Annotated in this window: 434 protein-coding genes and 12 pseudogenes (2 of these 446 running past the window's edge); 221 read left to right on the forward strand and 225 right to left on the reverse strand. The window is 73.3% G+C overall.

The features are described 5' to 3' along the window. The 3 genes in view from OHA72_RS29095 to OHA72_RS29105 are tightly spaced (at most 29 nt apart) and all read right to left on the reverse strand, a layout consistent with a single transcriptional unit that may run on beyond the window. Positions 1-23, reverse strand: partial view of an ATP-binding protein gene (locus OHA72_RS29095; protein ID WP_327010971.1) — the beginning only. The gene continues 163 nt to the left of window position 1, outside the view; only the first 23 of its 186 coding nucleotides appear in the window; the start codon lies at positions 21-23; the stop codon falls past the left edge of the window. Between the two features lie 29 nt (positions 24-52). Beyond that, positions 53-652 (reverse strand): sensor histidine kinase, encoded by a 600-nt coding sequence (locus OHA72_RS29100; protein ID WP_327010972.1) that lies wholly within the window; start codon positions 650-652, stop codon positions 53-55. Continuing rightward, positions 649-843, reverse strand: coding sequence for a PAS domain-containing protein (locus OHA72_RS29105; RefSeq protein WP_327010973.1), 195 nt, complete (start codon positions 841-843; stop codon positions 649-651). Before OHA72_RS29105 ends, OHA72_RS29100 begins: the two co-directional genes overlap by 4 nt. A gap of 115 nt (positions 844-958) precedes the next feature. Between OHA72_RS29105 and OHA72_RS29110 the strand changes: the two genes are divergently transcribed. After that, on the forward strand, positions 959-2209 hold the full coding sequence (locus OHA72_RS29110; RefSeq protein ID WP_327010974.1) for an ROK family transcriptional regulator: 1251 nt from the start codon (positions 959-961) through the stop codon (positions 2207-2209). A gap of 37 nt (positions 2210-2246) precedes the next feature. Here the strand turns inward: OHA72_RS29110 and OHA72_RS29115 are convergent, their stop codons facing one another. Further along, positions 2247-3551, reverse strand: coding sequence for a CoA transferase (locus OHA72_RS29115; RefSeq protein WP_327010975.1), 1305 nt, complete (start codon positions 3549-3551; stop codon positions 2247-2249). Between the two features lie 50 nt (positions 3552-3601). On the opposite strand from OHA72_RS29115, the gene OHA72_RS29120 reads away from it, so the two are divergent. Both OHA72_RS29120 and OHA72_RS29125 read left to right on the forward strand, forming a co-directional pair. Next, complete coding sequence (locus OHA72_RS29120; RefSeq protein WP_327010976.1) at positions 3602-3943, forward strand: hypothetical protein; 342 nt, start codon at positions 3602-3604, stop codon at positions 3941-3943. Positions 3944-3989: 46 nt separating this feature from the next. After that, positions 3990-4904, forward strand: a complete 915-nt coding sequence (locus OHA72_RS29125; protein WP_327010977.1) for an SDR family oxidoreductase — start codon at positions 3990-3992, stop codon at positions 4902-4904. On the opposite strand, the gene OHA72_RS29130 is transcribed toward OHA72_RS29125, so the two are convergent. Both OHA72_RS29130 and OHA72_RS29135 read right to left on the reverse strand, forming a co-directional pair. Continuing rightward, positions 4895-5854 (reverse strand): helix-turn-helix transcriptional regulator, encoded by a 960-nt coding sequence (locus OHA72_RS29130; protein WP_327010978.1) that lies wholly within the window; start codon positions 5852-5854, stop codon positions 4895-4897. The genes OHA72_RS29125 and OHA72_RS29130 overlap by 10 nt on opposite strands. 2 nt (positions 5855-5856) lie before the next feature. Continuing rightward, complete coding sequence (locus OHA72_RS29135) at positions 5857-6321, reverse strand: effector-associated constant component EACC1 (RefSeq protein WP_327010979.1); 465 nt, start codon at positions 6319-6321, stop codon at positions 5857-5859. 188 nt (positions 6322-6509) lie between these two features. Between OHA72_RS29135 and OHA72_RS29140 the strand changes: the two genes are divergently transcribed. Beyond that, entirely contained in the window at positions 6510-6857 is a 348-nt protein-coding gene (locus OHA72_RS29140) for a Fur family transcriptional regulator (RefSeq protein WP_327011689.1), read from the forward strand. A 247-nt stretch (positions 6858-7104) separates the two neighbouring features. After that, complete coding sequence (locus tag OHA72_RS29145; protein ID WP_327010980.1) at positions 7105-7695, forward strand: TMEM165/GDT1 family protein; 591 nt, start codon at positions 7105-7107, stop codon at positions 7693-7695. 1157 nt (positions 7696-8852) lie between these two features. Here OHA72_RS29145 and serS read toward each other — a convergent pair. Further along, positions 8853-10145 (reverse strand): serine--tRNA ligase, encoded by a 1293-nt coding sequence (serS, locus tag OHA72_RS29150; protein ID WP_327010981.1) that lies wholly within the window; start codon positions 10143-10145, stop codon positions 8853-8855. A 191-nt stretch (positions 10146-10336) separates the two neighbouring features. Here serS and OHA72_RS29155 point away from each other — a divergent pair, with 191 nt between their 5' ends. Then, on the forward strand, positions 10337-11050 hold the full coding sequence (locus OHA72_RS29155) for a TetR/AcrR family transcriptional regulator (protein WP_327010982.1): 714 nt from the start codon (positions 10337-10339) through the stop codon (positions 11048-11050). Here the strand turns inward: OHA72_RS29155 and OHA72_RS29160 are convergent. Further along, positions 11045-12493: a DHA2 family efflux MFS transporter permease subunit gene (locus tag OHA72_RS29160; RefSeq protein WP_327010983.1), complete on the reverse strand. Its 1449-nt coding sequence runs from the start codon at positions 12491-12493 to the stop codon at positions 11045-11047. The two genes, OHA72_RS29155 and OHA72_RS29160, sit on opposite strands and share 6 nt — an antisense overlap. Positions 12494-12503: 10 nt before the next feature. After that, on the reverse strand, positions 12504-13871 hold the full coding sequence (locus OHA72_RS29165) for a cytochrome P450 (RefSeq protein ID WP_327010984.1): 1368 nt from the start codon (positions 13869-13871) through the stop codon (positions 12504-12506). Positions 13872-13996: 125 nt separating this feature from the next. Between OHA72_RS29165 and OHA72_RS29170 the strand changes: the two genes are divergently transcribed. Next, positions 13997-14467 carry a GNAT family N-acetyltransferase gene (locus tag OHA72_RS29170; protein ID WP_327010985.1) on the forward strand — a complete coding sequence of 157 codons (471 nt, stop codon included), beginning with the start codon at positions 13997-13999 and terminating at the stop codon, positions 14465-14467. Here the strand turns inward: OHA72_RS29170 and OHA72_RS29175 are convergent. After that, entirely contained in the window at positions 14454-15089 is a 636-nt protein-coding gene (locus OHA72_RS29175) for a dihydrofolate reductase family protein (RefSeq protein ID WP_327010986.1), read from the reverse strand. The two genes, OHA72_RS29170 and OHA72_RS29175, sit on opposite strands and share 14 nt — an antisense overlap. A 162-nt stretch (positions 15090-15251) precedes the next feature. On the opposite strand from OHA72_RS29175, the gene OHA72_RS29180 reads away from it, so the two are divergent. Both OHA72_RS29180 and OHA72_RS29185 read left to right on the forward strand, forming a co-directional pair. After that, positions 15252-16139 (forward strand): metal ABC transporter substrate-binding protein, encoded by an 888-nt coding sequence (locus OHA72_RS29180; protein WP_327010987.1) that lies wholly within the window; start codon positions 15252-15254, stop codon positions 16137-16139. A 17-nt stretch (positions 16140-16156) separates the two neighbouring features. Next, entirely contained in the window at positions 16157-17596 is a 1440-nt protein-coding gene (locus OHA72_RS29185; protein WP_327010988.1) for a M1 family metallopeptidase, read from the forward strand. Between the two features lie 18 nt (positions 17597-17614). On the opposite strand, the gene OHA72_RS29190 is transcribed toward OHA72_RS29185, so the two are convergent. Then, a complete protein-coding gene (locus OHA72_RS29190) occupies positions 17615-19273 on the reverse strand; it encodes a substrate-binding domain-containing protein (protein WP_327010989.1) in 1659 nt (552 codons plus the stop codon). Between the two features lie 262 nt (positions 19274-19535). Between OHA72_RS29190 and OHA72_RS29195 the strand changes: the two genes are divergently transcribed. The 7 genes from OHA72_RS29195 to OHA72_RS29225 all read left to right on the forward strand — a co-directional run bounded on the left by OHA72_RS29195 (position 19536) and on the right by OHA72_RS29225 (position 27354). Next, positions 19536-20525 (forward strand): hypothetical protein, encoded by a 990-nt coding sequence (locus tag OHA72_RS29195; RefSeq protein WP_327010990.1) that lies wholly within the window; start codon positions 19536-19538, stop codon positions 20523-20525. Further along, the gene (locus tag OHA72_RS29200) at positions 20522-22138 is read left to right on the forward strand and encodes a vWA domain-containing protein (protein WP_327010991.1); all 1617 of its coding nucleotides are present in this window, start codon (positions 20522-20524) and stop codon (positions 22136-22138) included. The genes OHA72_RS29195 and OHA72_RS29200 overlap by 4 nt, the downstream gene beginning before the upstream one ends. Positions 22139-22195: 57 nt before the next feature. Continuing rightward, positions 22196-23083 (forward strand): polyphosphate kinase 2, encoded by an 888-nt coding sequence (ppk2, locus tag OHA72_RS29205; protein WP_327010992.1) that lies wholly within the window; start codon positions 22196-22198, stop codon positions 23081-23083. Positions 23084-23115: 32 nt separating this feature from the next. Further along, entirely contained in the window at positions 23116-23940 is an 825-nt protein-coding gene (locus OHA72_RS29210; protein ID WP_327010993.1) for an MEDS domain-containing protein, read from the forward strand. Between the two features lie 7 nt (positions 23941-23947). Next, a complete protein-coding gene (locus OHA72_RS29215; protein WP_327010994.1) occupies positions 23948-25645 on the forward strand; it encodes a 4-alpha-glucanotransferase in 1698 nt (565 codons plus the stop codon). Between the two features lie 82 nt (positions 25646-25727). Continuing rightward, the gene (locus OHA72_RS29220; protein WP_327010995.1) at positions 25728-27092 is read left to right on the forward strand and encodes an SPFH domain-containing protein; all 1365 of its coding nucleotides are present in this window, start codon (positions 25728-25730) and stop codon (positions 27090-27092) included. A gap of 34 nt (positions 27093-27126) precedes the next feature. Then, entirely contained in the window at positions 27127-27354 is a 228-nt protein-coding gene (locus OHA72_RS29225; RefSeq protein WP_327010996.1) for a hypothetical protein, read from the forward strand. A gap of 381 nt (positions 27355-27735) precedes the next feature. Here OHA72_RS29225 and OHA72_RS29230 read toward each other — a convergent pair whose 3' ends face one another. Then, the gene (locus tag OHA72_RS29230; RefSeq protein WP_327010997.1) at positions 27736-28335 is read right to left on the reverse strand and encodes a GNAT family N-acetyltransferase; all 600 of its coding nucleotides are present in this window, start codon (positions 28333-28335) and stop codon (positions 27736-27738) included. Positions 28336-28415: 80 nt separating this feature from the next. Beyond that, complete coding sequence (locus OHA72_RS29235; RefSeq protein WP_327010998.1) at positions 28416-28601, reverse strand: hypothetical protein; 186 nt, start codon at positions 28599-28601, stop codon at positions 28416-28418. A 162-nt stretch (positions 28602-28763) separates the two neighbouring features. On the opposite strand from OHA72_RS29235, the gene OHA72_RS29240 reads away from it, so the two are divergent. The 5 genes and pseudogenes from OHA72_RS29240 (at position 28764) to OHA72_RS29255 (ending at position 31096) form a co-directional block, all read left to right on the forward strand. Continuing rightward, on the forward strand, positions 28764-29114 hold the full coding sequence (locus OHA72_RS29240; protein WP_327010999.1) for an ArsR/SmtB family transcription factor: 351 nt from the start codon (positions 28764-28766) through the stop codon (positions 29112-29114). Between the two features lie 121 nt (positions 29115-29235). Further along, a pseudogene (locus tag OHA72_RS64915) lies at positions 29236-29511 on the forward strand (SRPBCC domain-containing protein); the annotation flags it as partial. A gap of 90 nt (positions 29512-29601) precedes the next feature. Further along, on the forward strand, positions 29602-29988 hold the full coding sequence (locus OHA72_RS64920; protein ID WP_442788750.1) for a VOC family protein: 387 nt from the start codon (positions 29602-29604) through the stop codon (positions 29986-29988). Between the two features lie 23 nt (positions 29989-30011). Beyond that, on the forward strand, positions 30012-30734 hold the full coding sequence (locus tag OHA72_RS29250) for a DUF4184 family protein (RefSeq protein ID WP_327011690.1): 723 nt from the start codon (positions 30012-30014) through the stop codon (positions 30732-30734). A 14-nt stretch (positions 30735-30748) separates the two neighbouring features. After that, positions 30749-31096: a hypothetical protein gene (locus OHA72_RS29255; RefSeq protein ID WP_327011001.1), complete on the forward strand. Its 348-nt coding sequence runs from the start codon at positions 30749-30751 to the stop codon at positions 31094-31096. Between the two features lie 332 nt (positions 31097-31428). On the opposite strand, the gene treZ is transcribed toward OHA72_RS29255, so the two are convergent. The 3 genes from treZ to glgX are packed head-to-tail and all read right to left on the reverse strand — an operon-like array spanning position 31429 to position 37501. Continuing rightward, positions 31429-33144, reverse strand: coding sequence for a malto-oligosyltrehalose trehalohydrolase (treZ, locus tag OHA72_RS29260; protein ID WP_442788690.1), 1716 nt, complete (start codon positions 33142-33144; stop codon positions 31429-31431). Between the two features lie 3 nt (positions 33145-33147). Then, positions 33148-35391 (reverse strand): malto-oligosyltrehalose synthase, encoded by a 2244-nt coding sequence (treY, locus tag OHA72_RS29265; RefSeq protein WP_327011002.1) that lies wholly within the window; start codon positions 35389-35391, stop codon positions 33148-33150. Positions 35392-35395: 4 nt separating this feature from the next. After that, a complete protein-coding gene (glgX, locus tag OHA72_RS29270) occupies positions 35396-37501 on the reverse strand; it encodes a glycogen debranching protein GlgX (RefSeq protein WP_327011003.1) in 2106 nt (701 codons plus the stop codon). 242 nt (positions 37502-37743) lie between these two features. Between glgX and OHA72_RS29275 the strand changes: the two genes are divergently transcribed. Together OHA72_RS29275 and OHA72_RS29280 are read left to right on the forward strand one after the other, a co-directional pair. Continuing rightward, positions 37744-39885: an amylo-alpha-1,6-glucosidase gene (locus OHA72_RS29275; protein ID WP_327011004.1), complete on the forward strand. Its 2142-nt coding sequence runs from the start codon at positions 37744-37746 to the stop codon at positions 39883-39885. A gap of 37 nt (positions 39886-39922) precedes the next feature. Next, on the forward strand, positions 39923-41395 hold the full coding sequence (locus OHA72_RS29280; RefSeq protein ID WP_327011005.1) for a glycosyltransferase family 4 protein: 1473 nt from the start codon (positions 39923-39925) through the stop codon (positions 41393-41395). A gap of 27 nt (positions 41396-41422) precedes the next feature. On the opposite strand, the gene OHA72_RS29285 is transcribed toward OHA72_RS29280, so the two are convergent. The 12 genes from OHA72_RS29285 to OHA72_RS29340 form a co-directional block, all read right to left on the reverse strand. After that, complete coding sequence (locus OHA72_RS29285) at positions 41423-42040, reverse strand: DUF2461 domain-containing protein (protein WP_327011006.1); 618 nt, start codon at positions 42038-42040, stop codon at positions 41423-41425. Between the two features lie 10 nt (positions 42041-42050). Then, complete coding sequence (locus OHA72_RS29290; protein WP_327011007.1) at positions 42051-42689, reverse strand: DJ-1/PfpI family protein; 639 nt, start codon at positions 42687-42689, stop codon at positions 42051-42053. After that, positions 42680-43627, reverse strand: a complete 948-nt coding sequence (locus OHA72_RS29295; RefSeq protein WP_327011008.1) for a GlxA family transcriptional regulator — start codon at positions 43625-43627, stop codon at positions 42680-42682. Before OHA72_RS29295 ends, OHA72_RS29290 begins: the two co-directional genes overlap by 10 nt. Before the next feature lie 191 nt (positions 43628-43818). Beyond that, complete coding sequence (locus OHA72_RS29300; RefSeq protein WP_327011009.1) at positions 43819-44409, reverse strand: MerR family transcriptional regulator; 591 nt, start codon at positions 44407-44409, stop codon at positions 43819-43821. Positions 44410-44570: 161 nt separating this feature from the next. Then, positions 44571-45035, reverse strand: a complete 465-nt coding sequence (locus tag OHA72_RS29305) for a bifunctional nuclease family protein (protein ID WP_033358824.1) — start codon at positions 45033-45035, stop codon at positions 44571-44573. A 161-nt stretch (positions 45036-45196) separates the two neighbouring features. Next, the gene (gene ftsR, locus OHA72_RS29310) at positions 45197-45847 is read right to left on the reverse strand and encodes a transcriptional regulator FtsR (protein ID WP_327011010.1); all 651 of its coding nucleotides are present in this window, start codon (positions 45845-45847) and stop codon (positions 45197-45199) included. Between the two features lie 100 nt (positions 45848-45947). Further along, the gene (odhI, locus tag OHA72_RS29315) at positions 45948-46388 is read right to left on the reverse strand and encodes an oxoglutarate dehydrogenase inhibitor Odhl (protein ID WP_033358822.1); all 441 of its coding nucleotides are present in this window, start codon (positions 46386-46388) and stop codon (positions 45948-45950) included. Between the two features lie 253 nt (positions 46389-46641). Further along, a complete protein-coding gene (gene gcvH / locus OHA72_RS29320) occupies positions 46642-47025 on the reverse strand; it encodes a glycine cleavage system protein GcvH (RefSeq protein ID WP_327011011.1) in 384 nt (127 codons plus the stop codon). 15 nt (positions 47026-47040) lie between these two features. After that, a complete protein-coding gene (locus OHA72_RS29325; protein WP_327011012.1) occupies positions 47041-48366 on the reverse strand; it encodes a DUF881 domain-containing protein in 1326 nt (441 codons plus the stop codon). Further along, on the reverse strand, positions 48363-48695 hold the full coding sequence (locus OHA72_RS29330) for a small basic family protein (protein WP_203846448.1): 333 nt from the start codon (positions 48693-48695) through the stop codon (positions 48363-48365). The genes OHA72_RS29325 and OHA72_RS29330 overlap by 4 nt, the downstream gene beginning before the upstream one ends. After that, on the reverse strand, positions 48692-49549 hold the full coding sequence (locus OHA72_RS29335) for a DUF881 domain-containing protein (RefSeq protein WP_327011013.1): 858 nt from the start codon (positions 49547-49549) through the stop codon (positions 48692-48694). Before OHA72_RS29335 ends, OHA72_RS29330 begins: the two co-directional genes overlap by 4 nt. After that, positions 49546-50157 (reverse strand): cardiolipin synthase ClsA, encoded by a 612-nt coding sequence (locus OHA72_RS29340; protein WP_327011014.1) that lies wholly within the window; start codon positions 50155-50157, stop codon positions 49546-49548. The genes OHA72_RS29335 and OHA72_RS29340 overlap by 4 nt, the downstream gene beginning before the upstream one ends. 101 nt (positions 50158-50258) lie before the next feature. Between OHA72_RS29340 and OHA72_RS29345 the strand changes: the two genes are divergently transcribed. After that, positions 50259-51179, forward strand: coding sequence for a phosphotransferase family protein (locus OHA72_RS29345; protein ID WP_327011015.1), 921 nt, complete (start codon positions 50259-50261; stop codon positions 51177-51179). 85 nt (positions 51180-51264) lie between these two features. On the opposite strand, the gene OHA72_RS29350 is transcribed toward OHA72_RS29345, so the two are convergent. Beyond that, a complete protein-coding gene (locus tag OHA72_RS29350) occupies positions 51265-51615 on the reverse strand; it encodes a PLD nuclease N-terminal domain-containing protein (protein WP_442788751.1) in 351 nt (116 codons plus the stop codon). Between the two features lie 104 nt (positions 51616-51719). Between OHA72_RS29350 and OHA72_RS29355 the strand changes: the two genes are divergently transcribed. Then, the gene (locus tag OHA72_RS29355; RefSeq protein WP_442788691.1) at positions 51720-52277 is read left to right on the forward strand and encodes an orotate phosphoribosyltransferase; all 558 of its coding nucleotides are present in this window, start codon (positions 51720-51722) and stop codon (positions 52275-52277) included. A gap of 10 nt (positions 52278-52287) precedes the next feature. Here OHA72_RS29355 and OHA72_RS29360 read toward each other — a convergent pair whose 3' ends face one another. The 3 genes from OHA72_RS29360 to OHA72_RS29370 are packed head-to-tail and all read right to left on the reverse strand — an operon-like array spanning position 52288 to position 54557. Further along, positions 52288-52635 carry a hypothetical protein gene (locus OHA72_RS29360; protein WP_327011017.1) on the reverse strand — a complete coding sequence of 116 codons (348 nt, stop codon included), beginning with the start codon at positions 52633-52635 and terminating at the stop codon, positions 52288-52290. Positions 52636-52642: 7 nt separating this feature from the next. Next, complete coding sequence (locus OHA72_RS29365) at positions 52643-53242, reverse strand: MBL fold metallo-hydrolase (protein ID WP_327011018.1); 600 nt, start codon at positions 53240-53242, stop codon at positions 52643-52645. A gap of 10 nt (positions 53243-53252) precedes the next feature. Beyond that, positions 53253-54557 carry a DUF2252 domain-containing protein gene (locus tag OHA72_RS29370; protein ID WP_327011019.1) on the reverse strand — a complete coding sequence of 435 codons (1305 nt, stop codon included), beginning with the start codon at positions 54555-54557 and terminating at the stop codon, positions 53253-53255. A gap of 174 nt (positions 54558-54731) precedes the next feature. Between OHA72_RS29370 and OHA72_RS29375 the strand changes: the two genes are divergently transcribed. Continuing rightward, complete coding sequence (locus tag OHA72_RS29375) at positions 54732-55358, forward strand: hypothetical protein (RefSeq protein WP_327011020.1); 627 nt, start codon at positions 54732-54734, stop codon at positions 55356-55358. A gap of 10 nt (positions 55359-55368) precedes the next feature. On the opposite strand, the gene OHA72_RS29380 is transcribed toward OHA72_RS29375, so the two are convergent. Then, on the reverse strand, positions 55369-55731 hold the full coding sequence (locus OHA72_RS29380; RefSeq protein ID WP_327011021.1) for a YybH family protein: 363 nt from the start codon (positions 55729-55731) through the stop codon (positions 55369-55371). 56 nt (positions 55732-55787) lie between these two features. Here OHA72_RS29380 and OHA72_RS64925 point away from each other — a divergent pair. Continuing rightward, positions 55788-55850 (forward strand): annotated as a pseudogene (locus tag OHA72_RS64925) (hypothetical protein); the annotation flags it as partial. Between the two features lie 19 nt (positions 55851-55869). Here the strand turns inward: OHA72_RS64925 and OHA72_RS29385 are convergent. Next, complete coding sequence (locus OHA72_RS29385) at positions 55870-56370, reverse strand: GNAT family N-acetyltransferase (protein ID WP_327011022.1); 501 nt, start codon at positions 56368-56370, stop codon at positions 55870-55872. 106 nt (positions 56371-56476) lie between these two features. On the opposite strand from OHA72_RS29385, the gene OHA72_RS29390 reads away from it, so the two are divergent. From OHA72_RS29390 to OHA72_RS29415, 6 genes and pseudogenes are all read left to right on the forward strand, one after another. Next, positions 56477-57094 (forward strand): L-threonylcarbamoyladenylate synthase, encoded by a 618-nt coding sequence (locus OHA72_RS29390; protein ID WP_327011023.1) that lies wholly within the window; start codon positions 56477-56479, stop codon positions 57092-57094. Between the two features lie 261 nt (positions 57095-57355). Continuing rightward, positions 57356-58795, forward strand: a complete 1440-nt coding sequence (locus OHA72_RS29395) for a family 2B encapsulin nanocompartment shell protein (protein WP_327011024.1) — start codon at positions 57356-57358, stop codon at positions 58793-58795. Continuing rightward, positions 58785-60179: a family 2B encapsulin nanocompartment shell protein gene (locus OHA72_RS29400; RefSeq protein WP_327011025.1), complete on the forward strand. Its 1395-nt coding sequence runs from the start codon at positions 58785-58787 to the stop codon at positions 60177-60179. Before OHA72_RS29395 ends, OHA72_RS29400 begins: the two co-directional genes overlap by 11 nt. A 131-nt stretch (positions 60180-60310) precedes the next feature. After that, positions 60311-60763, forward strand: a pseudogene (locus OHA72_RS29405) (polyprenyl synthetase family protein); the annotation flags it as partial. A gap of 64 nt (positions 60764-60827) precedes the next feature. Next, positions 60828-61241 (forward strand): polyprenyl synthetase family protein, encoded by a 414-nt coding sequence (locus OHA72_RS29410; protein WP_327011693.1) that lies wholly within the window; start codon positions 60828-60830, stop codon positions 61239-61241. Positions 61242-61252: 11 nt separating this feature from the next. Next, positions 61253-62251, forward strand: a complete 999-nt coding sequence (locus tag OHA72_RS29415; RefSeq protein ID WP_327011694.1) for a terpene synthase family protein — start codon at positions 61253-61255, stop codon at positions 62249-62251. Positions 62252-62792: 541 nt separating this feature from the next. Here OHA72_RS29415 and OHA72_RS29420 read toward each other — a convergent pair. Continuing rightward, the gene (locus OHA72_RS29420; protein ID WP_327011026.1) at positions 62793-64028 is read right to left on the reverse strand and encodes an MFS transporter; all 1236 of its coding nucleotides are present in this window, start codon (positions 64026-64028) and stop codon (positions 62793-62795) included. Positions 64029-64114: 86 nt separating this feature from the next. Between OHA72_RS29420 and OHA72_RS29425 the strand changes: the two genes are divergently transcribed. Further along, complete coding sequence (locus tag OHA72_RS29425) at positions 64115-65053, forward strand: GlxA family transcriptional regulator (RefSeq protein ID WP_327011027.1); 939 nt, start codon at positions 64115-64117, stop codon at positions 65051-65053. A 10-nt stretch (positions 65054-65063) separates the two neighbouring features. On the opposite strand, the gene OHA72_RS29430 is transcribed toward OHA72_RS29425, so the two are convergent. Together OHA72_RS29430 and OHA72_RS29435 are read right to left on the reverse strand one after the other, a co-directional pair. Beyond that, positions 65064-65747 carry a nucleotidyltransferase domain-containing protein gene (locus OHA72_RS29430; protein ID WP_327011028.1) on the reverse strand — a complete coding sequence of 228 codons (684 nt, stop codon included), beginning with the start codon at positions 65745-65747 and terminating at the stop codon, positions 65064-65066. 31 nt (positions 65748-65778) lie between these two features. Next, a complete protein-coding gene (locus tag OHA72_RS29435; protein ID WP_327011029.1) occupies positions 65779-66318 on the reverse strand; it encodes an adenine phosphoribosyltransferase in 540 nt (179 codons plus the stop codon). 97 nt (positions 66319-66415) lie between these two features. Here OHA72_RS29435 and OHA72_RS29440 point away from each other — a divergent pair, with 97 nt between their 5' ends. Beyond that, on the forward strand, positions 66416-66925 hold the full coding sequence (locus tag OHA72_RS29440; RefSeq protein WP_327011030.1) for a SigE family RNA polymerase sigma factor: 510 nt from the start codon (positions 66416-66418) through the stop codon (positions 66923-66925). After that, the gene (locus OHA72_RS29445; RefSeq protein ID WP_327011031.1) at positions 66922-68358 is read left to right on the forward strand and encodes a hypothetical protein; all 1437 of its coding nucleotides are present in this window, start codon (positions 66922-66924) and stop codon (positions 68356-68358) included. The genes OHA72_RS29440 and OHA72_RS29445 overlap by 4 nt, the downstream gene beginning before the upstream one ends. Before the next feature lie 67 nt (positions 68359-68425). On the opposite strand, the gene OHA72_RS29450 is transcribed toward OHA72_RS29445, so the two are convergent. Next, a complete protein-coding gene (locus OHA72_RS29450) occupies positions 68426-69229 on the reverse strand; it encodes an ATP-grasp domain-containing protein (protein ID WP_327011032.1) in 804 nt (267 codons plus the stop codon). Positions 69230-69414: 185 nt separating this feature from the next. Between OHA72_RS29450 and OHA72_RS29455 the strand changes: the two genes are divergently transcribed. After that, positions 69415-71187 (forward strand): VanW family protein, encoded by a 1773-nt coding sequence (locus OHA72_RS29455; RefSeq protein ID WP_327011033.1) that lies wholly within the window; start codon positions 69415-69417, stop codon positions 71185-71187. Between the two features lie 7 nt (positions 71188-71194). Here OHA72_RS29455 and OHA72_RS29460 read toward each other — a convergent pair whose 3' ends face one another. Then, complete coding sequence (locus OHA72_RS29460) at positions 71195-73639, reverse strand: GcvT family protein (RefSeq protein WP_327011034.1); 2445 nt, start codon at positions 73637-73639, stop codon at positions 71195-71197. 17 nt (positions 73640-73656) lie between these two features. Between OHA72_RS29460 and OHA72_RS29465 the strand changes: the two genes are divergently transcribed. Both OHA72_RS29465 and OHA72_RS29470 read left to right on the forward strand, forming a co-directional pair. Continuing rightward, positions 73657-74583 carry an NAD(P)/FAD-dependent oxidoreductase gene (locus OHA72_RS29465; protein WP_327011035.1) on the forward strand — a complete coding sequence of 309 codons (927 nt, stop codon included), beginning with the start codon at positions 73657-73659 and terminating at the stop codon, positions 74581-74583. A 147-nt stretch (positions 74584-74730) separates the two neighbouring features. Beyond that, positions 74731-75024, forward strand: a complete 294-nt coding sequence (locus OHA72_RS29470) for a DUF4193 domain-containing protein (RefSeq protein ID WP_327011695.1) — start codon at positions 74731-74733, stop codon at positions 75022-75024. Between the two features lie 21 nt (positions 75025-75045). Here OHA72_RS29470 and OHA72_RS29475 read toward each other — a convergent pair whose 3' ends face one another. Next, positions 75046-75957 carry a ribonuclease Z gene (locus OHA72_RS29475; protein ID WP_327011036.1) on the reverse strand — a complete coding sequence of 304 codons (912 nt, stop codon included), beginning with the start codon at positions 75955-75957 and terminating at the stop codon, positions 75046-75048. Positions 75958-76065: 108 nt separating this feature from the next. On the opposite strand from OHA72_RS29475, the gene OHA72_RS29480 reads away from it, so the two are divergent. Then, positions 76066-76911 (forward strand): patatin-like phospholipase family protein, encoded by an 846-nt coding sequence (locus tag OHA72_RS29480; RefSeq protein WP_327011037.1) that lies wholly within the window; start codon positions 76066-76068, stop codon positions 76909-76911. 235 nt (positions 76912-77146) lie between these two features. On the opposite strand, the gene OHA72_RS29485 is transcribed toward OHA72_RS29480, so the two are convergent. The 3 genes and pseudogenes from OHA72_RS29485 to OHA72_RS29495 form a co-directional block, all read right to left on the reverse strand. After that, the gene (locus tag OHA72_RS29485; protein ID WP_327011038.1) at positions 77147-77647 is read right to left on the reverse strand and encodes an HAD domain-containing protein; all 501 of its coding nucleotides are present in this window, start codon (positions 77645-77647) and stop codon (positions 77147-77149) included. Between the two features lie 115 nt (positions 77648-77762). Next, a complete protein-coding gene (locus OHA72_RS29490; RefSeq protein ID WP_327011039.1) occupies positions 77763-78218 on the reverse strand; it encodes an SMI1/KNR4 family protein in 456 nt (151 codons plus the stop codon). Positions 78219-78477: 259 nt separating this feature from the next. Then, positions 78478-79356, reverse strand: a pseudogene (locus OHA72_RS29495) (phosphatase PAP2 family protein); the annotation flags it as partial. Positions 79357-79456: 100 nt separating this feature from the next. On the opposite strand from OHA72_RS29495, the gene OHA72_RS29500 reads away from it, so the two are divergent. Then, positions 79457-79708: a hypothetical protein gene (locus tag OHA72_RS29500; RefSeq protein WP_327011040.1), complete on the forward strand. Its 252-nt coding sequence runs from the start codon at positions 79457-79459 to the stop codon at positions 79706-79708. Here OHA72_RS29500 and OHA72_RS29505 read toward each other — a convergent pair. From OHA72_RS29505 to OHA72_RS29540, 8 genes are all read right to left on the reverse strand, one after another. After that, a complete protein-coding gene (locus tag OHA72_RS29505; protein WP_327011041.1) occupies positions 79672-81117 on the reverse strand; it encodes a GGDEF domain-containing protein in 1446 nt (481 codons plus the stop codon). The genes OHA72_RS29500 and OHA72_RS29505 overlap by 37 nt on opposite strands. 22 nt (positions 81118-81139) lie before the next feature. After that, positions 81140-82303, reverse strand: coding sequence for an ArsB/NhaD family transporter (locus tag OHA72_RS29510; protein WP_327011042.1), 1164 nt, complete (start codon positions 82301-82303; stop codon positions 81140-81142). 731 nt (positions 82304-83034) lie between these two features. Further along, positions 83035-84255 carry an EAL and HDOD domain-containing protein gene (locus tag OHA72_RS29515; protein WP_327011043.1) on the reverse strand — a complete coding sequence of 407 codons (1221 nt, stop codon included), beginning with the start codon at positions 84253-84255 and terminating at the stop codon, positions 83035-83037. A 6-nt stretch (positions 84256-84261) separates the two neighbouring features. Further along, positions 84262-84423 carry a hypothetical protein gene (locus OHA72_RS29520; RefSeq protein ID WP_327011044.1) on the reverse strand — a complete coding sequence of 54 codons (162 nt, stop codon included), beginning with the start codon at positions 84421-84423 and terminating at the stop codon, positions 84262-84264. Positions 84424-84445: 22 nt separating this feature from the next. After that, complete coding sequence (locus OHA72_RS29525) at positions 84446-85675, reverse strand: EAL and HDOD domain-containing protein (RefSeq protein WP_327011045.1); 1230 nt, start codon at positions 85673-85675, stop codon at positions 84446-84448. A gap of 76 nt (positions 85676-85751) precedes the next feature. After that, entirely contained in the window at positions 85752-86426 is a 675-nt protein-coding gene (locus OHA72_RS29530; protein ID WP_327011046.1) for a GNAT family N-acetyltransferase, read from the reverse strand. A 76-nt stretch (positions 86427-86502) separates the two neighbouring features. Then, on the reverse strand, positions 86503-87042 hold the full coding sequence (locus OHA72_RS29535) for a snapalysin family zinc-dependent metalloprotease (protein WP_327011047.1): 540 nt from the start codon (positions 87040-87042) through the stop codon (positions 86503-86505). A gap of 49 nt (positions 87043-87091) precedes the next feature. Further along, positions 87092-87688 carry a hypothetical protein gene (locus OHA72_RS29540; RefSeq protein ID WP_327011696.1) on the reverse strand — a complete coding sequence of 199 codons (597 nt, stop codon included), beginning with the start codon at positions 87686-87688 and terminating at the stop codon, positions 87092-87094. Positions 87689-87744: 56 nt separating this feature from the next. On the opposite strand from OHA72_RS29540, the gene OHA72_RS29545 reads away from it, so the two are divergent. Next, complete coding sequence (locus tag OHA72_RS29545) at positions 87745-87939, forward strand: hypothetical protein (RefSeq protein ID WP_327011048.1); 195 nt, start codon at positions 87745-87747, stop codon at positions 87937-87939. A gap of 20 nt (positions 87940-87959) precedes the next feature. Beyond that, positions 87960-89186 (forward strand): phosphoglycerate dehydrogenase, encoded by a 1227-nt coding sequence (serA, locus tag OHA72_RS29550; protein WP_327011049.1) that lies wholly within the window; start codon positions 87960-87962, stop codon positions 89184-89186. A 3-nt stretch (positions 89187-89189) separates the two neighbouring features. Here the strand turns inward: serA and OHA72_RS29555 are convergent, their stop codons facing one another. After that, a complete protein-coding gene (locus OHA72_RS29555; RefSeq protein ID WP_327011050.1) occupies positions 89190-90047 on the reverse strand; it encodes a Vgb family protein in 858 nt (285 codons plus the stop codon). 284 nt (positions 90048-90331) lie between these two features. Here OHA72_RS29555 and OHA72_RS29560 point away from each other — a divergent pair, with 284 nt between their 5' ends. The 3 genes from OHA72_RS29560 (at position 90332) to OHA72_RS29570 (ending at position 91612) form a co-directional block, all read left to right on the forward strand. After that, positions 90332-90979 (forward strand): GOLPH3/VPS74 family protein, encoded by a 648-nt coding sequence (locus OHA72_RS29560; protein WP_327011051.1) that lies wholly within the window; start codon positions 90332-90334, stop codon positions 90977-90979. 64 nt (positions 90980-91043) lie between these two features. Next, on the forward strand, positions 91044-91391 hold the full coding sequence (locus OHA72_RS29565) for a hypothetical protein (RefSeq protein ID WP_327011052.1): 348 nt from the start codon (positions 91044-91046) through the stop codon (positions 91389-91391). Beyond that, positions 91340-91612: a hypothetical protein gene (locus OHA72_RS29570; protein WP_327011053.1), complete on the forward strand. Its 273-nt coding sequence runs from the start codon at positions 91340-91342 to the stop codon at positions 91610-91612. The genes OHA72_RS29565 and OHA72_RS29570 overlap by 52 nt, the downstream gene beginning before the upstream one ends. Before the next feature lie 148 nt (positions 91613-91760). Here the strand turns inward: OHA72_RS29570 and OHA72_RS29575 are convergent, their stop codons facing one another. From OHA72_RS29575 to OHA72_RS29585, 3 genes are read right to left on the reverse strand one after another with little or no spacing between them, the layout of a single operon-like run. Continuing rightward, positions 91761-93011: an ABC transporter substrate-binding protein gene (locus OHA72_RS29575; protein WP_327011054.1), complete on the reverse strand. Its 1251-nt coding sequence runs from the start codon at positions 93009-93011 to the stop codon at positions 91761-91763. Between the two features lie 39 nt (positions 93012-93050). Further along, positions 93051-93413: a DUF1304 domain-containing protein gene (locus OHA72_RS29580; RefSeq protein ID WP_327011055.1), complete on the reverse strand. Its 363-nt coding sequence runs from the start codon at positions 93411-93413 to the stop codon at positions 93051-93053. Between the two features lie 16 nt (positions 93414-93429). Then, entirely contained in the window at positions 93430-93753 is a 324-nt protein-coding gene (locus OHA72_RS29585; protein ID WP_327011056.1) for a hypothetical protein, read from the reverse strand. A gap of 96 nt (positions 93754-93849) precedes the next feature. On the opposite strand from OHA72_RS29585, the gene OHA72_RS29590 reads away from it, so the two are divergent. Continuing rightward, on the forward strand, positions 93850-94479 hold the full coding sequence (locus tag OHA72_RS29590) for a maleylpyruvate isomerase family mycothiol-dependent enzyme (protein ID WP_327011057.1): 630 nt from the start codon (positions 93850-93852) through the stop codon (positions 94477-94479). Positions 94480-94563: 84 nt separating this feature from the next. After that, a complete protein-coding gene (locus tag OHA72_RS29595) occupies positions 94564-95925 on the forward strand; it encodes a cytochrome P450 (RefSeq protein ID WP_327011058.1) in 1362 nt (453 codons plus the stop codon). Here the strand turns inward: OHA72_RS29595 and OHA72_RS29600 are convergent. Continuing rightward, positions 95900-96373 (reverse strand): GNAT family N-acetyltransferase, encoded by a 474-nt coding sequence (locus OHA72_RS29600; protein ID WP_327011059.1) that lies wholly within the window; start codon positions 96371-96373, stop codon positions 95900-95902. The two genes, OHA72_RS29595 and OHA72_RS29600, sit on opposite strands and share 26 nt — an antisense overlap. A 59-nt stretch (positions 96374-96432) precedes the next feature. Between OHA72_RS29600 and OHA72_RS29605 the strand changes: the two genes are divergently transcribed. Next, positions 96433-96627: a hypothetical protein gene (locus OHA72_RS29605; RefSeq protein ID WP_327011060.1), complete on the forward strand. Its 195-nt coding sequence runs from the start codon at positions 96433-96435 to the stop codon at positions 96625-96627. Between the two features lie 3 nt (positions 96628-96630). Here OHA72_RS29605 and OHA72_RS29610 read toward each other — a convergent pair whose 3' ends face one another. Further along, a complete protein-coding gene (locus OHA72_RS29610; RefSeq protein WP_327011061.1) occupies positions 96631-97155 on the reverse strand; it encodes a helix-turn-helix domain-containing protein in 525 nt (174 codons plus the stop codon). Positions 97156-97219: 64 nt separating this feature from the next. Here OHA72_RS29610 and OHA72_RS29615 point away from each other — a divergent pair, with 64 nt between their 5' ends. Next, complete coding sequence (locus tag OHA72_RS29615; protein WP_327011062.1) at positions 97220-98500, forward strand: benzoate/H(+) symporter BenE family transporter; 1281 nt, start codon at positions 97220-97222, stop codon at positions 98498-98500. On the opposite strand, the gene sigJ is transcribed toward OHA72_RS29615, so the two are convergent. Beyond that, on the reverse strand, positions 98381-99280 hold the full coding sequence (gene sigJ / locus OHA72_RS29620) for an RNA polymerase sigma factor SigJ (RefSeq protein WP_327011063.1): 900 nt from the start codon (positions 99278-99280) through the stop codon (positions 98381-98383). The two genes, OHA72_RS29615 and sigJ, sit on opposite strands and share 120 nt — an antisense overlap. 132 nt (positions 99281-99412) lie before the next feature. Between sigJ and OHA72_RS29625 the strand changes: the two genes are divergently transcribed. From OHA72_RS29625 to OHA72_RS29645, 5 genes are all read left to right on the forward strand, one after another. Continuing rightward, the gene (locus OHA72_RS29625; protein ID WP_327011064.1) at positions 99413-100480 is read left to right on the forward strand and encodes an LUD domain-containing protein; all 1068 of its coding nucleotides are present in this window, start codon (positions 99413-99415) and stop codon (positions 100478-100480) included. Between the two features lie 62 nt (positions 100481-100542). Next, positions 100543-101097: a M48 family metalloprotease gene (locus tag OHA72_RS29630; RefSeq protein WP_327011065.1), complete on the forward strand. Its 555-nt coding sequence runs from the start codon at positions 100543-100545 to the stop codon at positions 101095-101097. Continuing rightward, the gene (locus tag OHA72_RS29635) at positions 101091-101825 is read left to right on the forward strand and encodes a TrmH family RNA methyltransferase (protein ID WP_327011066.1); all 735 of its coding nucleotides are present in this window, start codon (positions 101091-101093) and stop codon (positions 101823-101825) included. The genes OHA72_RS29630 and OHA72_RS29635 overlap by 7 nt, the downstream gene beginning before the upstream one ends. A gap of 79 nt (positions 101826-101904) precedes the next feature. Beyond that, a complete protein-coding gene (locus tag OHA72_RS29640; protein ID WP_327011067.1) occupies positions 101905-102096 on the forward strand; it encodes a hypothetical protein in 192 nt (63 codons plus the stop codon). Between the two features lie 93 nt (positions 102097-102189). After that, a complete protein-coding gene (locus tag OHA72_RS29645) occupies positions 102190-102630 on the forward strand; it encodes a VOC family protein (protein WP_327011068.1) in 441 nt (146 codons plus the stop codon). Positions 102631-102638: 8 nt separating this feature from the next. Here OHA72_RS29645 and OHA72_RS29650 read toward each other — a convergent pair whose 3' ends face one another. Then, on the reverse strand, positions 102639-103175 hold the full coding sequence (locus OHA72_RS29650) for a GNAT family N-acetyltransferase (protein WP_327011069.1): 537 nt from the start codon (positions 103173-103175) through the stop codon (positions 102639-102641). A 126-nt stretch (positions 103176-103301) separates the two neighbouring features. Here OHA72_RS29650 and OHA72_RS29655 point away from each other — a divergent pair, with 126 nt between their 5' ends. Continuing rightward, positions 103302-104129: an alpha/beta fold hydrolase gene (locus OHA72_RS29655; RefSeq protein ID WP_327011070.1), complete on the forward strand. Its 828-nt coding sequence runs from the start codon at positions 103302-103304 to the stop codon at positions 104127-104129. 69 nt (positions 104130-104198) lie between these two features. Here OHA72_RS29655 and OHA72_RS29660 read toward each other — a convergent pair whose 3' ends face one another. Together OHA72_RS29660 and OHA72_RS29665 are read right to left on the reverse strand one after the other, a co-directional pair. Continuing rightward, positions 104199-105776 carry a DHA2 family efflux MFS transporter permease subunit gene (locus OHA72_RS29660; RefSeq protein WP_442788752.1) on the reverse strand — a complete coding sequence of 526 codons (1578 nt, stop codon included), beginning with the start codon at positions 105774-105776 and terminating at the stop codon, positions 104199-104201. A 97-nt stretch (positions 105777-105873) separates the two neighbouring features. Next, positions 105874-106938 (reverse strand): hypothetical protein, encoded by a 1065-nt coding sequence (locus OHA72_RS29665; RefSeq protein WP_327011072.1) that lies wholly within the window; start codon positions 106936-106938, stop codon positions 105874-105876. A gap of 113 nt (positions 106939-107051) precedes the next feature. Between OHA72_RS29665 and OHA72_RS29670 the strand changes: the two genes are divergently transcribed. Further along, positions 107052-109805: a cellulose binding domain-containing protein gene (locus OHA72_RS29670; protein WP_327011073.1), complete on the forward strand. Its 2754-nt coding sequence runs from the start codon at positions 107052-107054 to the stop codon at positions 109803-109805. Between the two features lie 38 nt (positions 109806-109843). On the opposite strand, the gene OHA72_RS29675 is transcribed toward OHA72_RS29670, so the two are convergent. After that, on the reverse strand, positions 109844-110758 hold the full coding sequence (locus OHA72_RS29675; RefSeq protein ID WP_327011074.1) for a phosphotransferase enzyme family protein: 915 nt from the start codon (positions 110756-110758) through the stop codon (positions 109844-109846). A gap of 43 nt (positions 110759-110801) precedes the next feature. Between OHA72_RS29675 and OHA72_RS29680 the strand changes: the two genes are divergently transcribed. Then, positions 110802-111500 carry a hypothetical protein gene (locus OHA72_RS29680; protein ID WP_327011075.1) on the forward strand — a complete coding sequence of 233 codons (699 nt, stop codon included), beginning with the start codon at positions 110802-110804 and terminating at the stop codon, positions 111498-111500. A 539-nt stretch (positions 111501-112039) separates the two neighbouring features. On the opposite strand, the gene OHA72_RS29685 is transcribed toward OHA72_RS29680, so the two are convergent. The 4 genes from OHA72_RS29685 to OHA72_RS29700 form a co-directional block, all read right to left on the reverse strand. Next, the gene (locus OHA72_RS29685) at positions 112040-114373 is read right to left on the reverse strand and encodes an FtsX-like permease family protein (RefSeq protein WP_327011076.1); all 2334 of its coding nucleotides are present in this window, start codon (positions 114371-114373) and stop codon (positions 112040-112042) included. Then, positions 114370-115050: an ABC transporter ATP-binding protein gene (locus OHA72_RS29690; protein WP_327011077.1), complete on the reverse strand. Its 681-nt coding sequence runs from the start codon at positions 115048-115050 to the stop codon at positions 114370-114372. Before OHA72_RS29690 ends, OHA72_RS29685 begins: the two co-directional genes overlap by 4 nt. Continuing rightward, positions 115047-115571 carry a PadR family transcriptional regulator gene (locus tag OHA72_RS29695; protein WP_327011078.1) on the reverse strand — a complete coding sequence of 175 codons (525 nt, stop codon included), beginning with the start codon at positions 115569-115571 and terminating at the stop codon, positions 115047-115049. Before OHA72_RS29695 ends, OHA72_RS29690 begins: the two co-directional genes overlap by 4 nt. 65 nt (positions 115572-115636) lie before the next feature. After that, positions 115637-116149 carry an SRPBCC family protein gene (locus OHA72_RS29700; protein ID WP_327011079.1) on the reverse strand — a complete coding sequence of 171 codons (513 nt, stop codon included), beginning with the start codon at positions 116147-116149 and terminating at the stop codon, positions 115637-115639. Between the two features lie 253 nt (positions 116150-116402). Between OHA72_RS29700 and OHA72_RS29705 the strand changes: the two genes are divergently transcribed. Next, positions 116403-118247: a glycoside hydrolase family 9 protein gene (locus OHA72_RS29705; protein ID WP_327011080.1), complete on the forward strand. Its 1845-nt coding sequence runs from the start codon at positions 116403-116405 to the stop codon at positions 118245-118247. A gap of 70 nt (positions 118248-118317) precedes the next feature. Here OHA72_RS29705 and OHA72_RS29710 read toward each other — a convergent pair whose 3' ends face one another. Continuing rightward, positions 118318-119250 carry a small ribosomal subunit Rsm22 family protein gene (locus OHA72_RS29710; protein WP_327011081.1) on the reverse strand — a complete coding sequence of 311 codons (933 nt, stop codon included), beginning with the start codon at positions 119248-119250 and terminating at the stop codon, positions 118318-118320. After that, positions 119247-120173 (reverse strand): DUF389 domain-containing protein, encoded by a 927-nt coding sequence (locus OHA72_RS29715; RefSeq protein ID WP_327011082.1) that lies wholly within the window; start codon positions 120171-120173, stop codon positions 119247-119249. Before OHA72_RS29715 ends, OHA72_RS29710 begins: the two co-directional genes overlap by 4 nt. A gap of 75 nt (positions 120174-120248) precedes the next feature. On the opposite strand from OHA72_RS29715, the gene OHA72_RS29720 reads away from it, so the two are divergent. Continuing rightward, positions 120249-121667, forward strand: coding sequence for a WGR domain-containing protein (locus tag OHA72_RS29720; RefSeq protein ID WP_327011083.1), 1419 nt, complete (start codon positions 120249-120251; stop codon positions 121665-121667). A gap of 479 nt (positions 121668-122146) precedes the next feature. On the opposite strand, the gene OHA72_RS29725 is transcribed toward OHA72_RS29720, so the two are convergent. Then, positions 122147-122302, reverse strand: coding sequence for a hypothetical protein (locus OHA72_RS29725; protein ID WP_327011084.1), 156 nt, complete (start codon positions 122300-122302; stop codon positions 122147-122149). 173 nt (positions 122303-122475) lie between these two features. On the opposite strand from OHA72_RS29725, the gene OHA72_RS29730 reads away from it, so the two are divergent. From OHA72_RS29730 to OHA72_RS29740, 3 genes are read left to right on the forward strand one after another with little or no spacing between them, the layout of a single operon-like run. Further along, complete coding sequence (locus OHA72_RS29730) at positions 122476-122763, forward strand: hypothetical protein (RefSeq protein ID WP_327011085.1); 288 nt, start codon at positions 122476-122478, stop codon at positions 122761-122763. Positions 122764-122817: 54 nt separating this feature from the next. After that, a complete protein-coding gene (locus OHA72_RS29735) occupies positions 122818-123207 on the forward strand; it encodes a hypothetical protein (RefSeq protein ID WP_327011086.1) in 390 nt (129 codons plus the stop codon). A 26-nt stretch (positions 123208-123233) separates the two neighbouring features. Beyond that, positions 123234-123692: a pyridoxamine 5'-phosphate oxidase family protein gene (locus OHA72_RS29740; protein ID WP_327011087.1), complete on the forward strand. Its 459-nt coding sequence runs from the start codon at positions 123234-123236 to the stop codon at positions 123690-123692. A 15-nt stretch (positions 123693-123707) separates the two neighbouring features. Here OHA72_RS29740 and OHA72_RS29745 read toward each other — a convergent pair whose 3' ends face one another. Continuing rightward, positions 123708-124595 carry a winged helix-turn-helix transcriptional regulator gene (locus tag OHA72_RS29745; protein WP_327011088.1) on the reverse strand — a complete coding sequence of 296 codons (888 nt, stop codon included), beginning with the start codon at positions 124593-124595 and terminating at the stop codon, positions 123708-123710. A gap of 26 nt (positions 124596-124621) precedes the next feature. On the opposite strand from OHA72_RS29745, the gene OHA72_RS29750 reads away from it, so the two are divergent. Next, entirely contained in the window at positions 124622-125905 is a 1284-nt protein-coding gene (locus OHA72_RS29750) for an MFS transporter (protein WP_327011089.1), read from the forward strand. Further along, a complete protein-coding gene (locus tag OHA72_RS29755) occupies positions 125895-126335 on the forward strand; it encodes a nitroreductase family deazaflavin-dependent oxidoreductase (RefSeq protein WP_327011090.1) in 441 nt (146 codons plus the stop codon). The genes OHA72_RS29750 and OHA72_RS29755 overlap by 11 nt, the downstream gene beginning before the upstream one ends. Here OHA72_RS29755 and OHA72_RS29760 read toward each other — a convergent pair. Together OHA72_RS29760 and OHA72_RS29765 are read right to left on the reverse strand one after the other, a co-directional pair. Continuing rightward, on the reverse strand, positions 126325-126510 hold the full coding sequence (locus OHA72_RS29760) for a hypothetical protein (protein ID WP_327011091.1): 186 nt from the start codon (positions 126508-126510) through the stop codon (positions 126325-126327). The two genes, OHA72_RS29755 and OHA72_RS29760, sit on opposite strands and share 11 nt — an antisense overlap. A 497-nt stretch (positions 126511-127007) precedes the next feature. Continuing rightward, positions 127008-127256, reverse strand: a complete 249-nt coding sequence (locus tag OHA72_RS29765) for a hypothetical protein (protein WP_327011092.1) — start codon at positions 127254-127256, stop codon at positions 127008-127010. A gap of 255 nt (positions 127257-127511) precedes the next feature. Here OHA72_RS29765 and OHA72_RS29770 point away from each other — a divergent pair, with 255 nt between their 5' ends. After that, positions 127512-131576, forward strand: a complete 4065-nt coding sequence (locus tag OHA72_RS29770) for a bifunctional nitrate reductase/sulfite reductase flavoprotein subunit alpha (RefSeq protein ID WP_327011093.1) — start codon at positions 127512-127514, stop codon at positions 131574-131576. Here the strand turns inward: OHA72_RS29770 and OHA72_RS29775 are convergent. Further along, positions 131570-133543, reverse strand: coding sequence for a tetratricopeptide repeat protein (locus tag OHA72_RS29775; RefSeq protein ID WP_327011094.1), 1974 nt, complete (start codon positions 133541-133543; stop codon positions 131570-131572). The two genes, OHA72_RS29770 and OHA72_RS29775, sit on opposite strands and share 7 nt — an antisense overlap. 60 nt (positions 133544-133603) lie before the next feature. Here OHA72_RS29775 and OHA72_RS29780 point away from each other — a divergent pair, with 60 nt between their 5' ends. After that, positions 133604-134650 carry a hypothetical protein gene (locus OHA72_RS29780; protein ID WP_327011095.1) on the forward strand — a complete coding sequence of 349 codons (1047 nt, stop codon included), beginning with the start codon at positions 133604-133606 and terminating at the stop codon, positions 134648-134650. Here OHA72_RS29780 and OHA72_RS29785 read toward each other — a convergent pair. Further along, positions 134637-136961 (reverse strand): putative bifunctional diguanylate cyclase/phosphodiesterase, encoded by a 2325-nt coding sequence (locus OHA72_RS29785; RefSeq protein WP_327011096.1) that lies wholly within the window; start codon positions 136959-136961, stop codon positions 134637-134639. The genes OHA72_RS29780 and OHA72_RS29785 overlap by 14 nt on opposite strands. A 152-nt stretch (positions 136962-137113) precedes the next feature. Between OHA72_RS29785 and OHA72_RS29790 the strand changes: the two genes are divergently transcribed. Then, positions 137114-137497, forward strand: a complete 384-nt coding sequence (locus tag OHA72_RS29790) for a PadR family transcriptional regulator (protein WP_327011097.1) — start codon at positions 137114-137116, stop codon at positions 137495-137497. Beyond that, a complete protein-coding gene (locus OHA72_RS29795; protein WP_327011098.1) occupies positions 137494-138492 on the forward strand; it encodes a hypothetical protein in 999 nt (332 codons plus the stop codon). Before OHA72_RS29790 ends, OHA72_RS29795 begins: the two co-directional genes overlap by 4 nt. On the opposite strand, the gene OHA72_RS29800 is transcribed toward OHA72_RS29795, so the two are convergent. Further along, a complete protein-coding gene (locus OHA72_RS29800; protein WP_327011099.1) occupies positions 138453-139160 on the reverse strand; it encodes a B3/B4 domain-containing protein in 708 nt (235 codons plus the stop codon). The two genes, OHA72_RS29795 and OHA72_RS29800, sit on opposite strands and share 40 nt — an antisense overlap. Positions 139161-139264: 104 nt before the next feature. On the opposite strand from OHA72_RS29800, the gene OHA72_RS29805 reads away from it, so the two are divergent. The 3 genes from OHA72_RS29805 (at position 139265) to OHA72_RS29815 (ending at position 143618) form a co-directional block, all read left to right on the forward strand. After that, positions 139265-140146, forward strand: coding sequence for an endonuclease/exonuclease/phosphatase family protein (locus tag OHA72_RS29805; RefSeq protein ID WP_327011100.1), 882 nt, complete (start codon positions 139265-139267; stop codon positions 140144-140146). Between the two features lie 1055 nt (positions 140147-141201). Then, complete coding sequence (locus OHA72_RS29810) at positions 141202-142965, forward strand: carbamoyltransferase family protein (RefSeq protein ID WP_327011101.1); 1764 nt, start codon at positions 141202-141204, stop codon at positions 142963-142965. After that, the gene (locus OHA72_RS29815) at positions 142962-143618 is read left to right on the forward strand and encodes a hypothetical protein (protein WP_327011102.1); all 657 of its coding nucleotides are present in this window, start codon (positions 142962-142964) and stop codon (positions 143616-143618) included. The genes OHA72_RS29810 and OHA72_RS29815 overlap by 4 nt, the downstream gene beginning before the upstream one ends. Here OHA72_RS29815 and OHA72_RS29820 read toward each other — a convergent pair. From OHA72_RS29820 to OHA72_RS29830, 3 genes are read right to left on the reverse strand one after another with little or no spacing between them, the layout of a single operon-like run. Beyond that, positions 143527-144039 carry a hypothetical protein gene (locus tag OHA72_RS29820; RefSeq protein ID WP_327011103.1) on the reverse strand — a complete coding sequence of 171 codons (513 nt, stop codon included), beginning with the start codon at positions 144037-144039 and terminating at the stop codon, positions 143527-143529. The genes OHA72_RS29815 and OHA72_RS29820 overlap by 92 nt on opposite strands. A 9-nt stretch (positions 144040-144048) precedes the next feature. Beyond that, positions 144049-144498: a hypothetical protein gene (locus OHA72_RS29825; RefSeq protein ID WP_327011104.1), complete on the reverse strand. Its 450-nt coding sequence runs from the start codon at positions 144496-144498 to the stop codon at positions 144049-144051. Beyond that, positions 144495-144998, reverse strand: coding sequence for a GNAT family N-acetyltransferase (locus OHA72_RS29830; protein ID WP_327011105.1), 504 nt, complete (start codon positions 144996-144998; stop codon positions 144495-144497). The genes OHA72_RS29825 and OHA72_RS29830 overlap by 4 nt, the downstream gene beginning before the upstream one ends. A 39-nt stretch (positions 144999-145037) precedes the next feature. Between OHA72_RS29830 and OHA72_RS29835 the strand changes: the two genes are divergently transcribed. Both OHA72_RS29835 and OHA72_RS29840 read left to right on the forward strand, forming a co-directional pair. After that, the gene (locus OHA72_RS29835) at positions 145038-145400 is read left to right on the forward strand and encodes a hypothetical protein (protein ID WP_327011106.1); all 363 of its coding nucleotides are present in this window, start codon (positions 145038-145040) and stop codon (positions 145398-145400) included. Positions 145401-145404: 4 nt separating this feature from the next. Further along, entirely contained in the window at positions 145405-146217 is an 813-nt protein-coding gene (locus OHA72_RS29840; RefSeq protein ID WP_327011107.1) for an ROK family protein, read from the forward strand. A 113-nt stretch (positions 146218-146330) separates the two neighbouring features. On the opposite strand, the gene OHA72_RS29845 is transcribed toward OHA72_RS29840, so the two are convergent. Next, positions 146331-147302 (reverse strand): laminin G domain-containing protein, encoded by a 972-nt coding sequence (locus tag OHA72_RS29845; RefSeq protein ID WP_327011108.1) that lies wholly within the window; start codon positions 147300-147302, stop codon positions 146331-146333. Positions 147303-147643: 341 nt separating this feature from the next. Next, positions 147644-148456 (reverse strand): SDR family NAD(P)-dependent oxidoreductase, encoded by an 813-nt coding sequence (locus tag OHA72_RS29850; protein ID WP_327011109.1) that lies wholly within the window; start codon positions 148454-148456, stop codon positions 147644-147646. A 78-nt stretch (positions 148457-148534) separates the two neighbouring features. On the opposite strand from OHA72_RS29850, the gene OHA72_RS29855 reads away from it, so the two are divergent. Then, positions 148535-149314 carry a helix-turn-helix domain-containing protein gene (locus OHA72_RS29855; protein WP_327011110.1) on the forward strand — a complete coding sequence of 260 codons (780 nt, stop codon included), beginning with the start codon at positions 148535-148537 and terminating at the stop codon, positions 149312-149314. 25 nt (positions 149315-149339) lie between these two features. Beyond that, complete coding sequence (locus OHA72_RS29860; RefSeq protein WP_327011111.1) at positions 149340-150059, forward strand: hypothetical protein; 720 nt, start codon at positions 149340-149342, stop codon at positions 150057-150059. 26 nt (positions 150060-150085) lie between these two features. On the opposite strand, the gene OHA72_RS29865 is transcribed toward OHA72_RS29860, so the two are convergent. Then, a complete protein-coding gene (locus OHA72_RS29865) occupies positions 150086-151408 on the reverse strand; it encodes a condensation domain-containing protein (protein ID WP_327011112.1) in 1323 nt (440 codons plus the stop codon). 140 nt (positions 151409-151548) lie between these two features. Between OHA72_RS29865 and OHA72_RS29870 the strand changes: the two genes are divergently transcribed. The 3 genes from OHA72_RS29870 to OHA72_RS29880 all read left to right on the forward strand — a co-directional run bounded on the left by OHA72_RS29870 (position 151549) and on the right by OHA72_RS29880 (position 155220). Continuing rightward, on the forward strand, positions 151549-152298 hold the full coding sequence (locus OHA72_RS29870) for an ABC transporter ATP-binding protein (RefSeq protein WP_327011113.1): 750 nt from the start codon (positions 151549-151551) through the stop codon (positions 152296-152298). Continuing rightward, the gene (locus tag OHA72_RS29875) at positions 152292-154724 is read left to right on the forward strand and encodes an FtsX-like permease family protein (RefSeq protein WP_327011114.1); all 2433 of its coding nucleotides are present in this window, start codon (positions 152292-152294) and stop codon (positions 154722-154724) included. The genes OHA72_RS29870 and OHA72_RS29875 overlap by 7 nt, the downstream gene beginning before the upstream one ends. Before the next feature lie 91 nt (positions 154725-154815). Next, on the forward strand, positions 154816-155220 hold the full coding sequence (locus tag OHA72_RS29880) for a VOC family protein (protein WP_327011115.1): 405 nt from the start codon (positions 154816-154818) through the stop codon (positions 155218-155220). A gap of 432 nt (positions 155221-155652) precedes the next feature. On the opposite strand, the gene OHA72_RS29885 is transcribed toward OHA72_RS29880, so the two are convergent. Beyond that, a complete protein-coding gene (locus tag OHA72_RS29885; protein WP_327011116.1) occupies positions 155653-156915 on the reverse strand; it encodes a DUF2867 domain-containing protein in 1263 nt (420 codons plus the stop codon). 86 nt (positions 156916-157001) lie between these two features. Here OHA72_RS29885 and OHA72_RS29890 point away from each other — a divergent pair, with 86 nt between their 5' ends. The 3 genes from OHA72_RS29890 to OHA72_RS29900 are packed head-to-tail and all read left to right on the forward strand — an operon-like array spanning position 157002 to position 158824. Beyond that, on the forward strand, positions 157002-157574 hold the full coding sequence (locus OHA72_RS29890) for a TetR/AcrR family transcriptional regulator (protein ID WP_327011117.1): 573 nt from the start codon (positions 157002-157004) through the stop codon (positions 157572-157574). 42 nt (positions 157575-157616) lie between these two features. Further along, positions 157617-158402, forward strand: coding sequence for a TetR/AcrR family transcriptional regulator (locus OHA72_RS29895; RefSeq protein WP_327011118.1), 786 nt, complete (start codon positions 157617-157619; stop codon positions 158400-158402). 5 nt (positions 158403-158407) lie between these two features. Continuing rightward, on the forward strand, positions 158408-158824 hold the full coding sequence (locus OHA72_RS29900) for a hypothetical protein (protein ID WP_327011119.1): 417 nt from the start codon (positions 158408-158410) through the stop codon (positions 158822-158824). A 21-nt stretch (positions 158825-158845) separates the two neighbouring features. Here OHA72_RS29900 and OHA72_RS29905 read toward each other — a convergent pair whose 3' ends face one another. From OHA72_RS29905 to OHA72_RS29935, 7 genes are all read right to left on the reverse strand, one after another. Continuing rightward, positions 158846-159430, reverse strand: a complete 585-nt coding sequence (locus OHA72_RS29905) for a dihydrofolate reductase family protein (protein WP_327011120.1) — start codon at positions 159428-159430, stop codon at positions 158846-158848. Between the two features lie 90 nt (positions 159431-159520). After that, positions 159521-160525: an LLM class flavin-dependent oxidoreductase gene (locus OHA72_RS29910; protein ID WP_327011121.1), complete on the reverse strand. Its 1005-nt coding sequence runs from the start codon at positions 160523-160525 to the stop codon at positions 159521-159523. A gap of 8 nt (positions 160526-160533) precedes the next feature. Next, entirely contained in the window at positions 160534-161448 is a 915-nt protein-coding gene (locus OHA72_RS29915) for a hypothetical protein (RefSeq protein ID WP_327011122.1), read from the reverse strand. Between the two features lie 166 nt (positions 161449-161614). After that, the gene (locus tag OHA72_RS29920) at positions 161615-162490 is read right to left on the reverse strand and encodes a diacylglycerol/lipid kinase family protein (protein ID WP_327011123.1); all 876 of its coding nucleotides are present in this window, start codon (positions 162488-162490) and stop codon (positions 161615-161617) included. A 30-nt stretch (positions 162491-162520) separates the two neighbouring features. Beyond that, positions 162521-163309: an ABC transporter permease gene (locus OHA72_RS29925; RefSeq protein ID WP_327011124.1), complete on the reverse strand. Its 789-nt coding sequence runs from the start codon at positions 163307-163309 to the stop codon at positions 162521-162523. Next, complete coding sequence (locus OHA72_RS29930; RefSeq protein WP_327011125.1) at positions 163306-164862, reverse strand: ABC transporter permease subunit; 1557 nt, start codon at positions 164860-164862, stop codon at positions 163306-163308. The genes OHA72_RS29925 and OHA72_RS29930 overlap by 4 nt, the downstream gene beginning before the upstream one ends. Beyond that, entirely contained in the window at positions 164859-165788 is a 930-nt protein-coding gene (locus OHA72_RS29935; RefSeq protein WP_327011126.1) for an ATP-binding cassette domain-containing protein, read from the reverse strand. The genes OHA72_RS29930 and OHA72_RS29935 overlap by 4 nt, the downstream gene beginning before the upstream one ends. An 87-nt stretch (positions 165789-165875) precedes the next feature. Here OHA72_RS29935 and OHA72_RS29940 point away from each other — a divergent pair, with 87 nt between their 5' ends. Together OHA72_RS29940 and OHA72_RS29945 are read left to right on the forward strand one after the other, a co-directional pair. Beyond that, positions 165876-166538 carry a response regulator transcription factor gene (locus OHA72_RS29940; protein ID WP_327011127.1) on the forward strand — a complete coding sequence of 221 codons (663 nt, stop codon included), beginning with the start codon at positions 165876-165878 and terminating at the stop codon, positions 166536-166538. Then, on the forward strand, positions 166535-167665 hold the full coding sequence (locus tag OHA72_RS29945) for a sensor histidine kinase (protein WP_327011128.1): 1131 nt from the start codon (positions 166535-166537) through the stop codon (positions 167663-167665). Before OHA72_RS29940 ends, OHA72_RS29945 begins: the two co-directional genes overlap by 4 nt. Here the strand turns inward: OHA72_RS29945 and OHA72_RS29950 are convergent. Continuing rightward, on the reverse strand, positions 167613-168152 hold the full coding sequence (locus tag OHA72_RS29950; RefSeq protein ID WP_327011129.1) for an endo alpha-1,4 polygalactosaminidase: 540 nt from the start codon (positions 168150-168152) through the stop codon (positions 167613-167615). The two genes, OHA72_RS29945 and OHA72_RS29950, sit on opposite strands and share 53 nt — an antisense overlap. Positions 168153-168202: 50 nt before the next feature. Continuing rightward, positions 168203-168403: pseudogene (locus OHA72_RS64930) on the reverse strand (endo alpha-1,4 polygalactosaminidase); the annotation flags it as partial. Between the two features lie 100 nt (positions 168404-168503). Here OHA72_RS64930 and OHA72_RS29955 point away from each other — a divergent pair. The 4 genes from OHA72_RS29955 (at position 168504) to OHA72_RS29970 (ending at position 172716) form a co-directional block, all read left to right on the forward strand. After that, entirely contained in the window at positions 168504-169214 is a 711-nt protein-coding gene (locus OHA72_RS29955) for a serine hydrolase (protein WP_327011130.1), read from the forward strand. Positions 169215-169217: 3 nt separating this feature from the next. After that, complete coding sequence (locus tag OHA72_RS29960; RefSeq protein WP_327011131.1) at positions 169218-169610, forward strand: MerR family transcriptional regulator; 393 nt, start codon at positions 169218-169220, stop codon at positions 169608-169610. Positions 169611-169849: 239 nt separating this feature from the next. Next, on the forward strand, positions 169850-170938 hold the full coding sequence (locus OHA72_RS29965; RefSeq protein ID WP_327006042.1) for an IS630 family transposase: 1089 nt from the start codon (positions 169850-169852) through the stop codon (positions 170936-170938). 773 nt (positions 170939-171711) lie between these two features. Next, entirely contained in the window at positions 171712-172716 is a 1005-nt protein-coding gene (locus OHA72_RS29970) for an aldo/keto reductase (RefSeq protein ID WP_327011132.1), read from the forward strand. A gap of 9 nt (positions 172717-172725) precedes the next feature. On the opposite strand, the gene OHA72_RS29975 is transcribed toward OHA72_RS29970, so the two are convergent. Further along, on the reverse strand, positions 172726-173847 hold the full coding sequence (locus OHA72_RS29975) for a bacteriocin immunity protein (RefSeq protein WP_327011133.1): 1122 nt from the start codon (positions 173845-173847) through the stop codon (positions 172726-172728). 81 nt (positions 173848-173928) lie between these two features. Continuing rightward, a complete protein-coding gene (locus tag OHA72_RS29980; protein WP_327011134.1) occupies positions 173929-175239 on the reverse strand; it encodes a caspase family protein in 1311 nt (436 codons plus the stop codon). A gap of 132 nt (positions 175240-175371) precedes the next feature. Between OHA72_RS29980 and OHA72_RS29985 the strand changes: the two genes are divergently transcribed. Beyond that, entirely contained in the window at positions 175372-175950 is a 579-nt protein-coding gene (locus OHA72_RS29985; RefSeq protein ID WP_327011135.1) for an MBL fold metallo-hydrolase, read from the forward strand. A gap of 11 nt (positions 175951-175961) precedes the next feature. On the opposite strand, the gene OHA72_RS29990 is transcribed toward OHA72_RS29985, so the two are convergent. Further along, positions 175962-180392: a tetratricopeptide repeat protein gene (locus OHA72_RS29990; protein WP_327011136.1), complete on the reverse strand. Its 4431-nt coding sequence runs from the start codon at positions 180390-180392 to the stop codon at positions 175962-175964. A 32-nt stretch (positions 180393-180424) separates the two neighbouring features. Next, positions 180425-181279, reverse strand: coding sequence for an expansin EXLX1 family cellulose-binding protein (locus OHA72_RS29995; protein WP_327011137.1), 855 nt, complete (start codon positions 181277-181279; stop codon positions 180425-180427). A gap of 106 nt (positions 181280-181385) precedes the next feature. Here OHA72_RS29995 and OHA72_RS30000 point away from each other — a divergent pair, with 106 nt between their 5' ends. The 4 genes from OHA72_RS30000 (at position 181386) to OHA72_RS30015 (ending at position 187560) form a co-directional block, all read left to right on the forward strand. Next, positions 181386-183263, forward strand: coding sequence for a fibronectin type III domain-containing protein (locus tag OHA72_RS30000; RefSeq protein ID WP_327011138.1), 1878 nt, complete (start codon positions 181386-181388; stop codon positions 183261-183263). Between the two features lie 67 nt (positions 183264-183330). Next, on the forward strand, positions 183331-184692 hold the full coding sequence (locus OHA72_RS30005) for an alpha/beta hydrolase family protein (RefSeq protein WP_327011139.1): 1362 nt from the start codon (positions 183331-183333) through the stop codon (positions 184690-184692). 322 nt (positions 184693-185014) lie between these two features. Then, complete coding sequence (locus tag OHA72_RS30010) at positions 185015-186022, forward strand: serine hydrolase domain-containing protein (RefSeq protein WP_327011140.1); 1008 nt, start codon at positions 185015-185017, stop codon at positions 186020-186022. A 164-nt stretch (positions 186023-186186) separates the two neighbouring features. Further along, a complete protein-coding gene (locus tag OHA72_RS30015; RefSeq protein ID WP_327011141.1) occupies positions 186187-187560 on the forward strand; it encodes an FAD-binding oxidoreductase in 1374 nt (457 codons plus the stop codon). 112 nt (positions 187561-187672) lie between these two features. On the opposite strand, the gene OHA72_RS30020 is transcribed toward OHA72_RS30015, so the two are convergent. Beyond that, positions 187673-188560, reverse strand: coding sequence for a sigma factor (locus OHA72_RS30020; RefSeq protein WP_327011142.1), 888 nt, complete (start codon positions 188558-188560; stop codon positions 187673-187675). Between the two features lie 227 nt (positions 188561-188787). On the opposite strand from OHA72_RS30020, the gene OHA72_RS30025 reads away from it, so the two are divergent. After that, entirely contained in the window at positions 188788-190908 is a 2121-nt protein-coding gene (locus OHA72_RS30025; protein ID WP_327011143.1) for an MMPL family transporter, read from the forward strand. 4 nt (positions 190909-190912) lie between these two features. On the opposite strand, the gene OHA72_RS30030 is transcribed toward OHA72_RS30025, so the two are convergent. Then, positions 190913-191758: an alpha/beta hydrolase gene (locus OHA72_RS30030; protein WP_327011144.1), complete on the reverse strand. Its 846-nt coding sequence runs from the start codon at positions 191756-191758 to the stop codon at positions 190913-190915. A gap of 75 nt (positions 191759-191833) precedes the next feature. Between OHA72_RS30030 and OHA72_RS30035 the strand changes: the two genes are divergently transcribed. After that, entirely contained in the window at positions 191834-192832 is a 999-nt protein-coding gene (locus tag OHA72_RS30035) for a TIGR04222 domain-containing membrane protein (protein ID WP_327011145.1), read from the forward strand. Between the two features lie 9 nt (positions 192833-192841). Here the strand turns inward: OHA72_RS30035 and OHA72_RS30040 are convergent, their stop codons facing one another. Together OHA72_RS30040 and OHA72_RS30045 are read right to left on the reverse strand one after the other, a co-directional pair. Then, positions 192842-193933, reverse strand: coding sequence for an SDR family NAD(P)-dependent oxidoreductase (locus tag OHA72_RS30040; protein ID WP_327011146.1), 1092 nt, complete (start codon positions 193931-193933; stop codon positions 192842-192844). 89 nt (positions 193934-194022) lie between these two features. Then, entirely contained in the window at positions 194023-194577 is a 555-nt protein-coding gene (locus OHA72_RS30045) for a TetR/AcrR family transcriptional regulator (RefSeq protein ID WP_327011147.1), read from the reverse strand. 89 nt (positions 194578-194666) lie between these two features. Between OHA72_RS30045 and OHA72_RS30050 the strand changes: the two genes are divergently transcribed. Continuing rightward, the gene (locus OHA72_RS30050) at positions 194667-195143 is read left to right on the forward strand and encodes a hypothetical protein (protein ID WP_327011148.1); all 477 of its coding nucleotides are present in this window, start codon (positions 194667-194669) and stop codon (positions 195141-195143) included. Between the two features lie 21 nt (positions 195144-195164). Then, on the forward strand, positions 195165-196421 hold the full coding sequence (locus OHA72_RS30055) for an acyltransferase family protein (protein ID WP_327011149.1): 1257 nt from the start codon (positions 195165-195167) through the stop codon (positions 196419-196421). Between the two features lie 81 nt (positions 196422-196502). Here OHA72_RS30055 and OHA72_RS30060 read toward each other — a convergent pair whose 3' ends face one another. Continuing rightward, positions 196503-196652, reverse strand: coding sequence for a helix-turn-helix domain-containing protein (locus tag OHA72_RS30060; protein WP_327011150.1), 150 nt, complete (start codon positions 196650-196652; stop codon positions 196503-196505). Positions 196653-196723: 71 nt separating this feature from the next. On the opposite strand from OHA72_RS30060, the gene OHA72_RS30065 reads away from it, so the two are divergent. Then, entirely contained in the window at positions 196724-197161 is a 438-nt protein-coding gene (locus OHA72_RS30065; protein WP_327011151.1) for a Rossmann-fold NAD(P)-binding domain-containing protein, read from the forward strand. Here the strand turns inward: OHA72_RS30065 and OHA72_RS30070 are convergent. Further along, a complete protein-coding gene (locus tag OHA72_RS30070) occupies positions 197136-197786 on the reverse strand; it encodes a LysR substrate-binding domain-containing protein (RefSeq protein ID WP_327011152.1) in 651 nt (216 codons plus the stop codon). The two genes, OHA72_RS30065 and OHA72_RS30070, sit on opposite strands and share 26 nt — an antisense overlap. 95 nt (positions 197787-197881) lie before the next feature. After that, positions 197882-198070 (reverse strand): annotated as a pseudogene (locus OHA72_RS30075) (helix-turn-helix domain-containing protein); the annotation flags it as partial. A gap of 12 nt (positions 198071-198082) precedes the next feature. Between OHA72_RS30075 and OHA72_RS30080 the strand changes: the two are divergent. Next, a complete protein-coding gene (locus tag OHA72_RS30080) occupies positions 198083-198976 on the forward strand; it encodes an EamA family transporter (protein ID WP_327011153.1) in 894 nt (297 codons plus the stop codon). Here the strand turns inward: OHA72_RS30080 and OHA72_RS30085 are convergent. From OHA72_RS30085 to OHA72_RS30130, 10 genes are all read right to left on the reverse strand, one after another. Beyond that, positions 198966-199169 (reverse strand): hypothetical protein, encoded by a 204-nt coding sequence (locus tag OHA72_RS30085; protein ID WP_327011154.1) that lies wholly within the window; start codon positions 199167-199169, stop codon positions 198966-198968. The genes OHA72_RS30080 and OHA72_RS30085 overlap by 11 nt on opposite strands. Next, positions 199166-199633 (reverse strand): hypothetical protein, encoded by a 468-nt coding sequence (locus OHA72_RS30090; RefSeq protein ID WP_327011155.1) that lies wholly within the window; start codon positions 199631-199633, stop codon positions 199166-199168. Before OHA72_RS30090 ends, OHA72_RS30085 begins: the two co-directional genes overlap by 4 nt. A gap of 5 nt (positions 199634-199638) precedes the next feature. Then, complete coding sequence (locus tag OHA72_RS30095) at positions 199639-200262, reverse strand: DUF3500 domain-containing protein (protein ID WP_327011697.1); 624 nt, start codon at positions 200260-200262, stop codon at positions 199639-199641. Next, positions 200163-200765, reverse strand: a complete 603-nt coding sequence (locus tag OHA72_RS30100; RefSeq protein WP_327011156.1) for a DUF3500 domain-containing protein — start codon at positions 200763-200765, stop codon at positions 200163-200165. The genes OHA72_RS30095 and OHA72_RS30100 overlap by 100 nt, the downstream gene beginning before the upstream one ends. A 53-nt stretch (positions 200766-200818) precedes the next feature. Further along, positions 200819-202222, reverse strand: coding sequence for an ATP-binding protein (locus OHA72_RS30105; RefSeq protein WP_327011157.1), 1404 nt, complete (start codon positions 202220-202222; stop codon positions 200819-200821). Further along, positions 202219-202920 (reverse strand): response regulator transcription factor, encoded by a 702-nt coding sequence (locus OHA72_RS30110; RefSeq protein WP_327011158.1) that lies wholly within the window; start codon positions 202918-202920, stop codon positions 202219-202221. Before OHA72_RS30110 ends, OHA72_RS30105 begins: the two co-directional genes overlap by 4 nt. A gap of 39 nt (positions 202921-202959) precedes the next feature. Next, positions 202960-203397, reverse strand: coding sequence for an FMN-binding protein (locus OHA72_RS30115; RefSeq protein WP_327011159.1), 438 nt, complete (start codon positions 203395-203397; stop codon positions 202960-202962). 18 nt (positions 203398-203415) lie between these two features. After that, positions 203416-204756, reverse strand: a complete 1341-nt coding sequence (locus tag OHA72_RS30120; protein ID WP_327011160.1) for a ferredoxin reductase family protein — start codon at positions 204754-204756, stop codon at positions 203416-203418. Positions 204757-204820: 64 nt separating this feature from the next. After that, positions 204821-206164 carry an alpha/beta hydrolase domain-containing protein gene (locus OHA72_RS30125; protein WP_327011161.1) on the reverse strand — a complete coding sequence of 448 codons (1344 nt, stop codon included), beginning with the start codon at positions 206162-206164 and terminating at the stop codon, positions 204821-204823. A 73-nt stretch (positions 206165-206237) separates the two neighbouring features. Beyond that, positions 206238-206540 carry an alpha/beta hydrolase gene (locus tag OHA72_RS30130; RefSeq protein WP_327011162.1) on the reverse strand — a complete coding sequence of 101 codons (303 nt, stop codon included), beginning with the start codon at positions 206538-206540 and terminating at the stop codon, positions 206238-206240. Positions 206541-206850: 310 nt separating this feature from the next. Here OHA72_RS30130 and OHA72_RS30135 point away from each other — a divergent pair, with 310 nt between their 5' ends. Further along, on the forward strand, positions 206851-208041 hold the full coding sequence (locus OHA72_RS30135) for a hypothetical protein (protein WP_327011163.1): 1191 nt from the start codon (positions 206851-206853) through the stop codon (positions 208039-208041). Positions 208042-208054: 13 nt separating this feature from the next. On the opposite strand, the gene OHA72_RS30140 is transcribed toward OHA72_RS30135, so the two are convergent. Next, positions 208055-208438, reverse strand: coding sequence for an STAS domain-containing protein (locus tag OHA72_RS30140; protein ID WP_327011164.1), 384 nt, complete (start codon positions 208436-208438; stop codon positions 208055-208057). Positions 208439-208601: 163 nt separating this feature from the next. Here OHA72_RS30140 and OHA72_RS30145 point away from each other — a divergent pair, with 163 nt between their 5' ends. Both OHA72_RS30145 and OHA72_RS30150 read left to right on the forward strand, forming a co-directional pair. After that, positions 208602-209846 (forward strand): PP2C family protein-serine/threonine phosphatase, encoded by a 1245-nt coding sequence (locus OHA72_RS30145; RefSeq protein ID WP_327011165.1) that lies wholly within the window; start codon positions 208602-208604, stop codon positions 209844-209846. A gap of 38 nt (positions 209847-209884) precedes the next feature. After that, positions 209885-210388 carry a DUF5709 domain-containing protein gene (locus OHA72_RS30150; protein WP_327011166.1) on the forward strand — a complete coding sequence of 168 codons (504 nt, stop codon included), beginning with the start codon at positions 209885-209887 and terminating at the stop codon, positions 210386-210388. A 1-nt stretch (position 210389) separates the two neighbouring features. On the opposite strand, the gene OHA72_RS30155 is transcribed toward OHA72_RS30150, so the two are convergent. Next, positions 210390-211430 carry a hemolysin family protein gene (locus OHA72_RS30155; RefSeq protein WP_327011167.1) on the reverse strand — a complete coding sequence of 347 codons (1041 nt, stop codon included), beginning with the start codon at positions 211428-211430 and terminating at the stop codon, positions 210390-210392. Between the two features lie 85 nt (positions 211431-211515). Next, entirely contained in the window at positions 211516-212820 is a 1305-nt protein-coding gene (locus tag OHA72_RS30160; protein ID WP_327011168.1) for a hemolysin family protein, read from the reverse strand. 185 nt (positions 212821-213005) lie between these two features. Between OHA72_RS30160 and OHA72_RS30165 the strand changes: the two genes are divergently transcribed. Genes OHA72_RS30165 through OHA72_RS30180 form a run of 4 tightly spaced genes read left to right on the forward strand, consistent with a single transcriptional unit; the run spans position 213006 to position 217922 of the window. Further along, positions 213006-214412 (forward strand): hypothetical protein, encoded by a 1407-nt coding sequence (locus OHA72_RS30165; protein WP_327011169.1) that lies wholly within the window; start codon positions 213006-213008, stop codon positions 214410-214412. Continuing rightward, positions 214409-215566, forward strand: a complete 1158-nt coding sequence (locus OHA72_RS30170) for a sensor histidine kinase (RefSeq protein WP_327011170.1) — start codon at positions 214409-214411, stop codon at positions 215564-215566. The genes OHA72_RS30165 and OHA72_RS30170 overlap by 4 nt, the downstream gene beginning before the upstream one ends. Then, positions 215563-216003 carry a response regulator gene (locus OHA72_RS30175; protein ID WP_327011171.1) on the forward strand — a complete coding sequence of 147 codons (441 nt, stop codon included), beginning with the start codon at positions 215563-215565 and terminating at the stop codon, positions 216001-216003. Before OHA72_RS30170 ends, OHA72_RS30175 begins: the two co-directional genes overlap by 4 nt. Next, positions 216003-217922: a response regulator gene (locus OHA72_RS30180; RefSeq protein WP_327011172.1), complete on the forward strand. Its 1920-nt coding sequence runs from the start codon at positions 216003-216005 to the stop codon at positions 217920-217922. Before OHA72_RS30175 ends, OHA72_RS30180 begins: the two co-directional genes overlap by 1 nt. Positions 217923-217925: 3 nt before the next feature. On the opposite strand, the gene OHA72_RS30185 is transcribed toward OHA72_RS30180, so the two are convergent. Together OHA72_RS30185 and OHA72_RS30190 are read right to left on the reverse strand one after the other, a co-directional pair. Beyond that, positions 217926-218462 (reverse strand): FtsX-like permease family protein, encoded by a 537-nt coding sequence (locus OHA72_RS30185; protein ID WP_327011698.1) that lies wholly within the window; start codon positions 218460-218462, stop codon positions 217926-217928. 133 nt (positions 218463-218595) lie between these two features. After that, a pseudogene (locus tag OHA72_RS30190) lies at positions 218596-220725 on the reverse strand (FtsX-like permease family protein); the annotation flags it as partial. Between the two features lie 62 nt (positions 220726-220787). On the opposite strand from OHA72_RS30190, the gene OHA72_RS30195 reads away from it, so the two are divergent. Together OHA72_RS30195 and aqpZ are read left to right on the forward strand one after the other, a co-directional pair. Continuing rightward, positions 220788-221126 (forward strand): DUF3618 domain-containing protein, encoded by a 339-nt coding sequence (locus OHA72_RS30195; protein ID WP_327011173.1) that lies wholly within the window; start codon positions 220788-220790, stop codon positions 221124-221126. Between the two features lie 34 nt (positions 221127-221160). Beyond that, a complete protein-coding gene (gene aqpZ, locus OHA72_RS30200; RefSeq protein ID WP_327011174.1) occupies positions 221161-221922 on the forward strand; it encodes an aquaporin Z in 762 nt (253 codons plus the stop codon). On the opposite strand, the gene OHA72_RS30205 is transcribed toward aqpZ, so the two are convergent. Then, positions 221919-223139, reverse strand: a complete 1221-nt coding sequence (locus OHA72_RS30205; RefSeq protein ID WP_327011175.1) for an MFS transporter — start codon at positions 223137-223139, stop codon at positions 221919-221921. The genes aqpZ and OHA72_RS30205 overlap by 4 nt on opposite strands. Before the next feature lie 390 nt (positions 223140-223529). Continuing rightward, the gene (locus OHA72_RS30210; RefSeq protein WP_327011176.1) at positions 223530-224468 is read right to left on the reverse strand and encodes a LysR family transcriptional regulator; all 939 of its coding nucleotides are present in this window, start codon (positions 224466-224468) and stop codon (positions 223530-223532) included. Between the two features lie 116 nt (positions 224469-224584). Between OHA72_RS30210 and OHA72_RS30215 the strand changes: the two genes are divergently transcribed. Both OHA72_RS30215 and OHA72_RS30220 read left to right on the forward strand, forming a co-directional pair. Continuing rightward, positions 224585-225718: an FAD-dependent monooxygenase gene (locus tag OHA72_RS30215; RefSeq protein ID WP_327011177.1), complete on the forward strand. Its 1134-nt coding sequence runs from the start codon at positions 224585-224587 to the stop codon at positions 225716-225718. A gap of 8 nt (positions 225719-225726) precedes the next feature. Then, the gene (locus OHA72_RS30220; protein ID WP_327011178.1) at positions 225727-226665 is read left to right on the forward strand and encodes a VOC family protein; all 939 of its coding nucleotides are present in this window, start codon (positions 225727-225729) and stop codon (positions 226663-226665) included. 13 nt (positions 226666-226678) lie between these two features. Here the strand turns inward: OHA72_RS30220 and OHA72_RS30225 are convergent, their stop codons facing one another. Further along, the gene (locus OHA72_RS30225) at positions 226679-226975 is read right to left on the reverse strand and encodes a hypothetical protein (RefSeq protein WP_327011999.1); all 297 of its coding nucleotides are present in this window, start codon (positions 226973-226975) and stop codon (positions 226679-226681) included. Between OHA72_RS30225 and OHA72_RS30230 the strand changes: the two are divergent. The 7 genes and pseudogenes from OHA72_RS30230 to OHA72_RS30260 all read left to right on the forward strand — a co-directional run. After that, positions 226917-227474 (forward strand): annotated as a pseudogene (locus OHA72_RS30230) (fumarylacetoacetate hydrolase family protein); the annotation flags it as partial. The gene OHA72_RS30225 and the pseudogene OHA72_RS30230 overlap by 59 nt on opposite strands. 139 nt (positions 227475-227613) lie before the next feature. Continuing rightward, positions 227614-228327 (forward strand): SDR family NAD(P)-dependent oxidoreductase, encoded by a 714-nt coding sequence (locus OHA72_RS30235; RefSeq protein WP_327011699.1) that lies wholly within the window; start codon positions 227614-227616, stop codon positions 228325-228327. 2 nt (positions 228328-228329) lie between these two features. Continuing rightward, on the forward strand, positions 228330-229484 hold the full coding sequence (locus OHA72_RS30240) for an alpha/beta hydrolase family protein (protein WP_327011700.1): 1155 nt from the start codon (positions 228330-228332) through the stop codon (positions 229482-229484). After that, positions 229477-230442 (forward strand): cyclase family protein, encoded by a 966-nt coding sequence (locus tag OHA72_RS30245; RefSeq protein ID WP_327011179.1) that lies wholly within the window; start codon positions 229477-229479, stop codon positions 230440-230442. The genes OHA72_RS30240 and OHA72_RS30245 overlap by 8 nt, the downstream gene beginning before the upstream one ends. A gap of 17 nt (positions 230443-230459) precedes the next feature. Then, a complete protein-coding gene (locus tag OHA72_RS30250) occupies positions 230460-231302 on the forward strand; it encodes an alpha/beta fold hydrolase (RefSeq protein ID WP_327011180.1) in 843 nt (280 codons plus the stop codon). Between the two features lie 67 nt (positions 231303-231369). Beyond that, entirely contained in the window at positions 231370-231933 is a 564-nt protein-coding gene (locus tag OHA72_RS30255; protein WP_327011181.1) for a hypothetical protein, read from the forward strand. A 64-nt stretch (positions 231934-231997) separates the two neighbouring features. After that, a complete protein-coding gene (locus OHA72_RS30260; RefSeq protein ID WP_327011182.1) occupies positions 231998-232471 on the forward strand; it encodes a phosphoribosyltransferase in 474 nt (157 codons plus the stop codon). On the opposite strand, the gene OHA72_RS30265 is transcribed toward OHA72_RS30260, so the two are convergent. Further along, entirely contained in the window at positions 232428-232877 is a 450-nt protein-coding gene (locus tag OHA72_RS30265) for a helix-turn-helix domain-containing protein (RefSeq protein ID WP_327011183.1), read from the reverse strand. The two genes, OHA72_RS30260 and OHA72_RS30265, sit on opposite strands and share 44 nt — an antisense overlap. Before the next feature lie 75 nt (positions 232878-232952). On the opposite strand from OHA72_RS30265, the gene OHA72_RS30270 reads away from it, so the two are divergent. Both OHA72_RS30270 and OHA72_RS30275 read left to right on the forward strand, forming a co-directional pair. Then, on the forward strand, positions 232953-233774 hold the full coding sequence (locus tag OHA72_RS30270) for a class I SAM-dependent methyltransferase (protein ID WP_327011184.1): 822 nt from the start codon (positions 232953-232955) through the stop codon (positions 233772-233774). 126 nt (positions 233775-233900) lie between these two features. Beyond that, positions 233901-235502, forward strand: a complete 1602-nt coding sequence (locus OHA72_RS30275) for a pectate lyase family protein (RefSeq protein WP_327011185.1) — start codon at positions 233901-233903, stop codon at positions 235500-235502. A 59-nt stretch (positions 235503-235561) separates the two neighbouring features. On the opposite strand, the gene OHA72_RS30280 is transcribed toward OHA72_RS30275, so the two are convergent. After that, on the reverse strand, positions 235562-236536 hold the full coding sequence (locus OHA72_RS30280; protein ID WP_327011186.1) for a pectate lyase family protein: 975 nt from the start codon (positions 236534-236536) through the stop codon (positions 235562-235564). Positions 236537-236811: 275 nt separating this feature from the next. Between OHA72_RS30280 and OHA72_RS30285 the strand changes: the two genes are divergently transcribed. Both OHA72_RS30285 and OHA72_RS30290 read left to right on the forward strand, forming a co-directional pair. Then, positions 236812-238350, forward strand: a complete 1539-nt coding sequence (locus tag OHA72_RS30285; protein ID WP_327011187.1) for a pectate lyase family protein — start codon at positions 236812-236814, stop codon at positions 238348-238350. 144 nt (positions 238351-238494) lie between these two features. After that, positions 238495-239616, forward strand: coding sequence for a glycoside hydrolase family 53 protein (locus tag OHA72_RS30290; RefSeq protein ID WP_327011188.1), 1122 nt, complete (start codon positions 238495-238497; stop codon positions 239614-239616). Between the two features lie 364 nt (positions 239617-239980). Here the strand turns inward: OHA72_RS30290 and OHA72_RS30295 are convergent, their stop codons facing one another. Next, on the reverse strand, positions 239981-240652 hold the full coding sequence (locus OHA72_RS30295; RefSeq protein ID WP_327011189.1) for a pentapeptide repeat-containing protein: 672 nt from the start codon (positions 240650-240652) through the stop codon (positions 239981-239983). A gap of 20 nt (positions 240653-240672) precedes the next feature. After that, entirely contained in the window at positions 240673-241932 is a 1260-nt protein-coding gene (locus tag OHA72_RS30300) for a PQQ-dependent sugar dehydrogenase (protein ID WP_327011190.1), read from the reverse strand. Between the two features lie 156 nt (positions 241933-242088). Here OHA72_RS30300 and OHA72_RS30305 point away from each other — a divergent pair, with 156 nt between their 5' ends. Then, positions 242089-242442 (forward strand): hypothetical protein, encoded by a 354-nt coding sequence (locus OHA72_RS30305; RefSeq protein WP_327011191.1) that lies wholly within the window; start codon positions 242089-242091, stop codon positions 242440-242442. A gap of 143 nt (positions 242443-242585) precedes the next feature. Continuing rightward, positions 242586-243506 (forward strand): ADP-ribosylglycohydrolase family protein, encoded by a 921-nt coding sequence (locus OHA72_RS30310; RefSeq protein ID WP_327011701.1) that lies wholly within the window; start codon positions 242586-242588, stop codon positions 243504-243506. Between the two features lie 12 nt (positions 243507-243518). Here the strand turns inward: OHA72_RS30310 and OHA72_RS30315 are convergent, their stop codons facing one another. The 3 genes from OHA72_RS30315 to OHA72_RS30325 form a co-directional block, all read right to left on the reverse strand. After that, positions 243519-244457, reverse strand: coding sequence for a discoidin domain-containing protein (locus OHA72_RS30315; protein ID WP_327011192.1), 939 nt, complete (start codon positions 244455-244457; stop codon positions 243519-243521). Positions 244458-244589: 132 nt separating this feature from the next. Continuing rightward, positions 244590-245660, reverse strand: a complete 1071-nt coding sequence (locus OHA72_RS30320) for an acyltransferase family protein (protein WP_327011193.1) — start codon at positions 245658-245660, stop codon at positions 244590-244592. 117 nt (positions 245661-245777) lie between these two features. After that, the gene (locus OHA72_RS30325) at positions 245778-247082 is read right to left on the reverse strand and encodes an alpha-hydroxy-acid oxidizing protein (RefSeq protein WP_327011194.1); all 1305 of its coding nucleotides are present in this window, start codon (positions 247080-247082) and stop codon (positions 245778-245780) included. Positions 247083-247167: 85 nt separating this feature from the next. Here OHA72_RS30325 and OHA72_RS30330 point away from each other — a divergent pair, with 85 nt between their 5' ends. Next, positions 247168-248766 carry an MFS transporter gene (locus tag OHA72_RS30330; protein WP_327011195.1) on the forward strand — a complete coding sequence of 533 codons (1599 nt, stop codon included), beginning with the start codon at positions 247168-247170 and terminating at the stop codon, positions 248764-248766. A gap of 9 nt (positions 248767-248775) precedes the next feature. Continuing rightward, on the forward strand, positions 248776-249267 hold the full coding sequence (locus OHA72_RS30335; RefSeq protein WP_327011196.1) for an NUDIX domain-containing protein: 492 nt from the start codon (positions 248776-248778) through the stop codon (positions 249265-249267). Positions 249268-249337: 70 nt separating this feature from the next. Here the strand turns inward: OHA72_RS30335 and OHA72_RS30340 are convergent, their stop codons facing one another. The 3 genes and pseudogenes from OHA72_RS30340 to OHA72_RS30350 form a co-directional block, all read right to left on the reverse strand. Continuing rightward, positions 249338-250156, reverse strand: coding sequence for an ABC transporter ATP-binding protein (locus OHA72_RS30340; RefSeq protein ID WP_327011702.1), 819 nt, complete (start codon positions 250154-250156; stop codon positions 249338-249340). Positions 250157-250295: 139 nt separating this feature from the next. Next, positions 250296-251264 carry a FecCD family ABC transporter permease gene (locus tag OHA72_RS30345; protein ID WP_327011197.1) on the reverse strand — a complete coding sequence of 323 codons (969 nt, stop codon included), beginning with the start codon at positions 251262-251264 and terminating at the stop codon, positions 250296-250298. Then, positions 251261-252238, reverse strand: a pseudogene (locus tag OHA72_RS30350) (FecCD family ABC transporter permease). Before OHA72_RS30350 ends, OHA72_RS30345 begins: the two are co-directional and overlap by 4 nt. Positions 252239-252331: 93 nt before the next feature. Between OHA72_RS30350 and OHA72_RS30355 the strand changes: the two are divergent. Both OHA72_RS30355 and OHA72_RS30360 read left to right on the forward strand, forming a co-directional pair. After that, positions 252332-253333: an ABC transporter substrate-binding protein gene (locus tag OHA72_RS30355; RefSeq protein ID WP_327011198.1), complete on the forward strand. Its 1002-nt coding sequence runs from the start codon at positions 252332-252334 to the stop codon at positions 253331-253333. Continuing rightward, positions 253330-254115, forward strand: a complete 786-nt coding sequence (locus OHA72_RS30360) for a siderophore-interacting protein (RefSeq protein ID WP_327011199.1) — start codon at positions 253330-253332, stop codon at positions 254113-254115. Before OHA72_RS30355 ends, OHA72_RS30360 begins: the two co-directional genes overlap by 4 nt. 3 nt (positions 254116-254118) lie before the next feature. On the opposite strand, the gene OHA72_RS30365 is transcribed toward OHA72_RS30360, so the two are convergent. Beyond that, positions 254119-254703, reverse strand: coding sequence for a hypothetical protein (locus OHA72_RS30365; RefSeq protein ID WP_327011200.1), 585 nt, complete (start codon positions 254701-254703; stop codon positions 254119-254121). 265 nt (positions 254704-254968) lie between these two features. On the opposite strand from OHA72_RS30365, the gene OHA72_RS30370 reads away from it, so the two are divergent. Next, positions 254969-255172: a cold-shock protein gene (locus OHA72_RS30370; protein WP_203851697.1), complete on the forward strand. Its 204-nt coding sequence runs from the start codon at positions 254969-254971 to the stop codon at positions 255170-255172. 207 nt (positions 255173-255379) lie between these two features. Here OHA72_RS30370 and OHA72_RS30375 read toward each other — a convergent pair whose 3' ends face one another. The 4 genes from OHA72_RS30375 to OHA72_RS30390 are packed head-to-tail and all read right to left on the reverse strand — an operon-like array spanning position 255380 to position 257679. Next, positions 255380-256261 carry an ABC transporter substrate-binding protein gene (locus OHA72_RS30375; RefSeq protein WP_327011201.1) on the reverse strand — a complete coding sequence of 294 codons (882 nt, stop codon included), beginning with the start codon at positions 256259-256261 and terminating at the stop codon, positions 255380-255382. A gap of 9 nt (positions 256262-256270) precedes the next feature. Next, positions 256271-256675 (reverse strand): TIGR03668 family PPOX class F420-dependent oxidoreductase, encoded by a 405-nt coding sequence (locus OHA72_RS30380; RefSeq protein WP_327011202.1) that lies wholly within the window; start codon positions 256673-256675, stop codon positions 256271-256273. Further along, the gene (locus OHA72_RS30385; RefSeq protein WP_327011203.1) at positions 256672-257508 is read right to left on the reverse strand and encodes an LLM class F420-dependent oxidoreductase; all 837 of its coding nucleotides are present in this window, start codon (positions 257506-257508) and stop codon (positions 256672-256674) included. Before OHA72_RS30385 ends, OHA72_RS30380 begins: the two co-directional genes overlap by 4 nt. 18 nt (positions 257509-257526) lie before the next feature. Next, positions 257527-257679, reverse strand: coding sequence for a hypothetical protein (locus OHA72_RS30390; protein ID WP_327011204.1), 153 nt, complete (start codon positions 257677-257679; stop codon positions 257527-257529). A 263-nt stretch (positions 257680-257942) separates the two neighbouring features. Between OHA72_RS30390 and OHA72_RS30395 the strand changes: the two genes are divergently transcribed. Beyond that, complete coding sequence (locus OHA72_RS30395; RefSeq protein ID WP_327011205.1) at positions 257943-259277, forward strand: acyltransferase family protein; 1335 nt, start codon at positions 257943-257945, stop codon at positions 259275-259277. On the opposite strand, the gene OHA72_RS30400 is transcribed toward OHA72_RS30395, so the two are convergent. From OHA72_RS30400 to OHA72_RS30410, 3 genes are all read right to left on the reverse strand, one after another. After that, on the reverse strand, positions 259249-259566 hold the full coding sequence (locus OHA72_RS30400; protein ID WP_327011206.1) for an STAS domain-containing protein: 318 nt from the start codon (positions 259564-259566) through the stop codon (positions 259249-259251). The two genes, OHA72_RS30395 and OHA72_RS30400, sit on opposite strands and share 29 nt — an antisense overlap. A gap of 107 nt (positions 259567-259673) precedes the next feature. Then, positions 259674-260603 carry an alpha/beta hydrolase family protein gene (locus OHA72_RS30405; RefSeq protein WP_327011207.1) on the reverse strand — a complete coding sequence of 310 codons (930 nt, stop codon included), beginning with the start codon at positions 260601-260603 and terminating at the stop codon, positions 259674-259676. A 118-nt stretch (positions 260604-260721) separates the two neighbouring features. Next, positions 260722-261687: an alpha/beta hydrolase gene (locus OHA72_RS30410; RefSeq protein WP_327011208.1), complete on the reverse strand. Its 966-nt coding sequence runs from the start codon at positions 261685-261687 to the stop codon at positions 260722-260724. Between the two features lie 104 nt (positions 261688-261791). Here OHA72_RS30410 and OHA72_RS30415 point away from each other — a divergent pair, with 104 nt between their 5' ends. Then, complete coding sequence (locus tag OHA72_RS30415) at positions 261792-262448, forward strand: acetoacetate decarboxylase family protein (protein ID WP_327011209.1); 657 nt, start codon at positions 261792-261794, stop codon at positions 262446-262448. On the opposite strand, the gene OHA72_RS30420 is transcribed toward OHA72_RS30415, so the two are convergent. Beyond that, positions 262430-263899 carry a flavin-containing monooxygenase gene (locus tag OHA72_RS30420; protein ID WP_327011210.1) on the reverse strand — a complete coding sequence of 490 codons (1470 nt, stop codon included), beginning with the start codon at positions 263897-263899 and terminating at the stop codon, positions 262430-262432. The two genes, OHA72_RS30415 and OHA72_RS30420, sit on opposite strands and share 19 nt — an antisense overlap. Beyond that, positions 263896-264525: a TetR/AcrR family transcriptional regulator gene (locus OHA72_RS30425; protein ID WP_327011211.1), complete on the reverse strand. Its 630-nt coding sequence runs from the start codon at positions 264523-264525 to the stop codon at positions 263896-263898. The genes OHA72_RS30420 and OHA72_RS30425 overlap by 4 nt, the downstream gene beginning before the upstream one ends. Before the next feature lie 53 nt (positions 264526-264578). On the opposite strand from OHA72_RS30425, the gene OHA72_RS30430 reads away from it, so the two are divergent. The 13 genes from OHA72_RS30430 (at position 264579) to OHA72_RS30490 (ending at position 283178) form a co-directional block, all read left to right on the forward strand. Continuing rightward, entirely contained in the window at positions 264579-265697 is a 1119-nt protein-coding gene (locus tag OHA72_RS30430; protein WP_327011212.1) for an alpha/beta hydrolase, read from the forward strand. A gap of 2211 nt (positions 265698-267908) precedes the next feature. Then, positions 267909-269558 carry a hypothetical protein gene (locus OHA72_RS30435; RefSeq protein ID WP_327011213.1) on the forward strand — a complete coding sequence of 550 codons (1650 nt, stop codon included), beginning with the start codon at positions 267909-267911 and terminating at the stop codon, positions 269556-269558. A 59-nt stretch (positions 269559-269617) separates the two neighbouring features. Further along, complete coding sequence (locus tag OHA72_RS30440) at positions 269618-270598, forward strand: WxL protein peptidoglycan domain-containing protein (protein ID WP_327011214.1); 981 nt, start codon at positions 269618-269620, stop codon at positions 270596-270598. Then, positions 270595-271875 carry a hypothetical protein gene (locus tag OHA72_RS30445; protein ID WP_327011215.1) on the forward strand — a complete coding sequence of 427 codons (1281 nt, stop codon included), beginning with the start codon at positions 270595-270597 and terminating at the stop codon, positions 271873-271875. Before OHA72_RS30440 ends, OHA72_RS30445 begins: the two co-directional genes overlap by 4 nt. Further along, positions 271862-273244 carry a type 1 periplasmic-binding domain-containing protein gene (locus OHA72_RS30450; protein ID WP_327011216.1) on the forward strand — a complete coding sequence of 461 codons (1383 nt, stop codon included), beginning with the start codon at positions 271862-271864 and terminating at the stop codon, positions 273242-273244. The genes OHA72_RS30445 and OHA72_RS30450 overlap by 14 nt, the downstream gene beginning before the upstream one ends. Beyond that, positions 273231-273959 carry an ABC transporter ATP-binding protein gene (locus tag OHA72_RS30455; RefSeq protein ID WP_327011217.1) on the forward strand — a complete coding sequence of 243 codons (729 nt, stop codon included), beginning with the start codon at positions 273231-273233 and terminating at the stop codon, positions 273957-273959. The genes OHA72_RS30450 and OHA72_RS30455 overlap by 14 nt, the downstream gene beginning before the upstream one ends. Positions 273960-274044: 85 nt before the next feature. Continuing rightward, positions 274045-276921, forward strand: a complete 2877-nt coding sequence (locus OHA72_RS30460) for an ABC transporter permease subunit (protein WP_327011218.1) — start codon at positions 274045-274047, stop codon at positions 276919-276921. Positions 276922-276974: 53 nt separating this feature from the next. Then, entirely contained in the window at positions 276975-277589 is a 615-nt protein-coding gene (locus OHA72_RS30465) for a neocarzinostatin apoprotein domain-containing protein (RefSeq protein ID WP_327011219.1), read from the forward strand. Positions 277590-277594: 5 nt separating this feature from the next. Further along, the gene (locus OHA72_RS30470) at positions 277595-278875 is read left to right on the forward strand and encodes a hypothetical protein (protein ID WP_327011220.1); all 1281 of its coding nucleotides are present in this window, start codon (positions 277595-277597) and stop codon (positions 278873-278875) included. 93 nt (positions 278876-278968) lie between these two features. Continuing rightward, positions 278969-279247: a DUF4242 domain-containing protein gene (locus OHA72_RS30475; protein WP_327011221.1), complete on the forward strand. Its 279-nt coding sequence runs from the start codon at positions 278969-278971 to the stop codon at positions 279245-279247. A 57-nt stretch (positions 279248-279304) separates the two neighbouring features. Then, positions 279305-281383 carry an AAA family ATPase gene (locus OHA72_RS30480; RefSeq protein ID WP_327011222.1) on the forward strand — a complete coding sequence of 693 codons (2079 nt, stop codon included), beginning with the start codon at positions 279305-279307 and terminating at the stop codon, positions 281381-281383. Continuing rightward, positions 281352-281879, forward strand: a complete 528-nt coding sequence (locus OHA72_RS30485) for a helix-turn-helix transcriptional regulator (RefSeq protein WP_327011223.1) — start codon at positions 281352-281354, stop codon at positions 281877-281879. The genes OHA72_RS30480 and OHA72_RS30485 overlap by 32 nt, the downstream gene beginning before the upstream one ends. A gap of 42 nt (positions 281880-281921) precedes the next feature. Beyond that, positions 281922-283178 carry an MFS transporter gene (locus OHA72_RS30490; RefSeq protein WP_327011224.1) on the forward strand — a complete coding sequence of 419 codons (1257 nt, stop codon included), beginning with the start codon at positions 281922-281924 and terminating at the stop codon, positions 283176-283178. 13 nt (positions 283179-283191) lie between these two features. On the opposite strand, the gene OHA72_RS30495 is transcribed toward OHA72_RS30490, so the two are convergent. After that, complete coding sequence (locus tag OHA72_RS30495; protein WP_327011225.1) at positions 283192-284373, reverse strand: glycosyltransferase; 1182 nt, start codon at positions 284371-284373, stop codon at positions 283192-283194. A gap of 170 nt (positions 284374-284543) precedes the next feature. Between OHA72_RS30495 and OHA72_RS30500 the strand changes: the two genes are divergently transcribed. From OHA72_RS30500 to OHA72_RS30520, 5 genes are all read left to right on the forward strand, one after another. Continuing rightward, the gene (locus tag OHA72_RS30500; protein WP_327011226.1) at positions 284544-285323 is read left to right on the forward strand and encodes a class I SAM-dependent methyltransferase; all 780 of its coding nucleotides are present in this window, start codon (positions 284544-284546) and stop codon (positions 285321-285323) included. Between the two features lie 168 nt (positions 285324-285491). Further along, entirely contained in the window at positions 285492-286502 is a 1011-nt protein-coding gene (locus tag OHA72_RS30505; protein WP_327011227.1) for an AI-2E family transporter, read from the forward strand. 312 nt (positions 286503-286814) lie between these two features. Continuing rightward, positions 286815-287696, forward strand: coding sequence for a helix-turn-helix transcriptional regulator (locus tag OHA72_RS30510; protein WP_327011228.1), 882 nt, complete (start codon positions 286815-286817; stop codon positions 287694-287696). A 176-nt stretch (positions 287697-287872) separates the two neighbouring features. Further along, positions 287873-288355 (forward strand): GNAT family N-acetyltransferase, encoded by a 483-nt coding sequence (locus OHA72_RS30515; protein WP_327011229.1) that lies wholly within the window; start codon positions 287873-287875, stop codon positions 288353-288355. Between the two features lie 397 nt (positions 288356-288752). Beyond that, positions 288753-289208, forward strand: coding sequence for an HIT family protein (locus OHA72_RS30520; protein WP_327011230.1), 456 nt, complete (start codon positions 288753-288755; stop codon positions 289206-289208). A 153-nt stretch (positions 289209-289361) separates the two neighbouring features. Here OHA72_RS30520 and OHA72_RS30525 read toward each other — a convergent pair whose 3' ends face one another. The 9 genes from OHA72_RS30525 to OHA72_RS30565 all read right to left on the reverse strand — a co-directional run bounded on the left by OHA72_RS30525 (position 289362) and on the right by OHA72_RS30565 (position 297802). Next, positions 289362-290105, reverse strand: coding sequence for a maleate cis-trans isomerase family protein (locus OHA72_RS30525; RefSeq protein WP_327011231.1), 744 nt, complete (start codon positions 290103-290105; stop codon positions 289362-289364). Continuing rightward, positions 290102-290728, reverse strand: a complete 627-nt coding sequence (locus tag OHA72_RS30530; protein ID WP_327011232.1) for a hypothetical protein — start codon at positions 290726-290728, stop codon at positions 290102-290104. The genes OHA72_RS30525 and OHA72_RS30530 overlap by 4 nt, the downstream gene beginning before the upstream one ends. Next, positions 290725-291495 carry an SDR family NAD(P)-dependent oxidoreductase gene (locus tag OHA72_RS30535; RefSeq protein ID WP_327011233.1) on the reverse strand — a complete coding sequence of 257 codons (771 nt, stop codon included), beginning with the start codon at positions 291493-291495 and terminating at the stop codon, positions 290725-290727. Before OHA72_RS30535 ends, OHA72_RS30530 begins: the two co-directional genes overlap by 4 nt. Then, positions 291492-292415, reverse strand: a complete 924-nt coding sequence (locus OHA72_RS30540; protein ID WP_327011234.1) for a hypothetical protein — start codon at positions 292413-292415, stop codon at positions 291492-291494. The genes OHA72_RS30535 and OHA72_RS30540 overlap by 4 nt, the downstream gene beginning before the upstream one ends. Then, positions 292412-293149 carry a hypothetical protein gene (locus OHA72_RS30545; RefSeq protein ID WP_327011235.1) on the reverse strand — a complete coding sequence of 246 codons (738 nt, stop codon included), beginning with the start codon at positions 293147-293149 and terminating at the stop codon, positions 292412-292414. The genes OHA72_RS30540 and OHA72_RS30545 overlap by 4 nt, the downstream gene beginning before the upstream one ends. Next, entirely contained in the window at positions 293149-294363 is a 1215-nt protein-coding gene (locus tag OHA72_RS30550; RefSeq protein WP_327011236.1) for an aromatic ring-hydroxylating dioxygenase subunit alpha, read from the reverse strand. Before OHA72_RS30550 ends, OHA72_RS30545 begins: the two co-directional genes overlap by 1 nt. A gap of 8 nt (positions 294364-294371) precedes the next feature. Continuing rightward, positions 294372-295334, reverse strand: a complete 963-nt coding sequence (locus tag OHA72_RS30555; protein ID WP_327011237.1) for an alpha/beta hydrolase family protein — start codon at positions 295332-295334, stop codon at positions 294372-294374. Next, the gene (locus tag OHA72_RS30560; protein WP_327011238.1) at positions 295331-296131 is read right to left on the reverse strand and encodes an oxidoreductase; all 801 of its coding nucleotides are present in this window, start codon (positions 296129-296131) and stop codon (positions 295331-295333) included. Before OHA72_RS30560 ends, OHA72_RS30555 begins: the two co-directional genes overlap by 4 nt. Positions 296132-296194: 63 nt before the next feature. After that, the gene (locus tag OHA72_RS30565; RefSeq protein WP_327011239.1) at positions 296195-297802 is read right to left on the reverse strand and encodes a carbon-nitrogen hydrolase family protein; all 1608 of its coding nucleotides are present in this window, start codon (positions 297800-297802) and stop codon (positions 296195-296197) included. Positions 297803-297905: 103 nt separating this feature from the next. Here OHA72_RS30565 and OHA72_RS30570 point away from each other — a divergent pair, with 103 nt between their 5' ends. Together OHA72_RS30570 and OHA72_RS30575 are read left to right on the forward strand one after the other, a co-directional pair. Then, positions 297906-298187 (forward strand): Dabb family protein, encoded by a 282-nt coding sequence (locus tag OHA72_RS30570; protein WP_327011240.1) that lies wholly within the window; start codon positions 297906-297908, stop codon positions 298185-298187. A 30-nt stretch (positions 298188-298217) separates the two neighbouring features. After that, positions 298218-299570: an MFS transporter gene (locus OHA72_RS30575; protein ID WP_327011241.1), complete on the forward strand. Its 1353-nt coding sequence runs from the start codon at positions 298218-298220 to the stop codon at positions 299568-299570. Position 299571: 1 nt separating this feature from the next. On the opposite strand, the gene OHA72_RS30580 is transcribed toward OHA72_RS30575, so the two are convergent. From OHA72_RS30580 to OHA72_RS30615, 8 genes are all read right to left on the reverse strand, one after another. Next, positions 299572-301020 (reverse strand): aldehyde dehydrogenase family protein, encoded by a 1449-nt coding sequence (locus OHA72_RS30580; RefSeq protein WP_327011242.1) that lies wholly within the window; start codon positions 301018-301020, stop codon positions 299572-299574. After that, entirely contained in the window at positions 301017-302147 is a 1131-nt protein-coding gene (locus OHA72_RS30585) for an FAD-dependent oxidoreductase (protein WP_327011243.1), read from the reverse strand. Before OHA72_RS30585 ends, OHA72_RS30580 begins: the two co-directional genes overlap by 4 nt. 85 nt (positions 302148-302232) lie before the next feature. Then, positions 302233-303060 (reverse strand): isocitrate lyase/PEP mutase family protein, encoded by an 828-nt coding sequence (locus OHA72_RS30590; RefSeq protein ID WP_327011244.1) that lies wholly within the window; start codon positions 303058-303060, stop codon positions 302233-302235. A gap of 23 nt (positions 303061-303083) precedes the next feature. Continuing rightward, positions 303084-303746, reverse strand: coding sequence for an aldehyde dehydrogenase family protein (locus OHA72_RS30595; protein WP_327011245.1), 663 nt, complete (start codon positions 303744-303746; stop codon positions 303084-303086). 37 nt (positions 303747-303783) lie between these two features. Then, entirely contained in the window at positions 303784-304266 is a 483-nt protein-coding gene (locus OHA72_RS30600; RefSeq protein WP_327011246.1) for an aldehyde dehydrogenase family protein, read from the reverse strand. Next, on the reverse strand, positions 304188-304499 hold the full coding sequence (locus OHA72_RS30605; RefSeq protein ID WP_327011247.1) for a hypothetical protein: 312 nt from the start codon (positions 304497-304499) through the stop codon (positions 304188-304190). The genes OHA72_RS30600 and OHA72_RS30605 overlap by 79 nt, the downstream gene beginning before the upstream one ends. A gap of 1 nt (position 304500) precedes the next feature. Continuing rightward, on the reverse strand, positions 304501-305778 hold the full coding sequence (locus tag OHA72_RS30610) for an acyl-CoA dehydrogenase family protein (RefSeq protein WP_327011248.1): 1278 nt from the start codon (positions 305776-305778) through the stop codon (positions 304501-304503). Between the two features lie 14 nt (positions 305779-305792). Then, positions 305793-307037: a flavin reductase gene (locus OHA72_RS30615; RefSeq protein WP_327011249.1), complete on the reverse strand. Its 1245-nt coding sequence runs from the start codon at positions 307035-307037 to the stop codon at positions 305793-305795. A 124-nt stretch (positions 307038-307161) separates the two neighbouring features. On the opposite strand from OHA72_RS30615, the gene OHA72_RS30620 reads away from it, so the two are divergent. Beyond that, positions 307162-307977 (forward strand): IclR family transcriptional regulator, encoded by an 816-nt coding sequence (locus OHA72_RS30620; protein ID WP_327011250.1) that lies wholly within the window; start codon positions 307162-307164, stop codon positions 307975-307977. A gap of 13 nt (positions 307978-307990) precedes the next feature. Here OHA72_RS30620 and OHA72_RS30625 read toward each other — a convergent pair whose 3' ends face one another. Further along, positions 307991-308680, reverse strand: a complete 690-nt coding sequence (locus OHA72_RS30625) for a hypothetical protein (RefSeq protein WP_327011251.1) — start codon at positions 308678-308680, stop codon at positions 307991-307993. A gap of 77 nt (positions 308681-308757) precedes the next feature. Between OHA72_RS30625 and OHA72_RS30630 the strand changes: the two genes are divergently transcribed. From OHA72_RS30630 to OHA72_RS30680, 11 genes are read left to right on the forward strand one after another with little or no spacing between them, the layout of a single operon-like run. Then, the gene (locus tag OHA72_RS30630; RefSeq protein ID WP_327011252.1) at positions 308758-309261 is read left to right on the forward strand and encodes a MaoC family dehydratase; all 504 of its coding nucleotides are present in this window, start codon (positions 308758-308760) and stop codon (positions 309259-309261) included. Positions 309262-309263: 2 nt separating this feature from the next. After that, positions 309264-310265: an LLM class flavin-dependent oxidoreductase gene (locus OHA72_RS30635; protein ID WP_327011253.1), complete on the forward strand. Its 1002-nt coding sequence runs from the start codon at positions 309264-309266 to the stop codon at positions 310263-310265. Next, positions 310262-311473 carry a CaiB/BaiF CoA transferase family protein gene (locus OHA72_RS30640; protein ID WP_327011254.1) on the forward strand — a complete coding sequence of 404 codons (1212 nt, stop codon included), beginning with the start codon at positions 310262-310264 and terminating at the stop codon, positions 311471-311473. Before OHA72_RS30635 ends, OHA72_RS30640 begins: the two co-directional genes overlap by 4 nt. Next, positions 311470-312852, forward strand: a complete 1383-nt coding sequence (locus OHA72_RS30645; protein ID WP_327011255.1) for an MmgE/PrpD family protein — start codon at positions 311470-311472, stop codon at positions 312850-312852. Before OHA72_RS30640 ends, OHA72_RS30645 begins: the two co-directional genes overlap by 4 nt. Beyond that, entirely contained in the window at positions 312849-313823 is a 975-nt protein-coding gene (locus tag OHA72_RS30650) for a RidA family protein (RefSeq protein ID WP_327011256.1), read from the forward strand. The genes OHA72_RS30645 and OHA72_RS30650 overlap by 4 nt, the downstream gene beginning before the upstream one ends. Then, the gene (locus OHA72_RS30655; RefSeq protein WP_327011257.1) at positions 313820-314308 is read left to right on the forward strand and encodes an FAS1-like dehydratase domain-containing protein; all 489 of its coding nucleotides are present in this window, start codon (positions 313820-313822) and stop codon (positions 314306-314308) included. The genes OHA72_RS30650 and OHA72_RS30655 overlap by 4 nt, the downstream gene beginning before the upstream one ends. Beyond that, positions 314305-314688 carry a MaoC family dehydratase gene (locus tag OHA72_RS30660; RefSeq protein WP_327011258.1) on the forward strand — a complete coding sequence of 128 codons (384 nt, stop codon included), beginning with the start codon at positions 314305-314307 and terminating at the stop codon, positions 314686-314688. Before OHA72_RS30655 ends, OHA72_RS30660 begins: the two co-directional genes overlap by 4 nt. Then, positions 314685-315785: a thiolase C-terminal domain-containing protein gene (locus OHA72_RS30665; RefSeq protein ID WP_327011259.1), complete on the forward strand. Its 1101-nt coding sequence runs from the start codon at positions 314685-314687 to the stop codon at positions 315783-315785. Before OHA72_RS30660 ends, OHA72_RS30665 begins: the two co-directional genes overlap by 4 nt. Then, positions 315782-316156 carry a Zn-ribbon domain-containing OB-fold protein gene (locus tag OHA72_RS30670; protein ID WP_327011260.1) on the forward strand — a complete coding sequence of 125 codons (375 nt, stop codon included), beginning with the start codon at positions 315782-315784 and terminating at the stop codon, positions 316154-316156. The genes OHA72_RS30665 and OHA72_RS30670 overlap by 4 nt, the downstream gene beginning before the upstream one ends. Before the next feature lie 10 nt (positions 316157-316166). Next, the gene (locus OHA72_RS30675) at positions 316167-317330 is read left to right on the forward strand and encodes an acyl-CoA dehydrogenase family protein (RefSeq protein WP_327011261.1); all 1164 of its coding nucleotides are present in this window, start codon (positions 316167-316169) and stop codon (positions 317328-317330) included. Then, positions 317327-318175, forward strand: a complete 849-nt coding sequence (locus tag OHA72_RS30680; protein ID WP_327011262.1) for an HpcH/HpaI aldolase/citrate lyase family protein — start codon at positions 317327-317329, stop codon at positions 318173-318175. Before OHA72_RS30675 ends, OHA72_RS30680 begins: the two co-directional genes overlap by 4 nt. A 224-nt stretch (positions 318176-318399) precedes the next feature. Here OHA72_RS30680 and OHA72_RS30685 read toward each other — a convergent pair whose 3' ends face one another. The 5 genes from OHA72_RS30685 to OHA72_RS30705 all read right to left on the reverse strand — a co-directional run bounded on the left by OHA72_RS30685 (position 318400) and on the right by OHA72_RS30705 (position 323872). Continuing rightward, positions 318400-318921 (reverse strand): hypothetical protein, encoded by a 522-nt coding sequence (locus OHA72_RS30685; protein WP_327011263.1) that lies wholly within the window; start codon positions 318919-318921, stop codon positions 318400-318402. 176 nt (positions 318922-319097) lie between these two features. Then, the gene (locus OHA72_RS30690; RefSeq protein ID WP_327011264.1) at positions 319098-320237 is read right to left on the reverse strand and encodes an Hsp70 family protein; all 1140 of its coding nucleotides are present in this window, start codon (positions 320235-320237) and stop codon (positions 319098-319100) included. Positions 320238-320391: 154 nt separating this feature from the next. After that, positions 320392-321705 carry an MmgE/PrpD family protein gene (locus tag OHA72_RS30695; RefSeq protein WP_327011265.1) on the reverse strand — a complete coding sequence of 438 codons (1314 nt, stop codon included), beginning with the start codon at positions 321703-321705 and terminating at the stop codon, positions 320392-320394. A gap of 188 nt (positions 321706-321893) precedes the next feature. Beyond that, entirely contained in the window at positions 321894-322676 is a 783-nt protein-coding gene (locus tag OHA72_RS30700; RefSeq protein ID WP_327011266.1) for a cyclase family protein, read from the reverse strand. After that, on the reverse strand, positions 322676-323872 hold the full coding sequence (locus tag OHA72_RS30705; RefSeq protein WP_442788692.1) for a CaiB/BaiF CoA transferase family protein: 1197 nt from the start codon (positions 323870-323872) through the stop codon (positions 322676-322678). The genes OHA72_RS30700 and OHA72_RS30705 overlap by 1 nt, the downstream gene beginning before the upstream one ends. Before the next feature lie 74 nt (positions 323873-323946). Here OHA72_RS30705 and OHA72_RS30710 point away from each other — a divergent pair, with 74 nt between their 5' ends. From OHA72_RS30710 to OHA72_RS30720, 3 genes are all read left to right on the forward strand, one after another. After that, positions 323947-325365, forward strand: coding sequence for a dihydroorotase (locus OHA72_RS30710; RefSeq protein ID WP_327011267.1), 1419 nt, complete (start codon positions 323947-323949; stop codon positions 325363-325365). 92 nt (positions 325366-325457) lie between these two features. Beyond that, positions 325458-326147, forward strand: coding sequence for a TetR/AcrR family transcriptional regulator (locus tag OHA72_RS30715; RefSeq protein WP_327011268.1), 690 nt, complete (start codon positions 325458-325460; stop codon positions 326145-326147). A 151-nt stretch (positions 326148-326298) separates the two neighbouring features. Then, on the forward strand, positions 326299-327435 hold the full coding sequence (locus tag OHA72_RS30720; protein ID WP_327011269.1) for an FAD-dependent oxidoreductase: 1137 nt from the start codon (positions 326299-326301) through the stop codon (positions 327433-327435). A gap of 61 nt (positions 327436-327496) precedes the next feature. Here the strand turns inward: OHA72_RS30720 and OHA72_RS30725 are convergent, their stop codons facing one another. Genes OHA72_RS30725 through OHA72_RS30735 form a run of 3 tightly spaced genes read right to left on the reverse strand, consistent with a single transcriptional unit; the run spans position 327497 to position 330745 of the window. Further along, the gene (locus OHA72_RS30725; protein WP_327011270.1) at positions 327497-328333 is read right to left on the reverse strand and encodes a DUF4437 domain-containing protein; all 837 of its coding nucleotides are present in this window, start codon (positions 328331-328333) and stop codon (positions 327497-327499) included. Then, entirely contained in the window at positions 328330-329811 is a 1482-nt protein-coding gene (locus OHA72_RS30730) for a class I adenylate-forming enzyme family protein (RefSeq protein ID WP_327011271.1), read from the reverse strand. Before OHA72_RS30730 ends, OHA72_RS30725 begins: the two co-directional genes overlap by 4 nt. A gap of 31 nt (positions 329812-329842) precedes the next feature. Next, positions 329843-330745: a hydroxymethylglutaryl-CoA lyase gene (locus OHA72_RS30735; RefSeq protein WP_327011272.1), complete on the reverse strand. Its 903-nt coding sequence runs from the start codon at positions 330743-330745 to the stop codon at positions 329843-329845. Positions 330746-330814: 69 nt separating this feature from the next. Between OHA72_RS30735 and OHA72_RS30740 the strand changes: the two genes are divergently transcribed. From OHA72_RS30740 to OHA72_RS30750, 3 genes are all read left to right on the forward strand, one after another. Then, entirely contained in the window at positions 330815-331996 is a 1182-nt protein-coding gene (locus OHA72_RS30740; RefSeq protein ID WP_327011273.1) for a CaiB/BaiF CoA transferase family protein, read from the forward strand. Continuing rightward, complete coding sequence (locus OHA72_RS30745; RefSeq protein WP_327011274.1) at positions 331996-332616, forward strand: isochorismatase family protein; 621 nt, start codon at positions 331996-331998, stop codon at positions 332614-332616. The genes OHA72_RS30740 and OHA72_RS30745 overlap by 1 nt, the downstream gene beginning before the upstream one ends. A gap of 123 nt (positions 332617-332739) precedes the next feature. After that, the gene (locus OHA72_RS30750) at positions 332740-335178 is read left to right on the forward strand and encodes an acyltransferase family protein (protein WP_327011275.1); all 2439 of its coding nucleotides are present in this window, start codon (positions 332740-332742) and stop codon (positions 335176-335178) included. A 52-nt stretch (positions 335179-335230) separates the two neighbouring features. On the opposite strand, the gene OHA72_RS30755 is transcribed toward OHA72_RS30750, so the two are convergent. The 3 genes and pseudogenes from OHA72_RS30755 to OHA72_RS30765 form a co-directional block, all read right to left on the reverse strand. Next, positions 335231-336211: an MFS transporter gene (locus tag OHA72_RS30755; RefSeq protein ID WP_327011276.1), complete on the reverse strand. Its 981-nt coding sequence runs from the start codon at positions 336209-336211 to the stop codon at positions 335231-335233. 283 nt (positions 336212-336494) lie between these two features. Continuing rightward, positions 336495-337228, reverse strand: a pseudogene (locus OHA72_RS30760) (sulfite exporter TauE/SafE family protein). A gap of 75 nt (positions 337229-337303) precedes the next feature. Further along, positions 337304-337996 carry a hypothetical protein gene (locus OHA72_RS30765; RefSeq protein WP_327011277.1) on the reverse strand — a complete coding sequence of 231 codons (693 nt, stop codon included), beginning with the start codon at positions 337994-337996 and terminating at the stop codon, positions 337304-337306. Positions 337997-338157: 161 nt separating this feature from the next. Between OHA72_RS30765 and OHA72_RS30770 the strand changes: the two genes are divergently transcribed. Next, positions 338158-338526: a hypothetical protein gene (locus OHA72_RS30770; RefSeq protein WP_327011278.1), complete on the forward strand. Its 369-nt coding sequence runs from the start codon at positions 338158-338160 to the stop codon at positions 338524-338526. Between the two features lie 94 nt (positions 338527-338620). Next, positions 338621-338746, forward strand: coding sequence for a hypothetical protein (locus tag OHA72_RS30775; protein WP_327011279.1), 126 nt, complete (start codon positions 338621-338623; stop codon positions 338744-338746). A gap of 88 nt (positions 338747-338834) precedes the next feature. Here the strand turns inward: OHA72_RS30775 and OHA72_RS30780 are convergent, their stop codons facing one another. Then, positions 338835-339143: a hypothetical protein gene (locus OHA72_RS30780; RefSeq protein WP_327011280.1), complete on the reverse strand. Its 309-nt coding sequence runs from the start codon at positions 339141-339143 to the stop codon at positions 338835-338837. Further along, complete coding sequence (locus OHA72_RS30785; RefSeq protein ID WP_327011281.1) at positions 339143-339547, reverse strand: hypothetical protein; 405 nt, start codon at positions 339545-339547, stop codon at positions 339143-339145. The genes OHA72_RS30780 and OHA72_RS30785 overlap by 1 nt, the downstream gene beginning before the upstream one ends. A gap of 121 nt (positions 339548-339668) precedes the next feature. On the opposite strand from OHA72_RS30785, the gene OHA72_RS30790 reads away from it, so the two are divergent. The 4 genes from OHA72_RS30790 to OHA72_RS30805 all read left to right on the forward strand — a co-directional run bounded on the left by OHA72_RS30790 (position 339669) and on the right by OHA72_RS30805 (position 347612). Next, complete coding sequence (locus tag OHA72_RS30790) at positions 339669-343382, forward strand: S8 family serine peptidase (RefSeq protein ID WP_327011282.1); 3714 nt, start codon at positions 339669-339671, stop codon at positions 343380-343382. Between the two features lie 9 nt (positions 343383-343391). After that, positions 343392-344354, forward strand: coding sequence for a helix-turn-helix domain-containing protein (locus OHA72_RS30795; protein WP_327011283.1), 963 nt, complete (start codon positions 343392-343394; stop codon positions 344352-344354). A gap of 92 nt (positions 344355-344446) precedes the next feature. Beyond that, positions 344447-346153: an NAD-dependent malic enzyme gene (locus tag OHA72_RS30800; RefSeq protein ID WP_327011284.1), complete on the forward strand. Its 1707-nt coding sequence runs from the start codon at positions 344447-344449 to the stop codon at positions 346151-346153. A gap of 4 nt (positions 346154-346157) precedes the next feature. Next, entirely contained in the window at positions 346158-347612 is a 1455-nt protein-coding gene (locus OHA72_RS30805; protein ID WP_327011285.1) for a class II fumarate hydratase, read from the forward strand. A 45-nt stretch (positions 347613-347657) separates the two neighbouring features. On the opposite strand, the gene OHA72_RS30810 is transcribed toward OHA72_RS30805, so the two are convergent. Further along, the gene (locus OHA72_RS30810) at positions 347658-348179 is read right to left on the reverse strand and encodes an RICIN domain-containing protein (protein ID WP_327011286.1); all 522 of its coding nucleotides are present in this window, start codon (positions 348177-348179) and stop codon (positions 347658-347660) included. Between the two features lie 158 nt (positions 348180-348337). Between OHA72_RS30810 and OHA72_RS30815 the strand changes: the two genes are divergently transcribed. From OHA72_RS30815 to OHA72_RS30825, 3 genes are all read left to right on the forward strand, one after another. Further along, a complete protein-coding gene (locus OHA72_RS30815; protein ID WP_327011287.1) occupies positions 348338-349642 on the forward strand; it encodes an AfsR/SARP family transcriptional regulator in 1305 nt (434 codons plus the stop codon). Between the two features lie 333 nt (positions 349643-349975). Continuing rightward, positions 349976-351418, forward strand: a complete 1443-nt coding sequence (locus OHA72_RS30820) for a tetratricopeptide repeat protein (protein WP_327011288.1) — start codon at positions 349976-349978, stop codon at positions 351416-351418. A gap of 170 nt (positions 351419-351588) precedes the next feature. Continuing rightward, positions 351589-352224 carry an HNH endonuclease family protein gene (locus OHA72_RS30825; protein WP_327011289.1) on the forward strand — a complete coding sequence of 212 codons (636 nt, stop codon included), beginning with the start codon at positions 351589-351591 and terminating at the stop codon, positions 352222-352224. Between the two features lie 63 nt (positions 352225-352287). On the opposite strand, the gene OHA72_RS30830 is transcribed toward OHA72_RS30825, so the two are convergent. From OHA72_RS30830 to OHA72_RS30850, 5 genes are all read right to left on the reverse strand, one after another. Beyond that, the gene (locus tag OHA72_RS30830; protein ID WP_327011704.1) at positions 352288-352914 is read right to left on the reverse strand and encodes an MEDS domain-containing protein; all 627 of its coding nucleotides are present in this window, start codon (positions 352912-352914) and stop codon (positions 352288-352290) included. Between the two features lie 50 nt (positions 352915-352964). Further along, a complete protein-coding gene (locus OHA72_RS30835; protein WP_327011290.1) occupies positions 352965-353288 on the reverse strand; it encodes an STAS domain-containing protein in 324 nt (107 codons plus the stop codon). Positions 353289-353418: 130 nt separating this feature from the next. Continuing rightward, positions 353419-355758: an ATP-binding protein gene (locus tag OHA72_RS30840; RefSeq protein WP_327011291.1), complete on the reverse strand. Its 2340-nt coding sequence runs from the start codon at positions 355756-355758 to the stop codon at positions 353419-353421. A 141-nt stretch (positions 355759-355899) separates the two neighbouring features. Next, positions 355900-356139, reverse strand: a complete 240-nt coding sequence (locus OHA72_RS30845; RefSeq protein ID WP_327011292.1) for a hypothetical protein — start codon at positions 356137-356139, stop codon at positions 355900-355902. 54 nt (positions 356140-356193) lie between these two features. Further along, positions 356194-357015 (reverse strand): HEAT repeat domain-containing protein, encoded by an 822-nt coding sequence (locus tag OHA72_RS30850; RefSeq protein WP_327011293.1) that lies wholly within the window; start codon positions 357013-357015, stop codon positions 356194-356196. Positions 357016-357080: 65 nt separating this feature from the next. Between OHA72_RS30850 and OHA72_RS30855 the strand changes: the two genes are divergently transcribed. Further along, positions 357081-358784: a cation:proton antiporter gene (locus OHA72_RS30855; RefSeq protein WP_327011294.1), complete on the forward strand. Its 1704-nt coding sequence runs from the start codon at positions 357081-357083 to the stop codon at positions 358782-358784. Between the two features lie 45 nt (positions 358785-358829). Here the strand turns inward: OHA72_RS30855 and OHA72_RS30860 are convergent, their stop codons facing one another. Further along, positions 358830-359318, reverse strand: a complete 489-nt coding sequence (locus OHA72_RS30860) for a hypothetical protein (RefSeq protein ID WP_327011295.1) — start codon at positions 359316-359318, stop codon at positions 358830-358832. Between the two features lie 112 nt (positions 359319-359430). Next, positions 359431-360846: an amidohydrolase family protein gene (locus tag OHA72_RS30865; protein ID WP_327011296.1), complete on the reverse strand. Its 1416-nt coding sequence runs from the start codon at positions 360844-360846 to the stop codon at positions 359431-359433. Positions 360847-361035: 189 nt separating this feature from the next. Here OHA72_RS30865 and OHA72_RS30870 point away from each other — a divergent pair, with 189 nt between their 5' ends. From OHA72_RS30870 to OHA72_RS30900, 7 genes are all read left to right on the forward strand, one after another. Beyond that, complete coding sequence (locus tag OHA72_RS30870; RefSeq protein ID WP_327011297.1) at positions 361036-362178, forward strand: CaiB/BaiF CoA transferase family protein; 1143 nt, start codon at positions 361036-361038, stop codon at positions 362176-362178. Continuing rightward, positions 362163-362945, forward strand: coding sequence for a citryl-CoA lyase (locus OHA72_RS30875; protein WP_327011298.1), 783 nt, complete (start codon positions 362163-362165; stop codon positions 362943-362945). The genes OHA72_RS30870 and OHA72_RS30875 overlap by 16 nt, the downstream gene beginning before the upstream one ends. 13 nt (positions 362946-362958) lie before the next feature. After that, positions 362959-363822, forward strand: a complete 864-nt coding sequence (locus OHA72_RS30880) for a DODA-type extradiol aromatic ring-opening family dioxygenase (RefSeq protein ID WP_327011299.1) — start codon at positions 362959-362961, stop codon at positions 363820-363822. Then, positions 363819-364181 carry a hypothetical protein gene (locus OHA72_RS30885; protein WP_327011300.1) on the forward strand — a complete coding sequence of 121 codons (363 nt, stop codon included), beginning with the start codon at positions 363819-363821 and terminating at the stop codon, positions 364179-364181. The genes OHA72_RS30880 and OHA72_RS30885 overlap by 4 nt, the downstream gene beginning before the upstream one ends. Then, entirely contained in the window at positions 364181-365155 is a 975-nt protein-coding gene (locus OHA72_RS30890; RefSeq protein WP_327011301.1) for a quinone oxidoreductase family protein, read from the forward strand. The genes OHA72_RS30885 and OHA72_RS30890 overlap by 1 nt, the downstream gene beginning before the upstream one ends. Positions 365156-365179: 24 nt before the next feature. Continuing rightward, entirely contained in the window at positions 365180-366013 is an 834-nt protein-coding gene (locus tag OHA72_RS30895) for an IclR family transcriptional regulator domain-containing protein (protein ID WP_327011302.1), read from the forward strand. Between the two features lie 75 nt (positions 366014-366088). Then, positions 366089-367177 (forward strand): hypothetical protein, encoded by a 1089-nt coding sequence (locus OHA72_RS30900; protein ID WP_327011303.1) that lies wholly within the window; start codon positions 366089-366091, stop codon positions 367175-367177. A gap of 34 nt (positions 367178-367211) precedes the next feature. On the opposite strand, the gene ctaD is transcribed toward OHA72_RS30900, so the two are convergent. Further along, entirely contained in the window at positions 367212-368960 is a 1749-nt protein-coding gene (gene ctaD / locus OHA72_RS30905; protein WP_327011304.1) for an aa3-type cytochrome oxidase subunit I, read from the reverse strand. A gap of 197 nt (positions 368961-369157) precedes the next feature. On the opposite strand from ctaD, the gene OHA72_RS30910 reads away from it, so the two are divergent. Genes OHA72_RS30910 through OHA72_RS30920 form a run of 3 tightly spaced genes read left to right on the forward strand, consistent with a single transcriptional unit; the run spans position 369158 to position 371393 of the window. Next, positions 369158-369547, forward strand: a complete 390-nt coding sequence (locus OHA72_RS30910) for a GntR family transcriptional regulator (protein ID WP_327011305.1) — start codon at positions 369158-369160, stop codon at positions 369545-369547. Between the two features lie 11 nt (positions 369548-369558). Then, on the forward strand, positions 369559-370449 hold the full coding sequence (locus OHA72_RS30915) for an ABC transporter ATP-binding protein (RefSeq protein WP_327011306.1): 891 nt from the start codon (positions 369559-369561) through the stop codon (positions 370447-370449). Further along, complete coding sequence (locus OHA72_RS30920) at positions 370446-371393, forward strand: ABC-2 membrane transporter-related protein (RefSeq protein ID WP_327011307.1); 948 nt, start codon at positions 370446-370448, stop codon at positions 371391-371393. Before OHA72_RS30915 ends, OHA72_RS30920 begins: the two co-directional genes overlap by 4 nt. A gap of 28 nt (positions 371394-371421) precedes the next feature. Here the strand turns inward: OHA72_RS30920 and OHA72_RS30925 are convergent, their stop codons facing one another. From OHA72_RS30925 to OHA72_RS30950, 6 genes are all read right to left on the reverse strand, one after another. Continuing rightward, positions 371422-372096 (reverse strand): hypothetical protein, encoded by a 675-nt coding sequence (locus tag OHA72_RS30925; RefSeq protein WP_327011308.1) that lies wholly within the window; start codon positions 372094-372096, stop codon positions 371422-371424. A gap of 224 nt (positions 372097-372320) precedes the next feature. After that, positions 372321-374084, reverse strand: coding sequence for a hypothetical protein (locus tag OHA72_RS30930; RefSeq protein ID WP_327011309.1), 1764 nt, complete (start codon positions 374082-374084; stop codon positions 372321-372323). Then, entirely contained in the window at positions 374084-376027 is a 1944-nt protein-coding gene (locus tag OHA72_RS30935) for a glycoside hydrolase family 31 protein (protein ID WP_327011310.1), read from the reverse strand. The genes OHA72_RS30930 and OHA72_RS30935 overlap by 1 nt, the downstream gene beginning before the upstream one ends. Positions 376028-376034: 7 nt before the next feature. Continuing rightward, positions 376035-376247 (reverse strand): ABC transporter permease family protein, encoded by a 213-nt coding sequence (locus OHA72_RS30940; protein WP_327011311.1) that lies wholly within the window; start codon positions 376245-376247, stop codon positions 376035-376037. Next, a complete protein-coding gene (locus OHA72_RS30945) occupies positions 376244-377458 on the reverse strand; it encodes an ABC transporter substrate-binding protein (protein WP_327011312.1) in 1215 nt (404 codons plus the stop codon). Before OHA72_RS30945 ends, OHA72_RS30940 begins: the two co-directional genes overlap by 4 nt. Before the next feature lie 81 nt (positions 377459-377539). Further along, positions 377540-378517: a LacI family DNA-binding transcriptional regulator gene (locus OHA72_RS30950; protein ID WP_327011313.1), complete on the reverse strand. Its 978-nt coding sequence runs from the start codon at positions 378515-378517 to the stop codon at positions 377540-377542. 170 nt (positions 378518-378687) lie between these two features. Between OHA72_RS30950 and OHA72_RS30955 the strand changes: the two genes are divergently transcribed. After that, positions 378688-379770 carry a ricin-type beta-trefoil lectin domain protein gene (locus OHA72_RS30955; RefSeq protein WP_327011314.1) on the forward strand — a complete coding sequence of 361 codons (1083 nt, stop codon included), beginning with the start codon at positions 378688-378690 and terminating at the stop codon, positions 379768-379770. A 9-nt stretch (positions 379771-379779) separates the two neighbouring features. On the opposite strand, the gene OHA72_RS30960 is transcribed toward OHA72_RS30955, so the two are convergent. Further along, the gene (locus OHA72_RS30960; protein WP_327011315.1) at positions 379780-380310 is read right to left on the reverse strand and encodes a hypothetical protein; all 531 of its coding nucleotides are present in this window, start codon (positions 380308-380310) and stop codon (positions 379780-379782) included. On the opposite strand from OHA72_RS30960, the gene OHA72_RS30965 reads away from it, so the two are divergent. Together OHA72_RS30965 and OHA72_RS30970 are read left to right on the forward strand one after the other, a co-directional pair. Then, positions 380295-381017 (forward strand): amidohydrolase family protein, encoded by a 723-nt coding sequence (locus tag OHA72_RS30965; protein ID WP_327011316.1) that lies wholly within the window; start codon positions 380295-380297, stop codon positions 381015-381017. The genes OHA72_RS30960 and OHA72_RS30965 overlap by 16 nt on opposite strands. Positions 381018-381041: 24 nt before the next feature. Then, positions 381042-381314, forward strand: coding sequence for a hypothetical protein (locus tag OHA72_RS30970; RefSeq protein WP_327011317.1), 273 nt, complete (start codon positions 381042-381044; stop codon positions 381312-381314). Positions 381315-381329: 15 nt separating this feature from the next. On the opposite strand, the gene OHA72_RS30975 is transcribed toward OHA72_RS30970, so the two are convergent. After that, positions 381330-382004 (reverse strand): response regulator, encoded by a 675-nt coding sequence (locus tag OHA72_RS30975; RefSeq protein WP_327011318.1) that lies wholly within the window; start codon positions 382002-382004, stop codon positions 381330-381332. Between the two features lie 317 nt (positions 382005-382321). On the opposite strand from OHA72_RS30975, the gene OHA72_RS30980 reads away from it, so the two are divergent. Continuing rightward, complete coding sequence (locus tag OHA72_RS30980) at positions 382322-383047, forward strand: PIG-L deacetylase family protein (protein WP_327011319.1); 726 nt, start codon at positions 382322-382324, stop codon at positions 383045-383047. Here OHA72_RS30980 and OHA72_RS30985 read toward each other — a convergent pair. The 5 genes from OHA72_RS30985 to OHA72_RS31005 form a co-directional block, all read right to left on the reverse strand. Continuing rightward, positions 383031-384347 carry a condensation domain-containing protein gene (locus tag OHA72_RS30985; RefSeq protein ID WP_327011320.1) on the reverse strand — a complete coding sequence of 439 codons (1317 nt, stop codon included), beginning with the start codon at positions 384345-384347 and terminating at the stop codon, positions 383031-383033. The two genes, OHA72_RS30980 and OHA72_RS30985, sit on opposite strands and share 17 nt — an antisense overlap. 112 nt (positions 384348-384459) lie before the next feature. Then, entirely contained in the window at positions 384460-384930 is a 471-nt protein-coding gene (locus OHA72_RS30990; protein WP_327011321.1) for a DUF3237 domain-containing protein, read from the reverse strand. Next, entirely contained in the window at positions 384918-386582 is a 1665-nt protein-coding gene (locus tag OHA72_RS30995) for a CocE/NonD family hydrolase (protein ID WP_327011322.1), read from the reverse strand. The genes OHA72_RS30990 and OHA72_RS30995 overlap by 13 nt, the downstream gene beginning before the upstream one ends. A 21-nt stretch (positions 386583-386603) precedes the next feature. Next, positions 386604-387044 (reverse strand): MarR family winged helix-turn-helix transcriptional regulator, encoded by a 441-nt coding sequence (locus OHA72_RS31000; RefSeq protein WP_327011705.1) that lies wholly within the window; start codon positions 387042-387044, stop codon positions 386604-386606. Positions 387045-387086: 42 nt separating this feature from the next. After that, on the reverse strand, positions 387087-388355 hold the full coding sequence (locus OHA72_RS31005) for a flavin-dependent oxidoreductase (protein WP_327011323.1): 1269 nt from the start codon (positions 388353-388355) through the stop codon (positions 387087-387089). Between the two features lie 70 nt (positions 388356-388425). Here OHA72_RS31005 and OHA72_RS31010 point away from each other — a divergent pair, with 70 nt between their 5' ends. After that, the gene (locus tag OHA72_RS31010) at positions 388426-389577 is read left to right on the forward strand and encodes a hypothetical protein (RefSeq protein WP_327011324.1); all 1152 of its coding nucleotides are present in this window, start codon (positions 388426-388428) and stop codon (positions 389575-389577) included. Positions 389578-389723: 146 nt separating this feature from the next. Here the strand turns inward: OHA72_RS31010 and OHA72_RS31015 are convergent, their stop codons facing one another. The 6 genes from OHA72_RS31015 to OHA72_RS31040 all read right to left on the reverse strand — a co-directional run bounded on the left by OHA72_RS31015 (position 389724) and on the right by OHA72_RS31040 (position 396007). Beyond that, positions 389724-391370, reverse strand: coding sequence for an IS1634 family transposase (locus tag OHA72_RS31015; protein WP_327005174.1), 1647 nt, complete (start codon positions 391368-391370; stop codon positions 389724-389726). 292 nt (positions 391371-391662) lie between these two features. Then, positions 391663-392895, reverse strand: coding sequence for an IS4 family transposase (locus OHA72_RS31020; RefSeq protein WP_327007007.1), 1233 nt, complete (start codon positions 392893-392895; stop codon positions 391663-391665). Positions 392896-392939: 44 nt separating this feature from the next. Beyond that, positions 392940-393287 (reverse strand): hypothetical protein, encoded by a 348-nt coding sequence (locus tag OHA72_RS31025; RefSeq protein ID WP_327012000.1) that lies wholly within the window; start codon positions 393285-393287, stop codon positions 392940-392942. After that, the gene (locus OHA72_RS31030; protein ID WP_327011706.1) at positions 393212-393877 is read right to left on the reverse strand and encodes a DUF4304 domain-containing protein; all 666 of its coding nucleotides are present in this window, start codon (positions 393875-393877) and stop codon (positions 393212-393214) included. Before OHA72_RS31030 ends, OHA72_RS31025 begins: the two co-directional genes overlap by 76 nt. Further along, positions 393877-394923 carry a LacI family DNA-binding transcriptional regulator gene (locus OHA72_RS31035; RefSeq protein ID WP_327011325.1) on the reverse strand — a complete coding sequence of 349 codons (1047 nt, stop codon included), beginning with the start codon at positions 394921-394923 and terminating at the stop codon, positions 393877-393879. The genes OHA72_RS31030 and OHA72_RS31035 overlap by 1 nt, the downstream gene beginning before the upstream one ends. Positions 394924-394969: 46 nt before the next feature. Next, complete coding sequence (locus tag OHA72_RS31040) at positions 394970-396007, reverse strand: LacI family DNA-binding transcriptional regulator (protein ID WP_327011326.1); 1038 nt, start codon at positions 396005-396007, stop codon at positions 394970-394972. Between the two features lie 227 nt (positions 396008-396234). On the opposite strand from OHA72_RS31040, the gene OHA72_RS31045 reads away from it, so the two are divergent. Further along, entirely contained in the window at positions 396235-397935 is a 1701-nt protein-coding gene (locus OHA72_RS31045; protein WP_327011327.1) for a glucuronyl esterase domain-containing protein, read from the forward strand. 20 nt (positions 397936-397955) lie between these two features. On the opposite strand, the gene OHA72_RS31050 is transcribed toward OHA72_RS31045, so the two are convergent. Next, on the reverse strand, positions 397956-398627 hold the full coding sequence (locus OHA72_RS31050; RefSeq protein WP_327011328.1) for a TetR/AcrR family transcriptional regulator: 672 nt from the start codon (positions 398625-398627) through the stop codon (positions 397956-397958). Between the two features lie 99 nt (positions 398628-398726). Between OHA72_RS31050 and OHA72_RS31055 the strand changes: the two genes are divergently transcribed. Beyond that, entirely contained in the window at positions 398727-399452 is a 726-nt protein-coding gene (locus tag OHA72_RS31055) for a Crp/Fnr family transcriptional regulator (RefSeq protein WP_327011329.1), read from the forward strand. Between the two features lie 24 nt (positions 399453-399476). Continuing rightward, complete coding sequence (locus tag OHA72_RS31060; RefSeq protein ID WP_327011330.1) at positions 399477-399785, forward strand: DUF1905 domain-containing protein; 309 nt, start codon at positions 399477-399479, stop codon at positions 399783-399785. Here the strand turns inward: OHA72_RS31060 and OHA72_RS31065 are convergent. Next, positions 399765-400541: a M56 family metallopeptidase gene (locus OHA72_RS31065; protein ID WP_327011331.1), complete on the reverse strand. Its 777-nt coding sequence runs from the start codon at positions 400539-400541 to the stop codon at positions 399765-399767. The genes OHA72_RS31060 and OHA72_RS31065 overlap by 21 nt on opposite strands. A 129-nt stretch (positions 400542-400670) precedes the next feature. Then, positions 400671-401039, reverse strand: a complete 369-nt coding sequence (locus OHA72_RS31070) for a BlaI/MecI/CopY family transcriptional regulator (RefSeq protein ID WP_327011332.1) — start codon at positions 401037-401039, stop codon at positions 400671-400673. Positions 401040-401122: 83 nt separating this feature from the next. Here OHA72_RS31070 and OHA72_RS31075 point away from each other — a divergent pair, with 83 nt between their 5' ends. The 6 genes from OHA72_RS31075 (at position 401123) to OHA72_RS31100 (ending at position 408884) form a co-directional block, all read left to right on the forward strand. Next, positions 401123-402496, forward strand: coding sequence for a cytochrome ubiquinol oxidase subunit I (locus OHA72_RS31075; RefSeq protein ID WP_327011333.1), 1374 nt, complete (start codon positions 401123-401125; stop codon positions 402494-402496). A 10-nt stretch (positions 402497-402506) separates the two neighbouring features. After that, positions 402507-403484, forward strand: a complete 978-nt coding sequence (cydB, locus tag OHA72_RS31080; RefSeq protein ID WP_327011334.1) for a cytochrome d ubiquinol oxidase subunit II — start codon at positions 402507-402509, stop codon at positions 403482-403484. Beyond that, entirely contained in the window at positions 403481-406294 is a 2814-nt protein-coding gene (gene cydD, locus OHA72_RS31085; RefSeq protein WP_327011335.1) for a thiol reductant ABC exporter subunit CydD, read from the forward strand. Before cydB ends, cydD begins: the two co-directional genes overlap by 4 nt. Before the next feature lie 91 nt (positions 406295-406385). Next, positions 406386-407012 (forward strand): ATP-binding cassette domain-containing protein, encoded by a 627-nt coding sequence (locus OHA72_RS31090; protein WP_327011336.1) that lies wholly within the window; start codon positions 406386-406388, stop codon positions 407010-407012. 114 nt (positions 407013-407126) lie between these two features. Further along, the gene (locus tag OHA72_RS31095; protein ID WP_327011337.1) at positions 407127-408263 is read left to right on the forward strand and encodes a glycoside hydrolase family 12 protein; all 1137 of its coding nucleotides are present in this window, start codon (positions 407127-407129) and stop codon (positions 408261-408263) included. Between the two features lie 108 nt (positions 408264-408371). After that, positions 408372-408884 (forward strand): hypothetical protein, encoded by a 513-nt coding sequence (locus OHA72_RS31100; RefSeq protein ID WP_327011338.1) that lies wholly within the window; start codon positions 408372-408374, stop codon positions 408882-408884. On the opposite strand, the gene OHA72_RS31105 is transcribed toward OHA72_RS31100, so the two are convergent. Then, complete coding sequence (locus OHA72_RS31105) at positions 408859-409572, reverse strand: DUF4386 domain-containing protein (protein WP_327011339.1); 714 nt, start codon at positions 409570-409572, stop codon at positions 408859-408861. The genes OHA72_RS31100 and OHA72_RS31105 overlap by 26 nt on opposite strands. Positions 409573-409658: 86 nt before the next feature. Between OHA72_RS31105 and OHA72_RS31110 the strand changes: the two genes are divergently transcribed. Further along, the gene (locus OHA72_RS31110) at positions 409659-410339 is read left to right on the forward strand and encodes a TetR/AcrR family transcriptional regulator C-terminal domain-containing protein (RefSeq protein WP_327011340.1); all 681 of its coding nucleotides are present in this window, start codon (positions 409659-409661) and stop codon (positions 410337-410339) included. 6 nt (positions 410340-410345) lie between these two features. On the opposite strand, the gene OHA72_RS31115 is transcribed toward OHA72_RS31110, so the two are convergent. Further along, positions 410346-412910: a DUF4132 domain-containing protein gene (locus tag OHA72_RS31115; protein ID WP_327011341.1), complete on the reverse strand. Its 2565-nt coding sequence runs from the start codon at positions 412908-412910 to the stop codon at positions 410346-410348. Positions 412911-412980: 70 nt separating this feature from the next. Here OHA72_RS31115 and OHA72_RS31120 point away from each other — a divergent pair, with 70 nt between their 5' ends. Next, positions 412981-414045 carry an aldo/keto reductase gene (locus OHA72_RS31120; RefSeq protein WP_327011342.1) on the forward strand — a complete coding sequence of 355 codons (1065 nt, stop codon included), beginning with the start codon at positions 412981-412983 and terminating at the stop codon, positions 414043-414045. Here the strand turns inward: OHA72_RS31120 and OHA72_RS31125 are convergent. The 3 genes from OHA72_RS31125 to OHA72_RS31135 are packed head-to-tail and all read right to left on the reverse strand — an operon-like array spanning position 414035 to position 415297. Beyond that, positions 414035-414373 (reverse strand): nuclear transport factor 2 family protein, encoded by a 339-nt coding sequence (locus OHA72_RS31125; RefSeq protein ID WP_327011343.1) that lies wholly within the window; start codon positions 414371-414373, stop codon positions 414035-414037. The genes OHA72_RS31120 and OHA72_RS31125 overlap by 11 nt on opposite strands. Continuing rightward, the gene (locus tag OHA72_RS31130; protein WP_327011344.1) at positions 414370-414951 is read right to left on the reverse strand and encodes a TIGR03086 family metal-binding protein; all 582 of its coding nucleotides are present in this window, start codon (positions 414949-414951) and stop codon (positions 414370-414372) included. The genes OHA72_RS31125 and OHA72_RS31130 overlap by 4 nt, the downstream gene beginning before the upstream one ends. Further along, positions 414941-415297: a cupin domain-containing protein gene (locus OHA72_RS31135; RefSeq protein WP_327011345.1), complete on the reverse strand. Its 357-nt coding sequence runs from the start codon at positions 415295-415297 to the stop codon at positions 414941-414943. Before OHA72_RS31135 ends, OHA72_RS31130 begins: the two co-directional genes overlap by 11 nt. A gap of 171 nt (positions 415298-415468) precedes the next feature. Here OHA72_RS31135 and OHA72_RS64935 point away from each other — a divergent pair. Beyond that, positions 415469-416137, forward strand: a pseudogene (locus OHA72_RS64935) (AfsR/SARP family transcriptional regulator); the annotation flags it as partial. A gap of 214 nt (positions 416138-416351) precedes the next feature. Beyond that, the gene (locus tag OHA72_RS31145; protein WP_327011347.1) at positions 416352-418679 is read left to right on the forward strand and encodes an ATP-binding protein; all 2328 of its coding nucleotides are present in this window, start codon (positions 416352-416354) and stop codon (positions 418677-418679) included. Here the strand turns inward: OHA72_RS31145 and OHA72_RS31150 are convergent. The 7 genes from OHA72_RS31150 to OHA72_RS31180 form a co-directional block, all read right to left on the reverse strand. Then, entirely contained in the window at positions 418660-419073 is a 414-nt protein-coding gene (locus OHA72_RS31150; protein ID WP_327011348.1) for a RidA family protein, read from the reverse strand. The two genes, OHA72_RS31145 and OHA72_RS31150, sit on opposite strands and share 20 nt — an antisense overlap. After that, positions 419070-419654 carry a helix-turn-helix domain-containing protein gene (locus OHA72_RS31155; protein ID WP_327011349.1) on the reverse strand — a complete coding sequence of 195 codons (585 nt, stop codon included), beginning with the start codon at positions 419652-419654 and terminating at the stop codon, positions 419070-419072. Before OHA72_RS31155 ends, OHA72_RS31150 begins: the two co-directional genes overlap by 4 nt. A gap of 8 nt (positions 419655-419662) precedes the next feature. After that, positions 419663-420889, reverse strand: a complete 1227-nt coding sequence (locus tag OHA72_RS31160) for a hypothetical protein (protein ID WP_327011350.1) — start codon at positions 420887-420889, stop codon at positions 419663-419665. After that, the gene (locus tag OHA72_RS31165) at positions 420886-421392 is read right to left on the reverse strand and encodes a SigE family RNA polymerase sigma factor (RefSeq protein ID WP_327011351.1); all 507 of its coding nucleotides are present in this window, start codon (positions 421390-421392) and stop codon (positions 420886-420888) included. The genes OHA72_RS31160 and OHA72_RS31165 overlap by 4 nt, the downstream gene beginning before the upstream one ends. 150 nt (positions 421393-421542) lie before the next feature. Next, positions 421543-423777 (reverse strand): DUF6351 family protein, encoded by a 2235-nt coding sequence (locus OHA72_RS31170; protein ID WP_327011352.1) that lies wholly within the window; start codon positions 423775-423777, stop codon positions 421543-421545. A 102-nt stretch (positions 423778-423879) separates the two neighbouring features. Beyond that, positions 423880-424299: a hypothetical protein gene (locus OHA72_RS31175; RefSeq protein WP_327011353.1), complete on the reverse strand. Its 420-nt coding sequence runs from the start codon at positions 424297-424299 to the stop codon at positions 423880-423882. 71 nt (positions 424300-424370) lie between these two features. Further along, positions 424371-425978: a CocE/NonD family hydrolase gene (locus tag OHA72_RS31180; RefSeq protein WP_327011354.1), complete on the reverse strand. Its 1608-nt coding sequence runs from the start codon at positions 425976-425978 to the stop codon at positions 424371-424373. 164 nt (positions 425979-426142) lie between these two features. Here OHA72_RS31180 and OHA72_RS31185 point away from each other — a divergent pair, with 164 nt between their 5' ends. Genes OHA72_RS31185 through OHA72_RS31195 form a run of 3 tightly spaced genes read left to right on the forward strand, consistent with a single transcriptional unit; the run spans position 426143 to position 428194 of the window. Further along, positions 426143-426709, forward strand: a complete 567-nt coding sequence (locus tag OHA72_RS31185) for a TetR/AcrR family transcriptional regulator (protein WP_327011355.1) — start codon at positions 426143-426145, stop codon at positions 426707-426709. Positions 426710-426742: 33 nt separating this feature from the next. After that, entirely contained in the window at positions 426743-427297 is a 555-nt protein-coding gene (locus OHA72_RS31190) for a CPBP family intramembrane glutamic endopeptidase (RefSeq protein WP_327011356.1), read from the forward strand. A gap of 24 nt (positions 427298-427321) precedes the next feature. Next, positions 427322-428194, forward strand: coding sequence for a metallophosphoesterase (locus OHA72_RS31195; RefSeq protein ID WP_327011357.1), 873 nt, complete (start codon positions 427322-427324; stop codon positions 428192-428194). Positions 428195-428969: 775 nt separating this feature from the next. Here OHA72_RS31195 and OHA72_RS31200 read toward each other — a convergent pair. Continuing rightward, positions 428970-430706 (reverse strand): condensation domain-containing protein, encoded by a 1737-nt coding sequence (locus OHA72_RS31200; protein ID WP_327011358.1) that lies wholly within the window; start codon positions 430704-430706, stop codon positions 428970-428972. Between the two features lie 237 nt (positions 430707-430943). Between OHA72_RS31200 and OHA72_RS31205 the strand changes: the two genes are divergently transcribed. Beyond that, complete coding sequence (locus tag OHA72_RS31205; RefSeq protein ID WP_327011359.1) at positions 430944-432293, forward strand: glycoside hydrolase family 10 protein; 1350 nt, start codon at positions 430944-430946, stop codon at positions 432291-432293. 12 nt (positions 432294-432305) lie between these two features. Continuing rightward, the gene (locus OHA72_RS31210) at positions 432306-433649 is read left to right on the forward strand and encodes an extracellular catalytic domain type 1 short-chain-length polyhydroxyalkanoate depolymerase (protein WP_327011360.1); all 1344 of its coding nucleotides are present in this window, start codon (positions 432306-432308) and stop codon (positions 433647-433649) included. A 64-nt stretch (positions 433650-433713) separates the two neighbouring features. Here the strand turns inward: OHA72_RS31210 and OHA72_RS31215 are convergent, their stop codons facing one another. Together OHA72_RS31215 and OHA72_RS31220 are read right to left on the reverse strand one after the other, a co-directional pair. Continuing rightward, positions 433714-436056: a beta-xylosidase/alpha-l-arabinosidase gene (locus OHA72_RS31215; RefSeq protein WP_327011361.1), complete on the reverse strand. Its 2343-nt coding sequence runs from the start codon at positions 436054-436056 to the stop codon at positions 433714-433716. Between the two features lie 131 nt (positions 436057-436187). Beyond that, the gene (locus OHA72_RS31220; protein WP_327011362.1) at positions 436188-437192 is read right to left on the reverse strand and encodes a LacI family DNA-binding transcriptional regulator; all 1005 of its coding nucleotides are present in this window, start codon (positions 437190-437192) and stop codon (positions 436188-436190) included. A gap of 185 nt (positions 437193-437377) precedes the next feature. On the opposite strand from OHA72_RS31220, the gene OHA72_RS31225 reads away from it, so the two are divergent. Genes OHA72_RS31225 through OHA72_RS31235 form a run of 3 tightly spaced genes read left to right on the forward strand, consistent with a single transcriptional unit; the run spans position 437378 to position 440443 of the window. Continuing rightward, positions 437378-438628 (forward strand): ABC transporter substrate-binding protein, encoded by a 1251-nt coding sequence (locus tag OHA72_RS31225; RefSeq protein WP_327011363.1) that lies wholly within the window; start codon positions 437378-437380, stop codon positions 438626-438628. A gap of 10 nt (positions 438629-438638) precedes the next feature. Further along, positions 438639-439607, forward strand: a complete 969-nt coding sequence (locus OHA72_RS31230; RefSeq protein WP_327011364.1) for a carbohydrate ABC transporter permease — start codon at positions 438639-438641, stop codon at positions 439605-439607. 5 nt (positions 439608-439612) lie between these two features. Next, positions 439613-440443 carry a carbohydrate ABC transporter permease gene (locus OHA72_RS31235; protein WP_327011365.1) on the forward strand — a complete coding sequence of 277 codons (831 nt, stop codon included), beginning with the start codon at positions 439613-439615 and terminating at the stop codon, positions 440441-440443. Here OHA72_RS31235 and OHA72_RS31240 read toward each other — a convergent pair. From OHA72_RS31240 to OHA72_RS31250, 3 genes are read right to left on the reverse strand one after another with little or no spacing between them, the layout of a single operon-like run. Beyond that, entirely contained in the window at positions 440433-441632 is a 1200-nt protein-coding gene (locus OHA72_RS31240; RefSeq protein WP_327011366.1) for a Clp protease N-terminal domain-containing protein, read from the reverse strand. The two genes, OHA72_RS31235 and OHA72_RS31240, sit on opposite strands and share 11 nt — an antisense overlap. A gap of 45 nt (positions 441633-441677) precedes the next feature. Next, the gene (locus OHA72_RS31245; RefSeq protein ID WP_327011367.1) at positions 441678-442313 is read right to left on the reverse strand and encodes a maleylpyruvate isomerase N-terminal domain-containing protein; all 636 of its coding nucleotides are present in this window, start codon (positions 442311-442313) and stop codon (positions 441678-441680) included. Positions 442314-442354: 41 nt separating this feature from the next. Beyond that, a complete protein-coding gene (locus tag OHA72_RS31250) occupies positions 442355-443047 on the reverse strand; it encodes a TetR/AcrR family transcriptional regulator (RefSeq protein WP_327011368.1) in 693 nt (230 codons plus the stop codon). Between the two features lie 128 nt (positions 443048-443175). Here OHA72_RS31250 and OHA72_RS31255 point away from each other — a divergent pair, with 128 nt between their 5' ends. Further along, positions 443176-444153 (forward strand): NAD(P)-dependent alcohol dehydrogenase, encoded by a 978-nt coding sequence (locus OHA72_RS31255; RefSeq protein ID WP_327011369.1) that lies wholly within the window; start codon positions 443176-443178, stop codon positions 444151-444153. Between the two features lie 5 nt (positions 444154-444158). Here the strand turns inward: OHA72_RS31255 and OHA72_RS31260 are convergent, their stop codons facing one another. The 3 genes and pseudogenes from OHA72_RS31260 to OHA72_RS64940 form a co-directional block, all read right to left on the reverse strand. Beyond that, the gene (locus tag OHA72_RS31260) at positions 444159-444374 is read right to left on the reverse strand and encodes a hypothetical protein (RefSeq protein WP_327011370.1); all 216 of its coding nucleotides are present in this window, start codon (positions 444372-444374) and stop codon (positions 444159-444161) included. A gap of 268 nt (positions 444375-444642) precedes the next feature. Beyond that, positions 444643-445944, reverse strand: a complete 1302-nt coding sequence (locus OHA72_RS31265) for a PAS domain-containing sensor histidine kinase (protein ID WP_327011371.1) — start codon at positions 445942-445944, stop codon at positions 444643-444645. Positions 445945-446050: 106 nt separating this feature from the next. After that, positions 446051-446746, reverse strand: a pseudogene (locus OHA72_RS64940) (GAF domain-containing protein); the annotation flags it as partial. A gap of 95 nt (positions 446747-446841) precedes the next feature. On the opposite strand from OHA72_RS64940, the gene OHA72_RS31275 reads away from it, so the two are divergent. Together OHA72_RS31275 and OHA72_RS31280 are read left to right on the forward strand one after the other, a co-directional pair. Beyond that, positions 446842-447696, forward strand: a complete 855-nt coding sequence (locus tag OHA72_RS31275) for a PIG-L family deacetylase (RefSeq protein WP_327011373.1) — start codon at positions 446842-446844, stop codon at positions 447694-447696. 52 nt (positions 447697-447748) lie between these two features. Beyond that, positions 447749-448630, forward strand: coding sequence for an expansin EXLX1 family cellulose-binding protein (locus OHA72_RS31280; protein ID WP_327011374.1), 882 nt, complete (start codon positions 447749-447751; stop codon positions 448628-448630). Positions 448631-448639: 9 nt separating this feature from the next. On the opposite strand, the gene OHA72_RS31285 is transcribed toward OHA72_RS31280, so the two are convergent. Then, on the reverse strand, positions 448640-449587 hold the full coding sequence (locus OHA72_RS31285; RefSeq protein WP_327011375.1) for a methionyl-tRNA formyltransferase: 948 nt from the start codon (positions 449585-449587) through the stop codon (positions 448640-448642). Positions 449588-449765: 178 nt separating this feature from the next. On the opposite strand from OHA72_RS31285, the gene OHA72_RS31290 reads away from it, so the two are divergent. The 4 genes from OHA72_RS31290 to OHA72_RS31305 form a co-directional block, all read left to right on the forward strand. After that, positions 449766-451100, forward strand: coding sequence for a lysine N(6)-hydroxylase/L-ornithine N(5)-oxygenase family protein (locus tag OHA72_RS31290; RefSeq protein ID WP_327011376.1), 1335 nt, complete (start codon positions 449766-449768; stop codon positions 451098-451100). Further along, positions 451097-452245: a FecCD family ABC transporter permease gene (locus OHA72_RS31295; RefSeq protein WP_327011377.1), complete on the forward strand. Its 1149-nt coding sequence runs from the start codon at positions 451097-451099 to the stop codon at positions 452243-452245. The genes OHA72_RS31290 and OHA72_RS31295 overlap by 4 nt, the downstream gene beginning before the upstream one ends. Beyond that, positions 452242-453324: a FecCD family ABC transporter permease gene (locus OHA72_RS31300; RefSeq protein ID WP_327011378.1), complete on the forward strand. Its 1083-nt coding sequence runs from the start codon at positions 452242-452244 to the stop codon at positions 453322-453324. The genes OHA72_RS31295 and OHA72_RS31300 overlap by 4 nt, the downstream gene beginning before the upstream one ends. A 174-nt stretch (positions 453325-453498) precedes the next feature. Beyond that, on the forward strand, positions 453499-454025 hold the 5' portion of the coding sequence (locus OHA72_RS31305; RefSeq protein WP_327011379.1) for an ABC transporter ATP-binding protein. Its footprint extends 277 nt past the window's final position; 527 of the gene's 804 nt are visible here — the first part of the coding sequence; its start codon is at positions 453499-453501; the stop codon falls past the right edge of the window.

A 454025-nucleotide genomic window follows, 5' to 3' on the forward strand; every position in this document is an offset into this window, starting at 1 on the left:
CCGCCCCGGCCGCCGATCGGCACGGTGACCCGTCAGCCGCTGTCGGTGGCCGTCACGTCGACGGTGAGCAGCGCGCCCCCGGCTCGGCGGCCGCCAGCCCGATGCCGATCATGGCGTCGACGAGCCGCCGCAGCAGCACCCGCTCGCCCTCCACGGTCGCGTCGTGCGCACCACCCGCCGTCAGGTGCACCGCGGCGTCGCGGGCGGCGGCCCAGCCCGGCAACGCCTCGGCGACGAGCTGCTCCAGTGCCACCTTCTCGCCGGTACCGGCGGGCGGTGCGTTCTCGATGCGAGCCAGTTCGGTCACGTTGTCGATCAGGCCGAGCAGCCGGGCGGCGTTGCGGGCGACCGCGGCGAGCGGATCCGGCTCCGTGACCTCCTCGCCGAGCAGCTGCGACATCGCCGCGATCGACGTGACGGGGGTGCGCAGCTCGTGCGACACGGCGGCGGTGAACTCGGCCTTCATGGCGACCAGCTCGGCGAGGGCCCGGTTCTGCCGGCGGAGCCTGGCACGGTCGGCGATGCGGTGCGACACGTCCCGCAGCACCAGGCAGCGGCCCTCGTGCGGGGTGCCGGGCAGCAGCGCGCTCCAGCTCCACTCCACGACCAGCCCCGGCCGCGGCGACCAGCGCCCGTGCTCCTGCGCGGTCATCGCCGCGGCGACGGTGTCGCCGACCTTGCGGCCCGTCGCCCCGTCGCCCCCGTCGTCTCCGTCGCCTCGTCGCCGAGGAGGTCCCGGGTCGCCTGGTTGGCAGCGACGACGGTGCCGTCGGCGCTGGTGACGAGCAGCCCGGTGCCGAGCTGGTCGAGCGCCGCCGCGAGCAGCTCCGGATCGACCGTCATCACCTTGACCACGCTTTTCGTCGGTTTTGTCCTCTTGGTGAGTTTAAGTGACGTCCACCCGACCGCGAGTGGCGATTGACACCCGCCGACGGCCGACCATACGGTTCGAGCCACCATGACGCACCTCGGCGGATCGTCCAAGCTGCTCAGGGCCATGAACGACGCGGCCGCCCTGAGTCATGTCCTCGAACGCGGCACCCTCACGCGCGGCGACCTGCGTGAGCTGACCGGCCTGTCCAAACCGACGATCTCCGAGGCGCTACGGCGGCTCACGGAGGCGAAACTCGTCACCGTCGTCGGTTACGTCAGCGCCGGGCCCGGCCCCAACGCCGAGGTGTACGCCGTGAACCCCGACGCCGCGTACTCCGTCGCCCTGTCCGTGCGCGACCGGACCGCGTCCTCGCCGCCCGGCGCTTCGCCGGGTGCTTCGCCGGGTTCGGACCTGCCGACGGTCACCGCGGCCGTCACAGACCTCGCCGGGACCGTGCGCGGCCGGCTGGAGCTCGCGGTCGACTTCACCCGCACCGACCCCGTCTCCGCCGTCGTCGACGCGGTGCAGGACGTGTGCAAGGAGGCCCGGATCGCGCCCGACCCGGTCGCGCAGGTGCAGATCGCCGTCGCCGGGTCCTACGACGTGCGCACCGACGTCCTGCACCACGTCGAGGTCCCCGGCTGGGGCCGCCCCGGCCTCGTCGACGACCTGCGCCGCCGCCTCGGCGTGCCCGTCGGCGTCGACAACGACGTCAACCTCGCCGCCGTCGCCGAGCGCGCCCACGGCGCCGGCCACGACGCGGAGAGCTTCGCCCTGCTCTGGCTCGGCGAGGCCGGCCTGGGGCTCGCCATCGACCTCGGCGGCACCCTGCTGCGCGGCGCCCGCGGCGGCGCCGGCGAGATCGGGTACATGCCGATGATGCTGCCCGGCGTCACCGGTGGCCGCGGCTTCACCGGCCGCGTCGACTTCCAGGACCTCGTCGGCGGCGGCGCCGTGCTCGACCTCGCCGCCGAGTACGGCCTGCAGGAGAGCACCGCCGCCGGCACCATGGCCGCTGCCGTCGCCCGCGCCTCGGAGCGCGACGACGCCGCCCGCAGCTTCGTCACCACCCTCGCCGGCCGGATCGCCATCGGCCTGTCCGCCGTCGTCGCCGTCCTCGACCCGCCGCTCGTCGTCATCGGCGGCGAAGTCGGCCAGGCCGGCGGCCCGGTGCTGAGCACCGCGGTCGCGACCGCCCTGGCCGAGGCCGCGCCGCTGGAAACGGCGATCGCGACCAGCACCCTGCACGACGACGCCGCGCTGCTCGGCGCCCAGGAGGCCGGCCGCTCCGCGGTCCGCGACACGATCCTGGCAACGCTGCGCCGTCCCGCCTGACCGGTCTGCCTGGCCGGTCTGCCGCGCCGGGTGGGGCTCAGCTCCAGGTCGCGGGGGCGGCGCCGTAGGCCGGTGGCAGGTGCGGCCACGTCAGCGGGGCGCCGTCGATCGTGCCCGGCGGGCTGACACCGGTCCAGCCCGCGCCGAGCGGGACCAGGAACGGCGCCGTCTGCGTGTCCTGCGGGGGTGACGGGTCCAGCGGCGTGTCGAGCAGCCACCGGGCGGTCCGGGCCAGGGACACCTCGACGTGGGCCGCGGCGCCGGTGCGCTCCCGGGCCGCGAGGGCGGTGAGGGCACCGGCGGCGGCGAGGTACCCGGTCGCGTGGTCGAGCAGCTGGCACGGCAGGGCACCGGGGCGGCCCGCGGCGTCCCGGGTGAGCCAGCCGATTCCGGTCGCGACCTGGACCAGGCTGTCGAAGCCGCGCCGGGCGCCCCACGGGCCGGTGGTGCCCCACGCGGACAGGGAGACCACGACCGTGCCGGGGTGCAGCTCGGCGACCTGGTCCGCGTCCAGGCCGAGCCGGCGCATGGCACCCGGCCGGTACCCGGTGACCAGCACGTCGGCGGTGTCGAGCAGCCGGTGCAGCGCCTCCAGCCCCGCGGCGGCCCGGGCGTCCAGCAGGGTGCTGGCCTTGCCGACGACCCCGTCGACCGCGTGCAGCGGCAGCTCGGGCCGGGCAGGGTCGTCGACCCGCAGCACGTCGGCGCCCAGCGCGCCCAGCATCCGGGTGCCGACGGGTCCGGCGATGACCCGGGTCAGGTCGAGGACCCGGATCCCGGCCGCCGGCAGGACCCTGCCGGCGGGGATCCTGTCCCGTGCGGACGCCCGCCGCGCACCGAGCGGCGTGCTGCGCACCAGCGGGCCGGGCACCTCGTCGGCCGACGCCTGCTCGTGCAGCCACTCGGCGGGGCGGCGGGAGGCGACGGCGAGGCCGGCAACGGCGTACACCAGACGCTCGACCTCAACGGCGGACCGGTCGGCGATCGCTGCGGCCACACCGCCGGCGTCGGTGCGCAGGGCGGCCAGGAGCGCGGCACGGTGCCACGGATAGTTGGCGTGGGTGCGGACCCAGCCGTCGGCGGCCGGCCACAGCCGCGACAGCGGGGCGAACCCGTCGATGCCGCGCCCGTCGGGCCCGCGCAGCAGCACCTCACCACGCACGGCCGCGGCGACGTGGGCGGTGTCGAGGGCAACCATGGGCCGGCGGCCGGTCCGCGCCTGGGCGAGGTCGGCGGCGGCGTCCAGGCACATCGCCACCGCCGCCGTCGCGCACCTGGCGACCGCAAGGGGCGCCGCCAGTGCACCGGGGACGGCGGGACCGGAGATATCGACGCTCACCATGCCATTCTCGCTCGACACCGCGCCGGACGGGGGTGCATGCTCGCGACACGATGGGTGCTCTTGACATGGTCGCCGCGCGGGTCGCCGGCGGCGCGACGGTGCGGTTCCGGCCCAGCGGGTCCTCGATGGTGCCGCTGGTGCGCAGCCGCGAGCTGGTGACGGTCAGCCCGGTCGACCCGGCGAAGGTCGAGGTCGGCGACATCGTCCTGGCCAAGGTCGCCGGGACGGTCTACCTGCACCTGGTGTCGGCCGTCGACGCCGCCGGCGGCCGGGTCCAGATCAGCAACAACCGGGGCCGGATCAACGGCTGGACCGGCCACGCGAAGGTCTACGGCATCTGCGTCGCCGTCGAGGGCGCCCGGCGCCCCCGCGTCGACGGCAAGATCCGCTAGAAAAGTCGGACACGGGTTGTCAGGTTTTGCTGGCACCGTCACCGGCATGGACACACCACTGAAAGGCAAGGTCGCGCTGGTCGCGGGGGCCACGAGAGGCGCCGGGCGGCAGATCGCGGTGCAGCTGGGGGCGGCCGGGGCCACGGTGTACGCGACGGGCCGCACCACCCGGCGGCAACAGTCGGAGATGGCGCGGCCGGAGACGATCGAGGAGACCGCGGAGCTGGTCACCGCGGCGGGCGGCGTCGGGATCGGCGTGCAGGTCGACCATCTCGTGCCGGAGCAGGTGCGGGACCTGGTCGCCCGCATCGACGCCGAGCAGGGCCGCCTCGACGTGCTCGTCAACGACATCTGGGGCGCCGAGGGGCTGTTCACCTGGGACAAGCCGCTGTGGGAGGACTCGCTGGACACCGGGCTGCACATCCTGCGCCTGGCGATCGACACCCACATCATCACCAGCCATGCGGCGCTGCCGCTGCTGATCCGCCGGCCCGGCGGGCTCGTCGTCGAGGTGACCGACGGGACCCTGGAGTACAACGCCGGCAACTACCGGGTGTCGTTCTTCTACGACCTGGCGAAGACGTCGGTGCTGCGGCTGGCGTTCGCGCAGGCGCACGAGCTCAAGCCGCACGGCGCGACGGCGGTCGCGATCACACCAGGCTGGCTGCGCTCGGAGATGATGCTGGAGCACTTCGGCGTGACCGAGGCGAACTGGCTGGACGCCACCGCCAAGGAGCCGCACTTCGTGATCTCCGAGACGCCGGCGTACCTGGGGCGGGCCGTGGCCGCGCTCGCCGCCGACCCGGACGTCGCCCGGTGGAACGGGCAGTCGCTGTCCAGCGGGCAGCTGTCGGGGGTGTACGGCTTCACCGACCTCGACGGCAGCCGCCCCGACTGGTGGCGCTACTTCCGCGAGGTGCACGAGGCGGGCAAGCCCGCCGATGCCACCGGCTACCGGTAGAGCTCGGTCATGCGGTTCGCGGCGTCGCTCATGAGCTTGCGCAGCCGGTCCGGGGCGAGCACCTCGACCTCCGGGCCCAGCCGCAGCAACTGGGTATAGGCGACCTCTACCGACTCGACCGGCAGTTCCAGCACCACCCGGCCCTGCTCGTCGGCCGGGTGGTGCACGGCCTCCCGCACCGCCAGCGACTCGACGGCATGGCGCAGCAGTCGCAGGCCGGTGGGCGTGACCCGGATCGTGACCCGCTCGGCGAGGACCCGCCGGACGAACTCGTCGGCGCGGACCGCCCAGAACGCGGCCAGGTCGAACGCCGGGTCGCGGGTGAACGCCGCCGCCTCCACGGTGAGGTCCGCGATCCGGTCGACCCGGTACACGCGCAGGTCGCCGCCCACGCGACCGACCAGATACCAGGCGCCGTTCTTGAGCACCAGGCCGTACGGCTCGACGGTGCGGGTGACGACCTCGCGCCGCTCGTAGCGCAGCCGCACCACCCGGTCGTCCCAGACGGCGCGGGCCAGCTCGGCCAGCCACGGCGGCGGCTGCGCCGGGTCCTCGAACCAGCCGGGCACGTCCAGATGGAAGCGCTGCCGGGCCCGGCCGGCCGCGTCCCGGATCGGCGCGGGCAGCGCCGCGGCGACCTTCAGCTCCGCGACGGCGAGCGCGTCACCGAGCCCCATGTCGCGGGCCGGGCCGGGCAGCCCCGACAGGAACAGCGCCTCCGCCTCGGCGCGGCTGAGGCCGTTGAGCTTCGTGCGGTAGCCGTCCAGCAGCCGGTACCCGCCGGCGCGGCCCTGCTCGGCGTAGACCGGCACGCCGGCGGCGGACAGGGCGAGGATGTCGCGGTAGATGGTGCGCTCGGAGACCTCCAGTGCCTCGGCCAGCTCACCGGCGGTGACGGTGCCGCCGGCCTGCAGCAGCAGCACGAGCGAGATGAGCCGCGAGGCGCGCACGCCTAGACGTCCGGCGTCGGGTCCGGTCGCGGTGCGGGGTTTTGCCGCGGCGCCGGGTCTTGCTGCGGCGCGGGGTTTTGTCGCGGCGCGGGGTCTTGTCGTGGTGCCGGGCTGGTGTCCGCGGGCGGTTCGCCGGCGGGCGCCGGCGGGTCGAGGGCGTCGACGACGCGGCGGATCTCGTCGGGGGAGCCGTCCAGCTCGACGACCGTTGCGCCGTGCCGGATGCGGACCCTCGGCGGTCGGGGCCGCGACCCGCGCCACGACGCCACCGCGACCAGCAGACCGCCGAGCGCGATCCCGTTGCTGACCACGGCGCTGATGATCTCGAACGCCGCGCCCATCTCACCGGGGCGCGGCGGCGTCGGGACCATGGTCACCGGCACGGTCCGGCGGATCTCGTCGTCGCGGAGCCAGCGGTACAGCATCCGCAGGGATTCCTCGTCGTCGACCTCAAGGCTGATGTCCACGACCGCACCGTACCGGCTTGTCTCCGTATCTCGTACGAAGGTGCCGCCGCGGCGCGGCCGACGGGCTCGACCACGCTGGTTTGGTGAGGTCACGCTAAGCTTTTCCGGGTGAACGACTTAGGCTTCGACTCGTGAACGACGTGGAGCAGCACCCAACCCGGCGCAACACCCGCCAGCGCGACGCCGTGATGACGCTGCTGAGCAACGTCGACGGGTTCCACAGCGCGCAGGAGCTGCACGTCATGCTCCGCGAACGCGGCGACAACGTCGGCCTCACCACGGTGTACCGCACGCTGCAGCTGCTCGCCGAGACCAACGAGATCGACGTCATGCAGGTCCCGGGCAGCGACACCCGCTACCGGCGCTGCAGCGACCGCCACCACCATCACCTCGTGTGCCGGGGCTGCGGCCGCACCGTCGAGGTGCTCGGCCCCGCCGTCGAGCGGTGGGCCGACCGCATCGGCGAGGAGCACGGCTTCACCGACGTCAGCCACACACTTGAGATCTTCGGCACGTGCGGCCGCTGCGCGCGTTGAGCGATTTCTTGGGTACGCTGGCAGCGCGCGAAGGGGAGTAGTCCTCCAACTGCGTGGTCGACATACTGGGGCGTTCGCGCCCCCGGCCACGCGGCCTCTTGCTTCCGGCCGGTCTCCGGCAGGGGCGTTCCGGCCGGTTTCCGGTCGGGATCCGGGGCGGACGAGACCTTCGACTCAGGCTGAACAAGCCGGGTCGAGGTCGTCCGTGCCCTCCTCCCGGTCCACCCGGGAAGGTCTTTCACTGCACATGAGCGGTTTCCTCGCTGCCCTCGCGATCAGCTTCGGCGTCATCTTCGTCGCCGAACTCGGCGACAAGTCCCAGCTGATGGCGTTGACGTTCGCCACCAGATTCAAGACCCTGCCGGTCCTCATCGGCATCACCGTCGCCACCGCCGTCGTGCACCTCGTCTCCGTCGCCGTCGGGTACGGCCTCGGCGCCGCCCTCCCCACCGGCTGGATCTCCCTCGTCGCGGCGGTGGCGTTCTTCGCGTTCGGCGCCTGGACCCTGCGCGGCGACTCCCTCACCGACGCCGAACGCGACAAGGCCTCCCAGCCCACCACCCGCTCCGCGATCCTCGCCGTCGGCGTGGCCTTCTTCCTGGCCGAACTCGGCGACAAGACGATGCTCGCCACGATCACCCTCGCCACCCAGCACGGCTGGTTCGGCACCTGGCTCGGCTCGACACTCGGCATGGTCGCCGCCGACGCCCTCGCCATCCTGCTCGGCCGCCTGCTCGGCAAACGCCTCCCGGAACGCACCATCAAGTACGGCGCGGCGGTGCTGTTCGCGGTGTTCGGCGCCTGGCTCCTGATCGAAGCACTCCGCGAGCTGCTGTGACCCCGGGGCACGACCAGTTCATGCACCTCGAGGGTCTGCGCCACCCCGAGAGCGGATCTCGCGGTTGATCGAAGTCGCCGGCCGGCCGCGTGGACGGCCGCCGAGCGACTCCGATCATGGATGGCAAGATCGGACCCGGCTGAACGGTGCTGAACACTGGGACGGCGCATTCCCGTCTCAGTGACCACGGAACTTCGATGGGCCTGGCCCCATGACGCTCCGTGATCACGGAGAAGCGGTCGGGATCGACTGCCAGACCGGGAAGTACCACGCATCGGACCGCGATCTTCGCCGCAGGATCGTTTGCGCCTCGCACTCAGACCCAGGTCGCTGCGACCCGGGCCACGTCATGGACATCGCCGCGAGCGGCGCGCACCCACGGCCGGCCGCTCCACGGCGACTTCGTCGAGACGGCTCGGCGCGCCTGGCTTCTTGTCGTGCGTGATGGGTGTGGAGCGCTCCCCGCAGTGCCTCAGGCTCACCGCGCCGGCCGTCTCCGTGCCGCGACTTGGCCGCCTCTGATTCGCCGCGCCGCGGCCCGGCTCGGTGCGGTGCGGCCCCGTGCAGTTCGGCCCTCGTGCGGTTCAGCTCGGTCCGGTCCGGTCCGGTCCGGTCCGGTCCGGTCCGGCTCGGTCCGGTTCGGCCCTGTGTGGCTCGGCCCGGATTGGCCCGGCTCTGCTCAGTGCAGTCCTGGTTGGGGCGGGTCCGGCTCGGCTTGGCGTGGTCCGTCCCGGTCCGGGTTGGTGCGGTCCGGCTCTGCTCAGTGTGGTCTGGTGTGGCGCGGCTCGGTGCGGCCCGACCAGTGCGGCCCGGGCCGGTCCGGTCCTGCTCTGCGCGGTGTGGCCCTGCTCCGGGCGGTCCGCGTCGGCTTGGCGTGGTCCGTCCCGGCCTGGATTGGTCCGGTCCTGCCTGGCTTGGCGTGGTCGGTCCCGGTCCGGGTTGACGCGGTCCGGGTTGGCGTGGCCTGGCGCTGCTCGCCGTGGTCCGGTCGGCTCGGCTCGCAGTGGTCCGCCCCAGCTCGGCTCCGAGCGGGGTCAGGTGCACCGTGCTGCGACGTCGTTGCCCGGTGGCGAGGACGGTCAGAGCCGACGGCCGCCCGGCCGGATCACTCCGGCCGGGTCGGCTTGGTCACGGCGGCGATTGGCGGCTGGGAGGGGCTACCTGCGCTTGGTGGGCTTCACGATGCGGTCGGTGCCGACCTTGTCGCGCAGCACCTCGGGGACGAGCACCGAACCGTCCGCCTGCTGGAACTGCTCGAGGATCGCCGGGAAGATGCGGCTGGTTGCGAGGGCGGAACCGTTCAGCGTGTGCACGAAGCGGTTGTTCTTCGAGCCCGGCACGCGGTAGCGGATGCCCGCGCGACGGGCCTGGTAGTCGCCGGCCCAGGAGACGGACGACACCTCCTTGTATTTGCCGGTGCTCGGCATCCAGACCTCGATGTCGATGGTCTTGCGCATCGAGGCGCTGGAGTCGCCCGCGGCGAGCAGCGACCGGCGGAAGTGCAGGCCGAGCGAGCTCACCAGGTCCTCGGCGTAGTCGACCATCTCCTCGAGGGTCTTCTCGCCGTCCTCGGGCGTGGTGAACTGGAAGATCTCGACCTTGTTGAACTGGTGGCCGCGCACGGTCCCGCGCTCGTCGGAGTGCGAGCCGGCCTTCTCGCTGCGGTAGCAGGGCGTGTAGGCATACGCCTTGTGCGGCAGGTCGGCGGTCTCGAAGATCTCGTTCTGGTAGGCGCCGAGGATTGCGGTCTCCGACGTCGGCAGGAGGAACCGGCCGCGCTCGTCGCCCTCGGTGGCGATGTGGAACACGTCGTCGTAGAACTTCGGGAACTGTCCTGCGGCATAGCCGGCCGAGTCGAGCAGCAGGTGCGGCGGCAGCATGAACTGGTAGCCGGCGGTGAAGTGCCGATCGATGAACCAGTTGACCAGGGCCCACTCGAGGCGGGCGCCCCAGCCGGTGTAGATCCAGAAGCCGGAGCCGCCGAGCTTGACGCCGCGCTCGAAGTCGACGAGGCCGAGCTCGTTGGCGAGGGTCACGTGGTCGCGGACATTGTCGATCTTCGGGGCCTCGCCGAAGACCTTCACGACGACGTTGGCTTCCTTGCCGCCGCCCACGACGTCGTCGGCGGGCAGGTTGGGCAGCTCGCTCATCACGGTCGTGAGCTGCTCCTGCACGGCGGCGAGGCGCTCCTCGAGCTCCTGCAGCGCAGCCTTCGCGTCGCGGGTGGTCGGCTCGACGGCCTGACCGGCGGCCTTCGCGGCGCCGAAGGCGCGGGCCTCCTCCTTGCGGCGGGCCCGCTCGGCGTCGATCTCGCCGATGAGCTCGCGGCGCTGCTTGTCCAGCTCGGCGATGGCACTCAGCGCGCGGGACACCTCGGACGGCTCGAGCCTCTTGGACAGTGCGGCCTCGACGGAGGCCCGGTCCTTGCGAATCAACTCGATGTCGAGCATGGTTGCCGCGCACCTTTGGCTAGGTTTTTTCACCGACGTCACGGATGTTACCGGGTGGGTCCGACACAATTTCCGACCGCCATTGCAACTACCCCTGCGATGACGAGCCGGGTCGGCACCAGCTGCAGGTGATGGGTGCGGGCGCCCGTGTCCGCTACTGCGAACGTCGTTTGCGATTTATGCTTGGCGGCATGTCCGGAGCAACCCGGGAATCGATCTGGACCCGGCCCGACCGCCGGTCCCGGGGTCCGGTCCCGCAGCACAGCCGAGCCGAGATCGTGGCCGCCGCGACCGTGCTGGCCGACCAGGGTGGTCTGCCCGCCGTGTCGATGCGGGCCGTCGCGGCGGCGCTGGACACAGGTGCCGGCTCGCTGTACCGGTACCTGTCCTCGCGGGACGACCTGCTCGACCTCATGGTCGACGCGGCCCTCGGTGAGTTCCCCTTCGACGGGCCGCTGACCGGCGACTGGCTCGACGACCTGGTCGGCGTCGCCCGCGACCAGCTGGCCCTGTACCGCCGCCACCCGTGGCTCACCGAGGCCACCAGGCGCGCGGGCGCGTTCGGGCCGCAGACCGTCAACTACTTCGAGCGCTGCCTGGCCATCATGGCGCCGCTGCCGAGTGCGGCGAGCACGAAGATGGAGGCGGTCGCCGTGCTGACCGGCGTCGTGTCGCTGTTCTCCACACCGGTCCCCATGAACCCGCCGGCCAACGACCCGTCGGCCGCCGACCCGACGGTCAGAGAGCAGCAGGCCATGCAGCTGTTCGCCCTGGTCGACCCGGCGGCCCACCCGCACCTGACCGCGGCGTTCACCAACCCCGCCGCGCCGCCCGGCGATGCCCCCGACCTGTTCGAACGCACCGTCCGCAGCGTCCTGCAAGGGTTGCTGACCCAGCGGTCATGAAGCAACACCATGCGGTGGCGGCGGCGGGGGAGCGTCGACAGCGCAGTGCAGCCAGGGCTTGCCCGATGGAGCGGGCAGGGCGGCCGGAGGGTTGCGGATCGTGACGGCGGCTACCGCGCCCGCCAGCAGGCAGAGCGCCGCGCAGATCAGGACCGCGGTGTGGAAGCCGGCGGAGAACACGTCCGGGTCGAGGTACGCGGCGCCGGTGATCCCGGCCGCGGCCGGCAGGACGGCGACGGCGATGAGACCCGCCGCGCGGGCGACGTCGTTGTTGACGGCGGAGGCCATCCCGGCGTGGCTGGAGCGGGCCGAGGACAGGGCGGTCGCGGTGAGCGGGGCGACGGTCGTGGCGAGGCCCAGGCCGAGGACCGCGACGGCGGGCAGGACCTCGGTCAGGTACGAGCCGGACGCCGTGACGCGGGTGAACAGGGCCATGCCGGCGCCCACGAGGACGGGGCCGGCGCTCATCTGCAGGCGGGGGCCGATGCGGGTGGCGAGGGCGCCGGAGCGGGCCGACAGCAGCAGCATGATGACGGTGATCGGCAGGAGGGAGACGCCGGCCTGCAGCGGGGTGTAGCCGGCGACCTGCTGGAGCTGGATGGGCAGCAGGAACAGGGCGCCGCCGATGGCGCCGTAGATGACGAACGTGACGACGTTGGTGGCGCTGAACTGGGGTGCGGCGAACAGGTCCAGCGGCAGCATGGGATGGGCGGTGCGGCGCTCCCACCAGACGAACGCGGCCAGGAACAGCGCCCCGGCGATCAGGAAGATCGGCAGGCTCTCGATGAGGCCGTAGGTGACGCCGACCAGGCCGAGGGTGACGAGGGTGCCGCCGAGGACGTCGATGCGGCCGGTGGCGGTGGCGTCGCGGGACTCGGGGACGTGGCGCCAGGCGATGAGGACGACGACGGCGGCGATGGGGACGTTGATCGCGAAGATCAGCCGCCAGGAGGCGGCGCCGACGAGCCAGCCGCCGAGGAACGGGCCGATGGCGGTGGCGACGCCGCCGAGGCCGGACCAGGCGCCGATGGCCCGGCTGCGATCCGACGGGCGGAACGAGGCCTGGAGGATGGCGAGGCTGCCGGGGGTGAGCAGGGCCGCGCCGACCCCCTGCAGCGCACGGGCGGCGATGAGGGTCGGCGCGTCCGGGGCGGCGCCGCACAGGATCGACGCGACGGCGAACCAGATGACGCCGATGAGGAAGACCCGTCTGCGCCCGTACCGGTCGCCGAGGGCGCCCGCGATGAGCAGCAGCCCGGCGAGGGCGAGAGTGTAGGACGTGACCACCCACTGCAACGTCTCGAGGTCGGCGTCGAAGGAGCGGCCGATCGCCGGCAGCGCGATGCCGACGACGGTCGCGTCGATCGCCGCGATGCCGGAGCCGAGGATCGTCGCGGTGAGGACCCAGCGGCCGGTCGCGCTGCCGTACGAGAGCGTTGCCATGCGAAGAAGGCTAGTGGCGGTGGCGCCGAACCTTCACCTTGAACTTCATCGACGGGCCCGGGGTCGGTGCGGTCTTCGTGACGAGGGTGTAGCCAGGCGGGTCGAGCTCAAGGTCGAGGCGGTGGAACAGGCGCGCCATCGACAGGGCCATCTGCACGTCGGCGAAGCTCTTGCCCAGGCAGGTGTGCGGGCCGCGGCCGTACGGGGAGTACGCGCCCGGCTGCAGGTGCTCCGACCGGGGTTTGGAGTAACGGTCGATGTCGAAGGCGTCCGGGTCGGGGAAGTACTCCTGCATGAAGTGCGGCACGGTGGTGCCGATGTACACCATCTCGCCCGCCTTGATCGTGTGCCCGGCGAACTCGAAGTCCCTGGTCGCGGTCCGGTTGAGCGCGACCGCGATCGGATACAGCCGCATCGTCTCCATCAGCGCGTACCGGATCGACGGGATCTTGCGCAGGTCGTCGTCGGTGATGTCGCCGCCGGCGAACAGGGCGTCCGCCTCGGCCTGGACCTTGGCGAGGACCTCGGGGTGCTTGAGGACGGAGTAGATGAACGCCGCGGTGGTGTTCGCCACCGTGTCCAGGCCCGCCACGTACGGGCCGGTCAGGGCCAGGACGAGGTCGTCGGCCGGCAGGACGCCCTCGCGGTTGAGGTGCACGTCCATGAGGTCCTCGACGAGGTTGCGCTCCTGCGGTGGCTTGCTGCCCGCGGTGGCGCGCAGCGAGGCGACCATCGTGTCGCTGAGCTCGAACACACGGGCGCGGGCCTTCTTGTAGCGGGGGTTCCGCAGCAGGATCTTCGGCCGCTGCCTGGTGACCAGGACGTTGAGCACGTAGAGGGTCATGGTGCGGATGTCCGGCACGTATTCCAGCGGCGCGTTGCCGGTGAGGATCGTGCCGAGCTGGTCGGTCACCATGTACTGCAGGGCGTGCACGACGGGGACCGACCCGCCGGGCTTCCAGTCGCGTTCGATGACGCGGTCGGTGATCTCGACGAGCTCGTTGCCGCGGCCCTTGATGGCGTCACGGGAGTAGCCGCGGCGCATGATCTCGCGCAGCTCCTTGTGGCTGTCGCCGTCCTCGCCGAGGATCGTGCGGGTGCCGCCGTACTCGTCCAGGAAGCCCTGCCAGAACTCCTTGGACCGCAGGCACTCCCGGCCTTCCCGCGAGCCCATGAAGTTGGCCGCGTCGGCGCCGGCGATGACCGTGCAGGTCTTGTTGAACAGTTTGATCCTGAAGACGGGGCCGTTGTCGCGGTACGCCCGGGCGAAGAACCGCGCCGGGTCCCTGGCCAGCTCCAGGACGTTGCCGACGATCGGGCGGCCCTTCGCGAGGGGGATCGGCCGGGCCGGCGCCGAGGTTGTTCCGGTGACGGTCATTGAGCGTCGGTCCTCCGGGGATCGGCAACATGATCACGGCAAACGTTGCGGATCATATCGAACGTCGTCGGTCACGGAGGCCCATTGGGTCACCTGACGGTGACGAACCGTGCATCATGATCGGCATGCGGTTGCGGCGGTGGACTGAAGACGACGTCGAGGCGTTCTACGACATCTACTCCCGGTGGGAGGTGATGCGGCACCTGGGCGCGCACCCGCGGCGGGTGATCCCGGACCGCGAGGAGGCACTGGCCAGGCTGGGCCGGATGCGGGGGCGGGAGGACGGCCCGAGAGGCTACTGGGCGATCGAGGTGGACGGTGTACCGGTGGGCACGGTCCTGCTGCTGCCGCTCGAAGGCGACGACGGTGAGGTCGAGATCGGCTGGCACCTGCACCCGGCCCATCACGGCAAGGGTCTCGCCACGCGGGCGGCGCGTGAGCTGCTGTCGCGGACCGGCGGGCGGGTCCTCGCCCTCACGGACGAGGACAACCTCGCGTCCCAGGCGGTCGCGACCCGCCTCGGCATGACCGACGAGGGGCTGACCGACCGCTGGTACGGCATCACCGCCCGTCAGTTCGCCATCACACTCGACTGAGGATCACGTGGGTCGCCGCGTCGGAGGCGACCATCCGGGTGCAGGCGTAGCCGTCGGTGAGCCCGTCGGTGAAGAGCCGCTCGCCCCGGCCGAGCACGACCGGGATGATCGCCACGTGCAGCTGGTCGAGCAGGCCGGCGCGCATGTACTGCCGGACCGTGGAGACCCCGCCGCCGAGCCGCACGTCGAGCCCGCCGGCGGCGTCGACGGCCTGCTCCAGGGCCGCCTCGATGCCGCCGGTGACGAAGTGGAAGACGGTGCCGCCCTGCATGGTCACGCTCGGCCGGGCGTGCCGGGTCAGGACGAAGACCGGGTGGTGGTAGGGCGGGTCCGCGCCCCACCAGCCGGCCCAGGTCTCGTCCGGCGCCCACGGCCCGCGCACGGGCCCGAACATGTTGCGGCCCATGATCGTGGCGCCGAGACCGGTCTGGCCGGCGGCGATCATCTCGTCGTCGACGCCCTCGCTGCCGCCGTCCTCGCCGGTCATGCGCCTGGCGGTGCGGGTCCGGAACATCCAGTCGTGCAGCCGCTCGCCGCCGGTGCCGAGCGGGTCCTCGACGCGCTGGTCGGGGCCGGCGCCGTAGCCGTCGACGGAGACCGAGAAGTTGTGCGCACGCAGCATGGTCGGAAGTCCTCTCTCAATCGGTGTCACCACCAGGTCGGAGACGTGAGTCGCGGATCGACACGGCACGGTAGAACTAGGTTCCTAGGAAGCTTACGGCGATGTGACCGGCGCAACCATGCGTTTTTGACAATCATTGTCAACAGTCGCCAGGATGGGATCATGCTGCGTCGCGCCGTCCTCGCCGGTCTCACCGCCGGGTCCCTGTTGCTGAGCACCGCCGCCTGCGGCGACGAGCCGGCCGCCCAGCAGCAGAACGACGGCCGGCTGCGGGTGGTGGCGGGCTTCTACCCGTTGCAGTACATGAGCGAGCGGATCGGCGCGGAGAACGCCGCGGTCACCAACCTGACCCAGGCCGGCGCGGAGCCGCACGACCTGGAGCTCAAGCCGAGCCAGCTGGCCCAGATCAGTGACGCGAGCCTGGTGGTGTACCTGTCGGGGTTCCAGCCGTCGGTCGACGAGGCGGTCAAGCTGCAGGCGAAGAACAAGGCGTTCGACGTCGCCGGCGTCGAGACCCTGCAGTCCGGGCCGGAGCACGGCGCCGACCCGCATGTCTGGCTCGACCCGATCCGGTTCGCCGCGGTCGTCGGCAAGCTCGCGGAGCGCCTCGCCGCGGTCGACCCGGCCCACGCCGACGCGATGAAGGTGCGCGCCGGACAGTTGCAGGACGAGCTGCGCCGCCTCGACGAGGAGTACACGGCCGGGCTGCAGACGTGCGCGCGGCGCGAGATCGTGACGAGCCACGCGGCGTTCGGGTATCTCGCCGCCCGGTACCACCTGACGCAGGTGCCGATCACCGGGCTGGACCCGGAGGAGGAGCCGAGCCCGCAGCGGGTGTCGGAGGTCGCCGCCCTGGCGAAGGCGAAGGGCGCGACGACCATCTTCTTCGAGGCCCTGGTGAGCCCGAAGCTGTCGGAGACGGTCGCGAAGGAGATCGGCGCGAAGGCGGCCGTGCTCGACCCGATCGAGGGCGTCGAGGAGGGCGGCGACTACATCTCCGTCATGGTGCGCAACCTCGTCGCACTGCGTGACGCGCTCGGGTGCAGCTGAGTCATATGCTTGGGCCGGTGCGCCGCCCATCGAGACTCCTCGCCGCCCTGTCCGCGACCGTCGTCCTGGCGGGCTGCACGCCGGGCCAGGCCCGGTCGCTGACGCCGCAGCCGTCGCCGCAGCAGCTGGATCCCGGCAACCTGGACGGCACGTCCACCCCGGTCGCCGACCCGTTGTATCCGGCGTACGGCAACCCGGCCATCGACGTGCTGCACTACGGCCTGGCGCTGACGTGGGCGCCGCAGAGCAGGACGCTCTCCGGCACGGCGACGCTGAAGCTGCGGGTGCTGCGCGCGGAGCCGTCGCTGCGGCTGGACCTGACCAGCCCGTACACGGTGACGAGCGCGTCGGTCGACGGCGCCGCGGCGACCGGCCGGGTCGACGGCGGCAAGCTGACCGTCGAGCGGGCGCTGACCGCCGGGACCACGGTCACCGTCGTCGTGGGCTACTCGGGGACGCCGGCGCCGGTGCCGATGCCGTCGCACCGGGGCGACGCCGAGCCGCTCGGGCTGACGGTGACCGCCGAGGGCGAGCTGTGGACGATGCAGGAGCCGTTCGGCGCGTCGACCTGGTACCCGGCCAACGACCAGCCGTCGGACAAGGCGCTGTACGACATCTCGGTCACCGTGCCGGAGGGCTGGGAGGCGATCGCCGGCGGCACGCCCGGCGCGGTGCGGGGCAGCACGTTCACCTACTCCTCGGCGCAGCCGGTCGCGACCTACCTGACGACCCTGGCGGTGGGGGAGCGGTATCAGGCGGAGCGGCTGACCGGCCCGCACGACCTGCCGATCACGCTGTGGACCCGGACGGGCACCGACGACCGGCTGCTGCCGGTGCTGCGCAAGGCGCCGGAGCATCTGCGCTGGCTGGAGGCTCGGTTCGGGCGGTACCCGTTCCCGAGCGCCGGCGCGGTGATCGTGCCGTCGCGTTCGGCGATGGAGACGCAGCAGATGGTGACGATCGGCGGTGATGTGCTCGGCGACTCCAAGAGCGTGACGCCGCTGGACGGGATCATGCTGCACGAGTACGCGCACCAGTGGTTCGGCGACACGGTCGGCCCGGCGGTGTGGAAGGACGTGTGGCTCAACGAGGGCTGGGCGACCTACGCCGAGGCGCTGTACACCGCGGAGCGCGACGGCTACGACATTGAGGACTGGGCGCAGCGGGCGCGCAAGAGCGACGCGGACGCACGGCAGCGGCTGGGGCCGCCCGGGAACCCGCGGGCGGACAGTTTCGCGGAGAGCAACGTGTACGTGTGCCCGGCGCTGATGCTGCACGAGCTGCACAAGGCCCTCGGCGATCAGGCGTTCTTCGCCCTGGCCAGGGCGTGGGTGTCGCAGCACGCCGGCACGGCGCAGGACCGGGCGGCGTTCACCGCGTTCGTGAACCGGCAGACCGGCAAGGACTTCACGAAGCTCATCGACGCGTGGCTGGACTCGCCGACGACCCCGGCGTAGCGGGCGGCGGCGCCGCGGTCATTCGTGCAGGCCGCCGGCGACGACGTGGATGAAGGCGGCCTGCACGTCGCTGGTCTGCAGGGCGTTGTCGACGTAGGCGTCGACCGGTTTGAGGGCTTCCTTGAGCCGGTCGGCGGAGTCCTTCTTGCCGAGCACGACGATGCTGACCTTGACGGGTTTGCTCGGGTCCTGCAGGTCGGTGAGCTTCTGCACCAGGTCGTTGACGGCCTGGGTGTTGGCGCTGTCCTTGTTCTGGTCGTCGGTGAGGACCAGGACCTGGTTGAACATGTCGTCGTGGTAGTCGTCGCGGACCGACTGGTAGCCGGCGACGATGGCGTCGAACAGGCCCGGGCCGGACTTGTGGGCGGCGAGTTTGCCGACCTGCTTGCCGAACGCGGCGCGGCTGGTGTCGTCGAGGCGGTCGGTCGGCATGAGCTTGCGGTAGCCGGGGGTGCCGGGGGTGACCTCCCACAGCCCGAGGCGGGAGCCGACGGGCATGAGACCGCTGAGCACGACACAGCCGTCGCGGAGCACCTCGATCGGCGGGATCTTGTTGCCGGGCGGCGGTGAGGGGCTGGCGCCGGTGGTGGGTGCGCCGCTGCCGCCGCCGTTGGTGGCGAGGTCGACGATGATCAGCAGGTTGCTGCGCCGGTCCTCGGGGTCCCAGGTGGCGAAGATGTGCTGGACGTGGTGCGGCTGGAGCACGTCGAAGGGTTTCGCGGTCGGTTCGGGCAGCACGTTGGCGCCGTCGAAGATCGGCCGGAGGTTGTCGGGGCCGCGCAGGCCGGCCTCGGCGATGGCGCGGCTGCCCTCGGCGCTGGTGAACGCGGCGAAGAGGCGGCGCAGCGCGGCGGCCTTCTTCGGGTCGCCGGCGGCGGCCGCGGAGGGCAGCCACGTGTAGCGCAGCAGCGCGGTGTGGTCGCTGCCGACGATGTACCGCCGGTCGGTCTTCGCCAGCCGCAGCGTGGCCAGCAGCGCGTACTCGGGGATGAGCCCGACCTCGCCGGCGGCCTCGGGAGTGGCGGCGAGGTCGCGGTTGACGGTGCGGGTGACGCCCAGGACGTTGGTGAGCACGAGCGAGGACGCGTCCATGCCCTTCTCGAGCCAGACGGCCTCGCCGACGGCGCCGGCGGCGACCATGCCGTCGCCGGACATGGCGGGGTTGCGCACGACCATCTTGACGCCGGAGCCCTTGGTGTTGAGCAGCCCGGACAGGGCGAGCCAGCTGCCGCCGGCGGCGTTGATCCGGTCGCCGGTGGCGGGATCGGTGACCATGTAGATGGGGCTGCTCGCCAGGGTGGCGTAGGCGTTGAGGGTGTCCTTCTTGGCCAGGAACTGCGGCGGCGCGATCATGTCCCAAGCGGCGTCGTCGGGGATCCACAGGTCGGCGCGGGTCTGGCTGAGCTGCCCGGCGGCGGGACGGCCGTCGGTGCTGATCGTGTCGACGAGGATGCAGTCGTCGCCGGCGCGCAGGGTGCGGCCGGCGGCGGACACGACGGTCGCGAACGAGGACGCGGTGACCACGTGCAGGGTGGTCGGGCAGCCCTCGGCGCCCGTGGCCGCGTTGTTGCGCAGGACGTACCAGCCGGCGCCGCCGACGAGACCGACGGCGAGGAGCAGGACGAGCCCGCGCAGCAGCGAGCCGATGAGGCGGGTGCCGGACTGGTGCTTGCCCATGCGTTGGGACCATCCGCGAGGTCAGAGGGGGTGTGGGGAGGTGTGACCGCGGAAAAGTATGCCATCGAGCAAGGATGATTCAGGTCCCGCTCCGCCGTCCGGCCGCCACCCTGAGCCGTTCAGCCAGGGTGGGCGTCCGGACGGTCGAGCGGGCGCGGTGGTGCCGGCGGCGGCCCACCGGGTGTCCACAGTGGACCATATGAACGGGGTCTGAACAGGGAATAGACGGCCGGGAGTTGCATGCGAGGCCCACAATCGGGCCGTGAGAAGGACCGGATTGCTGCTCGTCGTGGTGGTGCTGCTGGTCGTCGCCGGCGCCGCCGTCGGCCACGTCATCGGCCGCCGCGCCGACACCCGCGAACTGGCCGGCCTGATCGGTTCGGAGAAGGCCGGGTTCTTCGCCGACCCCGCCGTCAAGGAGGCCCTGGCGGGCCACGGCATCCGTCTGCGCCTGGACCCGGCCGGCTCCCGCCGCATGGCTGACATGGACCTGGGCGGCTACGACTTCGCGTTCCCCGGCAGCACACCCGCCGCCGCCGAGATCGCCGGCCGCCGTGCCGTCGCCGGGCCGTCGGTGAAGGTGTTCAGCTCCCCGCTCGCCGTTGCGAGCAGCACCCCGATCGTCGACCTGCTGCAGTTCGCCGGGCTGGCCCGCCGCGCCGGGGGCCACTGGACCCTGGACGTGAAGGCGTTCGTCGCGGCGAACCAGCGCGGCCTGCGCTGGGACCAGATCCCCGGCAACGCGACGTTCCCGGTCCAGCGGGCGGTGCTCGTGGCCACGACCCGGCCCGCCGACTCCAACTCCGCGGCGCTGTTCGCCGCGGTGCTCAGCCAGGTCACCGGCGGTGACCTGGCCGCGGTCACGAAGGTCTTCGCCGACCAGGGCGCCGTGGACACCACCACGGAGGAGCCGTTCGAGAGCTGGCTGAGCCGCGGCAAGGACTTCGCGCCGATGGTGCTGGTCTACGAGGCCCAGTTCCTCGACCGCGGCGCCGACGCCGACCACGTCCTGCTCTACCCGTCGCCGACGATCCTCAGCGACCACACCGTCGTGCCGTTCACCACCGCCGGCGCCGACCTGGCGGAACTGCTCGCCACGGACCCGCAGCTGCAGCGCCTCGCCGCCGCGCACGGGTTCCGCACCGCCGGCGCACCCGGCGCGGTGGCCCTCGGCGCCGCCGACACCATCGCGTCCCCGGACGAACCCACCCTGCACGCGCTGCTCATCGCGCTGGAAGAGAGACTGACATGAGAAAGCCCGCCGCGCTGATCGTCGCGGCCCTCGCCCTCACCGCCGCACTGGCGGCCTGCACCGACACTCCGCAGGCCGGGAAGGGGGAGGCGCCGTTCGTCAGGGGCGACGGCACCCTGCGCGTCCTGGCCGGCAGTGAACTGGCCGACCTGCAGCCGATCCTGGACGACGCGGCCCGCGCCACCGGCGTCACCGTCAAGATGACCGCGACCGGCACCCTCGACGGCATCGAGGCCGTCGTGCAGGGCGGCGCCGCGAAGCAGTACGACGCGACCTGGTTCGCCAGCAACCGCTACCTGCAGCTGCACCCCGACGCCGCGACCCGCACCGGCACCGCCACCAAGGTCGCCACCTCACCCGTGGTCCTGGGCGTGCGCAGGTCCGTCGCGCAGCAGCTCGGGTGGCTGGAGACCCGCCCGACGTGGAGCGAGATCGCGGTCGCCGCCGGCGAGCGCCGCTTCACGTACGGGATGACCAACCCGGCCGCCTCCAACTCCGGGTTCTCGGCCCTCGTCGGGGTCGCCGCCGCGATCGCCGGGACCGGCGCCGCGCTGACCGCCGACCAGATCGGGCCGATCACCCCGCGGCTGCGGGCGTTCTTCGCCGGGCAGAGCCTCACCGCCGGATCGTCGGGCTGGCTGATGGACGCCTACCTGCGCGCGGCCGCCGAGGGCCGGCCGGTGGACGGCCTGGTCAACTACGAGTCGGTGATCCTGTCGCTGAACGCGTCGGGCAAGCTCGCCGAGCCGCTCACCGTGATCTACCCGGCCGACGGGGTCGTCACCGCCGACTACCCGCTGACGCTGCTGGCCGGCGCGTCCGAGCAGGCCCGTACCAACTACGCCGCGGTCGCCGACTACCTGCGCCGGCCCTCCGTCCAGCGGCAGATCATGGCGAAGACGTGGCGGCGCCCGGCGGTGACCGACCCGTCGCTCACCCTGGCCCCCGAGTTCGGGCCGAGGTCCGGCAACCTGCCGGAGCTGCCGTTCCCCGGCAAGCTCGACGCCGCCGACGCGCTGATCGGCGCGTTCGGCGACACGCTGCGCCGTCCCGCCCGCACGATCTACGTGCTGGACCTGTCCGGGTCGATGAAGGGGGCGCGGCTGCAGGGGCTCAAGGCCGCGCTGACCGGGCTCACCGGCGCCGACGCGAGCCTGTCCGGGCAGTTCAGCCGGTTCAACGGCCGGGAACAGGTGGTGCTGCTGCCGTTCAGCTCCCGGCCCGGCACGGCGAGCACGTTCGAGCTGCCGGAGGCCGACTTCGCCCCGGTGCTGGCGCAGATCCGCGGCCACGTGGAGTCACTGAAGGCCGAGGGCGACACGGCGATCTACGACGCGCTGCTGGCCGCCTACGCCCTGGCCGGGTCCGGCGGCGACCGGTTCACCTCGATCGTGCTGCTCACCGACGGTGAGCGCACCGCCGGCGCGGACCTCGCCGCGTTCCGGGCGAAACTGCCGCAGCTGCCGCGGGTGCCGGTGTTCACCGTGCTGTTCGGCGAGAGCAACACCGGCGAGATGACCGAGGTCGCGACGCTCACCGGCGGGCGCACCTTCGACGCCCGGGCGGCCGGGGCGCTGCCCGCCGCGTTCAAGGAGATCCGCGGATACCAGTAATGCGATGTTCAAACCCCGGCAGTGGTGAAACGTCGGGCGAGGGGGTACATCAGTGGAATGGCTGACCTCTCGCTCGACGACTACGTGGTCGAGGACGACGACGATGACGACCCCGTGCTGCTGCGCAAGGACGGCCGGCCGGTCGACACCTGGCGGGAGGACTACCCGTACGACGAGCGGATGAGCCGGGACGAGTACGACAAGACCAAGCGCCTGCTGCAGATCGAGCTGCTGAAACTGCAGAACACGCTGAAGTCCCGCGGTGAGCGCCTGGTGATCCTGTTCGAGGGCCGCGACGCCGCGGGCAAGGGCGGCACCATCAAACGGTTCATGGAGCACCTGAACCCGCGCGGCGCCAGGGTCGTGGCGCTGGAGAAGCCCAGTGAGCGTGAGCTGACGCAGTGGTATTTCCAGCGGTACGTCCAGTACCTGCCGGCCGCCGGGGAGTTCGTGCTGTTCGACCGGTCCTGGTACAACCGGGCCGGGGTCGAGCGGGTCATGGGCTTCTGCAACCGGGCCGAGTACCTCGAGTTCATGCGTGAGGCGCCGGAGCTGGAGCGGATGCTCGTGCGATCCGGGATCAACCTGGTGAAGTTCTGGTTCTCGGTGTCCCGCAACGAGCAGCGGACCCGGTTCCTGATCCGGCAGGTCGACCCGGTCCGGCAGTGGAAGCTCTCGCCGATGGACCTGGCCTCCCTGGACAAATGGGACGACTACACCGAGGCGAAGGAGGCGATGTTCTTCTACACCGACACCGCCGACGCGCCCTGGACGGTGGTCAAGTCCAACGACAAGAAGCGCGCCCGGATCGAGGCGATGCGGCACGTGCTCAACCGGTTCAACTACGAGAACAAGGACGTCGGGCTCGTCGGTACCCCCGACCCATTGATCATCGGTGCCGCCGCGCTCGCCGCCGAGTCCGTCGACGACGCACCTCGGCTCTAGTGCTGAATCGGGTTTGTCCATAGGCTGTGCAGGTGTCGGAGGGGCGCGAAGTTCCGTCGTGGCGGCTGGGTGATCACGCCAGCGTCACATACGCGACGGACGACGAGTGCCGCGACGTGCTGACCGGCTACGTGAAGGCCGGCGCCCGCCCGGGTCAGCGGGTGGTGCTCTTCCTGGACGCCGACGACGTCGACCTGGCCCGGCACCTCACCGCCGCCGCACCCGACGCCGTGCCCGGGCAGCTCGCCGTCCTCATGTACGGCGCCGGCTTCGACGTGTCCGGCCCCGGCCGGGTCCAGCAGATGCTCGACGGGCTGACCACCGTGCGGGACGAGTCGTTCGCCGCCGGGCACCAGGGCCTGTTCGTCGCGGGAAAGATGACCTGGACGCTGCGGGCCGGGTTCGGCACCGACGAGCTGGTCGCCTACGAGTCGGCCGTCAACCGGTTCTTCGGCGACGGCCGCATCGCCGCGCTGTGCCTGTATGACCGCCGACGCTTCGACAAGGAGGCCCTCACCGCCATCCGCGCGGTGCATCCGGGGCCGCTGCTGCGCTTCACCCTCGGCGGCTGGGGCGCGCACCTGCGGCTGTCCGGCGAGCTCGACGCCTCCAACGCGGGCTCCCTGCCCTCCATCCTCTCCATGGTCGCCGAGGCCGACAGCACCGTCCTGCTCGACGCCAGCGACCTGCAGTTCCTCGACGCCGCCGGGGCGGGCACCATCGTGCGGTTCGCCGCGTCCCGGCCCACCCGGCACACCGTGGTGCGCTGCACCCGCGGTGTGCGGCAGACGCTGAGCCTGGTCGGCGCAGACACCGTGCCGAGTCTCGTGCTTCGCGACCAGGTCAGCGGGGTATGACGTCGGCGTGCCAGGCTTCCACCGCGGTGTCGCGACCTATTACGAAACGTCCGCCGGCGTCCGCGTCGACATCGACCCCGCCGTCGTGGAGACGGTGCTGTCGCTGCTCGGGCCGCCCGCCGTCCCGCACGCCGCGGCGCCGGTCGTGCCGGCCGGGCCGCTGCCGGAGGTCCCGCGCACCTGGGGGTGGATGCTGCAGCTGTACGGGGTGCGTTCCGCCGCCTCGTGGGGCGTCGGCGACCTCGCCGACCTGGCGGAGTTCACCCGCTGGGCCAGGTCCACCGGCGCGGGCGCGATCCTGGTCAACCCGCTGCACGCGGTCGCGCCCGTCGACCCGCTGCCGTCCTCGCCGTACTCGCCGTCGTCGCGGCGGTTCGTGAACCCGCTGTACCTGCGCATCACCGACCTGCCCGAGTACCGCGACGCGCCGCCCGGCCTGCGCGCCGAGGTCGACGCGCTGCGCCCCGCGGTGTCGCCGCCGGACGGGCTGATCGACTACGACGGCGTGTGGCGGGCGAAACGGCAGGCGCTGACCCTGCTGTGCCCGCCCGCCGGCTCCGCCGCGCCGGAGCGGTCCGACGTGACCGACTTCGCCGTGTACTGCGCGCTCGTCGCCGACCACGGCCCCGACTGGCGGACGTGGCCCTCGGAGCTGCGCCGCCCGGGACCCGCCGCGTACGCCGTGGCCGACCCGGCCGCCGTCGCGTTCCACACGTGGCTGCAGGTGCGCTGCGCCGAGCAGCTCGCCGCCGCCAACGCCGCCGCCGAGGGGATGGCCGTCGGCATCATCCACGACCTGGCCGTCGGCATCGACCCTGGCGGCGCCGACGCGTGGACGCTGCAGGACGTCATCGCCGCCGACGCGAAGGTCGGCGCCCCACCGGACGCGTTCAACCAGCAGGGCCAGGACTGGGGCCTCGCCACGTGGAGCCCCGACCGGCTCGCCGACACCGGGTACGCCGCGTGGCGGACCCTGCTGCGGGAGATCTTCCGCCACGCCGGCGGGCTGCGCGTCGACCACGTCGCCGGGCTGTGGCGGCTGTGGTGGGTCCCGCCGGGCCAGTCCCCGGCGGAGGGCACCTACGTGTACTACGACGACGCCGCGATGCTCGGCATCCTCGTCGAGGAGGCGAAACTCGCCGGTGCCGTGGTCGTCGGCGAGGATCTCGGCACGGTCGAGGACACCGTCACCACGACCCTGCAGGAGCGCAACATCCTCGGCTCCGCCGTGCTGTGGTTCACCCGCGACGACGACGGCCGGTTCCTGCCGCCCGGCGACTGGCCCGACAACGCCGTGGCCAGCATCTCCACCCACGACCTGCCGACCGCCGCCGGGTTCCTGTCCGGTGAGCACGTGCTGTCGCGCGCGGAGGCCGGCGTCCTCACCCGCGACGTGAAGCTCGAATGGGCCGCGGCGACCGCCGACCGCACCGCGCTGCTGGACCTGCTGGACGCCGAGGGGCTCACCGGCGCGGACAGCACCGACGAGGAGATCGTCCTGGCCATGCACCAGCTGCTGCTGCGCACCCCGTGCCGGGTCGTGCTCGCCTCCCCGTACGACGTCCTCGGCGAGGTCCGCCAGCCGAACCTGCCGGGCACGACCTCGCAGTACCCGAACTGGCGCATCCCGCTGTCGCTGAGCCTGGAGGACCTGACCACCGACGCGCGGATGAAGCAGATCGCGGACCTGTTCTCGGGGCGGTGACGCCGCCCGAAATCCCGGTGACGGCCCCTTGACGGGGTTGGCAATATGGGGGCCCGGAATCCCACGATCAGGGAGCGGGCGGATGTCGAGCGGGAACACCTACCTCGAGCAGGTTGTCGCACAGCAGGAACGCCTCGAGGCGGACCTGCGCTCCAAACGCAGCGTCGCCCCGGCGGCGCCGGCGCAGAACGTGGCCCCCGGCGGGCCCACGCGCGGCAGGGACCGGCAGCAGGCGTCCCAGCCGGCGCCGAACGCCGTCGAGGTGCGCGTCACCGGGTTCGGCCGGTGGAAGACCGTCATCGTGCCGCCGAACGCGTTCGTGGTGCACACCCGCCGCGGCCGCAGCGAACCGCTGCACGTGGGGCTCGGGGTGTCGTTCCGGTACAACCCGGCGACCGACTCCTACCTCGTCGTGCCCGGCGCGATGCAGACCATCCTGATCAACGCGTTCTGCATCTGCCGCGAGCTGCAGGGCGTCCTCGTCCAGGCCTACGTGCAGTGGATCATCCAGGACTTCTCCACCGCGTACCGCAAGCTCGACTTCGGCGACGCCGAGGACCCGATGCGGCTGGTGAACCTGCAGCTCAAGGAGCAGGCCGAAGCGGCGATCAAGGACAAGGTCGCGACCCTCGGCGTCAGCGACGTCCTGTCCGACAAGCAGCCGATCATCGAGGAGCTGACCGCCCGCCTGCGTGCCGTCGCCGAAGGCGCCGACCGCGCCGACGAGGGACTCGGCCTGCGCATCGTCACCGTGCAGATCAAGGAGGCCGTGGTCAGCTCGTCGCGGCTGTGGGAGAACCTGCAGAAGCCGTACCGCTCCGAGCAGGGCCGCATCGCCCGCCTCGCCGAGCTCGCCGCCGACGAGGCGATCGGCGCGCGGGAGCTCGCCGCGTCCCGGCTGCGGCAGACCCAGCAGATCGAGAGCGACCGCGAGCTCGCCGACCTGCGCGCCCGCAACGCCGCGCTGCAGTTCGACCAGGAGGCCGGGGAGCAGCTGCGCCGCTCGCAGCGCCAGGAGGAGGACAGCCGCGCCCTCGCCGACCTGCAGGACGCGACGAGCCGGCACGCGATGCTCCTGGAGCGGGAACGCGCCGCGGAGGAGGCCGAGATCGGCCGGCTGCGCATCGAGCGCGAGACCGAGCTGCGCCGCCTCACCGTCGACGGCGAGCTTGCCCTCGGCACGGTCCGCGCCCAGGCCGCGCACGAGCAGGCGCTGCTGGAGCTGGAGCGGACCCGCCTGCGCGCCGACATCGACAACGCCCAGTCCGCCGAGAGCATCCAGGCGAAGCTCGTCGACGCCCTGCCGGAGATCGTGGCGAAGCTGCCGAAACCCGCGGAGCTGCGCGCCGTCACCATCGGCGGCAACGACACGACCACCGTCGGCGGCCTGCTCGCCGAGCTCGCCGGCGTCGTCGGCGCCCTCCAGGCGACGCTGAAGAAGCCATGACCCCGCAGCGCCGTGACCCTGGGGAAGCCATGAGATGAAGGTGAGCTGGCGCGACCGGGCGAACCGGGTCACCGCCGCCGGCCCGCGGTCGGTGGCCGTCGGCGGCGACGTCGCCGGGATCGTCTCCACCGGCGACCACGCCACGTTCCTGCCTGCCGAGGCGTTCCGGCCGGCGGCAGCCGTGGACGCGCCGGCGGCGCTGACGAACCTGCCGGTCCGCCCGGGATCTTCGTCGGCCGGACCGCCGAACTGGACCGCCTGACCACCCCGCCGGTCGGCGCCGGCGGGGCGTCCGGCGGGGCGTCCACGTGGTGCACGGGCTCGGCGGCGTCGGCAAGAGCAGACCGCCGAGGGCCGCGACGAGCGGCGCAGCATCGCCCGGATCTGGCAGGTCACCCTCGACCGGTTCGCCGGCGACCCGCTGCCCGGCTGGCTCCTGCAGGTGCTGGCCTGGTACGGCTCGCAGGACGTGCCCCGCGTCCTGGTCGAGGATCTGGGCCCGGAACCGGACGTGACCCGTGCCGTCGGGCGGCTCGCCGCGCCGCCGAGCTGTACGCCGACGCGCTCGCCGGGCTGGAACGGGTCGTCGGCTCCGAGCATCCGCGCACCGTCGCGGTCCGCGCCGCGCTGGCCGCGGCCCGGCTCACCCGACCGGCATGAACCGCTGCTTGCAGCGCCGCTGGGCGGTCGGGTCCAGGTGCCGCCACCGCAGGACCGCCGCGGTCCTGCCGTCGGGAAGGGTGTGGGTGACGACGCCCTCGACCGGCAGGAAGCCGGCGGCGGCCAGCCAGCGCCGGCTCGCCTCGTTGTCGGTCTCGCACTTCGCGCGCAGCTCCACGATGCCGAAGTGCTGGTGGGCGAACGCGCAGACCAGCTCGAGGGCCTCCCGGCCGAACCCGAACCGCCGGAATGCCGGGTGGACGAGGCCGCCGACCTCCATGAACCCGTCGTCCTCGCTGCGGCCGAACCCGACGCTGGCGACGACGGCCCCGGTCTGCGGGTCGCGGGCGAGGAACTCGGCGCCCTCGTCGGCGATCACCATCGGGTCGGTGCCGGTCTCCTCGACGTAGGGGCCGTCCTCGCCCCAGCCGAGCCGGAACCTGGCCTCGGCGTCGGCGAGCTGCGCCCACGCGTCGAGGAGCTCCCTGACCCGCGGGATGCTGAGCTCCAGCCGCGCCGACGTCACGCCGTGCGCCCCGCCGAACCCGCACTTGAGGGCCGACACCGCCACGTTGCCGAACATCCGTGAGACGGTACCCGACGCCGGCCGCGCCCTGCCCGTCACCGGAAGCGGGGGTCCCCGGCCGGGGACCCCCGCGACCGTCATGTCAGGCGGAACACCTGGGCGGCGGAGGTGTACACGTAGTAGGCGCCGTTGAACAGTTCGATCGTCGGGTCCGGGTGGTCCCCGGGCAGGATCGGATTCCCTGAGGTGGCGGCGAGCGCGGGCGGCGCGGGCGCGAACAGCACCGCCGCGGCGGCCACCAGCAGGGCGAGGACACGCTTCATGGCAACACTCCTGACGCGACACATGGCGGTGTGTCGATGCACGATTATGCGCACATGCGGCGGCTTCTGAAAGATCGTGTTGGAAAATGTTCCGCTTGACGTGGCGTACCCCGGCGGTCTTAAATAACCGAGAGGTTAGATAACCAAATGGTGAGGTAACCGATGGTCACGGATCAGCTCAGCACCACCTTCGCGGCGCTCGCCGACCCGACGCGGCGGGCGATCCTCGCCCGGCTGACGCGGGGCGAGGCCACCGTCAAGGAGCTGTCCGCGCCGTTCGCCATGAGCGGCCCGGCGATCTCCAAGCACCTGCGGGTCCTGGAGCACGCCGGCCTGATCAGCCGCGGCCGCGAGGCGCAGTGGCGCCCCTGCCGGCTGGAGGCCGCACCGATGCGCGAGGTGACGGAGTTCGCCGAGGAATACCGGCGGTTCTGGGACGAGAACTACGCACGACTCGACAGCTATCTCAAGACCCTGCAACAGAAGGACGGCACCGATGACGACAACGAATGAGCCCGGCGTCACCACGTTCGAGCTGCCCAGCGACACCGACATCCAGATCCGGCGCACGGTCGCCGCGCCCCGCGCCCTGGTCTTCGACTGCTACACCAAGCCCGAACACCTGCCCAACTGGATGGCCGGCCCGCCCGGGTGGAGCATGCAGGTCTGCGAGATCGACCTGCGCCCCGGCGGCGCGTTCCGTTACGTGCTGCGCGGTGAGGGCGACGCCGAGCTGATCCTCAGCGGTACGTTCCAGGAGGTCGAGCGCCCGCTGCGGGTCGTCAGCACCGAGACGTGGGGGCCGCAGTGGCCCGAGACCCTCAACACGCTGACCTTCGCCGCCTTCGGCAGCCACACCACGATCACCACCCTGGTCCGCTACCCGTCCCGGGAGGCGCGCGACGCCGCCCTGCAGTCCGGGATGAAGGAGGGCATGGAGGCCGGCTTCGCCAGCCTGGAGTCCTACGTCCAGGGCGTCGAGCTCCCGCCGGTGCCCGACATGCGCCTGGAGCTCGTCCCGGTCCCCGTCGCCGACGTCGACCGCGCCCTCGCCTTCTACGTCGACCTGCTCGGCTTCCACCTCGACCACGACGTCCAGCCCGGCAACGGCGCCCGCGTCACCCAGCTCACCCCGCCCGGGTCGGCGTGCTCGATCGTGCTGTACAAGGACCTGCCCGGCCTCGACCTGCCCGCCGGCACGCTGCGCGGCCTGCATCTGGTCGTCGCCGACATCCACAAGTCCCGCGAGATCCTGCTCGCCCGCGGCGTCGAGGTCGGCGGCGTCGACGACATGGGCGGCATCCTGTACGTCGCCTTCGCCGACCCCGACGGCAACACCTGGCTGCTGCAGGAGATCCCCGCCGGCGCCGGCCGCCCCGACGCCTGAGCGCCTAGGCTCGGCGGGTGCCGATGACCTTCCCGTCCCACGCGGCGGCCGTGCTGCCGTTCAAGTTCGCCCGGCGGCGCTGGTTCGACGGGGTGGCGCTGGTCATCGGGTCCGCGGCGCCGGACTTCCCGTACTCGGTCGCGCCGTACGTGCAGTACAACGCGCACACGTGGCTGGGTCTGCTCGTGTTCTGCGTGCCGGTGACGGTGCTGCTGACCTGGCTGACGCGCCGCGCCGCGCCGGTCGTCGTGGCGCACCTGCCGCGCTGGACGAGCGACTACGCGGCGCTGCGGCAGCACCGCTTCCCGCTGTACGTGACGTGCCTGTCCGCCTGGATCGGCGCCTGGTCGCACCGGATGTGGGATCTCGTCACCCACAAGGGCGTCCCGGCCCGGGGGACCCAGGACTGGTCGTTCCTCAACGCCGAGGCGTTCGCGGGCCAGCCCTGGTGGCGGGTGCTGCACTACGGCTCGACCGTGCTCGGCGCGCTGCTCGTCCTCGCCGCCGCCCGGCACATCCGCCGCACCGGCTGGCTGCTCACCGGCGGCCCGGCCGTCCCCGCCCCGGCGGACCCGCGCCGGTTCTGGGCCGTCGTCGCGGTCGTCTGCGTGCCGGGCGTCGCCGTGCAGCCGTTCCTCGCCTGGTTCACCGAACCCCAGGCGCTCATCGTCCGGCTGCTGGAGCTCGGCTGCCTCGCCCTGCTCGCGGCGGCCTGGATAACCAGTCGCAGCCGGCGGCCGGTCTGACTACCGTTCCAGGCATGTCGCATCGACACCTGTTCGGCTACGAGGGGCTGACGTCGCACCGGGCGTACGCGGTCGAGTTCGACGCCGCGTTCACCCCCGACCGTCTCGCCGAGCTGCGGACCGCCCTCGCCACCTGGGACCGCGGCACGATCGGCGCCCGGACCCGCACCCGGCCTCGCCGCTCGGCGTCGTGCCCGAACACGCCCCGCCGGTCGTCATACACGGCAACCGCCGGCTGGGCCGCCCCCCGGGTCGAGGTCCGGCCGCACCAGAGCTGGCGCTCCGACCGCGTCCGGGCAAGGGCCCGGCGCTGGTCGGCAAACACCCCCGGCTGGCGGACACCCACGATGCACCGCCGATAGCCAAGGCCCGCAACGGACCCTGGCCCCGGCGCCGACGCGGGTGCCGGTGCCGGGCCGGGGGCCGGGGCCGGATGCCTCGGGAGGACGGGCCTGCCTCCGCGTCTCGCGCGAATGGCAGGCGAATCGGACGACAGACCTGTCGCGAGACTCAAAACCTCGACCACCGTCCTTTCGATTGCCGCGCGCACGCGCATGAGCCGGCCGCGCCCTCCAGGGCGCAGGCCGTGCGAGCGAAGCGAGCATGGGGGGTCCGGGGTGGGAACCCCCCGGCCGCCCCCGGCGTCAGCCGGGCGAAGGAGTGACAGCGTAAGCCGGGCGAAGGAATTACAGCATCACAGCACCGCAGCCGACTCCGGGGGCATGGTCAGGGTGTCGGCCTGCAGCACGACCGTGTCGTCGGTGCTGAAGAGCAGGCAGTCCGCGGACAGCGCGACGGTGCGCGGATCCGCCGTCAGGTTCGCCACGACCACGTGCGGGCCGCGGCGGATCAGCAGGACGCCGTCGTCGTGGGTGACCTCGACCAGGTCCAGCCGCGGGTCGGACAGGGCCGGGTGCCGCTTGCGCAGGGCGATCAGCGCCCGGTAGACCGCCGACATCGCCGGGTCCTGGCCCGACCAGTCCAGGTGGGAACGCTGGAACGTCGCCGGGTCCTGCGGGTCGGGGACGTCGCCGGGCGGCCAGCCGTGCTCGGCGAACTCGGCCCGCCGCCCCTCCCGCACGGCCGTGGCGAGCGAGGCCTCGGGGTGGCTGGTGAAGAACTGCCACGGGGTGCGGGCGCCGAACTCCTCACCCATGAAGAGCATCGGCGTGAACGGCGACGTGAGCAGCAGCGTCGCGCCGACCTTGAGCAGCCCGGGCGACAGCGTGGCGGTGAGCCGGTCGCCGGTGGCGCGGTTGCCGATCTGGTCGTGATTCTGCAGGCAGACCACGAACCGGTGGCCGGGGATCCGGTGGGTGTCCACCGGCCGGCCGTGACGCCGCTTGCGGAACGACGACCAGGTGCCGGCGTGGAAGAACGCCTCCGTCCACACCTTCGCGAAGCAGGTGGGGGAGCCGAAGTCGCCGTAGTACCCCTGCCGCTCGCCGGTGAGCAGGGCGTGCAGCGCGTGGTGGACGTCGTCGTCCCACTGGGCGTGCAGGCCGTACCCGCCGGCCTCGCGGGCGGTGACGAGCTTGGCGTCGTTGAGGTCGGACTCCGCGATCAGCGACAGGGGCCGCCCGACGGCCGTGGAGAGCGCGTCCACCGCGACGGCGAGCTCCTCGAGGAGGTGCGTGGCGCCGCGGTCGACGAGGGCGTGCACGGCGTCCAGGCGCAGGCCGTCGGCGTGGTAGTCGCGCAGCCACTGCAGGGCGCTGTCGATGATGAACGCGCGGACCTCGCCGGAGTCCGCCTCGTCGAGGTTCAGCGACCGGCCCCACGTGTTCGCGCCGGCGGACAGGTAGGGGCCGAACGCCGGGGTGTACGCGCCGGACGGGCCGAAGTGGTTGTAGACCGCGTCGATGATGACCCCGAGGCCGGCCTGGTGGGCGGCGTCGACGAACCGTTTCAGGCCGTCCGGGCCGCCGTAGGTCTCCTGCACGGCGTGCCAGCCGACGCCGTCGTAGCCCCAGTTCCACTCGCCGTTGAACGTGTTGACGGGCAGCAGCTCGACCAGGTCCACGCCGAGGTCCCGCAGGTAGGGCAGCTTGCCGATCGCCGCGTCGAACGTGCCCTCCGGCGTGAACGTGCCCACGTGCAGCTCGTAGATCACGCTGCCGGGCAGCTGGCGGCCGGTCCAGTCGCGGTCGTTCCAGGTGTACGCGTCGTGCTCGTACACCTGGCTGAGGCCGTGCACGCCGTCCGGCTGCCGGCGCGAGCGCGGGTCGGGCAGCACCTGGCCGCCGCCCTCCCCGTCGTCGAGCACGAACCCGTAGCGGGTGCCGTGACCGGCGTCCGGCAGGGTCAGCGTCCACCAGCCGCCGTCGCCGGACGTCATCGGCAGGGCGGTGCCGCCGGTGGACAGCGCGACGCCGCGGGCCGCCGGGGCCCAGACGCGGAACTCGTGCACGGGCTACTCCCTCACCAAGAGCGCGACAGGGTACGTCGAGAGGACGTCGCCGACCCGGGTCGAGTCGACGGCGCGGCCGGTCAGCACGTCGGTCCAGGCGCCGCCGGGGAGCTTCAGGTCCTGCGAGTCCCAGCCGCCGGCGGCGGCCAGGCGCAGCGGCAGCCGGGTGGCGACGGTCAGGGCGCCACCCCGGTCGAACGCGACCGCGTGCCCGGCCGTGTCGCCGGTGACCGGCACCGGGTGGTAGCGCTGGAACAGCTCCGGGCGGTCCCGGCGCAGCCGCAGCGCCCGGCTCACCACCAGCAGCTTCGCGACCCCGGAGTCGTCGACCGGCGGCGCGGGCTGACCGGCGAGGGCCGTGGCGTCCAGGGCGGCCAGGAGGTCTCGGCGCTCGGCGAAGTCGACCGGGCGCCGGTTGTCGGGGTCGACGAGGGAGTCCTCCCACAGCTCGGTGCCCTGGTAGACGTCGGGGACACCGGGCATGGTGAGCTGCACCAGCTTCTGGCCGAGGGCGTTGGACCAGCCGAACGGCCGGATCCGGGCCACCACCGCCTCCACGTCGGCCCGCAGCCGGGCGTCGCCGTCGAGCAGGTGCACGGCGGCGGCGAAGGTCGCCTCGAACGCCTCGTCGGGCGCGTCCCAGGACGTGGAGCGGTTCGCCTCCCTGGCCGCCTTCGTCAGGTACGCCTGGAGCCGCTCGGCGCTCAGCGGCCAGGCGCCGAGCACGGTCTGCCAGAACAGCGTCTCGAACGAGGGGTCGGGGATGCCGGCCCGGCCGAGCAGCGGCGCGAGCAGGTCGGGGGCCTCCGACAGGACGGCGAGGCGGGCCCGGACGTCCTCGCCACGCTTCGTGTCGTGGGTCGACAGGGTCGTCATCCCCGCCGGCCACTCCTCCAGCCGGCGGGCCGCCGCGGCGTGGAACTCCTCCGGTGCCACCCCGAAGCGCGACGGGTCGCCGCCGACCTCGTTCAGGGCGATGAACCGGTTCCAGCGGTACATCGCGGTGTCCTCGACGCCCTTGGCCATGACGGCGCCGGTGAGCTGCTGGAACCGGGCGCACAGCTCGTCGGCCGGGTCGCTCAGCCGCGGGATCAGGCCGTCGAGGGTGCCGGCGAGGTCGGGGCGGCGCCGTTTCGTCTCCGCGACGGCCGCGTCGAAGTCGGCCCGCCCGTACGGCAGGTACGTGCGGTACACGTGGAAGTTCGCGGCGAGCTCGGCGAGGGTCTCCCGCGAGCCCGGCGCGAGGGCGTCGAGGCGGCGCAGCTCCGCCGGGAACAGCCGCCGGGTCACGCCGAGCTTCTGCTCGTGCGCCTCCTCGGCCCAGTCCGGGCCGTCGAGGCCGAACGCCGCCTCGCCGGCCGGGTCCACGAACAGGCCGCAGACCTCGCCGAGGGCGTCGTAGCCGGTGGTGCCGTCGACCGGCCAGTGCGGCGGCAGCGGCTCACCGCGCTCCAGGATCTTCTCCACCACCAGCCACGCGTCCGGGGCCCGCTGGCGCAGCGCGTGCAGGTAGCCGTCGGGGTCGCGCAGGCCGTCGGGGTGGTCGACCCTGATGCCGTCGACGTCGCCCGCCGTGACCCACCGCAGCACCTCGGCGTGAGTGGCGTCGAAGACGCCCGCGTCCTCCACCCGTACACCGGCCAGCTCGGTCACCGCGAAGAACCTGCGGTAGTTGAGCAGCTCGTTGCCGAGCCGCCAGTCCACGAGCCGGTAGTGCTGCCGGTCGTGGACCTCCTGCGGGCTGCCTGCACCGGTGCCCGGCGCGATCGGGAAGCGGTGCTCGTAGTACCGCAGCTCGCCGTCCTGGACCGACAGTTCGGAGACGTCGGACGCCGCGCCCAGGACGGGCACGACGATCGGGCCGGCGGCCCAGTCGATGTCGAACCAGTCCGCGTAGGCGGAGCCGCGGCCGTGGGTGAGCACGTCCCACCACGCCGGGTTCGCGGCCGGCTGGAACAGCCCCATGTGGTTGGGCACGATGTCCACGACCAGACCGAGCCCCTGCTGCCGCAGCGCGTCGACCAGGCGCTTGAGTGCCTCCTCGCCGCCGAGCTGCGGGTTGACCCTGGTCGGGTCGACGACGTCGTAGCCGTGCGGGGAGCCGGGCGTCGCGGTGAGCAGCGGCGCCGAGTACAGGTGGCTGACCCCGAGGTCGTGCAGGTAGCCGGCGAGCCCGGCGGTCGCGTCGAGGTCGAAGCCGGGCCGCACCTGCACCCGGTAGGTGCCGGTCGGGAAGTTCGCGACCACGGGCTCACACCGTCCGGTCGAGCACGACGAGGGAACGGTCCGGCACGACGAGGGTGCCGCCGGCCGTGTACGACACCCCGCCGCGGGCCGAGCCGGGCGCGGTCGCGATCACCAGCTCCCACTCCTTGCCGTAGTCCTGCTGCGGGATGACGAAGTCGACCGGCTCGTAGTGCGCGTTGAAGCACAGCAGGAACGAGTCGTCGACGTGCCGCTCGCCGTGCGAGCCGCGCTCGGTGATCGACTCGCCGTTGACGAACAGCATGAGGGCCTTGCCGAACTGGTTGTCCCAGTCCTCCTCGGTCATCTGCCGGCCGTCGGTGGCGAACCACGCCACGTCCGGGATCGGCGTGCCCTCCTGCCGGGCGACGGGCCGGCCGGTGAAGAACCGCCGCCGCCGGAACACCCGGTGTCGCTCCCGGAACGCGGCCAGGCCGCGGGTGAACGCGAGGAGCTGCTCGTCGACGCTGTCCCAGTCGATCCAGCTGATGTCGTTGTCCTGGCAGTACGCGTTGTTGTTGCCGCCCTGGGTGCGGCCCAGCTCGTCGCCGGCGCCCAGCATCGGCACGCCCTGGGACAGCATCAGCGTGGTGAGGAAGTTGCGCCGCTGCTTGGCCCGCAGCGCGTTGATCTCCGGGTCGTCGGTGGGGCCCTCCACGCCGCAGTTCCACGACCGGTTGTGGCTCTCACCGTCGCGGTTGTCCTCGGTGTTGGCCGCGTTGTGCTTCTCGTTGTAGGACACCAGGTCGTTGAGCGTGAACCCGTCGTGGCAGGTGACGAAGTTGATGCTGGCGAAGGGGCGGCGGCCGTCGTCCTGGTACAGGTCGGCCGAGCCGCAGATGCGCGACGCGAACTCGCTCAGCGTCGCCGGCTCCCCGCGCCAGAAGTCGCGGACCGTGTCGCGGAACTTGCCGTTCCACTCCGTCCACAGCGGCGGGAAGTTGCCGACCTGGTAGCCGCCGGGGCCGACGTCCCACGGCTCGGCGATCAGCTTCACCTGGTTGACCACCGGGTCCTGCTGCACGACCTCGAAGAACGTCGACAGGCGGTCGACCTCGTAGAACTCGCGGGCCAGGGTCGAGGCGAGGTCGAAGCGGAAACCGTCGACGCGCATCTCGGTCACCCAGTACCGCAGCGAGTCCATGATCAGCTGCAGGGTGTGCGGGTTGCGCACGTTGAGGCTGTTACCGGTGCCCGTGTAGTCGGTGTAGTAGCGGTTGTCGTCGTCCTCGAGCTTGTAGTAGTGGCCGTTGTCCAGGCCCTTGAAGCCGAGCGTGGGACCCAGGTGGTTGCCTTCGGCGGTGTGGTTGTAGACCACGTCGAGGATGACCTCGATGCCGGCCGCGTGCAGGGCCTTGACCATGCCGCGGAACTCCTGGACCTGCTGGCCGCGGTGCCTGCGGGCGTAGCCGTGGTACGGGGCGAAGAACCCGATCGTGTTGTAGCCCCAGTAGTTGGACAGCCCGAGCTCCACCAGGCGCTGGTCGTGCACGAAGTGGTGCACCGGCAGCAGCTCCAGCGCGGTGACGCCGAGCCGGCGCAGGTGCTCGATGATGGCCGGGTGGGCGATGCCGGCGTACGTGCCGCGCAGCTCCTCGGGCACCTCCGGGTGCCGCATCGTCAGGCCCTTCACGTGCGCCTCGTACACCACCGTGTGGTGGTACGGCACGCGCGGCGCGGCGTCGTTGGCCCAGTCGAAGTACGGGTTGACCACGACGGCCTTCGGCATGAACGGCGCGGAGTCGGCGGTGGACATCTGCTCGGGGTCGTTGAAGTCGTACCCGTAGACGGCCGGGTCCCAGGCGATGTCGCCGTCGATCGCCTTCGCGTACGGGTCCAGCAGCAGCTTGTGCGGGTTGCACCGCAACCCCCGCGCCGGGTCGTACTCGCCGTGCACGCGGAAACCGTAGCGCTGCCCCGGGTCGACGCCGGGCAGGTAGGCGTGCCAGACGAACGCGTCGACCTCCACGAGCTTGATGCGCTCCTCGACGTCGTTGTCGTCGAAGAGGCACAGTTCGACACTCGAGGCCACCTCGGAGAAGATCGCGAAGTTCGTGCCCTGCCCGTCGTACGTAGCACCCAACGGGTACCGGTTGCCCGGCCAAACCTGCATCTCAGCTCCTGCTCTATCGGCTGGCACCGGTGTACAACCGGGGCCGCGTTGCCACAGTGTTACGTGCGTCGAAAGTTCACGCGCGGGTACGCGTGAAGCTGGCTGCCATATGCCCGCTGCCATCAATAATGAATCGTGCGGGTGGGCCGGTCGGCTTTCCGACAGCGGCCCGGGACGAATCACACCGTGTTTTCGCCGTGGCGCGCGTTTCAAACAAGGGGGTTCGGATCATAGTTGGGCACATGCCCCCGGGATCGGTCATGACCTTCGGCCCCCATGTCTGCGGCTCGGCAGCAGGGTTCGAACACGAGTGGCTTGTCACCGACGGGACCGGCGGATTCGCGACCGGGACGGTCGCGGGTCTCCGCACACGCCGCTACCACGGCCTGCTCGTCACGCCGCAGCGACACCTGGCGCTCGCCGCCCTCGACCCCGTGCTCACCCTGCCCGGCGGTGCCGTCGTGCGCCTCGCCGTGCACGAGTGGGCGTCCGGCGCGGTCGACCCGTCCGGCCACCACCACCTCGAGCACTTCGAGCTGGCGGACGGGGTACCCCGATGGCGCTGGCGCATCGGCGAGGTCGTCGTCGAGCGCGAGCTCGCGATGACCCACGGCCGCAACAGCGTCGCCGTCGTGCACCGGCTCGTCGCCGCGCCCGCCGGGGCGTCGGTGGAGCTGGCGCTGACCGCGCTGTGCACGTGGCGGCACGCCGACGCCGAACGCGACCGGACGTCGCCGCAGCCGGTCGTGTCGCTCACCGGCGGCGGGTTCACCGTCGATGACGCCTACCGGGTCGACGGGCCGGACTTCCGGCCGATCGGGGAGTGGTATCTCGACGCGTACGCCCGCGAGGAGGCCGCCCGGGGACTCAACCCGGTCGAGGACCTGTGGGCCGCCGGGACGTTCCAGGCCACGCTCACCGTGGGCCAGACCCTGTCGGTGTCCGCCTGGTCGTTTGCCGCTGACGCGTCGCCTGCTGACGCGTCGCTTGCCGCTGCGTCGTTTGCCGCCGGGCCGTTTGCTGGTGCGTCGCTTGCCGGTGCGTCGTCTGCTGATGACGTCGCGCCGCCGGCGGCCACCGTCGTCGTCGCCGACGCCCGCCGCCGGGCCCGGAAGCTGCTGCGGACCGCGGCCGGCGCGGGCGCCCGCGACGCCGTCGACAAGGCCCTGGTCCTCGCCGCCGACACGTTCATCGTCACCTCGCCGGACGGGACCCCGGGCGTCGTGGCCGGGTATCCGTGGTTCGGCAGCTACCTGCGCGACACCATGACCGCGTACGAGGGGCTGTTCCTGGCCACCGGGCGGGTCGAGGAGGGCGCGCGGCTGCTGCGGGCGCACAGCGACCTGCCCGACCGGATGCGTGCCGCCGCCTCGGACGGCGCCTCCCTCGGTGACGCGGACGGGCCGCTGTGGTTCGTGCACGCCGCCGAGCGGCACGTCGCCCGGACCGGCGACGACGCCCTCGCCGCGGAGCTGCTGCCGGTGCTGGAGGGGGTGATCGCCGCGTACACCAAGGGCACCAGCGACGGCGTGCGCGTCGACCCCGCCGACGGCCTGCTGCTCATCGACGCCGACGAGTCCGGCCTGACCTGGATGAACGCCCGCCTGCCGCGCGGACCCGTCACCCCCCGCGACGGCAAACCCGTCGAGCTCAACGCCCTGTGGGCCAACGCCCTCGGCGCCGTCGGCGCGCTGCGGGAGCGCTGCGGCCGCGACGCCTCCGTCGTGCACGCCCGCCGCGACGCGGTGAAGGCGCAGGTGGTCAAGCGCTTCCGGGCGCCCGACGGCTGGCTCTTCGACGTGGTGGACGCCCGACCGGCCGCCTACCCGAAGGGCGGCGGCAGCATCCACGACGACGCGGTGCTGCGGCCCAACCAGCTCCTCGCGTTCAGCCTGCCGTACGCGCCGGGCGCCGACGAGACGCACCTGTGCTCGCGGGTCCTGCAGGCGGTCGGCTCGGCCCTGCTCACCTCGCTGGGGCTGCGCAGCCTCGCCCCGACCGAGTACGGCTACCACGGCGGCCACCGGGGTGGGGTGATCCCCAGGGACACCGCGTATCACCAGGGGACCGTGTGGGTGTGGTGGCTCGCCCCGTACGTCGAGGCGCGCATCGCCGCCCGCCTGCCGGTCGACGGGGTGCTCACCGCCGTCGAGGCGCACCTGGGCGAGTGCGGTCTCGGCTCCGTCAGCGAAATCGCGGAGGGTGACGCCCCTCACTGCCCGACGGGCGCCCCGTTCTCCGCCCGCTCGGTCGCCGCCGTGCTCCACGCGAGAGCCGTGATCAGGGAGAACCACAAGTTGCAAACCGCATCTTCCGGGAAGACCGGAAAGATGAAATTGGCCCGCGAAGCTGCTCCGCGCAAGCGCCGGAACGCGCTACGGTGACAGTCGGCGACGAGAGGTATCCGCTATGCGCGTATTGATGATCGCCTGGGAATTCCAACGTCCGTCGACTGATGATGCTCCCCGAGGGCGCATCGCCGCCCTGTCCGCAGCCCTGGTCGCCGCGGGCCACGCGGTCACCGTCGTGACCCGCCATGACGCTGCCGCGGCCGCCGTTGCCGTCGTCGACGGTGTCCGGGTCGTGCGGGCGGAGCCGCTGACCGGCGCCGTGTCCGGCGGTGCACTCGGCCAGACCATGGCCGTCAACCACCTCCTGGCCGAGGCCGCCAAGCGCACCATGCCCGCCGAGGGCTACGACGTCATCCACGCCCACGACTGGCTCGTCACCCATGCCGCGGTCACCCTCAAGGAGGCGCTCGGCCTGCCGTTCGTCGCCTCGATGCAGGCCACCGAGGCCGGCCGGCACCAGGGCTACCTCCCCGGCGAGGCCAGCCGCAGCGTGCACTCCGTCGAGTGGTGGCTCGGCTCCGAGGCCTGCCGGGTGATCGTCCCGACCGCCTACCTGGGCTGGGAGGTCCAGCACCTCTTCGACGTCCCCGCCGAGCGCGTCGACGTCGTGCCCAACGGCATCGACCCCGACATGTGGACCGCCACCGCCCGCGAGGTCCTCGCCGCCCGGCTCCGTTTCGCCGGCGAAGGCCCGCTGCTCGTCTACGCGGGCCGGCTCATCGCCGAGAAGGGCGTCCAGGACCTCCTCGAGGCCCTCCCCGCCATCCGTGACCGGCACCCGGGCACCCGCGCCGTCGTCGCCGGTGACGGCGACTACCGGGCCGCCCTCATCGAGGAGGCCCGCAAGCGCAAGCTGCACCGCGCCGTCAGCTTCCCCGGCCACCTCGACCAGCGCACCCTCGCCGCGGTCCTCGCCGCCGCCGATGCGTTCGTCATGCCCAGCCGATACGAGGCGACCGGCACCGTCGCCCTGGAGGCCGCCGCGTCGGGTGCCGCCCTGGTCGTCGCGTCCACCGGCGGCCTCGCCTCCATCGTGGAGCACGGCGTCACCGGCGTCCGCTTCCCGGTCGGCGAGCCCGACGGCCTCGCCGACGCCGTCAACGCGCTGCTGCAGGACCCGATGTTCGCGCAGAACCTCGCGTCGAAGGCCCGGCAGATGGTCCGCGACCGCCACTCGTGGCAGGCGACCGCGCGCCGCACCGCCGCCGTCTACGCCGACGCGGTCGCCACCGCACCCGCGTTCGAGGCCCGGCGCCAGGCCACGCTGCTGGGCAACGGCATGCCCGTCGTCTTCGTCCCGCCCGGCAACCTGCTCGCCGACCCACCGACCGTCCCCGTCGGCGAACGCCCGGCGCTGCTGGTCCGCGCCGCCGCCGAGGAGGCCGCCTGGCAGGCCGGCGCGTCCGCGGCCCGCGAGGCGATCCGCACCGAGGGCGCACTCTGGCTGGACGCCGCCGAGCGTGAGGCCGCCGACCGTGCGGAGGCCGCCCGCGCCGCCGCAGCCCCGTTCGACGTCGTCATGGCCGCCGTGGAACGCCGCTGATCCCAGCACCCGCTCATGGCGTGCCGCTCAGGTGTGGATCGCCAGCCACTCCTGCAGCGGCGCGCATGAGCGCAGGAACGTCACCACGTGCGTCTTCGCCTTCGCGGTGCCCAGCCACGGGCGCAGCTCGAACTGGTGCCAGGCGATCAGCCCCTTGTGCCGCAGCAGGTCCGCGCGGGGATGCTCGCGCGGGAAGCCCCGCGGGACGGACTTCAGCTGCTCGTGCGACGTCACCGACGTGCCCCGCGCCTCGAGGTCGGCGACGATCGACTCCAGTGGCACGCCGCTGGAGTCGTCCGCGACCGCCTGGCGGAACTTCGCCAGGCGCGGGGAGTCCATCATGTACGCGCCGGCGCCGGCCGCGAGACCGGCGGCGGTCAGCTGGATGTAGCCGCCGCGTTCGAAGGACGCCGCGCACGAGGTCTTGTACGGGGACTTGTCCGCGCTGAAGCGGACGTCGCGATACGGGCGGAAGATCTTCGCCGGGCCGAACTCCGGTTCGAGCTCGGCGAGCAGCTCCGCCATCGGCGCGCGGACCATGTCGTCGTAGACAGCCTTGTGCGCCGTCCAGTACGTCTTGGAGTTGTCCGCCTCGAGGCCGTCGTAGAAGTCGAGGGCCTCGGCGGGCCAGCCACGGAACGCCACGCCCCGCAGTCTACGTGGACAGCACGAGATGGGCGTTGGCGCGCAGGTGTGACACCAGGGCCGGCGGCGCCGAGGACGGGGAGCCGGCCGTGAACGGGGGGCGCGGGTCGTACTCGGTGGCGAGCTGGATCGACTGGGCGACGGCGGGGCCGGCGACGGCGGCGGCGAGGGTGAGCGCCAGGTCGATGCCGGCCGAGACGCCGGCGCCGGTGACGTACTTGCCGTCCTGCACGACGCGCTCGGCCACGGGGGTGACGTCGTACGCGGTGAGCCGGTCCAGGGCGAGCCAGTGCGACGTGGCGGTCCGGCCGCGCAGCAGGCCCGCGGCGGCGAGGATGAGCGACCCGGTGCACACCGACGTCGTCCAGGTGGTGCCGGGGTCGATGGCGCGCAGCCAGTCGTGCAGGGCCGTGTCCGAGGTCTGCGCGCGGATGTCGGGGCCGCCGGGGACGAGGACGAGGTCCGGGGCGGCGCAGTCGGCGAGCGCCCGGTCGGCGACGAGGGTCAGCGCGCCGGTGTCGGTGCGGACCGGGCCCGCCGTCACACCGGCGAACGTGACGCGGGCACCGGGGAGGCGGGAGAGGATCTCGTACGGGCCGATCGCGTCCAGCGCGGTCATCCCCTCGTACACCACGAAGATCATCTGCATGAGAAACGCTCCTTGTAGTCGGTCGGGGTGACACCGAGGGTCCGGACGAACGCGCGGCGCATGGCCTCGCTGGTGCCGTAGCCGCAGGCGCGGGCGGCCTCCTCGACGAATGCGCCCTCCTCGAGGTGCCGGCGGGCGGTCTCCAGGCGGACCCGGTCGACGTAGCGGCCCGGCGGGGTGCCGACCTCGGCCGCGAACGCCCGGCTGAACTGCCGCGGCGACAGGTTGGCGAGCCGGGCGAGAGCGTCGACGGTGAGGTCGCCGGACGGGTGCTCGGCGATGTGCCGCTGGATCTCCCGCAGCGGGTCCCGGCTCGCGACCTGCGCCTCCAGCTGCGCGCTGAACTGCCGCTGCCCGCCGGGCCGCCGGACGAACATCACCAGGTGCCGGGCGATCTCCAGGGCGACGTCGCGGCCGTGATCCTCCTCGACGACGGCGAGCGCCAGGTCGATGCCGGCGGTGACACCCGCCGACGTCCACACCTCGCCGTCGCGGACGAAGATCGGCTCGGTGTCGACCGTGACCAGCGGGAAGCGGCGGGCGAGCGTGCGGGTGTGCCGCCAGTGGGTCGTGGCGCGCCGCCCGTCGAGGAGGCCGGCCTCGGCGAGCAGGAACGCGCCGGTGCACACCGACGCGACCCGCCGGGCGCCCGGCGCGCCGGCGCGCAGCCAGTCGACCAGGCGCGGGTCGCTCGCGCGGGTGCCGGCGCCGCCCGGGACGATCAGCAGGTCGGGCGGGCCTTCACCGGTCAGGTCGACGTCGGGGAGCAGGCGCAGCCCGCTGGAGGTGCGGACCGCAAGCCCGCCGATGCTGCCGGTGTGGATGGTGTACGACCCGGGCCTGGCCAGTGCGGCACCGGCGAACACCTCGACGGGTCCCGTGACGTCGAGGCTCTGCACCCCGTCGTAGAGGGCGACGAGGACCCGCTGCGCTGCCATGCGTCCGATCCTCGCCGCGGCCCGCCGGTGTCCGCAACGACGCGTATCCCACCTTTCCTGCCATGGGCGGGGCACGTCTTCCTGCCATGGGGCCGGGAGCGTCTTCGTGCCACGGGCCGGGCACGGAAACGCCGGTCGACCGGGGTGGTCGACCGGCGTGCGGTCTGTGGTGCGCTGGGGTGCTGGTGGGGTCAGCCGGCGCGGCGGCGGGCCCTGCGCATCGCGAGCTCGTCGCCACCGGTCGCGGCGAAGTCGTCGGCGGACGCCGGGACCTCCTCGGCGGGGGTGGCCGCCTCGGCAGGCAGGTGCGACAGCGTGCCCTCGATCTCCTTGAACGCGCCGGAGATGGCGATGCCGAACACGCCCTGGCCGCCCTGGAGCAGGTCGACGACCTCTTCGGGGGAGCGGCACTCGTAGACGGTGGTCCCGTCGGAGATCAGGGTGATGCCGGCCAGATCGGCGACACCGCGGGAGCGCAGCGTCTCGATCGCCTTGCGGATGTTCTGCAGCGACACCCCGGCGTCCAGGAGGCGCTTGACCACCTTCAGCACGACGATGTCGCGGAACGAGTAGAGCCGCTGGCTGCCGGAGCCCGCCGCGTCGCGCACGCTCGGCACGACCAGGCCCGTGCGGGCCCAGTAGTCGAGCTGGCGGTAGCTGATCCCGGCGGCGTGGCAGGCGGTCGGACCGCGGTAACCGACGTCGTCGGAATTGACGAAAGCACTCACCGAAACGGTGTCAGCAGCATGACCGGGTATCCCGGGATCGGGCGGCTGTTGCATTGCACCCACCTCCAGCGTCAACACCCGCAACCCTATAGCGCACCTTGAGGGTCAGCGGGGAGGTAACGCCGCGACACGCCGCGTGTCGGTGCGCCGAATTTTCCGCGCGTCGCCACTGTGACCGTTTGTCCCGATATGGGGCGTGATCGCGGTGGGCGGACCTACCCGGCGAAATCCTCCGGGCGGACCTGCTCGAGGAACTCGCGGAACTTCTCCACCTCGTCCTCCTGCTCGTCCGGGATGACGATCGCGGCCTCGGTGAGCACCTGGTCCGCGCAGCGGATCGGCGCGCCGACGCGCAACGCCAGCGCGATCGAGTCACTCGGCCGGGCGGAGACCCGCACGTTGTCGCCGATGACCAGCTCGGCGTAGAAGATGTTGTCCCGCATCTCGACGATCTCGACCGCCTTGAGCGGGGCCTTGAGCGCCGCCAGCATGTCGCGCATCAGGTCATGGGTGAGCGGGCGAGCCGGCTTGACCCCCTGCTGCTCATAGGCGATCGCGGTCGCCTCCACCGCACCGATCCAGATCGGCAGGTAGCGGTCGCCGTCGACCTCCTTGAGCAACACGATGGGCTGATTGGTAGGCAGCTCCACGCGAACACCGACCACATTCAGCTCTCGCACTGCCCGCCTCCGTGTCGACTTGCCACTCCCTGCACGGTACACGGGCGGAGGGGCGGTCGTGCCACTCGCGCCACCGCTCAAGTGCGCTCAGTGGCGAAGATCGCTCCGGTCGAGGGTGTCTGGGAGGGTTTCCAGCCCGGCCCGGGCGGTCGCGCGGGCGGTCATTTCCCCAGGATCTCCCGCAGACCGGCACGTACCAGCGCGGCGTGCACCCGCTGGGTCAGCGCGGCCAGCTCGTGGACCGTGTCGGCGGCCCGCGCCCGCGACGCCGGGCCGCTCTGCCGGGTCATCGGCGTCACCAGCTGACTGAACAGACCGATCTCGCGGTCCGCTGCGGCCCGGTAGGCGCGCAGGTGGCGTGGCTCGACCCCGAACTCGGCCAGCCGCGCCGCCGCCGTGGCGACCTCCAGGGCGTCGGCGTCGTAGCCACCGCCCGGGCGGGGCCGCAGCAGCCCGTGCTCCTCCAGCGCGCGCAGCGTGGCGTCGCTCAGGCCGGCCTTGTCGAGCAGCTCGTCGCGGTTGAGCCGTACCTCGGCCGGCGCCTCGGCGGGCACGGAGGACTGCGACACGTCGGTCAGCGGATCGCCCATCGCGGCGAGATGCTCGCGGATCACGCGCAGCGGCAGATACTGGTCGCGCTGGGCGGTCAGCACGTAGCGCAGCCGCGAGATGTCGGTCCAGGTGTACTTGCGATACCCGGCCGGCGTCCGCCGTGGCTCCACGAGACCCTCGGTCTCCAGGAACCGCAGCTTGGAGATGGTCACGTCGGGGAAGTCGGCACGCAGCTGTGCGAGCACTTCGCCGATGCTCATCAGGCGCTCGCCCCGGGCAGCGCTCTGAGGACCGCCACGGTTGGCTCCGTCGCGGTCCTGCGGTGTGTCCCAGGCGGCTGCCGACGCCCCCGTCATCGCCTCAGCTCTCGTCGGGGCGCGGTCCTGCCACGAACACGAGGCGGAACTTGCCGATCTGGACCTCGTCGCCGTTGCTGAGGGTCGCGGCCTCGACCCGCTCGCGGTTGACATAGGTGCCGTTGAGACTGCCCACGTCGCGGACCGTGAACGTGCCACCTTCGCGGTGGAACTCGGCGTGGCGACGAGACACCGTGACGTCGTCGAGGAAGATGTCACTGTCGGGGTGACGGCCGCTGGTCGTCACGTCGTGGTCGAGCAGGAAGCGCGCGCCGGCGTTGGGGCCGCGGCGCACGGCCAGCAGCGCCGTGCCCGGCGGGAGCGATCCCGACACGCGGGTGGGAACCACGTCGTCGTCCGGCCCGGCGATGGCATCCTCAATGGCGCCAAGGTTGAGCGTGGACGTGACGTCGAGCGGGGGGAACTCGTCGTCTGGGCGCGTCATGGAACCACCTCACGGTCGACTTCTGCGGTGTCCTCCGATGCGACAGGCCGATGCATACGGTTGACTGAGCGAGCCTAGTCACGCCCGAAATCATGGGTCAACCAGACGCGCGGCAGCGTATTGCCGTAATTCCTGTCGAGGGTCGTCGGACTTTGTCTTCTGGTGCTCGTCGCGTTTCCGCTTGCCGTGCTCAGCCGGCCGATTCGCGGTCAGCCGCTGCCGGTCAGCTGATTTCCGGCCAGCTGATTTCTGTTCAGCTGTTCTCGGTCAGCTCCCGATACGCAGCGGCGTCGAGCAGCGCCTCGACCGCCGCCGGGTCGTCGGCCTTGAGCTCGACGAGCCAGCCCGCGCCATACGGGTCGGAGTTGAGCACCTCGGGCGTGGCGTCCAGCGCCGAGTTGACCGCGACGACCTCACCCGACACCGGCGCGTAGATCTCCGACACGCTCTTGGTGGACTCGACCTCGCCGAACGAGTCGCCCGCCTTCACGGTCGCGCCGACCTCGGGCAGCTGCACGAACACGATGTCGCCCAGTGCCTCCTGGGCGAAATCGGTGATGCCGACCTTGAAGGCGCCGGCGTCGGCCGGTGCGAGCCACTCGTGCTCCGCCGTGTAGCGCAGATCCTCGGGAATCACGTCGGTCCTTCTTTGTCAGGCGGGCTTTGCATACTTCAACTCACCGGCAGTGTGCAACGCGGTCACGCGCACGGGATCCGCTTCGCGCACCAAGACCGTACCGCCGTGCTGTCGCACGCTGTCCACCACCCCTCCAGGGATGTTCAACGCGGTGCGCATGGTGTCCGGTCCGCCGATGACCATGATCGTATACGGTGCGGCCAGACTCAGCCCCGCGACCACCAGCCGATCGTTGTCCCCGTCGGCGAAGTACGTGGCCGCCACGATCCGCACCGTGCCGCCGTCGTGCCCGTTGATCTGCATCGCCTCGGCCCCGGCGCCCCGCAGCTCCTCGACCGCGTCGAGGATCACCTCCGCCTTCACCTTCTCCGTGCCGGGCGTGATCTCGATGGACAGCCCCGGCCCCTCCGCCGGCAACGTCCCGGCCAGAATGCCCAGCTCGTCGGCGCGTTTCCGGGCCTCGGCCAGCGCGGCGTCCCGCCCCTGCGCCCCGGAGTCGAGCTGCCGCCGGGTGTCCTCCAGATCGCTGATCTCCCGCCGCAGCCGGTCCTGCTGCGCGTCGAGGTCCGACAGGATGCGCACCAGATCCTCGGGCCGCGCGGAGGCGAGCTCGGCGTCGGAGTTGCTCGCCTTGAACTGCACCGAGATCGCAAACCCGAGCAACGCCACCAGCAACGCGATGACGACCCCCGTCCCGCCCCGCTTCCCCGCCCGTGCCGGGGGAGCGTCGCCGTCGGGTTCGCCGCCTGTGGTGTCGCCGGCCGTGTCACCACCGACGGGGGCATCGTCCGCGGCCGGCTCACCCGACTTTTCCACCTCGCTGGTGGCCGTTTCACCCGACTCTCCGGCCACGGTGGCGGGTGGCTCACCCGAGCCTCCCGCCTTGCCGGTGGCCGGCTCGCCCGACCCTCCCGCCTCGGTGACGGGTGCTTCACCCGAACCTTTCGCCTTGCTGGTGGCCGGTTCGCCTGACTCTCTCGCCTCGGTGGTGGCCGGTTCGCCCGAGCCTGTCGCCTCGGTGGTGGGCGGTTCGCCCGAGGCTGTCGCCTCGGTGGTGAGCGCCTCGACGGCGGCCGACTCGCGCGGCGCTCCCGCCTCGCCAGCGGCCCCAACCTTGCCGGACATTTCGGAAATGTCGCCTGAAAGAGGGGCGGCGCGGGGAGAGGGACGGCGCCGACGGGGAGCCGTGCCGTCCGCGTCCGGTGTCGGGCCCGCGGCCGCCGTGCCGTCCGCGTCCGGGGCCGGGCCCGCTGCTGCCGTGCCGTCTCCGTCTGGGGCCGGGCCCGCTGCTGCCGTGCCGTCCACGCCGCCGCTGTCGTCCGGGGCAGGGGTGGCGGTCACGCGCGGAAGAGGTGTCGGCGGATGGCGGCGGCATTGCCGAAGATGCGCACGCCCAGGACGACCACGACGCCGGTGGAGAGCTGGCCGCCGACGCCGAGCTGGTCGCCCAGGTACACGATGAGCGCGGCGACCAGCACGTTCGACACGAACGAGATGACGAACTGCTTGTCGTCGAAGATGCCGTCGAGCTTGGCCCGGACGCCGCCGAACACGGCGTCGAGGGCGGCCACGACGGCGATGGGCAGGTACGGCTGCAGGCCCAGCGGCACGGTCGGCTCGAGGAAGATCCCCGCCGCGACCCCGATGGCGAGTGCGATCACCGCGATCACCGGCGACCTCCAGAGGGTGAGGCCGTCGCCGAGGGTGAGGGCGACGGCGGGTGGGCGTAGCGCAGCGGTGGTTCGGGGGCGGCGGCCAGGACGAGGCCTTTGCGGGCCTTCACGCCGAACTGCATGCGGTAGTTCTCCACGTACCGGCGGAAGCGTTTCGCGGTGGCGGAGGAGGAGAAGCTGTCGGCGAGGCCGGGCGGGCCGATGGCGGCGACCTCGTAGGGGCTGGTCACGGGCTTGAAGTCGACGAGGATCACCCCGCCGGCGGCGCGGATCGTGCTGGTGGCGGTGAGGCGCTGGCCGTTGACGGCGATGGCCTCGGCGCCCTCCTGGAACAGGCCGTTGGCGACGTCCTGCAGGTCGCGGTCCAGCACGATGCCGAGGTTCTCCTCCTCGGTCTTGCCGGTGACCGGGTCGACCTGCGGCGGGGCATCCACGACGCGGACCACGACGCCGTCGCCGGTGACCCTGCCGGTGCCGGTACGGGCGGCGAGCCCCCGCAGCGACGCGGCGCCGGACGCGTCGGCGAGGGCGTCGTCGCGGGCCTGGTCGACCTGGGTGCGCAGCGCATCGACCTGGCGTTGCAGGTCCTCGGCGGTGCGTTGCCGGGAGCGGACGTCGGCCACCAGGTCGTCGCGGGCCCGGCTCGCCGAAGGCGCCTCGGCCACCGCCTGGTGGTACGCCACTGCCAGCAGGAAACCGACGGCGGCCAGGGTGACCGCGCGGGCGGCCCGCCCCCACCGTGGCGGCGGCGCACCGGTCCGGGCGCGGCGGGCGGCGGCCTGCGCGTAACCGGGGTCCAGCGGCGTGCGGAACAGGTCGCCGAGCAGGTCGTCGCGGCGAGCGAAGGTCACGAGGCGTCGGAGGCTTGCAGCCGGCCGGCCCGTACGTGGATCGCGGCCTGGATGAAGTAGAAGACGGCGGCGACCCAGTACAGGACGATGCCCCACCACAGCAGGGCCCAGCCGCTCGGCAGCGCCCACCAGCGGGCCGCGTCGCTGAACTTCGCCAGGAGCATCATGGGGAAGCCCATGAGCAGCACCGCGGTGGCGGTCTTGCCGACGTAGTGCACCGGCGGCGGGCCGTGGCCGAGGACGCGCAGGACGACCAGGCACAGGATCATGACCGCTTCGCGGGCCAGCAGCGCGATGGTGAACCACCACGGCACGACGTCCTTGAACGTCAGCGCGAACAGGGTCGCCAGGATGTACAGACGGTCGGCGAGGGGGTCCAGCAGCTCGCCGAGGCGGCTGACCTGCTTGAGGCGGCGGGCGGCGAAGCCGTCGACCCAGTCGCTGAGCCCGCCGACGACGAGCACGACGACCGCCCAGCCGGTGGCGTCGGTGGCGAGGAAGAGATACAGGAAGAGCGGCACGCCCAGCAGGCGGGTGAAACTGATCAGGTTCGGCACGGTGAGCACCGGGCCGAGGCCCTGACGCTGCGTGCCTTCGTCGCGGTCCACCGTCCGCCCGCTTTCCCCGATCAGCTGTACGACGCCCGGAATGCTAGCAGCTCACGATCGTGTCCTCGCGCAGGCACGGCGCACAGTGCGAGGATCGTGCGATGGCGCAGGCTTCCGGGGTACGCATCGGCTGGGACGACCTGCCGGAGTCGGTTCACGCGGCGGTCGCCGCCATCCTCGGCGGGCCGGTGGTGGAGGCGGTGTCGCAGGTCGGCGGGTTCTCGCCCGGCACCGCGGACAGGGTCCGGCTGGCCGACGGCTCGCGGGCGTTCGTGAAGGCGGTCAGCGCCGCGCAGAACGAGCACAGCGTGGAGCTGCACCGCACCGAGGCCCGGGTCACCGCGGCGCTGCCCGCCGACGTGCCCGCCCCGCGGCTGCTCGGGTTCCACGACGACGGCACGTGGGTGGCGCTGGTGTTCGCCGACGTGGAGGGCCGGCAGCCCCACGTACCGTGGCAGGACGACGAGGTGACGGCCGTCCTCGACGCGCTGCAGCGTCTCGCGGTCCCGGTGTCCGGGCTGCCGACGCTGCCGTCGCTGCTGGCCGGGAACTTCGCCGGGTGGCGGCGGCTGGCGGCGGACCCGCCGGTGTCGCTCGATCCGTGGGCGGCGTCCAACCTGGACCTGCTCGTCGAGCTCGCCGACCGCGGCGCGGAGGCCCTCGCGGGGGACCGCCTCGTCCATGTCGACATCCGCGCGGACAACCTGCTCATCCGGCCGGACGGTTCGGTCATGGTCGTCGACTGGCCGGCCGCGGCCGTGGGCGCGCCCTGGTTCGACACGCTCTCGCTGCTGCTCAACATCCGGTTGTACGGCGGTGAGATCTCCGACTCGGTCCTCGACGTGTTCGAGCCCGACCCCGCGGACGTGACGGCGGTGGTCGCGGGGCTGGCGGCGTTCTTCACCGACCGGGCCCGCGAGCCCGACCCGCCGGGCCTGCCGACCCTGCGCCGCTTCCAGCAGGACCAGGCCGACGTGATGCTGCCGTGGCTGCGCGCCCGCCTGGACGCCGGCCTGTCGTAGCCGCCGCGGCGCGGCACTGACCGCGGTGGCCCGCAGGTCGCCGGCGCGCATCACCGGCGTCGGCGACCTGCCGCGCCCCGCCTGACTACTCGGGGCGGTCCTCCTCGCGCCGGCGCAACTCCTCCTCGCGGCGGCGCAGGTCGGCCTCCCACTTGCTGAACATCTCTTCGTCGTCGCGGCGCGTCCGGGCGATCTCGCGCAGGAACGCGGGGTCGTCGTCCGGTGCCATGGCACGCGGCCGCTCCCGCTCGGGGAAGCCGCTGCCGGGCCGCCACGTCCCGCCGGCACGCACCGCCTGCGGGCGCCCGGCGACGTACCAGGCGATCCACCCGATCGGGGAGAACAGCAGGATGATGAACACCCACGCGACCTTCGGCAGGTTGCGCACCCGGTCCTCGTCGGAGGACAGGCAGTCGATCAGCGCGACGACCAACATCACCAGGTCGACGAGGAACAGCAGTCCATAGAGGCGAATCACGCGGAAATGATGACAGCCCCCGCCGTCCTTGTCTGTCCCCGTCGATGGGACGATCCCCGTCCGTGGAACCCGTGACCCCTGCCGCGTCCCCTGCCGCGTCCCTTGCCTCGTCCCTTGCCTCGTCCATTGCCGCCCGCTGCCGTCTGAGCGGCACGTTCGTGCTGCGTTCCGGCCGGACCGCGACCGAGTACTTCGACAAGTACCAGTTCGAGGCCGACCCGGTCCTGCTCGACGCGGTCGGCGCCGGCCTCACCCCGCTGGTCCCGCCCGGCACCGAGGTCCTCGCCGGCCTGGAGATGGGCGGCATCGCCGTCGTCGTCGCGCTCGCCCGGCACGCGGGCCTGCCGTGCGCGTTCGTCCGCAAGGCCGCGAAGCCGTACGGCACCCGCCGCCTCGCCGAGGGCGCCGACCTCACCGGCCGCCGGGTCCTGCTGGTCGAGGACGTCGTCACCTCCGGCGGCCAGATCGCCGTCTCCGCCGCCGAACTGCGGTCGGCCGGCGCCGTCGTCGAGCACGCGGTGTGCGTCATCGACCGCCAGGAGGGCGGCGCGGAGGCCCTCGCCGCGGACGGCATCACCCTGCACGCGCTGCTGACCCGCGCGCAGCTCGACGCCGCCTGACCGGGACCGGTCAGACGATCCCCGGGTGCCGCGACATGATGTCCTCGGCGGCGGCCCACACGGTCGCAAGGTGCTCCCCGGCGGCCGCGGCCCGCTCAAGCAGGTCCGCGGCCGTGTGGATGCCGAGGTCGGCCGGCAGCGCCGCGAACGCCTCCCGCGTTGCGGCGGGTGCGTCGTCGCCGAGGATGACGTGGCAGCGCGCGTGGGCCGCGTCCACGTCCGACCCGGCATCGAGTTCGGCGTCGCCGGGCCGCCCGGCGGTCGAGCCGATGAGATACGCGCCGACATGACCGTCGCGGCCGCGGGCGTGCCGCTGGACCCAGTCGACGGCCACGTGCCAGGCGTCGGCGATCTTCACCGGCCGGCTAGATCGTGGATTCGGCGGCGATGGTGGTGTCGGTGCCGTGGCCGGTGTGCACGACGGTGTCGCGGGGGAGGGTCAGCAGGCGGGTGCGGATCGACTCGAGGATCGTCGGCTTGTCCGAGTACGAGCGGCCGGTGGCGCCTGGGCCGCCCTGGAAGAGGGTGTCGCCGGTGAAGACGACGCCGAGGGCCGGGGCGGACAGGCAGACGGCGCCGGGGCTGTGGCCGGGGGTGTGCAGGACGGTCAGGTCGGTGCCGGCGACGCTGATGACCTGGCCGTCGGCGAGGGACGCGGACGGCTCCAGGTCGGGGTGGCGCATGTGCCACAGCGGCAGGTCCTCGGGGTGCAGCAGGATCGGCGCGCCGGTGCGCAGCGCCACCTCCGGGGCGGCGTCGATGTGGTCGTCGTGGCCGTGGGTGCAGATGATCGCGAGCAGGTGGCGGGAGCCGAGGGCGTGCAGGATCGCGGCGGCGTCGTGGGCGGCGTCGATGACGACGGCTTCGGCGTCGTCGCCGACGATCCAGACGTTGTTGTCGACGTCGAACGTCTCGCCGTCCAGCGAGAACGTCCCCGAGGTCACCAGTCGTTCGATACGCGCCATACGTCCAAGCTTAGAGACCTGGGAACTTCCCGTTGCGGAACAGGTCGACGAAGATCTGGTGGTCGGCGCGGGCGCGGGCGCCGTAGGAGTGGGCGAAGTCGACGAGCGAGGCGGCGAACCCTTCCTCGTCCCGGGAGATCGCGGCGACGATCGCCTCCTCGGTGGAGAAGTCGACGAGGTCGTGGGTGGACTCGTCGTCGGCCACCGAGTGCATCCGGGCGGTCGCGCGGCCGAGGTACTCCACGACGCTGGTGAGGTCGGCGAGCTCGTTGACGTCGCTCCAGTCCAGGTCCGCCGCGTACGGTGACACCTCTGCGACGACCTGACCGACGCCGCGCAGTTGCGTGTAGCCGGCCCACGCGTCGGCGTGCGCCTGGAGGGCCCGCTGCGACTCGCTGGTGCGGTGGCCTTGGTGCTTGAAGTACGCCTTCACCTTCGGGTCGGTGATCCAGCGCGACACGGCAGGGGTCTGGCCCTGCTTCATGTAGATGATGACGTCGTTCTCCAGGGCCTGGGTGTGGCCTTCGAGGAGCACGTTGTAGGACGGCAGGCCGGCCGAGCCGATGCCGACGCCCTTGCGCATCACCACGTCCTTGATGGTGTACCGCTCGGTGCGGGTCCCGTCCCACGACGGCAGCGTCGGCAGGTACGCGTCGAACGCGGCCTCGACCTCGGCGCGGGTCGGCGCGTCGACGAGGTACACGCCGTCGCTCATCGCGAAGCGGCGGTCGTAGTCCTCGATCACGGTCTGCTCGTCGAGCAGGCCGACGCGGGTGTTGAGCCGGGCCCGCTGCAGCACGTCGCGCAGCACGCCGTCGGTGGTGTCCAGGGTCAGCGACCCGATGGCCTCCTCGCCGCCGGCGGCGATCGCGCGCAGCTCCGCCACGTACGTGCGGGCGTAGCCGGCGACCAGGTCACCGATGACGGTGTCGGACAGCGCCTTCGCGTAGCCGATGAGCGCGATGCTCGCCGCGAAGCGCTTCAGGTCCCAGATGAACGGCCCGACGTACGCCTCGTCGAAGTCGTTGACGTTGAACACGAGGATGCCCTCGGAGTTGAGATACGTGCCGAAGTTCTCGGCGTGCAGGTCGCCGTGGATCCACACGCCGGAGGTGCGCTCGTCGAGGAACGGGTCGGCGACGCCGTTGAGGTCGGCGTAGTAGACGCAGGCGCTGCCCCGGTAGAACGCGAACGGCGTGGCGGCCATCTTGCGGAACTTGCGGCGGAACGCGGCGGGGTCCTGGGCCATCAGCTCGCCGAACTCGGTGACGAGCACGTCGACCAGCTGATCGGCCCGCTGCTGGGAGTCAACCATTGATCAACCGTATGCACACGTGGGCGTCCGCGACCGCACATTGGCGCAATCACGACAGGCGGCGTGCGCCGGCCGGCGGGCGCCTGGCTGTCAGGGTCGCCGTTTCGGACCGTTCGGCGGTCAGCCGGCCGGGTCAGCCTGCTCTACGCTGCCGATCTTGTGACCGTCGTGTCGATGCCGTGCGTCCGCTGCGGCCAGCCCGGCTACGCCTCCGGCGCCGATGCGCTGTGCGCCACCCACGGCGGGGTCCCGGACGCCGCCGCGGTCGAGGCGATCGTGGCCGCGGGCGGCCCGTCGCCGCTGTGGCAGGTCCTCACCGCAGGGTTCGCCGCGCTCGGCGTCGCGCACGTCGCCCTGCAGGCCATGAACATCTGGGCGCTGCGGCGCGCCGACGCCGTCATCGACGACGTGGCCACGCTGTCGCGCACCGAGGTCGCCGACGCGCTGCGTCTCACCTCGGCCACCGGTCCGCTCGCCCGTGACGGGCTGTGGGTCTACCTCACGCTGTTCCTGCTCTGGTTGCTGATGATCGGGGCCGTCGCCACCCGGCTCGGCTTCGACCGGCGCACCGTCCTGCGCCACTGGACGATCCTGGTGTGGCGCGTCGCCCTCGTGCCGACGCTGGTGTTCGCGCTCCTGGCCGGGCACTCGGACCCCGCCGACTGGGCCGCCGTGCGGGCCGTCAACCAGAACGCGATCGCCTTCTCCGCCACGCACATCCTGACCACGGCGCTGCTGGTCGGCTACACGACCGTCGTCTGGCGCCGCCTGCGGCCGGTGCCGCTGCCCGAGCTGGTGTGACCCCCGGGGCTCAGGAGGGGGGCGGCTGCTGCATCCACCACTCGGTGAACTGCCTGCACTGCCCCACCGTGTCGAGCCGGATCAGCCACAGGTTGCTGTAGATCCTGGTGGGATACGTGGTCACGCCCTGGATGATGCTGAGCTCCGGCCCGACCGTCACCGGATGCCACGTGAACGTCGTCTCGCCCGGCTTGTCCCGCCGCGCCAGCCACTGCTGCACGATCGTCGCCCGTCCCCGCCAGGGCTCCTCGAACGGTGCCGGGTAATACGCCGCGTCCTCCGCGAAGAGATCCCCGATCTCGGCGGGATCGTTGCTGCTCCACGCCCGCACGTAGCCCGAAACCCAGTCGGTCACAGCCTCCAGATCCGTCATCCCACCTTCCTACTCCTTCCACGTTTCCGCCGCGTCGCGACCGGGCGAACACGACGATGCGCAGCGATCCCACCGCGGTGTGCGGTGCCGTGCTCAGCGGTGCCGTGCTCAGCGGTGCCGTGCTCAGCGGTGCCGTGCTCAGCGGTGCGGTGCGAGGCCGAGCCGGTAGCGCTGTTCGAGGCGGCCGGTGCGCGGGTGCGGTGCGGCGTCGCCGGACGGGATCCAGCCGAGCTCCTCGTACAGGTTGACCGCCCGGGGATTGTCCAGGTAGACGTCCAGCTCGCCGTGGGTGAACCCGGCGGCGGCGAGGACGCCCGGCAGGGCCAGCATCAGCTGCCGGCCGACGCCGCCGCCCCAGCTGCCGGGCCGCACCGCCAGGTAGCGGACCTCGGCCGTCGACCCGTCCGCGGACACGGGCTCGACCGCCGCGAAGCCCACGACCCGATCGCTCGCGTCGAGCGCGACGACCAGCAGCGACCTTGGTGAACGCTCGATCACCCGCTGGATGAGCGGGCGGGCGAGGCTCAGCGGAGCGACCTCTGCCTCGCCGTCGCGGGCCGCGGTGGCCTCGGCCCAGATGGTGGCGGCCTCGTCGAGGTGTTCCCGATCCCCGGCCACCCGGATGTGCACCGTCGTCATCGGCGCAGTCTGCCGCCGCGGGCGCGGGGCAGCGACCGAATTGGTGACGGTGGGCCGGGCCATCGACTGTGGTCCAGCCGGCGTACGGGGCGCGTACGCTCTGCCTGTGGCCAGGTTCCTCGACGTGCACCCCGACAACCCGCAGCCCCGGCTGCTGCAGCAGATCGTCACCGTGCTGCGGGACGACGGGCTGGTCGCCTACCCCACGGACTCCTGCTACGCGCTGGGGTGCCAGCTGGGCAGCCGGCCGGGCCTGGAGCGCATCCGCGACATCCGGAAGCTGGACGACCGGCACCACTTCACGCTGATGTGCCGCGACTTCGCGCAGCTGGGCCAGTTCGTGCAGATCAGCAACTCGGTGTTCCGCCTCGTCAAGGCGGTGACACCGGGCAGCTACACGTTCATCCTGCCGGCGAGCCCCGAGGTGCCGCGGCGGCTGCTGCACCCGAAGAAGCGCACCGTGGGCGTGCGGATCCCGGAGCACACCGTCACCCAGGCCCTCCTCGCCGAGCTCGGCGAGCCGCTGCTGTCCAGCACGCTGCTGCTGCCCGGCCAGGACGAGCCGTTGACGCAGGGCTGGGAGATCAAGGAAGAGCTCGACAACCAGGTCGACGTCGTGATCGACGGCGAGTGCGGCGTCGAGCCCACCACCGTCGTGGACCTGTCCGGCGAGGAGCCCGAGATCCTGCGCGTCGGCGCCGGAGACCCCACCCGCTTCGAGTAGCCCGGGAATCAAGGCCCCGCGATGTGTCGTTTACCCGACAGTTGCCGGCCGGCGGAATGTCCTGCACGCGCCGATCGGCGGCGCTAGCGGTATCGCGCAAAACTGGCCGACCATTTTTGGTTTATCGCCCGATCGGCCAGGTCCGGCGGCATACTTGAACCGTTCGCACGGCAATCCCTTTCTTTTGAACCGCCGATGACCCGTGCGGTGGTTCAACCGTGCCAAAACAACCTGCCGAAATGCGTGATTGGAAGCAATGAAATGACCGTGCTGGAATCCATCGGTTCGAATGCGAAAGCCAATGGCGGGGCGGGCGACGGTGAGGAGCAGCGGCGGCTCAGCCTCAGCACCGGCGCGGCCCGGAACCTGGCCACGACCACCAAGTCGGTCCCGCAGATGCAGGAGATCACCTCGCGGTGGCTGCTGAAGATGCTGCCGTGGGTGCAGGCAGGCGGTGGCGCGTACCGGGTGAACCGCCGCCTGAGCTACGCCGTCGGCGACGGGCGGGTCTCGTTCATCTCCACCGGCTCGCAGGTGCAGGTCATCCCTCAGGAGCTGGCGGAGCTGCCGGCGCTGCGGGGGTTCGAGGACGTCACCGCGCTGCGTGCCCTGGCCGACCGGTTCGTGCAGGAGGAGTTCTCGCCCGGCGACGTCATCGTCACCAAGGGGCAGCCGGCGGACCGGGTGTTCCTCATCGCGCACGGCAAGATCAACAAGATCGGCGCGGGTGAGTACGGCGACGAGACCGTGCTCGGGGTCCTCGCCGACGGCGACCACTTCGGCTCGGAGATCCTCACCGGCGGCGCCGCGAACTGGGAGTTCACCGCCAAGGCACTGACCGGCTGCACCGTCCTCGCGCTGTCGTGGCAGGCGATGCAGCAGCTCAACGGGCAGGCCGACGCGCTGCGCGAGCACATCCGCCGGATGCGGAACCAGCCGCAGAAGCCGCAGAACAAGCACGGCGAGGCCGCGATCGACATGGCGTCCGGCCACGAGGGTGAGCCGGTCCTGCCCGGCACCTACGTCGACGACGAGTCCTCGCCCCGGGAGTACGAGCTCAGCGTCGCGCAGACCGTGCTGCGGGTCCACACCCGCGTCGCGGACCTCTACAACAAGCCCATGGACCAGGTCGAGCAGCAGCTGCGGCTGACCATCGAGGCGCTGCGCGAGCGGCAGGAGCACGAGCTGGTCAACAACCGGGACTTCGGCCTGCTCCACAACGCCGCGTACGACCAGCGGGTCTACACCCGCACTGGCCCGCCGACCCCGGACGACATGGACGAGCTGCTGTCGCTGGTGTGGAAGGAGCCGACGTTCTTCCTCGCCCACCCGCGGGCCATCGCCGCGTTCGGCCGGGAGTGCAGCCGGCGGGGCGTCTACCCCGGCAACATCGACTTCGGCGGGCACCAGGTCCCGGCGTGGCGCGGCGTGCCGATCTTCCCGAGCAATAAGATCGGGGTGAGCGACACCCGGACCACGTCCATCATGTTGATGCGCGTCGGCGAGCAGCAGCAGGGTGTCATCGGGCTGCACCAGACCGGCATTCCCGACGAATACGAGCCGGGCCTTTCCGTGCGTTTCATGGGCATCAGCGAACAGGCCATCATTTCGTATCTGGTGAGCGCCTACTATTCCGCCGCGGTGCTGGTTCCGGACGCGCTGGGCATTCTCGAGAATGTGGAAATCGGCCGTGAGAACTGACACGGAGTCCGAACAGCCGCGCAGTCTCGGCACCCGGGCCGCGAGGACGATCGCGACCACCACGAAATCCGTCCCGCAGATGCAGGGCGTCACGCCCCGCTGGCTGCTGCGGATGCTGCCGTGGGTCGAGGCGGAGGGCGGCACCTACCGGGTCAACCGCCGCCTCACCTACACCATGGGCGACGGCCGGGTCACGTTCACCAGCACCGGCGCCGACGTGAAGGTCATCCCGCAGGAGCTGCGGGAGCTGCCGGCGCTGCGGGAGTTCCCGGACGACTCGGTGCTGCACCAGATGGCCGAGCGGTTCGAGCAGCTGGAGCTCGGCCCGGACGAGACGGTCGTGACCGCGGGGCAGCCCGCCGACCGGGTGTACCTGCTGGTGCGGGGCAAGGTCCGGCAGCTCGGCGCCGGCGAGTACGGCGACGAGACCCTCCTGGGCGTGCTCACCGACGGCGACTTCTTCGGCGACGGCGTCTTCGAGGGGACGCTGAACACCTGGGGCTTCACGGTCCGCACGACGACCCCGACGACGCTGCTCGCGCTGCGCCGCCAGGAGATCGACCGGTTCCGCGAGCAGTCCGCCCTCGGCGCTCACATAGCGAAAAATGCCCAAAAAGCGGAGCACAGGCAGAACAAGCACGGCGAGGCCGCGATCGAGCTGGCATCCGGGCACACCGGTGAGCCGGTCCTGCCCGGCACCTACGTCGACTACGAGACCACGCCCCGGGAGTACGAGCTCAGCGTCGCCCAGACGATCCTGCGCATCCACACCCGCGTCGCGGACCTCTACAACCAGCCGATGAACCAGTTCGAGCAGCAGCTGCGGCTCACCGTCGAGGCGCTGCGCGAGCGGCAGGAGCGCGAGCTCATCAACAACCGCGAGTTCGGGCTGCTGCACAACGCCGACCTGCGGCAGCGCATCTCCACCCGCACCGGCCCGCCGACCCCGGACGACCTCGACGAGCTGCTGTCGCGGCGCCGCAAGTCGCGGCTGCTGCTCGCCCACCCGAAGGCCATCGCCGCGTTCGGCCGGGAATGCAGCCGCCGCGGCCTGTACGCGCCGACGATCGCCGTCCCCGGGGCGCCGGAAGGCCGCCAGGTGCAGTCGTGGCGCGGCGTACCGCTGCTGCCCTGCGACAAGATCCCGATCAGCGAGCACGGGACCAGCTCCATCCTGGTCCTGCGCACCGGCGCCGACGACCAGGGCGTGATCGGGCTGCGGCGCACCGGCATCCCCGACGAGGTCGAGCCGGGGCTCAACGTGCGGTTCATGGGCATCGACGAGCACGCCGTGACCTCATACCTGGTCAGCACGTACTACTCCGCCGCCGTGCTCGTCCCCGACGCGCTCGGCGTCCTCGAACACGTCGAGATCGGAGGCTGACCGGGATGGTCGCCGCACAGGTCGTCACCCCGCCTGTCAGCCAGCCACGGTCGTCCTCGGTGGTCCTCGCCGACAGCCGCGAGCAGGTCACGCCGGCGTTGCGCGCCGCCGTCGACACGCTGCCGACGTCGATGCGGCACATCGCGGGGTACCACTTCGGCTGGTGGGACGAGCACGGCCTCGCCGTGGACGCCGACCCCGGCAAGACGCTGCGGCCCGCCCTGGTGCTGCTGGCGGCCTCGGCGGTCGGGGGTACGGCGGGAGACGCGCTGCCCGGCGCCGTCGCCGTCGAACTGGTGCACAACTTCTCGCTCCTGCACGACGACGTCATGGACGGCGACGCCACCCGGCGGCACCGGCCCACGGCGTGGAGCGTGTTCGGCACCAGCGCCGCGATCCTCGCCGGGGACGCGCTGCTCGCCCTGGCGATGGACACCCTCGTGGGCAGCGGGCACCCGGCGGCGACCCGGGCGACCGGCATGCTCGGCACCGCGGTGCAGCGGCTCCTGGAGGGGCAGAGCGCGGACCTCGACTTCGAGCGCCGCACCGACGTCGGCGTCGAGGAGTGCCTGACGATGGCGCAGGCGAAGACCGGCGCGCTGCTGGGCTCGGCGTGCGCGATCGGCGCCCTGCTCGGCGGGGGGGCAGGTGCTGCGGCTCGCCCAGTTCGGCGAGGACCTGGGGCTGGCGTTCCAGTTCGCCGACGACCTGCTCGGCATCTGGGGCGACCCGGCCATGACCGGCAAACCGGTCCACTCGGACCTGCGCAGCCGCAAGAAGTCCCTGCCGGTGGTCGCGGCCCTGACCTCCGCCACCCCGCCCGGCCTGGAGCTCGCCGCGTTCTACACCGGCGCGGGCGTCGGCGCCGGGGATGCGCTGCCGGAGGCGCAGGTCGCCCGCGCCGCGGTCCTCGTCGAGGCGGCGGGCGCGCGGATGTGGAGCCAGGCCCAGGCCGACGAGCTGCTGACCCGGGCCCTCGACGCCCTCGCCGCCGCCGCCGACCCGCGGGCCGAGGCGGAGCTGGCCGCGCTCGCCCGGTTCGCCACGCGACGGGACCGGTGACGGTGACGGCGGTGGAACGCACCGTGCTGCTCGCGGCGCCGAGGTCGTTCTGCGCGGGGGTCGAGCGGGCGATCGAGGTCGTGGAGCGGATGCTCGCCGACGCGGACCGGCCGGTGTACGTGCGCAAACAGGCCGGCGCCATGGGCTTCTTCGAGCCGGTGCCCCGCCCCGCGACCCCCGCCGTCAAGGCGCCGTCGGTGTGGACCGAGCAGATGCTGGCCGGCTACGACTTCGCGGTCTGCGCCGGCGCCCTGCACCCGGACGGGACCGCCGAGGAACTCGACCTCGGCACCCAGTGGCTGAGCTGGGGCACCTACGCCGACGACTGGTTCCCGCAGGTGTACGGCCCGACCCGCGACCTCACCGGCGCCCGCGTCATGGTCGCCCGGCTCAAGTCGTTCATGCCTCTGGACCTGTCCACTGTGGACCACCCGGCGAACCCCCTGGAGGCGGGCCTCACCGACCTGTGGCAGCGCACCGCCGCACCCATGGAGGCGCAGCACCGCACCGAGTTCCGCGCCGCCGTCGACGTCATGCTCGACAGCTGGGTGTGGGAGCTGCAGAACCAGCACGAGCGGCGCATCGCCGACCCCGTCGACTACATCGAGATGCGTCGCCGCACGTTCGGCTCCGACCTCACCATGAGCCCGTCCCGCTTCAAACAGGCCCGCCAGGTCCCGCCGGAGGTCTACGCGACCCGATCCCTGCAGAACCTCGAGGCCGCCGCGAGCGACTACGCGTGCTTCGTCAACGACCTGTACTCGTACCAGAAGGAGATCGAGTTCGAGGGCGAGCTGCACAACATCGTCCTGGTCGTGGAGAACTTCCTCGACGTCTCCCGCACCCAGGCGGCCGAGATCGTCCGGGACCTGATGACCTCGCCGCGGCGCCGATCCGGCGCAGCTCGCCCCCGGACGCGGTGGCGTCGCGGACGAGCGCGGTCACCCGGGCTCCGGCCGCGTGGGCGAGCTGCACGGCCATCCGCCCGACTCCGCCGGTCGCGCCGGTGATCAGTACCCGCCGGCCGAGCAGCAGCCCGCCCATTTCGAGTGAGCGCAGCGCGGTCAGCCCGGCGGTCGGCAAGGCGGCGGCCTGCGCATCCGTGAGCCCGGCAGGGATCGGCGACAACCGATCCACCGGTACGGCCGCCAGCCGCGCCCACCCGCCGCGGGTCAGTCCGACCACCCGGGTGCCGGCCGCCGGGCCGCCGTCCACCGCCGGCCGCTCAATGACCCCGGCCACGTCCCAGCCGGTGCTGCTGCCCACCGGTTGGCGGGGCAGGTCAGTCACCTCGCCCCGGTTCAGGCTGAACGCCAGGACCCGCACGAGCGCCTGGTCCGGACGGGGCACCGGGTCGGGCACCTCGGCAAGTTCGACGTACGGCGGGTGGCCGGCGACGACGAGCGCAAGCATGACCCCGACCGTAGCTGTCCGACGCTCGACTCCCCGATCGGCCGTCGCTGTGATCGCCTCGTGCGCCGTGCAGAGAACTCCGTCTGTGGACGTCGGGGCGGTCAGCTCCCGCCGGTTGCAGACGTCACGCTCGCCCCCTCATGCCACATCTGCAACCGGCGCCCGGCGCAGGCGGCGGACCGGGCGGATGAGCAGCACCGCCGCGCACACCCCGACGGTGACCGCCGTGGACAGCAGCAGCAGGTCCCGCGGCGCGACCACGGTCGCGACCGGGCCGACGAGGGCCTGACCGACCGCGACGCCGGACACGGAGCCGGCCACCTCGTACGCGGTGACCCGGTTGAGCACCTCCGGCGGCACCAGGGTCTGCACGCTGGTCGACCACATCACCGACCAGAACGCCCACGAGAAGCCGCCGAGGATGTGCCCCGCGACCAGCACGCCGAGCGGCGGTTCGAGGGCCACGGACAAGGGGATGGCGGCGAAGCCGATCAGCACGATCCCGCCCGCGGCGAGGGGACGGGCCGGGCGGAAGCGGATCGCGACCAGCCCGCCGAGGACGGTACCGCAGCCAAGACCCGCCATGGTCCAGCCGTAGGCGGCGTCGCCGAGGCGTTCGCCGATGAGGCGGGAGCCGAGCGGGATGTAGGGGCCGAAGACGAACAGCCCGAAGAACACCCACACGACGATCACCGACCACATCCAGCTGCGGGACCGGAACTCGCTCCAGCCGCGCCGCAGGTCGGCCAGGACGCTGGTCGTCCCGGGCACCACGGGGGTCCGGGCGATCAGGGTCAGGCACAGGCCGCTGAGGAGGAAGGTGGCGGCGTCGAAGGCGTACACCAGGCCGGCGCCGGTCAGCGTCATCAGCAGCCCGGCCAGGACGGGGCCGCCGAGCTGCGTCGCCGCGTCGGCGATCTTGAGGGTGCCGTTGGCGCGCTGCGGGTCCTTCGCCACGAGCGGGACCATGCCGTTGACGCCCGGCTGGAACATCGCGGCCGCCAGGCCGGCGAGCGCGGAGGCGGCCAGCAGCAGCCACAGCGGCGGGGTCCCGGCGAAGAAGGCGACGGCGACCGCGCCCTGCGTGACGGTCCGCACCACGTCGGCGCCGATCATCATGGCCCGGGCGCCGAGCCGGTCGGAGAAGACGCCGCCGAAGACGATGAACAGCACGAACGGTGCCGTCCAGACGGCAAGAACGTACCCCACGCCGGAGACGCCGTAGATCGCCCCGACGGCGAGGGCCGCGGCCACCGGCATCATCGCGTCGCCCAGCAGCGACACCACCCTGGCCGCGAAGTAGAACGAGAAATCCCTGGTCCACAGCCGTGGCGTGACGTCGCCGGCCGGCTGCTGGACGATGACCGCGGTCACCGGTTGCACTCCATGATCAAGGATTCTGGTGGTGTCCCCGCCCACGCACAGGCGCCGCGGGCGACATCCTTGGGTACATTCGTGCCATGCCGAACCGTGTCGTCGCCCTGCTCGGCCCGGTCCAGGAGATGTACCCGGTGACCTGCGCCTCAGCGGTCTTCGGCGACCACGGGCCGGACATCCCGCGGCACTATGATTTCCGGCTCTGCGCCGAGCGGCCTGGGCCGCTGCGCACCACGATGGGCGTCGACATCGTGGTCGAGGCCGGCCTGGAGGCGCTCGCCGACGCCGACACGATCCTCGTCGCCGGCTGGTGCCCCGGCCCGGACCTGTCCGCCGAGCTCAGCGACGCGGTGCTGGCCGCGCACGCCCGCGGCGCCCGGATCGTGGCGGTCTGCTCCGGCATCCACGTGCCGGCCCGGCTCGGCCTGCTGGACGGGCGCACGGCCGCCGCGCACTGGGAGGCGACCGGCGAGCTGAGCCGGCACTACCCGAAGGTCCGCGCCGACGCGACCGTGCTGTATGTCGACCACGGCGACGTCGCGACCGCCGGCGCCACGGCCACCACGATCGACCTGTGCCTGCACCAGGTCCGCCGGGAGCACGGCGCGGCCCTGGCGATGCGCATCGGGCGGCAGCTGGCGGCGGCGCCGCACCGGGAGGGCTGCCAGCGGCAGTATCCGGCGCTGCCGACGGCCGGTCCCGTCCCCGACTCGCTCGCCCCGCTGCTGGACTGGATCGCCGCCAACCTCGGCCGGCCGCTCACCCTCACGGACCTGGCGAACCGGTCGGGGATGTCACCGCGCACCCTCAACCGCCACTTCCAGGAGCAGCTCGGCATCTCTCCCGGTCGCTGGCTGCTCGACCGCCGCATCGCGAGCACCCGGGCGCTGCTGGAGGAGACGGACCTGCCGGTGGAGACGATCGCCGAGCGGGTCGGGCTGTCCTCCGCGGTCAACCTCCGCCGCCGCTTCCGCAACGCCGTCAACACCACCCCGGCCGCCTACCGCCGCTCGTTCCGGTGACGCGGGCGCCTTACAGGAACGCGGCCCGGACCCGCAGCAGCCAGTCCTCGGCGACCCGCTCGGCCGGCTCGGCCGGCAGCACGCCCTCGGTGGCGTCGAACGCCTCCTCGTAGTGGGCGAGCATGCCGCGCGCGGCCTCGATGTCACCGCCGGCGACCTGCTCGCCGAAGTCGAGGAACCGCTGCGGGTCGTCGAGCCGGATGCGGATCGTGCCGGTGGTGTAGGCGGTGTACCCCTGCCAGCACAGCCGCAGCAGGTGCCGGGCGTGCTTCGCGGTGCGGTGCCGGGTCTCGGAGGAGAACGAGCCGTCGCCGCGCGACTCCAGCTTGCGGAACTGCTGCGTGGCATAGCCGAGGTACGCGTCGCGGATGCGCTTCGCCGACAGGAACGCCGAACGGATCCCGATCAGTTCCTCGCCCAGCGGCGTGCGGGTCTCATACAGCTCCTCGGGCAGCCACATCAGCTCCGACACCGTCGGGTTGCCGCCGAGCGCGAGCGCGCAGTACTTGCGCGCCTCATGGAACGTGACGTCCGGGTGCGAGGAGACCACCGACTCGGTCGGCTGCCGCAGCCCGTGGAACGCCACGGTCGGCGCGGCGAACACCCCGAGGCGGTCGATGTCGGAGCCGGGACCGGCCAGCCCGTAGGCGGTCGAACCGACGATCCCGGCGAGCAGCACGTTGTCCGGCGTCATGGTCCCAGTGTCGCCGACCTGTCACCGGGTTTTACAACTCGCCCGCCCGCAGCAGGGCCCGCACACCCAGCAGCTCCCGTAGCGGGTCGCCGTCGTCCATGTCGTCCACGATGCACGCGGTGCCGAGAAACTGCGCGCCGAGCTCGAGGACCATCTCGCGCGCCGCGCCGGCCTGGGTGCCGCTCTCGATCCAGTCGTCGACGCACACCACCCGGTCGCCGGGCCGGACGAGCCCACGACGGAAGCTCATGATGCCGCCGCCGCCATGGTACGAACCGGGCAGCGCCCTGCGCACGAACGCCGGGTCCGACCCGAGCGCGACCCGATCGTTCTTGCGCACCTCGACGAACCCGACCCCCAGATGCGCCGCGACGAGGGCCCCGACGAGACTGCCCCGCGACACCGGCCCCGCGACCAGCGTCGGCGTGCCCGGCACGAGGGCCGCGAGCGCCGCCGGCAGGTCCCGCAGCACCACCGGGTCCCGCCACCACTCGGTGACGTCCGCGTACGCCACATCCGGCCCACCCCGCCAGTGGAACCCGACCTTCAGCCGCCCCGCGAGATCCACCACGCCGCCGACGGTAACAGCGGGCCGCCGCAAGTCGCTTTCAACCTCCGCCAGGGGTGGCGCGTCAGTGCGGTGACAGGTCACGAGGAGAGGCGCTGGTGTGGAGATCGAGGGCTTCGCGCAATTCGTGGCGGTGCGCTACGCCGAGCTGGCGCGCACCGCCTACCTGCTGACGGGTTCGCCGCACGCCGCCGAGGACCTGGTGCAGTCGTGCCTGTTGAAGGTCATGGCACGGTGGGAGGAGGTCGATGATCCGATGGCGTACCTGCGGCGGGCCATGGTCAACCAGCGGATCAGCCTGTGGCGCAGGCTGCAGCGGGAGCTGCTCAGCGCCCGGCCGCCGGACACGGTGGCGTCCGATCCGACCGGTGGGCTGGCCGACCGGACCACCCTCGTGGCCGAGCTGGCCCGGCTGCCGAAGCAGATGCGGGCGGTGCTGGTGCTGCGCTACTTCGACGACCTGTCCGAGGCGGAGACCGTCGGCGTGCTGGGGTGCTCGGTCGGCTCGGTGAAGAGCCAGGCGTCGCGGGGCGTGGCACGGCTGCGGGCGTTGCTGAGCGAGCCGGCGGAGACCCTCGAAACCCCCAAGGTGCGAAGGAGTGGGCAGTGATGGAGGTAGAAGACCGGCTGAGGGCGGAGTTGATCCGCTCGGCGGATGTCATGCGGCCCGAGCCGGATCCGATGCGTCGCCTGCTGGCCCGCCGCCGCCGTCGCCTGCGGCTGCGCTGGACGGGCGCGCTGGCCACCGTCGTGGCGGTGGCGCTGACGGGCGGGGCGCTCACGACCGCCGGGGGGCCCGCGCCGGACGTGTACCCGACCACGCCGCCGGTCGGTCCGGCGAGACCCCTGTTCCAGTCGGAGATCACCTCGCAGTGGACCCGTCAGCTGCTGGCCGGTCCGACCCGCGGCAACCTCGCGGGCGACACCGCACTGGTCGCCGACCTCACCGGGCAGCTGACCGGCAAGCAGCAGCGCTGGAGCGTGGACCCGGCGCTGGACCGGGTGAAGGTGCTGATCCTGGCCGATGTCGGCGGGGCGCGGATGTTCGTGATGTCCTACTACAACGACACCCATGCGGTGTCCGTGAGCTCGGGCGGCCCGGCCGGAAGTTCGGTGGCCGACCTCGCCGGCGGGGAGTTCGGCGGCGGCACCGGGGCGCTGCGACCGTTCTCCGTTTCCGCCGGGGGCGCCCAGCTCACCGGCAAGCCCGCGTACGGGTACGTGATGGCGGTGGCGCCGGCCGGCTGCCAGATCGCCACCTCACGGGAGGCGCGGTTCGAGCCGGCGGGCACGGTCGCGCGCACCTGGGTCGACCAGGGCGACCACGTCGTGCGCGCCGGCAGTGACCTCAACATGTGGTGGCGGTTCACCTGTGCCGGTGTCGTGCGCGACGTCGAAGCGGGATCGTCGGACCTGGCGACACCCGCGACGTTGTCAGGCCCGGCGGTGACCGAACGTGGTCAGGCCGAGCCGGCCCTCGTGACGCAGGCGCTGGCGCAGTGGCGGTCGTTGCCCGGGCTGCCGGTCAGCAGGCACCGGGCGCTCTGGGGCGGGATCCCGCCGGGCGGCACCGAGCCGACGGTCGTCGTCGTCGGCGAGGCGCCGGGCGGCGGGGTGCAGGTCTGCGCGCTCACCGGCACGGACGAGCACCCCGTGCTCAGCTCGGTGGTGGCGCGCGGGCCGCTCGACTACAGCGGCGGTGCGCCGCTGCCGGCGCCCGCGCCCCGGGCCGGCGTCACCACGGCGGTTGCTGCCTCGGCCGACCTGGTGGTGGTGCGGCTGCCGGACCCCGCCGACCCGTTCCTGCTGTCGGACCGTCTGCTGGTGATCGCTCCGGCGGGCGCCACCACGCTGCACGTCACCGGCAGCGGCACGCCGGCGGTACCCCTCGTGGACGGCGTGGCCGTGATCACCGCGAAGGTACCGGCGGTCCTGACGCTGCGGGCGGCCGACGCCGGCGGCAGGACGCTCGCGCAGCTGCAGGTGGCCGAACCCGACGGCGACGGCCTGGTGTTCGGCCAGGCACTCGTGCGGCGCTGGTAGGTCGTGGCAGGGTGGCCCCGGCGCGCGGACGTGCCGGGGCCATCCGGGTGCGGTCGGGCGGGCGCGGTCAGAAGCCCAGGGCGGGGGCGGGTTGCCAGCGCCAGCGGGGGGCGCAGTCGGTGTCGTTGGCGGCGAGGACGGCGCGCAGGACGCCGTCGGGGTCGCAGCTGTACAGGCCGGAGCTCCACACGTTGTTGACCTCCAGCACGGCGAAGTCGCCGGACTCGGTGCGGCCGACGTCGATGACCGCGGTCGGCGGGACGTCCTCGGCCGGCAGGTCGGCGAGCATCAGCGCGACGAACGTGGCCGCCTCGTCGTGCCAGGACGCGCGGTGGTGGCGCAGCGTCGGGCTCCACTCCTCCCCCTCCACGACATACGGCGACCACGCGACCGGCTCGCGGCCGATGGTGAAGACGCGGTACTCCGAGGCGAGGTCCAGCCAGTGATCCATGATGATCAGCGTGCTGTCGGCGGGCAGGCGGGCGGTGCGCAGGCGGTTGCGCAGGTCGTCGGCGTTGCGAACCCAGGCGGCGGAGAACGCCGGGTGCTTCTCGTCGGCGAGCTTCGCCACCGCGGGGCGGGGGCCGACGAGGTCCGGGGCCTCGCCGACGGTGACGAGGCGGATGTCGCGGCCGGTGACGTCGCGGGGGAGCCCGGCGAACCAGCTGGGGCTGGCGCCGTGCAGGCGGATGTCGACGCCGCCGGCGATGAGGGTGGTCAGGTAGCCGCCGGCCGCGCGCCAGGCGACGCCGTCGGCGGAGCGCAGGCCGGTGACCTCGGCCGGGTCGCCCGGGAGCTGGGCGACGGGCAGGTCGATGCGGCGGGCGGCATGCGTCAGGGCGGCGCTCGCCTCGGGCGAGCGCACACGCATGGCCAACATCCGGAACTGCCGCACCCGTACATCCTGCCAGCGAGCACCATCAGTGTCGCTTCCGGTGGCTGGTCAGGGTCCAGAACGGCATAACCGCTGCACTCGCCGCCATCACAGTGACACGTTGGGGGACATCGGGGCCGATCGAGCCAGACAGACGGTACAAATCGGGCATAGTTTGTTGTATGGCAACGGACCTGCTGTCCCGGCTGCGCCGGTTGGCTCCCACCGCGCCGCAGGAGCGTCCCGTCGTGCCGCCCATCGTGCGGCGCGCCCGGGCCCGCCGCCGGCGACGGCTGACCGCGACCCTGACCCTGGTGGTCGTGGTGCCCCTGGTGACGGCGGTCAGCACGTACGCGAAGGACGTCGACCGTGGCGTGCACGTCCTCGGCGTCGACCTCGGCGGGCACTCCCGCGCCGACGCCGTGCGGCTGCTGCGCGACACCTTGCGGGAGCGGATCACCGCTGCGGTCCCGGTGCGCGTGGGCACGGCCGGCGCCGCCGTCGACCCGGCCGCCGCCGGTCTCGTCCTGGACGTCGAGGCGACCGTCGACCGGGCGAGCGCCGCCACGCCGGGGCCGTTCGCGTGGCTGCACGGCGGGATCACCGTCGAACCCGTCGTCCACGCCGACGCGGCACGCCTGTACGAGGCGCTGATGACCCACCTCGGCGCCCAGGGCGACGCGCCCGTCCTGCCCGCCATCCGTTTCGACGGTTCTCGCCCGGTCGCCGTGTACCCGGTCAGCGGCCGCGGCATCGACCGCCGCAAGGTCGGCGCGATCATGGAGTCGGGCTGGCTGCGCCGTGGCACCGTCGACTTCCCCGTCGTGGACCTGGTGCCGCGCAGCACCAAGGCCGACGTCGACCGTCTCCTGACCGAGCTCGCGGCCCCGGCCGTCGCCGCGCCCCTGGTCCTCGTCACGCCCCGCGGCGAGGTCACCGTCCCCGCCACCGCCATCGCGGCGGCGCTGAAACTGGAGTCCGACGCCGACGGTCTCGTCCAGCCGGCGCTGGACGCCGCCGCCCTGCGCAAGGCGGTGCCGTCCCTGGCGAAGGTGGAGGTCGCCGCGACCGACGCGACGTTCACCGTCGAGCAGGACCGCCCGGTCGTCAAGCCCCAGGTCGACGGCCAGCAGGCCGACCTGGTGGCGGCCACCCCGGCGATCCTGGCCGCGCTGCGGACCTCGGCCACCCCGCGCCGCGTCGACGTCGGCCTCACCGCCAAGCCGGCCACCGTGTCCGCGACGCAGCTCGGCGCGCTCGGCATCCGCGAGAAGCTGTCCACCTTCACCACGAAGTTCGTCGCCGGCCAGCCCCGCGTCGTCAACATCCGCACGATGGCGGAGGCCCTGCGCGGCGCCGTCGTCCTGCCGGACCAGACGTTCTCCCTCAACGGCCACGTCGGGCAGCGCACCCACGCCAAGGGCTACGTCGACGCCCCCGGCATCGAGGACGGAAAGATCAAGAACTCGCCCGGCGGCGGTGTGTCCCAGGTCGCCACCACACTGTTCAACGCCGTCTTCTACGCCGGCCTCCAGGACGTCGAGCACCGCCCGCACACCTACTGGTTCGACCGCTACCCCTCGGTCATCGAGGCGACCGTCGTGTTCCCGTCGCTGGACCTTCGCTTCCGCAACGACTCCCCGACGGGGGTCCTCATCGACACCGCCACCACCGACACGTCGATCACGGTCACCCTGTACGGCACGAAACGCTGGGACGTCACCGCCGAGTACGGCCCCCGCACGAAGACCGTCCAGCCCGCGACCACGTACCTGCGCGAACCGGACTGCAACCCGACCGACGGCCTGCCCGGCTTCACCCAGGAGGCGTTCCGCGTCTTCAAGCAGGACGGCAAGGAGATCCGCCGCGAGCGTTTCGCGTGGCGCTACGACCCAGAGCCCCGCTTCATCTGCGGCGCCGCCCCGACCGCCCCAGCAGGCGGCGCCGTCGGGTAGCTGTCTGTCAGACGCGGACCCGGGCGCTCGCCGGGTCGTACAACGGCCGCAGCGACGCCCTGACCGGGTATTCGCGATCCGCGACGATCACCGACAGTGCGCCGGCGTCCAGCCAGCCCTGGTCGAGCACGTCTGTGCCCGCGTCTGTGCCCGTGTCTGTGCCCGTGTCCAGGAACGCCAGGCCGACCGCGCCGCCGAGGGTGTGGCCGTAGGACGCGGCGCGGACGTAGCCGACGTCGCGGCCGTCGCGGCGGACGACCTCACCGTGGAACAGCAGCGCCGACGGGTCCGTGACCAGGATCTGCACCAGGCGCTTGGTCGGGGGCCCCGCGTCGCGCAGGGCCAGGACCGCGTCGCGGCCGATGAACGACGCCTTGTCGAACGCGACCGCGAACCCCAGCCCGGCCGACAGCGGGTCGTCGGTGTTGTCGATGTCGTGGCCGTAGTCGCGGTACCCCTTCTCCAGCCGCAGGCTGGCGAGGGCCTTCAGCCCGGCGTGCCGCAGCCCGACCGCGGCACCGGCGGCGGCCAGGCGGTCGTAGACGTGCACCGCCTGCTCGGCCGGCACGTAGAGCTCGTAGCCCAGCTCGCCGACGTACGTGATGCGTAGGCACAGCACCCGCGCGTAGCCGATCTCGATCTCCCGGGCGCCGCGGAACGGCATCGTCACGTCGGAGTCGCTCACGGCGGCCAGCAGCTCACGCGACAGCGGGCCCTGCACGTTGAGCTGCGCCCAGGCCGAGGTGACGTCGGTGACGAACGCGTGGTGCCCGGCGGTGTGCCGCTGCAGCCGGGCCAGGACGTGCCGGTGCGCGGTGTCGGAGGCCACCACCCAGAAGCGGTCCTCGGCCAGCTCGGTGACGGTCAGGTCCGCCTCGATGGTGCCGCGCTCGTTGAGCCACTGCGTGTAGGTGACCAGGCCGCCGGAGACCCGGTTCGCCGACAGCCGCTCCAGCACCGCACCCGCGTCGCGGCCCTGGACGAGGAACTTGGCCATGAACGACATGTCCATGACCGCGACGCCCTCGCGCACGGCACGGTGCTCGGACTCCCACTGCGGGAACCACTCCGGCCGGGACCACGACGCCTCCGGCTCCCCCGGGAACTCGTAGACGTCGGGCATCTCCCACCCGGACACGTCGCGCAGGTGCGGCTTCAGCGCGGCGAGCCGCTCATGCAGCGGCGAGCGGCGGGCGCCCCGCGCGGACCGCATCGCCCGGTGCGGGTAGTGGGTCTGGTAGACCATGCCGAGCGCCTCGACGGTGCGCTCCGAGCGGTAGCGCAGGTTGCGCTGGTACGGCTGCAGCCGGTCGATGTGCATCCCGGTCACATCGACATCCGGCTCCCCGTCGGCGATCCAGTGCGCCAGGGCCCGGCCGATCCCGCCGCCGGTGAGGATGCCGATCGAGTTGAGCCCGGCGGCGACGAAGTACCCGCGCAGCTCCGGGGACTCCCCGAAGATCGGTGCGAGGTCGGGGGTGAAGCTCTCCGGCCCGCAGAAGAACGTCCGCACGCCGGCGGTCGCGGTGACGGGGATGCGGCCCATCGCCGCCTCCAGGTAGGGCGCCATCCGGTCCCAGTCCGGTGGCAGCGTGCCGAACGAGAAGTCCTCCGGCACCCGCTGCACCGACCACGGCGCCGCCTGCCCCTCGAACAGGCCGATCATGAGGCCGCCGCCCTCCTCGCGGAAGTACCCGTAGGAGCCCGGGTCCTCCAGCACCGGCAGGCCGGCGTGCACCCCGTCGATCGGCTCGGTGATCAGGTAGTAGTGCTCGGCGGCCTGCAGCGGGATGCTGACGCCGGCCTCCTCGCCGAGCTGCCGCGCCCACATCCCGGCGCAGTTGACCACCGTCTCCGCCTCGACGTCGCCGAACGGGGTCCGCACCCCGGTCACCGTGCCGCCCTTGCGGAGCACCCCGGTCACCGCGACGCCCTCCAGGATCCGCACGCCGCGCTGCCGGGCGCCCTTCGCCAGGGACATGGTCACGTCGACCGGGTTGGCCCGGCCGTCCTCGGCGACGTAGAACCCGGCGAGGACGTCGTCGACCCGAGCGAGGGGGAACAGGTCGAGGACCTCCTTCGGGGAGATCTCGTGCACGTCGACGCCGAGGTGCCGGTTGAACGCGGCCACCCGCCGGTACTCCTCCAGGCGGCCGAGGTCGGCGGCGACCTCGATGAACCCGCACTGCCGCAGCCCGGTGGACAGGCCGGTCTCCGCCTCGAGCGACGCGTACAGGTCGCGGGTGTACTGCCGCATCCGCGTGGACGTCTCCGACAGCGACCCGAACGTCACCATCAGCCCGGCCGCGTGCCAGGTGGTCCCGGCGGTGAGCCGGTCCCGCTCCAGCAGCAGCACGTCGGTGACGCCCTGCTTCGCCAGGTGGTAAGCGACGGACGTGCCGATCACCCCACCGCCGATCACCACGACGCGGGCCCGCTGTGGAATTTCCATCCTGAGAGACTATTCGGATGACGGTCGTCGTGATCGGTGCGGGCATGGCCGGGCTGGCCTGCGCCCGGGCGCTGCACGACGCCGGCGTGCCGGTCAGCGTCCTGGAGCGGGCCGCGGCCCCCGGTGGGCGGCTCGGCGGCGACGTCCTGGACGGCCGGCCGGTCGACCTCGGCGCCGCCTACTTCACCGTCTCGGATCCCGGGTTCGCGGCCGTCGTCGACGGGTGGCAGCGTGCCGGCCTGGCACATCCGTGGGCCGGTTCGCCCTTCGAGGTGTACGGCGAGAGCCCGCACCCTCCCGCAGCGGATCCTCCGGTGCGGTGGGCCGCCTCCGGCGGTCTGGCGTCCCTGGCCGTGGATCTCGCGGAGGGCCTTGACGTCACCTGTGGGGTAGCTGTCAAAGACCTGACAGTTCTGGATGGGACGGTCGTCCTGGCGATGCCCGCCCCGCAGGCCGCCGTGCTGCTGCCGGCCGCGGCGGACCTCGCCGCCGCCCAGGACTGGCAGCCGTCCCTGGCCGTCGCGCTGCGCTACCGCCGCCGCTGCTGGAAGCCGCTGACCGGCGCATTCGTCAACGATCACCCCGTTCTCACCACGGTGTGCGACGACGGGTCGCGCCGCGGCGACGGTGCTGCGGTCCTGGTGGCGCACACCACACCCCGGTTTGCCATCGAATCGGCCGCCGCCGACGTTGAGGCCGCCGTGAGGGAACTGCTGGACCTGCCCGAAGCCGCGGTCACCGTGGCCGCGAGGCGCTGGCCTGCAGCCCGCCCCACCCAGCCCTCCGATTCCGCGTTTGCGCAGGTGGAGGGCGTGTATCTGGCCGGCGACGGATTCGGTCGGCCAAGGGTGGAGGCGGCCTGGCTGTCCGGCCGCGCGGTTGCCGCCGCCATAGTCGGAAACCAGAATCCCAAAACTCCACGAACGGCCAGCCGGGCGAGGTAGCCTCGTGGGCGCCAACGCTGTTGATATGTCCACAGTGGACCGATTCGGTCCCGGCGGTATTCATTCATGTCGGTCGGGGAACACATCCGAGGCCGGCGGCGTTCGTTACACAACCACAGTCACCAAGAGAGGGTGAACGCCATGGCCATCAGCACCGACTACGACGCGCCACGCCACCCCGTCGGCACCGATCTCGCCGAGGACAGCCTCGAAGAGCTCACCGCCAGGCGGGCCAACGCCCAGTCGCCGTCCGTTGACGTCGACGACAGCGAGGCCGGTTTCGAGCTGCCTGGGGCGGAGCTTCCCGACGAGGAGCTGACCGTTCCGGTCGTCCCGATGCGGCTGGACGAGTTCCGTTGCTCCAGCTGCTTCCTCGTGCACCACCGCAGCCAGCTCTCCCGCGAGAAGAACGGCGCTCCGGTCTGCCGCGAGTGCGACTGACCCGGTGGGGTCCCTGACCGTTCAGGGGCGGCGGGCCGGCACCCGGACTCGGGTCAGGTCCTCCGCCACCACGACCTCACCGTCGAACGCCTTCGCCGCCTCCTCGGCGAAGCGCGTCGGGTCGTCGTACCGCTGCGAGAAGTGGGTGAGCACGAGAGTGCGCACCCCGCACTCGGCCGCGACCCGGGCCGCCTGACCTGCTGTCAGGTGCCCGTGTGCCGCGGCCAGACCGGCGTCGACGTCCAGGTAGGTGGACTCGATCACGAGCAGGTCGGCGCCGGCGGCCAGGGCGAACACGCCCTCGCACAGCCGGGTGTCCATGACGAACGCGAACCGCTGACCGGGACGCGGCACACTGACCGCCTCGATGGTCACCGCCCGGCCGTCGACCGTCACGACACCGTCGCGCTGCAGGCTTCCGACCGCCGGACCGCTCACGCCATGCTGTCTGAGCAGCTCCGGGACCATCCGCCGGCCGTCCGCCTCGACCAGGCGGTAGCCGTACGTGTCGATCCCATGGTCCAGCCGCCGCGCTTCGAGCGACCATTTCGGACTTGTCGCTATAAATCCGTCGTCGGCGATCGGATCGGGACGAATGTCCGCGGCGTCGTAGAAGACCGACGCGTTCCGGAGCCGGTCGTAGAACTCCCGCCCGCTCGCCGGGAAGTGCGCGGTCACCGGGTGCGGCGCGTTGTCCAGCGAGATGCGCTGGATCACCCCCGGCAGCCCCAGGCAGTGATCGCCGTGGAAGTGGGTGACACAGATCCGGGTGATGTCGCTCGCCGACACTCCGGCCAGGGACATCTGCCGCTGGGTCCCGTCGCCCGGGTCGAACAGGATCCCCTCGCCGTCCCAGCTCAGGAAGTACCCGTTGTGGTTCCGGGTCCTGGTCGGCACCTGACTGCTGGTGCCCAGCACCACGAGCTCACGCACGTCGTCTCCTCGGCGGCTCCGCCGTAAAGGCAGTGGGGGATCCCACCCACACCCCCATGCGGCGCTGCGCGCCGCACTCGAACATTGGCCGGACTCTACAGTTGCCGCATGGTCGATGACTCCTCATTTGCGCTCGTCCTCGGCGGCGGTGGCGTCACCGGCGTCGCCTGGGAGACCGGCATCATCGCCGGCCTCGCCGCCGCGGGTGTCGATCTGACCCGCGCCGATCTGATCGTCGGCACCTCCGCCGGCGCTGTCGTCGCCGCCCAGATCACCAGCGGCATGCCCATCGAGGACCTGTACCAGCGCCAGCTCCAACCCGCCAAGGGCGAGATCGGCGCACACTTCGGGGTCGCGACCATGCTCCGCTACGCGGCCGCCGGCCTGCGCCCGGGCGACGACCGGCACGCGCTGCGACAGCTGGGGCACGCCGCCCGCACCGCGGACACCCTGCCCGAACAGACCCGCCGCGACGTCATCGCCGGCCGCCTGCCCAACCACGACTGGCCGGCCGCGCCGCGCCTGCTGATCACCGCCATCGACACCGAGACGGGCGAGGAGGTCGTCTTCGACCGCGACAGCGGCGTCGACCTCGTCTCCGCCGTCGCCGCCAGCTGCGCCGTGCCGATCGTCTGGCCGACCGTGACCATCGCCGGCCGCCGCTACATGGACGGCGGCGTCCGCTCCGCCGCCAACGCCCACCTCGCCCGCGGCCACGACCGCGTCGTCGTCCTGGCCCCGACGACCACGTCGCTGCGCCGCTCCGGCCGCGTCACCACCGAACTGGCCGCACTGGGCCCCGCCGTCCGCTCCGTCGTCATCACCCCCGACCCCGAAGCGAAGACCGCCATCGGCCGCAACGTCCTCGACCCGGCAAAACGCGCCGCCGCCGCCGAAACCGGCCGCCGCCAGTCCACCACCGCCCTGCCCTCCATCTCCGCCGCCCTGACCTGACCCCGCCCACACCGTCCAGGCCGCCCGCCCTGCCCGCCGCGTTCGCGTGCTGTGCGGTTCTGCACGGCAAGCCCCGCCTCGCCTCGCCACGGCCGGCCCGGCCGCGGCAGCTGCTCCTGGTTGCCCGTCGGCTGGGGGTGTGGCAGGTGTGCGGCGTGTTGCCGGTGGTGGGCGTGTCGCGGGCCGGAGCGGTTGCGGATTGCGGACGTGTCCGTGGCGGGATGCCCGGCTGGGGCTAGGAGCTGGCCGGTGGGACGGCGGCGAGGTTGGCGAAGGCTTCGATCTCGTCGAGGTGATCGGGGGTGAGGCCGCGGCGGGCGTCGGGGCGGATCAGCAGGGCGCGGCCGGCGGCGGTGAGCTCGTCGAGGAGTGGGCCGGCGGTCGGGACCTCGTCGTCGTCGGTCCAGATGAGGTGGTCGCCGGCGGCGAGGACGGCGCGGGCGGCGGCGAGTTTCGCGGCGGGGGCGTCGGCCGTGGTGGTGAACGCGCACGGCAGCGGCGGGAGGCGGAAGAGGCGTTCGAGCTGGTCGGACCAGGCGCACCAGGTGGAGCACCAGCGGACCTCGACGGCGCCGGAGTTGTGCAGGCGGCGGATGCGGGCGGTCAGCGCGGGTGCCCAGCGCATCGGCCAGGCGGTCCCGGCGGCGTAGGCGCGGCCGTGGTGCGGGGCGGCGTGCCAGCCGGGTTTGCGGGCATTGATGACGCCGTCGACGTCGAGGAGCCAGACGCAGGCCACGACGAGTGACCCTACCGGCGCTTGACGAGCACCACGATCAGGATGATGAGGCCGATGACCACGGCGGTGCACAGGCCGCCGCAGACGAGCAGGTGCCATGGCTTCAGCGCGCCCATCAGTGCTCACTCTCGTCGTGGGTGACGTACCAGTCGTCGCCGTCGGCGGTCAGGATGCGCCGCAGGTAGTCCGCGAGGTCGTCGGCGACCTTGCGGCGGGTGTCGGTCTCGTGCTCCCACACGAAGACGCCCTCGCCGTGGGCGTCGGTGAGGAAGGCGAACTGGTCGCCGCCGCCGTTGTCGCCGAAGAACAGCAGGCCGTCGAACGGTGCGTACAGCTCCGCGAAGTCCTCGCTGATCCGGAACGCCTGGTTGTCGGCCAGGATGCGGCCGGCGCTCCAGACGACGTCCAGGCTCAGCTCGCCGAGCGCGCCGTCGGACTCGGCCAGCAGCTCCCGCAGCTGCGCCGGCAGCGGCTGCCCGAGCCCGCGCTCGACCTCGTCGAGGGCGCCGGGCCCGGCGGGCGGTGCGAACTGCGCCTCCGGGGACAGTTCAGTGATCAGCTCGATCCACACGCGTCGAACCTTAGCCGGGCAGTTTGACGGTCGGTTCGTCCGGGGGATGGCCGAGCCGTTGCGTGGTCAGCTCCTCGGCCGTGAGACGGACCGTGACCTGCTCGGCGATCGGGTCGGCGGCGGCCGGTGGCGGGGCGGCGGGCACGACCGCGGCCGGTGCCGGGGAGGTGGCGTGCTGGGCCGTGGCCAGCGGCACGGTCAGCGGCTCGCCGTCCGGGCCGCCGGGAACGTCCTCGTCGTCGACGAACGGCGGGACGACCTGGGGCACGACCCGGTGGGCGGTGGCCAGGACGGAGGCGACCACCAGCCCCGCGGTGCCGGCGATGCCGAGGGCGCCGCCCGCGTAGGCGGCGAAGAGGCGTTTGCGGCTCAGGTCGTCGACGGCGACGTCGAGGGCCTGGTTGGTCAGGTAGAGGGCGATCCCGGCGCCGACGAGCAGACCCAGCGAGATCAGGGTGAGGAAGACGGTGGCGTACGTGCTGGGCGGGCCGTATTCGACACCGCCGTGGCGGCGCTGGACGACGACGATGAACAGGCTGGCGGCGGCCGCCCAGCCGCCGACGACGAGCAGCGCCGCGACGGCGTCGCTGGGGCGGTGCCAGCCGGCCGACAGGGTCGCGACCCCGGCGACGGCGGCGAACGCCGCGGCGATCAGAGCACCGGTGGCGCGGGCCTTCGCCGGCAGTACCAGGACGAATGCCACCGCAACGGAAGCGGCGATCGTGGTGTGGCCGCTCGGCAGGCTGTTGCCGACGCCGGCGCGCTCCGGGTCGACGCCGAGCTCGGGGCGGCTCATGAGGGCCTTGACCACCTGGGTCGTCACGTTGGCGCCGGCGATGAGCAGGACCGCACCGACGGCCAGGGCGACGCGGCGGCGGATGAGGGCGATGAAGCCGACGACGACCGTGGCGACGGTGAGCGACAGGATCGACATGCCGTTGAGCACGCGGTCGACGATCGTCTCGACGCGGGCGCGGCCGATGCTGTTGCCGGTGAGGGCGACGTAGTCGAGCAGTTGTCCGTGCTCGGTCTGCACGAAGAACCGCCAGACCTCCTTGAAGCCGTAGGACTCCGCGGCGCCGAGCACCAGCAGCCACAGCACCAGCCCGAACGGCCATCCACGCATGGCCTGCAACATAGCCGATCGGCGTCTGCAGCAAACCTCTCCGGTGACCGGTATGCGTGGGCACGCACCGATCGGGGTAGATGGTCGTTGCTGTCCACGAGGAGGAGTCGGGATGATCACCAGAGTGCGGCCGGTCGGGGTGCTGGTCGGCTACGCGGTCGAGGCCGTCGACGGTCCGGTGGGCACGGTCCACCGCGGCACGTACGACACCGGCCGTCTCGTCGTGACGTCCGGCGACGGCTGCGCGGCTGCCGGCGACGGATCCGCGGTGCAGATGACGGTGCCGGTCGACGCCGTGCAGCGCATCGACCACCGGCGGCGGACGGTCTACCTGGGTGTGAGCCGGGCGTCGGTGGCGGGCTGAGCGACCTCGACCCGGTCCCGGCCGGCGCGTTTCGCCGTGTACAGCGCGGCGTCGGCGCGGGCCACCAGCTCGTCCGAGGTCTCCACGCCGTTCCACTGGGCGAGGCCGGCGGAGAGCGTCTGCCCGAGCGGGGTCGCCGTCATGAGCCGTCGCAGCACCTGCAGCGCCTCGCCGGTGTCGGCGCCGGGCAGCAGCGCGATGAACTCCTCACCGCCGTAGCGGGCCAGGTGGTCGGTGCCGCGCAGCTGCTCGGACCAGGCCGCGGCGGCGGACTTCAGCAGCCGGTCGCCGGCCGGGTGGCCGTATTCGTCGTTGAAGCGCTTGAAGTGGTCGAGGTCGATCATGGCGACGGCCAGGCCGGCGCCGTCGCGGCGGGCCCGTTCGACGGCGGCGGGCAGCTCGGCGCCCCAGGCTCGGCGGTTGGGCAGGCCGGTGAGCTCGTCGGTGCGTGACAGCTCGCGGACCCGCGCGGTCTGCGCCTCCAGCTGCCGCAGCAGCTGCGCCATGCGGGCCACGACCAGCAGGAACAGCACGATCGAGCAGATCGCGATCGGCAGCGCGTCGGTGACCTCGCCGGCGGCGATCTGGCCGAGCAGCAGCAGCGGCGCCATCAGCGAGGCGAGGGTCAGCAGGACGAGCAGGCCGGGCCCGAGCTTCGGCGGCGCGCCGGCCGACTCGCCGATCTGGGCGGCGGAGCGGTGCAGGCCGGCGTAGCCGAACAGGACGTACGCGAGCAGGAACACCGCTCCGAGGAGCCGGTGCGCGGCGGGGCCGGGCTCCACGGCGACGGTGTTGAGCACGGCCCAGGTGACGTCCCCGGCCAGGAACAGGCACGCGGAGGCGCCGATCAGCCGGTACGCGGTGCTGCGGGCGCCGCCGCCGAGCAGGAGCCGGGCCAGCATCGCCAGCAGCAGCACGTCGCCGACGGGGTAGGCGACGCCGGCGAGGTGCGCGAGGGGCGACAGGCCGGCCTCCGTGATCGCCGGGCGGATCATGAAGACCCAGGCGAGCAGCCCGAGGCCGGTGGTGACGGTGGTGGCGTCGACGAGAGCGCCCCAGTCGTGGCCCTCGGACCGGCGGCGGATGAGCAGGACGAGGCCCGTGGCCAGGGCCGGGTACAGCGACAGGTAGCCGACGTCCGCCCAGCCCGGCGCCTCGTACTCGTCGTTGACGTGCAGGTTGTACGCCTCGATGAGGATCCCGGTCGCGTTGCCGCCGATCCCGGCCGCGAACGCCAGCCAGGCGGCCCGGCCGGTGCCGCGATGCCGCAGCGCGCCGGCCACGACGGCCGCGACGGCCAGGTATCCGGTCAGCACCTGCACCGCGACCTGCCACCAGCTGTCGTCGGGCACCAGGAACGACAGCGCGACGCAGGTCCCTGCGGCCACCAGGTACCCCCGCAGCATCATGTCACTTAGCGTAACCGGTGCATCACAGTAGCAGTGCGGCGGTGGCGAGTGCGGTCCCGGCCACCGCGACCACGGCCCCCGCGAGCAGGAACCGCACCGGCGGCACCCGCACGTCGCCGGCCCGGCACCGCTCCCACCACAGCAGCGTCGCCAGGGACGCCCACGGCGCCGCCAGCGGCCCGACGTTGACCCCGACGAGCAGCGCGAGCAGCTGCGTGCGGTGCCCGGCGCCGATGCCGCCCTCGCCGGCGATGTACGCCGGGAGGTTGTTGACGACGTTGGCCAGCCCCAGGCCGGTCGCCGAGGCCCGGAACGCCCCCGCCGCTCCCGCGCCGGTGCCGATGAGGTCGCCGGCGAACCGGTCGAGGCCGTGCGCGCCGAGCGTCTCGACGACCAGGAACATCCCGGTCACGAACACCAGCAGCCGCCACGGCAGCAGCCCCGGGCGCAGCGCCCCGCGGTCGCGCACCGCGAACACGCCGACGAGGACGGCCGCGGCCACCCCCGACGCCAGCCACAGCGGCACCTCGATCAGCACCCCGGCGACGAACACCAGGCACGCGCCCAGGGCGACCCGGAACAGGGTGAGGTCCCGCGGGCGGTGCGGCGCCGGCGGCGTGAAGTGCCGGGCGGTGCGGCGCCAGTACGCCACCCACAACACGATCGCCGTGACACTGATCGCCGCCAGTTGCGGCAGCCACATCCTCCCCGCGAACGCGACCGGCCCCAACCCGACGTGCCCGGCCGCGAGGAGGTTCGTCAGGTTGGACACCGGCAGCAGCAGGCTCGCCGTGTTGGCCAGCCACACCGTCGTCACGGCGAGGGGCAGCGGCGGCAGTTGCAGCCGCCGGGCCAGCGCCAGCATGACCGGGGTGAGCAGCACGGCGGTCGTGTCCAGGTTGAGGATCATCGTGGTCACGGACGCGAACGCCACGCAGACACCGAACAGCGCCACGGTCCGCCCGCGGGCGAGCACCGCCAGCCGGTCGGCGAGCACGTCGAAGACCTCGGCCCGCGCGGTCAGCTCGGCCAGGACGATCACCGCGCCGAGGAACGCCAGCAGCGGCGCGATCCGCTCGACGGTGGCCTCCGCCTCGGCGACCGGCAGCAGCCCGCCCGCGGCGGCCGCCCCACCGGCGAAGAACAACCCGATCCCGACCCAGTCCAGTACATGCAGCCGCCTCATCGCCGATGATCTTCGCACCGCCGGTCACCGCCCAGCACCTTCGACCTTGAGCCCCGCGCCGTTGTGTCCGGGAACATCGCCGTCTGACGCATGGCACGTCTCGGTCGTCGGGGCGGCCATTGCCGTCCTTTGATCACGGCCGCAAGATCGTCCGTCGAGCGCCGAACCGTGGCCGTCGGCAGGAGGGCTCCTGGGCGGGCCCCCACCTCGCCACCTTGCCGCTGCGCCGTGATCAACGCTGCGTGGTGGTCGTCCGCGCGGCCGCGGGGCGACTTCGATTTGTGCAGGGTGGTGTCGGTCGGTGGTTCCGGCCATGGTGGTGTCTCCGCATCGTGGGGAAGTCGTGGCCATCGATGACTGGACCGGGGAGTACCGCGCTCCGCGCGGTGATCTTCACCCCGCGCCGTTGATCGAAGGACGCCCGCGGTCGTCGGGGCGGCCATTGGTGTCCTTTGATCACGGCCGCAAGATCGTCCGCCGGGCGCCGAACCGCGCGCGGGCCGCCACTCCGCCACCTTGCCGCTGTGCTGTGATCAACGCCGTACGCCGGTCGCCCAGGGCGGCCGCGGGACGACTTCGATCAACCGCAAGATCCGCCCCGAGGGCTGCGGCACGGACTCAAGGGGGCGCATCGGGCATCGGCAGACGGCAGGGATGTGCCACGCATGGTGAGCTTGACCAATTGTCGGTCGAGCGAAGTTCCGTGATCACGGAGGCAGACGGGCTTTCGGTCAGGTTTGGCGGGCTGTGGTGTCCTCGGTGTCCGGTTCGGCCAGGGACGCGTTGGTCCAGCGCAGCGCGGCCAGCATGTCCTCGGCGAGGTCGGGGACGACGGCCACCGGGGCGTCGCGCTGATACGTGCGGACCTCGGTCAGCACGGCGCCGAGCCGGCCCCTGGCGTGCACGATCGCCTCGGCGACGTCCTCGGTGAGCGGCAGCTGGTCGGTGAGCTCGCTGGCGGGTCGGCCGAGCAGGTCGCCGATCGCGGACAGCAGGCCGACGGTGAACGCGGCCGGGCCGGACTCGCCGCGGCGCTCGGCGACCGTCTGGCACATGCGGGCGCGCACGACGGCGTCGGTGAGCTGGGCCTCGTCGCCGTCGGCGAGGTCGGCGACCATCATCAGCGTCGCCCACTGCCGGACCTGGGGGATGCCCAGCATCACGACGGCCTGGAAGATCGACGACACCGGCTGCGGCAGGCCGTTGGAGGCGGCGTTGACGCCGCGCAGGACGCGGACCGCGAGTGCCGGGTCGCGTTCGATGGTGTCCACGGCGCGTTCGAGGTTGACCTCGTCGGCGGCGAGCTCGGCGAGCAGGCGCATGCGGGCCAGCCGGGTCGGGCTCAGCGTGTGCGTGGTGATGAGGTGCGGACGGCTCAGCACGTGGCCCTGGAACAGCTGGAACTGCAGCTTGCGGGCCAGTTCCAGCAGTTCGTGGGTCTCGACGCGCTGGGCGACGAGCCGGATGCGGGGGTACCGGCGGCACTGCCCGGCGATGGCGCTGATCGCCGCACGGTCGCCGGCGAGCATGTTGACCTTGACGTAGTGGGCGTACGGCAGCAGCCTCGCCCGTGACGTGTCGCCGGCGAAGTCGTCCACGGCGACGCGGTGGCCCTGCTCGACGAGCCGGCCGACGCCGTCGAGGACCTCGTCGTCGACGGCGACGTCGGCCATGAGCTCCAGGCCGACCGAGCCCGGGGGGAACGGCAGCGGCAGCTGGCCGACGACGAACTCGCGGGTCAGGTTGATGAAGCAGCGGCGGTCGCCGACGAGCTCGGCGATGCCGAACGCGGTGAACGCCTCCACGATGACCCGGCTGGTCGCGGCGCTGTCCCGGACGGTGGCGTGCATCGCCTCCGGGCCGTCCCGGAACAGCAACTCGTAGGCGGCGACGTGGCCGTGCCGGTCGTAGAGCGCCTGCCGGCCGATGTGTACGGGTCGCGTGCTGTCCACGTTGGCCTATCGGCAGAGGACGCCGCCGGTGAAGGATCGGTTGCCACCGAGTTGCAGCTCGACCCGCACCAGCGGGCCGTCGAAGGTGAACGCCGCGTCGGCGAAGACGGCGCGGATCAGGCGCAGGACGGGACGGTTGCCCGCCAGGACGGAGGCTCCGGCGATCACGGTGTCGCGGAAGCCCCGGCGGTCACGATGTCGCGGGCCGCGAACGGGGGGCGATGATGTGGCCGGTATAGGCCACGGCGTCCAGGTACGCCCGCGCCGTCTCTTCCACTGGCAGCGGCGCCGCCAGCAGCATCGGCAGGTCGGAGGCCTCGTACGCGGTCACGAGCGACAGCAGCTCACCCAGTGGCCCGGCCCCCTCCACGAGGGCCTCGGTCGCCTCGTGGCTCAGCGACAGGCGCATCGCGAGCTCCGCGGCGCGCTGCCCGAGCAGCTCCGCGACGGCGGAGACGAGCCCGACGGTGAACGCCGGCTCCGGTGGCACGCCCATCCGCTCGGCGATGTTCTGGCACATGCGGGCCCGGGTGATCGCGCCGGACAGCTGCTGGGTACCGGGGTCGTCGAGGTCGCTGACCAGCATCAGCGTCGCCCAGTCCCGGAGCCGGTCGACGCCGAGGAGCAGGACCGCCTCGTGGACCGAGGACACCTTCACGGGCAGGCCGAGCGCGTCGGCGTTCGCGGCCGCCATCAGCCGCAGGCTCAGCGCCGGGTCGCTGGTGACGAGGCCGACGACCCGGTTCAGCGGGATGCCGGGGCCGACCAGGAGGCTGAGCAGCTCGACCCGCGCCAGGCGCGACGGTGACAGCGCGGTCGCGGAGACGACCTGCGGGCGGCCCAGCACGTACCCCTGGAACAGGTCGAACCCGAGCGCCCGGGTGTACTCCAGTTGTTCCGGTGTCTCCAGCCGCTCGGCGATCAGGGTGAGGTTGGGGTACTTGCGGCACCGCTCCACGGTCGCGACCAGCTCGTCCGGCGGCGTCTCCAGCACGTCGATCTTCACGTAGGTGGCCAGGTCGAGCAGCGGCTCGTGGCCCAGGCCGAACACGTAGTCGTCCAGCGCGATGCGGTACCCCTGCGCGACCAGCGCCGCGACCGACGCCACCACCACGTCGTCGATCGTGACGGTCTCGAGGATCTCCAGGACGACCTGCTCGTGGTCGAACGGCAGCGGCAGGTCCCCGACGAGGAACTCCCGGGTCAGGTTCACGAAGCAGAGCCCACGCCCGCACAGCGGCTCGATGCCGATCTCGGTGAAGGCGGTGATCAGGACGCGGCTGGTGGCGTACGCGCCGCGCTCGTCGGCCTCCACCGCGCCGGCGTCGCCTCGGAAGAGCAGTTCGTAGCCGTGAACGTCACCGTGCCGGTCGAAGATCGGCTGACGTCCGACGTGCACTGCGCCGGAAGGGGGGAACATACCGCACACATCGACTCCGGCGGCCCGACAATGACCCTTTGCCGCGGAAAAGCCGTGGAAAGCCGTGGAAAAGTTGTCAGGCGCCGGCCATCGCGTGGATCTTCCAGCCCAGGTCGGGGAAGCCGGCCGCGTCGGCGACCCGCGCGCTGGCCGTGTTGGCCGGGTCGTGCAGGTAGACGGCCACCGCACCGCCGGCCACGATCCGCCGGGCCGCCCGCGCGACGAGCCGCCGCGCCAGTCCCTGCCCGCGGGCCCGCTCGTCGGTGCCGACGGAGATCTCGATCCCCGACACGTCGTGCGGCTTCAGCCCGACCCCGGCGAGGTAGCCGCCGTCGGGGTCGCGGGCGATGAGCACGTCGCCGGGGAAGGGCCGTAACCAGTCCGGGATGCCCGGCCCGTCCGACGGCTCCCACGCCCCGGCATCCGGCAGCGCCGCCGGCGACTGCGACCACCGGAACACCCCGGTGAAGCAGACCTGCTCCGGTCGCTGCAGCAGCGCCGGCAGCCGCGCCGCCAGGACCTCGGCGGCGGCGACGGCGTCCAGGCCCGCGATCAGGGCGGCGACCGCGTCGCGTCGCGGCGCGGGGGGCACGGACAGCACCCCGCGGCCGTCCGCGTCGGTGACGCCGAGCGCCAGCTGCTCGGCGCCGTCCCAGCGGGGCTTGTCGCGGGCCGGGTGCCCGACGACGGTGATCCCCGCACCGGGTGGCGGCCACGCACCGAGCCAGACCTGCAGGAATCTCGTCAGCACCAACGCCTCCGCGGAAAGGATCGAGAGCCCGGCCAGTACCACATCCTAGGCTCTCGATCTTTCCGCAGAGGCCCCGTCAGCCGACGGTGAGCACCTCGAGCGAGTCCTGCGGCACCGCGGCGACCCCGGCGGCGAAGTTGCGCTGTACCTGCGCCGCCTCGGCGGAGCTGGGGTTCGCGTTGGTGCACGACACGGGTGCGCTGCTGCCCGACATGAGATCCGAGCACAGGCCGGTCCGGCGGTCCGGCAGGCCCAGGATGTGCCCGAACTCGTGGGTCGCGATCCGCAGCGGGTAGTAGCCGTCCACGACGGCCTCGCGCCCCATGTACCAGCGCCCGTTGCCGAGGCTGGTGGTGTACGTCCTGGGCCAGCCGTTGTCGGCGTAGACCCTGATGTTGGGTGTCCGGCCGGCGGTGACGGGCACCAGCCGGACGTTGCTGACCCGGCCGTTCCACACGGTGGTCGCCTGGTTGACCACCGCCACGAACTCCTGCGCCTGGCTCGCGTCGTAGTAGAGGGTACGGGTGGCCGCATGCGCGGGAGCCGCGCCGACCAACTGCACGCCGACCAGCGCCGCAAGGGCGAGCAGCACGGTGGCGAATCTGCGTCTGACCATGCCCCGAGGCTAGACTTGCATCGGCTAATGTCGATATATACCAGTCAGCTCATACCGGCGGCAGGGTGACCGCGATCTCGTCGCCGAGGGTGGCGCCGTGCTGCAGGTCCAGGTCGTCGCCGCTCCAGAACTTGCCGGGGTCGTACCAGTTGGCCCGGCGGCCGGTGGGCAGCAGGCCCATCTCCTCGTAGGTGACGGCCACCACCTCGGCGCAGTACGCCGTCTCCAGGGACGACTCGTTGCGCTTGCGGATGTTGGGCACGCGACCCTGGAACCAGCGGCCGGCCAGGCGGGCGGTGGACGGGAACGGGGTGCCGTCGAGGCGGGCGATCGTGCGCAGCACCGCCTCCTCCATCGCGGGGGAGACCTCATGGTGCAGCTGGCGCAGCCACGGGCGCTGACCGTACCGGCGACCCCAGACGAGGACGGCGTCGCGCAGGTTGTGCAGCTGTACCCCGCGCTGGTGCCCGCCGGTCCACATGTCGGGCAGGGACCTGCCCAGCTCCGCGTGCCACATCAGCGGCGGCAGGTCGTCGAGGACGACGGCCATCCCCACGTGGTTGACGGGGCTGTTGGTCAGCGTCTGGATCGCCCGGTCGGCCTTGGACCGGCCGCGGAACACCCAGAGGTCGCCCGTCCGGGTCATGTTGACGGCGTCGTCGAGATCGATAGCTCCCTGCACGACCAGTACCCTAAAGGCCCATGAAGGCGAAGTGGTGGAAGGTCCTCGGCCTGGCCGGTGTCGTGGGTGTCGCGGCGACCGGGGTGGTGGTCGCGCGGGCGGAGCGCCGCCGCCGCGCCTACACGCCGGAGGAGATCCGCGCGAAGCTGCAGGAGCGGCACGCCGCGGTCGCACAGGGCGGGACGAGTCGCGGGTCACGTACCAGTGACACCTGAGGTCACTTAGGGTAGGTGGGGTGCAGTCATTGACTTCCCAGAGCGTCCCCGTGCGGGTCCTGTTCCTCGAAAACATCCACCCTGTCGCGGTCGAGCGGATGCGGTCCGAGGGATACGTGGTCGAGACCCTCGGGCGTGCGCTCGACGAGGACGAGCTGATCGCCAGGCTCGACGGGGTCCACCTGCTGGGCATCCGGTCCAAGACGCAGGTGAGCGCCGCGGCCCTGGCCGCCGCGCCGCACCTGCGGGCGATCGGCGCGTTCTGCATCGGCACCGACCAGATCGACCTGCGCGCCGCGGCCGAGTCCGGGATCGCGGTGTTCAACGCGCCGTTCTCCAACACCCGCAGCGTCGTCGAGCTCGCCGTCGCGGAGATCATCGCGCTGACGCGGCGGCTGACGGAGAAGAACACCGGCATGCACGCGGGGGTCTGGGACAAGGATGCCGAGGGCAGCCACGAGGTGCGGGGCCGCTCGATCGGCATCGTCGGCTACGGCAACATCGGCACGCAGCTGTCGGTCCTCGCCGAGAACCTCGGGCTCAAGGTGTACTTCTACGACACCGCCGACAAGCTCGCCCTGGGCAACGCGTCCCGGTGTGACTCGCTCGACGAGCTGCTGGAGAAGTCCGACATCGTCACCCTGCACGTCGACGGGCGGCCGGGCAACAGCGGGTTCTTCGGCGAGGAGCAGTTCGGCCGGATGCGCCCGCGCAGCATCTTCCTCAACCTCAGCCGCGGCTTCGTCATCGACCACGAGGCGCTGCGCAAGTATCTGGAGAACGGCCACCTGGCCGGCGCCGCGGTCGACGTGTTCCCGAAGGAGCCGAAGGCGAAGGGCGACGAGTTCACCTCCGCCCTGCGCGGCCTGCCCAACGTCATCCTCACCCCGCACATCGGCGGGTCGACCGAGGAGGCGCAGTCCGACATCGGCTCGTTCGTGGCGGAGAAGCTGCACAAGTACGTGCAGGAGGGCTCCACCACGCTGAGTGTCAACCTGCCGTCGCTCAACCTGCAGCAGGCCCCCGAGACGCACCGCATCGCCCTGCTGCACCACAACGTGCCGGGCGTGCTCGCCGACGTCAACAGCATCCTCGCCGGCCACAAGGTCAACGTGGAGGGCCAGATCCTGGCGACCCGCGGCGAGCTCGGCTACCTGCTCACCGACATCGCGATCGACTACCCGGCGGAGATCCTCGCGCAGCTGTCCAACATGGCGACGACCGTCCAGCTGCGGGTGCTGTCGTAGCGTTCAGGGCCGGGTGAGGCGGGCGACCGCGCCGATCTCCAGGGCGGTCCACACGCTGCCGTCGGCGGCGACGGCGATGCCGTGCGGCTCGGCGCCCGGGACCGGCAGGTCGTGCAGGGTGATCGCGCCGGCCGGGGTGATGTGGCCGACGCGGTTGCCGGCCCATTCGGTGAACCAGCAGCCGCCCGCCGGGTCCGCCGTGATCGCGTGCGGGCGGCCGGCCCGGTCCGGCAGCGGAAACTCGGTGACGGTGCCGTCGGGGGTGATCCGGCCGACCTGACCCGCGTTGATCTCCACGAACCAGACCGCGCCGTCGGTGCCGGTGGTGACGCCGACCGGGCCGGCGGCCGGCGTCGGCAGCGGAAACGTGGTGACGGCGCCGTCCGGGGTGATCCTCGCGACGGCGCCGGCCTGGTTGAGGGTGCACCACAGCGCGCCGTCGGCGCCGGTGGTCAGCATCGCCGGCGCCGAGCCCTCCGGCAGCGGCACCACGGTCGCGGAGCCGTCCGGTCCCAGCCGTCCGACCTGGTCCGGCCGCATCGAGGTGTACCAGACGTGCTCGCCCGCGGCGATGCCGTACGTGCCCTGCGTGTCCGGCACCGGCGACAGCGACACGGCACCGGCGGTGGTGACGCGGCCGACGGCGCCGGCGCGCAGCAGCGTGAACCACAGCGCGCCGCCGGGGCCGGCGGTGATCAGCGCCGGGCCGTCGCCGGGGACGTCGAAGCGGGTCGCCGTGCCGTCCGGCGCGATGCGGGCCACGGCGCCGGCCTGGTTGAGGGTGCACCACAGCGCGCCGTCCGGGCCGGTCGTCATGCCGTACGGCCCGTCGCCGGAATCGGCGATCGTGAACACGTCCATGGTGATCCAGCCTACGCCGGGCGGGTTGCCCGGCCGCGGGTCATTTGTGCCGGCGGGCCGCGTGACAGCCCGGAACGGAAGGGAAGTGAGAAACCTTCCTAATTGAAGGTCGTCATAGTGGGTCTGACCTCGAAATTGCCGGGTACCCGGCCGTTTCCGGTTGGTTAAAAAGACGTTCGGGATTGAAGTGCATCGCAGGCAACCGCTACGGTGCATTCCGGACTCGGAGCGCCGGATTGTCATCACGGGGGACACTGTGCGGCAGCAAACGGAAAGGCACGCGGTTGCTGTCTGACCGCAGGCGCCGGGAGCCGCTCGCCGACGACTTCTTCCGCCTCTGCCACGACGACCGCAGTGGCACCCTCCGGCTCTCCGACGACGCCACCAGGGTCGGCCTGGCCTCGGCGCTGATCGGCGAGCTGGGCTGGGCGGGCATCCTCACCGTCGAGGACGGCCTGCTGCTGGTGCGCAGCGGGTCGACGCCCGGCGACTCGGTCGCGCACGCGGTCCTGGACGACATCCGTGGTGAGCGCACGCCCCGCGACGTGCGGACCTGGCTGACCTATCTGTCGATGGAGGCCTATGAACGGGTCGCCCGCCGGATGGTCGCCGCCAATCACGTCATCCCCCAGGAAGGCCGCCGGCTGCTGCGCCGCTTCACCTTCTACATGCCGACCGACACCAACGACTACGTTTGGCCGCGGGTGCGGCTCGGGACGGCACTGGCGCAGCGCAGACCGGTCGACCAGACCGACGTGCATCTCCTTGGCATCGCCGATGCCACCGGCCTGCTGACGAGCATTCTGGACGGCGGGGGCCAGGCGGCACACGCGTACTTCGAACACCTCATGCAGCAATCGCACGCGGACGTGCAGACCCTGATCCAGGAGACCAGGGTCGTGATCGGCAACAAGGTGATGAACGGACGGTAAAGCAGCACCCCCTCACTTCCCCGGAGGACGTCATGCCTGCCACCACCGCGCCGCCGGTGTCGCGGTGCTCGCGTACAACTTCATGCAGATCGGCCTGTACGGCGGGTTCGGCCCGGTGCTCAGCGGCCTGCTCAAGACCCAGTGGAACATCGACCTGGACTGGTGGGCCTGCGCCCTCATCGCCTGGGCCGTGATCGGCGTGCTGGGCGTGCTGAGCATCGAGTTCAGCGGCATCGTGCTCGGTGTGCTGCTCGGCGCCGAGGTCATCATCGCGCTGATCTTCTCCGTCGTGGAGCTCGCGCCGGCGAGGTGGCCGAGGCGCCGCAGTGGCGGCGGTTCATCGCCCCCGCGATCGGTGCGGTGCTGCTGGCGGTGCTGCTGGCGGTGCTGCTGGCGGCGGTGCTGGTCGTGACCGTGCTCGAGTTCGACACGCTGCTCGGTGTCAAGCCCACCGACCTGGCGCGGTACCTGTTCCCCGGTCTGTTCCTCCTCGCCGCCATCATCGGCGCGGCGTGGGCGGCGTTCCTGCGCACGGGCAACCCGACCACGTACCGCGGCATCGGCCAGGGCGTCAGCGCCGCGCTGCTGCCGGCCCAGCCCGACGACGCCGCGCACCGCGCCGGTCCCCGATGACGTCGATCTCCACCGCCCCGGCGCTGCGCCGCGCCGGGGCGGGCGACGCCGCGGCGGTGGCGGCCGTGCTCGCCGCCGCGCTCGACGACACCGAGATCGCCCACTGGCTGGTGCCGGAGCACGCCGAGCGGGCCGAGGTGTACCGGCGCTACTTCGACCTCGTCGCGCCGTGGTTCGTCGAGCACGGCACGGTGTACCGGGCGAGCTCCTCCTTGGCCTTGTCCGGCTGCGGCTTGCCGCTCTTCGTCTGGAACGGGTCGAGCGCCGGGTCGTGCCCGGGGATGCCCGGCGGCAGCATTGCGCCGGCGATGTCGCCGCCCGCGTCCGGCCCGCCGCGGGCGGTCTGCACGGCGGTCTTGTCCACCGCGTACTGCACGGCCCGCCGGCAGTGCACGTCGTCGAACGGGGGCACGGCGGTGCTCATGGCCGCGTACTGGACGAACCCGGTCGTCGGCTCGTCGGCGCGGGCCTTGAGCGCCGCGTCGAGCAGGATCTTCGGCTGCGTGGCGGCCTGCACGCCGCCCTGCCCGGCGTCGGCGTCGAGGTCGCCGTCCAGCAGCTGCCGGTCGATCTCGTCGGGGGCGGTGCCGATGATGAGCTCGATACGGTCCGGCAGCGCCCGGCGCACCGCGTCGGTGGCGCGGTCCCATTCCTCGTTGCGGACGAGGACGGCCTCCTTGCCCGGGTCGATCGTCTCGAACCGGTACGGGCCCGAGGAGACCGGTTTGTCGCCGTACTTCGCGCCGGGGTCCTCGGCCGCCGGCACGGGGGCGGCGACCCCCATCGCGAGCAGGTACGGGAAGTCCGCGAACGGCTCGGCCAGCCGGAACGTGATCGTCCTGTCGTCCGGCGTGGAGATGCTCTTCAGGCCGGTGCTGTCGGCGTACGGGCCGGGGTAGTGCTGCCCCTGGTCGAGCCGGTCGATGAGGTACGTCGGCCCGCCGCCCAGTTCCTCCTGCGCGAAGAGCCGCTGGATGCCGTGCCGGATGTCCTTCGACGTGATCGGCGAGCCGTCCTCGAAGCGGACCCCGTCGCGCAGCGTGAACGTGTACGTCAGCCCGTCGGCGGAGATCTCGGGCGCGGCGGCGGCGAGGTCCGGGACCAGCTTCAGCCCGTCGGCGCCCGGTTTCGCGTCCGGGGTGAGCAGCGTGCGCGTGTAGAGCCGCTGGAGGTTGTACGCCGCCGTCAGGTAGGAGCGGGTCGGGTCCCACGAGTCGACGTCGTGCGCGCTGGCGAGCTTCAGCGTCCCGCCGGTCGCCGCCGACGGGTTGACCACCTCGGTGAGCCCGGCGTTGAACCCGCCGCCTGCGGTGCCCTCGCCACCCTCCTCGTCCTTCTTGGCGCACGCGCCGGCGGCGAGGGCGAGGCTCAGGACCAGCAGACAGCGAGTGATCTTCACTTAACGCAGCGTAACCCGCCGCGGTTGCGGCCCAGGCGTTTAGTGCGCGATCAGGACCGCGGCCAGGGCCAGGGCGCCGGGGAGCGCCTGGACGAGCAGGATCCGGCGGCTCGCGGTGGCGGCGCCGTACAGGCCGGCGACGATCACGCACACCAGGAAGAACACGCGCACGGCGAAGCCCACCGGATCCTCGGCGATCATGCCGTAGACCAGTCCGGCGGCCAGGAAGCCGTTGTAGAGGCCCTGGTTGGCGGCGAGGGCCTTGCTGGCCTCGGCGAACTCGGCGGTCGTGCCGAACGCTGCCCGGGTCCGCGGCGCGGTCCACAGGAACATCTCCAGCACCAGGAAGTAGGCGTGCAGCGCGGCGACGAGACCGACCAGAACCAGCGCGACGATGTTCACGCCGACACCCTAGCGGTCAGCTCGTCTGGACCCTCACGACGACCTGCGAGTCGGTGACCTTCTGCACGGTGATGTCGAAGCCCTCGGCCTGCGTGGTGCCGTCCACCGGGACACTCACGGTGGTGCCGCCGATGTCGATCTTCACCACGCCGTTCTCGACGCCGACGAGCTTGACGTCGACGCCCAGCACGCTGGACTCGGCCTCCACTCCGCGGTCGAACGTGACGGTGCACGCGTTGGTGCTGCACTCCACGTTGTCGGAGCTGCACGCGGTCAGCGCGCCCATCCCGATGACCAGGGCGGCGGCGACCGTGGCGAGGCGGCGGGTCAAGGTCGTCATGACATGGGAGTGTATCCGGCCCCCGCTCGTACCGATGAGTTCGGCCTTCGCCACCCGTACACCCTCCGGAAGCGAATCACGATGGAGGTGGACGAGATGTCGCAGGATGATGCCGCGCGGGCCGCGGTCACGGCGGAGCGCACCGAACTGGCGGAGGTCTTCGCTGGGTTGCGCCCGCAGCAATGGGACCAGCCGTCGCTGTGCGCCGGGTGGCGGGTGCGCGAGGTGCTCGCGCACACGACGATGCCGTTCCGGATGGGCGCCGGCGGGTTCGTGTGGGAGATGCTGCGCTCCGGCGGCCGGTTCGGCCGGATGGCGGACCGGGTCGCCCGCCGCGACGCCGCCCGGATGCCGGCCGAGGCCCTGGTGCGCTGCCTGCGGGACAACGTCGCGCACCCGTGGTCACCGCCCGGCGGCGGGCCCGTCGGGGCGCTGTCGCACGAGGTCATCCACGGGCTGGACAGCACGGTCGCGCTCGGCCTGGACCGGCGGGTGCCCACCGACCGGCTGCTGCTCGTCCTGGACGCGATGCGGCCGCGCACCGTCGGGTACTTCGGTGCCGACCTCGCCGGCGTGCAGCTGTGCGCGACCGACCTGGACTGGACCTGGGGGACCGGTGACCCGCTGCGGGGCCTCGCCCAGGACCTGCTGCTCGTGGTCTGCGGCCGGCGGCTGCCCGCCGGTCATCTGGAGGGCGGGCCGTCGGCCAGGTTCACCGCCGGCTGATCCTCACATATTGTCGTCGACCGTTCGCCGGATGGTGACCGCCGCGGGTGATTCATAGACTCCAGTGAAAGGGAGTGTGGGCCCGTGGACCTCTTCGACACCGCACTGCGCATCGACGCGCCGGGCCCTTCCGGGGTGCCGGTCGTCAACAACCTCAAGCTGATCCGCGACTCCGCCCGGTTCCTGCTGGGCAGGGTCGGGCCGTTCGAGCAGCCCGTCGTGCCGGCCACCGCCGGCAACGGATCCGTCGTCGTGGTCCGCGGCCGCGAGGGCGTGAAGCAGGTGTTCACCGACAACGTCGCGTTCCACCGCGCCGACGGGCTGTTCGACCTGCCGCCCGGCCGGCCGTGGTCGGGCATGTTCGACGCGGTCATCACTGCCAACGGCGCCGAGCACACCCGGCGCCGCAAGCTGCTGATGCCGGCCGTGCACCGCACCGCGATGACGCACTACCAGGCGGTGTTCGCCGACACGTTCGAACGGTCCCGGTTCGCGGCCCTGGACGGCGAGCCGTTCGACCTCAAACGGGAGTGCCTGCGCATCTCCAAGGCCAACCTGATGCGCTGCCTGCTCGGCCTCGACGACGCCGACGGGCTCGGCGCGTTCGCCGACCAGATCGTCACCCTCGGCGCCGACGCCGCCGACCCGCGGGTGCTGCTGTTCAAGCGGGACCTGCCGTGGTCGCCGTACGGGCGGTGGCTGCGCCGCGTGGCCGGCGCCTACGACAGGCTCGCCGCCCTGATCGCGCAGCGGCGGGCCGGCGAGCCGCGCCCCGACGCGCTGTCGATCCTGTGCCACGCCGTCGACGAGGACGGCGACCGGCTCAGCACCGAGGAGATCGCCGGCGAGCTGCACGGGTTCTTCGCCGCCGGGTTCGAGACGACCGCGATGACGATGAGCCTCGCCCTCATCACGCTGCTCGGCAGCCCCGACCCGGACGCCGCCCCACCCGATCCGTCCACTGTGGAGGAACTCGAGGCGGCGCTGAAGGAGTCGCAGCGGCTGCTGCCGGCGGTGCCGATCACCCTGCCCCGCCGGGTCACCACGACGGTGGAGATCGCGGGCTCGCCGCCGGTACCGAAGGGAGCGCTGCTGTTCATGGCACCGCTGCTGGAGCACCGCGACCCGCTCGTGTACCCCGAGCCGCAGGTGTTCCGCCCGCGGCGCTGGCGCGCGGGGGCGCCCGGCCCCAGGCAGTACGAGTTCATCCCGTTCGGGCTCGGTCCCCGCCGCTGCCTGGGCGCGGAGTTCGCGGACCTGCAGGTGCGCACCACCCTGTCGCTGATGCTGGAGCGCGGCCTGCCGGGGCTGGCCACGTCCCGCGTCGACTACGGGATGGTCAACGGCGTCACCGCCGGCCCGCGGCGCCCCGTCCCCGTCCGGGCGCACGCTCCGAAGTGGACGGTCCTCACCGGGTCCGTCACGGCTGTGTGGAAGCCGGCATGACGAGCCGGAGGCCGACGAAGTCGCGGCCGAGCGGGCCTTCCCGGGGCTCGCCGAACGGCTGCCAGCCGCGCCGCAGGTAGAACGCCTTGGCCCGCTCGTTGCCGTCCCACACCTCCAGGTGCCCCTCGGTGACGCCGGCGGCGCGCCAGACGTCGACACCCGCGTCGTGCAGGGCGCCACCGATGCCGCGCTGCCAGTACGCCGGGCCGACGTAGAGGCCGACGAGCCGGGCCGGCGGGCCGAGCGACAGGAACCCGGCGGGGTGGCCCTCCTCGCCGTCCACGCACAGCACGGTGCGGCCGGGCGCCGCGACGCTGTCGGCATACGCCTCCCGCAGCTGCTGCGTGTCGTCGCGGATCGGCAGGTCGCCGTAGTACGTGCGGCGGGCCACCTGATGGATCGCCACGAGGATGTCGACGTCGGCTGCCCGTGCCCGGCGGATCTCCATCCGGGCGACGATGCCACATCGTGGGTTTGACCGCTGCCCGGCCCGGAAACCTGTGCTGTATGGCCAACACCGACAGATACGGCGTCCCACGCGTCGACGACACCGTCGACGACGAGACCATCCGCGACGAGGCGGACCGCATCGCGGTCCCCGACTTCGACTACATCGGGCAGCCCGTCGACGCGATCGTCGACGGCCTCACCGGGCACAGCCACGACGAGGACGAGGACAGCGAGGACACCACCGTGGAGTGAGTCCTACCCGCGGGGGGTCCTGATCAGCAGGGTGGCGACGACCTCGTCGGGGCCGACGGTGCCGTAGACGTGCGGCACGTCGGCGCCCCACGCGATGTGCTCGCCCGGCCCGGCGACCAGCGGCGCGGCGGCGGGGCCGGCCCGCAGCACCCCCTCCGACACGGTCACGTGCTCGGTGACGCCGGGCGCGTGCGGCGGCGAGTGCTGCACGACGCCCGCCCGCACCCGCATGCGCAGCAGCTCGAACGTCACTCCCGGCTCGTCGAACACCTCCAGCAGCGTCGCCGTCACCGCCGACCCGCGGACGGGTTCGCCGTGCTGCTCCCGTACCAGCGCTGTCAGCGGTACCCCCAGCGCGCCGGCCACCGCGTACAACGTCTCGAGCGTCGGGTTCCTGGTGCCGTGCTCCAGGCCCGACAGCGTGGCCTTGCCGATCCCGGCCGCCCGCGCCAGCTCCGACAGCGACATGCCGCGCGCGGCCCGCAACTCCCGCAGCCGGTCCCCGAGACTTGTCCCGCGCTCCTCCACGTGGCTATGGTGTCACCTGGTTCCAGCGTTCCGTATACGGAACGCCTTTTCCGGGAGGGGTCCGATGCGTCGCTTCGACACGGCCCAGCCGATCCTGGCCGGGCTCGTCAGCGCGGTCGTCGGCTACGCGAGCTCGTTCACCGTCGTGCTCGCCGGCCTGCGCGCGGTCGGCGCCACCCCGGCGCAGGCCGCGTCCGGGCTGCTCGCGCTGTGCACCGGCATCTGCGTCAGCGCCGTGTTCCTCGCGGTGCGGCACCGGATGCCGATCAGCATCGCCTGGTCGACCCCGGGCGCGGCGCTGCTCGTCGCCACCGGCCACGTGCAGGGCGGCTGGCCCGCCGCCGTCGGCGCGTTCCTCGTCTGTGCCGCGCTCATCGTCGTCGCGGGGCTGTCGCCGTGGCTCGCCCGCGCCATCGCCGCCATCCCGCGCCCCATCGCCGGCGCCATGCTCGCCGGCGTCATCCTCAGCCTGTGCACCGCCCCGGTCCGCGCCGTCGTCGACGTGCCGGAGCTCGCCGTGCCGGTCGTGCTCACCTGGGTGCTGCTCACCCGCTTCGCCCGCCAGTGGGCCGTCCCCGGAGCGCTGCTGGCCGCCATCGCCGCGATCGTCGTGCGCGGCGTCCACCTCACCGGCGTCTCCGTCGCCCCCACGGCCGTGTTCACCGTGCCGGCGTTCAACCTGCCGGCGCTGGTCAGCATCGCCGTGCCCCTCTTCCTCGTCACCATGGCCGCGCAGAACGTCCCCGGCATGGCCGTCATGGCCACCTACGGCTACACCCCGCCGCTGCGCGGCGTCCTGGTCACCACCGGCCTGGCAAGCGCGGTCGCCGCCCCGTTCGGCGGCCACGCCCTGAACCTCGCCGCGATCACCGCCGCACTCACCGCCGGCCCCGACACCCACCCCGACCCGCGCCGGCGCTGGGTGGCCACGGCCGCCCTCGGCGCCGGCCAGCTCACCCTCGGCCTCGGCGCCGGCCTGGCGATGGCCCTGGTCCTGCTATCCCCGCCGGTCCTGGTCGTCGCCGTCGCCGGCCTGGCCCTGCTGTCGGCGCTCGGCGCGTCGCTGGCAAGCGCGGTCACCGAACCCTCCGGCCGGGAGGCCGCCGTGGTGACGTTCGTGGTCACGGCGTCGGGCATGACGATCCTGAACATCGGCTCCGCGTTCTGGGGCCTGGTGGCCGGCGGCCTGACCGCCCTGCTGCTGCACCGCCGTGCCACGCCCGCCTCAGCGGACCCTCCAGGACCGGAGCTTCTCCGGGTTGCGGACCGCCCAGATGCGTCTGATCCGGTCGCCGGCGATCTCGAACGCGAAGACGGTCGCGAGGGCGCCGTCCTGCCACGCTGACAGGCCGGGCAGGCCGTTGACCGTGCACTCCAGGAACGTCGTGCGGTCGCCCGACACCCGCGCGATCTCGGCGTAGGCATGCGCGATCCGCTCACCGCCCACGATCGGGTGCAGGTGGGTGACGGCCAGCCCGCCGCCGTCGGCGGTCGCGGTGGCGTCGGGATCGAGCAGGCCGACCAGGGCGTCGATGTCCCTGGCCGCCCACGCCGTCCTGAACCGCCTGACGACGGCGGCCTGCCCGGCGCTCGGGCCCGCCGGGGCCTGCGCGGTGCGGATGCGGCGGCGGGCCGACGAGGCCAGCTGCCGGCACGCCGCCGGGGTGCGGCCGACGATCTCGGCGACCTCGCCGAACGGGTAGCGGAAGACGTCGTGCAGCACAAACGCGACCCGCTCCGCCGGGGTCATCGCATCCAGGACGACCAGGAAGGCCATCGTCACCGACTCGTCGAGGGTGACCCGGTCGGCCGGGTCGGCCCCGGCGCTCCACTGCCCGGGCTCGGGCAGCGGCTCCGGGATCCAGTCGCCCACGTACGTCTCCCGCCTTGCCCGCGCCGAGCCGAGCAGGTTCAGGCAGATGCGGCTGGCGACCGTCATCAGCCAGGCCCCGGGCGACTCGATGGCCTGCTGCTCCCGCGCGGTCATGGCGTACCAGCGGGCGTAGGTCTCCTGCACGACGTCCTCGGCGTCGGCCAGGGACCCGAGGAGCCGGTAGCCGAGGTTCATCAGCTGCCGCCGCTCGCTCATGATCGTGCTGAGGCCGGGTCCGGCACCGGTGGTCATGATCTGGCCGCCTCCCTCGTTCGCCGCGCTGCCGCCACCCCGTACGACAAGACAGCGCGGCGAAATGTGAGGCCTGACATTTCGCAGGGCTGCGGTGTCGTACCCGGTGCAGACGACAACGAGGAGAATCCCATGAACGACTTCCAGGCCGTGGCGGACCGCGTCGAGATCGAGGCGCTGCGCGGCGAGTTCACCGACGCGGCGATGATGCGCGACCGGCCCCGCCTGGCGGCGCTGTTCACCCCGGACGGTGCCCTGCGCATGCCCAACATCCCGGTCGAGCTGGTCGGCCGCGAGGCGATCCTGGCCGGCGGCGAGCGGCTGCAGCGCCAATGGGACTTCTTCGTGCAGAACACCCACCCGGGCACGATCGTGCTCGACGGCGACACCGCGACCGGCCGCGCCTACATGCAGGAGCTCGCGCGCACCCTCGACGGGCGCCAGGGCCTGAACTACGCGGTCTACCACGACCGGTACCAGCGCACTGGGGAGGGCTGGCGGTTCGCCGAGCGGGTGTACGAGGTCAGGTACCTCGACACGTCCCCGCTGGCGGGCTCGGCGCCGGCTTCCACGACCGCCTCGGCTGCGGCCGCTTCCTTCGCCGACCCGGCGCCGGCGGAACGGCTGGAGCGGGCGGCGGCCGCGCTGCGGGCCAACGGCTTCGCCGCCGAGATCGTCGAGGACGCCGCGGCCGCCCGCGCCCGCGTCAAGGACCTGGTCCCCGCGGGCGCCAGCGTGTTCACCGGCGCCAGCGAGACCCTCCGGCTGTCCGGCATCGACGAGGACATCAACGCCGGCGGCCGGTACGACGCCATCAGGCCGCGCGTCCTGGCCATCGACCGGGCCACCGGCGCCGACGAGATCCGGCGGCTGGCCGCCACCCCGGACTTCGTCGTCAACAGCGTCGCCGCGGTCACCGAGACCGGCTCGCTCGTCCTCGCCTCGGGCACCGGCAGCCAACTGCCCGCCAACGCCGGCGGCGCCGCCCACGCGGTCTGGATCGTCGGCGCGCAGAAGGTGGTGCCCGACCTGAGCACGGCGCTGCGCCGCGTCGAGGAGCACGCGCTGCCGCTGGAGAACGCCCGTGCCCAGGCCGTGTACGGCTCGCCCAGCGCCGTCAACCGCCTGCTCATCCTCAACGCCGACCCCCGCCCGGGACGCGGCACCGTGCTGCTGCTGCGCGAGGCCATCGGCTACTGACAGCGCGGAAACCGGTGGTGTGCCGCGCGGGCGGGCTGCTATCAAGGTCCGGTGAGCGCCACTTGAGTCGTAGCCTGCACACCGACCCGTATCCCGTCCGCGCCACCCGCCGGGCCGCCGCATCCGTGCCGGTGCGGGTCTGCCGGCCGCGACCCGGCTTCGTCCATCCTGCCGGCCCGGCCGATGTCGTCCGGATCCTGACGTTCTTCGGGCCGGCCGCGGCGTACGGCCTGCGCGGTGTCGAGCTGCGGCAACGGGCCTGGGCCGGCACCGGTCCGTCCGTCGCGGCGCTGCGCGTGCCCGGGGTCGTGGTGCTGTTCGAGCAGCCCGCGCCGCCGTGGGTGGTGCCCGGCCGGCTCACCACCGCGGCCACGGCACGCCTGGAGCGTGCCGGCGCCCGGGTCACGGCCGGCCCGACCGGCAGCGTGATCGACTGGCCCGGCGGCACGCTGCGCGACTTCATGCTCTTCGACGGGCTCATGCACGAGGTCGGCCACCACGTGATCCAGCACGCCGCACGCAAGCGGCACACCCGCGCGATGCGCACCGCCGACCACGAGCGCCGCGCCGACGCGTACGCCATGCGGGCCCGGCACGCCTGGGCGGCGCAATGCTGAGCCCGCGCGCCCGCCTGGTCGGCGACGGCGTGGAGAACCCCGCCAACGCGCGGGCGCTCGCCGAGGCCGCGCGGATGTTCGCGGTGCCGTGCACCTTCCGCGACAGCCGCGGCCTGGCCGAGCACCTGCCGGACCTGTCCACCGTGGACACCGCCGCGCTGCTCACCGGCGCCGGCCCGCTCATCGCCGTGGACAACGCGCCGGGGGCGGAGTCGGTGTACCGGGCCGGACCGGTGCGCGCCGGAGCGTCCGTCGTGGTCGGCAACGAGCGCCGCGGCATCCGCCCGGACGTCCTGCGCGCGGCGGCGAAGACGGTGCAGATCCCGATGCCGGGCCGCGGCGTGAACACCCTCAACGTGGCCACCGCCGCGGCCGTGGCCCTGTACTACCTGCTCGACGCGCACGGCCGCCGCCAGGCACGCGCCCCGCGCCCCGAGTCGCACCGCCCGGCCGTGCTGCTCGCCGCGCCCCGCGACCACGTCGAGGCCGGCAGCTCACTGCGTTCGGCCGCCGCGTTCGGCTGGCAGAGCGTCGCGGTCGACGACCGCGAGAAGGTCTGGTTCGGCACACCACGCCCGATCCGCACCGAGGCCCGAGCCGCCGCCCGCAGCCACCGCAACCCGCTGCGTGTCGTGCCGGCCGGCGACGCCTGGTCGCCACCACCCGGCGGCCGCGTCGTCGTCTGCGCCCCGGACGTCGACGGCCCGCCCTGCACCGCACCGAGCTGACCGGCCCGGACACCGTGCTCGTCGTCCCGGACGCGGAGGGCTGGGACCCCCGCCGGGCGCCGAGCTCGCCCGCGTCGCCGTGCCGGGCGTCGCCGGCCGGTACCGCCTGCTTACCGGCCTCGTGCTCGCCGAGGCCGCCCGCCAGCTCGGCATCCGGACCGCCGCCCCGCCCCGCCCGCCGCGGCGCGGCATGTCCTACGGCAGTGCCCTGGACGTGACCGACCCGCCGGACACCGACCTGGTCGAACCGTGGGAACTCCTGCACTACTGAATCCGCCGTCGCACGATGTCGAGAACGGCGCGGCGGTTCCGTCCCCCGTGCGGATGCGGCCACCGCGGCCGCACGGCATCAAGGAGGCCCAGCATGACGATCCGGCGGATGGACAACGTGCTCATCGTCGTCGACGACCTTGACGCGGTGATCGCGTTCTTCGTCGAACTCGGCATGGAGCTGGAGGGCAGGGGCCCGATCGAGGGCCGTTGGGTGGAGCAGGTCATCGGGATCACCGACGTCCGGCAGGACGTCGCGATGCTGCGGACCCCGGACGGCCACGGCCGGGTCGAACTGGCGATGTTCCACACGCCGAAGGCGATCCGGTCCCAGCCGGAGGACGCACCGGCGAACACGCTGGGCATCCGCCGCATCATGTTCGCCGTCGACGACATCGAGGCCGTCGTCGCCCGCCTGCGCACCCACGGCGCCGAACTCGTCGGCGAGCTGGCACAGTACGAGGACAGCTACCGGCTCTGCTACGTCCGAGGCCCGGAGGGCATCGTCGTCGGACTGGCCGAACAGCTCGGCTGAAGACAGCGCTATTCCTGGCTCTGCATGGGGTCGGTGGCCAGCAGGCTCATCAGGTACATGTCGTACCACTCACCGTCGCGACGGAAGCACTGCCGGTGACGGCCGTCCTCGATGAAGCCGACCTTGTCGTAGACCCGGCGGGCGGCGGCGTTCTCGGTCACCACCCACAGGTGGATGGAGTGCAGCCGCATCTCCTCGAAGCCGTAGCGGCACATCAGCCGGGTGGCCTCGGTGGCATACCCGTGCCCCCAGCTGTTCTTCTCGCCGAGGTAGATGTCCAGCTCGGCCCGGCCGATCTCCGGCTCGGCGCCACTGAGCCGGACCAGCCCGACCAGCCGCGGCTCCACCAGGGTCTCGATGCCGAAGAGCACGTCGCCATACGTGTTCGGCCCCCGCTCCTCACCGCGGGCGATGTAGCGGGCGAGGGTCTGGCGATACCCGTCGCTCATCCAGCGCATCACGTCGCGGTCGTTGTTCCACCGCCACAGCGCCTCCCACTCCTCCGGCTCGATCGGCCGCAGTCGCACCAGTTGCCCGGTCGTCACTCGCAGCAGGCTAATCGTCGGCCACCGATCCGCGCAGCCGGTTTCGCCATCCCGGCCCCCGGTTGTGCCGCGGCCGGGGGTGACCGTAAACTGCAAACAGCGTTCGCATTAACGAGGGAGGGTCTGATGCGGATCGACAAGGTCACGTCCGGGGACGGCGCGAGCATCCCGGTGCACTCGACCGGTGCCGGGCCGGGCATCGTGATCCTGCACGGGGGAGGCATCACGCACCGGGACTACCGCCGGCTGGCGGCCGCGCTGTCGGACCGGTTCACGGTGCACCTGTACAACCGGCGCGGGCGGGCGGACACGGCGCCGCTGACCGGCACGGAGACGGTCGAGACGGACCTCGCCGACCTCGGCGCGGTCCTGGAGCGCACCGGCGCGCGCAGCGTGTTCGGGCACAGCGGCGGCGGGTTCACTGCACTCAGGGCGGGTCTGAGCCTGCCGGTCGAGCGCATCGCCGTGTACGACCCGGCGGTGCGCGTCGACGGCCGCCCTTCGGGTGACTTCGTCGACGAATTCGAGCGGCTGGTGCGCGCCGGGGACCACGCCCGCGCGATGACGGTGATGGCCCGCGCGACGTACCCCGACGACATCGGGGCCAAGCTGCCGTTCGGCATGGCGCTGGGCCTCACGAAACTGTTCCTGCGCACCTCGGTCGGGCGCCGGTTCGTGGACCTGATGGACACGATCCCGCCGGAGCTGCGCCGCATCCACGAGCACGCCGGGCCGGCGGGCGACTACGCGGGCATCACCGCCGAGCTCCTGCTGACCGCCGGATCCGGCAGCCCGCGGTACTTCATGCAGAACTGCCAGGCGATCGCGGACGTGACCCCGCGCGGCCGGGCGCTGCTCATCCCGAGGTCGTCACACAACGCGGCCAACATCGCCCGCGAGGGCTTCGTGCGGCCGTTCGCCGACTTCTTCGCCGGCTCGCTCAAGGCCGCCTGAGCCGCGAAACGACCGAAAACGGCCGCCCCCGGTGCCGGGAGCGGCCGTTTTCGTGTGCGGGTGCCGGTGTCAGTGCACGATCACCGGGGTCGCCGCGCCGGCGGCGGCGTCGTCGCCGAGCGGCGTCTTGTCCTTCTTGCGCGGCAGGAACGCGATCGGGATGAACGTCAGCAGGACCAGGGCGAAACCGACCCAGAACGTGTTGGCGAACGAGTCCGCCACGAACGCCAGGCCCTTCTCGAACAGCGGCGGCGGAACCTGCGCCTTGATCTGCTCGGAGTGCTGCGCCGCGATCGCGAGGCCCGCCTCGGTGACCGGCGGGTTGGAGCCCGGCACCAGGTCGGACTCGTTGAGGTTGCTGGTCAGGATCACCGACATGACGGCGGCGCCGACGGAGCCGCCGATCTGCTGGAGGATGTTGACCAGTGTGGAGCCGCGGGCGACCTCGGCGTGGCTGAGCGTCTTCAGCGCCGACGTCATGATCGGCATCATCGTGCCGCCCATGCCGAGGCCCATGACGAACAGCGAGCCGCACAGCAGCCAATAGGACGTGTCGGTGCTGACCTGCGTGAAGGTGAAGAAGCCGGCGGCGATGAGCGCCATCGCGAACGGCACCGTCCGACCGACCGGCACCTTGTCGGCGAGCATGCCGGCGATGGGCATGGTCAGCATCGCGCCGATGCCCTGCGGGGCCATCAGCAGCCCGGCGTGCAGCGTGGACTCACCGCCGACCTGCAGGAAGTAGCTCGGGAACAGCAGACCGGCGCCCATGAACGCGATGATGAACACGAACAGCGTGATCGTCGCGATCGTCAGCTTGCGGTTGCGGAACAGCCGCAGGTCCAGCAGCGGGTGCACCGGCTTGAACGAGTAGAACACGAAGCCGATGACCAGCAGCCCGCCGACGAGCATCGGCAGCCACACCTTGGTCGCGGAGAACGTGCCCTCCCCCGGCAGTGAGGACACGCCGAACAGGAACAGCGCGAGACCCGGCGACAGCATCGCCATGCCGAGGAAGTCGAAGGACTCCGACGGCTTCGGGTCGTCCTTCGGCAGCGCGAGCGCGGCGTAGATCAGCGCGACGACGCCGATCGGCAGGTTGATGAGGAAGATCCAGTGCCAGGAGAAGTCGTCGATGAGCCAGCCACCGAGGATAGGGCCGGTGATCGGGCCGAGCAGCATCGGGATGCCGAGGATCGCCATGAGCCGGCCGATGCGCTCCGGGCCGGCGGCCCGGGTCATCATCGTCATGCCCAGGGGCATGAGCATGCCGCCGCCGAGGCCCTGCAGGACCCGGAAGCCGATGAGCATGCCGATGGAGTCGGCGAGGGCGCACAGGCCGGAGCCGATCGTGAAGAGCGCGAGCGCGACCATGTACAGCCGCTTGGTGCCGAACCGGTCCGCCGCCCACCCGGTCAGGGGGATGACGGTCGCTAGCGCCAGCGTGTAACCGGTCATCGTCCAGGCGACCGTCGCATACGACGCGCCGAACTCGGTCTGGAACGTCGGCAGCGCCACGCTGACGACAGTGATGTCGAGGATCGACATGATCGCACCGAGGACCACGACCCCCGCGATCTTCAGCACCGCGGCGTCAATCTTGGTCGACGCCGTGGCCGTTGGATTCGTCACAAAACCCCTCCTGATCGAGGTCGCCGGCGGTCTTGAAGCCGGGAACCAGCCTACGCAGGCCGGTTACAATTCGAGCACACGTTCGATTACAGCGGCTGACAGGGGTTAGGGCCTACGCCAGCTGCCGCAGGTCCAGCACGTGCCAGTCGGCGGGATCCGGGCTGCCGGTGGACCACCAGACCATGCTTCCCCTCGCCGTGACCACGCCGACCTCGCCCGCGAGGACGATCGTCCGCCCGGTCGGCAGGTCATGGGCGAGCAGCCGCAGCGACTCGCCCTCGACGCCGGTCAGCAGCTCGAAACGGTCCAGCAGGCCGATGTCGACGCCGATCGCGTTGACGTCAGCCGGCAGGCGCCGCCGGTTGCTGCCGTCGGCGTGCATGACGTCGACCAGATTACGCCCACTCGCGGTCTCCGCGATGGCACGGCACCATTCCGGGGAGCACAGCACCGTCTCCGCCGCCGTCGCCGGCACGGGCCGCCGCTGCCCGTCGGAGGAGTTCAGCAGCGCCGCGGCGCCCGGGTCGACGCTGACGAGCCAGGGCCAGGCGCTCCACCGGAACCGGCCGTCGATGACCTTGGTCGACACGGCACCGCCGCCGACCGCGACGGAGCGCAGCTCGGTCTTCGGCGCGTCGTCGGGGGTTGCCGCGACCCAGTGCAGCCGCCCGTCGGCGACGACCATGTCGTACTGGGACTCGAAGAACACGATCGCGCCCGTGTCGGCGGTCAACGCGACCGGCGGACCGGCGGCCGGGGCGACCGGCGCGCGCCACAGCCGCGTCTCGTACGGCCCGGCCGCGGTCGCCGAGGACTCCGCCCAGTACAGGACGCCGTCGGCGGCGGTGACCCCCAGCCACTGCGGGAACCGGTCCTTCGGCACGCTGCGCAGCTCCCGCGGCGCGCCGGCGCCCCGCAGCAGGAGCCGCTCCACGCTGCCGTCGGCCGAGGGTGCCGTGCCGACGGAGGTGCCGGCGTCCAGGTACAGCAGCGGTGTGTACACCGCGCCGTCGGCCAGGCGCGCGGGCATCGTCCCGGGCTGCAGCGTCGCCGTCACCGTCCCGGCACCCGACGGCGCGACGGCCGGCGGGGCGTCGTGGGACGCCGGCGAGAACAGCAGCCAGCCGCCGACGACCAGCGCGGCGGCGAGAGCGATCAGCGGTCGGGCCCGTCTCACGGGGCACAACCTTACGGGAGGCCATGAGAGTTTCACGGCTGCCGGGGCCGTGACCTGGACCGGGACACCCGATTCATTGACCCGGGACAGTGAGCGCTCACACCATGCGGCCCATGCGAACCAAGCTGAGAGGGCTCGTCGCCGGGCTGGCGGGGGCGGTGACGGTCGTCGCCGTCGGCGTCGCCGTGCAGACCGCCACCAGCCCCGCGCAGGCCGCGGCCGCGGACCCGTACACGCTCAAGAACGTGCAGATCGAGGGTGGCGGCTTCGTGCCGGGCATCATCTTCAACCAGAAGCAGCAGGGTCTGGTCTACGCGCGCACCGACATCGGCGGCGCCTACCGCCTGGACACCGCCACGAACCGGTGGATCCCGCTGCTGGACTGGGTCGGCCAGGACAACTGGGGCTACAACGGCGTCGTCAGCCTCGCCACCGACGAGGTAGACCCGAACAAGGTGTACGTGGCCGCCGGCATGTACACCAACAGCTGGGACCCGAACAACGGTGCGATCCTGCGCTCCTCCGACAAGGGTGCCACCTGGCAGAGCACCCAGCTGCCGTTCAAGCTCGGCGGCAACATGCCCGGCCGCGGCATGGGCGAGCGCCTCGCGATCGACCCGAACAAGAACTCGATCCTGTACCTCGGCGCCCCCAGCGGCAACGGCCTGTGGCGCAGCACCGACTCCGGCGTCACCTGGTCGAAGGTCACCGCTTTCCCGAACCCGGGCAACTATGCGCAGGACCCGTCCGACCCCAACGGCTACCTGACCGACAATCAGGGTGTCACCTGGGTGACGTTCGACAAGCGCACCGGCACCGCCGGCAACACCACCCAGACCATCTACGTCGGCGTCGCCGACAAGCAGAACACCGTCTACCGCACCACCAACGGCGGCACCAGCTGGGAGCGCGTCCCCGGCCAGCCGACCGGCTACCTGGCGCACAAGGGTGTCCTGGACACCGCCGGCGGCAACCTGTACATCGCGACCAGCGACACCGGCGGCCCGTACGACGGCGCCAAGGGCGACGTGTGGAAGTTCGCCACCGCCACCGGTGTGTGGACCCAGATCAGCCCGATCCCGTCGAGCAGCGCCGACGACTACTTCGGCTACAGCGGCCTGACCATCGACCGCCAGAACCCGAACACCATCATGGTCGCCACCCAGATCGCGTGGTGGCCGGACGTCATCTTCTTCCGCAGCACCGACGCCGGCGCGACCTGGACCCGGATCTGGGACTTCACCAGCTACCCGAACCGCAGCTTCCGGTACAAGATGGACGTCACCCGCTCGCCGTGGCTGTCGCTGGGCGCGAACCCGTCACCGCCGGAGGTCGCCCCGAAGCTCGGCTGGATGACCGAGTCGATGGAGATCGACCCCTTCAACTCCAACCGGTTCATGTACGGCACCGGCGCCACCGTGTACGGCAGCACCGACCTCACCACCTGGGACACCGGCGGCCAGATCACCATCAAACCGATGGCCGCGGGCCTGGAGGAGACCGCGGTGCTGGACCTCATCAGCCCGCCGTCGGGCGCACCGCTGATCTCCGGCCTCGGTGACATCGGCGGCTTCCGGCACACCAACCTCGACGCCGTGCCCCCGATGATGTTCCAGTCGCCGTACTTCACCAGCACCACCAGCCTCGACTACGCCGAGCTCAACCCGAGCGTCATGGTCCGCGCCGGCAACTTCGCCGACAGCGACCGGCCCAACGACAGCCACGCCGCGTTCTCCACCGACGGCGGCGCGAACTGGTTCCAGGGCAGCGAACCCGGCGGCATCAACGAAGGCGGCACGATCGCCGCCGCGGCCGACGGCTCCCGGTTCGTCTGGGCACCGAAGAACAGCGCGCCGGTCTACTCCGTCGGCTTCGGCAACACCTGGACGCAGGCGAGCGGCCTGCCGCAGAACGCGGTCGTCGAGTCCGACCGGGTCAACTCGAACACGTTCTACGGCTTCTCCGGCGGCACGTTCTACCGCAGCACCAACGGCGGCGCCGCCTTCACCGCAGCCGCCACCGGCCTGCCGGCCACCGGCACCTTCAAGGCCGTCCCGGGCGTCCAGGGCGAGATCTGGCTCGCGGGCGGCACCTCGGGCCTGTTCCGCTCCACCGACGGTGGCACCACGTTCACGAAGGTGGCCACGGTCCAGGCGGCCAACGCCGTCGGCTTCGGCAAGGGTGCGCCCGGCCGGCCGAACCTCGCGGTCTTCGCCGTCGCTCAGGTCGACGGCAAGAAGGGCGTCTACCGCTCCGACGACACCGCCGCCTCGTGGCTGCGGATCAACGACGACCAGCACCAGTACGGCAACATCGGCGACACCATCACCGGTGACCCGCGCATCTACGGCCGGGTCTACCTCGGCACCAACGGCCGCGGCATCATCTACGGCGACCGTACCGGTGCCCCGCCGACGTCCTACTCCGCGTCGCCGTCGGTGTCCACGTCGGTCTCGCCGTCGCGGTCGGTCTCACCGTCGGTCTCGGTGTCGCCGTCCCGCTCGGTGTCCCCGTCCGCGTCCGCGTCGGCGTCTTCGTCCGCGGCGTGCACGGTCACGTACTCCGTCACCGGCCAGTGGGGCGGCGGCTTCCAGGGCGCGGTGAAGATCAGCAACCGTTCCGCCGCCCCGGTGAACGGGTGGAGTCTCAAGTGGACGTACGCCAACGGCCAGGTCATCAACCAGATCTGGGGCGGCGTCAACAGCCAGAGCGGCGCCAACGTCACAGTGACCAACGTCGACTACACCAAGGTCATCGGCGCCGGCGGCGGCAGCGTCGAATTCGGCTTCCTCGCCTCCTGGAACAACACCACCAACGCCAAACCGGCCGCCTTCACCCTCAACGGCACGAGCTGCGCCGTCGGGTAGCGGGGTGACGCTGTAGGCGACGGCGGGGCTGCCGTCGCCTACAGCCTGCCCCGCAGGTCGCGCAGGCTCGCCAGCTCCCGCTCGACCCACCCCTCATGGATCGATTCCGACCCGCGCAGGGCCACCTTCGCGGTCAGGTGCCACGCGATGTTGCGCACCAGCTCCACGACCCGCAAGGCCACGACCGCATCCGTGTCGACGGGGCGCAGCGTCCGGTACCCCTCGAGGAACGCCGGCCAGTGCGCCCCGCCGTACGCGCCGGTCAGGTCGGCGACCCGCCAGCCGACAGCGGCGAGGTCGAAGTCGTGCCACAGCACCCCGCCACCGTGCGTGAGGTGGAGGTTGTCGAGGCTGGCGTCCCCGTGCCGCACCCCGATGTCGGGCCGTGGTGTCGCCCGCAGCCGTTCCCGCGCCACTGCCGCCATCTCGCGCACCACCGGGTCACCGGTGGCGGGCAGGGCCGCGTCCGATGCTTCGCCCAATGCTTTGTCCAATGTGGACATCGGATCGTCGGCCCTGGCCGGATGGGCGCTGACGAATGCGTCCGCGGCGAGGTGCAGGCGGGCGAGCGCGACGCCGTACCGGTGGAAGAGCCCGTCGCTCCACGGCGGCCGCGGCTTGTCGCCCGTCGCCCACACCGTGACCGTGAACGCCCGCACCCCTTCCGGCGCGTCGATGGTGCCCACCAGCGCGCCGTCGCTGAGCGGCACGGGCACCGCGGCGGTGACCCCCTCCGCCGCGAGGTGCGCCGCCAGGTCCTGCTCCCACGCGACATGCCCGGCCCCGGTGGCGTACACCTTGCACGCATAGGCCCGGCCGCCGGCCGTCTCGACCCGGTACACGTCGTTCGTCAGCGAACGGACCAGCGCGCACCCGGTCACCGCCAGCCCGCACCGCTGCGCGAGGAGCGCTCCGACACCGTCCGGCGCCGCCAACGACCTTGTCCACCGCATCGACGCCCCCACGGTTTGAGTCCGCGCCCCTACACTCGGCCACATGCGGCGCACCGTACCGAGCTGGCGGATCTGGGTCGTCGCCGCGGTCGGGGCGGCCGTCATCGATCTGACGCTCGCGTTGCGGCAGCTCTGGCTGGAGCCACGGGCGCACGACCACGAACTCGTGTGGTGGCTGGACCTGCCGCTGAGCCTGTTCTCGGCCGTGCCGCTCCTGCTCGCGATCCACCTCCCCATGCGGGCAGCCGGCCGCTTCCGGCCGTCACCGCAGGCGTTCTTCGTCCTGCCCGGCCAGTTCGTCGCGCCACCCGCGCCCTGGCTACGGGTCGTCGCCACCCAGGTGGCACTGGCGGCCTGGGGAGGGGTGCCGGTGGTCGTGCTGAGCTGGCAGATCGTCGTGCCCGGCGCAAGCCCCTGGCCTCCGGCCTTCTTCGGGGTGCTGGCCGGGCTGCTGGCCACGGTGATCGCCTGGCGCGTGCACCACCGCGAGGTGACCTTGACACCCGAAGGACTCACCGTCCGCGAGGTCTGGGACACCGAGGTCACGCTGCCCTGGGACCGCGCCGCCTCCGAACTCGTCGCCGACCCGCGGTCCCTGCGCTGGGTCGACGCCAGGTTCCTGGCCCGGGTCGTCGACCACTACTGGGCCGAACCCGCACACCGCCCCGCGATCGGCACCCCCGAGGAACACCGACGCCTGACCGCCCTCCTGTGCGACCCGGCCCCCACCTCACCCGCGTGATCGAAGAACGCTTCTGACCGCTGGCCGGCAACTCGGTGGATCGCGCTGTTGCCAGGACAACGGCCCGGCACCGGGTTACCGCGACGCTATGACCAGCCGCGATGACCGGACCGAGGGACACCCACCCCCGGCCGGCGATCTTCACCATCCCGCTTGATCGAAGGACGCCCCTGGCCACCGGGACGACCACCGCCGTCCTTCGATCACGGCTGCAAGATCGTCCAGTGGCTGCCCGCCGGCCACGGCGACACCCGACGACGGCAAACACCACTCATGGACGGGTCGGACCCACGGCAGGTGCTCGCCCGGCGGCCGAACGCGTGACCACCGGCAAGCACGCTCCGGAGCGCGCGCCCCCGCCGCACGCTGCCTTGCTGTGATCAACGGCGCGCGCTGGTCGCTCGCACGGCCACAAGACGACTTCGGGCGGGTCACGGTCGTCGGCGCGCTCGCCGCATGGCGAGCGCGCCGACCCGATCAGGTCCCACCACTCCCGCAACTCCACGCCCGGCACGGTAGCGGCGGGGTGCGACGGAACATCACTCGAAGCGCAGCCCGTCGGGGCGCATCAGGCGCCACAGGGCAGGGAGGCTGGCGGCGGTGACGAGCAGGACGACGCCGCCGGCGATGGCGCAGACGATGCCGATGCCGGCGACGTCGGCGTGGAAGGGGACGTCGACGGTGGCCAGGAGCAGGGCGCCGAGGCCGAGGCCGAGCGCGGTGGCCAGGACCAGGCCGAGGACGACGGGGACGAGGGTCTGCCAGAGGATCGACCAGCCCATCGTGGAGCGGCGGGCGCCGAACGCGACCAGGGCGGCCAGGGTGCGGCGCCGCTCGCGGAGCTGTTCGATGGTGCCGACGAGCAGGCTCAGGCCGACGAGCAGCAGGGTGACGGTCGCGCCGGCGAAGAGGCCGCGGCGGATGCCGGCGAAGGTGCTGTCGGCGGCGCGGGAGCGCATGATCGAGACGTCCATCGTGGGGTTGATGGCCATGCCGGCGTTGCGCAGGCGCTCCTCGGCGTCCGGGTCGCCGGGGGCGAGGTGGACGTAGGAGATGTACGCCGGATCGGCCCGCGCGGCCGGTGCGGCGGACGGGGTGATGAGCAGCCCGCTGACCGGCTGGCCGTAGGGGTCGAGGCGGGGCGTCGCGGTGCGGGCCGTTGCCGGGACCGTCCACTGTGGACCGGGATTGTCGGGGTCGCCGGTGCCGACGGTCTGGCCGCGCAGTTCGGGCTGGTCGAGCAGGAACACGTCGCCGTCGGCGCACCGGTCGAGCACGGCCAGCTCGCGCAGCACGGCGCAGTCGCCGATGGCCACGCTGGCGAAGCCGTCCTCGCCGAAGCGGGCCACATCGCGCCGGTACGTGCTGACCGACGGCATCCCGGCGGCCCGGAGGCTGGCGTCGAGCCCGGCCGCGTCGCGGACCGTGGACAGCGACGACATGGTGACGGTCGTGACCGCCTGCACGCGGGCCGGGTCCTGGCCGGTGTCCTTGGTATATGCAGCGTCGGCGGCGGTGAACAGCATCTGCAGCGCGATCGTGCCGGCCGCGGCGACCGCGATCGCGCCGACGGCGCGCACGGAGCTGCCGCCGGACAGCTGCAGGCGGCGCACGGCCATCTGCCATGACAGCCCGCCGCCGGCGCCGAGCCGGCCGACGAGCCGGTCGAACACCCACGGCAGCAGCAGCGCGACGCCGAGCAGGACCAGCGACACGCCGCCGACGGCCTGCCACGGGTTGAACTCGCCGTGGCGGCCGGTGAGCGGGGCGAGCAGCGCGGCGCCGGCGATCGGCGTGAGGATCCGCCACCACAGGCGCCGGTGGGTGCGGGCGGTCGCGCGCCGCACCACGCCGAGCGGCTCGACCACGACGCGGCGCAGCGCGACGAGGCTCATCGCCAGGGCCGCGACGGGCACGGACACGACCAGCAGGGCGAGCAGCGGCAGCGGCGGGCGCACGTCGGAGCCGTACACGCTGAGCTGCGCGACCTCGAACAGCTCGACGAACTGCCGGGCGACGAGGAAGAACACGGCGCCGGCGAGCAGGCCGAGGACGGCGCTGACGACTGCCTCCCCGGCGGCGATGCGGCGGGTCATGCCGCTGTCGGCGCCGACGAGGCGGACCGCGGCGAGGCGCCGGTCGCGTTGCTCGCCGCCGAAGCGGGTGGCCGCCGCGACGAACATCGCGACCGGCATGAGCAGCACCACGAAGATGACCACGACGAGCATGAGCAGGAACGGGTCGAGCGGCTCGTGGGCGTTGACGCTGCCGTACCGGTCGATCCGCTGGACATTGGGCTGGCCGAAGGCGAGGTCGTCGCGCAGCGCGTAGTAGACCAGTTCGTTCGGCCCCGACAGGCCGGCCTTGCCGATGGTGCCGCCGACCGTGCCGGGCATCCGGTCGCGCAGCAGCGCGCCGTCGCGGGACGCGAGGAGGTCGCGCAGCGCGGGGGAGACCAGCACGGTGCCGGGGGCGGGCACGGACCGCACACCCGGCGGCAGGATCGGGTGGGCGCCGTCGGGGCGCACCAGCCTGCCGCGGACGTTTCTGCCGTGGTACGACGTGTTGATGTTCAAGGTGAGGACGGTGGTGTCCCCGGGAGCGATCTTCTCGGAGCCGTAGCGGTCGTCGTCGCGGGCGGCGTTGCGGGAGGAGCACGCGTCGAGCATCGCCGGCACGGAGACCGACAGCAGCAGCACGGCGACGCCGAGACCGACCCCGATCGCGGTGAGCGCGGTGCGCAGCAGCCCCTCGCGCCCGCCGGTGAGCGCGAGCCGGGCACCCAGGCCGACCTCCGTGCCCCAGCGCCGCAGCCGTCCCGTGGGGACGGGGGAAGGAGGTGCGTGCCGACCCCCTTGAATGAGCGCGGTCATGCGTGCCGGGCCAGGTCGAGGGCCTTGCCGTCGCGGACCACGATCTCGCGGTCGGCGTACGCGGCGACCCGCGGCTCGTGCGTCACCAGGACGACGGCGGCGCCGCTGTCGCGGGCGGCCTCGGTGAACAGGCGCATGACCCGCTCGCCGTTGAGGGAGTCCAGGGCGCCGGTCGGCTCGTCGGCGAAGACGACCCGGGCCCCGGTGACGAGGGCACGGGCGACGGCGACGCGCTGGCCCTGCCCGCCGGAGACCTCGCCGGGCCGCTTGCCGGCCACGTCGGTGATCTCCAGGCGCTCCAGCCACTCGGCGGCCCGCCGCTGGGCGTCCTTGCGCCGGTGCCCGTCCAGGCGCAGCGGCAGCGCCACGTTCTCCAGGCAGGTCAGCTCCGGCACCAGCTGGCCGAACTGGAACACGAACCCGAACTCGCCGCGCCGCAGCGCGCTGCGCCGGGCGTCGGACATCGCCGACAGCTCCTGGTCGCGGTAGAGGACCTGGCCGCCGTCGGGGCGCACGATCCCGGCGAGGCAGTGCAGCAGCGTCGACTTGCCGGAGCCGGAGGGCCCCATCACGGCGACGACCTCGCCGGCCGCGATCGACATGGACGCGCCGGACAGCGCCTGGGTGGACCCGAACGACTTGGTCAGCTCGACGGCCGACAACAGTGCCATGGTCATGCGCGCACCTTCCCGGCGAGCTCGTCGAGGCGGGCGGCGGTGAGCTCCAGCCAGCGCAGGTCCGCCTCGAGGTGGAACAGGGCGTGGTCGCAGATCAGCTGGTCGGCGAGGTCGCCGCCGGTCTTGCGCCGGGTCAGCTCGCGCATCAGGCGCAGGTGCTCGGCGCGCTGGGTGTCCAGCAGCTCCGCCGCGGGCCGGCCGGTCAGCAGCGCCAGGACGACCTTCGTGTACAGCGTGTTCTGCAGATACGGCTCCGGCTTCTCCGGCTGCCGCAGCCACTGCTCGACGTCGGCGACGCCGGCCGGGGTGATCGCGTAGCGCTTGCGGTCCGGGCCTTCGCCCGGCTCGACGCCGTCGACGGTGACCAGGCCGTGCTTCAGCAGCCGGGACAGGGTCGAGTAGACCTGGCCGTAGGCCAGGGGGCGGTCGTTGCCGAACCGCTCGTCGTAGGCCCGCTTCAGGTCGTAACCATGGCGGGGCTGGGACTCGAGCAGCCCCAGGAACGCTTGACCGATGGACATGCCGGCGACTCTACACCATGTGTATACCTAGTGTGTATACACATGATGTAGAGGCATTGAGCTGGTCAGATGCGCGACTCGTAGGCGTCGCAGAGCTCGTCGAAGCCGAACCGCTTGGCGTCGCCGCCGCGGATGACGCCGTGCGGGGTGCCGTCCAGCAGCAGCTCCAGCACGCGCACGCACAGGTGCCAGCCGGCCGTCACCTTGCCGAGCAGGTCGCGGCCGCCGGTGGTGTGCCGCAGCGTCAGCCGGGTGCCGCCGTCGATCGGGGCCAGCTCCCAGCGCAGGAGATCGGGGCCCCACTCGTACACCAGCAGCGCCGGCGGCTCGGCCACCCGCACCGTGGCGTCGAGGGGCGCTCGGGTGTCGCCGTCGATCATGACCAGGGTCGCGCCGCCGGGCGCGCCGAGGTCGCGCGACGCCGTGAACGGCGCCCACTGGTCCAGCAGTGACGGATCGGTCAGGGCCCGCCACACCCGCTCGGGAGGATGGCGCAGGTCGCGTGTGAAGCGCAGCGTCCACCGGCCGTCGAGCTCCTGGTCATAGGTGACCTCCGCGAGGGGTCCCGGGTCGAACATCGTGCCTCCTATGCCGTCGCGATTATATGCCTCAGTAGTTATACACACTTGTGATCGTGCGTTTGTAGGAGTAAATGTGCCAACCGGAAGGGCGCATTGTGACGCAGGTCACACGACCGTCCTTTTGTCCGATTCCGCCCGCGGGCCCCTCGGTAGGTTCGCCCGGACACGCCGCCGATCACCCGATTTCTCCTGCAGTTCTTACGAAAGGGTGACGGCGGCGAGCCCTGCAACCGACCGAGAAGGAGAGCCGGTGCGCCTGCCGAGCCTGTCCACCAAGGCCAAACTTGCTGCCGTCGCGGCGATCGTGGCGGTCCCCGCCGTCGCCCTGCCGATCGCGTTCGCCACGAAGGACGGCGGTCTGCCCGGCGTCGGTTCCGGTGGTGACGCGGCATACGCGTTCCCCGCGACCCCGGACCACATCCCGGACACCCCGGTGCGGGTCAACCAGGTCGGCTACCTGCCGGACGGCCCGAAGCGGGCCACCGTCATCAGCGACTCGAACACCCCGCTGCCGTGGCAGCTCAAGGACAAGGCCGGCGCCGTCGTCGCCTCCGGCGAGAGCACCCCGAACGGCATGGACGCCAGTTCCGGCCAGGGCACGCACACGGTCGACTTCAGCGCGTACCAGGGTAGCGGCCACACGTACACCCTCGAGGTCGACGGCAAGGCGAGCCTGCCCTTCGACCTGGACCCGAAGGCCTACCGGCAGCTCGCGATCGACGCGATGTCGTTCTACTACCCGCAGCGCAGCGGCGTCGCCATCGACGACAAGATCGCACCCGGCTACGGCCGCGCCGCCGGCCACACCGCCGACACCCCGAACGGCGGCGACACCAAGGTCCCGTGCGCGCCCGGCTCCTGCGACTACTCCCTGGACGTCACAGGCGGCTGGTACGACGCCGGCGACCACGGCAAGTACGTCGTCAACGGCGGCATCTCCGTCGCCCAGCTGATGAGCGTCTACGAGCGCTCCCCGAAGGCGTCGCAGGCCCGCACGCTGCGCCAGCCCGAGGCCGGCGGCAAGACCCCCGACGTGCTCGACGAGGCGCGCTGGGAGCTGGACTTCCTCATGAAGATGCAGGTCCCGGCCGGGCAGAAGCTCGCCGGCATGGCGCACCACAAGGTGACCGACGTCGCCTGGACCGGGCTGCCGACCGACCCCGCCGCCGACACGCAGCAGCGGGTGCTCAAGCCGCCGTCGACCGCCGCGACCCTCAACCTGGCCGCCGCGGCCGCGCAGGGCGCACGGGTGTTCAAGGCCTACGACAAGGCCTACTCCGACAAGCTGCTGACCGTGGCCCGCTCCGCGTTCGCGGCGGCGCAGGCGAACCCGAAGGTGTACGCGCCGGACTCCGACTCCACCGGCGGCGGCGCCTACGGCGACACCGACGTCGACGACGAGTTCTACTGGGCCGCGTCGGAGCTGTACATCACGACCGGCGACAAGAAGTTCGGCGACTTCGTCACCGCGTCGCCGGTGCACAAGTCCGACGTCTTCGCCAACGCCTTCGACTGGCGCGCCGTCGGCGCCCTCGGCCGCCTCGACCTGGCCACCATCGACAACAAGCTGGCCGACCGTGAGCGGGTCCGTGCGAGCGTCATCGCCGGCGCCGACAAGCACCTCGCCACGCTCAACGCGCAGGCGTACGGCCAGGCCTACGCGCCCAACGGCGGCTACGACTGGGCCTCCAACAGCCAGATGCTCAACAACCTCGCCGTCGTCGGCACGGCCTTCGACCTGACCGGCGAGGCGAAGTACCGCGACGGCGTCCTGTCCGGCATGGACTACATCTTCGGCCGCAACGCGCTCAACCAGTCCTACGTGACCGGCTACGGCGAGAAGGCCTCGAAGAACCAGCACAGCCGCTGGTACGCCAACCAGCTCGACCCGAAGCTGCCCAACCCGCCGCGCGGTACCCTCGCCGGCGGCCCGAACTCTTCGCTGCAGGACGAGGTCGCCTCGGCGGCGCTGAAGGGCTGCAAGCCGCAGCTGTGCTACATGGACGACATCAAGTCGTGGTCGACGAACGAGCTGACCATCAACTGGAACGCGTCCCTGGCGTGGGTCTCCTCCTTCGCGGCGGACCAGACCTGACCTGACCCGATGTTCTGAGCGGTACCCGCCGGCCCGGTCGCTGATGTTTCAGCGGCCGGGCCGCGCCGCTTCACGGGTCCAGCGGCGGCCATTCGTCGCCCCATTCGGCGTCCCTGGCGGCCTTGTAGGCCGGACCCTCCCGTTTGGACACCAGCGTCGGGCCGACCTTCGTGTCGGGGTTGCAGACCTGCAGCGTGACGAGACCCTTCCGGAACGCGGGATGCCGGACGACCCGGCCCCGTCCGTGGTGCTCCTCCCGTGTCAGCGCCACGTAGGAGAACTTCTCGTCCTCGTAGCCGAGCTCGGCCTCCTTGAGCTTGCGGTGCAGGGCCGAGCGGTTGACGCGGGCGGAGAAGTGGCACCAGTCCTTGCCGGTCATGCCGCACGCCTGCTGGTGCGGGCACGGGGCGGCGACGGTCCAGCCCGCCTCGAGGAGGCGCTGTCTGGCGTCGAGGATTCTGCGGTACCCCGGGGGAGTGCCCGGCTCGACGATGACCACGGCCTGCGCGGCGGCGGCACCTGCCTGGTCGACCAGGTCGTGCTGCGCTTCCGGGGTGAGCTCGCCCAGCACGTAGGACACCAGCACCAGGTCCGCGGTGTCCAGCGGCTCACCGAGCCGCCACTGCCGCCAGGTCGCGCGGGGCAGCATCCGCTCGCCGAGCTTGAGCGCCTCCGGTACCTGGTCCAGGACCGTCACGGTCTCCAGGCCCGGGAACGCGTCCAGGGCCGCCCAGGTCGCCGCCCCCGATCCGCCGCCGACGTCGAGCAGGCTGCGTGGGGCCGCCTTGTCCTGCAGTTGCCTGAGGACCGCCGCGACCGCGGCGTGGGTGGCCGGCATCCGGTACGCGGCGTACGCGGTCGCGTCGACCATGTTGCGCAGCAGCGGCTCGTCGGCGGGGCGGCCGCTGCGGTAGTCGGCGATCAGCCGTTGCACCGACTCGGCGAGCCGCTTCGGCGGGACCGCCTCGAGGAGCCGGTCGAGGGCCTCACGGAGGTCGGTCACGCCTTCGCCTTCCAGTTCCAGAACAGGCGCTGGAGCAGCAGCGTGAGCACGCCCGCCGTCACGATCGCGGCGAGGTTGAGCAGCAGCTGGACGGCGGAGCCGAGCGCCTCGTCCGGCACGCCGTAGGCGAGCGCGACCGCGATGTTGGCCGCCGCCGGGACGGTGGTCACCGAGATCAGCACGCCGATCAGCGGCCCGGCCTTCGACGACGTCAGCGACAGCATCCCGGCGACCCCGGCGAGGAAGCCGACCACCCACGACAGCGCGTCGGGCCGCCAGATGAAGTCGGTCAGCGGCCGCTCCCGCAGCAGCATGCCCTTGTCGACCAGGCCGGCGAGGTCCAGCAGGTACGTCGTGCCGATCGTCGCGATGATCGCTGTCGCAAAGCCGACTCCGAGCGCGATCGAGGCCTTCCTGATGAACGCCGGCCGCTTCCTGATGATCCCCACGCACAGCGCGGCGAGGGGCCCGAACTCGGGACCGACGACCATCGCCCCGACGATGAGGATCGGCTGGTCGAGCAGCACCCCGATGCCGGCGATGACGGTGGCGACGGCGAACATCAGCAGGTACGTGCCGGACAGCTCCGTCTCGTCGCCGGTCTTCTGCTCGATCTCGTCCCACACGACCGCGTCGCTGGCCAGGCCCGGCGCGGCGTCGGCGGCAGCGGCCGCGACGTGCGACAACGCCACGTCGACGTGGTCGATCGCGATCGAGCCGACCTCGTGGATGCGTTGCTTGCGCAGCGCCGACAGGACCTGGCTGCCGGCCTCCCGCACGACGTCGCAGAGCACCAGGTCGCCGTCTGGCTGGCGGGCCGCTCCCGGCAGCACGACCAGGTTCGTCGCGCCGGGGGCGGCCTCGATGATCCGGACGACCTCGTCGGTCCGGTCCGGTGGGGAGATGACCCGCAGATGCAGCACCCCTCAATTTTTGTCGGTGGTCGTCGCTACGCTGTCGGCGCCCCTCGTTGTTCCGTTTTCGAAAGGCCGTGACCGATGCCCCAGACGACCTATCTCGAGCTGTCCGAGGACAGCGGCAGCGCCCACAAGTTCTATGAGGTGACCGTCGACGGCGCCGAGATGTCGATCCGCTACGGCCGCATCGGCGACCCCGGCACGCTGAAGACCACCAGCTATCCCGACCACGCCAAGGCGACCGCCGAGGCGGCGAAGAAGATCGGCGAGAAGGTCCGCAAGGGCTACGCCCCGGCCGTCGTCGGCCAGCGCGCGAAGCGCTCCATCTCCCGCCGCGTCATCGTCAGCGCCCGCTCCACCGCGAAGACCGCCCCGGTGCTGTGGCGCTACAAGTCGGGCTCCTCGGCCTTCGGCATCTTCGTCGACGACCGCGTCTGCATGGTCGGCAACGAGGCCGGCGTCGTCACCACCCTCTCCCACGACGCCGAGGTCCAGCGCCAGTTCAAGCTCCCCGACGGCGTGAAGTGCATCGTCGCCGACGACGACTGGCTCTATGCCGGCTGCGACGACGGCAACGTCTACGACCTGTCCGGCAAGATCCCGCGCCTGGCCTATGCCATCGCCCCCGACATCGACATCTACTGGCTCGACATCCACGACGGCGTCCTCGGCGTCGCCGACGCCAACGGCGGCATCTGCAGCATCGACCACGAGGACGAGTTCCTGTGGCGCCGCCAGGGCAACGGCTCCAGCGGCTGGATGGTCCGCTGCGACGACAACGCCGTGCACCACGGCCACAGCAAGGGCGTCACCAGCTACGACTGGCGCACCGGCAAGGAGCTGTGGCACCAGCCGACCCGCGGCGCGGTCCTCTTCGGCTGGCAGGAGCGCGACACCCTCTACGCCGGCATGTCCTCCAACTCCGTCCTGGAGTTCCACAAGGACGGCCGCGCCGGCGTCACCTTCCGCTGCGACAACACCATCTACTCCTGCGCCGCCGCCCCCGACGGCCGCTATGTCTTCGCCGGCGACTCCAGCTCCTCCGTCTACTGCTTCGCCGCCGACGGCCGCCGCCTGTGGAAGCTCGGCACCGGCTGCGGCAGCGCCTATTCGATGCAGTATCACAACGAGCGGCTCTACATCGTCACCACCGACGGCTCGCTGGCCTGCATCGACGCCAGCGAGGAGGCCGTGCGCAACGCCGAGCAGGGCGTCGTGCCCGAGTATGTCGACGTGAAGGCCCCCCGCATGGAGGCCGTCGTCCCCTCCACCAACATCGAGGTCGCCACCGACGCCGCCGGCGGCGTGATCGTCGAGTGCTTCGAGGAGGGCGGCCGGCTGCGCATCCGGGTCGTCTCGCCCGGCTACCACTCCGACTGGCAGGTCCAGTTCCCGAAGGGCATCCGCGAGCCGCACGCCCGGTATGTGGTTCCGGAGATCCGCGAGGCGAGCCGCGGCGGCTTCTACCGCGCCCACGGCGAGATCCGCCGCCTCGTCTGACCGCTGCCCCGGTTGACCTCGGGAGGCCTCGGGCACGGCCCGGGTCCTGCCGAGGTCGACCGGGGGCAGAGACCGTGCCGCTGGGCGCGGCTGCGGCGGCACCGACATCAGCGTCGTGCCCCATGACGTCGGGGCGCCCGCGGCCAGCAGCGGCGCGGCATCGCGGAGCCCTGCTCAGACCGGGCCGCGGCAGCCTGGTGCCGCGGCGTCCTGCTCAGACCGGGCTGTGGCAGCCTGGTGTCGCGGCGTCCTGCCAGACCGGGCCGCGGCACACAGTGCTCCTTCTGCGATGACGGCGGCCGGCACGCGCCTCATCTTCCTGCCGGCCTGGGGCGCTTCCCGCCAACCTGGGGCGGATGGCACGGCACGGGCGATCCACGGCTTCGGCGCGTGGCGTCCTCGGACCACCCTCACCGCGAGCCGCGAAACCCGGCGGGCCGATGACCACGTGGAACGGGCTTCCCGCACCGGGCCACTGATCAGCGATACGTGACGATCAACCGTGGCTCGGCGCCGCCCTCGCGGGTCCCGAACGCGACCATGCCCGGCTGGTCCTCCTCGGTGATGGTCCGGGTGGCGGTGGGGAGGTGCGCCACGGGTGGACGGGCGGGTTGTTCGGCTGCCCCGTCGTCCACGCCTCGGCACCGGCGCAGTCCTTGGCCTGGTCGGCGATCTGACCGTCCACCGCGCAGTTCCAGGTGGCGGCGGGACCGCTGCCCCGGTCACCTTCCGTGCCGTTGCCCTCGGACCAGCCGGCGAGGAGCCGGTGCACGTCGACCGTCTGCCCGGCGGGCCCCGGTTGCCGACGATGCCGCAGGGGTTCGTCTCGACCGGGGCGACGGCGGCCACAGTGTTCGTCGCGGTGTCGATGACGGCCCCGGTGCCGCCCTGGCCCGCGCCGCCGTTGATCGACACATACGCCTTGGTGCCGGCCGGGGTCATGGCGATGCTCGTCGCGCTCGACCCCGGCAACGTGATCGTGGCCGTGACGGTGGTGGCCCGCCGTGTCGAGCACGGACACGAACCCGTTCGCCCCGGAGCGGCAGTGTTCGTTGACGACGTCCGTTGTCCGGTCGTCGTTGCTCAGCGCCATTGAGCTGTTCCGGTTCCGCGGGCGGCGGGTTGGCGGGGGATGGTGCATGATCGTGCGGTGGTGGAGGCGGAGCTGCTGCTCGAGGTCGGGGTTGAGGCGGAGCACGGGCAGATCAGGATGTCCGTCACCGACGGCGCCCTCGACGCGCCGGATTGGGGCGACGGGCCGCACGACGCGGTGTCCGGCACGGGCATGATCCTGGTGGCGACGTGGGGCGATGAGTGCGCGCCGGTCGTGGTCAGGGTGTACGACGGGCGGCCCGGCCTGGACGGGTGGACGCTGGTGCACACGGCCCGGCTGCTCGTCGGGGCCGCCGGCATCGACGTCGGCATGACCGTGGGCGCCGTCGACCATTGGGTGCCGGTGGCGCAGGGGCCGGTCACCGTCGAGGTGTGGATCCACGATCTCGACGAGCGGGGTGAGGTCACGTTCGTGCTGTCGCGGTGACGCCGGGACCGTCATACGCTGCGAGGATGGTCGCATTCGAGGACGTCGCGCGGACGGTGCTGGACGAGAATCGGTATGTGGTGCTGGGCACGGCCGACGCGGGTGGCAAGCCGTGGGTGTCGCCGGTGTTCTACACGCTGAGCGGGTATCGCGAGCTGATCTGGATGTCGTCTCCGGAGGCGCTGCACTCGCGCAATCTCGCGGAGCGGGCCGACGTGAGCCTGGTCGTGTTCGACTCGCGGGTGACGCCCGGCGACGGCATGGCGGTCTACATGTGCGGGGTTGCCGCCGAGGTCACAGGCGAGGCCGTCGCCGCGGTCGCCGCGGCCTACGGTGACGCGGCGCTGCCGAGGGGTGGGCGGCGGGTGAGGATCGAGGAGGTCACGGGCGACGGGATCTACCGGATGTACCGGGCCACGGTCCGCGAGCACTGGATCCTCGACCCCGACAGCCGTCCCGACGGGCGGGCCGTCGTCACGCTGTGAGCGCAGCCGGCGCCGTCAGGCCGGGACCGGGGTCAGGCGGGTCAGGGTGGCCAGGGTGTCGTCGACCGAGGCGGCGGGGTCGGTGATCGGAAACTGGACGTCGCGGATCGTGCCCGTGGGGTCGACGAGCAGGGTCAGGCGCTTGAGGCGGTCGACGCCGGCGGCGCGGAACGTCGGCAGGAGCAGGCCGGCGGCCAGGGCGCTGTCCTGGTCCGACAGCAGCGGGAACGGCAGTCTCGCGTGGGCCACGAAGTCGGCGAGCTGGTCGGGGCGTTGGGTGCTCACGCCGTACACCTCGGCGCCCCTGGCGAGGAACGCGGGGTGGCGGGCGGCATACGTGAGCGACTCGAGGGTGCAGCCGGCGGCGCCGGGGATGTCGCTCCAGCCCGGCGGGTAGCCGTGGGCGCCAGGGGCGAAGGCGCCGGGGAAGCAGTACAGCACCGTCCATGACACGCGGGTGCCGAGGTCGACGGGGGTGCCGTCGTGGCCGGTGAGCGTGACGGCGGGCAGGCGGCGGCCGGTCAGCGCCCGCACCCGGCGGGCCTCGGCGGAGGCGCTGTTGGCGGTCGCGGTCAGCGTGCCCGTGCCCATGACGTGGCGGGTGCCCCAGTCCTGAAGGGCCACCAGGACGGGGAGCAGGCCCTCGCCCTTCGCGGTGAGCAGGTAGTCGAAGCGTGGCGGGTGCGCCGAATACTGCCGGCGTAGCAGCACCCCGTGCTCGACGAGCCGGGCGAGGCGCTCGGTGAGGGCGCGGCGGCTCACGCCGAGGGCGCGCTGCAGGGCGTCGAAGCGGGTGGTGCCGCCCGCGATGTCGCGCACGATCAGGAACGTCCAGCCGTCGCCCATGACGCTGAGCGCCTGACTGATGCCGCAGTCGGTGTCGGCGAGGGCAGCGCGATCCACGAACACCAACTATAGTGCGTTCCATTATGGAACTCACTACGCTGGCGAGGCCGGTTCGGGCGAATCGGGGTGTGTTCTGGACCTGGTGGGCCGCGGGGACCACCAGCAGCGCCGGGTCCGCGGTCGGTGCGGTCGCGCTGCCGCTGACGGCGCTGACGGTGCTGGACGCCGGGCCGTTCGAGATGGGCCTGATCGCCGCCGCGGGGTATGTCGCCTGGCTGGTGATCGGGCTGCCGGCGGGGGTGCTGGTGCAGCGGCTGCCGTTGCGCGGCGCGCAGATCGGCGCGGACCTGGCCCGGGCCGCCGCGGTCGGGTCGGTGCCGGTCGCGTGGTGGTTCGGGTGGCTCGGCGTCACCCAGCTGATCGTGGTGGCGCTGGTGGTCAGCTTCGCCAACGTGGTCTTCGACGTGGCCAACGCGACGTTCCTGCCGGAGATCGTCGAGCGGGAGCAGCTGCAGGCCCGCAACAGCCTCACGTCGGCCACGCACGCCGCCACGCAGCTGGGCGGGCCGTCCGCCGGCGGGTTCTGCGTGCAGCTGCTCGGGCCGGTCGTCACGGTGCTGGTCGACGCCGCGAGCTATCTCGTCTCCGCCGCGCTGCTGCGGACCCTGCCGGCTCGGGGCAGCAGGGTCCGCAGCAAGGACGGCGACGGCCCGACGTGGGGGCTCATCCGGGAGGGCTGGTGGTTCGTGGTCCGGCACCCGGTGATGGGGCCCGGCATGTGGACAGCGACCGCCGTCAACTTCGTCTGCGGGGCGCAGCTGGCGGTGTTTCCGCTGTACCTGGTCCGCGAGCTGCACGCGCCGGCCGCACTGGTCGGGCTGCTGCTCGCCGTCGAGGGGGTCGGATCGCTCGTCGGTGCCGCGTTGACCACGCGGATCACCAGCCGGTTCGGCTCCGCGCAAGCGCTGATCTGGGCCGGCGTCGCCGCGGTCGCCGGCGCGGCGCTCATCCCGGTCGGCACCGGCTGGGTCGCGTTCGCGGCGTTCGCCGCCGGCAACGTCGTGTTCGCCGGCGGCGTGGTGGTGCTGAGCGTGACGACCAGGACGTATCGGCAGATCGCCAGCCCGCCGCAGCTGCTGCCGCGGGTGATGGCCACGGTCCGGTTCGTGTCGTGGGGCGCAATCCCCGTCGGCGGCCTCGTCGCGGGCGCGCTCGCCGGGCCGCTCGGCGGGCGGGTGACGCTGTGGCTGTTCGCCGCGGCCGTGCTCGCCGCGCCGCTGGTGCTGGTGCTGTCACCGGTCCGGCACCTGCACGATCTGACGGACTTCCGGCCGCAGCGCCGTACCATCGACGCCGATGACGACTGACGAACCGATCGTGGACAGTGCCACCGGCTGGGTGGCCAAGCACATCCGCACCTACGTCGAGAGCGGCGGCACCAAGGGCCACCTGTACCAGGGACTGCCGACCCTGCTGCTCACCGTCCGGGGACGCAGGTCCGGCGTGCTGCGGCGCACCGCGCTGATCTACGGGCGCGCCGGTGACGACCTGGTGGTGGTCGCGTCCAACGGCGGCTCGGACGGGCATCCCGCGTGGTATCTCAACCTCTGCGACACACCCGACGTCGACCTGCAGGTCGGCACGGAGCGCTTCGCGGCCCGCGCCAGGACCGCGACGCCGCAGGAGAAACCGGCGCTGTGGCAGGCGATGGTGACGATCTTCCCGCGGTACGAGCAATACCAGGCCACCGCCGGACGCGAGATCCCGGTCGTCGTGCTGGAGCGCATCATTCGCTGAACGTGACGGCCTCGTCCAGCTCGACCTTCGTCGGGGTGCGCCGGATCAGGCGGAGCCCGTTGACGTGGTATTCGATGCGGACGCCGCCGCGGACCGGGCCGTCGTAGGCGACGAAGTCGGCGCCGTCGCGCTGCGCCGGGCAGGGTGATCGAGGCGTCGTCGGACCGGCACGCACCGTGATACCAGAGCCCGCCGGTCTCGTCGGCGCAGATCAGCGCGACCGCGCTCGCCGTCTCGAACCGGCGCACCTGGGTCATGCCCGCGGCGTGCGCCCGGCTCCGGGCGATGTCCGGGCACCGCCTCCCGGCCGGAGTCGGCGCCGCCGAGGTCCGACAGGCCGTCCCCGGCGAGGATCTCCAGCCGCGGGGAGGCCCGCACGACGGTGACGTCGAAGGTGCCGGCGCCCAGGTCGTACACGACGGCCGGGGACGGCACGGGCGCGAAGTAGCGGGCCGCGGCGACCGGCTCGGGCACCGGCGAGGGTGCCCAGCCCGGCCGCGCGGGCCGCCGCGACCAGGTGCGAGCGGCGGTGCTCGCCCCAGGTGACCGGGCAGGTCAGGGTGACCTCGTCGAGGGGGCGGCCGGCGACCCGGACCGCCTCCTCGGCGACGCGGCGCAGGACGGCGGCGACGAGGTCGGCGAAACGGGTGCGCGGTGTCGCCCAGCAGGACCTCACCGTCGTCGACGCGGCGCTTCGGGTCGGGTTCGTAGCGGGTCGAGGCGGGCGGCGCGGGCCGCGTCCCGTCCGACGAGGAGGCGGCCTTCGGGGGAGGCGTACACCGCTGACGGCAGCGGCGGCGTGCCGTCGAACAGCAGCGTCCTGACGCGGCCGTCGGCGGTGGCGAGCACGGCGACGGTGTTGGAGCTGCCGTAGTCGGCGCCGAGCCGGACGGTCGGCGGCGCCGGTGTGAGCGACGTCATGGTAGGTCGATCATCGTCCGCGGGGACCGGCGCAGGCCATCGTCCGGCCGTCGTTTCGCAACGGTCCGTGTGCGCCGCGCGTACACCGGGTGGCCGAACCCGTTCGCGGGGGTTCACACCCGGACCGCTGTCGATGTTGGGCACGCGTAACGACGCGGCGATGATCGGCGTGACGCGGGCGTAACGCGCCGTTCCTAGACTCCCCGCAGCGTCACGGTCGACGCGACGGTGTCGGCCGGGCGAGGGGATGTGGTGGTGACAGCGCTGGACACGCAGGTGAGGACGGTGTGTTCGTACTGCGGCGTCGGCTGCGGGATCGTGCTGGACATCGGGCGCGGCCCCGACGGCAGGCCGAAGGTGCTCAAGTCGGTCGGTGACAAGGAGCACCCGGCCAACCGCGGACGGTTGTGCACCAAGGGCGCGACGAGCGCCGACATGCTGGCCGCGCCGGGCCGGCTCGGCACCGCGAAGGTCCGCCGGGAGCGGGGCGCCGCGCCGCAGGACGCCGACCTCGACGCCACGATCACGCAGACCGCGCGGCGGCTGCGGGCGATCATCGACGAGCACGGGCCGGATGCGGTCGCGCTGTACGTGTCGGGGCAGATGACCCTGGAGGCGCAGTACCTGGCGAACAAGCTGGCGAAGGGGTTCATCGGCACCAACCAGATCGAGTCGAACTCGCGGCTGTGCATGGCGAGCGCCGGCAGCGGCTACAAGCTGTCGCTCGGCTCCGACGGGCCGCCCGGCTCCTACGACGACCTCGACCACGCCGACGTGTTCCTGGTCATCGGCGCCAACATGGCCGACTGCCACCCGATCCTGTTCCTGCGGATGCTCGACCGGATCAAGGCCGGCGCGAAGCTCATCGTGGTCGACCCGCGCCGCAACGCGACCGCCGACAAGGCCGACCTGTTCCTGCAGATCAACCCGGGCACCGACCTCGCGCTGCTCAACGGGCTGCTGCACCTGCTCGTCGAGGCCGGCCACGTCGACGAGGCGTTCATCGCCGAGCACACCGAGGGCTGGGCGGCGATGCCCGCGTTCCTCGCCGACTACCAGCCGGCGCGGGTGTCGGAGATCACCGGCATCGCGGAGGAGGACATCAGGGCGGCCGCGGCGCTGATCGGCGCCGCCGGCAACTGGGTGAGCTGCTGGACGATGGGCCTCAACCAGTCCACCCACGGCACCTGGAACACCAACGCCCTGGTCAACCTGCACCTCGCCACCGGCGCGATCTGCCGCACCGGCAGCGGCCCGCTGTCGCTGACCGGCCAGCCCAACGCGATGGGCGGCCGCGAGATGGGCTACATGGGCCCCGGCCTGCCCGGCCAGCGCTCCGTGCTCGTCGAGCAGGACCGGGTGTTCGTCGAGGACCGGTGGGGGCTGCCCCGCGGCACGCTGCGCACCGAGGTCGGCACCGGCACCGTCGACATGTTCCGGAAGATGGCCGACGGCGAGATCAAGGCCTGCTGGATCATCTGCACCAACCCGGTCGCGTCGGTGGGCAACCGCCGCACCGTCATCGAGGGCCTCGAGGCCGCCGAGCTCGTCATCACCCAGGACGTGTACGGCGACACCGAGACCAACGCCTACGCCGACGTGATCCTCCCCGCGACGATCTGGGGCGAGACCGACGGCATCATGATCAATTCCGAGCGCTCGCTGACGCTGGTGCACCGCGCGGTGCCGCCGCCGGGGGACGCGCTGCCCGACTGGGAGCTGATCGCCCGCATCGCGACGGAGCTGGGGTACGGCGCCGCCTTCGACTACTCCTGCGCCGAGGAGATCTTCGCCGAGCTGCAGGCGTTCTGGAACCCCGCCACCGGCTACGACCTGCGCGGGGTGAGCTACGACCGGCTGCGCGAGGGCCCGGTGCAGTGGCCGGCCGCGCCCGGCGGCCCGGCCCGCAACCCCGTGCGGTACCTCAACGACGGCGTCAGCCAGCGGCTCCTGGAAGGCCCCGGCGGGTCCCGGCCGCGGCTGGCGTTCGCGACGCCCAGCGGCCGGGCGGTCTTCCACCCGCGCCCGCACCTGCCGGCGGCGGAGCTGCCCGACGACGACTACCCGTTCCTGCTCAACACCGGCCGGCTGCAGCACCAGTGGCACACGCTGACCAAGACCGGCCGGGTCGGCAAGCTCAACAAGCTCAACCCCGGGCCGTTCGTGGAGGTCAACCCCGCCGACGCGGCCCGGCTCGGCATCGGAGACGGCGACCGGGTCGAGGTCGCGTCCCGCCGCGGCAGGGCGGTGCTGCCCGCCGTCGTGACCGACCGGGTCATGCCCGGCGGGTGCTTCGCGCCGTTCCACTGGAACGACCTGTTCGGCGAATACCTCAGCGTCAACGCGGTCACCAACGACGCCGTCGACCCGATCTCCTTCCAGCCCGAGCTCAAGGTCTGCGCGGTGTCCCTCACCCGCGTGGCGCAAGCACCGGAAATGCCGGAAAAATCGGAAAAGTCGGATGGAGGCGACCTGCGTACCCTCCTGGGGCTGCCGGTCGCGCCGCCGCAGCTCACGGACGACGAGAAGCGCTACCTCGCCGGGTTCCTCGACGCGCTCACCGCCGCCCCGCCGGACCACACCACCGTCCCGGTCCTGCCCGGGTCCGCGCCGATCGCCCCGGAGCGGGTCCTGTGGGTCAACGGCCTGCTCGCCGGCCGGTACTCCAGGGTGCCCGCCGCCGCACCGGCCGTCGTCGTCGCCGCGCAGGACGCCGCCGGACCGGCCATCAACGTGCTGTGGGCGTCGCAGACCGGCAACGCCGAGGACTTCGCCGGCGTCGTCGGCCGGCGGCTCACCGAGGCCGGCTGGCAGGCGAGCGTGCGCAGCATGGCCGACGTCGGCGTCGACGCCCTCACCGGCCTCAACGAGGGGTCCGCGGACCTGCTGATCATCACCAGCACGTTCGGCGACGGCGACGCACCCGACAACGGCGCCGCGTTCTGGCAGTCGCTCGACGGACCGGACACGCCGCGCCTGGACGACAAGCGCTACGCCGTGCTCGCCTTCGGCGACTCCAACTACGACGACTTCTGCGGCCACGGCCGGCGCCTCGACGCCCGCCTCAGCGAACTCGGCGCGACCAGGCTCACCGCCCGCGTCGACTGCGAGCCGGACTACCAGCCCGCCGCCACCGACTGGCTGGACCAGGTCATCGCCGCGCTGCGGGCCGCGCCCAGCCGGCGAGCCTCGCTGCCGGTGCCGACCCGCAACCAGCCGGTGACGGCCCGGCTCACCGGCAACCGGCTGCTGAGCGGGGCCGGGTCGGCGAAGGAGGTCCGGCAGTTCACGTTCGACGCCGGCGACGGCGCCCTGCCCTACGAGGCCGGCGACTCCCTCGGCGTCTGGCCCGTCAACTGCCCCGACCTCGTCGCCGAGTGGCTGAAGGTGACCGGCCTGCGCGCCGACGACCCCGTCGAGATCGCCCAGCACGGCACGCTGCCGCTGACCGAGGCCCTGCACCGCCGGCTGGAGATCGCGAAGATCAGCCCGGACCTGCTGCGGTTCGTCGCCGACCGCAACGGCGACCCGCAGCTCAAGACCCTGCTGCGCCCCGACAACCAGGGCGAGCTGGCGAAGTGGACGTGGGGGCGGCAGGCCATCGACGTCGTCGCCGAGTGGCCCGTCGACGCCACCGCCCAGGAATGGGCCGGGGTGCTCAAGCGGCTCCAGCCGCGGCAGTACTCGATCTCCTCGACGCCGCTGCTCGACCCGTCCCGGGTCAGCCTCACCGTGTCCGTGCTGCGCTTCCCCAACATCCGCGGCCAGATCCGCAAGGGCGTCGCGTCCACGTTCCTGGCCGACCTGCCGCCCGAGGGCGAGGTCCCCGTCTTCGTCCAGCGCGCGCCGCACTTCCGCCCGCCGGCGGACCCCGCCACCGCCATGATCATGGTCGGGCCCGGCACCGGCGTCGCGCCGTTCCTGGGTTTCCTGCACGAGCGCCAGGCCCGCGGCGCCCGCGGCGCGAACTGGCTCTTCTTCGGCGAGCAGCGCCGCGACACCGACTTCTACTACGAGGACGAACTGCTCGCTCTGCACGACACCGGCACCCTCAACCGCCTCGACCTCGCGTTCTCCCGCGATCAGCGCAACAAGGTGTACGTCCAGGACCGCATGCGTGAGCACGGCGCGCAGCTGTGGTCGTGGCTGCAGGACGGCGCCCACTTCTACGTCTGCGGCGACGCGAGCCGCATGGCCAAGGACGTCGACCGGACGCTGCGCGAGATCGCGGTCGCCCACGGCCACCTGACCCCCGACGCTGCCGAGGCCTACGTCAAGCAGCTCAGCGCCGACAAACGCTACGTCCGCGACGTCTACTGACCGCTCTGCCGCATCCGCTGGGCGCGCCGCGTCTGCGGGTGATCCGGGCCGAGCACGCGAGTGCTGTCGGCGATGAGCGCGTCGAGCTCGGCGGGCCGCCAGTGGGCGAGGTTCTCCCGCACGTGCATCGTGTCCGGATGGTCAGGCCCGAGGACACGGACGTAGTCGGCGAGGACCGCGTCGAGGCCTTCCACGGCGGCGGCCGGGTCGCCGGCGAGGCCCCGCCAGTGCGCGAGGTTCCGGCGGGTATCGAGGGTGTCGGGGTGGTCGGGCCCGAGGATCCGCACCGCGTCGGCGAGCAGCTCGGCGCTGCCGTCCGCGGCCGCCTGCGGGTCACCGGCCAGGCCGCGCCAGTGCGCGAGGTTGTGCCGGTTGCTCAGGACCGCCGGGTCGTCCGGGTCCAGGACCCGCAGCTGCACCGCGAGGACCTGCGCGGTCTCCTCCGCAGCCCGCGCGGGGTCGCCGGCATGCCCCCGCCAGTAGGCCAGGTTCGCGCGGGTGCCGAGGGTGTCGGTGTGCTCCTCGCCGAGCACCCGGATCCGGTCGGCCAGCAGCCGCTCCTGGGCCTCGGCGGCGCCCGCGAAGTCGCCCTGCTCGCCGAGCCAGTAGCCGACCTCGTACCGCGCCGCCAGCGTGTCGGGGTGCAGGCGACCCAGCATGATCGTGGCCGCGGCGGCCAGGTCGGTGAAGAGGCCGTGAGCGCGCTTGGGAAGGCCGATCTCGCCGCCCGTCGTGCCGAGCTTCGTCATCAACGGATGCAGCATCAGCGCGTCGTGGCCCCCGCCGTTGTACTCCAGCCAGGCGACGCCGTTGGCAAGGAACCGGGTGGTGACCCGCGGCGACTTCCCGGCTTCCCGCCATGCCGCCAGCAGCGCGTCAGCGGCGGACCGCAGCACCTCCGGCAGGGCGGCTGCTGCGACGGCCTCCAGCGCTGAGCGCTGGGCGAGGGCGTGCATCCGGACCGACGCCAGCGGGTCGTCCGGGTCGTGCGAGACCAGGCTGAGGCGGTGCAGGTTGCGCAGGGCCTTGCGGGCGTCGCCCGGGGTGCCGCCGACGTAGGCACAGGCCGCCGGCCCCATCAGGACCGCCTCGGGGATGCCGTCCGGGTCGAGGACGGCGGTCAGCAGCAACATCGGGCGGGCCAGGCCGGCCGGGGCGAGCGAGTCGGCCCGCTCGGCGGCGAGGGACCAGGTCGCGGCGAGCTCGCGGTCGTAGTCGTCGCCGCTGGCGTTCGGGAACAGGTCCGCGAGCCGCCGGGTCCGATCGGCCAGGAGCGTGCGGTATTCCGCGCAGCTGACGGCGTCGTCGACGATGAACGCCGCGGCCTGCGCCAAGGCGAGGGGCAGGTGGCCGAGGTCGGCGGCGAGCAGGGCCGCGTCGGGGTCGTCGCGGTCGAGTTTCGCCGTCAGGTACGCCGCCGACTCCGCCGCGCTGAACACGCCGACGTCGAGCACCTGGCCGCGCGAACGCAGCGCGGCGTCCCGGCGGCGGGTCGTCACCACGATCCGGCCGCCGGGGCCGGCGGGCCACAGGCCGCGCAGGTCGGCCGGGTCGGCGACGTCGTCGAGGACCACGATCCAGGTCCGGTCGGTGGCGGCCAGGGTGGTGAGGAACGCGGCCGCGTCGCGTTCGACGTCGCCGGTGCCGCCGCCCAGCGCCGCGCGGGCCTCCGCGTAGGCGGTGAGCACCGCGGTGCGGGAGGAGGCCGTGGCCCAGACCGCGAGGTCGACGCCGCCGACGCGGGCCTGCTCGAAGATGGCGGCGGCGAGCTGGGTCTTGCCCGTCCCGCCGTCTCCCACCAGTACCGTGGCCGCCGTTGTCGCTGCAAGCGACCGTGACTGGAAGGCGTCGGCGCGCAGCGGTGGGCGGCCGACCAGCAGCGGCCACGAGACGGCGGGCGGGGCAGCGGCCGCATAGCGGTTGATCTGCGTGTTGTGTGAGCCGATCTGCGCGCCCTTGACGTCCACAGGGCCATCGTCGCATTCACCGCTAAGGTGGTGCGTCGGCGAGACGGGGAGGAACGACCGGTGCGTGGCGGGTTCTGGGCGGTCGTGGCGGTGTGCGGGCTGCTGGCGGGGTGCGGTGGCGCGCCGGTGAAGGTGCCGGCGTCGGCGGTGCCCTCGCCGGTCTCGGTGGCCGAGGACCTCGCCGTCGTGGCCGGCGGCGGGATCGCGGTGCCCGCGGCGAAGCAACTGCCGGCGAAGGCCGCCATCGGTGGACCGGACTACGCGGTGCGGCTGGCCGAGGTCGGCACCGCCGATCATCTCGAGCCGGCCGTCGTCACGCAGTTCGGCAGGATGCAGTCGGCGACCGGGGTGCCCCGGGACGCGTCGGGACCCGTCGCGGCCGGGACCGGCAAGGAGTTCCTGTTCGTGCGGCTGGCCGCGGTGCCGGGCGTGAAGAGCGAACCGTCGCCGAAGGTCAAGGCGCGGCTGCGGGTCGGCGAGCGGGCCCGCCCCGTCGAGGGCATCGTTTCGCCCGGCTCGGTCCTCGTCGCGCTCGTGCCGGTCGGCGCCCCGGTGACCCTGGTCGTCGCCGACGAGGGCAAGGACCAGAGCGTCGACCTGCGCACCGGCGCCGTAGGCCCGGACGCCGTCGCGGCGTACCTCAAGCCCCGCCCGTACGGCGAGGTGACCTACAAGCTCATCGGCCAGATCACCGGCGAGCCGGCCCGCACCAACGTCGAGATCACCGTGTCGGCGGCGCTCGAACCGTACGACCACCGGCTCAACGGCACGTGGGCGCCGGCCGGGCACACCTGGCTGCGGGTCTGGGTCGAGCTGAAGGTCAGCGCCTTCGGCACGCTCGCCGGCACGATCGACATGCGGCAGAGCCTGCAACTGTCCGCCGGCGGGAAGACGGTCACCGTCGAGGCGTCGACCCCGAAGGTCGAGCGGCCATCGGTGCCCATGAGCGACTACACCGTCACCGACGAGGTGCGCATGGACGTCGTGGAGGGATCGGTGCAGACGCTCACGTTCCGCTTCGAGCCGAAGGGCGCCCTGACCCGCGACGGCAAGCCTGCCACCCTGAAACTCGAGACCAGCCCGCAGCAGCGCCTCACGCTGAAGTAGCCCGCTGATCGGTGCGCTCATCGGACGGGCCCGACGGTTGGGCGGCCACCGGGGAGCCCGTCATCCATTCCGTGAGCTGGGCGGCCGTCACCGGGCGGGCGAAGTGGTAGCCCTGCGCCGTGCGGTATCCCAGTGACCGCAGCTGCGCCGCCTGCTCCGGGGTCTCCACGCCCTCGGCGACCGCGTGCAGCCGCAGGGACTGGGCGAGCTGGATGACGGCGGCGGCGACCGGGGCGCGGCCCGAGGCCGGTGCCTGCGTGAAGGAGCGGTCCAGCTTGACCTCGTCGACGGGGCAGTCGTGCAGCAGGCGCAGGGTGGAGCTGCCGGTGCCGAAGTCGTCGAGGGAGATCCGCAGGCCCAGCGCGCGGAGCCGGTCGAGGGTGGCGACGGCCGGGCCGAGGTCCAGGGCGAGGGACTCGGTGATCTCCAGGACGATCCGGGACGCCGGGACGCCGTGGGTGGCGAGGGTCGCGGCGACGAAGTCGGCGTAGCCGGCCTCGCGCAGCTCGCGCGGGGACACGTTGACGTTGAGCACGGCGGGCGCCGCGTCGCCGTACCGGGCGCACCACTGCGCGAACTGCCGGCACGCCTCGCCGAACACGAACCGGCCCAGCGGCACGATGAGGCCGGTGCGTTCGGCGAGCGGGATGAACGTGTCGGGCGGCAGGATGCCGTGCTCCGGGTGGTCCCAGCGCACGAGGGCCTCGGCGCCGACGAGGCGGCCGTCGTCGAGGGAGACGATCGGCTGGTACACCAGGAAGCACCGGCCGCCGGCGATGGCCTCGCGCAGCTGCGAGTGGTCGCCGCCGGGCTCGGACATGGTGCTGTCGTAGTGCAGGAACGCGGTGCCGGTGAGCTTCTTCGCCGCGTACATGGCGATGTCGGCGTGGCGCAGCAGCAGGCTCGCGTCGTCGCCGGTGCGCCCGTCGGCGATGCCGATGCTGGCCGAGATCGGCAGCTCGTGGCCGTTGACGACGGCGGGTGTGCGCAGCGCGGCGGCCATGCGGTCCGCGGCGAGGCTGGCGGCGGCCGGGTCGGCGCCGGGCAGGACCACGACGAACTCGTCGCCGCCGAGGCGGGCGACCGTGTCGTGCGCGCCGGCGCAGCCGGCGAGGCGCCGCGCCACCTCGACCAGCAGCAGGTCGCCGACCTCGTGGCCGAGGGTGTCGTTGACCTCCTTGAAGTCGTTGAGGTCGATGAGCGCGACGCTGACCGGCCGCCGCCCGGGTGCGCCCGGCGCCGGCTGCAGCGCCTGCTGGAGCCGCTGGCCGAACAGGGACCGGTTGGGCAGGTGGGTGAGCGCGTCGTGGGTGGCGCCGTGATCCAGGCGGGCCACGAGCCGGCCGTTGTCGACGAACGCGGCGACCTGCCGCACCATGACCAGCGCAGTGAGGGTGACGGCGCCGAGGACCATCATCTTCTGGTCGGTGTGCCCGCCGATGAAGGTCTCCAGGATCAGCAGGACGTAGACGGCGGCGACCGCCGCGTAGGGCACCAGGCTGAACGGGCGCCGGCGGCGCACGGCGACGGCCCGGCCGGTCGCGAGGCGCTGCCGCTCCGCCGCCCATGACGCCAGGCAGCACACCACGGGGATGCTGACCTGGGTGACCACGAGGTGCGGGTGGCCCGGCGACAGCAGCGGCTGCAGCAGCGAGGTGGTGGCGCCGACGAAGATCGCGAACGCGAGCCACTGCAGGGCCGACTTGTCGATGAACTCGTAGCCCGACAGCATCACCTTCGCCACGGCGAGCACGACGACCAGGGCGAGCACGCCGAGGATCAGGGAGCCGAGGACCTGGCTGCGGTCGTCGGTGCCGAGCGCGACCCGGGTCTGGAAGTGCCAGATGAACACGGCGGCGCCCGCGACGACGGTGCCGCCGTCGAGGGTGACCCGCAGCCGCTCCCCGGCGCTGCGGGAGGACAGCGGCAGCCGGTACAGCGCGTAGACGATGAGCAGGATCGCGCCGCTGTCGAAGATCAGCAGGCCGGGCCCGTTGTAGACGCCGCCGAGGCCCGGGTGGGTCAGCACGTCGACCGCCTGGGTGGTGTGCGCGACCCCGACGAGCAGCGCCGACAGGCTCAGGTGCCCCCAGAACCGGCGGGTCGGCGCGGGCAGCGCCGCCGCCCGCGACGTGCGGCGGAACGCGGCGGTCAGCAGCAGCGCGCCGGCGGGCGTCGGCAGCCACAGCAGCACCGGCGGCCCCACCGGCGTCACCAGGTTGACCGCGAACCACGCCGCGCAGACCGCCAGGACCAGGCAGGAGGCGCGCATCAGCCCGGACATCGCCCGCAGCCGTCGCAGTGCGCCCATGCGGTCTCCTCATCCGGTGCCGTCGCCAGTGCGCCGCCAACATCGACCACCCGAATGCTGCCATGAGCCCTTTGGCCCGGACGAGCCGTCCCACCCGCACATTACGGTTGACGTAATATCACGGTGACTGTAATTTCCTGAACATGCCACCGATGCAGGAGCCGACGTTTCTGGTCCTGACCGCGCTCACCGGCGAGCCGCTGCACGGCTACGGGATCCTCCAGCAGGTCACCGCCCTGTCCGGCGGCACCGTGGTGCTCGGCGCCGGCACCCTCTACGGCGCCCTGGACCGCCTGACCGAGCAGGGCCTCATCGCCGTCGAGCGCGAGGAGGCCGTCGACGGGCGGCTGCGCCGCTACTACCGGCTCACCGACGAGGGCGCCGGCCGGCTCGCCGCCGAGGTGGAGCGGCTGCGCCGCAACGCCAACGCGGCCGCCGCCGGCCTTCGGCGCCGCACCGCGCTCCCAGGCACCCTGGGCACCCCGGCCGCCCCGGGTGTCGCGGGCGTCGCGGGCCTGCAGGCGGGTCTCGCGTGACGCCGCTGGAGCGGCGCTACCGCCGCCTGCTGCTGGCCTACCCGGCGGCGTACCGGCGCCGGCACGGCGACGAGCTCGTCACGACCCTGCTGGACGCCGCCGCCCCCGGCCGGGTGCGGCCCGGCCGCCGCGACACCGCCGACCTGGTGCGCGGCGGGCTGCGGCAGCGGTTCCGGCTGCCGGTCGGGAAGGCCCCGGTCGCCGTCGCGGTCTTCGCCGCGATGCTGTTCGGCGCGCTCGGCGCGGGCGCCGGCTCGTTCCTCGGCTGGTGCACCGTCGCGCCGCTGCGCGTCGAGCACACCGCCGCGCAGGTCGCCTCGCTCGCCCTCGGCGAGCCGTATCTCGGCGGGTTCAGCCGCGACGACCGGTGGCAGCACCGGGCCGACAAGATCCAGGCCACCGACCCGCGCTACGTCCCCGGCTGGACCCGTGACGCGGCCGGGGACCGGTTCACCGCGGCCGGCTGGAGCATCGAATCCGTCGGCGACGCCTCGTTCGTCGCCGGCCGCGGCGATCTGCGGGTCCGGGTGTCGGGGCCGCTGCCCGACCCCACGCCGTCCGATGGCATCCGGCCGGTCTCGACGCTGGCCCCCGTCGACGTCGTCATCTGGCCGGAGCCGCCGGCGGCCGTGCCCGTCGGGGTGGCGGCCGGCTGGCTCGCCGGCGCCGTGGGTGGCTGGCTGCTCGCCGCCTGGACCGCCTACGCGCTGCTCGGGACGCGGTCGTGGCCGCGCCGGGGTGCGGTCGTCGTGCTTCTGCTGGCGTCCCTGCTCGTGCTGCTCCGCCCGGCGCTGGTGACCTGCCTGCTCATGGTCGCCAATGCCGTGCTGGGCCCGGACCACTGGGGTCCGCAGCCGCCGGTGCACACGGGCTTCATCGACACCGACGCCGTCTACGTGCCGCTGCTCGGCCTGGCGGCGATCGCTGTCGCGTGCCTCGTGGCGGGCGGGCGCCGTCAACGGCCGGAGGCCGCCGCCGCTCCCAGCGAGCCCTGAGCGGGGGCGGGGACCTCGACCCGCACGACCGCGGCCGGCCAGGTCGCGCGCAGGGCCGCGGCGAGGTCGGCGAGCAGCCCGGGCACGTCGGCCGCGGCGCCCTCGTGCAGGGCCTCGGTGACGATGAACGCGCGGGTGGTCGCGGCGCTGATCGCGGAGTGGCCGCTCTGCCGGTTGGTCCAGCGCCGCGCGTGCGCCCGGCCGGCGTCGTCGGCGAACACGACCTCACCCGGCTCGGGATGCTCCACGTCGCCGGCGAAGGTGTCGTACCGTTCGGTGCCCGCCGCGCGCCGCACCTCCAGGTCGCCGCTGATCCGGTCGGCGTCCAGCGCGGCGACGGGGACGGCGTAGGCGGCCGACACGGCGTTGCACAGGTCGACGAGGGGATGCAGGGAGGGCAGGTCACCCTCCCGGCGCAACCGGCGCAGCAGCGACTCCGAGGCGCAGCGGTACTGGGTGGGCTTGAGCCCCATCGCGGCGAACGCCCGGCGCCAGGCCTGGATCGGCGGCAGCTGGCTCTCGGCGGCGCCGGCGAGGCGCTCGCGGGCCGTGGCGAGCCACGGCGCCACGTCCACGACGGGGTCCGGGCTCACCCCGTCGACGCGGATGGTGCCGGCGACGAGCGTGGGGAAGTCCGCGCGGAGCTGCGGATGATGACGGAACTGCACGCGCTCCAGCCTCACCCGGCCCGGGCACCGGCGGGAAGGACCACTTCGCGGGTTTCCGGCCGTACCAAGGCAATGCCCGCACACGCGCGCGCATCTGAAGGTGCATGCGGTTCCTTGCCCTGCTCGTGCTCGCCGGTGCCCTGCACGGCGCGGGCACCGGCGCACCGTTCCGGATGCTGCAGCTGAACCTGTGCAACAGCGGCCACGCCGGCGTCGCCTGCTACCGCGACGGCTGGGCGCTCGCCGCCGCCGTGCAGCTCATCGAGACGGTCCGGCCCGACGTGGTCACCGTCAACGAGGTCTGCGACAGCGACGTCGCGCCGCTGCGGCAGGCCCTCGGCAACACCGGCGGCGGCGTCTTCCAGGCCGTCTGGGACCGGGCCGCGGCCGACTGGATGCGCTGCTCCGGGGATCGCGGCCGGTACGGCGTCGCCGTGGTGGCCCGGGAACGGCTGCGCGCCGGCGGCCGGGGCGGGCTGTTCCCGCCGCTGCTGCAGGCGCACGCCGCAAACGAGCTGCGGGCGTGGGTCTGCGGCGCGTTCGTCTCGTTCGTCGCGTGCACAGCCCACCCGCAGAGCCCGCGGTCCGGCACCGGACGCGCCGACGCCGCCGTGGCGCTGGCGCAGTGCCGGTACGTGGCCGGCGGCATCCTGCCCGGGTATCCGGGCCCGGCCGTGTTCGGCGCCGACCTCAACCTGGTCTGGAACGGCCGGGCCGGCGCCCAGCGGTGCGTCCCCGCCGGCTGGCACCGCAAGGGCGACGGGGCGTTCCAGCACGTGCTGTACTCGCCGGCGTTCGAGCACGCCGGCACGGTCACCTACCCGGTGCGCGGCACCGACCACGACGCGCTGCTCGTGCACGCCGTCAGAGTCGCCGCAGCACGCTCCACTGCGGCTCGGCGACGAACCCGAGGGCCTCTTTCGGGCCGGTCGCGCCCTTCCCGCCGACGATCAGCGGGCGCTGCTGCTCGATGCCCCAGCGGATGAGGCGGGCCAGGTGGTCGAACCACAGGCCGCTGCGCCGGTCGGTGCCCAGCGGCACGGCGCCCCACGGGCCGAGGATCGGCGCGACCGGATGGTCGAAGGTGACCGTCGCGGCGATCAGCCTGCCCTCGGGGCCGGTGTAGCTCAGCGCCAGCACGTCCGGCAGGGCGAGCACGGTGGAGAACAGGTCCCGCGGCCAGAACCGCATCGGCGGCCACCGGGCCGTGGCGTTGCGCCGCCCGGACTCGATGCACAACCGGTGGAACACGTCCACGTCCAGGCCGGCGTCCACGGCCGGGCCGAACTGGACGGTCACCGCCGGGTCGGCGTCGATCCTGCGGACCAGGCGCTGCTGGTCGACCCGCCGCGACTTGCGCAGCGTGCGCAGGTAGGCGTCGTAGTCGCTGAACGTGTTGCGCAGCAGCAGCGCGGGCACGCCGGCCCGCACGAGCGTGACGCCGCGCAGCAGGTACGGCAGCTCACGGCGGTAGATCTGGCGGTACATGACCGCTTGGACGCGCCGGCCGTACACCTGCCGCAGCGACTGCTCCAGTGCCCTGACGGCGGCGCCGAACAGCTCCGGCGCGGGGCCGCCGCCGGGGTGCAGGGTGCCGGGCAGCCCGCCGGTCAGGGCGATGCCGGGGAACGCGCCGATGACCATGCTGTCCACGTCGGCGACGCCCACGCCGAGGCTTCTGATCCTGCGCAGGCGCACCGATCCGAGCCCGACGACCTTGCCGCCGTCGCGGAACGCGCCCACCAGGACCGGGCCGCGCCGGGTCGCGGCCAGGGTCTGCATGACCGTCCAGTCCAGCACGCGGTGCAGCTGCGCGTCGCGGACCGCAGACGCCCACCACGACGGGGCGGCGGAGCCGGCGGCGTCGCACAGCTCGAACGTCAGCTCGTCGATGTCCCGATCTTCCGCCATGAAATGCCGCCGGTCAACAATCCGACCGCAAGGCTTCCCTTCGCAACGGTGACCGTCAATACTTCTGCTGGTTGTCGTGCGACGGGATGATCTTCGGTCGACGGGATGGATGTCAATGTACTTTCTCGGGTTGAGCCAGCACCATGATTCGGCGGCCGCACTCCTGCGCGACGGGCAGATCGTCGCGTTCTGCGAGGAGGAGCGGTTCAGCAGGATCAAGCACGACGGCGGGTTCCCCGCCCTGGCGGTGCAGTGGTGCCTGCGCAGTGCCGGCATCACCCTCGCCGACGTCGATCACGTCGCGTACTTCTTCCAGGGCCGGCGCCTGATGTGGCACGCCATGAAGCATTTCGTGCGGTATTTCCCGGCGACCCTGGCCGTGCTGCGCAACGACGCCGGCGACTACGGCAAGGCCCGCGGCTTCCGCACCACCGCCAGCGGCCGCAGGGCCGAGACCAACGCCGACGACCACCACCTCGGCGGCACCCTGTTCGTCCTGTGGCGCCGAGCGTTCTACCTGGAGCAGTTGCTGCGCGCCGCCACCGGGTACGACGGGCCGGCCACGTTCAAGATCCACATGGTGGACCACCACCACGCGCACGCCGCCAGTGCCCTGCACGTCTCGCCGTGGGACAGCGCCGCGATCATCGCCTGGGACGGCATCGGCAGCGACGGCACCAGCACCCTGCTCGCCGCCGGCGAGGGCGACCGCATCCACGACCTGCGGCGGGTCAAGTTCCCGCACTCCCTCGGCGCCCTGTACGCCGACGTCACCGGCTGGCTCGGCTTCCACCCGACCCGCGACGAGGGCAAGGTCATGGGCCTGGCCGCGTACGGGAGACCGACGTTCGTGGAGCAGTTCCGCGACCTCGTGCACCTCGACAGCGACGGCCGGTACGCGCTGAACCTCAGCTGGTTCCGCCACCACGCCACCGGCAAGCACCAGGTCTCCGACAAGTTCCGGGCCGTGTTCGGCCCGCCCAGGCCCAAGACCCGCGACGCCGTGCCGCAGCACTACGCCGACGTCGCCTACGCCCTGCAGAACACCCTGGAGGAGGCCGGGCTGCACGTCGCGAACTGGGTCCACGCCAAGACCGGCAACCCGCGCCTGGTCACCGCCGGCGGCGTCGCCCTCAACAGCGTCATGAACGGCAAGATCCTGCTGCGGACCGGCTTCGAGGAGTTCTTCGCCCAGCCGGCCGCCGCCGACGACGGCTCCGCGCTCGGCGCCGCCACCGTCATCTCCACCGGCCTCGGCCTGCCCCGCCCCGACGGCGGCTACATCTTCCTCGGCCCGTCCTACACCGAGTCCGACATGGAGAAGGCCCTCACCGACGCCGGCCTGCACTACGAACGCCGCGACCCGATCACGACGACCGCCGCCGCCGCGATCGCCGCCGGGAAGATCATCGGCTGGTTCCAGGGCCGCGGCGAGGCCGGCCCCCGCGCGCTGGGCAACCGCTCGATCCTCGCCGACCCGCGCGGCGCCGACACCAAGGACCGGCTCAACGCGAAGGTCAAGCACCGCGAGCCGTTCCGCCCGTTCGCGCCGTCCTGCCTGGTCGAGCACGCCGGGGAGTACTTCGCCAGCGGCCACCCGAGCCCCGTCATGCTGCTCGTCTTCGACGTGCTGGAGCATCAGCGGGCGGTCGTGCCGGCGATCACCCACGAGGACGGCACCGCCCGCGTGCAGACCGTCTCGCGCGCCGACAACCCCCTGTACTACGAGCTGATCAGCGAGTTCCACGCCCTGACCGGCGTGCCCATGGTCGTGAACACCTCGTTCAACGACAACGAGGAACCCATCGTGTGCACCCCGCAGGACGCCGTGCGCTGCTACCTCAAGACCGACATGGACGCTCTGGCGCTCGGCCCGTTCTGGACCCAGAAGTGATCCGTCGCTGGTGGTGGCTGGCCGCCGGGGTCGCCGGCGCCGCGATGACGGTGCTCATCATGGGGGTCCTGCCGCCGGACCGCACCATCGACGACCCCCTGGAGTTCCTGCTGCGGCTGAGCCCCGTGCTGCTCGCGATCCTCGCGATCGGCGGCTTCCCGCAGCGGGCCGCCCCCGGCATGGTCCTGCTCGCCGCCGTCGTCGTCGGGTACATGGGCGTCCTGGACACCCTGTACGTGCTGCGGGTCGTCGCGCTCGCCGACGGCGGCGACTTCGCGCCGTTCTACCAGATGGCGATCTTCGTCAACGCGTTCACCATCCTGGCGATCCTGTTCGGCTACCGCCTCGGCGGCGCGTCCACCGGCCGGGTGCTGCGCCTCGGGTTCGCCGCCGCGCTGGTGCTGGTCTCCGGCCTCAACGACCTGTCGTTCTACTACCTCAACGACTGGCCCGACGGCAGGCCGGCCCGGCTGGACTGGGCGTCGCACATCACCGTCTTCGTCGGCGGCACCGCCACCCCGACCGTCGCGGTCGTCTTCTGCGCCGTGCACCTGCTGCTGGCTACCGCGGTGCTGCTGCTGCCCGCGTCCATACCTCTGCGTCGGCGACAAACCCCGCAGCCGTCCCCGCTACCTGCCGACCATCGACCGTGAGCGTGCCGGCCGCGCACTTCGCGTAGACCGTGGAGAGGTTGAGGTCCCGGTCCTGGAATCTGTCCACGGTGATGAGGCGGTGCCCTGACGGGCCGCTCAGCTCGACGGCGATCCCGCCGCCGGTGGCGGTGCAGCCGGCCGCGAGGTCCAGGCCGAACGCGACCGGCGCGTCGGTGACCTCCGGCTCCGGCCACGGCAGCCCCTCGACCTCCGGGAAGTGCCGGGTGAACGTGTCCGCCAGCCACCGCCCCAGCACCGGCGTCGCGGTGACGACGCTCGTGCGGCCCTCGTGCCACAGCACGATCGCGCGGCCCGCCCCGTGCGCGGACCAGTCGACCCGCCACGCGGACACGAACGCGACCGTCGCGCCGTCACGCGTCACCGTCAGCCCCGGATTGGCCCCGACCAGCAGCACCGACATCGGTCGATCCTAACCGCGGGCGGCCCGGATCGACCGTGCCAGCGCCGGCAGGTCCGCGGCGGTGCCGTGGTGCCAGTCCCACAGGGTGCGGCACCGCACCGTCGTCGTCACGTGGTGCCCGACGGTGAACACCGCCTCGGCCCGCAGGTGCCCGTCGCGGCGCATCCGCACCGCGAGGGAGGCGCCGACGTCACCGAGCCGGGCCACCAGCCCCGGCCGGAGGTCCTCGAGGTCGCCGGCGAACGCGGCGAGGCCGGCCCACGGCACGAACAGCGTCCCCGACGACGGCCGCTCCCGCTCGTCCGGTGCGGGCAGCAGGGTGTCTGCTGGGATGTCCAGCGTGCAGTGCGCGTGCACGGGGTCGCCGCCGGGCTGGTCCTGCCAGCTGCGTCCGCTGCCGGCCGCGATCCGCAGCCCGATGCCGTGCGCCGGGTCGAAGAACACGACGCGGGTGCTCACGGCAGGTGCTTGACGAACTTGACCGAGTCGCGGCCCGGGCCGTCATAGTTGCGGTGGACCGGCAGCCCGTCGACCTCCGCGTCACCCGGCTCCAGGGTGAATCCGAGCCGGGTGTGGAACGCCACCGATCGGCGGTTGCCGACCCCGGTGATCGAGTGGACCTTCCGGACCCCGCGGGCCGCCACGTCGGTGAAGAACCGCCGGTACAGCGCCCCGCCGACCCCGGTGCGGCGCAACGCCGGCGCGACCCCGACGAAGTGGATGTAGCCGGTCCCGGGCTCGGACTGCGACACGAACCCGACCAGGAACGCGCCGAGGTCCTTGCCGGGCAGGTCCAGCACGTAGCTGGTGTCGGTGAAGTGCTGGAAGTACAGCCGGGGCAGCAGCGTCGCCCGGTACAGGCTCCCGGCCTCGCCGCCCAGCCCGCCCCACCACTCGTCCATGACCGCCATGACGCGGCCGTGGTCGTCCTCGACGGGGTGCCGCAACGCTCCGATCATGGTTCCATTGTCGCCCCCGCGTCCGTTACGGTCTGGCGCATGGGGGACCTGTTGTACGTCGTGCCGAAGGTCGTGTTCGGGCTGCCGGTGATCGTCACGCTCGTCATCGGCGTGGTGCTGCTGCGGTTGCGCCGGGACCGGCTCGCGCCCCGGGCCCGGAACCTCGGCGTCGCCGGGCTCGCGGTCCTGCTCGCCGGCGGCGTCGCCGACGTGGTCTACGTCGCACTGCTGCCAAATCTGCTCCGTAACGGCACCTGGGAGCGGGTGCAGGTCCTGCTCGCCGGGTCCAGCGTGCTGTTCATCGTGCTGCACTGCCTCGGCCTGGCGCTGCTCATCGCGGCGCTGCTGGCGACGGCGCCGCCGAAGGACCCGTGGGGCGGGCCGCCCGCCCACGCCGGCTGACGGGATGGGCGTCGCGGTCGCCATCGACGTCGGCGGGACCCTCACCCGGGTCGCCGCCGGCGACGGCACCGTCGTGCGCTTCCCCACCGACCCCGACTACCACCGGCAGCTCACCCTGCTGCGCGACGCCGTCCCGGGCACCCCGTCGGCCGTCGGGGTGTCCTTCGGAGGGCGGGTCACCGCCGACGGTGACGTCCGGGTCGCGCTGCACCTGCGCGGGTACGAGGGCCGCCCCCTGCGCCGCGACCTGGAGTCCACATTGGACGCACCGGTGCGCGTCGCCCACGACGCGACCTGCGGCCTGCTCGGCGAGCACGCGTTGGGCAGCCTGCGCGGCGCCGACCGGTGCGGCTACGTCACCCTGTCCACGGGCGTCGGCGCCGCACTGCGCCTCGGCACCGGCGGGCACTTCGTGGCGCTGACCACGGAGGCCGGTCACCAGCTCGTCGCCGGCAACGACCGGCGGTGCGGCTGCGGGCAGACCGGCTGCCTGGAGACCCTGCTCGGCGGCGCCGCGCTGCGCCGGCACCTCGGCCGCGCCCTGGAGACCGTCGACGACCCGGGGTTCTGGCGGCAGTACGCGCGGCACCTCGCCGACGGCCTCGCCAACTTCGCGCTCGCCGCCGGGCTGGACACCGTCGCCGTCGGCGGGTCGATCGCGTCGCGTCGCGCGGAGCTGTGGCCGCCCCTGCGGGAGGCGCTGGCGGAACGCCTGACGTATCAGGCGCTGCGCGTCCACCCGGCGGCGCTGGAGGACGCGCCACTGGCCGGTGCGCGGGTGCTGCTCGACCTGCCCCCGGCCGGCGTCCTGCACTGACTTTCACCGGCCTTTACCGGCCTTTTAGCAGGCCGCCGTCACCGGGCCGGCCGGGTGCATCGGTACGGAGACGGCCGGGTGCGTGTTTGCTGGACACACCCGGCCGCCCTTGCTCAGCGGGCCTCGATCTCGACCCAGTCGAGGTCGCCGGCGTAGTAGTCGCAGCCGACGTCGCGCTGGTCGCAGTCGGTCTTGCCGCCGATGGACAGCGGCCAGCCGTTGGAGATCGGGCCGGTCCAGCCGCTGCGACGGGCCACGGTGCGCCCGTCGACCGCGAGGCTCACCCCGGAGCCGGTCCGCTCGCAACGCACGACGTGCCACCAGCCGTCGTTGATCCGCCGGGAGGCCTGCACGATGATGGTGCCGTTGGAGCCGCGGAAGAGGCACTGCACGATGCCGTCGGGGATCTGGAACTTGAAGTTCCCGCCCGAGGCGGTCGCCTGCCCCTTCTGGATGATGTTGCCGAACTGGTAGGTGGTGCGGAGCCTGACGGTGACGGCGTAGTCGCGGTTGCCGGGGTCCAGGGCGGAGCTGTCCGCGACGGTCACCAGGTGCCGCGGGTGGGCCGGCGGCCTGTCCGGCTGCAGGCGGGTGAACCGGTATCCCGTCGCCCCGCGCACGCCGACGTCGGTGACGACCTCGTTGCCGATCACGCCGTGCAGCCCGTTGCCGCTGCTGTCGATCATCGTGCGGGCGCCCGCGCCCTCGTTCATCGACCACGTTGCCACCGGGTAGCGGCCGGTGCTGGCGCCGGCGGCGGTCGCCGACCCGGCCGCCGCGACGGCTGCCGCCGTGGCGACCACCAGGACCCGCCGCCCCAGGACGGCCGCGGTGGCGGCCGCTGCCCGCGCCCGCCGACCCGGGGCTGCCGTCGCCCGGGCGCGCCGGCTCGGGACCGCTGTTGCAGCCATTGCCTGGGCCCGCCAGCTCGGGGCGGCCACTGCCTGCGGGCCCAGGGCGGCCGCGCCCTGCAGGCTTGATGCGGCCACGGTGCGCCGGCCCGGGACGGCCACGGCGCGCAGGCTTGATGCGGCCACGGCGCGCAGGCTTGATGCGGCCACGGCGTGCAGGCTTGGGGCGGCCACGGCGTGCAGGCTTGGGGCGGCCACGGCCGTTGCCCGCGTCCGCTGGCCCAGGGCCGCCGTTGCGGCCGTTGCCCGGGCGCGCCGGACCAGGGCGACCGCTGCCGTTGCCTGGGTCCGCAAGCTCAGGGCGGCGCCCGCTGCCGCTGCCGGGAGCCGCCGGACCGGGACCGCTGCTGTTGCAGTCGCCGGGACCCGCCGACCTGGCGTCAAAGAGACCATGCATACCCCCGAACACGTCAAAATCCGCAATCCGGGAGCTGATCTCATACCGGACAAAGCAGATCGTAGACCCCGAAAGGGTTCAGCATGGGCGGGAACGGCGCAGGCCACGCGGGGGACCGTCAGGCGGCGGACTCGGCGACCGCGCGCCAGCGCTGCCAGGTGGCGAGGCGGTCCGCGTAGACCCGCTCGATCACCGGGAACGGGAACGCGCCGAGGAAGAGCCGCAGCGGGGGTTCCGGCGCGTCGACGACCGCCAGGATCGCTGCGGCGGTGGTCGACGGGTCGGCCGGGGCGCGGTCCGCGGCACCGGAACGCCGGGCGGCGCGGACCGCGTCGTACGCCGGCAGCGGGGTCGTGTGCGCCGCCGAGGAGCCGCCCCAGTCCGTGCCGAACGGGCCCGGCTCGACGATCGTCACGTGGACGCCGAACCCGGCGACCTCCTGTGCCAGCGCCTCGCTCAACCCTTCGAGCGCCCACTTCGAGGCGTGGTACAGCCCGAGCGTCGGGAACGCGGCCACCCCGCCGATGCTGGACACCTGCAGGATCCGCCCGCCGCCGCCCGCGCGCATCACCGGGAGGACCGCCTGTGTCACCCACAGCGCGCCGAACAGGTTGGTCTCCAGCTGGGCCCGGGCCTGCGCCTCGGTCGCCTCCTCGACCGCGCCGAACAGCCCGTACCCGGCGTTGTTGACCGCGACGTCCAGCCCGCCGAAGCGTGTCGCCGCGGTGGCGACGGCGGCCTGTGCCGCGGGACGGTCGGTGACGTCGAGCTCGATGGGCAGGACCGCGGCGCCGAACTCCTCGGTCAGCGGCCGCAGGGCACGGGCGTCGCGGGCCGTTGCCGCGACCCGGTCGCCGCGGCGCAGCGCCGCCTCCGTCCACACCCTGCCCAGACCGCGGGACGCGCCGGTGATGAACCATGTCTTCGCCATGCGTCCCACGGTGCCCGCCCGCGCCGGCGCCAGCCAGTACCGTGTCAGGGTCACCCTGAACGGAATAAACTGGGCGCGGTGAACGATCTCGGCGAGTTCCTCAAGGCCCGCAGGTCACTGCTGCGCCCCGAGGACGTCGGGCTCCCGGCGATCGGGCGGCGGCGCGTGGCCGGGCTGCGCCGTGACGAGCTGGCGCGGCTCGCCGGGGTGAGCGAGCACTACCTGGTGCGCCTGGAGCAGGGCCGGGACCGCAACCCGTCGCCGCAGGTCCTCACGGCGCTCGCGGCGGCGCTCCGGCTCGACGAGGGCACCACCGCGCACCTGCACACCCTCGCCGCCGGACCCAGACCGTCCACTGTGGACGAGCCGTTGGCGCCCGGGGTGCGGCAGCTGCTGGATGCCTGGACCGGGGTCCCCGCGTACGTGCGCAACCGCCGCCTCGACGTGCTTGCCGGCAACGCGCTCGCGGTCGCGTTGTCGCCGATGTACGAGCAGGGCCGCAACCTTGCCCGTGAGATCTTCCTGTCGCCGCCGGTACGGGCGCTGCTCCCCGACTGGGACGACCTCGCCGCCGGTACCGTCGCCGCCTTGCGGGCCGGCGCCGACCCGAGGGACCCGGGCGTCGTGGCGCTCGTCGCGGAGGTCGCGGCGGCCAGCGGAACCTTCCGCCGGCTGTGGGACCGCCACGATGCCAGGCCGACCGGGCAGGATGTCAAACGGTTCGCGCATCCCGTCGTCGGGCCGCTCACCCTGCACCGGCACGCACTGGAGGTCGCCGGCACGGGGCAGCTCGTCGTGGCGTATCAGGCCGAACCCGGCAGCGGGTCCGCGGCGCGCCTGGCGCTGCTGGTGCCGTGACGGTGCGCTGTGGCATGGTTGGTCGATGCCTCGCCGTGCCGCCCGGTTCGCCGTCGCCTACGCGGCCTGGCTCATCGCGGTGGCCGCGAGCGGGTTGCTGAACCTCACCGGGCACACCCTGCTCGCGTTCCTGCCGGCGCTGGCCGTCCTGCTCGCGACCGGTCTCGGCGCGAGCAGCGCCACGCAGCGCAGGCAGGACCGGTTCACGCCCGAGTTCCCGCCGTTCCTGCGCCGGCCCGCGGTGCTCGTGGCGGTGCTCGGCGGCTTCGCGTTCGCCGTGGCGGGCGGCGCCGGCGACGTCTATCTCGGGGTCGTGGGCCGCGACGCCGCCGGGGTGGTGACCCGCACCGGCTGCGCTCAGGTCGGTGAGCACGGCGGTGGCTGCGCACCGATCTGCGAGGTCGCGCCGGCGGACGGCGGGCGACCGCTGGGCTGGATGTCGTGCGAGGGCAGCGGCGGGCAGGTCGGTGACCGGACCACGGTCCGGGTCGATCCGGGCGGGTTCGCCGTCGCGATGCAGGCCGCGGACGCGTATTCGCGGCCGGCGGCGAAGGCCCTCGGCTGGGCGGCGCTGGCGGCCGCGGTGCTCGCCGGCGGGCTGCTGTTCAACGCCGTCTACCTCGGGCCGGCCAGGGACATCCGCGTCCGCGCCGCCCGGACCCGCGCCACCCTGGAACGGCAGGCCGAGGAGCGCCAGGCCGAGGAACGCCTAGTCGAGGAGCGGCAGGCCGAGGAGCGCGGCTGAGCCCGGCCGCCCGGTTCGGACGCTGGTCAGACGCCGGTCGGTGCGCTCGGGTCCAGGGCCGCCTCGACCGCGGCGGCCTCCATGCCGCGCAGCAGCGCCTCACCGTCGGCCGGGGACACCACGTGCGTGTCCATGAAGATGATCGCCTGCACCGCGTCCGGCACGTCGTCGAGGTGCACGATCAGCGGCTCGAACGGCACGTCCTGCCGGGTCGTCCACCGGAACGTGCTGCGCGCCGCCGCGCCGCGCAACGCCACCGGTTCCGGGTCCCCGCCGCTCTTGCCGGTGTCGGCCCGCCGGTCGTTGAAGTAGCAGGGCAGCTCAAGGTCCGCACCGCGTTCCCGCACGACGCGGCGGACCAGGTCGTCGAGCTCCACCGGGTGGTAGTACGCGTGCTTGTACGTCGTCATCGCGCCGCGCCGGGCCCGGTCCAGCACCTCCGCGAACGACACGCCGGCCACATCGAGCTGGCACAGGCCGTACTGGGCGAGCATGCACACGACCCGGTCCAGCCCAGGGCGGAAACGGTTGTTGACCATCGGCCGCAGCACGACGGGGTTGATCCTGGTGACCCGGGCGAGGGCGACGGCGAACACGGCCAGCAGCGCCGGCGCCGACGCGACCCCGGTCTGCTCGGTGACCGCCCGCAGCGCCGGGCCGAGCGCGTAGGACTTGAACTCGCCCCGCCAGTGCCGCGGCTCGGGCTTCTCGGCGGTGTCGGGGAAGCGCCGCGGCGGCATGGCCCGCAAAATGCCGTCCCAGTGCCGCAGGGCCAGGGTGTTCTGCCGCTGCCCGGACGGCGACGCCTGCCAGCGGGCCTGTTCCAGCGGCTGCAGCTCCGGGATGGGCGTGGTCACGCGGGTGCCCAACTCGTCGAGGAGCACCTGGGTGCCGAACCCGTCGGCGACGAGGTGGCACATGACGACGACCAGGTGGGTCAGCGCACCGCCGGACCGCACGGCCGCCATCCTGATCGGCCAGTCCGCGGCGAAGTCGTATTCGGTGTCCTGCAGCCGCAGGCGTACCGCCTCCGCGACGGCCGCCGGGTCTTCCGCGCCCGCCTCGACGATCTCCAGGGTGATCTCGCCCGAGCCGGACACGACCTGGGTCGGGCGTCCCTCGGCGTCGAACCGCAGCCGGGTCCTCGCCGACGGGAACCGGCTCATCATGTACCGCAGCTGCTCCGCGACGTCATCGACGGTGGTGCCCGCGGCGAGGGGCCCCCAGGCGCCGTTGGGCAGCCACGACTTCTGGCGCACCATGGCCTGCCAGATGTCCTGCTGCCCCCACGACAGCTCACCGGCCCCGGCGCCGTCGCCGGCGAACCGCACTACCACCTGATCGACCATCGTGTCCTCCTCTGGCGGCGCTGATCGTAGCGGATCATGCGGTCGTGCCTGCCATACGGCGGATGGTGGGGGCTGCCATACCGGCGTTGGCTGGTGTGCGGGCGTGTGCCGAGGGGGTCGCGGCCGGTGCAATGGACGGCATGGAATCGGATGTCGTCTCCCTCGACCGGGTGCACCGGCGCTTCGGCGCCGGCGACGGGGCCGTCACCGCGTTGCACGAGGTCACGCTCGGGTTCGCGGCCGGGACGTTCACGGCCGTGATGGGACCGTCGGGGTCGGGGAAGAGCACGCTGCTGCAGTGCGCGGCCGGGCTCGACCGGCCCACCGGCGGCACCGTCACCGTCGCGGGCACGGACCTGGCCACGCTGTCGGAGACCGGCCTGACGCTGCTGCGGCGGGACCGCATCGGGTTCGTGTTCCAGGCGTTCAACCTGCTGTCGTCGCTGACCGCGGAGCAGAACGTGGCGCTGCCGCTGCGCCTCGCGGGGCGGCGCCCGGCGCGCAAGGAGATCCGCGCGGTCCTCGACGCCGTCGGGCTCGGCGACCGGGGCCGGCACCGGCCCGCGGAGCTGTCCGGCGGGCAGCAGCAGCGGGTCGCGATCGCGCGGGCGCTCGTCACCCGCCCGGCGGTGCTGTTCGCCGACGAACCGACCGGCGCGCTGGACTCCACGACCGGCCGGGAGGTGCTGCGGCTGCTGCGATCCATGACGTCCACAGTGGACGGCGCGAGCGGGCAGACGGTCATCATGGTCACCCACGACCCCCTGGCGGCCTCGTACGCCGACCGGGTCGTGTTCCTCGCCGACGGCCGCGTCGCGGGCGAGCTGCGCCGGCCGACCCCGCAGGCCGTCGCCGCGTACATGACCGACCTGGAGACGGCGCCGTGCTGAGCATCGCCAGGCAGACGCTGCGGGCCCGGTGGGCGTCCTTCGCCGGGGTGTTCGTGGCGCTCGCGCTCGGCGCGTGCCTGCTGGCCACGACGGGCCTGACGATCGCCTCGACCGTCTCCGAGGGACGCCCGCCGCGCTGGTACACCGGAGCCGCCGTCGTGGTCACCGGCAACCAGACGGTCAGCATCACGGTCGACGAGGGCGACGGGGAGCGGTACACGTCGTCTGCCCGGACCCGCCGCCCGCAGCAGCTGCCCGCGTCGTCGGCGGACCGGCTCGCGGCCCTGCCGGGCGCGGCCGTCGTCGTCGACCGGTCCGTCCCCGTCGACGTCGACGGTGTCGCACGGGACGCGCATCCGTGGTCGAGTGCGGGGCTGCACCCGTACACCTTCCTCGCCGGCGTCGCACCGGCGGGTGACGACCAGGTCGTGCTCGCCGCCCCGACGGCCCGCCACCCGGGCGACGTGGTCGAGGCGTGGACCCCGCTGGGGCGCCGCACCTGGACCGTCACCGGCGTCGTCACCGGGCCGCCCGCCGTGTACCTCACCGACCCGGCCGCGGCGGTGCTCGCCGGTGGGCGGGTCGACGCGATCGCCGTCAACGGTGTCACCGCCGCGCAGGTCCGCGACGCCGTCGGGCCGGGGCCGGCGGTCCTCACCGGCGACCGCCGCGCCCAGGCCGAACCCGACCCCGACGGGGACCTGCTCGCCGTCGCCGCGTCGCTGCTCGGCACCACCGCCGGCGTCGCCGTGTTCGTGTCTGTGTTCGTCGTCGCCGGCACGTTTGCGTTCGCCGTCGCGCAACGCCGCCGGGAGCTCGCGCTGCTGCGGGCCGCCGGCGCCACCCCACGCCAGGTGCGCCGCCTGGTCCTCGGCGAGTCCCTCATCGTCGGCGTCGTCGCCGGCGCCGCCGGCTGCGCCGCGGGCACCCTGGTCGCGCCGCCGTTCGCGGCGTGGCTGGCCGGCGCCGGGTTCGCGCCCGCCGGGTTCACCGCCAGGTTCATCCTGTGGCCGCTGCTGGCCGCGTTCGGGGTGAGCCTGCTCGTCGCGCTCACCGGCGCCGCCGTCGCCGCGCGCCGGGCCGGCCGGGTCCGCCCGATCGAGGCGCTGCGCGAGGCGTCCGTCGACCGCCGGGTCATGACCGCCGGCCGCTGGGTCTTCGGCGTCCTGTTCCTCGGCGGCGCCGCCGTCCTCCTCGCCCTCGTGCCCGGGCTCGGCGGCGAGGCGATCGCCCTCGTCCTGCTCGACGCGCAGCTCGCCATCACCGGGATCGCGCTGCTGGCACCGGTCGTCGCGCCGCGGCTCGCCTGGCTCGTCGGCCGGATCCTGGTGCCCGGCGTGGCCGGCGCCCTCGCCCGCGACAACGCCCGCTCCGGGGTGCGGCGGACCGCGTCGACGGTCGCCCCGATCCTCGTCACCGTCGGGATCGCGGCGGCGACGTTCGCCGCGACCGCGACGCTGTGGGACGCGGAGGAACGCGCGTCCGCCGCCCGGGTCACCGCGCCCGCGCTTGCCCTGCCGGCCGGTTCCGCGGGCATCGCCGACCCCGGTACGGGCGTGCCCACCGCGCAGTCCGTGGTGTACGTACGCACCGACGACTACCCGGAGGAGTTCGACGCGATGTACACCGGCCCCGGCGTCGACCGGGTGCTGCGGCTGCCGACGCGCTCGGGCACGGTCACCGACCTCACGGGCACCGACACCGTCGTCGCCGGCGCGGGCGTGGCCCGCTCCGCGGGCTGGCGGACGGGCGGCACGGCGCAGCTGTGGCTGGACGACGCGACCCCGGTCCGGTTGCGGGTGGTGGCTGTGCTCGCCCCGTCGATCGATCTGGACCAGACGGTCCTGCTGCCGTGGGCGCTGCGGGCGGCGCACGCTCCCCGTACCGGCGCCGATGCCGTGTACCTCACCGAGCCTGCCGCGTCGTCTGCGTCCCCTGTGTCCGCTGTGTCCACTGTGGTGGGTTCGCGGACGGTGACCGCCGCCGACTATTTCCGCGAGCGCAACGCAGAGCAGCGCCGGCTCAACCACCTGGCGCTCATTGCCGTCCTCGGCATGGCCCTGGTGTACACGTCGATCGCGATCGCAAACACCCTCATCATGTCGATCGGCGCCCGCAGCCGTGACCTCGCCGTGCTGCGCCTCGGCGGCGGCACACCCCGCCAGGTCCTCACGATGATCGGCGCGGAAGCAGTGCTCGTCGGCGTGACGGGCGTGCTGCTGGCCGGCGCCGTCACCGCGGGGATGCTCGCCGGCCTGCGCGCCGGCCTCGTCAACCTCGTCCCCGACCCACGCACCGTCGTGCCGTGGACACCGATCCTGCTGATCGCAGCCGCGTGCGTGGCGATCACGTTCGTCGCGAGCGTGCTGCCGGCGGCGCTCGCCCTGCGCACCCCGCCCGGGCAGCTGTCCTCGGTCCGCGAGTGACGCGCCAGGGCGGCGACCCACCGCCGAGGGGCCGGCTGGCATATCGTCAGGGCAGGCAGGACGTACGGCTTGCGACCGGTGGGAGGCCACGATGGCCGATGAGTCCACAGTGGATGACGGGTTCCGGCTCGGCGGGATCGGGCAGATCGCCCGGCACGTGAGCGACATCGGCCGCGCCGTCGACTTCTACGGTGGCGCGCTCGGTCTGCCCCACCTGTACACATATGGTGACCTGGCGTTCTTCGACTGCGCCGGCACGCGCCTGTTCCTGAGCAAGGGCGAGGGCAGCGGCACGCCCGCCGCCCAGTCGATCATCTACTTCCGGGTGCCGGACATCCACGCCGCCTACGAGCGGCTGACCGGGCGGGGCGTCGCCTTCGAGGGCGCGCCGCACATGATCCACCGCCACGAGAACGGCGTCGAGGAGTGGATGGCGTTCTTCACCGACCCCGACGGCGGCCTGCTCGCGATCATGGCACAGACCCCCGCCGCCTGAGCGGACGCCCGACGCTTGAGTCGCGGGACGGTTCGCGTTGAGGCGAGGGACGGTTCACGACGGCGATGAGAACGTCCGTGGCGGTTGAGGTCGAGTGGTCCGGTGGGGTGCCCGGCCGCTTACAAAGCACCTTACTCCAGTGATCCTAATTGATCTCCAGTCGCGTCACGACCATATCACCGTTCGTAGTTCATGCTGTACCGGGCGGAGGTGGGCCGGGGTCGCGCTGACAGTCGACGCTACCTGAGGCCTCGCCGGCGCCGCTGCCAGGTGCCTCCGCGACGGCGACCGGACCCGCGGCAACCCGGTGGATCACTGGTCCCAGGGTGACGGCGATCCTCCGGGTCACCGCATTCCACCGGGTCGTGGAGAACCGACGCCACCGATCTCGACTCGGCCGCAGTAGTGGATCCTGCGGCGAGACCCGGGTGGTCAGGTGGCGGGGGCGAACGGGGCGGCGCGCAGGGCCCGGGCCAGCATCGTCCTCACGACCAGGGGGTGGACCCGGCTGACCACGGCCAGGTAGGCGCGGCCGCGGCGGGTGCGGGGGCGGGTCAGGGTCGAGCAGACCACCGACTCGGCGTCGACGAACAGGGAGATCCGCAGGTTGAAGTGGCGGGTGTCGGCGCCGAACAGGACCTCGTCGTCGCGGGCGTCCAGCGGGGCGAACACGTCGCGGGTGTCCAGCGGTTCGAGGCCGGGGATGCGGTTGCGCAGGCGCATCAGGGTGCCGACCCAGCGTGGCGGGCGGCCGAACATGGCGGCGCGCCACGCGGCCGGGTCGGTGCTCGCGCCCGGTGGGCGGGTGCCCTGCCAGGCGTCCATCAGGTCGACGTGGTCCAGGGTGCCGGCGGCGAGCCGGGCGCCGCCGGGCAGCGGGACCCGCCGCGGCCTCTTGATCCGACCGGCGTCTGAGCGGCCGGCACCCGCGTTGCCGGTCTCCGTGTGGGCGGCACCTGCGGGGGAGGCGCCCGCGGGGGAGGCGCCTGTGGGGGAGGCGCCTGTGGGGGAGGCGCCTGCGGGGGAGGCGCCTGTGGGGGAGGCGCCTGCGGGGGAGGCGCCTGTGGGGGAGGCGCCTGTGGGGGAGGCGCCTGTGGGGGAGGCGCCTGTGGGGGAGGCGCCTGTGGAGGAGACCCCCGCGGACGCGGCGCCCGTCTGGCCAGCACCCGCGTTGCGGGTCCTCGCATGGGCGGCACCGGCCCGGCCTGCACCAGCTCGACCGGCGGCGCGGCGCATCAGGCGCACCCACAATGACCAGCGGGCCGGTTCGCGCACTGTGCCCGTCCCGGCGCGTTCGGCGTTGTCGAGGAGGTCCTGCAGCAGCGCCTCGTGCAGCCACCGGATCGCGACGGGCCACAGGATGCGCATCGCGCCGGTGAGGTCGCCGCGGATGACGTGGGTGACGGTGGTGCCGGTGCCGGTGGCGGCGGGGTCGATGCGGAGTTCGTGCTCGCCCAGTACGCCGATCGTGGGGTCGAAGCGGCAGCGCAGCAGGCGGCCCGGGACGTGCTCGAGCACGGTGTAGCGGATCATGCCGTGGCCGCCGGTTGCTCCTGGGGTGAGAGGGCGGTCGAACCGCATCGGTGGCCATGCGGGTGTGGGCCACAGCGGGTCGTCGGGGGTGGCGAGCCGGTCCAGCAGGGCGCCCATGCGGTCCGCGGGCGCGTCGATGGTGCGGCTCTGCACGTTCTGCATGACTGCCTCCTGCGGTCTTGCCGGCCGCGGCATGGCACAGCACCATACGCTGCCGTATGGTCAGAACCGTACGCTACCGTATGGGCATGGCACAACGGCGCCTCAGTGCGGAGGACTGGACCATGGCGGCGCTTGCGGCGATCGCCGACGGGGGGCTCGGCATGGTGGCGGTGGAGCCGCTCGCGGCGCGGCTCGGGGCCACGAAGGGCAGCTTCTACTGGCACTTCACCAACCGGGACGCGCTGGTCGAGGCCACCATGCAGCTGTGGGAGCGGGCCTGCACCGACGCGATCATCGACCTCGTCGAGGCCGCCGGTGACCCGCCGCGGAAGCTGTCGCTGCTGTTCACCACGGTGCTGGGGCACGCGCGGTCGAGCCGCCTGGAGACCAACGTCTTCGCCGTCGCCGAGCATCCCCTCGTCGGGCCGGTCGTGCGGCGGGTCACCCGCCGCCGGCTCGACTACGTCGAGCAGTTGTTCACCGAGGCCGGGTTCGAGGCGGGGGAGGCGCGGCGGCGGGCGTTGCTGGCGTACACCGCATACGTCGGGCAGGCCCAGCTCGCCGCCCGCATGCCGGAGCTGCTGCCCGACGACGCCGGGACGCAGGGCACCTACCTGGACACCGTCCTGTCGATGCTGTTGTCACGCGGCACTCAGTAACGTACCGTTTCTGGAAACGTATCGTTTCTGAGGTGGGAGCGGTTGGCCAGACTGACCCGCGCGCAGCAGCAGGACCGCACCCACGAGGAGCTCCTGACGGCCGGCCTGGCCGTGTTCCTGCGGCGGGGGTACCTCGCTGCGACGGTCGAAGAGATCGCCGCTGACGCCGGGTACACCCGCGGCGCCGTCTACAAGCACTTCGGCGGCAAGGAAGGGCTGTGGCAGGCGATCGTCGACGCCCACGCCGACACGCTCCTGCAAGGCATGGGTGCAGCACTCGACCGGGCCGGGAGCCGCGACGAGCTGCTGCGGGTGCTGAACCCGGAGGGCTACGTCCACGAGACCGCCACCCGGTGGACCGCGGTGTCCGCCGGGTACTTCGCCGCGGTCGCCGGCCGCCCGGAGCACGCGGCCGCGCTCGCCGCCACCCAGCACCGCCTCGACGAGGCCGTCGCCGCCGACCTCGACCGGCACTGCCGGCGGCTCGGCATCCGGCCCGCGATGCCGCTGCCGCAGCTCGTCGTCGCCTGGGGTGCGCTCGGCGGCGGGCTCGCCCTCCTGCACGCCGTCGACCCGGCCACCGACGTGGCGGCGGTCGCCGGAGGCGTCCTGGCCGCACTGTTCCCACCACCCGCCGACCAGCCGGCCGGCCAGCCGAATGTCGACCAGCCGCCCGGCCAGGCAAGCGCCGGCCAGGCAAGCGCTGGCCAGGCAAGCGCTGGCCAGGCAAACGCCGACCAGCCGCCGCCCGGCCAGGCAAGCGCCGACCAGCCGCCGCCCGACCAGGCAAGCGCCGACCAGCCGCCGCCCGACCAGCCAAGGACGTGAGCCGCATGGAGCAGGCCGAGCACACGACCGAGCGCCGCTCCGAGTTCATGGCGTGGCTGCGCCGCCGATTCCGGATCTTCGGCGGGGTCGCGGGTGCCGTCTCCCACGCCGACACCGGCCCGTACGCGGGCGCACCGCGCGACCCGGACCTGCGCGTCGGTGACGAGAAGGCGTACTCGACCGTGCGGTACACCACGCAGGAGGTCGCCTACACGGCGATCGGCACCGACCCGGACGAGTGCCGGCGGTGCCGCCGTCCGCTCGTCGAGCTGCACCGCCTCGAATACGTGCGGGGCGCCACCCGCGTCCCGGTCGGTGCCGTGCGCACCTGCCGCGGCTGTCAGGCCGACTCGTGGTTGCTGCGCTCCCGGATGCCGGCGGTGTCGCGCGCCCGCGACACCGCCCGCAAACACGTCATCTGAGGTCGCGCACCCGCAAACACGTCATCTGAGCAGGTCGTAGGACAGCATGACGACCCCCGTGCTCGTCGGGGTGCAGTCGACGAGCCGCAGCCGCCGTGGCGTGGCCATGCCGCGGAACAGCCGCTTGCCGGTGCCGAGGAGCAGCGGGTGCAGGAACAGCCGGTACCCGTCGACGAGGTCCTCGGCGATCAGGTCCTGCACGAGCACGCCGCTGCCGAGCACGGCGATCGTGCCGTCGCCGCCGGCCTTCAGCGCGCGCACGGCCGGGCCGGTCGCACCGTCGAGGACCCGGGCGTTGTTCCAGGTCAGGTCGGTGAGCGTGCCGGTCGCGACGTACTTGGGGGTCGCGTTGAGGTGCGCGGCCATCGGGTTGTCGTCCGGCTGCGACGGCCAGAAGCCGATCATCTTCTCGTATGTGCGGCGCCCGAACAGGTACGCTGTCGTCGACGCCAGGCCCTCCACGGCGGCGGCCGCCTGCCGTTCGTCGAAGTAGGGGCCGCCCCACCCGCCGTGCTCGAACCCGCCGTCGCGGTCCTCGTCCGGTGAGCCCAGCCCTTGCATGACCCCGTCCAGGGTCAGGAACTCGATGACGGTCAGCGTGCGCATCCTCGTCCACCTCCAGGTGCGAAGGGCCGGCCCGGTGCCGGCCCCGCACCCTCTACACGAAGTGCCGGCTCCCGGATCGACATGGCGCCGTCACGAAACGGTGGGCTGCCAGCCGAGCGCCGGGCCGAGCCGGGTGGCGATGTCGGTGAGGATCTGCACGTAGTCGTCGTGCTCGAAGCTGAACGGCAGCGCGAACGCGACCTCGGAGACCTCCTGATACCCGGCGTGCGCGTGCAGCCGCTCCGCGATCTGTTCCGATGAGCCGACGAGATCCGGGGCGAACATCATCCGCGCCGGGCCCTGCGGGACGGCCGTGCGGGGCGTCCGCTGCGCCGCGTACTCCTCGTACCGGCGCCGCTGCGAGGGTGTCGCCGAGTCGGTCGGGACGACCACGAGGCCCTGCGAGACCCGGGCCGCGTCGCCGTCGGGGTGATGCGCGCGGAAGGCGCGGATGTGGGAGCGCTGGATCTCGGCGAAGTCCTCGCGCTCCTCGGCCTTGACGACGCTGCTGGTCAGGAAGTTCATCCCGTGCTCGCCCGCCCAGCGGGCCGAGGCGAGGCTGCCCCCGCCGTACCACATCCGCCGGCCGAGACCGGGCGAGTGCGGCTGCACCCGGTCGGAGAACACCTCGAACCCCTCCACGCCGGCGTCGGTGACCGGGACGCCCCGCACCAGGTCCAGCAGCCGCCGGACCCGCTCGTAGCCGAAGTCCTCGGCGTCGGCGGTGTCCGGGTACAGCGCCTGCTTCACCCGGTCGAAGTGCATCGGCGGGCCGACGCTGACCCCGGGGTTGAGCCGCCCGCCGGACAACACGTCGACGGTCGCCAGGTCCTCGGCGAGGCGCAGCGGGTTCTCCCAGCCGAGCGGGATGACGGCGGTGCCGAGCTCGATGCGGCTGGTGCGCTGGCTCGCCGCTGCCAGGACCGCCACGGGTGAGGAGATCCCGAACTGCAGATGCCGGTGGCGCACCCAGGCGCTGTCGAACCCGAGGCGCTCACCGAGCTGGATCACCTCCAGCGTCGACTCGTGCCCGCGGCGCGGGTCCGCCTCGTCGAACAGCCCGATCGTCAGGAACCCCAGCTTCTGCAACACCATGTGGTTGATTATTCAACGGTCACCGGGACCGGCGTGCCCTGCTGGACCTCCAGGACCGCCCGCTCCCCGAGCGGCGCCGCGAGCTGCACGGTCGCGGTGCGCTGCCCGCCGATCGCGGTGCACGCGCGCTCACCCGGGAACGGGTGGCTGACGACGATGACCACGACCGCGTTCGCCGACTCCACGACCTCCGCCGTGTAGTCGACCCCGCACGGCCCGGTCGCGGGCCGCGGCGAGCCGACGAACTGCGCCGTCAGCGTCGTGCCCGTCACCCGCGCGGCGTCGATGCGCAGCCCGCGCGGCGGGTTGTCCGCGTCCCACGGCGGCGGCTCGACGGTCACCCCGCTCGACGCCGCGAACGCCACCCTCGTCACCAGCACCGCCGAGCCCCGCAGCGTGAACTCCCACGCCGGTGCCGTCGCCGCACCCCGCGTCGTGTTGATCCGGGCGGTGCCGAGCCGGGCCCCCGTCACCTCGATCGTCTCGCACTCCGGGCAGTCCCCGGCACCGTCCCCGACGAGTTCGGCAAGGGCCGCGTCCGCAGCGATGATCGCCACGGTACGCCGCCCGCCCCCGTCCCACGTCACCTCGCCCTCGGCCCGCGGCGCCCCGGGCAGGGCCGCCGTGGCGGCGAGCTTCCCGGCCAGCAGCGACGCCTTGTACGTGGGCCGGTCCTCCTCCCAGGTGCCGACCTGCCCGGTCCGCTCCCCGACGACGACGATGCCCTGCCGGCCACCGGCCGCCGCGACCGCCCGGTCGTAGCGGTCCAGCGCCTCGCGTGCCTGCCGCCGCAGCCGGTCCGCGCTCTCCCCGCCCTCCGCGACGGGCGGCGGGTCCGTCGCGCCCCGGGTCCCGCAGCCGCTGATCAGCACCGTGGCGCCGAGCAGCGCCACGGCCAGCGCGGCCAACGTCCGTCGAGCCATCACGTCAACCTCCGGTACCCGGCCGCATCGTCGCACCCTTCGACGCCCCGTCACCCGCCCGCCGGGCGGTCGCTGTGGCAGGCGTCAATGACGCGGGCGAAGCCAGCGCAGCGATATGGGTGATTTGTGGTGGACCTTGCCGTTCCCTGGCCGGGCACCCTGCCGGTCAGGGAACGGCAATGGTCACCGCGGCCCGCACCGCCTTGGCCTTGAGTTTGCGGACCGGCGTGCGGGCGCCGCCGTCGAGTTCGAGCAGGACCGGCGAAGCGAAGCGCACCTTGACCTTCCGGGCGCTGCCGACCTGGACGAACGGGGAGTCGTCGGTGCGGCCGAACGCCATGCGGCCGAGGGTGCGGGCCCACTGCAGGGCGCCCTGGGCGGTGGAGACGCCCACCTCGAGGCGGCCGTCGAACGGGCTGGCGTCGTCGAAGGCCTCGATGCCGCCGGCGATGGTGCCGATGTTGCCGAGCAGGACGCAGGTGGCGGGGCCGGAGAACCACTGCGTGCCGTCGAGGGTGACGGTGGCCTGGACCGGGTCGTCGCCGACGTGGCGGACGGCGGTGCCGAAGTAGGCGAGCTTGCCGGCGCGGCTCTTCATGCCCCGGTCGGCGTCGTCGATCATCGCGGCGTCGAAGCCGGCGCCGGCCATGACGGCGAAGTGTTCGCCGGCGACCTTGCCGAGGTCGAAGCGGCGGCGAGTGCCGGACAGGCCGATGCGCACGGCGGCGGCGATGTCCTGCGGGATGGACAGCGACGAGGCGAACAGGTTCGCGGTGCCGGCGGGGATGACCGCCAGGGTCACCCGCGCACCGGTGTCGGCGAGGGTGTCGACGCAGCGCTGCACCATGCCGTCGCCGCCCCAGACGAAGACCAGGTCGGCGCCGGCCTCGACGGCCTTGCGCAGCTGCTTGGGTGCCTTGCGGCTCTTCGGTACCTCGCGCCAGTCGGGGGTCTCGACGCCTTCGCGGGCCAGGACCCGCCGCAGTTCGTCGAGACCCCCGCCGAGGGACTTGCCGGCATGGGCGATGACAGCGACATTCACATCCGCCTCGGTACCCATCGGCGGCGCCCGCTAAGCGTCCCGGACGGCCAGGGCGGCACCCCCCGCCAGCAGCGCGCCGAACGCCCAGACGGCCAGGACGCCCAGGCCGTGCCACGGCCCGATCGGCAGCTTGTCCAGACCCGTGGTGGCCTGCACGGCGAGCCCGGCGGTCATCGGGCCGATCTGCAGCAGGTGCCGCTCCCAGTCGGGGTCGGGTGCGGCGGCGGCGAGGATCGGGAACAGGAACAGCAGTGCGAGCACCACCCCGATCGCGGCGGCCGCGTTGCGCACGAGCGCCGCGACGCCGAGCGCGAGCAGCCCGATGAGCAGCAGGTACAGCACCGAGCCGCCGGTGGCCCGCAGCACCGTCGCCGTCGACGCCCCGGCCGGCAGGACGCTCCGGCCCACCAGCGCGGACACGGCGACCGCGGTCACGGCGGCCGGGACGGTCACGGCGGTGACGACCACGGCCTTCGCCGCGAGGACCCCGGTGCGTCGCGGCATCGCCGCCAGGGTGGCGTGGATCATGCCGGTGCCGTACTCGCCGCCGACGGCGAGCACCGCGAGGATCGCCACGACCGCCTGCCCGAGCTGCACGCCGGTGAGGACGGCCTTCGTCGGGTCACCGCCGCAGACCGCGGTGGTGCAGGGCATGTTGACCGCGACGATGACGCTGACGGCGACGGTCGCCACGACGATCCCGAGGACCAGCCACCACGTCTCCGGGGCGGTGCGCAGCTTCGTCCACTCGGCGCGCAGGTACCTTGCCCCGGACCCGCGGGTGCAGGTCCGGTCCTGTAGCACCAGCGTCGTGCTCACACGTCCCTCCTGCGGAAGCGGTACGCGGCGAGCGCCAGCCCGATACCGGCCCAGGCGAGCAGGACCGCGAACCCGGCCCACGGCGCCAGCGGGAAGAAGCCGTTGGCGGGCGTGTACACGCCGTCGACCTGCGCGTACCGGGGGGTGCTCTGCTGGATCGCGAACGCGGCCGCCGGGGTGACCCGCAGCAGCCACTCGCCGGCGGCGATCGGCAGGACGGTCATCGACAGCAGGTACGGCAGGACCGTCGCCACGACCGCCACGGTGACGGCGGTGGTGCCGCGCCGCAGCAGGACGCCGAACGCGAGGGCGAGGACCGCGGCGAGGGCGAGCAGCGCCCCGGTGCCGACGATGACCCGCAGTTCGGTCGCGGTGGACGCGGGGTGGACGTAGATGCCGTTGCCACGCATGATGTCCGGCCCGAACCCGACGACGACGGCGGCCGCGGCGAGCCCCGCCACGAACGCGACACCGCCGGTCACGGTCGCCTTCGCCGCGAGGGCCGTCACCCGGTGCGGCGCGGCGGTGAGCGACGTGCGGACCAGGCCGCGGCGGTACTCGCCGGTCATCGTCATCGCGCCGATCACGACGACGAACACGAGGCCCGCGAACGTGCCGATGAGCGTCTGGCTGATCGTGGTGCCCAGGCCCGCCGCACCGGCCACGGCCGGGCCGATGTCGCCGGAGCCGGTGACGGTGAACCCGGCGTCGGTCTCCTCGGCGCCGTTCGGCGGGCCGCTGCCCGCCGGGCCCCGGTTGCCGGCATCCCCGCCGGTGTCCGGAGCGCCGGGGGAGCCCGGACCTTCAGCAGGTCCGCCGGTGAGCACGGTCCAGGTGCCCGGCTGCCAGCCGCCGCTCGTGCTGATCCGGTCGAACCCGGCGGTGGCCTTCGACGGGCCGCCGGACGCCGAGGCCGCGCCGACCGACTCCGTGAACTGCGGCGACGTGACGAACAGCCCGACCTCCGCGGTCGCCGGCAGGCCGTCGAGCCGCACGGTGCCGATCCCGGTCCAGCTGACACCGTCGGCCGACTCCAGGGCGGTGACGCGCTCACCCGCCCGGGTCAGCCGCAGCCATCGTGGCGTCGACGCCGCGGCGGTACTGCCGGCGCGGTCGTGCACGTAGTTGTGCTGCAGGCGCACGCCGTGCCCGCCGGTGAGCATGACCGCCGCGTACGCGGAGCCGCTCCGGGTGCCGTCCTTGACGATCAGGCCGGCCTTCGCCCACGGCACCACGCCCTCGACGTCGCCGTGGGCGCCGGGGGCGAGGTCCGGCCGGGAGCCGGTCATCGACGCGACCCTGGCGGTGATGGTGCCGTCGCCGGTGAGCGGCCGGTGCACGAACGTGAACACGTCGGTGACCTCCTGCCCGTCCGGGCCGACCGGCAGCACGCACTCGGAGCCGGTGCCGCGCGTGCCGCAGGTGCCTTCCATGCCGGGGAACAGGCCGAACCCCACGATGGCGGCGGTGGCGACCAGCATCCCGATCACCCAGCCGCGCACGGTCCTGAATTTCGTCCATTCCGCGTGGACGAGCCGCGCGTAGCGGTTCATCGGGTCGCCTCCGGTCCGGCGGCGGCGCGGAACTCGACCGCGTCGCGGGTCAGCTCCAGGTACGCCTCCTCGAGCGTGGCCCGGTGCGAGGAGATCTCCGCGAACGGCACCCCGCCCGCGGTCAGCACCGCCACGACCCGCTCGGCGGCCAGGCCGGTGACCGTCAGCGTGCCCTCGCCGGCGCGGCTCACCACGGCGCCGGCGGACTCCAGTACACCTGCCGCCGCGTCGACGAACGGCGCGCCGGTGCGCAACGTGACCCTGCCGGCGGCGGCCGTGTGCAGCAGCGCGGCGATGTTCGTGTCGGCGATGACCCGGCCGCGGCCGACGACCACGACATGGTCGGCGGTGTCCTGCAGCTCGCTCATCAGGTGACTGGACACGAGCACCGCCCGGCCCTCGGCGGCCAGCGCCCGCAGGTGATGGCGCATCCAGATGATGCCCTCGGGGTCCATGCCGTTGAACGGCTCGTCGAGCATGAGCGCCGGCGGGTCGCCGAGCATCGCGGCGGCGATGCCGAGGCGCTGGCGCATGCCGAGGGAGAACCCGCCGGCGGCCCTGCGCGCCACCCCCTGCAGCCCGGCGCCCTCCAGGACCTCGTCGACGCGGCGGCCGGGCAGGCCCTGGGAGTGCGCCAGCCACAGCAGGTGGTTGCGGGCGGTCCGCCCCGGCTGCAACGCGCCCGCGTCCAGCAGCGAACCGAGGTGGCACAGCGGGCGGTCGAGGCTGCGGTACGGGCGGCCGGCGACCAGCGCGGTGCCGGAGTCCGGTGCGTCCAGGCCCAGGATCACCCGCATCGTGGTGGACTTGCCGGCGCCGTTGGGGCCGACGAAGCCGGTGACCTGGCCGGGTTCGACGCTGAACGTCATCCCGTCGAGGGCCGTTTGCGGCCCGAACCGTTTGCGGAGTCCGTTGACGACAATCATGGGTCCCGTTGTACGGGCGGCGCGGTGACACCACGGTGACAACCGCGGACACCACACTGACACCTGGAACCTGGCATCGTGGTCGGCATGCGGGTGCTGGTGGTCGAAGACTTCGAGGTCCTGGCCAGGACCGTCGGGACGGGACTGCGCCGGGAGGGCATGGCGGTCGACGTCGTCCTGGACGGCGCCGAGGCCCTCGAACGGCTCGCCGTGAACCGGTACGACGTGGTCGTCCTGGACCGCGACCTGCCCGGCGTGCACGGCGACGAGGTGTGCCGCCGCATCGTCGCGGCCCGCTCCAGCAGCCGGGTGCTGATGCTGACCGCGGCCAGCACCGTCAAGCAGCGCGTCGACGGCCTCGGCCTCGGCGCCGACGACTACCTGCCGAAACCCTTCGACTTCGAGGAACTGGTCGCCCGGATCCGGGCCCTGGCCCGGCGGCCCGACGCGGCGCTGCCGACCGTGTACGAGCACGGCGACCTCACCCTCGACCCCGCCCGCCGGGTCGCGTCGCGGGCGGGCCGCCGCCTGGAGCTCAGCCCGAAGGAGTTCGGCGTCCTGGAGTGCCTGCTCGCCGCCGACGGCCGGCCCGTGTCCGCGGAGGACCTGCTGGAGCGGGTGTGGGACGAGGCGGCCGACCCGTTCACCACCGTGGTGAAGACGACGATCCGCCGGCTGCGCGGCAAGCTCGGCACCCCCGACCTCATCCACACCGTCCGCGAGGCCGGCTACCGCATCGGCGCGCCGTGACCGCCCGCCGCAACCGCCGCCTGCAGTGGCGGCTGACCGGGCTGTACGCGGTGCCGTTCCTGCTCGCGGTCGTCGCGGGGATCGGGCTGTTCTCCTACGGTTCGGCGTCCAGCGCCCCCGTGGGCCCGGGGTTCGCGCCGGAGCCCCACGAGCCGCCAGCCGACGACCGGATGCTGCGCGTCATCGTCGTGACGCTGCTGCTGGCCAGTCTCCTCGCGGTGATCGGCGGGTGGGTCATCGCCGGGCGGGTCCTGCGCCCGCTGCGCACCATCATCGCCAACGCCCGCGACATCTCCGCGACCAGCCTGCACCGCCGCCTCGGCCGCACCGGCTCCGGCGACGAGTTCACCGAGCTCGCCTCGACGCTCGACAGCGTCTTCGAACGCCTCGAGGCCGCGTTCGCCTCGCAGCGGCGCTTCGTCGCCAACGCCTCCCACGAGTTACGGACGCCCCTCGCGGCGGAGCGGGCGCTGCTGCAGGTCGCCCTCGCCGACCCCGACGTCACCGTCGACACGCTGCGTGAGGCGTGCCGCGAGGTGCTCGCCCTCGGCGCCGCCCAGGAACGCCTCGTCGACGCGCTGCTCACCCTCGCCAGCGGCGAGCAGGGCGTCGAGCAGGACGAGCCGGTCGACCTGGCCGCCATCGCGGCCGCGGCGCTGCGCCGCCGCTCCACCGAGGCGAAGGTCCGCGGCGTGCGGGTCGGGTCGTCGCTGGGCCCGGCCGTCGGGGCCGGCGATCCGCGGCTGGCGGAGAGCCTGGTGGCGAACCTCGTCGACAACGCGGTGCGGTACAACGTCGACGGCGGCTGGATCGAGGTCACCACCATGTCGGTGCAGGGCGCGGCCCGGCTCACCGTCCGCAACAGCGGGCCGGTCGTCCCGGCGCAGGAGATCGGCCGGCTGCTGCAGCCGTTCCAGCGGCTGGAGGGGCAGCGGATCGGCCGGACCGACGGCCACGGCCTCGGCCTGGCCATCGTCCAGGCGATCGCCACCGCCCACGCCGCGGACCTGCGCGTGCTGCCCCGCCCCGGCGGCGGCCTCGACGTCACCGTCGACTTCCGCCCCGCCGCCGCGCTCAGCAGGGGGCGCGGAACGCGTCCAGGCGAAGGTTCTTCCGGATCGAGCTGAGCCGCAGGCCCGTCGCGGCCGGGCACAGCGCCGCCCTGTACTCGACGTGGAAGACCGGCTTGCCGGCGGTCACGAACGGGCGGAGCATCGCGCACTCCTTCCACTGCACGCACGACTCGTTGACGGCGAAGTCGAAGGACGGTTGCAGCTCGGTGATCTGCTCCAGGTCGTTCTTCAACCCGACGGCCAGGCCCAGCGAGTGCGCCAGGTCCGCGACCCGGCGGTTGAACAGCAGCTGATCCGCGGCGGTCAGCGGGAACCCGGACGCGTTGGCGTAGCCGTCCATGTTGTCGGGGTCGACGGCGTCGAAACCCTTGGCCTTGCAGGTCGCGAACCGCTCGGCGAGGATCGGGCGCAGCGTGTCCCACTGCCGGATGTCGAGCCACTGCTCGCCGGCCCAGCCGTCGAGGGCCTTGCCACGCACGGCGGCGGGGAAACGGGCGGCGTCGGCGCGCCAGTTCTCCCACGAGCCGGCACGACGTAGCACAGCACCTTCCGGCCGGCCGCGTGCGGCTTCGCGACCTGCGCCGCCGTCGCGTCGGCGCCGTCGATGTCGTACACGTCGGCGGCGACGGACGTGTCCAGCGCCCCGGTGAACTGCATCTGCCACGTCGCGCCGGCGGCCGGCTTCCACCAGGTGGCCGGGGAGGTGGCAGCGGCGGCGGCCGGTACCGTGGAGATCATGACGGCGGCAAGCGCCGCCAGGGCCACGACCATGGTGCGGGGGGTGTGTCGCATGCCTCGCCATCGGCCAGGCGTGGACTGGCCTGATCTGACGGTCCGGCGGAATGCGCCGCCCGGTCAGGGGACAGACACGGCCGTCACGTGGTCCGTATGCGTGCGCGACACCGACGGCACCGTGCTCCACGCGCACCAGCCGGACCTGGTGCTGTCCACCGCGAGCGTCGGCAAGCTGCTGCTCCTGCTCGAGGTCGCCCGAAGCCTGCCGCCCGACCTGCCCTGCGACCGGCGGGACGTGGCGCCGGTCGCGGACTCGGGGTTGTGGCAGCACCTGGGTACCGACGTGCTGCCCGTCAAGGACGTGGCGGTGCTGGTCGCGTCGGTCAGCGACAACCTGGCGACCAACGTCCTGATCCGCCACGCGGGGCTCGACCGGGTCGCGGCGCTCGGCGCCTCGCTGGGCCTGACCGCGACGGCGCTGCACGACGTGGTCCGCGACGCCCGCACCTCCTCGCACCCGCCGCGGCTGTCCTCCGGCAGCGCCGCGGAGCTGTCGCTGCTGCTGCACCGGCTGCCGTCGCTCGACGGCGGTGACCGGGTACTGGACTGGATGCGCACGTCGGCGGACCTGTCGATGGTGGCGTCGGCGTTCGACCTCGACCCGCTGTCACACGCCGGCGCCGTGCTGCGCAACAAGACCGGCACCGACGAGGGGGTCCGCGCCGACGTCGGCGTCGTCACCGGCCTGGACGCTGCGGTCAGCTACGCCGTCCTGGCCAACTGGTCCCCAGCGGCGGCAACGGTCGGTGAGGTGCTGGCGACCATGCGTGCGCTGGGCGATGCGATCCGCGTGCTCGTGGGAAAATGAGGCATGCCGTACTCGCCGCGGGAGACCGTCCAGAAGACCGGGTTCAGCCTCGACACGCTGCGCTACTACGAGCGCATCGGCCTGCTCGACGGCATCGACCGCACCGCCGGCGGCCAGCGCCTGTTCACCGACGACGACCTGGCCTGGCTCGACGTCCTGCGCTGCCTGCGCGACACCGGCATGCCCATCGCCAGAATGCGCCGCTACGCGGAACTCGCCCGCGACGGCGAGGGCACCTTCGCCGAACGCGCCGAACTCCTCGAAGAACACGACCGCGACATCGAACACAAGATCGCCGCCCTGCGCGAGGAGCAGGTAAGGATCAAGGAGAAGATCGGCTGGTACCGACGAGAACTCGCCCACACAACCCCCGCCGACGCCCAAACCCCAGCCTGACCCCCGCACCACCCTGACCACGCCCCGTCGGCCCGATTCACGCCGTGCCGAACCGTGCCGCGTCGGGCCGGCCGCGTCGGGTCGGGCCGTTCGCGCGGGGCCGCGCCGCGCCGTTTGGACCCGCCGCGCCCTGGGTCGCCCTGGGTCGCGCGGGGTCGCGCGGGGTTGGATCGCGTCAGGCCGGCCTGGGTCGGCACTGGGCTAGTGTCCTGAGTCGCTAATTCGCCTACACTTTGCGTATGCCAGGGAAGGCGCAGGGGTCGTTGGTGTTGTCCGACGATGAGCGTGAGACGTTGTTGCGATGGACGCGGCGGGCGAAGTCATCGCAGGCGTTGGCGATGCGGTCGCGGATCGTGTTGGCGTGTGCGGACGGCATGCCGAACACCGCTGTTGCTGCGCGGCTTGGGGTGTCTCGGGACATGGTCGGGAAGTGGCGGTCCCGGTTCATCGCCAGGCGTTTGGAGGGTTTGTCGGACGAGCCGCGGCCGGGAGCGCCGCGCAAGCTGACTGATGATGCGGTCGAGGCGGTGGTGGTGGCGACGTTGGAGCAGGCGCCGCCGCGGGGTGACAGTCACTGGTCGACCCGATCGATGGCCAGGGCGGTCGGCTTGAATCAGACCGCGGTGTCGCGGATCTGGCGTGCGTTCGGGCTCAAGCCGCACCTGGTCGACGATTGGAAGCTGTCGACGGACCCGCAGTTCATCGAGAAGGTCCGCGACATTGTCGGGTTGTACCTCGACCCGCCGGTCGGGGCGATGGTCCTGGCGGTGGACGAGAAAAGCCAGATGCAGGCGTTGGACCGCACGGCGCCGGTGCTGCCGATGATGCCGGCCGCGCCCGCCCGGCAGACCCACGACTACGTCCGGCACGGCACCACGAGCCTGTTCGCAGCTCTGGACCTGGCGACCGGCAAGGTGATCGGGCAGACCCAGCGACGACATCGGCATCAGGAGTTCCTGCGGTTCCTCAGGACGATCGACAACGCCACACCGTCCGATGTGGACCTTCACCTGATCCTGGACAACTACAGCACGCACAAGACACCCCAGATCCAGCAGTGGCTGGTCAAGCACCCCCGCTTCCACCTGCACTTCACACCGACCTACTCGTCCTGGCTCAACCTCGTCGAACGCTGGTTCGCCGAGCTCACCAACCGCAAGCTCCGTCGCTCCACGCACCGCAGCGTCGCCGCACTCGAAGCCGACGTGACCGCCTGGATCGAAGCGTGGAACACCGACCCGAAGCCGTTCGTCTGGACCCGCACCGCCGACGAGATCCTCGAAACACTCGCCGCGTACTGCGGCCGAATTAACGACTCAGGACACTAGGTCGGCTGGGCTGGTCCGCGCGGGTTGGATCGCGCCGCGCCGAGGGTCGGAGCGGCTGGGTAGGTCGCGCCGGGTGGTGTCGGATTACGCCGGGTCGGGCCGCGCACCATCCGGTCGGCCGCAACGCCCCTCGCCGCGCCGGGCCGCGCCGGGCCGGGTCGGCTGGGCGGATCACGCCGGGTCGGTTGAGTCGTGCCGGACTGCGCCGGGTGGGCCGCGCCGCACCGGTTGGGCCGGGCCGCGCCGGGCGGTTGAGTGGCGCCGGGTCGGCTGGGCGGGTCGGGCCGTGCCGGACAGCGTCGGGTTGGCCCGGTCGCGCCGGGCCGGATCGGGTCCGCGCCGGTTGGGTCGGCAGGGCTGGGTGGGTCGCGCCGGGTCAAGTCGTGTCGGACTGCGCCGGGTCGGGCCGCGCACCGCCCGGTCGGGCAGAGCTGCAACCGGGTCAGGTCGTGCTGCGCCGGGTCGTGCTGCGCCGGGTCGCGCCGGGTCGGACTGCGCACCGCCCGGTCGGGCAGAGCTGCAACCGGGTCAGGCCGTGCCGTGCCGCGCCGGGTCGTGCCGCGCCGGGTCGTGCCATGCACCGCCGGTTGGGCAGAGCCGCAAGCGGGACAGATCGGACCGCGTCGGGCCGCGTCGGGTCGGGGGCCGTCGGGTCGGGGGCCGCGTTCGTCGGGCTACGTCGGGGTGGTGGGGTGGGGCTGTGGTGGGTGCGGGCGGGGGTGGGATTGTGGTGGCTTGACCTGGTGCGCGCTCCAGGTCCTAGCGTCAGCGGTATGCGAACAGTTCCACTCGGCCGCAGCGGTGAGCAGGTCAGCGCGCTCGCCCTCGGCTGCATGTTGATGGGTACCAGCACCGACGAGGCTGCGTCCACGCTGATCCTGGAGCGGTATCTCGAGGCCGGGGGTACGTTCCTCGACACCGCCGACTGCTACGCGTGGTGGCCCGACGCGCCGGCGGGGGCGGCGGCGTTCACCGGCGGGGAGAGTGAATCGCTGCTCGGGCGGTGGTTTGCCAAGAGCGGGCGGCGGGACGACGTGTTCCTCGCGACCAAGGGTAGTGCCTGGGTCGGGGACCCAGCCGGGATCCGGGAGGGGCGTGTCAGCGCCGCGTCGCAGTACGCCGGGGCGGGCGGTGACACGCTCCGTCATGCCCTGGACGCCAGCCTGCGCAGGCTCGGGGTCGATCACGTCGACCTGTACTACGTCCACGTCGACGATCTGGAGACGCCGCTGGAGGAGACGTTGCAGGCGCTCGCGGGGCTGGTTGCGGCCGGCAAGACCCGGCACATCGGCTGGTCCAACGTGACGACGGCGCGGCTGGGCGCCATCGCCGCGCTGTGCGGGGAGCACGGCTGGCCCGCGCCGGTGGCCGTCCAGCAGGAGCACTCGTACCTGCGGCCGGCGGCGCCGAGCGTGTCCATTGTGGACGGTGAGCAGCTGGCGTATCTGCGGCAGCACCCGGAGGTGACGCTGGTTGCGTACTCGCCGATCCTCAAGGGGGTGTACGACGACGTGGCGAAACGGCAGAGCCACCACGTGATGCAGGCGTATCAGGGGGCCGACACCGAGGCGCGGTTCGCGGCCGTGGCGCGGGTGGCGGCGGAGCTGGGGGTCACCGGCAACCAGCTCGTCCTGGCGTGGCTGCTGCACCAGCAGGACCCGGCGCGGGTCACGCTGATCGGCCCGCGGACCCCGTCGCACTACGACGCCGCGGTCGCCGCCCTCGACATCAGCCTGGACGCCGCGACCCTCGACACCCTTGCCGCCGCCGGGGCGTGACGGCACGCGTCACAGCGCGATCGGCCGGTACGCCAGCGCCGCGTCCACGATCTCCTCCGCGCCGGCGTCGGCGAGGTGGGCCGGCGGATGGAAGATGAGGCCGGACGGGCCGGGCATGACCACGTTGGCGTCGAACAGTGCGACGTAGAAGTCGGTGTGGGGGTCGCCGGCCATGATCCGGCGGACGATCTCGACGAGTTCGTCGCGGGTGATGCCGGGGACCCGCCGGACCGGGGGAGCGGCGGCCAGCTCGTCGAGCTCGAGGCCGGCGCACCCGTCCCGCAGGTCCTCGGCGGTGTGGTCGTGGCCGGTGGCGTCGTTGAGCGCCGCGATCGCCGCCGCGGCCCGCGGGTCGCCGCGGTCGAGCAGGTCCCGGATCGTCGTCATGCGCGCCTGTACGGCCGCGAGCCGGTCGGCGGCGACGGCCGGTGGCAGCAGCTGCGGCCTCAGCTCCATGCGCCGATCCTGCCACGGCCCCGCCGCCGGTGGATGCCGGTGGATACTGGCGGGGTGGACGAGTCGGCTGCCGTCCAGCGCGGGTGCGTACCTGCGCGGCGATGACGGGCGGGCGCAGGTGCAGTTCGCGGCCCGGCGGATCGGTGCGGACAGGTCGCGGACCGGCTCGCGCACGAGGGCGGGCTGCCGTGGACGGCGGGGTGGCTGCTCCCGGCCGAGGAGACCCCGCATCGCACCCTGGTCGCGCTGCGCGGCCCGGTCACGGCGCTGTGGACCGACGACGCGACGGTCGGCGCGATCGCCGCGTCGGGGGAGTACGCCGTCTGCGCCGCCGGCGGCCAGGTGATCGTCGAGGGGTGTGGGCGGGCGACGGCCGGGCTCGCCGTGGACGGCCGGCACCTGCTCGCGGCCGCCGACGGCACGGGACTGCGGCTGTGGGAGGCGACGGCCGGGGCGCCCACCGAGCTCGACCACGTCGGCGTGCGCCTCGACGGCCTCCGGGTCGCCGCCGGGCGGCTGCTCACCGGGGCCGAACCGACCGTGTACCACGACAACGACGAGCAGTCCGGCGGCGCGACCCGGGCGTGGGCCGTGCGCGGCGACCCGCCCCGCCTGCACGAGATCGACCCCGGCCTGCACGAGGTCGACCCCGGAGGGCATGGGATCGGCCCGCACCGCCGGCACGGGCAAGACGCGGGCCGGTTCGCGGGGCGGGCCGGGGCCGGTGCCGCCCGCCCCGCGGACGACGACCTCGCCCTAGTGGTGGGAACGCGGCCCGGGGTCGAGCCGGAAACGGATGCGGTGTGCGTCCCGCCGCACCTCGCCGCCGCCGGGCATCGCCAGGTCCCGGTAGACCTCCGCGGGAGCCTCCGGGCCCGAGGCGACCAGCACGACGAACGCCGCCGGCCGTGGCGCGTCACCCGCCTCCGGCGGCCAGCCCAGCGCGATGCCGTCGAGGCGCCCGTGCAGCTCGTCGCGGCCGATCACGTGCTCCTCGCCGGGCCGGACCGCGACGCCGGACGGGTCGAGCGAGGTGACGACGCGGCTGCGGCCCAGGACGTCGAACGCGAGCAGCGACACGTGCACGGTCGCCGCGTCGTCGTTGCGGACGTGCACGTACACGTGGTCGCCGGCGTGCACGACGGCGTCCTGCCCGGGCAGCGGCCGGGCCCGGCCGTCCACCACCCTGCCCCATCCGACGGTCACGCGGGCGTCGAGGGCCGCGCGTTCCGGCGCCTGCTGCGGGCCGGGGCCCGGCTCGACCGGGTCGGGCCGGAACGGTGCCCGCAGCGAGGGCCCCTCCGCCTCCGGCCGCTGGAACGGCACCTCGGCCCGCACCCGATCGCGGACCTTCGGCAGCAGGCCGGCCCAGGTCACCGGTGCGTCACCGGCCTCGGCCAGGGCCAGGGCGAGGGACTCGGTGAACAGCCCGACCCGTCGTCCGGCGTCGTTGGTGTACTCGTACGCGGACTGCTCGCGACCGCAGGCGACCACGCGCACCGCGTCCTGGTTGCCCAGCGCGTGCAGCGCGGCGGTGTCGAGGCCCTGGCGGCGCAGCCGGCTCAGGTGCTCGGCGACGTCGAGGTACACCGGCGCGGGCAGCGCCTTCACCCGCAGCTCGTCGTCGCGCGACACGTGCGCCGCGTGGCAGGCGTCGACGACGACGGTGACGTTGCGGGTCGTGTTCGTCAGCCGGACCAGCAGCACCGACAGCTCCGGCCCGGTGATGCCCCGGAAGTCCTCGCCCGCCGCCCCGGTGTGGTCGACGGGGACGATGAACTGCAGCCGCGGCGGCGGCGCGAGCCGGCCGCGCGGCGCCAGCTCCGGCGGCGGCGTGGCCAGGCCGCCGTGCCCGCTGTAGTAGACGACGACGGCGTCGCCGGGGCGGGCGTCGCGGATCAGCCGCTCGTACGCGTCGAGGATCCCCGCACGGGTGGCCCGCGCCCCGTCACACCGCGTGACGGCGAAACCCCGCCCGGCGAGCAGCCGCGCCATCACGTCGACGTCGTTGCCCACGCCGGTGAGGCCGTGGGTCTGTGCACCGATGAGCAGGGCCGTGCGCCGCATGCCGTCCTTCCCGGTTCCACCGTTGCGCGTACTGCACCATTGCTGACGGACCGGCGCGCCGTGGCGTGAATCTTGCGATGCGATACCGCTTTGCGTCTCGCCCGGCGGCGCCGCAGCGGCGATCCTGGTCCCATGAGTGATCACCCGAGGGCGGCGACCGCCACGTACGACCTGCTGCACACCGGCTACGCGGGCGCCGGCGTCGCCTCGACCGTCGGTTTCGTCCGCGACGGCGACGTCCTGCTCGTCACCGACCCCGGCATGGTCCGCGACCGCTCGCTGATCCTGGACCCCCTCGCCGCGCTCGGCGTCGACCCCGCGTCGGTCACCGACGTCGTCTTCAGCCACCACCATCCGGACCACACCCTCAACGCCGCGCTGTTCCCCAACGCGCGCTTCCATGACCATTGGGCGGTGTACCACGGCGACCAGTGGGACGACCGCGACGCGGAAGGGTTCGAGCTGACGCCGTCGATCCGGCTGATCCGCACCCCGGGCCACACCGCGGAGGACATCACCACCCTCGTCGGCACGGCGGGCGGCGTGGTCGCCTTCACCCACCTGTGGAACACCGCCACCTCGGTCGGCGACGACTACGCCACCGACCTCCCGGCCCTGCACGCGGGCCGCGCCAGGGTGCTCGCGGTCGCCGACGTCGTGGTCCCGGGCCACGGCCCCGCCTTCACCCCGACCCCGGACACCCCCCGCTGACCCGCGGGCCGTCAGCTCCGGGGCGGGGCGTGCCGCTCGGTGATTCGCCGCGCTTCGTCGGCGGCTGCCGCCGCACGGTCCGGGTCCGTCTTGCGTAGGCATTCCGCGAGGTTGTTCAGCGACTGGGCGAGGTCGGACTCGAACGCGGCCGGGTTCGCCGCCGCCAGCCGCCGCCGCATGTCGACGGCTTCCACGGTGGCGGCCAGCGCCTCCTCCCACCGCCCCAGACCCGACAGGTTGACACCGAGGTTGTTCACGGACGTGGCGAGTACCCCTTCGAACGCGGCCGGGTTCGTCGCCGCCAACCGCCGGTACACCTCGACGGCTTCCATGGTGGCGGCCAGCGCCTCCTCCGGCCGCCCCAAGGTCGACAGCCGGTTGCCGAGGTTGTTCAACGAGCGGGCGAGATCGGGTGCGAACGCGCCCGGGTTCGCCGCCACCAACCGTCGATACATGTCGACGGATTCGACGGTGGCGGCAAACGCCTCCTCGGGCTTCCCCAGACCCGACAGCAGCACGCCGAGGTTGTTCAACGACTGGGCGAGATCGGATTCGAACACCACCGGGTTCTCCGCCACCAACCGCCGGTACACGTCGACGGCTTCCACCGCGACGGCCAACGCCTCCTCCGGCCGCCCGACACTGGTCAGATCGATACCGAGGTTGTTCAGCGACCTCGCAAGGTCGAGTTCGAACATCGCCGGGTTCTCCGCCGCCAGCCGCCGGTACACGTCGACGGATTCGGCGGTGGCGGTCAGCGCCTCCTCCCGCCGCCCCAGGTCCGACAGCCGGAAGCCGAGGTTGTTCAACGACCGGGCGAGTGCACCTTCGAACGCGGCCGGGTCCTCCGCCGCCAACCGTCGCCGCACGGCAACGGCTTCCATGGTGGCGGTCAGCGCCTCCTCCCACCGCCCCACACCCGACAGGTCGACACCGAGGTTGTTCAACGACTGGGCGAGGTCGGACTCGAACGCGGCCGGGTCCGCCGCGGCCAACCGGCGCCGCATGTCGACGGACTCCATGGTGGCGGCCAGCGCCTCCTCCCGCCGTCCCAGATCCGATAGTTGGAAGCCGTAGTCGCTGAGCGCGCCGGCGAGGTCGCTGGCGTGTCGCAGGTTGGGGTCGGCGGCGTGGAACTGCCGGCGGAACCGGAGGTTGGCTTCGGAGTAGGTGGCGGCTTCGTAGCGCTGGCCCAGCCGCGCGAGGACGGACTGGAGCTGGTCGCAGACGTCGGCGAGGTCGCGGGGGTCGGTGGTGGGGTCGAGGGTGTGGACGGTGGTGAGGTGGTGGTGTGCTTCGCGGAGGTCGTCGGCGTCTGCGGACAGGGGTTGGGGCCAGGTGGCGACTCTCCATCGCCAGTAGGCGGCGGCGCGCTGGTGGGCGTCGATGAGGTGGTTGGCGCGGGTTGCGAGTGCGGTGGCGGTCCACCGGTGCACGAAGTAGGTCGGTGCTGCGTCCGGCCCGTGGTCGGGGGTGAGCAGGCCGGTGTCGACGCCGTCGATGATGGCCTGGTCGAGGTAAGGGTCGGCGGTGACCTGGGGCAGCGGCAGCTGCTGCCCCAGCAGGACTTCGACCTGCCGGCGCAGCGCCGGCGTCAGCTGGTCCAGGGTGACGTCGCCGGGTGGGATGCCGGCGGCGGTGAGCAGGTCGGTGATCTGCTGGTCGATCGCGTCGATGTGGCCGGCGGGGTCGATGGTGGGGTCGAGGTGGCCGAGTTGGTAGGCGAGTGCGGTGCGGTCGACGGGGACCCGGTAGACGCCGGCGCCGATCAGTAGGCGGACGGCTTGCGGGGTGTGGTCGAGGTTGGTGAGGAGCTGGTCGAGGAGGATGTCGTCGGCGGCGAGGGTGGCGACTTCGGCGATGGCGTTGTCGAGGGTGGTGTGCGTGCCCAGGTAGGTGTCGACGTCGTGGTCGCGGACCTCGGTGGCGGCTGTCGTTGTGCGGAGGTGGTGTTCGACGGCGCGGCCGAGGCGCAGCGTGACGTCGGTGTACCGGGCGGTGCCCGAGGCAAGGAGCGCGTCGACGTATTCGAGGCAGCGCGGGTGGCCGCCGACTGCCCGCCACACCCGTTCCAGGTCGGTGCTGGTCATCCGGTCCAGGTGCGGCAGCGCCCAGGCGAGTTTCATCGTCTCGGCGAACGACAACGGGCCCAGGTGGTGGAACGTCAGGCCTCGGTGGGCGCCGCCGGGGAGGGTGAACCGGTACCGGCAGGTGATCAGCAGCCGGCACCGTCCCGGCCGGGCCACCAGGTCGGCGAGCAGTCCTGCCAGGGCGGGGACGACGGGCTGGGTGCCGGTGCCGGCCAGGTTGTCCTCGAAGTTGTCCAGCACGATCAGCACCGGCACCTCGGCAAGGAGATCGTGCAGCGTGCCGGTGCGGTCCGCGGGGCTGCGGCTGGGGTCTGCGATCCGGGCCAGCAGCCGCAACACCCGCTCCGGCGGCGCGACACGACGGTCGTGCAGCTGGTCGTTGATCTGCAGGGCGAGCGCGGTGAACAGCTGCTCACCGGTGACCGGGCCGGTAACCGCGACCACGGCTCGTTCCGGTTCGCGTTCCTGGATGCGGGTCACGAGCTCGTCGGCGAGGGTGGTTTTGCCGACGCCGCCGAGGCCGTGGATGACGATCCCGGCGGTCCGGCCGCTGAGCAGCGCTGCCGGCCATTCGCGTTGTTCGCGGCGCCGGCCGACGACCTCGCCGACCTCCCGCCGCAGGATTCCGGTCCCGATCCGCCGACCGGACACTGGTGCCGGCGGCGCGTCGGGGTCGATGACCGGGACCGAACCCGACGGGGCGTACACCGACACCGTCGACCACTCCTGGAACCCGGCCAGCCGCCGGTCCCGGTCATCCGCGGACCGCTCCAACTCCACCTGCACCGCGGCGCGGGCGTCAGCGACGGCAGCGACGACGTCGGCCGCCGGATCAGCGGCGAGGCGGCCGTAGACGCGGGCGAAGACCCGGGTCGCGTACACGTCGCTGATCGACGTCTCCGTCGCGATCACCACCCCCGCGCCCCGCGCCAGCAACCCCTCCGCGAACGACCCGCCACCATTCGTCGTGTGCGAAGCGGTGTGGCAGGCGGCGAGCGCGAACACCGGCGGCGTCGCACCGGGTGGGACCGCCTCGTTCAGGAACTCGTCGGCGGTCACCGGCCGGGCCGCGCCGTCCTCGTCCTCCAGCACCAGCAAACCCGGCAGGCCATGGCCGGACAGGTGCAGCACGTGCGCCGGCGCGTCGGACAACGCCGCCCGGATCGCCGCTGTGGTTGCGAAATGCACCACCCGCACGTCCGCGTCGTACGCCCGGGCCGCCCGGACCGCGGCCAGCACGTTGCGCAGTTCCTGCTCGTAGTCCAGGACCTGCCCGCCGCCGGACAGCGGGGAGGAGATGGCCACCACGATCCGCAACGGACCCGGCAACCGCACCGCCGCCGACCGCGCCTGGCGGAACGCCCGCACCTGCGGGTCGATCCCCAACGGCAGACCCGACCCCGGCGACAGCATCGTCTCCCACGGCAACCCCGCCAGCTCAGGCACCACCCGCAGCCCCACCCGCGTCGGCCGATGCGCCGAACGCGCCGCCGCGACCAGATCACTGAACAACGCACCGGCCGCGTCGGCGAGGAAGTTCTCCGTCAACGCCCGCCCCACGGCCACCACCGGCGCCTCCACCCCACCGCCGGCCTGCTCCGATGCCAGATCACGCTGCACCGTCAACCCGGACCGGGACCGGCGGAACACGTCCAGGGACACCCGCAGGCCCGGCACCACGCCCTGGTGCGGGACGGTCACCGCCTGACGGCCCTGACCCGACACCGTCACCGACCCCGCGTCCACCACCACCGACACGTCCACCGCCGCACCAACCGCCGACCGGCGCACCCACGGCTCGGCGACACCGTCCAGCACCACCAGCAGATCCTCGACCCGGACCACCCACACCGAGTCCCGCACACTGCCGTGCCGGCCCGACACCACACCCACCACCAGGCCGTCCGAGCGACGCAGCACCGGCGCGCCGCACATCCCCGCCGTCACCGCCTTCGACTCGACCCGCCCGACCACCACACCGTCGCGGGTACCGCTGCCCTCCAACAGCCCCGACGCCTCCACGAACCCCGCGCCGTCCGACACGCCCGTGACCGTCACCGGCGTCGACAGCGGCTGCTCGCCCGTCGGCGCGAACCCCGCCGCCACCCCCGGCAACACGCCCTCGGCCAGCGCCACCACCGCGAGGTCATGCACCGGGTCGACCCGCAGCACCCGCCCCGACGCCGCACCACCGGACGAGGCCAGCGCGTCCACCAGCACGCAGTCACCGGACCCCGCCTCAGCAAGGACCTGCCAGGCTGTCACCACCACGCCCGGGGCAACCTGGAAACACGTCCCCACCGGCACCCGGTCAGCGGACAGCACCCGACCCAGAAACCCGTCGACCGCCACAACGACGTCTGACGGACAGACGCGCCGTTCCGTCAGCAGATGGGCGGGCCGGTGGTGGCGGCTGCGGCGACCGGGCTCGCCGCCGCGGACGGGGAGGGCGACGCCGACGGCGACGGTGAGGGGGAAGGCGACGGGGACGCGGCGGCCGGGGAGTACATCAGCGTGCCGGTCTGCTGGAACGCCGAGGAACCCAGCGCCACCCCGGGCACCGTGACCTGGTGGCCGGCGGTGTCCGTGATGCGCAGGGTGATCGGGCCGGTGAGGCCTGACGGGCCGGTCCAGGTGTTGTCGGTGTTGTGCTTCAGCGGTGTCCAGCCGTCGCCGGCCTGGAGCTCCACAGTGGACAGGCGGTTGCCGTGGTTGTCCAGGACGACCGACAGGGAGGAGTAGCCCTTGCCGCCCTGGGCGCGGACCTTCAGCGGGCCGGGCAGGGCGGGGTCGCGCACGGTGCCGTAGGTGATCTGGATGATGCCGGCGCTCACGGCGCCGATGCGGGCGAAGGCGGCCTTGCTCAGGTCGATCTTTCCGGCGGGGCAGGAGGGGCACTGGTCGACGACCTGGACGTTGGTGGTCTGGCCGTTGGGGCCGGTCACGGCGAGATACGAGCCGCACGCGGCGCCGCCCGCCCACTCCGCCGGGCCGATGGCGGCGTAGCCGTCGCTGGATGGGGCGCCGAGGTTGCACATGCCGTTGCGGTTGGTGCTGTAGTACGAGGCGCTGCCGCCGCGCACGTTCTCGACCACCGGCTCGCGGGCGAGCGACAGCGGCGCGGGCGGCGCGGCGCAGGCGGCGTTGCCGCTGTCCTGCATGACGAGCACGATCGAGACGACGACGGCGAGGACGGCACCCGCGGCGGGGATCATCCAACGCAGGTGGCGGCGGTCCATGGGTCCGGGAGTCTAGAAGCCCTTTCGGGCTTCAGGGAAATCGGACGGGCGGATTGCTACATTTGCGGTGATCGCCGCATTTGCGGTCTGACCCTGGAGGACCGCGATGCGCAGGCTGCTGTACGCCCTCGGCGCGCTGGTGACGGCCGTCGTCGGCGGGACGGTCGCGCTGGCCGACCCGCCCGCGGACTGGCCCGTGTCGGCGTGGCCGGCGTGCGCGGACGGCACGGCGCAGTACTGCATCGAGTCGGCGACCGTGACACCCGCCGGCGGCGTGGAGACGCCGGCGGCGACGCTCGGGCTGTCGGCGACCGTCACCACGCTCGGCGGCTACGTGACGTCGTTCAACTGGTCGGTGGCCGGCTTCGACGGTGACGGCATCAGCAAGGACGTGAAGGCCGGCTCCATCGAGCTGACGGTCCGGACCGGCGCGTTCGTGCCCCGCTACACCATGGCCCTCGCCAAGGACCTGCACCTCAGGCGTACCACGGATCCGGACACAGGCAACAGCACGCTGGTCATCGCCGGCCGGGTGACGCAGATCGACTGGATCACGCAGGACATGGATCTGTTCTCCGCGTGCGTGGCGGGCACGGACTGCGGCGACGAGAACACGATGGCGGACGCGACCGGCACCGGGTCCCGGTTCATCGGCAACACGCAGGACATGGAGGTCTGGGATCCGGCGGCCCGGGACGCGTTCGACGGGTTCTCCCTGGCCTCCGACGCGCAGGCGCGGCCGACGGTGGTGCAGTTCGTGCCGTCCCCGGAGCCGTACTGGTACCTGTCGGTGCTCGGCAACCCGCACCTGGACCAGCACGGTGAGCCGGTCCGCGGGTCGTTCAACGCGTTCATCCCCGGCAACTACTTCACGCAGGTCGGCACCACGGCGAAGCTGGCGGCCACGGTCGGGTTCGAGGTGCAGGGCGTCGACGCGGACACCGGCGCGACGGTCTCGATCCCCGCGACGGTGACGCACGTCGACGACGGCGTCATGCTCGACGTGCCCGACCTCGGGTATTCGATCCAGCGCATCAACGTCTACAACCGCCCGCCGGCCGCGTCCGCGGACACCCTGCCCGGCACACCGACCGGCGTGCAGGCGGCGGTCGGCGCGAACGGTGTCGGTGTCACCTGGACCGCACCGGGCAGCAACGGCGGCGCGACGATCACCACGTACCGGGCGCGGGCGTTCGGGCCGGGCGGTGGGGTCGCCGGGGACTGCGAGGCGACGGCCCCGGCGACGTCGTGCACCATCGGCGGGCTGCCCGCCGGCGCGACGTACGGCGTGGCCGTCACCGCCACCAACGCCGTCGGCGAGGGCGACCCCAGCACCCCGCGGGTGAGTGCGGCGATCCCCGGACCGACGCCGACGCCGACGCCCACGCCTGCACCGACACCGACGCCCACACTCACGCCCACACCGAGCCCGACGCCGACGACGGCACCGACCGTCACGCCGGTGACACCGTCCACGCCGGCGACCGCGCCCACGACCGCGCCCACGACCGCGCCCACGACTCTGCCCACGGTCGCGCCGACGCTGCCGGCGACCGTGCCGACCGGTGACGGCACACCGGACACGTCGGGCGGGGTGGTGTTCACCCCGGCGAAGCGCACCACGACGCTGACCGGGTCCGGGTTCGCGCCGAACTCCCTCGTGACCGTCGGGATCTACTCGGCGCCCGCCGCGCTGGTGACGACTACGTCGGACGCGGCCGGGAACGTCTCCGTGGAGGTGACGATCCCGGAGGGGTACAGCGGGAGCCACACCCTGGCGATGAGCGGCATCGCGCCCGGCGGCGCGCCGCGGGTGCTGACGCTGCCGGTGACGGTCGCGGCGACGGCGGGCCCGCTCCCGGTCACCGGCCCGCCACCGATCGGGCTCCTCGCCGCCGCGGGGCTCGGACTGGTCGGCGCGGGCGCCGCACTCCTGCGCCTGAACACGGGCACGCACACCCGCGCGGCACAAGAAGCACAATGAGTGCACCAATGCGTTGACATTGAGGTATCGACAGGCGTTCCATGTGTGGATGCGCAGCGTTGCGTCGTTGGCACTCGTCGTGGGGATCCTTGCCGTCCCCTCGCCCGCTTCGGCGGACCCGCCGGTGTGCGGGCCGCCCGTCGTCAGCACCACCCAGCCGGGCTACACCGTCGCCGACCCCGACTGCGACGTCAACGGCACCCCGTTCGTGCCCGTCGGCGGGTCCAGCGTGTGGACCGGGATCACCGACGGCGCCGCCTACCGCATCGAGCGGCCCGCGGCGTGGAACGGCGAGCTGGTGCTCTACGCGCACGGCTTCCGGGGCAGCGGCACCACCGTGTTCGTCGACAACCCGTCGCTGCGCGCACACTACCTGTCGCGTGGGTTCGCGTGGGCGGCGTCGAGCTACCAGACCAACGGCTACGACGTCGGGCAGGGCGTGCGGGACTCGTACACCTTGATCCGGCGCTTCAAGGAGCGTACCGGGCAGTCCGCCAGGGCCGTCTACATGACCGGCGCCTCGATGGGCGGGCACGTCACGGCCGTCGCCATCGAGCAGCACCCGTCGGCGTTCGTCGGCGCGATGCCCACCTGCGGCGTCCTCGGCGACGCGGAGCTGTTCGACTACTTCCTGGACGCCAACGTCACCGCCGCGGCCCTGACCGGCACCGCCATCACGTTCCCGAAGGCGCCCGTCGATCCTTCGTTCCTCGAGGTGTACCGCCAGCAGGTCGCGCAACAGGTGCCGCTGCTGGGCACCGGCGCCGGGCTGACCGACCTCGGCCGCCGGTGGGGTGACTACGTCGAGCAGCGCAGCGGCGGCACCCGGCCCGGCTTCGACGCCGCGTTCGCCTACTGGAGCGCGCTGCCCGCGATCCCGCCGCTGACGTCGGTGCCGTTCCTGTTCGGCGTCTACCCGGGCCTGTCCGGCGGCACCGCGAACATCGCCGACGGCAACGTCACGTCCAACCGGTTCACCCTGTACCAGGGCGACGACAACCCGTGGCTGTCCCGCGACGAGCTGCGGCTCAACCGCGACGTCCTGCGGGTCGACCGGACCGACCGGCCGTCCCGGGACCTGTCGGGGGTGCCCCGCGTCGACGGGCGCCCGCGGATGCCGGTGCTGTCGATGCACACGATCGGCGACCTGTTCGTGCCGCTGTCGATGGAGCAGGAGTACGCCCGGCGCGCCGGGCTGCAGGGCCGCGGGAAGCTGTTCGTGTCGCGTGCGGTGCGGGCCCTCGGGCACTGCGAGTTCACCGGCCCGGAGCTCGCGCAGGGCTTCGACGACCTGGTCTCCTGGGTCCGCACCGGGCACCGCCCGGCCGGTGACGCGATCCTGGACCGCCACGCGGTCGCGGCCGCCGACTTCGGCTGCCGGTTCACCCTGACCGACCGGGCGTCGTTCGGTGCCGCCTGCCCCCGCTGAAAACTCGGCGGCGGGCGGGCGCGGGTCGCTGCTACCGTGGCAGCGGCAACTCCCGGTGCGCCGGTGACGGCTCCTTCTTTCTGTAAAAAAGATGGCCCTCGGGCCGACCGCCGTCACCACTTCGATCTCGGGAGCTGCCCACACGACCGCGCGGCGGGTGCCCGGTGCGCAGACCACGGATACTTCTGGCTTCATCGGTCGCTGGTTCGAGCCCAGCCCTCCCGGTTCCGGGAGGTAGCTCAGTTGGCAGAGCAATGAACTGTGCCGCGGTCGACATCGATCTCGGGCGCCCCGCGGTCGTGGCCCGAACTGGGAGGACGGCATGAGCCAGCTCGCCGAGGCCGTCGACGAGGTCGCGGGGCGGACCGGGTTCTCCGGGGTCGTCAGCGTCGACCGGGGCGGCGACGTCGAGCTCGTCGCGGCCTATGGGCTCGCCGACCGGGCCGCCCGCGTGCCGAACACGCCCGGCACCAGGTTCGGGATCGCGTCCGGCGTCAAGGGGATGACGGCCGCGGTGGTGATGAGCCTCGTCGAGGACGGGCTGCTCGGGCTCGGCACCGCGGCGCGGGACGTGCTCGGCGCGGACCTGCCGCTCATCGGCGACGCCGTCACCGTCGAGCAGCTCCTCGCACACCGCTCCGGGATCGGCGACTACTTCGACGAGGACGCCGGGCACGACATCACCGAGCACGTGCTGCCGGTGCCGGTCCACGAGCTGCTGGACACCGAGGACTACCTGAAGGTCCTCGGCGGGCACCCGGCGAAGTTCGCGCCCGGCACCCGGTTCTCGTACTGCAACGGCGGCTACGTCGTCCTCGCGCTCATCGCCGAACGGGCCGCCGGGGTGCCGTTCCACGAGCTCGTCACGCGGCGGGTGTGCACGCCGGCGGGCATGGCCGGCACCGGGTTCCACCGCTCCGACGAGCCGCCGCCCGGCCTGGCCACCGGCTACCTGCCGATCGCCGGTGCCGACCGCACCAACGTGTTCCACCTGCCGGTCCGCGGCAGCGGCGACGGCGGGATCAGCTCGACCGTCGCGGACGTGAGCGCGTTCTGGCGGGCGCTGACCGCCGGGCGGATCCTGCCCGCGGCGCGCGTCGCCGAGATGCTCGAGCCGCGCAGCGACGTGCCCGGCGAGCAGCGCCGCTACGGCCTCGGCTTCTGGCTGCCCGGGACCGGCCCCGCCGTCATCCTCGAAGGCTACGACGCGGGCGTGTCGTTCCGCAGCGTGCACGACCCGGGCACGGCGCTGACGTACACCGTCGTGTCGAACACGTCCGACGGCGCGTGGCCCGTCGCCCGCCGGCTGGGCGAGCTGCTGACCTCCTGAACCACGCCGAGTCCAAGATTCGACGCCAGCGTGGCGCAGGTCACGGCTCTGGCCGCACTGAAGCGGCGGCCAAGCGGGTCTTAACCGGCCGCCAAGTGGCACCGCGCACGGTGGTCCCACGGCGCCCCGGCCTCAGCGGGCGCCCCCACCCGAGGGGACCACCCATGACCGTGTCCACCAACCCGTCCGTCGCCGACCTGGTCGCCGCCGTGCACGGACCGGTGCTGCTGCCCACCGACGCCGGCTTCGCCGAGGAGGTCGCCGTCTGGAACGTGGCGAACCCGCACAGACCCCTGGTCGCCGTCGGCGCCACCAGCACCGCCGACGTCGCCGCCGCGATCCGCTGGGCCGGGCGACACGGGCTCCCGGTCGCCGTCCAGGCCACCGGCCACGGCGCGGTCCGCCCCGCCGTCGACTGCGTCCTGATCACCACCCGGCGCATGCAGGACCTCACCGTCGACCCCGCCGCCCGCACCGCCCGCGCCGCCGCCGGGGTGCGCTGGTCGTCGGTCATCGAGGCGGCCGCGCCGCACGGGCTGGCGCCGCTGAACGGGTCCTCGTCGCAGGTCGGCGTCGTCGGGTACACCCTCGGCGGCGGCCTCGGCCCGCTCGGGCGCACGTTCGGCTTCGCCGCCGACCACGTGCGTTCCGTGCAGATCGTCACCGCGGACGGGGTCACCCGCACCGTCGACGCCGGCCACGAGAGCGACCTGTTCTGGGCGGTCCGCGGCGGCAAGGGCAACTTCGGTGTCGTCACCGCCATCGAGTTCGACCTGTTCGACGTGCCGGCGCTCACCGGCGGCGGGATCTACTTCCCGGCCACCCACGCCGCGGAGGTCCTGCACGCCTACCGGCAGTGGGCGCCGGGCCTGCCGGAGCGGATGAACACGTCCCTCGCCATGCTGCGCCTGCCCCCGCTGCCGCAGCTGCCGGAGCCGCTGCGGGGCGCGTTCGTGGTGCACCTGCGGGTGGCGTACCTCGGCGACGCGACCGACGCCGAGCGCCTCCTCGCGCCGATGCTGGCCGCCGCGCCCGCCCTGCTTGGCGGCGTCGGCGAGATGCCCTACCAGGCCGTCGACGCGATCCACCAGGACCCGGTGGACCCGACCCCGACCCGCGAGCGCGGGGTCCTGCTGGGCGAGCTGACCGCGTCGACCGTCGAGGGGCTCCTCGCCGCCGCCGGGCCGCAGGTCGACGTGCCGCTCATCATGGTCGAGCTGCGGCACCTGGGCGGTGCGCTGGGCCGCCCGCCGGCGGTGCCGAACGCGGTCACCGGCCGCGACGCCGCGTACTCGCTGTTCGTCATCGGGCTCGGCGTGCCCGAGCTGGTGCCCGTCGTCGACGCGGTCACCGGCGCGGTCCTCGCCGCCGCCGGCGACGCCACGGTCCCCGGCGGGCTGATGAACTTCTCCGGCGGCGCCGGCCCGCAGGAGCTGCAGGCCAACTGGTCCCCGGCCGACCGTGACCGGCTCCTGCGGGTCAAGCGCTCCTACGACCCGACGAACGTCTTCTCCACCAACCAGGCGATCCTCGCCTGACGGCGCCGTTCCCTGCCGGTGCACGCCCGGCGCCGCCGCGGTTCCATGCGCGGCGGCGTCGCGGCTTCATGCACTGCGGCGTCGCGGCTTCATGCGCGGCGGCGCCTTCGGATCAGCACGACGGTGAGCCAGACCAGCATGGACACGGCCCAGCCGACGACGAACACGGTCGTGGCGAACCACCTGGCGAGCGGGAACACCGCCGGCGCCGGTGACGGGCCGCCGAACGCACCCGCCGCGACCAGGTCCGCGGCCACGTCCAGGTCCCAGATGACGCCGGTCGGCTTGCGTAGCAGCACCTTCGTCCCGCCGCGCGGTCCAGGGCGAGCAGGTCCACATCGGACACCGCGCGGTAGCCGTCCGGCGCGTCGTACGACGGCCCCTCGTACGGCGACGTCTCGTCGACGTAGCGGACCACGACCGCGGTGCCGTCGCGCTGCCACCCGGCCAGCTTGGCGCTCGCACCGCCGAAGGTCGCGAAGGTGGCGCCCGGCGCACCGGTGGCGCTGGACACCACCGTCAGCCGCCAGGACCTGGCGTTGCGCTGCGTGTGACCGCAGTCGGTGGTGCACCCGGCGACGACGGTGAACACGCCGATCCCTGCCCCGTCGGCCGTGTACGCCCCGGCACCGCCGAGCCGCGCGCCCGCCCGCTGCTTCGGCGCCAGCGTGGCCAGCGCCGCCCGTACCGCGACGCTGTCGGTGACGGCACCCGCCTCGTCAGGCCCGGCCCGCTCCGGCGGTCGCTGCGTCTCCAGGTGCACGGTGCGTCCCCGGTGCCGCCGCCACGCGGACACGTGCTGGTGGTAGAGGGCGCGGCGGACGTACGCGTCAGGGTCCCCGCCGGCCGCGATCCGCGCCCACCGCCCGACCACCCGCAGCAGCGTCTCCTGCACCAGATCCTCGGCCAGATGCCGGTCCCCGGTCAGCAGGAACGCGATCCGCGACAGCGCGGCGACCCGCTCCCGCACGTACGCCAGGAACGACTCCTCTGCGTCCACGTCCACCTCCACACTGCTGACACGTAACCATGCCCGTGTTTGGAGGGGCACCGGCAGAACCTGTCCTCGCCCGATGCCGGACGTGCCGGGCACGGCCGCGCCGGGTGGGTTCGTCACCAGGCGGGCACGCAGTGTTGCGTCGATTTTTGCGTCGGTTGGGTAGGGCGAGTATCAAGGGGGCAAGAGAAGTTCGATCGTGGAACTATTTGGCGTCGAGGGGTATGGGCGTGGGCACACGAGTGGCAGCTGTCGTCACCAGTCGGATCGGCGCGGTGCTGATCCTGCTCGTCACCGTGGGGCTGACGGCGCTGGTGTTGCTCACCTCGCCTGCGCAGCCGGAGGCGGTGCCCGGTGACGGGTTGCCGGCCGGGAAGCAGTCGACCAGGGTGACGGAGCTGGCCGACCGGTTCGCCAGCGGGCGCACCGATGTCGCCGTCGTGGTGTACGAGCGACGCGACGCACTCCTCACCGACGCCGACCGGGCCGCGGTCGAGCAGGCCCGCACGGCGCTGAGCGGCACCGCGGGCGGTGGGCAGGTGCCGGCGGCCGTGGTCGCCGAGGACGGGCGAGCGGCGTTGCTGGCCGTGACGCTCGGCGGGGACGGCGACGCGCTGTCGGCGGCGGTGGACCGGCTGCGGGAGGTCGTGCACGCCGGGGGAGCGTTGCCGGAAGGGCTGAGCGCGCAGGTGACCGGCGGGCCCGCGTTCGGGCGGGACATCTCCGCCGCGTTCGACGGGGCCGACGTCACGCTGCTGGTGGCCACCGCCAGTGTCGTGGCGGTGCTGCTGCTCATCACGTACCGCAGCCCCCTGCTCTGGATCGTCCCGCTGGTGGTCATCGGGGCCGGGGACCAGGTGGTGGCGAAGCTGCTGCCGTGGGTCGCGAAGCTGGTCGGTGAGCGCACGGACGCCTCGGTCGGCGGCATCGTGTCCGTGCTGGTCTTCGGTGCCGGGACGGACTATGCGTTGCTGCTGATCTCGCGGTACCGCGAAGAGCTCCGTCACACGCCGCAGCGCCGGGAGGCGATGGCGGTGGCGCTGCGCAGCGCGGCGCCGGCGATCGTGGCCAGCGCGGGGACCGTGATTCTGGCGCTGCTCACGCTGCTCGCGGCGGTGCTCACGGCCAACCGGACGCTCGGTGTGGCCGCGGCGATCGGGGTCGGGGTGGCGCTGGTGTTCGGGCTGGTGGTGCTGCCGGCCGCGCTGGTCAGCCTCCCGCGCGGGATCTTCTGGCCGTTCGTGCCGCGGCTCGGCGGGCAGGACCCGACGACCAAGGGGCTGTGGTCCCGGGTCGCCCACGCCGTCGGTCGGCACCCTGCGAGGGTCCTCGCCGGCGCGGCGCTCGTCCTCGCGCTGCTCACCACCGGGCTGTTCAGCACGTCGATCGGGCTGGCGCAGACCGAACTGTTCCGCACGAAGGTCGAGTCGGTCACCGCGCAGGAGGCCCTCGCGCGGCACTTCCCGGCCGGGTCGTCGCAGCCGGTGACCGTCATCGTCGCCGCCGGGGCCACCGACCGGGCCGTGGCGGCGGTCAGGGAACTCGACGGCGTGGCCGCGGTCGCCCGGCCCGAGCGCTCCGACGACGGCACGCTCACCAAGCTGCGCGTCGACCTGCGGGCCGCGTCCGGCACGGAGGCCGCCGACAGCACGGTGCGCCGGCTCCGATCGACCCTCGCCGGCATCGCCGGCAGCGACGCGCTCGTCGGCGGGGCGCCCGCCGCGGACCTGGACAAGCGTGACGCGTACGCCCGCGACAACAGGGTCGTCGTCCCGCTGGTGCTGCTCGTCGTGCTGCTCGTGCTCGTGCTGCTGCTGCGCTCCATCGTGGCGCCGCTGCTGCTCCTGCTCACCGTCATCGTCAGCTTCGCCGCCAGCGTCGGGGCGGCGAGCCTGGTGCTGCGGCTCGGGCTCGGCATCCCGGCGCTGGACGCTGGAGTGCCGCTGCTGAGCTTCCTGTTCCTCGTGGCGCTCGGCGTGGACTACAACATCTTCCTCGTGACCCGGGCGCGGGAGGAGGCGGCGGCGCGCGGCGAGACCCGCGCCGGGGTGATCCGCGCGCTCGGGGCCACGGGCGGGGTCATCACGTCCGCGGGCATCCTGCTCGCCGCGGTCTTCACGGTCCTCGGGGTCCTGCCGGTCATCGTGCTCACCCAGATCGGGGTCATCGTCGGCATCGGCGTCGTCCTGGACACCCTCGTGGTGCGGACCGTGGTGGTGCCGGCGATCGCGTTGCTGCTGGGCGAGCGGTTCTGGTGGCCCGCCCGGCCCGCCGACGTCGCGTCGCAGCACGTCGCGGCCGACAGCGGGCGGCACGTCGCCGCGGTGTCCCCTGGGCGGCATGCAGGATGAGGCGTCAGCCTTGGTACAGCCTGAGGTAGCGCTCGTTCAACGCGCTCGCATGCTCGCCGATGACGTTGTGGGCGTGGCCCTCGCCGGCGGGAAGGACGTCGTGGACGAAGGTCGCGCCGGCCGCCGCGGCGAGCCACGCGGGCACCGCCTCGGCCCGGGTCGCGTCGACGACCGTGTCGCCCGGTGACGTCACGACGGCCACGTGCCGCAGCGCGCCGGTGACCGGTGCCGCCGGGAGGTTCGCGGCGACCCGCAGGTACTGGGCGACGGCCGTGAAGGAGTAGCCGCGCTCGTTGACCCGGTCAGGGGGCAGGCGTAGGCCGTACAGCGTCGTGAGCGGCCGCAGCAGCGCCGCCGGCACCCGGCCCGCGTGCGGCGCGAACAGCGGCGTGATCAGCAGCAGGCGCGCCACCTGGTCGCCGCGGTGGGCGCCGAGCCACGTCGCCAGGGCGGCACCGGCGGAGACCCCGACGACCCCGACCTCCTCGCCGAGGGCGGCTGCCACGTCGAGGGCCTCACCGGCGTACCGCAGCAGCTGCGCCGCCGTGAAACCCCGATGTGCGCCCGGTTCGGCGGTGCCGTGCCTCGGGGCCGTCGGGGCGTACACGGTGCAGCCACCCTCGTAGAACAGCTCGGCGAGGGCGGCGACCTGCCGGGGGCTGTGCGTGTAGCCGTGCAGCAGCAGCACCGCCCGGTCCGTGCGCCGGCCGTGGGTGCGCAGCAGCGTGCCGGGCCCGTCGCCGTTGCCGGCCGCTGCGATCGCCTGGTCGAAGGTGAGGGCCCGCCGCGGCGCCCGCTGCAGCAGCCGCCGGCGCAATGGCCAGCCGCCGGTCGGGGTGTACCGCCGCATGTGTCCTCCGCAAGAAATGGGCAAAGAGCCCGACGGCTGGTGTGCTGCCGGCCGTCGATGGTCGCATCATTGGTCATGGAAGCGATGACGGGGGCGTCGAACTCGCTGACCGCGGCTGGTGGGCCCTACGTGTGGATCTACGCGGGCCTCGCCTGCTGCGCGGTCGGCGCGCTGGTGTGGTGGCGCCGGCACAACTACACCCGCGGGCCGGTCGTCCACGACCTGAACCCGCTGCACCTGGCCCTGCTCAACGGCGGCGCCGGGCAGGCGGTCGCCGCGTCGCTCGGCGCGCTGCGGGCCGCCGGTGCGGTGCGGGTCGTCGACGGGGCGCTGCGCACCGACGCGGTGCCGCACGACCTGGCCTCGGAGCTGGACCTCGCGGTGTACCGGGCGGTCGCGGGCGGGCACTCGCCGCAGAGCATGTCCGCCACCGACCCCGGGGTGCGGCGGCTGATCGGCGCCGCCGGGCGGTTCCTCATCGGCGAGGGCCTGATGCTCGGAGCGCGGGAACGCCGCCTGGTCCGCGAGGCGACGGTCCCGGTGTTCGCGGTCGCGCTGCTCGGGCTGACGACCAGCCTGGTCGCGTTCGAGGCCGGCAACACCGGCACCGGGGTGTCGCTGATCGAGTGCGCCGGGGTGACCGTCGTCGCGGGCCTGGTGCTCCTGCGGGTCGACCGGCTGCCGGCGCGGACCCGGGCGTTCCTGGCCCGGGCCCGCGCCGAGGCCGCGTTCCTGGCACCGTCGGCCGAGCCGGTCTGGGCGGCGCACGGGCCCGAGGTCGCCGGGCTCGGGGTGGCCCTGTTCGGCGTCGAGAGCCTGCACGGCATCGACCCTGACGTGCTGGCCCTGTGCGCCCCCTCGGCCGGCGGGCCGGACACGTCCGAAGGTTCCCGCGCCACCGGCGGCTCCGACGAGGTCGACCGGTCGATGTACAGCGGCGGCCCGACCGGCCCCGTCCACTGGTACGACGCCTACGGCGACCGCGACGTCAGCTGGGGCGCCGGCGACGGCGGTGGAGGTGGCAGCGGGGGAGACGGTGGTGGCGGCGGGGGAGACGGCGGCGGTGGCGGGTGAGCGCGGTGGCTACTGCGCGGACCAGCCGCCGTCGGAGGTGAGGACGGCGCCGTTGATGTTGACGGCGTCGTCGCTGAGCAGGAACGTGATCGAGGCCGCGATCATGTCGGCGTCGGCGAGGCTGGGCATGGACTCGAGCTGGCCGCCGATGCGTTCCTGGCCGAGTGCGGAGTCGAAGCTGGACTCGATGCTGGTGATGACGCCGCCCGGGGCGACGGCGTTGACGCGCAGGCCGCTGGGGCCGTACATGAACGCGGAGCTCTTGGTCAGGCCGACCACGGCGTGCTTCGACGCGGTGTAGGCCAGGCCCGCCGCCGACCCGCGCAGCGCCGCCTGGGAGGCGGTGTTCACGATCGAGCCCCGCCCGGCGGCGAGCATGTGCGGGATGACGGCGCGGCTGAGCTTGAACGTGCCGTCGACGTTGATCCGCATGACCCGCTCCCAGACCTGGTCGGTCACCTCGTGCAGCGGGGTCATGTTGTCGGCGACCCCGGCGATGTTGGCGAGGCCGTCGATGGCGCCGCCGGCCGCGGCGACGATCGCGGCGATGTCGCCCTCGGCCGTGATGTCGCCGGTCACGGGCACGACGTCGAACCCGTCGAGCCGGATGGTGAGCTCGGTCAGCCGGTCAGGTGCGATGTCGACGGCGATGACCCTGCCCCCCTCGCGGGCGATCCGCGACGCCGTGGCCTGGCCGATGCCGGCGCCCGCCCCGGTCACGATGACCGTCTTGCCGTCGAACCGCCCCGGCGTCACGCGCTCGACCCATGCCGCCGGCTCGACACCCCGCCCGCCGCCGCCCTGCGCCTGCGTGCCCGTGCCGCGCTGCGCGGGTTGCTGTTCGGTGCTCGACGCGGCCTGCGCGGTGTCCGGTATGCCCTGCTCGGCGGCGCGGACGCGGGCCACCAGGTCGTCGACGGTGTCCTGGGTGAGCCGGCCGCGGCTCATGGCGACCAGGCGCTGCAGCGCGAAGCGCCGGACCGGCTTGAGCACGGCGGTCGTCATCCCGCCCTCCTCGACCATGGCAGCCAGGATCGGGCCGCCGACGGGGTGGGCCAGCCAGTCGGCGATCGACGACTTCGCGGTGAGCGGTGCTGCCATGGTCCCTCTTCCCCAGCTATGCGGACACGCGTGTCCGGTTGTGGGGCAGTATCCACGAAGGGCCGCCTGCCGGCCAGCCCCAGATCGCCTCAGGCCGGGTTGATGCCCATGAGTCGCCACGCCTGCTCGACGAGGTCCGGGCGGCCGGCCGGCAGGGTGCCCATCAGCGCACCCGTCAGCAGCGTCACCGCCAGCATCACGTCGTCGACCGTGTAGTGCGCCGGCACGGTGCCCGCGACCCTGGCCGCGTCGATCGTCGCCTCGACCGCCGCCCGCAACCGCCGCTCCAGGGCCACGCTGCGCGGGTCGGCGGCATGGCGGGTGATGAGCTCGATGAACGCCGCCGACACGGTCGCCTGCTCCACCACCATGGCGAGGACCGCCGCGAGGGTCGCGCCGTCGGCGACGGCCGCCTCGATCTCGGCCAGGTTGCCCTCGAACGCCACGAAGGCGAGCGACTCGCGGGTGGGGAAGTGCCGATACAGGCTGCCCTGCCCGACCCCGGCCCGCTTCGCGATCGCGTTGAGCGGCGCGCCCAGGCCCTGCTCGGCGAAGACCTCGCCGGCCGCCCTGATGATCGCGGCCCGGTTGTCCGCGGCGGCCGCGGGTCCCCGGTTCGCCCGCCCGCCGCCCGTGCCCGCCATCGCCGCAGTGTATGGCAGCGGCGGCGGGGTCCTGTCGGAACGGTGACGGAAGCGGGCCGGGACCGTGATCAACATCTATCTTCGGGCACATGGTCCGGGTACGCGTCGCGTCCGCAATCGTCGGCCTCATGTCGGTCCTGCTCGGTGCCGCACCGGCGGCGGCCGGGCCGCCGACCAGGGTGCGGTTCGCCGCGGCCGGCGGCAACGCCTGCGCCGAGGGCGGCACCGTCGGCACGGTCAGCTGGGACGGCACCGCGCCCATCTACCAGGTGCACATCGGCGGCGTCGTGACGGCCCGGATCACCGGCGACCCGGACTGCTCGCCGCTCAACGACGCGCACACCGAGGCCACCTACACCGCGTACACCGGCGGCTGGATCGTCGCCCGGGAGTACGCCGACGTCTGGGACGGCACCCTGCAGCTCGACCTGGATCTCGTCGCGCTCGCGGTGATCGACCTCGTCGTGGTGGAGGTCTGCTGGCCGCCGGACATCCAGACGCCGGAGCACACCATTCCGGACCGGTGCTTCAGCGACGAGATCGCGGTGACCCGCGCGCGGACGTGAGGACTGTTAGCATCGCCCGCTATGGTGACTGACCGGCAGCGCCGAACCCTCGACTCGGCGTATTCGGGTCGGGACAACGCGTTCAACTTCCTGCGGTTGACGTTCGCGTTCGCCGTGCTGGTCGGGCACTCCGACGTGCTCGGGTTCGGCGAGGCCGGCAACCCGTTCCGGCTGCCGCTGGACCTGGGCGGCTTCGCCGTCACGGGGTTCTTCGCGCTGTCGGGCTTCCTGATCACCCGCAGCGGTCGCCGGACGCCGTTCTTCCGGTACTGGTGGCACCGCGGCCTGCGCATCTTCCCCGGCCTGTGGGTGTGCCTGCTGGTGTCCGTCGCGGTCGTCGGGCCGTTGCTGTGGGTGCACGGGCACGGCGGCATCGGCGGTTACTGGTCCGCGCAGAAGGGCCCGCTCGACTACTTCCTGCACAACTTCTACGCCGACCCCCGCCAGGACTCGATCGGCGACATCCTCGCGGGCCGCCCGAACGGCGCGCTCAACGGTTCGCTGTGGACCCTCAAGTACGAGCTGGCCTGCTACGTCCTCGTCGGCGGCCTGGCGGTGGTGGGGGTGCTGCGCCGGGCCCGGGTCCTGGTCGCGCTGATGGCCGCGGCGGGCATGGCCGTCATCGTCTACGACTGCTTCCGCGACCCGCAGGCCGTCGGGCCGCTCGCGTCGCTCGCCAGCCGGTTCACGGTCCCGCTCGGCGGCACGTTCCTGACGTTCCAGTTCGTCGTGCTGACCACCGCGTTCCTGCTCGGCGCGACGGCTGAGCTGTACCGCGGCATCGTCCCCCTCAACGATGCCCTCGGCGCGGCCAGTCTCGCCGCCGTCGTCGCCGCCGTGCACTGGGGGCTGCCGCTGCTCGGGCCCGCCCTCATCGCCTACGTGTACCTGCTGCTGTGGCTCGGCATCCGGCTGCCCGCGGTGTTCCGCCGGGTGGGGCGCACCAACGACTACTCCTACGGCGTCTACATCTACGCGTTCGTGGTCCAGCAGACCCTCGGCGTGTACGGCCTGCCCGGCCAGGGTCACTGGGTGTACCTCGGCGGCTGCGCCCTGGTGGTCCTCCTGGTCGCGGCGGCCTCGTGGCACCTGGTGGAGAAGCCGGCCCTGAAGCTGAAGGACTGGACGCCGTCGTGGGCGCGGCGCGGGGTCGCGGCGGACGGCGACACGCGCGCGGCGGAGATCGCCGCCGACCTGCCGCCCGCCGCGCACCCAGCGCCGGTCATCCCCGCACCCCGCGCGGCAACCGCCGACACCGCCGAACGCACCGGGGCGTAGCGCCTGCGCGGTGGATCGCAACTACCCGGTGGATCGCTGTACCCAGGGGTGCAGGGATCCACCGGGTAGTTGCAGCAGCCGCTAGCCGGTGCGGTAGGCGCCCGGCGGGGTGCCGACCTCGCGGCGGAAGGCGGCGCCGAACGCGAACTCGTCGCTGTAGCCGACCGCCGCGGCGACCTCGGCGAGGGTGCGGCCGGGCTCGTCGCGCAGCATCGTGGCGGCGAGGTCCATCCGCCGGCCCTCTTGCCTGGCTCGCCGCCGCCGAGGCCCGCGTCCTGGACGCGGCCGGGGTGCGGGGTGCCGTGATCCGGCCGCCGATGGTCTACGGCGACGGCGCGGGGCCGGTCGCGGGCCTCGTCGGGCAGGCCCGCGCCGACGGCGTCGCCCGGTACGCCGGCGACGGCGCCAACCGCTGGTCGACGGTGCACGTGGCGGATCTGGCGGTGGCGTACGCGACGGTGCTGGAATCGCGTGCAGGCGGTGTGTTCCACGCGGCGGAGACGTCGCCGGAACCGATGGCGGCCCTCGTCGAAGCGGTCGGGGCGGCGGCCGGGGTGCCGGTGCGGTCCTGGTCGCTGCAGGAGGCGGTGCAGACCCACGGGCCCCTTGCCGCGTACCTGGCGATGGACGCGGCGCTGGACGCCGGCCGGTTGCGCGGGCTCGGCTGGAGCCCGCGGTTCGGCGAGACCGTCGGCGGGATCCGCGGCGCGCTGCTCAACCCGGCGCAGGGATACGCCTGACGACGTCGTGGGCCAGGCGCAGCAGGTCCGGGACCGCGGGGTGGGTGACCGGCTCGCGCCAGGCCAGGACCACGTCGACGGGCGGGGCGTCGGTGAGCGGGACGTAACGCACCGCCGGGTTCGGGTGCATGGCGGCGGTCCCGGCGGTGGTCACGCCGACCGCGTCGCCGGCGATGATGACCGACAGCCAGTCGTCGGTGTTCTTCACGGGCACGACGTGGGACGGTGCCGCGCCCTGCGGCCACAGCGCGAGGGTGGTGCTGCCGGTCACCGTGTTCAGGGCGACGGGCCGCGTCGCGAGGTCGGCGAGCGTGAGCGAGGTCCGCGAGGCGAGGGGGCTGTCGTCGGCGACGGCCGCCAGGCGCGGCTCCTGCATGAGGTGCGCGACGGTGACACCGGGCACGTCGGGCACGCCGACCGGGCCGCGCAGGACGGCGACGTCGACCGCGCCGGAGGCCAGCCCCGCGCTGCGCTCGTCGAGGCGGAGCACCTCCAGCACCGTCCCGGGGTGCGCCCGTTTCCAGCGCCGCTGCAAAGAGGTGGTGTACGCCCCCAACGCCGACCACGCGTGCCCCAGCCGGACCGGGAGCCCCCGTGAACGGTCGGGGTCCAGGGCGTGCTCCACGGCAGCGACCGCGGCGGCGGCGTTGCGCCGGAACTCCGCCCCGCCGGGGTCAGCGCGAGGTGGTGGGTGGAGCGGTCGACGAGGCGGACCCCGAGGTGCGCCTCGAGCTGCTGCAGGGTGCGGGTCAGCGCCGGCTGCGTCAGGTGCAGCCGGGCCGCCGCGCGGGTGAGGTTGCCCTCCTCCGCGATCGCGAGGAATCCTCTGAGGTGCCGCAGCTCAATGGTCATGCGTGAGCAGCATAACCACCGGCGAAGCGGCATTTCACAAGATCCGTCGCGGTGCATAGCGTTCGTGGCGTGACCGACGTCCTGGCCGTGCCCGCACCGATCGCCGCCGAGACCACCCGCCGCGCGGGCGGGGTGTGGCGGGTCCTCGCGTCCCAGACGTCCGTCCACAGTGGAGCCGCGGTCGCCACCACGCTCTTCCCGCTCGCCGGGGCGGCCGGGGTCGTCTCGCTGCGGCTCGTCATCGGCGCCGCACTGCTGGTGGCGGTCGGGCGGCCGAGGCTGCGGGGGTACACCCGCCGCCAATGGATCCTCGTCGGTGTCTTCGGTGCGGTCCTGGCCGGGATGAACCTGGCGTTCTACGTGGCCATCGCGCGTATGCCGATCGGCCCGGTCGTCACCCTGGAGGTGCTGGGGCCGCTGACCCTGTCGGTGGTCACCGCCCGCAGCCGGGTCGCGTGGCTGTGGGCGCTGCTCGCCCTCGCGGGGGTCGCGCTGCTCGGTGGCGGCGGCTTCGACCAGCTCGACCCGCTCGGCGTCGGCTGCGCGTTCCTGGCCGGCACCGCGTGGGCCGGCTACATCATGCTGTCGGCGCGGACCGGCGCGAACTTCCCGAAGCGCGACGGCCTCACCCTCGCCATGCTGGTCGCCGCGCTGCTCGCCCTGCCGGCCGGCGTGCTCGACGCGGGCGCCGCGCTGCTCGAAACGAAGGTGCTCGCCCTCGGCGCGGCGGTCGCGGTGCTGTCCTCGGTGCTGCCGTACACGTTCGAGCTGACCGCGCTGCGGCGCCTGCCGACGTCGACGTTCGCGGTGCTGATGAGCCTCGGCCCGGCGATCGCCGCCCTGGCCGGCTTCGTGATCCTGGGTCAGGCCCTGCACCCGGCGCAGATCGCGGCGATCGGGCTGGTCGTGGCCGCCAGCGCCGGTGTCGTGCTGTGGAAGGACCGGCCCGCGCTCACGGCGTGAGGTGCGCCAGGCCGCTCACCGCCGTGCTCACGCCGAGCGCGGTCACCACGGCGGCGGATGCGACCGGCGCCCAGCGGGCGGGCCGGCCGGTCGCCGCGACCCGGGACCGTTCCAGGGTCGTTCGGGCGCTGACGAGGATCAGGCCGGACCCGACGAGGACGGCGGCCAGGCCGAGGCCGAACGCCGCGATCATCCCGAGGCCGAGGGCCGTGCGGTTGAGGCCGGCGGCGAGGAGCGGCCCGGGTCGAACGCGTCGTGGAACTCGACGCTGCGGGCGCCGGCCGGCAGCGGCGCGGTGAGGGTGACGGTCACGGTGCCGCCGGCCGCGGTGAGCAGCTGGTACGGCGCCGCGGTGTGCCCGGTGACGGTGAGCGGCACCGTCGCGCCGTCGACGCGCAGCGTGAGCGCGGAGGCGACGCCGGCCGCGTACCACGCCTCCTCCGCCGCACTGATCGCCCGGTCACGGCCGGTGTCGACGGCCTTGGCGAACGCCGGCGCGACGAGGGCCCCCGGGGTCAGGACCAACTCGACGGTGAGGTCCGACGTCGTCGGGGTCAGGTACGCCTGCTGGATCACCTCGTCGGTGGGGTGCGCCGCGGCCGGCCCGGCGAGCAGCAGCGGCGCGAGCCCGCCCAGGACGGCCGCTGCCCAGCGCACGCGCGTCACGAGCCGAGGCCGGCGCCGTAGTTGTTGCCGGGTTCGCGGTAGATCGAGCGGATGCGGGTGGTCCCGCCGGCGTCGGCGGCCTGCTCCCGCTGGTGCGCGAACTCGATGACGAACGCCGGGCCCTGCACCCGGTAGTAGATCGGCCGGCCGATGGTGGTCGCGCCGTACCAGGCGAACGTGACGGAGTCGAGGTCCTGCTCGACGGCGGCGAGCTTGGCGGCGGCCTCCCCCGGGTGCAGCGGGGCGATCCACTCGCCGATCAGGGCGAGCAGCAGCTGCCGCTGCGCGCCGGTGAACGTCGACGCCTTCACGCCCTCCGTGGCAGGCGTCCTGCCGTCCTGGCCGGCGCCGAGCACGATCTCCCTCACCGGCGAGGCGAGGAACGCCGCCTCCCGCTGGGTCGCGTCGAGCGCGCCGATGAGCGCGAACACCTTGCGGGTCTCGCCGCACAGCGGCTCCGCGCCGGTGCCGCCCGAGGCGAACGACGCCGGTTGGGCGCCCCACAGCGTCGGCGCGAGCGTCATCGCGGTGCCCGCGACGGTGACGTTGAGGGCCAGGTAATGCCCGCCGCACTGGATCGTCCACCTCCCGGTGGCGGCCGGCGCGCCGACGAGCCGGATCCAGGAGTGGCCGGCGCCCTGCGCGGCGGCCGAGATCCGGGTGACCTGCCCCGGTAGCCCTCGTCGCTCAGCGCCACCCTCAGCACGTTCTGTGCGGCGGCCCGCTGCGCCGTGCTCAGCTTGTCCACGCGCAGCCCGGCCCGCTGGAACAGCCGGTCGGGCAGATCCGACCACAGCGCCAGGTTCGCCGGGGTCCGCTCGGCCTGGACCGCGGACCGCTGGGCCGCGTCGAGCGTGCCGAGGAACGCCCGCGTCGCGGCGAGGGCCGCCGCCGCCGCGTCCGGGTCGGTGGAGGCGTCCGGGGCCGTGGAGGCGTCCGGGGCCGTGGAGGCGGCGGGGGCGTAGAGGCGGCGGAGGACGTGGAGGCGGCGGAGGACGTGGGCGCGGCGGACGGCGGTGTCGGCGGTGCTCCCGCCGGACGAGCAGCCGGCGACGAGCGCGAGGAGCAGCCCGGCGGTCGTCCCGGGCGCGCCGCGGCCGGGACGGCGGTGACGCAGCAGCACGGTCGGAGCTCCTGATAGCGACAATACGGACGTTTCCGCACACACTAGCAGTGTCAGGCGGTCGGCAGCCGGATGGTGACGACGGTGCCGTGCGGGTCGTTCGGGCCGGCGGTCACGGTGCCGCCGTGCTGGGCGGCGGTCTGCGCGACGATCGCCAGGCCGAGGCCGGAGCCCGGCATGCCACGGGCGGCGGCGGCCCGGTAGAAGCGGTCGAAGACGTGCGGCAGGTCGTCGGCGTCGATGCCCGGCCCCGTGTCGGTGACCGTCAGCCGGACCCGGCCGCCGCCGTCGGTGGACAGCTCGGTGTGCACGACGCCGCCCGGCGGGCTCCACTTCGCGGCGTTGTCCAGGACGTTGACCAGCATCCGCTCCAGCTCGTTCGGCCGGCCGTGCACGGTCACCGGCCGCACGGCGAGGGTGAACGTGACCGCCGGGACGCGGATGCGGACCCGGTCGACGGCGGCGTCCACGACGTCGGTCAGCTCGACGTCCTCGGCCGGCTCCCGGGTGGTCTCCTCCCGGGCCAGCTCGACCAGCTCGGTGGTGAGCGCCGCCAGCTCGCCGACCTGTGCGTCGAGGTCCCGCAGCAGCTTCGCCCGCTCCTCCGGCGGCAGGCGGTGCGCCAGCTCGGGCTGCCGCTCCACCGCGAGCAGCAGCTCGATGTTGGTCCGGATGCTGGTCAGCGGCGTGCGCAGCTCGTGGCTGGCGTCCTCGACGAGGGTCCGCTGCGCCTGGCGGGCGGCGCCGATCGCGGCGAGCATCGTGTTGACGGACTGGCCGAGGCGGGCGATCTCGTCCACGCCGTGGATCGGGACCGGCCGGTTGAGGTCCATGGTGACCGCGACGTCCTCGACGGCCTTCGTCAGCTGCTGCACCGGCACCAGGCCGGCGCGGGCGACGGTGCGGCCGAGCGCGGCGGCGCCGCCGATGCCGAGGATGCAGCTCGCGGCCATGAGCAGCCCGAAGACGGTCAGGGTCCGGTTCGCCGGGGCCTGGTCGACCGCGACCTGCACGGCGCCCCCGCCGCGGGCCGCCGGGACGGTGAGCATCAGGTAGCTGTGCCCGTCGAGGTACACCCGCTCCTGCTGCCGGGGCGACTGCCCGGACGCGACCCGCCGGGCGCCCTCGGTGACGGGCAGCGCGTTCGTGGAGCCGCCGGCGACGGTGGCGTCCCGGCCGAGGACCTGCCAGCGGGGGCCGATGTCGCGCCAGTGCCGCAGGTCCCGGCGGCCGCCGGGACCCGGCGGGCCGTCGCGCCACTGCTCCGGCTGGGCGGCGATGGACCGCGCGTCGGTCTCCAGCTGCGACTGCAGCTGCTGGCGCTGGATCTGCGAGACCGCCGCGAACGCGATCCCGGCGACGGTCAGCACCGCGGCCGCGACCGCCGCGGTCACCAGGAGCGACAGCCGGTCGTGGAGGGTACGCCGGCGCCACCACCGCGCGAACAGCCGCTTCACAGTGGCTCCTCGCGCAGGACGAAGCCGACCCCGCGCACCGTGTGCAGCAGCCGGGGGCGGCCGTCGGCCTCCAGCTTGCGGCGCAGGTAGCCGAGGTACACGTGGATGCTGTTGGACGTCTCGCCGAAGTCGTAGCCCCACACCAGCTCGAACAGCACCCCGCGGGTCAGCACCTGCCGCGGGCGGCGCAGGAACACCTCGAGGATGGCGAACTCGGTGCGGGTCAGCCGCAGCGGGTGCTCGCCCCGCCACACCTCCCGGGTCGCCGGGTCCAGCCGCAGGTCGGCGAACGCCAGGATCTCCGGCGTGCCGGGCGCCGGCGAGGGCGGCGCGGCGAGCAGCGAACGGCGCAGCAGCGCCCGGATCCTCGCCAGGAGCTCCTGCAGCGCGAACGGCTTGACGAGGTAGTCGTCGGCGCCCGCGTCGAGCCCGGCGACCCGGTCGCCGACGCTGTCGCGGGCGGTGAGCATCAGCACCGGCACGAGCAGGCCCTCACCCCGCAGCCGCCGGCACGCCTGCAGCCCGTCCATCCGCGGCATGCTCACGTCCAGGACCATGGCGTCGGGCTCGTCGGCACGGGCGGCGTCCAGGGCCTCCTGCCCGTCCCGGGCGGTGTCGACCTGGTACCCCTCGAACCGCAGCGTCCGCGCGAGGGAGTCCCGCACGGCGGCGTCGTCGTCCACGACCAGGATCCGCATCTGCCAGCTATACCTCATGGCGGGCGCGACCGGGACCGGTCACGACAGGTGGGCGGCGTCGAGGGCGGCCTGGAGGGACTCCTTGTAGCCCTCGCTGGTGACCGTGGCGCCGGAGACGGTGTCGATGTCGGCGCTCTGCGCGGCCAGGGTCTCCCGGGTCAGGATCGGCAGGGCACGGGCGTTGATCTGGCGGTCCCGGCCGTTGGCGTCCGGGTACACCGGCACCTCCACCGCCGTGATCCTCCGGTCCGCGACGGTGATGGTGACCTGGACGTCACCCCACCGGGTCGGCGCGACCGAACCCTGGTAGGTCGTGCCACCGCCACCGCCACCGCCACCATCACCGGTGCCGCCGGTGGCGGTGGCGGCGCCGGTGGTGGTGGACGGGCTCCCGGCGCCCATCGTGCTGGTGCGGTAGCTGAACAGCAGCACCACCGCGGTCAGGGTCGACAGCAGCCACAAGGTGATCCGTCGCAACGGGGCGGTCCTCTCCGGTTACCAGGCGAACTGTTCGGTGTGCACCCGCCGCGCCGGGACGCCGGCACCGCGGGCGGCGGCGCGGGCCGCCTCCGTCCACGCGTCCGGGCCGCAGACGTAGACCTGGGCGCCGGCGATCCGCGGCGCGAGCCGGCGCAGCGCGGTGACGTCGCCGGCGCCGGCCAGGTCGTGCGGCAGCCACGACGGCCGGTCGGCGCGCGGGCCGTGCAGGTGGACGACGCGCACGCCACGCTGCCGGGCGAGCCAGTCCAGCTCGCCGCGGAACGCCACCTCCGCGGCGCTGCGCGACCGGTAGATCAGGGTGGCCTCGCCGAAGCCGTAGGGCAGCTCGCCGAGCAGCGCCAGCAGCGGCGTCACGCCGATGCCGCAGGCCAGCATGACGACGGGGCCGCCGGTGTACGTCGCCCCGGTGAGGCGCCCGTACGGGCCCTCGACGAGCGCCCGGGTGCCGGGAGCGAGGCCGGCCACGCGGGCGCTGCCGTCGCCGAGATCCTTCACGGTGATGCGCAGGATCCCGGTGTGCGGGGTCGCGGACAGCGAGTACGGGTGCGACCGGCTCCAGCCCGGGCCGTCCAGGAACCGCCACTGCAGGAACTGCCCCGCCCGCACCGGCAGCTCGTCGAGGCGCCGGCCGGTCAGGTAGACCGACGTCAGGCCCGGCCCCTCCGCCACCACGTGGCTCACGGTCAGCCGGTGCCGGGCGTTGCGCCACACCGGCAGCCCGATCCGGTAGACCAGCACCGCGCCGGCGGCCGCCGCGTAGAGCGTCCACCAGTACACCGTGGACAGCGGCGAGGCGAGGAAGTCCGCGCCCGTCCAGAGCTGGTGCGGCAGCGCGAGCCCCACGCCGAGGTAGGCGTACAGGTGCAGCAGGTGCCACGACTCGTACCGCAGGCGGCGCCGCGCGGCCCGCATCGAGGTGACCGCGACCACGACCAGCAGGACCGTGCCCGCGGTCGCGAGGAGCATTCCCGGGTAGTCCACGACCATGTCCCACAGCTCGGCGAACGCGTTCGCGTCCGCCGCGGCGGCGTAGCCGAGCGTGATGAGCAGGACGTGCGCGAGCATCAGGTGCAGCGAGCCGAACCCGGTCCACCGGTGCCAGCGGGCCAGCCGGTCCTGGCCGAACGCCCGCTCGACCAGGGGAATCCGCGCCATCAGCAGCACCTGGAGCAGCAGCAGGTCCGAGCCGAGCAGGCCGGTGAGCCGGCCCGCCGCCGACAGCGCGCCGGCGCCGCCGCCCACGACCTGCTGCACGCCGCCGTTGCCGGCCCACAGGGCGGCGACGACGAGCAGGCTCAGCACTGCGGTCTGCTTCGCCGCCGCCGCTGTCGTCATGCTTCCGACGATCGTGCAGGGACGTGAGAGGAACGTCGGGTCAGGCTAAAGGTTTCATAAGAAGTCAGCCCGTCAGGTTCTGCCAGGCGTCGGCGGGCAGCAGGTACCCGGCGCGCACGTTCGCCAGGTCGGCCAGGACCACCTTGGCGAGGTAACCGGTGCGGTGCGGGTACAGCCGGTCCAGGGTCGCGGCGTCGAACGGCTGGTGCGTGCCGAACAGCCGGCAGAACGTCTCGCCGGTGTTGTCGCCGGTGTTCAGCGCCGTCGGCACCGACACCTGCGACAGCCGGATCCCGCCGGCGGCGAGGCCGAGCGCGTCGCGGGTCTTCGTGCCGTCGGCGTTGAACAGCAGCGGCGGCGCGACCGGCGGCGGCGTGCCGCGCCGCACCCAGCGCACCAGGTGCTCGTACGCGGCGGCGACCACGTGGTCGAGCGGCACCCGGCTGAACGGCGGCGAACCGCACGTGTACTGCGGCGCGGCACCCAGGTCCCGCACGGAGATCGGCGCCCGGTACTGCTGCCCCCGCCACCCGGAGTGCGCGGCGCCGGCCACCTCCCACCGGCGGAACCCGTCGGTGTCGGCGGGCCGCTGCGGCGTGCGCACGTCGGTCTCCGACAGCACCTGGAACACCGGCTCGGCGCCGGCACGGGTCGGTGCGGTGCCGACGATGAAGGCGTACCCGTCGAAGACCGGCGCCACCTTCGGCAGGATGCTCTGGTAGTACACCGTCATCCTGCCCGCCGACTGGGACGCGCCGACCGCGAGGGTGGTGCGCACCCGCAGGCCGCCCATCGCCGGACCCTCCGTGACCGCCGCGGCAGCCTGGGCGTAGATGTCGTAGGACAGCTCGTCGGCGGTGAACCGGCCGCCGCCGGTCACGTCGAGATCGCCGTAGCGGGCCGGGCTCCAGCCGCGCAGCTGGTCGACGCCGACGCGCTGCGCGGACACCCCGATCCACGCGTGCCCGGCGCGGGTGATCGCGTCGGCGTCCCACAGCGCGTCCAGGTCGTATCCTGCGGTGACGTTCTGCCACTCGACCAGGGCCGTGCCGCTGAACCGGACCTGGTGCACCGGGCGGCGGACGACGACCCGGGTCCGGAACGGCACGCCCGTCGCGACCTGGTTGCCGGCGGTGTCGTAGGCGTCGGCGGCGCCGGAGACGACGAACTCCTGCTCGACGTAGCCGACGGCGGCGAGGTCGTCGGTGGTGGAGAAGAACGGGTAGGTGTCGCGCACGTCCGGTGAGCGCGGGTCGCCCGGGACCGTGCCGGGCAGCGGGCCGCTCACCGTCGCCCGGCCCAGCGGTGTCCTGCCAGGCTCGGCGGCGCCGGCCGGTCCTGCCGCGGCGACCAGGCCGAGGACCATCGTGACGGCGACCGCGAGGCGCGCCGATGCATAGGGTGCCATGGATGCCACCTTGGCCCGGTGCCGGTCGCCGGGCATCGGTGGAATCGCCGGTGCTCCATCGTGACGCGGTCGCTCAGCCGGGTATCAGCGCCTCGATGGCCTGGTTCGTAGCCTCGGGCGCGTGCACGTGCGGCCAGTGCCCCACACCGGTGATCTCGACCCCGCGCACCCCCGCCGGCAGCCGGTCCAGCCGCGCGGGGATGTTGGCCCGCACGCACACCGCCGGCACGGTGACCGCGTGACCGCCAGGCGCCTCCTCGCCGAGCCCGACCCACGCCGCGCCATCACCCTGTACGCCGTCCTCGTCACCCACATCGCCACCCGCACCGCACCACTGCTCGCCGTGCTCCTCGGCGCCCAGTCCACCGACCCGCACCTGGACGAGTTCGTCACCACCATCGAACGCGAACGCCGCGAGGGCAACGAACGCTTCGCGCCCACCTCGCCTCGACCGGCGCCCTCACCGTCCCCAGCGACCGCGCCGTCGACCTGCTCTGGCTCTACACCGCCCCCGAAATCCACCACCGCCTCGTCACCCAACGCCGCTGGCACCCCGACACCTTCACCACCTGGCTCACCGAAACCCTGCACCACCACCTCCTCGGCACCACATCCTGACCACTGCCGAACCATGACCCCAGCGTCGACAATGAATCCACGGATGTCGACGGCAAGGGAGACCACGGATGGATCATCTCCAGGTGTACGCGCCCGCCCAGGGGCGGGGCGAGGTCCAGACCGGCCCCGGCGACGTGCTGAAGATCAGCCGGTCGCACAACGTCGTCGTCGGCCGGGACAACCACGTCGACCTGCGGTACAAGTACACAATCGAGCGGGTCACCGTGAGCGCCGCAGCATGCCAGGCGATCCAGGAGGCGTACGAGATCTTCGGAGCCACCCGGGACAGGACGAAGGCGGTGACGAGCCGGGAGTACAGACACTTCCGCGACCTCCTGGACCGCCGTCTGGAAGCCTGCCGTCCGGCGCGCGAGCCGCGTCGCGAGGTCGTCGATGAGGCAGTGCCGGAATTCGACCGTATTCAGATCGAGGACTCGGCCGGCGTCACCGTTGGTGACGGCAACAACGTCACCAGCGTCACCCATGCGACCGCAGTGCAGGCCGACGTCGACTTGTTCGCGCTGGTGTTCGAGGATGCCCAACTGGCGCGTGATCTCTTCGACGCGCTTGCGCCGGATGCGGATGCGGACCCGCAGCCGCAGGTCATCGACAGCGTCCATGCGGCGCTCGATCGGCTCGGCGCGGAGGAGATGGTGGCCTTCACCGGTGTGGGTGGCACGCTCGGGCCGGGCGGCGTGTGTCAGACGGTGATCGGCGCGGGTGCCGTGACGCTGGGGACGAACAACTGTGTCGCGCGGTCGTACGGATCCGCCACGGTGGGTGGCGTCGAAGCAGCGGAGGCTTTCACGACGGTGGCGTCGGTCCGGGAGGTCGGGCCGGGTGATGTCCGTCGTCTCATGGCGGCCGTCGACGGCACCGCGAAACAACTGTCCGATCGGGGGGTCCTGGACGTCTTCACTTTCGAAGCGTTCCGCGAAGAGGTCGACGAGGCACTGGCTGTCGTGGCCGGCGAGATCGACCTGCCGGCGGACGCGTTCGCAGCCGGGCACCGTGGGCCGATCAAGGGCTGGGACCAGGAGCAACTGGCGATCCTCCGCAAGGAACTGGAGCATGTCAGTCGCGAGGCATTGCAACGACTGCAGGAGGATGCCATTTCCATACCGCCCCCGCCCGGTCCGATCGTGCTGACCGACGTGCCCGACCCGGCCGGGGAGCGGCGCAGACTCTTCGGGAATCTGTACGTGAGGCCCGACGGCCCTGAGTCGCCGGCGTCCGGGCTGTCCGTCTTCGACCGGTGAGGCAGGACGTTGGTCAGGTGGCGGAGAGGGCGTCCTCGACGGTGGGGTAGCGGGGGAGGATGCGGTCGAGGTTGGTGATGTGCAGGACGTTGTCGACCATGGGGCTGGTGCCGGCCAGGCGGAGCCAGCCGCCGGTGGCGCTGAGGTCGGATCTGGTGCGCACGAACAGGTTGAGGCCGCTGGAGTCGCACATCGGCACCGCGGACAGGTCGAGGACGACGCGGTGGGGTGGGCGGCCGGTCAGTTGGGTGAGGGCTTCGGCGAGCGGGGCGAGGGTGTCGTAGAAGACCTTGCCGCGCACCGTGACGACGGCGGCGCCGTCGCGTTCGCCGACGTCGGCGGTGACGCGCTCGTCGGTGAGGCGGTGGGAATCGTCGCGCTCCAGGGAGAACTCCACGAACCGAGCCTAGCGGGAGCGCCGGGCGGGCGCAGGAGGGTCGTTTCCGGGGCGGCGCGGATGGGAATCCGTTACACCGGTTGCGGGTGAGTGCACGCGCGGCCGGTGTGACGGGTGGGTCGCGGACGCGACCGTGTTTGGTTTGCCGAGGGGTGAGCGGGACATGGCGGCGACGGTGGAAGCGCGCTGGTTGGAGGCGTTCAGCGCGATCCTGGACGGATCGCATCTGTTCCAGCCCGACGGGTTGGCCACGGCGGTGGACGCGGCGCTGGCGCCGCTGGGGATCGGGGCGACGATCTACCTGGTCGACGAGGAGCAGCGCACGCTGCGGCCGGTGCCGAGGCCGGGGCGTCCGCTGCCGGCGCCGCAGCCGTTGGCCACGACGCCGGCGGGGCGGGCGTTCGCGATGGTCGCGTCGGCGCCGACCGGGGACGACGGGTGGTGCGTGCCGATCGTCAACGGCACGGACCGGCTCGGGGTGGTCGAGTTCGTGGTCGCCGAAGGTGAGACGCAGTTGCGGGACGGGTCGCTGCGGACGCGGTACGAGACCCTCGCGGGGCTGATCGGGCACCTGGTGACCGTCACCTCGCACAAGGGTGACTTCCTGGCCCAGGTGCGGCGGTCCCGGCCGATGGCGCCGGCGGCGGAGCTGCTGCGGCAGCTGCTGCCGCCGCTGACGTCGGCGTGCGACCGGATGGTGATCAGCGCGATCCTGGAGCCGTGTTACGACGTCGGCGGCGACGGGTTCGACTACGCGATCGACGGCGCGCGGGCCAGGATCGTGATCCTCGACGCGGTCGGGCACGGGCTGGCGGCGAGCCTGGCGTGCGGGGTGGCGATGTCGGCGATGCGGGCGGTCCGGCGGGCCGGTGGGGACCTGCGGGAGCAGGCCCGGGCGGCCGACACGGCGCTGACGGAGCAGTTCCCCGACAGCCGGTTCGTGACCGCCGTGCTCGCCGAGCTGGATCTGGACGAAGGGCGGCTGCGGTACCTCAACGCCGGGCACCCTCGGCCGCTGCTGCTGCGCACGGGGCGGGTCGTGCGGGACCTCGCCGCGGGACGGCGGATGCCGCTCGGCGTCCACGACGACGTGGAGGTCGCCGAGGAGGACCTGGAGGGCGGCGACCGGCTGCTGCTGTACACCGACGGGGTGACCGAGGCCCGCGACGCCCGCGGCGACCAGTTCGGCGTCCAGCGGCTCATCGACCTCGTCGAACGGCACGCCGGTGCCGGGCTGCCCGCGCCGGAGACACTGCGCCGGCTGGCGCACGCGGTCGCCGAGCACCAGGGCGGGGCGCCGGCCGACGACGCGACGCTGGTGCTGGCCGAGTGGTCGCCGGTGGCCGCTCGGCGCAGCACGCCGTACGCCCGCCGCAACGACGACAACGGCAACACCCGCGCTGGGTGAGCAGGTGTCACGGGGGCGTGGCGGGGTAGGTGTCCGGTATGCGAGCAGATGAGTTCCCCGCCCCGGTATCGGACCCGGAGGCCGAAGGGCTGCCCGGCGTCGCCGACGACGACTCGACCGCGTGGGACGAGGTGGAGTCCGGCCGGATCGCGGACGGGCCGGACCCGGGGCTGCTCCCGATCGACCGGGACGAGCGGCCGCTGGGCCTGGACCACTACGGGACCACCGCCCGTGAGGCGCTCGCCGGTGAGCCGCTGGACGTGAAGCTCGACCGGGAGGTGCCCGACACGTCGTCGGACGGGCCCGGCGCCCCTGTCGCGGACCTTGACGCGATCGATGAGGACGCGGTCGAGGACATGCCGCCGGTACAGGTCAACCGGGACTCGGCGGTCTCGGTGTACGACATGGGCACCGGCCGTGGCACGGTCGGGCGGCTGGTGGCGGCCGAGGACGCACCCGGGCAGGACGGGATCGCCGTGGACGCGGGCCCCGCGGGCGGCGGCGCCAGCGCCGAGGAGGCCGCGCTGCACGAGGTGCCGTAGATCAGCGCGTGATCGGGTCGGTCTCGTCGTCGAACTCGCCGATCACCTCTTCGAGGAGGTCCTCGAGCGCGACGAGGCCGACCGTCGTGTCCTGGTCGGTGGCGACGGCGAGCTGCGCGCGGGACTCCCGCATCGCCCGGACCGCGGCGAGCACGCTGGTGCGGGCCGGGAGGGTGAACGCGGCGATCATCAGGTCGCCGGCGCTCGCCGGTGCGCCGGCCGTGGTCGCCCGCAGCGCGTCGCGGACGTGCACGACGCCGACGACGGCACCGGCGGGGTCGACGACGGGGAAGCGGGACCGGCCGGTGGCCTGGTTGGCGCGCTCGACGTCGACGGCGCTCGCACCGGCCGGCACGGTGACCATCGCCGCGGCCGGCGTCATCACCTGGGCGATCGTGGTGTTCTGCAGCTGGAGCATGCTGCTGAGCAGCTGATGCTGGTCCTGGGCGAGGGTGCCGTGCTGCCGGGACGACTCGAGCAGCATCATCAGCTCCTCCGGGCCGTGCGCCGCGGACAGCTCGTCCTGCGCCTGCACCTTGACCAGCCGCAGGCAGGCGTTGGCGAGGCCGTTGAGGACGGAGATCAGCGGCCGTACGAGCCGGGTGAAGGCCCGGAACGGCAGCGCGAGGCCCCGCGCGGAGCGCTCCGGGTCGCTGATCGCCCACGACTTCGGGGCCATCTCCCCGACCACCATGTGCAGGAACACCACGACGGCGAGAGCGATGACGAACGCGATCGGGTAGCTGAACCGCTCGGGGATGCCGGCCGCGGTGAACAGCGGGTCGAGCAGGTGCGCGACGGCGGGTTCGGCGAGGGCGCCGAGGCCCAGGGAGCACAGGGTGATGCCGAGCTGCGCCCCGGCCAGCATCAGCGACAGCTCGCGGCTGCCGGCCAGGGCAGCGGCGGCGGCGCGGCTCCCGCCGGCGGCGGCCTGCTCCAGGCGGTGCCGCTTGCTGGCCACGAGGGCGAACTCGGCGGCGACGAAGAACCCGTTCGCCGCCAGCAGCAGCGCCGACACCAGCAACGCCCAACCGGTGCTCACGCCGTCACCTCCGCTGCGCTCCGGCGTCGGCCTGAGCCAAGACTGCGCCGCTGGTTCGCGGCTCCTGCGCTGCGCTCCGGATCGCTCACGATTTCACCCGCTTGCGGATGCGGACGGTGTCCGGGACGTGCCGGTGCACCGAGACGACCTCGAGGCGGACCGCCGGGGTGGTGATGTCGACGGTGTCGCCGGGGCGGGGGACCCGGCCGAGGCGCTGCAGCACCAGCCCGGACACGGTGTCGTAGTTGTCGCCCTCGGGCAGGGCCACGCCGGTGGTGCGGGCGATCTCGTCGACCCGCCAGCGGGCCGGCACCAGCCATGAGCCGTCCGGCTGGCGGACGGCCGCCGGTTCGGGCGCGTCGTCCTCGTCGCGGATCGAGCCGACCAGCTCCTCGGCGATGTCCTCCAGGGTGATGATGCCGGCGAAGCCGCCGTACTCGTCGATGACGCAGGCCAGCTGCCGGTGCTCGGTGCGCATCCGCTCCAGCACCGCCGGCAGCGCCGCGGTCGTGGGCACCAGCACGGGCGGCGCCGCGATCTCGGCCATCGTGACGCGCAGCCGGTCCCGCGCGGACAGCGCCACGACGTCGGCGCCGCTGACCACGCCGATGAGGTCGTCGACGCTGTCGCCGACGACGGGGAAGCGGGTGTGCCCGGTGTCGAACAGCTCCACGAGCCGGATCGCCGGGTCGGTCGCGGCGACGGTGACCACGTCGACCCGGGCGATCATCGCCTCCTCGGCGTTGCGCGCCCGGAACGCCAGGCCGCGCTGCAGCAGCTGCGAGGTGTCGGCGTCCAGCAGGCCGCCGCTGCGGGACTCGGCGATGATGCGCTCCAGGTCCTCAGGGGTGGCGCCCTCGGGCAGCTCCTCGATGGGTTCGATGCCGACCCGGCGCAGCAGCCGGTTGGCCGCCGCGTCGAACAGCCGGATCAGCGGACCGGCCGCCGCGAGGTACATCAGCGTGAACCGCGACAGCGCCCGGGCGAGGGTCTCCGGCCGGGCGATCGCCCAGTTCTTCGGGCCGAGCTCGCCGAGGACCATCTGCACCACGGTGGCCGTCAGCAACGCCAGCACCACGGAGATCGACGTGCTGGCGGCGCGGGGGACGCCGGCGACGCCGAGGAGGTCGGCCAGGCCACGCCCGAGATAGGGCTCGGCCACGAAACCGGCCAGCAGGGCGGTGACGGTGATGCCGAGCTGCGCGCCGGACAGCATGAACGACAGCCGTCCGGTGACCCGCAGCGCCCGCCGCGACGGCTGGTCACCGGCCTCGGCGGCGCGTTTGAGCTTGTCGCGGTCGACGGCCACGTAGGCGAACTCGGCCGCCACGAAGTAGCCGGTGGCGGCGGTCAGCACCACGATGAGCAGGAGACCGACCAGGATCAGCATGACGGTGTGAGCCGGGCAGGACCCGGCCCGGTATTCCAGCCGTCAGCGGCTGCCGAACCAACCATGACCTGACGCTATCAGGCCTGGCTGGAAGGTGACTGGGAGCGGCCGGAGCCGCCCGTCCTCATGGTAGTTTCGGGCATGTGCATACCGAACGTAGTCGTGCGACTTCGTTCCGTGCGCAGTTGAGCGTGCCGGCGGTGGCGGCGTGGGTCTCCGGGCCGATGGCCGAGCTCAACCGCGACATCATCGCCAGGCGGCGCCCGGCGGGGGAGTTCCCCGCCGCGGTCGCCGCGGCACTCGCCGCGCTGCCGGCGGACCCGCAGCGGTGCGCGCCGCAGGAGGCGCGGCGCCTCGTCGTCCTCCTCGGCCTGGTCGGCGCGAGCCTGGGCCGCCACTTCCAGGAGCGGGACCCGGCGCACCGGCGGCAACCGGAGCGGGCGTTCGAGCTGACCGCGGGCGCGGGGTTCGTGCCGTTCCTCGACTACTTCGCCGGTCTCGCCCGGCAGACCGGCACCGGTCACCCCGCCCGCGACGCGTACGCCTCCCTGACCCGCTGGAGCCTGCCGGCGACCGAGGTGTCGTGGGGCGGCACCCGGCTCGCGGGGCTGCCGGGCGTCTTCGACGACGGGGCGGTCCGCACGTACACCGGCGAACGGGACGAGGTCAGGTTCTTCGAGCTGGTCAAGCTGTCCGAGACCTACGAGCGGGCGGTGAACCTCGCGCTCACGCCGCTGGCCGAGGAGACCGTCGACGTGTGCGGCGCCGAGGCGGTGCACCGGCTCGGGGTTGCCGCGGAGCTGCTGGACGCGCTGCGCCGGCTCAACACCGCCTTCGCCGCGCTGCCACCGGCCGACGGCCTGCGGTCCGGGCACTTCATGGACGTGTTCCGCCAGTTCGCCGTGCACTGGCGGACCGGCGACGTGCCGCCCAGCGGCGCCCTGGACCCCGAGGCGCTGGAGCGCGACTTCCTGCTCGGCACCGACCTGCCGGGGTACCGCGGGCACGTCACCCGGCTGCGCCCCGGCCTGCTCGCCGCGGAGTGGGACCGGCTCGGCGTGGTCATGGACCGGCCCGGCCTGCCGGAGCTGCTGCTGGCGCGGCGGGCGCTGCTGGGGACCTGCCCCGCGCTGGCCGGGCTGTACCTGGTGCTGCGGGCGCACGCCCGGGTGTCCAGCACGCACCTCATGCTCGCCAAGAAGTACCTGTTCACGCCGCAACGCGACCGGGACCGCTCCGGTGCGGGCGATGGCGGGGTGGTGTCCAACCGGCGCGGCACCACCGGCATGGACGAGGCCGCGCTGGAGCGCCTGACCAGGATCCGCGGCCGGCATCCGCTGACGGCGCTGCGCCGGCTGCCGACGGCCGACCTGGAGTCCCTGGCCGGCGTCGACGCCCTGCGCGCCGGCCACACCGCGGAGGTGCGGTTCGTGACGTCGGGGCCGGCGCTGGTGCGGCCACGCGCCTCCGACGTCGATGACGATGACGGCGACGGCGACGGCGACGGCGACGGCAACGGCAACGGCAACGGCAACGGCAACGGCGACGATGACGATGACGGCACCCCGAGCCATCCGCTGGGGGAGCGATGAACGCCGCCGCACCCGCCGGGCACGACCCCCGCGTCGGGCACGACCAGCTGCTGGCGCTGATCGACAACACCTCCGCCGTCATCTACATGCGTGACCTGGACGGCCGGTACATGCTGGTCAACCGCGAATACGAGCGGTTGTTCCAGGTCAGCCGGGACGCGATCGTCGGCCTCACCGACCACGACCTGTTCCCCGCCGACGTGGCCGACGCGTTCCGCGCCAACGACCTGCAGGCGGCGCGGCGGGGACGGCCGGTCCAGATGGAGGAGGAGGCGCCCGGCGACGACGGCCCGCACACCTACGTGACGGTCAAGTTCCCGCTGATCGGCGCCGACGGCGCGGCCTACGCGGTCTGCGGCATCTCCACCGACATCACCGAACGCAAGCGCGCCGAGGAGCAGGTGCGGCGGCTCAACGCCGAACTGGAGGACCGGGTCCTGCACCGCACCGCCGAGCTGCACGCGTCCAATCGGGAGCTCGACGCGTTCGCGTACTCGGTGTCGCACGACCTGCGCGCCCCGCTGCGGTCCCTCGACGGCTACAGCCAGCTGCTGCTGGAGGACTACGGCGACCGCCTCGACGCCGACGGCCGCGAATACCTGGAGCGGCTGCAGGCGAACGTGGCGCGGATGGCGGCGATGATCGACGACCTGCTCAACCTGTCCCGCGCCACCCGCACCGAGCTGCACCGCGGCACCGTCGACGTCACCGCCATCGCCCGCGACGTCGTCGCGGAGCTGCGCGCCGCCGAGCCGGACCGGCAGGCGCGGATGTCGGTCACCGAAGGGCTCACCGCCGCCGGCGACGCCGACCTGATCCGGCTGGTGCTGCAGAACCTGCTCGGCAACGCGTGGAAGTTCACGTCGAAGCGCGACGACGGCGCCGTCGAGGTCGGCGCCGAGCCGGGCGGCGTGCTCTTCGTGCGCGACAACGGCGCCGGGTTCGACATGCGCTTCGCCGGCAAGCTGTTCGAGCCGTTCCAGCGGCTGCACGCCGCCAGCGACTTCGAAGGCACCGGCATCGGCCTGGCGATCGTGCACCGCGTCGTCACCCGCCACGGCGGCCGCATCTGGGCCGACGGCACCGTCGGCGGCGGCGCCGTCTTCCGGTTCACGCTCGCCCCGCAGCGGCCCTCCGTACCGGAGACGTCATGAACGAGGGGGTCATTCTGCTCGTCGAGGACAACCCCGACGACGTGACCTTCACCCTGCGCGCCTTCACGAAGAACAACATCCGCAACAGGGTCGTCGTCGCCTCCGACGGCGCCCAGGCGGTCGACCTGCTGCAGCCCGGCGACGGCACCGCGCCGCTGCGGCCCGCGCTGATCCTGCTCGACATGAAGCTGCCGAAGTACGACGGCCTCGAGGTGCTGCGGCGCATCCGCGCCGACCCGGCGACCCAGCCGCTGCCGGTCGTGGTGCTCACCACCTCCAGCGAGGAGCGCGACATCGTCGAGAGCTACCGCCTCGGCGCCAACAGCTATGTCCGCAAGCCCGTCGTCTTCGCCGACTTCGTCAGCGCCACGAACGTGCTCGGCATGTACTGGCTGCTGGTCAACGAACCCGTCCCGGCCCGCCCCGGAAGTCTGTGATGGCACCGACCCGCGTCCTGATCGTCGAGGACGACCCCGACGACGCCCGCCTGATCGTGGCCCGGCTGCACCGCGGCGGCCTCGACCTCACCGTCGACGTCGTCACCACCGCCGAGCAGTTCCGCGCCGCGCTGCGCGAACACCCGCCGGACTTGGTCATCTCCGACTACAACCTGCCGTCCTTCACCGCCGAGGAGGCGCTGCGGACGCTGCGGGAGCACAGCGGCGACGCGCCGTTCATCCTCGTGTCCGGCCAGGTCGGCGAGGAGACGGCCGCGGCGATGATGAAGGCCGGCGCCAGCGACTTCGTCCTCAAGGACCGCACCAGCCGCCTGGTGCCGGCGGTCCAGCGGGAGCTGCGCGACGCCGGCGAGCGGCGGCAACGGCGGGCGGCCGAGGCGGCGCTGCGCGAGAGCGAGCAACGCTTCCGCCTCCTCGCCGAGCACGCCATCGACATCATCTTCCGCTTCCGCCTGCGGCCCGACCGCGGCCTGGAGTACATCAGCCCCGCCATCACCACGATCACCGGCCACGAGCCCGCCGAGGTGTACGCCAACCCGTCGCTGCTGGTCGCGATCGTCGACGAGGAGGACCGGGAGGCGTTCAAGACCTCGTGGCTGCAGCCCCGCCCGGCGCCGCTGATCGTGCGGGCGCACCACCCCGACGGGCGGCAGCTGTGGATCGAGCAGCGCGCCATCCTCATCACCGACGACGCCGGCACCCCGATCGCGGTCGAGGGCACGCTGCGCGACGTCACCGAGCAGCAGCGCCTCGACCAGCAGCTGCGCCAGGCCGAGCGGCTGGACTCCCTCGGCCACCTCGCCGGCGGCATCGCCCACGACTTCAACAACCTCCTGGCGATCATCACCGCGTACGCCACCGACATCACCGACGCGCTCGGTGAGACGCACCCCAGCCACCCCGACATCGTGCGGATCAGCCACGCCGCCGAGCGTGCCGCCGCGCTCACCCGGCAGCTGCTCATCTTCAGCCGCCTCGAGCCGTCCCAGCCGGAGGTCCTGGACCTCAACCAGGTCGTCGCCGACACCGAGCAACTGCTGCAGCGCACCATCGGCGAGGACATCACCTTCAGCACCGACCTCGACCCGGACCTGCCGCCGGTGACGATCGACCGCAGCAAGCTCGAACAGGTCATCGTCAACCTCGTCGTCAACGCCCGCGCGGCGATGACCGACGGCGGGCGGCTCACCGTCACCACCACCCACCTCATGCCGCCCGGGCCGGACGCGGAGCCCGGCGCCGGCACGGTCAGCCTGACCGTCACCGACACCGGCTGCGGCATGCCCGCCGACGTCGTCGCCCGCGCGTTCGAGCCGTTCTTCACCACCAAGGGCCCCGGCAACGGCACCGGCCTCGGCCTCGCCACCGCCTACGGCGTCATCACCGAGGCCGGCGGCGACATCCACATCGACAGCCTGCCCGGCCGGGGCACCACCGTCACGGTCCTGCTGCCGTCGGCGGACCGGCCCGATCCCGAGACCGGCGCCGCGGGCGTCGTCCCCGCCGCCACCGGCGAGCCCGGCGGGCACGTCCTCGTCGTCGAGGACGACGAGGACGTCCGCGACATCGTCGTGCGGATCCTCACCAGGGCCGGCTACCGCGTCACCGCACCCACCTCGGCGACCGCCGCGATCGACCTGTGCGCCGACCCCGGCTTCACCGTCGACGCGCTGCTCACCGACGTGATCATGCCCGACATCGCGGGGCCGCAGCTGGCCAACGCCGCCCGCGTGCTGCGCCCGCAGCTGCCGGTGCTCTACATGTCCGGGTACACGGCGGGCAGCCTCCCCGGCGGCCGGACCCTCACCGACGACCCGCTGCTGCGCAAGCCCTTCACCACCGAGGAACTGCTCCACCAGCTGCGGCAGGCCCTGCGCCGCACCCGGACCCTGTCGTGATGCTCAGGCCTCCTCGGCGAGGAGCTGGGCGGTGGGGAGGCGGTGCAGGAGCGCGGCCGGGACGAGGGCGGCGCAGGTGGCCAGGACCGCACCGGCCGCCACGGCCGAGCCGGCGGTAGCGAGCAGGCCGGCGGTCAGGTCGCCGACGAGCCAGGCGGCGCCGGCCACGCCGAGCCCGGCGCCGAGCGCACCGCCGAGCACGCCGATGCCGAGCCCCTCGGCGGCGACGAGCCGGGCCAGGGACGCCGAGGTCCAGCCGGTCGCCCGGAGCGTGGCGAGCTCGGCGGCGCGGTCGCGGACGTTGAGGTAGAGCACGTCGGCGACGGCGAGGACGCCGAGCAGGATCGTCGCCGCGACCGCGATCGTGTCGACGGCCCTGACCCGCAGGGACACCGCGTCGCCGAGGAGCGTGCCGACGATCGCGCCGTGGAAGGTGTACGTGATCGCGCCGAGGACCGTGGCGGCGGCGATGCCGATCGCGAGCGCGCCGGCGCCCAGTGCCGTCCGACCGGGGACCCGGACCAGGTTGAGCAGGCCCATGGTGAGCGGGCCGCGGGGCGGGCGGCGCGGCGCGGGCGGGTGACCGCGGGCCGCAGGCCGGGCGCGGGCGCCCCCGTGCCGCGCCCAGCGCCGGCAGCAGACCCGCGACCAGCGACAGCAGGACCGCGGTCGGCACGGCCAGCAGCGCCTGCGTCCACGTGGTGCGCACGTCCAGGAGGGCGCCGAGCGGCCCGGCGAGCGCGAGGGCGCCGAGACCGGCGACCGTGCCGATGGCGGCGACCTCGCCGAGGACCACGCCGAAGATCCGGTGCGCGGGCCAGCCGAGCGCGGCGAGGGTCGCCAGCTCGGTGCGCCGGTCGCGGACCCCGGCGGCGACGGCGTTGGCGAGGAACAGCGCGCACACCACCAGGACCAGCACGAACAGCACGGCGCTCTTGCGGTCGATCGCGGTGATGATGCTCGCCGCGACGCCCTTCTTCACCCAGTGCTCGGTGACCCGCAGCTCGGGCCGCTGATACCTGCCGGCGACCAGGGTCACCGTCTGCGGGGAGGGTGAGGAGCCGTAGGTGATGTCGACGTCCAGCCCGGTGCGGGCGGCGATCTCCTCCGCGACGAGCCGGACCCGCTCGCGGGACGTGCCGGAGAAGCCGTGCACGCCGGCGACCCGGACCCGGATGGCGCTCAGCGGCGCGGCCTTGTCGGTGCCCTGCGTGTCGCTGAGCAGGTCCGGCAGCGCGGCGATGCTGGTCAGCAGCATCGGCGGCGAGGACAGGTAGCCGGCGGGGTTGCCGTTCGGCGCGAGCGGGCGGTCGCCGAGCAGGTCGCGGGTGCGCTGGTCGGCGCCGACGACCAGGGGCGGCTCGTAGGTCTCCATCGGCACGCGGCTGAGCGGGTTGAACGTGGTGAGCCGGGAAGGGTCGAACGTGCCCACGATGCCGAACTCGGTCTGTGTCGGCTCGCCGTACTTGCGCACCGACACGTTCTGCACGGTGCGGAAGGACGTGTCGTCGATCTGCCACGGCGCGGGGAAGCCGAACGAGTGCGGCAGGACGTAGGCGGCCTGGTCGGAGGGGACGGGCACCGCGGCGAGGCTGCCGTCGGGCGCCTGCAGGTAGGTGACGCCGCCGACCTGCAGGAGCCACTCGTGGCCGTACACGAAGCCGTAGCCCTCACCCGCGCGGGCGATCTCCGCCCTGGTGGTGTGCTCGTACGCCGCCTCGGTGTCCAGGAGGTCGTCGCGCAGGTGGGTCGCCGGCGCGGCCGCCATCGCGGCGAGCACGGCGCCCGGGGCGCCCGCCGGCAGCGGGCCGCCCAGCGGGGCCCGGGACAGGGTGATCGACGCCGTGGTGTCGGCATACCTGCGGGAGGTGGCCAGGAGCGGCACGATCTTCTTCGGTGTCGCGGCGCCGGCCGTGCCGGTCGTGCGGGCGGGCGCGTCGCTCAGGAAGGTGCCCTGGGTCGCGCCGCGCAGCCCGACGAGCCGGTCCTCGGCCTCCGGGTCGACCGCGGCGACGAGCATCGGCTCCCGCCACGCGACGGAGATGACGAGGCGGTCCTGCGCCTGCGGCGCGCCCCACATCCCCGTGTCGAACCGCCCGTCGGGGCGCAGCCGGGCCAGGAACACGGACTGGGTCGTGGCGTCGGTGACCTGGCCCTGCTCGGGGAACGGGCACACCTGCACGCCGTCCTCCAGCACGCCGAGGTTGCCGCCGCAGAACTGCTGGAAGGCGATCTTCTGCCCGCCGGTGAACGCGATGTCCGAGGCGCCGGTGAGGGTCGGCCACGAGATGTCGTGCTTCGTCACGTACACCCAGATCGGGGTGCCCGGCGCCCGGCTGAGCCCCCGGTCGGCGAGCAGGGTCCGGTCGACCCGGATGACCTGCCGGTCCAGCGCGGGGTCGACGAGGTCGGTGACGTCGACCGGCGCGGCGACCGCGGCGTTGACCGAGCCGGCCATCGCGATCGGCGCGGCGACGTCGATGCCGGGCACGGCGCGCACCTGCTCCAGGTCGTGCGTCGTCAGCCCGCCGTAGATGCCGGAGACCGCGTTGGGCCGCAGCAGCGCCCGGTCGTCCTCCAGGGGCAGCCGGCTGCCCCGGGGACGCACGAGGATGTCATACGCGGCCCGCACGTTGGCGTCCACCGTCCCGGTGACCTCCAGCCGTGCGGTGGCGGTGGCGCCGGTCAGCACGGTGAAGCCGGTGGTGGCGGTGAGCACCCCGACGAGGAGTGCCACCGCCCGTCCCGCCCGCCCCCGAAGATGTGCCCAGACGAATCGGATCACGCCAACACCTTCGCGCATACATTGTCGCAATGCAAGACCGTTTCCGTGATGGCGGCTGGTTGCGTGGGTACAGCGCAGGGGTGACCACACGGATCGAGCAGGACGACGAGACGGCCCGGCTGCGTGCCGACATCGCACGGACCAGGGCGCAGCTCGCGGCGAGCGTCGACGCGCTCACCGCCCGCCTCGATGTGCCCGGGCGGGCCAGGGACGCGGCGGCCCGCCGGGTGGAGCCGGTCCGGCGGCTCGCCGGCGACGCCGTCACGGCCGCCACGACGGTGACCGGCGTCGCGGTCGCGACCGCCACGAGGGCCACGGGCGTGGCGTGGGGGCTCGCGCGGGACGGTGCCGGCATCGGTGTCGCCCTCGCCCGCTGGGGCGTCGGCAGCGTCGCCAGGGTGTTCACGCGCGGCGGGTGACGCTCCGGTGCCCACCCGTCGGCAAGGTCGACGGGTGGGAGAACCGTCCGACATGACGCCGGGGCTCGGCAGGCGGCTCGCCGTCGAGCTGATCGGCACGTTCTGGTTGGTGTTCGCCGGCTGCGGCACCGCCGTGCTCAGTGCCCGCTTCGACGACGTCGGGGCCGGCCTGCTCGGCGTCGCGCTGGCGTTCGGGCTGGCGCTGCTGACCGCGGCGTACGCGTTCGGTCACATCTCCGGCGGCCACTTCAACCCGGCGGTCACGGTCGCCCTGTGGCTCGGCAAGCGCACCCGCGCCGTGGACGTCGTGCCCTATGTGGTCGTCCAGGTGGTGGCCGCCCTCGGCGCGGCGGCGGTGCTGCTGGCCGTCGCCGAAGGCCGGGAAGGGTTCAGCCTCGACCGGGACGGCCTGGCCACCAACGGCTACGGCACGCACTCCCCGGGCGGCTACGGCCTCGGCGCCGCCCTGCTCGCCGAGGTCGTCCTGACGGCGGTGTTCGCGCTGGTGATCCTCGGGGCCACCGACCGCCGGGCGCCGCGCGGCACTGGCCCCCTCGCGATCGGCCTGACCCTCACCGTCATCCACCTGGTGAGCATCCCCGTGACCAACACGTCGGTGAACCCGGCCCGCTCGACCGGCCCGGCCATCGTCGCCGGCGGCGCCGCGCTGTCGCAGCTGTGGCTGTTCTGGGTCGCGCCACTGCTCGGCGCCGGCATCGCCGGGTTCGGGTACCGGTACGTCACGGGCGGCACGGGCACGGTCGAGGAGCAGGCGGAGGCCCAGGACGTCGACTAGCTGGTGACGTCGAGCGCCGCCGCGTCGCGGGGCACGGCCAGGAAGGCCGTGGCCGCGAGCACCGCGGCGAGGGCGCCCAGGATCGCCAGGGCCGGGCGCAGGCCGCCGGTTCCGGCGCCGAGGCCGGCGATGAGCAGCGGGGCGAGGAACTCGCCGAGGAACAGCGCGCCGGTCCACAGGCCGGTGCCGCGGCCCCGCTGCTCGAAGTGCAGCCGGTTGATCGCCCAGGTGAGCAGCGTCGGCAGCAGCAGGCCCGTCCCGGCGCCGGTGAGGACCGCGCCGACGGCGATCACCGGCACGGATCCGGTGGCGGCGACGACCGCGAACCCGGCCGCGGACACGCCGAACGCGACCGGCAGCAGCCGGCGTGGGCTGAACCCGGACAGCTTCGCGAAGGCGCCCGACCCGGCGGCGGTGGCCAGCGACATGACGGCGCTGATGGCGCCGATGGTGGCGGTCGCGGTGACGCCCGCGTCGTCCAGGACGAAGGACAGCTCGACGATCAGCGCGTAGAAGACGATCCCGCCGGCGACGGTGACCAGGCACGGGATGAGCAGCTGCCGCCACGGCACCGGCGGGAGCCGGCGCGGGCCGGTGGCCGCCGCCGTCGTGGCGGGCGCGGCGGGCTGCCACAGCAGCAGCAGCATCGGCACGGCGATGATCGCGGCGCTCGCGTACAGCCAGAACGGGGTACGCCAGCCGGCCGAGCCGAGCGCGCCGCCGACGCCGAGGAACGCCGTCGCCGACAGCGCCGCGACCAGGACCTGGATGCCGAGGTACCGGCTGCGCCGCGACCCGGACCAGTAGTCGGCGATCAGCGTCGTGCAGCAGGTCATGATCGCCGCCTCGCAGATGCCGACGAGGACCCGGCTGCCGATGATCGCGCCGAGGGACTGCAGGTACAGCGGCGCGGTGCCGAAGATCGAGTACGCGATCATCGCGGCGATGAGCAGGCGCTTGCGGTCGACCGCGTCGACGACGAGCCCGGCGAACGGCGCGGCCAGCCCGACGAGCAGCGCCGGCACCGCCAGCACGATCGGCACGAGCACGTCGGCGCCGGAGACCCCGGCGAAGTGGTCCTCCATCTGCGGCAGGACGGGGGCGATGAGGACCGCGCCGAGCACCGGCATGCAACTGCCGGCCAGCAGCAACGCCAGCTGGGCGAGGCCCGCGGTGCGAGGGGCGGCCGGAGCCAGGGTGGTCGAGGTCGAGGACATGGGGTGCCTTCCGAGCGGCGGACGTGCGGCGGACGGACCGCGGCGCGGGGGGTGTCGCGCGTCACATGCGGTGCGGCCGACTATGGGCCGCGCGGCGCCGCCGAGGGAAGAGCGAACCGGTGATGGCGGGTATCAGGCAGACGGATGAGCCCCTTCCAGCTCGCACCACTGCTCGGCGCGTGGAGGCCTGGGCGCGGGGTCCTTCGGACGGGCCTGCCTTCGCGTCTCGCGCGAAGGGCAGGCGAGTCGGACGAAAGACCTGTTGAGCCGCGAACCTGAACCACCGGCCTTTTGGATGCAGCGCGCATGCGTGTGTTTCGGCCGCGCGGAGCGCAGGGCGTGCGAGCGAAGCGAGCATTGGGGGTGTGGGGTGAGAATCCCCCACTGCACCTAGACGGCCGGAGGCCGCAGCGGAAGAAGACAGCCGGCCTCGGTGAGCACGCCGCGGAGCCAGGCGTGGGCGGGGTCGGCGCGGTACATCGGGTGCCACCAGAACGCCTCGGCCAGGGGCACGACCTCGAACGGGCACGGCAGGACGCGGATGTCGGCGACCCGGGCGATGCGGCGGGCGAGGTGCTCCTGCATGAGCGCGATGCGGTCGGTGCCGGCGACCAGGAACGGCATCGGCAGGAACCCGTCGGTGACCACCTGCACGCGCGGCTCGACCCCGAACATGCGCAGCTGCTGCGCGGCGGGGGCGAACGCGGTCGGCAGGTTGTAGAGCACCACCCAGGGCAGCTCGCCGAGCTGGGCGAGGGTGAGCTGCGCGCCGACGGCGGCGTTGTCGCCGGCGACGATGCAGACCCAGCGGTCCTCGTACAGGTCGGTGTGCGGGATCCCGGTGAGGAAGCCGTGCGGCAGGATGATGCCGTCGACGGTGCGCAGCGTGTCGACGGCGTGGTCGACCGCGTAGGGCGTGGTCTGCTGCAGCCGCAGGCGGATGCCCGGGGCCCGCTCGGCCAGGAGCCGGGCCACGATCGGTCCGAGCACGGCGGCGGCGTAGTCGGACGTGACGATCGTGAACTCCCGCTCGACCGCGGACGGGTCGAACTCGACGCCGGCGTCGAAGACCCGGCGCACACCGGCGAGGGCGGGCGCGGTGCGCTCGGCGAGCTGCGCGGCCAGGGGCGTCAGCTCGTACCGGTTGCCGACCCGGTCGAGCAGGTCGTCGCCGAAGTGCCGGCGCAGCCTGGCGAGGGCGGCGCTGACCGCCGGCTGGCTGGAGCCGAGCTGCTCGGCGGCCCGGGTGACGTTGCGCTCGCGCAGCAGGACATCGAGGGTGACGAGCAGGTTGAGGTCGAGGTTGACCAGGACGCGGTCCGCGGGCACCCGCCAACCATAAACGCCGTGGATGGCTGGCATCAAGGAATCGTTCTTCCTGATGGGCACCGCAACGGCGACAGTGGGCTGAGTCACCAGCTTTCGAAACGAGGGGGTAACCGCCGATGCCCGCAGTCCGAAATGTCCTCGTCGTAGGTGCCGGGGCGGCCGGTGCCGCGACCGCGATCCTGCTCGCCGAGGGCGGCGTCTCGGTCGACCTCATCGACATCAAGCCCGACGCCCGCGCGGCCGGATCGGGGATCACCTTGCAGGGCAACGCCTTGCGGGTGCTGCAACAGCTCGGGGTCTGGGATCCCGTCCGGGAGCACGGCTACGCGTTCGACACGCTGGGGCTGCGCGCGCCGGATCCGCACGGCTCACTGATTGTCGAGCTGACCGACGTGCGCACCGGCGGGCCCGACCTGCCCGCCACGGTCGGCATGTCCCGGCCCGACCTGACCCGGATCCTGCTCGACCGGGCAGCGGCGGCGGGGGCGAAGGTGCGGTTCGGCACGACGTACACCGGCATCCATCAGGACACGACGGGCGTTGATGTCACGTTTGCCGATGCGTCCACCGGGCGCTATGACCTGGTGGTCGGCGCGGACGGGATCCGGTCCTGGACGCGCCGCGCACTCGGGATCCACCTCGAGACCCGCAGCACCGGCATGGGGATCTGGCGCGCGTTCACGGCCCGCCCGGCCACCGTCACCCGCACCGACCTCTACTACGGCGGGCCCTGCCACATCGCCGGCTACTGCCCGACCGGCGAGGACTCCCTGTACGCCTACCTCGTCGAGGACGCGCAGGACCGCAGCACCCTGGCACCGCAGGAGTCCCTGACGGTGATGCGGCGGCTGTCGGAGGCATACCACGGGCCGTGGGACGACATCCGGGCCGTCCTCACCGACCCGGCGACCGTGAACTACACGTGGTTCGAGAGCCACGTGCTGCCGGCGCCGTGGCACCGGGGCCGGGTCGTGCTCATCGGCGACGCCGCGCACACCTGCCCGCCGACCCTCGCGCAGGGCGCCGCGCAGGCCCTCGAGGACGCCGCGGTGCTTGCCGAGCTGCTCCTCGACGGGGACGGCGCGCTCACCGACGGGCTGCTGCAGGCGTTCAGCGAGCGGCGGTACGAGCGGGCCAGCGCCGTGGTCGACGGCTCGTTGCAGCTCGCGCAATGGCTGCTGGACCACGAACGCGGCGACGTCCCCGGCCTGATGGCCCGCATCTCCCACCTCGTCAGCGAACCCGCGTAAGGAATCCCATGGACGGCAGACTGATCACCCACCTGCGCCACGTCGACCTCGCCGTGCCCGACTACGACCGGCAGCTCGCCTTCTACACCACCACCTGGGGGCTCACCGCCGGCACCAGCGACGACGGCATCGCGTTCCTCGCCGCGGAGGGCTCACCCGAGCAGTACTCGGTGCGGCTGCGCCGGGCGGCGGACAAACGCCTGGACCTCATCGCGTTCGGCGCCGCCGACCCTGCCTCGGTCGACACCCTCGCCACCCGGCTCGCCGGCCGCGGCGTCCACCTCGTCACCGAGCCCGGCCCGATGCAGACCCCCGGCGGCGGCTACGGGTTCCGGTTCTTCGACGTCGACGGCCGCACCGTCGAGGTGTCCTGCGACGTCGCGGTCCGCGCGCACCGCAAGGTCGAGGCGGGCGAGTCGGTGCCGGTGAAGCTGTCCCACGTCGTCATCAACTCTGCGGACCCGGAGGCGACGGTCGCGTTCTACGAGCGGCACCTGGGCTTCGCGCTGTCCGACACGCTGACCCACCCGCACCTGGGCTCCGTGATGTGGTTCCTGCGCACCAACCGCTACCACCACAGCCTCGCCGTCGCCCGCGGCCCGCACGTGTCGCTGCACCACGCGTCGTTCGAGCTGCGCGGCATCGACGAGTACATGCGCGGCACCGGGCGGCTGCTGCGCGCGGGCGTGGAGAAGGTGTGGGGGCCCGGGCGGCACATGGCCGGCAACAACACCTTCAGCTACTTCCTCGACCCGCACGGCAACACGGTGGAGTACACCACCGAGCTGGAGCAGCTCGACGAGGACACCTGGCACCCGCACCTGTACGACTTCTCCGACCCGATGGTCACCGACCAGTGGGGGACCGCCAACCCGATGAGCGAGTTCGTGGCGAAGCAGTCGTTCAACGACCCCGACCGCGGCGTGTTCGTCGCACCGCCCGTCTGATGCGCATCGCCACCTACCACCACGACGGGACCCTGCGCACCGGAGTCGTCCACAGTGGACAGATCTTCGGGTTCGAGGCCGGGCTCGACGTGCGGGCGCTCACCGAACTGGACCTGGCCTCGGTGCTGGAGCTCGGCGGCCGGGCCGTGGCCGCCGGCGCCGGGACACCGCTGGCCGGTGCGCGTCTCGCCGCGCCGCTGGTACCGGCGAGCATCCGGGACTTCGTCGCGTTCGAGGAGCACGTCGACGGCGTGCGGCGCAGCATCGACGGCGCCGGCGGGGTCCCCGACGCCTGGTATGACGCGCCCACGTTCTACTTCACCAATCCCCACACCGTCATCGGACCCGGCGACGAGGTCGCGTTCCCGGCGGCGTGCGCGGCGCGCGACTTCGAGCTCGAGGTCGCCGCGGTACTGGGTGCCGGCGGCGCCGTCTTCGGGTACACGATCCTCAACGACTGGTCGGCGCGGGACCTGCAGGGCCGGGAGATGCAGGTCCGGCTCGGACCCGCGAAGGGCAAGGACTTCGCCACCAGCCTCGGCCCGTGGATCGTCACCGCCGACGAGCTGGAGCCGCACCGCGACGCGGACGGCTTCCTGGACCTGTGGTGCAGCGCGACGGTCAACGGCGTCGAGGTCGGCCGGGACCTGCTGTCCAACATGGGCTGGACGCATCAGACGATGATCGCGTACGCCGCCCGCGACAGCCGCGTCGTGCCGGGCGACGTGTTCGGCTCGGGCACCGTCGGCAACGGCGGCTGCCTCGCGGAGCTGTGGGGCCGCCACGGCGCCGCGGCGCCGCCGCCGCTGCAGCCCGGCGACGTCGTCACGCTCACCGTGCAGGGCATCGGCAGCCTCACCAACCGGGTCACCGTCGCGCCGCCGTCGCCCGCGCCCCCGGCCGTCCGCCGCCGCGACGTCGCCGCGGCGCGCGAGCGCGGGTGCTGTCGTGAGCGCGGGGCCCGTCGTGGTCACCGGCGCCGCGTCCGGGATCGGGGCCGCCGTCGCCGTCGTGCTCCGCGACGCCGGCACCGAGGTCGTCGCGCTCGACCTGGCCGAGGCCGGCGGGGTGCGCGCCTTCGACGTCCGCGAACCCGCCGCGTGGGCGGCGCTCGCGGCGGAGCTGGGCGCGCCGGTGCGCGGGCTCGTCAACTGCGCCGGCACCACCTGGCGGGCACGGCTCGGCGACGTGACCGCCGAGGCGTTCCAGCAGGTGCACGCGGTCAACGCGCTCGGGCCGCTGCTCGGCATCCAGGCCCTGGCCCCGCTGATGACCGCCGGGGCGTCGATCGTCAACGTCGGCTCCCTCGCCGCGACGCAGGGGCACTACCCGGTCGCGTACACCACCAGCAAGTGGTCGCTGCGGGGGCTGACCCACGCCGCGTGCCTGGAGCTCGGGCCGCGCGGCATCCGCGTGAACGCCGTGCATCCCGGGTTCATCGACACGCCGATGACCGCGTCGGCCACGCCCGCGTTCCGCGCCGCCGCCGTCGCCGAGACCCCGCTGGGCCGCTCCGGCCTGCCCGGCGAGGTCGCCGCCGTCGTGGCGTTCCTGCTCGGCGACGCCGCGTCGTTCGTGTCCGGCGCGGAGATCCCCGTCGACGGCGGCGCCGCCTCCCACGGCGGCGCCAAGTCCATCTCCGACGCCCTACGAAAGGCCTGACCGTGTTCGAGTACTTCCCCGGCAACTACGTGTGGAACCTGGGTGTCGTCGCGACCCTCAACAGCGGCGGGCTGATCGACGAGGTCGACCGGGCCTGCCGGCCGATCCGCGACCTCGCCGCGCAGGGCTCCGACGTCGGCACCGCCGAGTTCATGGCGTCGTGGGCCGCCGTCGCCGAGGACCTGGCGGCGCAGGCCGCGGCGGAGGAGAAGGCCGGGCACCGGCGTTCGGCCGGGCAGAAGTACCGGCGCGCCACCAACTACCTCGCCCAGGCCGAGCGGATGCAGCGGGCTCATGCGCCGGACCGCAACGTGGTCTACCGGCGCTGCCTGGAGCTGCAGCAGAAGGTGTTCGACCTGATCGACCCGGCCACCACGCGGGTCGCGGTCCCGTTCGAGGGTGCGCACCTGCCGGCGTACTTCACCAACGCCTCGACCGGCGGCACCCCGGCGCCGTGCATCATCCTGTGGAACGGCCTGGACTCCACCAAGGAGCACATGTACGCGTCCGGGTTCGCCGGGGAGCTCGCCGCCCGCGGCATCTCCACGCTCATGGTCGACTGCCCCGGCAGCGGCGAGGCGCTGCGGCTGCACGGGCTGACCGCCCGGGTGTCCACCGAGGACTGGGCCGCCGCCTGCGTCGACCACCTCGAGGCCCGCGGGGACGTCTCGCGGATCGGCCTCGTCGGCTGGTCCCTGGGCGGCTACTACGCGCCGCGCGCCGCCGCGTTCGAGCGGCGCCTCGCGCTGTGCGTCGCGTGGGGCGCCAACCACGACTGGGGCGCGGTGCAGAAACGGCGCCTGGAACGCGAGGGTGAGAACCCGGTCCCGCACTACTGGGACCACGTGCTGTGGGTGTGGGGCGAGTCCGATGTGGACACGTTCATCGACAAGGCCGCCGCGGTCAACCTCGACGGCGTGGTCGAGCGGATCACCGTGCCGTTCCTCGTCGTGCACGGCGAGAACGACCGGCAGATCCCGCTGCGCTACGCGCACCGCTCCTACGAGCAGGCGGTCAACAGTCCCCGCCGCGAACTGCGGGTCTTCACCGCCGCGGAGGGCGGCGCCGAGCACATCGGCCTGGACCACCTGTCCCACGTCAGCGTCTTCATCGCCGACTGGGTCGCCGACGTGTTCAAGGCGGGCCGGGATGCTTGACCGCACCGACCCCGAGGGTGCCATCGCCGAGGCGGCGAAGCGCTGCTCGAACTGGGGCCGTTGGGGCCCGGACGACGTGCTCGGCACGATGAACTTCCTCACCGACGACAAGCGGCGCCAGGGCGCGGCCCTCGTGCGGCGGGGCGCGTCGTTCTCGCTGTCGCAGCGCTTCGACATGGACGGCCCGCAGAAGGGCTGGCGGCGCCGGACCAACCCGGTGCACACGATGCTGGACACCGGCACCGACGCCGCGGCCGGCGTCCAGGGCTTCCCGCACGGGATCGGCGGCGCCGACGACGTCATCAGCATGCCGCTGCAGTGCTCCACCCAGTGGGACGGCCTCGGGCACATCTTCGACCACGGCATCGCCTGGAACGGCCGCCCCGCCGGCCAGGTCGTCACCAGCCTCGGCGACGCCGTCACGGGCATCGAGACCGTCGCCGACGTCATCGCCGGCCGGGCCGTGCTCCTGGACGTCGGCCGCGCGTTCGGCACCGGCGGCGAACTGCCCGACGGGTTCGCCGTGACCGAGGAGCACCTGCGCGCCACCATCGAACGGCAGGGCCCCTCCTCGGCCGTCGGCCGCGGCGACATCGTCCTCGTGCGCACCGGCCAGCTCACCCGCGCCCGCCGCGACGGCTGGGGCGACTACGCCGGCGGCCCCGCACCCGGCCTGTCCTTCACCACGGCCGGCTGGCTGCACCGGACCGAGATCGCCGCCGTCGCCACCGACACCTGGGGCTTCGAGGTCCGCCCGAACGAGTTCGACGACGCGTTCCAGCCGCTGCACCAGGTCGCCATCCCGCACATCGGCCTGTTCATCGGCGAGATGTGGGACCTCGACGCCCTCGCCGCCGACTGCGCCGCCGACGGCGTCCACGAGTGCTGGCTCACCGCAGCCCCGCTCCCGGTCACCGGCGCCGTCGGCGCACCCGTCAACCCGATCGCGGTGAAGTGACCACATAGCATCGACGGATGGACACCTTCGACGCCGCCGACGGCACCCGGCTCGCGTACCACCGCATCGGTGCGGGAAGCCCGCTGATCTGCGTGCCGGGCGGGCCGATGCGAGCCTCGGCGTACCTCGGTGACCTCGGCGGGCTGTCCGCCCACCATTCGCTCGTGCTGCTGGACCTGCGTGGCACCGGCGGGTCCGCGGCACCGCGCGACCCGGCCACCTACCGGTGCGACCGCCTGGTGGAGGACGTCGAGGCGTTGCGCGCGCACCTGGGCCTGGACCGGATCGACCTGCTCGGGCACTCCGCCGGCGCGGCCGTCGCCGTGCTGTACGCCGTGCGCCACCCCGACCGGATCAGCCGGCTCGTGCTCGTCAACCCCTCCCCGCGCGTGGTCGGCCTGGACGTCACCGACGCCGACCGGCGCGAGGCCGCCGAGCTGCGCCGCGGCGAGCCCTGGTTCCCCGGCGCGTACGCCGCGTTCGAGCGGATCTGGGCGGGCGCCCCGGCCGCCGCCGACTGGGCGGCGATCACCCCGTTCATGTACGGCCGGTGGGACGACGCCGCCCCGCCGAGGCCGCCCGGGAAGCGGACCAGCGCAACGACACCGCGGCGGCCGCCTACTACGCCGGCACCGACGTGGGCGAGGTCGGCGCCGGCGTGCGGGCCCGCGTGCTGCTCATCGCGGGCGAGCACGACGTCGCGCTGCCGCCGAAGCGCGCCGCCGACTACGCGGGCCTGTTCCCGCACGCCGAGGTCGCCGTCCAGCCTGGCGGCGGGCACTCCCCGTGGCTCGACGACCCCTCGTGGCTGGCGACGACGGTCGCGGCCTTCCTGCGCTGAACCCCGGGTGCTGGGTTGACCCCGGTGAGTACGGTGATCCCCGCTTGCGGCGGACAATCGCCGGGATCATCTGAGAAGGAGCACCCATGAGGCGCCTGGCGCTTTCGATATTGTCGGCAACCCTGCTGAGCGTGTCCCTGGCCGGCTGCGAGAAGGAGGCCGCGCAGACCCCGGCCGCGCAGTCGTCCGCCGGGCAGAGCGCGGCCGGCGACGCGTACCCGAAGTCCGATGAGGGCGCGAACGCGCTGCTGAAGGCGCTGCCGAAGGACCCCGCGCTGGCGCGGCGGCTCAAGCCGACGACCGAGGACTACAAGGCGCTGTTCGTGGGTGACGCCGCGGCGAAGGCCGAGCAGTTCTACGCGGCGAACGTCTGGAACGGCGACGTCAAGGTCGAGGTCGAGGCCGCGCAGACCGAGATGCAGCTCTTCCACGCCACCAGCGAGGAGATCCGGTCCTGGCCGATCGCCGTCCAGGCGAACTTCCCGGGCGGCTACCAGCAGGTCGGACCGCACCTGCAGCCGGGCTTCACCTGGTACCGCTGGCGGTACACCAGACCGGGCGAGAACTCCGGCATGGCGTATGACGGCCTGGTCCACGTCAACGGCCACTGGGTGTGGACCCCGAAGCCGTGGAAGGCCCTGGAGAGCTAGGCCGTCCGTCGGGGCCGGTAAGCTTGGGGGAGCACCGGCCCCCGCGACGTGAGGCAGAGCGACCATGGATGAGCGGGAAGAGCTGGACTGGCAGACGTTCGGCGACGCGTCGCGCGCCCTGGCGCAGGCGGTCGCCGACGACGGGTTCCGCCCCGACGTGGTGCTGTGCGTCGCCCGCGGCGGCCTGCTCCTGGCCGGCGCGCTGGGCTACGCGCTGGACGTGAAGCACCTGGTGATGATGAACGTGCTGTATTACACCGGCATCGACGAGCGGCTCGACGCCCCGGTGGTGCTGCGGCCCACCCCCGACGGCGAGGACCTGGCCGGCAAGCGGGTGCTCATCGCCGACGACGTCTCCGACACCGGCGCCACGCTGCGGGTCGTGCGCGACTTCTGCGTCGCCCACGCCGAGGACGTGCGCTGCGCCGTGCTGTATGAGAAGCCGCAGACCGTCGTGCGCTGCGAATACGTCTGGCGGCGCACCGAGCGCTGGATCAACTTCCCGTGGTCGAACGAGCCCCCGGTGACCGCGGCCTGACCGCCGCGGGGACGACGCCGGACTCGGCGGCGCGGATCAGCCGCCGGAAGGTCGGGCACTGCATGTGGCTCGGCGCCGCGCACGCCGCCGCGTGCCGCAGCGAGTCGCGCAGCACGGTGAGCTTGCGGATCGTGCCGTCCAGCTCGTCGGCCTTCGCCGAGAGCATGCCCCGGTCGATGCGGGGCTGCCCGTCGGGGCCGAACATCAGCACGATCTCGTCCAGGGAGAAGCCCGCGGTGCGGCCCAGGGCGATCAGGGCCAGCCGCTGCAGCACGCCGGGATCGAACTGGCGGCGCAGCCCGGCCCGGCCGGCCGACGCGATCAGGCCCTTCTCCTCGTAGTAGCGCAGCGTCGAGGCGGGCAGGCCGGCGCGCCGTGCCACCTCGGCGATGTCCAGGTTCGTCATGTGGTTGACCTCAAGTCGGCTTGAAGTGCAACGGTCGCATCCGAACCGGTCACATCGCAACCACAGGAGACGGATATGAACCAGACGGCACGCTGGAGCGGCATCGCCGGACAGGCCTGGATCGACGCGCAGGCGATGCTCGACGAGCTGTTCCGGCCCTTCGAGGACCTCCTGGTCGCCGAGGTTGCGGCGGCCGGCGCCGGACGCGTGCTCGACGTCGGCTGCGGCACCGGCAGCACCACGGTCGCCGTCGCCCGCCGGCTCGGCACGGGCGGCTGCGCGGGCGTCGACATCGCCGAGCCGATGCTCGCCGCGGCGCGGGCCCGCGCCGACCGCGACGGCGTGCCGGTGGCGTTCATCCACGCCGACGCCCAGGAGCACGACTTCACCCCAGGCGGCTTCGACGCGGTCATCTCCCGCTTCGGCGTCATGTTCTTCACCGACCCGGTCCGCGCCTTCGCCAACCTGCGCCGCGCCGCGACGACCGGCGCGATTCTGCGGGCCGTCGTGTGGCGCGACATCGCCCAGAACCCGTTCATGACCACCGCCGAGCGGGCCGCCGCGCCGCTCGTGCCGGACCTGCCCGTCCGGCGGCCCGGCGAGCCGGGGCAGTTCGCGTTCGCCGACCCGGACCTGGTCCGCGGCATCCTCGACCGGGGCGGCTGGACCGGCGTCGGCATCCGGCCGGTCGACGTGCGGTGCGTGCTGCCGGAGCGCGACCTCGTGCACTACTTCACCCGGCTCGGCCCGCTGGGCATCGTGCTGGGGCAGGCCGACGAGCAGACCCGCGCCCGGGTCGTCGACACGGTCCGCGCCGCGTTCGACCCGTACGTGCACGGCGAGGAGGTCCGCTTCACCGCCGCCTGCTGGCAGGTCGACGCCTCCGCGGCGCGGTGAGCAGCGGTGCGCTGCAACTTTCCTGCGAACGATTTCCGTTGACGCTCTTCGATCGATGGGCCTAGCGTCAACTCAGGAAAGGCCTTTCCCAAGGAGCTCCGCCACACTCCGAACCGGGAGGCACCCGTGCACCGTTCCCTGCCCATCTCCAGACGCGTCGCCGGCGTCGCGGCGGCCGCGACCACCGTCGCGGTCGTCGTCGGCGCCGCCGGCATCGCGTTCGGCGCGCCGCTGTTCGCCGACGACTTCGAGGACGGCAACTCCAACGGCTGGTCGAAGTCCGGCGGCAGCTGGTCCGTCGTCACCGACGGCTCCCGCGCCTTGCGCCAGGCCGGCACCAGCAGCGACGCCCGGGCGTTCGCCGGCGCGACCACCTGGACCGACTACGCCGTGCAGGCCAGGGTCAAGCCGATCTCCTACAACGGCCAGTCGATCGGTGTGATCGCCCGCGCCCAGAACAGCAGCAACTACTACGCGCTCACGCTCACCGGCGGCCAGGCCCGCCTCGTCAAGCGGGTCGGCGGCGCGGTGAGCACCATCGCGACCGGCGTCGCGTCGGTGCCGGCCGGCACCTGGGCCACGGTGCGCCTGGAGGTGGCCGGTGGCACGCTGCGCGGCCTCGTCGACGGCGGCCAGGTCGTGTCGGCGACCGACGCCACCTTCGCCAGCGGCCGGCTGGGCCTGCTGACCAGCTACGCCAGCGCCACCTTCGACGACGTCACCGCCGACACCACGACGGGTACGCCGTCCTCGCCGCCGCCGTCCTCACCCACGCCGTCGCAGTCGCCGGAGCCGCCGGGCGAGTGCACCGATCCGCCGGCCGTCGTCGGGTTCGCCGCGGTCAACGCGTGGGGGCAGAACGGCACGACCGGCGGCTGCGGGGGACCGACCGTGACCGTCAGCGACGCCGCCGCGTTCCTCGCCGCGATCGCCCGCCCAGGGCCGCTGGTCATCCGGGTCAGCGGCGTCATCACGCTGCCGGGCCCGATGCACGACGTGACGTCGGACAAGACGATCGTCGGCGTCGGCGCCGCCTCGGGGCTCACCGGCGGCGGCCTCAACGTCGGGTTGCCGGTCGACGACGCGATGACGGCGCCCCCGGCCAACGCCGTGCACAACGTCATCATCAGGAACCTGGTCTTCACCGGTACCCCCGACGACGCCGTCAACGTGCAGATGTTCAGTCACCACGTGTGGATCGACCACAACGACCTGTCGCACGGCTACGACGGTCTCGTGGACATCAAGCGCGGCTCCAGCTACGTGACGGTGTCGTGGAACCACACGCACGACCACACCAAGAACATGCTGCTCGGGCACGACGACAGCAACGGCGCGCAGGACACCGGGCAGCTCAAGGTGACCTACCATCACAACTTCTTCGACCGGACCCCGCAGCGCAACCCCCGGGTGCGCTTCGGCGAGCCGGTGCACGTGTTCAACAACTACTTCCTCCACAACACCGACATCGGGGTCGCCTGTCAGGCGTCGGCCGGCTGCGTGATCGAGAACAACGTCTTCGAGGACACCGAGGAGGCGTACGCCATCGACTACGCCGGGCCCAAGGGCCGGATCGTGGCGCGCGGCAACATCTTCATCGGCGAGAGCACACCCGGCACGATCGGCGGGACGGTCCAGGAGCCGGGCACCTACTACAGCTACACCGCGCAGAGCGCGGACGCGGTCAAGGCCGCGGTCCTCGCCGGGGCGGGCACCGGCCACATCTGAGCACGCACGGCACCGGCCGGGGAGTCTCCCTCCCCGGCCGGTGCGCTCCCACGGGCGGGTCAGAGGTGACCGGCGCCGGCGCCCGCCCGGACCAGGGCCGGCACGCTCGCCGGGTCGTCCAGGGTGTACGCGTAGAACGTCCGCGGCTCGATCACGGTGCCGCCCAGCTGCGGGGTGCCGGAGCGCACGAACACGTTGCCGCGGGCCACCGCCCGGCCCGGGCCGCTGTCGGCGTAGCCACCGGTGGAGTGGACGGTGAAGGGCACGTCCTCGAAGTGGTTGCCCTCCACGAGGACGCCCGCGTTCTCGGTCGAGGCGATCGCGTAGAGCTCGTTGCCGACGAAGGCGTTGTTGTAGATGTGCACGGGGTCGGCGAAGCGGACCCGCGGGTGCCGCTGCCGGCTGTGGTCGAAGAAGTTGTGGTGGATGCTCACCCGCAGGTGACCGACGTCGGTGCCGGCGGCGCCGTCGGAGTGGCCGATGAGCATCGTCTTGTCGGTGTGGTCGAAGTGGTTCCACGACACCGTCACGAAGTCCGCGCCGCGCACGATGTCGACCGAGCCGTCCACGGCGCCGGCGAACGTGTTGTGGTCGATCCAGATGTGGTGCGACTGCTGGCCGATGTTGATCGAGTCGTCCTCGGCGCCGGTGAAGCGCAGGTTGCGCACGATGACGTTGGAGGAGCGGTAGAAGTCGAAGCCGCCGCCGGTGATCTCGGCGGTCGTGCCGACGCCGACGATGGTCTTGTTGGGCCGCACGCCCTGCTTGCTGGTGATGGCGATGCGGCCCTGGACGCGGATGATGAGCGTGGCGGTGCTGTCGATCGCGTCCAGGAGCTGGTCGGTGGTGGTGACGGTGACGGTCTGGCCGCCGGCGCCGCCGGTGGTGCCGTTGCGGCCGAGCGCGTCGACGGCGGCGAAGCCGGTCGGTGCGGCGTCCGCGGCGAGCGCCGCGGCGGGTGCGGCGGCGGCGAGGGCGGGGGAGCCGGGCAGGACCGCGGCGGCGGTCAGCAGCACGGCGAGCGTTCGTCTCATGACGGTTCCTTGTCCGTGACCTTGGCGGAATGGCGGAAAGCCTTAGGAAAGGCCTTTCCCGGGACGCTAGGAGTCGTGCGATGGGAAGTCAACGAACGTCGATGTGCAGGATTGTTGCAGATCTTCCCGGGTGGGCCCGCACGCATTGACAGTCGGCAATCCGCGTCCTACGTTCGGGGAAACCGTTTTCCTCAGCCGTTGCGCCGGTTGAGGGGGCATCGGCCCCGCGGTGCCCGACCCGCCCCCGGCCTCCACTCCCCGCCAGGAGGCCTCACATGCACGTTCCGCCCATCCGGCGGTGGTCGTCGGTGGCCGCCGTCGCCGTCGTCGCGCTGCTGCTCGGCGCGGCCAGGATCGCCGCCGCCGACACCACCCTGTTCACCGACGACTTCGAGGACGGCAACACCAACGGCTGGTCCAAGTCCGGCGGCAGCTGGTCGGTGCTCACCGACGGCTCCCGCGTCCTGCGCCAGACCAGCGCCACCACCGGCGACGCCCGTGCCTACGCCGGCTCGGCGTGGACCGACGTCGCCGCCGAGGCCCGCCTGCGGCCCGTCGAACGGGGCGCGGACGGCCTCGTGGCGCTCGCCGTGCGCCAGCAGAGCTCCACCAACGCCTACCGGTTCGCGCTGTACGCCGACGGCCGCGCCCAGCTCGAGGCCGTGCGCAACGGCGCGGTGAGCGTGCTCGGCGCCGGCACCCACACCGTCACGACCGGCGCCTGGGCGACGGTGCGGGTCGAGGCCGTCGGTACGGCCCTGCGCGGCTACGTCGGCGGGGCGCTGGTGGCGCAGGGCACCTCGACCGCGTTCGGCAGCGGCAAGGTCGGCGTGTGGACCTATCACGCGTCGGCGTCGTTCGACGACGTGCGGGTCACCGGCGTGGCGGGTACACCACCCACCAGCGCGTCCTCCAGCGCGCCGCCGACCGGCAACCCGCCCGCCGGCATGGTCGGCTACGCGACCCTGGCCGGCGGCACCACCGGCGGCGCGGGCGGCCCGACCGTCACCGTGTCGACGTGGGCGGACCTGGTCACCGAGGTCGGCCGGCACACGCCGGAGACGGTGCAGATCAACGGGATCCTGCAGGGCTCCGGGCAGGCGAACGTGCGGGGCGACAAGACGATCGTCGGCCTCGGCGCCAACTCGGGCATCAACGGCGGCGGCCTGAAGATCTCGCACTACAACAACGTCATCATCCGCAACCTGAAGCTGTCCAACCCGGTCGGCACCGACGCCATTACCGTGCAGGACGCGGACCACGTCTGGATCGACCACAACGAGCTGTGGAGCGACCGGGCCCACGACATCGACCACTACGACGGGCTCATCGACATCACCCACGCCAGCGACTGGGTCACCGTGTCGTGGAACAAGCTGCACGACCACTGGAAGACGTCGCTGGTGAGCCACGACGACGACAACGCCGCCGAGGACATCGGGCACCTCACGGTGACCTACCACCACAACGAGTTCTACAACCTCGACGCCCGGCTGCCCAGCATCCGCTTCGGCACCGCGCACGTGTTCAACAACTACTACCACGACGACAACAACGGCGTGCACTCCCGCATGGGCGCCCAGGTCCTGGTCGAGGGCAACGTGTTCGTCAACGTCGCCACCCCCGTCAAGACCACCACGCTCAGCGTCCAGGACGGCTACGCCGTGGAGCGCGGCAACGTCTACACCGGGTGTGGGCCGAACCTCATCACCCAGGTCGGGTCGTTCACCAGCCCGCCGTATCCGTACACCTTGGAACCCGCCTCGACCGTGGCCGCCTCCGTCACCGGAAACGCCGGCACCGGCCACCTCTGACGCCTGGCAGGGCATGTACCGTGAACGCTCCCAGCCGACTGGTCCTGAGATGACGCTTGATTTCTCGCCAGCTTTGGCGCCATCATCAGTCCGGGACTGGGAGCGTTCACGGTCCCCATCCGCCACGTGAGGTGAGGACCCCCCATGCGCAGACGCACCATCCTGGCCGCCGCCGCGGCCGCTCCGGTGGCCGCCGCCGTCGCCGCTCCGACCGAGGCCTCGGCCGCCGCCAGGCCACGGCTCGCGATCCGCGGTGCCGACGTGTCGACCCTGGCCAAGAACGAGGACTTCGGCGCCGTGTACCGCCGGGCGAACGGCCGCCGCGCCGACGCGCTCACCATCCTGCGCGAGCACGACGTCAACGTCGCGCGGCTGAAGGTCTGGGTGAACCCGGCCGACGGCTACAACGACAAGGCGCACGTGCTGCGGATGGCGGCCCGGGCCAAGGCCCGCGGCATGCGGCTGCTCATCGACTTCCACTACTCCGACGCGTGGGCCGACCCCGGCAAGCAGAACAAGCCGGCCGCCTGGGCCGGGTACGCCTTCGAGGAGCTCAAGGCGGCCGTGCGCGACCACACCTACGACGTGTTGCACGCGCTGCACCGGCAGGGCACCACCGCGGACCTGGTCCAGATCGGCAACGAGATCAACGGCGGGCTGCTGTGGCCCGACGGGCGCTGGGACAACTGGCCCAACCTCGCCGCGCTGCTCACCGCCGGCGCGAGCGTCGCGAAGGCCGTGTCGAACCGCACCCGGGTCGTGCTGCACCTCGCCGAGGGCGGCAACAACGGCGGGCACCGCTGGTGGTTCGACAACGCCACCTCGCTCGGCGTGCCGTTCGACGTCATCGCGGTGTCGCACTACCTGTACTGGCACGGCACCGCGGAGAGCCTGCGGGCCAACATCGTCGACCTGTCCGCCCGCTACGGCAAGGACGTCCTGGTCGCCGAGACCGCGTACGGCTTCACCACGGCGGAGGACGACCCGACCGCCCAGATCTTCACCGCCGACCTCGCCGCCGCGGGCGGTCACCCCGCCACGCCGCAGGGCCAGGCGGACGCGGTGCGGGCCGTCGCCGACGTCGTCGCGTCGGTGCCGGGCGGGCGCGGGCTGGGCTTCGTCTACTGGGAGCCGACCTGGACCGCCGTCACCGGCGCCGGCTGGGACCCGGCCGACCCCACCTCCGGCAACGGCTGGGAGAACCAGGCGCTGTTCGACTTCGACGGCCGTGCGCTGCCGGCGTTGGGCGTGTTCCGCGCGTGTTGACCGGGGCACGGGTCATGGGAGCGAAGCGAGCATGGGGGGTGTGGGGTGGGAACCCCCCACGGAACCGCTGGCGAAGCCGACGGAGCTGGAAATGGCCGGTGCGGGTCGTGGGAGCGAAGCGAGCATGGGGGGTGTGGGGTGGGAACCCCCCACGGAACCGCCGGCGAAGCCGACGGAGCTGGAAATGGCCGGTGCGGGTCGTGGGAGCGAAGCGAGCATGGGGGGTGTGGGGTGGGAACCCCCCACGGAACCGCTGGCGAAGCCGACGGAGCTGGAAATGGCCGGTGCGGGTCGTGGGAGCGAAGCGAGCATGGGGGGTGTGGGGTGGGAACCCCCCACGGAACCGCCGGCGAAGCCGACGGAGCTAGAAATGGCCGGTGCAGGACTCGCGGTCGCCGCCGGACTTCGTGCCGTCGGGGCAGACCACGTTGACCCAGGTGGTGCCGTCCAGGTCGGCGCCGTCGAGGCGGGTGCCGCGCAGGTCGGTGTCGATCAGCGACGCGCCGGTGAGGTCCGCGTCGCGGGCGTCCGCCCCGCCCAGGTCGGACCGCCGGATCTCGGTGCGGCGCAGGTCCGCCTGGCGCAGCACGGCGCCGCGCAGCCCCACGTCGGTGAACGTGCTGCCCTGCCACACCGTGCGGCGCAGGTCGGCACGGCCGAGCTCGACCCCGGTGAGGGTGGCGTCGCGGGCGGCGGCGTCGGTGAGGTCGGCCCCGGACAGGTCGACGTTCTCCATCGACACCGACCGCAGGCGCGCCGCGTGCAGGTTGGACCCGCTCAGGTTCGCCTCCCGCACGAAACCCTCCACGGTGGAGCGCTCCAGGTCGGCGCAGCGCAGCCGCCGCTGCGACAGGTCGGAGTCCACGACGACCCGGTTGGCCATCGACACGGCGCCGGGGTCGGCGCACCGCCGCCCGTGGGTTTCGCCGGTCCGGCCGCGGACCAGCAGCAGCACGCCGAGCAGGACCGCGACGGCCAGGCACGCGGCCGCCACGCGCCGGCGCGCGCCACGCGGGAACGTCCGCCGCCGCAGCATCGCCCGGACCGCGTACGGCGTCAACGCGGGCCCGGCGCGGCTTCCGGCCGCAGCGTCAGCCGGAGGATCCGGTCGTCCTCAATGGACGGTCCCTTGTCGTTGCGGCCGTCGCGGTTCGAGGTGGTGAGCCACACGCTGCCGTCCGGCGCCTTGATCGCGGTGCGCAGCCGGCCGTACTTCGTGGCCAGGGCCTCGACGGGCCGCCCCGTCACCCCGGCCCCGGGCCGCCAGCGGACGCCCCACGTGTCCGGCTCGCCGCCCTCCGTCGGCCGGCTGCCGGCCTTCTGCTCGCGGCCGACGCCGCCGACGCCGACGAGGTAGATGCGCTGCCCGCGCAGGCAGGTGACGATGGCCGTGCCGCCGAGCACCGCCACGCCGGCGCTGACCCCGACCTCGGGATGCCAGGTCACCACCGGGTCGACGTACTGCGGCTTGCCGCCGATACCCTCCACCAGCGGCCAGCCGTAGTTCCCGCCGGGCTTGATGATGTTCAGCTCGTCCCACAAGGCCTCGCCGATCTCCGCGACGTACATGTTGCCGTCGGCGTCCCAGTCCATGCCCTCCGGGTTGCGGTGTCCGTAGGACCACACCAGCGAACCGCGGAACGGGTTGCCCGGCGGGGGTTTCCCGTCCAGCGTCATCCGCAGGATCTTCCCGCCGAGGCTGCGCAGATCCTGCGCCGCCTCGGTGTGCGACGCCTCGCCGGTGCTCGCGTACAGGTACCCGTCGGGACCGAACGCGAGCCGCCCGCCGTCGTGGATGCCGCTCTTCGGGATGCCGGTGACGATCGGCTTCGGCCGTTCGTTGAGCTTGAGCTTCGCGATCCGGTTGTCGACGTCGGTCGTGTAGTAGATGTAGACGGTCTGGTCGAGCGCGAAGCGTGGCGACGCGGCGATGCCGAGCAGGCCGCCCTCGTTGTCGGAGGTCGCCTCGCTGATCTTCGTCACGGGCGCCACGCTCAGCGTCCCGTTCGCGGCCCGCCCGGGACCGATCCGCAGGATGCGCAGGGTTCGCCGCTCGGTGACCAGCGCGCTGCCGTCGGGCAGGAACGTCATCCCCCACGGGATGTCCAGGTGCCGGGCCACCGTGCCGACCGACACCGCCGCGTCCCCTCTCGCCGACGGGTCCACGGGCCCGTGGCTGAAGTTGGTGGGGTCGGCGACCGACGGCGGCCCGGACGGCGGCGGCGTGGCGGGGGCGTCGGACGTGCAGCCGCCGAGCGTCCCCAGTACCAGCGCCAGGACGAGCGCGACGGCGCCCGCGCGGACGGGTGTACCCATGGACCGGCCCCTCCGCTCGCGCAGACGTACATCGTCTCCCTGCACGATCACGAATTCCGCCGCGGACAGCGTCACCTTGCCGGAGTGGGGTTTGCGTGCCCCGTGGGGCGGGCACCAGGGCGGGGAGTCGAGCGACGCACTTCGAGGGAGACCAGGATGAGACTGCTGACATTGGCCGCCGGGCTCGCCACCGGTTACGTGCTGGGCACCCGTGCCGGCCGCGGCAAGTACGAGCAGATCGTCGAAGGCGCCCGCCAGCTGCGAGCCAACCCCACCCTCGCGCAGGCGCAGGCGACGGCGAAGCACCTCGCCACGACGCCCGGCACGCCGGCGACGCCCGCGGCGCTCAACCGGCCGGCCGCCGCAACGCCTTGGACGACCGCCCCGTCGACCGCCACGCCGTCGACCGCCACGCCGTCGGGCGCGACCGCCACGCCGTCGACCGCCGCGCCGAAGCGCCGCACCACCGGGCAGGCGACGCCCGCGTCCCTCGCCGACCCGCTCAAGTAGCGGCCGGATCACGGACGGCCCCGGCACCGCCGGGGCCGTTTCGCGCGCCGCGGACGGCTACGATCTTCTGCGTGTCGACTTCGGCCTCAGGGTGTCTGTTCGGGCTTGCGTACGGTGACGCGCTCGGGAAACCGACCGAGTTCATGACGGTCGCCGCGATCGAGGAGCGGTACGGCCACGGCGGCCCCCGCGACCTGGAGGGCGACCCGGCGCTGGTCACCGACGACACGCAGATGACCCTCGCGGTCGGCCACGCGCTGCTGGACGCGCCCGCACCCACCCCTGCCGCGCTGGAGCCGCTGCTGCGGGCCCGGTTCGTGGAGTGGGCGCACAGCCCCGACAACGACCGGGCACCCGGCATGACGTGCCTGCGCGCCTGCGGCGGCCTCGCCCGGGACCTGCCCTGGGTCGAGGCGACCGTCGCCGGCTCCAAGGGCTGCGGTGCCAACATGCGGGTCGCGCCCGTCGGCCTCGTCCCGTCCTACGACCTGGACACCATGGCCGGGGTGGCGCAGCTGCAGGCGGCCATGACCCACGGTCACCCGACGGCCCTCGCTGCCAGCGAACTGACCGCGTACGCCGTCCGGCTGCTGCGCGACGGCGCGGACCTCGCGTCGCTGCCCGCCGCGTTGCGCGACCGGTGCCGCTCGCAGCGCACCACGTACCGCGCCGACTGGCTCGGCACGCTGTGGCAGCAGCCGGCGGTGACCTCACCGGAGGACTTCATCAGCCGCGGCTGGGACGAGTGCGTCGACGTGCTCGACCGGCTGGATCTCGCCCTGTCCCGGCCCGACGACGGCAGCGACCCGTGCGCGGCCACCGGCGCCGGCTGGATCGCCGAGGAGGCCCTCGCGACGGGCCTGCTGTGCGCCGTGCGCCACGCCGACGACCCGGTGACCGCCCTCGCCCGCGCCGCCACCACCTCCGGCGACTCCGACTCCATCGCCTGCCTGGCCGGCGCGTTCATCGGCGCCGAGCGGGGCATGACTGCGTGGCCGGCCGCCTGGCTCGACCGCATCGAGTACGCCGGCCAGCTCGCCCGCCTCGGCCAGGCCTGGGACTGACGGACCGGCCGGCTAGCGGGCCTCGAGCTCGAACAGCGAGTAGCCGTACTGCCCGGCCCGCCGCGTCCCGGTCATCCTGACGAAGCGGGCGGGTGCGGCGGCGAACCGCACGTCGCGGACCCCGCCGGCGCCCTCGGCGGTGCGGAACACGGTGCGCCAGGTGGTGCCGTCGGCGCTGACCGCGACGTCGTACTCGACGCCGTACGCCGCCTCCCACCGCAGCGTGACCTGGGTGAGCAGCCACAGCCGGCCGAGGTCGACGCCGATCCACTGCGGGTCGTTGAACGCGCTGCTCCACCGGGTCCGCGGGTCCCCGTCGACCGCGAAGCGCGGCGCGTAGGCCTCACCCTCCACGGACGAGGCCGTGGCGGGCCGGCCCAGCGCCAGGTTGGCACCGTCAGGGTTCGCGGCGGCAGGTGTACCGGATGCCGCCGCCGACGCCGTTGCCGACCGCCGTGGCGTGCCCGCCCGCGAGGGTGACCTGGCGGCGCTGGACGCCGCCGGCCCGCTGGACGCGCCCGGGGTGGACGCCGCGGGTGACGGCTCGCCGGCGTCCGGCGGCGCGGACGGCAGCGGCAACGCGGAGGGCGCGGCGGCCGGGTCGCGGCGGTCACGGCCGGCGAGGACGGCCACCGCCACCAGCGCGGCGACCACCGCCACGGCCGCCACGACGATCAGGATCACGCGCCGCCACGCCCGCCCCGCCGGGTCACCGCCCGGTCCGGTCCGGGCGCCGCCCGCCGGGGTGTCACCCGGCGCCACCAGGTTGGCGGCAGGCCCGGCCCGGGTGGCGCCCGGCCGGTGTGGCGCGGCCTGCCGGGCGGGGACGCGGTGCGCGCCGCCCGCCGCGGCCGGCGCGCCCGCCGGGTCGTGAGGGCTGGTGGGATCGTCCGCCGGCGGCGTGATGTAGGGCCGGACCAGCCGGGGCGGCTCGGCGTCCTCGTTCGCCACCGAACGCCCTCCCTCCGGCCCGTTCGTCGCAGGTCCGCCCGTTCGTCGCAGGTCCGCCCGTTCGTCGCAGGCCGACGGTTCGGAGCTTAGGTCCACGGGGCCGCCGCCGCTGAGGAAAGCGGCGCAAGGGCGTCAGCCGGTGGCGGCGGGCCGCCTGGTGCGGCTGGGCAGGTCGACCAGCGCCGCCGGGAGGCTGCGCTCCAGCGCCAGGCAGAACCAGGTGACCATGACGGTGAGCAGGACCGGCTCGGCGACCGCCAGCAGCAGCTGCATCGGCGGGTCCGCGCGGTCCATCGGCCCGATCAGCACCGCGTGGCAGATCGCGAGGACCGGCATGTGCAGCACGTAGATCGGCAGGGTCCGCCGGCCGATGTCGCCCAGCACCCGCGCCACCGTCGCCGACCGCGCCGCGAGCGCCGCCGCCGTCACGCCGAAGGCGACCGCGACCACGCTGACCAGCGGGCCGGTGCCGGGCAGCAGGCGCAGCACGACCAGGCCGAGCGCGTAGCCGCCGCCGAGCAGCGCCAGCCGGCGCCAGCTCGCCGCATGGGCCAGACCCTCCACGGCCGGGCGCAGGCGCACCCCGGCGAGGAAGAACACCAGGTTCTGGTACAGCCCGCCACGGTTGCCCGGGGTGTCGAGGAGGCCGGCGGCGACGACGACGGACAGCGCCAGCGCGACCCCGAGGACCAGGGTCGCCGGCAGCCGGCGCGCCGCCTTCGCCACGGTGAAGTAGACCGCGAGCGCCAGCAGGTACCACAGGTTCGACGGGGTGATCGTCAGCTGCTCCAGCAGCTGCAGCGGCCCGGCGGCCCGCGCGGTGTCGAAGTCCGGCACCAGCGCCAGCACGAGCGTGTGGATCAGCAGCCAGACCGCGTACAGGTAGCCGAACTTCGCCACCTTCGAACGCCCGATGACCCGCCACGACCGGCCGACCGCGCCGACGGCGAACATGCCGGAGATGGCGAAGAACAGCGGCATCCGCAGCGGCAGGAGCTGCTCGCCGAGCAGGCCCCACGCCCCGGGCAACGGCACCGGCAGGTGCCAGTCGACCTGCAGGAAGTTCTTGGTGATGACGTGCCACAGCACGACCAGCATGATGCAGGCGCCCTTGGCCACGTCCGCCCACGGCTCACGGGCTTGCGGCGGCCGCTCCGGTGCGGTGGTCGTGGTGGTCGGGCTCAGCTGCAGTGTGTCGCTCATCTCGGTGTCCCCTCGCGTCAGTCCATCGACCTCCATCGGCCGGCTTCTTACGCGGGAGCACGCACGACCAGGGGCATTGGGTTGAGGACTGTCGAAAGAGCGACGCTTTCCGGGGCGTCAGGGCGCGGGGACGAGCAGCTCCCGGGTGACGGCGGCGACGTCCGGGACGCCGACGAGGGCCATCGTCAGGTCCAGCTCCGCGACGGTGTTCTCGGCGACCTGCCGTACCCCGTCGGCGCCGGCGATCGCGAGCCCGTAGATGTGCGGCCGGCCGAGCAGGCAGGCGTCCGCGCCCAGCGCGAGCGCGACGAACACGTCAGCCCCCGAACGGATGCCGCTGTCGAAGAGGACCGTCGGGTCCGGGCCGACGGCGTCGCGGACGGCGACGAGGGCGTCCAGCGCGGCGACGGCGTGGTCGACCTGCCGCCCGCCGTGGTTGGACACGATGATCCCGTCGACGCCGGCGTCGAGCGCGGTCCTGGCGTCGTCGGGGTGCAGGATGCCCTTGAGCAGGATCGGCAGCGTCGTGCGCCGCCGCAGCGTCTCCAGGTGTGCCCAGCTCAGGCCGGGGTTGGAGTAGATGTCCAGGAACGTCTCGACCGCCGCCCTGGGCTCGGCGGAGCGCAGGTTGGCGCCGGTGCCGCCGGGGTGTTCGCGGGCCATCGACAGCAGGGCCCGCAGCGCGGCGAGCGTGACCCGTGGCCGCTGGGCGGGCCGCCCCGCCGCGGCGGCGACGCGGTCCCGCACGATCTCGCCGAAGCGCGGGTCGGAGGTGTACTGCGCGATGCCCAGACCCCGCGCGAACGGCAGCGACCCCAGGTTGAGGTCCTGCGGCCGCCAGCCGAGCAGGGTGGTGTCGAGCGTGACGACCAGCGCCCGGGCGCCACAGTCCTCGGCGCGCCGGATCATCGAGTCGACCAGCGGCTCGTCGGTCGACCAGTACAGCTGATACCAGAACGGCGTGTCACCCATGGCGGCCGCGGTGCGCTCCATCGGGCTGCTGCCCTGGCTGGAGAAGATGTACGGCACGCCGGCCGCCGCCGCGCCCCGCGCGATGTGCACGTCGCTGCCGCGGGTGACGAGCGCGCCGGCGCCGACCGGCGCGAGGAGCAGCGGCGCGCGCAGCGGGGTGCCGAGCACGGTCGTGGACAGGTCCCGGCTGGTGACGCCGTGCAGCATCCGCGGCACGATCCGCCACCGCTCGAACGCCGCCCGGTTGTGCCGCATGGTCGCGCCGCCGCCGGCCCCGCCGGCCACGTACGCCCAGGCCTTCCGCGACATGGCCTTCCTGGCGCGCCGCTCGAGCTCGGCCGCGTCGGTGGGCACGACGGGCGCTCGGCCGAGCACCCCGGCGCGGTAGATGGCGTTCTGCCTCATCCGCCCGGGTCCGGGGGCGGGACGGGGTGCCTCGGTGCTCGTCATGGTTGCCCATCATGGCCAACGATCGGCCCGCAGAAAAGCGGGCGCCGCGGGGGTCGCGGGCGGCCGGACGGGGTAGCAGGCGGGCGTGGCGGCCATCTCGGCGGGCGCGCGGCCGGTGACGGCGTGGTCCCCGCTGCGGGTACGGGCGTTCCGGATGCTCTGGATCGGCACGGCGGCGGCGAACCTCGGGGCCTGGATGCAGATCGTCGGCGCGCAATGGATGCTCGTCGCCGACATGGGCGGCGAGGCGCTCGTCGCGCTGGTCCACACGGCCACGACCCTGCCGGTGCTGCTGCTGGCGATGCCCGCCGGCGCGCTCGCCGACATCGTCAACCGCACCCGGCTGCTGGTCGGTGCGCAGGTGTTCATCGCCGCGGTCGCGGTCCTCATGACGGTGCTCGGCGCGATCGGTGAGCTGGAGCCGGGGCTGCTGCTGATGTCGACGTTCGCGCTCGGCACCGGTGCGGCCCTGTCCGCCCCGGCGATCGGCGCGCTCATCCCCGACCTGGTCCCGCGCACCGAGCTGGTCGAGGCGTCGGCGCTCGGCGCGATCAGCGTCAACGTCGCCCGCGCCGTCGGCCCGGCGCTCGCCGGGCTGATCATCGCGGCGACCGGCGCCACCACCGTGTTCGCGTTGAACGCCGCCGCCGCGCTGGCGTTCACGGCGCTGCTGGTGTTCGGCCGGATCGGCCCCAAGGGGGTCGCCGAGAACCGGGAGCACTTCGCCGAGGCGCTGTCCGCGGGCGGCCGCTACGTGCGGCACACCGCTGTGGTGGGCCGGATCCTGCTGCGGGCGGTGCTGTTCGTGGTGCCGGCCACCGCGATCTGGGCGCTGCTGCCGCTGTTCGCCGGGCGGGACCTGCGGCTCGGCGCCGACGGGTACGGGCTGCTCCTCGGCGCCCTGGGCGTCGGCGCGATCCTCGGCGCGGTGCTGCTGCCCCGGCTGCCGGCCGGCCCTTCGACGAACGGGACGGTCGCCGTGGCGAGCCTCGCCTACGCCGGCACCCTCGTGGCGATGGCCGCGCTGCGCCGGCCGGTGCCGCTGACCCTGTGCATGGTGCCCGCGGGCGTCGCGTGGGTGGCGATCCTCGCCAACGTCAACGCCCAGATCCAGCTGTTCCTGCCGGCCTGGGTCAGGGCCCGCGGCCTGGCGGTCTACCAGGTCGCCGTGGTCGGCGGGCAGGCCGTCGCCGCCGGCTGCTGGGGCCTGGTCGGGCACCGCTTCGGGCTGCGGGCCGCGTTCCTGGCCGCGGCCTGCCTGCTCGTCGCGGGGGCGCTCACGGCGGCCCGCTGGCCGCTGCCGGACACCAGGGGTGTCAACCAGAACCCGGCGGTGTACTGGCCGGAGCCGCACCTGCTCATGGAGCCGGCACCGGCGGGCGGTCCGGTGCTCGTGACCGTCACGTACACCGTGCGCCCGGACGTGCAGGACGCGTTCGTCGCCGCGATGGCCCCGGTCGGGCAGGCCCGCCGGCGCACGGGCGCCAGACGCTACCGGCTCTTCCGCGAGGGCGAGGCGTCGGACCGCTTCGTGGAGGCGTTCCTGGTGCCGTCCTGGGAGGAGCACCTGCGGCAGCACTACGGCCGGCAGACGCTCGACGAGCAGGCACAGGAACGGGCGGCGGTCGCGCTCGCCGAAGGGCCACCGGTGATCCGGCACATGCTGCCGCTGGCGGTGCAGTAGCGTCGGGCCGTGACGAAGCACCGGCCCGCCGCCCGGGTCATCTGCCTGGACGCCGCCGACCGCCTGCTGTTGCTGCACTGGCGGGATCCGTTCGACGGCCGGGGGCTCTGGGAGCCGCCCGGCGGCGGCATCGAGCCCGGCGAGACGCCCCTGGCGGCGGCGCGGCGGGAGCTGGCCGAGGAGACCGGGCTGGACCCGGCCGCGGTGCAGGACCGTTCGGTGCCGGTCGAGCGGGACGTGTGGTGGAACGGCACCCACTACATCGGGGCCGAGCACTTCTTCGTCGCGCGGTTCGGCGGTGACCGGCCGCCGCTGGTGCGCACCGGGCTGATGCCCGACGAGCAGGTCAACCTGGACAACCACGCCTGGGTCGGCTGGGCCGAGCTGGCGGCGCTGCCGGACCGCCTGGAGCCGCCGCACCTGCTGGACGTGCTGGCCGAGCTGGTCCCGGACGGCCCGTGGCGGGCCGCGGCCGCCGAGGGTGACCTTCCCGGGGTGTGACCGGCCCGCAACCGGCCCGCAACGGCCGGCTCCCATCATGGACGGATGCTGTCTGTCGCCACCGCCGTGGTCACCGCGCCCGTCCTGTGGTTCGTCGGCTCCCTCGCCGGGGTTGCTCTGACGACGTTGCTGCAGGAGGTGCGGGTCGAGCGCCAGGTGCGCCGGATCCGGCGGGAGTCGCCGAGCGGCGCGGGATCACCATGGCGGTCCCCGTCTCAGGGTCCGGCATGACCTGGCACGCCAACCCGAACACGGCCTCGACGATCGGCGCCGTCACCACCTGGTCCGGCGGCCCGGCCGCGACGACGCTCCCGGCGCGCATCGCGATGAGGTGCGTCGCGTAGCGGGCCGCCAGGTTCAGGTCGTGCAGGACCGCGACCAGCGTGCGGCCCCGGTCCCGGTGCAGCCGGGCGCACAGCTCCAGGACCTCGATCTGGTGGCTGATGTCGAGGTACGTGGTGGGCTCGTCGAGCAGCAGCAGCGGCGTGTCCTGTGCGAGGGCGGTCGCGATCCAGACCCGTTGCCGCTGCCCGCCGGAGAGCTCGTCGACGGTCGCGGCGGCGAGGCCGGCGACGCCGGTGGCCAGCATCGCGTCGTGCACCGCGCGGGCGTCGGCGCCCGTCCACCGGCCCAGCGCGCCGTGGTGCGGGTAGCGGCCGTGGGCGACGAGGTCGGCGACCGTGATCCCGGCCGGTGCGACCGCCGACTGTGACAGCAGCCCGAGGGTGCGGGCGACCTCGCGGGTGGGCCGGGTGCTGATGTCGCGCCCGTCGAGCAGTACCCCACCGGCGCGGGGACGCAGGGTCCGTGCGAGGGCCCGCAGCAGCGTGGACTTCCCGCACGCGTTCGGTCCCACGACGACGGTGAACGAGTGGTCGGGAATCAGCACGGTGAGGTCTTCCGCGACGGTCCGCCCGTCGTACCCGAGGGTGAGCCCCTCACCGCTGAGCCGTTCCTGGCTGCGTGGGCTGACGCCCTGCGGTTCCGTGGGACACCCCCCATGCGACGCTGCGCGCCGCACCCGTGCCTTACGCACGCTTCCTCCCGCGGGCGAGGAGCCAGATGAGGTACCCGCCGCCGAGCAGCCCCGTGACGACCCCGACGGGCACCTGGTGGCCGGGGACGGCGCGCTGCCCGGCGAGGTCGGCGGCGGTCAGCAGGGCGGCGCCGAGGCACAGCGACGGCACCAGGTTCGGCCCCGGCGCGCCGGTGAGCCGCCGGGCCAGCTGTGGCGCGGTCAGGGCGACGAACGCGACCGGCCCGGCGGCCGCCGCGGCGGCGGCGCTGAGCAGCACCGCGCCGGCCAGCGCGCCGAGGCGGACCGCGGCGACCCGCACGCCGAGCGCGTGGGCGGGGTCGTCGCCGAGCTCCAGGGTCCGCAGCGGCCGGGCGCAGGCGACGACGGCGGGACCGCACACCGCGACGGCCACGACGGCGGCGTTGCCCCAGCCGCGCCCGTCGAGGCTGCCGGTCAGCCACAGCACGGCCCGGGCGGCGTCGATGATCTGCGCGCGGGTCAGCAGGTAGCTGTTGACGCCGGTGAGGATCCCGGCGACGCCGATGCCCACGAGGATCAGGCTCCGGTATCCGCCGTCGCGCCAGGCGAGCAGGTGGATCGCGGCGCCGGTGGCCAGGCCGCCGGCGACCGCCCCGCCGGCGACGGTGGCGGCGCCCCCGCCGGCGACCACGACGGCGACGAGCGCGCCGGTCGCGGAGCCCTGGGTGAAGCCGAGCACGTCGGGACTGCCGAGCGGGTTGCGCACCAGCGACTGGAACACGGCACCGGACAGCGCGAGCGCGGCACCGGCGAACAGGCCCGTGACCACCCGCGGGAGGCGGATCTCGTTGACGATGAACGCGTCCGCGGGGGAGCCGGCACCGGCGAGGGTGCGCACCACCGCCGCGAAGCTCATCGGGTAGTCGCCGCTGCCGACGGCGTACACCGCGACGACGACCGCCACGAGCGCGAACCCGGCACCTGTCCAGCGCGCCCTCACGCCGTCCTCCGGCGGCGGAGCACGGCGAGGAAGAAGCCGCCGCCGACGACCGCGGTGACGACGCCGACCTGCAGCTCGCCGGGGCGGGCGACGACCCGGCCGAGGACGTCGGCGCCGAGCAGCAGGGCCGGCGCGAGCACCGCGCAGAACGCCAGCAGCCGTTCGGTCGGTCAGGACGTCGGCCCCGCCAGGCGCGGCACCATCAGTCCGAGGAAGACGATCGGGCCGCACGCCGCGGTCGCCGCGCCGCACAGCAGCACGACCGCCACGGCGGCCGCCGCTCTGATCCGCGCCGGGTCGGTGCCGAGGGCCCGGGCCGCGTCGTCGCCGAGCGCCATCACGTTCAGGGTGCGTGCGAGGCCGGCGGTGAGCAGTACACCCGCGGCGACGAACGGCAGGATCAGCATGGCGGTGCCGGGCCGCGCGGCTGCCAGGGAGCCCGCGGTCCAGAACCGCATGCGGTCCAGCGAGGTGGTGTCCAGCAGCTGCACCGCCGTGACGTAGGCGTAGAGCACCGCGGTGACGGCGGTGCCGGACAGCGCCAGCCCGGCCGGGGTCGCCGACGCGCCGCCGCCGACCGCCCAGACGGCCACGGTGACGAGGGCGGCACCGGCGAAGGCGAACCAGATGTAGCCGGCCAGGTCCGTCACGCCGAGGAAGGCGATGGCCGACACGACCGCCGCCGCGGCGCCGGCGTTGACGCCGAGCAGGCCCGGGTCCGCCAGGGGGTTGCGGGTCAGCGCCTGCATCAGCGCGCCGGCGAGGCCGAGGGCGACGCCGGCGAGCAGCCCCAGGGCGCTGCGGGGCAGCCGCAGCTGCCGCACCACCGCGCCGGCGTCGCCGGTGCCGATGAGGCCCTGCCACACGTCCAGCGGCGCCAGGGACCGGGCCCCGATCGCCAGGCTCGCGACGAGGGTCAGGGCGAGCAGGCCCACGGCGGCGACCAGCCAGCGTCCTCTGTGGACACCTTGCACGAGCGGGCTCCCGGATGACTTGACACGACAAAGTTAGGTGAGGCTAACCTTAGCCGCGATCAAGAACAAGTTCAGCGACGGAAGGCGAACCCCATGCCCCTCAACCGACGGCGTCTCCTCGCCGGTGCCGGCACCCTCGGCCTCGGCGCGCTGCTCACCGCCTGCGGCGACGCCGCACCCGCCGCGCCGGGCGGCGGCGGGTGGGAGTTCACGGACGACCGCGGCGCGAAGGCCACCGCCGCTTCCCGGCCGTCGCGTGTCGTGGCCTACGTCGGCTCCGCCGCCGCCCTGCGCGACTTCGGCGTCGACGCCCAGGTGGTCGGCACCTTCGGCCCGTCGAAGAGCGCCGACGGCGGCAAGGACCCCCTCGCCGGCGACCTGGACGTGCAACGGCTCACGTCGCTGGGCAACGCGTGGGGCGAGTTCAACATCGAGAAGTACGCGGCGCTCAGACCCGACCTGCTCGTCACCAACATGTACGAGCCGGGCGCGCTCTGGTACGTCCCCGACGACAGCAAGGACAAGATCCTCGCGCTGGCCCCGAGCGTCGGGCTCACCGTGTCCGGCGGCGTCACCCTGCTGCAGGTCATCGAGCGGTACGCGGCCCTGGCGGCGTCGCTCGGCGCGGACCCTTCGGCCAAGGCGGTCACGGACGCCGAGGCGCGCTTCACCGCCGCCGGTGAGGCCGTCAAGGCCGCGGTCAAGGCCAACGGCGGGCTCAAGGTCCTCGCCGCCTCCGCCAGCCCCGACCTGCTGTACGTGTCGACCCCCGCGGCGTACGCGGACCTCAGCTACTACAAGGAGCTCGGCGTCGAGGTCATCACCCCGGCGAACGTCACCGGCGGCTTCTTCGAGAACCTCAGCTGGGAGAACGCGGACCGCTACAAGGCCGACGTGATCCTGCTCGACAGCCGCACCTCCGCGCTGCAGCCCAAGGACCTCGTCGCCAAGCCCACCTGGGCGGCGCTGCCGGCGGTCAAGGCCGGCCAGCTCGTGCCGTGGCTCAGCGAGCCCCGCTTCAGCCACGCCGGCTGCGCAGCGCCCCTCGAGGCCCTCGCCAAGGCCCTCACCGCGGCCGGGAAGGTCGCCTCGTGACGTTCGAGTTCTTCGACGTGACCGTGCTGCGCCGCGAGCTGCTGTCACCGTCGGCGGTGCGCATCGTGTTCGGCGGGTCTTCGCTGGCGGCGTTCGCCGGCGGCGGCCGGGACCAGCGCTTCAAGCTGTTCCTGCCGCAGCCGCACCAGGGCGCGGCCGTGGTGCCCAGGGGCGAGGACTGGTATCCGCGGTGGCGCGCCGCGGACCCGGCGACACGGGCGGTGATGCGGACCTACACGGTGCGCGAGCAGCGCGACGGCGAGTTCGACGTCGACTTCGCCGTGCACGACACCGTCTCGGCCGGCCCCGCGTCGAGCTGGGCCCGGCACGCCCGCCCCGGCGACCGGGCCGTCGTGCTCGGCCCGACCCTCGCGGACAACGGCGGCGTGGACTTCCGCCCGCTGCCGGACACCGACTGGGTCCTGCTCACCGGCGACGAGACCGCCGTGCCGGCCCTCGCCGGGATCCTCTCCTGGGTCGGCACGTCCATGCCGGTCCGGGCGTGGATCGAGGTCCACGACGCCGCCGATGTACGGGACCTGCCCCGCGCCGCCGGTGTCGAGCTGACGTGGCTGGTCGGCGGCGGGGTCCTCGACGCGGTCCGCGCCGCCGACCTGCCCGGCGGCACGCCCTACGCGTGGGTCGCGGGGGAGTCCGCCGTGGTCCGCTCCGTGCGCCGGCACCTGGTCGCCGAGCGCGGCGTCGAGCGGCACCGGGTGATGTTCACCGGCTACTGGCGGCGCGGCGCCACCGAGGACGACCTGCTGGCGGAGTCCCCGTAGGTTTCAGAAGCTCGGCAGCGCCTTGAACCGCTCGTCCAGGCGGATGCTGGGCAGCAGGCGGCGCAGCTTCGCCCGGATCAGCGTCAGCGGGTGCTGCGGGAACTGGGCGTCGTACTGCTCGTGGTCCGCCCAGTGGTACGGCAGCCCACCGGTGGCGTCCGGCGCGAACGGCGACGGCGTGTAGAACCGGTCCGGACCGAGCTGCGCCATGATGAACGCCTCCCGCATGCCGGTCGGGCCGGTCTCGGGCGCCTGCAGCTTCAGCACGGTGCTGCAGGTCGCCCGCGGCACCGTGCAGGAGCCGATGAATACCTGCCCGTGCCCCTGCGGGTGACGGACCTTGAGCAGCTGCCGCAGCGCCGGCACGCCGTCGACCGGCTCGACGGCCGCGTCGATGAGCCCCGCCCCGGCCCCGGCGGTGTGCCTGGCCGTGCCCGCCAGCAGCGCGGCCGGTTCGGCCAGCGGCGCCGGAAGGTCCGGCCGCAGGTTGAAGAAGTGCACTGACATGACCGTGCCCTGCTCGTCACGCCACGCGAACCGGTCGATCTGCTGGAACCCGGTCAGGTCAAGATGCGTAAAGGCACTCATGTCCGGGCATTCTCGTTTCCGTTCAGCCGATCGGGCGAACAGGTGTGTTGCGAAATGCAAACGATCTAGTGAAACTTTCTGGGTTTGTTTGGTGGATTTTCGCCCGATTTATGGCTCATTCGACCAGGGGAACTGCGTCACCGGCGAGGTTTACCTGCGGCACTCGGCTGTCTCTATGAGGTTACTGGCAGTACGGTGGTCCTCGGTGAGGTCTTCACTGTCGGCAAAGATGGCTGACAGGACTCACTGTGTTCAGGAGGAACGCGTGGCTAGCGGTACCGTGAAGTGGTTCAACTCCGAAAAAGGCTTCGGCTTCATCCAGCAGGACGACGGCGGCGCGGACGTCTTCGTGCACTACTCGGCCATCGCGAGCAGCGGCTACCGCGAGCTCGCCGAGGGCCAGAAGGTCGAGTACGACGTCACCCAGGGCCAGAAGGGCCCGCAGGCCGACAACGTTCGCGGCGTCTGACAAACACCTGCTTCGGAAGCCGTGCACATGCCGGTGACCGCAGCGCGCGTGCCGTCGACTCGTAGCAGCTGAGGACGGCCCCGCTGGTTGGACAGATCGGGCTCGTGCAAGGACCGCGTAAAACGGCCCTTGCACGAGCCCGTCGCCATGTCCGCCACCTCTCACTCCCGCAGCAGCGGGAAGACGACCGGAGGATCGCGGGGGAGCTCAACCGACCCGCCTGACCGCATCCGAGCGGGCAGGCAACGAGCCAGGATGCAGGACTGCGGCGAGCGCCTCGACGCCGTCGACGAGCCGCGGGCCGGGCCGCACCACGATGCCGTCCGCGTCGATCGCCCACACCTCGGCGCCAGGGAAGCGCGGCGCGACCAGACGGGCCTGCTCCACGGCACCGTCGAGGTGGAATCCGCACGGCGACACCACGACCACGTCAGGCCCCACGAGGGTCAGCTCGGGCCACGTCGTGGCGAGGGAGCGGGCGCCAGGATGCGCGGCCACCGGCTCGCCGCCGGCCGCCGTCACCAGGTCCGGCACCCAGTGGCCCGCGGTGAACGGCGGGTCGACCCACTCGACCACCAGCACCTTGCGCCTCGGCCGCCCGGCGACCGCGGTCGCCACCAGGTCCAGCCGCGCCCGCAGGCCGGCGACCAGCCGCCGTGCCCGCTCCGGCACGCCGGCCGACTCGCCGACCTGGAGGATCGTGCCGAGCACGTCGTCGAGCGAGTGCGGGTCGAGGGACAGCACGTCGGCCCGGCAGCCGAGGTGCGCCAGGGCGTCCTCGACGTGGCCGGACGGCAGGGCGCACACGCGGCACAGGTCCTGCGTCAGGATCAGGTGCGGGTCGAGGGCGGCGAGCGCACCGGCGTGCAGCGTGTACAGGTCGGCGCCCGCGGCGAACTGGGACCGCACGTAGGCGTCGATCTCGCCCGGGGTCATGCCGCGGGTGTCCCGGCCGCCGACGACCACGGTCTTGTCCGTCCGCGCCGCCGGGGGCTCGTCGCACTCGAAGGTCACGCCGACCAGGTCGTCGCCGAGGCCGAGCGCGTAGACGATCTCGGTGGCGGACGGCAGCAACGACACCAGACGCATGGCCCAACCCTAAGCGGTCCACCAGGACCATCCGGTGACGTCGATGGCGATGAGGCGGCCCCGCAGGCTGAACCGGGGGTAGCGGGCCTCCAGCAGCCGCACGGCCGCGCGACCCTCGGGGGCGGCCGGATCGACGTCGCGGGCGGTGCCGTCGGCGCGGACCCACCACAGCGTGGACCAGTCATCCTCGTAGTGGTCGACGAGGATGCTGGCGCGGGGGTTGGCGTCGAGATTGGCGAGCCTGCGCAGGGCCGTGTGGCGCTTGGGTTTCGCGTCGACGCCGTGGTAGATCGTGGTGCCTGCGTGCAGGGCGAACACGATCGGGACGAGATGTGGCAGGCCGTCCGGGGTCGCGGTGGCCAGGCGGGCCACCGGCGACGCCGCGAACCGGGCACGGGCCTCGGCCTCGGTCACCCGCCCTCACCGGCGAAGTCGGCGATTGCCGCCTCCCAGCGCTCCAGCGCCCGCTCCACCGGCCCTTGGGCCGCGGAGGGCAGCCAGCGGCTCGCACGCTGTACCCCGGCGTCGTGGAGACGTTGCAGCACGGCGGGGTCGGCGGGGGCGCTGATCACCTGCACGTCGACGGGGCGTTCGGCGCGGGCGCGCAGCTCCGCGATGCGACCGAAGATGCTCTCGTCGTAGTTCGGGAACCACGCGGTGCCGAACGACAGGACCCGGTCCAGGACGCCGGGGCCGGTGCCGCCGACGAGGATCGGGGGGTGCGGGCGCTGGACCGGCTTCGGGTATGACCAGATGCGGTCGAACGACACGTGTTCGCCATGGTACGTGGCCTCGTCGTCCCGCCAGATCGCCTGCATCGCCTCGATGCGCTCCCGCATGACCCGCATGCGGATCCGGGGATCGGTGCCGTGGTTGCGCATCTCCTCGCGGTTCCACCCGGCGCCGACGCCGAACTCGAACCGGCCGCCGGACAGGTGGTCGACGGACGCGACCTCCTTGGCGGTGATGATCGGGTCGCGTTCGATGACGAGGCAGATGCCGCTGCCGACCCGCAGCCGGCTCGTCGCCGCGGCGGCCGCGGTCAGCGCGACGAACAGGTCGTACGTGTGCCAGTACCGGCGCGGCAGTTCGTTGCTGCCGTCGCCGTACGGAGTGTCGCGGCTGGCAGGGATGTGCGTGTGCTCGGCGAAGAACAGCGCGCTCTGCCCGCGCTCCTCGACCAGTCGGGCGAGCGGCCCGGGACCCATCGCGTCGTGGGTGGGGAAGTATCCGACTCCGAAATCCATACCCCCTGCCTACACCGTTCAGGGGTGGCGGCTGCCCTTGACGCGGGAAGTGAGGCGGCGCAACTTCTCCTGGTTGGCCGGCTTCGCGAGCTCGCGGCGGCCCTGCTCGACGACCCGCCGCCCGGCCGGGCTGCTGAGGAACCGCATGACCTTCTGCATGAGCGTTGGCATGCCTTCTCCCGTACCCCGTGCGGGTGGTGCCGAACCCGCTGGAGCTCACCCGGTCACACTTCACCATCGCGCCCCCCGGTATTCATCCTGTGCGGCCGGACCGGTGCGATAGCCTCGTCGTGGATGTGGGCCCGCCCGGCCGTCACCGCATCCGATTCCGGCCCGGAGCCCCGGGCATTTCTCTCCCCCCGGCAAGGTTCGCGGACCTGGCGCTGCGCGCAGACCAGGCTGTGGCTCGCGCACGCGCGAGGGAGAGGGCAGCGGTGACGCAACTCGGGCTGGGCCGGGCTGGACCGGTCGTGCCTTCGCAACGCCCGCAGGCGCCGGCACGCTCGCGCAGGCAGCGGTCCAAGCCGAGGCACAGCAAGCCACCGGCGACGCTCGGGCGGCTGTACGCCGGACGCGACAACGGCATCGGCGCGATCCGGCTCGGGCTGGCGGTCGTCGTGGTGCTGACGCACGGCACGTCGCTCGGCTTCGGCTGGGAGGACCTGGGCGAGTCGCTGTTCCGCGGCCAGACCAACACCGGCACCCTCGCCGTGTTCGCCTTCTTCGTGCTGTCCGGGCTGCTGATCACCCGCAGCGCGGCGCGCACGTCGCTGGTCCGGTTCGCGTGGCACAGGATGCTGCGGATCCTGCCCGGGCTGTGGGTGTGCCTGCTGGTGACCGCGTTCGCCGTCGCGCCGCTCGTCGCGTGGCGCGAGTGGGGGAACCTGCACGGGTTCTGGTCCGGGCCGAAGGGGCCGCTGCAGTACGTGACCGGCAACTGGTTCACCGGGGTCCGCCAGTACGGCATCCACGACCTCCTCGGTGCCTCCACCCCGTGGGGGCGCGAGACCGGCGGCAGCGTGTTCGACGGGGCGCTGTGGTCGCTGGTGTACGAGATGCTCTGCTACTGCCTCGCCGGCGCGCTCGCGGTGACCGCGGTGCTGCGCCGCCGCAAGTGGCTGGTCGTGGGTCTCGCCGCCGCGCTGTACGGCGTCGTCGTCGCCGACCAGATCCAGGGCCGGCCGCTGCTGGGGCCGCCGACCCCGCACTACGGCTCCGTGCACCTGCCGCTGCTGGGCGAGGTCTCGTTCCATTGGCTCATGTACCTGGGGCTGCTGTTCCTCGGCGGTGCGGTGCTGGAGCTGTACCGGGACCGGGTCGTCATCCACGACGGCGCCGGGTTCGCCTGCGTCGCGGCCCTGGTCGGGTCGCTGCTGTTCGGCGGGTTCTTCCTGGTCGGCTTCCCGGCGCTGGTGTACGCGCTGGCGTGGGCGGCCGTGCGGATGCCGCCGCTGCTGCGGCGGATCGGCCGGCGCAACGACTACTCCTACGGCGTCTACATCTACGGGTTCATCGGCCAGCAGGTGTTTGCGAGCCTCGGCTGGAGCCGGTGGGGCTACGTGCCCTTCATCGCCATGTCCCTGGCTGCCGCGTTCGCCGCCGCCGCGCTGTCCTGGCACCTGGTCGAGCGGCGCGCCCTGGCGTTGAAGGACTGGACGCCGCGCCGCTGGCGCCCGGTCCCGGCCTCGCCGAAGGCTCTGGCGAGCGTGCCGGCCCAGGTCCCTCGCCCGGCGGACGAATCTACCCTGGTGGCAGGCCGAAGAAGCTGACCAGCCCGGCGGTGCGCAGGGTCCGCAGCAGCGCCTCCGACGGGCTCTCCAGCACCAGCCGCGACCCGGCCCGCTCGGCCTGCTTGTGCGCGGAGACCAGGGCGCCGATGCCGCTGGAGTCCACGAACGTCACCAGCCGCAGGTCGAGGTAGAGCACGCCCGGAGGGGGCTGCAGCGCCCGCTCCACGCACAGCCGGAACCGGTCCGCGGCACCGTAGTCCAGGTCGCCGCGGGCGACGATGACGGTGCCGCCACCGATGCGTCCTTGCACATGCAGGTTCAGATCCACCGAAACCGTCCTGACGTCCGATCGGTGGAACACTATCGGCCCTGCTCATCGGCGGTTCCTTGTCATCAGGCAAGCGCCCGGCGGGGTGCCGGGCGCTCGTCGCGTGATCAGCGGGCGAACTGCGTCTCGACGCTCGCGTCGACCGCGTCGCCGATGCCGTAGACCCAGGCCAGGCCGACGGGGTCGCCGAGCTGGGCGCGCAGCCACAGCGCGGTCCACCTGGCGATGTTCTCCACGCCGGCGGCCTGGCTCAGGGTCTGCGGGGACAGGTCGGGCCTGGCGCCGGCCGGGTTCTGCGCGTCGGTGATGCCGTAGTGGTTGGCGCCGGTGACGCTGACGTACAGCTTCGGCACGCCCTGCAGGACGGCGTAGGTGCCCAGGCCGTTGGCGGGGCTGCCGACGCCGTCGGCGGCGCCCTGGATGAGCGCGACCGGGATGGTGTTGGCGACCGGCGGGATGACCGGCGAGCCGGGGACGGCGTTGTTCGTGCCGTAGAACGCGGCGGCCTTGAGCTGCGCCGGCGCCGGGATCGGTACGTCGGTGAACGGCGGCGTGGACAGCCCCGTCGACAGGCCCAGCCCGGCCGCGCCGCCGAACGAGTGCCCGGTCAGCAGCAGCGTGCCGGCGTCGATCCTGCCCTTGAGCGGCGAGCCGGTGCGGGCGTTCTCCGCGGCGGCCCAGCCGGCCGTCCACGTCGCCTCGGCGCCGTCGGCGTACAGGCCGGGGACGCCGAAGATGACGCGGGTGTGGTCGGAGACGACGACCACGAAGCCGTAGGAGGCGACCTTGCGGGCGAAGCCGGCGTAGTTGGCCCGGCCGACGTTGGCGCCCTGCAGCAGCAGGACGACCGGCCACGGCTGGTGCGCCGACGGGGTGTTGGGGTGGTACACGTCGGCCGGGTCACCGTTGACCGTGGTGCCGTACGTGCCGACGGAGGAGTAGGCGGCGTCGGCCTTCGCAGGGCTGAGAAGGGCGCCGGCGACGACCGCGCCGCCGGTGGCGACCAGCACGCCGCGGCGGCTGAAACGTTGAGCCATTCGGACCTCTGTTTCCCATAGTGGAACGCAGTTTCCCTTGGCGACAGCGTACGGGAACACCTGGGTCCGCCGTCAATGCCGTGTCTGCATCGATGGCGGACCCGGGTCCCGCGCTCGGCTACGCGCCGCTGAGGGTCTGCGTCACGCCGCCGGACAGCAGCGACGCGTAGTACGCGCCGCCGGGGTAGTACGTCGCGGTGGTGGTGCCGGCGACCGCGTCGTTCGCCCATGCCACCGCGAAGGTCTGCAGGGCCGTGACGTTGCCGGGCTGCGAGGCGCCGTTGAGCACCGTGCACAGCCCGTCGGTGCTGGCACCCTCGGCGTCACAGTGCGAGCCGGTCGTGAGGCGTACCCCGAGGAACGCCCGGTGCACGTCGTTGGTCAGCTCGACCGTCCCGCTGGCGTTGCTGTTCGCCAGGTACGGCGGCGACGAGATCGCGTAGATCGGCGTGCTGGTCAGGTTGAGGCCGTTGAGGCCGGTGGCCATGTTGGCGCCGATGAACGACTTCACCGGGTCGAGCAGCTGGATGAGCCGCACCCGGGCGAACTGGCCCGGATACGTGGTGCGCAGCCGGTTCGCCACGTACGCGGCGACCTCGCCGCCGGCCGAGTGGCCAGCGATGACGTACGAGGTGGGCAGGGCGCTCGCCGGGCGGCCGGCCTTGCTCAGCGCGTTGGCGTAGCTGCGGGCGAGTGCGCCGGTCGAGCTGTTCGCCTGGCCGAGCCAGGTCGCGACGTTGTTCAGGAACGGGGCGTTGTTGCCGAGGTTGCTGACCGTGCAGCCGAAGATGTCGGCGGACGGCAGCGTCGGGGCGAACACCACGAACCCGGCCGCGGCGTAGTGCTCGGCGAGGTCGGCGAGGTTGCCGTTGGAGCGGGAGAAGCCGTGCTGCAGGTAGACCAGGCCCTTGGCGGTGCCGGCCGGCAGGAACCAGTCCGCCGACGGGTGGTAGGTCAGCCCGGCGCACGGGACGTCGACGGTGTTGCTGACCTGGGTCCATCCGGCGGCCTGGGCCGTGCCGGGCAGGCTCAGGGCGGCGGCGATGAGGAGGGCGGACAGAGCGGCGAACCGTTTGGAGAACATCGAGCGCTTACCTCCTGACGTGTATCGCTGGACGAAACGCTGTTTCCTGAGGACACATTTACCTCCGCTTGTTGGCAGACTGTCAAGAGGCGTAGAGTGCCGGCGTGGAGGGAAGCCCGTCGATGTCGTATCCGCCGTCGCCGTGGTCGCTGCGCGGCCGGATGCACGTGTCCGTCTGGGCCGTGCCGCTCGCCGACGTGCCCGCGCTGCCGCCGTCGCTGTCCGGTGCGGTCCGCGTACTGCGGCTGTTCGGCCGCGCGTTCGTCGGCACCGCCTGGGTCGACTACCAGCCCGGCGGCGACATGAGCTACCACGAGCTGCTCTCGGCCGTGCTCACCCGTGCCGGGTGGCGGCCACGGGTCACCATCACGCACATCTGGGTCGACAGCGTCGCGTCCCGTGACGGCGGCCGGGCGCTGTGGGGCATCCCGAAGGATCTCGCCGCCTTCGCCGGGTCCTTCGGTGAGGGCGCGGCGTCCGCCTCGACCGCCGACGGGCCGATCGCGTCGGCGGTCCTGCCGCCCGGCAACGGCATTGCGCCGCGGCTGCCGGTCGGGTTCCGGGTCGTGCAGGATCTCGCCGGCCGGCCCGTGACGACCCCGGTGCGGTCCACCGCCCGCTACGGCCCCGCGAGGGTGGTGTGGACCGTTGCGCCCGACGGGCCGCTGCGGTTCCTCGCCGGGCGGCGGCCGCTGCTGTCGTTCGTCGCGGCCGGGTTCCGGATGCGCTTCGGTGCCGCCGCTCAGCGTGTGGTGGTGTAGTCCGCCTCGTCGAGCCGCGCGGTGCGGGCGGCGTATTCGCCCGCCATGCCGGGCCAGTTGGTGACGACCCGGCCGCCGTCCGTGCGGTACCAGCTCTCGCAGCCCACCCACACGCTGGCGCCGAGCCTGCGCTGCATCTCCGCGTCGAACGCGGCGGCCACGTCCGCGCGCACCTCGAGCGTGTGCGTCTCGGGTGTGTGCTTTTCGGGCGTGTGCTTTTCGGGCGTGCTTCTTGTCGACAGCAGACGCGCGGCCTGCACGATGTAGCGGGCCTGCGCCTCGTGGAAGTACACCACCGACGTGTTGCCGGTGTTGGTGTTCGGCCCGTACATGAGGAACATGTTCGGGAAGCCCGGCACGGCGATGCCCAGATGCGCGTAGGCACCGTCGCGCCACTCGTCGTGCAGCACGCGGCCGTCCCGCCCGGTGATCCGCACCGGCGTCAGGAACTCGGTGGCCGCGAAGCCGGTGCCGTACACGATCATGTCGCACTCGTGGTCTTCGCCGTCGGCGGTGCGGATTCCCGCTGGTGTCAACCGTTCGACGTCCGCGGTGACGAGCGCGACGTCGGGCCGGCGCAGCGTCGCGAACCAGTCGCCGGTGAACAGGACCCGTTTGCAGCCCATCGCGTAGTCCGGTGTGACCGTCCTTCTCATGCTCCGCGCCTGTACGAGCCGCTGCCCGCTGGACAGCGCCCACACCGCGAACCTGGCCGGCCGGTTGCCGGTCACCGCCTTGCCCGTCACCACGGTCAGCAGCCACGTGCCGCCCCGCGCCGCCCGCATCAGCGCCGGGAACCTGCGGTTGAGCGCGCGCCTCCACGGCCCGTACCGCCGGTTCGGCTTCGGCAGCGTCCACGGCGCCGTGCGCTGGAAGACGGTGACGTGCGCGGCCCTGCCCGCGATCGCGGGGACCAGCTGGATCGCGCTTGCCCCGGTGCCGATGACCCCGACCCGTTTTCCGGTCACGTCGAGGCCGGGATCCCAGCGCGCGGTGTGCATCGCGGGACCGGTGAACTCCTGCTGTCCTGGCAGCACCGGGACCACCGGCCGCGACAGCTGCCCCATCGCCGGGATCAGCACGTCGAACAGCTCCGTGGTGCCGTCGCCCAGCGTCACCCGCCACGCCTCGCCGGTCCAGTCCGCGGCGACCACCTCGGTGCCGAGCCTGAGATGTTCGGCGAGGCCGAAGTCGCGCACACACCTCCGCAGGTACCCCAGGATCTCCGGCTGCGGCGGGAACCGTTGCGACCAGTCGGGATTGGGCGCGAAGGAGTACGAGTACAGCGGCGCGGGGATGTCGCACGCGCAGCCCGGGTAGACGTTGTCCCGCCAGACGCCGCCGACGCCGTCGGCCTTGTCGAAGATGACCACGTCGCCGAAACCGGCCTGGCGCAACAGGTGTGCCGCGGCGATGCCGCCGAAACCCGCTCCGACCACGGCGATCCTCATGACGCTGCGCTGCCCTGTGTGGTCACGCCCAACGTCCGGAACACCCGCTCGACCAGGGTGATGAGCATCGTCGACAGCAGGATGTGGACCTGCGCCCGGTTGAGCGTCTTGTGCTCCAGCCACTCGCGTGCGGTCGCCTTGGCCAGGCCGCAGTACGCCCGTACCATGGCCCGCAGCTCGTCACGGTGCTCCCGCTCACCGTCCAGGCCGACCGCGACGAGGATGCTGTCCGCGGCGATGTCGTCGGCCTCCTGCAGGACCCGCTCGATGTCCGCGTCGCGGCCCACACCACCGCCGTCGACGGCCGCCAGCCACGACCTGCTGTGCCGCGACACCACGTCGAGAAACCAGGCGACGCTGGCGTCGACCCGGGTCGCGAGGTCGCCCTCCGGCAGCTGCTCCACCGCGACCGCCGGGATCGTGACGAGCACCCGCACCGCCTCGATGAACAGCCCTCGTTTGGTGCCGAAGTAGTGGTTGATGAGCCCGCGCGCCACCCCGGCGGCATCCGCGATGTCCGTCGTGGACACCTCGGCGTACGGCCGCTCCCCGAACAACCGCACCGCGACGGCAAGGATCTGCTCCCGCCGCACGTCAGGCTCCAGCCGCCGGCCGCGCATCTGCATGGCAGCCACCGTGCCCTGTTGTTGGCCGAGTGTCAACAAAGTACGGTAAGCCGGTGACCGCGCTGTCTCACCACCGCGAGGGCTCCGGCGAGCCGCTCGTCCTGATCCACGGCATCGGCAGCCGCTGGCAACTGTGGCAACCGCTCCTCCCCCTCCTGCGCTCCCAGTTCGACGTCGCCGCCCTGGATCTCCCCGGCTTCGGCGCGTCCCCACTTTCTGGTGCGTCTCCGCCTTCTGACGGCCCTTTGCCTTCCGGTGGTCCGCCGCTTCCTGGCGGCCCTCCGCTTTCCGGTGCGTCTCCGCTTCCTGGTGGCCCTTTGCCTTCCGGTGGTCCTCCGCTTGCCGGTCCGTCTCCGCTTGCTGGTCCGTCTCCGCTTGCTGGCGGTCCTTCGCTTTCTGGCGGTCCTTCGCCTTCCGATGCGTCTGGGCTTCCTGGCGGCCCTTTGCCTTCCGGTGGTCCGCCGCTTTCTGGTGCGTCTCCACCTTCTGGTGGCCCGCCGCTGTCTGGTGGCCCGCCGCTTTCCGGCTCCTCTTCGCTTTCCGGCTCCGCTGGTGATGCCTGCGACGTGCACGCCTTCGCCGACGCCGTCACCCGCTTCGCCGCCGAGGCGTTCCCATCGTCCCCGTCATTCCACGTCGCCGGCAGCTCCCTCGGCGGCGGCGTCGCACTCGAACTCGGCCGCCGCGGCCTCGCCCGCTCAGTGACGGCGTTCGCACCGATCGGCTTCTGGGGCCCCATTTCCCGCCGCTGGTGCCAGTCATCGGTAAGCGCCGCCCGGCTCCTCGGCCGCCTGACCCGCCCAGCACTACCCGCCCTCGCCGCCACAGCGCCCGGCCGGATCGCGCTGTTCGGCATGTTCTTCGGCCACCCCGCCCGGCTCGACCCGGCCGCGTGCATCGCAGACGTCGACGCGCTCGTCGCCGCCCCAGGCTTCCGCGCCACGCGTGCCGCCTTCGCCACCCATCAGTTCCGCGACCCAGGCGCCCTGCACGACATCCCGGTCACCGTAGCCTGGGGAACCCGCGACGCGATCCTGCCCGCCTTCCAGTCCCGCCGCGCCGCCGCCGCCCTCCCATCCGCCCGCCACGTCCGCCTACCAGGCTGCGGCCACCTACCGTTCTCCGACGCCCCCTCAACTTGCGCAACCCTAATCCACACCACCGCCACCTGACGCCTTCCATCGCCCACCGTGCGCCGCCGCTCACACGACGTCACGGCGCTGGACGTGGGGCTGCACACCCTCGAGAATGGAGGGGCAACGCCTACCGGGGGGAGGCGGCACATGCCACGACCATATTTCTCTTTGGACGCACCAGATTCCGGGTCCTCAGCGACTCCTGGACTGATCGACTGGGACGCACGATTCGCAGCAGCACAGGCAGCGTCACTGCGCCGGCGCTCGGAGCGACTGCGGGTCCGGACGGAGTTCGCAGAGACCCGCGCACACGGCCTCGCCGCCCGCCACGCGACGAAGCTGGCCCGGCTCCGCTCGGCCAGAGTGCTGGACGAGACAACCCGCCAATCGCCCGCGCCGTCAGTGCCGCCCGCTGGGACCGCACCGCCCGCGTCGCTCGTGCCGTCCGCTCAGACCGCGCCGTCCGCTCGGACCGTGCCGCCCGTGCCGCCTGTGCCGTCCTCGCGGACCGTGCCGCCCGTGCCGCCTGTGCCGTCCTCGCGGACCGTTCGGACCGTGCCGCCCATGCTGCCCGTGCCGTCCGTTCGGACCGCTTGGACCGTTCGGACCGCTCCGCCCGTGTCGTCCGCTCGGACCGCACCGCCCGCGTCGCTCGTCTCGTCCTCGCGGCCCGCACCGCCCTTGCCGCCCGCGACGGCTGAGCCGGTCTCGCGCCGCCCGCGGCTTCATCGCCCGCCGACCGCCGCTCCATCTCCCGTGCGTCCAGCTCCACCTCCTGCGCGCGTGGTGTCGCCTCCTGCGCGTCCGGGTTCGGCTCCTGCGCGCGTGGTGTCGCCTCCTGCGCGTCCGGGTTCGGCTCCTGCGCGCGTGGTGTCGCCTCCTGCGCGTCCGGGTTCGGCTCCTGCGCGCGTGGTGTCGCCTCCTGCGCGTCCGGGTTCGGCTCCTGCGCGCGCGGTGTCGCCTCCTGCGCGTCCGGGTTCGGCTCCTGCGCGCGTGGTGTCGCCCCCTGCACTGCCGACTCCAGCTCCTGCGTGTCCGGCTTCACCTCCCCGGCAGGTGGTGTCGGCTCCTGCGCGACCGGCTCCAGCTTCTGTGGGACCGGTTTCGCCTCCTGGCGGTGCGGCGTTGGCTTCTGGCCGATCGACTTCTCCACATTCGTTTTCGGCTCCCGCGCCCGTTCGGCCGCCTGCTGGGGCTGCTGATCCACCAGCGGTGCCAGCCCGCCCTGCACCTGCGGTCAGTCGCCCGGCTGCCGCGGGCCGCTCGTCCAGGTCCTGCGTCTACTCGCATGGTGCCGGCGCCCACAACGACCCGACCGGAGGCAGCGGCAGCACACGCACCCAGTTGCCGGCGCGTTGCGCTGGTCGGGCAACACCGTTGCGGCCGCGACCCGCACTCCGGGCGGCCAGTGTCCGGGGCGCGATGTCGGCCAGTTCCGGCCGCGGGTACTCCCCGGATTGTGCGTCCGACCGAGCCCGACCGGGGCGGTGCCATGTGGGCTGCCGGCTGCCTGGTGTCTGCGTCCGGTCGGTGCATGCAGCGTTTCGTCTGCACCGATACTTCGCCCGGCCGGCCCCACGGGCCCGCTTGTGCAATTGATCCTGGCTGCTGCGACCGGCCCGGATACCCCGACCGGCCCGATCAGCTGACCTGATTCGGCCTGGCCTAACCGATTCGCCTCGTCCGGGCGACCCTGTCTCGCCCAACCGAACCCGGTTGGCCCGGACGGTGCGATCTGCCCAGCTGGCCCCAAGGTCCGATCTGGCGTGCGCCGATTCAACCGGCGCCGGTCCGGATGGTCCTGATGTCGTCCGGGGATTGTCTGCTGTGCGGTGGCGGAGCGCGGCAACCTCCACGGAATCGCGCTTCTCCCTGAGTCCGCCCGGGCCGACGCGGCACGGCGGAGTCCGGCCGGGGGTGGCGTTGGGTGCTGGCCAATCAGTCCAGGCGGGCTGCAGGTGGCAGTGCGGCTGTGTGTGGCCTGGTTCGGGTCGGGGGTCGGGGGTCGGGGCATCGGCTGGTGTTGGTGATTGCCGTGGCGGGTGGGGGGTGTGGCGGGCGGTGTCCCGGTATGTGGGCACTGTGGGTTGAAGGGCAACAGCACCTGTCTGGACGGTTGACAACAGGAGTGCCGGCTGCCTTCATAGACGTTACCACCGAAGAAACATCGTTCCACTCTGCGAAACGGCGACTGGATGCGGTGGGGCAGTCCGTCGGACCAAACACCAGAGAGGAAGCAGCAATTCGATGAAGACCCCCTCCAGGTTGGCGGCCGGGGCCTTAGGCCTCGCCGCTGCCATCGCGCTCGGTGGCACCAGTGCCGAGGCGTACGGGCCCGCGGCGAACTCGCTCGGGTGTCGGCTGTACTTCAGCGATGCCGGCACCGGCACGTCGCCGACGACGTGGAACGACACGTTCGGGCTCACCCAGACGCCGGCCACGCCGTCGCCCGGGCAGACCGTCACCGTCACCTTCACGGCGGTGACCGGACCCAACAACGGTCCGGTCCCGTTGAACGCGGGTGACGTGCCGGTCATCATCAAGTTGGCGCTCGGCGGGTCCCAGTCGGGCACCGTCACGCTCAACATGGCCACCTACCCGGCCGCCGCGGCGGCCGCTGGTGCGCCGCTCGGCTCCATCACCGCGACCGGCACGTACGTGGCCGGCACGGCTGGGGCGGCGTCGCTCACCGTCACGCAGGCCGTGTTCAACAACGCGACCGCGAAGACGTACTGCTCGGGTCCGGGCGACCGTGACCACAAGGCCGCCCCGGCGGCGAGCACGATCGTCGAGAACTACAGCGTGTTCGGCGGCGGCACCAGCATCACCTCGGTCACCGGGCAGAGCGTCACCAGCGCTGCGCGGGCGGGGAACACCATCAACTTCTCCGTGACCGGGCTGGCTCCAAGCGCGACGCTCACCGCGTCGCTGAAGAACGCGGGCGGCGGTGGCACCGCTGAGGGCAGCGGCGCCGGCACCACCGACGCCACCGGTGCGGGCACCGGGACGCTCGTCGTCCCTGCCGGCGCCACGACGGGGGCGCGGACGCTGTCCGTGTCCGACGGCACCAACACCGTCACCACGCCGATCACCATCCTCGGCGCACCGGCCATCTCCATCACCCCCGGTGGTGGCGGCGCGGGCACCGCGGTCGCGGTGACCGGTACCAACTGGAACCCGGGGAGCACCGTCTCCATCCGGGGCTACAAGGCCGGGGCGCCCCCGCCGCCGCCCACCGCGGACGCGGCGGTCACGGCGACGGCGAGCGCGACCGGTGCGGTCAGCGGCTCGTTCACGGTGAACGACCCGACCACCGCCTACATCGGCGCGACGTCGGGTGCCGGCGCGGGCACGCTGTTCGCGGTCGCCACCTGGGCGGCCTCGGCCGACTCCTGCGTGGCGAAGACCGGCACGGCCACCACCGGCTCGTGCAACCTCACCTACAACCTGTCCCAGACGGTCACGGCGGGCAATCTCGCGATGTCCCGCACGACCGGCTCGGACAACGTCACGCTGAGCGGCGTCACGCTCAACGGGACCGTCCAGCACGGCACCGGCGCGCTCGCGCCGATCACCGTGACGGACTACCGGGGCAGCACCTTCGGCTGGAGCCTGGTCGGTGCGGTCACCGACTTCACCGGTACGCCGGGCGGCAGCATCGCGAAGGCGAACCTCACCTGGACCCCGACGTGCGTGGCCGCTGCCGGCAGTACCAACGCGGTGACGGCGACGGCGGGCTCCGCGGGTGCGGTGGACGGCTCGACCCTGTGCTCGGCCCCGGCGAACGCGGCCGGCACGGGTGGCGGCTTCGACGCAGGCGCCGCGCTCGACCTGCAGATCCCGGCCAACCAACTGGCCGGCGGCTACACCGCGACGCTCACGATCACGCTGAGCTAGCCGCTGAGGTGGGGGCCCTGCCGGGCCCCCACCTCGACGAAACACCAGCAGGAGGAGACGTGCGCAGAACAGTCGCAGCGGTCATGGTTGCCGTGGCGATCGCGGTGCCCGCCCCGGCGCACGCCGCCGGCAACGGCGAGTGGTCGGTCAACCCGACGCCGCCCGCCGAGCCGGGACCGGCGCCCCGCCTGTACTTCTTCCTCGAGTCGCCGCCCGGCACCTCGGTGCAGGACTCGGTCCGCGTGACCAACCTCGCCGACCAGCCGCGGACCTTCCGGCTCTACGGCGCGGACGCGTACAACACCCCCAACGACGGCGGGTTCGGCCTGCGGACCCAGGACGCCGCCCAGGTCGACATCGGCGCCTGGACCCGGGTCGGCGCCGCGACGGTGACGGTGCCCGCGAAGTCGCAGGCCGACGTCCCGTTCGTCATCACCGTGCCCACCAACGCGACCCCCGGCGACCACGTCGGCGGCGTCGTGGCGATGGAGGAGCAGCCGGGCGCCACCACGAAGCAGAACGGCGTCGACGTCACCGTCCGCCGCGCCGTGGCCGCCCGCGTCTACCTGCGGGTCAGCGGCCCGACCGTGCCCGGCCTGCGCATCGACGGCGTCAACCTGAGCAACGACACGCCGTGGCTGCCGAGCACTGTGGACGGTACGTACACCTACGACGTCGTCAACACCGGCAACCTGCACCTGCCGCCGACGCTGTCGGTGCGGGTCACCGGGCTGTTCGGGCACAAGGTCCGCCAGCACGGCGCCGTCCCGCAGATCGACCTGCTGCCCGGCGCGCGGACCCGCCTCGGCGGCACCGTCAGCGGCGTGTGGCCGTTCGACGTGGTGACGACCTCGGTCACGGTGACCGCCGACGGCGGGGTGAAGGCCAGGGCGCAGGACACCACCGTGGTGGTCTCGTGGCCGGCCCTCGCAGCCGTCGTCATCGCGCTGGCATTGTTCATCTGGTACCGGCGGCGCCGCGCCGCGGCGATCACCGCGAAGCCACGCAGGCGACTGCCCGAACCGGTGACGGTGCGATGAGGCGCACCCTTGCCGTCCTCTGTGGACTGACACTGGTGTGTCTGGCCGCACCGCCGGCCGCCGCCGACGGGCTGACCGCGAGCCTCGGCGCCCCGTCGGCGAAGCCGGGCGCGACGCTGCGCGTCACCGGCGCCGGCTGGCCCGCGGGCCAGCTGCTGCAGCTGGTCACCTGCGGCGAGCTGGCGATGACCGGCTCCGGCGCCTGCGACATGCGCGCGGCCCTCGCGACCCCGGCCAGGGCCGACGGCACGTTCAGCGTCGACCTGCGCGTCGGTGACCCGCCCCGGCCCTGCCCCTGCGTCGTGCACGTGGCGCTCGTCGGTACCGGCGCCAACGGACACGTCGACGTCCCGCTGGAGATCCCCGGTCACGCCACCGGACCCGCGCCGGTCGCGGCCGGCACCGTCGCCCGCCTCGACGTGGTGCGGATCCGCCTGGACGGCAGACCGTCGTGGATGGAGTGGTTCGGGGCCCGCGCCGACCGCACCCTGGTCTACGAGGTCCGCAACCCCGGTGCGCAGAGCCTGCGGGAGCTGCCGCTCAACGTGCGCGTCGGCAAGGGCGGCGGCGACCCGACGGCCGCGCCGCGCTCCGGCGAGATCCGGCCCGGCGAGACCCGCGAGTACCGGGTGCCGGTCACGATCCCGTTCGCCGCGTTCGGGCGGTACCAGGTCCGCGCCGACATTGCCGGGCTCGGTGAGGCGTCCACGAGCCACGACGCCTACCCGTGGGGACTGCTGGCGCTCAACGCGCTCGGGGTCGCGCTCATCGTCTTCGGTGTCCAGCGGCGCATCCGGTCCCGGCGCCGCGACGGCGAACCGCTGCGGCACAGCGACGATCCGTTGCTGCTGCCGCCGCTGGTACGGGTGCCAGCGCTCGGTGCGGTGCTCGTGTTCGACGACGCCCCCGGCGCGAACCGGCTCCGCCGCCAGGCGAGGGCCCAGATCAGCGCCGCGACCCTGCGCCGGCTGATCGGCGAACCCGGCGGCGGGACCGCAGACGGCACCGCGATCGTCGACCTCGCGGCCCTCGACGCGGTCCTGGCCGGCGACGACCCGGCCACCCAGCGCCGCCAGGCGGCCGCCACGCAGGCGGCACCGGAAGGGGCCGCGACGCAGGCAGTGCCCGAACGGGCCGCGGCCGTCGTCGACCTCGGCGAGCTGGACGCCTACCTCGCCGGGCACGCGGACGCCGACGACTGGCGGGCAGCACTGCAGCGACCACCACGGAAAGGCCGGTCCGGCCGGCGGAAGAGGAGACCCGGTGCGGGTGAATGACTGGTCGAGGGCGCATGACTGGTCGCTGGTGCTGCGGGCGGGCGTCGCGGCGGTGGCGGCCGTGGTCGCGTTCGCCGGCTGCTCGTCGGTGATGCCCGGCGCGCTGGACGGCGACGGGGGCGGCGCGACGGGCGAGCAGGCGCGGCGCACCGGCGCCGGCCCCGGCGTCACCGCCGACAGCGTCAAGGTGGTGTTCGTCGGCGTCGACCTCAAGGCCACCGCCAGCGTGACCGGCTTCAAGACCGCCGACGCCGGCGACCCGGCCCGCCAGGTCAAGGCCCTCGAGACGTGGGTCAATGCCAACGGCGGCATCGCCGGGCGCAAGATGGCCGCGGTCTACCGCAACTACGAGGCCGCCGACGACTCACCGGCCGCCGAGGAACGCCTCTGCAACCAGATCACCCAGGACGACAAGGCGTTCGCGGTCGTGCTCACCGGGCAGTTCCAGAGCAACGCCCGGCCGTGCTACGCGTCCCGGCGCACCCTGGTGCTGGACGCGACCCTCGTCGCCAACGACCAGAGCACCTTCACGAAGCTGGCCCCGTACCTGTGGTCGGCCAGCTACCCCGACTACGACGAGTTCGTGCGGGCGTTCCTCGGCAGCCTGGAGGCGCAGCAGTACTTCGCCGGCGCGACCAGAGCCGGTGTCGTGGCCGCCGACACGCCCACGAACCGCACCGTGTACGAGCGGCTCGCCGTACCGGAGCTCAAACGGCTCAAGGTGACCCCGACGGTCGCCTGGATCGACACGACCGACCTCGGCACGCTCAACGCCGGGCTCAACCAGGCCGCCGTCGACTTCCGCGGCAAGGGCGTGGACCGGGTGTTCTTCCTCGGCGGCGCGCGGATGGCGTCGTTTTTCCTGACCGTCGCCACCGCGCAGAGCTTCACCGCCCGGTACGCGCTGTCCAGCTTCGACAACCCGAGCTTCCTGGTGAACAACCCGGCGACGATCCCGCGGGAGGGCCTGCAAGGGGCCGTCGGCATCGGCTTCAACCCCAGCCAGGACGTCCCGGACAGCGCGTACCCGTTCCCCGGCACCGACGCCGAACGCGCGTGCCTGGCCATCTTCGAGGCCGAGGGGCAGAGGTTCGCGACCCGCGAGAACGCCCGCGCCGCGTTCCCGTACTGCGACGCGACGCTGCTGCTGCAGGCCGGCGCCCGCAACCTCGGCGCCGACCTCAACGCGTCCGCCTGGGCGCAGGACGTCCGGGCGCTCGGCACCGGGTTCCGCCCCGCGACCGGGTTCGCCGGGCTGCTCGGCCCGGGCCGGTTCTCCGCCGCGAACGGCTACCGCGCCATGGCGTACGACGGCGGCTGCGGCTGCTTCGCCTACCAGGGCGAGGAGGTGCCCTTTGCGGCCCGCTGACGCCATCGCCTGCACCGGCGTCGACGCCTCCTACGGCCCCGTCCAGGTCCTGTACGGCGTCGGCGTCCACGTCGGCGACGGCGAGATGGTCGGCGTGTGCGGCCCGAACGGCGTCGGCAAGACCACGCTCGTGCGGGTCCTCGCCGGCCTGCAACGACCCGGGACCGGCCGGGTGCTGCTGGCCGGCCGCGACATCACCGCGGTCCCGGCCGCCCGCCGGGTCCGGCTCGGCCTGTCCACAGTGGTCGGTCAGCAGGCGTTCGGGTCCCTGACCGTCACGGAGAACCTGCGCATGTACGGCTACACCGTCAGCCGCCGCGACGGGCGCCTGCGCCGCGCGGTCGACGGCGCCTTCGCGGTCTTCCCGCGCCTCTACGAGCGGCGCGACCAGCCCGCCTCGACACTGTCCGGCGGCGAGCGGCAGATGCTGGTCCTGGCCAAGACGCTCATCCAGCGCCCCCGCGTGCTGCTCATCGACGAGTTCTCCCTCGGCCTCGCGCCGGTCGTCGTCGGTGGCCTCCTCGAAATGGTGCGGCGCCTGAACCGGCTCGGCACGGCACTGCTCGTGGTGGAGCAGTCGGTCAACGTCGCACTGTCCCTTGTGGACCGCGTGTACTTCATGGAGAAGGGGACGATCGTCGCCGAGCACACGTCCGCCCACCTGGCGGATCAGCCGGGCCTGGTCCAGTCGCTCATGCTCGGCGGGCACGCATGAGCGGCCCGGAGCGGAGCGGAGGGGCCGCGAATCAGGAGCGCAGCGTCGGCTCAGGCAGGCGCCGGAGCGAAGCGGAGGTGACGGCATGAGCCTGTGGGGGTACGACTTCGGGCCGGACCGGATCCTGCTGGGCCTGTTCACCGGGCTCACCTACGCGCTGCTCGCCGTGGGCCTGGTGCTCGTCTACCGGTCCAGCCGGTTCATCAACTTCGCGCACGGCTCCATCGGCGTGTTCGGCGCCGCCGTCCTCGGCCGGCTCGTCGCCGGCGAGGGCCTGCCGTACTGGGTGGCGTTCCCCGCCGCGATGGCCGTCGCCGCCGGTGTGGCCGCCGCCGTCGAGGCCGGCGTCGTGCGGCGGCTGCGGCACCGGTCCCGGGTCATCGGCATGATCGCCACGCTCGGGCTGTCCCAGTTCATCCTCGTCGTGTCGCTGCTGGTGAACCGGCAGGGCGTCAGCGGCGCCACGTTCCCCCGCCCGCCGGGGCTGCCGTCGTTCACGGTCGGGCGGACGCCGGTCGGGCCCGCGTTCACCGCGATGCTGATCCTGACGCCGCTGCTGCTCGTGGCGCTCGCGCTGTTCCTGAAGCGGTCCCGGCACGGCCTGGCGATCCGGGCCGCCGCCGACCAGCCGTCCGCCGCGCTGCTCGACGGGGTCGCCGCCCCGCGGATGGCCACCGTCGCGTGGGCGATCGCGGGCGGGATCGCGGCGTTCTCCGCCATCCTCGTCACACCCACCCAGGGCGCGCAGTCCATCGACACCCTCGGCCCGGACCTGCTGCTCAAAGGCCTTGCCGGCGCGGTCATCGCGCGGCTGTCGTCGATCCCGATCGCCTTCGCGGCGTCGTTGGGCATCGGTGTACTGGAGCAGATCCTGCTGTCCGGCTCCGCCGGTACCGGCCTCGTGCAGGTCGTGCTCGGCGCGACCATCCTCGTGGCGCTGCTGCGCCAGCCCCGGCTCGGCCGCCGCGACACCGACGACGGCGGCTGGGCCCGCTCCGGCGCCGCGGCCCTGTCCGGCCCGTGGCAGGTGCGGCACCTCGGCCGGCTCACCGCCGGCGCCGGGTTCCTGCTCGCGGCGGCCCTGGCGTACCTCGTGGACAACCAGACCGCCTCGGCGCTGACGACCGTCGCCGGCTTCACACTCGTGGCGCTGTCGGTGCTCGTCGTCACCGGCGTGGCGGGTGAGCTGTCCCTGGGCCAGTTCGCGTTCGCCGGGATCGGCGGCGCCGTGTCGGTGCGGGTCGCCGCGCACACCGGTAACTTCTTCGTCGGGGTCGTCGCCGGCTGCGCGGCGGCCGCGCTGGCCGCCGCCGCGGTCGGGGTGCCCGCGCTGCGGCTGCGGGGGCTCGCCCTCGCCGTCACCACGCTCGCGTTCGCCCTGGCGACCAGCGCGTTCCTGCTGCGCCGCGACTGGCTGCTCGGCTCGGGGGTGAGCACCCCGAAACCCCAGTGGGCCGGCTACACCCTCGAGGTCGCCAAGGACTACTACCTGTTCGCCCTGCTGATGCTCGGCCTCGGGCTGTGGCTGACCGGAAACCTGCGCCGCGGCGCGTTCGGCCGGCTGCTCACCGCCCTGCGCGACAACGAGGAGGCGGCGAGGGCGCTGACGGTGTCCGCGCCGCTGCGCAAGCTGCAGGCGTACGCGGTCGCCGGGGCCCTCGCCGGCCTCGGCGGCGCCGTCATCGGCCATGGCCAGACGCAGCTGACCGTCAACAGCTTCCCGGCCGCCGCGAGCATCGACGTCGTCGCGGTCACCGTCGTCGGCGGGATCGGCCTGCTCGGCGGTCCGCTGCTCGGCGCGCTGGTCATCGTCGGCATCCCCGCCTTCGTCGACCTCGGCATCCCCGGCCAGGCCGCGCTCACCCTCGCCTGGCTGCTCGTCGTCGTGCTGCTGCCCGGCGGCTTGGGCGGCCTGGTGGTGCGGGCCCGTGACGCCCTGGCGGGCCGCTGGACCCGTCCACCGTCACCCGCCGCCGAGCCGGCCGCCGCGGGGGTGCCCGGCCACACGCCCGTCGACGACCTGCCGGTGCCCGTGGCGGACGGTCCGGCGCGGCACACGCCACCGTCACCGGCCGCCGCGGTGATGCCCGGCCACACGGCCGTCGACGACCTGCCGGTGCGCGCGGCGCCGACGCTGCCGGCCCGCACCGGGGCCGTCCGGGCGCCCGCGCCGGGGGAGCCGCTGCTGGTCGTGCGGGACATCGCCCGTGCGTTCGGCGGGGTCACCGCCGTCGCCGGGGTGCGCTTGGACGTCGCCGCCGGGGAGGTGCTCGGCATCATCGGGCCGAACGGCGCCGGCAAGACCACGCTGTTCGAGATCATCGCCGGGTTCGTGCCGCCGGACGCGGGCACCGTCACGTTCGCCGGCCGGGACGTCACCCGCGCGACCCCCGAACGCCGGGCGCGGCTCGGCCTGGTCCGATCCTTCCAGGACGCCCGGCTCTTCGCCACGATGACCGTCCTGGAGACCGTGATGACCGCGGGGGAGCGGACCGCGCCGAGCGGCCTGCTCGCCTCCGCGCTCGGCGCGCCCCTCGCCGAGCGGCGCAAGGCCGCGCGGGCCACCGGGCTGATCGACCTCATGGGACTGTCCACAGTGGCCGGTGAGCTCGTCGGCAACCTGTCCACCGGTACCCGGCGGATGGTCGAGATCACCTGCTTGCTCGCGCTGGAACCGGCGCTGCTGCTGCTGGACGAGCCGTCCTCGGGCGTCTCGCAGGCCGACGGCGCGGCGCTGGGCGACCTGCTGCTGCGGGTCCACCGCGAGCTCGGCACCACGCTGCTGGTCATCGAGCACGACCTGCCGCTGCTGTCGCGCCTCGCCACCCGCATGGTCGCCATGGAAAGCGGCCGGATCATCGCCGACGGCACCCCGGACGACGTCCGCGCGCACCCTGCCGTCGTGCGCTCCTACCTCGGCACCGACCTCGCGGCCGTCAACCGGTCCGGAGCAACGACATGAGCGCAACGACATGAGCGCAACGACATGAGCTCGACGACATGAGGAGATTCCCGATGCAACGACGGATCCCGACCCTGGCGGTGCTGATCACGGCGGCGCTCGCCGGGATCATCCCGCTCGGCGCGGCGCCCGCGTGGGCGGCGCCGACGCTCACGGTCAGCAAGACCACCGGCCTGACCGACGGCGCGTCGGTGACCGTCGGCGGCAGCGGGTTCACCCCGAACCTCAAGCAGATCGCGGTCGGGCAGTGCATCGAGGAGGTGAAAGGCCCCACCGACTGCAACCTCGCCGGCGGCAGCCAGTTCGTCAACGCCGACGCCTCCGGCAAGCTGCCGACGGTGACGCTGAAACTCGCGCAGAAGTTCGGCACCTTCGACTGCACGAAACGCGCCTGCGTGATCGCCGCGCAGATCCTGCCGTCCGGCGGCAACGCCGGCGAGATCGCCGCGAACAAGGCGTCGGTGAAGCTCACGTTCGGGGCGGCAGGGCAGGCCACGACCCAGGCCGCGACCGCCACGCCCGAGGCGACGGCGCTGCCGAAGACCGGGCCGGGCGACGAGCCGTTCGTGGTGCTGCTCGCCGGTTCGGCGCTGCTGACCGTCGGCGTCGGCCTGCTGGTGATCCTGCCGGCCCGGCGCCGCCGCGCCCGCACCGCGGAAGGGATGTGAGCACTATGCGGCGCATCGCGATCGGCGCCGCCGTTGTGGCGGCCGTGGCACTCGGGGGTCTCGCCGTGCCGGCGCTCGCGGCCGACCCGGTCACCGCGACCCTCGGCTGCCGGCTGTACTTCAGCGACGCCGGGACGGGCACGTCACCGACGACGTGGGCCGACTCGTTCACCCTCAGCCAGAGCCCGGCGAGCCCGGCCGCCGGCCAGACGGTGACGGTCACCCTCGCCGCCGTCGCGGGCGTCACCAACGGCCCCGTGCCGCTCAACGCCGGTGACGTACCGGTGCGGGTGAGCGTCGCCGTCGGCGGCGCGCAGTCCGGCACCGTCACGCTCAACCAGACCGCGTACCCGGCCTCGGCCAAGGAGGCGGCGGTGCCGCTCGGCCCGATCAGCGCCACGGGCACCTACACGGCCACGACCGCCGGGACGGTGTCGCTCACCGTCCGGCAGGTGACGTTCGCCAACACTACCGCGACCACGTACTGCTCGGCGAGCGGCGACCGGGACCACAAGGCGGCACCGGAGGACACGCCGATCACCCTGTCGTCCGTGGTCACGCCGGCCCCGTCCGGATCGGCGTCCGCAAGCCCGTCCGCGAGCGCGTCACCGAGCCCGTCGGCAAGCGCGTCACCGTCGCCGGGCGCGTCGAGCACCCAGGCCGACACCCCCGCGGAGACGTTCGGGCCCAAATCGGTGACGATGAGGTGCAAGACGCTCAGCACGATCCGCGACTGGACCGCCACGCACACGCTGAGCATGTCGCCCGCCAACCCCGGGTACGGCGCGAACGTCACCGTCACGTACACCTTCGACAACGGTGGCAAGAACGGCCCGGCGCCGATCACGGCCGGCGACCTGAAACCGACCGCGACGGTCAAGCTCAGCGGCGCCCAGTCCGGCACCGTGAAGCTCACCGGCGCGGCCTACGGCGCGATCGCGGCCCAGGCGACCGTGCCCGGCGCCACGCTCACCGGCCAGTTCGTCGCCGGCACCCCCGGCCTGGTCACGCTGACCGTCGCCGGCATCCTGTTCGACCACCCACAGGTCGACACCGAGTGCAACAACGGCAGCGACCCGGTGACCGGGCCGGCCGACACGACGATCGTCGCGAAGTTCACGGTGAAGGCGACGGCCGCGACCGCCGCGGAGGCCGCCGGGCAGGCGCTGCCGAAGACCGGCGACGACGGGATCCTGCCGGTGCTGGTGCTGTGGGGCACGGCGCTGCTGCTGACCGGCGCCGGCGCGCTCGCCGCCCTGCCCAGGGTTCGCCGCCGGCACGAATAGGGAACCGCTCCCGATGTCGGCGCGGCCGCCGGCGGCGAGGCTTGCACCATCGCCGCCGGCACCGCGCCGGCGCATCGGACAGGGAGCACGCCAGTGCATCGTTTTCTCATCGAACGCCAGATCGACGGCGCTGCCGACCTCACGCCGGCGCAGCTGGCCGAGATCGCCAAGACCTCCAACGCGGCCGTCGCGTCGCTGGGCGTGCCGTACACCTGGGTGACCAGCTACGTCGCCGGCGACAAGATCTACTGCGTGCACGAGACCGAGGACGCGGAGACCATCCGGGAGCACGCCCGCCGCGGCGGGTTCCCGGCCGACGTGGTGTCGGTGGTCGCCAACGAGTTCGGCCCGCAGACCGCGACGGCCGCCTGACGGATCGGCAGCCGCCGGGACTTCCAGGCCCGGCGGCGCCGCTCCTAGAGTCACCTCATGGACCTGTACGAACGCGACGGCGAGCTCGCCGCGCTGTCGCGCGCCCTGGCCTCGGCCGCCGAAGGCAGCGGCGCCGGGGTCGCGATCGTCGGCGAGGCCGGAGCGGGCAAGTCGGCGCTGGTCGAGGTCGCCTGCGCGCGGGCGGCCGGGCTGCGCGTGCTGCGCGGCGCCTGCGACCCGCTCGTCACGCCGCGACCGCTCGGACCGTTCCGCGACCTGATCCCCGGGCTGCGGCCCGCGGACCTGCACGACGCGCCGGCGGCGGCGTGCGAGTCGGCCTACGAGGCCCTGCGCGCCGAGCCGGCCGTGCTGGTCGTCGAGGACGCGCACTGGATCGACGGCGCGTCGGTGGAGGTGCTGCGCTTCCTGGTACGCCGGCTCGAGGTCATGCCGTGCGCGATCGTCGTCACGTACCGCGACGACGAGATCGGCGCCCAGCACCAGCTGCGGCCGCTGCTGGGCGACTTCGCCAAGCTCGACGGGCTCGGCACGCTGCGCCTGCGCCCGCTCACCGTCGACGGTGTGGCGATGCTGCTGCGCGGCAGCGGCCTGGACCCCACGCAGGTGCACCCGCTGACCGGCGGCAACCCGTTCTTCGCCGCGGAGGTCGCGAAGGAACCGGACCGGCCGCTGCCCGCCACGGTCCGCGACGCCGTGCTCGCCCGCACCGCAGGGATCGCACCTGAAGACCTCGAGGTGCTCCAGCTCGCCGCCACGGCACCGGACCGGCTCGCCGACCGGGTGCTGCCCACGCTGGGCGTGGACCTGCCGACCCTGCGGCGGCTGCACGACACGGGGCTGCTGCGCCGCGACCGGCAGGGCCTGGTGTTCCGCCACGAGCTCGCCCGGCTCGCGCTGGAGAGCACCATCCCCGCCGGCGGCGCGGCGCGCCTGCACGCGCGGCTGCTGGAGGCGCTCGAACGCATCGAACCGCGCGACCCGGCGGTGCTCACCCACCACGCGGTCGCCGCCGCCGACGCGCCCCGCGCGGCCCGCTACGCGCAGGACGCGGCCCTGGAGGCGGCCCGCGCCGGCGACCACACCGACGCCGCGGCGTTCCTGGAGATCGCGGTGGCGAGCCTGCACCGCGCCCCGCCCGGCGAACGCGCCCGGGTGCTGACCCGCCTGGGCTACGAGCAGTACATGACGAGCCGGCTCGACCTGGCGATCGGCAGCGTCAGCGCGACCTTCCCGCTGTGGCACGAGGCCGGCGACCGCGCCGGGCTCGCCGCGGCACACGAGTCGTGCGCGCTGTTCGAGTACTACAACGGCCGCCGCGAGCAGGCCGAGCACCACGCGGACCAGGCCGCGGCCGCCGCCGGAGCGGACCGGCGCGCAGTACGGCGCCGCGCTGGCCACGAAGGGCTACCTGGCGTACCTCAGGAGCGAGGCCGCCGCCGGACGGTACTGCGCGGACGCCGCCCGCATCGCCGAGGCGACCGGCGACGCCGCCCTGGCCCTGCGCAGCGCCGTCGTGCAGGCCGCGGCCGACCTCGCGCTCGGCGAGCCGGGCGCCCGCCGTCGGCTGCTCACGCTGATCGAGGACGCCAAGGCCCACGGCCTGGACGAGCTCGCCTCCAGCGGCTGGTCGAACCTGAGCTACCTCGACGTCGAGCAGCGCCGGCTGCGCGACGCCGAGCACGTCCTGGAGGAGTCCCTCGCGTTCACCGTCGCCCGGGACATCCCGATCTGCAACCACTGGCAGACCGCCGTCCGGGGGCGCCTGCGCTTCCTCGACGGGCGGTGGGGCGCCGCCGCCGAGGACGCCGCCGACGTGCTGGGCCGCGACGGCATGCCCCTGGCGACGCTGTGGCCGCACCTGATCAGCGCCCTGCTGCCGCTGCGCCGCGACGGCGCCGCCAACGGGCACCTCGACGACGCGTGGGCCGTCTCCGAGCGCCTCGACGAGCCGCTGCGCCGGCTGCCGGTGCTCTCCGCGCTCGCCGAACGGGCGTGGCTGACCGGCGAACCCGACCCGCGGGTGACCGCCGACCCGGCCGCGTCGACCGCGTCGGCCGCATCGGCCGTGTCGGCCGCATCGGCCGTGTCGGCCGCGACGGTCTGGGTCGCCGGTGACCTCGCCGTGTGGCTGCGCCGGCTCGGCATCGACGCCGCCACGGGACCCGTCGCCGAGCCGCACCGGCTCAGCCTGTCCGGGCGGCACCGCGAGGCGGCCGCGTGGTGGCGCCGCGCGGGCGCGCCGTACGAGGAGGCCCTCGCCCTCGCCGACTCCCCGGACGTCGAGGACCAGGTGCGGGCGGTCGAACGCCTCGACCTGCTCGGCGCCACCGCCGTGTCCGACCGGCTCCGGCGGGCGCTGCGCCGCCGCGGCGTGGCCCAGCTGCCGCAGCGGCCCCGGGCCGTCACCCGCGCCAACCCCGCCGGGCTCACCAACCGGCAGTTGGACGTGGCCAAACTGGTCGCCCGCGGGCTCACCAACGCCGAGATCGCCGGCAGGCTGTTCATCTCCGTCAAGACCGCGGATCACCATGTCTCGGCGGTACTGACGAAGCTCGGCCTCGCCAACCGTCGCGCCGTCGTCGTCCAGGCCGAGGAGCTCAACCTCTCCTGAGGGTGTGCGAGGCGGCGCCCGTACACGTAAGGTCGTCTCCTCGTGGGCAACATCGTCGAAGGTCTCGTGCCGGCGCGGCTGGGCACCGGGTTCCGGTGGCTGCTGGCGTCGTCGTGGACGAGCAACCTCGGCGACGGCATCGCGGTCGCCGCCGGGCCGCTGCTGGTGGCGTCGCTCACCGGCAACGCGTTCCTGGTGTCGCTGGCCGCGCTGCTGCGGTGGGCGCCGCCGCTGGTGTTCGGCCTGTACGCGGGGGTGCTGTCCGACCGCCACGACCGGCGGCGGATCGTCATGGCCGCCGACGGGTTCCGCGCCGTGGTGCTCGCCGCGCTGGTCGCCCTCATGCTCACCGACCACCTGACGGTGGCCTTCGCCCTCGCGGCACTGGGACTGCTGACGACCGCGGAGGTGTTCGCCGACAACGCCGCCGCGACCCTCACCCCGATGCTGGTGCACCGCGACGACCTCGTGATCGCCAACGCCCGCATCACCGCCGGGTTCCTCACCGTCAACCAGCTCGTCGGCCCCCCGATCGGCGCGGCGCTGTTCGCCGCCGGGCTGGCGTGGCCGTTCGTCGCGGAGGCGGTACTGGTCAGCGCCGGCGTCCTGCTGGTGTCCCGGCTCGTGCTGCCCAAGCAGGAGACCCCGGCGACGGAGACACCCGCCGGGGCGTGGCACGCGGTCGTCGAGGGGCTGCGCTGGACGGTGCGGCACCCCGCCGTGCGGACCCTGTCGCTGACGATCCTCATCTTCAACGTCACGTTCGGCGCCGCCTGGTCGGTCCTCGTGCTGTACGCCTCGCAGCGCCTCGGCCTCGGTGCCGTCGGGTTCGGCCTGCTCAGCACGGTCTCCGCCGTCGGCGGCCTGCTCGGCACCGGCATGTACGGCTGGCTGACCCGCCGGGTGAGCCTCGGCAACGTGATGCGGGCCGGCCTGATCGTGGAGACCCTCACCCACCTGGCGCTCGCGCTCACCAGGTCGCCGTGGGTCGCCTCGGCCATCTTCTTCGTCTTCGGCGCGCACGCGTTCATCTGGGGCACCACGTCGATCACCGTGCGGCAGCGGGCGGTGCCGACGCAGCTGCAGGGCCGCGTCGGCAGCGTCAACACGATCAGCGTCTTCGGTGGCCTGGTCGTCGGCTCGATGATCGGCGGCGCCCTGGCGACCCGCGTCAGCGTGACGGCACCGTTCTGGTTCGCCTTCGCCGGCTCGGCCGTCTTCGTGGCGCTGCTGTGGCGCGAACTCACCCGCATCGCCCACGCCGACGCCGAGACACCGCCCGCGCCTGCGACGGATTGACCGCCACACATCATCAGCCGGCCACGGCCACGAGACGGCGGGCGGCGACGACGGCGCCGTCGGTGGTGACGTCCCACGCCGTGGCACCCGCCCGCGCCTCCACCTCGGGCAGCAGGCCCCCGTGCAGCGCCGCGGCCAGGGTGCCGGTGCTCAGCGCGCCAAACGGCACTGACGTACCGATGCCCAATGCCCGCACCCTCGCCGCCCAGTAGAACTGGTCGCTGAACATGGGGACCACCACCTGCGGCACGCCGGCGCGGGCGGCGGCCACGGTCGTGCCCGCGCCGCCGTGGTGCACGGCGACCGCCACCCTCGGGAACAGCGCCCGCTGGTTGACGTCGCCGACCGCGATGCAGTCGGGGGCGTCGTCGACCGGGCCGAGCCCGGCCCAGCCCTGCGACAGCACGACCCGCCGGCCGGCGGCGCGCGCCGCCTCGACGACGGTGCGGCCGGCGTCCGGGGGCAGCGGCATGCTGCCGAAGCCGACGTACACCGGCGGGTCGCCGCCGTCCAGGAACGCCCGCAGCGGCGGCGGCAGCGGCGCGGGGTCCGGCAGCAGCCACGCGCCGGTCTGCGTGACGTCCATGCCCGGGGTGGCCGGCGCGGGCCCGAGGGTGGCGTCGGCGGCGAGCCACGGCCGGCCGGTCAGGTTGTGCCGCAGCACGTCGTCGATCGCCGGCAGGCCCAGCCGCGCCCGGTTGTGGTTGACCCGTTCCAGGGCCCGGGCGTTCCAGGCGGCGCGGGTGTCCGCCCACCGCCCTTCGTTGCCGCCGGGGTCGCCCGGTGTCCACGCCTGGCCGGGGGCGGGCGGCGGCGCGAGGTCCGGCGACGGCAGCGCCACCGGCGCGTAGACGGCGGCAACGTACGGCAGCCCCTCCCGCTCCGCGATCGACCGGGCGGCGTACTGGTGGGCGTTCGCGCCGAGGACGACGTCGCACCCCTTGACCGCCGCGCCGAGCGTGTCGAACTGGTCGGTGATGAGGTCCGGCACCGGCGCGGGCGCCGCCCCGGGCCGGGCCGGGCGCATCTGCACACCCATCGGCACCGCGTCGAACCCGTGCGCCCCGATCCACTCCAGGAAGTTCGGCGGCACGCACAACCGCACGTCGTGCCCGAGCCCGCGGACCTCCAGCGCGAGGGCCAGCACCGGTTGCACGTCGCCACGGGTCCCCGCTGACGACACCAGCACACGCATGGTCTTCTCCTTCGTCGGCCGTGAGCCGGATCGGCTCGCGGCCACGAATTCTGGACGAGGACCCGGGTCTTGCCGCAAGGCCACCACCCTGCTATATGTTCCATTGGGGGGAATTTGCGTACTGCGATGACACCTCGCTGCGGGCGTGGCTTCTGGGACACAATGCCCGGATGACCATGGACAAGCCCGCCGCCACGGCGCTGCCCGGAGCCGACTACTTCGACCAGTGGTATGCCGACATCGCCGGCTCGACGAGCCGGGACGCCGTCGTCGCCCGCCTCCTCGGGCTGCCGGCACACCTGCGGTCCACGGGGCTGCTCACCTGGCAGGGCATCGCCGAGGTGACCGACCGGCTCCGGCTGCCGCGCGGCGGGCTGCTGCTGGACATCGGCTGCGGCCGGGCCGGCTACGGCATCGAGATCGCCCACCGCACCGGCGCACGGCTGATCGGCGTCGACTTCTCCGCGACCGCCCTGCGGCAGGCGGAGTCCGCCGCCATGGAGCGGCTCCCGGCGGGCCGCGCCGAGTTCCACGTCGGCACCCTGCTGGAGACCGGGCTGCCCGGCGCCGCCGCGGACGCGCTGATGTGCGTGGACGCGGTGCAGTTCGCCGAGCCGCCGCTGGCCGCGCTGCACGAGTTCCGCCGGCTGCTGAAGCCCGGCGGCAGGCTCGCGCTGACGTGCTGGGAGGCCGTCGGCCCGGGCGACCCGCTCGTGCCGCCGCGGATCTCCGCCGTACACCTGCTGCGGGACCTGACCCGGGCCGGTTTCGCCGACGTCGACGTCCGGGAGCGTCCCGACTGGCGGCGCGCCGAGCGGACCCTGTGGGAGGCGGTGGCCGCGCAGTGCGACCCCGACGCGGCGATGCTTGCACTGCAGGAGGAGGGCCGGCGCTCGCTGGAGACGTTCGGCTCGCTGCGCCGGGTGTTCGCCACCGCCACGGCACCCTGACCTTTCTCGGGTCTCAGCACGTGCTGCGGCTTCTGCCGGCCTGGCTCTCCCGCTCCGGCTCTCCCGCCCTGGCTCTCCCGCTTCGGCTCGCCCGCCCCGGGTCACCCGGTCGCGGCGAAACCGGGCGGCCACCGGGTTAACACGGGCTGCGCTGGGCAGTGCGGCGGCATGCGTCCCACGGACCCGCCGGCCTGGCTGTCCCGGCTGGGCCGGTCGGGCTGGCTGGTCACCGGTGTCGTCGTGGGCGTGGCAGCCCTGATCGTCGGGCTGGGCCTGGTGCTGGCGGTCCTGGCACCATTGCTCGTCACCCTGGTCGTCGCCGCGGCGCTGCAACCGGCCGTCGCGTGGCTGCGCGGGCGCGGGGTGTCACCGGTCCTCGCCGCGCTCGCCGGGGCGCTGCTGGTGCCGGCGATCCTGGTACTGCTCGCCGCGCTGCTGGTGCACACCGTGTCGGCGGCCGGCGCGACCTGGACCGACGTCACGACCGACGCGGGGCGGCAGCTGCGCTCGGTGCTGGGCGCCGACCCCCTCGACACGCTGCTGGGTTCGGAGCAGTGGCGGGACGCCCTGGTCGGTGTCGGCTCGGTGCTGCTGAGCAGTGCCGCGCTCGCGGCGCAGGCGGCCTTCGGCGTGCTGATCGGCGCGTTCCTGCTGTACTACCTGTTCAAGGACGGCCCGGCGGGCGTCGCCGAGCTCGACCGGCGGCTGCCGCTGCGGCCGGGGCTGGCCACGCAGATGCTGGACAGCGCCGCGCTCCGGTTGCGCCGGTACGTCCTCGGCACCACCGTCGTGGCGGCCATGGACACCGTGGTCATCGCGCTCGGCGCGGTGGTGCTGCGGCTGCCGCTGATCGGCATGATCGCGCTGATCACGTTCGTCGCGGCGTACGTGCCGTACCTCGGCGCCTGGGTGTCGGCCGTCTTCGCGGTGGTCGTCGCCCTCGGCGCCGGCGGACCCACCGCGGCCGTCTGGATGCTGGTGATCGTGCTGGTGACGCAGAACGTCCTGGAGGGGGTGCTGCGGCCGTACGTGTTCGGCAAGGCCCTGGATCTGCACCCGGTCGCGATCCTCGCGGTCACGGTCGCCGGGGGTGCGCTTGCGGGGCTGGTCGGGGTGCTGCTGGCACCGCCGCTCGCCGCCATCGCCGTGTCATGGCGGGCGATGCTCCGCGACGGGTAGCGGCGCTGTCTCCGCGGCAGCGCGGGTTTCGCGGCGGCCACTGTTTGCGGCGGCGCGGGTTTTGCGGCGCGGGTTTGCGGCGGCGCGGTTTGCGGCGGCCTGGCCGAGGGGCGCCTCGGCGGACCCGGACGCGGGCGCGGACACCACGGCCGTCGCCATCGAGTCCCCCGGGCCGGCGACGGCCGCCCCCGATCCGCACGCCGCACGCCGCGGACGTCGGTGTCGCTACGATCGTCACCGTAGCGGGCGCGACCCGGTCCGTCCTGGTACTCCCAGTGCCACGGAGCCGGCCTGCAGTGGGGGGCGACAGCCGTGGTGAGAGCTGACCGGGACCAGGGACAGGCGGCCCGGCGGGAGGAGCTCGCGGCGTTCCTGCGGGCCCGGCGGGCGCAACTGCTCCCCGCCGACGTGGGCCTGCCCACGCACGGCGAGCCCGGTCTGCGCCGCACCCCGGGCCTACGCCGCGAGGAGGTCGCCGAGCTCGCCAAGGTCAGCGTCACCTGGTACACATGGCTGGAGCAGGGGCGCACGGTCTCCGCCTCCGAACAGGTCATCGACGCGCTCGCCCGCGCGCTGCGCCTGGACTCCGACCACCACCGGCACCTGCGCGGCCTGGCGGGCCTGACCGCCCCGGTGCCGCTGACCGCCGTCGACGACGTGGTCCCGCGGCTGCAGCGGCTGGTCGACGTCGCCCTGCCGTGGGCCGCGTCCATCTACGACCCGCACTTCGACTACGTGGTGTGGAACGCGTGCTACGCCAGGCTGCGGCACGACCCCGCGGCCACGCCCGCCGACCGGCGCAACCTGCTCTGGTACCTGTTCGCCGATCCGTCCTGCCGGGCCGGGATGAGCAACTGGGAGGCTGCCGCGCGGGCGGTGCTGAGCCAGTTCCGGTCCGCGGTCGGGCAGCGCCCGGACGACGACCGGTCCCCGGCGATGGTCGCGCTGCTGCGCGACGCGAGCGCCGAGTTCCGCACCTGGTGGGACGAGCACCCGATCCGCTACTTCCGGCCCGCCACGATCACCGTGGACCACCCTGGGCTCGGCGCCGTGGAGCTGGAGATGTTCCAGGTGCGCCCGGTCGAGCACGCCGACCTGCTGATGGTGATGCAGGTGCCGGTCGGCGAGGCGGACCGCGAGAAGGTCCGATCGCTGACCGGTCCGGCCGGCGACGGTCCGTACCATCGACGATGACGATGCTGACAGCCACCTCTGAAGGTCGCTGTGGTCCGCCTCGAGCTGCGTCGATCATGTGTGGGTCGACGTCGTCGCGTTCCGTACGGGCGTCGCCGACGCCCATGACAACCGTGACCCCGCGCGCGTACGCCGGCGCCGTGTCGCTGCACCGACCCTGCGGGTAGGGTCGCGGCATGACGGTGACCCTGCGCGAGATCGGCGACACCAACCGCGAGGCGGTGCTGGCGCTGCGGGTCGCACCCGGGCAGGGGCGATTCGTATCCTCGGTGCGTGACTCGCTGCGGCACGCGGAGGAGAAACCGGCCGCGAATCCGTGGTTCCGCGCGGTGTACGACGGCGACGAACCCGCCGGATTCGTCATGGTGAGCTGGGACGTCCGATCCGCCGCCGCGGGCCACGATCCGTCCTCTTCGGCTGTGGGCGACGGATCGTGGATGCTCTGGAAGCTGCTCGTCGACGAACGGCACCAGGGTCGCGGTCTCGGCGCCGAGATCATCCGGCAGGTCGCGAGCCTGGTGCGGGACGCCGGTGGCGCGCAGTTGCTGACGAGCTACGTGCCGGGTGACGACGGGCCGGCCGGGTTCTACCGGCGGCTCGGGTTCGTGCCGACCGGCGAGGTCGACGACGGCGAAGTCGTCGCGCGGCTGACCCTGTAGGCCGGCGCACGCCCCGCAGGACCGGATCGGCACGCGCCCGCTCCGCTGCGAGGCCAGTGGGTACCGGTCGAACCACTGCTGCCGGCACCGAACACCGGTGGCCGACCTGAGTCGTTCGTCTTCGCCGACGACGGCTTCGCCGGTGAGCTCGTCGACCGGGCCACCACGATCCTTCGCACCACGCTGCACATCGTGCGCAAGCCCGCCGACCAGCAGGGCTTCGCCGTCATCCCCCGCCGGTGGTGCGTCGAACGGACCCTCGCCTGGCTGACCGCCCACCGGCCTCGCGCGCGACTACGAACGCCACCCCCACCACATCCGAGGCCACCGGAGTGCGGCGCCGCGTGTGGCTGGGCAGGACTGCGCGCGGCAGGTGTCACTCTGCATACTCGTGATCATGAGTTGGCCCGAGGACTGGCAGGCGCGAGTGGACGGAACAGCGTGCAGGTTCTGCGCGGAGGGACGTCCGCAGGAGTCGGCGGTGGGGGTACGTATCCATGCAGGCGATGTCAGCGATGCGTATCTGTCCCGGCGGGCGATGGTGCGAGGTTACGCGGTGGTCATCTGGCGAGGCTCGCATGTGATCGACCCGCACCACTTGTCCGCGCAAGAGGCCGCAAGCTTTCATCTGGAGACGTTGCGGGTAGGTGCGGCGCTGGAGCAGTACTTCGAACCGCTAAAGATCAACTATTCGACGTTGGGTAACCGCGTGCCGCATCTACACACGCACGTAACCGCCCGCTACTGGGACGATCCGGCACCGGGCGGTCCGCTGCCCGACGGGCCGAACTATGAAGTGCCACCGGACCAGCTCGCCGCTGACGCTGCTGCCCTTCGCCTGGTCCTTCGCTGAGCGCACTCGTGCAAGATCCCGTCCGCTGATGCGGCATGGCGCCTCGACGCACGTTGCCCGAAGCCTCACGCCCACTGAAGCGCCGCACGCCTACATCCCGGCGAAAATTGATCTCCGGCTTCTCGTGCTCCGTTGCTTACCCTGCACGGAGTGTCAGTGGTCGCGGAGGAGGGTGCCGGCGCCGTACAGCTTGTCCTGGATGCCGTTGTTGCGCAGGGCCATCCACCAGGTGGCGGCGTTGATGGCGATCACGGGCTTGCGCAGCCAGCGTTCGGCCTCGTCGGCGAGGCGGACCATGGACAGGTTGGTGCCGCACTGGACGATGGCGTCGACGTCGGGGCCGTCGACCTCCAGGATTGCGGCGCGCAGTTCGTCCTCGGTGACGTGGGCGATCGACACGGCAGTGGGGCAGCGCAGGCCCTTGATGCGCACGACCTCGAAGCCGAGCTCGGAGAAGAAGCGCACCACGTTCTCGTCGCCGATCGGCTGGTACGGGGTGACCACGCCGATGCGGCGGGCGCCGAACAGGTGCAGGGCCCGTTCGCACGCCTCGGCGCCGGTGGCGACCTGCAGGCCGGTGATGCCGTTGATCTGGGCGACGAACTCGCGGTTGCCCTCGACGCCGCCCCAGAAGGTCTCCGCGGACATGCCCATGACCATGAAGTCGGGCTCGCAGGTCAGGACGCGCTCGCAGGCGTGGCCGATCTCCTCGCGGATCTGCAGCAGGAGGTTCTCGAAGCCCTCGTCGCTGGACAGGTCCTGGTTGCGGATGTGGATGCGGGAGAAGTGCGCGGTCACGCCGGGCACGCCCATGGCGTAGAAGTCGGGTTCGACGATCGTGTTGGTGGAGGGGGCGATGACGCCGAACTTGTGGCGCCAGCCCAGGGCGTCGGTCATGCGGGCACCTTCGAAGAGTCGGTATGGGCGCGGACGGTCAGCCACGCCGCGGTGAGGAACGCCAGCTGTGCAAAGGTGTTCGTGCCCTGTTCGATCCACTGCATGCGCAGCGTCTCGTGCGAGGGGGAGTTGCGCAGCGGCACGAGCGCGGTCACCAGGACGATGCCGAGCGTGTAGAGCGCAATGGCGGTCCTGGCCCGCCGCCGGCCGGCGTACACGGCGCCGATGACGCTGACCGTGGTCACGCCGGCGGTGGCGAGGATGAAGACGGGTTTCATGGTGCCGGCGACCACAGCGCCGCCGGCCACGGCCGCGTAGACGGCCGCGAACGGCCACCACGGCGCCGTGGGCAGCAGCGCCCAGACGAGGGTGACGGCGCCGACGGACATGAGCGGGAACAGGGCGCCTTCCAGCCATGGCAGGTCGACGCCGGATCCGGCCACCAGCAGCTTCCACACCGATTTCGCGAGGCCGCCGGCGCCGATGAGCACCGCGCCGACCTTCGCGGCGGGCACCCGGGATTCCCGGCAGAGACCCGCCAGGAGCCAGAAACCGCACAACGCGAGCAGCGTCGGTACGAAGTCCTCGACCGCGAGGATCACGGGGTAGTCGGTGGTGGTCATGCGAAGAGGTCCCGCTTGCGGAAGGCGGCGGTGGCGAACCGGCCGAACGCCTTGGGGGTGGTGAGCCAGGCGACGCGGCCGCCGTTGGGTACGCCGGCGAGGACGCGCTGGGCCAGCCACGGCGTGACGGTCTCGACCTTGTCGGCGAGGATGTTGAAGATCTTCTTCGCTTTGGCGAACTCCTCCGGGGTGTAGTCACGCGAGAGCAGGTCCGTGACGACCATGCCGGGGGAGAGGTGCGCGACGGTGACCGGCGAGTCCTTGCCGAGTTCCTTGGCGAGTGCGTCGGTGAGGTACGTGACGGCTCGTTTGGTGGCGCCGTACGCGGTGAGCCCGGCCGCCTTCTGGTTGCCGGAGCCGAAGCCCTCCATGTTCCACAGGGCCCCGTGGCCCTGGGCTCGCATGGCCGACAGGACGACGGCGCTGGCGTGTGCGAGGCCGCGGAGGTTCACGTCGATCACCGCGTCGAGCTGCGCCGGTGGCAGGTCCCACAGCGGTGCTCGGGCCGTGGACACGCCGGCGTTGTTGATCCAGATGTCGACCGGGCCGTACGCGGCGACCGCCTCGTCCCACAGTGCCCGCACCGCGGCGCGGTCGGTGACGTCGGCGACCACGCCGCGCAGCTTCGGGCCGTTGTCCGGGAACGCGCCCGCCACCGAGGACAGGGAGCGTCCACAGTAGACGACGGAGCAGTCCCGGGCGAGGAACTCACGCACCAGGCCCTGACCGATGCCGCGGGTCCCGCCGGTCACCACGACGACGGTCATGCGGCGCTCCACGTGAGCGCACCGTGCAGCACGCCGGCGAGGGTCGCGCCGTCGTACACGCGGTAGGCGACGGCCAGGGACGTGCCCGCGCCCATGCCGGGGGTGGCGTCGAGCATGAACTCGCGGCCGGTCACCTTCACCACGTCGGTGAAGTGGACGGTGGCGTAGTTGGCCCGGCCGAACGCGATCGCGTTGCCCCACGCCTGCGGCCCCTCGTAGAAGGAGCGGAACCCGTCGCGGCGCCAGTCGACGGTGTACGTGCGGTCCAGGGCGCCGGACCAGGTGACCGACAGGCGGGTGCGCAGCAGGTCGACGGGAGTGAGCGCGACGGTGACGGTGACCGGGCCGATCAGCTTCTGGTCGGGGCCCCACAGCTCACACTGTCCACTGTAGATTCCAGCCTGCTTGGTCGGCAGGATGAACGGCACGGGGCCGTTGCGGGTCTCGGCGGCCAGGTGCTCCCGCAGCGCGGGCCCGTCGATGCCGCGTTTGTAGACGCCGTTGAAGCAGCCGACGACCGCCGGGCCCTGGTACAGCATCGAGGAGTACACCTGGGTGTCGTCGCCGAGCACCTGGTTCCACGTGTTCAGGTCGACCTGCCAGCCTGGGCCGTAGTAGTGCGCGTCGACGAAGGTGCCGTAGGGCTGGCCGGTGCCGTAGAAGTCGGGGCCGGTGTAGATCCGGTCGGCGTCGGAGTCCACGACGCCGAACGCGAACGGGGCGCCGAGCCGGAACCGCCCCGCGAGGGGGCCGCCGCCTTCGAGGCCGCCGTCCATGTAGTACGTGGTGACGCCGTCCTCGAAGACCGACGAGCGGCGGATGTCCTCGTACCCGCGCCAGGTGCCGTCGGCGTCGAACAGGCTGGGCCGCCCGTGCCACTCACCGGCGATGCGCTGCTGCCACTCAGAGGGAGACGTCACGTGAGCGGCCCGCCCATCAGCACGTCGCGGATCTCGTCGGAGGCCGGCTCGCCGAGCAGCCGCGACACCTGCGCCCACACCGGGTCGACCTCGGGGCTGAACAGGTTGGCCCGCACGGTGCCGTCGCGGGCGGCCAGGTCGGTGTCCGCCAGGGACTCGATGACCGGCGCCGGCAGCCCGGCGGAGACGAGTTCGAGCCAGTGCGCGACGTACGCCTCGACGATCGGGGTCATGCCCTGGAACGCCGCCTCGTCGGCGCGGTGCACCAGCATCCACGGTGACATCAGTGCGTGCTGGCGCGGGCCGATGTGCGCCCGGCTGAGCCCTTCGCGCTGTGAGGCCTCCTCGTACAGGCCGGTCAGCGGGTGGTAGGCGCTGTCCATGTAGGACAGGTGCGACGACAGCTCGGCCCGGGGGATCAGGTCCAGGTGGTAGGCGTAGTAGGCGCCGCCGTGGACGGAGTCGAGCGTGAAGTGCGGCACCCCGGACCTGGATGCGGTGAACGCGAACACCATGTGGCTGTCGAGATTGATCGGCGGGACCACCAGGCCGACGTACACCATCCGGGAGATCTCGCCGTCGCCCTGCCACACCCGCATCGTGCCGACGGGCGCCGGCGACATGGGCGAGCGCAGCTCCCGGTAGGGCGAGCCGACCTCGGCCAGGCCCAGGGACTGCTGCCGGGCGAGGATCGTGTCGAGCGCCCGGGTGGCGAGCGCGAAGGGCAGGGACATCACGATTCCTCCAATGTGCCGTTGTCCTCGGCGTCGCGGCGGGCCTGCCCGATCCGCTCCGCCTCGGCGACCGTGGGGTGCTCGCCCTTCGCCTTGTGCACCCAGGCGCGGGCGAGCTCGGGGTTCTCCCGCCGGGCGGGTGAGGCGATGACCGTCGCCTCGCGGCGCGGGACGTCGCCCATGATGCGGTCCTCGTCGCTCAGCAGCCAGCCCTGCTCGGCGAGCTCCTGCCGGCGCCGGCGGTAGTGCACGGCGATGAGGTCGCTCTTCACGTGCAGCTCGGCGCCGAGGTCGAACGGCAGCAGCTCGGGGCGGACCTTGTCGACGACCGGCGCGTCCTGCCCGAAGATCTTCGCGACCCGCTGGATCGCGTTCTTGTCGGCCCAGTTGCCGGTGAAGAAGTCCCGCAGCGCGACCCATTTCACCAGCGTGGTGGTCTCGTCGATGGGGATGTTGGTGTCGTAGATGATGAGGTTGCCCATCGGCAGCCGGACGTGCAGCTTGATCATGTTCGGCAGCATCCAGCCGGCGGTCGTGGCCACCGGCGGCCGGTCCGCCAGGTTCTTGCCGCGCCTCCCGACGATCGACCAGATGCCCTTCGGCGCGGGCGGGTGCAGCCGCACCGTGGCGAACGCCGACCATTCGTCGGGGATCTCCAGCTCGTACTCCTCGACGTCGGGCCGCTCCGGGTTGCCGAAGGCGCCTGCGTGCACGAACGGCGTGTGCGCGATGTCGCAGCCGTTCTCGAGGATCCGTTCGTAGTTGGACTTCCACAGGTACTCGCCGGTGACGGCCTTGAACCTGCCGCCGTTGCCGACCAGGTCGTCGAACTCGGGCCAGACCGGGATCGGCGGGCGTTCCTCGGCCGGGAGGTCACCGAGGAACACCCAGACGAAGCCGTAGCGCTCCTCCACCGGGTACGAGTCGACCCGGGCCTTCTTCGGGATGCCCCGCCCCGGCTGGTTCGCCGGGATCTTCACGCAGCCGCCGCCGGGCTCGTACTCCCAGCCGTGGTACGGGCAGACGATCGAGTCGCCCTTGACCCACCCGCCGGACAGCGCCGCGCCGCGGTGGACGCACAGGTCCGACAGCGCGACGGGACGGCCCTTGGGGGTGCGGTACAGCACCAGCTCCTGCCCGAGGCAGGTGGCTCGCAGGGGTTTGGTGGTGACACGGTCGGCGAACTCGACCGCGTACCAGAAGTTCTTCAACATCAAGGCTCCTAGCGGCGCCGGACGGACACCAGGTCCTGTGGGAACGTGTCGAGTGCGGCGGGGTCGCCGCCGCGCAGGTGGATGCGGAGGAACGCAGCGAGGAGGCCGGCGATCGCGCCGCGGGCGGTGGCACCGCCCACAGTGGACGGACGGTCGAGGAACGACCGGGCCGCGGTGGGGTCGGCGGGCTCCACGACGCTGAAGTGGTTGGCCCCGGCCAGGGTGGCCAGGACGTGGGCACCGTCGTGATCGTTCAGCGCCTCGTCGAAGGTGCGGCTGACCGGGTCGTGCCGCCCGTCCGACGCGGCGCCGTACCGGTCGGCGGAGGCGGCGATGACGCCGTCCTCGGTGCCGGCGAGCAGCAGCACCGGCGAGTCGACGAGCGCCTCGGCGATGTGCCCGGCGGGCCAGCCGAGCATGGTGGAGACCATGGTGTGCGCGCCGTAGGTCGCGACCGCCCGCACCTGCGGGAAGAAGCGCCCCGACTGCAGCGCCACGGTGCCGCCGGCGGAGTGGCCGAACAGCGCCACCCGGTCCAGGTCCAGCGCGCCCTGCAACGGGCCCGCCACGCTGTTCAGGGAGGCGAGCTGGTCCAGGACCGGGGAAAGAGCCTGGCAGGTGGGGCCCTCGCCGTACGTGTCGGGGCGGGCCAGGGCCAGGTCCACGCCGGGTGTGATGCCGACCTGGCCGGCGAACAGGGGGCCGACCCAGTCGTAGGTGACGGTGGCGAAGCCCTGCCGGGCGAGCTCGACGGCGAGCCAGCGGTAGGCGTCCTGGCCGACGTTGATCCCGCTGAGCACCAGGACCACCGGGTAGGGAGCGCCCGAGGGGTCGGCCTGGAAGACGCCGCTGAGGCGCTCGGTGTCCGACCCGGTGACCAGCGCCGGGTAGTGCACCTTCAGGTGGGCGGTGGCGTACGGCTCGGGCGCGCCGGGGATCGTCACCGCGGACCACAGGGAGCGGACGGTCATGGGCGGGGCAGTTCGCGGTCGCCGCCCCAGAGGGCGCGCACGAGACGCTGGGTGGTCTCCTCGCCGAAGTACCGCACGCCCATCACGTTCGCCGGGTCGCGGTCGGCGATGTTGCGCCGGGTCGCGAGGTCCCGCTCCCGCAGCGCGTCGCGCTCGTCCAGCGGCACCTCGTCGGCCGCGTCGACCCATCCGAGCCACCGGTCGACCTGGGCGTGCAGCACGTCGCTGACCACCTTGAGGTTCCGTGACGTGCGCTCGAAGGAGTACACGTAGGCGTTCGGGGACAGCGAGGCGCGGATGAACGGGGCCCGGCTGGTGAACCAGGCGAACTCCGGGTCGGCCTTGTGTTCCAGCCACGCGTCATTGGTCGGCGCGTAGTAGCGGTCGAAGTAGTCGCCGTCGACGAGGATGTCCGTCCGCGGGATGTAGTCGGTGTAGAACCAGCCGCCCGGCCAGCACAGCAGCGCGATGCCGAGGTGCGGCACCTTGATCTGCGGCCCGAGCCAGCAGGTCAGGTGCAGGTTGACGAAGCTGCGTGACGGGTCGCCCAGCCACGAGTGCACCATCCAGTCGACCTCCGGCCCGCTGTAGGCGGACACCCGGCCGCCGGGGCCCTCCGGATACGTGCCGTACTGCTCCAGCATCTGCGTCGACGGGTCGCGGGTTGTGGCGAACCTCGCGTCGATCTTGGCCTTGAGATCCGCCAGGAGCTGCTGGAACTGTGCGAAGGTGTCGTGGACGTCGACGACGGGCGAGGCGTCGAGCATCTCCTCGACGTGCTGGACGGTTTCCTCCACGCGTTCACTCTCCAAGATATGCGGCCAGCTTTGGAAACAGTGTTTCCCTACGGGTAACGGATGTCAACGGGTCAGTGCGCCGACGAGTTGCCAGGGCCGCCCGTCGAGCAGGTCGGTGCCGCGCGAGACGAGCTTGTTGCGGCTCTGCGCGGGCGCCAGGACCGCCGTGGCGACCCGCGCGCCAGGTTCGACGGCAGTGACGACCGGGTGGCTGATCCGGCCCGTGAACGGGCCCTCCCAGGCGGTCCACAGCGTGAAGTCGGGGCTCAGTGCATAGAAGGCGGACGGGTGCTCCAGCGGCGCGGCGGCCACGACGTTGAGCCGGTTCTCCGCCGCGCGCTCCGGCAGCCCGAGGTCCAGCTCCCACGCCTCCGAGGGGGTGAACGGCACCGCGACCACGTCGGCGCCGGCGATCGCGGCCAGGCGGAACACCTCCGGGTAGATGGCGTCGTCGCCGACCACCACCGCGAGCCGGCCCCACGGCAGGTCGAACGTGGCGAGGCCGTCGCCGTGGCGGCCGACCCGGTCGCCGAGCCGCGCCACGGGGTGCAGCTGCAGCTGCCGCCCGATCACACCGGTGCCGGACACGACGAGACCGGCGTGCGCACCGTCCTCCAGGACGCTGGTCACCGCGACCGCGTCCGTGTCCTGGAGGAGCTCCCGCAGCGCGGGCGCGACCCAGGGCTCCTGCAGCTCCGGCAGCACCAGCAGGCGGGCACCGGCGGCCAGCGCGTCCCGCACGCCCCGGCCGAGGTCGTCGGTCGCCCGTACCACGGCCGCATGCAGCGACTCGGCGGCCTGTGGCCGGACGGGATCCTGGGGCGGGCGGCCGATCGGCGCGTAGACGGGCCCGCGCCGCGCGGTGAAACGGTCGGTGCCGTCGGGACGGCGCTTGTCCCTGGCCAGGGCCGGGTCGATGTCGGCGACCACGACCGCCTCGCCGGTGCGCGGGCCCTTCGCCACGACGGTCCCGTCCGGCGCCACGATCTGGCTCTCCCCGGCGCCGTGCAGCCACTCCGGCGGCACCTTGAGCCCGGCGCTGATGGCGCCGAGCTTGTCGGCGGGCAGCAGGGGGCCGACCTTGTTGGCCGCCACGACCCAGACCCGGTTCTCCGCCGCCCGCACCGGGATGTGCAGGCTCGCCTCGTCGGTGGCGAACGAGTTGAGACTGTTGAGCAGCACCTCCGCGCCGCGCAGCGCGAGACCGCGGGCCACCTCGGGTGCGACGCCCTCCATGCAGGCATACATCCCGACGGTACCGAAGGCGGTGGCCATGACCGGGCCGTTCTCGGTGCCGCGGTGCAGGTGGTCGTTCTCGCTGCCCATCAGGGTCTGCTTGTCGCTCTGCCCGGCGAGCGTGCCGGCAGGGTCGAACAGCAGGTTCGTCCCGGTGGTCCGGCCGTCGTCGCGGGCGAGCGTAACGTTGATCTTGATGTGGATCTTCAACGACGCGGCCCGTTCGGCGATCGCGGTCAGGAACGCGTCGCCGGGCCGGCAGGCCATGCGCCGGGCATGGTCGCGGTCGTCGTACCACGACAGGTGGTTGCAGAATTCCGGCAGGACCACCAGATCCGCGCGCTCGGCGGCGGCCTGGTCGATCATCCGCAGACAGCTCGCGAGGTTCGCGGACACGTCCTGACCGACGGCGAACTGGACAGCGGCAACCCTCACGAGGGCCTCCTGGTTCCTCTAGCGGAACAGTGTTTCCCGAACATACACTCGCCGCGCGATCCGGCGAAAGACGCGCGATCCGGCGGAAGAGAGGTCGAGTGTGGTGCTGACCCATGTGGTGCTCATGAAGTTCGTGGATCCGGCCGACGCGCCGAAGGCCAAGGAGCTCCTGGAAGGCCTGGTGGGCGTGGTGGCGCAGGTCCGCTCGATGCAGGTGGGGCTGGACACCGTGCACAGCGCCGTGTCCGCCGACCTGTGCATGATCACCACCCACGAGGACCACGACGACCTGGTGGGGTACCAGTCGCACGAGGCGCACCTGGAGGTCGGCGGCTGGCTCCGGCCCCGCCTGGCGTCCCGGGTGGTGGTCGATTTCCCGGCATAGAACCCCCGCCGGTGGGCAGTACCGGCGACGATGATGAGGGGCCGGGCGCTCGCCATCGCGCTGGTGGCGTCGTTCATGACGCTGCTGGACGTGAGCATCGTCAACGTGGCCATCCCATCCATGCAGGCCGACCTGCACATGGGCTCCAGCGGGCTGCAATGGGTGCTGTCCGGCTATGCGCTGACGTTCGGGCTGCTGCTGGTGCCCGCCGGCCGGTTCGGCGACGCGCGCGGGATCCGGCCGGTGTTCGTCGCCGGTCTGCTCGGGTTCACGGCCGCCAGCGCCGCGGCCGGCGCGGCGCAGAGCGAGGCCTGGCTGGTCGTCGCGCGGCTGGTCCAGGGCGCCTTCGCGGGCGTGGTGAACCCGCAGGTGACCGGCCTCATCCAGCGGCTGTACGCGCCGCCGGAACGGGCCCGGCCGTTCGGTCTGCTGGGCGCCACGATCGGGATCGCCACCGCCGCCGGGCCGCTGCTCGGCGGGGTCATCATCCAGTTCGCGGGGACCGGCGACGGCTGGCGCTGGGTGTTCTACATCAACGTGCCGGTCGGGCTCGTCGCCGCCGTGCTCGGGTGGCGCCTGCTGCCGCGGCAGCCCGGCGAAGGCCACCGGCACGAGAGCCTCGACCCGGTCGGCGTCCTCCTGCTGGGCCTCGCCGTCATCCAGATCCTGCTGCCCCTCATCGAGCAGCGGCACTGGTACCTCGTCGGCACCGGGATCCTCACGCTCGGCGGGTTCGTCCGGTGGGAGCTGCGCTATCCCGGGGTGCCCCTCGCGGACCTGCAGCTGTTCCGGCAGCGGTCCTACGCGCTCGGCACGATCGTCGTGCTGCTCTACTTCGCCGGGTTCACCGCGAACTTCTTCATCCTCACCCTGTACCTGCAGCGCGGGCAGCACTTCACGGCGCTGCAGGCGGGCCTGGCGATCACCCCGTTCGCGCTCGGCTCGGCCCTCGCCGCGTTCGCCGGCGGGCGGATCGTCAACCGGTTCGGCCGTCCTCTCGTCGTGGCCGGGCTGCTCACCGTCATCGCCGGGCTGTCGGGCACGCTCGCGGTGCTGTACACCGTGCACTCACCGTGGGCCCTGTCGGCGCCGCTGCTGGTCGCCGGCCTCGGCAGCGGCCTGGTCATCACCCCGAACCAGACGCTCACCCTCGCCGACGTGCCCGTCGACCGGGCCGGCAGCGCCGCCGGCGTCGTGCAGACCGCCCAGCGGGTCGGCGCGGCGTTCGGCATCGCGGCGATCGGCGCGGTGTTCTTCGCCCGTCTCGCCGCGACCTCGGGCGACTGGGCCGCGGCGTTCGAGATGGCGTTGACGGTGGCGATCGGGTTCCTGGTCCTCGCCCTCGCCGCCGCCGCGACCGATGTGGCGCTGTCCCGCCGGTGAGTCAGACGGGGTACGCGGTGGGGGACAGGCCGACGCCGCCGGCGCGGAACGCGGCCGGGGCGTGCACCACGCACGTCTGCACGTACTCGGCGAGGCCCTCCTCGGCGTACTCGCGGCCCCAGCCGGAGCGTTTCACCCCGCCGAACGGCGCCCGCAGCGACATGCCGGTGCGGTTGTGCGTGTTGACGAACGCGAAGCCGGCCTCGAAGCGCCGCGCGAACGCGAACGCCCGCTCCTCGTCGGCGCTCCACACCGACGCGCCCAGCCCGAGGTCGTCGTCGTTGGCCATCGCCAGGACCTGCTCCTCGGTGTCGTACAGGACCAGCGGCACGACCGGGGCGAACTGCTCCTCACGGATCAGCGCCGCGTCGGGCACCGGGTCGACGACGAGCAGCGGGGGCGAGAAGTAGCCCGCCTGCTCGTCGTAGCCGTCGCCCTCGCGGCCCAGGTCGATGACGCCGGCCGCGGTGTGGTCGGCGGCGAGGGCCAGGTCGAACGCGCGGCTCTGGGTGGCCGCGCTGATGACCGGCCCCATCGTGACGCCGTCGGCGAGGGGGTCGCCGACGACCAGGACCCGGGCCGCGGCGGCCACGTAGGCCTCGACGAACTCGCCGGACCGGTCGCGGGGCACGTACAGCCGCTTCGCCGCCATGCACACCTGCCCGGCGGTGGCGAAGCTCGCCATGACGAGGCGCTCCAGGCTCGCGTCGTCGAACGGCGCGTCGGACAGGAACACGGCAGGGTCGTTGCCGCCGAGCTCCATGACCGTCGGGATGAGCCGGTCCGCGGCCGCCGCGGCGATCGCCCGGCCGGCGTCCTCGCCGCCGGTGAAGGCGACCTTGCGCACCAGCCGGTGCGTGACGAGCGCGGTGACCAGGCCGGCGTGGCCGTGCAGGACCTGCACGGCGGCCTCCGGCAGGTGCGCCTGGAACAGCCGGACGACCCGGTCGACGGTGAGCGGGCCCAGCGGTGAGGGTTTGACGATGACGGTGTTGCCGGCCGCGAGGGCCGCGGCGAGCTTGAGCATCGCCAGGATGACCGGCGCGTTCCACGGCGTGACCGCGACGACGACGCCGTAGGGCTTGCGGATGCTCAGCAGCCGCCCCCGCGCGTCGTCGAGCTCCCGGTCGGCGTACGCGGCCGGCGCGTACTCGATCACCCACCGCAGGTGCTGCACCGCGAACCCGACCTCCCCCCGGCAGTCGGCGAGGGGTTTGCCGATCTCGCGGGCGAGCAGGACCGCGAGCGCCTCCCGCTCGTCGTCGATCGCCTCGGCGACGTCGCGCAGCGCGGCGAGCCGCCCGTCGACCGGCGTGCCCGACCAGCCCCGGAAGGCCGCGTGCGCGGCGCGGACGGCGTCGTCGACCCGGTCGGGGATGTTGCGGGTGACGGGCACGACCCGGCCGACGATCTCGCTGTGCCGCGCCGGGTTCTCCCGCTGGATGCTCACGCCGCCCCTTCCCGCAGTGACGCGATCATCGAGGACCGCAGCAGGTGGGCGCGGGCCGCGACCGGGTCGGCGGCCAGGGCGCGCAGCTCGTCGGCGTAAGCCGAGGCACCGCCGGAGCGCAGCTTCTCCCAGTTGCTGTGGGTGGTCTTCTGCACGTAGTTGCGGGCGACGTCACGGCGGGCCGCGGCGGTGGCCGTGACCGCGTCGTCGTCGCCGGCCGCGACGGCCCGCGCGAGGAGGACCGCGTCGTGGATGCCGGAGTTCATGCCCATCCCGCCGAGCGGGTTGTTGATGTGCGCGGCGTCCCCGGCGAGCAGCACCCTGCCGGTCCGGAACGACGCCGCGACGCGCTGGTGCACGCGGTACAGGGTGGTGTGCGCGACCCGCCACGGGTGACCCGGGTCGGCGACGCCGAGGAGCCGGTCCGCCAGCCGGGCCTTCTCCACGTCGTCGGGGGTGTCCGGCGGGGTCGGCAGCAGCACCCGCCAGTGGTCCGGGGTGCGCAGCACCACCAGCCACTCGACCGGGTCGAAGAGGTAGTTCACCTCGGCGATGCCGGGCAGCAGCGCGGTGAGGTCCTCGTCGGTGGAGCCGACCAGGAACCGGTCCGGGTAGGTGATGCCCTCGAACGCGTCGCCGAACAGGGACCGGCGCACGGCGGAGTTGGCGCCGTCGGCCCCGATCAGCCAGTCGCCGCGGAAGGTGTCCCCGGCGTGGACCGTCACGCCTGCGCCGTCCTGGGCGAGGCCCTCGACGCGCTGTCCGAAGTGGACGGTGCCCGGCGGCAGCAGCGGCAGCAGCAGCCGGGTCAGCTTGCTCTGCTCGCACTGGAGCCGGAAGGGGTACGGCGTGTCGCCGGCGAGCAGTGCCATGTCCAGCTCGGCGATGACGCCGCCGCCGCGTTCGCGGTACTGGAAGCGGGGCGAGACCAGGCCCTGCGCGAGCAGTGCGGGCAGGACGCCGAGCTCGGCGAGCATCTCCAGCGACGGCGGGTGGAACGTGGAGGCCCGCGACTCGGTCGCCAGGGCGTCGCCCGCCTCCAGGACGGTGACGTCGACGCCGAGGCGGTGCAGGGTGAGCGCGGCGGTGAGCCCGACGGGCCCGGCACCGGCGACGATCACGCTCATTCCGTCACCTCCGCTGCGCTCCGGCGCCGGCCTGGGCCAACGCTGCGCTCCTGATTCGCGGCCCCTCCGCTGCGCTCCGGACCACTCATGCGGGCACCTCCGGGGCGTAGCGGGCGTCCAGTTCGAGGGCGCCGTCCTGGCCGACGAGGTCCGTGAACGCGTCCCACGGCAGGCGGGGGACCGCGCCGGCGTGCCCGTCGGCGGCGATCGCGGCGTACGCGGTGCGGGCCGCCTCCAGCGCGGCGAGCAGCGGCGCGACCGGGTGCAGGACCAGGCGGACGCCGAGGCCGGCGAGGTGGGCGTCGGTCAGGCCGGCGGTGACGCCGCCGGCCTCGGAGCGGTTGACGACCAGTGGCACGCCGGGCAGCGCGGCATGCACGGCGGCCAGGTCGCCGGCGCCGGAGACGCCCTCGACGAACACCGCGTCGGCGCCGGCGTGCACATATCGCACAGCACGGGCGATCGCGTCGTCGAGGCCGGTCACGGTGTACGCGTCGGTGCGCGCGACGACCACCAGGCCGGTGCCGGCCTCGGCGACCGCCCGGATCTTCGCCGCGGCGGCGCCGGCGTCGAGGAGTTCCTTGCCCGCCAGGTGCCCGCAGCGTTTCGGGCTGACCTGGTCCTCCAGGTGCAACCCGGCGACGCCGGCGGCAGCGTACCGCCGGGCCGTCCACACCGCGTGCAGGGCGTTGCCGTAGCCGGTGTCGGCGTCGGCGAGCAACGGCACGCCGCCCAGCGCGGGCACGACGGTGGCGGCCGCGTCGGCGATGTGGGTGCCGTGCACGTAGCCGAGGTCGGGCAGCCCGAGCCGCAGCGCCGACACGGCCGCGCCGGACAGGTGCACCGCGGCGGACCCGGCCCGCGCAGCGAGGGCGGCGGTCAGCGGGTCGTACACGCCGGGCAGGTGCGTCACGCCTTCGTGGTGCAGCAACGCCCTCACAGGGCGAAGCCGTTCTCGACGCCGGTGACCCGCGGGTTGGTGAAGAAGCGCAGGGTCTCGGCGGTGCCCTCCTCGCCGAGGCCGGAGACGCCCCACGCGGGGCGCGGCGTGAACAGGTGCAGGCTCATCACCGAGGACCCGTTGACCTTCACCTCGCCGGCCCGGATGCGCCGGGCGACGGCGAGCGCGGCCCGCTCGTCGGTGCCGAACACGTAGCCCTCCAGACCGTAGGCGGTGTCGTTGGCCAGGGCGACGGCCTCCTCGACGGTGCCGTAGCCGTGCACGGTGGCGACGGGGCCGAAGATCTCGTGCCGCGCGGGTTCCTCGGCGGCGCCGGTGACGAGGGCGGGCGCGAAGAAGTTGCCGCCGGCGGGCACGTCGGTGAACGTGTGCGCCTTGCCGCCGAGGTCCAGCATCCGCGCCGCGACGAGCGCGCGGTGCCCGCTGTGGATGAGCGGGCCGAGCTCGGTGGCCGGGTCGGCGGGGTCGCCGACGCGCAGCGCGGCGAGGCGCTCCCCGATCGCGGCGAGCAGCGCCGGGAGCAGGTCGTGCGGCGCGACGAGCCGGCCGAGCGCCCGGCACCACTGGCCGTTGAGGGTGGTGAGCAGGTCCACGGCGGCGCGGGCGGCGGCGTCGACGTCGGCGTCGGGCAGCACCACGAGGGGTTGTTGCCGCCCAGCTCCAGCTGCGCGGGCTTCAGCCCGGAGCGCACTGCCCGGCGACGGCCCGGCCGCCGGGCACGCCGCCGGTGAACGACACGGCCCGCACCCGCGGGTCGCCGACGAGCGTCGCGCCGACCTCCGGCCCGCCGTGCAGCAGCTGCAGCACGCCGGGCGGCAGCAGCCCCGCGACGGTCTCGACGAGCAGCTGGGTGCCGGCCGGGGCGTACTCGCTGGGTTTGACGATGGTGGGGCAGCCCGCGGCGAGGGCGTTGGCGGCCTTGTGCGCGGCCATCGGCGCGGGCGCGTTCCACGGCACCAGGCACAGCGCCGGCCCCCACGGCAGCAGCTCCACGGTGACGGGCCGGCCGTCGTCGCGGGTCACGGTGCGGGTGAGCCAGCCCTCGCGCAGCTGCGCGGCGGCGAGCCGGAACGACCCCGTCACGATGAACCCCAGCGGCGTCGCCTGCCGGATCGGTACGCCGGTGCTCGCGCTCTCCACGGCGACGATGCCGCCCACGGCCGCCTCGAGAGCGTCGGCGCAGGCGTCGAGGAGGTCGGCGCGCTCGCCGGCGGGACGGCCGCCCACGGCCCGGCGGCGCGGTCGGCGGCGGCGAGGGCGGCCTCGACCTCGGCGCGGGTGCTGCCGAGCTGCGGGCCGAGGACGGCGCCGGTCGCCGGGTCCTCCAGGGTGCCGTTCAGGGTCCGGGTGGCCGGTGCCCAGGTGCCGTCGACGAGAGAGCGGGCCGGCATGTCAGCTGTCCTTTGCGACGTTGGCGAACAGCGCGTTCTCCGCGCCGGAGGTGACCAGCTGCGCCGCTTCGAGCCGGCCGCGTTCGGCGGGGAACGTCATGACCAGCGACATCGCGGTGTCTCGGACGGCGCGGGCGATGACGCCGGTGTTGGCGGTGCCGGAGGTGCCGGTGCATTTGAGCGCGCCGACGGCGACGTCGAAGCAGGCCTCGGTGATGGAGCCCTTCGCCATCCGCCACTGCCGGAACACGTCGTCCTTGCCGCGCAGCGGCGGCTCGGAGGTCTCCAGCTCCAGCTGCCGGCGGATCCACAGGTACGCGGTCTCCAGGCGTTCGGTCATGTCGCCGAAGAGGACCTGGTGCATGGGGCTGCTGGCGACGGGGCGGCCGGTGTCGGCGAACGCCTTGCCGGTCGTCGCGGCGAGCGCGGCGTCGTACGCGGACTGCGCCGAACCCAGGTAGACCGCGGAGATGGCGCACTGGTTGCCGACGAACGATCCCCGGCTGACCTGCAGCATCCGCACGAACGCGCCGGGCACGGTGAGCGCCTCGTCGTCGGCGATGAACACGTCCTTCAACGTGATGCCCTGGTTGGCGGTGGCCCGCATGCCCAGAGCGTCCCAGGTGGGGCGCTCGCCGACGCCGGCGGCCTCGCGGGGGACGAAGAACGTGGCGAGGCCGGCGGCGGTGTCGGTGCCCTCCAGGCGCGCGGTGGTGAGGTAGTAGTCGGCGACGCCGGTGGCGCACCCGAAGGACTTCTCGCCGTTGAGCAGCCACCCGCCGTCGACCTTGGTCGCGGTGGTGGTGATGGAGATGTTGGCGCCGGCGCTCTTCACCGACTCGCTGGCAAAGTTGGCCAGCCAGACACCCTCGGCCATGCGGGTCAGGACCTTCTCGGCGAACGCCCGCACGGGCGGGATCTCCTCGGGCTCGAACAGCCCCGCCCGGATCGCCTCCAGCGGCAGCAGCCCGCGGGAGGCGCTGGTGTTGTGGAAGAAGTACGCCAGCGCCGTCGAGCCGCAGGCGGTGCCCATGGCGAAGGTGGCGGCGGCGAGGTCGCGCAGGGTGCCGCCGAGCCCGCCGTACTCCTGCGGCACGACCAGGCCGAGCAGCCCCGCCGCGCGCAGCCGGCCGACGTGCTCGATCGGGAAGCGGCCTTCGGCGTCGGCGCCCGCCGCGGCCTCCCGCAGCGCGGGCAGCACGGATTCGACCCGTTCGGCCCGGCCGCGCTCGGCGTCGGACAGGCCGTCCAGCAGGCGGTCGGCGGTGAGCTGTGCCATGACAGCGGGTCCCTTCAGGAGATCGGTACGCGGTACGTGCGGCCGGGCAGCGCCCCGCCCAGGTGTCGTTCGAGTGCGGCGGCGGCGGCGACCAGCGCGGCGCGCGGCGAGTCGCAGGCCACGCCGAGGCGGTCGGCGAGGAACTGCACGTCCTCGCAGGCCAGGACGCCGTCGATGCCGCCGAGGGTGGTGTCGAAGTGCCGCACGCCGCTCTTCATCGCGGTGAGCGCGTTGACCAGGCCGAGGCCGTGCCGGTCGCGCAGGCGCACCCGCAGCGACACCGGCTGTGGCCTGGTCGAAGCCCGGACCGTGGCGTCCTGCAGCAGCGCCCGGACCTGGCGGGGGGAGGCGGCCTCGGCGCCCTCGTCGAGGCCGATCTCGTCGCAGCCGAGCGCGGCCAGCATGTCGACGGCGTCCAGGACGCCGGTGGCGCGGCCCGGCGCGAACGCGTCGGGCAGCCAGCAGGTCGCCGTCATGTCGTAGCGGCGGGCCTCGTCGAGGATGTGTTTCGTGGTCGCGGCGTCACCGGCCGGGACCTCCAGGACGCCGGCGCCGCCGAGGGCCGCGTCGGCGACCTCGTCGGCGGTCGCGACCAGCGCGGTCGCGGTCGCGCGCTCGCCGGCGGAGGTGAGGCAGCCGTGCGGGTCGCGGACCCGGACCCGGACCCCGGCGGCGCGCAGCGCGGTGGCGAGGGTGCCTGCGGCGCCGGCGGAGACGGTGTGGTGGCGCAGCGCGGCGAGCAGGCCGCTGTCGCCGACGGTGACCTCGTCGGGGAGCACGTCGGCGAGCTGCCCCCAGGCCCGGGAGTGGAACAGCAGGGGCGCGACGATCCGCTCGGTCGACGCGCCGAGCACGGCGCCGACGAAGATGGTGTGGTCGCCGCCCGCGTACGCGTGCACGACCCGGCAGTCGAGCCAGCCGACGGCGTCGGTGAGCACCGGCGCGCCGGTCACCCGGGTCTCCCAGGCGCCGCCGGCGAACCGGTCGGCGACGCCTTCCTGACCGGCGAAGCGGCGGCCGACCACCGTCTGGTCCTTGGCCAGGACGCTGACGGCGAAGACGCCGCTGGCCTCGATGAGCGCGTGTGTGGTGATGCGCCGGTTGAGGCAGACCAGGATCAGCGGCGGGTCCATGCTCACACTGGAGAACGAGCTCGCGGTCATGCCGTGCCAGCCGTCGCCCGCCACGGTGGTCACGACGCTGACGCCGCTCGGCCACTGTGCGAGCACCGAGCGGAACGTGTCGGGGTCGATCGTCACCCGCGCCCACCTTCTGTTCCACTTAGCGAAACGCTGTCACGGTCACGGTAACGATGGCGGTGAAGCGATGTCAACGATGCGCGACGCCGTTTCCCCTAGGGAAATCTGCGCTTAGACTTCGGGGGTGTCGACCACCACCACGACGGCGTCCACCGCCGACAATGCCGACGGCTCCGCCAGCCGCTCCATCGCGGCGGTCGAGCGGGCCATGGATGTGCTGCTGCTCTTCGGCCGGGTCGGGCGCCCCGACCTCGGCGTCACCGAGATCGCCGCCGAGCTCGGCCTGACCAAGGCGGCGGTGCACCGCATCCTGACCGCCCTGCGCAACCGCGACCTGGTCACGGTCGATCCGACCACCCGCCGGTATGCGCTGGGCCACGCCGCCGTGGCACTCGGGCGGGCCTATCTGGCCCGCACCGATCTGCGCGCGATCGCCGCGCCGGAGCTGCGCCGGCTGTCGGAGGAGACCGGCGAGACCGCCACCCTGTCCATCCGCCGCGGCGACATGCGGCTCTACGTCGACCAGGTCGTGCCCGAGCAGGAGCTGCGCCTGGAGGTGCAGCTCGGCACGCCGTATCCGCTGCACGCCGGCGGGTCGTCGAAGGCGTTCCTGGCCTTCCTCGGCGCGGACGAGATCGAGGTCTACCTGGCGAAGCACTCCCTGAGTGCGCTGACCGAGAAGACCATCGTCGACGAGGGCGCACTGCGCCTGGAGCTGGCGGCCATCCAGCGCCGGGGCTACGCCACGTCGCTGGGGGAGCGGCAGGTCGGCGCGGCGTCGATCGCCGCGCCGGTGTTCGACCACGACGGGCACGTCATCGCGGTGCTGTCGGCGGCCGGCCCGCTGTCGCGCTTCAAGCCGCGGATGTCGGAGTGCGCCGACAAGCTGCTCACCGCCGCAGCCCGGGTCTCCGGCCACCTCGGCTACCACGCGACCTAGTGCATCCAGGGCTCTAGTGCATCCAGGGCTTCAGCACGCCGAACGCCGCGGCGGCCAGGACGGACAGCCAGATGCCCCACACGTAGGGCAGGCAGCCGTCCACCGCCCGCCGCAGCGCGCGCTCCACCTCCGGCGTCGAGCCGGTCGTCATCAGCGCGCCGTAGGGGGCGGCGAAGCCCCGCAGGGTGAGCCGGATGCCCAGGCCGCACGCGATCGCCGTGGCGTAGAGCGCGACCTTCGCGCCGAGCCACTTGGGGTTGGTCGGCACGCCGAACGGCTCGTCGGCCACGATCGTGTACGCCGCCGTGCCGTACAACGTGACGATCAGCGCGATGCGGATGCCCCAGTCGGCCCGCCGCACCAGCGGATGCCTCCCCGGCGCGTGGTGGTCCTTGACGGTCAGCACCAGCCAGCCGAAGGCGAAGAGCCACACCGGCAGCACCGTCCACCACTGGAAGAGGGTGAAGCCGCCCAGCTGCGCGCCGTGGGAGTCCAGCGCCATCAGGGTGACGCCGCTGGGCAGGAAGAGCACCAGGCAGATCTTCGGGCCCAGGTCCAGCCCGCCCATGATCTTCAGGGCGGTGTTGCGCGCGACGGGCGGCAGGTCGGGCCGCAGGACGAAGCGGCTGGAGTAGAAGACCCCGAGGTCCCCGCCCAGCCAGAACACGAACAGCACGATGTGCAGCAGGATCCACCAGCCCATCGCACAATGGAAACACTGATCCGCTGTGGGAAACAAGTGCTTGACTCCGGCGTGGCGCGCTGCCTAGCGTCACGGGCATGACGCTGGGCAACTACCTCGAGGACTTCGCTGTCGGTGCGGTGTACCAGCATCCGCTGGGGCGCACGATCAGTGAGGCCGACAACACGTGGTTCACGTTGCTCACCATGAACACGAACCAGAACCACTTCAACGCCCACTTCGCCGCCGGCGCCCCCTACGGCCGCCTCATCGTGAACTCCGGGCTGAGCGTCGCGATCGTGCTCGGGCTGTCCGTGTCCGACATGAGCCAGCACGCCATCATGAACCTCGGGTGGGAGGAGATCCGCCTCACCGCGCCGGTGTTCGTCGGTGACACCCTCTACGCCGAGTCCGTCGTGCTGGAGACCCGCCCGTCGGCCTCCCGCCCGTATGCCGGCATCGTCACGTGCCGCACCCGCGGTCTCAACCAGGACGGCGACGAGGTGATGTCCTGGCGTCGCAGTGTCATGGTGTACCGCCGGGACGCGCCCCACGACAAGTCGCACTTCCCCGTGGCGAAGACCGGGCCGCTGACGGTATGACGATGCCGGCGCTGCACTTCCAGCCGTGGGGCGAGACGCTCCAGGAGCAACTCGACGCGGCCGCCCGGGCCGAGGACGCCGGTGCCGCCGTCGTCTGGGCGCCGGAGCTGCACCGCAGCGCCCCGGTGACCGCCGCCGCGCTCGCCTGCCGCACCACCACGATCGGGGTCGGCACGGGTATCGCCCTGGCGTTCGCCCGCAGCCCGTTCCTGACCGCGCTGTCCGCCCTCGACCTCGACGAGCTGTCCGGCGGGCGGCTGCGGCTCGGCCTCGGCACCGGCGTGCAGCGGCTCAACGAGGACTGGCACGGCGTCACCTGGTCCCGCCCCGTCCACCGGCTGCGCGAGACCGTTGCCGCGATCCGGCTGCTCGTCGCCGGCGCGCACACCGGCGAGCCGATCGACGCCGAGGGCGAGGCGGTGCGGCTGCGGGTGCGTGGCTACCGCCGCCCGTACCCTCCCGTCCGCGACCGGATCCCGGTGTACCTCGCGGGTGTCGGGCCCGCGATGACCGCCCTGGCGGGGGAGATCGGCGACGGCTGGATCTCCCACGAGCTGTGCTCGCCGTCCTACCTGTCGTCCCACGTGCTGCCCCGGCTCGCACCCCGGCCCGGGTTCGAGGTCGTCGTGTCGGCCTGCTGCGCGATCGATCGCGACGCGAACGCGGCACGCGCCGCCGCCGCCGGAGTCGTCGGCTTCTACGCCTCGGTGCGCACCTACGCCGACCTGTTCGCCTTCCACGGCCTCGCCGGGGAGCAGCAGCGGGTCGTCGAGGCGTTCCGCGGCGGGCTGCCCGCCGACGGTCTCGCCGGCGCCGTCGCCCCCGCGATGGTCGACCGGCTCACCCTCACCGGCACCCCGGACGAGGTCGCCTCGCGGATCGCCGCCTACGCCGGCCTGGCCGGCGCGATCAAGCTCAGCCCGCCCACGCACGGGCTGCCACCGTCCCGGATTCGCGAACTGCAGGACGCGATCCTGCGACTCATCGAGGAGCTGAGCCGGTGAGACCACTGGCGGACGTGCGGATCGTCTCGCTCGAACAGTACGGCGCCGGGCCGTTCGGGTCCGTTCACCTCGCCGACCTCGGCGCCGAGATCATCAAGATCGAGGACCCGCGGACCGGCGGCGACGTCGGCCGCTACGTGCCGCCATTCGCCGACGGCGAGGACTCGCTGTTCTTCGAGACGTTCAACCGCAACAAGCGCTCCATCTCCCTGGACGTCACCGAACCCGCCGGGCGGCTCGTCCTCGATGACCTGGTGCGGGCCAGCCACGCCGTCTACTCCAACCTGCGCGGCGACGTACCCGCGAAACTCGGCATCCGCTACGCCGACCTCGCCGGCGTCAACCCCGCGATCGTCTGCTGCTCGCTGACCGGCTTCGGCATGACCGGCCCGCGCGCCGCCCAGCCCGGTTACGACTACATCCTGCAGGGCCTGGCCGGCTGGATGGAGCTGACCGGCGAGCCCGACGGCCCGCCGACGAAGAGCGGACTGTCCCTTGTGGACTACAGCGGCGGCCTGGTCGCCGCGATCGCGCTCCTGGCCGGGGTGCACGCGGCCCGCCGCGACGGCGTCGGCATGGACTGCGACCTCAGCCTGTACGACACCGCCGTCGGCATGCTCACCTACCCGGCCGTGTGGCACCTCAACGGCGGCTTCGAACCCGTGCGCACGCATCACTCCGCGCACCCGTCGCTGGTGCCGTTCCAGGTGTTCCGGGCCCTCGACGGGTGGCTGGTCGTCGGCTGCGCGAAGGAGAAGTTCTGGCGGCGGCTCGCCGGGCTGCTCGACGCGCTCGCCGGGACCGGCCTCGCCGCCGACCCCCGGTTCGCCACGTTCGGCGAGCGGCACCGGTACACGACCGAGCTGCTGGACATCCTCGAGTCCGTCTTCGCGACCCGGACGGTCGCGGCGTGGCTCGCCGACCTGGAGCCCGCGGGGATCCCGTGCGGGCCCGTCAACGACGTCGCCGCGGCCCTCGCGGACCCGCACACGGCGGCCCGCGGGATGGTCGTGGAGACGTCGCACCCGGTGTTCGGCACGATCCGCCAGCCGGCGTCGCCGGTGCGGGTCGGCGACGAGCCGGTCGTGCACCGCCGCGCCCCGCGCCGCAACGAGGACGCCGCGTACGTGCTGCACGACGTCCTCGGCTACGACGACGCGCGCATCGGTGGCCTCACCGCGGCCGGCGCGTTCGGACCCGTCGCATGATGGTGTCCCGGCGCGGCGGCGATGGCGGCACGGCATCGGCCGGAGCGACGGTCGCGGCCGCCCTGGCGGACTGGGCGCTGCCGGTCACGCTCGACGACCTGCCGGCCGGCGTGCGGGACGCCACGCTGCGGCACCTGCTCGACGGGTGCGGCACCGCCGTCGCCGCCCTCCACGCCGGTGCGGCCGAGCCGGCGCTCGCCGTCGCCCGCGGCCTCGGCGCGCGGCCGGAGGCCCGCATCCCTGGCACCGCCACCCGGCTCGGCGCGCCCGCCGCCGCGCTCGCGGGCGGGGTCCTCGTGCACGCCCTCGACTTCGACGACACCCACGCCGGCGGCCTCGTCCACGCCACCGCGCCCGTCCTGCCCGTCGTCCTCGCCGTCGGCGAGCAGCTGCGGGTCACCGGCGCCGAGGCGGTCACCGCCGCCGCCGTCGGCCTCGAGACGATCTGCCGGCTCGGCGCCGCCGCGCCGCACGCGTTCCACGCCCGCGGCCTGCACGCCACCGCCGCCTGCGGGGTCATCGCCGCCGCCCTCACCGCGGCCCGGCTGCTCCGCCTCGACCACGCGCAGACCGTCGCCGCGCTCGGCATCGCCGCCAGCCAGGCCGGCGGGCTTTTGGAGTTCTTGCACACCGGGTCGTCGACGAAGCAGCTGCACACCGGGTTCGCCGCGCACCACGGGATCCTCGCCGCGCGGCTCGCCGCCGCGGGGGCGAGCGGCCCGGCGAGCGCGATCGAGGGCGCCGCCGGGTTCTACGCCGCGCTCGCGGGGTACCGGGTCACGCCGGACGCGGTCCTGTCGGGGCTCGGCGACCGCTTCGAGCTGACCCGGATCACGGTGAAGCCGTACCCGGCGTGCCAGCTGCTGCACGCGCCGCTGGACGCCGCCGCCACCCTGCGGTGTTCCCCGGCCGACGTCGTCGCCGTGCTCGTGGACGTGCACCCGGACGCGGAGCCCATCGTGTGCGGGCCAGACCAGGCCGCGCCGCGCACCGGATACCAGGCGAAGTTCGCGCTGGCCTGGTGCGTCGCCGCCATGCTGCTCGACGGCGCGGTCACCGTCGCCACGTTCAGCGGCGCCGACCGGCCCGACGTGCTCGCCCTGGCCTCCCGGGTACGGCACCGCGTCGTGCCGTTCGACGGCGCCGCCGCCGACCAGCCCGGGCGGGTCACGGTCACGCTGCGGGACGCCCGGACGCTGACCGGAGAGGTGGCGCGCAGCGGCGGCGGCCCCGGCTCGCCCCGCCTCGACGCGACCGTGCGGGCCAAGGCCCTCGCCAACCTCGGCCCCGGCGGGCCGGCGGTCCTCGCCGCCGTCGACGCACTCCCCGCCGCCCCCCATCTGGACGACCTCCTCGACGCGCTGGGAGCGACCGCATGACCACCTACCTGCCGGGGATCGCCGGTACCGACGCCGCCGCCGTGTACGCGGAGGCGCTCCGCCGGCTCGCGGACGCCGGACTCGGACCGGGCGACGTCGTGCACGTCACCGAGTACGGCACCGAGTACGGCACCGGTGCCGTCGCCGCCCGGGACCGGTTGCTCGACGGGCACCGCGCGCCGGTGTCGGTCGTGCCCGTCGCCGGGTTCCCCGACCCGGCGGACACGTTCGCGGTCGAGCTCGCGGTGTTTCCCGGTGGCGGTGACCTGATCGACGCGGGCGACGGCGGGGTGCTGCGGGTCGCCGGGGATCTCGTGCACCTGCCCGGCGTGCACACCACCACCGGGGAGTTCCGCGACCAGTACCGCTGGTGCCTCACCCGCCTCGGCTCGCTGCTGCGGGCCGCGGGCCTCGGCCTCGACGCGCTGGTGCGCACGACCGACTTCACCGCGACGGCGACCCGGGCCGAATACCCGCGCTGCGGGCGGCCCCGGCGGGAGCTGCTGGGGCCGGTCTTCCCCAGCGCCGCCGGGATCCTCGTCGACACCCCGGTCGAACCCGGTGCAGCGGTGTCCCTGGACGCCTTGGCGGCGCGCGGCCCGCTGCGGGCCGTGAACCCCGGCTGGGCGCGCTACGACACCCTCACCTACCAGCCCGGGATCGTCGCGGGGAACACCCTGGTCATGTCGGGGTTCGGCGCCCTCGACCCGTCCTCCCAGCTGGCCGTGCACGACGGGGACCTCCTCGCGCAGGCGGCGTTCATCTACGACAACGTCGACCTGGTCGCCGGCGGCGCCACGGTCACCCGCCTGCTGGAGTACGTCACCCCCGCCGGCGTCGCGGACCACGGCAGGCTCGCCGCCATGCGCGCCGAGCGGTACCCGGGCGCCGCGGTCACCTCGGTCGTCTGCTCGGCGCTGCTGCGCCCCGAGTTCCTCCTGGAAGTCGTGCCGACGGCGGTGCTGCCATGATGACCGACGCGATCCGGGCCCTCATCGGCCGTGAGGTCACCTACACGGCGCCGGAGCCCCTCGGCCGGGCCGCGATCCGCTACTTCGCGCTCGCCGTCGGCGACCACAACCCCGTCTACACCGACGACGCGGCCGCCCGCGCCGCCGGCCACGACGGGGTCGTCGCGCCACCGACGCTCATCTGCGAGACCAACCAGTACGCCGGGCTGCCCGCCGACGCCGACGGCTACGCCGGGCACACCTGGGGCATCGAGCTGCCCGGCACCCGCCAGGTCCGCGGCGGCAACGCCTACGAGTTCCACCGGGCGGTGCGCCCCGACGACGTGGTCACCGCCGTGTGGCGGCTCGTGGACATCGCCGAACGCGCCACGGGTGCCGGGCAGCCGATGCTGGTGTTCACGTCCCGCGCCACGTACACCAACCAGGACGGCGACCTCCTGGCCACCAACGACGAGACCATCATCTACCTCGGGGTGGCGCCGTGAGGCCCGGCTTCTCGCTGCCGCCGCTCGAACGGCGGATCGCGCTGCCCGACATGATCGCCTACGCGGGCGCCACCTGGGACTGGCACCGGCTGCACTACGACCCCGCCTACCTCGCGGCGCGCGGCCTGGACCTGCCCGTGGTCGACGGGCAGGTGTTCGGGGCGCTGCTCGCCGAGCAGGTCCAGGACTGGATCGGCGCCGCCGGGATCCTGCGCGCGCTGAGGTTCCGGTTCAAGAACCTCGTGTACGCCGGCGAGACGGTCCGCTGCGTCGGCACGGTGACCACAGTGGACGGCGGGCTCGTCACCATCGAGCACCAGGTCCTCGCCGAGGGCCGGGTCGCGGTCGCACCCGCGTCGTCCACAGTGGAACTGCGATGAGCACCGGGGTCTGCATCGTCGGCGCGGCCGAGTCCGACCTGGGGGTCACCGGCAAGACGGCGCTGCACCTGCAGACCCAGGCGATCACCCGCGCCCTCGCCGACGCGGGGCTGCGCCTCGCCGACGTCGACGGCCTCGCCACCAACGGCGTCTCCCGCTTCTCCACCACCCAGGTCGCCGAGCACCTCGGGCTGCGTCCACGATGGACGGACTCGACGTTCGCCGGCGGGTCCGCGCCGCTGCTGTACGCCGGCCACGCCGTCCAGGCGATCCAGGCCGGGCAGGCGTCGGTGGTCGTCATCTCGTACGGGTCCAACCAGCGATCCGCCCGCAGCCGCACCCTCGACCCGTACGAGGCGCACACCCCGGAGGCGCAGTTCGAGCAGCCGTACGGGCCGCTGTACCCCGTCTCCGCGTACGCCATGGCCGCCCAGCTGTACCTGCACACGTACGGTGCCGCGCGGGGCAGGGCCGGGATGACCGAGGTCGCCGTCATCGCCCGCGAGTGGGCCCTCGCGAACCCGCGCGCCTACCGCTACGGCGCCGGTCCGGTCGACATGGATGCCAGCCCGCTGCTCAGTGACCCGCTGCGGGTCGCCGACTGCTGCCTCGTCACCGACGGCGGCGGCGCCGTCGTGCTGACCACCGCCTCGCGCGCCCGCGACCTGCCAGGCGTGCCCGTCGAGGTCCTCGGCTACGGGGAGGCGACCACCGGCACGTCCATCGTCGGCGTCGGCGACCTGCTGCGCACCGGCGCCGTCGACTCCGGCCGGCGGGCCTTCGCGATGGCCGGGCTGCACCCGCACGACGTCGACAGCGCCCAGATCTACGACTCGTTCACCATCACCGTCCTGCTGTCGCTGGAGGCCCTGGGTTTCTGCGGCTTCGGCGAGGCACCCGACCTCGTCGCCGCCCGGACCCTGCCGCTGAACACCTCCGGCGGGGGACTGTCCTACTGCCACCCCGGCCAGCTCGGCGTGCTGCTGCTGGTCGAGGCCGTCCGCCGGCTGCGCGACACCGCCGACCGGACCGCGCTCGTGCACGGCACCGGCGGGATCCTCTCCAGCCACGGCACCGTCCTGCTGAGGCGACCGTGATCCCGGTCGACGAGACCACCCTCGCATGGTGGGACGCGACCCGGCAGCGGCGCCTCACCGTGCAGCGGTGCGCCGCCTGCGGGCACCACCAGCACCACCCTCGGCCCGTGTGCCTGGCGTGCGGCGGCCCCGAGCCGCCCCTGGTGGACGTCACCGGCGCCGGCGTCGTGGAGACGTTCACCGTCGTGCGGCGCGCCCCGTCGCCCGCGTTCACCGCGCCGTACGCCGTCGCCGTCGTCGCCCTCGACGAAGGCCCCCGCCTGCTGTCGAACGCCGAACCCTGGCCGGACGTCACCGTCGGCGCCCGGGTCCAGGTGCGCTGGCGGCCGCTTCCCGACGGCCGCAACCTTCCCGTGTTCGTCGTCGTATAGGGGATCCACAGTGGACTTCGAGCTCACCGATGAGCAGCGCCAGTTCCGCGACGCGCTGCGCGCGTTCGTCGACAAGGAGATCCGTCCCGTCGCCCGGGAATGGGAGGCCACCGACCGGTACCCGACCGAGATCGTCGGCACGATGCGCCGGATGGGACTGTTCGGGCTGACCGTCCCCGAGGAGTACGGCGGCCTCGGCGCCGACATGGTCTCCTTCGCCCTGGTCTTCGAGGAGATCGCCAAGGGCTGGATGGGCATCGCCGGCATCCTCGGCAGCCACTCCCTGTCGTGCTGGCTGATCGCGAGGCACGGCACCGAGGAGCAGCGGCGCCGGTACCTGCCGGACCTCGCGACCGGGGCCCGCCGCACCGGCATCGCGCTCACCGAGCCCGATGCCGGCACCGACCTGCAGGGCATCCGCACCGTCGCCCGCCGCGACGGCCAGGACTACGTCATCACCGGCCGCAAGACCTGGATCACCAACGCCCGCCACGCCGACCCGCTGCCGGTGCTGGTGAAGACCGACCCCGCCGCCAGCCCAGCCCACCGCGGCATGTCCGTGCTGCTCGTCGAGGCCGGCACCCCCGGCTTCGAGGTCCTGCGCGACCTGCCGAAGCTCGGGTACAAGGGCACCGAGTCGTGCGAGATCCTCTTCGAGGACTGCCGGGTCCCCGCCTCGGCCCTGCTGGGCGGCGTCGAGGGCCGCGGCATGCAGCAGGTGCTGTCCGGCCTGGAGACCGGCCGGATCAACGTCGCCGCCCGCGCGCTCGGCATCGCCCAGGCCGCCTACGACGAGGCCTTGCGCTACGCCGGGCAGCGCAAGGCGTTCGGCGAGACCATCGACTCGTTCCAGGCGATCCAGCTGCGCCTCGCCGACATGGCCATGCAGGTGCAGTCGGCCCGCCTGATGGTGTACTGGGCCGCGTCCCGCGCCGACGCCGGCCGGCGCGTCGACCTCGAGGCCGGCATGGCGAAGGCGTTCGCGTCCGAGGCCGCCGCCGCCTGCGCCCTGTCGGCGATGCAGGTCCACGGCGGCTACGGGTACTCCAAGGAGTTCGACGTCGAACGCCTGTACCGCGACGCCCCGCTGATGATGATCGGCGAAGGCACCAACGACATCCAGCGCATCGTCATCGCCAAGGCGCTCACCAGCGGGAAGGGCAGCATCGGATGAGGTCGTACCTCTACGTCCCCGGCGACGCGCCGCAGAAGCTCGACAAGGCCCTCGGCCGCGGCGCCGACGCCCTCATCGTCGACCTCGAGGACGCGGTCCCGGCCGCCGGCAAGGACCGCGCCCGCGCTCTCGTCGCCGGGTGGCTCGACGCCCTGCCCGCCTACGGGCGCCCGCAGGTGTGGGTCCGGGTCAACCCTGGCCTGGCCGGCGAGGACGACGTGCGGGCGGTCGTCTGCCCCAGGCTGGCCGGCGTCTGCCTCGCCAAGGCCGGCGGCGCGGCCGAGGTCGCCGCGCTCGGCGCCGTCATTGCCACCGCCGAGGAGGATCGCGGCCTGCCGGTCGGGACCGTCGCCGTGGTGCCGCTGCTGGAGTCGGCCGCCGCCATCCTCGACGCGTCGGCGATCGCCCGCGCGCCGCGCGTCGCCCGGCTCCAGATCGGCGAGGCCGACCTTCGCGCCGAACTCGGCGTCACCCTCGGCGCGGACGAACGCGAACTGCTCTTCGTCCGCTCGCAGGTCGTCCTGGCCAGCGCGGCCGCCGGCATCGCCCCGCCGGTCGCGTCCGTCAGCACCGACTACCGCGACGTCCTGGCGCTGCGCGCGTCGACGGTGGCGTTCCGGCGGCTCGGCTTCCTCGGCCGCGCCTGCATCCACCCGGCGCAGATCCCGGTCGTCAACGAGGTCTTCACCCCGACCGCCGAGGAGCTCGCCGAGGCCGCCGACCTGGTCCGCCGCTTCGACGCCGCCGTCGGCTCCGGCGCCGGGATCCTCGTCGACGTCGACGGCCGCATGGTCGACGCCGCCGTCGTCCGCGCCGCCCGCCGCCTGCTCACCCTCGCGACCTGAGGCGTGTTCGGGTGGGTCCGCCGGCGGGACCGTCCGGGTCGGCGCCGAAGGCACCACCGCCCAAGGTCGCGGGCAGCTGCTCGACTCGCCGAGCATGTGGCACCCCGTATCGCCGGCACCACCGCAGGCACCCACGGCGTGCTCTTCGTGCCCGGCAGCTGCCGCCCGCGCCGTTGCGGGCGATCCCGTCGTCACCTGGCTGCCCCCGCCGGTGTGACCGCGGCTCAGGTGCAGGTGGTGGTCCAGGTGACGCGCTCCGAGGTGAGCTGCTTCGGGGCGGAGACCACCAGCTCGACCCAGTAGCTGATGCTGGCGTTCTCCTGCCAGCCGCCGTAGAAGGCCGAGGTGCGTTTGGTCCCGGCCCCGGTGAAGGTCATCTTGAACGTGTCGGGCGCGCCCGTGTCCCACGCCGGGTCCTTGTGCCAGTACCAGGTGACCTCGGCCGGGCCGTTCACGGTGATGTCGGCGTACAGCAGGATCGGGGTCTGCCCCGGCGGCGGGCAGGCACCGGTGTAGCTCACCCGGGTCTTCACCAGCGCCGCCGACACGGTGATCGGCCCGGTGAACCGGGGTGTGGGCGAGGACGCCGGCCCGGTCGTCGCCGCCTTGCCGGACGGTTTCGGGGTCGTGGAAGGGGCCGCGCTGCCCGACGCCGCGTTGACCGCCGGCTGCCCGAGCGCCTCCACCCCCGTTGACGGCTGACCGCTCGGTGTCCCGGTGCCGGCGCCGGCACCGGGCGGCTCCACCGTCCTGGTCTGTCCCTGCCAGACGAGATACCCGGACAGCGCGATCAGCGCCAGGAGCAGCGCCCCGGCGCCGGCCAGCAGCCCGCGGCGCCGCCGGTGCGGCGGCTCACCCTCGACCGGATCCTCGGGGAGCGCGGCGACCTGCGCCGGGCGGGCCGCGACCTGCGCCGGGCGGGCTACGGCGGACGCGACCGGCGCCGGGCGGGCCGCCGCCGCTGGTGGGGCCGGTGGGGCCGGCGGGGCGGTGCCGCTCCGCCGATGTGCAGCGCCCCCTCGGCCACCACCAGCTCCGGCTGCTCCATCACCGTCGGCGCCATGCCGGTGGCCCGGTGCAGCAGCGACGCGACCAGCGGCACCCTGGTCGCGCCGCCGACGAGGAAGACACCGGCGACGTCGGCGGGGCCGACCCCGGCGGCGCGGATGGCCTCCATCGTGACCGCGACGGTCTGCGTCAGCATCGGTACGGCCGCCGCCTCGAACTCGCCGCGCGTCAGGTGCTGCGGGTCGGCGACCCCGGGCACCTGCACGGGCGTGGTCGCGCGCAGCGACAGCGCCTCCTTCGCCTCGCGGGCGGCGTCCCACAGCTCGCGGAACGCGCGCCGCCCGGCCAGCCCGGCCGGGGCGCGCAGCGCCTCCCACGCCGCTTCGTCCGCCGGCCCCCGGGCGTCCCTGAGCAGGCCGACGACGAGCGCGTCGAGGTCCAGGCCGCCGAGGTCGCCCAGGCCGGCGGTGCCCAGCGCGGTGAACCCGGCCGCGTCGCGGCGCACCACGCTCACGTCGAAGGTGCCCGCGCCGAGGTCGTACACGACGACGCAGGCGCCGGGGCGGACCTGCCGGCCGAGCACGACGGTGAAGTAGGTGGCCGCCGCGATCGGCTCCGCGACCAGCACCGGCGCGGGCAGGCCGGCGAGGTCCGCGGCGTGCAGCAGCGCACCGCGGCGGCGCTCACCCCAGGTCGCCGGGTGGGTCAGCGTGACCTGCCCGGGCACCTCACCGGCGATCCGGGTCGCCTCCTGCCAGACCCGCCGCAGCGTGGCCGCGATCAGGTCGCCGATGGGCAGCACCCGGTCACCGAGCAGCACCTCACCGTCGTCGATGCGGCGCTTCGGGTTGGCCTCGAACCTGCCCGGGTCGAACCGGGCGCTGCGCACCGCGTCGCGTCCGGTGAGCGGCCGGTCGTCGTCCTCGACGTACACCGCCGACGGCAGCAGCGGCGAGTCGCCGAACAGCAGCGGCCGGATCTTGCCGTCCGGCCAGTGCAGGAACGCTACGGTCGTCGATGTGCCGTAGTCGATCGCGACCCGGAAGTCAGACATGACGGCCAGGCTAGACCCTCCGCGCCCGCGGACCGCGGTTCGGCTGCACGCGTGCTGCGACCGGCTGGCACACTCCCGGGCTGAGCCACTCCGCCCGGCTCGGCGGGGGTGAGCCGCCTGGACAGGTCAAGCGGCCCGCCCCCGCCAGGTGTCGCTACCGGGCCAGCAGCGCGTCCACAGTGGGGAGACCCGCCAGACCGGTGGTCCGGGCGGCGAGGGAATCCGCGTCCGCGGGCGAGAGGACCCGGGCGGCGTTGAAGCGGAACTTGCGGGCCAGGTCGGCGGGGGACAGGGGTGCCTCGGCACTGCCGAGGGAGGCGTCGACGCGGTGCTCGTGGACCGTGCCGCGGCTGCGGACCCGCAGGACCGCGGCGAACGCGTGCGGGAAGATGGCGGTGGCCCGCTCGTCCTGCACGCAGCGGACCTTCGCGGCCAGGGCGAGGCGGTCGGGGTCCAGCGGGCCGGTGAAGTCCTCGAGGCCGACGCCGAGGCCGCCGCCGCCGAGCAGGGCGGTCGCCACGGTGTACGGGCCGGAGAACTTGCCGTGGTAGGTGCTGCGGGGGCGGACCTTCTCCGCGACCGGTTCGGCGATGGTCCGCAGGGTCGGGCCGGGCACGCCGAGCTCGATCCAGTCCACTGTGGACGCGTCCAGGCCGGCGGCGCGCAGGGCGAGGGCGCAGTCGATGCCGGGGTGGGTGAAGTGGTTGGACGGGTAGGGCTTGAACGCGGTCCGCAGCAGTTCCCAGCGGCTGCCCAGGTCGCCGAGCAGCGCGTCGTCGTCGCAGCGGCCGCCGGTGTAGGCGGCGAAGAACCCGAAGCGGCCCTCCAGGACGGTCGGCGGGCCGGTGAGCCCGTCGGCGGCGAGATAGGCGGCGGACACGCCGGCGTGCGCGGCCCAGCCGCAGTGGACCTTCTTGACGGTGCCGCCGGTGCGGTTCGCCTCGATCAGGCCGGCGCCCATGCTCGCGGCCACGCCCATCGCGGACGCCACGCCGGCCGGGGAAAGGCCGAGCAGCAGCGCGGCCGCGGCGGCCGAGCCGATCGCGCCGCAGATCGAGGTCGCGTGCAGGCCGCGTTCGAAGAAGACGGAGTTGGCGATCGCCGGGTCGTAGGCGGCCATGCCGAGCCGGTCGGTCAGCTCGACGCCGGCGGCGACCGCGGCGAGCATCGCGGCGCCGGACGCGCCGGTGGCCTCGGCGGTGGCCAGGGCGGCCGGGACGACGGACGCGGACGGGTGCAGCACCGACGGCAGGTGGGTGTCGTCGAAGTCGAGGGAGTGCGCCAGGGTGCCGTTGACGAGCGCGGCCGACGGGGCGGGGACCGCTCGCCGGTGCCGATGACGGTCGCCTCGGGGTGCCGCCCCAGCGGCGCACGGAGCGCAGCACCGCGGGTGCCGCGTCGGCGTCCGGGTCGCCGTGCGCGGCGAGCGCCAGCCCGAGGATGTCCAGGACGCGGGCCGGCACGTCACGCAGGACCGCCGCGGGCAGCGGCTCGTCCCGGCACGCCACCGCAAACGACGCGAGCCGCTCGACGGCGGTCATGCCGTCACCTCCGCTGCGCTCCGGGCCGGTCATGCCGTCACCTCCGCTTCGCTCCGGCGCCGGCCTGACGGACCGCGCTCCTCATGACCGGCTCCTGCGCTGCGCTCCGGGCCGGTCATGACGGGAGGATGGCGAGGGGGCGGACGGGGGCTCCGGTCGCGCCGACGATCGGCAGCGGGTTGAGGATCAGCAGGCACTCGCCGGCACCGGTGTCCAGCAACGGATGCAGTCGCATCGTCTCCACGATGTGGATGCCGCGTTCGACCAGGAGCATCCGGTGCACGGGCAGCACCGCATGCCCCTTGCCGGGCGGGATGCACTCGAAGGCGATCGTCTCGGCCCCGACGACCCGGACGTCCCGGGAGGCGAGCCAGGCGCCGGCGGCGACGCCGGGGCCGGGGGTGCCGTCGCGCCGGCCGACGAAGGCGTCGTGCTCGTCCCAGCGGCGGGACCAGCCGGTGCCGATGAGGACGGCGTCGCCGGGCCGCACGTCCACGCCGCACGCGTCGAGGTCCTCGGCCGTGATCTCGTAGCCGGCGGGCAGCACGGGCACGCCGTGTACCCGGGCGACGTCGAGGATCGCGGCGCGGCCGACGTACACCTCGAAGGACTCGATGCCGTGCGAGGCGAAGCCGAGGTGCGTCTGCACGGAGGCGGCGGGGACCCCGCCGTGCAGCACGCCGTCCTGCGACACGTGCGCGAGGGCGTCGACGTGGGTGCCGACGTGGCCGCCGGTGACGATGAGCTCGTTCGCGGCCGAACCGCCGTCGGGGCGGACCAGGTCGCCGTGGCGGCGCTCCAGGGCCATCCGGAACGGCGGATGGTTCGGCGACTGCGGCATGCCGCGGCGCATCGGCTGCGCCAGGTCCAGGACCGTCGCACCGGCGAGGAAGTCCATCACAGCACCCCGTCGGCGTGCAGCTTCTCGATGTCCTCGCCTGCCAGGCCGAGCCGGTCGCGGTAGATCTCGTCGTTGTGCGCGCCGAGCGCCGGGCCGGTCCACCGGATGTCGCCGGGGGTGGCGGACATGCGGTACAGCACGTTCTGCATGCGCACCGGGCCGAGCACCGGGTCGTCGACGGCGCGCAGGGTGCCCAGCGCCGCGTACTGCGGGTCGGCGAAGACGTCGGCGATGTCGTGGATCGGGGCGATCGCGGCCTGCGCGGCCTCGAACGCGGCGATCACGTCGGCGGCGTCGCGGGCGGCGATCCAGTCACCGACGTAGCCGTCGAGCAGGTCGGCGTGCTCGGCGCGGGTGGCGCCGGCGGCGAACCACGGCTCGCCGATCACCTCGGGATGCCCGACGAGCCGCAGCACCCGCTCCGCGACGGCCTGGGCGGAGGTCGACACGGCGAGCCATTTCCCGTCGCGGCTGCGGTACGTGTTGCGGGGCGCGTTGTTGACGCTGCGGTTGCCGGTGCGCCGCTGCACGGTGCCGAGTTGGTCGTACACCATCGGCTGCATGCCCAGCAGGGTCAGGATGGGTTCGATGATGGCGAGGTCGATCACCTGCCCGGCGCCCGTGGTGTGCCGGGCCAGCAGCGCCGTGGTCACCGCCTGCGCGGTGGCGATGGCGGCGATGCCGTCGGCGAGCCCGAACGGTGGCAGTGTCGGCGGGCCGTCGGGCTCCCCGGTGATGGCCGCGAAGCCGCTCATCGCCTCGGCGAGGGTGCCGAAGCCGGGCCGGTTCGCGTACGGCCCGAACTGGCCGAACGCGGTGACCCGCGCGATCACCAGCCGCGGGTTGACCTCGGCCAGGACGTCGGGGCCGAGCCCCCAGCGCTCCAGGGTGCCGGGCCGGAAGTTCTCGATCAGCACGTCGGCGTCGGCCAGGATCCGCTTGAGCAGGTCGGCGCCGGCGGGCCGGGACAGGTTGAGGGTGACGCAGCGCTTGTTGCGTCCGAGCAGCGTCCACCACAGCGGCACGCCGTCCTTGGCGGGGCCGTGGCCGCGGGACGGGTCACCCTTGACGGGATGCTCGATCTTGATGACGTCGGCGCCGAAGTCCCCCAGGATGGTGGCGGCCAGGGGGCCGGCGAACAGGGTGGACACGTCCACGACCGTGATCCCTGCCAGGGCGGGCTGCAGTTCCACGAGCAGAGCCTAACGGCACTACCGTCAAAATGGAAACCCCGTTACATTGAGGGAAACAGCGAAAGGGGCCTCATGTGTCGCGGTACGACCTGCTGGTGAAGAACGGGACTCTGGTCCTGCCGTACGTGGGCGAGATCCGGGCCGACCTGGCCACGAAGGACGGGCGGATCGCCGCGATCGGGGAGGATCTCTCGGATGCGGACGAGGTCCTCGACGCCACCGGCAAACTCGTCTTCCCCGGTGCCGTGGACGCGCACTACCACCTGGGCATCTACCGGCCCCTCGAGGTGGACGCGGCGGAGGAGACCCGCTCGTCGCTGGTCGGCGGCGCCACGACCGTGCTGTCCTACTTCCGGACCGGGCAGCACTACCTGAACAAGACCGGGGCGTACGAGGACATCCTGCCCGAGGTGCTGGAGGCGGTCTCCGGGCGGTCCTGGACCGACTTCGGCTTCCACCTCGCGCCGATGGACACCCGCCAGGTCGGCGAGGTCCCCGCGCTGGTGGACCGGCACGGGGTCAGCTCGTTCAAGTACTACATGTTCTACAAGGGCTTCAACCTGTCCGCCGACTCGCGCGACGCCAAGGCGTTCACGATGAGCGACGAGTACGACCTGGGCCACCTGTACCAGATCATGGAGGCCGTCTCCGCCGCCGCGCGCGACACCGGCCGGCGGGTCTCCCTGTCGCTGCACTGTGAGCAGGCGGAGCTGATGCGGCTGTTCATCGAGCGGGTGCGTGCCGCGGGTGACCCGCAGACGCTCAAGGCGTACTCCGACGCCCGGCCGCCGCTGACCGAGCGGGTCGCCATCGGCGAGGCGACCACCCTCGCCGCCGCGACCGCCTGCCCGATCAACCTGCTGCACCTGTCCAGCGGCGATGCCCTGGCCGCCGCGACCGAGGCCCGCCTCGCCCGCCCCGACCTGGATCTGCGCACCGAGGTCACGCTGCACCACCTGTGCCTCAACTACGACGAGCTGTCCGGCCTCGGCGGCAAGGTGAACCCGCCGATCCGCAGCGCCGCCGACAGCGAGGCACTCTGGGCGGGCGTGCTGTCCGGCAAGGTCGACTGGGTCGCCTCCGACCACGCGTGCTGCCTCGAGGAGCACAAGGGCGACCAGCTGTGGCCGGCGCTGCCCGGCTTCGGCGGCACCGGCCTGCTGTACCCGGTGCTGCTCAGCGAGGGCATGCACAGGCGCGGGCTCGCCCCGCACCGGGTCGCGGAGCTGGTCTCGGCCAACCCGGCCAGGGCGTACGGCCTGTGGCCGCGCAAGGGCTCCCTGCTCGTCGGCCAGGACGCCGACCTCACCGTCGTCGACCCCGACCTGGAGCAGGAGGTGACCACCGACCTGCTGCTGTCCGGCCAGGACCACTGCCCGTTCGCCGGCCGCAAGGTCCGCGGCTGGCCGGTCGCCACGGTGCTGCGCGGCCGGGTCGCCTTCCGCGACGGCGCCCTCGTCGGCGAACCCCGGGGTACCTTCCTCGCCCGCTGAACGGCAGGACCCGCCGGTGATCCACAGCGGATCACCGGCGGCTGTGCTGCAGGCGACATTGCGCTGACGAACATGTTCGCTACGATCGTGTTATGAGTCCTCGTAGGGTCCCCGTCAGCCGCCGCGACCGGCCGGCCAAACCGCCGCTGAGCCGGGCGGGTGCCGTCGCCGCGGCGATGCAGATCATGCAGGACGAGGGCCTGGAGCGCGTGACGATGCGCCGGCTGGCCGCCGAGCTCGACACCGGTCCGGCCTCGCTCTACGTCTACGTGCACAACGTGGCGGAGCTGCACGGCGCGATCCTGGACGAGCTGCTCGGCGGCCTGCCCGGGCCGGGCGGCGCGGGCGGGCGGTGGCGCGACGAGCTGATCGACGTGCTCACCGCCTACACCGGGCTGCTGATCGACCATCCGAGCCTGGCGCGCTCGGTGCTGGCGCTGCGTCCGTCGGGGCCCAACTACGTGCGCCTGATCGACACCGTGCTCGGGCTGCTGCACGAGGGCGGCGTGCCGGTGGCCCAGGCGGCGTGGGGCGTTGACCTGCTGCTGCAGCACGGCACCGCCACGGCCGCCGAGCAGGGCACCCGCGGCGAGGCGGTGGAGGCGGCGGACGAGCAGGACGCCTTCGTCGAGGCGCTGCGCGACGCCGAGGACGCCGGCTGCCCGAACATCGCCCGGGCCCGCCACGACCTGTTCTCCGGCACCGGAGCGCAGCGGCTGCGCTGGATGTTCGAGGCCCTGATCGCCGGCATCTCAACCGTCGCGACACCTGCGGCAGGCTGACCGCAAGCCCGTCGCGACCCGCGGCAGGGTGACCGCAACGCCCTCGCGGCATCGCCGCGTCCATCACGAACATGTTCGTCAAGAACAAGTTCTTCAGCACCAGCCCGGAAGCGCCGATACGACCGGCGCGCCGGAAACCTTGGAGGAAGCCATGACCACACCCGTCACGATCGTCGGAGCCGGCCTGGGCGGCCTGACGCTCGCCCGCGTGCTGCACGTTCACGGTATCCCGTCGGCCATCTACGAGCTGGACGCTTCGCCCGAGGCGCGCACGCAGGGCGGCATGCTCGACATCCACGACTACAACGGCCAGGTGGCGATCGGGGCCGCCGGGCTGACCGAGCAGTTCCAGAAGATCATCCACCCCGGTGGCGAGGCCACCCGGATCCTCGACAAGCACGGCACCGTGCACTCCGACGAGCCCGATGACGGCGACGGCGGGCGCCCCGAGGTCGACCGCGGCCAGCTGCGGCGGATGCTGCTCGACTCGTTGCCCGACGGCACGATCCGCTGGGGCAGCAAGGTCACCGCGATCCGTTCGCTGGGCGACGGGCGGCACGAGCTGACCTTCGCCGCCGGCGGCACCGTCACCACCGGCCTGCTCGTCGGCGCCGACGGCGCGTGGTCGAGGGTTCGGCCGCTGGTGTCCGACGCCGAACCCGCCTACGCCGGGATGTCGTTCGTCGAGGTCGACCACCACGACGCGGCCGCCCGCCACCCGGGACCGGCCAGGACGGTCGGCGCCGGCATGCTGTTCGCGCTCGGCGCCGGCCAGGGCTTCCTCGCCCACGCCGAGACCGATGGCAGCCTGCACGTCTACATCGCGATGGCCAAGCCGGCGGGCTGGATCGACACCGTCGACTGGGCCGACACCAGCAAGGGCAGGGCGGTCCTGCTGGAGGAGTTCCACGACTGGGCGCCCGAGTTCCACGCCCTGATCACCGAGGCCGACGGCGACCTCATCCCGCGCGCCATCAACGCCCTGCCCGTCGAGCACCGCTGGGACCGGGTGCCCGGCGTCACCCTGCTCGGCGACGCCGCGCACCTCATGTCCCCGTTCGCCGGCGAGGGCGCCAACCTTGCCATGCTCGACGGCGCCGAACTCGGCAAGGCCATCGCCGCCCACCCCGGCGACGTCGAGGCCGCGCTCGCCGCCTACGAGGACGACCTGTTCACCCGCAGCGCCGAGGCGGCCGGGGACGCCGCCCGCAACCTGGAGCTGTGCTTCGACGAGCGCGCGCCGCACAGCCTGCTGGAGCAGTTCGCGGCGTACGCCGAAGCCCGGTGACGGCAGCCCCCGGCCTCGACGTCCAGACGCGCGAGGCCGGGGGAGCGGGCCGGTGGGAGGGTTACATGCCGTCGCCGGACCAGGCGCCGCGGGAGCGGGAGCGCACCGGCAGGGTGGAGATGACCGGCGCCTCGTGGGAGTGGTAGTTCTCGGCGGTGCCGCCCCACTTCACCCACTCGTCGGTGGTGTACCAGTTCACCAGCTCGCCGTCGGAGCGGATGATCCAGTCGATCTCGGTCTCGGCGATGAAGTGGCCGTGCTTCACGCCCGCGGGCCGGAAGCAGTAGGTGCCCTCGTCGATGTCGCCGAAGTTGTACGCCATCTTCCCGCTGAGCGTGTAGAACTCCTCGTAGCACGGATGGTGCGCGAGGCGGTGGTCGCTCCAGCCCTTCGGCGCCCGGATCAGCCGCGTGTAGAAGCCGGTCTTCGGGTCGCGGTGCAGCAGCTTGATGTAGAGCGGGGTGAGCGGACCGACGGTCGGCGCGGCGACCCACTCCTGCTTGGCCGGGTCGACGAGCGTCGGCGCACCCTCCTCGCGGCGCGGGCCGTCGGGGTCGAAGCCGCAGTCGCCGTACTCCCGCCAGTGCAGGACGTGGCTGCCCTCCCGGACCTTGATCCAGTCCATCGGGACACCCTTGGGCACCTGCAGGTAGCCGCCCGGTCCGACCTCGGTCCCGCCGTACACCAGCGAACCCGAGACCACGTAGAACTCGGTGTCGGCGTGCGCCACGCCCGGGCCCCGTCCCCAGTCGGACCGGAACTGCAGGGACAGTGACGACGAGCCGTCCTCCTCGTCGGTGGACAGCCGCCGTTCGACCGCCTTGCCCTCGCCGAACGGCAGTTCGGCCTCGTGCCAGATGTAGTCGTCCTCGTGGATCAGTTCGACGTGCGCCCTCAACCCGTGCTCCTCAGCTCTCGTTTCAGCACTTTGCCAGCCGCGTTGCGGGGGAGTGCCGCGATCGGCCGGATCTCCTTCGGCACCTTGTGTCCGGCCAGCCGGGTCCGGAGGTGCTCGCGCAGCGCGTCGGGGTTCAGCGAAGTGCCCGGCCGCGCCACGACGTATGCGACGACCCGCTCGCCCCACCGTTCGTCGGGCTCGCCGACCACGGCGGCCTCGGCCACCGACGGGTGCGCGGCCAGGGCCTCCTCGACGTCGCGGGGGTAGACGTTCACCCCGCCGGTGATGATCAGGTCCTTCTTGCGGTCGACGATGGTGATGTACCCCTCGTCGTCCACCGTGACCACGTCGCCGCTGGTGAGGAACCCGTCGGCGGTGGTGCACTCCGCGGTGGCCCCGGGGTTGGCGAGGTAGCCGTTCATCAGGAACGGTGAGCGGCTGAACAGCTCGCCGGGCGTCCCGGGCGGCACCGGTACACCGTCGTCGTCGACGACCCGGATCTCGGTCATGAACCACGGGTGGCCCACCGAGCCGGCCTTGCGGCGGGCGTCGGCGGGCCGCAGGTTGGTGATGACGCCGGCCTCCGTGGAGCCGTAGAGTTCGTGCACGCCGACGCCGGGGAAGGCCGACATGACCCACTCCTTGAGCGCGACGGGCAGCGCGGCCGCGTTGAAGTACAGCGTGTCGAGGCTGCTCAGGTCGTGCCCGGTCACGCCGAGCTCGCGCAGCCCCACGGCGTGCGTCGGCACCAGGAACACCGACTGCAGCCGGTCCCGCTCGACCATCGTCAGCAGCTCGCCGGGGTCCCAGGCGCGCAGCATCGACACGGTGCCGCCGGTGAACACCGACGCGTAGGCGAAGGCGAACCCGGCGCCGTGATACATCGGTGCGACGGCGACGGTGCGCCGCCCCGGTCCGAGGCCCCACTCCAGAGCGGTGCAGTAGAAGGTCAGGCAGCGCGACCGGTGGCTGATGAGCACGCCCTTGGGCGCGCCGGTGGTGCCGGAGGTGTACGCGATACAGAACGGGTCCTGCTCGCCGACCGGCACCCGCGGGTCCCTGGCGGACGCGCCGGCGAGCATCGCCTCGTAGTCCGGGCCGAGCCGGACCGCGAGTCCGACGTCCACGGCGCGGTCCTCCAGCGCGGGATCCAGGATGAGCGCCCGGGCGCCGGAGTGTCCGGCGATGTACGCGGTGTCGGCGGCCGTCTGCCGCGGGTTCAGCGGCACCATCGGCAGCCCGGCCTTGGCCAGCCCCGCGGCGATCTCGCAGTATTCCAGGCGGTTGCCGGACAGCACCGCCACCGGGTCGCCGGGTCGCAGGCCGGCGGCGAGCAGCGCGTCGGCCAGGCGGCTCGCGCGATCGTCGAGCGCGGCGTACGTGAGCCGCCGGTCACCGTCGATCACGGCGACGGTGCCCGGGGTGGCGCGGGCGAACTCCCGCACGCCGTTGGCGATATTCAGCTGAGCGCCAGTCACGGCGTAATGGAAACACCGTTTCCATTCTGAATCAACGGGTCGCCGGTGGAAAAGTCGCCGTGCGGCCCAGCAGCGCCGGTGTCCGGATGCCGAGCCGGCCGCCGATCCAGGTCCCGGTGGCAGCCAGGGCGGGCAGGTCCAGGCCGGTGTGCACGCCCATGCCGTGCAGCAGGTACGTGAGGTCCTCGGTGGCGATGTTGCCGGTCGCCTGGGGCGCGAACGGGCAGCCGCCGATCCCGCCGATGCTGGCGTCCAGGGTGCCGACCCCGGCCTCCAGCGCGGCCACGGCGTTGGCGTAGCCGGTGTTGCGGGTGTTGTGGAAGTGCGCCCGCAGCGGCACGTCCGCGTCCAGCTCGCGCAGCATCGCGACGAGGGCGCGGACCTGGGTGGGCACCCCGACGCCGATGGTGTCGGCGATCGCGATCTCGCGCGGCCGCTCGTGCAGGGCCGTCTCGGCGATCCACCGGACCCGGTCCAAGGGCACCTCGCCGGTGAACGGGCAGCCGAACGCCGCCGCGATGGTGAGCGACGCCTGTACACCGGCCGACCTGGCACCCGCGGCGACGTCGTGCCACACGTCCAGGGCCTCCTGCGTGCCGGTGCCCTGGTTGCGGCGGGAGAACTCGTCGGAGGCGACCACCACCACGTTGACCTCGTCGACGCCCGCCGCGAGCGCCCGGTCCAGGCCGCGCCGGTTGAGCACCAGGCCGATGTAGGTGACGCCGGCGCGGCGGGGTACCGCGGCCATCACCGCCTCCGCGTCCGCCATCTGCGGCACCCGCCCGGGGTGCACGAACGCGGTCGCCTCCATCCGGCGGATGCCGGCGTCCAGGGCCCGCGTGATGTAGTCGACCTTGGCGGCGGTCGGCAGCAGGACCTTCTCGTTCTGCAGCCCGTCGCGCGGGCCGACCTCGACGATCTCCACGGTGCCCATCGCCCGCCTCCGGTTCCTCTAGCGAAACATCGTTTCCAAACCGTACACTGCCTGACCATGGTTGGTCCGTTGTCTGACATCCGTGTCCTGGAGACCGGGACGCTGCTCGCCGGTCCGTTCGCGGGGCAGCTGCTCGGCGACTTCGGCGCCGAGGTCATCAAGCTCGAGGACCCCGGCAAGGGCGACCCGATGCGCGAGTGGGGCCGCGAGAAGCCGCACGGGCAGTCGCTGTGGTGGCCCGTCGTGGCCCGCAACAAGAAATCGGTCACCTGCAACCTGCGCACCCAGGCCGGGCAGGACCTGGTGCGGCGGCTGGTCGCCTCGTCCGACGTCCTGGTCGAGAACTTCCGGCCCGGCACCCTGGAGCGCTGGGGGCTCGGCTACGACGAGCTGTCCGCGATCAACCCGCGGCTCGTCCTGGTCCGCGTCACCGGGTACGGCCAGACCGGCCCCTACGCGCCGCGGGCCGGGTTCGGCTCGATCGGCGAGGCGATGGGCGGCATCCGCCACGTCACCGGCGAGCCCGACCGCCCGTCCAGCCGCGTCGGGGTCTCCCTCGGCGACGCCCTCGCCGGCACCATGGCCGCCTACGGCGCCGTCATGGCCGTGCACGCCCGCGTGCGCACCGGCCGCGGCCAGGTCGTCGACTCCGCCATCTACGAGGCGGTCCTCACGTACATGGAGTCGCTGCTGCCGGAGTGGGTCGTGGCCGGGTACCAGCGCGAACGCACCGGCGCGATCCTGCCCAACGTCGCGCCCAGCAACGCCTACCCGACCGCCGACGGGGTCGACATCCTCATCGCAGGCAACCGCGACACCGTCTTCGTGCGCCTCTGTGAGGTGATGGGGCGTCCTTCGCTCTCCAGCGATCCCCGCTACGCCACGCACGGTGCCCGCGGCGCCAACCAGCAGGAGCTCGATGACCTGATCGCGGCGTGGACCGTCACCCTGCCCGCCGACGAGACCCTCGCGTTGCTGCACGCCGCCGGGGTGCCGGCCGGCAAGATCTACCGGCCCGCCGACATGTTGCAGGACCCGCACTTCCTCGCCCGCCAGTCCATTGTCGACGTGCCGCATCCGGACTTCGGCGCGCTGCCCATGCAGGCCCCGGCGCCCCGCCTGTCGGACACCCCCGGCGAGATCCGCTGGGCCGGACCGGCGCTCGGTCAGCACAACGCCGAGGTGTACGGCGGGCTGCTCGGACTGTCCACATCGGACCTCGACAAGCTCCGGGTGGACGGGGTCGTCTGATGTCCTTGGCCTCGGATTATGCCGGCGCGGGCTTCTCCGGCCGGCTCGGCTGGGGGTCGCGGCCCGCGCTGCTGCTCGTCGACCCGGTCGTGGCGTACCTGTCGCCGTCCTCGCCGCTGTACTGCGAGACGGCCGCCGCGGCTTTGTCCGCGATGACGTCGCTGCTCGCCGCGGCCAGGTCCGCGGGGCGGCCGGTCGCGTTCACCGCGGTCGGGTTCGCCGACGAGACCTGCGCCGAGGCGCCGCTGTTCGCCACGAAGGTCCCGGGCCTGCGCGTCTTCGCCGACGGCTCGCCCCTCGCCGCGCTCCCGCCGCCGCTGACCCCGGCGCCCGGCGAACTCGTGGTCCGCAAGCACTACGCCAGCGCGTTCGCCGGGACCGCCCTCGCCGCGTGGCTGACCGCGTGCCGCGCCGACACCGTCGTCATCGGCGGGTACTCCACCTCCGGCTGCGTGCGCGCCAGCGCCGTCGACGCGCTGCAGGCCGGGTTCCGGCCGATGGTCGTGCGGGAGGCGTGCGCCGACCGGGCCCCCGGCCCGCACGAGGCGAACCTGTTCGACCTGGACGCCAAGTACGCCGACGTCGTGCCCTGCTCGGAGGCGCTTGAGCGGTTGGAGTGAGAGTCGATGTGAGGTTTCCGCGGTCCGGCCTTACGCCCGTCCGCGGTTCGTTAGACAACGGGAGTGCACCGTGACAGCCGGCTACCGTCGCTCACCGGACTGCGCTGGGCGGCGGCGCTCATCGTGTTCGGCCAGCACCTCCTGGAGCAGTACTACAACCCGCAGCTCGTCGCCGCGAAACCCGTGCGGTCGGTGCTCTGGGCCGCCCTCGCACACGGCGGCGGCCTCGGCGTCTCGTTCTTCTTCGTCCTGTCCGGCTTCGTCCTGGCCTGGTCGGCCCGCCCCGGCGAACGCGCCGGCACGTTCTGGTGGCGCCGCTTCAGCAAGGTGTACCCGGCGACCCTCGTCACCACGCTCGCCGCGGCCGTCATCATCGGCGGCGCCGGCCCCTTGCAGCTCACCACCCACCTGACACTCACACAGAGCTGGTTCCCACGCCACGACGTCTACGCCGCGCTGAACCTGGTCAGCTGGTCGCTGTCCTGCGAGGTGTTCTTCTACCTGTGCTTCCCGCTGCTCCTGGCGGGCATGCGCAGGCTCGGCCCGGCCGGCCTGTGGGCCGTCGTGGTGATGATGGTCGAGTGCGTCGCCGCCCTCGCCGTCAACCTGGTCCCCGCCACACACTCGACCGCCGCCTACGTCGGTTACCTCCTGCCCCCGGTCCGCATGGCCGAGTTCACGCTCGGCATCGCCGTGGCACTGCTGGTCCGCTCCGGCTCGTGGCGCGGCCCCGGCCTGCGCTGGTCCCTGGCGCTGCTGCCGCCGGCGATGTTCGCGGGCCTGTTCCTGCCGTACCCGGTCAACGAGCACGCCATCACCCTCGTCCCAGTCACGCTCATCGTTGCCGCCGCCGCCCGCGCCGACCTGCTGGGCCGGCCGACCCTGTGGTCCCGGCCGCTGATGGTGTACCTGGGGGAGCTGTCCTTCGCCTTCTACCTCGTGCACTTCCTGGTCCTCACCGCCTTCGACCGGTACGGCCTCCTGCCCCACCAGGCGGGTCCTGTCCAGGCACTGGCGGCGACGGGGTCGCTGCTGTGGTTCAGCCTGATCGCCGCGATGATCGTCTACCACGGCGTGGAGCAGCCCGCCCTGCGCCTGCTGCGCCGTCGCACCCCGGTCCCCGCCGGGCCCGGCCGGCACCGGATGGTGCTGACGGCCGCGCCGGCGCCCCGGTTCGTCGCCTCGGTGCCGATGCCCCGGCCCGCCCTGCCACAGGCACCGCCCACCATCCCCACCCCACGCCCACCCACCCTCGCCCCGAACCCTCCCGCGCCGCACCCTTCCACTCCCGCGCCGCGCACTCCTGCGCCGCACTCTTCTGCCCCCGCGCCGCGCACTCCCGCGCCGCACTCTCCGGCTCCCGTGCCACGCCCACCCGCCTCCGCGCCTCCGCGCCGCACTTCCGCGCCCCGCCGTCCTGTTGCTCCGACACCGCGCTCTCACACGCCCGCGCCGCGTCTTTCGGAGTCGCGCCGTGATGTTCCTGCGTCGCACGTCGTTGTTCCTGAGCCGCGTCATGGTGTTTCCGCGCCGCCTGCCGCCGATTCCGCGTCGCCTGCTGTCGCGCCGCGTCTTTCGGAGTCGCGTCTTTCGGAGTCGCGCCGTGATGTTCCTGCGTCGCACGTCGTTGTTCCTGAGCCGCGTCATGGTGTTTCCGCGCCGCCTGCCGCCGATTCCGCGTCGCCTGCTGTCGCGCCGCGTCTTTCGGAGTCGCGTCTTTCGGAGTCGCGCCGTGATGTTCCTGCGTCGCACGTCGTTGTTCCTGAGCCGCGTCATGGTGTTTCCGCGCCGCCTGCCGCCGACCCCGCGCCGCCTGCCGCCGATCTCGTGCCGCCCGCTGTCGCGCTGCGCCTTTCGGAGCTGGGTCACGATGTTCCTGCGCCGCACGCTGCTGTTCCTGAGCCGCGTCACGCTGCTTCCGCACCGCCTACTGTCGCGCCGCGCCTTTCTGGGCCGCGTCGTGATGTTCCTGCGTCGCACGTCGTTGTTCCTGGGCCGCGTCATGGTGTTTCCGCGCCGCCTGCCGCCGATTCCGCGCCGCTTGCTGCCGATCTCGCGCCGCCTGCCGCCGATCTCGTGCCGCCCGCTGTCGCGCCGCGCCTTTCTGGGCCGCGTCGTGACGTTCCTGCGTCGCACGTGGCTGTTCCTGAGCCGCGTCACGCTGCTTCCGCGCCGCCTGCTGTCGATCCCACGCTGTCTGCTCCCGCGCCGAGCCTTTCCGAGCCGCGCCACGATGGCCCTTCGTCGCACGCCACTGTTCCCGAGCCGCGGCACGCTGTCTCTGCGCCGCACAGTGCCGTGCCTGAGCCGCGGCACGCCGTCTCAGGGTCGCACGCTGCTGTTCCCGAGCCGCGGCACGCGGCGTCCGCGTCGCATGGCTCCGAGCGGCGTCTTCCTGAGCCGCGGCACGCTGCCTCCGCGTCGCATGCCGCTGTTCCCGAGCCGCGGCACGCCGCGCCCGCGCGGCATGCTTCCGCTCCCGTGCCGCGCCATGCCGCACCCGGCGCGCACAGGCGTTGGTCGACGTCCGAGGAGCCGGTTCGTGCCATCGACGGTGAGTGACCAACCGGCAGGTTGAAACGGTCCACGGCAGGGCGCGCGCCCAGCGCGGCGGTCAGGGGTTCGGGGCGCCGCGGTGGTACTGCGGTGACGGCTGGGGGTGCTCCGCCGAAGTGGGAGGGCGGAGGGAGCGGGTGCCGGCCAGGGAGAGGGCGGCGGTGGCGCATGCGGCGACGACGGCGACCAGCAGGCCGCCGCGGGCGCCGTTGCCGTCGACGGCCAGGCCCGCGACGGTCGCCGCCACCGCCGAGCCCGCGGCGCTCGCCGAGCCCAGCCATGCGAAGGCCTCCGTCAGCACGCCGCGGTCGACGACGGCGTCGGCGAGGACCGATGCGAGGACCAGCACGACCGGCACCGCGACCGCGGTCAGCAGCACGCCGGCCACGACGCCCGTCATGACGGCCGTGGGGGAGCCCCAGGCGAGCAGCGGCAGGCTGCCGAGGCCCAGCGCGGCGGCCGTCGCGGCGAGCTGGAACCGGGGCTCGTGGCGTCGGCGGCGCAGGCCGTACACCAGGACGGAGAGCAGCCCGGCGCCGTTGGAGGTGGCGAACAGCACCGCCGCCAGGGCCGGGGACCCGCGCTCCACGGCGAAGGCGGTCACGGCGATCGACATCGTGCCGAAGAAGCCGCCGATCGTGGTGTTCACGCCGACGAGCACCACGAACCCGGGGCGCAGCAACGCGCGCCGGCTCCGCGCGTGGCCGCCGTCCCGGGCCGCGACCGGGGGTGCGGTGCGGCGCTGCAGTGCCAGGACGGATCCGCCGGCGACCACCAGGGCTGCGGCGGTCAGCGTGCCCAGCACCGGGCGGCCCGCCGCCGCGATGGTGCTCACGAGTGCCGGGCCGACGAGGTACGCGACGCTGTTGCTGAGCGACTCCAGGGCGTACGCCGTCGGCAGCGCGGGCCGTCGCGGGCCTTCCAGCAGTGCCGACCAACGGGCCAGGGCGACGGCGCTGAGCTGCGGCAGACTCGCCCCGACCAGCGCGCCGGCGACGGCGAGGAGCCAGCCCGGCGCGTGGTTGACGGCGCTGAGCACCAGGGCGGCGACCGCGGCCGCGTGCGCGACGAGCGCCGGGGCAGCACCCGGCTCTGCCCGAACCGGTCGATCAGCCGGCCGACCTGCGGCCCGGCCAGGGCGTCGGCGACGGCGAACGCGCCGGTGACGAGGCCGGCGCTGGCGTAGGAGCCGGTCGCCGAACGGACCAGCCAGACGATGCTGAGGCTGGTCATCGCGATCCCGACCCGGCCGAGGGCGGTCGGCACGAAGAACGCGGCGGCGCCCGGCGTGCGCAGCAGAGCCCGGTAGGTCGTCGCCGTCATCAGCGGTACGCCTGCCAGCCGAGGTGCGCGGCGAGGCCGAGCCCGAGCACGGCGATGAGGCCCCGCAGCGCGGCCGGCGGGCTCCTGCGGATCACGACGGGGCCGAGCCGCCCGCCGAGGAACAGGCCCGCGCCGAGCGGCAGCACCGCCAGCCAGTGCACCGGGCCGAACAGCGCGAACGCGCACGCCGCGACCGCGTTCGCCACGCCGAGCAGCACGTTCTTCGCGGCGCTGCCCCGGGCGAAGGTGTCCGGCGTCATCGCCAGCAGCAGCGCGAGCAGCACGATCCCGGCGGCGGCGCCGAAGTAGCCGCCGTACACCCCGACGAGCGTGACCCCGCCGGCCAGCATCCAGCCGTGCCGGCGGTGCCGCTCGGCGTCGGCCGCCCGCCGCGGCAGCAGGATCGCCAGGGACGCCCCGGCGATCAGCCACGGCACCACGAACTCGAACGTCTCCGCCGGCGCGAGCAGCAGCAGCGCGCTGCCCGTCGCGCCCCGGCGACCGCGGCGAGCGCCAGCCACCGCAGCCGCGGACCTTGCCCGTCCAGCTCCGGCCGGGAGCCCGCGACGGACCCGGCGCTGGCGAACACCAGGGAGACGCTGTTGGTGACGTTCGCGGTGACCGGCGGCAGCCCGAGCGCCAGCAGCACCGGGTAACTGATCAGTGACGCGAGCCCCGCGACACTGCCGACAAGCCCGGCGCCGACACCGGCCAGGGGCAGCATCACATACATCCACCACGCCACGCCGCAGAGTGTGCCCGCGCGGGCCGGGGCGCCGGGCGGCGGGCCCGCCCCGGCACGGATCCGTCACACCGCCATGCGATCGGTCAGGCGCAACGCCTGTTTGACCTTTGCGTTCAGCAACGGCACATACTGGCCGTCGACGACGCGACCTCCGCCGAAGACCCTCATGAACGCCGCCGAGGTCTCCTCGTCGAGCGGGAACGCGTTCGTCTCGAGCATGCGATTGATGCTGTCGGTGACCTGCTGCGTCGTGAGCTTCCGCATCGCGCCCTGCAGCTCCGGGAACGCCTCGTCGTCTTCGATGCGGGCGTTGGACAGCATTCTCACCTGCTCTGCGATGAATGCCGCCGCGGTGAGCAGCGCCGCGACACGTTGCTGCGCTTCCGCGCTGCTCATGCTGGTGCTGCAGTCTTCGAGCACGACGTCCGTCGCCCTGGAGAAGTCCGCGGTTGAGAACGGGGCCGGCGCTGCTGCCTCGGCCGGCTTCCTCTTGAGGAGCGGTAGCGCCTTCTCCTGCAGCCAGCGCTTGACGTGCGGAGCGGTTTTAACCACGGCGATGGTCCCGACCACGCCCGCCGCAACGTACAAGGCGGCGAAGGCCACCGCTCGTGACGGCCCCGGCGGTTGCACCTTCTCGAACTCGGCGTGCCCCAGGATTCCACGTGCTCCGTCGCCGAGGAGGAATCCGCGAACGGCGCCAGGGGTGTCCCTCGACGGCGCGAGCTCGCCTTCGAAGGCGGACAGGAGCCTGTACAAGTCCCCGCTCTGACTCATCTGACTCCCATGCTCGAAACTCCCTGACGCGGGAGCCTACATCGGCTCGACCCGAGCCCCCGGTCGCCTGAGTACGGTACCCAGCCCGAAGTCGAGTAGCCGCACGGCGGACGGCGGCTGGTTGCGTTCCTAGGCTGACGGCCATGGATGCGATGGGGCCGTCACGGGGGCTGGTGCTCGCCAAGGGGTTCGCCACGATGGCCGGCTGGTACGGCGTGCTCGCCGCGGTGGCGGTGATCTGGTGGTTCTCCCTGTCGGACACCCCGGCCGGGGAAGGGTGCCAGGGCTTCGGCTGCGGGTGGACCGCGCGTGACGTCGCGCTGCTGGCGGCGCTGTTCGTCGGCATCCCGGCGTTCGCGGCGAGCGCGCTCGTCTCGACGGCGGTGGTGGGTGGCCTGGCCGCGGCCAGGATCCGCTCCGGTGTGCTCGCCGGGACCGCGGGCGCCGTGGCCGGCTGGCTGGCCGCCGCGGTCGTCGCCATGACGTATCTCTGGTCGTCCATCCATCCGTGAACGCGTCGTCGGCGGCGAAAGAGACTAGGCTCAGGGTGCCGCGGTCGTGGCGACTCGATCCAGGCTCCGCTGACGCGGAGACCAAGGAGTGCAGATGTCCGACAAGTCACCGCACAAGGCCGCCTTGAAGAAGGCCGGCAAGACGCTCAAAGAGAAGCGGTCCGCCAAGAAGGCCAAGCGCGACGTCCAGTCCTCGAGCATCCCTCCCACCGGCCACTGACCCCGTCCGAGACCCGCACCCCGCAACGGCTGCGTCACGCCCAGCCGTTGCGGGCGGCTCGCCAATGACACCGACGTGAGTGACGGCGTCAGGGTGTGTCGGGCCAGATCGCCTCGAGGGCGTCCGGAGTGGTCTCGGAGGCGTAGAACAGGAACGGCCGCAGCGGGGCGGAGCCGGCCAGGGCGCGGTGCAGGGCGGCCGGGTTGCCGCCGGCGACGGCCAGGAACGGCTGCGCGCCCAGCATCCGGCGCAGGTCGGAGATCGGCCACGAGGCGCCGAGCAGGGTCCGGATCCGGCCCAGGGTCGCGACGGCACCCTCGGGCACCCGGTCCACGTACACGTCGGCGGTGGTCGGCAGGTCCCACGGCGCGGTCCGCCCGCTGTGCCGGCAGCCCATCAGGTGCACGGCCGGGGCGCCGCGGCGGCCGCCGCGCACCACCACGCCATGTCGGCCGGCACGTCCGACAGCGGCCCCGGGTCGACGGCGGGCGCCGGGCCGCGGGCGGCGACGGCGGCGACCTCGTCGGGCAGGCGGACGTCGTGCGCCTCGACGTAGTGCGCGAGGCCCTCCGGCCACACGAAGTGCGTGCCGTCGGACAGTTCGGCGCTGCCGTTGACGGTGCCGCACAGCCGGCACCGGGACATGCCCGCGGCCACGGCGAGGACGGTGCCGGAGCGCAGGTAGGCCGCCACCGAGCGCTGGACGGCCGGGTCGGCGCCGGGGGTCACGGAGCCGCAGACGTCGGGCAGGCCGTCGGGCGCCGCCGGGCCGTCCCAGTAGCCGATCATCCTGAGGACCATGCACATCTCCTGATTTCGAAGGCGGCCACGGTACCAAGGCGCGTGGCGGACATGCGCCGTGGCGGGTTCCTGCCAGGCGCGCGGCGTTCCGCGCGGCCGGGACGCCCGATAGACACCGTGCATGTCAATCGACGTCCGCCGCGGTCGCACCGTACGCGCCGCGGTCGCCTCGCTCGCCGCCCTCGGGCTGCTGACCGGACCGGCCAGTCAGGCCGCGCACGCGGCACCCGCCACCCCGGCACCCGCTTCCGCTTCCGCTTCCGCGGCGCAGGGTGCCACCCATACCGTCACGCTCATCACCGGCGACGTGGTCCGGCTCGTCGACGCCGGCGGCGGCAAGCAGGTCGCCGAGGTGCGGCGGCCGCGGCGCGCGCCGGGCGGGGTGCGCACCCAGACGATCGGCAAGGACCTGTACGTGTGGCCGGACGAGGCCATGCCGCTGGTCGCCGCGAACGCCGTCGACCGGCGCCTGTTCAACGTCTCGCTGCTGGTGCGCGGCGGCTACGACGACGCGCGGCGGGCCGAGATCCCGTTGATCGCCACGTACGGCGGGGCCCGCGCCGCGGTGCAGCAGCGCACCGCCGGCACGACGAAGGTGCGGGACCTGCCGAGCGTCAACGGCGCCGCGCTGAAGGCGCAGAAGCGGACCGCGCGGACCACGTGGGACGCGGTGAAACAGGGCAACGGCCCGCAGAAGCTGTGGCTGGACGGCCGGGTCGAGGCGGACCTGGAGCAGAGCACGGCGCAGATCGGCGCGCCGGCCGCGTGGGCGGCCGGGCTGACCGGCACCGGGGTGAGGGTCGCGGTGCTCGACACCGGCGTCGACCTCGACCACCCCGACCTGGCCGGGCGGGTCAGCGCCACCGCGAGCTTCGTGCCCGGTGAGAGCGCCGACGACGGCAACGGGCACGGCACGCACACCATCTCCACCGTCGGCGGCAGCGGCGCGGCCTCCGCCGGCCACGCGGAGCGCGGGGTCGCACCCGGTGCGGACCTCATCGCCGGCAAGGTGCTGGCCGACGACGGCTACGGCGAGGACTCGTGGGTGATCGCCGGCATGGAGTGGGCGGTCGCACAGCACGCCAAGGTGGTCAGCATGAGCCTCGGCAACTCCCAGGCCAGCGACGGCACCGACCCGGTCAGCCAGGCGCTGAACGCGTTGAGCGCGCAGAGCGGCACGCTGTTCGTGGTTGCGGCCGGCAACAACGGCAACGAGGCGTCGATGGGTGCGCCCGGGGTCGCCGATGCCGCGCTGACCGTCGGCGCCGTCGACGCCGACGACCGGCTCGCCTACTTCTCCTCCCGCGGGCCGCGCTTCGGCGACTACGGGCTGAAGCCCGACATCGCCGCGCCCGGCGTGGACATCGCCGCGGCGAAGGCCGGCGGCAACGCCACCGACGGCTGGTACACCACGATGAGCGGCACGTCGATGGCGACGCCGCACGTCGCCGGCGCCGCGGCGATCCTCGCGTCCCAGCACCCGGACTGGACCGCGGCGCGGCTCAAGGACACGCTGATGAGCAGCAGCCGGCAGCTGCCGGAACTGGACGCGTACGCCGTCGGCGCGGGCCGTGTGGACGTGGCGGCGGCGACCCGCGCGACCGTCTCCGCGACCGGTTCGGCGTACTTCGGGTTCTTCGGCTGGCCGCACGCCGGCGCGGCAACCGTCGAGCGGGCCGTCACGTACAGCAACAGCGGCGACGACCCGGTCACCCTGGAGCTGACCGAGCGGGTCGCGATCGCCGGCGGCCCGTACGACGTCGATCCCGGCGCCGACGCGGGCACCCCGGCCGCCGACGGCATGTTCGGCCTGTCCACGGACCGGGTCACCGTCCCGGCGCACGGCACCGCCACGGTCACCGCCGTGGCGAAGCCCGCCATGGCGAAGACCGCCCGCCGGTACCTGGGGCAGATCGTCGCGACCGGCGGCGGGCAGACGGTCCGCACGCAGGTCGGCCTCTACACCGAGGACGAGCGGCACAACCTGCACCTGAGCATCCGCGACCGGGACGGCAGACCGGCCGCCGGCTACCTGGAGGTGCAGGCGTTCGGCCAGTACGACCCGCTCGTCTTCGCCTACGACGGCGACCTCGCCGTCCGGCTGCGGGCCGGGACGTACAGCGCGCTGACCCTGATCCCGGTCTCCGGCGGGCACGGCCCCGACTCGCAGGCCATGGCGCTGCTCGGCGACCCGGAGATCGTGCTGGACCGCGACCGCACCGTCACCCTCGACGCGCGGCAGGCCCGCGAGGTGAGCGCGCAGCTGCCGGGTGCGCCACGCACCGAGGACCGGGTGCTGCAGCTCAACTGGTACCGCACCGACGGCGCCGGGTCGACGATCGACGAGCAGCTGCTGCTCGGCCCGCAGTACGACACCGCGTACGTCCTGCCGACGAAACGCGTCACCAGGGGCGCGTTCGAGTACGAGACGCGGTGGCGCAAGGCGTACCCGATGCTCACCCTCGGCGACGGGATCCCCTTCCTCGCCCAGGCCGGGTCGAGCGCCTACGACGGGCGCGGCGTGCTCGACGTCGTGCGGGCCGGCACCGGAGCCGCCGACGACTACCGGGGCCGCAATGTCCGCGGCAAGGCGGTCGTGGTGACGCGCTCCGACGCCGTCGCGCCGGGCGTCCGGGCGCAGGCCGCCGCGGACGCCGGGGCGGCGCTGCTCATCGTCGTCAACGACGGGCCGGGCAAGCTGATGGAGTGGGTCGGCACCGACGAGGGCGCGCTCAGCGCGGTCCCGGTCGTGACGGTGACCGCCCGGACCGGTGCGGCGCTGCCGGACCGGCTGCGGATCGAGGGCGTGCCGGACACGCCGTACGTGTACGACCTCGTCGCGCAGTACCCGGGCCGGATCCCGGCCGACCTCAGCTACCGTCCGCGCCCGAACGACCTGGCCCGCGTCGACATGCGCTTCCACGGCTCGGCGGCGGTCGCCGGCGGCGAGTACCGGTGGAACTTCCGCCCGTACCGGCAGGTGGCCGTCGGCTTCCTGCAGTGGCAGAACATGCCCGGCACCCGCACCGACTGGGTCTCCTCCCCGGCCGGCACCAGCTGGATGGAGGACGCGTTCACCGGTCCCGGTCTGGCCGTCGAGTCACGCTCCGGCGTGCACGCGTACGCGGCCGGCAGCCGCCAGGTGAGCGACTGGTTCGCGCCGGTCACCCACCCGCGCAACGGTTCCGGCTACTGGTGGTCGTCACGGCAGGCCGGCTTCGTCGAGTTCAACGTGCAGCCGTGGACCGACAGCGGCACCGACCACGGCGGCTCCATGCAGGACGGCGCCGACGAGCGGCTGTTCCGGGTGTGGCAGGACGGCGAGCTCATGCAGAGCTCCCAGTGGCCGGCGGCCTACTTCACGCCGTCGACGGAGGGCCCGACCACGTTCGTCGCCGAGCTGCGTGCGTCGCGGGATGCTTCGGTGTACCGGCTGACGACCGCCACGCACACGCGCTGGACGGTGCGTGCCCGGCCCGTCGCCGGCCCGCTCGCCGTCGAGCTGCTGCCGTTGCTGCAGCTGGACTACACGGTCGGCACCGACCTCGCCGGTGACGCCCGGGCGGGCCGGCAGTCGGTCGGCGTGCGGGCCGTCCACCTGCCTGGTGTCGTCGGCGCCGGGAGCCCGGCCGTGACGGCGTTCGCGGTGTCGTTCGACGACGGCGCCACCTGGCGCGCGGTGCCGGTCTCCGGCGGCACCGCACGGTTCACGCCACCGCGCGACGCCGCGTTCGTGTCGCTGCGCGTGACGGCCTCCGACAGCGCCGGCAACGCGATCGAGCAGGAGGTGATCCGCGCCTACGGGCTGGGCGACACCCGCCACCGGGGGCTCTAATATCGCGGCATGCTCAGCGCGCTCGGCCTGGACCGCGACGAGGAGTGCCTGTACCGGCACCTCGTCGCGGCCACCGGGTCGCCCTCCGACCTGGCCGGGCGGGCGGTGCTGCCGCTCGCCCGGACGATCGAGGTGCTCGACTGCCTCGTGGCGCGTGGCCTGGCCGTCGCCGGGCCGCACGGCACGTTCGCCGCCGCGCCGCCGGCGATCGCGCTCGGTGCGCTGCTGCGCCGGCAGCGCGACGAGCTGCACGCGGCGGAGCTGGCGCTGCTCGCCCTCGTCGACGAGCACCGCCGGGCGACGTCCGGCCGCTCCGCCGGCGACCTGGTCGAGGTCATCACCGACGTCGGCGCGGTGCGGCACTGCTTCGCGCAGCTGCAGCAGGGCGCCCGGCACGAGGTGTGCTCCCTCATCGTGCCGGGTCTCGCGGTGGTCCCGCACAAGGACAACACGGCCGGCGACGACGGCCTGCGCCGCGGCGTGCACTACCGGGTGATCGTCGACCGGGAGTCCCTCGCCGAGCCGGGCCTGGTCCAGCTCGCGGCGAGCAGCATCGCCGAGGGCGAGGAGATCCGGGTCGTCGACCGGGTCCCCGTCAAGATGATCATCGTGGACGGCCGGACCGCGCTGCTGCCGCTGCTGTCCGGTCAGCACACCGCGCCCGCCTCGGTGCTGGTGCACGCCAGCGGGCTGCTCGACGCGCTCATCGCCCTGTTCGAGACGCTGTGGACCCGCGCATATCCACTGTGGACGGACGGCGCCACGGTCGGGGAGCGCGGCGCCGGCCTGGAGCCCTTCGACACCCGCATCGTCGCGCTGCTGCTGGCCGGCCTCACCGACCAGGCGATCGCCGGCCAGCTCGACACGTCGCTGCGCACCGTCCAGCGCCGCATCCACGCCCTCATGCAACGCGCCGGCGCCGAGACCCGCATCCAGCTCGGCTGGCACGCCGCCCGCAACGGCTGGGCCTGAACGATCTGGCCGGCGGAAGGTGTAAGCCGCCGGTCGCGGGTAGGGCTCACGGCGGACCAGAGAGCCGTGCCCGTTGAACGGAGGACGTGCTGATGACTGCTGTCGCGGCGAAGCGAAGGTTCTGGGTCGAGGACGGATCGTGTGTGACCTCGGCGCGCGGGGCGGAGGTGCTCGACACGCCGCTGCTGAACAAGAACACGGCGTTCACCGCGCGGGAGCGCGTGGAGCTGGGTCTGGAGGGGCTGCTGCCGCACGCGGTGCAGTCGCTGGAGGACCAGGCCAGGCGGGCGTACGAGCAGTACCACGAGCAGCCGAGCGACCTGCTCAAGAACGTGTTCCTGGCGATGCTGCAGGACAACGACGAGGTGCTGTTCTACCGCCTGCTGGCGGAGCACCTGCAGGAGTTGCTGCCGATCGTCTACGACCCGACGGTGGGCGAGGCGATCAAGCGGTACAGCCACGAGTACCGCCGCCCGCGCGGGGTGTACCTGTCCATCGCCGAGCCCGACCGGATCGGGGCGGCGTTCGACGACCTGGGGCTGGGCGCCGGTGACGTGGATCTGATCGTCGCCTCCGACGCCGAGGAGATCCTCGGCATCGGCGACTGGGGCGCCGGCGGGATCGGCATCGCGGTGGGCAAGCTCGCCGTCTACACCGCCGCGGCCGGGATCGACCCCGGCCGGGTCATCCCGGTCTCGCTGGACGTCGGCACCGACAACGAGCAGCTGCTCAACGACCCGGACTACGTCGGCAACCGGCACTCCCGGGTCCGGGGGGAGCGCTACGACGACTTCATCGACGCGTACGTGCAGGCCGCGACGAAGCGTTTCCCGGGCGCGCTGCTGCACTGGGAGGACTTCGGCCCGAGCAACGGCCGGCGGATCCTGGAGCGCTACCGCGACCGGCTCTGCACCTTCAACGACGACATGCAGGGCACTGGAGCGATCGTGCTCGCCGCGGCCCTCAGCGCGGCCCGGGTGGCCGGCACCCGGATGCGCGACCAGCGGATCGTGATCTTCGGCGCCGGCACCGCGGGGGTCGGGATCGCCGACCAGCTGCGTGACGTGATGGTCCGTGACGGCCTGGACAAGGACACCGCGACCCGCCGGATCTGGTGCGTCGACCGGCAGGGCCTGCTCGCCGACGACATGTCCGGCCTGCGGGACTTCCAGGTCCCGTACGCCCGGCCCGCCGCGGAGGCCAAGGACTGGGCCCGAGACGGCGCCATCGGGCTCGCCGAGGTCGTGGCCGGCGTGCAGCCGACCGTGCTCATCGGCACCTCGACCGTGCACGGCGCGTTCACCGCGGACATCATCACGGAGATGGCCCGGCACGTCGACCGGCCGATGATCTTCCCGCTGTCCAACCCGACCGAGCGCATCGAGGCGATGCCGAGCGACCTGGTCGCGTGGACCGGCGGCCGGGGACTCATCGCCACTGGCATCCCCGTCGCGCCCGTGACGTACAAGGGCGTCGCGTACAACATCGGTCAGGCCAACAATGCCCTGCTGTACCCGGGGCTGGGCCTCGGCACGGTGGTGGCGCGGGCGAGGCGGATCAGCGACGGGATGTTCGCCGCGGCCGCCGACGCCGTCGCCGGCCTCGTCGACGTGAGCACCCCGGGTGCGTCGCTGCTGCCGCAGGTGCAGAACCTCCGGGAGGTGTCGGCGACCGTCGCCGTCGCCGTCGCGAAGCGGGCGGTCGAGGAGGGCCTCGCCCAGGTGCCGCTCACGGACCCGGTCCAGCAGGTCCAGGACGCGATGTGGCAGCCGCAGTACCGTCCGGTCAAGGCCGGGTGACGCCATGAGTACTGTCAGCCAGATCGCGCCGAAGGTCCGCGACGTCCCCATCGGCCTCGACGCGACCGGCACCCGCCGCGAGTTCGACAGCCTCGGCGACGTCGACGTGCCCGCCGGGCACTACTGGGGCGCCCAGACCCAGCGCAGCCTCGAACACTTCAACATCGGCAACGACCGGATGCCCAAGGAGGTGTACCACGCGTACGGCTACGTCAAGAAGGCGGCGGCCGTCGTCAACACGCGCGCCGGCCGGCTGCCGCAGTGGCAGGGCCGGCTGATCGAGCGGGTGTGCGACGAGGTGATCAGCGGCGCCCTGGACGAGGAGTTCCCGCTGTATGTGTGGCAGACCGGTTCGGGGACGCAGTCGAACATGAACGTCAACGAGGTCATCTCCAACCGGTGCATCCAGCTCGTCGGCGGGACGCTCGGCTCGCAGCAGCCGGTGCACCCCAACGACCACGTCAACATGGGCCAGTCGAGCAATGACACGTTCCCCACGGCCATGCACATCGCCGCGTACACGATGGTGACGCGGCAGACCACGCCCGCGCTCAAGCGGCTGCGGGACGCGCTCGGGCACCACGCGCGCACGTGGGCCGACGTGGTCAAGATCGGCCGGACGCACCTGGAGGACGCGACCCCGCTGACCGTCGGCCAGGAATGGTCGGGTTACCACGCGGCGCTCGGCGACGCGATCGCCGAGGTCGAGCACGCCACGCACGGGCTGCTGCGGCTGGCGATGGGCGGCACCGCCGTCGGCACCGGGCTCAACGCCCCGGCCGGCTTCGGTGCCCAGGTCGCCACGGAGATCGCCGAGATGACCGGCGCTCCCTTCGAGGCCGCACCCAACCTGTTCGCCGCGCAGGGCACCCTCGACCGGATGGTGCGCGCGCACGGCGGCCTCAAGTCCGCGGCGGTGACCCTGTTCAAGATCGCCAACGACCTGCGCTGGCTGGGATCAGGGCCCCGCACCGGGCTGCACGAGCTGCTGCTGCCGGCCAACGAACCGGGATCGTCGATCATGCCGGGGAAGGTCAACCCGACCCAGGCCGAGGCCATGCTCATGGTCGCCATCCAGGTCATCGCCGCGGACGTGGCGGTCACCATGGGCGGCGCCGAGGGCAACTTCGAGCTCAACGCCTTCCGGCCGGTCCTGATCGACAACTACCTGCACTCAGCGCGCATCCTGGCCGACATGTCCGAGCACTTCCGCGTGTTCATGGTCGAGGGCGCCGAGCTCGACGAGGACCAGCTGACCCGCAACGTCGAGCGCTCGGTGATGATGGTGACGGCGCTGTCGCCGGTCATCGGCTACGACCAGGCCGCGGTGATCTCCTACCACGCCATCGCCCACGACCTGACCCTGAAGCAGGCCGCCCTCGCCAACGGCGTCAGCGAGGAGCTGTTCGACCGCGTCGTCGACCCCCTCGCGCTCACCCGCGGCGGCTCGGCGACGTGAACGTCGCCCCGGCTCCCGGTCCGGGAGCCGGGGCGCTCCCCTCGGTCAGCGCCACGCCTGGTGCGTGGTCACGCCGCCCGGGTTGCAGTCGTACTGGACCAGCTTGGCGAGGGCCAGGATGCTGCCGTCGCGGACGGTCAGGCACTTCCAGCTGTTGCGGTTGACGAAGTGGTAATAGCCGGGCACCGTCAGGATCGGGGCCTTGTACCACCACTGGTTGGTGTCGCCGTGGCAGGTGTACTGCTGCACGACCGCGTTGTTGGACCTGCTGCGGTCGCGGACGTCGAGGCACTTGCCGCTGTTGTAGTTGCGGATCAGGTAGAAGCCCTCGTCGCCGACCGGCTCCAGGTTGAACAGCTGCGCCGTGGAGCCGTTGCAGGGCGACTGCTGCAGCTGCAGCTTGTTGCCGGTGCCCCAGTTGGGCACGTCCATGCACTGGCCGCTGTGCGCCACGTCCCAGGAGCTCCACACCGGAGCCTCCGCGGCCTGTGCCGCCGCGACCGGGGCGACGGCGAGGCCGGCGCCGAGGATCAGCGCGACCAGTGCACGGCGAACAAATGTGATCAACGTGAAAACCACCTTCGGTGATGGCGCCGCCCGTCTGGCGGTGCGCACCGAGGACCGTGCGGGGCACCCCTGGAGCGGCGCTGAAACGGCGCTGAAACGTGTCGGGGGTCCGACGCACTGGTCCCGGCCGGTGCACCCGCGCGGATACGGTGCACGGGGTGCGGGTGAGGATGCTGGGCCCGGTCGACGTGGCCGACGGGGACGTGGTGCGGCACGTCTCCGGGCTGCGGCGCAAGGCGGTCCTCGCCGTGCTCGGGTTGTCCGCCGGCAGGGTGGTGAGCGTCGAGCACCTCGTCGACGTCGTCTGGTCCGGTGCGCCGCCCGCCACGGCGGCGAACACCCTGCAGAGCCACGTCTCGCACCTGCGCACCGTCCTCGGCCGACGGGACGCGATCGCCGCCCGGCCACCCGGGTACCTCCTGGACGGTGCGGCGACCGACGTCCAGCTCGCGGAGCGGCTGATCCTGCAGGGCCGCACCGGCGCCGACCCGGCCGCGTCGGCGGCGGCGCTGCGGGCCGCGCTGGAGCTGTGGCGGGGACCGGCGCTCGCCGACGTCGGCGCGGTGCCGTGGCTGGAGCGGCAGGCGGAGCGGCTGGCGATGCTGCACGCCGAGGCATCGCACGCCCTCGTCGAGGCGCGCCTCGACCTCGGTGAGCACGCCCAGCTCGTCGCGGACCTGGAGGAGCGGGCGCGGCAGCAGCCGTTCGACGAGCCGGTGCACGCGCAGCACATGCTCGCGCTGTACCGCAGCGGACGGCAGGCCGAGGCCCTGGAGGTGTTCCAGCGGCTGCGCCGGCAGCTGGACGAGGAGCTGGGCATCGAGCCCGGCCCGGCCGTGCGTGAGCTGCACGCGCGGATCCTGCGCCAGGAAGCCCGGCTGGACCCGCCGCGGGCGCCGATCGCGGTGCATCCTGCGGCAGTGGTACCGCGGGAGCTGCCGGCCGCCGTGCACGCCTTCACCGGGCGGTCCACGGAGCTGGCCGGGCTCGCCGCGGTCCTCGAACCACGACCGGACCCCGCCACCCTGCCGATCGCGGTGCTGTGCGGCTCCGGCGGCGTCGGCAAGACGTCCCTCGCCGTGCAGTGGGCCCATCAGGTCGCGGACCTGTTCCCCGACGGGCAGCTCTTCGTCGACCTGCGCGGCGCGCACCACGACGAGCCGCTCGCGCCGGAGGCGGCGCTCGGGGCGATGCTCGGCTCGCTCGGCGTCGCCGCCGCGGACCTGCCGGCGGACCTGCCCGGGCGCACCGCCCGGTTCCGCAGCCTCACCGCCGGCCGCCGGCTGCTGATCGTGCTGGACAACGCGCTCAGCGCCGCCCAGGTCCGGCCGCTGCTGCCGGGCGCGGCCACCTGCGCCGTCCTGGTCACCAGCCGCGACGCCCTGGCGGGACTGGTCGCCCGGGACGGCGCGCAACGGATCCGCCTCGACGTGCTGCCCCCGCCGACGCGGTCGCGCTGCTGACGCGGCTCGCCGGCCCGCGGGCGGGGCAGGAGCCGGGCGCGGCGGCGACCCTCGCCGGGCAGTGCGCGCGGCTGCCCTGGCGATCCGGATCGCGTCGGAGCTGGCCGCCGGGCGGCCCGAGGTGCCCTCGCCGAGCTGTCCGCCGAGCTCGACGGTGAGCGGAGCCGGCTCGACCTGCTGGACACCGGCGACGACGACAGCGCCGTCCGGGCCGTCTTCTCCTGGTCGGAGCGGCACCTGCCACCCGCCGCGGCCCGCCTGTTCTGGCTGCTCGGCCTGCACCCCGGCAGATCGCTCGGCGCCGGCGCCGCCGAGGCCCTCCACGGCGGCGACGTGCGGCGGCTGGCCGAGACCCTGGAACGCGCCCACCTCGTCGACCGGGTCGGCGCCGGCCGCTGGACGATGCACGACCTGCTGCGCGACTACGCCCGAGAACGCGCCGCCGCCGAACTCGCCGCCGGGGACCGCGACGCGGCGCTCGCCTCCGTCTACGCCCACTACCTGACCGGCGCCGTCACCGCGTCGGCGACCGTGTTCGACGCCGGACCGGCCGACCCGGAGGCGGTGGCGCGGGCCCGGGCGTGGCTCGACCTGGAACGGCCGAACCTCGTCGCCGCGGTCCTCGCCGGCGGCGGCGCGACGCTGGGCCCCGCCGTGGAGCTCGGCCGGGTCGTGCAGCGCTACCTGCAGGTCGGTTACCACGTCGCGGACAGTCTCGCCGTCAACGGGCACCTGCTGGACCTCGCCACCCACGGCGACGACCCCGCCGCGCAGGCGGCCGCGCTGTTCGAGCTCGGCACCGCCCGCGGCCGCGACGAGCGCTACCTGGAGTCCATCGACGACCTGCGACGGGCGATGCGACTGTACGAGCGGGTCGGCGACCCGATCGGCGCGGCGAGGGCACTGGGCAGCATCGGCTCGAACGAGTTCCAGCTCGGCCGGTACGACGCCGCGCTCGCCCACAAACGCGAGGCGCTGCGCGCGTTCCGGGCCGCCGGGCACCGGCTCGGCGAGGCCCGGGAACTGAGCAACATCGGCCGCATCCACTGGCTGCGCGGCCGGTACCGCCTCGCGACGCAGTGCTACGAGCTGGCCGGCGGGATCTACACCGACCTCGGCGACCGGGTCGGCCAGGGCCGCAACCTGCTCGACCTCGCCGAGGTGCACCAGCGGCACCGCCGGTACGAGCAGGCCCGCGACTGCCACGACCGCGCCCGCCGGCTCCTGCACGACGTCGGCGACGTCACCGCCGAGGCGGTCGCGATCGCCGGGCTCGGCCGCACCGACGCCGAGTGCGGCCTGGACCGTGAGGCGACGGCACAGCTGCGGCAGGCGCTGCGGATGTTCGAGGGCGTCGCCGACCGGCTCGGCGAGGCCGAGGCGCGCATCGCGCTCGGCGACGCGCACCTGCTCGCGGGCCGGGCCGCCGAGGCGCTCACCGAGCACCGGCGGGCCCTGGCCATCGCCGCCGACATCGGCGAGCGGCGCCTCGAGGCCGAGGCGCTCAACGGGGTCGGCCGGGCACTGCGGCCGGAGCGGCCCGCGGAGGCGGCCGGCCTGCACCGCAAGGCGCTGCTCATCGCCCGCGAGCTCGGCGAGCCCGACCGGGTCGCACAGGCCCTCGACGGGCTCGGTGCGGCCTGCGCCGCGCTCGGCGACGAGGCGACCGCGGCGCGGTACCGGCGCGACGCCCTGGCGGGCTTCCAGGCGCTCGGCGTCCCCGCGGCGGACCAGCCGCCCCCGGCGTTCACCCGCGTGGCGGCACCGGCGTCCTGACCGGCCCGTTCGGATGTGAACGGTCGGTGACGGGTCGTGCATCCGTTGCGTCGTAGGACGTCCACGGGATGTTCACGCCATGACCGTCGCCCGTGACACTGGTGATCGTCGATATTTGTCGGCGGCGGCCCCGGCACCGGTGCCGCGTCATCGCCTTGATCGGAGCAGGAATGACCCGACCCTCCCGTTTGCTCGCCGCGCTGCTGGCCGGCGCGCTGGCCGCGCTCGCCCTGACCACCCCGGCCGGCGCGGCCCCGACCGGCATCCCGTCGAAGGCAACGGCGCAGACCTGGCTCACCGCGCTGACCGTCGCCACCGAGGGCTCCTCCAGCGGCTACTCCCGTGACCTGTTCCCGCACTGGATCACCATCAGCGGCGCCTGCAACACCCGCGAGACCGTCCTCAAGCGCGACGGCACGTCGGTGGTCACCAACAGCTCCTGCGCCGCCACCTCGGGCCGCTGGTACTCCCCGTACGACGGTGCGACCTGGACCGCCGCGGCCGACGTCGACATCGACCACGTGGTGCCGCTCGCCGAGGCGTGGCGCTCCGGCGCCAGTTCCTGGACGACCGCCAAGCGGCAGAGCTTCGCCAACGACCTGACCCGCCCGCAGCTGATCGCGGTCACCGACAACGTCAACCAGTCCAAGGGCGACCAGGACCCGTCGACGTGGCAGCCGTCGCTGTCGTCGTACCGGTGCACGTACGCCAAGATGTGGATCGCCGTGAAGCACTACTGGGCGCTGAAGCTGCAGTCATCGGAGAAGTCCGCGCTGCAGACGATGCTGAACACCTGCTCGTCCTGAGCGGTCCCCGCCTCGCCGTGGCCGGTTCGTCCACCGGCCGCGGTGCGCGGCCGCGCCGCGACGTCATGCGGGCGGCGCACTGTTCGCCGGTAGCGCGACGGCGACGCTGAGCGTGGCGATGCCGGCCGCGCCGAGCAGGCGCAGGTGCCGGGCCAGCAGCGGCCGGCACAGGATCGTGGTCGGGGCGGTCCTGGCGGCGGCGAGGCCGAGCAGTTCGCGCAGGGCGGCCACGTCGACGAACTGCAGCCCGGTGGCGTCGATCGTGAGCGGTCCGCAGGCCCGGGCGGTCACGGCGAGCAGCTGGTGCAGCGCGGCGCGGTTGCCGAGGTCGGTCTCGCCGTGCAGGCGCAGCGCCGGCGGCTCGCCGTTCCACCTGACCCGCAACCGCGAGGCGGCGCTGTCCGTGTCCGGGCGCAGGGTGGTGGTGTGCGCGCTGTGCAGCAGCCGCCAGTCGCGACGGGTGAAGTTGCGCTCGTCATACACGCAGCACCCGATCAGGTCACCGGCGGCGAACAGGCCGTTGACGCGGGTCTCGTATTCGCGCCAGGCGTCCAGCATGGCGGTGCTGCTGTTCACCCAGCGCAGGTCGAGCAGCACCCGCAGGACGGCGAATCCCTGGTCGTGGGCCAGCTGGATCTCGGCGTGGAGACGGTCCAGCGCCGCCGCCGTGTCGAAGGCCGCGCCGGTCAGGTAGCCACCGCAGCGGCATCACAACCTCCTGGACGGCGCGACGGCGTGGATCAGCTGCCGGGCTCGGACTGGCGGCGCCGGGTGTCTGCCGCCGCGAAGAGCATGTCCAGGCCGGCCGCCGACAGCATCCGCCGGGTTCGGTCGTGTGCGTGACTGATGGTGAGCGCGCAACCGGCGGCGGCCAGTTCGGCGTGCAGGTCATGGAGTCCTCGCACGCCGGCGGCATCGGCGAACGCCAGCCCGCTGAGGTCGAGCGCGATCGACGCGGGACGGTGCTCGGTGAGGGTCCCGATGACCGTGGTGCGCAGCTTGGCGGCGTGCTCGGCGTCCAGGTTCCAGGTGAAGGCCGTCACGGATTCCTCGGCCGCCGTCATGCCCACTCCCTCCGCCGCCGGCACAGCGCCGTGCGGTCGCTGCGGGTGCATCGGGACCATCGTCGTGGTCATGCCGCCGCGACGTATCGGTCAGCTGACCGATCTACCGGACGGATCCCGCGCCGGGTGATCAGTCCGGCGCGGCACCGGTCTGCGGCTGGTGCCGGGTGGCGACCCACGCGGCGACCTGGGATCGGGAGGTGAAGTCCAGTTTGGTGCGGATGTGCTCGACGTGGGTGTTGGCGGTGCGGCGGCTGATCACCAGCTGGTCGGCGATCTGCTGGTTGGTCAGCCCGCCGGCGATGAGCTGGGCGACCTCGATCTCGCGACGGGTCAGCGGCGCCCACGCGGCGGGCAGCCGCGGGTGGCCGGGCGCGCGCCGGGAGATCTTCTCCTCCGCGGCGTAGGCCAGGCCGGCGTCGAGGTCGAGGTCGAGCCCATCGGCGAGTACCGCGTCGAAGCGCCGCCCGCCGAGCTGCGCCCGGGCGAGCTCCTCGGCGCGGCCGCAGGTGGCGCTCAGGTCGGGTGACGCCTTGCGCAGCAGCCCCATCGCCTGCCACATCCGGTGCGCGATCCCCAGCAGGCGGGCCGCGCGTTCGAGGTCGCCACCCGTCGCGGTGGCCGTGGCCAGCAGGTCCAGCGTCATGGCGGCGCCGACGCTGTCACCCAGCCGCCGCTTGGCCCGCAGCGCCTCACGGGCATGGCCGACCGCCGCCCGGGCGTCGCCGCGACCCAGCGCGATGACGGTGTCCAGCCAGTCGGCGTACGAGCGCATCCACAGGTTTCCCTGCTCGTCGCACCGGTCCCGGCAGTCACGCGTCAGGGCGGCGGCCCGGTCGAACTCGCCCATCAGCGCCAGCGGCAGGGCCTGCGCGCTCAGCGCGAGGAGCAGACCGGTGCCGGGATCCCCACCGGCCAGGTGCGCGCGTTGCGCCTCCTCGGCCAGGGCCAGCGCCCGCGACAGGTCACCGGACGACACGGCGGTCACCGCCGAGACGTAGCCGACCCACCCGAGCGCCGCCACGTCGTGCTGGGCCTCGGCGAACCGCCGGCACCGGTCCAGCAGCGCGGTTGCGGTGTCGAGGTCGCCCTGCACCATGATGAGCCACGCGCAGACCCACAACGCCCGGGTCAGCGCCGGACCGGGCGGCGGGTCGAGCGCCAGGGCCCGGTCCAGGTGATGCCGGCCCTCCCGCACGTAGCCGCAGGCGAACCAGAAGTACCGCAGGGCCGCGGCCAGCTCCAGCCCGGCGGCGTGCTCGCGCGGGTCGGACAGGCTGAAGTCCAGCGCCGCCCTGACGTTCGGGTGTTCGCGCCGCAGCCGGTCATACCAGCCGGCCTGGTCCGGCCCGCACCATCCGGCGTCGAACCGGTGGGCCAGGCGCAGATAGCGGTCGCGGTGCCGGCACCGGAGCGTCTGCTCCTGCCCCATGCCGCGCAGCAGGTCGAGTCCGTAGTCGCGGATCGTGTCCAGCAGGCGGTAGCGGACACCGGACGGCGTCCGTTCGGTGATCAATATCGACTTGTCGACCAGTCCCGCGAGCACCGTCAGCACGTCACCCACGTCGAGCTGGTCGTCGCAGCACACCTCACGCACCGCGTCCAGGTCGAAGTCGCCGGCGAACACCGACACCCGGGCCCACAGCAGCGCTTCGGCAGCGGTACACAACCCGTGGCTGGAGTCCAGAACGGTCCGCAGCGAACCGTGCCGGCCGGATTCGCCCGGGCCGCCCCGGCTCAGCAACCGGACCCGGTCGCCGGGGCGGCCCTCGATCAGGTCGGCGATCTGCTCGACCGACAGCACCCGTGCCCACGCCGCCGCCAGTTCGATGCTCAGCGGAATGCCGTCCAGGAGGCGGCACACCCGTGCCACCGCCGCCCGGTTGCCGTCGGTCACCGCGAAGCCGGGCGCGGCCGCGGCGGCCCGTTCGCCGAACAGCACCGACCCGGCGTCCAGCACCGGCCCATCGGTCTGCGTCACCGGCAACGGGGGCAGGGGGAACACCTGCTCGCCGCTCACCCCCAGCGGCTGCCGACTGGTCGCGAGCACCTGCAGCCCGGGCGCCGCCCGCAGCAGCGCGTCCACCAGCGCGGCGCACGGGCCGGCCTGGTGCTCGCAGTTGTCCAGCACCAGCAGCACCCGGCGGGACGCCAGATACCCGGCCACCACCTCGAGCTGCGGCCGGACGGTCTGGTTGCGCACGCCGAAGACCTGTCCGACCGTCTCGACCAGCAGCTCGGCGTCGCTCAACGCCGACAGGTCGGCCATCCACGCGCCGTCGCTGAAGGTCCGCTCCATCTCGGCCGCCAGCCGCAGGGCCACCCGGGTCTTGCCCACCCCGCCGACCCCGGTGACCGTCACCAGCCGCGAACCGGTCAGCAACCGCCGCAGCTCGGCCCGCTCACCGGCCCGGTCGACGAAGCTCGACAGCTCCACCGGCAGGTTCCCGACGCTTCGCCGCCTCCGCACGCTGTCCGCCACCCGCCGATCGGCCCCCGCCGCCACACCACGCATCCACCTGGTCGTCGGCAGCATACCGCCACCCGCCGGCCACACACGGTGAGTGGCGGCGGTGCGGGGCGCGTCCCGGGAAGCGCCCCGGCCCGCCGGTCAGCTCACCGGCGGATGGCCGCCGTCGCCGTCGACCTTGACATCCATGACGCCGTCCTCGTCGAGGTCGACCATGGTGACGTTGATGGCGCCGTCGCCGTCGCTGTCGAGCTGGAACAGGTCCGCCTTGCCGTTGCCGTCGGTGTCGATCGCCAGCACGTCGGCGGCACCGTCCTGGTTGGTGTCGACGGCGAGCAGTTCGTCGCGCTGATCGCCCCGGGTCTCGACTGATTCGGTCATGTCAGGTGCCTCTCTGCCTGTGTCCCGCGATCGCTGGAGGAGCGCATCGTAGCCCTACCCGGTTGCCGGGCCCTGAACGGTGCGGTCGCCGCAGGCCTCGATCGCGGCGTCGAGGACGGATGGGACGGGATCGCGGTCCTGCCAGCCCGCGGCCTTGAGGCGTCTCAGCGCGGGCAGCGCCTCGGGTGCGCCCAGCTCGGCCGCCGCCTCGACGACCAGGTTGCCGGGGTCGTCCGCGAGCCAGGCGAGCAGCGGCGCCAGGGCCCGCCGGTCGCCACGGCGGGCCAGGCCCACCAGAGCCTCACCGGCGGCGTCGCCGTCCTCGTCGGCCAGCCGGGCCACGAGGGCGTCACGGACCGTGGCGTCGTCCACGTCCAGCTGGGAGGCGAGCCCGAAGGTGGCCCAGTCCCGGACCTCCGGGTCGGTGTCGGCGCCCAGCAGGATCAGCGCCGCGACGGCCCGGGCGTCGGGCGGGTCGCCGGCGACCGCGGGCAGGGCGACCGCGACCGCGTGCCGCACGTCCCCGCTGGGGTGCCCGGCATGGGCCAGGACCGTAGGGAGCGCCCGGTGGTCACGGACGTGCCCCAGCGCGGTGAGGGCGGCGGTGAGCACGTCGGGCCGGTCGTCGTCGCACGCCGCGATCAGGATGGGCAGGGTCTCCTCCAGGAACGGGCGGTCCGCCGCGTATCCGATCTGGCCCAGGATGTCCAGTCCCAGGACCCGGTCGGCGGTGCCACCGGCGCCGGCGAGGCGACCGGCCGCCTCGAACGCCTCGCGGTCGGTGCGGGCGTGCAGCTCGCGCACCACCCGCCAGCGCGCCTCGGAGTCCGCGAGGCCGGCGGTGCGGCGCAGCAACCGGTCCAGCTCGTCCGTCATCGCATCACCCTAAAATCTCACCCCGGGTGACGGACGGAGGGGGAGGGTGCGAAAAATACTGTGGCATGAACCTGCAGCACGGTGTCCTCGCGATCGCGGCGGTCCTCGCCATCGTCGCCGTCGCCAAGGCGGCGCCGCGGGTCGGGGTGGCGGTGCCGATCGCGCTGGTGGTCGTCGGCATCGGGGCCAGCTATCTGCCATTCGTGCCGAACCTGAACGTCGACCCGCACCTGATCCTCACGGTGGTGCTCCCGCCGATCCTCTACTCGGCCGCCGTCAACGTGCACGCCACCGACTTCCGGCGCAACGTGAAGGCGATCGGTGGCCTGTCGGTGCTGCTCGTCGTCATCTCCGCCCTTGCCGTCGGGTTCCTGCTGCACTGGCTGATCCCGGACCTCAGCCTGGCCGCGGCGATCGCGCTCGGCGCCGTCGTCAGCCCGCCGGACGCGGTGGCGGCGATCTCGATCGGCAAGCGGCTCGGGCTGCCGCCGCGGCTCGTCATCGTGCTGGAGGGCGAGGGGCTCATCAACGACGCCACGGCCCTGGTGATGCTGCGCTCGGCGGTCGCCGCGACGGCGGGCGTGGTGTCGTTGTGGGATGTGGTCGGCGACTTCGCGTTCGCCGTCGCCGCCGGGCTCGTCATCGGCCTGCTCGCCGGGCTGGTCACCGTGTGGATCCGGGCGAAGCTCGACGAGCCGGTGCTGACCACGGCGATCTCGTTCATCGTGCCGTTCCTCGCGTTCGTCCCGGCGGAGGAGATCCACGCCTCCGGCGTCCTCGCCGTCGTCGTGGCGGGTCTGGTCACGGGGCATCAGAGCGCGCGGCACTTCACCGCGCAGGACCGCATCAGCGAGCGCACCAACTGGCGCACCATCCAGCTGCTGCTCGACAACGGCGTGTTCCTGCTCATGGGCTACCAGATCGTCACCGTGGTCGGCGACGTCCACCACGGTGACGACGACGTCGCCCGGACCGTCCTCATCGGTCTGGCGGTGACGGCCGCGCTGGTGCTGCTGCGGGTGCTGTTCATCGTGCCGCTGACCGCGATGCTGCGCCGGGACCAGCGCCGGGCGGTCGCCCGCACCGACCACCTGCAGGGGATGCTGGAGCGGCTCACCGCGCAGCAGGAGTCGGCGCGGGCCGGCTGGCTCGCCTCGCTGGTGCGCCGCCGACAGGCCGACGACGCCTACCTGACGACCGAGGGCCTCGGCTGGCGCGGTGGCGCGGCGCTCGCCTGGGCCGGGATGCGCGGCGTCGTCACCCTGGCCGCGGCGCAGTCGCTGCCGCCGGATGTTCCGCACCGCGCCCAGCTGATCCTCATCGCGTTCACGGTCGCGATCGTCACGCTGCTGGGCCAGGGCGCGACGCTGCCGGTGCTGATCAAGAGGCTGCGGATCGCCGGCACCGACGCCGAGGCGGACCGGCGGGAGCTTGCCCGGCTGATCGGTGAGATCACCGCCGAGGGCGAGGACGTCCTGGACAACCCGGACCTGCGGCAGTCCAGCGGTGCGCCCTTCGACCCCGAGGTCCTGGCCGCGGCCCGGCGGGAGAACGCCGCGCTCGGCGAGGCGCTCACCCAGCCGCACGACCGGACCGAGTCCAGCGTCGCGCACCAGCGCCGCGAGCTGCACCGGCTCCTGCTGGAGTCCGCACAGGCGGCGCTGCTGGACGCGCGGGAGTCCGGCACGTACACCTCGCGCGCCCTCGGCCACGTCCAGCACATGCTCGACACGGAGGTGTCCAGCCTCGACCCCGCCGAGGCGCACTGACGGCGAAAGGCCGCCCCCACGCGGGGGCGGCCTTTCGGGGACGAACTAGTTGGAGGCCACGCCGAGGCCGGCGCTGCCCTCGGTGCCCTCGGCGCCACCGCCGGTGTGCCCCTCGGTGATCGAGGTGAAGGCGGAGTCGAGCTGCTCGCGCAGCGCGTCGAGCGTCGAGAACTCGGCCTGGTGCGACGACTCGCTGCCCTCGGCGGCGAAGACGTGGTCCGACTCGGCGGCCGAGTGGTCGTAGGACGTGAAGTCCGACTCCTCGTAGTGCTCGCCCGACGGGTTGGAGTACTCGACGTGGTGACCCTGGTCGAACGAGGTCGACTCGGCGGCCGCGTGGTCCTGCTCGTACACGTTGAACTGGTTGTTGTAGTCCGCCTCGCTGCCGGACGCCTGGTGCAGCTGGTCGAGGGACTCGTGCTGCTGGCCGGTCTCGATCTGACCGTAGTCCGTGCCACCGTCGCCGCCGTACGTGTCGGGCTGGTCGTCGCCGGTGTAGCCGGGGTCGAGCTCGCCGCCGTCGTACTCGCTCATTCTCGTCCGCCCTCAGGGGAGTCGTGGTGTGCCGCTGGAGAGAACGTTAGGCATGCCGTAGATCTCTCGAATCCCCGGAACGTGCCACGGCGCCCATCCGTCCGGGTGGCCGTCAGGTGTTCGTCCACTCGGTGTAGGTGTAGGGGTTGTCGAGGATCTTCGTGGCAGGGACGTCGGGGTTCATGCCCTGCTTCCACGCCTCCGGGCCCATGGTGGCGATGAGGTGTTCCACGGTCCGCTCGACGTCGAGACGGGCCTTGGCGAGGTCGACGCCGACGAGCTTGTGGTCGCGTTTGACGATCTGGCCGTTGACCAGCACGGTGTGCACGTCGCCGCGCTGGGCCTGGAAGGCGACGTGGCCGTAGGGGTTGAGGATCGGGAACATCACGGGGGAGTCGTCGTTCTTCAGCAGCACCACGTCGGCCTTGCGCCCGGGCTGCAGGCTGCCGACGACACTATCGAGGCCGAGGGCCTTGCTGCCGCCGCGGGTCGCCCAGTCGACGACCTGCTCGGCGCGCAGGTGCACGTGGGTGACGGTCTCGGCGCGCTCGTGCGCCTGCAGGTGCTCGCGGGAGCGGTCGGCGCCGAGGGTGGCGCGCATCGCGGAGAACAGGTCGCCGCTCCACCAGACACTGGTGTCCATCGACAACGACACCGGGATGCCGTGGTCGCGCAGCTGCCAGGTGGGAGGGTAGCCCTGCCCGGCGCTCTGCTCGCTCTCCGTGGACACCGAGACCGACCCTCCGGTCGCGGCGATGCGATGGTACGAGTCGTTCGTCAGCGTGGCGGCGTGTACGTAGATCGTCGACGGGGTCATGAACCCGTGTTCGTGCATGAGGCGGATGCCGTCGTCGTTGGTGGCGCCCCACACACCGGCGTGGGTGGTGACGGGCACGTCCAGCTCGCGGGCGACCTCGAAGGCGGCGCGCTCGGGGAAGGCGGGGTCGCCGGTGACGTCGAACGCCATCTGGAAGCCCAGCAGGTCGTTGCCGCCGATCCGCCGGGACACGAAGTCGCGGAACCCGGGGCTGGTCGCCCACTCCCACGGGCCCTGCTGGATGTTGCCGTAGGCGAGGACGAACCGGCCGGGGACCGACTCGAGGGCGTCGGCGGCGGCGTCGGCGTGCTGCGGGGTCTGCAGGCCGTGTGACCAGTCGACGGTGGTGGTGACGCCGGCGTCGAGGGCCTCCAGGGCGCCCAGGACGTTGCCGGCGTGGATGTCCTCGGGGCGGAAGTGCCGCCCGGACTCCAGGTAGTACCAGACGAAGTACTGGGTGAGCGTCCAGTCGGCGCCGTAGCCGCGCATCGCGGTCTGCCACAGGTGCCGGTGCGTGTCGATCATCCCGGGCATGATGATGCCGCCGGAAGCGTCGATCTCGACGGCGCCGGGTGGTGCGGCGAGGCCCACGCCGATCTCGGCGACGCGTTCGTCGACGACCAGGACGTCGGCGCCGGGGAGCACCGTGTGGGCGTCATCCATGGTGAGAACCAGACCGTTGCGGAACAGCACCGCGGTCATCGCTGTCATCTCCTGTCGGTACGGATCGCCGGTTCCGGACGATCGTCCGTGTGGCGGTCACAGGATCGAGTGGCGAAAGTGTGGTCCGCCTCACGGGCTCTGTCAAGCGTCCCGAGGTGGTTGACAGTGCAGGTCGAGCGGTCAAGACTTGTCCAACGGACGACTGTCCGCTGCACGGACACGCGCAAGGGGGAGCTGTTGGAGGCACCGGACCGGCCACGGGGTCCGCTCAGCGGGCTGCTGGTGGCCGACTTCTCCAGGATCCTCGCCGGGCCCTACGCCACGATGCTGCTCGCCGACCTCGGCGCCGACGTGATCAAGGTCGAGGGGCCGGGCGGCGACGACACCCGCACCTGGATGCCGCCGACCCGCGACGGCGTGTCCACCTACTACCTCGGCATCAACCGCAACAAGCGCTCGATCGCGCTCGACCTGCGCGCGGACGACGACCTGGAGGCGGCACAGGCCCTGGCCGCCCGCGCCGACGTCATGATCGAGAACTTCAAGCCCGGCGGCCTGCGCCGCTTCGGCCTGGACTACGACGCCGTCTCGGCCGCCAACCCGGGCGTCGTCTACGCCTCGATCAGCGGCTTCGGCGCCGGCGCCGGGGCGGCCCTGCCGGGCTACGACCTGATGGTCCAGGCGATCTCCGGGCTGATGAGCCTCACCGGCGACCCGGACGGCCCGCCGTTCCGGGCCGGGATCTCGGTCTTCGACGTCATGGCCGGCATGCACGCGAGCATCGGCATCCTCGCCGCGCTGCACCACCGCACCGCCACCGGCGCCGGCCAGCACGTCGAGGTCAACCTGCTGTCCTCCGCGCTGTCCGGCCTGGTCAACCACAGCAGCGGCTACGTGGCCGGCGGCACCGTGCCGTTCCGCATGGGCAACGCGCACCCGAGCCTGTTCCCGTACGAGCCGCTGCCCACCGCCGACGGCGACCTCATCGTCATCGCCGGCAACGACGGGCAGTTCCGCAAGCTGTGCGCCGTGCTCGGCTGCGAGGAACTGCTCGACGACCCCCGCTTCCAGCGCAACCAGGACCGCACCGCGCACCGGGAGGCGCTGCGCCCGCTGCTGGTGGAGCGGCTGCGGGCCAAGGGCAAACAGGAGTGGTTCGACGAGCTGCTCGCCGCCGGCGTGCCGTGCGCGCCGATCAACACCGTCGACGGCGGCGTCGCCCTCGCCACGTCGCTCGGCCTCGAACCGGTCGTGCAGGCCGGCGCGGTGCCCGGCATCCGCAACCCGATCACGCTCTCGGCGACCCCGCCGCGATACGAGCTGCCGCCGCCCGGCCTGGACGAGCACGGCGAGGAGATCCGGCAATGGCTGAAGAGCTGAGCTTCCCCACCTCCATCGGCACGTCCGACGCCGACCGCATCACGCTGCTCGGCCAGGACCTGGCCGCCGACCTGATGGGCAAGGTCGGCTTCGGCGAGCTCGCCTTCTGGCTCGTCGCCGGCCGCCGCCCCACCGCAGGCGAGACACGGGTGTTCGAGACGGTCCTGGTGGCCCTGGCCGACCACGGGTTCACGCCCACCGCGATCGCGGCCCGGCTCACCTACGCCAGCGCACCCGAGGCGCTGCAGGGCGCCCTCGCCGCCGGGCTGCTCGGCGGCGGCTCCCGCTTCCTCGGCGTCACCGAGGACTGCGCCGTGTTCCTGCACGAGACCCTGGCCTCCGTCGAAGGCGATCCGGAGGACTGGGACGCGCTGGCCGCCGACGCGGTCACCGCCCGCCGCGCCGCCGGCAAGCTCGTGCCGGGCCTCGGCCACCCCGTGCACAAGGTCCAGGACCCGCGCACACCCGTGCTGATCCGCATCGCCGAGGAAGAAGGGCTGCGCGGGCCGCACCTGCGCCTGTTCGAGGCGATCGGCCGGGTCCACCCCGCGATCCTCGGCCGCACCCTGCCGCTCAACGGCGCCGGGGTCTGCGGCGCGGCCCTGGCCGACCTCGGCCTGCCGGTGGAGATGCTGCGCGGCTTCGCGCTGCTGGCCCGCGCCGCCGGGCTGCTCGGACACCTCGCCGAGGAGCGCCGCACCGGCCTCGGCCTGGAGATCTACCGCACCGTGGACCGTAACGCCCGCTACGTCACCCCTACGGACTGAAAGGACTGCGCGCATGGCCCAGGTAGTCGCGGTCATCGCCTCGACGCACCACCCGTTCTACTACAAGGCCAGCACGGCGACCGGCGCGGAGCGCCCACCGTTCGCCGACGAATGGGTCCGCAAGGTCACCGCGTTCCGCGAGACGCTCACCCGCGCCCGCCCCGACGTGCTCGTCATGGTCGGCTCCGACCACTTCCACCAGCTGTGGCTGGACAACATGCCGCAGTTCCTGGTCGGCAAGGCGCCGTTCTACGACGCCAACTGGTACAACGAGGAACGTGAGTTCGGCCTGCCACGGATGACGCTGCGCGGCCAGGAGGACCTGTCGGCGCACGTGCTGCGCGAGGGCCTCGACGCCGGTTTCGACCTGGCGTTCAGCAACGAGCTGCGGATCGACCACAGCATCACCTGCCCGATCATCACGCTGCGGCCCGAGGCGGACCTGCCGATCGTGCCGATCTACACCAACATCTTCGCCCCGCCGCTGCCGCAGCCGAAGCGCTTCGTGCAGCTGGGCCGCACCATCCGGGAGCTCGTCGAGTCGTGGCCGAGCGACCTGCGCGTCGCCGTCATCGGCACCGGGCACCTGTCGCTGGAGCTCGGCGGGCCGCGCCAGTTCGGCCCGCACGGCCCCGACCCCGAGTTCGACCGCCGGGCGGTGCAGTGGATCGCCGACGGCGACCTGGAGGGCTGCCTGTCCGAGGTGACCCTGGACAGCCTGCACGCGCCCGGCAACGCCACGCACGGGTTCATGGACTTCATGCTCATGATGGGCGTCGCGGGCGACGGCGTGAAGGCCGACTACGTCGACACCTACGACCTGTTCCACACGATGGAGGCCTACTTCACCTGGTACCCACAGGGAGCGACCGCATGAGCCGGTACCTGCTGGACAAGTTCCTGTACACAGTGGACAGAGACGCCGAGCTGGTCGAGCGCTACCGCGAGGATCCCGCCGGGACCGTCGACTGGTGGGAGGCCACCCTGGCCAATGCGCTGCTCAACTGCCACACCGGCGAGGCGAGCACCTGGCAGCGCTTCACCGACGAGGAGCGGGCCGCGCTCGCCGGCCACGACCACGTCGCGCTGTTCGCGCTCGGCGCGCACCCGTTCCTCACGCTGACACTGTTCATCGCCATGTTCGAACGCGACCACGACGAGCCGTTGTTCTACCAGAAGCAGTACGGCGCCCGCCTGGCCCACTTCGAGCTGCCGTACCCCGACATCGCCACCTGATGCGCGCCGCCACGATCATCCAGTGCGGGCAGCCGCCGGTCGTCGTCGAACGGCCGGAACCGGCGCCCGGCGAGGGGACGGTGACGGTCACGGTGACCGCCGCGCCGATCACCCCCCTCGACGTGCTGTGCGCCACCGGCACGTCCTACTTCGGCGCGCCCGCCGTGCCGTACGTCCCCGGCGTGCAGGGCGTCGGCACCCTCGACGACGGCACGGCGGTGTGGTTCCCGACCGACGCCGGCATGCGCGCCGGCGACGGCAGCATGGCCGAGCGGGTGAGTGTCCCGGCATCCACCGTGGTCGCCCTGCCCGACGGCGCCGACCACCGCCTCGTCGCCGCCCTCGGGCTGTCCGCGGTCGCGGCCTGGCGGGCCCTGACCTGGCGCGGCGAGCTGCGCCCCGGCGAACAGGTGATCATCCTGGGCGGCGGGGGCATCGTCGGGCAGGCGGCGATCCAGCTCGCCCGGCTGGCCGGCGCGCGACGGGTCGTCGCCGCCTGCCGGTCCGACGCCGCGCGGGAGCGGGCGCACCGGCTCGGCGCCGACGCCGTCGTGCCGCTGCTGGACACCGACGACGTGCCGACGCTCGCCAGGCGGCTGCAGGACGCCACCGACGGGCCCGTCGACCTGGTGCTCGACCCGCTGTTCGGGATCCCGGCCGCGGCCGCCCTGCGGACCCTGCGCCCCGGCGGCCGGCTGGTGAACCTCGGCAGCGCGGCGGGCGAGGTCGCACCGCTGGACTCCGCGACCCTGCGCAGCGGGTCACTGCGCGTCCTGGGCTACACCAACAACGAGCTGAGCGCCGCGGAGAAGGGCGCCACGATGCGGTACCTCGCCGAGCACGCCATCGCCGGCCGGCTCGTCGTCGACCACGACCCGGTGCCCCTCGACGACATCGGCGCCGCCTGGGCGGCGCAGGCGGACGGCCGAGCACTGCGGCGCACAGTGATCGTCCCGACTAGGCTCGGCGCATAGCGGACCACGACAGTTGAGGCGGCGATGGCACAGCGCGGAGAAGGACCGGACTTCATCGAGGCCCTGGCGCGCGGGCTGGACGTGATCCGGGCGTTTCACGCCGACCGCCCGCGCATGACCCTCGCCGAGGTCGCCGCGGCGACCGGCCTGGCCCGGCCCACCGCCCGCCGGATCCTGCTGACCCTGGAGGAGCTGGGCTACGTGCGGACCGCGGCCGGCGGTCACGAGCTCACCCCCCGCGTGCTGGAGCTGGGCATGGCGTACGTCGGCGCCCTGTCGCTGTGGGACATGGCCCGCCCGCACATGGAGCAGCTTGTCGCGGCGACCGGCGAGTCGTCGTCCATCACGCAGCTGGACGGCTCCGACGTGGTCTACCTGGCCCGCGTCGCCGTGCCGAAGATCATCGCGCTGCGGGTGCAGATCGGCACCCGGTTCCCGGCGGCCGTCACCTCCCAGGGCAAGGTGCTGCTCGCGGCCCTGCCACCGGACCGGCTCGACGCCGTGCTGGCGCTGCCCAGCCGCTCGGGTATCCAGCCGTGGGTGCAGCACGGCCGGGCCGCGATCGACACGATGCTGCGCGAGGTCAACGCCCGCGGCTGGGCCCTCGCCGACAACGAGCTCGCCCCGGGCATCAGGTCCGTCGCCGTGCCGATCCGCGACGGCCGCGGCGAGGTCCGCGCCGCCATGAACGTCACCGTCAACTCGGCGGAGACCAGCACCAAGACCCTCCTGGACCGGCACCTGCCACACCTGCAACGCGCCGCCGGCGCGATCAGCTCCGACTGGGCGCTGTGGCAGTCCCGCCCCCAGGTCGACCAGGCGAGCGACGACCCGTCCCCGGCCGTCGCGCGCGGCTGACCGTGACGCCCGCGGGGTAGGTTTGGGCGGTTCCGGCCCCCGCAACCGTTGGCAGGCGATGCCATGCTCCGCGACGTGTTTCCCGTGCTGGTCGGCGTGCTCGCGTCGGTGGCGATCGCGCTGACCGTTGCCTCCGCGGCACACACGCTGGTCGTGCCCCGCGCCACCGGGGTCCTGCTGACCCGCTGGGTCACGGCCGCGATCCGGGTGCTGTTCGACCTGCGCCTGCGCTGGGCCCGCACCTACCCGGACGCCGACTGGGTGCTGTCGCTGTTCGCCCCGGCCACGCTGCTGGCGCTGCCGCTGGTGTGGCTGTCGGTCATCCTGGCCGGGTTCGCCGCCCTGTACTGGGCCATCGGCGTGCGCCCGTGGCAGAACGCGCTGCTGGACAGCGGCTCGTCGCTGCTGACGCTGGGTTTCCACCAGCCGGGTGGCGTCGTCACCGGCGCGCTGCAACTCATCGAGGCCACGCTCGGCCTGGGACTGCTGGCGCTGCTGATCAGCTTCCTGCCGTCGCTGTACGCCAGCTACTCCCGGCGCGAGGTCCTGGTCACGGCGCTGGAGTGCGAGGCCGGCACCCCGCCGTCGGCGACCGAGCTGCTGGAGCGGCTGCTGCAGGTCAAGGGCCTGACCCTGCTGGACGCGTACTGGCACGAGTGGACCCGCTGGTTCAACGAGATCGAGGAGACGCACTCGTCCAACCCGTTGCTGGTGTTCTTCCGCTCTCCGTCGCCGGACCGGCACTGGGTGACCGCCGCCGGCGCCGTGCTGGACTCCGCGTCGCTGGTGTCCTCGACGTTCGCCTCCGAGGACCCGCAGCCCTCGCACGCGGGGCTGTGCGTGCGGGCCGGCTCGCAGGCGCTGCGGCGCGTCGGCGACTACTTCCACATGCCCTATGACCCCGACCCGCGGCCGGGTGACCCGATCGCGGTCACCCGCGAGGAGTTCGACGAGGCGTGCCGGCGGCTGGTCGCGGCGGGGGCGAAGCTCAAGGACGACCGCGACCAGGCATGGCGGGACTTCGCCGGGTGGCGGGTCTGCTACGAGCGGGTGCTGCTGCAGTTCGCGTCGCTGACGACCGCGCCGCCCGCCCCCTGGTCGGCGGACCGGCCGATCGACTTCCACCACCTCCCGCTGACCCGCCGGATCCGCACCGGGGCGTGACGCTGCCACCGGTGCCCGGACCGGGCGTGGCGCCTTACGGACCTTCCGGGGACTGCCGGCGGCCCTTCCTTGCTCTGCGCGGGTCGATCTGATCTGGGCCTCGGTGGTCCAGGTAACTCGATCCGTCGTCGGATTCGCTGGTGAGCGGTTTGGCGCCGCCCTCCGGCGGCCCGGCCTCCGACTGGCCACCGGCGGCCAGTTCCGGGAACTTCGCGTCGAACGCCGGCCGTTCGGAGCGGATGCGGGGGATCCGGTCGAAGTTGCGCAGCGGCGGCGGGCAGCTCGTCGCCCACTCCAGGGCGTTGCCGTGGCCCCAGGGGTCGTCGACCTCGACGACCCGGCCGGCCTTGTAGGAGATCCACACGTTGTACAGGAACGGCAGCGTGGCGGCGCCGAGGACGAACGAGCCGATCGTCGAGACCGTGTTGAGCAGGGTGAACCCGTCACTGGGCAGGTAGTCGGCGTACCGGCGCGGCATGCCCTGCGTGCCCAGCCAGTGCTGGACGAGGAAGGTGAGGTGGAACCCGACGAACGTCAGCCAGAAGTGCACCCTCCCGAGCCGCTCGTCGAGCATCCGCCCGGTCATCTTCGGGAACCAGAAGTAGACGCCGGAGTAGACCGCGAACACGATCGTGCCGAACAGCACGTAGTGGAAGTGCGCCACGACGAAGTACGTGTCGGTGACGTGGAAGTCGAGCGGCGGCGAGGCCAGCAACACCCCCGACAGCCCGCCGAGCAGGAAGGTGACGAGGAACCCGATGGCGAACAGCATCGGCGTCTCGAACGTCAGCTGCCCGCGCCACATCGTGCCGGTCCAGTTGAAGAACTTCATCCCGGTCGGGATGGCGATCAGGTAGCTGAGGAAGCTGAAGAACGGCAGCAGCACCTGGCCCGTGCCGAACATGTGATGCGCCCACACGCTCATCGACAGCGCGCCGATCGCGATGGTGGCGCCGACCATGCCCTTGTACCCGAAGACGGGCTTGCGGCTGAAGACCGGGATGACCTCGGTGATGATGCCGAAGAACGGCAGCGCCACGATGTACACCTCGGGGTGGCCGAAGAACCAGAACAGGTGCTGCCACAGCAACGGCCCGCCGGTGCCGGGGTCGTACACGTGCGCACCGAGCATCCGGTCGGCCAGCAGCGTCAGCAGGGCCGCGGCCAGCAGCGGGAAGACCAGGATGACCATCACGCCGGTGATGAGGATGTTCCAGGTGAAGATGGGCATCCGGAACATCGTCATGCCCGGCGCCCGCAGGGTGAGGATCGTGGTGATCATGTTGACCGCGCCGAGGATCGTGCCGAGGCCGGACAGCACCAGCCCGACGATCCACAGGTCGGCGCCGACCCCGGGGGAGTCGGTGATGCTGTTGAGCGGGGCGTAGGCGAACCAGCCGAAGTCGGCCGCGCCGTTCGGGGTCATGAACCCGGCGATCACGATGCTGCCGCCGAGCAGGTAGAACCAGTAGGCGAGCGCGTTCAGCCGGGGGAACGCGACGTCCGGCGCGCCGATCTGCAGCGGCACGATGTAGTTGGCGAAGGCGAACAGCACCGGCGTCGCGAAGAGCAGCAGCATGACGGTGCCGTGGATGGTGAACAGCTGGTTGTACTGCTCGGTCGACAGGAACTGCATCCCCGGCCGGGCCAGCTCGGCGCGCATCAGCAGCGCCATCATGCCCCCGGCGACGAAGAACACGAACGACGTGACCAGGTACATGATGCCGATCTGCTTCGCGTCCGTGGTGCGCATCAGCCGGCCCAGCGCGGACCCTTTGACCATCGGCCGGACCTGGCGCCGGCGATCCACCGCCGCGCCCGGCTTCAACGTCGTCACGGCAAACCCCCGAAGCGCATCGCGATCCCTGGCGCCGCTCGCTACCCGATCGCCGACTGCCGAAACGGCCGGTGGCTTGACACCGGCGGCCCGTTCAGTCCTATAGTCTTATTGTCGTAGTACAACAGGAGGGATCGCCGCGGGTGATCGAGTTCGTGCTGGACGGCCGGTCGAAGGTCAACACCTACATGCAGCTCGTCCAGCAGGTGAAACAGGCGCTGCGGGTCGGCCTCCTGGCACCGGGGGACCAGCTGCCCAAGGTGCGCGACGTCGCCCAGTCCCTTGCGATCAACCCCAACACGGTCCTGAAGGCCTACCGCGAGCTGGAGCTGGAAGGGCTCGCCGAAGGGCGGCCGGGCGTCGGCACGTTCGTGCGCCGCACCCTCGCCGGGGACTCCCTCGCCGGTCAGGCGGCGTTGCGCGAGGAGTTCCTCGGCTGGCTGCACCGGGCCCAGGCGGCCGGGCTGAGCGACGAGGACGTCACCGCCCTCGTCGAGACCACGATGCGCGCCGCCCGGCAGGCATCGGTATGAAAGGACACGCGATGGAGCACGTGCTGGAGGCCGAGGGCCTCGGCAAGCGGTATGGGGGGCGCTGGGCCCTGCGCGACTGCACGCTGCGGCTGCCGGCCGGACGGGTCGCCGCGCTGGTCGGCCCCAACGGCGCGGGCAAGAGCACGCTGCTGCACCTGGCGGTCGGGCTGCTGCGACCCGACGCAGGCGCGGTGCGGGTCCTCGGCGCCGGGCCGTATGAGAACACCGGCACCCTCGCGGACATCGGCTTCGTCGCCCAGGACACCCCGATCTACCGGGACTTCACCGCCGACGACCTCGTCACGATGGGCGGCAAGGTCAACCGACGCTGGGACGCGGCGCTGGCCCGCACCCGGTTGGCCCAGCTCGGCATCCCGCCCCGTACCCCGGTCGGGAAGCTCTCCGGCGGCCAGCGCGCCCAGGTCGCCCTCGCCCTCGCCCTGGCGAAACGCCCGCGCCTGCTCCTGCTCGACGAGCCGGTCGCGAGCCTCGACCCGCTCGCCCGGCGCGAGTTCCTGCAGTCGCTGATGGGCAGCGTCGCCGAGTCGGGCACCACCGTGCTGCTGTCCTCGCACATCCTCGCCGACCTGGAGCGCTCCTGCGACTTCCTCGTCGTGCTGCAGGGCGGCCGGGTGCAGCTGGCCGGCGTGGTCGACGACATCGTCGCCGAGCACCGGCAGCTGGTCGGCCCCCTGCACTCCGGCGACGCGATCGCCGGCGTCGCCGGCATCGTCCGGGCCCGGCACACCGACCGGCAGTCGACGCTGCTCGTGCGCACCGACGGACCGGTCCAGGACCCGGCGTGGACGGTGCGGGAACTGACCCTGGAGGACCTCATCCTGGCCTACCTCGCCGACGGCGACACCCGGGCCAACCACGCGGCGTGGGGAGTGGCGGCATGATCTGGCTCACCTGGCGGCAGCACCGCAGGCAGGCATTGTTCACCCTGCTCGGGTTCGCGGCCCTCGCCGCGTTCGTCGTGCCGACCGGCCTGTCGATGCGCCGCGCCTACGACCGGCTCGGCCTGGCCACCTGCGACGGCGGCACCGCCTGCGCCGCGAAGGTCGACGAGTTCAGCAGCGCCTACGGTGCGCTGGTCTTCGTCAGCGTCCTCATGCTCACCCTCCCGCTCGTCGTCGGCCTGTTCTGGGGCGCGCCCGTCGTCGCCCGCGAGGTCGAGCACGGCACCCACCGGATGATCTGGACCCAGGGCATCAGCCGCCGGCACTGGGCCCTGACCAAGACGGCCCTCCTCGGCGGCGCGGTCGTCGTCCTCGCGGTGGCGTACGGCGCGGGCATGTCCTGGTGGTATGCACCCCTCGGCCGGGTCGACTTCCGCCAGAACCGGTTCACCCAGATCTTCTTCGACATGCAGGGCATCGCCCCGGTCGGCTACACCCTCTTCGCCGTCGCGCTCGGCCTCTTCGCCGGCACCGTGCTGCCCAAGGTGCTGCCCGCGATGACCGCCACCCTCGCCGGCTTCGTCGCCGTCCGCCTCGTCGTGACCGTCCTGGCCCGGCCGCACTACATGTCTCCGGTGTCCAGCACCGAACCCATCTTCAAGGCGCCGGGCAACCGCGACGACCTCGCCGGCGACTGGGTCCTGGCCAAGAGCGTCCACCAGGCCGACGGCACCTTCGTCGCCTCCGGCACGGTGCGCTGCCCATCCCCGGACAACTGCGCCGCCGTCACCGACTTCGGCCTGCGCCCCGGCGCCTACAACGCCCTGCTGATCCAGCCCGCCGACCGCTTCTGGGCCTTCCAGTGGATCGAGACCGGCATCTTCGTCGCCCTCGCCGCCCTGCTGGTCTGGCTCGCCGTGCGCCGCATCCGCCGCATCGCCTGACCCGCCGGGCGCGAACCCGCGCGACCGATCAACGCCGGGCGTCGGCCGCCGCGAGCCCCGCGCGCAGTGCCTCCCGGGCCGTGGGGTCCCACGGCCCGGAGCCGGTCATCGGGATCTCGGTCATGAATCGCCGTTCGGCCTCCGGGATCAGGGCGGCGACCAGATCAGGATCCGTTTCCGCGGTCGCGTACAGGTTCGGCCCGTCGGCGTAGAACAGGTCGATGACGACCAGCCGCCCGTCCGCCGCGCGCATGACGTTGGCCGGATTGCTGTCCAGCGGTCCGCACCACGGCAGTTCGTGACATGCCCGCTCGTGGACCCGGCGCACGATGCCGGCGAGCTCGGCAACCTCCGCGGCGCACCCGGCGATCGCCTGGAGGAATGCGACGGCCTCGTCCTGGGCGACGGGTTCGAGCCACTCCAGGAGCTGCAGGTCGCCGCCGCCGGTCAGCCGCCGGTGCCCGAACAGCGCGGGGACCTGGCGGGTGTGCGCGGCCTGCGCGTACAGGGCCACGGCATACGGACCGGTCGGGTCGAACGGGCTGATCCGCGCCGCCGCCGTGCCGTCGGGCGAGCGCAACGCGATCGCCCAGTCGCCGGCGCCGCCCGAGCTCCACCCTGCCCGCAGCAGCACCCGCTCCACGTCCCGATGGTCGGCCTGCCGGTGCAACAGGCCGAGGGTCTCCGCGTGCCGTGACGTCATGGCGCCGAGCGTAGGCGGTCAATAGGTTCGGAGCTTCCCCAATACGCGCGTTACGGCGGCATGTGGGTGTATTCGAGCGCATGCATGGTGCTGTAAACCGTTCAGTCGCTACGTTCCGCTCTCACCCCGGCGGCCCCGGTGGGCTGCCAGGACTCCGGCTGGACCAGCCCGACACGGCGTGACGCGACCAGGCGCCGCGGCCGGCTCCGCGCGGCGGGGGCCGATCAGGCGGTGACGTCGGCACTGTCGATGGCGACGTTCCAGCCGGAGCTGGCGGCGTGCTTTGTGCCGGTCACCCTGACCCGCAGCGTGTGCGCCCCGGCGGTGAGGATCGGGCTGGTCCACACCACCCCCGACGCGTTGCGGGTCGGGGCGTAGTTGTCCACCAGGGACTCGGCACCGCCGTCGACGGAGACCGCGATGATCTGCTGGTCGACGTCGCGGACGGCGTGCAGGGCGACCCGGGTGCCGGTGAACGGCAGCTGCGCGGTGGAGCCGGCGGTGAAGCTCCAGTTCGCGGTCCCGGCGTACATGTCGGCGACGCCGGTCGTGACGCCCCAGTTGGCGCCATAGGTGAAGTCGGCGCTGTTCGCGTCCACGATGGACGGTCCGCCGCCGGTGCCGCCGTCGATCGGGTTGCCGAGGGTCACCGTGTACGCGTCCGTGCCCGACACCATCGTCACGGGCACGGTCAGCGAGCCGCCGGTGACGGTGAGGTCGGCGCTGCTGACGACGACCGGCCCGGACAGCGGCGACTGGTTGGGGATGCGCTGCACGGTGACCCGGGTCCGGCCGCCGGACAGCAGCCACGCCGGTACCCCGGTGAACAGGATCGACGTGGTGCCGGTCTGGCCGGTCTGGTTGCCCAGCAGCGCCACCGCCCGGCCCGCGCCCTGGTCGGCCGACGCCACCACCGCGACACCGTTGCCGCCCGAGGTGGGCACGAGGTTGCCGGTCAGCTGGGCGTACGCACGGTACACCCACCACTGCCCGGTCGGCTGGCCGTTCCACAGCACCGAGTCGAGGGTGCCCGCGGTGCAGCAGTCCGACCAGATCGCGTGCGCGGCCCCGGACACGTCCGACGGCGCGAGCCGCGCGAGGTACCAGGCGAGGTACCCCGGCTGCTGCTGTTGCGAGAACAGGTACTCGTCGATGGTCATCGGCAGCGGCCCGACCCCGCGGGCGGCCATGATCGCCTTGGCGTCGTTCGAGTCGGCGAGGGGGTCGTTGCCGAAGTGCCAGTTGAGCACGCCCGGCAGGGTGCCGTCGGCCTTGGTGCGGGCCAGCCACGTGTCCAGCCAGCCGTGATTGTAGCCGCTGTAGGACGGGCCGACGATCACTGCCGCCGGGTCCAGCCGGCGGATCTCGGCGACGGCGGTGTTCCACATCTGGAAGTACTGGGCGCTGTTGACGCCACGCGGCCAGAAGCCGGTCCCGTCGGGTTCGTTCCAGATGTCGTAGCGGACCCGTACACCCGACGCCTTGACGTCGGTGACCAGCTGGGTGATGAACGAGCGCCAGTTGGCGCAGTCGCCGTTGTCGCAGGGGTAGACGGTGGTGGCGGGCTGTTCGGTGTCGGCGCCCCAGACGTCGGAGACCAGCAGGTGGTAGGTGGCGTCGTAGGGCGCGGCGGTGACCCGGCGGGCCTGGTCGATCGCGGACGTGACCCGGACCCGGTAGCCGGTGCCGGCGCGGTAGCCGTCGCCGAGCCAGCCGTGCCCGGCGATGCGGGCGCCGCCGCCGCGGAACAGCGTCGGGCGCAACGGTTGCAGGAGGCCGTCGGCGGGGCCGGCGCCGTTCTGGGTGAGCCCGTAGAGGAAACCGGCGCCGGCGCGGGCCGGCACCTTCCCGGGGGCGGCGAGGTTGACGGTGACGGTGCTGTCGGCGGCCTCGGCGGGGACCGCTGCGGCGGCCACCGCCGCGGCGGCGAGGGTGGCGGCGCCGAGCAGGGTGGCGATGAGGCGGCTTGGCGGAGCTGCGCGGGACATCATTCCTCCTGTGCGATGGGGAGACGGGCGTCGTCCCGTAGGAACACGGGAATCTGCGCGAGCGGCGCGGCGACGGTGACGTGCCGCCCGCCCGGGAAGGTGGTGCCGGTGTCGGTGTGCGTCCAGGTCGCGCCGGCCGGCAGGTACACGTCGCGGTGCGTGGTGGCGGGGGTGGTGACCGGCGCGACGAGCAGGTCCCGGCCGAACAGGAACGCGTCGTCGACGTCCCACGCGGCCGGGTCGTGCGGGAACTCCAGCAGCAGCGGGCGCATCAGCGGCAGGCCGGTGCGCAGCTGCTCGTGCAGGTACGGCCGGAGCCGCTCCCGCAGCCGCAGGAGGCGTTCGAGGAACGCGGTGACGTCGGGGCCGTAGGACCACAGCTCGTTCGGGCCGCCGCCGTCGCCGACGCCGGCCCGGCTGGTGCGCGGCTCGCGGTGGCCGTGCAGGCGCAGCAGCGGGCAGAACACGCCGAACTGGAACCAGCGCACCAGCAGCTCCCGGTACGCGGGGTCGGCCGGGTCGCCGCCGTGGAAGCCGCCGACGTCCGTGGTCCACCACGGGATGCCGCTCATCGCGACGTTGAGCCCGGCCCGCACCGACGCGGCGAGGGCGTCGAACGTGGCGGGGATGTCGCCGGACCACAGCGCCGCGCCGTAGCGCTGGGACCCCGCCCACGCGGAGCGGACCAGCGACAGGATCTCGGTCTCGCCCCGGCCGCGCAGGTACTCGTACGCGCCGCGGGTGTGCTCGCGCGGGTACAGGTTGGCGACCTCGGCGCCCGGCCCGGCGGCGAGGCTGAGGTTGTGCATGTGCCCGGGGCGCATCTCCGGCTCGCACGCGTCGAGCCAGAACGCGCGCACCCCGAGCCGGCCGTAGCTGTCGTGGACGCGGTCCCAGACGAAGTCGCGGGCCCGCGGGTCGGTGGCGTCGTAGAACGAGACCCCGATCGGCGCCCCGGTCGGGCCGTCGGGCCAGTCGGCGTGCACCGCTGCACCGCCGTCGGTCGCGGTGAGCAGGCCGGCGTCGAGCATCGCGGGGTGGTTCGCCGACAGCGGGCTGACCGACGGCCACACGGACACGGCGAGCTCGACGCCGGCCGCTTCGAGTTCGGCGACCATCGCCGGTGGGTCGGGCCACGCGGCCGGGTCCCAGTCCCAGTCGCCGAGGTGCCGCCAGTGCAGGTAGTCCACGACGATGACGGACAGCGGCAGGTCCCGCCGGGCGTATTCGCGGGCGACGTCGAGCAGCTCGGCCTGGGAGGTGTACCGCAGCTTGCTCTGCCACAGCCCCGACGCCCACGACGGCAGCTCGGGTGCGTGGCCGGTGACGTCGGCGTAGCGGCGCAGGACGTCGGCGGGTGCACCGGCGGTCAGCCAGTAGTCGAGCTGCCGGGCCCGGTCGGCGACCCAGCGGGTGCCGTTGACCGCGAGCTCGACCCGGCCCACCGCCGGGTTGTTCCACAGCAGGCCGTAGCCGCGGCTGGACACGGCGAACGGGATGCTCACCTCGCCGTTGCGCTGCCGCAGCTCGACCACCATGCCCTTCTGGTCGAAGCGCCCGTGGCCGTGCTGGCCGAGGCCGTGGAAGCGTTCGCCGTCGTACGCGCGGAAGCGTTGCTCGATGCGGTACGTGCCGCCGCCGGCCGCCTCGAAGTGCCGCGCCCCCGGCCACCAGAAGTGTGCCGGCTCCTCGCGCAGCAGCTCCTCGCCGGTGTCGGTGCGCCGCGCGGTGAGCAGCCCGTCGTCGCTCAGCTCGATGCGCAGCCGGCCGTTGACGAGCGTCGCACCGTCCACAGTGGCCGGTGTCTCCGGCTGCGGCAGCAGCGCACCGGGCAGGTCCGCGTGGATGCGGTGCAGCCCGGCCCGGACGCGGACGCTGTCGGCGCCCCAGGGCTCGACGGTGAGGACGTGGTGACCCTGCCGCCAGGTCAGTTGCTTGGACACGGTTCTCCTAGTCTTTGACGCTGCCGCTGGTGATGCCGGCCGCGACGTACCGTTGCGCGACGACGAGCAGCACGGCCACCGGCAGCGAGGCGATGACGCCGGTGGCCATGACGCTGTTCCAGTCGCTGATGTGCGCGCCGATGAAGCGGTAGATGCCGACGGTGATCGGGGCGGCCTCGTCGCGGGTCGTGAGGGTGACGGCGAAGGCCAGCTTCCTCATTGCAGGGATGCCTGGGCCGCCTTGAGCGCCTCCTGCGGCGACCTGCCGCCGGCGAGGCAGGCCTGGATGGCGTTGAACAGCGCCTCACTGGTCTTCGGGTAGCCGGTGCCGAGGTCGGCGGTGCGGGCCTGGGCGGTGGCGACCTCCTCGACGAACGCGGCGAGCTGCGGGTTGCTCTGCGCGAGCTGAGCGGCCGCGGCCTGGTTGCTGGGGATGTACCCGGCGGCCGTCGACCATTCGAGGCTCTTCTCCTTGCCCAGCAGGCACTTGAGGACCGCGAGGGCCTTGCGCTCCCGCTCGGGGTTGCTGCGCCCGACGGTCCACATCTCGCCGCCGAGCGGGGTGACCGGCTTCGCCGACGGCGACGGGACCGGGATCGGCACGATGCCGAACTTGAGGCCCTGCTTGGCGTTGAGCGTCGGCAGCTGCCACGGGCCGTTGACCATCATCGCCGCGTTGCCGGCCATGAACTGGTCGTTGACGTCCGCCTGGGTCCACGTGACGACGGACCTGGACGCGGCCTTGGCCTCCACCAGGTCCTTCCACAGGGTGAGGGCCTTGACCGCCTCGGGCGAGTCGAGCCGCTCCAGGTGGGCGCCGGCGGTCCAGAAGAACGGCTCGAACTGGAAGCTGCCCTCCTCGGTGCCGACGGCGGAGAACGCGATGCCGTAGCGGGTGCCCTTGGTGAGTGCCTTCGCGGCGGCGGTCAGCTCGTCCCAGGTCTTCGGCGGCTGGAGCCCGGCGGCGGCGAACAGGTCCTGGTTGTAGTAGAGGGCGAGCCCGTTGACGCCCGGGGCGATGCCGTACGTGTCGCCCTTGTACTGCCCGGCGGTGACGATCGACGGGTAGAGCCCGTCGGTGCTGAGCTCCTTGAGCGGCACCAGGCCGCCGCTGGCGGCGAGCTGCGGCAGGTCAGGGTTGTCGACCAGGGCCAGGTCGGGCAGTGTGCGCGCCGAGGCCTGCTGCAGCAGCTTCGGCATGAACTGGGCGCGCGGCACCTGCTGGTGCTCGATCGTGACGCCGACCTCGGTGCCGCAGGCGTCGAGGAGCTTCGGCAGCTGCGTGTTCTGCGGCGCGGCCTCGTAGTAGTCGATCTCGGTGAGGGTGCCCGCGTCGTTCGACGCCCCGCCGGCGCCGTCGCCGCAGGCGGTCAGTGCGGTCAGTGCCGTCAACGCGGTCAGCGCCAGGGCGGCGGCGGTGACTCTCTTCATGGGTGCCTCTCTTGGGGTGTCGTGTTTGTCGAACTGATTCGACAATTTGCGGAAGTCGCTGACGAGTCGGCGGAGCGGGGCTCAGCGGACCTTGAGGACGGGGGCGAGCATGGTGACCGACGGCTGCGCCTCGCCGTTGATCACGCCGGCGAGCCGCTGCACCGCCGTGCGGGCCAGCTCCTCCACCGGCAGGGACACCGAGGTCACCGGGCGGGCCAGCCGGTCGGCGGCGTCGTCGGGGCCGATGGCCACGACGTCGACGTCGCCGCGGCCCAGGCCCGCGAGGCGGTCGAGGACCAGGGGCAGCGCCCGCTCGTTGTAGACGATCAGCCCGGTGAGCTGCGGATCGCGGGTCACCAGGTCGGTGAGCGCGTCGACGACCCCGCCGCTGGAGGGCTCGCAGGCGGCCCAGGTGCCGGTCGCGCCCTCCTCGGCCAGGGCGGCCAGGGCGCCGTCGCGGGCGTGCTCGGCGTAGGCCAGGCCGCGCCGGTAGGTCTCCGGCGGCTGGCCGAGGAAGCCGACGTGGGTGTGCCCGCGTCCGAGGAGGTGCTCGGCGCAGGTCCGGCCGCAGGCGACGAAGTCGAAGTCGACATACGGCAGGCCGTGCGGGTTGGCCGGGGTGCCGACCAGGACCGCGGGGCACTTGAGCGAGCGCAGCAGCTTCGGGCGCGGGTCCCTGTGCTGCACCTCCATCACCATCACGCCGTCGACCATCGCGGACCCGACGGTGTCACGGATCGCGGTGGCGCCGTCGTCGTCGGTCAGCATGAGCAGCTTGAGCCCGGCCTCCTGGGCGGCGGTGAGGGCGGCCCAGACATAGGGCATCTGGACCTGGTTGTGCGGCCCGTGCACGAGCGGCAGGGCCATGGCGATGACCCCCGTGCGCCCGGTGCGGATGGACCTGGCGCCGGCGTGCGGGCGGAACTGCAGCGCCTCGATGCTCGCCTCGACCCTGGCGATGGTCTCGGCGGAGATCGAGCGGTTGCCGCTGAGCACGTAGGAGACCGTGCTGCGGGAGACGCCCGCGTGCTTGGCGACGTCGGCGATGGTCACGGCCATGCCCTCATCCTCCCTCACGCGTGTGCGGCGCCGCGCTCGTCGAACTGATTCGACGAGCGGAAACGTAGCACCGGGGTTTCCCGATGGCAAGACCGCGCAGGCATTGACAGACATCTGTTAGTAAGGTTACCTATCCGGTGTCCGTCCGCCCGACGACGTTTGGAGCCCCCATGCGCAGACCCATCATGGCGCTCGCGTCGGTCGCACTGTCCCTGGTCGCGACCGTCGCATACGCGCTGACCACCTCGTCCGAGGCGCTCGCCGCCGGACCCACCGCGAGCCAGCTGCTCGCCAAGACCCAGACCTGCAGCCAGGTCTCCAACGGCAGGTACGCCACCGACGACGGCGGCGCCGAGACCGTCGCGATCTGCAAGAGCGGCACCGCGTACTTCTGGACCGCTGACATGGACATCGACTGCGACGGCATCTCCACCGCGCGCTGCAACGCCTCGACCGACCCCTGGTACCAGGCGCAGACGTCGTTCACCACGTCAACCGGCGCGTACTTCACCTCCGACGTGACCCGGTACTACGTCGTGCCGCTGCCCAGCAGCCGGTTCACCTACTCGGCGAACGGCATCCGCGCCGGCAGCGTCGCGGCCGTCGTCTACAACGGCAGGGTCGCCTACGCGGTCTTCGCCGACGAGGGCCCCAGCAACATCATCGGCGAGGGCTCCTACGCCCTGGCGGTCGCGCTCGGCATCGACCCCAACCCCGCGAGCGGCGGCACCGCCGGCCCGGTCACCTTCATCGTCTTCCCCAGCAGCGTGCCGAGCCCGGTGGAGAACAACAGCACCATCGACTCGGTCGGCGCCGCCGCGGCCACCGCCTGGGTCGGCGGCACCACGGCACCGCCCACCACCACCCCGCCGGCCGGCACCACGGGCCCGATCCACGGTTACGGCGGCAAGTGCGTCGACGTCGCCGGCGCCAGCACCGCCAACGGCGCCGCGGTCCAGCTGTACGACTGCAACGGCACGGGCGCGCAGAACTGGACCCGCGCGTCGGACGGCACCCTGCGCGCGCTCGGCAAGTGCATGGACGTCACCGGCGCCGGCACGGCCAACGGCACGAAGATCCAGCTGTACGACTGCAACGGCTCCGCCGCGCAGCGCTGGACCCGCACCGGCTCGACCCTGGTCAACGCCGGCTCCGGCAAGTGCCTCGACGCGACCGGGCCCAGCTCGGCCAACGGCACCCGCCTGCAGATCTGGACCTGCACCGGCGCCGCGAACCAGCTCTGGACCTACTGACCCGACCCGTCACACGGCCGGACGGCACCACGCCGCCGGCCGTGTGACGATCCCGCGGCGGACCGGATCGCCGCCGTCGGCGATCCCGTGACCGCCACCGACGCCACGCGGGCACCGGCGCAGGGGCGTCAGGGGCAGCGGGATCCGGTCGGCGGCGCCTACGCTGGCCGGCATGCCCGACGGCGTGGCGGCAGCATCGTGACGGTCCTGCACGTTCGCGGATACGCGCTGCCCGACGGCGAGCCGGTGCAACTGTGGGCCGACGGTGACCGCTGGAGCACCGAGCGGGTCGCCGGGGGCGAGACGGTCGCCGCGGGCTGGCTGGTGCCGGGGCTGGTCGACGCGCACACGCACCCCGGCGCCGAGGAGCCCGGGCAGCCGCTCGACGAGGCGCTGCTCCGCGCCGACCTGCGGGCGCACGTGGCGGCCGGCGTCACCCTGATCCGCGCGCCGGGACTGGCCGGCGACCCGCCCGCCTGGTTCGGCGCCGGCGAGGACGGTCCCCGGGCGTTGCACGCCGGGCCGTGGCTCGCCCAGCACGGGCAGTTCTTCGACGGCTGGGCCCGGCGGCCCGGGCTGGACGGGCGCCCGCGGCGGCGGCCGAGCAGGCGGCGCGCAGCGGATGGGCGAAACTCATCGGCGACTGGAGCCTCGGCGAGCCCGGCATCCCGGTCGAGGTCCTGCGCGACGTGGTCGCGCGGGTGCACGCGGTCGGCGGGCGGGTCGCCGTGCACAGCCAGCACGCGACCGGCGCCGCCGCCGCGGTCGAGGCCGGGGTCGACTCACTGGAGCACGGCATGTGCATGGACCCGGCGCTGCTGACGCGGATGGCGGCGCAGGGCACCGCCCTCACCCCGACCCTGCGGGTCATCACGGCGTCGCTGGAGCGGCGCCGCCGCGACCCGGACAGCCCGCAGCGGGACTGGTATCTCGCCGGTGCCGGGGCGCACGGCGCGCTGACCGTCGCGGCGTTCGAGGCCGGGGTCACCGTGCTGGCCGGCACCGATTCCCGGCCGCACGGGCGGATCGCCGACGAGGTGCGCGCGTTCGTCGCCGCTGGTGCGCCGCCGCACCAGGCCCTGGCCGCCGCGTCGTGGACGGCCCGGGAGTATCTCGGGCTCGGCGGGCTCACCGACGGCGCCCCCGCGGACGTCGTCGTCTACGACACCGACCCGCGCACCGACCTCGCCCAGCTCGACGCGCCCCGCGCGGTCGTGGTGCGCGGCCGGCTCATCCACCACCGCTGATCCGCGCCGTGTGATGATGCCGTGATGCCACCACCACGACCGTCCCGGGTCTTCCGGGCCAACGACATCGCGACCGGCCGGGCCGTCCTGGACGGCTACCCGTTCCGGTACATCGTCGTCGGCCCGTCCATGTCCGTGTCGACGGCGGTCAACGCCGCCTTCAACCGGGCCGCGGGCGAGAACACGATGTTCGACGAGGTGCTGACCGCGGTCGAGTACCTGGAGACCCGCGGCTGGGAGCTGGTCAGCATGGACCAGGGCTTCGTCGCCTGCATGCGCCGCGTCGCCCCGCGCTGAGCCCTGAGGCGTGTCCTACAGGTCCAGGCGGTAGCCCAGGCCGGGGCGGTTGACGATGTGCCGCGGCCGGGCCGGGTCGCGTTCGAGCTTGCGGCGCAGGTTGGCGAAGTGCACCCGCAGGTAGTTGGTCTCCGTCTCGTACTGCGGGCCCCACACCTCCCGCAGCAGCTGCCGGTGCTCGACGACGGTCCCGGGGTTGCGGGCCAGGACCTCCAGCAGGTGCCACTCCGTCGGGGTCAGCCCGACCTCGCCGCCGGGGCCGACGGCCCGCTTGGTCGCCAGGTCGAGGGTGAACGACGCGGTCGTGATGACGGGCGCCCCAGGGGACGGCGCCCCGCGGCGCAGCGCGGCCCGGATCCTCGCGAGGAGCTCGTCGACGCCGAACGGCTTCGTGACGTAGTCGTCGGCGCCGGCGTCCAGCGCCGCGACCTTCGAGGGCTCCGAGTGTCGCGCGGACAGCACGATGATCGGCACGTCGCTCCAGCCGCGCAGACCCTTCACGACCTCGATGCCGTCCAGGTCGGGCAGCCCCAGGTCGACGATGGCGAGGTCGGGGTGGTGGTTGCCGGCCGAGATGAGCCCGGCGGTCGCGGTGACGGCGGTGTCGACCTGGTAGCCGCGGGCGGTGAGGTTGACCCGCAGCGCGCGCAGCAACGGCTCGTCGTCGTCGACGATGAGGATCCGGCTCACGGTCCATATTGTCCACCGGGCGGCGCAGCGGGGAACGTCAGACCTCATCGGGCACTTCGAGTTTCGCCGGATCGCCACCTGTCGCCGTCGTGGGCCGGCGCACCGAGGACGGGGATGAGCAGACGGGCGACGCGGGCGTCGGACGGTGTCCTGGAGTCGCGGAGCCGGTTGGCGGCGGTGGATCAGGCCCGCGGGCTCCCCGAGGGCCAGGGCCGGTGGGCAGCCGGGTCGAGCTGCCGCTGACCGCGGCCCCCTGACGGGGAGCCGACAGTGCCGGCCCGGGCCGTGGCCGGGGATCGTGCTGTATCCATGGAGGGATGGAACAGCAGGTGACGGAGCAGGTCGAGAAGCTCGGCACGATCGTGTCGATCTGGGCGCACCCCGACGACGAGACGTATCTGGCCGGTGGGCTCATGGCCGCCGCCGCCGCCAACGGGCAGCGGGTCGTGTGCGTCTCGGCGACCGTCGGGGAGCACGGCACCGACGACGCGGTCGCGTGGCCGCCGGAGCGGCTCGGCCGCACCCGGCGCTGGGAGGCGGCCGCGGCGATGGCCGTGCTCGGCGTCACCGACCACCGCTTCCTGGACTACCCCGACGGCGGGATGGCGGCGCTCGACCCCGCCGGGCCGGTCGAGCGGATCGCGGCGCTGCTCGCCGACGTCGCCCCGGACACGGTGCTCACGTTCGGGCCGGACGGCGGGACGTTCCACCCCGACCACCAGACGATCTCCGCGTGGGTCGGGGCGGCATGGGACCGGGCGGCCCGGCCCGGGCGGCTGCTGCACGCGACGATGACCGCGGAGCACCTGGAGACCTGGGGCGAGCGGTATGAGCAGTGGCGGGTCTTCATGACCGACGAGCGCCCCGTCGGCGTGGCCCGCGAGGACCTGGCGCTGGACGTGCGCCTCACCGGTGCCGCGCTGGACTGCAAGATCGCCGCGCTGCTGGCCATGCACACGCAGGTCGCCCCGGCGGTCGCGCTGCTCGGCATGGACGACTTCCGGGCCCTCAACGCCGGGGAGGCGTTCATCGAGGCGCCGTGACGAGCCCCAGCGCGGCCTCGACCAGCACCGCCTCGACGTCCCTGGCGCACCGTTCGATCGCGTCCGCGGTGTACCGGTGGGTGTCGCCCCACAGCGAGTAGTGCACGTCGTCCTCGACGTGCAGGTACAGCGAACCGTCGTAGGTGTCCTCGCGCACCCCCCAGCGCACCGTGGTGCCGGCGAGCGCCGCGCGCACGTCGTCCTCGGCCGGGACCGGCCCGCGGTCCTCGTCGCGGGTCTCGGTCCGCCGGTCGTTGAGGTAGCACGACAGGTCGTGGCCGGCGACGAGGTCCCGGTGCGCGACGGGGTCGTAGTAGCCGTGCTTGTAGGCGCCGATCGCCGCGATCCACGCCCGCGCGACGACCTCGTCGAACGGGCCGGTCACGTCGATCACGCAGAGCCCGAACTGGCGCAGGCTGCCGACCGCCTCGGCGAACCCGGGCCGGAACCGGTTGCTGACGATGACCTGCACGACGGCGGTGTCCGCGCCGGCCAGGCGGGCGGTCGCGACCGCGTACGCGGCGAGGAGGATCGGGCCGGACGCGACCCGGGTCCGCGCCGCGACCCGCCGGATCGCCAGCGCCGTCGCCGGCGAGGCGCAGACGACCTCCCAGAACCGCGGCTGCCCGGGATCGGCGGCGACGGCGGGCGTGGCCGGGCTGGGCGGGATGCGGTGCAGCTGCCGCCGCCAGTACCGCAGCGACTGCTCGCTGTGCCGCCGCGCCGCCGGGGTCCGCTGCTGCCGGGCCAGCTCCAGCGGCTGCGTGCCCTCCGCGGGCGCGGTCGCCAGGCCCGTGTCCTGGTCGAGGTGGGCCAGGTCGCGGACGATCGCGTTGATGGCGAACCCGTCCACGACGACGTGGTAGTACATCACCACGACGTGGGTGAGCGTCCCGCCGGAGCGCACCACGGCCATCCGCACCGGCCACTGCGTGAACGGGTCGAACGGGGTCGTCTGGTACCGCACCCGGAGCCGCTCCGCGACCAGGTCCGGGTCCTGCGCGGTGTCGAGCACCTCGAGGGTGATCTCGCCGGAGTCCGACACGACCTGCCGGGGCGGCCCACCGTCCACCTGGGACAGCCGGGTGCGCAGCGCCTGGTGCCGGCTCACCAGGAAGCGCAGCAGGGCGGCGATCCGCTCGACGGTCTCACCGGGGGCGGCGGGGACGGTGCCGCCGATGTTCATGGTCCGCCCGGTGCGCCGCATGAGGTCCCAGACGTCGCGCTGCCCCCACGTCAGCTCCTCGGCACCGCAGCCGTCCCCGTGGAACGCGACGATGTGGCTCGTGCTGTTGTCCACCAACGACTCCCGTCCACCCTCGGCTCGCCGCCGCGAGCGTGGTGGTCCCCGGCGGCGCTGTCAACGCGCCGGGGCGGGCGGTGGCATCGATGCTGCTGCCGCGGTGGAACTTTCACGTGACCCGGTAGGCGGTGTACCGCACCAGGTCGGCCTCGCGCACGGCGGACGCCACGAAGATGGACCGCTCCAGCCCGGCGAGCCGCGGCGCGGACGTCTCCAGGTGCAGCCCGATGCGGAAGTAGTACTCGGACGGGTCGACCGGCTCGCCGCGCCCGAGCGCCGCCAGGACGCCCGGCGGGCCGGAGCGGACCCCGAACGTGCGGATGAAGACGTGCTCGCCGCCGGCGGTCCGCGCCGAGTACCGGGTGTCGATCTCGACGGCGCCGTCGGGGCGGACGAGCTGCCAGTCGGCGCCGCCGTGCAGGATCTCCGCGTCGAACAGCCCGCGGACGTGCCCGCCGACGATCGGCACGACCCGGCGGTGCCCGGCCCGCGTCATGCCGTGGTCCTCGATCGGCCCGAGCCGCGCCTCCACGTCCAGCGCCCGCTCCAGCCCGGGGACGGGCGCCGTCACGGCGTCCACACCGGCAGCTCGATCGCGGTGGCGTGGGAGATCTCCTGCTCCGCCCGGTGCGTGGTGGCCGCGACCGCCGCGGGTTCGCCGGTGCCGGGATTTCTCGCGTACCGCGGGTGCGCGCCCGAGCTGATCTGCACGCCGATGCGGTGCCCCGCCGCGAACCGGTGGAACGCCGGCCACAGCCGCACCTCGGCCTCGCGGAAGCCGTCGGGGTCCGGGTCGGCGTCGACCGCCGCGACGCCGCCGACCCGCCGGATGCCGTCGCAGACCGTCATCGACCGGCCGTCGGGGTGCACGTCGCAGATGCGGACGAACAGGTCCGTGCTCGGCCGCGACGAGCGGAACCTGACGCGGGCGACGGGTTCGCCGGCCACGACGGTGTCGGCGGCGAGGGGCTCGCCGCGGAACACGGCGACGTCGGCGCGGCGCTCATGGGCGGCGTTGTCGACGGGCGCCGAGTTCGGCTGCAGGCTCGGCCCGCCGACCGCCGGCGTCGGGTCGTCGGGGTCGTACGTGTACCGCGTGACCCCGCCGTCCGGCGCGCCGGCGAGCCCGCCGGACGCGGCCGGATGCCAGGTCCGCGCGGCGGTGCCGGGCGGCGGCCAGGCCGGCAGGTCGTGCCACTGCCCGGCACCGGTGAGGTACGCGCGGACCGGCGCGACCCGGGTGGCCGCCCCGCCGGCGAGGTGCTCCTTGAGGAACGCCACCGTCTCGGCGACGACCGGCGCGCCCATGCCGGGCGACACGTGCCCCCACGGCCCGACCGTGAGCCGTGGCGGCCGGCCCGCGGCGGCGAGCCGGGCGTAGTCGCGCAGCTGCCACGGCAGGAAGATGTCGTACCACCCGGTGACCATGCTGACCGGTGCGGTGACGTCCGCGACGGAGGCCGCGTGCGACTGCGACGTCCAGTATTCGTCGGTGAGCCGCTCGTGCGCGACCCAGTCCTGATACCAGTGCACGGGATGCCCGGTCGCCGCGGTGTCGCCGGCGCTGAGCGGCAGCACCCCGAAGGCCCTGCCCAGCCTCGGGTCGGGCAGCGCCATGGCCAGCAGCAGCGCCGGCCCCGGGCGGCGGGTCATGCGGTCCATCATCCGCGTCCAGCCCAGGGCGTTGCGCAGCGAGAACGCGCCGTTGTCCCAGGTGATGGCGCCGAAGTCGGGCATCGTGGTGATGAGGCACAGCGCGTCCGGCGCGGTGTCCGGGTCCTCCCGCGACAGCCGCCCGGCGACCGCCCATTGCGTGTAGCCCATGTAGCTGGCGCCGAACGTGGCGACGGGCCCGGTGCACCACGGCTGCCGCCGCACCCACCGGTGCGTCGCGATCCCGTCGCGCTGCTCGTCGACCTGCGGGGTGAACACGCCCTGCGACCCCCAGGTGCCGCGGCAGCTCTGGAACAGCACGGTGAAGCCCTCGCGGGCCAGGGCCTTGGCCTGGCCCGCGACCGGCCCGCGACGCCCGTACGGCCCGCGGATGACCACGGTCGGCAGTGGCGGGCCGGCGGCGCCGACGGGGGTGATGAGGTCGGCGAGGAGCTCGACACCGTCGTCCATCGGGACGCGGAGGTCCCTGCGGACCGTGCACTCGTAGGGTCCGGGCGTCAGGCCCTTGATCAGCCTGGTCTGCATCCATCGGGAGAGTCGCTTGCGCAGTGCGGTCATTCGACGTCCTCGGGGGTGTCCTCAGATGTTCGGGGTGGCGGGTTCCGGGGTGGCGGAGTAGCGGGCGGCGAGCGCGTCGCGGAGCCGTTCGAGGGCGGGCAGCGCGGCGGCGAGCGCGGCGCGGTCCCCGGCGGGCAGCGTCGCGGCGGCGGCGTCCACGAGCGTCGCGCTGGCGAGGTCGAAGCGGTCGAACAGGTCGAGGGCCTTCGCGGTCGCCACGATCTCGACGCGCCGGCGGTCGCCGGTGTGCTGCCGGCGGGCGACGAGGCCGGCGGCCTCCATCGCGGTGAGCAGGTTGCTGACGGTCGAACGGTTCAGGCCGAGGCGGGCGGCGAGCTCGCCGGACGTCGCGACGGTGCCGCCGGGCAGGGCGCGGATGACCTCGATCTGCGCGTCGGGGATCTCCGGCAGGTGCTCGGCGGCGCGGGCGGCGGCCAGCAGCGTGCGCCGCAGCGGCGAGATGACCGCGGCGAGGCGCGCGGGGTCGAAGGCCCCCGGCGGCGGTCACCGGGCGGCGCCGGGCGGGGTCAGCGACGCGCGGGCGTTGAGCGCGTCGGGGTCGAAGCCGGCGGCCCGCTTGTAGCCGGCGGCGATGCCGGCGAGCTCGGCGGCGGGGATCACGTCGTGGATGTCGGCGAAGCCGTCCGGCGCGCGCTCGTGCGCCAGGACCATCACCTGCTCGGGTCCCTGCCGGCGGTTGCTGAGCACCAGCGCCGTGGTGGCCGGACGGCGGTCGGCCTCGTACGCGGCGAGCGCCTCCCCGGTCGAGGGCGCCGTGGCGAGGTGGTAGGCGAGGGTGCGCGCGTCGAGGATCGCCTGGGAGGCGCCGTTGGAGCCGTTCGGGTACATCGGGTGGGCGGCGTCGCCGAGCAGCGTCGAACGGCCGCACGTCCAGCGCTCGACGGGGTCGCGGTCGACCATCGGGTACTCGAGGATCTCGCCGGCGGCGGCGATGACGGCGGGCACGTCGAGCCAGTCGAACCGCCAGTCGCGGAACAGCGCGACGATCGGCGCGGGGTCGACCGGCCGGTTCCAGTCGGCGGCGCCGGCGCCGTCGGTGCGCCGTTCGGCGACGAAGTTCACCCGGGCCTTCCCGGCGGCGTCCGGCGGCCCGACCGGGTAGGCGACGAACTTCTGCTCGCCGTCGCCGGCCATGACCATGGTCCGCCCATCGAGGTAGGCGGGGACGTGCGCGGTGCCCCGCCACAGGGTGAGGCCGTTCCAGACCGGGTCGCCCTCGCCGGGATACCACTGCCGGCGCAGCGCGGAGTGGATGCCGTCGGCGCCGATGACGAGCCCCGCGCTCACGCGCACCTCGCCGCCAGCCGTGGCGAACGTGGCGACGTCCGTGCCGGGGCCGGGTCCGGGCGCCACGGCGACGAGCCGGTGCCCCGTGCACACGGCGCCCGGGCCGAGGCGTTCCCGCACCGCGTCGAGGAGCTCGAGTTGCAGGCGCCCGCGGTACACCGAAAGCTGCGGCCACCGGTAGCCCGCCTCGATCCCGCGTGGCTCGCGCCAGATCGGCTGCCCGAACCGGTTGAAGTAGGCGAGCGTGCCGGGTGCCACCCCGAGACGGGCGACGCGGTCGGCGAGGCCCAGCTCGGTCAGCTCGCGCACCGCGTGGGGGAGCAGGTTGACGCCGACGCCGAGCGGGCGCAGCTCGGCGGCGCGCTCGAACACCCGCACGTCGCGGAACCCGGCCGCGTGCAGGCTCAGCGCGGCGGCGAGCCCGCCGATGCCCGCACCGGCGATCACGATCGGCAGCTGCGTCACGGATATAGTTTTGTGACAAACATACTTGGTTGTCAACGGCCGGGTCGCGGCCCGGTGCGAGGATGACCGGATGTCACGCGACGAAACGTCCGTCATCTCGCTGACCGGCCCGGACAGCCACCGGCTGGTGCGCAGCCCCGGTGTCGGCGTCGTCGTCATCGGGCCCGCGGGCACGACGCCGCGCCCGGACCTGGTCGTCGCCGCGGGCGACGCGATCGACTGGTCGGTGTTCGACCCGTTCACCGTGCCGGCCGGATATCCGTGGCCGCGCCGGATTGTCTACGAGGGCGACGACACCGGGTTCTTCGGCTGGGCGCGGCGCCGGCCGATCGAGACCTTCGACTGGCGGCCGCGCGCCGCGCACGCGGTCGACGCCTCCGCCGCGCAGATCGGCCACCTCGGCATCACCCTGCGCGACGCGCCGCTGCGCCTGACCGTGCCGTCGGCGCCGCACGGGAGCCTGTCCGTCACCGGCGACCTGGGCCTGCTGACGGCCGCGCCCGCCGACGGCGACGCCTGCCCGAGGCTGGCCTTCGCCCCTGACACGCTGCCGTCGCCGGACGCGGCGCCGCTGCGCCTGCCGGATCTGCCCGCGTTCGCCGGCGCGCACTCGGTCGACGTGACGGTGCGGCCGCTGCGCCAGCCGTTCGACTGCGCGAGCCTGCTGCAGTTTCCCGAGGTGCGCAGCGTGGCGCTCGCCGGGCAACTGGCCGGCGTGGATGCACTCGCGCGGCTGCGGCACCTGACCGCGCTGCAGCTGCGGTACTGCCCGGACCTCGCCGGCCTGCCCGCCCTGCACGACTGGCCGGACCTGACCCACCTGATCGCGTTCAACGTCGAGGACGCCACCGGCCGGCGGCTGCGCGGCGAGCTGCGCCGGTCCGGCCGGCAGTGGCGGCACAGCAGCGTCTCCCAGCTGCGCGGGCCGGAGTGGTTCGCCACCGAGTACGGCCTGCCGTTCTCGGCCTGGCAGGGCCGCAAGGCCAAGGCGGCGGTCACGGCGTACCGCGCGGCCGAGCGGGACATCGCGGCCGCGACGGCACCGGCGGCGGTCGAGGCGGCGGTCCGCGCGTTCGTCGGCGTGATCAACGCGATGCCCGGCATCGAGACACCCGACCGGGAGGACGCCGGCGAGGCGGTGTTCCAGCTGACCGCCGCCACCCCGTTCGGTGACCTCACCGAGGCCGCCCTGAAATGGTTCGACGACGCCCGCGACTTCTAGCCCGGCGCGGTGGTGACGGCGCCCGCGGCTTCTGGCGTGGCGGGGTGGTGACGGCGCCCGCGGCTTCTGGCGTGGCGGGGTGGTGACGGCGCCCGCGGCTTCTCTAGCCCCGTCTTTCGCACATGGTTGTGAGTGGTGGTTTGTGCTCACCAGCGGGGTCGGGTCGGGTCGGTGTTGAGCAGTGCGAGGAGTTGGGCTTGCAGCCATCCGGGTTGGGGGATTCTGGGTGGCTGTTGGTCGTGGGCGGGGATGAGTCGTAGGTCGTGGAGGGCTTGCAGGATGAGTCGGCCGGTGGGTCTCACGGCGCGGTTGTCGTATGCGTAGAACCCGATCATTTCGGTGTTGGGGGCGAGGTTGGTGCGGACCTCGCGTTCGATGAGGCTGAAGATGAGCAGAGCGAGGCAGATGACGGTGATGAGTGCGGTGATCCGCCGGTTGTGCCGCAGGAACATGGGGGCGACTGCGAGGGGTCCCTTGATGGTGGCGTAGCGCTGTTCCACGACGGGTTGGTTCTTGTAGCGGCGCAGGATCTCAGCGGCGTCGGCTTCCTGCGGGGGCAGGTTGGACAGCAGGGCGTACCAGCCGTCGGTGGCGGCCTCGGCGTCGATGGCGGTCTGATCGTAGTGCCAGGCGAACACCGGTTTGCCGGTGTCGGGGTGTTCGGTGACCTGGGTGCGGAGGTAGCTGCTGACGCGGCGGTGCCGGCTGATCTGCTCGGCTTTGGCGGTGACGGCGGCGGTGTCGGGGTGGTGGCGGGTGCCGGCGGTGCGGGTGAGGGTGTCCAGTTCGGTGCGGGCTTTGTCGAGTTTCAACGTGCGGGCCTTGACCGCGGCGGTCTGGTTCGCGGTGGAGTGGACCAGGACCCGGCGCAGTTGGTGGACCGGGTCGCGTTTGCGGGGGCCGGGGATGTCCATGACGTCCTCGACGACCCGGTAGGCGCCGCGCCGGTCTGCGGGCTTCCCGGCGTCGCGCAGCGCGGTGTAGTCCACCGGCACGGCGGTCTGCGGGTCGAGTGCGGCGAACAGCCCGGCCGGGACCCGGGCCGCGGCCAGGGGCGCGATGAACCCGACCCCGGCGTCGCTCATCGCGGTGATGTTGCCGTAGGACAGCAGTTTCGAGTCCCCGACCAGCAGGAACCGGCGGGGGCCGGCCAGAGCCTGCAGGCGTTGCATCGCTTCGACGACCTGAGAGATCTCTCCGGCGCCGCCGTCGTAGGCCTGGTGGAAGATCGGGACACCGCCGTCGGAGGCGACCGCGATCCCGGCCTGGATCTGTTTCAGATCCGTGCGGCGGTCTTTCGGATGCCCCCACCCCGGCGCCGGGAACCCGTCCTGCACCTCGTCGTAGGCGCCGTGCAGCGAGACGCTGGTCATGTCCCAGTGCAGCCGGGCCACATCAATCCCGAAACCGTCGATCGCTGCCGCGCCGACCGACCCGATGATCTGATCCACGTGCGGTGCGATCGCGTCGAGGGCACGGGCCAGACGGTCATCACCGAGGATCGCTGCCGGCAGGCCGTACACCTCCTGGACCGCCCACGCCTGCGCCCACCCAGCGACCCCGACCATCGCCGCAGGGTTCGTCAACCGGTTCCCGATCAGGACCTCGATCACCTGCCCATGCGTCGCATCAGCCAGGTCCCGGATCGGGCAGGCCCGGTCGATGACCCCCGCGATGTCCAGACGACGGCAGAACTCCGCGATCACCGGCAACGACCCCAACCGCTTCTCCAGCACCGGCACCGCCACAATCTCCGCCCGCCGCCCGGACACCACCCGACGACCCCGAGACACCCCACCGACACCCATCCACCGACCTAAACACCCCAACCCGCCAACACCACACACCGCCACTCACAACGATGTGCGAAAGACGGGTCTAGCCCCAATACCGCTGACTTAGGCGGTCGTTGCCCGTGGTTTTCGCTTGGTGGGGTTGGGTTTGGTGGCTTCCACGATGGTGATGCTGTGATCGGGACGTGCTGGGTCGCGGTGTTGTGCTCGTTTGAGTTTCCAGTTCGACATCTTGCGTTTGATCACTCGCGGGTTGCTGCGGGCGCGGCGGGTGGTCAGGTGCCGCAGGATTTCACGGACGCCTCGGCGCAGTGCCCGGGTCAGTCGTGAGGGGGGAAAACGCCGCTTGGGCGGTGACCTGGCGGCGTACGAGGCGCAGGGTGCGGGTGAATGACACCCGGTCGGGGTCGATGTCGGCGCCGGCTGCGGCGTGATGCATCAGGGTGCGCACGGCGTAGTGCACGAGGAGGAAGCCGTAGATTTCCTGTTCGACCCCGGTCGGGGTCTGCGAGCGCAGGACCATGTCTGGCTGGCCTTGATGGGTTTTCAGTTCATCGAGGGACGTTTCGATCTCCCAGCGTTGGGCGTACAACGCGGCCAGGTCGAGTGCCGGAGCGGCGTCCGGGTCCAGGATCGTGGTGATCAGCCGGTAGACGGTGGCCTGGCCGGGCATGGTGTATTCCACCACCCGCACGGTGATCGGGTCGGCGTGGCGGTTCTTGTCGCGGGCGGCGAAGATGTGCGACAGGTACGAACCGTCGTGCAGTTGCTCGATCACGGGCAGCACGGCAACGGACTTGACCCGCCAGAGCAGGTCCGCGCCGGTCGCGGCGGCTTCCCGCCACAGATCGAAGCCGAGGAATCCACGGTCGGCCAGCAGGAGCATGCCCGGGCCCAGCGCACCGAATAGCTGCTGCGCCAGGACGGTCTCATGAGTGGATAATGGCCCGGTCGTTGCAGCGAAGATGGCGTGGGTGCCACATTCGGCGATCGCCGCGACCCGAGCCTGCGGGTAGGCGCTTCTGCCGTTGCCGCGGCCCGAACCCGGCCGGCCGAAGAAGTCCACATTGGACACCGTGTCGGGCAGATCGAAGGTGGTGCCGTCCACCGCGACCAGGCGCCACTCCCGGTAGAACGCACCGACCGTCGCCGGGGTGGCCACCGGCCGGCAGACCGAGGCGAACAACGCCTTGATCGGCTCCGGGCCTAACCGGACCCGGGCCCGGGTGATCGCCGCCGTGGTCGGCACCTGCCACGAACCCCGCCAGCCACGCGCCCAACCGAGGCCCTCGGTCAGCAACCGGGCCACCTCCTCGTAGCCCTGACCGAAGAACAGGCACATCGCCAGGACGTAGTAGACCACCGCCCGCGCCGGCAACAACCGGCTGCGCTGCTGCGTACGACCCGCCTCAGCGACCACCCGATCCACCAACTCCGGCGGAAACGTCGAGGTCAACAACCCGATCGCAATCCGATCCGACAACCGCTCACCCAGCGGCGGTTTCACCTGTCCAGCACGCGGCACACCGCACTGTAGCAGCCAACACGCTTAAGTCAGCGGTATTGGGTCTAGCCCGGCGGGGTGGTGACGGCGATCTCGGCGAACTGCGGCGACAGTTTGGCGAAGGCGCGGCGCAGCGGGCGGAGCAGGTCCTCGGCGGCGGCGCCGTAGAAGTCGGCGGTGCAGACCGGGCCGTCGCGGGTGAGCGTGTGGTAGAGCCTGGTCGCGTCGGCGTCCGGGCGGCCCGTGCGCAGCTCCGTCAGGTGCCGGTCCAGCTTGTCCGCCAGCTGCCGCACCGCCTCGTCGGGCTCCTGCGGCGCCGCGACGCGCAACCGCACGCTCAGCGCGGGCGTGTCCGTCGGTGCCGGGCAGGCCAGGCCGAGCCGCGCCGCGAACCGGGCGGCCTCGCGGCGCACCGGGCCGGGATCGGGGCGTCGCCGACGATGCCGTCGAGCCACTGCTGGGCGAGCGCCGGCGCGCCGGCGGTGGCGGCCAGGTAGACGTGGCGCAGCCCCAGCGCGCCGAACGGCAGCGGGGCCCCGCGCACCCACGCGAGGACGCCGGCGCCGGTGCGCAGGCGCTCGAAGTGCCCGAGCGCGTCCTGCTGCACCGCGTGGCGGACCTCGGTGCCGAGCGCCGCCAGGTCGCTCGCCGCGTCGAACGTCCACCAGTGGTGCCCCGGGTCGGTGTCCCCGATGCCGCGGCGCAGGTGGCACTGGTAGTCCTCGGGCGGCTCCGCCGGCGGTGCCGGCGACACGAAGCCGTCCAGGTCGGCGAGGAAGACCCCCAGGGTGACGGTGAACGCGCCGCCGTGGCGGGTGTTCCACGGGTGCGGCTCGACGGTGAGCAGCTCCTGCCGGTCCGCCAATGTGCGCCGGAAGTTCCTGCCCCGGCCCGTGAAGCCGTGCCGCCTGAGCACCGGCGTGACGTCGCGGGCGAGCAGGTCGGAGATGACGGCCTTCGCCGAGCGGTCCATGACCGGGCCGGACCGGTCCGGTGGCACCATCACGGGCGCGGCCGCGGCGGGGCGGTGCTGGCCCGCACGACGAGCTGGGTGGCCAGCTCGACCCGGGCCGGCTCGACCGTCTCGCCGACCGCCAGCTGCAGCACCATCCGGGCGGCGGCGGCGCCCATCTCGGCGAACGGCTGCCGCACGGTGGTCATCGGCGGGCCGCACCACCGGGTCACCTCGATGTCGTCGAAGCCGACGACGCTGACCTCGTCGGGGATGCGCACGCCGAGCAGGCGGGCGGCCTCGTAGACGCCGAGGGCCTGCAGGTCGTCGCCGCACAGGATCGCGGTCGGCGGGTCCGGCAGGCTGAGCAGCTGCCGGCCGAGCAGGGCACCGTCGTCGAAGTGGAACCTGCCGTGCCGCACCAGCGCGGGCTCCAGGGCGACGCCGGCGGCGTCGAGGGCGCTGCGGCACGCCTCGAGGCGGGCCCGGGCGCACAGGTACTCCATCGGGCCGGTGATCACGCCGACCCGCCGGTGCCCGAGGTCGAGCAGGTGGCGGGTCGCGGCGATGCCACCGCTCCAGTTCGTCGCGCCGACCGACGGGATCGAGTGCGTCGGCTCGCCGGTCGGGTCGAGCACCACCATCGGCACCCCGCTGGCGGTGAGCTGCTCGTACTGCCGGGCGCGGAACGCCGAGTTGACCGCGATGACACCGGTCGGGCGCCGGGCGAGGAGCCGGTCGGCGGTGCGGCGGCCGCCGGGTGCGGGGCCCTGCAGGTCGGTGAAGCCGACGGCCAGTCCGCGGTCGCGCACCACCTGCTCGACGCCGCGCAGGATCTCCATCGCCAGGTGGCTCTCCAGGCCGTAGAACGCCACCTCGACGCTCGGCGAAGCGGCCACGGACTCGCCGCGCCGGTAGCCGTGCTCGCGCAGCAGCGCCTCGACCCGGTCCCGGGTCTCCACGGCGATGCCGGACCGACCATTCAGAACTTTCGAAACCGTCGGCGGTGACACGCCGGCGAGCTGGGCGATGGTCGCGACGGTGACCTCGCCGCGACGCCTACGGCCGCCTGGGGCTTGAGCTTTCGCGGGATCCACGGCGACAGTCTAGGGAGCCCCGCACGGGCACGTCGATGCCTCGGTCTCACTCCGACCGGTCGGCAATGTTTCCGGGCGGGGCGGTGCTGGCCCGCACGACCAGCGGCGTGGCCAGCTCCAGCCGGGGCGAGTCGAGCGTCTCGCCGGCAATGAGCGACAGCAGCATGCGGGTGGCCGTGCCGGCCATCTCGGTCAGCGGCTGCCGCACGGTGGTCAGCGGCGGGATGGACCAGCGCGCCTGATCGAGGTCGTCGAACCCGACGATGCTGATGTCGTCGGGGACGCGCAGGCCGCGCTCGTACAGGGCCTCGTAGGCGCCGCGGGCCATCTCGTCGGCGCAGGCGAACACGGCGGTCGGCGGCTGCGGCAGGTCCAGCAGCGCCAGGGTCTCCCGGTAGCCGGTCGGGCTGGTGAAGTCGCCGGTGCGCTCGTAGCCGGCGGGGACGTCGAGCCCGGCCGCGTGCATCGCGGCCCGGTATCCGTCGATGCGGGCCAGCGAGCACAGCACGTCGCCGGGGCCGCCGATGACGGCGATACGCCGGTGGCCGAGGCCGATCAGGTGCTCGGTGGCCCGCAGCGCGCCCGTCCAGTTGGTGGCGCCCACCGACGGCATGCTCGGGTCCGGCTGCCCGGCGGGGTCGACCACGACGACCGGGATGCCGTGCTCGGCGAGCCGGGTGCGCTGCTCGGCGGACAGCTCGGACAGCACCAGCAGTACCCCGTCGGAGCGGCGCGCCGCAAGGTTCTCCAGCCAGCGGCGGTCGGGCTCGGTGCGGGACCGGCCGTGCACGGCGGAGACCACGACGCCGGTGCCGGCCCGGTGGGCGACCTCCTCGACGCCGGCGAGGATCCGCATCGCCCAGGGGCTGCCGAGGTCGACGAACACCACGTCGATGAGGCCCACGGTGCGGGCCGGCAGCGTCCGGCGGGGCAGGTAGCTGCGCCGGCGCAGCAGCTCCTCCACCCGCTCGCGGGTTGCGGGGGCGACGTCGCGCCGGCCGTTGAGTACCTTGGACACGGTCGGCACGGACACCCCCGCCTCGGCGGCGATCTGCGACATGGTGGCCCTGCTGTGCTGCGGCATGCCGACTCCGTCCCGTGAAGATCTGCGGAGTCTACGTCGAAACTTTCGGCCGCAGCCAGTCCCGGCCCGCATCGTGTCATCGGCCGTGCAAGGTTCACGCGGTGGCATTACCGAGCCGGAGTCCTGACCTCCGGGTCCGGACATTCATGGAAATGTTTCCGTGTGAGTTCCGATCGGATTCTGCGATCCTCCCGGCAGGCGCGTCATACGCTGAAGGGGAGAACCCGATGACCATCAGATCGCACCGTCCCAGGCTCCGTCTTGCCGCCGTCGTGCTCACGGTCGCCGCGACCTTCGCCGCCGGCCTCGCCGTGGCGGCGAGGACCGGCACCGCCGAGGCCGCGCTCGTGTCCACAGTGGAGGACGAGGGCGCCGACTGCCCGGTGCCGGCGCTGCCCGACGCCGGCTCGCTACCGACCAACGCCAAGCTGCCCGACCCCTTCAAACGCCTCGACGGCACCCGCATCGCCACCAAGTCCGACTGGCGGTGCCGGCGCGAGGAGGTCAAGAAGCTGGCGGAGAAGTTCGTCTACGGCGAGAAGCCCGGCAAGCCGCAGAGCGTCACCGGCACCGTCTCCGGCAGCACGATCACGGTGAACGTGACCCACAACGGCAAGAGCGCCAGCTTCTCCGCCGGCGTCTCCCTGCCCAGCGGGACCGGGCCGTTCCCCGCCGTCGTCGTGCTCGGCGGGTTCGGCGCGGACACCGCCGCGATCAGGGCCGCCGGTGCCGCGGTCATCAACTACGACCCCTACGCGGTCGGCAAGGAGGGCACTCCCCGCAACAACAAGCAGGGCGCGTTCTACAGCATCTACGGCTCGACGAGCCAGACCGGGCTGCTCATGGCCTGGGCCTGGGGCGTCAGCCGGATCATCGACGTCATCGCCCAGTCCGGCGGCAACGTCCTGCGGGCCGACGGGGTCGGTGTCACGGGCTGCTCCCGGTTCGGCAAGGGCGCGTTCGTCATCGGCGCGTTCGACCAGCGCATCGCGCTGACCATGCCGATCGAGTCGGGCAGCGCCGGGGTACCGATCTTCCGCGGCATCCCGGGGGAGGGCGCGCAGAGCCTCAGCAGCGCCTACGGGGAGCAGCCGTGGCTCGGCGACGCGTTCGGCACGTTCACCGGCAGCCCGAACCGGCTGCCGGTCGACACGCACGAGATGGTCGCCATGGTCGCGCCGCGGGGGCTGTTCATCATGGACAACCCGCACATCGCCAATCTCGGGCCGCGCTCGGCGAGCGTGGCCGCCCTCGGTGGTGCCGAGGTGTACAAGGCGCTCGGCGCGGGCGCGAACATCACCTACTGGTCCGACATCCAGGACGGCAACCACTGCGCCAACCGGGCCGAGTGGCGCGTCCCGCTGCAACAGCACATCGCGAAGTACCTGCTGGGCACCGGCAACGAGACCGGCACGATCCGGATCGCCGCCAAGGCGCAGGGCCGGCTGTCGGACTGGAGCGACTGGCAGACCCCGGTCCTGAGCGACTCCCAGTCGCCCAGCCCCAGCCGGTCCGTGTCCCCGTCGGCCTCGGTGAGCGCGTCGCCGTCGGCAAGCGCGTCGCCATCCGTGTCGCCATCTGTGTCGCCATCTGTGTCGCCATCTGTGTCGCCATCTGTGTCGCCGTCCGCGTCGCAGCAACCGGGCCGGGGGTGCTCGGCCGTCCTCACCGTGCAGAACGTGTGGGACGGCGGGTTCGTGGTGTCGGTCCGGGTGACCGCCGGGGCGGCTGCCATCTCCGGCTGGACCGTCCGGCTCGCCCTGCCCGGCGCGACGGTCACCAACCTGTGGAACGGCCGGCTCACCGGTACCGACGTGTCCAACGCGACCTGGAACGGATCGCTGGGCGCCGGTGCCGCGACCGAGTTCGGCTTCCAGGGCACCGGCCCGGCCACGGGTCTCGCCGCGACCGGCTGCACCGCCGCCTGAGTCACCATCCGGCGGGCGCCTCAGGCCTGCTGCAGCGCCCGCCGGATGGTGGCGGCGACGTACTCGGGGTCGCGCTGGTCGTGCAGGACGATGACCGCGGTGCCGTGCCCGTTGCCGTTGGCGGGTTCGGGCCCCGCGAACAGCGCCACGACCTGGGCCATGGCGGCGTCGAGCTCGGCGGCCGGCTCGGTGGTGTCGCGCCGCAGCCACCGCCGCAGCACGTGGTTGTGCGCCGAGACGACGGCGGCGGCCATCAGCTCGGCGCGCAGCGCCGCACCGGGGGCGGGCCCCATCCACTCGGCGATGAACTCCCGGAACAGCCGCTGGTATCGCGCGACGCTGGCGATCTCGCGGTCGCGCAGGGTGGCGATGCGGCTGGTGAGCGCATACCGGCGGCGGGCCCGGTCGTCCTCCTCGACGTAGCGCAGGAGCACCTGGCGCACCGCCTCGGTCACGGCCACGATCGCGGTGTCGGCGGTCGAGGTGGCCAGGCGGTCCTTGACGGTCGCGATGAGCCGGTCGTGATCCGGGAAGATCACGTCCTCCTTCGACCGGTAGTGGCGGAAGAGGGTCGTCCGGCCGACGCCCGCCCGGTCGGCGATGTCGTCGGCCGTCGTCTGCTCGTAGCCGCGCTCGTCGAACAGCTCGAGGGCGGCGTCGACAAGACGATCTCGTACAGGAATCGCGGTCACGGTCCCATCCTCGCGCATCGGTCTGACCTGTTGCTTTCCGGTTGCGGTATCTAGTACCGTCGCAATGGTACTGAGTACCGCTGAGCTCGGGGAGGGCGCATGGTCCTGACGTTTCCGTCCGTTGCGGTGCCGGCCGCTGACCCGGTGCTGCGCTCCACGGATCTGTTCCGCAACATCGATCCGGGTGCCGCCGCCGCGCTCGCCGCCGACTTCGAGACGGTCCACGCGGAGCGCGGCACGGTGCTGTTCGCCGAGGGAGACCCCGGTGACCGGCTCTTCATCGTGCTGAGCGGCAAGGTGAAGCTCAGCCGCCGCTCCCGCGACGGGCGGGAGGGCGTCATGGCGCTGCTCGGCCCGGCCGACCACTTCGGCGACTTCGAGCTGCTCGACGGCGGCCCGCGGGTCGTCGCCGCCACCGTCGTGTCCGACGCCCGCCTGGCCGTGCTGCCCAAGCCGGTCCTCGACCGGTGGATCGCGCACCACCCGCACGTGGCGGAGCAGCTGCTGCGGGTGATCGCCCGCGGGATCCGCGGCCACCGCGCCGCCGTCGACGACCGGCTCTTCAGCGACGTGCCCGGCCGGGTCGCCAGCCGCATCATCCAGCTTGCCCACCGCTTCGGCGTCGCCGAGGACGGCAACACCCGCGTCGTGCACGACCTCACCCAGTCGGAGCTGGCGCAGTTCGTCGGCGCCTCCCGCGAGTCGGTGAACAAGGTCCTCGCTGACTACGCCGCCCGCGGCTGGCTGCGCCTGGAGCACAAGTGCGTCGTCATCCTCGACAACGCGCCCCTGGCCCGCCGCGCCGCGTACGGCCGGCGGCGCTGACCCGCCGCTTCTACGCTGTGTCGCATGGACCTGGAGTTCGGCGGCGAGGTGTGGTTCTGGCGCGGCCCGTCGCCGTATCACTTCGTCACGGTGCCCGAGGACGAGTGCGTCGCGCTGCGTGACGCCGCCGCCCTGGTCACCTACGGCTGGGGGATGATCCCGGTCGCGGCCCGCATCGGCGGCACCGGCTGGACGACGTCGCTGTTCCCGAAGAACGGTGGCTACGTGGTGCCGCTGAAGGACCGGGTCCGCAAGGCGGAGGAGATCGACGTCGGCGACACCGTCACGATCCGCCTGACCGTCGACGTCTTCTCAGAGCGGCCAGGTGCGTAGCGCCTCGCCGAGCCACGGCACGACCAGCAGCACCGTCGGCAGGACGAGGATCGCGGCGGCGAGGGTGTAGCCGGCGGCGCTGAGCCACCGGCTCGTGGCGGGCGCGCCCGGGGCGAGGCGGTCCAGCCGCCACCGGCGCTCCTGGTCGGCGTCGCGGTCGTGCCCCTCCAGCTCCAGGTCGCCGCTCGACCCGCCGAGCGCCCGGAGCGCCTCGCGCAGCGGCCCGGTGCCGTGCCGCCGCCGTGCCGCGTCGTCCGCCAGGGCCTCCAGCAGGATGTGCACCGCGTCGAGCGGGGCGCGGCTGCGCAGCGGGCCGGGCACGGCCCGGTAGAAGGCGGTGAAGGACTCCATCACCACGTCGTGCCTGGCGCGCAGGTGCGCCCGCTCGTGCGCGAGGACCGCCGCGACCTGCGGCTCGCTCAGCAGGCGCAGTGTGCCCTGGCTCAGCACGATCCTGGGGGAGCGGCCCGGCACGCAGTACGCGAACGGCAGCCCGCCGTCGAGCACCCTCACCGCGTCGTCGAACCCGGCGCGCTCCTCGGCCCGGTCGAGCAGGTCGGCGAGCATGCGGTGGCGGGCCCGCCGGACGCGCGAGCGGTACACCACCAGGCCCAGCGACACGAGCAACCGCACGACGATGACGGCTGCCACCGTGAGCGCGGCGAAGAGCGCGGCGACCGCGAGGGTCTGGTCGGCGCCGCGGGCCCTGACCAGCTCCTCGGGTGCGGCGAGCACGACGCCCAGCGCGCAGAGCACCGCGGCGAGGGTCAGCGACTGCCACAGCGCGACGGCGGCGCCCGGTGCCCGCGCCGTCCACCGGGCCCGTGCCAGGGCCGGGCGCGACCAGCGACAACGTCAGGCCGAGCGCCCCCAGCAGGAGCGCGGTCACCGGCCCTCGGCGGCCTTGAGCGCCGCTGCCAGGGCGGCGGCGCCGGCGGGACCGACCCGCCCGACGAAGTGGGCGAGGGCGGCGTCGCGTGCCGCGCCGTCGGGGGCGGCGCTGAGCGCGTCGAGCATGAGCGCCGCGGTCATCTCCTCGCGGGTCTGTGCGGCCGCGTACCGGTAGGCGCGGTCGGCCTTCTGCTGCGTGACCACGCCCTTCTTGGCGAGGCGGTCCAGCACCGTCATCACGGTCGTGTACGCCAGCCCCCGGTCCGGGTCGAGCCGCTCGTGCACCTGCCGGACGGTCAACGGCTCGCCGGCGTCCCACAGCCGTGCCATGACCTCACGCTCCAGCTCGCCCAACCCGCTCATGTCTCCAACTGTAACGCGGATTACGGTGCGCGTCGTACTACGAGACGTAGTATCTACTACGAACTGTCGTAGATGGGGGTGCCATGGACGTGCTCGACCTGACCCGGCTGCAGTTCGCCGTCGTCACGATCTACCACTACCTGTTCGTCCCGCTGTCGATCAGCCTGTCGGCCACCACGGCCGGGCTGCAGATCGCGTGGATGCGCACCGGCCAGGACCGGTACCGCCAGCTGACCCTGCTCGTCGGCAAGCTGCTCATCGTCACCTTCGCCGTCGGCGTCGTCACCGGCCTGGTGCAGGAGTTCCAGTTCGGGCTCGCCTGGAGCGAGTTCGCCCGCTTCTACGGCGACGTCTTCGGCCCCACCCTCGCCATCGAGGGCATGCTGGCGTTCTTCCTCGAGGCCACGTTCCTCGCGCTGTGGTACTTCGGCTGGGACCGGCTGTCCCGCGGGGTCCACCTGGCCACGATCGTCGTCGTCGCCGTCGGCACCCTGCTCTCGGCGTTCATCATCCTGGCCGGGAACTCGTTCATGCAGCACCCGGTCGCCTTCGAGCTCGACCCGGCCACCGGCCGCGCCCACCTGACCAGCTTCCGCGAGCTGCTGCTCAACGAGGTCAACCTCGCCGCGTTCCCGCACACCACCGCCGGCGCCGTCATGGTCGGCGGCGCGCTGCTGCTGGCCATCGGCGCCTGGCGCGCCGCGGCCGGCACCCCTGACCGGCAGGCGTTCATCACGCTCGCCCGGCTCGGCGCCTGGATGACCGCCGCGGGCGGCGCGCTCACCGCCGTCACCGGCGACCACCTCGGCAAGGTCATCACCCAGGTGCAGCCGATGAAGATGGCCGCGGCCGAGGCGCTGTACGCCACCACGACCGGCGCGCCGTTCTCCCTCTTCGCGGTCGGCCCGGACTTCAGCATCGAGGTGCCGCGGCTGCTGTCGATCCTCGCCTACGGCAGCCCCGACGCCACCGTCGCCGGCATCGACGACCTCCAGGCGCAGTACTCCGCCGCATACGGCCCGGGCAGCTACATCCCGATGGTCCCGGTCGCGTTCTGGTCCTTCCGCCTGATGATCGGCGCCGGCATGCTCGCGATGCTGTTCGCCGTGCTGTACCTCTGGCGCACCCGTCGCGGCCGGCAGCCCGCCGCCTGGCTGGTCCGCGGGGCGTTGCTGCTGCCGCTGCTGCCCTCCGCGGCCAACAGCCTCGGCTGGATCTTCACCGAGACCGCCCGGCAGCCGTGGATCGCGTTCGGCCTGTCGAAGGTCGCCGACGGCATCTCCCCGGGCCTCACCAGCGGCGAGGTCCTCGCGTCCCTGCTCGGCTTCGCCGCCGTCTACGGCGTCCTCGCGGTCGTGTGGCTGCGCCTGGTGCGCCACCTCGCCCGCAAGCCGCTCAGCCCGCCTGCCTCCGACGAGCGCGCCGCGGCCGAGCCCGAGCCGGCCCTGAGCTACTGAGGAGACTCTGATGGATCTCGTCGTCATCTGGTACGCCCTGGTCGTGCTCTGCTGGGTTCTGTTCTTCGTGCTCGAGGGCTTCGACTTCGGGATCGGACTGCTCTCCCCGCTGCTCGGCCGCGACGAGCACGAGCGCGCCGCCGCCGTGCGCACCATCGGCCCGTTCTGGGACGGCAACGAGGTGTGGCTGGTCGCCGCGATCGGTGTCACGTTCGCCGCGTTCCCTTCGTGGTACGCCGCCCTGCTGTCCGGCCTGTACCTGCCGATGGTGCTGATCCTGCTGCTGCTCGCCGGCCGCGGCGTCGCGCTGGAGTTCCGGGGCAAGCACGACGACCCGCGCTGGCGCCGCCGCTGCGACCTCGTCCTGGCCGCCTGCTCCGCCGGGGTCGTGCTGCTGTGGGGCGCCGTGCTGACCGTCTTCGTCCGCGGCCTCGCCCTGGACTCCGGCGGTTCCGTCGTGGGCGGCGGGCTCGGCCGCACCGTCACGCCGGTCCTCACCCCTGCCGCCGTGCTCGGCGCTCTCGTCGCGCTGACCGCAGCGGTGCTGCTCGGCGCGACCTTCCTGGCGCTGCGCACCACCGGCCCGGTGCGCCGCAGGGCCGGGCGGCTGGCCCGGTGGGTCGCCCTTGTGGGGGCCGTGGCGGCGCTCGCCGCCGGTGTGCAGTTCGCGGTGGCGCTGGCCGTCGCGCCGCTCCTGGCCGGCGTCGCCCTGCTCGCCCGGCGGCGGGAGGGCATCGCGTTCGGGCTCACCGCGCTCGCCGTGGCAGCGGCCGTCGTCGCCGTGTTCACCGCCAACGGCGACGTCGTCCTGCCGAGCACCCTGTCCGGCGCCTGGTCGCTGACGATGCACGACGCCGCGGCGACCGGCTCCGCGCTGCGGCTGATCAGCATCGCCGGCGTCGTCGTGCTGCCCGGTGTCCTGGTGTACCAGATGTGGTCCTACCGCGTGTTCCGGCAGCGCGTCGCCAGCGAACGGATCGCCACGTGAACCGCCGCGCCCGGGGCCCGGTCGACCCGCGGCTGCTGCGGCACGCCCGGACGAGCCGGGCCGGTATCGCGGCCCTCGCGGTCATCGGCGCCGCCCAGGCCGCCGCCACGGTCGTGCTCGCCGTGGTGCTGACCGGGCTGGTCGCCCGTGATGCCGGCCTATGGGCATTCGCCGCGCTCGCCGGGGTGTACGCCGCCCGCGCCGCACTGATCTGGGCGGAGCAGGTCGTCGGCCGACGCACCGCCGCCCGCGTCACCGACGAGCTGCGCCGCTCGGTGCTGTCCGCCGCGCTGCGCCGCGGACCGGCGTGGGTCGCCGGGTACGGCACCGGCCGCCTCGTCGCCGTCCTCAGCGGCGGCCTCGACGCGCTGCGGCCGTGGTTCAGCGGCTACCTGCCCGCCCTCGTCCTCGGCGCCGCCCTGCCACCCCTCGTCGTGGCCACGATGCTGGTCGTCGACCCCGCCTCCGCCGTCATCGTGCTGGTCACCCTGCCGCTGGTGCCGCTTCTCGGCGCGCTCATCGGCTGGGCAACCGCCCGGCGCGCCCAGGACCGCTGGCAGGCCAGTGCCCGCCTCGCCGGGCACTTCCTCGACGCGGTGCGCGGCATCGCGACCCTGCGCCTGTTCGGCCGCGCCGACCGGCAGATCGACACTGTCCGCCGGATGACCGACGGCCACCGCGCCGCGACCGTGCGCGTGCTGCGGGTCGCGTTTCTCTCCTCGACCGCCCTGGACCTGATCGGCACCCTGTCGGTCGGCCTGGTCGCCGTCGAGGCGGGCCTGCGCGTCGCGGCGGGCCGGCTCGACCTCGCCCCGGCGCTGCTGGTCATCCTGCTGGCCCCGGAGGCGTACCGGCCGCTGCGCGAGGTCGCCGCCCGCTTCCACGCCAGCGCCGACGCGGCCGCCGTCATCGCCGACGTCGACGAAATCCTGACTCCGGCCCCGTCCCCGTCGGTCGCCGCGTCGGTTGCTACAGCGTCGGTGGCCGCGGCGCCGGGGGTGGCCGCGGTCGGCGTGCGGGTGCGGCATCCCGGTGTGGGGGTCGACGCGCTGCGGTTGCCGGCGCTCACGGTCCACAGTGGAGAGCTCGTCGCGCTGCGCGGGCCGTCCGGTGCGGGGAAGACCACCGCGCTGCGGGTCCTCGCCGGGTTGCAGCCGGTGCTCGACGGCAGCGTCTTCGTCGGCGGGGGGCGGCCGCTGTACCTGCCGCAGGACCCGAGCCTGCCGCACGCACGCAGCGTCGCCTCGGCGGTCGCGCTGGACGGGGAGTCGCGACCCGACGACGGCGTGGTGCTCGCCGCGCTGCGCACGGTCGGCCTCGACGCCGAGATCCTCGCGATGCCGGGCGGGCTCGACACGCCGCTCGGCGAACGCGGCCAGGGCCTGTCCGCCGGCCAGCGGCAGCGGCTCGCCCTGGCCCGGCTGCTGCGCCAGGCCGGCGCAGGCCCGGCCGTCGTCCTGCTGGACGAACCCACCGCCCACCTCGATGCCACCGCCGAACGCCTGGTCATCGCGGAGCTGCGGACCCTGGCCGCGCGGGGGTGCGCGGTCCTCGTCGTAGCGCACCGGCCGGCGGTCCTCGCCGCAGCCGACCGGAGCGTGCTCATCACGCCGCCCGCCGCTGCGCCGCCCGCCGTTGCGGTGCCCGCCGTTGCGCCGCCCGCCGCTGCGGTGCCTGCCTCCGCGCCCGTCGCCGCCGACCGGAGCGTGCCGGTCGCACCGCCCGCCGTTGCGCCGCCCGCCTCCGCGCCCGCGGTCGGCGTCGGGGTGTCCGCGGCTGCGTCAGATGGCGGCGCCGGACGGGCGGGCGCGGCGGCGTGGCAGGAAGGGCAGGGGCGCCGGTGGTGGCGGCGGCCGGTGACGGCGGCCGGGCTCGGTGCGGCCTCGTGGCTGGCCGGCATCACCCTCACCGGGGCCGCGGCGTGGCTGCTCGTCCGCGCCGCCGGGCTGCCGCCGGTGCTCACCCTGTCCGCGGCCGTCGTCCTGGTGCGGGGCAGCGCCGTGGCCCGTCCGCTGCTGCGGTACCTCGAACGGCTCGTCTCGCACGAGCTCGCGTTCGCCCGGCTCGGCGCGTGGCGGGCCGAGGTGTACGCCGACCTGGTGCCCCGGGTCCCCGGCCCGGCCCTGCACCGCCGCGGCGACCTGCTCACCAGGGTCGTCGACGACGTCGACGCGAGAGTGGACGGGGTGCTGCGGGGACAACTGCCCGCGTACGCCGCCTGGGCCGCCATCACGGTCGCCGTCGCCGCCGCGGCGGTCGTGCGCCCCGCGGCCGCCGTCGCGCTCGCCGCCGGTCTCGCCGTCGCGGCTGTGCTCGCCCCGTGGCTGGCCGCCCGGCACGCGGGCCGGGTCGACGCCGCCACCGGCCGGGCCCGCGCCGAACTGCGCGACGCCGTCGTGGAAACCGTCGAGGGCATCGAGGACCTCGCGGCACGCGACGCTGCCACCGCGCTCGCCGTCCCCGACCGGCGCAGCCGCGCACTGTCGCGGCTGGAGGCCCGCGCGGCGGCCACGTCCGGCGCGGCGTCCGCCCTGGCGCACCTGGGCTGTGGCATCGCGGTCGTCGGCACGGCCCTCGCCGCGACCGCCGGCGGGCTCCCCGCCGAGGTCGCCGCGATCCTCCTGCTGGGCGCCGTCGTCCTCGCCGAGCCGGTGCTGACCCTGCCCGAGGCCGCGATCGCCCGCCGCGCCGCGGCCGGCGCCCGGCAACGCCTCGCCGCCCTCGCCACCCACCCCGCCCCGCCGGGCCGTCCGCCGCGGTGCCGCCCCGTCCGGCGAACCCGTCCACTGTGGACGCGGACCGCGCGGTGAGCGTCGAGGGCTCACGGCGGGCTGGGATCCGGGGCGGCCACCCGCGCTGCGCGGGCTCGACCTGGAACTGCCGGCGGGGCGGCGGGTCGCGGTGCTCGGGGCGTCCGGCAGCGGCAAGTCGACCCTCGCCGCGGTGCTGGTGCGGATGCTCGACCCGCGCGGCGGGCGCGTCCGGATCGGCGGCACCGACGTGCGCGACCTGCCCGACGCCGCGATCCGCCGCACGGTCAGCCTCGTCGGTGACGCCGCGGACCACGTGTTCGCGACCACCGTGCGGGAGAACCTGCGCCTGGCCCGGCCGGCGGCGACCGACGACGACCTGCGCGAGGCCCTCGCCGGCGCGCACCTGGGGCCGTGGCTGGACGGGTTGCCGGCGGGGCTGGACACGTGGCTCGGCGAGGGCGGCACCACCATCTCCGGCGGGCAGCGGCGGCGCCTCGCGATGGCCCGTGCGTTGCTCGCGGACCCAGCGCTGCTGGTGCTCGACGAGCCGACCGAAGGCCTCGACGAGCAGGAGGCGGCGGCGCTCATGACCGACCTGCTCGCCGCGGCGATGGGCCGCGCGGTGCTGCTGCTCACCCACCGCCGCGACGGGCTCGACCACGTCGACACCGTGTACCACCTCGTGGACGGCGACCTCACCGAGGCGAATGACAGCGGCGGTGGCAGCGGTCGCAACTTTCACGCCCGTCAAGGCGTCGGGGCCCGCAACGGTTGACCGCGGCGACCGCCGGAGCTAGCTTCCCCTGTCGAAGCGCATCGACATAGGTCACTTGACTTGCCAATTGCGGTGAGGCGCGACGGTGGCCGGCTGAGGGAAGGTCGTTCCGCCATGCGAAGGCGCACCGCTGTTGCTCTGTCCGTCACGACGATCGGCGCGGCCGCGATCGGCGTCATGGTGACGGCGCCGTCCGCGTCGGCCGCCACCGGTTGCCGCGTCGCCTACTCCGTCGCCAGCCAGTGGCCGGGCGGCTTCGGGGCGAACGTCACCGTCACCAACCTCGGCGACCCCGTCAGCGCCTGGACCCTGGTGTGGTCCTACGCGGCGGGGCAGCAGGTGACCCAGGCGTGGAACGCCACGGTCACCCAGAGCGGCTCGCAGGTCACCGCCAGGAACGCCGGTTACAACGGATCCCTGGCCACCAACGCGAGCACCTCGTTCGGCTTCAACGGATCCTGGAGCGGCAGCAACCCCGTACCCGGGAGCTTCAGCCTCAACGGCACGGCCTGCACCGGCGGCGTGTCCGGCACGACGAGCCCGACCCCGAGCCCGACGAGGTCGTCGGCGTCACCGACCCCGTCGACGCCGTCCGGCGGCGTGCCCGCCGACGCCGCGTGGGTCGCCACCGGCGCGTGGGACACCTGGACGAACAACGGGTACACCGTCATCAACGACGTCTGGGGCTCCGGCGCCGGACCGCAGACGATCTGGGCGCGCACCGGCACCAACTGGGGCGTGGTCGCCGAGCACCCGCGCACCAGCGGCGTGAAGTCCTACCCGCACACCGGCAAGACCCTCAACCGCAGCCTCAGCTCGCTGAGCTCGGTGCGCAGCACGTTCAACGTCAGCGTGCCCGGCGACGGCGACTACGCGACCGCGTACGACATCTGGGCCAACAACAACGCCTACGAGGTCATGATCTGGGCGAACCAGCACGGCGCGGTCGGGCCGATCGCGGAGTCCTACGACGCCAACGGCGCGGTCCCCAACGCCCGCAACGTCGCGGTCGGCGGTCACACCTGGAACGTGTACCGCGGCTCGAACGGTGCCAACGCCGTCTTCTCCTTCGTGCGGACCAGCACGACCGGGTCCGGCAGCGTCGACGTCCTGGCGGTCATGAACTGGCTGCGCACGCAGGGCTGGTGGGGCGACGTGACGGTGGGGCAGGTCCAGTTCGGCTTCGAGCTGACCGGCACCGCGGGCCGCTCCTCCTTCACCTGCAACAGTTTCTCGCTCGACTACAGCTGAGGGCCGCGCCGGGCGGTTCAGCAGCCGCAGGATCCACTCCGTATCCGCCATTGAGCCCCGTCCCGCTACGCTGGCCACGCGCCAGCGCGGCGGGCCGGGGGAGACGGGATGGACCTGCACGACATCGAGCGGGAGGTCGCCGCCCTCGACGCCGCCTACCGCCCGGTCGCCACCGCACCGGTCGACCTGTCCGATCCTGCCGCGTTCACGGGCATGGCGGCCCGGGTCGAGGCAGAGCTGGCGGCGCTCGGCGTGCGGGAGCGGGCCGAGGCGGCGGTGCGGGCGCTCGTCGAGGCCTACGCGGCCGGCGACGGGGCGACGCGGGCGCGGATCCGGGGGCTGTTCGACCGGCACGGGCACTTCCGGTGGGGTGCCCACCTGCCGCGGGACTGGGGCACCGCCGCGGAGCTGCGCGCCCGCCTGGTGCACCTGTCGGCCCGCGACCAGGGCGGCGACGCCCGCGACGAGATCCTCGAACTGCAGGACCTGTGCGAGCGCGCCGCGCGGGCCGGCGTCGACGCCGGTCCCGTCCTCGACGAGGTCGCCGCGATGTCCAGCGACCTGGACCGTTACGGGATGGGCTCGACGCGCGAGATCATCCTGCGGCACGGGCGGCGCTGACCGCGGGCGCCACGGTCGGGGCCGCGTCGAGGGCCTGCCGGCGGACGCCGATGATCAGCAGGTAGCCGACCATCCACAGCTCGCCGATCGCGGCCGGGAACGTGAACGCGTCGGCCAGTCCGGCCGCGGCGGGGGCCAGGTGGTCGACGAACGAGCCGATCACGTAGCCGGCGCCCCCGGCGATGATGACCCAGCCGAGGACCCGGGGCATCCAGCCGGAGCGCAGCACGCACCACCCCATGGGCAGCAGCCACAGGCCGAAGAAGATGCCGCCGACGCTCCACAGTGCACCGCTGACCAGGTACAGCAGCTGGGCGCCGGCCGCCGCGTCGCCGAACGGCTCGGCGGCGAGGTCGACCGCGGTGCCCAGCAGCGCCGCGCTGACGAGGATCACGACCGCGTTGACGAGACCGAACGCGGCGATGGTGCCCGCGGCGAACTGGTCGACGGTGCGGAACAGCCGGTAGAACCACACGGCCGCGAGGGCCTGGGTGAGGACGGTGAGCAGCTCCAGTCCGACGCCGGCGCGGGCGAGCGACTCGTGCTCGACGAGGTTGGCCAGGGTCGCGCCGGGGTCGCCGTCCGCGAAGAGCTGGGACCGCACGACGAGGAACCCGAGGCCGCCGGCGATGGCGAGGCCGAGATAGAGCAGACCGGTGATGCGGGCGGTGCGGACCAGCGGATGCATGGTGCTCCTTGGCAGGCGGGACCAACCTTACCTCGTAAGGTAACCATACGTTGTAAGGTGGCGACAAGAGGCGAAGGGGGAAACGGTTGGCAACGAAGGCGTCCCGGCAGCCGTTGAGCCGCGAGCGCGTGCTGACGGCGGCGGTGGCACTGGCCGACGAGCACGGGATCCAGGCGCTGACGATGCGGCGGCTCGCCGTCGACCTCGGCGTCGAGGCGATGTCGCTCTACTACCACCTGCCCGACAAGGAGACCCTGCTCGACGGCGTCGCGGAGACGGTGATCGCCGAGATCGTCGCCGAGGCGGCCGGGAAGGACGGCGCCGGGGACTGGCGGGCGGTGCTGCGGGGGCAGTTCCTCACGGCCAGGCGCGTCATGCTGCGCCACGCATGGGCGCCGGGGCTGCTGGGCACCCGCCGGACCATCCCGGCGACGCTGTTCGCGTACTACGACGGCATCCTCGGCACCCTCGTCGGCGCCGGCTTCTCCTACCACCTCGCGCACCGCGCCCTGCACGCCTTCGGCAGCATGCCGCTCGGCTTCGCGCAGGAGGTGTTCAGCCCGGCGCCGGCCGGCGGCAGCATGGACGTCGAGGCCACCGAGGAGGAACTCGCCGGGATGGCCGAGGCCATGCCGCACCTGACCGCCATGATGGCCGCCGAGATCCACGCCGCGACCGACCCGACCCTCGGCTGGTGCGACAGTCAGGTCGAGTTCGAGTTCACCCTCGACCTGCTGCTCGACGGCCTCGAACGCCTCCGCGCCTGACCGGCGTCACAGCTGGTGCAGCTCGCGCAGCAGCTCCGACATCGCCACCTCGTCGACGGCGCCCAGCTCGGCCTCGTCCGCGGCGCTGCGCCGGTACCCGATGCGGCCCCGCGACACGACCAGCGCGCTCAGTGTCTGCTCGGGGTCGTCGCCGGGGCGGCCGATCGTGAAGCCCGGCGCCAGCCGGATGTAGGCCCGCAGCCCGCCCGGCAGCGGCCGTTCGATCCAGGGCTGGTGGCCGTTGTCCTGCGGCGTGGCGCGGCTCCAGCCGGAGCGTTCGAGGCCGAGCACCCGCCCGGACGGCACGACCCGGCCCTCGAACGTGGTGAGCTGCGTCGCCTTCGCCTCCTGCGCGGTGAGCTCGTAGGTCTCGCGGCCCAGCTGCGGAAACGGCTGCAGCAGCTCGTAGTCGGAGAAGACCTCGGCCCACCCGGGCACCGAGCCGCCGAGCCGCAGCGGATGGGCGACCCCCACCAGCGCGCCGCCGGGAAGCGTGAGTGCGTCGTCGTCGACGCCTGCGTACGAGCCGTCCTCCGCCACCCGGAACGAGCCGTCCACAGTGGACCCGTCGGCCTCCGCCCGGAACGACCAGACCAGCCGCCGGGCGAGGTGCCGTAGCAGGGGATGACCGACGATGAAGGTGGCGAACTCGGGTGCCGTCCAGTGCCGCCCGGTCACCATCGCCCGCTCGAACCGGCGGATCTGGTCGCCCGCCAGGGTCCGGACGTCCTTCTTCAGCGCGCCGAAGCGCTGGTATGCGGCCGGGCCCAGCGTGGCGTCGTCGCGCGCGCCCGGCTTCGGCAGCGACTTGAGCCGCTTGCCGTCCTCGTCGGCGACGGTCGGGCGCAGCTGGTCGTCGAAGCCGACGACGAACCGGCGCGGCCCGTAGTCCAGGACCAGGACGCCGTCGGCCCGCAGACCGAGGTCCGGCACGAGCCGGTCGGAGAGCTGCTCGCCGGTGAGGCCGAGCCGCCCGGCGACCGTGTGCAGCATGCCGCGCGCGGTCGAGCTGAGCCCGGCGAACTTGACCTTCTCCGCGACGTCGTTGAGGTGGATGAGCGCCACGTCGGTGCCCAGCCCGGTCAGCACCGACAGCCCGGCGACCGAGCGGTGGTGCCCGCCCGTGCCGGGCCACACCTTGATGAGCGGGGTCAGGCGCCGGACCACGTCGTCGTCGCCGATCCAGGCCAGCCCGAGCATCGCCCACGTGCCGGACGTCGGCAGCCCGATCGCCTGCCACCGCTGGAACAGCGCCCAGCCGAAGGCGGCCAGGGACGCGCGGTCGCAGGCCGCGACGACCTCGGCGAGCCCGTCCGGCGCCATCCCCGCGCGGGACCGGGTGAGCAGGGCGACGAGCCGCCGGGCCGCGTCGACCGGCAGGGCCCGGCCGTCACGCAGCCGGACCCGCGGCAGGACCGCGGCGTTTGCCCAGCCGGTCAGCTCGGGCGGCGGGCCGCCCGCCCGCAGCGGCGCCGGGACCTCACCGGGATCGCACGCGTCCACCACCACGGGCGCCGGGACCCTCGCCGGGTCCAGGTGCGGCCGGGCCAGTTCGAGGGCCTCGGGGTATCCGGCGGCGTACGCCTCGAACAGGTCGCCGGTCAGCAGCCGGATCGCCCGGACCGGGAACCGCTGGGCGGCGTCGAGCAGGGCGAGGTACGCCTGCGGCTGCGGGACGTGCGCGATCAGCGCCCGGAACGCGTCGTCGTCGGGCAGGACGGCCAGGGCGGCCGCGACCCGTTCGCGTTCGTCCGTCCGGTACTCCGGCAGCGACCCCAGCAGCTCGCCGAGGACGGGGGCGAGCGCGGCGCCCACCCCGTCCATGACCGTCGCGAGGGCTCCGTCGGACGCCGACAGCTGGGACCGCCACTGCGACGGCGTGAACCGGGCCAGCTGCTCCGCGTCGCCGATCGAGAACATGACCAGCGTGGCCGGGATGTCCTCGTCGACCCAGTCCTTGCGCTCCGGCAGCAGGAACGACGCCGCCGCCCGCGAATGGGGGCCACGCGCCGCGCGTACCATGGCCAATGCCTCGCACACCGCCGCGTGGTCCTCGTCGGGCACCGCGACCAGGTGGGCACGGACCCGGCCGAGGACCGGCATCCAGTCCAGGTTGGCCGGCTCGCCGGGCAGGCGGCGGGCGATCTGCTCGTGTGGCCGCTGCCAGTTCGCGCCGGACTCACCGACCCGCAGGTCGACCAGCTCGGCCGCGGCGACGGCGGCGAACACCGGCCCGTGGGCCGCGATCCAGGCGTCCGCGATCACCGTCGCGTCGACGCGGGTGCCGGCGATCCTGCGCAGGAGCTTCGCGGTGACCGCCGCGATCCCCAGCGGGGACGCCGCCGCGGTGCCGCCGGTCACGTACTCCTGCGCGGCCGCGCGCAGGTCGGGATCGGTCTCGGCGCGGGCGAGGGACTCGGTGAGGTCGCCGACCTTCGAGCCGACGAGGCGCTCGAACTTCTTCACCGCGTCCTTCGCCTTGGCGGGCGGTGGGACGGCGGCGCCGCCGCGGCGCGGATACAGCGAGGCCAGCCATGACGCCGGCATCTCCAGCAGATCCTCGTTTCGCACCGGCGAACTCCTCCTCGAACCGACCCTCGATCCCGACCACCCTAGTGCCGCGGGTGGGTATCGTGTCCGGGTGGAATATCGCGCGCTCGGCCGGTCCGGTCTGATGGTCTCCGTCCTCACGATGGGCACGATGACGTTCGGCGGGAAGGGCGGGTTCGCCGCCGTCGGCGCCACCGACGTGCCCGAGGCGCGCCGGCAGGTCGACCGGTGCCTCGACGCCGGGGTCAACCTCATCGACACCGCCGACGTCTACTCCGGCGGCGAGTCGGAGCGCATCGTCGGCGAGGTGCTCAGCGGTCTCAAAGGCCGCCGCGACGACGTGCTGGTCGCGACGAAGGTCCGCATGCCGATGGGCCCGGGCCCCAACGACGCCGGGCTGTCCCGGCAGCACGTCATCGCCGGGTGCGAGGCGAGCCTGCGCCGGCTCGGCACGGACCACATCGACCTGTATCAGCTGCACGAATGGGACGGCGTCACACCCCTGCAGGAGACGTTCGAGGCGCTCGACCTGCTCGTGCGCTCGGGCAAGGTCCGCTACGTCGGGCTGTCCAACTACGCCGGGTGGCAGCTGATGAAGGCGGTCGGCACCGCCGTGCTGCACGGCCTGCCGCGCCCGGTCAGCCAGCAGATCTACTACTCGCTGCAGGCCCGCGACGCGGAGTATGAGCTGATCCCCGCGGCCGTCGACCAGCATCTCGGCGTCCTGGTGTGGAGCCCCCTCGCGGGTGGGCTCCTGTCGGGCAAATACCGGCGCGACCAGCAGCCGCCGGCCGGTTCGCGGCACCTCTCCGACTGGGATGAGCCGCCGGTGTACGACCAGGAGAAGCTCTACGACACCGTCGAGCTGCTCGTCGAGATCGGCGCGGGCCACGGGGTGTCGGCCGCGCAGGTCGCCCTGGCCTACATCCTCGGCCGCCCGGCGGTGACGTCGGTGGTCATCGGCGCCCGCACCGGCGAGCAGCTCGCCGACAACCTCGCCGCCGCGGACCTGGTCCTCGGCGACGAGGAGCGGCGCAGGCTCGACGACGTCAGCGCCGTCGACCTGCTGTACCCGTACTGGCACCAGGCGAAGACCGCCCGGGACCGGCTGTCCCCCGCGGACCTGACGCTGCTCGGCCCGCACATCAACCCTTGACGTAGGCGCGTTTCTCGGCGACCAGGCCGTCGCGGACGGTGAAGACGTCGACGCCGCGCACGTGGCCGCCGGTGTACCGGTAGTGCCACAGCACCACGACCCGGTCGCCTACCTCGAACGCCTCCTCCGCGGTGAACCGGGCGTCGGGGGAGGCCGCGAACAGCCGCTCCCACGCCTCCCGGACGGCGGCGGCCCCGACGTGCCGCTGCCCGGAGGGCGGGGCGGTGTCCTCGAAGACGCAGTCGGCCGTCATGGCCCGCATGATCGCCTCGACGTCCTTGGCGTCGAACGCCGCGTTGAACCGCTCGACGGCGGCCAGCGCGTTCACGGCTGCCGCCCGAACATCGCGAGGAGTTCACGCAGCGGACCGGCGCCGTCGGGGACGGTGCCCCGCGGGCCGATCATGCCCGCCTGCCGGTAGGCGTCCTCCGTGCCCTCGAACCAGGCCCGGACCGCCCCGACCGCCGCGGGGTCGAGGTCCGGGTCGGCGCCGAGCGCGCGGCCGAGGTCCCAGGCGTGCACCAGGTGGTCGGCGGCGAGCTGCATCGCGTACTCGGTCCCGGGCACGTCACCGAACGACAGGTGCACGGTGCGCTCCATCGCCCCGCTCCCGGCGACGGCCGCCGCGGCATCCCGCGCCGCGACGGTGAACGCCGCGAGGGGGTCGGGGCCGAGCAGGTCCCCGGCGAAGCTGTCGCCGACGTCGTCGACGGTGCGGCCGGCGTACAGCGGCGGCGTCCACAGGTCCTCCTCCACGATGTGGTGCACGAGGGCCCGCACGTCCCAGCCCGCGCAGGGCGTCGGGGCGTCCCAGCGGCCGCCGATCAGCCGGACCCGGCCGGCGAACGCGTCGGCGGCGGTGCGGTACAGGTCGGTGACGTCCATGGTGTGCGGCTCACTTCGCATAGTTGGACGCACCCCACCAGTCCACGACCACGACCGGGTCGTCGCCGACCACCCACGCGTCGTGTCCGGACGGCAGCGCGGTCACCTGGCCCGGGGTGGCGTCGAACTCACGCCCGTCGCTGGTGCGCACCCGCAGCGTCCCGGCCACGTGGTACTGGAAGTGCGGGGCCTCGCACCAGTCAGTGCCGGCGAGGGGCCGCACGTCCGTCGACCAGCGCCAGCCCGGTTGTAAGGTGAGGCGACCGATCTCGGTGCCGCCGATGCGGACCAGGTCGGCGCGGCCGTTGGGGAACTCGCGCGTCTCGGCGGGTGCGGCGAAGTCCTGCTGTTCGTAAGCGTCGCTCATCGTGTCCTCCAAATCTCGGTGTCGTTGCCGACGGTAGGGACACGACCTGGCAGAAAACTGGCGGTCTTCCGGCGGTGCTCCGGCGGTGCTCCGGCGGTCGTCCGGTGGTCCTCCGGCGGTCGTCCGGCGGTCTTCGGGTGGTCTTCGGGTGGACGGAGGCGGTGGTCACCGATGGTGGACGTCCGGCTGCACCTGCTGGGCCGCTTCCGGGTGCTCCGCGACGGGCACGAGGTCCCGCCGGCCGCGTTCGCCGGCCGCAAGGTCCGCGTCCTGCTGCGGATCCTGGCGACCCGCCGCCCGGACCTGGTCACCAACGACGCCCTCGCCGCGGCGCTGTGGCCGGACCGCCTCCCGGCCGACCCCGCCGGCAACGTCAACGTCCTGGTCAACCGGGCCCGGCGGGCCCTCACGGATCCGGCGCTCGTGATCACCGGCCCCGGCGGGTACGCCCTGGGCCCGTGCCGCCTCGACATTGCCGAGTTCCTCGACGGGGCGGCGGCCGCCCACGGGCACGCGGCCGCAGGCGACCCGGCGGCGGCGCTGCGGTCCGCGGCGGACGCCCTGGCGCTGTGGGCGGAGCCGCTGCCCGAGGACGCCTACGCCGACTGGGCCGCAGGCGCCCGGGACCGGCTCACCCGGGCGTGGGTGGACCTCCTCGAGGTCGCCGCGGGTGCGGCGGCGGCGCTCGGTGACCACGTCGCCGCCACCGGGTACGCGGCCGAGGTCGTCGCCGCCGAGCCGCTGCGCGAGCCGGGCGTCCTGCTGCTCGCGCGGGCCCTCGCGGCACGCGGCGACCGCGCCGGCGCCCTCGCCCACCTGGACAGGTCGCGCCGCCTGCTCGCCGGCGAGCTCGGCGTCGACCCGTCCGCCGAGGCCACGGACCTGCAACTGCGACTGCTGCGCGGCGCCACCCCGCGACCGCCGCGACTGCGGCCGCCATCCCAACCACTGCCGTGGCGGGCTTCGGGGGTGGGCCGGTGGGTTCGGCGGGCGGCTCGGTGCGTTTCGCGGGTGGCGCGGCCGGCGGCGGGGCGGGGAGTCGCGGCTGCGGTTCGTGGGGCGGGACGACGCGGCCGGGCGGCTGCGGCAGGTGCTTGCCGAGGGCGGGGTGGCGGCCGTCGGGGGCGTCGCCGGCGTCGGCAAGTCACGGCTCGTCGCGGAGGTCCTGCGGGGCTGGGCGTCGCCGGTCATCGCCGCGCGGGCGTTCCTGCCCGAACGGGCCGAGGCGTGGGGACTGGCCCGCTCGCTGCTGCGCGAGGCCCTGGCCGTCGACACCCGGGTCGGCGCGTCGCTGCCACCGCGCGTCCGCGACGCGCTCGCCACGCTCCTGCCCGAACTCCTTGAACTGTCCACTTCGGACGCCGCGGGGTCCGTGCCCGGAGGGGAGAGCCTGCGGGCGTTGCTGCTCGCCGGCGGGCTGCGGATCCTGGAAACGGCAGCCGGTGACGGCGCCGTGCTCGTCGCCGACGACGTGCAGTGGGCCGACCCGTCCAGCCTGACCCTGCTCGGCTCGGCCCTGGCCCGGCTGCCCAGCCTCGCCGCGGTGCTGGTGTTCCGGTCCGAGGAGCTGCCGGCGTCGGTCCTGGCCGAGCTGCGCGACGTGCGTCCCGTCACCGACATTCCACTCGACCCGCTCACCCCGCAGGCCGTGGCGGGGCTGGTCGGTGACCGTACCCTCGCCGCCGCCGTCGTGGAAGGCACCGACCGGACGCCGTTCGCGGTCGCCGAGGTGCTCCGTGAGCTCGTCGCGCTCGACGCCGTCAGGGTCGACGTGTCGGGCTGGTGCCCCGCCGGCCCCGAGGCGGTCCGGCTCGCGGCGGAGGTCGGGCGGGCCGGGCAGCGCCGCTCGGTGCTGCGGCGCATCGAACGGCACGCCGCCGGCACCGACGTCCTGCCGCTGGTGGCGTTGCTGGCGCGGGAGGTGCCGGCCAGGACCGTCGCGGAGGCCGCCGGGCTGCCGCACCGGGCGGTCCTGGACACGCTGTCGGCCCTCGCGGAGGTCGGGCTGGTCCGCCTCGGCGAGGAGGGCTGGGCCGCCGCGCACGACCTGGTCGGCGAGACCGCCGTCGCCCACCTGTCCCCGGCGCGGCGGGGCCGCCTGCACGGCCTGCTCGCCAAGGCCCTGGAGGCCGAGGACGCGGACCCGTCCGAGGTCGCCCGGCACCACCGGGACTCGGGTGACTCGGCGACCGCCGCCGCCTGGTACGAGCGGGCGGCCCGGGCGGCGCTGCGCGGGCACGCCACCCACGAGGCGGTCGCGCTGTGCGGCGCCGGGCTCGCGCTGCACCCGCGCGGGCCGCTGCGGGGCGCGCTGCTGGAGCTGCGGGCGGACGCGGGCGCGGTGCACGGCGCGCACGCCGTGGCCGAGGCCGACCTGCGCGAGGCGCTGCTCGCCGACCCGGCGGGCCCGCGGGCGCGGCGCCTGTCGAGGCTGGCGATGCTGACGTTCGGCGCGCAGGACCCGCGCCGCGCCGCGGAGCTCGCCGAGCTGGCCCTCGTCGAGGCGACGGCGGCCGGTGACGACGCGATGCGCGCGTTCGCCCTGGACACCGCGGCGATCCTGGACATGAACCTCGGCGAGCCGGGCCGTGCGGCGGGGCGTGCCCAGGCGGCGCTGGAGCTGTACCAACGTCTCGGCGACGCGGGCGGGGTCGCGCGGATCCTCGACGGCCGGGCGATGGCCACGTTCCTCGACGGGCGGATCGACGCGGCGGTGGAGCTGTTCGACCGGGTCGCGCGGTCCTTCGGCGACGCGGGCGACCTGCTGCGGGTCGTGACGCCCCGCTCGACCCGGGGGCACGGGCTGGTCTTCCTCGGCCGGCCCGCCGAGGGGCTCGCCGACGCGTCCGAGGCGCTGCGGCTGGCCCGGGACCTCGACGCCGCGGAGGGCCAGGCATATGCGCTGTGGCACCGCAGCGAGGCGCTGACCGCGCTGGGCCGGCACCCGGAGGCGGAGCAGGACGCGGCGTCGGCGCTGCGCATCGCCCGGGACGCCGGTCACCGCGGCTGGACCGCGACCGCGCACCGCGCCCGCGGTATCTGCCTGCAGGCGCGGGGGCTGCTGGACGAGGCCGCGGCGGCGTTCCGGGACTCCGCTGCGGCGGCCGGGACGGACCTGACCCTGTTCGCGTCGTGGGCGTCGGCCCGCGGCGCGATGGTCGCCGTTGCCCTGGGCCGGTTCGCCGACGCGGAACGCCTGGCCGGTGAGGCCCTGGCGACGGGTCCGGCGCTCGGGCACTACGAGGCGCGGCTCGCCGCGGCGGAGCTGGCCGCGGCCCGCGGTGACGCCGGCGCGCAGCGCCTGGCCGATGAGGCCCTCGCCGCCGCGCGGGCCGGCGGGCACGCGGTGTCTGCGGCGCGGCTCACGGAACTGGCCCGGTGACGGCGACCGCGACCGCTTCGATCTCCAGCAGCCACGCCTCGTCGTAGATGCCGGTGATGACGATCGTCAGCGCGGGGCGGTGCCCGCCCAGGATCTCCTGCCGGACCGCGGCGTTGACCGAGCGGTGCTCGCGGCCGGACAGGTAGGTGGTGACCTTGACCAGGTGCTCGACGCCCATGCCGGCCTCGGCGAGCACGGCGAGGACGTTGCGCCAGACCAGCCGGCACTGCGCGGCGAAGTCCGCCGGGATCGCGCCGTCCTCGTCGGCCCACGGCACCTGGCCGCTCACGTACACGGTGCGCACGGCGCCGGTCACCTCGACGCCGTGCGTGTAGTTGCCCACCGGAGTGGGCAGGCCCGCCGGGTCGAGCGGCCGGACGGTCGGTGCGGTCATCCTCGTGCCTCCGGAAGGTCGTGGCGGCCGGCGACGTGCATGGCGGTGTAGTAGACACACCGCTTCGCGCCGGGGTTGGCGAAGGCGTGGGTGCGGTCGCCGGCGTAGTAGAGGGCGTCGCCCGCGGCGAGGAGGTGCTCCACGCCGTCGAGCGTGACCAGGAGCCGGCCGGACTCGACCGCGACGTATTCCCGGGAGCCGGGCGCGTGCGCGGCGAACGCGCCGATGACGACGCCGGCCGGGACGGCGGTGCGGATCAGCTCGAACTCGACGCCCGGCAGGTTCGGCGACAGGATCCGCCGCTCCCAGCCGGAGGGGTCGGTGAGCGTGGGCTGGCCGGATGCGCGCAGCAGGATCACCGGCTCGGGCTGGTCCTCGCCGAGCAGCCGCGACACGGTGACGTCGAGGGCCGTGGCGAGCCGGGCGAGGACCAGCACGCTGGGCACCTTCGCGCCGCGCTCGATGTCGGAGATCATGCTGCGGCTGACGCCACTGGCCGCGGCGAGGTCCTCGATGCTCAGCCCGCGCCGGGCACGCTGCAGCCGCAGCTGGGCGGTGAGGTTCGCCAGGACGGGCTCCACGCCCGCCACTATAGCGGAAAGTTTCCTCTGGAGCGGATGCGCCTGCGGACCCTCCAGACCGCGTAGGCGACCAGCAGGGCGACGACCCCCGCGCACACGGAGAAGCCGCTCCGGGCGGCGAACGGGTTGGCGCTGACGGCCGGCCCGCCCAAGGTGCCGCGTTCGATGAGGTCGAGGGGGATCTCCGGCCGGTCCGCGTCGGCCGGCAGCCGCATCACGGTCCGCTCGCCGGCGGCGCCGACCAGCAGGATCGTGTGGTCGCGCTCGACGAGCAGGTCGTCGCCGCGAAAACCGAGGACCCGGTCGGGGTGCGGGAAGCTGCGCAGCTCGGCGCCGGTCTCCGCGTCCACGACGACCAGCCGGCCGGGCGGCTTGGCACTGCAGACGTCCGGACCCTGGGACGCGTTGAAGCACACGCCCTTGGTGAGGGCGATCCGTCGGCCGTCGCCGCTCCACACCGGCGGGAACCACAGGTCCTGCGCCGACTCCACGGGCACCTTCAGGTCCTCGCCCCCGCCCAGGTGCACCACCCGCAGCCAGGTCCGCTGTTCGCTCGCGGACCCCTCGCCGAACGCGATCCGGTCCCCGGTGGGCGACAGCCGCGTCCCGTCGGTCGTCATGTCGACCCGCAGCAGTTGCCGGACGTCGCCGGTCGCCAGGTCGACGAGGTTGATGTCGCGTTCGGTGACCGACAGCACCTGGCGGCCGTCGCGGCTCCAGTCGACCGGCGTGCCGCCCGGCGGCCGGTGTTCCTTGCCGGTGCGCAGGTCGAGCACGCCCTCGTAGCCGACCAGGAGCCGCCCGCCGTCGGGGGAGAGCCGGCCGATGTTGTGGCCGAGCACCTGCGCCTTGATCCGGTAGCTGCCGTCGCGGCCGACGACGACGGTGGTCGCCTCGAGGTAGACGGTCTCGTCGGTGGTGTACATGACCGTGGCGGGTCCCGGCGGCGACTGGCCGATGGTGGCCTGCCACAGCCACGGCCGTCCCACCCGGGACGGCAGGGCCCCCTCGCCGTCGGCGGGTCCGGCGACCTGTCCCGGTCGCGGGCCGGCGGTCCACCACAACGGCACGGCCAGGGCGACGGCGAGCACGACGGCGCTCACCGCGGCCCTGCGGCGCCGGCGGCGGCGCCGGCCGAGCGACCACGCCGCATCGGGGAACCGGGGCGGCGGCATCTCGTCGGCGAGTGCGGCGAGCGTGTCGCGGACCGGGCTCCCGGGTGTCGTTATGCTCATCTGCCCTCCCGGGCCGCGGCGAGCTCCGGCGCCACGGTCCGCAGCCGTTCCAGTGCCTCCCGGGCGTGGCTCTTGACGGTGCCGACCGACAGGTTGAGGATCTCCGCGGTCCGTGCCTCGGTGTGGTCCTCGAAGTACCGCAGCACCAGCACGGCCCGTTGCCGCGGGCTGAGGCGCGCCAGGGCCTGCCGGACGGCGAGGGACACCACGACCTGCCCGCTGGGGTCCGGGGTGATCCGGTCGGGCGGCTCGGCGTACGGCTCGTCGTGGATCTTGCGCCGCCGCCACGCCGAGACGTGCGACGTGTAGAGCACCCGCCGCACGTACGGCTCCGGGTCGCCGCTGCGCACGATGCGGTCCCACCGGTCGGCGACCCGGATGAGCGTCGTCTGCACCAGGTCCTCGGCCAGGTGGACGTCACCCGTCAGCAGGTACGCGACCCGCGACAACGCCGCGAGCCTGTCCGCGACGTACTGGCGGAACGACTCCTCAGTCTGCTGCACCCGCACCTCCCGACCGGGTACACGCTCGCACGCCGGTGTTTGGAGGGGGCGCCCCCGCCATTGTTCCGGCGGGGGCGCCCGGTGCGGTCAGGCGAGCCGGACGCGGCGCCGCAGCGTCGCCGTCTGCGTCTGGTCCTGCTGGCCGTGACGTCAGTGCCGGTAGTCGCAGACGCCGGTCGGGAAGATCGCCTTGAGCCGGGCCCGTTCCGCGGCGCCCGGCCGCCAGGTGCCGTACACGCCACGGGCCACGGCGGCCTCGACGCTCTGCCGGTCGCAGGCGAAGACGCCGCCCTCGATCGGCCCGCCGGCGACCGTGCGGGACGTGCCGTACAACGGGAACCGGGCCGTGCAGGCACCGGCGGGCCGGCCGTCCAGGATGCCGTCCCAGACGCGCGGGCCGGCGGCGAGCTCCTTGCCGGCCGTGTCGAAGCACCGGTCGACCGCCTTGGCCGGGCGGTTCCAGGCGACGCCGAGCCAGGGGCGCTGCCGGATGTTGCCGAGCCACTGGTCCATCACGGCCAGGGCCTCCGGCGTCTGGTCGAAGGCGACCGCCGGCCGCGCGTCGGTGAACCAGATGACCTGGTTGCCGGCGGTGCCACGGTCCCGCATCCGCTGCCGGGCGGCGAAGGACTGGTGGCTGTTGTGCATGTTGAGCTGGTCCTCCAGGTAGTGCCGCCAGTCGATGACCGGGATGTCGATGCGGCCGGTGAAGACCAGGCCGGACTCGTACGCGGCCCGGATCGCCTGCCGGTCGCCGGTCGAGCGCGGCGCCGGGGTGATGCCGCCGTCGGCGGACAGGCGCATGTTGCGGCTGCTCCACGGGTCGAACTGGGCCGGGTCCGCGCACGCCTGCGGCACGAACGGGCAGCCCTCCTGGACCATGTCGCCCGACGCCTTCCAGCTGCCGACCCGGGCGTTGAGGTCCAGGAACTCCGCCGGCGTCAGGAACCCGTCGCGCAGCGCGGCGAGCCCGTACTGCACGCCGACGTTGTCCCACGCGACGCGGGCGTAGCCGTCGGGCCCGATGCCGTAGATGTTGCGCAGGTCGTCCCAGTGCGTCCACGGTACGGTCAGCATCACGCCGGGCGGATCCATCTGCGCCCACAGCGGGTCCGGCTGCTGCCACTTCGGGTTCATCGACAGCGGGGTCAGCCCGCGCCATCCGGCGACGCACTCGTCGGAGCCCGGCTGCCCGCCGCGGTACGGGTTGGGCACGGTCGCGCTGGCGTTCATCCCGATCAGCCTGGTGCGCTGCTCCCAGTCGGCCCACTTCGGGTTCGCGGCGTCGGTGACGTCCATGTAGTGCTCGAGCAGCTCGCAGTCCCCGACGTGGATGACCTGCGTGACCATGTCCGGGTAGGAGTACTGCGGGATCGCGGCGTCGATCACCCGCGTGCCGTAGTTCTGCCCGTACACATACTGCTGGATCGCACCCCCGGACGCGCCGACGCCGACGGTGTACAGCGGGACACCGTGCCGCTCGATGAACCGTTCCTTGACCATCAGCGCCGTTTCGCCGCCGAGGACCAGGTTGTAGTGCGTGTTGGTGCGGGTGCCGCTGGAGTACAGCACGGCGTACCCGAGCGACAGACCCTCGTGGTAGAGATGACCACCGGCGAGCCGCCCCTGATCGTGCCCGATGGCGACCCCGCCGTCGAACCGGTAGATCACCCGCTGGTTCCACGCCGACTCGTCGGCGAGCATGCTGATCGCGTAGAGGAACCGGTTGATGGTGCCGCGTTCCCGGCGCACCACGTAGTCGACGGTCCTGCCGTCCAGCGTCGTCGTCGTGGTCAGGTCCGCGGGGCGGGATCCGTCGGCGGGCATCGGCTTGAAGGTGCCGGCCGTCGAGCGGTACAACAGGTCCACCACCGTCGGCGCGGCGCAGTCCCTGCTCCACCCCGCCAGCTCCGTGGTCCTGGCGCCGGCGGCGTCGACGCGGTACACCCGCATGCCCTGCCCGGCCTGGTTGTCGACGAGCGGCTGCCCGAGCCCCTCCGCCTCCGTGCGGCACACGAACGGATACTGCTGCGGCCCGGAGAAGACCGGCCCGCTGATCGGGTGGTTGCGCAGCTGCAGGCGGGCGTTCCCGGCCCGCAGCTCGTTCGCGCCTTGACGCAGCCCGGTGAGCAACGCGGTGCCGTCGGGCTTGAACGTGCCGGTGACGTCGGCACCGTTGAGGGTGACCCTGGCGGTGGCGGGCCGGACCCTGACGAGCGCGTCGCCGCCGGTGACCTGATCGGCCTGGCTGGACAACACCTCCAGCTTCACCTGATGACGGTCGGCGGTGTCCTCGGCGGCGCCGGCCGGCGGCGGGGCAACGAGCAGAACCGTGGCGACGACCGCGGCGGCGACCATCCCCACACGACGGGTGCGGGCCTTCATGACATCCTCCGTTGGATCGATGAAGCGCGCATTGATCCTTGACGATGCCATGATCACCGCCGGCTCAGCCATCCCCCGGCGGTCTCGACGTGCCTGCCGCCCCTAAAAATCGACGTCGATGGATACGGTGCCGGTGTCCACGCTGCAGACCTTCGGGGTGCCGCCGGCCATGGTGAAGTCGACGTTGAAGGGGTGCTGGGCGCCGCCGCCGTCGGTGAGGGTCAGGTTGGCGACGCCGGTGCCGCCGGAGGTGTGCTGCGACGAGACGAGCTTCGTCTTCCACGGCCGTGCATAGCCGCTGAAGGTCTCCTTGAGCTCGTCGGCGGTCGGCGGCTTCGCGGGCGGCTCGTACGCGCACCAGTGCGACGCGGCGGTCGTGTAGTCGGCGCGTTCCAGCTCGCCGAAGAGGCCCTCGACGGCGATCTTGATGCGTTTGCCGTCGCCGCTCTCGAACGGTTCGGAGAAACCGCAGGCGGCCAGCGCAAGGGTCAGCAGGACGGTGCAGGCGAGCTTGCGCATCATGTTCGACACGGTAGGTGCCGGCGGCCCCCAGGGAGGTCGGGCCGCCGACACCTGCCGTGCGTCCAATGTCACTACCGCAGGGGCACGTCCACGTAGGAACCGCCGGCGACGGTGACCGAGCCGCCGGGGGCGTTGGCGTCGTAGTACAGCGGGTCGACAGTGTCCACGACCAGGGTCAGCGAGTGCCCGGCGGGCACGTCGTAGGCCGTCGCCGACAGGGCGACGTCGACGCTGCGGTTGCCGCCCGCGGTGCCGAGCCAGGTGACGGGGGCGTGCGTGATGAGCTTGGCGTTGCCGAGGTTGTCGAGGTCGTAGAGGTACGCCACGACGGTGCCCTGGGCGGCGGTGCCCGTGAGGTTCAGGTGGACCTTGGGTACGCCGCGGATGCGCTGGACGGTCGACGGGCGGTCCGAGGCCCAGACCCCGGCCCGGAGCCGGTCGACGGCCGGCAGCCAGATCTGCGGCAGCACCCCGGTGAGCGCCGCGGCGCCGTTGGTGAGCAGCACGATCCCGCCGTCGGCGACCGTGTTCAGGTCGGTCGGCAGGCTCTTGCTCCAGCCGGTCCCCGGGTTTCCGCCGAGCAGCCCGGTGCCGTCCCACCAGCGGATCGAGCCCAGCCCGTACCGGCGGACACTCCCGTTGAGCGAGGACCATGCCGGGTAGCTCTCGGTGGCGGCGTTGTGCGGCTTCACGAGGACCGGGGGCTCACCGCCGATGCCGGTGTCGATCCCCGCCAGGTACTGGTCGAACCAGCGGTAGGCGCTGCTCCACACGTCGTTGGGCAGGCCGATGACGCCGGTGAGCTCGGCGATGGCGTGGTCGCCGGGCCGCAGCTCGAGGCGCTTCGGGCCGGCCAGCCTGCCGTAGAAGTCGACCAGTTGGTTGGGCGGGAAGATCGAGTCGCCCCACGAGTTGGCGATGAGCACCGCGGGGCGGTTGGCGTTGATCGCGTCGAGGTAGGTCGCCGCGGAGCGGACGCCGGCCCAGGCCATGATCTGCGCGACGTTGCGGTTGGCGTTGAAGTCGTCGAGCTTGCCGGTCAGGTCCGGGCCGGCGTTGCCGAGCAGGCCGGCGGCGAGCTGCAGCAGCCCGGCCGACTGCTGATGGCGGGTCTGGTCGCCGTACAGCGAGTACACCAGGTCGGTCCAGCCGCTCATCATGACGACCGCCCGGATGCGCGGGTCGAACGCCGAGCCGAGCAGGCTGATGCCGGCGCCGTAGGAGATGCCGGCCGCGCCGATGCGGGACGGGTCGGCGGCGGTGTTGGCGATCGTCCAGTCGATGACCTTCGACAGGTCGGCCATGTCCTTCGGCCCGGCGGTGTCGATCTCGCCGCCGGAGGACCACCAGCCGCGCGGGGTGTAGGACACGACGACGTAGCCGCGGCCGGCGAGGGTCCTGGCCTGGGCGATGTACTCGAGGTCGTTGAGCCCCCAGCTGGCGGGGAAGACGATCGCCGGGTACCGCCCGGCCGCGGACGGGGCGATCACGTTGGCCTTGAGGACGACGCCGCCGGAGCCCGTGACGTCCACGAACCGGAAGCCCGTCGTGGACACGGTGGCGGCCTGGGCGGCGGCCGGGACGCCGGCGGTGGCGGGGGTCGGGCTCGCCGTGGTGAGGACGGCGGCGGCGAGCACGGACAGCAGGCAGACGGGCAGAGATGTTCGGCGCTTCGCCATGCGCACTCCTTCGCGAGGCGGGGGGTGTGCCGGGGCCGTGGTGCGGGGCGGAGGCCTCGGTGGCGGGAGCGTAGAAGCGGGTACCGAGAATTTGAAGTTCATGACATTATCGTTACTAGCCGGTAACATATCTCGCCGCGATGCTGCTTGGAGGGGTGGGTCAGGTGCTGTACGGAGCCCAGACGCCGCGTCGGCGGGACGCGCTGCGCAACCGCTCGGCCATCGTCGAGGCCGCCACCGAGATGATGCTGACCCGGCACGCCACCGTGCTGATGCCGGAGATCGCCCGGCGGGCCGGCGTCGGCCAGGCCACCCTCTACCGCCATTTCCCGGACCGCCAGGCGCTGACCGCCGCCGTCGTCGCGCACGAGCTGGCCCGGCTCGAGGCGTACGTCGCCGCCAACGCCGACCGCCCGGCCGCCTTCCGCGACCTGCTCGCCGAGCTGCTGCGCACCCAGATCGCGATGCGGCCCCTCGTCCTGCACGTGCGCCGGCTGGATCGGCAGACCCGCGACCGGTACCAGCACCGCATGATCACCACGCTCACCGGGCCGCTGCGCCGCGCCCAGCAGGAGGGTTACGTCCGCGCCGACCTCGCCCCGGCCGACCTGGCCCTGCTGTGCACGATGATCGAGGGCGTGGTGGAGGCCGCCGACGCCGACGCCGCGACCCGCTCCATCGACCTGATGCTCGAAGGCGTGTGCCGCAGCGTCGGCGACGCCGGCGGCTGACGGGACGTGGCGGCCGCCTGCACAATGTGCGACATGACGGTCACGAATGCGCCGGGCGTCCCGTTCCACCGCCTGGCGCGCACCGCGACGCACCGCTGGTGGCGCCCGGTGGCCGGCACGCTGGTGCTGCTCGTGCTGGTGCCGTTGCAGGCGGCCGCCGAGGAGTATGTGTGCCGCGGCTGGTTCCTGCAGGCCGTCGGCGCCTTCGTCCGTACGCCGTGGCTGCCGATCGGCGTGCAGGCGGTCATCTTCGCCGCCGTCCACGGCACCGGCACCGCGTGGGGACTCGCGGACGTGGCCGTCTTCGGGGCGGTCACGGGCTGGCTGGCGGTGCGCACCGGCGGCCTGGAGGCGGGCATCGCCCTGCACGTGGTCAACAACCTGATCGCGATGGTCGGCGCGGCCGCGTTCGGGGTGCTCGCGTCGGACGAGTCCGCCGCGGACTCGCCGTGGCAGCTCCTCGCCGTCGACGCGTCGCTCATGCTCGTCTACGCCGCCACCATCACCTGGCTGTCCCGCCACCGCCGGCTGGTCACGCTCGCCCCGGCGGCCGGGCCACCGGCCGCGGTGCTGCAGGCCGCCGCCTGAGCGTCGGTCGCCTACGCTGGCAGGATGTCACGGGTCGTCCTCCTGCCCGACCGGGGAATCCTGCTGGCCGCCACGGACCTGCACGGCAACCTGCCCGACTTCCACGCGGTGGTACGCCGTTTTCTGGACCTTTGCGCGTCCGCCGCCGACCCGCCGCACCTGCTGCTGTGCGGCGACCTGGTCCACGGCCCCGCCCTGCCCCGCGCCGACTGGCCCGACCACCTCGGCGACTGGTACGCCGACGCGTCGGTCGAACTGCTCGACGAGGCGTGGCGGCTGCAGCGGCGCTTCCCCGGCCAGGTCCACTACCTGCTCGGCAACCACGAGCACGCGCACCTCGGCGGCCCCCGGCTGTCGAAGTTCCACCCCGACGAGGCCCTCCACCTCGAGGAGTCGTACGGCCCCGCGCGCTTCGCCGCCGTCCGGGACTGGCTCGCCGGCTGGCCCCTGGCGGCCGTCGCGCCCGCGGCGGGCATCGCCTTCACCCACGCCGCACCGCACGCGGTCATCACCTCCCCCGCAGACCTCGACGCAGCGCCGCTGACCGGGTACGAGAACGTCGCCCTGCACGACATGGCCGGCAGCGGCGTGGCCGGCGCGCTGCTGTGGGCCAGGACCACGACCACGGCCCGGGCAACCGCCTTCCTGCGCGCGCTGCACCCCGGCTGCCGGGTCGCGGTCTTCGGCCACGACGTGATCCGTGAGGGCCACCTCGTCGAGCGTGAGCCGCTCCTGTGCGTCTCCACCAGCTACGGCTGCCACGACGGCGACAAGGTCTACCTCGAATGGGACCTCGCCACCCCCGCCGCGACGGCGACCGCGGTCGCCCGCACCGGCCTGCGCCCGCTGCATCCCGCCGCCACCCCCGTCCACCGCCATCCCACCACCACGACGTAGCGCGCGTCGCCGCCGCGCGGGCGTGTCGCGGCCCGAAACAGTTCGGGCCACGTCAATTTCCCGGGAAGCGGAACGGCATTCCCCGGAACACCGTTCCGCTTCAGGAAAAACCGCGAAATCCAAACACGTTCCACGCCGCGACCCGCCGCATGCCGCGACCCGCCCAGGTCGGAGCCGAGCCCCTGAGCCGGGCCCGTCCAGGTCAGGAGTGCGCCCGGGTCGGGGGTGCGCCAGGTCCGGGTTCCGCCTGGTCGGGGTGCGCCAGGTTGGGTGGCGTTCTGAGTCGGGCCCGTCCAGGTCGGGAGTGTGCCCGGGTCGGCGGGTGAGCTGGGGTCGGGGTGCGCTCGGGGTCAGGGCACGCCGGGAGCCGGCGCTTAGGACGCGCCCGGGACAGGGCCGACGGCCCTCCCGAGGCTGGGGTCGGGACGAGTGCGTGCCCGGGGCTGGGGCCGGTGCACCCAGCGCCGAGTGCGCGCCGATGCTGGGGCCGGGGCACGCCCAGGGCTGAGGCAGGGGACGCGCCGGGGCTGGGGACGCGCCAGGGGCAGGGCCGAGGCCGCGCCAGAGCGGGGAACACGCCGGGACTTGGGCTGGGGACACGCCGGGGCGGTGGCGGGGTGCAGCGGGCGCAGACCGGTGCGGGCGACCGTGGCCGCGGGGACGGCTGGGGCGGCTGGGGACGCGGCGGGGCTGAGTGTGCGGTGGGGGCTTGGCCGGGGAGGACGCGGCGGGGTCGAGTGTGCGGCAGGGCGCGGGGCGGGCGGGGCGTTCAGGTTCAGGCGGGGGTCAGGGCCAGGTTGGTGGGGCGGCCGGAGCCCTCGCTCAGGACCTGGCCGGCGCGCCAGGCGGCCGGGTCGTCGGGCTCGGCGGGGGACTGGCCGCACAGGACGTAGTGGCGGGGGGTCATCGCGGCGTGGCGGCCCGGTAGGGCGATGAGGCAACGGGCGTGGGCTTCCTGCGGGGTGTCGGGGCCGCCGGCGATGTAGGCGACCAGTGGTGTGCCGTCGACGGAGGCGAAGACGCGGCAGACCGCCGGGGCGAGGGCGTCGTCGAGGAGGCGCTGGACCTCGGCGAGGTCGACCCAGCAGTGGTCGACGTGCAGCCAGCCCGGGGGACGCTCGATCGGGGGCAGGGCGAGCGCCGCGACGATGCCGGCGTGGTCGAGGTCGGCTGCGGCGGCGGTGACGATGAGTCGCTCCAGGGCCAGCAGCAGGGACTTGGCCTCGGCCGGGCCGACGCGGCCGGTGTCGCCGCTCCACAGGCGCGCGATCAGCGAGCCGTCGACGCGGCCCAGGTCGAAGCGCAGCAGGATGTCGGTGGGTGGCATGTCGACCCACTGGGTCTCGGTGGGTGCGGCCGTGGCGACGTCGGTCAGCGGGCCGTGGCCGGGGGTGTCCATGACGATGCTGTTGAACAGCGGCTCGAACGACGGCGCGATGCCGCGGTCGGTCTTGATGCGGACGGACTGCTCGTGCTGGCGGTACACGTCGTAGGTGCCGTGCAGGCCGGCCTGCAGGACCGCGCCGAAGCAGCGGCCGACCAAAGCGTCGAAGCCCGAGCTGCCGACCTCGACGGTCAGGAACGTCGCCTGGGCCTGGGTGCCGACGTAGCGGAGCAGTTCGGACTCGAAGCGGTTGGCCGACAGCGTCACGAAGGTGCAGGTGGCGTCGCCGGTACGGCGGGACAGCAGCGCCGAGAACGCGGCCAGCACGATCGCCGGGCGGCTCGCCCCGGTGCGCGCCGCGACGTGCTCCAGCGCCGCCGCCGCGGCGGGCGAGGACATGCCATACGCGCCGGAGCCCTTGCCTGGCCCGGTCCGGGGCTTGGCGTACGGATGCGCGGGCGCTGCTGGTCGCGCCCGCTCCCAGTGTCGCAGCGCCGCGTCCATGCGCCGGCGTCTTGCCGGCCGGTCCTCCAGCGCGGCGCGGTCGAGCGGCTGCGGCCGGGGTTCGCCGGGCACCCGGGCGGCCGGGTCGCGGATCATCTCGGCGAACTCGGCGTCCAGCACCGCCAGGGCCTGGAAGTCGACCGCGATGTGCGAGCAGACGACGACGGCGGCGACCACCAGGCCGTCACGGACCGCGACCGCGAAACGGACCGGCGGCTCGGCGGCGACGTCGAACGGCTCCGCCCGGCACAGCGCGACGAGCCGCCCGGCGTCGACCGCGCCGGCAGCGTCGGCGGAGTCGGAGGAGGAGGCGGAGGCAGAGGAGGCGGAGTCCCGGGCATCGGTGGAGTGCACCAGCATCGGCAGCGAGCCGACGGCCAGGACGCGCTGCTCGCCCGGCTCGCCCAGCAGGTACGTGCTGCGCAGTCCCTCGTGCCGGCACAGCAGCACCTGGAAGCACTCGGCGACGTCCCCGAGGGTCGTGCCGGGCGGTACGTCGAAGGCGTGGTCGAGCACGGCGGCGGGCGCGTGCGGGACGTTGAGCAGCCACTTCGCCGTGTTGCGCTGGCCGGCGGTGAGCGGACCGGCCGCGGACCGGTGACCCTCGAACCGTAACCGCACCATTTCAGGGTCCTTTCGCTCCGGCCGAGCACACGGCACCGCCATCGAATCAAGAAACCATGGCGCTGATCAATGAAAGTTTCAGTTTTTGTTTTTCGAAACTGGTGCGCGGCGCTGCTGTCAGCAGGGCAACGCGGGTCACGACGGGAAATTCGGGCTGGTGAAGACGTTGTCATCGGTCTATTCCGTGATGCTGATCGGGTCCCCGCCGAACATGTTTCGAAAACGGAAGGCGTTGTGATGGACAGGAATCGGAAACGGGCGCTGGGCGCCGCGGGTGCGGGTGCTCTGGCGGTGGTGGTGGCTGTTGGTATCGCTTCGGCTGCGGATGCGGCGGCGTCGACGTTGCATGCTGCGGCGGCGGAGAAGGGCCGGTATTTCGGTACGGCGGTTGCGGCGTACAAGCTCAGTGACTCGGTGTACAGCACGATTCTGGATCGTGAGTTCGGGATGGTGACGCCGGAGAACGAGATGAAGTGGGATGCGACGGAGCCGTCGCAGGGGTCGTTCTCCTACGGCTCGGCGGATCAGATCGTGGCGCATGCGCAGGCGCACGGTCAGCGGGTGCGGGGGCATGCGCTGGCGTGGCATCAGCAGCAGCCGGGCTGGGCGCAGAACCTGTCGGGGACGGCGTTGCGTAACGCGATGGTCAACCATGTCACGCAGGTCGCGACGCATTACAAGGGCAAGATCTATGCGTGGGACGTGGTGAACGAGGCGTTCGCCGATGGTGGTGGCGGCGGGCGGCGTGACTCGAGCCTGCAGCGGACGGGTAATGACTGGATCGAGGTGGCGTTCCGTGCGGCGCGGGCCGCGGACCCGGCCGCGAAGCTGTGTTACAACGACTACAACACCGATGGGCAGAACGCGAAGTCCAACGCCGTGTATGCGATGGTGTCGGATTTCAAGGCTCGTGGGGTGCCGATCGACTGTGTGGGGTTCCAGTCGCATTTCAACAGTGCGAGCCCGGTCCCGTCGGACTATCAGGCGAACCTGCAGCGGTTCGCGGACCTGGGCCTGGACGTGCAGATCACCGAGCTGGACATCGAGGGCTCCGGCAGCGCCCAGGCCGACAACTACCGCCGGGTCACCGAGGCCTGCCTCGCGGTGAGCCGGTGCACCGGGATGACTGTGTGGGGTATCCGTGACAGCGACTCGTGGCGTGCCTCGGGCACCCCGCTGCTGTTCGACGGCAACGGCAACAAGAAGGCCGCGTACACCAGCACTCTGACCGCCCTCGGCGGCGGCGGACCCACCTCCAGCCCGCCGAGCAGCCCGCCGGTGAGCAGCTCCTCCCCGCCGGTCCCGTCCGGCGGCTGCACCGCCACCGCGTCGGTCAACCAGTGGCAGGGCGGGTTCGTCGTCGCCGTCAGGGTCACCGCCGGCTCCGGCGGCACCAACGCATGGACCGTCACCATGCCACTGCCCAGCGGCATCACCGTCACCAACTCCTGGAGCGTGACCCGCAACGGCAACACGTTCACCAACGTGTCCTACAACGGCCACATCAACCCCGGCCAGTACACCGAGTTCGGCCTCCAGGCCACCGGCACCGCCGGCACCCTCACCCCCACCTGCGCCGCGAGCTGAGAGAGAACGGCCATGCGCATCCGAAACAGAATCCTCGCCGCCGCCTCGGCCGCGGCGGTCCTCGCCGTCGCCGGCATCACCCTGTTCGCGTCGCCGGCGTCCGCCGCAACCCTGACCGAGGTCACCAACTTCGGCACCAACCCGAGCAACCTGCGCATGCACCTGTACGTGCCGAACACCGTCGCCGCCCGCCCGGCGGTCGTCGTGGCCGTGCACTACTGCACCGGATCGGGGCCGGCGTTCTACTCCGGCACCGAGTTCGCGTCGCTTGCCGACCGGTACGGCTTCATCGTGGTCTACCCGTCCGCGACCCGCAGCGGCAACTGCTTCGACGTCTCCTCGCCGGAGGCGTTGCGGCGCGGCGGCGGCAGCGACCCGGTCGGCATCATGTCGATGGTCACCTACGTGCAGCAGCACAACAACGCCGACCCGGGCCGGATCTTCGTCACCGGCGCCTCGTCGGGCGGCATGATGACCAACGTCCTGCTCGGCGACTACCCGGACGTCTTCAAGGCCGGCGCCGCGTTCATGGGCGTCCCGTTCGGCTGCTTCGCCACCACCGACGGCTCGTCCTGGAACAGCACCTGCTCCAGCGGCCAGCTGAACAAGACGCCGCAGCAGTGGGGTGACCTGGTCCGCAACGCCTACCCCGGATACAGCGGGGCCCGGCCGCGCATGCAGCTCTTCCACGGCACCACCGACACGACCCTCGCCTACCCGAACTTCGGCGAGGAGATCGAGCAGTGGACCAACGTGCTCGGCGTCAGCCAGACCCCCGTGTTCACCGACCAGCCGCAGCAGAACTGGACCCGCACCCGCTACGGCAACGCGGGCACCATGGCACCGGTCGAGGGGATCAGCATCGCCGGGGTCGGCCACTCGCTGCCCATGGCGGGACAGGCCGCGATGGTCATCGCGTTCTTCGGGTTGTCCGGGGGTACGAGCCCGACGCCCTCCAGTTCGCAGCCGTCCTCGCCGTCGGCATCGCCGTCGAGGTCACCGTCCGGTTCGCCGTCGGGTTCGCCGTCGGTGCCGGTCGGGGGCTGCCAGGTGTCGTACACCGTGAACGCCTGGAACACCGGGCTCACCACGGCCGTCACGATCACCAACGCCGGCACCACCGCCGTCAACGGCTGGACCCTCGGCTTCACGCTGCCGTCGGGGCAGACCGTCACGTCGGCGTGGAACGCGACGGTCACACCCACCTCGGGCGCCGTCACGGCGCGCAACATGAGCTACAACGCCGGCATCCCGCCGGGCGGCTCCGCGTCGTTCGGGTTCCAGGCGAACCACACCGGCAACACCGGCAGGCCCGCGGCGTTCACGCTGAACGGCGCCGCCTGCACCAGCGTCTGACCGCATGACGAAGGGCGGGACCCGAACGGGTCCCGCCCTTCCGCGTCAGCCGGAGGCCGCCGCGTCAGCCGGAGATCGTCACCCGCGGGTGCAGCTCCCGGTCGTGGCCGACGAACCGGCGCGGGCCGACGACCGGGACCCGCACCGCCGCGTGGACGTCCGCGCTGGAGCGTGCGACCCGCAGCTCCACGTCGCCCGGCTCGACCAGGCGCCGCCCATCCCGGCCCGAGTAGGACAACAGGTCCGCGTGCAGGCCGAACACGACCGTGCGCTGCTGCCCCGGGGCCAGATCCACCCGGGCCGCGGCGATCAGCTGCCGCTCTGGCCGGGCCACCTCGGCGACCGGGTCGTGCAGGTACACCTGGACGACGGTGCTCGTCGCGCGGTCGCCGTCGTTGCTGACCGGCACCGACACCTCCACGCTGCCGTCGGTCGGCCAGCCCCCGGCCGGGTCCAGGACGACCTCGCCCCACGTCGTGCCGGTGTACGACAGCCCGTGGCCGAACGCGAACAGCGGCGTCGGATCCACGGTGCTGACGCCGCTGCTCGCGGCGAGCGGCGCGGCGAGGTACGTGGCCGGCTGGCTCGCGCCGGCGCCCGGGAAGCTCACCGGCAGCCGCCCCGACGGGTCGATCCGTCCACTGAGGACACCCTCGATCGCGGCGGCGCCCTCCTCGCCGGGGAAGAAGCCGCACAGCACGGCCGCGAGCCGGTCGACCTGCCGGGACAGCTCATACGGGCGGCCGACGAGCAGCACCAGCACGACCGGGGTACCGGTGGCCAGCAGCGCTTCGAGCAGCTCCTCCTGCCGGCCGGGCAGCCGCAGGTCGCTCGCGTCGCAGCCCTCGCCGGACGTGCCACCGCCGAACAGCCCGGACAGGTCGCCGAGAACCGCGACGCACACGTCGGCCCCTTCGGCGGCCGAGACGGCCGCGGCGATCTGCTCGTCGTCGCCGCCGAGGACCGGGCAGCCCTGGGCGTACGTGACGTCGTGTCCGGCCTTGAGCGCGTCCAGCACCGACGGCACCGACAGCCCGGCGGGCACGTCGGGGTGGTGCACCAGAACGTGGCGGGGGAAGGAGTAGCAGCCGAGCATCGCGCCGGACTCCGCGGCGCCGGGGCCGACGACCGCGAGCCGGGCGCCGGGGCGCAGGGGGAGGGCGGGCCCGTCGTCGCCGGACTCGTTGCGCAGCAGCACGACGGAGCGCTCCGCGAGCCGCCGGGCGAGGTCCCGGGCGTCGGGCTCGTCGATGTCGATGACCGCACCGTCCTCGTGCAGCGCCGGCGGCTCGGGGCGCCAGTCCTCGTCGAGCAGGCCGAGCGCGCACTTCTGCAACAGGATGCGGGTGACGGCCCGGTCGATGAGGGCCTCGTCGACGTCGCCGGCCTCGACGGCGTCCAGCAGCGGCGCGCCGTAGCAGTTGACGCCCGGCAGCTCGACGTCGATGCCGGCGCGCAGCGCGAGCGCGGCCGCGTCGGCGCGGGACCCGGCGACGCCGTGCAACGTCTGCAGGAAGGCGATGGAGAAGTAGTCGGAGACCACGGTGCCGTCGAAGCGCAGCCGGTCCCGGAGCAGGTCGGTGAGCAGCGTCGGGTCCGCGGCCACGGGGATGCCGTCGATGTCGGTGTAGCTGTTCATGACCGAGCGGGCACCGGCGCGCAGCGCCATCTCGAACGGCGGCAGCAGCACGTCGGCGAACTCCCGCGGCCCGATCGACACCGGCGCGAGGTTCCGCCCGGCGCGGGAGGCCGAGTAGCCGGCGAAGTGCTTGAGGGTGGCCACGACCCCCGCGGACTCCACGCCGCGCACGTAGGCGGCGCCGATGGTACCGACGAGATGCGGATCCTCGCCGATGGTCTCCTCGACGCGGCCCCAGCGCAGGTCCCGGACCACGTCCAGCACCGGGGCGAGGCCCTGCTGGATGCCGAGCCGGTGCATGGTGCGGCCGATCTGCGCGCCCATCCGCTCGACCAGGTCCGGGTCGAAGCTCGCACCCCACGACAGCGGCGCCGGGTAGATGGTCGCCTGCCAGGCGGCCAGGCCGGTGAGGCACTCGTCGTGCACGATTGCCGGGATGCCGAAGCGCCCGGCGGCGATGATCTCCCGCTGCAGGCGCGCGACCCGGCGGGCGCCGTCGGCGGGCGCGATCGGCGTCGTGCCGTAGGCGCGGGTCACCTGGCCGAGCCCGTGGGGGATCTGGGCGTTCCAGTCGAACGGGTCGGGCGTCTGATCGTGCTGGTGCGGTGCGACCTCCCCGGCGGTGTCGTCGACGTCGAGCCAGGCGCCGTACATCTGCGCCACCTTCTCGCGCAGGGTCATCCGGGTCATCAGGTCGGCCACGCGTGCGGACGCGGGCGCCGTGGTGTCCCGCCAGGTTCCGGCGGAGACGCCGCTGTCGAGTGTCACGCTCGGTGCTCCAATGTTCGTCCAATGTTCGTTGCTGGGGCGCCGGACGACGGTCGTGCGGGCGCGCAGGGCATTGCGATGCGGGCGCCGCGTGCGGCATTGCACACGGCGCGGATGTGGTGGTGCAGCGTTCAGACGGCCCGGGTCGACCGGCGCACGACGAGGCGGGTCGGGAGCCGCACGTGCGTCGTGTCGACCGGCTCGCCGTGGATGAGTTTGATCAGCAGCTCGATCGCGCGGTGGCCCATCGCGTGGATCGGCTGTTCGACGGTGGTGAGGGCCGGGCTGGCCAGGGCGGCCTCCGGGACGTTGTCGAAGCCGACGACCGACAGGTCGTCGGGGACCCGCAGGCCCATGGACGCGGCGACCTCGACCGCGGCGATCGCCGAGACGTCGTTGGCGCCGAAGATGGCGGTGGGCCGGTCGGGGTCGCTGAGCAGGAACCGGGCCGCGGCGGCGGAGGAGTCCGGATCGTAGTCGCCGACGTGGATAAGGCCCGGGTCCACGGACACGCCGGCGTCCCGCATGGCCTCGCAGAAGCCCCGCTCACGCAGCCGGGACGACTCCAGGTCCGGCCGGCCGGAGATCATCGCGATGCGGCGGTGTCCCAGGTCGAGCAGGTGCTGGGTGCCCAGCCTGGCGCCGTTGAGGTTGTCCGAGTCGACGGTCGGCAGGCCGGACGGGCCGGCGTGCGGGTCGACGGCCACCACCGCCGTGCCGTAGTCGACGTCGACCACGGTCGGCGTGACCAGGACCGCGCCGTCGATGAGCGTGCCGGACAGCCGGGACAGGTAGCGCTGCTCCCAGCCGGCCTGGTCGCTGGTGCGGCCGCCGGCGGAGTAGACGACCAGCTCGTAGCCGGTGCCCTTGATGGCCTTCGCGGCGCCCTTGAGCAGCTCGGTGCTGAACGGCTCCAGGTCGGCGACGAGGATGCCGATGACGTTGGTCTTGTGGTTGCGCAGGCTCTGCGCCACGAGGCTCGCCTCGTAGCCCAGCTCGCGGATGACGGACTGGACGTGTGCACTGGTCGCTGCCGACACCCCGTATCGGGCGTTGAGCACCTTGGACACCGTCGCCACCGAGACGCCCGCGGTTGCGGCGACGTCCCGGATCGTGATTCGAGAACTGGGTTTCACGAGGGCAGAGTAACTTCCGATAACGATATCAACAACGATTGACAAGCGGAGTTCCTGAGGCGGAGACTCTGCGGTCATCGAGGGCCGAGCCCTTCGGCTCGGCTCGCCCCCGTCAGGAGATGATCACTTTGAACGTCCGCCTGAGCACCCCACGGAGGCTGGCCACGATTGCCATCGCACTTGCGATGGCGGTCCCCTCCCTGACCGCATGCGGTGACGACGAACCTGGATCGAGCGGCGACCCGAATGCCGCCACGACCTTGACCTGGTGGCACAACGGCGCCCAAGATCCCGCGAAGGGCGTCTGGCAGTCGCTCGCAGATCAGTACCACGCCGATCACCCGAATGTGTCGTTCAAGGTCGAACCGGCACAGAACGAGGCACTCAAGACCAAGATCTCGGTGGCGCTGCAGTCGCCGACACCGCCGAGCATCTTCCAGCAGTGGGGTGGCGGCGCGCTGGCCACCCAGGTCGAGTCCGGCAAGCTCATGGACATGACCGAGGCGACGTCGAGCTGGATCAACGAGCTCGGCGCCGGCGCCAAGGGCTGGCAGGTCGAGGGCAAGCAGTACGGCGTGCCGTTCGGCCTGCACGTCGTCGGCTTCTGGTACCGCACGGACCTGTTCGCACAGGCCGGCATCACCGCCCCGCCGACCACGATGGAGGAGCTCAACGCCGCCGTCACGAAGCTGAAGGCGAAGAACATCGCCCCGATCGCCGTCGGCGGCAAGGACAAGTGGCCCGACGCCTTCTGGTGGTCCTACTTCGCGATCCGGGAGTGCTCCCTGGACACCGTGAAGAACACCGTGAAGAACCTGAAGATGGACGACCCGTGCTGGGTCAAGGCTGGTGAGGACCTCAAGGCGTTCCTCGACACCAAGCCGTTCCAGGACGCCTTCCTCGGCACCCCCGCCCAGCAGGGCGCCGGCAGCTCCGCCGGTCTGGTCGCCAACGGCAAGGCCGCGATGGAGCTGCAGGGTGACTGGGAGCTGCCCACGATGATCCCGCTGACCGAGGACAAGGAGTACGCCAAGAAGCTCGGCTGGTTCGCGTTCCCGACCGTTGCCGGTGGCAAGGGCACCCCCGGGACCGCGCTCGGCGGTGGCGACGGCTACTCCTGCGCCGTCAAGGCCGGCGCAGCGTGCGCCGACTTCCTCAAGTACATCGCCAGCGCCCCGGTGCAGCAGAAGCTGGTGCAGAGCAACACGATCAGCCTTCCGGCGAACCCGGCGGCGATCTCCGCGATTCAGGACCCCACCCTCAAGACGGTGCAGGACTACCTGAACAAGGCGCCGTACATCCAGGTGTACTTCGACCAGGCACTGCCCACGAGCGTCGGGCAGGCACTCAACGACGCCGTTGCCGACTTCTTCGCCGGCAAGGGCAGCCCGCAGGGTATCGTCGACGCCTTCACCAAGGCGGTCGCGAACAAGTGATGGGTCACTGATGGGAACCGTTGCCGCCGCAACGGCGCCCGCGAAGCAGGCCGGCCGCGAGTCATCGCGGCCGGCCCGCCGGCCGGGGCGTCTCGGCACCCGGCTGGAACTCGCGCTGCTGCTCAGCCCGGCACTCGTGCTGTTCGTCGGGTTCGTGCTGCTGCCGATCGCGGTCGCCGTCTACTACAGCTTCTACAAATGGACCGGGTTCAGCCCCCGCACCCCGTACGGGCTGGGCAACTACCAGCGGGTCCTGGAGGACGAGGTCTTCCGTTCCGCGCTGCTGCACAACCTGATCATCGCCGCGCTGTCCGTGCTCGTGCAGCTGCCGCTGTCGATCGCGTTGGCGCTGCTGCTCAACCGGAAGATCCGCGGGCGGGCCGTGCTGCGCCTGGTGGTCTTCGCGCCGTACGTGCTGTCGGAGGCGATCACCGCGGTCGTGTGGCTGCTGATGCTGCAGCCCGGCGGCCTGGTCGACCAGTTGTTCAACGCGGTCGGCGCCGGTGGCCTGATCCAGGACTGGCTCGCCGACGGTGACCTGGTGCTCTACACGCTCTTCGTGGTCATCACCTGGAAGTACATCGGCTTCGGTGTCATCCTGCTCCTCGCCGGGTTGCAGAGCATCCCGGCCGAGCTGCGGGAGGCCGCCTCCACCGACGGTGCGTCCCCGTGGGACACCACCCGCCACATCGTGCTGCCGCTGCTCGGCCCCACGATCCGGATCTGGATCTTCCTGTCCGTCATCGGGTCGCTGCAACTGTTCGACCTGGTGTGGATCATGACGCTCGGCGGCCCGGCGAGCGCCTCGGCCACCATGGCGACCTACCTGCTCGATCACGGTTTCAGCCGCTACGAGTTCGGGTTCGGCAGCGCCGTCGCCGTCGTGCTCTTCGTCGTGTGCTTCATCTTCGCCCTGCTGTACCAGCGCTTCGCGTTGCGTCGCGACCTGCGGGGCGCACTGACTGGGACCAAGAGGTGACCGGCATGAACAACAGGCGCCTGTCCTTGGGGACGCCGTTCACGTATCTCATCGTGGTGTTCGTCGTCGGCGTGACCATCGTCCCGCTGGTGTTCACCATCCTCGGCGGGTTCCGCACCAACGCCCAGATCAACAACGAGCCGGTCGGCTGGCCGTCCCCATGGAACCTGGGCAACTACGGCGACGTGCTCAGCTCCGACGTGTTCTGGAAGGCGATGGGCAACAGCACGCTCATCTCGGTCATCACCACCGGCCTCGCCGTCAGCGTGGGCGCGATGGCCGCGTTCGCGCTGTCCCGCTACACGTTCAGCGGACGGGAGTCGCTGTACACGTTGTTCACGCTGGGCCTGCTGTTCCCGCTCACCGCGGCGGCCCTCCCGCTGTACCTGCTGCTGCGCGAGCTCGACCTGCTGGAGAACCCGCTCGGGGTGGCGCTGCCGCAGGCCGCGTTCGCCCTGCCGATCACGATCGTCATCCTGCGCCCGTTCATGGCCGCGATCCCCGCCGAGCTGGAGGACGCTGCGGCGATGGACGGCGCAGGGCGGCTCGGCTTCTTCTGGCGGATCCTGATCCCGCTGAGCCGGCCCGCGCTGACGACCGTGGCGATCCTCGCGTTCGTCACCAGCTGGAACGCCTACCTGCTGCCGCTGCTGGTGCTCAGCGACCCGAACAACTTCACCCTGCCGCTCGGCGTCGCCGCGTTCCAGTCCCAGTTCTCCCAGGACACGGCCCGCATCCTCGCCTACACGGCGGCGTCGATGATCCCCGCGATCGGCTTCTTCGTGTTCGCCGAACGGCACATCGTCGGCGGCCTCACCGGGTCGGTCAAGGGCTGAGCCGCCGCGCCTTCGCCGGGGACCGATCGGCGCGTCTCTCCGGCGAGGGTGCGGCACCTTCCTCCACCGGCGCCTGCGCCAGGTGGTCGGCGATGTCGGCCCGGGCGGCGGCCGGGTCGACATCGAGGGCCTCCAGCAGCCGCACGGCGGTGCCGTCCGCGGCGTCGAGCGCGGCGATCGCCAGGTGCGAGGACTCCGTGGCGGGGTGCCCCGCGTCGCGGGCCAGGGCGACCGCCCGGTCGACCGCGTCGACCGCCTCGGCGGTCCATCCCGTGCCGGTGAACCAGATGACCAGCTGGGCACGCCCCTCGGGGACGACGACCGGGGCCGCCGGGCGCACCGCCGGCAGCGCCGCGACCACTCGCTGCGGCGTCACGCCGTGCGCGTCGAGGACGTCCGCCGCGCCGTTGAACGGCAGCAGCGCCGGCCGCAGCCGCCGTTCGGCGATCCGCAGCTGCCGGCCCATCGCGGTGACGGCGAGCAGCAGGTGCGCGGCGGTGACCGGGCCGTCGTCCAGCCGCACCGTCTGGCGCACCGCCTCCCACAGCACGGCCGGCGTGACCGCGCCGCGGTACCTGCCGTCACCGATCCAGTCGCGCCGCACCTTGCGGTCCCACCGGCCACGCAGCCCGGTGCGATCGTCGAGCTCCCTGGCCGCGTCGAGCATGGACGCCAGCGGCGTGTGCGGCCGGCCGGGCTCCTGCCATGCGGGATCCGAGCGCACCGCCGCGACGAGTTCGTCCCGGTCCTTGCCCAGCCCGCGCATCGCTCCGGCCGGGTCGCGCAGCAGTCCCGCCAGCAGGTGCGCCGGGCCGGCGTGCTCGACCCCGGCCGTGCGGGCCTCCTCCAGCGCCGCGGCCAGCCCGGCGGTCGCCGACGCGTGCCACCGCGCCGGGCCGGCACTCGGCCGCTGGCTCAGGAACCGCCGCCGCAGCCGCGTCTCCCGGCGCAGCTGCGACGCCACGTCGGCGCCGTCGTCGTCGACCAGGTCCTGCGCCCAGTCCGTGAACGGGTCGAGCCAGCCGGTGTCGGCCCGGATCCGTCGGTGCACCTGGCGCATGACCGCCGAGCGGCCCGGCGGCACCGCCCACAGCAGCACCGAGGCGTCCACGATCCGTGCGGCCTTGCGGGCCGCGAACCGCTCCGCGACCGCCACCGTGTCCACGACGTCCATGCCGAACTCCGTCACGACCACACCCCCGCGACTGATTGTGGCTCAAGGCCTCAAGGGCGCCTAGAGTGCCGAGATCGTGGCGGGTGCGCGTTCGGCGCGGCTCAGGGCGCGCAGCACGCTGGTCGCGCCGTGGCGGCGCACCGCGATCCGGGACAGGATGTCCACGACGGTCTGCACGGCCGCCGCGGGGAACTCGGGGGTCGCGACGCCCACGCTGTGCGCCAGGTCGTCGCTGTGCACGACGACCTCCAGCAGCCGGCTGGCCACGAAGTCGTCCAGGCCGATCGACCACGCGCCCCAGGTGGGGCGGCGCACCGGCCGGTCCGGCGCGGCCGGCAGCACCGTGCGCAGCTCGGCGACGGTGGCCTCGACCCGGGCCGCGAGCGCCGCCGGGCCGTCCGCGGCGTCGTCCTCGCCGCTGCTGCGGATGAGGACGTTGAACGCGTCGTCGAGGTCCGACCCGATCCAGTGCACCCGGGCGTAGTACTCGTGCAGGCCGATGACCTCCTCGGCCGGCACCGGCTCGGCGAGCACCTTGGGGATGAAGAAGATCTGCCCCGCCAGGTGCCCCGCGAGGCCCCGCACGCTCAGCTTCGGCAGCGCGCTCGGTCCGTGCCACGCGGCGGCGACCTCCGGGGCGGCGAGCAGCCGCGCGGCCGTGGACGCGGCGGTGAGGTAGAGCTCCCTGATCTGCATCACGACTTCCGGCAACACCCGCCCGGCCGGGCGCATTCCGGTCAGCCCGGGCGGGACGTCCAGTCGCGCCGGCGGAGCCGTTCGAGGCCGTCCAGCAGCAGGTCCAGCGTGAACTCGAACTCGAACTGGTCGTCGCAGCCGCTGCCCACCACCGACGCGTCGTCATGGGCGACCTGGGTCGTGATTTCGGTGATGTACGGGTACCGCTCGGCCATGTGCCGGGCCACCTGCGCGTCGACGGGTGCGCCGCTCGGCGGGGCAGTGCCGAACAGCTCCTGGGAGAAGCCCAGGATGCGGCTGCCCATCGCGTGCATCACGTGGTGGGTCAGGTCGACGGAGAAGCCGCCGGTGCGGAACATGCCGATCATCGAGTCCATGTACTGCAGGACCACCGGCGTCGGGGCGGTGCGGGACTCGAGCACCCGCGACGCCCACGGGTGGCGCAGCAGCGCCCGCCTGGCGGAGAGGATCCGCTGCCGGACGGCGTGCTGCCAGTCCGTGCCGGTGGCGGGCGGGTCGATCTCGCCGACGACGACGTCGAGCATGCCGTCGAGCAGCTCCTCCTTGTTCGCCACGTGCTTGTAGAGCGCCATCGGCACGACACCCAGCGCCTGCGCGAGCTTGCGCATGCTCAGGGCGTCGATCCCCGTGCCGTCGGCGAGGTCGACGGCGGCCCGCAGGACGCGATCCCTGGTCAGGGGTGCCCGGCGTGGGGCGTCCACCTGTTGCGTCACCTCGACCACCCGACCCTTTCCGCAGCCGCCGACGATATCCCCTCTTGACGGGTGTACGCCGTACACCCTACCGTCGAAGCAGCAGGTGTACGCCGTACACCTTCGGGATCTGTCTTGAGGAGCTCGCGATGAAGGCAATCGTCCAGGACCGCTACGGCCCGTCCGACGTGCTGCGGCTCGGCGAGGTCGACCCACCGGTGGCCGCCGATGGCGAAGTGCTCGTCCGCGTCCATGCGGCCTCCGTCAACGCCCGCGACTGGCACGTCATGCGCGGCGACCCGTACGTCGCCCGCATGGCCTTCGGGCTCGGCGCGCCGAAGGTCCGGGTCCGGGGCACCGACTTCGCCGGCCGGGTCGAGTCGGTCGGCGCGGGGGTGACCCGGTTCCGCCCCGGCGACGAGGTGTTCGGCGAGATCGACGCCGCGTTCGCCGAGTACGTCCGCGTGCCGGCCGGCGGCGCGCTGGAGATCAAGCCGGCGAACCTGACGTTCGAGCAGGCCGCCGCGCTGCCCCTGGCCGCCAACACCGCCCTCATGGGCCTGCGCGACGTCGCGCGGGTGCGCTCCGGGCAGCGCGTGCTGATCAACGGCGCGTCGGGCGGCGTGGGCACGTTCGCCGTGCAGATCGCCAAGGCCTTCGGGGCCGAGGTGACCGGCGTGTGCAGCACCAGGAACCTCGAGCTGGTCCGGTCCCTCGGCGCCGACCGCGTCATTGACTACACCCGCGAGGACTTCACCCGCAACGGCGGCCGGTACGAGGTCGTGTTCGACCTCGTCGGCAACCGCTCGCTGGCCGAGTGCCGGCGGGTGCTGACACCCACGGGGACGCTGGTGCTGTCCGGCGGCGGCGTCTCGGCCGGCGGCAGCCTCTTCGGCCCGGTCCGGCTGATCACGCGGGGGCGGCTGGTGTCACGCTTCGTCCGGCACCGGGTGCTGGTGCTCACCGCGGTGCCGAGCCGGGAGAACCTCGCGACGCTGCGCGAGCTCGCCGAGTCCGGCGCGATCACCCCGGTCATCGACCGCACGTTCCCGTTCGGCGAGGCCGCGGAGGCCGTGCGCTACCTCGAGATGGACCACGCCCGCGCGAAGGTCGTCATCACCGTGTGACGGGCCTACTCGGCCGCGCCCACCGCGACCCTCGGCACCGCGTCGAGCTCGGCCATCAGGGTGCGGGCCTGCGACGCGTACCGGTCACTGACGTCGATGGTGTAGAGGACGGCGGCACTGCGTTCGCCGGGGGCGACGCGCCGGGTGGCGGCGAGCTGGTTCCGCGCCGCGCACAGCTGCGCCAGGTGTGCGTCAAGGAGCGTGAGAATGTCGTGGTGCATGGTCCTGACCCTCGACGTCGGGGTGCGGTGGCCGCCGTGCCGTGACTGGAACGGCGGCACAGCCGGTCTACTTCTTCTTCTTGTTCTTCTTGTCCTTCTTCGACTTCTTCTTGTTCTTCGCCATGTCTTCCACCCCCGGATTCCTGCTGGACATCTCCTGCGGATTCGAGGTTTAGCCTAGCGATCGGCGGGGCAACGCACCGGAAGATCGTTTACTGTGCGTGTACCTTGCGTTCACGGAAGCCGTAGACCGCGCCATGCCGGGCCGTCAGGGACGCACCGCTGTGGGCAGCGTGAACGTGAACGTCGTGCCGGTCGGCTCGGCCGGGGTGGCGGTGATCGTGCCGTGGTGGGCGTCCACGATCGCCTTGGTCACCGCCAGGCCGAGGCCCGTGCCCTTGATGCCCTGCGCGAGCGCCGTCGAGGCGCGGAAGAAGCGGGTGAACAGCTGCTGGTACTGCTCGGCCGGGATCCCGATCCCGGTGTCGCTGACGCTGATCGACGCCGTGCCGGACCCGTCGGCGCCGGACGCGGTGACGGTCACGGTGCCGCCGGCCGGGGTGTACTTGACGGCGTTGGAGAGCAGGTTGTCCAGGACCTGCCGCAGCCGCGCCGGGTCTGCCCGCACCGTGAGGTTCGCGCCCGGCTCGAGGCGGATCGTGAGGTCCCTGCCCTCGGCGGCCGGCCGGTGGTCCTCGACCGCCTCGCGCAGCGCCCTGGTCAGCGACAGCGGGCGCGGGTCGACCGCGAGGCTGGCGCTGCCGAGCCGGGCCAGGTCCAGCAGGTCGTCGACGAGCTGCTGCATGTGGCTGCTGTGGCGGCGGATGACCTCGCCGTAGCGGCGCACCTCGTCGGTGACGCCGGGCTCGTCGCCGATGATCTCGGCGTACCCGAGGATCGTGCCGATCGGGTTGCGCAGCTCGTGCGAGACCAGGGCGACCAGGTCGTCCTTCATCCGGTCCAGCTCGCGCAGCCGCGCCACCTGCTGCCGCTGCTCGGCGAGCAGCTCCTCACGGTGCTCGGCGAGGAGCCGGCGCTCGGTGACGTTGGTGCTCATCCCGTCCAGGAACAGCCGGCCGTGCTCGCGCCGGGGGACCGCGCGGGTCCACACCCACCGCGTGACGCCGTCGAAGCCGATGACCCGGACCTCCATCTCCGCCGGGCGGTCGGCCGCGATCGCGGCGTGGAAGCCGCCGAACTCGTCCCGGTCCTCGGGGTGGACCCGCTCGGCGAGGACCATCGCGAGGTCGGTACCGGCCGGCATCGGCGAGCCGAACACGCCGCCGCCGTCGGGGCTGGCGTACACCGAGCGGACCGACTCGTCGGGGAGCATCTCGACGGTCCACACGTAGTCGTTGACCCCGGCGATGACGCGGTCGAAGTCGCGGCGCGCGGCGGCGAGGGCGGTGCTGAGGTCGTCGGCGCGCAGCCGTTCGATGTGCCGGGCGATGTGGGCGCAGACGCCGTCGAGCATGGCCACGACGTCCGGGTCCACCTGCACGAGCCGCTCGGTGGCGAAGACGAGCACGCCGAGCACGGTCCCGCCGCTGAGGACCGGCAGCCCGATCACGGCGTGCAGCCCCGCGGCGAGGGCCGGCCCGGTCCACCGCCGTCACCTCGAGGATCGCGGCCGATCCGCTCCCGGCGGCCCCGGCCAGCCACGCCTCGAACCGGCCCCGCGAGGCGTCGTCGACGACCGTGGCGGCCGGCCGGCCGAGGGTCTCCGCCGCCGACCGCCCGAACATCCGCTCCGCGGCCAGGTTCCACGCGAGCACGGTGCCGTCCGCGTCGAGCGACACGAACGCGTCCGCGGCGCTGTCCAGCACCGCCTGCGTCCGCGTCGAGGCCAGCATCAGCTCGGCGTTGGCCAGCCGCAGCGCCAGCTCGACCCCGGCCGCGCCGGCCAGGTCCGCGACCGTGTCGAGGTCCTCGGCGCTCCACTGCCGCGGCGCGTGGTCGACGACGCAGAACGCGCCCAGCACCTGCCCGTCCGGGGTGCGCAGCGGATGCCCCACGTAGGCGATCACGCGCCCGGCCGGGCCGGGCGGCACCCGCGGATCCTGCCGGCTGTCGGTCACCACCAGCGGCCCGTCGTCGTCCACCACGATCCGGCAGAACGACTGCGACAGCGGCGAGTCCCGCGCGCCGGCGTGGCCGGAGGCGCTGACGATGACCTGCCGGTCGGCGTCGACCAGGGACACGATCGACGCCGGGACGCCGACCGCCCGCCGCGCGAGCCGGGTCAGGCGGTCCAGCGACGGCACACCGGACGCCTGCAGCAGCCCGGTGGCGTGCAGCGACTCCAGGCGCGCCGGATCACCGACGCGTCCTGCGGGCGCCGGACCCGCTGATCGTGACCCACGATCCAGCACACCTGCTTATCGGCACCACCGGGCCCGAGCTGAGCCGGTGCGCCTTCGCATCGCGCGCCCCCGGCGCCGCGCGCGGCGGTGGATAGGGTGGGGGCATGGCTGAACGACCCCTGACGCTGATGGCAGTGCACGCCCACCCCGACGACGAGGCGACCGGCACCGGTGGTGTGCTGGCGAAGTACGCTGCCGAGGGGGTCACGACGGTGCTCGTGACGTGCACCGACGGCCGCTGCGGGGACGGGCCCGGCGGGGTCAAGCCGGGGGAGCCGGGGCACGACCCCGACGCCGTGGCCGCGATGCGCCTCGAGGAGCTGGAGGCCAGCTGCGCCGCGCTGAAGGTCACCCACCTGGAGGTGCTCGGCTACCCCGACTCCGGGATGATGGGCTGGTCGACGAACGACGTGGCCGGCTCGTTCTGGACCACGCCCGTGCCGGACGCCGCGCAGCGGCTCGCCGTGCTCATCGACAAGTACCAGCCGGACGTCATCGTCACCTACGACGAGAACGGCTTCTACGGCCACCCCGACCACATCCAGGCCCACCGGATCACGATGGCGGCGGTCGAGCTGAGCGGCAGCCCGGCGAAGGTGTACTGGACGACGGTGCCGCGCTCCGGGATGGAGGAGTTCGGCAGGACGTTGCGCGAGCTCGGCGTCGAGTTCCCCGAGCCGGACCCCGACGCGCCGCCGGCCGGCCCGCCGATGGGGCTGCCCGACGAGGAGATCTCGACGTGGGTCGACACCAAGGCGTACGGGTCGCAGAAGTACGACGCGCTCGCCGCCCACGCCAGCCAGGGCGAGAACATCTTCTTCCTGCGCATGGGCAAGGAGAGGTTCACCGAGCTGATGGGCGTGGAGACGTTCGTGCGGGTGCGTGACACCACGGGAGCGCCGCTGCCGGAGGACGACCTGTTCGCCGGCCTGCGCGGCCCCGCTTTTGGCGTGTCTTAAGCGTTCCTTTGGCGGCGGCGTGCGCGGTCCGGGCCCGGCTACGATGCCGTTCGTGCTGGACAACCCCGAACCCTCGCCGTGGTGGATGCGCCGCCGGACCTGGGTGGTCGCGGCCGCCGGTGCCGTCGTCGCGGGCACCGCGACCGTCGCGCTCGTCGCCCAGGCGTCCGGCGCCGCGTGCGCCGCGGCCGCCGCCTCGTCCGGCCAGGCCACCTACTACGCGGCCGACGGCGGTGGCAACTGCTCGTTCGACAAGGTGTCGAACCCCCTCGTCGTGGCGCTCGGCAACGCGGAGTACGCGGCCGGCGCCGCGTGCGGCGGCTACCTGGACGTCAAGGGCCCCAAGGGCACGGTCCGGGTCAAGGTGACCGACCGGTGCCCGGAGTGCGCCGCCGGGCACCTGGATCTCAGCAGGCAGGCGTTCGCGAAGATCGGCGATCCGGTGGCCGGGGTCATCAAGGTGACCTACAGCAAGGTCACCAGCCCGCCGTCGCCCGGCCCGATGACGGTCCGCGTGAAGGAGGGCTCGTCGCGGTACTGGCTGGCGCTGCGCCTGGACAACACCGGCAACCCGCTGTCCGGCGTGGAGCTGCAGTCCGGCGGCGGCTGGAAGGCGCTGAGCCACACCGACTACAACTACTGGATCGCCCAGAACGGCGCCGGCACGGGCCCGTTCACGATCCGGGTGACCGACACCGCCGGCCGGCGCACGACGCTGAGTGGGGTCACGCTCACCGTCGGCACCGTGCAGCGGCCCGGCGCCGCGGCGGCCGGCACCACCGCGCCGAAGACCCCGGCGGCCAGCAGGTCCGGCCCGGCCGCCTCGACGGCCGCCGCGGAGTCGGCCGCGGCGTCGCCGACGCCTCCCACGGATGGGCCCACCGACGGGCCGACGGCACCGGCGGTCGCCGCGCCGCCGGCGAGATGCGGCTGATCGCGCGGGTCAGTGCCGGGCGGTGAGGTAGCCGCCCATCGTTGTGAAGTAGTCGGCGGCGGCCAGCTCGGTGCCGTCCTCGGTGCGGACCCGCTCGACGGCCAGGCCGTGGCTGCGCCCGCGGCGGGCCTCGGCGCCGGCCACGATGACCACGGCGTCGCCCTCGCGGATGAAGATCCGGCCGGGGGTGCCGCCGTAGCAGCCCTTGGACACCGACGCGGCGACGATGCGGATGCGCCGGCCGCGGTGGTAGGTGAACGCGTTCGGGTACGGGTCGGACTGGGCGCGCACCAGCCGGTCGAGGTCCTCCGCCGGCCAGGTCCAGTCGATGCGGCTGTCCTCCTCGGCCCGCTTGTGGAAGAAGCTGGCCTTGGACCGGTCCTGCGGGGTCCAGTCGGTGCGGCCGGACGCGATCAGGTCCAGGCCGTCCACGGTGATCGGGCCGAACAGCTCCAGCGTCTTGTGGAACAGGTCGGTGGTGGTGTCGCGGTCACCGACGGGGACCGCCCGCTGCAGCACGATGTCGCCGGCGTCCAGGCCCGCGTCCATCATGTGCGCGGTGACCCCGACCTCCCGCTCACCGTTGATGAGGGCCCAGATCAGCGGCGCGAAGCCGCCGTAGGACGGCAGCAGCGAGTCGTGCACGTTGAGGGTGCCGAGCCGGGGGAGCTCGAAGATCTCCGGCGGGATCCAGGTGCGCCAGTTGGTGGCGACGATTACGTCCGGGTCTGCCTGCTTGAGCCGGTCGAGCAGTTCGGGGTCGTCGGGCCGGTCGCGGATGAGGACCTCGACCCCGCGCGCAGTGGCGAGATCGGCGACGGAGTCGTTCCAGATCCGCTCATACGGGTGGTCACTCACCGGGTGGGTCACGACCAGTGCGACCTCGTGCTCGGAGGCCAGCAGCGCCTGGAGCGTGCGGTGCCCCCAGGTCTGATATCCGAACATGACGACGCGCATGGGGCCTCCCAGATGAGTGACAAGGTTCGATGCCATAGCCTTCGATCGGAGGTTAGGTTAGTCTACCCTTCATTCACGTGAAAGGTGTGGGGCGGTCGTGACAACCATGCTAGCTAAGGTTAGGCTTGCCTAACTCACGCCAGCGGGTGGCGGAGCCGGAACGAGCGATAGGACTGCGATGCCACAGCCGCGCGGGGATCAAGGACCGGTCTACGACCTGGTCGGGGTCGGCTTCGGCCCTTCCAACCTGGCGTTGGCGATCGCGGTGCACGAGCGCAACGCCACCGCCGGTTCGGCGCCCGTCAGCGCGGTGTTCCTGGAGCGGCAGGCCACCTTCGGCTGGCACCGGGGCATGCTGATCGAGGACGCGACGATGCAGGTGTCCTTCCTCAAGGACCTCGTCACGATGCGGAACCCGACCAGCTCCTTCAGCTTCCTGTGCTACCTGCAGGAGCGCGGCCGGCTCATCGACTTCGTCAACCACAAGAGCCTCTTCCCGCTGCGGATCGAGTTCCACGACTACCTGGAATGGGCCGCCGTCCGCGTCGACGACCTGGTCCGATACGGCGCCGACGTCGTCGCCGTGCGCCCGGTCGTCGCCGACGGCATGGTCACCGCGTATGACGTGGAGACCCGCGACAGCACCTTCCGCGCCCGCAACGTCGTGCTCGCCAGCGGCCTGCGCCCCGCCCTGCCGCCGGGCATCGAGGCGTCCCAGCGGGTCTGGCACAGCCGGGACCTGCTGACCAATGTGGACGGTCTGGCCGGCACCGACCCGTCCCGGTTCGTCGTCGTCGGCGCCGGGCAGAGCGCGGCCGAGGTGACCGCGTTCCTGCACGAGCGCTTCCCGAACGCCGAGGTGTGCGGCGTGCTGTCCCGCTACGGCTACAGCCCCGCCGACGACAGCCCCTTCGCCAACCGCATCTTCGACCCCCTCGCCGTGGACGACTACTTCGACGCCTCCACCCGGGTGAAGTCGATGCTGCTCGGCTACCACGCCAACACCAACTACTCCGTCGTGGACACCGACCTCATCGAGGCGCTCTACCGCCGCGTGTACCGCGAGAAGGTGCTCGGCTCGCAGCGGCTCCGCCTGCTCAACGTCTCCCGGCTGACCGCCGCGCAGGAGTCCGCGGGCCGCGTCGCCGTGACCGTCGAGTCGATGCTCACCGGCGCGCGGACCGTGCTGGACGCCGACGTGCTCGTCTGCGCCACCGGCTACGCGCCCGCCGACCCGTTCCCGCTGCTCGGCGAGCTCTCTGCCCGCTGCCACTACGACGAGCAGGGCCGCGCCGTCGTCGAGCGCGACTACCGCGTCCGCACCGATCCCGGTGTGCACGCCGGCATCTACCTGCAGGGCGGCACCGAGCACACGCACGGCATCAGCTCCTCGCTGCTGTCCAACACCGCGATCCGGTCCGCGGAGATCCTCGAGTCGGTCTGCGCCCGGCGCCACACCGAGCCCGCCGTGCCCGCGCTGTCCGGCTCGGGCCGAGCCAGCTCCTACGCGTGAGCCGCTCGACCCCACCGGAGCCGCCCGGCGCGACCCGCCTGGCGGAAGGGCTCACCACGGCACGCCCGGCCACGGCGCCGGGACGTGCCGTGGGACCCGGCGCCGTCCCAGCCGTCCGCACCGCGAAACCGGCGGCGGGCCTGGCCGCCACGAACGCCCGCCGCGGGCTGTGGCTCGCCGTGTCCGTCGGGGTGCTCGCCGTGGTCTGCCTGCTGAGCATCGTCATCGGCACCAAGAACCTGTCCCCGGCCACGGTCTGGGGCGCGTTCGCGCACTACACGGGCACCAGCGACCAGTCGATCGTGCGGGACCTGCGGGTGCCCCGGACGGTCCTGGCGGTCCTCGTCGGCGCCTCGCTCGGCATCTGCGGCGCCGTCATCCAGGCGATGACCCGCAACCCGCTCGCCGACACGCAGGTCCTCGGGATCAACGCCGGCGCCAGCCTGTTCGTCGTCGTCGCGATCGGCCTGCTCGGCCTGTCCAGCATCACCGCCTACGTGTGGTTCGCGTTCGCCGGTGTGGTCGTGGCGATGCTGCTGGTGTACGCCCTCGCCGCCGTCGGCCGCGGCCCCGCGACACCGGTGCGGCTGCTGCTGGCCGGCGTCGCGCTGGGCGCGGTGCTCGAGGGGATCGGCGCCGGCATCCGCCTGATCCGCCCGCGGGCCTTCTACTACCTGCGGTTCTGGGACGTCGGCGCGCTCACCGGCCGCGGCTGGGACGTCATCGGCGCGATCGCCCCGTTCGTGGTCGCCGGGCTCGTCCTCGCCCTGCTGGTCGCCCGGTCCCTCAACACGGTCGCGCTCGGCGACGACCTCGCCCGGTCCCTCGGCGCGAACCTCGGCCGCACCCGCGCCGGCGCGGTGCTGTCGGTGACGCTGCTGGCCGGCGCGGCGACCGCGGCGGTCGGGCCGATCGGCTTCGTCGGGCTCATGGTCCCGCACGTCGCCCGCTGGATCACCGGGCCCGACCAGCGATGGATCTTCGCGTACACCCTCGTCGGCGGGCCGACGCTGCTGCTCGCCGCCGACGTCGTCGGCCGGGTCGTGCTGCGCCCCGGCGAGCTGCAGGCGGGCGTCGTGACGGCGTTCGTCGGCGCGCCCGTGCTCATCTGGCTGGTCCGCCGCCGCACCGCGAGCGCGCTGTGAAGCCCGGCGACGTCCGCAAGGTCGCGGGCGGCCGGCAAACCGTCGACTTCGGACGGCCGGCGCTCGTGCTGCGGCTCGGTCCGGTCGCGTCCGTGCGCCTCGGCGTCCGCACCGCCGTCACCTGCGTCGCGCTGCTGCTGCTCGCCGCCGCCGTCGGCGTCCTCGCCCTGGGGACCGGCGAGTTCACCGCGACCCCCTCCGAGGTCCTGCAGGCCCTCGCCGGTGAGGGCTCCCGCGCCGTCCGGCTCGTCGTCGTCGAGTGGCGCCTGCCGCGGGTGCTGCTCGCGCTGCTGGTCGGCGCCGCGATGGGCCTGTCCGGCGCCATCTTCCAGGCACTGACCCGCAACCCGCTCGGCAGCCCCGACGTGCTCGGCTTCAGCACCGGCGCGTACACCGGCGTCCTGGTCTGCGTCGTGTTCATCGGCCGCAGCTACCCGGAGACCGCCACCGCCGCCCTGATCGGCGGCATCGCCACCGCCGCCCTGGTCTACCTGCTGTCGCTGCGCCGCGGCGTGCAGGGCTTCCGGCTCATCATCGTCGGCATCGCGATCAGCGCCGTGCTCAGCTCCGTCAACGAGTGGTTCATCATCAAGGTCGACCTGCAGACCGCCGTCTCCGCCACGATCTGGGGCAAGGGCACGCTCAACGGCCTCGGCTGGGCCCAGGTCACGCCCGCCGCCGTCGCCATCGGCGGGCTGAGCCTCATGGTGCTCGCGCTCGGCCGGCGGCTGCAGGTGATGGAGCTCGGCGACGACGCGGCCGCCGCGGTCGGTGTCGGCGTCGAACGCACCCGCCTGGCGTACCTCGCCCTCGGCGTGGCGCTGATCGCCGCCGCGACGGCCGTCGCCGGGCCGATCTCGTTCGTGGCCCTCGCCGCCCCGCAGCTCGCGCACCAGCTGGCCCGCACCCCCGGGATCGCCCTGGCACCGTCCGCCGCCATGGGCGCGCTGCTGCTCATGGGCAGCGACTTCCTGGCCGCTCGGGCGTTCGCGCCGACCCAGCTGCCGGTCGGCGTGGTCACCGTGTCCATCGGCGGCCTGTATTTCGTGTGGCTACTGGCCCGCCAGGCGAGGAGATGAGCATGAGCGGACAGCGAAGCGGCTCGGGCCGCGAATCGTGTGGCAGGTTTGGGTCAGGCCGACGCCGGAGCGCAGCGGAGGTGGCGGCATGAGCGGACAGCGGAGCGGCTCGGGCCGCGAATCGTGTGGCAGGTTTGGGTCAGGCCGACGCCGGAGCGCAGCGGAGGTGGCGGCATGACCAGGTTGCGCGCGGACGGTATCACCGTCGGCTACGACCGCAAGACGATCAGCACCGACCTGGACCTCACGGTCCCCGACGGCCGGTTCACCGTCATCGTCGGCCCCAACGCCTGCGGCAAGTCGACGCTGCTGCGGGCGCTGTCGCGGCTGCTCACCCCCTCCAAGGGCCAGGTGCTGCTGGACGGCAAGGCGATCCACGCGTACCCGGCGAAGGAGGTCGCCCGGCGGCTCGGGCTGCTGCCGCAGTCCTCGATCGCGCCCGACGGCATCTCCGTCGCCGAGCTCGTCGCCCGGGGCCGCTTCCCGCACCAGCGGCTGCTGCGCCAGTGGTCGGTCGACGACGAGGCCGCGGTGGCCGCCGCGATGCACGCGACCGGCGTCGCCGATCTGTCCGGGGAGCTGGTCGACACGCTGTCCGGCGGCCAGCGGCAACGGGTCTGGGTCGCGATGGTCCTCGCCCAGCAGACCCCGATCGTGCTGCTCGACGAGCCGACCACGTTCCTGGACATCGCACACCAGGT

Origin of the sequence: Dactylosporangium sp. NBC_01737, assembly GCF_035963215.1 — a bacterium.
Classification (GTDB): domain Bacteria; phylum Actinomycetota; class Actinomycetes; order Mycobacteriales; family Micromonosporaceae; genus Dactylosporangium.

Coding starts and splice junctions, on each gene's coding strand:
- OHA72_RS30865 (WP_327011296.1), bottom strand. CDS start 360,846: ATGACAGCGATGACCGCGGTGCTGTTCCGCAACGGTCTGGTTCTCACC.
- OHA72_RS30300 (WP_327011190.1), bottom strand. CDS start 241,932: ATGGGTACACCCGTCCGCGCGGGCGCCGTCGCGCTCGTCCTGGCGCTG.
- OHA72_RS29115 (WP_327010975.1), bottom strand. CDS start 3,551: ATGGTGAGCGTCGATATCTCCGGTCCCGCCGTCCCCGGTGCACTGGCG.
- OHA72_RS29965 (WP_327006042.1), top strand. CDS start 169,850: ATGCCAGGGAAGGCGCAGGGGTCGTTGGTGTTGTCCGACGATGAGCGT.
- OHA72_RS30690 (WP_327011264.1), bottom strand. CDS start 320,237: ATGTCTGACTTCCGGGTCGCGATCGACTACGGCACATCGACGACCGTA.
- OHA72_RS30610 (WP_327011248.1), bottom strand. CDS start 305,778: ATGGCACAGCTCACCGCCGACCGCCTGCTGGACGGCCTGTCCGACGCC.
- OHA72_RS29625 (WP_327011064.1), top strand. CDS start 99,413: ATGAACGACTTCCAGGCCGTGGCGGACCGCGTCGAGATCGAGGCGCTG.
- OHA72_RS30050 (WP_327011148.1), top strand. CDS start 194,667: ATGGTCCGGGTACGCGTCGCGTCCGCAATCGTCGGCCTCATGTCGGTC.
- OHA72_RS30420 (WP_327011210.1), bottom strand. CDS start 263,899: ATGAGGATCGCCGTGGTCGGAGCGGGTTTCGGCGGCATCGCCGCGGCA.
- OHA72_RS30260 (WP_327011182.1), top strand. CDS start 231,998: ATGGATGAGCGGGAAGAGCTGGACTGGCAGACGTTCGGCGACGCGTCG.
- OHA72_RS29535 (WP_327011047.1), bottom strand. CDS start 87,042: ATGGTCAGACGCAGATTCGCCACCGTGCTGCTCGCCCTTGCGGCGCTG.
- ctaD (WP_327011304.1), bottom strand. CDS start 368,960: ATGGTCAAAGGGTCCGCGCTGGGCCGGCTGATGCGCACCACGGACGCG.
- OHA72_RS31235 (WP_327011365.1), top strand. CDS start 439,613: ATGAACAACAGGCGCCTGTCCTTGGGGACGCCGTTCACGTATCTCATC.
- OHA72_RS29505 (WP_327011041.1), bottom strand. CDS start 81,117: ATGATGCTGCGGGGGTACCTGGTGGCCGCAGGGACCTGCGTCGCGCTG.
- OHA72_RS30515 (WP_327011229.1), top strand. CDS start 287,873: ATGACGGTGACCCTGCGCGAGATCGGCGACACCAACCGCGAGGCGGTG.
- OHA72_RS31075 (WP_327011333.1), top strand. CDS start 401,123: ATGGACGTGCTCGACCTGACCCGGCTGCAGTTCGCCGTCGTCACGATC.
- OHA72_RS29380 (WP_327011021.1), bottom strand. CDS start 55,731: ATGACGGATCTGGAGGCTGTGACCGACTGGGTTTCGGGCTACGTGCGG.
- OHA72_RS30880 (WP_327011299.1), top strand. CDS start 362,959: ATGGCCCAGGTAGTCGCGGTCATCGCCTCGACGCACCACCCGTTCTAC.
- OHA72_RS30410 (WP_327011208.1), bottom strand. CDS start 261,687: ATGTTCTCCAAACGGTTCGCCGCTCTGTCCGCCCTCCTCATCGCCGCC.
- OHA72_RS31175 (WP_327011353.1), bottom strand. CDS start 424,299: ATGATGCGCAAGCTCGCCTGCACCGTCCTGCTGACCCTTGCGCTGGCC.
- OHA72_RS29465 (WP_327011035.1), top strand. CDS start 73,657: ATGACGGTCGTCGTGATCGGTGCGGGCATGGCCGGGCTGGCCTGCGCC.
- OHA72_RS30500 (WP_327011226.1), top strand. CDS start 284,544: ATGACCATGGACAAGCCCGCCGCCACGGCGCTGCCCGGAGCCGACTAC.
- OHA72_RS30150 (WP_327011166.1), top strand. CDS start 209,885: ATGCGAGCAGATGAGTTCCCCGCCCCGGTATCGGACCCGGAGGCCGAA.
- OHA72_RS30015 (WP_327011141.1), top strand. CDS start 186,187: ATGACCGTGTCCACCAACCCGTCCGTCGCCGACCTGGTCGCCGCCGTG.
- OHA72_RS31030 (WP_327011706.1), bottom strand. CDS start 393,877: ATGGTGCCACCGGACCGGTCCGGCCCGGTCATGGACCGCTCGGCGAAG.
- OHA72_RS29500 (WP_327011040.1), top strand. CDS start 79,457: ATGATCACCAGAGTGCGGCCGGTCGGGGTGCTGGTCGGCTACGCGGTC.
- OHA72_RS29605 (WP_327011060.1), top strand. CDS start 96,433: ATGGCCAACACCGACAGATACGGCGTCCCACGCGTCGACGACACCGTC.
- OHA72_RS30925 (WP_327011308.1), bottom strand. CDS start 372,096: ATGACGTCACGGCACGCGGAGACCCTCGGCCTGTTGCACCGGCAGGCC.
- OHA72_RS30045 (WP_327011147.1), bottom strand. CDS start 194,577: ATGGCGGGCACGGGCGGCGGGCGGGCGAACCGGGGACCCGCGGCCGCC.
- OHA72_RS29455 (WP_327011033.1), top strand. CDS start 69,415: ATGGCAACGGACCTGCTGTCCCGGCTGCGCCGGTTGGCTCCCACCGCG.
- OHA72_RS30805 (WP_327011285.1), top strand. CDS start 346,158: ATGAGTACTGTCAGCCAGATCGCGCCGAAGGTCCGCGACGTCCCCATC.
- OHA72_RS30135 (WP_327011163.1), top strand. CDS start 206,851: ATGGATCATCTCCAGGTGTACGCGCCCGCCCAGGGGCGGGGCGAGGTC.
- OHA72_RS30535 (WP_327011233.1), bottom strand. CDS start 291,495: ATGACCGTCGTCGTGGTGACCGGCGGGACCCGCGGCATCGGTCAGGGC.
- OHA72_RS29790 (WP_327011097.1), top strand. CDS start 137,114: ATGCAGGAGCCGACGTTTCTGGTCCTGACCGCGCTCACCGGCGAGCCG.
- ftsR (WP_327011010.1), bottom strand. CDS start 45,847: ATGAGCATCGGCGAAGTGCTCGCACAGCTGCGTGCCGACTTCCCCGAC.
- OHA72_RS30255 (WP_327011181.1), top strand. CDS start 231,370: ATGAGGCGCCTGGCGCTTTCGATATTGTCGGCAACCCTGCTGAGCGTG.
- OHA72_RS30950 (WP_327011313.1), bottom strand. CDS start 378,517: ATGGCCGTGACCATCGCCGACGTCGCCAAGCACGCGGGCGTCTCCCGC.
- OHA72_RS29835 (WP_327011106.1), top strand. CDS start 145,038: ATGGGGGACCTGTTGTACGTCGTGCCGAAGGTCGTGTTCGGGCTGCCG.
- OHA72_RS30775 (WP_327011279.1), top strand. CDS start 338,621: ATGTCCGACAAGTCACCGCACAAGGCCGCCTTGAAGAAGGCCGGCAAG.
- OHA72_RS29880 (WP_327011115.1), top strand. CDS start 154,816: ATGGCCGATGAGTCCACAGTGGATGACGGGTTCCGGCTCGGCGGGATC.
- OHA72_RS29685 (WP_327011076.1), bottom strand. CDS start 114,373: ATGACCGCGCTCATTCAAGGGGGTCGGCACGCACCTCCTTCCCCCGTC.
- OHA72_RS30285 (WP_327011187.1), top strand. CDS start 236,812: ATGCACGTTCCGCCCATCCGGCGGTGGTCGTCGGTGGCCGCCGTCGCC.
- OHA72_RS30555 (WP_327011237.1), bottom strand. CDS start 295,334: ATGACCGTCCGCTCCCTGTGGTCCGCGGTGACGATCCCCGGCGCGCCC.
- OHA72_RS29860 (WP_327011111.1), top strand. CDS start 149,340: ATGCCTCGCCGTGCCGCCCGGTTCGCCGTCGCCTACGCGGCCTGGCTC.
- OHA72_RS30545 (WP_327011235.1), bottom strand. CDS start 293,149: ATGTCCCTGCCCTTCGCGCTCGCCACCCGGGCGCTCGACACGATCCTC.
- OHA72_RS30425 (WP_327011211.1), bottom strand. CDS start 264,525: ATGCAGATGCGCGGCCGGCGGCTGGAGCCTGACGTGCGGCGGGAGCAG.
- OHA72_RS29350 (WP_442788751.1), bottom strand. CDS start 51,615: ATGTTGGTCGTCGCGCTGATCGACTGCCTGTCCTCCGACGAGGACCGG.
- OHA72_RS29670 (WP_327011073.1), top strand. CDS start 107,052: ATGCGAACCAAGCTGAGAGGGCTCGTCGCCGGGCTGGCGGGGGCGGTG.
- OHA72_RS29395 (WP_327011024.1), top strand. CDS start 57,356: ATGACCGTGCTGGAATCCATCGGTTCGAATGCGAAAGCCAATGGCGGG.
- OHA72_RS30460 (WP_327011218.1), top strand. CDS start 274,045: ATGAGCCTGTGGGGGTACGACTTCGGGCCGGACCGGATCCTGCTGGGC.
- OHA72_RS29730 (WP_327011085.1), top strand. CDS start 122,476: ATGCCGCAGGGGTTCGTCTCGACCGGGGCGACGGCGGCCACAGTGTTC.
- OHA72_RS30160 (WP_327011168.1), bottom strand. CDS start 212,820: ATGCTGATCCTGGTCGGTCTCCTGCTCATCGTGGTGCTGACCGCCGCC.
- OHA72_RS31095 (WP_327011337.1), top strand. CDS start 407,127: ATGCGAAGGCGCACCGCTGTTGCTCTGTCCGTCACGACGATCGGCGCG.
- OHA72_RS29785 (WP_327011096.1), bottom strand. CDS start 136,961: ATGGGCGCACTGCGACGGCTGCGGGCGATGTCCGGGCTGATGCGCGCC.
- OHA72_RS29345 (WP_327011015.1), top strand. CDS start 50,259: ATGGCGCAGGCTTCCGGGGTACGCATCGGCTGGGACGACCTGCCGGAG.
- OHA72_RS30245 (WP_327011179.1), top strand. CDS start 229,477: ATGCTTGACCGCACCGACCCCGAGGGTGCCATCGCCGAGGCGGCGAAG.
- OHA72_RS30680 (WP_327011262.1), top strand. CDS start 317,327: ATGAGGTCGTACCTCTACGTCCCCGGCGACGCGCCGCAGAAGCTCGAC.
- OHA72_RS29450 (WP_327011032.1), bottom strand. CDS start 69,229: ATGCGTGTGCGCTCGCCCGAGGCGAGCGCCGCCCTGACGCATGCCGCC.
- OHA72_RS30915 (WP_327011306.1), top strand. CDS start 369,559: ATGGAGCACGTGCTGGAGGCCGAGGGCCTCGGCAAGCGGTATGGGGGG.
- OHA72_RS29160 (WP_327010983.1), bottom strand. CDS start 12,493: ATGGCAACGCTCTCGTACGGCAGCGCGACCGGCCGCTGGGTCCTCACC.
- OHA72_RS29280 (WP_327011005.1), top strand. CDS start 39,923: ATGATCGCCTGGGAATTCCAACGTCCGTCGACTGATGATGCTCCCCGA.
- OHA72_RS29690 (WP_327011077.1), bottom strand. CDS start 115,050: ATGACCATGGCACTGTTGTCGGCCGTCGAGCTGACCAAGTCGTTCGGG.
- OHA72_RS29885 (WP_327011116.1), bottom strand. CDS start 156,915: ATGCAGAACGTGCAGAGCCGCACCATCGACGCGCCCGCGGACCGCATG.
- OHA72_RS29940 (WP_327011127.1), top strand. CDS start 165,876: ATGCGGGTGCTGGTGGTCGAAGACTTCGAGGTCCTGGCCAGGACCGTC.
- OHA72_RS30470 (WP_327011220.1), top strand. CDS start 277,595: ATGCGGCGCATCGCGATCGGCGCCGCCGTTGTGGCGGCCGTGGCACTC.
- OHA72_RS29235 (WP_327010998.1), bottom strand. CDS start 28,601: ATGAAGCGTGTCCTCGCCCTGCTGGTGGCCGCCGCGGCGGTGCTGTTC.
- OHA72_RS30295 (WP_327011189.1), bottom strand. CDS start 240,652: ATGCTGCGGCGGCGGACGTTCCCGCGTGGCGCGCGCCGGCGCGTGGCG.
- OHA72_RS30375 (WP_327011201.1), bottom strand. CDS start 256,261: ATGCGTCTGGTGTCGTTGCTGCCGTCCGCCACCGAGATCGTCTACGCG.
- OHA72_RS29540 (WP_327011696.1), bottom strand. CDS start 87,688: ATGACCCGGACGGGCGACCTCTGGGTGTTCCGCGGCCGGTCCAAGGCC.
- OHA72_RS29890 (WP_327011117.1), top strand. CDS start 157,002: ATGGCACAACGGCGCCTCAGTGCGGAGGACTGGACCATGGCGGCGCTT.
- OHA72_RS29255 (WP_327011001.1), top strand. CDS start 30,749: ATGTCGCATCGACACCTGTTCGGCTACGAGGGGCTGACGTCGCACCGG.
- OHA72_RS29805 (WP_327011100.1), top strand. CDS start 139,265: ATGCGGTTCCTTGCCCTGCTCGTGCTCGCCGGTGCCCTGCACGGCGCG.
- cydB (WP_327011334.1), top strand. CDS start 402,507: ATGGATCTCGTCGTCATCTGGTACGCCCTGGTCGTGCTCTGCTGGGTT.
- OHA72_RS31200 (WP_327011358.1), bottom strand. CDS start 430,706: ATGGTGCGGTTACGGTTCGAGGGTCACCGGTCCGCGGCCGGTCCGCTC.
- sigJ (WP_327011063.1), bottom strand. CDS start 99,280: ATGACCACCGGTGCCGGACCCGGCCTCAGCACGATCATGAGCGAGCGG.
- OHA72_RS31255 (WP_327011369.1), top strand. CDS start 443,176: ATGAAGGCAATCGTCCAGGACCGCTACGGCCCGTCCGACGTGCTGCGG.
- OHA72_RS31055 (WP_327011329.1), top strand. CDS start 398,727: ATGGTCCTGACGTTTCCGTCCGTTGCGGTGCCGGCCGCTGACCCGGTG.
- OHA72_RS30215 (WP_327011177.1), top strand. CDS start 224,585: ATGCCCGCAGTCCGAAATGTCCTCGTCGTAGGTGCCGGGGCGGCCGGT.
- OHA72_RS29155 (WP_327010982.1), top strand. CDS start 10,337: ATGTCCGGAGCAACCCGGGAATCGATCTGGACCCGGCCCGACCGCCGG.
- OHA72_RS29175 (WP_327010986.1), bottom strand. CDS start 15,089: ATGCTGCGTGCGCACAACTTCTCGGTCTCCGTCGACGGCTACGGCGCC.
- OHA72_RS29145 (WP_327010980.1), top strand. CDS start 7,105: ATGAGCGGTTTCCTCGCTGCCCTCGCGATCAGCTTCGGCGTCATCTTC.
- OHA72_RS29180 (WP_327010987.1), top strand. CDS start 15,252: ATGCTGCGTCGCGCCGTCCTCGCCGGTCTCACCGCCGGGTCCCTGTTG.
- OHA72_RS30920 (WP_327011307.1), top strand. CDS start 370,446: ATGATCTGGCTCACCTGGCGGCAGCACCGCAGGCAGGCATTGTTCACC.
- OHA72_RS64920 (WP_442788750.1), top strand. CDS start 29,602: ATGCGCCTGGAGCTCGTCCCGGTCCCCGTCGCCGACGTCGACCGCGCC.
- OHA72_RS31170 (WP_327011352.1), bottom strand. CDS start 423,777: ATGAAGGCCCGCACCCGTCGTGTGGGGATGGTCGCCGCCGCGGTCGTC.
- OHA72_RS30945 (WP_327011312.1), bottom strand. CDS start 377,458: ATGAAGAGAGTCACCGCCGCCGCCCTGGCGCTGACCGCGTTGACGGCA.
- OHA72_RS30305 (WP_327011191.1), top strand. CDS start 242,089: ATGAGACTGCTGACATTGGCCGCCGGGCTCGCCACCGGTTACGTGCTG.
- OHA72_RS29740 (WP_327011087.1), top strand. CDS start 123,234: ATGGTCGCATTCGAGGACGTCGCGCGGACGGTGCTGGACGAGAATCGG.
- OHA72_RS30365 (WP_327011200.1), bottom strand. CDS start 254,703: ATGAGTGCCTTTACGCATCTTGACCTGACCGGGTTCCAGCAGATCGAC.
- OHA72_RS30495 (WP_327011225.1), bottom strand. CDS start 284,373: ATGCGTGTGCTGGTGTCGTCAGCGGGGACCCGTGGCGACGTGCAACCG.
- OHA72_RS30795 (WP_327011283.1), top strand. CDS start 343,392: ATGCTCAGCGCGCTCGGCCTGGACCGCGACGAGGAGTGCCTGTACCGG.
- OHA72_RS30700 (WP_327011266.1), bottom strand. CDS start 322,676: ATGGACTTCCTCGCCGGTGCGACGGTCCTGGACCTGGCGCAGCCGATG.
- OHA72_RS29635 (WP_327011066.1), top strand. CDS start 101,091: ATGCTGAGCCCGCGCGCCCGCCTGGTCGGCGACGGCGTGGAGAACCCC.
- OHA72_RS29375 (WP_327011020.1), top strand. CDS start 54,732: ATGCCGTGCGTCCGCTGCGGCCAGCCCGGCTACGCCTCCGGCGCCGAT.
- OHA72_RS30180 (WP_327011172.1), top strand. CDS start 216,003: ATGGCACCGACCCGCGTCCTGATCGTCGAGGACGACCCCGACGACGCC.
- OHA72_RS29960 (WP_327011131.1), top strand. CDS start 169,218: ATGCCGTACTCGCCGCGGGAGACCGTCCAGAAGACCGGGTTCAGCCTC.
- OHA72_RS30265 (WP_327011183.1), bottom strand. CDS start 232,877: ATGACGAACCTGGACATCGCCGAGGTGGCACGGCGCGCCGGCCTGCCC.
- OHA72_RS31195 (WP_327011357.1), top strand. CDS start 427,322: ATGTCACGGGTCGTCCTCCTGCCCGACCGGGGAATCCTGCTGGCCGCC.
- OHA72_RS30855 (WP_327011294.1), top strand. CDS start 357,081: ATGAACCTGCAGCACGGTGTCCTCGCGATCGCGGCGGTCCTCGCCATC.
- OHA72_RS29370 (WP_327011019.1), bottom strand. CDS start 54,557: ATGGTTGACTCCCAGCAGCGGGCCGATCAGCTGGTCGACGTGCTCGTC.
- OHA72_RS30465 (WP_327011219.1), top strand. CDS start 276,975: ATGCAACGACGGATCCCGACCCTGGCGGTGCTGATCACGGCGGCGCTC.
- OHA72_RS30635 (WP_327011253.1), top strand. CDS start 309,264: ATGCCGGCGCTGCACTTCCAGCCGTGGGGCGAGACGCTCCAGGAGCAA.
- OHA72_RS29655 (WP_327011070.1), top strand. CDS start 103,302: ATGCGGATCGACAAGGTCACGTCCGGGGACGGCGCGAGCATCCCGGTG.
- OHA72_RS30890 (WP_327011301.1), top strand. CDS start 364,181: ATGCGCGCCGCCACGATCATCCAGTGCGGGCAGCCGCCGGTCGTCGTC.
- OHA72_RS31070 (WP_327011332.1), bottom strand. CDS start 401,039: ATGAGCGGGTTGGGCGAGCTGGAGCGTGAGGTCATGGCACGGCTGTGG.
- OHA72_RS31285 (WP_327011375.1), bottom strand. CDS start 449,587: ATGCGCGTCGTCATGTTCGGATATCAGACCTGGGGGCACCGCACGCTC.
- OHA72_RS29510 (WP_327011042.1), bottom strand. CDS start 82,303: ATGAGGCGGCTGCATGTACTGGACTGGGTCGGGATCGGGTTGTTCTTC.
- OHA72_RS30185 (WP_327011698.1), bottom strand. CDS start 218,462: ATGGGCCTGCTCAACCTGGTCCGGGTCCCCGGTCGGACGGCACTGGGC.
- OHA72_RS30125 (WP_327011161.1), bottom strand. CDS start 206,164: ATGGCACCCTATGCATCGGCGCGCCTCGCGGTCGCCGTCACGATGGTC.
- OHA72_RS29300 (WP_327011009.1), bottom strand. CDS start 44,409: ATGCAACAGCCGCCCGATCCCGGGATACCCGGTCATGCTGCTGACACC.
- OHA72_RS29240 (WP_327010999.1), top strand. CDS start 28,764: ATGGTCACGGATCAGCTCAGCACCACCTTCGCGGCGCTCGCCGACCCG.
- OHA72_RS30120 (WP_327011160.1), bottom strand. CDS start 204,756: ATGACGACAGCGGCGGCGGCGAAGCAGACCGCAGTGCTGAGCCTGCTC.
- OHA72_RS30390 (WP_327011204.1), bottom strand. CDS start 257,679: ATGCCAACGCTCATGCAGAAGGTCATGCGGTTCCTCAGCAGCCCGGCC.
- OHA72_RS29555 (WP_327011050.1), bottom strand. CDS start 90,047: ATGGACGTGTTCACGATCGCCGATTCCGGCGACGGGCCGTACGGCATG.
- OHA72_RS30525 (WP_327011231.1), bottom strand. CDS start 290,105: ATGACCGACGCCCTGGGCTGGCGCCACAAGTTCGGCGTCATCGCCCCC.
- OHA72_RS30970 (WP_327011317.1), top strand. CDS start 381,042: ATGCCACCACCACGACCGTCCCGGGTCTTCCGGGCCAACGACATCGCG.
- OHA72_RS31245 (WP_327011367.1), bottom strand. CDS start 442,313: ATGCAGATCAGGGAGCTCTACCTCACCGCCGCGTCCACGGCCGCGCGG.
- OHA72_RS30220 (WP_327011178.1), top strand. CDS start 225,727: ATGGACGGCAGACTGATCACCCACCTGCGCCACGTCGACCTCGCCGTG.
- OHA72_RS31060 (WP_327011330.1), top strand. CDS start 399,477: ATGGACCTGGAGTTCGGCGGCGAGGTGTGGTTCTGGCGCGGCCCGTCG.
- OHA72_RS31190 (WP_327011356.1), top strand. CDS start 426,743: ATGACGGTCACGAATGCGCCGGGCGTCCCGTTCCACCGCCTGGCGCGC.
- OHA72_RS30170 (WP_327011170.1), top strand. CDS start 214,409: ATGAACGCCGCCGCACCCGCCGGGCACGACCCCCGCGTCGGGCACGAC.
- OHA72_RS30435 (WP_327011213.1), top strand. CDS start 267,909: ATGAAGACCCCCTCCAGGTTGGCGGCCGGGGCCTTAGGCCTCGCCGCT.
- OHA72_RS30955 (WP_327011314.1), top strand. CDS start 378,688: ATGCGCAGACCCATCATGGCGCTCGCGTCGGTCGCACTGTCCCTGGTC.
- OHA72_RS29225 (WP_327010996.1), top strand. CDS start 27,127: ATGAAGGTGAGCTGGCGCGACCGGGCGAACCGGGTCACCGCCGCCGGC.
- OHA72_RS30625 (WP_327011251.1), bottom strand. CDS start 308,680: ATGGGCTGGTGGATCCTGCTGCACATCGTGCTGTTCGTGTTCTGGCTG.
- OHA72_RS29840 (WP_327011107.1), top strand. CDS start 145,405: ATGGGCGTCGCGGTCGCCATCGACGTCGGCGGGACCCTCACCCGGGTC.
- OHA72_RS30110 (WP_327011158.1), bottom strand. CDS start 202,920: ATGCGGATCCTGGTCGTGGACGACGACGCCGCCGTGCGGGACTCCCTC.
- OHA72_RS31260 (WP_327011370.1), bottom strand. CDS start 444,374: ATGCACCACGACATTCTCACGCTCCTTGACGCACACCTGGCGCAGCTG.
- OHA72_RS29850 (WP_327011109.1), bottom strand. CDS start 148,456: ATGGCGAAGACATGGTTCATCACCGGCGCGTCCCGCGGTCTGGGCAGG.
- OHA72_RS30520 (WP_327011230.1), top strand. CDS start 288,753: ATGAGTTGGCCCGAGGACTGGCAGGCGCGAGTGGACGGAACAGCGTGC.
- OHA72_RS30035 (WP_327011145.1), top strand. CDS start 191,834: ATGGAAGCGATGACGGGGGCGTCGAACTCGCTGACCGCGGCTGGTGGG.
- OHA72_RS29275 (WP_327011004.1), top strand. CDS start 37,744: ATGCCCCCGGGATCGGTCATGACCTTCGGCCCCCATGTCTGCGGCTCG.
- OHA72_RS31210 (WP_327011360.1), top strand. CDS start 432,306: ATGCGCATCCGAAACAGAATCCTCGCCGCCGCCTCGGCCGCGGCGGTC.
- OHA72_RS30530 (WP_327011232.1), bottom strand. CDS start 290,728: ATGACCACCACCGACTACCCCGTGATCCTCGCGGTCGAGGACTTCGTA.
- OHA72_RS29700 (WP_327011079.1), bottom strand. CDS start 116,149: ATGTTCGACCCGGGACCCCTCGCGGAGGTCACCTATGACCAGGAGCTC.
- OHA72_RS29480 (WP_327011037.1), top strand. CDS start 76,066: ATGGTCGATGACTCCTCATTTGCGCTCGTCCTCGGCGGCGGTGGCGTC.
- OHA72_RS30655 (WP_327011257.1), top strand. CDS start 313,820: ATGATGACCGACGCGATCCGGGCCCTCATCGGCCGTGAGGTCACCTAC.
- OHA72_RS30895 (WP_327011302.1), top strand. CDS start 365,180: ATGGCACAGCGCGGAGAAGGACCGGACTTCATCGAGGCCCTGGCGCGC.
- OHA72_RS30995 (WP_327011322.1), bottom strand. CDS start 386,582: ATGACCGCACTGCGCAAGCGACTCTCCCGATGGATGCAGACCAGGCTG.
- OHA72_RS30060 (WP_327011150.1), bottom strand. CDS start 196,652: ATGGACCTCGCCGCCACGATGCTGCGCGACGAGCCCGGCCGCACCCTC.
- OHA72_RS30055 (WP_327011149.1), top strand. CDS start 195,165: ATGGTGACTGACCGGCAGCGCCGAACCCTCGACTCGGCGTATTCGGGT.
- OHA72_RS29910 (WP_327011121.1), bottom strand. CDS start 160,525: ATGGTGTTGCAGAAGCTGGGGTTCCTGACGATCGGGCTGTTCGACGAG.
- OHA72_RS29985 (WP_327011135.1), top strand. CDS start 175,372: ATGAGTGATCACCCGAGGGCGGCGACCGCCACGTACGACCTGCTGCAC.
- OHA72_RS30850 (WP_327011293.1), bottom strand. CDS start 357,015: ATGACGGACGAGCTGGACCGGTTGCTGCGCCGCACCGCCGGCCTCGCG.
- OHA72_RS29695 (WP_327011078.1), bottom strand. CDS start 115,571: ATGTCCATCGGTCAAGCGTTCCTGGGGCTGCTCGAGTCCCAGCCCCGC.
- OHA72_RS29905 (WP_327011120.1), bottom strand. CDS start 159,430: ATGCGCACGCTGACCGTCATCGAGTTCCTGACCCTGGACGGGGTCATG.
- OHA72_RS29830 (WP_327011105.1), bottom strand. CDS start 144,998: ATGATCGGAGCGTTGCGGCACCCCGTCGAGGACGACCACGGCCGCGTC.
- OHA72_RS29170 (WP_327010985.1), top strand. CDS start 13,997: ATGCGGTTGCGGCGGTGGACTGAAGACGACGTCGAGGCGTTCTACGAC.
- OHA72_RS29900 (WP_327011119.1), top strand. CDS start 158,408: ATGGAGCAGGCCGAGCACACGACCGAGCGCCGCTCCGAGTTCATGGCG.
- OHA72_RS29765 (WP_327011092.1), bottom strand. CDS start 127,256: ATGACGTCGCTCACACCGGCGCCGCCGACCGTCCGGCTCGGCGCCGAC.
- OHA72_RS31135 (WP_327011345.1), bottom strand. CDS start 415,297: ATGAGCGACGCTTACGAACAGCAGGACTTCGCCGCACCCGCCGAGACG.
- OHA72_RS31275 (WP_327011373.1), top strand. CDS start 446,842: ATGGCTGAACGACCCCTGACGCTGATGGCAGTGCACGCCCACCCCGAC.
- OHA72_RS30505 (WP_327011227.1), top strand. CDS start 285,492: ATGCGTCCCACGGACCCGCCGGCCTGGCTGTCCCGGCTGGGCCGGTCG.
- OHA72_RS30715 (WP_327011268.1), top strand. CDS start 325,458: ATGAGTCCTCGTAGGGTCCCCGTCAGCCGCCGCGACCGGCCGGCCAAA.
- OHA72_RS31205 (WP_327011359.1), top strand. CDS start 430,944: ATGGACAGGAATCGGAAACGGGCGCTGGGCGCCGCGGGTGCGGGTGCT.
- OHA72_RS30790 (WP_327011282.1), top strand. CDS start 339,669: ATGTCAATCGACGTCCGCCGCGGTCGCACCGTACGCGCCGCGGTCGCC.
- OHA72_RS30735 (WP_327011272.1), bottom strand. CDS start 330,745: ATGGGCACCGTGGAGATCGTCGAGGTCGGCCCGCGCGACGGGCTGCAG.
- OHA72_RS30800 (WP_327011284.1), top strand. CDS start 344,447: ATGACTGCTGTCGCGGCGAAGCGAAGGTTCTGGGTCGAGGACGGATCG.
- OHA72_RS30010 (WP_327011140.1), top strand. CDS start 185,015: ATGAGCCAGCTCGCCGAGGCCGTCGACGAGGTCGCGGGGCGGACCGGG.
- OHA72_RS29165 (WP_327010984.1), bottom strand. CDS start 13,871: ATGACCGTCACCGGAACAACCTCGGCGCCGGCCCGGCCGATCCCCCTC.
- OHA72_RS30785 (WP_327011281.1), bottom strand. CDS start 339,547: ATGGTCCTCAGGATGATCGGCTACTGGGACGGCCCGGCGGCGCCCGAC.
- OHA72_RS30875 (WP_327011298.1), top strand. CDS start 362,163: ATGGCTGAAGAGCTGAGCTTCCCCACCTCCATCGGCACGTCCGACGCC.
- OHA72_RS30480 (WP_327011222.1), top strand. CDS start 279,305: ATGGACCTGTACGAACGCGACGGCGAGCTCGCCGCGCTGTCGCGCGCC.
- OHA72_RS29220 (WP_327010995.1), top strand. CDS start 25,728: ATGTCGAGCGGGAACACCTACCTCGAGCAGGTTGTCGCACAGCAGGAA.
- OHA72_RS30145 (WP_327011165.1), top strand. CDS start 208,602: ATGGCGGCGACGGTGGAAGCGCGCTGGTTGGAGGCGTTCAGCGCGATC.
- OHA72_RS30745 (WP_327011274.1), top strand. CDS start 331,996: ATGTCCTTGGCCTCGGATTATGCCGGCGCGGGCTTCTCCGGCCGGCTC.
- OHA72_RS29200 (WP_327010991.1), top strand. CDS start 20,522: ATGAGAAAGCCCGCCGCGCTGATCGTCGCGGCCCTCGCCCTCACCGCC.
- OHA72_RS30550 (WP_327011236.1), bottom strand. CDS start 294,363: ATGTTGAAGAACTTCTGGTACGCGGTCGAGTTCGCCGACCGTGTCACC.
- OHA72_RS30780 (WP_327011280.1), bottom strand. CDS start 339,143: ATGGGCTGCCGGCACAGCGGGCGGACCGCGCCGTGGGACCTGCCGACC.
- OHA72_RS29750 (WP_327011089.1), top strand. CDS start 124,622: ATGGAACTCACTACGCTGGCGAGGCCGGTTCGGGCGAATCGGGGTGTG.
- OHA72_RS29915 (WP_327011122.1), bottom strand. CDS start 161,448: ATGGCTCGACGGACGTTGGCCGCGCTGGCCGTGGCGCTGCTCGGCGCC.
- OHA72_RS31130 (WP_327011344.1), bottom strand. CDS start 414,951: ATGCGAAGTGAGCCGCACACCATGGACGTCACCGACCTGTACCGCACC.
- OHA72_RS30030 (WP_327011144.1), bottom strand. CDS start 191,758: ATGCGGCGGTACACCCCGACCGGCGGCTGGCCATTGCGCCGGCGGCTG.
- OHA72_RS29590 (WP_327011057.1), top strand. CDS start 93,850: ATGTCGCAGGATGATGCCGCGCGGGCCGCGGTCACGGCGGAGCGCACC.
- OHA72_RS29930 (WP_327011125.1), bottom strand. CDS start 164,862: ATGAACCGCTACGCGCGGCTCGTCCACGCGGAATGGACGAAATTCAGG.
- OHA72_RS29290 (WP_327011007.1), bottom strand. CDS start 42,689: ATGCAGATGATCTTCGTGGTGTACGAGGGGATGACCGCGCTGGACGCG.
- OHA72_RS31010 (WP_327011324.1), top strand. CDS start 388,426: ATGTCACGCGACGAAACGTCCGTCATCTCGCTGACCGGCCCGGACAGC.
- OHA72_RS30280 (WP_327011186.1), bottom strand. CDS start 236,536: ATGAGACGAACGCTCGCCGTGCTGCTGACCGCCGCCGCGGTCCTGCCC.
- OHA72_RS30325 (WP_327011194.1), bottom strand. CDS start 247,082: ATGACGAGCACCGAGGCACCCCGTCCCGCCCCCGGACCCGGGCGGATG.
- OHA72_RS29385 (WP_327011022.1), bottom strand. CDS start 56,370: ATGACGACGGTGCACATCCGGGTGGCCGGGGATCGGGAACACCTCGAC.
- OHA72_RS29425 (WP_327011027.1), top strand. CDS start 64,115: ATGCCGAACCGTGTCGTCGCCCTGCTCGGCCCGGTCCAGGAGATGTAC.
- OHA72_RS31105 (WP_327011339.1), bottom strand. CDS start 409,572: ATGCATCCGCTGGTCCGCACCGCCCGCATCACCGGTCTGCTCTATCTC.
- OHA72_RS30290 (WP_327011188.1), top strand. CDS start 238,495: ATGCGCAGACGCACCATCCTGGCCGCCGCCGCGGCCGCTCCGGTGGCC.
- OHA72_RS30205 (WP_327011175.1), bottom strand. CDS start 223,139: ATGTCCTCGACCTCGACCACCCTGGCTCCGGCCGCCCCTCGCACCGCG.
- OHA72_RS29935 (WP_327011126.1), bottom strand. CDS start 165,788: ATGATTGTCGTCAACGGACTCCGCAAACGGTTCGGGCCGCAAACGGCC.
- serS (WP_327010981.1), bottom strand. CDS start 10,145: ATGCTCGACATCGAGTTGATTCGCAAGGACCGGGCCTCCGTCGAGGCC.
- OHA72_RS30355 (WP_327011198.1), top strand. CDS start 252,332: ATGCCCCTCAACCGACGGCGTCTCCTCGCCGGTGCCGGCACCCTCGGC.
- OHA72_RS29120 (WP_327010976.1), top strand. CDS start 3,602: ATGGGTGCTCTTGACATGGTCGCCGCGCGGGTCGCCGGCGGCGCGACG.
- OHA72_RS31225 (WP_327011363.1), top strand. CDS start 437,378: ATGGCGGTCCCCTCCCTGACCGCATGCGGTGACGACGAACCTGGATCG.
- OHA72_RS29110 (WP_327010974.1), top strand. CDS start 959: ATGACGCACCTCGGCGGATCGTCCAAGCTGCTCAGGGCCATGAACGAC.
- OHA72_RS29295 (WP_327011008.1), bottom strand. CDS start 43,627: ATGGCAGCGCAGCGGGTCCTCGTCGCCCTCTACGACGGGGTGCAGAGC.
- OHA72_RS30630 (WP_327011252.1), top strand. CDS start 308,758: ATGACGCTGGGCAACTACCTCGAGGACTTCGCTGTCGGTGCGGTGTAC.
- OHA72_RS29545 (WP_327011048.1), top strand. CDS start 87,745: ATGAAGGCGAAGTGGTGGAAGGTCCTCGGCCTGGCCGGTGTCGTGGGT.
- OHA72_RS30250 (WP_327011180.1), top strand. CDS start 230,460: ATGGACACCTTCGACGCCGCCGACGGCACCCGGCTCGCGTACCACCGC.
- OHA72_RS29615 (WP_327011062.1), top strand. CDS start 97,220: ATGCGTCGCTTCGACACGGCCCAGCCGATCCTGGCCGGGCTCGTCAGC.
- OHA72_RS30845 (WP_327011292.1), bottom strand. CDS start 356,139: ATGACCGAATCAGTCGAGACCCGGGGCGATCAGCGCGACGAACTGCTC.
- OHA72_RS31180 (WP_327011354.1), bottom strand. CDS start 425,978: ATGGCGAAGCGCCGAACATCTCTGCCCGTCTGCCTGCTGTCCGTGCTC.
- OHA72_RS31150 (WP_327011348.1), bottom strand. CDS start 419,073: ATGACCGCACCGACCGTCCGGCCGCTCGACCCGGCGGGCCTGCCCACT.
- OHA72_RS29645 (WP_327011068.1), top strand. CDS start 102,190: ATGACGATCCGGCGGATGGACAACGTGCTCATCGTCGTCGACGACCTT.
- OHA72_RS29600 (WP_327011059.1), bottom strand. CDS start 96,373: ATGGAGATCCGCCGGGCACGGGCAGCCGACGTCGACATCCTCGTGGCG.
- OHA72_RS29190 (WP_327010989.1), bottom strand. CDS start 19,273: ATGGGCAAGCACCAGTCCGGCACCCGCCTCATCGGCTCGCTGCTGCGC.
- OHA72_RS30000 (WP_327011138.1), top strand. CDS start 181,386: ATGCGCAGGCTGCTGTACGCCCTCGGCGCGCTGGTGACGGCCGTCGTC.
- OHA72_RS29720 (WP_327011083.1), top strand. CDS start 120,249: ATGCCCCAGACGACCTATCTCGAGCTGTCCGAGGACAGCGGCAGCGCC.
- OHA72_RS30320 (WP_327011193.1), bottom strand. CDS start 245,660: ATGAGCGACACACTGCAGCTGAGCCCGACCACCACGACCACCGCACCG.
- OHA72_RS29755 (WP_327011090.1), top strand. CDS start 125,895: ATGACGACTGACGAACCGATCGTGGACAGTGCCACCGGCTGGGTGGCC.
- OHA72_RS29140 (WP_327011689.1), top strand. CDS start 6,510: ATGACGCTGCTGAGCAACGTCGACGGGTTCCACAGCGCGCAGGAGCTG.
- OHA72_RS29980 (WP_327011134.1), bottom strand. CDS start 175,239: ATGCGGCGCACGGCCCTGCTCATCGGTGCACAGACCCACGGCCTCACC.
- OHA72_RS30405 (WP_327011207.1), bottom strand. CDS start 260,603: ATGGCTCAACGTTTCAGCCGCCGCGGCGTGCTGGTCGCCACCGGCGGC.
- OHA72_RS30445 (WP_327011215.1), top strand. CDS start 270,595: ATGAGGCGCACCCTTGCCGTCCTCTGTGGACTGACACTGGTGTGTCTG.
- OHA72_RS29675 (WP_327011074.1), bottom strand. CDS start 110,758: ATGCGGTGGACAAGGTCGTTGGCGGCGCCGGACGGTGTCGGAGCGCTC.
- OHA72_RS31040 (WP_327011326.1), bottom strand. CDS start 396,007: ATGCCGCAGCACAGCAGGGCCACCATGTCGCAGATCGCCGCCGAGGCG.
- OHA72_RS30720 (WP_327011269.1), top strand. CDS start 326,299: ATGACCACACCCGTCACGATCGTCGGAGCCGGCCTGGGCGGCCTGACG.
- OHA72_RS29680 (WP_327011075.1), top strand. CDS start 110,802: ATGCGGCGCACCGTACCGAGCTGGCGGATCTGGGTCGTCGCCGCGGTC.
- OHA72_RS30650 (WP_327011256.1), top strand. CDS start 312,849: ATGACCACCTACCTGCCGGGGATCGCCGGTACCGACGCCGCCGCCGTG.
- OHA72_RS29365 (WP_327011018.1), bottom strand. CDS start 53,242: ATGGCGCGTATCGAACGACTGGTGACCTCGGGGACGTTCTCGCTGGAC.
- OHA72_RS29870 (WP_327011113.1), top strand. CDS start 151,549: ATGGAATCGGATGTCGTCTCCCTCGACCGGGTGCACCGGCGCTTCGGC.
- OHA72_RS30270 (WP_327011184.1), top strand. CDS start 232,953: ATGAACCAGACGGCACGCTGGAGCGGCATCGCCGGACAGGCCTGGATC.
- OHA72_RS29460 (WP_327011034.1), bottom strand. CDS start 73,639: ATGGAAATTCCACAGCGGGCCCGCGTCGTGGTGATCGGCGGTGGGGTG.
- OHA72_RS30575 (WP_327011241.1), top strand. CDS start 298,218: ATGATGAGGGGCCGGGCGCTCGCCATCGCGCTGGTGGCGTCGTTCATG.
- OHA72_RS30930 (WP_327011309.1), bottom strand. CDS start 374,084: ATGTCCCGCGCAGCTCCGCCAAGCCGCCTCATCGCCACCCTGCTCGGC.
- OHA72_RS30310 (WP_327011701.1), top strand. CDS start 242,586: ATGACGGTCGCCGCGATCGAGGAGCGGTACGGCCACGGCGGCCCCCGC.
- OHA72_RS29100 (WP_327010972.1), bottom strand. CDS start 652: ATGACCGCGCAGGAGCACGGGCGCTGGTCGCCGCGGCCGGGGCTGGTC.
- OHA72_RS31230 (WP_327011364.1), top strand. CDS start 438,639: ATGGGAACCGTTGCCGCCGCAACGGCGCCCGCGAAGCAGGCCGGCCGC.
- OHA72_RS30825 (WP_327011289.1), top strand. CDS start 351,589: ATGACCCGACCCTCCCGTTTGCTCGCCGCGCTGCTGGCCGGCGCGCTG.
- OHA72_RS30040 (WP_327011146.1), bottom strand. CDS start 193,933: ATGGCAGCACCGCTCACCGCGAAGTCGTCGATCGCCGACTGGCTGGCC.
- OHA72_RS30770 (WP_327011278.1), top strand. CDS start 338,158: ATGGATGCGATGGGGCCGTCACGGGGGCTGGTGCTCGCCAAGGGGTTC.
- OHA72_RS30980 (WP_327011319.1), top strand. CDS start 382,322: ATGGAACAGCAGGTGACGGAGCAGGTCGAGAAGCTCGGCACGATCGTG.
- OHA72_RS30585 (WP_327011243.1), bottom strand. CDS start 302,147: ATGAGCGTGATCGTCGCCGGTGCCGGGCCCGTCGGGCTCACCGCCGCG.
- glgX (WP_327011003.1), bottom strand. CDS start 37,501: ATGCAGGTTTGGCCGGGCAACCGGTACCCGTTGGGTGCTACGTACGAC.
- OHA72_RS29430 (WP_327011028.1), bottom strand. CDS start 65,747: ATGACGCCGGACAACGTGCTGCTCGCCGGGATCGTCGGTTCGACCGCC.
- OHA72_RS29820 (WP_327011103.1), bottom strand. CDS start 144,039: ATGTCGGTGCTGCTGGTCGGGGCCAATCCGGGGCTGACGGTGACGCGT.
- OHA72_RS30645 (WP_327011255.1), top strand. CDS start 311,470: ATGATGGTGTCCCGGCGCGGCGGCGATGGCGGCACGGCATCGGCCGGA.
- OHA72_RS29230 (WP_327010997.1), bottom strand. CDS start 28,335: ATGTTCGGCAACGTGGCGGTGTCGGCCCTCAAGTGCGGGTTCGGCGGG.
- OHA72_RS30385 (WP_327011203.1), bottom strand. CDS start 257,508: ATGGATTTCGGAGTCGGATACTTCCCCACCCACGACGCGATGGGTCCC.
- OHA72_RS30860 (WP_327011295.1), bottom strand. CDS start 359,318: ATGAGCGAGTACGACGGCGGCGAGCTCGACCCCGGCTACACCGGCGAC.
- OHA72_RS29525 (WP_327011045.1), bottom strand. CDS start 85,675: ATGTTCCCCCCTTCCGGCGCAGTGCACGTCGGACGTCAGCCGATCTTC.
- OHA72_RS30665 (WP_327011259.1), top strand. CDS start 314,685: ATGAGCACCGGGGTCTGCATCGTCGGCGCGGCCGAGTCCGACCTGGGG.
- OHA72_RS30885 (WP_327011300.1), top strand. CDS start 363,819: ATGAGCCGGTACCTGCTGGACAAGTTCCTGTACACAGTGGACAGAGAC.
- OHA72_RS31045 (WP_327011327.1), top strand. CDS start 396,235: ATGACCATCAGATCGCACCGTCCCAGGCTCCGTCTTGCCGCCGTCGTG.
- OHA72_RS29105 (WP_327010973.1), bottom strand. CDS start 843: ATGACGGTCGATCCGGAGCTGCTCGCGGCGGCGCTCGACCAGCTCGGC.
- OHA72_RS30175 (WP_327011171.1), top strand. CDS start 215,563: ATGAACGAGGGGGTCATTCTGCTCGTCGAGGACAACCCCGACGACGTG.
- OHA72_RS30835 (WP_327011290.1), bottom strand. CDS start 353,288: ATGACGGCGGCCGAGGAATCCGTGACGGCCTTCACCTGGAACCTGGAC.
- OHA72_RS29995 (WP_327011137.1), bottom strand. CDS start 181,279: ATGGACCGCCGCCACCTGCGTTGGATGATCCCCGCCGCGGGTGCCGTC.
- OHA72_RS30085 (WP_327011154.1), bottom strand. CDS start 199,169: ATGATCGCGGCGTTCGGCCTCGGCCTGGCCGCCGTCCTCGTCGGGTCC.
- OHA72_RS29865 (WP_327011112.1), bottom strand. CDS start 151,408: ATGGTCGATCAGGTGGTAGTGCGGTTCGCCGGCGACGGCGCCGGGGCC.
- OHA72_RS31100 (WP_327011338.1), top strand. CDS start 408,372: ATGGACCTGCACGACATCGAGCGGGAGGTCGCCGCCCTCGACGCCGCC.
- OHA72_RS30940 (WP_327011311.1), bottom strand. CDS start 376,247: ATGAGGAAGCTGGCCTTCGCCGTCACCCTCACGACCCGCGACGAGGCC.
- ppk2 (WP_327010992.1), top strand. CDS start 22,196: ATGGCTGACCTCTCGCTCGACGACTACGTGGTCGAGGACGACGACGAT.
- OHA72_RS29250 (WP_327011690.1), top strand. CDS start 30,012: ATGACCTTCCCGTCCCACGCGGCGGCCGTGCTGCCGTTCAAGTTCGCC.
- OHA72_RS29970 (WP_327011132.1), top strand. CDS start 171,712: ATGCGAACAGTTCCACTCGGCCGCAGCGGTGAGCAGGTCAGCGCGCTC.
- OHA72_RS30605 (WP_327011247.1), bottom strand. CDS start 304,499: ATGCCGGCCCGCTCTCTCGTCGACGGCACCTGGGCACCGGCCACCCGG.
- odhI (WP_033358822.1), bottom strand. CDS start 46,388: ATGACGCGCCCAGACGACGAGTTCCCCCCGCTCGACGTCACGTCCACG.
- OHA72_RS31160 (WP_327011350.1), bottom strand. CDS start 420,889: ATGAGCATAACGACACCCGGGAGCCCGGTCCGCGACACGCTCGCCGCA.
- OHA72_RS29125 (WP_327010977.1), top strand. CDS start 3,990: ATGGACACACCACTGAAAGGCAAGGTCGCGCTGGTCGCGGGGGCCACG.
- OHA72_RS29585 (WP_327011056.1), bottom strand. CDS start 93,753: ATGACGACCTTGACCCGCCGCCTCGCCACGGTCGCCGCCGCCCTGGTC.
- OHA72_RS31290 (WP_327011376.1), top strand. CDS start 449,766: ATGCCACAGCCGCGCGGGGATCAAGGACCGGTCTACGACCTGGTCGGG.